289 protein-coding genes, 2 tRNA genes and 2 pseudogenes are annotated in these 343,577 nt (G+C 60.7%); 199 read left to right on the top strand and 94 right to left on the bottom strand.

Annotation, left to right across the window (positions count from 1 at the left end):
* Nucleotides 1–335: 335 nt before the first annotated feature.
* Both GOQ28_RS18720 and GOQ28_RS08755 read left to right on the top strand, forming a co-directional pair.
* Nucleotides 336–7,220, top strand: a complete 6,885-nt coding sequence (locus GOQ28_RS18720; protein WP_160356175.1) for an autotransporter outer membrane beta-barrel domain-containing protein — start codon at nucleotides 336–338, stop codon at nucleotides 7,218–7,220.
* A 50-nt stretch (nucleotides 7,221–7,270) separates the two neighbouring features.
* Entirely contained in the window at nucleotides 7,271–7,708 is a 438-nt protein-coding gene (locus tag GOQ28_RS08755; protein WP_160356174.1) for a GNAT family N-acetyltransferase, read from the top strand.
* A 113-nt stretch (nucleotides 7,709–7,821) separates the two neighbouring features.
* Here GOQ28_RS08755 and GOQ28_RS08750 read toward each other — a convergent pair whose 3' ends face one another.
* Nucleotides 7,822–9,099, bottom strand: coding sequence for an O-acetylhomoserine aminocarboxypropyltransferase/cysteine synthase family protein (locus GOQ28_RS08750; protein WP_160356173.1), 1,278 nt, complete (start codon nucleotides 9,097–9,099; stop codon nucleotides 7,822–7,824).
* 176 nt (nucleotides 9,100–9,275) lie between these two features.
* Between GOQ28_RS08750 and GOQ28_RS08745 the strand changes: the two genes are divergently transcribed.
* The 6 genes from GOQ28_RS08745 (at nucleotide 9,276) to GOQ28_RS08720 (ending at nucleotide 16,747) form a co-directional block, all read left to right on the top strand.
* The gene (locus GOQ28_RS08745) at nucleotides 9,276–9,788 is read left to right on the top strand and encodes a (2Fe-2S)-binding protein (RefSeq protein ID WP_160356172.1); all 513 of its coding nucleotides are present in this window, start codon (nucleotides 9,276–9,278) and stop codon (nucleotides 9,786–9,788) included.
* Nucleotides 9,781–10,770, top strand: a complete 990-nt coding sequence (locus GOQ28_RS08740; protein ID WP_160356171.1) for an FAD binding domain-containing protein — start codon at nucleotides 9,781–9,783, stop codon at nucleotides 10,768–10,770. The genes GOQ28_RS08745 and GOQ28_RS08740 overlap by 8 nt, the downstream gene beginning before the upstream one ends.
* A 13-nt stretch (nucleotides 10,771–10,783) precedes the next feature.
* Nucleotides 10,784–12,997: a xanthine dehydrogenase family protein molybdopterin-binding subunit gene (locus GOQ28_RS08735; protein WP_160356170.1), complete on the top strand. Its 2,214-nt coding sequence runs from the start codon at nucleotides 10,784–10,786 to the stop codon at nucleotides 12,995–12,997.
* Nucleotides 12,998–13,086: 89 nt separating this feature from the next.
* Nucleotides 13,087–15,558 carry a penicillin acylase family protein gene (locus tag GOQ28_RS08730; RefSeq protein ID WP_160356169.1) on the top strand — a complete coding sequence of 824 codons (2,472 nt, stop codon included), beginning with the start codon at nucleotides 13,087–13,089 and terminating at the stop codon, nucleotides 15,556–15,558.
* Nucleotides 15,559–15,790: 232 nt separating this feature from the next.
* Nucleotides 15,791–16,378 carry a flavin reductase family protein gene (locus tag GOQ28_RS08725; RefSeq protein ID WP_160356190.1) on the top strand — a complete coding sequence of 196 codons (588 nt, stop codon included), beginning with the start codon at nucleotides 15,791–15,793 and terminating at the stop codon, nucleotides 16,376–16,378.
* A 114-nt stretch (nucleotides 16,379–16,492) separates the two neighbouring features.
* Nucleotides 16,493–16,747 (top strand): hypothetical protein, encoded by a 255-nt coding sequence (locus GOQ28_RS08720; RefSeq protein WP_160350806.1) that lies wholly within the window; start codon nucleotides 16,493–16,495, stop codon nucleotides 16,745–16,747.
* Nucleotides 16,748–16,814: 67 nt separating this feature from the next.
* Here the strand turns inward: GOQ28_RS08720 and GOQ28_RS08715 are convergent, their stop codons facing one another.
* Together GOQ28_RS08715 and GOQ28_RS08710 are read right to left on the bottom strand one after the other, a co-directional pair.
* On the bottom strand, nucleotides 16,815–17,957 hold the full coding sequence (locus GOQ28_RS08715; protein ID WP_160356168.1) for an FUSC family protein: 1,143 nt from the start codon (nucleotides 17,955–17,957) through the stop codon (nucleotides 16,815–16,817).
* 67 nt (nucleotides 17,958–18,024) lie between these two features.
* On the bottom strand, nucleotides 18,025–18,852 hold the full coding sequence (locus GOQ28_RS08710) for a DODA-type extradiol aromatic ring-opening family dioxygenase (protein ID WP_160350804.1): 828 nt from the start codon (nucleotides 18,850–18,852) through the stop codon (nucleotides 18,025–18,027).
* Nucleotides 18,853–18,954: 102 nt separating this feature from the next.
* On the opposite strand from GOQ28_RS08710, the gene GOQ28_RS08705 reads away from it, so the two are divergent.
* Together GOQ28_RS08705 and GOQ28_RS08700 are read left to right on the top strand one after the other, a co-directional pair.
* The gene (locus tag GOQ28_RS08705; RefSeq protein WP_160350803.1) at nucleotides 18,955–19,860 is read left to right on the top strand and encodes a LysR family transcriptional regulator; all 906 of its coding nucleotides are present in this window, start codon (nucleotides 18,955–18,957) and stop codon (nucleotides 19,858–19,860) included.
* Between the two features lie 76 nt (nucleotides 19,861–19,936).
* Entirely contained in the window at nucleotides 19,937–20,173 is a 237-nt protein-coding gene (locus tag GOQ28_RS08700) for a putative hemolysin (RefSeq protein WP_160356167.1), read from the top strand.
* On the opposite strand, the gene GOQ28_RS08695 is transcribed toward GOQ28_RS08700, so the two are convergent.
* The 8 genes from GOQ28_RS08695 to ompA form a co-directional block, all read right to left on the bottom strand.
* Entirely contained in the window at nucleotides 20,158–21,597 is a 1,440-nt protein-coding gene (locus tag GOQ28_RS08695; RefSeq protein ID WP_160356166.1) for an amidase, read from the bottom strand. The genes GOQ28_RS08700 and GOQ28_RS08695 overlap by 16 nt on opposite strands.
* 2 nt (nucleotides 21,598–21,599) lie before the next feature.
* A complete protein-coding gene (locus GOQ28_RS08690) occupies nucleotides 21,600–22,592 on the bottom strand; it encodes a Bug family tripartite tricarboxylate transporter substrate binding protein (RefSeq protein ID WP_160356165.1) in 993 nt (330 codons plus the stop codon).
* A gap of 209 nt (nucleotides 22,593–22,801) precedes the next feature.
* A complete protein-coding gene (locus tag GOQ28_RS08685; RefSeq protein WP_160356164.1) occupies nucleotides 22,802–24,064 on the bottom strand; it encodes a TIGR03862 family flavoprotein in 1,263 nt (420 codons plus the stop codon).
* 86 nt (nucleotides 24,065–24,150) lie between these two features.
* Complete coding sequence (locus GOQ28_RS08680; RefSeq protein WP_160356163.1) at nucleotides 24,151–24,621, bottom strand: YaiI/YqxD family protein; 471 nt, start codon at nucleotides 24,619–24,621, stop codon at nucleotides 24,151–24,153.
* A gap of 2 nt (nucleotides 24,622–24,623) precedes the next feature.
* On the bottom strand, nucleotides 24,624–24,887 hold the full coding sequence (locus tag GOQ28_RS08675) for a hypothetical protein (protein ID WP_160356162.1): 264 nt from the start codon (nucleotides 24,885–24,887) through the stop codon (nucleotides 24,624–24,626).
* A 35-nt stretch (nucleotides 24,888–24,922) separates the two neighbouring features.
* Nucleotides 24,923–25,597 (bottom strand): HAD-IA family hydrolase, encoded by a 675-nt coding sequence (locus GOQ28_RS08670; protein ID WP_160356161.1) that lies wholly within the window; start codon nucleotides 25,595–25,597, stop codon nucleotides 24,923–24,925.
* Nucleotides 25,594–26,328, bottom strand: a complete 735-nt coding sequence (ubiG, locus tag GOQ28_RS08665) for a bifunctional 2-polyprenyl-6-hydroxyphenol methylase/3-demethylubiquinol 3-O-methyltransferase UbiG (protein WP_160356160.1) — start codon at nucleotides 26,326–26,328, stop codon at nucleotides 25,594–25,596. The genes GOQ28_RS08670 and ubiG overlap by 4 nt, the downstream gene beginning before the upstream one ends.
* Nucleotides 26,329–26,452: 124 nt before the next feature.
* A complete protein-coding gene (gene ompA, locus GOQ28_RS08660; RefSeq protein WP_160356159.1) occupies nucleotides 26,453–27,040 on the bottom strand; it encodes an outer membrane protein OmpA in 588 nt (195 codons plus the stop codon).
* A 374-nt stretch (nucleotides 27,041–27,414) separates the two neighbouring features.
* Between ompA and gyrA the strand changes: the two genes are divergently transcribed.
* The 15 genes from gyrA (at nucleotide 27,415) to cysM (ending at nucleotide 44,059) form a co-directional block, all read left to right on the top strand.
* Nucleotides 27,415–30,072 carry a DNA gyrase subunit A gene (gyrA, locus tag GOQ28_RS08655; RefSeq protein WP_160356158.1) on the top strand — a complete coding sequence of 886 codons (2,658 nt, stop codon included), beginning with the start codon at nucleotides 27,415–27,417 and terminating at the stop codon, nucleotides 30,070–30,072.
* The gene (gene serC / locus GOQ28_RS08650) at nucleotides 30,069–31,202 is read left to right on the top strand and encodes a 3-phosphoserine/phosphohydroxythreonine transaminase (protein ID WP_336603760.1); all 1,134 of its coding nucleotides are present in this window, start codon (nucleotides 30,069–30,071) and stop codon (nucleotides 31,200–31,202) included. Before gyrA ends, serC begins: the two co-directional genes overlap by 4 nt.
* Nucleotides 31,195–32,280: a prephenate dehydratase gene (gene pheA, locus GOQ28_RS08645; RefSeq protein ID WP_160350780.1), complete on the top strand. Its 1,086-nt coding sequence runs from the start codon at nucleotides 31,195–31,197 to the stop codon at nucleotides 32,278–32,280. Before serC ends, pheA begins: the two co-directional genes overlap by 8 nt.
* 141 nt (nucleotides 32,281–32,421) lie before the next feature.
* Nucleotides 32,422–33,543 carry a histidinol-phosphate transaminase gene (hisC, locus tag GOQ28_RS08640; RefSeq protein ID WP_160356156.1) on the top strand — a complete coding sequence of 374 codons (1,122 nt, stop codon included), beginning with the start codon at nucleotides 32,422–32,424 and terminating at the stop codon, nucleotides 33,541–33,543.
* Nucleotides 33,540–34,424, top strand: coding sequence for a prephenate dehydrogenase (locus tag GOQ28_RS08635; protein ID WP_160356155.1), 885 nt, complete (start codon nucleotides 33,540–33,542; stop codon nucleotides 34,422–34,424). Before hisC (GOQ28_RS08640) ends, GOQ28_RS08635 begins: the two co-directional genes overlap by 4 nt.
* Before the next feature lie 5 nt (nucleotides 34,425–34,429).
* The gene (aroA, locus tag GOQ28_RS08630) at nucleotides 34,430–35,764 is read left to right on the top strand and encodes a 3-phosphoshikimate 1-carboxyvinyltransferase (protein ID WP_160356154.1); all 1,335 of its coding nucleotides are present in this window, start codon (nucleotides 34,430–34,432) and stop codon (nucleotides 35,762–35,764) included.
* Nucleotide 35,765: 1 nt separating this feature from the next.
* The gene (gene cmk, locus GOQ28_RS08625; protein WP_160350776.1) at nucleotides 35,766–36,449 is read left to right on the top strand and encodes a (d)CMP kinase; all 684 of its coding nucleotides are present in this window, start codon (nucleotides 35,766–35,768) and stop codon (nucleotides 36,447–36,449) included.
* A gap of 146 nt (nucleotides 36,450–36,595) precedes the next feature.
* The gene (gene rpsA / locus GOQ28_RS08620; protein ID WP_160350775.1) at nucleotides 36,596–38,308 is read left to right on the top strand and encodes a 30S ribosomal protein S1; all 1,713 of its coding nucleotides are present in this window, start codon (nucleotides 36,596–36,598) and stop codon (nucleotides 38,306–38,308) included.
* A 2-nt stretch (nucleotides 38,309–38,310) separates the two neighbouring features.
* The gene (locus tag GOQ28_RS08615) at nucleotides 38,311–38,670 is read left to right on the top strand and encodes an integration host factor subunit beta (RefSeq protein WP_160356153.1); all 360 of its coding nucleotides are present in this window, start codon (nucleotides 38,311–38,313) and stop codon (nucleotides 38,668–38,670) included.
* A 162-nt stretch (nucleotides 38,671–38,832) separates the two neighbouring features.
* Nucleotides 38,833–39,147, top strand: coding sequence for a lipopolysaccharide assembly protein LapA domain-containing protein (locus GOQ28_RS08610; RefSeq protein WP_160350773.1), 315 nt, complete (start codon nucleotides 38,833–38,835; stop codon nucleotides 39,145–39,147).
* A gap of 39 nt (nucleotides 39,148–39,186) precedes the next feature.
* Nucleotides 39,187–40,416, top strand: coding sequence for a lipopolysaccharide assembly protein LapB (lapB, locus tag GOQ28_RS08605; protein WP_160356152.1), 1,230 nt, complete (start codon nucleotides 39,187–39,189; stop codon nucleotides 40,414–40,416).
* Complete coding sequence (gene rfaE1 / locus GOQ28_RS08600; protein ID WP_160356151.1) at nucleotides 40,413–41,354, top strand: D-glycero-beta-D-manno-heptose-7-phosphate kinase; 942 nt, start codon at nucleotides 40,413–40,415, stop codon at nucleotides 41,352–41,354. Before lapB ends, rfaE1 begins: the two co-directional genes overlap by 4 nt.
* A complete protein-coding gene (gene rfaD / locus GOQ28_RS08595; protein ID WP_160356150.1) occupies nucleotides 41,351–42,343 on the top strand; it encodes an ADP-glyceromanno-heptose 6-epimerase in 993 nt (330 codons plus the stop codon). The genes rfaE1 and rfaD overlap by 4 nt, the downstream gene beginning before the upstream one ends.
* Nucleotides 42,344–42,620: 277 nt before the next feature.
* On the top strand, nucleotides 42,621–43,001 hold the full coding sequence (locus GOQ28_RS08590) for a ComEA family DNA-binding protein (RefSeq protein ID WP_160350769.1): 381 nt from the start codon (nucleotides 42,621–42,623) through the stop codon (nucleotides 42,999–43,001).
* A gap of 137 nt (nucleotides 43,002–43,138) precedes the next feature.
* On the top strand, nucleotides 43,139–44,059 hold the full coding sequence (gene cysM, locus GOQ28_RS08585) for a cysteine synthase CysM (protein ID WP_160356149.1): 921 nt from the start codon (nucleotides 43,139–43,141) through the stop codon (nucleotides 44,057–44,059).
* Here the strand turns inward: cysM and mltB are convergent.
* Entirely contained in the window at nucleotides 44,043–45,185 is a 1,143-nt protein-coding gene (gene mltB / locus GOQ28_RS08580) for a lytic murein transglycosylase B (RefSeq protein WP_160356189.1), read from the bottom strand. The two genes, cysM and mltB, sit on opposite strands and share 17 nt — an antisense overlap.
* Nucleotides 45,186–45,195: 10 nt before the next feature.
* Here mltB and GOQ28_RS08575 point away from each other — a divergent pair, with 10 nt between their 5' ends.
* The 16 genes from GOQ28_RS08575 to GOQ28_RS18510 all read left to right on the top strand — a co-directional run bounded on the left by GOQ28_RS08575 (nucleotide 45,196) and on the right by GOQ28_RS18510 (nucleotide 60,634).
* Nucleotides 45,196–46,119 (top strand): histone deacetylase family protein, encoded by a 924-nt coding sequence (locus tag GOQ28_RS08575; protein ID WP_202109672.1) that lies wholly within the window; start codon nucleotides 45,196–45,198, stop codon nucleotides 46,117–46,119.
* A gap of 69 nt (nucleotides 46,120–46,188) precedes the next feature.
* Nucleotides 46,189–46,938 carry an electron transfer flavoprotein subunit beta/FixA family protein gene (locus GOQ28_RS08570; RefSeq protein ID WP_160350755.1) on the top strand — a complete coding sequence of 250 codons (750 nt, stop codon included), beginning with the start codon at nucleotides 46,189–46,191 and terminating at the stop codon, nucleotides 46,936–46,938.
* A gap of 1 nt (nucleotide 46,939) precedes the next feature.
* The gene (locus GOQ28_RS08565; protein ID WP_160350754.1) at nucleotides 46,940–47,869 is read left to right on the top strand and encodes an electron transfer flavoprotein subunit alpha/FixB family protein; all 930 of its coding nucleotides are present in this window, start codon (nucleotides 46,940–46,942) and stop codon (nucleotides 47,867–47,869) included.
* 278 nt (nucleotides 47,870–48,147) lie between these two features.
* A complete protein-coding gene (locus GOQ28_RS08560) occupies nucleotides 48,148–48,489 on the top strand; it encodes a type II toxin-antitoxin system RelE/ParE family toxin (protein ID WP_160356147.1) in 342 nt (113 codons plus the stop codon).
* On the top strand, nucleotides 48,479–48,811 hold the full coding sequence (locus GOQ28_RS08555; RefSeq protein WP_160356146.1) for a helix-turn-helix domain-containing transcriptional regulator: 333 nt from the start codon (nucleotides 48,479–48,481) through the stop codon (nucleotides 48,809–48,811). Before GOQ28_RS08560 ends, GOQ28_RS08555 begins: the two co-directional genes overlap by 11 nt.
* An 87-nt stretch (nucleotides 48,812–48,898) precedes the next feature.
* Nucleotides 48,899–50,731: an acyl-CoA dehydrogenase gene (locus GOQ28_RS08550; RefSeq protein WP_160356145.1), complete on the top strand. Its 1,833-nt coding sequence runs from the start codon at nucleotides 48,899–48,901 to the stop codon at nucleotides 50,729–50,731.
* 114 nt (nucleotides 50,732–50,845) lie between these two features.
* On the top strand, nucleotides 50,846–51,487 hold the full coding sequence (locus GOQ28_RS08545; RefSeq protein ID WP_160350752.1) for a peroxiredoxin: 642 nt from the start codon (nucleotides 50,846–50,848) through the stop codon (nucleotides 51,485–51,487).
* Between the two features lie 383 nt (nucleotides 51,488–51,870).
* Entirely contained in the window at nucleotides 51,871–52,851 is a 981-nt protein-coding gene (locus GOQ28_RS08540) for a sulfate ABC transporter substrate-binding protein (RefSeq protein WP_236844284.1), read from the top strand.
* An 18-nt stretch (nucleotides 52,852–52,869) separates the two neighbouring features.
* Nucleotides 52,870–53,754, top strand: a complete 885-nt coding sequence (gene cysT / locus GOQ28_RS08535) for a sulfate ABC transporter permease subunit CysT (protein WP_160350750.1) — start codon at nucleotides 52,870–52,872, stop codon at nucleotides 53,752–53,754.
* Nucleotides 53,751–54,653: a sulfate ABC transporter permease subunit CysW gene (gene cysW / locus GOQ28_RS08530; protein ID WP_160356143.1), complete on the top strand. Its 903-nt coding sequence runs from the start codon at nucleotides 53,751–53,753 to the stop codon at nucleotides 54,651–54,653. Before cysT ends, cysW begins: the two co-directional genes overlap by 4 nt.
* Before the next feature lie 13 nt (nucleotides 54,654–54,666).
* Nucleotides 54,667–55,728 (top strand): sulfate/molybdate ABC transporter ATP-binding protein, encoded by a 1,062-nt coding sequence (locus GOQ28_RS08525; RefSeq protein WP_160350748.1) that lies wholly within the window; start codon nucleotides 54,667–54,669, stop codon nucleotides 55,726–55,728.
* Nucleotides 55,725–56,477, top strand: coding sequence for a phosphoadenylyl-sulfate reductase (locus GOQ28_RS08520; protein ID WP_160356142.1), 753 nt, complete (start codon nucleotides 55,725–55,727; stop codon nucleotides 56,475–56,477). The genes GOQ28_RS08525 and GOQ28_RS08520 overlap by 4 nt, the downstream gene beginning before the upstream one ends.
* 10 nt (nucleotides 56,478–56,487) lie before the next feature.
* Entirely contained in the window at nucleotides 56,488–57,396 is a 909-nt protein-coding gene (cysD, locus tag GOQ28_RS08515) for a sulfate adenylyltransferase subunit CysD (RefSeq protein WP_160350746.1), read from the top strand.
* Nucleotides 57,397–57,415: 19 nt separating this feature from the next.
* Nucleotides 57,416–58,714, top strand: coding sequence for a sulfate adenylyltransferase subunit 1 (locus tag GOQ28_RS08510; RefSeq protein ID WP_160356141.1), 1,299 nt, complete (start codon nucleotides 57,416–57,418; stop codon nucleotides 58,712–58,714).
* A 183-nt stretch (nucleotides 58,715–58,897) separates the two neighbouring features.
* Nucleotides 58,898–60,148: a PA0069 family radical SAM protein gene (locus tag GOQ28_RS08505; protein WP_160356140.1), complete on the top strand. Its 1,251-nt coding sequence runs from the start codon at nucleotides 58,898–58,900 to the stop codon at nucleotides 60,146–60,148.
* 12 nt (nucleotides 60,149–60,160) lie between these two features.
* Nucleotides 60,161–60,634: a hypothetical protein gene (locus GOQ28_RS18510; protein ID WP_202109676.1), complete on the top strand. Its 474-nt coding sequence runs from the start codon at nucleotides 60,161–60,163 to the stop codon at nucleotides 60,632–60,634.
* Nucleotides 60,635–60,651: 17 nt separating this feature from the next.
* On the opposite strand, the gene GOQ28_RS08500 is transcribed toward GOQ28_RS18510, so the two are convergent.
* On the bottom strand, nucleotides 60,652–61,524 hold the full coding sequence (locus GOQ28_RS08500) for a DMT family transporter (protein ID WP_160356139.1): 873 nt from the start codon (nucleotides 61,522–61,524) through the stop codon (nucleotides 60,652–60,654).
* 233 nt (nucleotides 61,525–61,757) lie between these two features.
* On the opposite strand from GOQ28_RS08500, the gene rplS reads away from it, so the two are divergent.
* Together rplS and GOQ28_RS08490 are read left to right on the top strand one after the other, a co-directional pair.
* Nucleotides 61,758–62,138 (top strand): 50S ribosomal protein L19, encoded by a 381-nt coding sequence (rplS, locus tag GOQ28_RS08495; protein WP_160350742.1) that lies wholly within the window; start codon nucleotides 61,758–61,760, stop codon nucleotides 62,136–62,138.
* A gap of 106 nt (nucleotides 62,139–62,244) precedes the next feature.
* On the top strand, nucleotides 62,245–62,997 hold the full coding sequence (locus GOQ28_RS08490; RefSeq protein ID WP_160350741.1) for a CoA pyrophosphatase: 753 nt from the start codon (nucleotides 62,245–62,247) through the stop codon (nucleotides 62,995–62,997).
* Nucleotides 62,998–63,106: 109 nt separating this feature from the next.
* Here GOQ28_RS08490 and rsgA read toward each other — a convergent pair whose 3' ends face one another.
* Complete coding sequence (gene rsgA, locus GOQ28_RS08485; protein ID WP_160356138.1) at nucleotides 63,107–64,015, bottom strand: ribosome small subunit-dependent GTPase A; 909 nt, start codon at nucleotides 64,013–64,015, stop codon at nucleotides 63,107–63,109.
* On the bottom strand, nucleotides 64,012–65,271 hold the full coding sequence (locus GOQ28_RS08480) for a M48 family metalloprotease (RefSeq protein WP_160356137.1): 1,260 nt from the start codon (nucleotides 65,269–65,271) through the stop codon (nucleotides 64,012–64,014). The genes rsgA and GOQ28_RS08480 overlap by 4 nt, the downstream gene beginning before the upstream one ends.
* Before the next feature lie 49 nt (nucleotides 65,272–65,320).
* Here GOQ28_RS08480 and orn point away from each other — a divergent pair, with 49 nt between their 5' ends.
* Nucleotides 65,321–65,866 carry an oligoribonuclease gene (gene orn / locus GOQ28_RS08475; protein WP_160356136.1) on the top strand — a complete coding sequence of 182 codons (546 nt, stop codon included), beginning with the start codon at nucleotides 65,321–65,323 and terminating at the stop codon, nucleotides 65,864–65,866.
* Here orn and paaX read toward each other — a convergent pair.
* Entirely contained in the window at nucleotides 65,820–66,803 is a 984-nt protein-coding gene (gene paaX, locus GOQ28_RS08470; protein ID WP_160356135.1) for a phenylacetic acid degradation operon negative regulatory protein PaaX, read from the bottom strand. The genes orn and paaX overlap by 47 nt on opposite strands.
* Before the next feature lie 164 nt (nucleotides 66,804–66,967).
* On the opposite strand from paaX, the gene paaA reads away from it, so the two are divergent.
* From paaA to paaK, 9 genes are read left to right on the top strand one after another with little or no spacing between them, the layout of a single operon-like run.
* Nucleotides 66,968–67,957, top strand: coding sequence for a 1,2-phenylacetyl-CoA epoxidase subunit PaaA (paaA, locus tag GOQ28_RS08465; protein WP_160356134.1), 990 nt, complete (start codon nucleotides 66,968–66,970; stop codon nucleotides 67,955–67,957).
* Nucleotides 67,958–67,988: 31 nt separating this feature from the next.
* The gene (paaB, locus tag GOQ28_RS08460; RefSeq protein ID WP_160356133.1) at nucleotides 67,989–68,273 is read left to right on the top strand and encodes a 1,2-phenylacetyl-CoA epoxidase subunit PaaB; all 285 of its coding nucleotides are present in this window, start codon (nucleotides 67,989–67,991) and stop codon (nucleotides 68,271–68,273) included.
* Between the two features lie 10 nt (nucleotides 68,274–68,283).
* Nucleotides 68,284–69,048: a 1,2-phenylacetyl-CoA epoxidase subunit PaaC gene (paaC, locus tag GOQ28_RS08455; RefSeq protein WP_160356132.1), complete on the top strand. Its 765-nt coding sequence runs from the start codon at nucleotides 68,284–68,286 to the stop codon at nucleotides 69,046–69,048.
* A complete protein-coding gene (gene paaD, locus GOQ28_RS08450) occupies nucleotides 69,045–69,551 on the top strand; it encodes a 1,2-phenylacetyl-CoA epoxidase subunit PaaD (protein WP_442862090.1) in 507 nt (168 codons plus the stop codon). The genes paaC and paaD overlap by 4 nt, the downstream gene beginning before the upstream one ends.
* A 17-nt stretch (nucleotides 69,552–69,568) precedes the next feature.
* Nucleotides 69,569–70,657: a 1,2-phenylacetyl-CoA epoxidase subunit PaaE gene (paaE, locus tag GOQ28_RS08445; RefSeq protein WP_160356130.1), complete on the top strand. Its 1,089-nt coding sequence runs from the start codon at nucleotides 69,569–69,571 to the stop codon at nucleotides 70,655–70,657.
* Between the two features lie 24 nt (nucleotides 70,658–70,681).
* The gene (gene paaN, locus GOQ28_RS08440) at nucleotides 70,682–72,346 is read left to right on the top strand and encodes a phenylacetic acid degradation protein PaaN (RefSeq protein ID WP_160356129.1); all 1,665 of its coding nucleotides are present in this window, start codon (nucleotides 70,682–70,684) and stop codon (nucleotides 72,344–72,346) included.
* A gap of 10 nt (nucleotides 72,347–72,356) precedes the next feature.
* Nucleotides 72,357–73,145: a 2-(1,2-epoxy-1,2-dihydrophenyl)acetyl-CoA isomerase PaaG gene (gene paaG / locus GOQ28_RS08435; RefSeq protein ID WP_160356188.1), complete on the top strand. Its 789-nt coding sequence runs from the start codon at nucleotides 72,357–72,359 to the stop codon at nucleotides 73,143–73,145.
* Nucleotides 73,146–73,153: 8 nt separating this feature from the next.
* Entirely contained in the window at nucleotides 73,154–73,627 is a 474-nt protein-coding gene (paaI, locus tag GOQ28_RS08430; RefSeq protein WP_160350731.1) for a hydroxyphenylacetyl-CoA thioesterase PaaI, read from the top strand.
* A gap of 12 nt (nucleotides 73,628–73,639) precedes the next feature.
* Nucleotides 73,640–74,959: a phenylacetate--CoA ligase PaaK gene (gene paaK, locus GOQ28_RS08425; protein ID WP_160356128.1), complete on the top strand. Its 1,320-nt coding sequence runs from the start codon at nucleotides 73,640–73,642 to the stop codon at nucleotides 74,957–74,959.
* An 84-nt stretch (nucleotides 74,960–75,043) separates the two neighbouring features.
* On the opposite strand, the gene GOQ28_RS08420 is transcribed toward paaK, so the two are convergent.
* The 5 genes from GOQ28_RS08420 to GOQ28_RS08400 form a co-directional block, all read right to left on the bottom strand.
* Nucleotides 75,044–76,054: an XdhC family protein gene (locus GOQ28_RS08420; RefSeq protein WP_160356127.1), complete on the bottom strand. Its 1,011-nt coding sequence runs from the start codon at nucleotides 76,052–76,054 to the stop codon at nucleotides 75,044–75,046.
* 162 nt (nucleotides 76,055–76,216) lie between these two features.
* Nucleotides 76,217–76,960, bottom strand: a complete 744-nt coding sequence (locus GOQ28_RS08415) for a GntR family transcriptional regulator (RefSeq protein ID WP_160356126.1) — start codon at nucleotides 76,958–76,960, stop codon at nucleotides 76,217–76,219.
* A complete protein-coding gene (locus GOQ28_RS08410; protein ID WP_160356125.1) occupies nucleotides 76,953–78,182 on the bottom strand; it encodes an amidase in 1,230 nt (409 codons plus the stop codon). Before GOQ28_RS08410 ends, GOQ28_RS08415 begins: the two co-directional genes overlap by 8 nt.
* Nucleotides 78,179–79,120, bottom strand: a complete 942-nt coding sequence (locus tag GOQ28_RS08405) for a polysaccharide deacetylase family protein (RefSeq protein ID WP_160356124.1) — start codon at nucleotides 79,118–79,120, stop codon at nucleotides 78,179–78,181. The genes GOQ28_RS08410 and GOQ28_RS08405 overlap by 4 nt, the downstream gene beginning before the upstream one ends.
* Nucleotides 79,117–79,527 (bottom strand): nuclear transport factor 2 family protein, encoded by a 411-nt coding sequence (locus GOQ28_RS08400; RefSeq protein WP_202109423.1) that lies wholly within the window; start codon nucleotides 79,525–79,527, stop codon nucleotides 79,117–79,119. Before GOQ28_RS08400 ends, GOQ28_RS08405 begins: the two co-directional genes overlap by 4 nt.
* Nucleotides 79,528–79,832: 305 nt before the next feature.
* Between GOQ28_RS08400 and GOQ28_RS08395 the strand changes: the two genes are divergently transcribed.
* From GOQ28_RS08395 to GOQ28_RS08380, 4 genes are all read left to right on the top strand, one after another.
* Nucleotides 79,833–81,017 (top strand): ABC transporter substrate-binding protein, encoded by a 1,185-nt coding sequence (locus GOQ28_RS08395; protein ID WP_160356123.1) that lies wholly within the window; start codon nucleotides 79,833–79,835, stop codon nucleotides 81,015–81,017.
* Nucleotides 81,018–81,042: 25 nt separating this feature from the next.
* Entirely contained in the window at nucleotides 81,043–81,921 is an 879-nt protein-coding gene (locus tag GOQ28_RS08390) for a branched-chain amino acid ABC transporter permease (protein ID WP_160350723.1), read from the top strand.
* Nucleotides 81,918–84,398: a branched-chain amino acid ABC transporter ATP-binding protein/permease gene (locus GOQ28_RS08385; protein WP_160356122.1), complete on the top strand. Its 2,481-nt coding sequence runs from the start codon at nucleotides 81,918–81,920 to the stop codon at nucleotides 84,396–84,398. Before GOQ28_RS08390 ends, GOQ28_RS08385 begins: the two co-directional genes overlap by 4 nt.
* A 127-nt stretch (nucleotides 84,399–84,525) precedes the next feature.
* The gene (locus GOQ28_RS08380; RefSeq protein ID WP_160356121.1) at nucleotides 84,526–84,948 is read left to right on the top strand and encodes a cupin domain-containing protein; all 423 of its coding nucleotides are present in this window, start codon (nucleotides 84,526–84,528) and stop codon (nucleotides 84,946–84,948) included.
* Between the two features lie 16 nt (nucleotides 84,949–84,964).
* On the opposite strand, the gene ptrR is transcribed toward GOQ28_RS08380, so the two are convergent.
* A complete protein-coding gene (gene ptrR, locus GOQ28_RS08375; protein ID WP_160350720.1) occupies nucleotides 84,965–85,864 on the bottom strand; it encodes a putrescine utilization regulator PtrR in 900 nt (299 codons plus the stop codon).
* 111 nt (nucleotides 85,865–85,975) lie between these two features.
* On the opposite strand from ptrR, the gene GOQ28_RS08370 reads away from it, so the two are divergent.
* Both GOQ28_RS08370 and GOQ28_RS08365 read left to right on the top strand, forming a co-directional pair.
* Complete coding sequence (locus GOQ28_RS08370) at nucleotides 85,976–87,358, top strand: aldehyde dehydrogenase family protein (protein ID WP_160356120.1); 1,383 nt, start codon at nucleotides 85,976–85,978, stop codon at nucleotides 87,356–87,358.
* A gap of 201 nt (nucleotides 87,359–87,559) precedes the next feature.
* Nucleotides 87,560–89,425 carry an ankyrin repeat domain-containing protein gene (locus GOQ28_RS08365; RefSeq protein WP_160356119.1) on the top strand — a complete coding sequence of 622 codons (1,866 nt, stop codon included), beginning with the start codon at nucleotides 87,560–87,562 and terminating at the stop codon, nucleotides 89,423–89,425.
* A 57-nt stretch (nucleotides 89,426–89,482) separates the two neighbouring features.
* Here GOQ28_RS08365 and GOQ28_RS08360 read toward each other — a convergent pair whose 3' ends face one another.
* The 4 genes from GOQ28_RS08360 to GOQ28_RS08345 form a co-directional block, all read right to left on the bottom strand.
* Nucleotides 89,483–89,884: a hypothetical protein gene (locus tag GOQ28_RS08360; protein WP_160356118.1), complete on the bottom strand. Its 402-nt coding sequence runs from the start codon at nucleotides 89,882–89,884 to the stop codon at nucleotides 89,483–89,485.
* 49 nt (nucleotides 89,885–89,933) lie between these two features.
* The gene (locus GOQ28_RS08355) at nucleotides 89,934–91,211 is read right to left on the bottom strand and encodes a TRAP transporter large permease (RefSeq protein WP_160356117.1); all 1,278 of its coding nucleotides are present in this window, start codon (nucleotides 91,209–91,211) and stop codon (nucleotides 89,934–89,936) included.
* 39 nt (nucleotides 91,212–91,250) lie between these two features.
* Nucleotides 91,251–91,751, bottom strand: coding sequence for a TRAP transporter small permease (locus tag GOQ28_RS08350; RefSeq protein ID WP_160356116.1), 501 nt, complete (start codon nucleotides 91,749–91,751; stop codon nucleotides 91,251–91,253).
* 89 nt (nucleotides 91,752–91,840) lie between these two features.
* On the bottom strand, nucleotides 91,841–92,818 hold the full coding sequence (locus tag GOQ28_RS08345) for a TRAP transporter substrate-binding protein (RefSeq protein ID WP_160356115.1): 978 nt from the start codon (nucleotides 92,816–92,818) through the stop codon (nucleotides 91,841–91,843).
* 123 nt (nucleotides 92,819–92,941) lie between these two features.
* Between GOQ28_RS08345 and GOQ28_RS08340 the strand changes: the two genes are divergently transcribed.
* The 9 genes from GOQ28_RS08340 (at nucleotide 92,942) to GOQ28_RS08300 (ending at nucleotide 101,833) form a co-directional block, all read left to right on the top strand.
* On the top strand, nucleotides 92,942–95,506 hold the full coding sequence (locus tag GOQ28_RS08340) for an ABC transporter permease (protein ID WP_442862088.1): 2,565 nt from the start codon (nucleotides 92,942–92,944) through the stop codon (nucleotides 95,504–95,506).
* 61 nt (nucleotides 95,507–95,567) lie between these two features.
* Complete coding sequence (locus GOQ28_RS08335; RefSeq protein WP_160350713.1) at nucleotides 95,568–95,993, top strand: group II truncated hemoglobin; 426 nt, start codon at nucleotides 95,568–95,570, stop codon at nucleotides 95,991–95,993.
* Between the two features lie 58 nt (nucleotides 95,994–96,051).
* Nucleotides 96,052–96,699, top strand: coding sequence for a 3-deoxy-D-manno-octulosonic acid kinase (locus GOQ28_RS08330; RefSeq protein ID WP_160350838.1), 648 nt, complete (start codon nucleotides 96,052–96,054; stop codon nucleotides 96,697–96,699).
* A gap of 120 nt (nucleotides 96,700–96,819) precedes the next feature.
* Nucleotides 96,820–97,923, top strand: a complete 1,104-nt coding sequence (locus GOQ28_RS08325; RefSeq protein ID WP_160356114.1) for a polyamine ABC transporter substrate-binding protein — start codon at nucleotides 96,820–96,822, stop codon at nucleotides 97,921–97,923.
* A gap of 5 nt (nucleotides 97,924–97,928) precedes the next feature.
* On the top strand, nucleotides 97,929–99,056 hold the full coding sequence (locus GOQ28_RS08320; RefSeq protein WP_160356113.1) for an ABC transporter ATP-binding protein: 1,128 nt from the start codon (nucleotides 97,929–97,931) through the stop codon (nucleotides 99,054–99,056).
* Nucleotides 99,053–99,973, top strand: a complete 921-nt coding sequence (locus GOQ28_RS08315; RefSeq protein WP_160350710.1) for an ABC transporter permease subunit — start codon at nucleotides 99,053–99,055, stop codon at nucleotides 99,971–99,973. The genes GOQ28_RS08320 and GOQ28_RS08315 overlap by 4 nt, the downstream gene beginning before the upstream one ends.
* A complete protein-coding gene (locus GOQ28_RS08310; RefSeq protein ID WP_160356112.1) occupies nucleotides 99,970–100,779 on the top strand; it encodes an ABC transporter permease subunit in 810 nt (269 codons plus the stop codon). The genes GOQ28_RS08315 and GOQ28_RS08310 overlap by 4 nt, the downstream gene beginning before the upstream one ends.
* Nucleotides 100,776–101,135: a Spx/MgsR family RNA polymerase-binding regulatory protein gene (locus tag GOQ28_RS08305; RefSeq protein WP_336603759.1), complete on the top strand. Its 360-nt coding sequence runs from the start codon at nucleotides 100,776–100,778 to the stop codon at nucleotides 101,133–101,135. The genes GOQ28_RS08310 and GOQ28_RS08305 overlap by 4 nt, the downstream gene beginning before the upstream one ends.
* A 2-nt stretch (nucleotides 101,136–101,137) precedes the next feature.
* Entirely contained in the window at nucleotides 101,138–101,833 is a 696-nt protein-coding gene (locus GOQ28_RS08300) for a DNA-3-methyladenine glycosylase (RefSeq protein WP_160356110.1), read from the top strand.
* On the opposite strand, the gene GOQ28_RS08295 is transcribed toward GOQ28_RS08300, so the two are convergent.
* The gene (locus GOQ28_RS08295; RefSeq protein ID WP_160356186.1) at nucleotides 101,794–102,522 is read right to left on the bottom strand and encodes a YrbL family protein; all 729 of its coding nucleotides are present in this window, start codon (nucleotides 102,520–102,522) and stop codon (nucleotides 101,794–101,796) included. The genes GOQ28_RS08300 and GOQ28_RS08295 overlap by 40 nt on opposite strands.
* 357 nt (nucleotides 102,523–102,879) lie before the next feature.
* Between GOQ28_RS08295 and rmuC the strand changes: the two genes are divergently transcribed.
* From rmuC to phoU, 3 genes are all read left to right on the top strand, one after another.
* Complete coding sequence (gene rmuC / locus GOQ28_RS08290; protein WP_160356185.1) at nucleotides 102,880–104,121, top strand: DNA recombination protein RmuC; 1,242 nt, start codon at nucleotides 102,880–102,882, stop codon at nucleotides 104,119–104,121.
* 137 nt (nucleotides 104,122–104,258) lie between these two features.
* Nucleotides 104,259–104,936, top strand: coding sequence for a ribose-5-phosphate isomerase RpiA (rpiA, locus tag GOQ28_RS08285; RefSeq protein WP_160350706.1), 678 nt, complete (start codon nucleotides 104,259–104,261; stop codon nucleotides 104,934–104,936).
* 144 nt (nucleotides 104,937–105,080) lie between these two features.
* A complete protein-coding gene (gene phoU, locus GOQ28_RS08280) occupies nucleotides 105,081–105,803 on the top strand; it encodes a phosphate signaling complex protein PhoU (RefSeq protein WP_160350705.1) in 723 nt (240 codons plus the stop codon).
* Nucleotides 105,804–105,826: 23 nt separating this feature from the next.
* Here the strand turns inward: phoU and GOQ28_RS08275 are convergent, their stop codons facing one another.
* Both GOQ28_RS08275 and argA read right to left on the bottom strand, forming a co-directional pair.
* Nucleotides 105,827–106,099, bottom strand: a complete 273-nt coding sequence (locus GOQ28_RS08275) for an oxidative damage protection protein (RefSeq protein WP_160350704.1) — start codon at nucleotides 106,097–106,099, stop codon at nucleotides 105,827–105,829.
* A gap of 144 nt (nucleotides 106,100–106,243) precedes the next feature.
* The gene (gene argA, locus GOQ28_RS08270; RefSeq protein WP_160350703.1) at nucleotides 106,244–107,602 is read right to left on the bottom strand and encodes an amino-acid N-acetyltransferase; all 1,359 of its coding nucleotides are present in this window, start codon (nucleotides 107,600–107,602) and stop codon (nucleotides 106,244–106,246) included.
* A gap of 161 nt (nucleotides 107,603–107,763) precedes the next feature.
* Between argA and hrpA the strand changes: the two genes are divergently transcribed.
* The 4 genes from hrpA to GOQ28_RS08250 all read left to right on the top strand — a co-directional run bounded on the left by hrpA (nucleotide 107,764) and on the right by GOQ28_RS08250 (nucleotide 114,876).
* Complete coding sequence (hrpA, locus tag GOQ28_RS08265) at nucleotides 107,764–111,651, top strand: ATP-dependent RNA helicase HrpA (protein WP_160356109.1); 3,888 nt, start codon at nucleotides 107,764–107,766, stop codon at nucleotides 111,649–111,651.
* Nucleotides 111,652–111,850: 199 nt separating this feature from the next.
* Complete coding sequence (locus tag GOQ28_RS08260; protein WP_160356108.1) at nucleotides 111,851–112,615, top strand: ankyrin repeat domain-containing protein; 765 nt, start codon at nucleotides 111,851–111,853, stop codon at nucleotides 112,613–112,615.
* Nucleotides 112,616–112,803: 188 nt separating this feature from the next.
* A complete protein-coding gene (locus GOQ28_RS08255) occupies nucleotides 112,804–113,577 on the top strand; it encodes a hypothetical protein (RefSeq protein ID WP_160356107.1) in 774 nt (257 codons plus the stop codon).
* Nucleotides 113,578–114,132: 555 nt separating this feature from the next.
* Nucleotides 114,133–114,876 carry an ankyrin repeat domain-containing protein gene (locus GOQ28_RS08250; protein ID WP_160356106.1) on the top strand — a complete coding sequence of 248 codons (744 nt, stop codon included), beginning with the start codon at nucleotides 114,133–114,135 and terminating at the stop codon, nucleotides 114,874–114,876.
* Between the two features lie 469 nt (nucleotides 114,877–115,345).
* On the opposite strand, the gene GOQ28_RS08245 is transcribed toward GOQ28_RS08250, so the two are convergent.
* Entirely contained in the window at nucleotides 115,346–116,026 is a 681-nt protein-coding gene (locus GOQ28_RS08245) for an epoxyqueuosine reductase QueH (RefSeq protein ID WP_160356105.1), read from the bottom strand.
* Between the two features lie 46 nt (nucleotides 116,027–116,072).
* Nucleotides 116,073–118,880 (bottom strand): bifunctional [glutamate--ammonia ligase]-adenylyl-L-tyrosine phosphorylase/[glutamate--ammonia-ligase] adenylyltransferase, encoded by a 2,808-nt coding sequence (gene glnE / locus GOQ28_RS08240; RefSeq protein WP_160356104.1) that lies wholly within the window; start codon nucleotides 118,878–118,880, stop codon nucleotides 116,073–116,075.
* Between the two features lie 79 nt (nucleotides 118,881–118,959).
* Here glnE and GOQ28_RS08235 point away from each other — a divergent pair, with 79 nt between their 5' ends.
* Complete coding sequence (locus tag GOQ28_RS08235) at nucleotides 118,960–122,625, top strand: YhdP family protein (protein WP_336603758.1); 3,666 nt, start codon at nucleotides 118,960–118,962, stop codon at nucleotides 122,623–122,625.
* An 86-nt stretch (nucleotides 122,626–122,711) separates the two neighbouring features.
* Here the strand turns inward: GOQ28_RS08235 and rho are convergent, their stop codons facing one another.
* Together rho and trxA are read right to left on the bottom strand one after the other, a co-directional pair.
* The gene (gene rho, locus GOQ28_RS08230; protein ID WP_160350696.1) at nucleotides 122,712–123,971 is read right to left on the bottom strand and encodes a transcription termination factor Rho; all 1,260 of its coding nucleotides are present in this window, start codon (nucleotides 123,969–123,971) and stop codon (nucleotides 122,712–122,714) included.
* A gap of 115 nt (nucleotides 123,972–124,086) precedes the next feature.
* Nucleotides 124,087–124,413, bottom strand: coding sequence for a thioredoxin TrxA (gene trxA / locus GOQ28_RS08225; RefSeq protein ID WP_160350695.1), 327 nt, complete (start codon nucleotides 124,411–124,413; stop codon nucleotides 124,087–124,089).
* Between the two features lie 312 nt (nucleotides 124,414–124,725).
* On the opposite strand from trxA, the gene GOQ28_RS08220 reads away from it, so the two are divergent.
* Both GOQ28_RS08220 and parC read left to right on the top strand, forming a co-directional pair.
* Nucleotides 124,726–126,687, top strand: coding sequence for a DNA topoisomerase IV subunit B (locus tag GOQ28_RS08220; protein WP_160350694.1), 1,962 nt, complete (start codon nucleotides 124,726–124,728; stop codon nucleotides 126,685–126,687).
* A 74-nt stretch (nucleotides 126,688–126,761) separates the two neighbouring features.
* A complete protein-coding gene (parC, locus tag GOQ28_RS08215) occupies nucleotides 126,762–129,077 on the top strand; it encodes a DNA topoisomerase IV subunit A (RefSeq protein WP_160350693.1) in 2,316 nt (771 codons plus the stop codon).
* Nucleotides 129,078–129,198: 121 nt separating this feature from the next.
* On the opposite strand, the gene sugE is transcribed toward parC, so the two are convergent.
* On the bottom strand, nucleotides 129,199–129,513 hold the full coding sequence (gene sugE / locus GOQ28_RS08210) for a quaternary ammonium compound efflux SMR transporter SugE (protein WP_160350692.1): 315 nt from the start codon (nucleotides 129,511–129,513) through the stop codon (nucleotides 129,199–129,201).
* A gap of 205 nt (nucleotides 129,514–129,718) precedes the next feature.
* On the opposite strand from sugE, the gene GOQ28_RS08205 reads away from it, so the two are divergent.
* The 3 genes from GOQ28_RS08205 to GOQ28_RS08195 all read left to right on the top strand — a co-directional run bounded on the left by GOQ28_RS08205 (nucleotide 129,719) and on the right by GOQ28_RS08195 (nucleotide 133,532).
* Nucleotides 129,719–130,765: a CDP-6-deoxy-delta-3,4-glucoseen reductase gene (locus GOQ28_RS08205; RefSeq protein ID WP_160350691.1), complete on the top strand. Its 1,047-nt coding sequence runs from the start codon at nucleotides 129,719–129,721 to the stop codon at nucleotides 130,763–130,765.
* A 173-nt stretch (nucleotides 130,766–130,938) separates the two neighbouring features.
* Nucleotides 130,939–132,204 (top strand): D-amino acid dehydrogenase, encoded by a 1,266-nt coding sequence (locus tag GOQ28_RS08200; RefSeq protein WP_236844272.1) that lies wholly within the window; start codon nucleotides 130,939–130,941, stop codon nucleotides 132,202–132,204.
* Entirely contained in the window at nucleotides 132,201–133,532 is a 1,332-nt protein-coding gene (locus tag GOQ28_RS08195) for an extracellular solute-binding protein (protein ID WP_160356103.1), read from the top strand. The genes GOQ28_RS08200 and GOQ28_RS08195 overlap by 4 nt, the downstream gene beginning before the upstream one ends.
* 204 nt (nucleotides 133,533–133,736) lie before the next feature.
* Here GOQ28_RS08195 and garD read toward each other — a convergent pair whose 3' ends face one another.
* The 3 genes from garD to GOQ28_RS08180 form a co-directional block, all read right to left on the bottom strand.
* The gene (garD, locus tag GOQ28_RS08190) at nucleotides 133,737–135,347 is read right to left on the bottom strand and encodes a galactarate dehydratase (protein WP_160356102.1); all 1,611 of its coding nucleotides are present in this window, start codon (nucleotides 135,345–135,347) and stop codon (nucleotides 133,737–133,739) included.
* Nucleotides 135,348–135,510: 163 nt separating this feature from the next.
* Nucleotides 135,511–136,575 (bottom strand): LacI family DNA-binding transcriptional regulator, encoded by a 1,065-nt coding sequence (locus GOQ28_RS08185; RefSeq protein WP_336603757.1) that lies wholly within the window; start codon nucleotides 136,573–136,575, stop codon nucleotides 135,511–135,513.
* Complete coding sequence (locus GOQ28_RS08180) at nucleotides 136,550–137,479, bottom strand: LysR family transcriptional regulator (RefSeq protein ID WP_160356101.1); 930 nt, start codon at nucleotides 137,477–137,479, stop codon at nucleotides 136,550–136,552. The genes GOQ28_RS08185 and GOQ28_RS08180 overlap by 26 nt, the downstream gene beginning before the upstream one ends.
* Nucleotides 137,480–137,643: 164 nt before the next feature.
* Between GOQ28_RS08180 and GOQ28_RS08175 the strand changes: the two genes are divergently transcribed.
* Complete coding sequence (locus GOQ28_RS08175) at nucleotides 137,644–139,140, top strand: CoA-acylating methylmalonate-semialdehyde dehydrogenase (RefSeq protein ID WP_370519947.1); 1,497 nt, start codon at nucleotides 137,644–137,646, stop codon at nucleotides 139,138–139,140.
* Nucleotides 139,141–139,241: 101 nt separating this feature from the next.
* Here the strand turns inward: GOQ28_RS08175 and GOQ28_RS08170 are convergent, their stop codons facing one another.
* Nucleotides 139,242–139,931, bottom strand: coding sequence for an FCD domain-containing protein (locus GOQ28_RS08170; protein WP_160356100.1), 690 nt, complete (start codon nucleotides 139,929–139,931; stop codon nucleotides 139,242–139,244).
* Nucleotides 139,932–140,080: 149 nt separating this feature from the next.
* On the opposite strand from GOQ28_RS08170, the gene GOQ28_RS08165 reads away from it, so the two are divergent.
* The 3 genes from GOQ28_RS08165 to GOQ28_RS08155 all read left to right on the top strand — a co-directional run bounded on the left by GOQ28_RS08165 (nucleotide 140,081) and on the right by GOQ28_RS08155 (nucleotide 142,700).
* The gene (locus tag GOQ28_RS08165) at nucleotides 140,081–141,289 is read left to right on the top strand and encodes a mandelate racemase/muconate lactonizing enzyme family protein (protein ID WP_160356099.1); all 1,209 of its coding nucleotides are present in this window, start codon (nucleotides 140,081–140,083) and stop codon (nucleotides 141,287–141,289) included.
* Entirely contained in the window at nucleotides 141,210–142,097 is an 888-nt protein-coding gene (locus GOQ28_RS08160; protein ID WP_442862089.1) for a Bug family tripartite tricarboxylate transporter substrate binding protein, read from the top strand. Before GOQ28_RS08165 ends, GOQ28_RS08160 begins: the two co-directional genes overlap by 80 nt.
* A gap of 195 nt (nucleotides 142,098–142,292) precedes the next feature.
* Nucleotides 142,293–142,700, top strand: coding sequence for a TrbG/VirB9 family P-type conjugative transfer protein (locus tag GOQ28_RS08155; RefSeq protein WP_160356097.1), 408 nt, complete (start codon nucleotides 142,293–142,295; stop codon nucleotides 142,698–142,700).
* Nucleotides 142,701–142,731: 31 nt separating this feature from the next.
* Here GOQ28_RS08155 and GOQ28_RS08150 read toward each other — a convergent pair whose 3' ends face one another.
* On the bottom strand, nucleotides 142,732–143,730 hold the full coding sequence (locus tag GOQ28_RS08150) for a LysR substrate-binding domain-containing protein (RefSeq protein ID WP_160356096.1): 999 nt from the start codon (nucleotides 143,728–143,730) through the stop codon (nucleotides 142,732–142,734).
* A 136-nt stretch (nucleotides 143,731–143,866) separates the two neighbouring features.
* Here GOQ28_RS08150 and GOQ28_RS08145 point away from each other — a divergent pair, with 136 nt between their 5' ends.
* From GOQ28_RS08145 to GOQ28_RS08115, 7 genes are all read left to right on the top strand, one after another.
* Entirely contained in the window at nucleotides 143,867–146,149 is a 2,283-nt protein-coding gene (locus GOQ28_RS08145; protein WP_160356095.1) for an NADP-dependent malic enzyme, read from the top strand.
* Nucleotides 146,150–146,316: 167 nt separating this feature from the next.
* Nucleotides 146,317–147,198, top strand: a complete 882-nt coding sequence (locus GOQ28_RS08140; protein WP_160350679.1) for a LysR family transcriptional regulator — start codon at nucleotides 146,317–146,319, stop codon at nucleotides 147,196–147,198.
* 68 nt (nucleotides 147,199–147,266) lie between these two features.
* Nucleotides 147,267–148,205 (top strand): NAD(P)-dependent oxidoreductase, encoded by a 939-nt coding sequence (locus tag GOQ28_RS08135; protein WP_336603756.1) that lies wholly within the window; start codon nucleotides 147,267–147,269, stop codon nucleotides 148,203–148,205.
* 74 nt (nucleotides 148,206–148,279) lie between these two features.
* On the top strand, nucleotides 148,280–149,188 hold the full coding sequence (locus GOQ28_RS08130) for a Bug family tripartite tricarboxylate transporter substrate binding protein (RefSeq protein WP_236844270.1): 909 nt from the start codon (nucleotides 148,280–148,282) through the stop codon (nucleotides 149,186–149,188).
* 69 nt (nucleotides 149,189–149,257) lie between these two features.
* Nucleotides 149,258–149,836, top strand: a complete 579-nt coding sequence (locus GOQ28_RS08125) for an amino acid synthesis family protein (RefSeq protein ID WP_160356092.1) — start codon at nucleotides 149,258–149,260, stop codon at nucleotides 149,834–149,836.
* Between the two features lie 138 nt (nucleotides 149,837–149,974).
* Complete coding sequence (locus GOQ28_RS08120) at nucleotides 149,975–150,940, top strand: Bug family tripartite tricarboxylate transporter substrate binding protein (RefSeq protein ID WP_160356091.1); 966 nt, start codon at nucleotides 149,975–149,977, stop codon at nucleotides 150,938–150,940.
* 26 nt (nucleotides 150,941–150,966) lie between these two features.
* Nucleotides 150,967–151,917, top strand: a complete 951-nt coding sequence (locus tag GOQ28_RS08115; RefSeq protein WP_160356090.1) for a 2-hydroxyacid dehydrogenase — start codon at nucleotides 150,967–150,969, stop codon at nucleotides 151,915–151,917.
* Here the strand turns inward: GOQ28_RS08115 and dauA are convergent.
* Nucleotides 151,904–153,682 (bottom strand): C4-dicarboxylic acid transporter DauA, encoded by a 1,779-nt coding sequence (gene dauA / locus GOQ28_RS08110; RefSeq protein WP_160356089.1) that lies wholly within the window; start codon nucleotides 153,680–153,682, stop codon nucleotides 151,904–151,906. The genes GOQ28_RS08115 and dauA overlap by 14 nt on opposite strands.
* Before the next feature lie 214 nt (nucleotides 153,683–153,896).
* On the opposite strand from dauA, the gene alaS reads away from it, so the two are divergent.
* The 6 genes from alaS (at nucleotide 153,897) to GOQ28_RS08080 (ending at nucleotide 160,252) form a co-directional block, all read left to right on the top strand.
* Nucleotides 153,897–156,518: an alanine--tRNA ligase gene (alaS, locus tag GOQ28_RS08105; protein WP_160356088.1), complete on the top strand. Its 2,622-nt coding sequence runs from the start codon at nucleotides 153,897–153,899 to the stop codon at nucleotides 156,516–156,518.
* The gene (locus GOQ28_RS08100) at nucleotides 156,505–156,762 is read left to right on the top strand and encodes a sulfurtransferase TusA family protein (RefSeq protein ID WP_160356087.1); all 258 of its coding nucleotides are present in this window, start codon (nucleotides 156,505–156,507) and stop codon (nucleotides 156,760–156,762) included. Before alaS ends, GOQ28_RS08100 begins: the two co-directional genes overlap by 14 nt.
* A 157-nt stretch (nucleotides 156,763–156,919) precedes the next feature.
* Complete coding sequence (gene rpsP, locus GOQ28_RS08095; RefSeq protein ID WP_160350670.1) at nucleotides 156,920–157,180, top strand: 30S ribosomal protein S16; 261 nt, start codon at nucleotides 156,920–156,922, stop codon at nucleotides 157,178–157,180.
* Between the two features lie 44 nt (nucleotides 157,181–157,224).
* A complete protein-coding gene (gene rimM / locus GOQ28_RS08090; RefSeq protein ID WP_160356086.1) occupies nucleotides 157,225–157,848 on the top strand; it encodes a ribosome maturation factor RimM in 624 nt (207 codons plus the stop codon).
* Nucleotides 157,848–158,615, top strand: coding sequence for a tRNA (guanosine(37)-N1)-methyltransferase TrmD (gene trmD, locus GOQ28_RS08085; RefSeq protein ID WP_160356085.1), 768 nt, complete (start codon nucleotides 157,848–157,850; stop codon nucleotides 158,613–158,615). Before rimM ends, trmD begins: the two co-directional genes overlap by 1 nt.
* 233 nt (nucleotides 158,616–158,848) lie before the next feature.
* Nucleotides 158,849–160,252: a hypothetical protein gene (locus GOQ28_RS08080; protein ID WP_160356084.1), complete on the top strand. Its 1,404-nt coding sequence runs from the start codon at nucleotides 158,849–158,851 to the stop codon at nucleotides 160,250–160,252.
* Nucleotides 160,253–160,353: 101 nt separating this feature from the next.
* On the opposite strand, the gene GOQ28_RS08075 is transcribed toward GOQ28_RS08080, so the two are convergent.
* Entirely contained in the window at nucleotides 160,354–163,239 is a 2,886-nt protein-coding gene (locus GOQ28_RS08075; protein ID WP_160356083.1) for a valine--tRNA ligase, read from the bottom strand.
* A gap of 154 nt (nucleotides 163,240–163,393) precedes the next feature.
* On the opposite strand from GOQ28_RS08075, the gene ndk reads away from it, so the two are divergent.
* From ndk to GOQ28_RS08000, 15 genes are all read left to right on the top strand, one after another.
* On the top strand, nucleotides 163,394–163,819 hold the full coding sequence (gene ndk, locus GOQ28_RS08070) for a nucleoside-diphosphate kinase (RefSeq protein WP_160350665.1): 426 nt from the start codon (nucleotides 163,394–163,396) through the stop codon (nucleotides 163,817–163,819).
* Between the two features lie 27 nt (nucleotides 163,820–163,846).
* Nucleotides 163,847–164,992, top strand: a complete 1,146-nt coding sequence (gene rlmN, locus GOQ28_RS08065; RefSeq protein ID WP_160350664.1) for a 23S rRNA (adenine(2503)-C(2))-methyltransferase RlmN — start codon at nucleotides 163,847–163,849, stop codon at nucleotides 164,990–164,992.
* Nucleotides 164,989–165,501: a helix-turn-helix domain-containing protein gene (locus GOQ28_RS08060; RefSeq protein ID WP_160356082.1), complete on the top strand. Its 513-nt coding sequence runs from the start codon at nucleotides 164,989–164,991 to the stop codon at nucleotides 165,499–165,501. Before rlmN ends, GOQ28_RS08060 begins: the two co-directional genes overlap by 4 nt.
* Nucleotides 165,502–165,513: 12 nt before the next feature.
* Entirely contained in the window at nucleotides 165,514–166,800 is a 1,287-nt protein-coding gene (gene ispG, locus GOQ28_RS08055) for a flavodoxin-dependent (E)-4-hydroxy-3-methylbut-2-enyl-diphosphate synthase (RefSeq protein ID WP_160356081.1), read from the top strand.
* 56 nt (nucleotides 166,801–166,856) lie between these two features.
* A complete protein-coding gene (hisS, locus tag GOQ28_RS08050; protein WP_202109663.1) occupies nucleotides 166,857–168,137 on the top strand; it encodes a histidine--tRNA ligase in 1,281 nt (426 codons plus the stop codon).
* Between the two features lie 7 nt (nucleotides 168,138–168,144).
* Entirely contained in the window at nucleotides 168,145–168,783 is a 639-nt protein-coding gene (locus GOQ28_RS08045) for a YfgM family protein (RefSeq protein WP_160356079.1), read from the top strand.
* Nucleotides 168,784–168,787: 4 nt separating this feature from the next.
* On the top strand, nucleotides 168,788–169,948 hold the full coding sequence (gene bamB / locus GOQ28_RS08040; protein WP_160350659.1) for an outer membrane protein assembly factor BamB: 1,161 nt from the start codon (nucleotides 168,788–168,790) through the stop codon (nucleotides 169,946–169,948).
* 21 nt (nucleotides 169,949–169,969) lie between these two features.
* A complete protein-coding gene (der, locus tag GOQ28_RS08035) occupies nucleotides 169,970–171,328 on the top strand; it encodes a ribosome biogenesis GTPase Der (protein ID WP_160356078.1) in 1,359 nt (452 codons plus the stop codon).
* A 2-nt stretch (nucleotides 171,329–171,330) separates the two neighbouring features.
* The gene (gene hisC / locus GOQ28_RS08030; protein ID WP_160356077.1) at nucleotides 171,331–172,404 is read left to right on the top strand and encodes a histidinol-phosphate transaminase; all 1,074 of its coding nucleotides are present in this window, start codon (nucleotides 171,331–171,333) and stop codon (nucleotides 172,402–172,404) included.
* A gap of 154 nt (nucleotides 172,405–172,558) precedes the next feature.
* Nucleotides 172,559–172,795 (top strand): RNA chaperone Hfq, encoded by a 237-nt coding sequence (gene hfq / locus GOQ28_RS08025; RefSeq protein ID WP_003810707.1) that lies wholly within the window; start codon nucleotides 172,559–172,561, stop codon nucleotides 172,793–172,795.
* 81 nt (nucleotides 172,796–172,876) lie between these two features.
* Nucleotides 172,877–173,983, top strand: a complete 1,107-nt coding sequence (gene hflX / locus GOQ28_RS08020) for a GTPase HflX (protein WP_160350656.1) — start codon at nucleotides 172,877–172,879, stop codon at nucleotides 173,981–173,983.
* A complete protein-coding gene (gene hflK / locus GOQ28_RS08015) occupies nucleotides 173,949–175,265 on the top strand; it encodes an FtsH protease activity modulator HflK (RefSeq protein ID WP_160350655.1) in 1,317 nt (438 codons plus the stop codon). The genes hflX and hflK overlap by 35 nt, the downstream gene beginning before the upstream one ends.
* A 19-nt stretch (nucleotides 175,266–175,284) precedes the next feature.
* A complete protein-coding gene (gene hflC, locus GOQ28_RS08010; protein WP_160350654.1) occupies nucleotides 175,285–176,172 on the top strand; it encodes a protease modulator HflC in 888 nt (295 codons plus the stop codon).
* A gap of 141 nt (nucleotides 176,173–176,313) precedes the next feature.
* Complete coding sequence (locus tag GOQ28_RS08005) at nucleotides 176,314–177,471, top strand: ATP phosphoribosyltransferase regulatory subunit (RefSeq protein WP_160356076.1); 1,158 nt, start codon at nucleotides 176,314–176,316, stop codon at nucleotides 177,469–177,471.
* 77 nt (nucleotides 177,472–177,548) lie between these two features.
* Complete coding sequence (locus GOQ28_RS08000; RefSeq protein ID WP_160350652.1) at nucleotides 177,549–178,844, top strand: adenylosuccinate synthase; 1,296 nt, start codon at nucleotides 177,549–177,551, stop codon at nucleotides 178,842–178,844.
* Here GOQ28_RS08000 and GOQ28_RS07995 read toward each other — a convergent pair.
* On the bottom strand, nucleotides 178,833–178,985 hold the full coding sequence (locus GOQ28_RS07995) for a hypothetical protein (protein ID WP_160350651.1): 153 nt from the start codon (nucleotides 178,983–178,985) through the stop codon (nucleotides 178,833–178,835). The two genes, GOQ28_RS08000 and GOQ28_RS07995, sit on opposite strands and share 12 nt — an antisense overlap.
* Between GOQ28_RS07995 and GOQ28_RS07990 the strand changes: the two genes are divergently transcribed.
* The 5 genes from GOQ28_RS07990 to GOQ28_RS07970 all read left to right on the top strand — a co-directional run bounded on the left by GOQ28_RS07990 (nucleotide 178,984) and on the right by GOQ28_RS07970 (nucleotide 185,075).
* Nucleotides 178,984–179,541: a phosphoribosyltransferase gene (locus tag GOQ28_RS07990; protein WP_160350650.1), complete on the top strand. Its 558-nt coding sequence runs from the start codon at nucleotides 178,984–178,986 to the stop codon at nucleotides 179,539–179,541. The genes GOQ28_RS07995 and GOQ28_RS07990 overlap by 2 nt on opposite strands.
* 292 nt (nucleotides 179,542–179,833) lie before the next feature.
* Nucleotides 179,834–180,046, top strand: coding sequence for a 30S ribosomal protein S21 (gene rpsU / locus GOQ28_RS07985; RefSeq protein WP_012417992.1), 213 nt, complete (start codon nucleotides 179,834–179,836; stop codon nucleotides 180,044–180,046).
* 19 nt (nucleotides 180,047–180,065) lie between these two features.
* A complete protein-coding gene (gene dnaG, locus GOQ28_RS07980; protein ID WP_160350649.1) occupies nucleotides 180,066–182,153 on the top strand; it encodes a DNA primase in 2,088 nt (695 codons plus the stop codon).
* A 571-nt stretch (nucleotides 182,154–182,724) separates the two neighbouring features.
* Entirely contained in the window at nucleotides 182,725–184,980 is a 2,256-nt protein-coding gene (gene rpoD, locus GOQ28_RS07975) for an RNA polymerase sigma factor RpoD (protein ID WP_160350648.1), read from the top strand.
* A gap of 16 nt (nucleotides 184,981–184,996) precedes the next feature.
* Nucleotides 184,997–185,075 (top strand) — tRNA-Ile (locus GOQ28_RS07970).
* Between the two features lie 162 nt (nucleotides 185,076–185,237).
* Here GOQ28_RS07970 and GOQ28_RS07965 read toward each other — a convergent pair.
* Nucleotides 185,238–186,161: a Hint domain-containing protein gene (locus GOQ28_RS07965; protein WP_160356075.1), complete on the bottom strand. Its 924-nt coding sequence runs from the start codon at nucleotides 186,159–186,161 to the stop codon at nucleotides 185,238–185,240.
* Nucleotides 186,162–187,163: 1,002 nt separating this feature from the next.
* Between GOQ28_RS07965 and GOQ28_RS07960 the strand changes: the two genes are divergently transcribed.
* Complete coding sequence (locus GOQ28_RS07960; RefSeq protein ID WP_160350646.1) at nucleotides 187,164–187,757, top strand: BPSL1445 family SYLF domain-containing lipoprotein; 594 nt, start codon at nucleotides 187,164–187,166, stop codon at nucleotides 187,755–187,757.
* A 200-nt stretch (nucleotides 187,758–187,957) separates the two neighbouring features.
* Here the strand turns inward: GOQ28_RS07960 and GOQ28_RS07955 are convergent, their stop codons facing one another.
* The gene (locus tag GOQ28_RS07955; protein ID WP_160356074.1) at nucleotides 187,958–188,275 is read right to left on the bottom strand and encodes a hypothetical protein; all 318 of its coding nucleotides are present in this window, start codon (nucleotides 188,273–188,275) and stop codon (nucleotides 187,958–187,960) included.
* A gap of 134 nt (nucleotides 188,276–188,409) precedes the next feature.
* On the opposite strand from GOQ28_RS07955, the gene GOQ28_RS07950 reads away from it, so the two are divergent.
* The 3 genes from GOQ28_RS07950 to GOQ28_RS07940 all read left to right on the top strand — a co-directional run bounded on the left by GOQ28_RS07950 (nucleotide 188,410) and on the right by GOQ28_RS07940 (nucleotide 191,178).
* The gene (locus GOQ28_RS07950; RefSeq protein ID WP_160350644.1) at nucleotides 188,410–188,655 is read left to right on the top strand and encodes a hypothetical protein; all 246 of its coding nucleotides are present in this window, start codon (nucleotides 188,410–188,412) and stop codon (nucleotides 188,653–188,655) included.
* Nucleotides 188,656–188,941: 286 nt separating this feature from the next.
* Nucleotides 188,942–189,018, top strand: a tRNA-Met gene (locus GOQ28_RS07945).
* Between the two features lie 150 nt (nucleotides 189,019–189,168).
* On the top strand, nucleotides 189,169–191,178 hold the full coding sequence (locus tag GOQ28_RS07940; protein ID WP_160356073.1) for a DUF4139 domain-containing protein: 2,010 nt from the start codon (nucleotides 189,169–189,171) through the stop codon (nucleotides 191,176–191,178).
* Between the two features lie 41 nt (nucleotides 191,179–191,219).
* Here GOQ28_RS07940 and GOQ28_RS07935 read toward each other — a convergent pair whose 3' ends face one another.
* Entirely contained in the window at nucleotides 191,220–191,573 is a 354-nt protein-coding gene (locus GOQ28_RS07935) for a hypothetical protein (protein WP_160350642.1), read from the bottom strand.
* 138 nt (nucleotides 191,574–191,711) lie between these two features.
* Between GOQ28_RS07935 and GOQ28_RS07930 the strand changes: the two genes are divergently transcribed.
* Together GOQ28_RS07930 and GOQ28_RS07925 are read left to right on the top strand one after the other, a co-directional pair.
* Nucleotides 191,712–192,146 (top strand): BPTD_2524 family lipoprotein, encoded by a 435-nt coding sequence (locus GOQ28_RS07930; protein WP_160356072.1) that lies wholly within the window; start codon nucleotides 191,712–191,714, stop codon nucleotides 192,144–192,146.
* 99 nt (nucleotides 192,147–192,245) lie between these two features.
* Entirely contained in the window at nucleotides 192,246–193,538 is a 1,293-nt protein-coding gene (locus tag GOQ28_RS07925; RefSeq protein WP_160350640.1) for an aspartate carbamoyltransferase, read from the top strand.
* Nucleotides 193,539–193,675: 137 nt separating this feature from the next.
* On the opposite strand, the gene GOQ28_RS07920 is transcribed toward GOQ28_RS07925, so the two are convergent.
* Complete coding sequence (locus GOQ28_RS07920; RefSeq protein ID WP_160350639.1) at nucleotides 193,676–194,575, bottom strand: recombination-associated protein RdgC; 900 nt, start codon at nucleotides 194,573–194,575, stop codon at nucleotides 193,676–193,678.
* A 160-nt stretch (nucleotides 194,576–194,735) separates the two neighbouring features.
* Between GOQ28_RS07920 and GOQ28_RS07915 the strand changes: the two genes are divergently transcribed.
* Nucleotides 194,736–194,954, top strand: coding sequence for a hypothetical protein (locus GOQ28_RS07915; RefSeq protein ID WP_160350638.1), 219 nt, complete (start codon nucleotides 194,736–194,738; stop codon nucleotides 194,952–194,954).
* Nucleotides 194,955–195,273: 319 nt separating this feature from the next.
* Here the strand turns inward: GOQ28_RS07915 and GOQ28_RS07910 are convergent, their stop codons facing one another.
* From GOQ28_RS07910 to GOQ28_RS07900, 3 genes are all read right to left on the bottom strand, one after another.
* A complete protein-coding gene (locus GOQ28_RS07910; RefSeq protein ID WP_370519941.1) occupies nucleotides 195,274–196,950 on the bottom strand; it encodes an MFS transporter in 1,677 nt (558 codons plus the stop codon).
* Between the two features lie 251 nt (nucleotides 196,951–197,201).
* A complete protein-coding gene (locus tag GOQ28_RS07905) occupies nucleotides 197,202–198,644 on the bottom strand; it encodes a sensor histidine kinase (RefSeq protein ID WP_160356182.1) in 1,443 nt (480 codons plus the stop codon).
* A gap of 58 nt (nucleotides 198,645–198,702) precedes the next feature.
* A complete protein-coding gene (locus tag GOQ28_RS07900) occupies nucleotides 198,703–199,392 on the bottom strand; it encodes a response regulator transcription factor (RefSeq protein ID WP_160350637.1) in 690 nt (229 codons plus the stop codon).
* Nucleotides 199,393–199,637: 245 nt separating this feature from the next.
* On the opposite strand from GOQ28_RS07900, the gene recA reads away from it, so the two are divergent.
* A complete protein-coding gene (recA, locus tag GOQ28_RS07895; protein WP_160350636.1) occupies nucleotides 199,638–200,705 on the top strand; it encodes a recombinase RecA in 1,068 nt (355 codons plus the stop codon).
* 74 nt (nucleotides 200,706–200,779) lie between these two features.
* Nucleotides 200,780–201,355 carry a recombination regulator RecX gene (gene recX / locus GOQ28_RS07890; protein ID WP_160356071.1) on the top strand — a complete coding sequence of 192 codons (576 nt, stop codon included), beginning with the start codon at nucleotides 200,780–200,782 and terminating at the stop codon, nucleotides 201,353–201,355.
* Between the two features lie 63 nt (nucleotides 201,356–201,418).
* On the opposite strand, the gene GOQ28_RS07885 is transcribed toward recX, so the two are convergent.
* Complete coding sequence (locus GOQ28_RS07885; protein WP_160356070.1) at nucleotides 201,419–202,339, bottom strand: LysR family transcriptional regulator; 921 nt, start codon at nucleotides 202,337–202,339, stop codon at nucleotides 201,419–201,421.
* Nucleotides 202,340–202,455: 116 nt separating this feature from the next.
* Between GOQ28_RS07885 and metE the strand changes: the two genes are divergently transcribed.
* From metE to GOQ28_RS07770, 24 genes are all read left to right on the top strand, one after another.
* Nucleotides 202,456–204,750, top strand: coding sequence for a 5-methyltetrahydropteroyltriglutamate--homocysteine S-methyltransferase (gene metE, locus GOQ28_RS07880; RefSeq protein ID WP_160356069.1), 2,295 nt, complete (start codon nucleotides 202,456–202,458; stop codon nucleotides 204,748–204,750).
* Nucleotides 204,751–204,901: 151 nt separating this feature from the next.
* Entirely contained in the window at nucleotides 204,902–205,501 is a 600-nt protein-coding gene (locus GOQ28_RS07875) for a DUF2889 domain-containing protein (protein ID WP_160356068.1), read from the top strand.
* A gap of 10 nt (nucleotides 205,502–205,511) precedes the next feature.
* The gene (gene sucC / locus GOQ28_RS07870; RefSeq protein ID WP_160350631.1) at nucleotides 205,512–206,672 is read left to right on the top strand and encodes an ADP-forming succinate--CoA ligase subunit beta; all 1,161 of its coding nucleotides are present in this window, start codon (nucleotides 205,512–205,514) and stop codon (nucleotides 206,670–206,672) included.
* A 16-nt stretch (nucleotides 206,673–206,688) separates the two neighbouring features.
* Entirely contained in the window at nucleotides 206,689–207,570 is an 882-nt protein-coding gene (sucD, locus tag GOQ28_RS07865; RefSeq protein WP_160350630.1) for a succinate--CoA ligase subunit alpha, read from the top strand.
* A gap of 257 nt (nucleotides 207,571–207,827) precedes the next feature.
* A complete protein-coding gene (locus tag GOQ28_RS07860; protein WP_160350629.1) occupies nucleotides 207,828–208,535 on the top strand; it encodes a TerC family protein in 708 nt (235 codons plus the stop codon).
* Nucleotides 208,536–208,732: 197 nt separating this feature from the next.
* Complete coding sequence (locus GOQ28_RS07855; protein WP_160350831.1) at nucleotides 208,733–209,443, top strand: YjbE family putative metal transport protein; 711 nt, start codon at nucleotides 208,733–208,735, stop codon at nucleotides 209,441–209,443.
* Between the two features lie 121 nt (nucleotides 209,444–209,564).
* Complete coding sequence (gene hemC, locus GOQ28_RS07850) at nucleotides 209,565–210,506, top strand: hydroxymethylbilane synthase (RefSeq protein WP_160356067.1); 942 nt, start codon at nucleotides 209,565–209,567, stop codon at nucleotides 210,504–210,506.
* 41 nt (nucleotides 210,507–210,547) lie between these two features.
* Nucleotides 210,548–211,336: a uroporphyrinogen-III synthase gene (locus GOQ28_RS07845; protein WP_160356066.1), complete on the top strand. Its 789-nt coding sequence runs from the start codon at nucleotides 210,548–210,550 to the stop codon at nucleotides 211,334–211,336.
* Between the two features lie 37 nt (nucleotides 211,337–211,373).
* Nucleotides 211,374–212,570, top strand: coding sequence for a uroporphyrinogen-III C-methyltransferase (locus tag GOQ28_RS07840; RefSeq protein ID WP_160356065.1), 1,197 nt, complete (start codon nucleotides 211,374–211,376; stop codon nucleotides 212,568–212,570).
* A 3-nt stretch (nucleotides 212,571–212,573) separates the two neighbouring features.
* The gene (locus GOQ28_RS07835; protein WP_160356064.1) at nucleotides 212,574–214,178 is read left to right on the top strand and encodes a heme biosynthesis HemY N-terminal domain-containing protein; all 1,605 of its coding nucleotides are present in this window, start codon (nucleotides 212,574–212,576) and stop codon (nucleotides 214,176–214,178) included.
* 3 nt (nucleotides 214,179–214,181) lie between these two features.
* Nucleotides 214,182–214,712 carry an inorganic diphosphatase gene (ppa, locus tag GOQ28_RS07830; protein WP_160350624.1) on the top strand — a complete coding sequence of 177 codons (531 nt, stop codon included), beginning with the start codon at nucleotides 214,182–214,184 and terminating at the stop codon, nucleotides 214,710–214,712.
* A 175-nt stretch (nucleotides 214,713–214,887) separates the two neighbouring features.
* Complete coding sequence (locus GOQ28_RS07825; protein WP_160356063.1) at nucleotides 214,888–215,583, top strand: fumarylacetoacetate hydrolase family protein; 696 nt, start codon at nucleotides 214,888–214,890, stop codon at nucleotides 215,581–215,583.
* Between the two features lie 225 nt (nucleotides 215,584–215,808).
* Nucleotides 215,809–216,123, top strand: coding sequence for a hypothetical protein (locus tag GOQ28_RS18505; protein WP_202109675.1), 315 nt, complete (start codon nucleotides 215,809–215,811; stop codon nucleotides 216,121–216,123).
* 110 nt (nucleotides 216,124–216,233) lie between these two features.
* Complete coding sequence (locus GOQ28_RS07820; protein ID WP_160356062.1) at nucleotides 216,234–217,670, top strand: hypothetical protein; 1,437 nt, start codon at nucleotides 216,234–216,236, stop codon at nucleotides 217,668–217,670.
* A complete protein-coding gene (locus GOQ28_RS07815) occupies nucleotides 217,661–218,368 on the top strand; it encodes a hypothetical protein (RefSeq protein WP_160356061.1) in 708 nt (235 codons plus the stop codon). Before GOQ28_RS07820 ends, GOQ28_RS07815 begins: the two co-directional genes overlap by 10 nt.
* On the top strand, nucleotides 218,361–219,173 hold the full coding sequence (locus tag GOQ28_RS07810) for a hypothetical protein (protein ID WP_160356060.1): 813 nt from the start codon (nucleotides 218,361–218,363) through the stop codon (nucleotides 219,171–219,173). The genes GOQ28_RS07815 and GOQ28_RS07810 overlap by 8 nt, the downstream gene beginning before the upstream one ends.
* Entirely contained in the window at nucleotides 219,170–220,057 is an 888-nt protein-coding gene (gene cpaB / locus GOQ28_RS07805; RefSeq protein WP_160350564.1) for a Flp pilus assembly protein CpaB, read from the top strand. The genes GOQ28_RS07810 and cpaB overlap by 4 nt, the downstream gene beginning before the upstream one ends.
* The gene (locus GOQ28_RS07800) at nucleotides 220,054–221,421 is read left to right on the top strand and encodes a type II and III secretion system protein family protein (RefSeq protein ID WP_160356059.1); all 1,368 of its coding nucleotides are present in this window, start codon (nucleotides 220,054–220,056) and stop codon (nucleotides 221,419–221,421) included. Before cpaB ends, GOQ28_RS07800 begins: the two co-directional genes overlap by 4 nt.
* Complete coding sequence (locus GOQ28_RS07795; RefSeq protein WP_442862086.1) at nucleotides 221,385–223,316, top strand: ATPase, T2SS/T4P/T4SS family; 1,932 nt, start codon at nucleotides 221,385–221,387, stop codon at nucleotides 223,314–223,316. Before GOQ28_RS07800 ends, GOQ28_RS07795 begins: the two co-directional genes overlap by 37 nt.
* 22 nt (nucleotides 223,317–223,338) lie before the next feature.
* On the top strand, nucleotides 223,339–224,163 hold the full coding sequence (locus GOQ28_RS07790; protein WP_202109662.1) for a type II secretion system F family protein: 825 nt from the start codon (nucleotides 223,339–223,341) through the stop codon (nucleotides 224,161–224,163).
* A complete protein-coding gene (locus GOQ28_RS07785; protein ID WP_236844269.1) occupies nucleotides 224,127–225,041 on the top strand; it encodes a type II secretion system F family protein in 915 nt (304 codons plus the stop codon). Before GOQ28_RS07790 ends, GOQ28_RS07785 begins: the two co-directional genes overlap by 37 nt.
* Nucleotides 225,026–225,397, top strand: coding sequence for a DUF192 domain-containing protein (locus tag GOQ28_RS07780; protein ID WP_336603755.1), 372 nt, complete (start codon nucleotides 225,026–225,028; stop codon nucleotides 225,395–225,397). Before GOQ28_RS07785 ends, GOQ28_RS07780 begins: the two co-directional genes overlap by 16 nt.
* A gap of 315 nt (nucleotides 225,398–225,712) precedes the next feature.
* A complete protein-coding gene (locus GOQ28_RS07775) occupies nucleotides 225,713–229,357 on the top strand; it encodes a two-partner secretion domain-containing protein (RefSeq protein ID WP_160356057.1) in 3,645 nt (1,214 codons plus the stop codon).
* A 217-nt stretch (nucleotides 229,358–229,574) separates the two neighbouring features.
* A complete protein-coding gene (locus GOQ28_RS07770) occupies nucleotides 229,575–235,979 on the top strand; it encodes a two-partner secretion domain-containing protein (RefSeq protein ID WP_160356056.1) in 6,405 nt (2,134 codons plus the stop codon).
* 608 nt (nucleotides 235,980–236,587) lie between these two features.
* On the opposite strand, the gene GOQ28_RS07765 is transcribed toward GOQ28_RS07770, so the two are convergent.
* The gene (locus GOQ28_RS07765) at nucleotides 236,588–237,427 is read right to left on the bottom strand and encodes a class I SAM-dependent methyltransferase (RefSeq protein ID WP_160356055.1); all 840 of its coding nucleotides are present in this window, start codon (nucleotides 237,425–237,427) and stop codon (nucleotides 236,588–236,590) included.
* 814 nt (nucleotides 237,428–238,241) lie between these two features.
* On the opposite strand from GOQ28_RS07765, the gene GOQ28_RS07760 reads away from it, so the two are divergent.
* Nucleotides 238,242–246,770 carry an autotransporter-associated beta strand repeat-containing protein gene (locus GOQ28_RS07760; protein WP_160356054.1) on the top strand — a complete coding sequence of 2,843 codons (8,529 nt, stop codon included), beginning with the start codon at nucleotides 238,242–238,244 and terminating at the stop codon, nucleotides 246,768–246,770.
* A gap of 146 nt (nucleotides 246,771–246,916) precedes the next feature.
* Here GOQ28_RS07760 and GOQ28_RS07755 read toward each other — a convergent pair whose 3' ends face one another.
* Entirely contained in the window at nucleotides 246,917–247,546 is a 630-nt protein-coding gene (locus GOQ28_RS07755; protein ID WP_160356053.1) for a DUF2239 family protein, read from the bottom strand.
* A 168-nt stretch (nucleotides 247,547–247,714) separates the two neighbouring features.
* Here GOQ28_RS07755 and guaB point away from each other — a divergent pair, with 168 nt between their 5' ends.
* The 8 genes from guaB to GOQ28_RS07715 all read left to right on the top strand — a co-directional run bounded on the left by guaB (nucleotide 247,715) and on the right by GOQ28_RS07715 (nucleotide 256,089).
* Nucleotides 247,715–249,175: an IMP dehydrogenase gene (guaB, locus tag GOQ28_RS07750; RefSeq protein ID WP_160350555.1), complete on the top strand. Its 1,461-nt coding sequence runs from the start codon at nucleotides 247,715–247,717 to the stop codon at nucleotides 249,173–249,175.
* An 89-nt stretch (nucleotides 249,176–249,264) separates the two neighbouring features.
* Nucleotides 249,265–250,857 (top strand): glutamine-hydrolyzing GMP synthase, encoded by a 1,593-nt coding sequence (gene guaA / locus GOQ28_RS07745; RefSeq protein WP_160356052.1) that lies wholly within the window; start codon nucleotides 249,265–249,267, stop codon nucleotides 250,855–250,857.
* A 287-nt stretch (nucleotides 250,858–251,144) separates the two neighbouring features.
* Nucleotides 251,145–251,966: a type IV toxin-antitoxin system AbiEi family antitoxin domain-containing protein gene (locus GOQ28_RS07740; protein ID WP_160356051.1), complete on the top strand. Its 822-nt coding sequence runs from the start codon at nucleotides 251,145–251,147 to the stop codon at nucleotides 251,964–251,966.
* Nucleotides 251,950–252,897 (top strand): nucleotidyl transferase AbiEii/AbiGii toxin family protein, encoded by a 948-nt coding sequence (locus tag GOQ28_RS07735; protein ID WP_160356050.1) that lies wholly within the window; start codon nucleotides 251,950–251,952, stop codon nucleotides 252,895–252,897. Before GOQ28_RS07740 ends, GOQ28_RS07735 begins: the two co-directional genes overlap by 17 nt.
* A 234-nt stretch (nucleotides 252,898–253,131) precedes the next feature.
* The gene (locus GOQ28_RS07730) at nucleotides 253,132–253,407 is read left to right on the top strand and encodes a CopG family ribbon-helix-helix protein (RefSeq protein WP_160356049.1); all 276 of its coding nucleotides are present in this window, start codon (nucleotides 253,132–253,134) and stop codon (nucleotides 253,405–253,407) included.
* Nucleotides 253,379–253,666, top strand: a complete 288-nt coding sequence (locus GOQ28_RS07725) for a type II toxin-antitoxin system RelE/ParE family toxin (protein WP_160356048.1) — start codon at nucleotides 253,379–253,381, stop codon at nucleotides 253,664–253,666. Before GOQ28_RS07730 ends, GOQ28_RS07725 begins: the two co-directional genes overlap by 29 nt.
* A gap of 203 nt (nucleotides 253,667–253,869) precedes the next feature.
* The gene (locus GOQ28_RS07720; RefSeq protein WP_160356047.1) at nucleotides 253,870–255,342 is read left to right on the top strand and encodes an aldehyde dehydrogenase family protein; all 1,473 of its coding nucleotides are present in this window, start codon (nucleotides 253,870–253,872) and stop codon (nucleotides 255,340–255,342) included.
* Nucleotides 255,343–255,501: 159 nt separating this feature from the next.
* Complete coding sequence (locus GOQ28_RS07715; RefSeq protein ID WP_160356046.1) at nucleotides 255,502–256,089, top strand: TetR family transcriptional regulator; 588 nt, start codon at nucleotides 255,502–255,504, stop codon at nucleotides 256,087–256,089.
* Between the two features lie 94 nt (nucleotides 256,090–256,183).
* Here GOQ28_RS07715 and GOQ28_RS07710 read toward each other — a convergent pair whose 3' ends face one another.
* From GOQ28_RS07710 to GOQ28_RS07695, 4 genes are all read right to left on the bottom strand, one after another.
* Nucleotides 256,184–256,972 (bottom strand): crotonase/enoyl-CoA hydratase family protein, encoded by a 789-nt coding sequence (locus GOQ28_RS07710; protein WP_160356045.1) that lies wholly within the window; start codon nucleotides 256,970–256,972, stop codon nucleotides 256,184–256,186.
* A gap of 47 nt (nucleotides 256,973–257,019) precedes the next feature.
* Entirely contained in the window at nucleotides 257,020–258,054 is a 1,035-nt protein-coding gene (locus GOQ28_RS07705; protein WP_160356044.1) for an acyl-CoA dehydrogenase family protein, read from the bottom strand.
* A gap of 17 nt (nucleotides 258,055–258,071) precedes the next feature.
* Nucleotides 258,072–259,229, bottom strand: coding sequence for an acyl-CoA dehydrogenase family protein (locus tag GOQ28_RS07700; protein WP_160356043.1), 1,158 nt, complete (start codon nucleotides 259,227–259,229; stop codon nucleotides 258,072–258,074).
* A 63-nt stretch (nucleotides 259,230–259,292) separates the two neighbouring features.
* Complete coding sequence (locus GOQ28_RS07695; protein ID WP_160356042.1) at nucleotides 259,293–260,273, bottom strand: Bug family tripartite tricarboxylate transporter substrate binding protein; 981 nt, start codon at nucleotides 260,271–260,273, stop codon at nucleotides 259,293–259,295.
* A gap of 126 nt (nucleotides 260,274–260,399) precedes the next feature.
* Between GOQ28_RS07695 and GOQ28_RS07690 the strand changes: the two genes are divergently transcribed.
* Nucleotides 260,400–261,347: a LysR family transcriptional regulator gene (locus GOQ28_RS07690; RefSeq protein ID WP_160356041.1), complete on the top strand. Its 948-nt coding sequence runs from the start codon at nucleotides 260,400–260,402 to the stop codon at nucleotides 261,345–261,347.
* Nucleotides 261,348–261,447: 100 nt separating this feature from the next.
* Here the strand turns inward: GOQ28_RS07690 and GOQ28_RS07685 are convergent, their stop codons facing one another.
* The 3 genes from GOQ28_RS07685 to GOQ28_RS07675 all read right to left on the bottom strand — a co-directional run bounded on the left by GOQ28_RS07685 (nucleotide 261,448) and on the right by GOQ28_RS07675 (nucleotide 265,956).
* The gene (locus GOQ28_RS07685; protein ID WP_160356040.1) at nucleotides 261,448–262,740 is read right to left on the bottom strand and encodes a M20/M25/M40 family metallo-hydrolase; all 1,293 of its coding nucleotides are present in this window, start codon (nucleotides 262,738–262,740) and stop codon (nucleotides 261,448–261,450) included.
* Nucleotides 262,741–262,876: 136 nt separating this feature from the next.
* Nucleotides 262,877–264,838 (bottom strand): FUSC family protein, encoded by a 1,962-nt coding sequence (locus tag GOQ28_RS07680; protein WP_160356039.1) that lies wholly within the window; start codon nucleotides 264,836–264,838, stop codon nucleotides 262,877–262,879.
* Nucleotides 264,839–264,918: 80 nt separating this feature from the next.
* Nucleotides 264,919–265,956, bottom strand: coding sequence for a linear amide C-N hydrolase (locus tag GOQ28_RS07675; RefSeq protein WP_236844279.1), 1,038 nt, complete (start codon nucleotides 265,954–265,956; stop codon nucleotides 264,919–264,921).
* Nucleotides 265,957–266,154: 198 nt separating this feature from the next.
* On the opposite strand from GOQ28_RS07675, the gene GOQ28_RS07670 reads away from it, so the two are divergent.
* Nucleotides 266,155–266,910, top strand: a complete 756-nt coding sequence (locus GOQ28_RS07670; RefSeq protein ID WP_160356038.1) for an outer membrane protein — start codon at nucleotides 266,155–266,157, stop codon at nucleotides 266,908–266,910.
* A gap of 28 nt (nucleotides 266,911–266,938) precedes the next feature.
* Here GOQ28_RS07670 and GOQ28_RS07665 read toward each other — a convergent pair whose 3' ends face one another.
* A complete protein-coding gene (locus GOQ28_RS07665; protein WP_160356037.1) occupies nucleotides 266,939–268,171 on the bottom strand; it encodes an SLC13 family permease in 1,233 nt (410 codons plus the stop codon).
* 258 nt (nucleotides 268,172–268,429) lie between these two features.
* On the opposite strand from GOQ28_RS07665, the gene GOQ28_RS07660 reads away from it, so the two are divergent.
* Both GOQ28_RS07660 and GOQ28_RS07655 read left to right on the top strand, forming a co-directional pair.
* Complete coding sequence (locus GOQ28_RS07660) at nucleotides 268,430–269,644, top strand: CaiB/BaiF CoA transferase family protein (RefSeq protein WP_160356036.1); 1,215 nt, start codon at nucleotides 268,430–268,432, stop codon at nucleotides 269,642–269,644.
* Nucleotides 269,645–269,661: 17 nt separating this feature from the next.
* The gene (locus GOQ28_RS07655) at nucleotides 269,662–270,615 is read left to right on the top strand and encodes a hydroxymethylglutaryl-CoA lyase (protein WP_160356035.1); all 954 of its coding nucleotides are present in this window, start codon (nucleotides 269,662–269,664) and stop codon (nucleotides 270,613–270,615) included.
* A gap of 3 nt (nucleotides 270,616–270,618) precedes the next feature.
* Here the strand turns inward: GOQ28_RS07655 and GOQ28_RS07650 are convergent, their stop codons facing one another.
* Nucleotides 270,619–271,407 carry a GntR family transcriptional regulator gene (locus GOQ28_RS07650; RefSeq protein WP_160356034.1) on the bottom strand — a complete coding sequence of 263 codons (789 nt, stop codon included), beginning with the start codon at nucleotides 271,405–271,407 and terminating at the stop codon, nucleotides 270,619–270,621.
* Nucleotides 271,408–271,885: 478 nt separating this feature from the next.
* Here GOQ28_RS07650 and GOQ28_RS07645 point away from each other — a divergent pair, with 478 nt between their 5' ends.
* The 8 genes from GOQ28_RS07645 to GOQ28_RS07610 are packed head-to-tail and all read left to right on the top strand — an operon-like array spanning nucleotide 271,886 to nucleotide 279,216.
* Nucleotides 271,886–272,749, top strand: coding sequence for an ABC transporter permease subunit (locus GOQ28_RS07645; protein WP_160350538.1), 864 nt, complete (start codon nucleotides 271,886–271,888; stop codon nucleotides 272,747–272,749).
* Complete coding sequence (locus GOQ28_RS07640) at nucleotides 272,746–273,708, top strand: branched-chain amino acid ABC transporter permease (RefSeq protein WP_160356033.1); 963 nt, start codon at nucleotides 272,746–272,748, stop codon at nucleotides 273,706–273,708. The genes GOQ28_RS07645 and GOQ28_RS07640 overlap by 4 nt, the downstream gene beginning before the upstream one ends.
* Nucleotides 273,705–274,418, top strand: coding sequence for an ABC transporter ATP-binding protein (locus GOQ28_RS07635; protein WP_160350825.1), 714 nt, complete (start codon nucleotides 273,705–273,707; stop codon nucleotides 274,416–274,418). Before GOQ28_RS07640 ends, GOQ28_RS07635 begins: the two co-directional genes overlap by 4 nt.
* A 55-nt stretch (nucleotides 274,419–274,473) precedes the next feature.
* Nucleotides 274,474–275,655 carry an amino acid ABC transporter substrate-binding protein gene (locus tag GOQ28_RS07630; RefSeq protein ID WP_160356032.1) on the top strand — a complete coding sequence of 394 codons (1,182 nt, stop codon included), beginning with the start codon at nucleotides 274,474–274,476 and terminating at the stop codon, nucleotides 275,653–275,655.
* 19 nt (nucleotides 275,656–275,674) lie between these two features.
* Nucleotides 275,675–276,469, top strand: a complete 795-nt coding sequence (locus GOQ28_RS07625; protein WP_160350535.1) for an ABC transporter ATP-binding protein — start codon at nucleotides 275,675–275,677, stop codon at nucleotides 276,467–276,469.
* Nucleotides 276,462–277,337: an HpcH/HpaI aldolase/citrate lyase family protein gene (locus GOQ28_RS07620; RefSeq protein ID WP_160356031.1), complete on the top strand. Its 876-nt coding sequence runs from the start codon at nucleotides 276,462–276,464 to the stop codon at nucleotides 277,335–277,337. The genes GOQ28_RS07625 and GOQ28_RS07620 overlap by 8 nt, the downstream gene beginning before the upstream one ends.
* 38 nt (nucleotides 277,338–277,375) lie before the next feature.
* Complete coding sequence (locus tag GOQ28_RS07615) at nucleotides 277,376–278,350, top strand: HpcH/HpaI aldolase/citrate lyase family protein (protein ID WP_160356030.1); 975 nt, start codon at nucleotides 277,376–277,378, stop codon at nucleotides 278,348–278,350.
* Nucleotides 278,350–279,216: a hypothetical protein gene (locus tag GOQ28_RS07610; protein ID WP_160356029.1), complete on the top strand. Its 867-nt coding sequence runs from the start codon at nucleotides 278,350–278,352 to the stop codon at nucleotides 279,214–279,216. Before GOQ28_RS07615 ends, GOQ28_RS07610 begins: the two co-directional genes overlap by 1 nt.
* A gap of 23 nt (nucleotides 279,217–279,239) precedes the next feature.
* Here the strand turns inward: GOQ28_RS07610 and GOQ28_RS07605 are convergent, their stop codons facing one another.
* Nucleotides 279,240–279,632, bottom strand: a complete 393-nt coding sequence (locus GOQ28_RS07605; RefSeq protein WP_160350531.1) for a RidA family protein — start codon at nucleotides 279,630–279,632, stop codon at nucleotides 279,240–279,242.
* Between the two features lie 111 nt (nucleotides 279,633–279,743).
* Between GOQ28_RS07605 and GOQ28_RS07600 the strand changes: the two genes are divergently transcribed.
* The gene (locus GOQ28_RS07600; protein ID WP_160356028.1) at nucleotides 279,744–280,352 is read left to right on the top strand and encodes a TetR/AcrR family transcriptional regulator; all 609 of its coding nucleotides are present in this window, start codon (nucleotides 279,744–279,746) and stop codon (nucleotides 280,350–280,352) included.
* A gap of 99 nt (nucleotides 280,353–280,451) precedes the next feature.
* Here the strand turns inward: GOQ28_RS07600 and GOQ28_RS07595 are convergent, their stop codons facing one another.
* The 7 genes from GOQ28_RS07595 to GOQ28_RS07565 form a co-directional block, all read right to left on the bottom strand.
* Nucleotides 280,452–280,772 (bottom strand): cupin domain-containing protein, encoded by a 321-nt coding sequence (locus GOQ28_RS07595; protein ID WP_160350824.1) that lies wholly within the window; start codon nucleotides 280,770–280,772, stop codon nucleotides 280,452–280,454.
* Nucleotides 280,773–281,012: 240 nt separating this feature from the next.
* On the bottom strand, nucleotides 281,013–282,098 hold the full coding sequence (locus GOQ28_RS07590) for an NAD(P)H-dependent flavin oxidoreductase (protein WP_160356027.1): 1,086 nt from the start codon (nucleotides 282,096–282,098) through the stop codon (nucleotides 281,013–281,015).
* 110 nt (nucleotides 282,099–282,208) lie between these two features.
* A complete protein-coding gene (locus GOQ28_RS07585) occupies nucleotides 282,209–283,204 on the bottom strand; it encodes an NAD(P)H-quinone oxidoreductase (RefSeq protein WP_160350528.1) in 996 nt (331 codons plus the stop codon).
* Between the two features lie 61 nt (nucleotides 283,205–283,265).
* The gene (locus GOQ28_RS07580) at nucleotides 283,266–284,750 is read right to left on the bottom strand and encodes a SulP family inorganic anion transporter (protein WP_160356026.1); all 1,485 of its coding nucleotides are present in this window, start codon (nucleotides 284,748–284,750) and stop codon (nucleotides 283,266–283,268) included.
* Between the two features lie 222 nt (nucleotides 284,751–284,972).
* Nucleotides 284,973–287,465: a TonB-dependent siderophore receptor gene (locus GOQ28_RS07575; RefSeq protein ID WP_236844267.1), complete on the bottom strand. Its 2,493-nt coding sequence runs from the start codon at nucleotides 287,463–287,465 to the stop codon at nucleotides 284,973–284,975.
* A 148-nt stretch (nucleotides 287,466–287,613) separates the two neighbouring features.
* On the bottom strand, nucleotides 287,614–288,600 hold the full coding sequence (locus tag GOQ28_RS07570; protein ID WP_160350526.1) for a FecR domain-containing protein: 987 nt from the start codon (nucleotides 288,598–288,600) through the stop codon (nucleotides 287,614–287,616).
* 8 nt (nucleotides 288,601–288,608) lie between these two features.
* Nucleotides 288,609–289,133 (bottom strand): sigma-70 family RNA polymerase sigma factor, encoded by a 525-nt coding sequence (locus tag GOQ28_RS07565; protein ID WP_202109413.1) that lies wholly within the window; start codon nucleotides 289,131–289,133, stop codon nucleotides 288,609–288,611.
* Nucleotides 289,134–289,414: 281 nt separating this feature from the next.
* On the opposite strand from GOQ28_RS07565, the gene GOQ28_RS07560 reads away from it, so the two are divergent.
* On the top strand, nucleotides 289,415–290,533 hold the full coding sequence (locus GOQ28_RS07560; RefSeq protein ID WP_160350525.1) for an NADH:flavin oxidoreductase/NADH oxidase: 1,119 nt from the start codon (nucleotides 289,415–289,417) through the stop codon (nucleotides 290,531–290,533).
* Nucleotides 290,534–290,549: 16 nt separating this feature from the next.
* A complete protein-coding gene (locus tag GOQ28_RS07555; protein WP_160350524.1) occupies nucleotides 290,550–290,984 on the top strand; it encodes a YbaN family protein in 435 nt (144 codons plus the stop codon).
* 63 nt (nucleotides 290,985–291,047) lie between these two features.
* Here GOQ28_RS07555 and GOQ28_RS07550 read toward each other — a convergent pair whose 3' ends face one another.
* Together GOQ28_RS07550 and GOQ28_RS07545 are read right to left on the bottom strand one after the other, a co-directional pair.
* Entirely contained in the window at nucleotides 291,048–291,374 is a 327-nt protein-coding gene (locus tag GOQ28_RS07550; protein ID WP_160350523.1) for a hypothetical protein, read from the bottom strand.
* 13 nt (nucleotides 291,375–291,387) lie between these two features.
* Nucleotides 291,388–291,651 (bottom strand): hypothetical protein, encoded by a 264-nt coding sequence (locus GOQ28_RS07545; RefSeq protein WP_160356025.1) that lies wholly within the window; start codon nucleotides 291,649–291,651, stop codon nucleotides 291,388–291,390.
* Between the two features lie 236 nt (nucleotides 291,652–291,887).
* Between GOQ28_RS07545 and GOQ28_RS07540 the strand changes: the two genes are divergently transcribed.
* The 4 genes from GOQ28_RS07540 to GOQ28_RS07525 all read left to right on the top strand — a co-directional run bounded on the left by GOQ28_RS07540 (nucleotide 291,888) and on the right by GOQ28_RS07525 (nucleotide 296,459).
* Nucleotides 291,888–293,021, top strand: coding sequence for a DSD1 family PLP-dependent enzyme (locus tag GOQ28_RS07540; protein ID WP_160356024.1), 1,134 nt, complete (start codon nucleotides 291,888–291,890; stop codon nucleotides 293,019–293,021).
* 93 nt (nucleotides 293,022–293,114) lie between these two features.
* Nucleotides 293,115–294,356, top strand: coding sequence for a multidrug effflux MFS transporter (locus GOQ28_RS07535; RefSeq protein ID WP_160350520.1), 1,242 nt, complete (start codon nucleotides 293,115–293,117; stop codon nucleotides 294,354–294,356).
* 72 nt (nucleotides 294,357–294,428) lie between these two features.
* The gene (locus GOQ28_RS07530; protein WP_442862085.1) at nucleotides 294,429–294,653 is read left to right on the top strand and encodes a SlyX family protein; all 225 of its coding nucleotides are present in this window, start codon (nucleotides 294,429–294,431) and stop codon (nucleotides 294,651–294,653) included.
* 6 nt (nucleotides 294,654–294,659) lie between these two features.
* The gene (locus GOQ28_RS07525) at nucleotides 294,660–296,459 is read left to right on the top strand and encodes an ABC transporter ATP-binding protein (RefSeq protein WP_160356023.1); all 1,800 of its coding nucleotides are present in this window, start codon (nucleotides 294,660–294,662) and stop codon (nucleotides 296,457–296,459) included.
* Nucleotides 296,460–296,534: 75 nt separating this feature from the next.
* Here GOQ28_RS07525 and GOQ28_RS07520 read toward each other — a convergent pair whose 3' ends face one another.
* Complete coding sequence (locus GOQ28_RS07520) at nucleotides 296,535–296,945, bottom strand: DUF4168 domain-containing protein (protein WP_160350517.1); 411 nt, start codon at nucleotides 296,943–296,945, stop codon at nucleotides 296,535–296,537.
* 199 nt (nucleotides 296,946–297,144) lie between these two features.
* On the opposite strand from GOQ28_RS07520, the gene GOQ28_RS07515 reads away from it, so the two are divergent.
* Nucleotides 297,145–297,984 (top strand): hypothetical protein, encoded by an 840-nt coding sequence (locus GOQ28_RS07515; protein WP_160356022.1) that lies wholly within the window; start codon nucleotides 297,145–297,147, stop codon nucleotides 297,982–297,984.
* Here the strand turns inward: GOQ28_RS07515 and alkB are convergent.
* The 4 genes from alkB to gorA all read right to left on the bottom strand — a co-directional run bounded on the left by alkB (nucleotide 297,981) and on the right by gorA (nucleotide 301,610).
* Entirely contained in the window at nucleotides 297,981–298,631 is a 651-nt protein-coding gene (gene alkB / locus GOQ28_RS07510; protein WP_160356021.1) for a DNA oxidative demethylase AlkB, read from the bottom strand. The two genes, GOQ28_RS07515 and alkB, sit on opposite strands and share 4 nt — an antisense overlap.
* Nucleotides 298,632–298,693: 62 nt before the next feature.
* Nucleotides 298,694–299,035: an I78 family peptidase inhibitor gene (locus tag GOQ28_RS07505; protein WP_160356020.1), complete on the bottom strand. Its 342-nt coding sequence runs from the start codon at nucleotides 299,033–299,035 to the stop codon at nucleotides 298,694–298,696.
* A gap of 56 nt (nucleotides 299,036–299,091) precedes the next feature.
* On the bottom strand, nucleotides 299,092–300,210 hold the full coding sequence (locus GOQ28_RS07500) for a 3-deoxy-7-phosphoheptulonate synthase (protein ID WP_160356019.1): 1,119 nt from the start codon (nucleotides 300,208–300,210) through the stop codon (nucleotides 299,092–299,094).
* A gap of 41 nt (nucleotides 300,211–300,251) precedes the next feature.
* Complete coding sequence (gorA, locus tag GOQ28_RS07495) at nucleotides 300,252–301,610, bottom strand: glutathione-disulfide reductase (RefSeq protein ID WP_160356018.1); 1,359 nt, start codon at nucleotides 301,608–301,610, stop codon at nucleotides 300,252–300,254.
* 167 nt (nucleotides 301,611–301,777) lie between these two features.
* Between gorA and GOQ28_RS07490 the strand changes: the two genes are divergently transcribed.
* Nucleotides 301,778–302,074 carry a hypothetical protein gene (locus GOQ28_RS07490; RefSeq protein WP_160350511.1) on the top strand — a complete coding sequence of 99 codons (297 nt, stop codon included), beginning with the start codon at nucleotides 301,778–301,780 and terminating at the stop codon, nucleotides 302,072–302,074.
* A 51-nt stretch (nucleotides 302,075–302,125) separates the two neighbouring features.
* The gene (locus GOQ28_RS07485; protein ID WP_160350510.1) at nucleotides 302,126–302,860 is read left to right on the top strand and encodes a GNAT family N-acetyltransferase; all 735 of its coding nucleotides are present in this window, start codon (nucleotides 302,126–302,128) and stop codon (nucleotides 302,858–302,860) included.
* Here GOQ28_RS07485 and GOQ28_RS07480 read toward each other — a convergent pair.
* A complete protein-coding gene (locus GOQ28_RS07480) occupies nucleotides 302,839–303,174 on the bottom strand; it encodes a thioredoxin family protein (RefSeq protein ID WP_160356178.1) in 336 nt (111 codons plus the stop codon). The genes GOQ28_RS07485 and GOQ28_RS07480 overlap by 22 nt on opposite strands.
* A 258-nt stretch (nucleotides 303,175–303,432) precedes the next feature.
* Here GOQ28_RS07480 and GOQ28_RS07475 point away from each other — a divergent pair, with 258 nt between their 5' ends.
* Nucleotides 303,433–305,289, top strand: a complete 1,857-nt coding sequence (locus tag GOQ28_RS07475; RefSeq protein ID WP_160350509.1) for a phosphoenolpyruvate carboxykinase (GTP) — start codon at nucleotides 303,433–303,435, stop codon at nucleotides 305,287–305,289.
* Nucleotides 305,290–305,484: 195 nt separating this feature from the next.
* Nucleotides 305,485–305,997, top strand: coding sequence for a DNA-deoxyinosine glycosylase (locus GOQ28_RS07470; RefSeq protein ID WP_160356017.1), 513 nt, complete (start codon nucleotides 305,485–305,487; stop codon nucleotides 305,995–305,997).
* Between the two features lie 138 nt (nucleotides 305,998–306,135).
* Here GOQ28_RS07470 and GOQ28_RS07465 read toward each other — a convergent pair whose 3' ends face one another.
* From GOQ28_RS07465 to GOQ28_RS07455, 3 genes are all read right to left on the bottom strand, one after another.
* The gene (locus GOQ28_RS07465) at nucleotides 306,136–307,890 is read right to left on the bottom strand and encodes a dihydroxy-acid dehydratase (RefSeq protein ID WP_160356016.1); all 1,755 of its coding nucleotides are present in this window, start codon (nucleotides 307,888–307,890) and stop codon (nucleotides 306,136–306,138) included.
* Between the two features lie 99 nt (nucleotides 307,891–307,989).
* Complete coding sequence (locus tag GOQ28_RS07460; RefSeq protein ID WP_160356015.1) at nucleotides 307,990–308,955, bottom strand: 2-hydroxyacid dehydrogenase; 966 nt, start codon at nucleotides 308,953–308,955, stop codon at nucleotides 307,990–307,992.
* A 33-nt stretch (nucleotides 308,956–308,988) separates the two neighbouring features.
* The gene (locus tag GOQ28_RS07455) at nucleotides 308,989–309,984 is read right to left on the bottom strand and encodes a Bug family tripartite tricarboxylate transporter substrate binding protein (RefSeq protein WP_160356014.1); all 996 of its coding nucleotides are present in this window, start codon (nucleotides 309,982–309,984) and stop codon (nucleotides 308,989–308,991) included.
* 193 nt (nucleotides 309,985–310,177) lie between these two features.
* Here GOQ28_RS07455 and GOQ28_RS07450 point away from each other — a divergent pair, with 193 nt between their 5' ends.
* Nucleotides 310,178–311,089: a LysR family transcriptional regulator gene (locus GOQ28_RS07450; RefSeq protein WP_160350504.1), complete on the top strand. Its 912-nt coding sequence runs from the start codon at nucleotides 310,178–310,180 to the stop codon at nucleotides 311,087–311,089.
* A gap of 61 nt (nucleotides 311,090–311,150) precedes the next feature.
* Here the strand turns inward: GOQ28_RS07450 and GOQ28_RS07445 are convergent, their stop codons facing one another.
* The 7 genes and pseudogenes from GOQ28_RS07445 to GOQ28_RS07415 all read right to left on the bottom strand — a co-directional run bounded on the left by GOQ28_RS07445 (nucleotide 311,151) and on the right by GOQ28_RS07415 (nucleotide 320,007).
* On the bottom strand, nucleotides 311,151–312,740 hold the full coding sequence (locus GOQ28_RS07445; RefSeq protein ID WP_160356013.1) for an aldehyde dehydrogenase (NADP(+)): 1,590 nt from the start codon (nucleotides 312,738–312,740) through the stop codon (nucleotides 311,151–311,153).
* A gap of 139 nt (nucleotides 312,741–312,879) precedes the next feature.
* On the bottom strand, nucleotides 312,880–314,079 hold the full coding sequence (locus tag GOQ28_RS07440; protein WP_160356012.1) for an MFS transporter: 1,200 nt from the start codon (nucleotides 314,077–314,079) through the stop codon (nucleotides 312,880–312,882).
* Between the two features lie 108 nt (nucleotides 314,080–314,187).
* Nucleotides 314,188–315,996, bottom strand: a pseudogene (locus tag GOQ28_RS07435) (ABC transporter ATP-binding protein).
* A 165-nt stretch (nucleotides 315,997–316,161) separates the two neighbouring features.
* Nucleotides 316,162–316,992 carry an ABC transporter ATP-binding protein gene (locus tag GOQ28_RS07430; protein WP_160356011.1) on the bottom strand — a complete coding sequence of 277 codons (831 nt, stop codon included), beginning with the start codon at nucleotides 316,990–316,992 and terminating at the stop codon, nucleotides 316,162–316,164.
* 3 nt (nucleotides 316,993–316,995) lie between these two features.
* The gene (locus tag GOQ28_RS07425; RefSeq protein WP_202109660.1) at nucleotides 316,996–318,057 is read right to left on the bottom strand and encodes a FecCD family ABC transporter permease; all 1,062 of its coding nucleotides are present in this window, start codon (nucleotides 318,055–318,057) and stop codon (nucleotides 316,996–316,998) included.
* 5 nt (nucleotides 318,058–318,062) lie between these two features.
* Nucleotides 318,063–319,067, bottom strand: a complete 1,005-nt coding sequence (locus GOQ28_RS07420) for a FecCD family ABC transporter permease (RefSeq protein WP_160356009.1) — start codon at nucleotides 319,065–319,067, stop codon at nucleotides 318,063–318,065.
* Nucleotides 319,068–319,077: 10 nt separating this feature from the next.
* Nucleotides 319,078–320,007: an ABC transporter substrate-binding protein gene (locus tag GOQ28_RS07415; RefSeq protein WP_160356008.1), complete on the bottom strand. Its 930-nt coding sequence runs from the start codon at nucleotides 320,005–320,007 to the stop codon at nucleotides 319,078–319,080.
* A 271-nt stretch (nucleotides 320,008–320,278) separates the two neighbouring features.
* Between GOQ28_RS07415 and GOQ28_RS07410 the strand changes: the two genes are divergently transcribed.
* The 6 genes from GOQ28_RS07410 to pdeM all read left to right on the top strand — a co-directional run bounded on the left by GOQ28_RS07410 (nucleotide 320,279) and on the right by pdeM (nucleotide 329,033).
* On the top strand, nucleotides 320,279–321,487 hold the full coding sequence (locus GOQ28_RS07410; RefSeq protein WP_160356007.1) for a putative DNA modification/repair radical SAM protein: 1,209 nt from the start codon (nucleotides 320,279–320,281) through the stop codon (nucleotides 321,485–321,487).
* A gap of 53 nt (nucleotides 321,488–321,540) precedes the next feature.
* On the top strand, nucleotides 321,541–323,076 hold the full coding sequence (locus GOQ28_RS07405; RefSeq protein ID WP_160356177.1) for a UdgX family uracil-DNA binding protein: 1,536 nt from the start codon (nucleotides 321,541–321,543) through the stop codon (nucleotides 323,074–323,076).
* Nucleotides 323,077–323,222: 146 nt separating this feature from the next.
* Entirely contained in the window at nucleotides 323,223–324,239 is a 1,017-nt protein-coding gene (locus GOQ28_RS07400) for a ligase-associated DNA damage response exonuclease (RefSeq protein WP_202109659.1), read from the top strand.
* A 3-nt stretch (nucleotides 324,240–324,242) separates the two neighbouring features.
* On the top strand, nucleotides 324,243–325,847 hold the full coding sequence (locus GOQ28_RS07395) for an ATP-dependent DNA ligase (protein ID WP_160356005.1): 1,605 nt from the start codon (nucleotides 324,243–324,245) through the stop codon (nucleotides 325,845–325,847).
* Nucleotides 325,844–328,369: a ligase-associated DNA damage response DEXH box helicase gene (locus tag GOQ28_RS07390; RefSeq protein ID WP_160356004.1), complete on the top strand. Its 2,526-nt coding sequence runs from the start codon at nucleotides 325,844–325,846 to the stop codon at nucleotides 328,367–328,369. Before GOQ28_RS07395 ends, GOQ28_RS07390 begins: the two co-directional genes overlap by 4 nt.
* Nucleotides 328,350–329,033, top strand: a complete 684-nt coding sequence (gene pdeM / locus GOQ28_RS07385; protein ID WP_160356003.1) for a ligase-associated DNA damage response endonuclease PdeM — start codon at nucleotides 328,350–328,352, stop codon at nucleotides 329,031–329,033. Before GOQ28_RS07390 ends, pdeM begins: the two co-directional genes overlap by 20 nt.
* Here the strand turns inward: pdeM and GOQ28_RS07380 are convergent.
* From GOQ28_RS07380 to GOQ28_RS07365, 4 genes are all read right to left on the bottom strand, one after another.
* Nucleotides 328,997–329,458, bottom strand: a complete 462-nt coding sequence (locus tag GOQ28_RS07380) for a hemerythrin domain-containing protein (protein WP_336603753.1) — start codon at nucleotides 329,456–329,458, stop codon at nucleotides 328,997–328,999. The two genes, pdeM and GOQ28_RS07380, sit on opposite strands and share 37 nt — an antisense overlap.
* A gap of 107 nt (nucleotides 329,459–329,565) precedes the next feature.
* Nucleotides 329,566–330,465 (bottom strand): hypothetical protein, encoded by a 900-nt coding sequence (locus GOQ28_RS07375; protein WP_160356002.1) that lies wholly within the window; start codon nucleotides 330,463–330,465, stop codon nucleotides 329,566–329,568.
* 209 nt (nucleotides 330,466–330,674) lie between these two features.
* Nucleotides 330,675–330,782 (bottom strand): entericidin A/B family lipoprotein, encoded by a 108-nt coding sequence (locus tag GOQ28_RS07370; RefSeq protein WP_236844275.1) that lies wholly within the window; start codon nucleotides 330,780–330,782, stop codon nucleotides 330,675–330,677.
* 51 nt (nucleotides 330,783–330,833) lie between these two features.
* Complete coding sequence (locus tag GOQ28_RS07365) at nucleotides 330,834–331,232, bottom strand: hypothetical protein (protein ID WP_160356001.1); 399 nt, start codon at nucleotides 331,230–331,232, stop codon at nucleotides 330,834–330,836.
* 385 nt (nucleotides 331,233–331,617) lie between these two features.
* On the opposite strand from GOQ28_RS07365, the gene GOQ28_RS07360 reads away from it, so the two are divergent.
* Nucleotides 331,618–331,851, top strand: coding sequence for a hypothetical protein (locus GOQ28_RS07360; protein ID WP_160356000.1), 234 nt, complete (start codon nucleotides 331,618–331,620; stop codon nucleotides 331,849–331,851).
* Between the two features lie 18 nt (nucleotides 331,852–331,869).
* On the opposite strand, the gene GOQ28_RS07355 is transcribed toward GOQ28_RS07360, so the two are convergent.
* Nucleotides 331,870–332,523, bottom strand: a complete 654-nt coding sequence (locus GOQ28_RS07355; protein ID WP_160355999.1) for a helix-turn-helix domain-containing protein — start codon at nucleotides 332,521–332,523, stop codon at nucleotides 331,870–331,872.
* 267 nt (nucleotides 332,524–332,790) lie between these two features.
* Nucleotides 332,791–334,083, bottom strand: a complete 1,293-nt coding sequence (locus tag GOQ28_RS07350) for an MFS transporter (RefSeq protein ID WP_160350487.1) — start codon at nucleotides 334,081–334,083, stop codon at nucleotides 332,791–332,793.
* 671 nt (nucleotides 334,084–334,754) lie between these two features.
* Between GOQ28_RS07350 and GOQ28_RS07345 the strand changes: the two genes are divergently transcribed.
* From GOQ28_RS07345 to yghX, 6 genes are all read left to right on the top strand, one after another.
* A complete protein-coding gene (locus tag GOQ28_RS07345) occupies nucleotides 334,755–335,786 on the top strand; it encodes a BMP family protein (protein WP_160355998.1) in 1,032 nt (343 codons plus the stop codon).
* The gene (locus tag GOQ28_RS07340) at nucleotides 335,783–337,312 is read left to right on the top strand and encodes an ABC transporter ATP-binding protein (protein ID WP_160355997.1); all 1,530 of its coding nucleotides are present in this window, start codon (nucleotides 335,783–335,785) and stop codon (nucleotides 337,310–337,312) included. Before GOQ28_RS07345 ends, GOQ28_RS07340 begins: the two co-directional genes overlap by 4 nt.
* A gap of 18 nt (nucleotides 337,313–337,330) precedes the next feature.
* Nucleotides 337,331–338,404 carry an ABC transporter permease gene (locus tag GOQ28_RS07335; RefSeq protein ID WP_160355996.1) on the top strand — a complete coding sequence of 358 codons (1,074 nt, stop codon included), beginning with the start codon at nucleotides 337,331–337,333 and terminating at the stop codon, nucleotides 338,402–338,404.
* A gap of 9 nt (nucleotides 338,405–338,413) precedes the next feature.
* A complete protein-coding gene (locus GOQ28_RS07330) occupies nucleotides 338,414–339,364 on the top strand; it encodes an ABC transporter permease (protein ID WP_160355995.1) in 951 nt (316 codons plus the stop codon).
* A 52-nt stretch (nucleotides 339,365–339,416) separates the two neighbouring features.
* Nucleotides 339,417–340,688, top strand: coding sequence for an amidohydrolase family protein (locus GOQ28_RS07325; RefSeq protein WP_160350482.1), 1,272 nt, complete (start codon nucleotides 339,417–339,419; stop codon nucleotides 340,686–340,688).
* 136 nt (nucleotides 340,689–340,824) lie between these two features.
* The gene (gene yghX, locus GOQ28_RS07320; RefSeq protein WP_160355994.1) at nucleotides 340,825–341,712 is read left to right on the top strand and encodes a YghX family hydrolase; all 888 of its coding nucleotides are present in this window, start codon (nucleotides 340,825–340,827) and stop codon (nucleotides 341,710–341,712) included.
* A 144-nt stretch (nucleotides 341,713–341,856) separates the two neighbouring features.
* Here the strand turns inward: yghX and GOQ28_RS07315 are convergent, their stop codons facing one another.
* Nucleotides 341,857–342,213 (bottom strand): hypothetical protein, encoded by a 357-nt coding sequence (locus tag GOQ28_RS07315; protein ID WP_160350480.1) that lies wholly within the window; start codon nucleotides 342,211–342,213, stop codon nucleotides 341,857–341,859.
* A gap of 438 nt (nucleotides 342,214–342,651) precedes the next feature.
* On the opposite strand from GOQ28_RS07315, the pseudogene GOQ28_RS07310 reads away from it, so the two are divergent.
* Nucleotides 342,652–343,577, top strand: a pseudogene (locus tag GOQ28_RS07310) (hypothetical protein); the annotation flags it as partial.

The following is a 343,577-nucleotide window of genomic DNA, read 5'->3' as shown; positions in this document are numbered from 1 at the left end:
ATAGAATCGATTGGGGACATCAGCATTGTTTCCTTTAGACAGGTTCTTCGCAAAAACAAGTCTAATGAATGCTGGTCGTCCCCCGTTTATGATGTAGAGCCTCGCTTCTGGCGGCCACCTTCAGGCGATCCATGCGTTGGAATAAGGGCAAGCGGTTCGTAAACTTGCTTTGCATATTTTTATTTCAAATAGCATTCTTCTCCTACATAATGCAGGAAACATGTTGGAAATCTCTAGTTGCATAGATTGCTGCAGACCTTAGTTTTAGCTGCATAGTTATCACGAGTACGCAGTGGCATGTGACGGGATTCCGTTTTCTGTTTACGGAGACGTCTTTGCCCCCGCCCAAGAGCAGTTCTGTTGTTCCTTCCTGGCGCGCTGCGCCGCAAACCGGGCACGTCAGCCCCAAAGTTCCCTTCCGCGTGAAAGCCTCTGTGGCGGCCCTGTGGCTGCTGCCGTTGGCTGCCCACGCGCAGCAAACCGACAAGGCGGAATACATCCGCAATGCGGGTTCCGATGGGCGCAACGCTTCAACCTTCCGCGGTTCCACGGCAGGCGGAAATGCGAAAGACGTCAGTTATTCCCAGGCTGCTTCGGTCGACCGGCAGGTGTCCGGCGCGGCAGGCGCCATCGTCATGCGTTCCGAAGGCGGTCATGGCGGCAACGGGCATAACGGTACCGTGGCTGACACTGCCGGCTCAGTCGGTGGGGCAGGCGGTGCAGTAAACCTCTCGTTGCAAGGGCGCATTGCCAACAACACCGCATTTGGCTATGCGGCGGAGCTGGTGTCGTCGGGCGGCGACGCCGGTTCGCGCCGCAAGGGCGGCGCAGGCGGGGGGGCGGCAGGCGCCATTACGCTCAATGCCAAGGACGCAGTCGTCGAGGGGCAGGCCTCGAAAACCGCTGGCATTTTGGCGTTGAGCCGCGGCGGCGAAGGCAATAGTGGCTATGAAGCCGTCGGCATTCGCTGGTCTGGGAGTAATGGCGGCAACGCCAACCGGGTGCAGGCGCAATTTAGCGGTCGGGTGGAGTCGTCAGGAGCCGCCATCACATTGCGTTCCGAAGGCGGCGCAGGCGGGACGGTCGCTGGCGGAATTATTCAGACCACCAAAAGCCATGGAGGCACGGGCGGTAACGGTGGCGATGTACTGGCAGATTTGACCGCGCAATCAGGCGGCACGGTCAGCGAGATTTCGACGATGGGTTACGCCGCTTCGGGTTTAGTCGCGCGCAGCGCGGGGGGCGCCGGTGGCAGTGTCGGCGGCACAAGCTGGCTTAACGGCGCGGACGGAGGCTCCGGGGGCAACGGGGGCAATGTCCGGGCGAACTTGGATGGCGTCAGGATCGAAACCGCCGGCGCTGCATCCACCGGGGTCTTGGCCGAAAGCAATGGCGGTTCGGGGTTTTGGGGCGGTGGGTCCGCTCTGGCACGGGGCGGGATGGCAGGGTCCGGCGGTGACGGCGGCGATGTATCGGTCTGGTTAGGCAGCCGCGCGTCGATCACGACATGGGGCGAGGAAGCCACCGGCGTGCAAGCTGTGAGCCGGGGTGGTGGCGGCAGTAATGGCGGTAAGGGTGGGATAATTTATTCCCCGGGTGCCGATGGCAGCTCCGGCGGCAATGGGGGGAAGGTCAGCCTGATCAGCGAAGCCAATATCCAGACGACTGGCAGAGACGCCCACGGCTTGTACGCTGCGAGCCTTGGCGGCGCGGCGGGCGATGGCGGGTCCGGCCTGGGATTTTGGTCGGTAGGCGGACATGGCGGGGCGAATAGCCGCAGCGGTACGGTGGAGCTCAGGAATTTTGGCACCATCCACACGAAAGGCGAGGGCAGCCACGGCCTGTTCGCGCAGAGTGTCGGTGGGGCAGGTGGCCAGCAGACGGCCGCGGGCCAGGCCATGCTGGGCGGAGACCCGCAGGCCAATAGTCCGGGTGCGCACGGATGGGACGTCCAAGTATCCAACCTGGGCAATGTCACGGTCGAGGGTAAAGCCGCCAAAGGCATGCTGGTACAGAGCATCGGCGGTGGCGGCGGTAACGGCGGCAGCGTGACCGGCATGGTGGCCATTGGTGGCGATGGTAAGTCCAGTGGCGACGGCGCGTCGGTCAACGTCTATAACTCGGCCACCATCACGACGCACGGAGAACTCGGCTACGGAATCCACGCACAAAGTATCGGCGGCGGGGGTGGCGCGGGCGCGAGTTCCCTCGCCGTGGGCATAGGTGCGACCATAGGTGTAGGCGGTAAAGGCGGCGTAGCGGGCAGTGGTGGTCGCATCAACCTCGCCTTGGACAAGTCCAGCGCAATCATCACTAAGGGCGATGACGCCATGGGCGTCGTCGCGCAAAGCATTGGCGGCGGCGGCGGTGACGCCGGCACGGCGACAACGTTGGGCTTGCATCTCTATCTGCAATCGCTGGGCGGCGACGGCGCTGCGGCGGGAAATGCCGGGACGGTCTCCTTGGACACCGACGGCGTCATCGACACACAAGGCAAGGGAGCAGTTGGATTGCTCGCCCAGTCGGTGGGCGGCGGTGGCGGTATTGGCGGTAACTCGACCGGGGCTGGCGTTACCATTTTCAGCGTTAGTGTTGGAGGTTCGGGTGGCGCTTCCGGGAACGGCGATTCCGTGAGGTTGACTAACCGCGCCAGCATCTCGACCCGTGGCGATGACGCGCATGGTGCGTTACTGCAGAGCATCGGTGGGGGCGGCGGCGCTGGCGGGGCTGGCGCGGCGATCGCCATGTCGGTCTCGCCGAAATATTCCGGTAGCGCCGCCATTGCCGTGGGCGGTGCCGGCGGTAATGGCGGCGCCGGTGGCGCGGTCCAAGCGACGAATCTGGAGCAAATCCGCACGGCGGGTGATGGGGCACGCGGGCTGATTGCACAAAGTATCGGCGGCGGAGGCGGCACCGCAGGCACGGCCCGCGCATTCAGTTTTTCCGCTTCCACCGGGTATGACGTGTCGCTGGCGATCTCTATTGGCCGCAGTGGAGGTAACGGCGGCTCGGGCGGCGAAGTCAAGGTCGACAACCAGAGCGTGATCCAGACGCAGGGTGAGCACGCCACGGGCTTGCTGGCCCAAAGCATCGGCGGAGGCGGCGGTCTCGGCGGCGGTGCCGCCTCGCGTGCAGTCGCCTACGGCGCGACCAGTTTTGCGGGCGTGCTGTCTATCGGCGGCAAAGGCGGTAGCGGCGGCGATGGCGGTGCGGTGGAGGTCAGGCATTCGGGCGATATAGCCACGGCCGGCAATGGCGCCATTGGTCTGATTGCTCAAAGCATTGGCGGCGGCGGCGGGGCTGGTGGATTGACGCACGGTGACACCCGTGCTGACAACGGCAGAGTGGCCATCGTGATCGGTCGCAAGGGCGGCGACGGGGGCAACGCGGGAACCGTATCATTGACGCAGGCTGCCAGTGGCACCATCGTAACCTCGGGAATTGCCAGCGATGGTGTCCTGGTGCAAAGCGTGGGTGGTGGCGGGGGCGCCGGGTCCTCGTTGGGCGATAAGGATTTCCCGCCCTGGCCCGCACCGCCTCCCTATCCCATGCCGGACCCCGAGCCTTCGCCCGAGCCAGCGAAACCTAGCTATAAAGGGGCGCTCTCCATTTCCTTGGGCGGTGACGGCGGCGAAGGTGGCGTCGGAGCCGCTGTCACGGCCACCAATGCCGGTACAGTCGTCACGCACGGAAGGCAAAGCGTGGGCATGATCGTCCAAAGTATTGGCGGCGGCGGTGGCCGTAGCGGCACCAGTTCCGCTTCCGCGCCCGGTGGTGATCTTTCCTTAGCCCTGTCATTGGGTGGAAAGGGAGGAAAAGGGGGCGAAGCGGGCGATGTGACCGTCAACCAGCACGGCACGATACAAACGCTGGGTCGCGAGAGCACTGGCCTGCTTGTTCAAAGTATCGGCGGCGGCGGGGGAATTGCCAGTTCCAGCGAAGCGGGTGAGGGCGCAGCCAAGCTGAGTCTCGGTTTGGCGTTGGGCGGGGCTGGTGGCACGGCCGGGCATGGCGGCAAAGTCACAATCGCCCATAGCGGCACTATCCAGACTGCCAATGGTGACGCATTGGTGGCGCAAAGCATTGGGGGTGGCGGTGGCGCCGCGGGGTTGGTCAGCGCAGGCGTCTCGGCCGATAGCGTAGATGCCATAATTGAATGGAAGGGCCCACCGCAAGGCTGGTCGCTCGCCACGACCATTGGCGGTAGCGGCGGCACCGGAGGCGATGGTGGCGAGGTCAAGGTCACCAACAGCGGCACGATTCTGGCTCAGGGCGATACCCACGCTGGCGCCGTTGTGCAAAGTATTGGCGGCGGGGGCGGCACGGGTGGCGCGGCCACGGCGTCCTACACCACGTCCCGTCTTGCCATCACGCCGGTTCATCAACTCTCGCTGGCGGTTGGCGGCAGCGGCGGAGCCGCCGGTCGCGGCGGCAATGTGACCTGGACGCAGGATGCGGGTGGCCAGATTCAAGCCACGGGAAAGTTCGGCGACGCCGTGCGGCTACAAAGCGTGGGAGGCGGTGGCGGCGTGGGCGGTAGCACCAGCGTCGGCACGACCATCAAGGACTACGACACGAAAGTCAAAATCGATTTCGCGACCCTGGCATTGTCGGGTGCGTCGAGATCCAGCGGCCCCGGCGGCCTGGTACAAGCGACCAATGCGGCTGGCTCAAACGTCGTGACCCTCGGCGAGGGCGGTGTCGGCGTCTTGGCACAGAGCCTGGGCGGTGGCGGCGGGATGACGCACGCCGTTTATCAGGAGGGCATCAAACGGGCCAAGTTGGAACTCGGCGGCGGAACCGGGGCGGCGGGCGAGGTTCGCATCAGTCAGCATGGCGCGCTCCAGACAGCGGGCAATGCCGCGCACGGGATCCTGGCGCAGAGCATAGGCGGTGGCGGCGGTGTGACCCGGATCTTTGGTGTGCGAGATTCGTCGCCCCAGACCACGTTCAATGCCAAGACCGCAGGTAATGGTGATGCCAACAAGATTGACATCGGGATGGACAGAACGGGCAGCATCACCACCTTGGGTGACGGCGCGTACGGCATCCTGGCGCAGAGCATCGGCGGCGGAGGCGGGTATGTCTACACCGGCTGGAATGGCGTGACCACGCAGGGCCCCCAATGGGCCACGCTCACCAGTAAAAACGCGGGTGTTGGTAATGGCGCGGCGGTGAACGTGCGCGTTGACGGCTTGATCAACACGAGCGGCGCCGGTGCACCCGGCGTTTTTGTGCAAAGCATTGGCGGCGGCGGTGGGCTGGTTGATGACCTGGCAGGCCGCGCCGGCCATGAGGGTACGGGCAGTGGTGGACCGATCACCGTGGATGTGGGCGGTACGATTCAGGCCATGGGCGCGAACTCGTCGGCCATCTTTGCACAGAGTCTCGGGTCGCAGGCCGATTCGATCACGATCAACGTCAAAGACAATGGCTTCGTGTTGGGCGGATCGGGTAAAGCCGCGGGGATCGAGCTGTCGGGCGGCAAAGACAACCGCATCACTATCGGCACTGGCGCGACAGTGCGCGCGTTGTCTCGCGTCGCCGTGCGATCGACGACCTACGAGCAGACCACCCAGATTGACAACTACGGCACGCTGCAGGGGTCAGTGCTTCTTAATCAGGATCTGCCTGGTGTGGTCAACAACTACGGCATTATCAAGACCGGCGAAACCATGGCGTTGAGCATGGGCGATATGTATACGATCGCGCCGGGGTTGCTGACGAACCACGGTTTGCTGCAGGTCGGCGGCAACAGAGACCTGGCGACGACTTTTGTCAGAGGCGACTTCAGGCAAGAGGCCACAGGTACTTTCGAACCCAAGGTCGACTTCAGGCTGAGCAAGGCAGATGTCTTGACCGTCGGGGGTACCGCGTATCTGGATGGCACACTCAACGTGGGGGGCCGTAACCGTATGCCGAGTGAGCCTGTGCAGGTCTTCGACGCGCGCAAGAGCCTCACGTTGGCAGATGGTTTTACTGTCGAGAAGTCCGAGGTTTTCGAGTATCCGCTCATCAGAGAGGGCAATACGCTGTTGGTGGGCATCAGTGCGGATTTCACGCGCAATGCCGCCGAGCTGTCGGAGGAGCAGGTCGAGGTGGCTCGCTATCTGGGCCGTAAATGGACAACGGCCGAAACCGCGTTAGCGTCACAACCTTCTGGTTCCGCTGCGCGCAGCGACGGCGCCACACCGCCTGGTGCCGAGTACGCACCTGTCTTTGACACGGTCGCCGAGGCCCGAGATACCCAGGCCTATGCGGATGTCCTGGATCAAATTGCTAACGATGCCATTCAAGCGCCCGTCGCGATCGTGCCTTTGGCCAATCGTATGTTCCTGAATCGCTCGATGGCTTGTCCATCGGTCGATAACACCCAGGCCGATGCGCAAGAGCAGGCGTGTTTCTGGGGCGACATTCAGGGCAATTGGCTCAACCGCGGATCGCGTCACCATGATTCCGGCTTTGACTATCGTTCGGTCCGTTATATGTTCGGTGGTCAACGCCCCTTGGGCAATGGCTGGGTGGCTGGCGGTGGCGTCTCGTATGAGGATGTCAACGGTAAGGCGATTGATACGCCGTTAAAGACCTCGGGACACAACATCAGTGGTGTGGCGTTCCTGCGGAAGATCCACGGTCCTTGGTCATACGCGGCTGCGGTGAGCGCGGGGCGCGGTTCCTACGATACGCAGCGCGCGATCCGCACGGTCGATGGAATCGTGCAGCCGCATTCCGATTGGAATAGCTACTTCGCCGCGCTGCGCTTGCAAGGTGCCTACACACATCAGATGGGCGACTACTACGTCAAGCCCTCGATGGATGTCGATGTGATCTATCAGCGGGTGCCTTCATACTCGGAAAAGGGCGGTGGCGCGTTTAACTTGGCATTCGATGGCGCAAGTGATGTGCGTGCCATGATCAGTCCCTCGGTCGAATTTGGGGGGCGTATCGAAACCGCTGGCTTGTCGCTACGTCCCTACATGAGCGTGGGCGTCAACTGGATGCCGGATAACGACTGGTCCACGCACGCTCGACTGAAGGTCGACCACACCGGCGATAGTTTCCGCCTGTCGCAAGCGCTGCCATCGGTGTTTGGTGAGTATCGCATCGGCATGGATATTGAGACCCAGGAAGGCATGGTGCTGCGCGCGGCATGGCGGCAACGCTTGGGCGATCGCTATAACGATCGTTCGGTGCAGATGCTGTTGGGAATGCGCTTCTAGGCTTTAGTATGATGCGCGTACGTATAACTTTTGTTGACGCTTAAACCACTATGGATATTCGCCCGATCACCGAGCACGATTTCGAAGCTTGGCTGCCGCTTTGGAAGGGATACCAGACGTTTTACAACGTTGAAATCCCGGAACACGTCACCGCCAAGACCTGGAATCGTTTTCTAAACCCTGATGAACCCATGCACGCTGCCTTGGCGTTTCACGAGGGTCGCGCTGTCGGGATGGTGCATTGGATATTCCATCGATCCTGCTGGACCGAGGGCGATTACTGCTATCTGCAAGATCTGTTCGTCGATCCGGAGCTGCGGGGTACGGGCCATGGCAGGGCGTTGATCGAGCATGTGTACGCCCAGGCGCGGGAGAAGCAATCGCCTCGGGTGTATTGGCTGACGCACGAGAGCAACCATACCGCGATGCAGTTATACGACCGCATCGCGGATCGTCCGGGCTTTGTGCAGTATCGCAAAGCGCCCTGAAAACGAGGGGTTTTGCGTAGCCAGGACCCGGCGTCATCTACGAAGGTGCTAGCGGTTGATGTCAATCAACCGCTAGCCAGACCTCTCGACGGCGAGGTCCTGATTCATCACGATCAGACTTGGCTGAGCGCCTGCTCCAAATCTTCCATCAGATCATCAATATGCTCGATGCCGATGGACAGGCGCACCATGCCTTCTGTGACCCCCGCTTTGGCGAGCTCCTGCGCATTCAGCTGACGGTGCGTGGTCGACGCCGGGTGCGTGGCCAGTGATTTTGCGTCGCCGATGTTGACCAGACGCGTGAACAGTTGGAGCGCATCCAGGAATCGCGCGCCGGCTTCACGGCCGCCATCACCTTTCAGGCTAAACGACAGAATGCCCGATGCGCGCCCGCCAGACTGCTTTTGGACGATAGCGTGATCCGGATGATCCTTCAGCCCGGCATAGCGGACCCATTCCACCTTGGGATGTTTTTGCAGGGCTTCGGCGATTTTCTGGGCGTTGTCGCAAATACGGTCCATGCGCAGCGCCAGCGTCTCGATGCCTTGCAAGATCTGAAAGGCGTTCTCCGGCGAGATCGCGGCGCCCATATTGCGTAGCGGGACGACACGCGCACGGCCGATGTAGGCGGCTGGACCAAGGGCTTCGGTGTAGACCACGCCGTGGTAGCTGACATCTGGCTCATTGAGTCGCTTGAACCGTTCCTTGTGTTCGGCCCAGGGAAATTTGCCACTATCGACAATCGCCCCGCCTACGCTGGTGCCGTGTCCGCCCAGATACTTCGTGAGCGAATGCACCACGATATCGGCGCCGTGTTCGAACGGGCGCAGCAGATAGGGCGAAGGCACCGTGTTATCCACGATCAGGGGCACGCCATGCGCGTGGGCCACATCGGCTAGCGCACGGATGTCGGTGACGTTGCCTAGCGGGTTCCCGATGGACTCGATGAATACGGCTTTGGTCTTGTCGTCGATCAACGCGCCAAAGCTCGCCGGATCGCGGGGGTCGGCAAAGCGTACTTCGATCCCTTGCTGGGGAAAGGTGTGAGCGAACAGGTTGTACGTGCCGCCATACAAGGTGCTGGCGCTGACGATATTGTCGCCAGCTTCGGCCAAGGTCTGAATCGCGGCCGTGATGGCGGCCATGCCAGACGCCACGGCTAGCGCCGCGATACCGCCCTCCAGCGCCGCGACGCGCTTTTCCAGCACGTCGGTCGTGGGGTTCATGATGCGCGTATAGATGTTGCCCGGGACCTTCAGATCGAACAGATCCGCGCCGTGCTGAGCGTTGTCAAACGCATAGGCGACTGTCTGATAGATGGGGACCGCCACGGCCTTGGTCGTGGGATCGGGGCTGTAACCGGCATGGACGGCAAGTGTCTCTATTCTCATATTTATAAAAAGTCAGGTTGTCATTAGCAGGATGCCGAAGGCGCGATTCGCCTGCGATTCCTCGGTCTATTATCGTCCACCACCGCGTGCAGGGGAACCTGTCGGGTGCTATCGATAATGTAGGAACGCAACTTGCTGCCGGCTGCCAGTCAACTCTAGCCAGCCGGAGCTCCCTCATGTCGGTACTCGTTTCCCCCACATCAGTCTCCGAACAAAACATTCCGATCACGCTCCACGTCAATGGCGAGGCTCGGACATTGACGGTGGATCCACGCGCCACGCTTCTAGACACCTTGCGCGAAAAGCTAACCCTGACGGGCACCAAAAAAGGCTGTGATCACGGTCAGTGCGGTGCCTGTACGGTGCACGTGGATGACCGCCGCGTCAATGCCTGCTTGGTATTGGCCATCTCGGTGCAAGGGCAGAAGATCACCACCATTGAGGGCCTGGGTGGCCCAGAGTCGCTGCACCCTTTGCAAGCCGCTTTTGTCGAGCACGACGGCTATCAATGCGGCTACTGTACGGCCGGGCAGATCATGTCCGCGGCCGCTTTGCTCCAAGAACCGTGTGGCGATAGCGATGCAGACATCCGCGAAATGATGAGCGGCAATATCTGCCGCTGCGGTGCCTACTCGAACATTGTGGCCGCGATTCAAGACGTGCGTACCAAAGGGAAAAGCCATGCATAGTTTTGAATACACGCGTGCTCACGATCTCGATGCCGCGCTGCGCTTGGCGCAGGAGCACGCGCACCAGATACGTTTTTTAGCGGGTGGAACGACGCTCATTGATCTAATGAAACTCGATGTCGAGACGCCTTCGCATGTTGTCGATATCAATGGCTTAGGCCTGGACCGGGTCGAGCAACTGCCCGATGGCCGAACGTTGATTGGTGCGCTCGTGCGCAACGCGGACCTGGCGAATGATGCGCATATTGCCGATAGGTATCCGGTGCTATCCCAAGCGCTGCTATCCGGCGCTTCGCCTCAACTACGCAATATGGCGACGACCGGTGGCAATTTGCTGCAGCGCACTCGCTGTGTGTATTTCCGCGATCGTGCGGCGCGCTGCAATAAACGCGAGCCTGGCACGGGTTGTGATGCGATTGAGGGGCACCATCGCAATTTGGCGGTATTGGGTACCAGCGAACATTGCATCGCCAGTAATCCTTCTGACATGAACGTTGCGCTGATGGCGTTGGACGCCACGGTGCATGTGCAGCATCGGGCCGGAGAGCGCGCCATCCCGATTCGGGAGTTCTATTTGTTGCCGGGCGACACCCCTCATCGGGAAACGGTGCTGGAGCCCGGCGAGATGATCACCTATGTCGGCTTGACACCGCTGGGCGAGGGCACGCATAGCTGCTACATCAAACTGCGCGATCGGGCTTCTTACGAATTCGCGTTGGCCTCGGCCGCCGTCGTGCTGCAAGTCCACGATGGCCGTATCGCGAAGGCCGGCATTGCCCTGGGTGGGGTCGGGACGCGCCCATGGCATAGCCCGCAGGCCGAACAAGTGTTGTTGCATCAAGTCCCCACGCGGTCGCTTTACGAGCAGGCCGCGCAGGCCGCTTTGCAAGACGCCATCCCCTATCGCGAGAACGGCTTCAAGATCGAGCTGGCGCGGCGCTGTCTCGTGCATACCCTGTCCACCGCCCTGCCACCGCAATAAGAGGAAGCGCATCATGGCTCAAGCTCAACTGGCCAATCCGGAGGCGATTGGAAGTCCTTATGCCCGCATCGACGGCCCCGTCAAGGTAAGCGGGGCAGCGCGCTACACAGCGGACTTTAATTTGCCCGGGATGGTATATGGCATGCCGGTATGCGCCACCATCGCGCACGGACGCGTGGTGTCGATAAACACCGCTCGCGCGGAGTCCATGCCGGGCGTGCGCGTGGTGCTGCATCATGGCAACCGCCCACCGCTGTACCGTGCCGCCAGCGGCTCGATTGACGAAAGGCGCCCGCCACTGGATGACGATCAGGTTCGATACTACGGACAGTATGTCGCCTTTGTCGTGGCAGATACCTACGAGCAGGCGCAGGCAGCGGCGAATGCGGTCCAAGTGACCTATGACGCGCAATCACCCGATGTCTCGCCACCCGCAGACGAAGACACCCCCAACACGGAAAGCACGCGAGGCGATGCGCAAAGCGCCTTTGCGCAGGCAGCCGTACGTATAGATGCGGTGTACTCAACGCCCGTCGAAACGCATAACTCCATCGAGTTGCATGCGTGTGTCGCGCATTACGATGACGATACCCTCACGCTCTATGATGCCACGCAAGGCGTGGTCAACCAGCGTGACGTGATCGCCCAGATGCTCGGTATGGGCATCGAAAACGTGCGCGTGATCTCGCATTATTTGGGCTCGGGATTTGGCGGCAAGCTCTGGCCGTGGCCGCATTCACTGCTGGCAGCCGTGGCGGCCCGCATGCTCGGCCTACCCGTCAAAGTCGTCATCAGCCGGGCCATGACTTTTCACAGCGCGGGCCATCGTCCCTATACGCGCCAGCATCTGCGCTTGGGCGCTACGCAGGATGGGCGCTTGGTGTCGATACAGCACCATTACCTGAGCCAGGCGTCGATACGCGACGATTATCGCGAGGGTTGTGGCGAGCCCACGCCGCGCATGTACAGCACGCCTAACTTGTCGGTGTGTTGGGGCATGCCGAGGCGCCACGTCGGTGCGCCCACCTCCATGCGCGGGCCGGGCGCCGTGCCCGGCATGTATGCGCTCGAATCCGCGATGGACGAGCTAGCCTGGGCGTTGAAGATGGACCCCATCGAGCTGCGGCTTAAAAACGAGCCCGATCATGACGAAGGCAAGAATTTGCCTTTCTCTTCGCGGCATCTGCGCGAATGTCTGGAGCAAGGCGCTGAGCGTTTCGGCTGGCACCGTCGCCAGGCCGAAGTCGGCACGATGCGTCAGGGCGACGAAGTACTGGGCCGGGGCATGGCGGCCTGTACGTGGCCTGCGATGCGCATGCCTAGCGAAGTCCGCGTGACGTTACACGCTGACGGCACGGCGCGAATACTCTGCGCCACACAGGATATCGGCACGGGCACATACACCATCCTTGCCCAGCTACTCAGTGCCGAGACCGGCATCCCCCTTGATCGTATTGAAGTGGGGCTGGGCGATACGCGACTGCCACCCGGCCCCGTGTCCGGCGGTTCCGCGGCCACCGCGTCTATTGTGCCGGCAGCGCTGTCCGCCACCCGTAAAGCCGTGCGGGCCGCCATCAAACTGGCCACTAAAAAGGACGCACCGTACGCAGGGAAATCTGCTGACGATCTGGTCATGCGTGACGGACGTCTCGCGCTAAAGCACGATCAGAACGACCCCGGCGTCCCTGTGGCAGAGATATTGACGGATGCCGGCGTAGTCAGTGTCGCGGGCGAGGGGCAGGCCGATACCGGCGCGGACGCGAAGAAAAAATACTCCATCGCCTCATACGGGGCTCACTTCGTCGAAGTCGCTTGGCATGCCGCGACGGCACGCCTACGCGTCAAGCGGGTGGTCACCGTCATTGATGGCGGTCGAATCCTGAATCCGCGCACTGGCCGTAACCAGATCGAAGGCGCGATCATCATGGGCATAGGCATGGCGATGCTTGAGCAAACCCATTACGACCATCGCTCCGGCGCGCCCGTAAACAGCAACCTCGCGGATTACCTGGTCGCCACGCATGCCGACGCACCGCAGATCGACGTGTCATTTCTCGACTACCCCGATGTCGTCTGGAACGAGGTGGGCGCGCGCGGTATCGGCGAAATTGGCCTGGCCGGGTTTGCCGCCGCCGTGATGAACGCCGTCTATCACGCAACGGGCGTACGCGTCAGAGACTTGCCCGTGAAGATCGAAGACTTGATAGGGGCCGCAGTCCAGGCGTAGAGTGTCATTCGACCGTTATATCTCGATAGCCTGTTTTGTCGTCACGTTTGCCGGGAGAGGGAAGTTCGGCAACTACTGGGAGAGGGGCAATGCGTAGGTTGAATAAAAAGGTCTCTACATGGCTGGCATGTGGACTGGTGGCGCTGTTGGGAGGCTGCGCCTCCACGGGAGGCGACAAACAAGCCACCCTTGATATGCCGGGGTTGTCGCAGCCAGTCGAAATACTGCGAGATAAATACGGTGTCTCGCATATCTATGCGCAGAATCAAAACGATCTCTTCTTTGCGCAAGGATTCAGCGCGGCACGCGACCGGCTGTGGCAGCTCGACCTCTGGCGCCGTCAAGGTGAAGGCAAGATGGCCGAGCAGTTCGGCCCGCGCTTTATCGAACAGGACCGTGCAGCGCGACTGTTTTTGTATCGTGGTGACTTGCAGACCGAGTTCGCCAGTTATCACCCCGACGGTCAGGCGATCCTGACCGCGTTCGCGCAAGGGATCAACGCCTATGTCGATTGGGTGAAAGCCAACCCCGATCAAATGCCGCCAGAGTTCAAGCTCACAGGCACCGAGCCCGGCTACTGGAGCCCCGAAACTTCGTTGATCCGTCTCTACGGCCTGACCCGGAACCTGACCGCGGAGGTGAAGCTGGCTCAGCAAATCGCGGCGCTGGGTGTGAACAATGTGCAGGCGCTTGGGGTCTATGAGCCGCCCATTGCGTTGCAAGTGCCCGCCGGTTTGAACGTGGCCCAGATCAGCGACGCCGTACTGGCAAACTACAAGCTCGCCCGCGATGGGCAGAAGTTCGAGGCATCGGATTTCCCGCGCAGCCCCTTGGCTGCGGAAGAACGCGAAATCCTGGCCAATACACTGTCCGCGAATCTGATGGCATCGCTGGATCCGGATTTCGATGCCATGGCCCCGCGATATGAAAGCAATAACTGGACGATCTCCGGGCAGCGCACCGCGTCTGGACGGCCTATCCTGGCGGGCGATCCCCATCGATCCATCGCCATGCCCTCATTGCGCTACATGGTCCATTTGAATGCTCCCGGTTGGAATGTGATCGGCGCTGGCGAGCCCGCGCTGCCCGGCGTATCGATGGGGCACAATGAACGCATCGCGTTCGGCTTGACGATTTTCGCGTTCGCGGACGAAGAAGACCTCTACGTTTACGAAACCAATCCCGCCAATCCCAACCAGTATCGCTATCGCGGCGGCTGGGAGGATATGCGTACACTTAACGAAACCATCGACGTGCGCGGTCAGCAACCCGTCACGCGTCAATTGAAGTTCACCCGTCACGGTCCGGTGATCCATGAGGATGCCGCAACTCATAAAGCGTATGCGCTACGCGCTGCCTATCTCGAGTATCCGGGGACTGCGGCTTATCTCGCCAGCCTGCGCTTGAATCAAGCCCAGAACTGGGATGAATTCGTCGCCGGCATGGAACGCCACTACACGCCTAGCGAGAACATGGTCTATGCCGATGTGGACGGCAACATCGGCTGGTTCGGTGGCAGCATAGCCCCGATTCGTCCACGCGCGGACTGGTCGGGAATGCTGCCGGTGCCGGGTAATGGCGAATTCGAATGGAGCGGATTCCTCGATCCCAAAGCGCTGCCCAAGGCATTCAATCCACCGGAAGGCTATATCGCCACGGCCAATGAATACAACCTGCCGGCCGACTATCCCTACAAGGATATTTCGAACCGCACCTGGGCCGAACCGTATCGCGTGCAGCGTATCCGCGAAGTTCTGGCCGATGCGCAAGGCCTGGACCTCGAGACCTCGCAAAAGCTGCAGTTCGATAACCTCTCCATCCCCGCGCGCACGCTCACGGGCTATGCCAAATCGCTCAACTCCACCGACCCGTTGGTGGGCGAGGGGTTGCGTCTGCTGAAAGACTGGGACGCACGCACCGAGGTCGATTCCGAGGCCGCTACCGTGTATGAGTTCTGGCTGCCGGAGGTGGTCAAGCGTGTCACCGAGCTATACGTGCCCGCGCAAGGGCACAAGGCCTATGGGGAACTGAAGACCATCAAGGTGTTGGAGAAGCTCGCCACGCCGGATGCGGCCTTTGGTCCGCGCCCCGAACAAGGTCGCGATGCCCTGTTGTTGGCTGCGTTGGGCGACGGTATGCAGAAGCTGACCGCGATGTTGGGCAACGACTCGAGCAAGTGGGAATGGGGCCGTCTGCACCATATTCAGTTCGAGCATAGCTTGGCAAAGATGCTGCCGCCGGACACGGCCAAGGCCTGGAGCACGCCACGTTACGCGGTCAGCGGCGACAATGACACCGTTCACCGCGCAACGTTCCGCAAGTCGGATTTCCGTCAGATCAGCGGCGCGTCCTACCGTCAGGTGATCGACGTGGGCAATTGGGATAATTCGCGTATTCAAAATACCCCGGGCCAATCAGCCGACCCGCGTAGTCCGTACTACCAGAATCTCTTGGAAGGCTGGGCAACTGGCAAGTACGTGCCGATGGCCTATAGCCGCGAAAAGGTCGAGAGCGAGTTGGGAGATAGCCTCGTGCTACGCCCTGGCGCGGCCCGGCAATAAGCGTGTGTAGGGCCTCGCCCTCGCGCGCGTGCCGTGGCAAACCGGTGTCGAGAGCTGTCATCTCTCGGCATCGGCGCACTCAGATGCGCCCGGAGGCTGGTGTTCACCTCGACGCGTCGCCCAGGCGGCGCGTTTTTCGTTGGTCTCTAGATCCATCATGCAAAGGCGGCCGTTCATGCCTGCGTGCGGCGACCCGATTATCATCGCGTTTTCCCAACAAGTTAACGTCACGATGCAACAGTCCCATCTCTCTCCGGTTCCTCTGCCTAAATCGCATCGGCTGCTCAATCATGGCCCCACGGTGCTGGTGTCGGCGTCGCATGAGGGCGTATCCAACGTGATGGCGGCGGCATGGGCGTGCGCGCTGGATTTCGATCCTCCGAAGTTAACCGTGGTGATCGACAAGGCCACCGCCACGCGGCCATTGATCGAGCAAAGCGGTCGTTTCGTCATTCAGATTCCCACGGTGGCCTTATTGTCTGCAACCAGTGCGGTGGGCTCGCGTAGTCTGATTTCTGATCCCACCAAGCTGCAACATTGCGGGATAAGCCTGTTCGATATCGACGGGCGTGATATGCCGTTTGTGCAAGGGTGTGCCGCTTGGCTTGAATGCAAGCTGATCCCGGAGCCGCACAACCAGCAGGTCTACGATTTATTCATCGGGGAGATCGTGGGCGCCTGGTCGGATACCCGGGTGTTTCGTGACGGCCACTGGGCTTTCGAATCGGCGGATTCCTCGCTACGCAGCCTGCACTACGTGGCCGGCGGGCACTATTACGCCATCGGCGAGGCGCTCCCTGTCCAGAAAGACCTGTCCTAGCCGCAGTGCAGAATCGCTCACGAATGTTACTTCTTGCGGATTCTCGGAGTCAGCCATTCCGCACGACCTCGGGTATGATCAAACTATCGTTTCAACCCCACTCAGGAGTATTTCATGACGACACCCGATGCAGGAAAGAAAGCTGAAGAGTTGATCGACGAGGGCGCGGCCAGGGCCAAAGAGGTCGTGAGCACCGTGTCTCAAAAAGCCGCCTCCACCCGCGCGAAAGCCGAGGAAGCGCTGAGCGACGGGCAAGATATTGTCGAGAACGCGTTGGTCTGCGCCAAGGACATGGTGCGAGCCAATCCGATCGCCAGTCTGGCGGTGGTCGCCGCGGTAGCGTACTTATGCGGGCGCCTGCGTTCCTGACATCGATCGGGACACGGTGATCGAAAGGTGGCCTGCTAATTCGGCAAGCCGCCTTTTTTATGGCCGCTTACCGCCGCGGACGATCCGGCGGCATCACGCTTTGATGGTGCAGCGCGAGCGTTTGCCGGTCTTCGATGCTTGATAGCGCCAGCGCCACCACCATCCCAATGATCGCGCCCAGCATCGTATCCACGACACGCTCTGGCGCGAGCGTCGTGATCGCGGCGTTTGGTGCGGCCAAGTGGGTCATCAATAAGGCCATCGGCGTCACCAGCGCCTGAGCCAGCCCATAGTTAAATCCGATGACGACTTCCGTGCAGAACTGAAACATCATCAGCGCTGCGATCAGAATCCAGATCGAAGGATCCTGCTCGAGCAAGAGCCACGCGATCAGCGCGCCGAACACGGTGCCCACCATCCGTTGCAGCGCGCGGTGCATGCTGATGTGCAGATGTCTGCCTTGCATGACGGCCACCGTGCCCATAGCCGCCCACGCGGGAAATTGCAGCCCCAGATGGTCCGCGATGAACACCACTGCCAGCGCCGCCAATGCCATGCGCAGCGTCATACGCCACAGATGACTCATGGGCACATCGGGTTCCACTGGCAGGCCAGGGCGGTCATTGGGCGTATGGCGCAGCCGCTCGCTCAGTATGCACACGAGCCATGCAAACGCCCCGGCAATAGCGGTCGCCGCGGTACGCTGTGCGACCTGTTCGAGCGTCAGCGTGTCAGTCATCGACGCGCCTACCGCAAATATGAAAATCAACGGGCCCGGCGCGCCGAACTTGCCTTTGAAACAGATAAAGAGATAGGCGCCGCAACTCACTGCCAGCAACATTAATTGCGCGCTGTGCGACCAGCCCGCCCATGCTGTCGCCGACATTGCCGCGACGGCCACGGTTTGCCAACACGCGCATTGCAGCACGATCGCAATGCGGCTGCGCGTAGGGGCAAATCGCCCGAACAAGGCGACCAGCGCCCCTAACGACGCAAAGCCCATCAAATGCGACCAGGGCGAAAGCTGAAACGCCGCCAACGCAATGCCCGCGGCGATCGCGGCCTGCAGGCCGGCCAGGGCCGAGTTGCGCAGCGAGGCTTGCTTGCCAAGACGCACGCTTTCGGCGATGCGGGAGGCATGCAGCAGTTGTCGCGCCGCGTCGCGTCGCGACGGTGCAGAGGGAGTCGATATCGGTGGTTTATATTGCATGGAATCGATGATCGACCTGACAACGACCGTGCTAAACGCACGCGGGCACAGACGCCGCGTCAAAGTGTTAGCCGAACCGAAAGGCCGATAGCTGTGTTTCTAGAACCACTTCAGAATACACCTTGGATCCGCGGTCTGTCCCCGCAGCGCCTGCGACCACCATCAGCGGCATCAGATGTTCTTCCTGCCCGGCGGGATGGCAATGGTAGGCGTGGGGCGCCTGGCTCCAATCGCACAATGCGCGGGTACGCTGTTCCGGCTCGGCCTGCACCGCTTGCGTCAGCCACGCATCGAAAGCTTGCGACGGGCCCGTATATCGCGGGTCGCCATAGCCGCGCATGTTATGAAAACTCATGCCGCTGCCCACGATCAATACGCCTTCGTCGCGCAGCGTAGCCAGTGCTTCACCCGCGCGAATGTGCGCGGCAGGGTCCAGATCGCGACGCAGCGACAGTTGCACAACGGGGATATCCGCATTTGGGAACATCAGCTTCAGCGGTATGAACATGCCGTGGTCAAAGCCGCGTTCGGCATTTTGCTCAGCCTCCAAGCCGGCTGCCGACAGGAGTACCGCGATGCGCTCCGCCAGTGCAGGCGATCCCGCAGCGGGATACTGCAGCTCGTAGGTGGACGGGGGGAAACCGGAGTAGTCGTAAATCAGGTCGGGGTGCGCCCCGGCCGTCACGCTGAAATCCTTGGTGCGCCAGTGTCCTGATACCAACACAATCGCGCTGGGGCGCGCGGGCAGCGTAGCGGCAATTCCCCGCAAATACGCGGCCATACGGTCCCACGTATTGGGAGGGTTCCAGTCCATGAAGAAGCAGGGCCCGGCGCCATGCGGGATGAACAGTGTGGGTTGCGCGGTGCGCCCGGGCGCAAGGGTCGGGGTGGTCATGATGAATCGCTGATCGGTTAATGTGATATCACTATATATTTACCCTTTCGAAGAAGGAATATGCCTTTTCGGAACAAGACTTCCAATCCTTGGTGTTAACTGATGCTCGACCGATTCACCAGCATGCGGGTATTTATCCACGCTGCCGAGCAGGGCAGTCTGTCTGCAGCCGCTCGCGCTCTGGCAATGTCGCCCGCGATGGCGACCAAGCATCTGGATGCGCTGGAGGCACGTCTCGGCGTCAGGCTCATGCACCGCAGCACCCGCCGGCTGACGCTGACCGACGTGGGGGTCGACTATCTCGAAACGTGCCGGCACATTGTCCAGGCGCTGGAGGAGGCCGAGCTCGGCGTCTCTGCTCAGCGCACCGAGGCCGTTGGCAAGTTACGCATGAATGTGCCGCTGTCCTTCGGCTTGCGGTTCATCGCGCCGCGTCTGCCGGCGTTTAGTCAGCGCTATCCCCAGGTCGAAGTGGAACTGGGTTTGAGCGATGCGCAACAGGATCTGCGCGAAGGTGGTTGGGACCTGGCTATTCGTATTGGTCATCTGGCCGACAGTTCATTGAAGGCGCGGCGGCTCGGCGATTGTCCGATGCGCGTGTGCGCTGCGCCGGAGTACCTGGCACGGCATGGCACGCCCAAGCGCGCCAGCGATTTGTCGGGGCACAACTGTCTGAGCTATACCTTGTCGTCCGCGCAAGGACGTGGCACTTGGTCTTTTGGGCGGCAGGGCGAGCTACGTGTGCCGGTAAAGGGCACGCTGGTTGCAAACAACGGCGACGCACTGCTGGCCGCCGCGATCGGCGGGCTGGGCATTATCTATCAGCCTGATTTCATCGTCGCGGATGCACTGGCCGAGGGCAAGCTGGTGCCGCTCGATCTCGATCAACCGCCGTTGGATCTGGGTGGTCTGTATGTTCTCTTTCCGCACGATCGCCGCGCACCCGTGAAAGTGCGCGCCATGATCGATTATCTGGTGGAGATTTTCACGCATGGCACGAGCCGTTGACGGCGGGCAGGCGATGCTATGTCAGAGGCAGAGAGACCAGTAAACTGCGGCTTTAAATACTGGATTGGAGCTCGTGATGAAACGGCTGGGTATCGCGGCAAGCCTTTTGCTGCTTGGGGGATGTACGACGGGCGACAAACAAGCGCCAGCGTCAGTCGGGATGGCCAACCCCGCGTCGGTGTACTGTGCTGAGCAGGGCGGCAAGCTGTCCATCGAGAATCGACCGGCCGGCCAAGTTGGCATCTGCACGCTACCCGACGGTACACAAATGGAAGAGTGGGCTCTTTATCGCCGCGATCATCCGCAGAAATAACGCCGCTCGCACGGGCTTGCGCGCTCGAACGCAGCCGCAGCGCGCAACAGTTCGGCATCCTGACGGAATCGACCGACCAGTTGCAGGCCAACCGGCAAACCGTCGCTCGCCGTGCCGCAGGGCACGCTGATCGCCGGGTGTCCGGTCATGTTGAACACCATCGTCCACGGAAACCAATTCGCCCGCAAATCCTCGTACGGTTTACCATCGATGTCGATAGGCTGAAACAGATCCTGATCTATCGGCAGCGCGGTGCGCGAAAGCGTGGGCGTGACCAGAAAATCCGCACGTTGCAACAGGCCTTGCACGTGATGAAACAGCGCCGATCGCGCGAACATGGCTCGCTGATAGTCCACGCTGCTAAACGCCTGCGCCGATTCCACCTGACGGCGGAATGTCTCGCTAAATAGTGCGGGCTCGCGCGTCACCATATCGATGAACCGTGTTCGCCACACCGTGTGATTCACCGTGCGCCAGACGGGCTCGATATTAAAGGCCGTGGCGTCAAAGGATTCAAGCTGCGCGCCCAGCGCTTGCAGGCGCTGTAATGCCGCGTCGAAGGCGCGTTGGACATCGGCGGCAATCGGGCGTCCTGGCGGCACGGCGCAATACAGCACGCGTTTGCCTTTCAAGTCGTCCGCCGTGCGTACCGCGTCGACATAGTCGGGTTGGTTCACCCCGATGGACCACGGATCGATGGGGTCTTCACCGGCCATGACCTGCAACATCATCGCGGTGTCTTCCACCGTGCGTGTCGTGGGCGTCACGTAAGTCTGGTTGCCGTACACATCCTGGGCCTGGCTATGCGGAATTACACCCAGGCTTTGTTTTAGTCCGACAACGCCATTGCACGCTGCTGGAATACGGGTCGAACCGCCGCCATCGGATGCCACGGCCAACGGCGCGATCATTTGCGCGGTCGCCACGGCTGCGCCGCCACTGGAGCCGCCGCTTGTGCGCTCGGCACTCCAGGCGTTACGGGTCTGACCGAATAGCGGACTGCGCGTCAGTGACTGGCAACCGAATTCAGGCGTGGTCGTCTTACCGATCAAGATCGCCCCGGCCGCACGCAGCCGCGCCACACTGACCGCGTCATGATCGGGAATGTTGTCTTTGTAGGCCAACGTGCCGAACGTCGTGCGGACATCGGCGGTGTTCACCAGATCCTTGACCGTGAACGGGATGCCATGCAGCGGCCCCAGCTCGCGGCCCGACATCACATCGGCTTCGGCGTGACGCGCCTGCTGCATGGCGCGTTCGCCACAGATCGTGATGAAGCAGTTGAACTCGGGTTGCAGCCGATGCGCCCGCTCGAGCGCAGCGCTGACGATTTCGACGGGGGATAGCGATTTACGCTGGATGGCGCGAGCTAATTGCGCGGCGGTCATCGCGCAGATCGAATCGTTCGTGGTGGATATCGTCATGTTCAATCCATCTTGATGCCGGATTCTTCGACCACGGGGCGCACGGCTTCGCGCTCTTGCACGATGCGTTGCGAGACGGCTTTGGCCGGCATGGGCGAGACCACCAGTCCATTGTCCAGCAAGCGTTGACGCAGAGTGGGGTCTTCAGACGCCTGGATAAAAGCCTTTTCCAGCGCGGCGACGGTCGCATCGGGTGTGGCGGCCGGCACATAGATACCGTACCAACTGGTCGCGGTGCGATAGTCGGGGATGCCTTGTTCGGCAATGGTCGGCACGTCGGGCAGCGTGGACAAGCGTTTGGTGCCGCTGATGCCCAGGAACTTGATCTTGCCGCCCTGATACAGCGGCATCATGCTTGCCACAGCATCCCAGCCGATCGAGACCTCTTGGCTTGCCACATCGATCAGCATGGGGGCGGCACCCCGATATGCGACGGGCTCGATGCGCAAACCGTGATTTTTATTCAAGGACAGGGCGCCCAGGTGCCCGGAACTGCCCAAGGTCGCGAGCCCCAGCGTTGTGGGCTTCGGCTGCCGTTTGGCCCATTCCACATATTCGACGATATTGTTGTAGGGCGCGTCGGCCGCCGCCACCACGGCAGTGGGGATCTCGACTAATGCCGCCACGGGCCGCAAATCGCGGTCCGCGTCGTAATTCAGATTCTGATACGTCAGCGGCAACAGGGTGAAGAGCGGAGATCCACCCAGGTACATGGTCAGGCCGTCCGGGGCAGCGGTTTTCACGGCGTTCAGCGCGATACGCCCCGAGGCGCCCGGCTTGTTATCCACCAGCACTTTTTCGAAACCCTGATCCTGCAGCGCCTGCGCGTAAAGTCGCGCGGTGGTGTCGGCCGCACCGCCCGGGGCGAATCCCACGGTGATGGTCGGCACGCCTGCAATAGCCGCAGCCGATTGCGCATGGCCCGAGGCGCTTGCGATGGCACAGGCTATGGCAGCGCCAGTCAAGATAGCGCGTGTGAGGTGGGAAATAGACATTGAAGTATCCTGAGTGTGGACCGAGAAGTCCGACCCGCAGCGGCCACCGTGGCCCATCGCTCGTCGGCGAATAGCGTCCATATTAATGGACGCCAGGGCAGGTCAAGCGCAGAACCAGACGAGCACGCGCGCTGATATAGCGGCGTTCAACCTGGCATAGAGGAGTCGAACCCCTGCGGAGGAACGTTCAACTCCTGACGCAGAGGAGTTCAATCCAGAAAGGCGAGTACGCCTTCGGCAGCCGTGACGCCGCTAGCCAGGCAGGCAGTCAGCAAGTAACCGCCCGTTGGCGCTTCCCAGTCCAACATCTCGCCTGCGCAGAATACGCCCGACAGGGCGGACAGCATGAGTACATCGGCGGTGGCTTCGAGCTTGACGCCACCGGCGCTGCTGATCGCTTCGTCAATGGGCCGCGTGCGCGTCAGCTGCAATGGCAACGCCTTGATGCGGCGCGCCAGCAGCGCCATGTCAGCCCAGGCAGCGGCCTCGGCGCACTCGCGCAGCAACAGGCTTTTTGCGCCCTTCAGCCCTAATCGGCTTTGCAAATGGCTGGATATCGAGCGTGCGCCGCGTGAATGGGCGACCTGTTCTAGCACCTTTTCAACAGAAACGTCCGGCATGAGGTCCACCCAAACACGGGCTTGTCCCTGTGCGTCTATGGCATCGCGCAAGGGGGCGGAAAGTGCGTAGACCAAACTGCCCTCGATGCCGCATTCGGTCAACACGAACTCACCACGCCGCCAGGGGCCCGGCGCGCCGGCGACGTCCAGCGCCATCGCCACGGATTTCAACGGTTGACCGGCGCCGCGTTGACGTAGATGCTCGCTCCAGTTCGCCTCGAATCCGCAGTTTGCCGGCCGTAGCGGCGCGACATCCACGCCTTGTTGTCGCAGGCCGGGCACCCACGTTCCATCAGAACCCAGTCGTGCCCAGCTCGCCCCGCCCAGGGCAAATAAGGCTGCATCCGCGCATACTTTCAACTCACCCTGAGGCGTGTCGAAACGCAGAGTCGCCGGACTAGCGGGTTCGTCTTCGGCCCAACCGATCCAGCGGTGCCGCATATGAAACCGCACGCCGGCTGCGCGCAGGCGCGAGATCCAAGCGCGTAGTAGGGGTGCGGCCTTCATTTCACGCGGGAACACGCGTCCCGAGGTCCCGACGAAGGTCTCGATCCCCAGTCCATGTGCCCAGTCACGCACTGCTTGGGCGTCCATACGCCGCAGCCAGTCTGCCACCCTGGCTTGCCGTTCCCCAAACCGGCTTTCGAAAGCCTCGGCGGCTTCGCTGTGTGTCAAGTTCAGCCCGCCGCGGCCCGCCAGCAAAAATTTGCGCCCCACCGATGGCATACGGTCGTAGATATCAGCCAGCACGCCGTGGCGTGCAAGCGTTTCGGCAGCCATCAGGCCGGCGGGGCCACCGCCGATAATGGCAACACGGACGGACGGCTGGGAGGGAGCGAGTGAGTCAGACATAAAGCGGAAAATGGGATTGGCCTACCGCCCCTAGGCCAGGGGCGAGACCGGAGGCGCATGATTTTCGCATGGCCGAGCCGTAGGACTTACTGTGCGGGCTTTGCCGCCAGACGCGATTGGCGCGCGAGCAAGGTATCGAGCTGATTCGCGAACGATTTTCGGTCGGCCTGACTGAACGCCGAGAATCCGCCCGTGTCGATGCCGTTGGCGCGCAATTCTTCCATCATGTCGCGCATCGTCAGGCGCTCGCTGATCGTCTCCGGCGTATAGCGTTCACCGCGCGGATTGAGCGCCATGGCGCCTTTTTGCAGAACCTCGGCAGCCAGCGGGATATCTCCGGTAATGACCAGATCGCCCGCCGCCGCGTGTTGGACGATATATGCGTCAGCCACATCAAAACCGCGCGGCACCTGCACCGCACGAATCAGCGCGGATGGTGGCGTACGTAGCATCTGGTTCGCCACCAGCGTCAACGGAATCTGCCAGCGCTGTGCGGCGCGATACAGGATGTCCTTAATCACGGCCGGGCAGGCGTCGGCGTCGACCCAGATGTGCATGGTCAGGCGTCCAACGCCTTTTGCAGCAGTTCAGCCACCAGCTCGTTGGTTGAAATGCCACGCTCCTGCGCCAGTGCGCGCACGCGGTCGCATTGCGCCTGTGTCAGTTTCAACGGAAACGGCACCAGACCAGCGGCCTGATCTTGTTTGCGTTGCTCACGGCGATCGACGCCGGACCCACTGCCTAGGCGGCCAGAAACGCCGGACTGCTTCAATTGGCCGGCGAGTTTATAGGCCTTGTTTCTTTCAAGTTCAAACTTGTTCATGGGGGTCCGTAAAGGGTGGCGAGAATTGCCGGGTGTTAATGCAGGTCGCTGGGTAGTAGCGGTTCAATAGCGGCCCACAGTTCGTCGGGCGCCTGGGCTGTCGCATCGGCAGCCCAGGTGGTGACATCTTCATCTTGCCCCAGATAGCCATACGCGGCTGCAACGGCAGGCATCCCCGCCGCGTGCGCGGCTTGAATATCGCGCAGGTCATCGCCGACATACACACAGCGGTTCGTGGGAAAGCCTGCCTGTTGTGCGGCGTGCTGCAAGGGTAGGGGGTGCGGTTTCGCATGCGCGGTGGTGTCGCCACATACGACGGTGGCGCTGTGTTCGTCCAACCCGAGGAATTCCACAATCGGCAGCGTCAGGTGCGTCACCTTATTGGTGACGATGCCCCACGCCAGCCCGCGCTCGCGTATGCCGGCCAGCAATTCCGCGATACCCGGGAATAGCCGACTATGCTGCGTCGACCCGGCGGCGTAATCGGCCAGGAATTGCAGACGGGCGGCTTCATAATCCGGATGGTCCGGCAAAAATCCCAGCGCGACGCGTAACAGCCCACGCGCGCCTTGCGACGCTACGGGACGCAGTTCTTCGTACGGCAGCGGCTCCATGCCACGGCGCGTGCGCTGGCGGTTTGCCGCGGCGACGAGGTCCGGGGCGGTGTCGGCTAGCGTGCCGTCGAAATCAAAAAGTATTAGGGCGCTCATTCGGGTTTGCGGGTCGCCATCAGGTAGTTGACCGACGTATCGGCGGACAGGCTGTACACCTTGGTCAATGGGTTGTATTCCATTCCGCGCATGCTGACGCCTTGCAAACCGGCTTGGCGTACCGACGCAGCGAGCTCGCTCGGTTTGATGAATTGATCGTGGCTATGTGTGCCACGCGGCAGCAGGCCGAGAATGTATTCCGCGCCCAGGATCGCGAAGAGAAACGACTTTACGTTGCGATTCAGCGTCGAAAAGAAGACCCATCCGCCCGGTTTAACCAGCTGCGCGCAGGCGCGCACCACGGAGCCGGGGTCGGGGACGTGCTCAAGCATTTCCATGCAGGTCACTACATCGTAGTGACCCGGCTGCTCGACGGCGAGGTCTTCGACCGCGACGGCACGGTATTCGACCTTCACACCGGATTCCAGGCCATGCAGGCGCGCGATTTTCAGCGAACGCTCGGCCAGGTCGATGCCGGTGACCTTGGCGCCAGCCACGGCCATACTTTCAGACAAAATGCCGCCGCCGCAGCCTACGTCCAGCACGGTGCGGCCAGCCAGCGCGCCGGCGACTTCCTGGATCCAGTTCAAACGCAGCGGGTTGATCGCGTGCAGCGGCTTGAACTCGCTCTCAGGGTCCCACCAGCGAGCGGCCAGGGCGGCGAATTTATCCAATTCGGCCTGGTTGGCGTTAACGGCGGGGCGAGTGGTAGCGGGTGCGGAGTCGGTCATGGGCATCAACCATTAGGGCGCGCGTTCACGCCTGGGTGGTCCAGCCGCCAACATACCGCGGCCGGAATGAAAAAAAGGGCCTCGCAAGCGAGGCCCTTCATTGTAGCGGCTAGCGCGTCAACTATTAGTTGCTGCGGCTACCGACAATCTCGATTTCCACGCGACGGTTCTGGGCACGGCCTTCACGCGTCTTGTTCGAGGCGATGGGCTGTGCTTCGCCCTTGCCTTCGGTGTAGATGCGGTTCGGGTCGATGCCACGGCTCACGAGGTAGGCCTTAACCGAAGCGGCGCGGCGCTCGGACAGACCCATGTTGTAGGCTTCCGTACCGATCGAGTCGGTGTGGCCCACAGCGATGATGGTTTCGAGGTTGATGGCTTGAGCTTGCTGGGCAACTTGATCCAGCAACTGACGGCCTTCCGGCTTCAGGGTGGACTTGTCGAAGTCGAAGAACGTGTCAGCGTTGAACACGACCTTGCTTGCCATCGGAGCCGGCTTGGCAACCGGAGCTTGGGCAACAGGTACGCCATCGCAGCCCGGGATGCCGGTGGCCGGCGTCCAGAAGGCATCGCGCCAGCACAGTTCGTTCGTACCGTTCATCCACACGTCGCCAAACGGATTACGCCAGTTGTCCACCGTTTGCGCGGATGCAGCACCGGCAGCCGTAACGGCGGCGAAGGCGAGCGCCAGAGCGAATTTGGAGGGTTTGTTCATGTTTCTCCTCGTTGAGCTTGAAGCTGGATAAGTGACTCGCAGCGAATCCCCGCCGCATATCAGGAAACGGGGTCAGTATAGCAATGCTCGGAAAGGGTTCAAAGAATCGCTACTGAGTCTCCTGCGTGCTGGAAACAATCTTAAGGCATTTGATCCGCTTTGGCTCCCCTGACGAGGGGCATATGGCCCGGATATAGGCTTTTAATTGGTCTTGCGCGTCTACGATGTTGGTTTCGCGCAACAGGGCGCGCTAATAACCAGATGTAACGGGGGCTGCCGGGATATCCCCTCGTCTAAAACCGCCTTGGAGCCCCGGATGATAGAATTTCCCGTTTACCCAACCGGGTTCTCTTACTCGAACAGTCGCTATATATATGGATTCCTTCGCCAAGGAGACGCTTCCGGTATCGCTGGAAGAAGAGATGCGCCGCAGTTACCTTGATTACGCCATGAGCGTGATCGTGGGGCGTGCGCTGCCAGATGTGCGCGACGGCCTCAAGCCAGTGCACCGACGCGTGCTCTACGCGATGCATGAACTCAACAACGATTGGAACCGCGCATATAAGAAGTCCGCGCGTATCGTTGGTGACGTGATCGGTAAATACCACCCACACGGAGACCAATCGGTCTACGACACCATCGTGCGGATGGCGCAGGATTTCTCCATGCGCTACATGCTCGTGGACGGGCAAGGTAACTTCGGTTCCATCGACGGCGATAGCGCCGCGGCGATGCGTTATACCGAAGTGCGCCTGGCCAAGATCGCGCACGAGTTGCTCGCCGATATCGACCAAGAAACCGTCGATTTCGGACCTAACTATGATGGTAGCGAGCAAGAACCGCTCCTGCTGCCGTCGCGCCTGCCTAACTTGCTCGTTAACGGCAGCTCGGGCATCGCCGTGGGCATGGCCACGAATATCCCGCCTCACAACCTGCAAGAGGTCGTGGACGGGTGTCTGTATTGTCTGCGCAATCCCGAATGCACCGTCGATGAACTGATCGAGGTCATCCCGGCGCCCGATTTCCCGACGGGCGGCATCATCTATGGCATGTCCGGCGTGCGTGAGGGCTACCGCACCGGTCGCGGCCGTGTCGTGATGCGCGCCAAGGTCCATTTCGAAGACATGGAAAAGGGCAACCGTCAGGCCATCGTGGTCGACGCCATTCCCTACCAGGTCAATAAAAAGACGCTGCAAGAGCGTATCGCCGAGCTGGTCAACGAAAAGAAGATCGAAGGCATCGCCGATATCCGCGACGAGTCCGACAAAGACGGTATGCGTCTGGTCATCGAGCTCAAGCGCGGTGAAGTGCCCGAGGTCATTCTTAATAACCTCTATAAGAATACGCAGCTGCAAGACACCTTTGGGATGAACCTGGTGGCGCTGGTCGACGGCCAGCCGCGCCTGCTCAACCTGAAGCAGTTGATCAGCTACTTCCTGCAGCATCGCCGCGAAGTGGTGACGCGCCGCACTGTATTCCAGTTGCGCAAGGCCCGCGAACGCGGCCATGTGCTCGAGGGTCTGGCTGTCGCGTTGGCGAACATCGATGACTTCATCGCGATCATCAAGGCAGCCCCGACGCCGCCGGTAGCGCGTCAGGAGTTGATGTCGCGCTCGTGGGATTCGTCGCTGGTGCGCGAAATGCTCTCGCGTGCGGACATGGATGCGGCGGGTGGACGCGCGGCGTTCCGTCCGGACGATCTGCCCGACAGTTTCGGCCTGCTTGCCGATGGCAAGTATCGCTTGAGCGAGACGCAAGCGCAGGAAATCCTGAACATGCGTCTGCAACGCCTGACGGGTCTGGAGCAGGACAAGATCGTTGGCGAATACAAAGACGTCATGGCTACCATCGCCGATCTGTTGGACATTCTGGCCAAGCCCGAGCGCATCACGACGATCATCAGCGACGAACTGCAAGCCATCAAGGCCGAGTTTTCCACCTCGGCCAAGGACACGCGCCGTTCGGAAATCGAACTGAATGCGACCGAGCTCGATACCGAGGATCTGATCACCCCGACCGACATGGTCGTGACCTTGTCGCACACGGGCTATATCAAGAGCCAACCCTTGTCCGAATACCGTTCGCAGAAGCGCGGTGGCCGTGGCAAACAAGCCACCGCGATGAAAGAGAACGATTGGATCGATCAGCTCTTTATCGCCAACACGCACGACTATCTGTTGTGCTTCTCCGACCGTGGTCGTGTGTACTGGCTCAAGGTCTGGGAAGTCCCGCAAGGCACGCGCAATTCGCGCGGCAAGCCGATCGTCAATATGTTCCCGCTGGTCGATGGCGAGAAGATCACGGTCGTGCTGCCGGTCAAGGAGTTCAGCGAAGATCGATTCGTCTTCATGGCGACCTCGCGCGGTACGGTCAAGAAGACTCCGCTGTCCGATTTCTCGAACCCGCGTAAGGCCGGCATCATTGCAGTCGGCCTGGACGAGGGCGATTATCTGATCGGTGCGGATCTGACCGACGGCAAACATGACGTGATGTTGTTCTCCGATGCCGGCAAGGCCGTGCGCTTTGACGAGAACGATGTGCGTCCGATGGGCCGCAACGCGCGTGGCGTGCGTGGCATGACCCTGGAAGACGGTCAGCAAGTCATCGCATTGCTGGTGGCGGGCGACGAGTCGCAGAGCGTGTTGACCGCGACCGAGAATGGCTACGGCAAGCGCACGCCGATTACCGAGTACACGCGCCATGGTCGGGGCACCAAGGGCATGATCGCGATTCAGACCTCCTCGCGTAACGGCAAGGTGGTGGGCGCGGTGCTGGTGATGCCTTCGGACGAAATCATGCTAATCACCACGGGCGGTGTGCTGGTGCGCACGCGTGTGGGCGAGATCCGCGAGATGGGCCGCGCCACGCAAGGCGTCACGCTCATCAGCGTGGACGATGGCAGCACCTTGTCTGGCGTGCGTCGCGTGGTCGAAAGCGATGCCGACGACGAAGTCGAAGATGCGGATGCGCAAGCCGATGCGTCTGCCGAGGCTGGCGCGTCGGATGATTCGAGTGAACCTACGGAGCAATAATGGCTCGTCCCTGGAACTTTTCGGCCGGCCCATCGGCCTTGCCTGAGGCGGTGCTGCAGCAAGCTGCAGCCGAGATGCTGGACTGGAACGGCAGCGGCATGTCCGTGATGGAGATGAGCCATCGCGGCAAGCACTTCGTGCAGATCTGCGATACGGCCGAATCCGATCTGCGCGAACTGCTGGGCGTACCCCCGGACTACGCCGTGATGTTCATGCAGGGCGGCGGCCTCGGTGAAAACGCCATTGTGCCCATGAACTTGATTGGTCGCCGGGGCTATGCCGCCGCCGATTTCGTGGTGACTGGGCACTGGTCCACGCGTTCCCATAAAGAGGCCGGTCGTTATGGTGACGCGCAAATCGCCGCCACCAGTGGCGTGGCGACGGTCATCGACGGTCGCGAGCAGGCGCCGTTCTCCTGGGTGCCTCCCGTGGATTCGTGGAACGTGCGGCCCGAGGCGGCTTATCTGCACCTGTGCAGCAACGAAACCATTCACGGCGTGGAGTTCATGGATTGGCCGGACATGGCCGCGCTGGGCGCGCCCGATGTGCCGCTGGTCGTCGATGCTTCCTCGCATTTCTTGTCGCGTCCGATGGATGTGACGCGTGCCGGTTTGATGTTCGCGGGCGCGCAGAAAAATGCCGGCCCGGCTGGCGTGACCATGGTTGTCGCGCGCCGCGATCTGCTGGGCAAGGCCTTGCCCATTTGCCCGTCGGCCTTCGATTACGCCAACGTGGCGGCCGAACACTCGCGCTATAACACCCCGCCCGCGTACGCGATTTATATCGCCGGTCTGGTGTTCAAGTGGATCAAGGCCCAAGGCGGCGTGGCGGCAATGGAAGCCGCCAATCGCGCCAAGGCCGATCTGCTTTACGGTTATCTGGACAGCACGGCGTTCTATCGCAATCCGGTGCAGGCGTCTGTGCGTTCCCGCATGAATGTGCCCTTCGTATTGCGCGATGAATCCTTGAACGATGCCTTCCTGCAGGGCGCGGAGGCTGCGGGTTTGATGCAGCTCAAGGGTCATAAGAGCGTCGGTGGCATGCGCGCTTCGATTTACAACGCTATGCCCCTCGAAGGGGTGCAAGCCCTGGTTGACTATCTGCGAGAGTTCGAACGCCGTTATGGATAATTCCCTGCAAGCGAAGCTGCGCCCGTTGCGCGAGCTGATCGATACGATAGATGCTCAGATTCTGGAGCTCTTGTGTCAGCGCGCCCGGGCAGCGCAGGATGTTGGTGAAGTCAAGCATGCGGCCAACGCCGACGGCCCGGTGTTGCGGCCGGAACGCGAGGCCGACATCATTCGCCGCCTGCAGCAGCTCAATCGCGGGCCGTTCCCGCGCGACGCCATTGCGTCGGTGTGGACGGAGATCATCTCCGCTTGCCGTGGACTAGAGCGTGGCATGACCGTGGCGTTTCTCGGCCCGCGCGGTTCTTTTTCCGAGCAAGCCGCGTATGAGCATTTCGGCCGCTCCGTGCAGCCGCTGCCGTGCCCGTCGTTTGACGAGGTATTTCGCGCGGTCGAGGCTGGTCAGGCGGATGTCGGCATGGTCCCCGTGGAAAATTCCACCGAAGGCGCGGTCAACCGCACGCTGGATCTGTTGCTCAATACGCCTACCAAGATCCTGGGCGAACGTTCCCTGGATATCCGTCATTGCCTCATGACCCAGTCAGGCACGATGGAAGGCATCACAGCCGTGGCGGCGCACCCGCAGGCGTTGGCGCAATGCCAGGGCTGGTTGAATCGCAACTATCCCGGCCTGGAGCGCATTGCCGAATCCAGCAATTCTGAAGCGGCACGCGTGGCCAGCGAGAATCCCACCATCGCCGCGATCGCAGGCGAAACGGCGGCTCCCGCATGGAACCTGCAGATCGTCTCGGCCGGTATCCAGGACGATCCGAACAACCGCACGCGTTTCCTGGCGATCGGGGATTTCCAGCCGCTGCCCAGCGGCAAGGACAAGACCAGCCTCATCATGGCGGTGCCCAATCGCGCGGGTGCGGTCTACGACATGCTCGCGCCCATGGCGGCCAACGGTGTGTCGATGACCCGCTTCGAGTCGCGTCCCGCCCGTACTGGCCAGTGGGAATATTATTTCTACATCGATGTACAGGGGCATCGCGACGACCCGCAAGTGGCGCGCGCGTTGGCCGACCTGCAGTCGCAAGCGGCGTTTCTCAAGATACTGGGTTCGTATCCGGCACAGTAATACGCGGCGCGGTGCAGGTCACCGCGCCGATTGCCATCCCGGTGTCATTCCCGTCGTCGATCCTTATTGCTTCACCCCGTCTTTTGGACCCGCAGCGCCTGAGCTGCCATTCGCCGTCACTATTTCGTCTCGCGCACTTCCATGAACTCCGCACAAAAGTCGTTGACCGCTCCCGCCCACGTTAGCGCCATTGCTCCCTATCAGGCAGGTAAGCCCATTGAGGAACTGGCTCGCGAATTTGGGCTGAATCCGGCCGACATCGTCAAGCTCGCGTCCAACGAGAATCCCTTGGGCATGCCGGCCTCCGCGCAAGCTGCCTTGGCCGCCGCCAGTGCATCGCTGGCACGCTATCCGGATCCTAACGGCTTCGATCTGAAGGCAGCGCTGGCCAAGCGTTACGATGTGCCCGCAACCTGGATCACGCTGGGCAACGGTTCGAACGACATTCTGGAAATCGCGGCGCTGGCGTTATTGGAGCCAGGTACTTCGGCCGTTTATGCGCAGCACGCGTTCACGGTTTATCGTCTGGCCACGCAAGCGCGCGGCGCGCGTCATATTCAAGTTCCGGCGCGCGACTATGGTCATGACCTGAACGCCATGTTCGAGGCGATAGCCGACGACACGCGTTTGCTGTTCATCGCGAACCCGAACAATCCGACTGGCACCTTCGTCCCCGGCACCGAGATCGATGCCTTCCTCGCGCGTGTTCACGCCGCGCATGGCGACCGGGTCACGGTAGTGTTGGACGAGGCCTATAACGAGTACCTCGATCCCGAGCTGCGCTTCGATAGCGTAGCGTTGGTGCGCAAGTATCCCAATCTGATTGTGTCGCGCACGTTCTCCAAGGCCTATGGTCTGGCGGGTCTGCGCGTGGGCTTTGCGATTGCGCAGCCCGTGTTGACCGATCTGCTCAACCGCGTGCGTCAGCCGTTTAATGTGAACACCTTGGCCCAGGCCGCGGCCATCGCCGCTCTGGCCGATACCGAGTATCTGGAACGCGCTTACGCGGTGAACAAGGCGGGCAAGCAGCAGCTTTCGCAAGCCTTCGAAAAACTCTCGCTGCGCTACGTGCCCAGCTACGGCAATTTCGTGCTGGTGCATGTGGGTGACGCTGCGCGCATCAACCTGGAATTGCTCAAGCGCGGCGTGATCGTGCGTCCCGTGGCGGGTGACGGATTGCCCGAGTGGCTGCGTGTGTCGGTCGGTTTGCCCGAAGAAAATGAACGCTTCATCGCGGCACTGACTGAGATTTTGTCGGCATGATGACGCAAGGGGGCCGTGGCCCCATGATTTCCGTGCTGGCCGTGGTCGGCGTGGGCCTGATCGGCGGTTCGGTTGCCCGTGCATTGCGCGAGGCAGGGCAGGTCGGGCGCGTGCTCGGTGTGGGCCGCAATGCGCAGACGCTGGCCGAAGCCCAATCGCTAGGTTTGATCGACAAGGCGGCCACGCCCGAACAGGCCGCCGCCCAGGCCGATGTGATTTTGCTGGCAACGCCTGTCTCGAGTATCGCGCCCATGCTGGCGAAGATGCGACCGCATTTGCGTGCCGACACCGTGGTCACTGATGCGGGCAGTACTAAATGCGAGGTGGTTCAAGCCGCCCGCGAGGCGCTGGGCGAGCGCGTGGCGCAGTTCGTGCCCGGGCATCCCATCGCCGGCGCGGAGCGCAGCGGCCCTTCCGCAGCGGATGCCGCGTTGTATCACGATCGCACGGTGATTCTCACGCCCATGCCTGAAAACGCGCCGGCAGACGTTGAGCGTGTGCGTGCGCTCTGGCAGGGTTGCGGGGCTCGCGTGATTGATATGGACGCGGATGCGCACGATCGCGTGCTGGGTTCGGTCAGTCATATGCCGCACTTGCTCTCGGCGGCCTATATGGCTCAGGTCGCGCAAGCCAAAGACGCCGAGCTGCGTCTGGCGATCGCGGGCTCGGGTTTTCGCGATTTCACGCGGATCGCTGCGGGTTCGCCCGAAATGTGGCGCGATATCTTTTTGTCGAATCGCGACGCGCTGCAATCGGAGCTCGCGGCCGTGCGCGACGTCCTGGATCAGTTTGAAAGCGCCATGATGCAAGGCGATGGTCAGGCGCTGGAGGCGCTATTGGCGCAAGCGGCCGACGCACGCCGCAATTGGCGCAAGGAGTGAGTTTCATGAGCGCACAGGCATACCTGGATTTACCTCGCGCGCATCGCGCCAGTGGGGAAGTGGCGTTGCCCGGTTCCAAGAGTATTTCGAATCGTGTGTTGCTACTGGCCGCGCTGGCGGCTGGGCAGACAGAGATCTCGGGATTGCTCGATTCCGATGACACCCGCGTCATGCTCGACGCATTGCGACAGCTGGGCGTGAACATCACCGAACACGGCCAAGGCCGCGTCACGGTGGTCGGAGCGGGGCGCTTTCCGGTGAAAGACTCGCAGCTCTTTTTGGGCAACGCCGGTACCGCGTTCCGTCCGTTGACCGCAGCGCTTGCCTTGATGGGTGGCCACTACCGTCTGAGCGGTGTGCCGCGTATGCACGAGCGTCCCATCGGGGATCTGGTCGATGCGTTGCGTCAGTGGGGCGCCGATGTGGAGTATCTCGGGCAAGAGGGCTACCCCCCGTTGCAAATTGGCGTCGGTACGCTACGCGCTGATACGGCCGCCCGCGTGCAGGGATCGGTGTCCAGCCAATTTCTGACTGCCTTGCTGCTTGCCGCGCCGATTTTGACCCAGTCGAGCGATCGGCCCGTCGTCATCGAGGTTGTCGGCGAACTCATCTCCAAACCCTATATTGAAATCACCCTGAACCTGATGGCGCGTTACGGCGTGCAGGTGCGACGCGATGGCTGGCAGCGATTTACGGTGGAGGCTGGCGCCTCGTATCGCAGCCCCGGCGCGATCGCCGTCGAGGGGGATGCTTCGTCGGCGTCCTATTTTCTGGCGTTGGGCGCGATTGGTGGCGGCCCGGTGCGGGTCACGGGCGTGGGCGAGCAAAGCATTCAGGGCGACGTCGCCTTTGCGCAAACGTTGCAGGCAATGGGTGCGCAGATTACGTATGGCCCCGATTGGATCGAATCACGCGGTGTCTGTGTCGATCGCGGCGAACGGCTCAAAGCTTTCGATACCGATTTCAATCTGATTCCGGATGCTGCCATGACGGCGGCCGCGCTGGCGCTATTTGCCGATGGCAAGTGCCGCTTGCGTAACATCGGTAGCTGGCGAGTCAAGGAAACCGACCGGATTCACGCCATGCACACCGAGCTGGAAAAACTGGGTGCGACGGTGGCGTCCGGCCCCGATTGGCTCGAAATCACGCCGCCGGCTGACAACGCCTGGCGCGACGCCCATATCGGCACATGGGATGATCACCGCATGGCGATGTGTTTTTCGCTGGCTGCGTTTGGGCCGGCTGCCGTGCGGATTATGGAACCGGGCTGCGTTCGCAAGACGTTCCCCGAATATTTTGATGTGTACGCCGGGCTAGTCACTGGCGCCAATGCGAACTGATATGACTGATCTATCTGTCACCCCGGGCGAGGGACTGGCTCCCGTGATTGCCATCGACGGTCCGACGGCCTCGGGCAAAGGCACCATTGCGCACCGGGTCGCGCAAGCGCTGGGATGGACCACACTCGATAGCGGTGCCTTGTACCGCTTGACCGCACTGATGGTGCTGAATCGGGGCGTGTCGGCCGATGACGAGGCCGCGGTGGCCGATCTGGCGCGCCACCTCGATGTCCGCTTCGATGGCGAACGAATTCTATTAGAGGGTGAGGACGTCAGCGGTACGATTCGTCAGGAGCAGGTGGGCAACATGGCTTCCCGCATCGCCGCGTACCCCGCCGTGCGCCAAGCTTTGCTCGACCGTCAGCGCGCCTTCCGGACCTGGCCGGGCCTGGTGGCCGATGGCCGGGACATGGGCACGGTGGTGTTTCCGGACGCCGGCCTGAAGGTCTTTTTGATCGCCGACGTAGAAGCGCGCGCGCAGAGACGTTGTAAGCAGTTGATCGACAAGGGAATTCCTGCTAATCTTGACGACCTTCTGCGTGACATGCGCGAGCGCGATGCGCGCGATATGCAACGCAGCGTAGCGCCTCTAGCGCCTGCGGCTGATGCGAAAGTGCTGGATTCGTCGGCTCTGACGATCGAGCAGACTGTAGCGGCCGTGCTGGATCTCTGGAAGGCGCTTTGACAGTTTGTCGCCCTGTTGGCGACGGGCGGCGGCAGACATCCGGTCTATAGCCGTTGGCAGCCAGCAGGTTTATTCACTCCACTGTCGCGGACAAACCGCTTCGGTGTGTTTTTAATGGCCATTTTGGCCCCATGGATTTCAACTCAATGTCTTCCGTTTCCACTCCCGCCACCGGCGGCGAAAGCTTCGCCGACCTCTTCGCAGAAAGCCTCAAGAGCCAGGACATGAAGTCCGGCGAAGTCATCAGCGCTGAAGTCGTGCGCGTTGATCACAACTTCGTCGTCGTCAATGCCGGCCTGAAGTCCGAAGCGCTGATCCCCCTGGAAGAATTCCTGAACGACCAGGGCGAGCTGGAAGTGCAACCCGGCGACTTCGTCTCGGTGGCAATCGATTCCCTGGAAAACGGCTACGGCGACACCATCCTGTCGCGTGACCGCGCCAAGCGCCTGTCGGCCTGGCTGCAGCTGGAAACGGCCCTCGAAAACGGCGAGCTGGTTACCGGCACCATTACCGGCAAGGTCAAGGGCGGCCTGACCGTCATGACCAACGGCATCCGCGCGTTCTTGCCCGGTTCGCTGGTCGATCTGCGTCCCGTCAAGGACACGACCCCGTACGAAGGCAAGACCCTCGAATTCAAGGTCATCAAGCTCGATCGCAAGCGCAACAACGTCGTGTTGTCGCGCCGCCAAGTGCTGGAAGCCAGCATGGGTGAAGAGCGTCAAAAACTGCTCGAAACGCTGCACGAAGGTGCCGTGGTCAAGGGCGTGGTCAAGAACATCACCGACTACGGTGCGTTCGTTGACCTGGGTGGCATCGATGGCCTGCTCCACATCACCGACATGGCATGGCGCCGCGTGCGTCACCCGTCCGAAGTCCTGCAAGTGGGTCAGGAAGTCGAAGCCAAGGTCCTCAAGTTCGACCAAGAAAAGAGCCGCGTGTCGCTGGGCGTCAAGCAGCTGGGCGAAGATCCGTGGGTGGGTCTGGCTCGCCGCTACCCGCAAGGCACCCGTCTGTTCGGCAAGGTGACGAACCTGACCGACTACGGCGCGTTCGTCGAAGTCGAAGCCGGCATCGAAGGCCTGGTGCACGTCTCCGAAATGGACTGGACCAACAAGAACGTCGATCCGCGCAAGGTCGTGACCCTGGGCGAAGAAGTCGAAGTCATGGTCCTGGAAATCGACGAAGACCGTCGTCGTATCTCCCTGGGCATGAAGCAGTGCCGTCAAAACCCGTGGGAAGAGTTCGCCACCAACTTCAAGCGTGGTGACAAGGTCCGCGGCGCCATCAAGTCGATCACCGATTTTGGCGTGTTCGTCGGTCTGCCTGGCGGTATCGATGGCCTGGTTCACTTGTCCGACCTGTCGTGGGCCGAGACCGGCGAAGAAGCCGTTCGCAACTTCAAGAAGGGCGACGAAATCGAAGCCGTGGTTCTGGGCATCGACACCGACAAGGAACGCATCTCGCTGGGTATCAAGCAGCTCGAAGGCGATCCGTTCAACAACTTCGTTGCTACCTACGACAAGGGTGCGGTGGTTCCGGGCGTGATCAAGTCGGTCGAAGCCAAGGGCGCCGTGGTGACCCTGTCGGTGGACGTCGAAGGTTACCTGCGTGCTTCCGAAATCTCGTCGGGCCGTGTCGAAGACGCGACCACCGTGCTGAAGGAAGGCCAGAACGTCGAAGCCATGATCGTCAACGTCGACCGCAAGACGCGTTCGATCCAACTGTCGATCAAGGCTCGCGACAACGCCGAAACCGCCGACACGCTGCAACGCATGTCCGAAGCCAGCGCTTCGTCGGGCACGACCAACCTGGGCGCGCTGCTCAAGGCCAAGCTGGACCAACAGCGTAACGACGGCTGATAGTGACCAAGTCGGAGCTGATCGCCGCTTTGGCGGCCCGCTACCCCCAGCTGGCCGCCCGCGACACCGATTACGCGGTCAAGACCATACTGGATGCCATGGCCCAGGCTTTAGCCTCGGGTCAGCGCATCGAGATTCGTGGATTTGGCAGCTTTTCGCTGTCGCGGCGCTCACCCCGCATCGGACGCAACCCCAAGTCGGGCGAGCAAGTGTTGGTGCCTGGTAAACAGGTGCCGCATTTCAAGGCCGGCAAGGAGCTGCGCGAGCGGGTGGATCTGGCGGCTGATACCCAAGGCGCGGTGTCGTCTGATGATATTTCAGATGACTCGATGCCTACCCTGATGGGCATGCACGCCATGTGATCAGGGCTGTATCGGCTGTCCCGATAGAGGTATCTCACCCCCTGGGTGTCTCACGACATCCAGGGGGTTTTGTTTTATGGGGCGCAGAGCAGGGTACTCGCGCGCGGAGTTGGGCCGCTTCCGCTTACAATCGAGTGTCTCGAATTCTCTGGAGCATGCGCCATGCGCTACCTAATCTGGGCACTGCGATTGCTCGTCTTTGTTGTGGTACTGATGTTCGCCCTGAAGAACACCGGCCCGGTCGAGGTCAACTTCTATGGTGATCATGTGCTGCAGGACGTGCCGCTGATCGTAGTGATGCTGGTGACTTTTGTCGTTGGCACGATATTTGGGCTGTTGCTGACCGTGCCGGCCGCACTACGCCGGCGTCGCGAAGCCATGCGCCTGCGTCGTGAGGTCGAACGCCTGCAGGCTGCCGCCGCGGGTACGACCCCTGAGATTGCGCCGGAAGCGATCGCGCCGATGTCGCCGCTTTGAGTCGCGCCATTTTTACCGCTACGAACTTGAGCATATTGCGTGGACTTTGAACCTTGGTGGTTGATATTTGTACCGGTGCTGTTTGCACTGGGGTGGTTGGCAGCGCGCTTTGATTTCCGGCAGATGCTGCGCGAAACGCGCACGCTGCCCGATTCGTATTTCAAGGGCCTGAACTTTCTGCTTAACGAGGAGCCGGACCGCGCCATCGACGCGTTCGTCGAAGTGGCCAAGTTGGATCCGGAAACCACGGAGTTGCACTTCGCGTTGGGCAGCCTGTTTCGCCGGCGCGGCGAAATGGAGCGCGCCATTCGCGTGCATCAAAGCCTGTTGAGCCGTTCCGATCTGCCCGAGGCCGAACGCGAGCACGCGCAGCATGAGCTGGCACACGACTTTCTGAAGGCAGGAATGCTCGATCGCGCCGAAAGCGCTTTCGAACAGCTTAAAGACACTCGTTATGCACTGCCCGCGCTGCGTTCGTTGATCCGTATCTACGAGTCCGAACACGATTGGCCGCGCGCGATCGAGGCAGTCAAAACCCTGCAGGGCCTTGTCGATGAGCCGGTGCCGCAAATCGTGCATTACTACTGCGAGCAGGCGCAGACGGCGTTGACGGCCAATCCATTCGATGCCGAGGCGGCGCATGCCGCGCTCGATGCGGCAGACCACGCGGCAAAGCTCCTAAAGCAACCCGATACCTCGGGCAAGCCCGCCCGCGTCCGCAGCGCCATGCTGCGCGCACGGCTCGCTCAGCTGGAGGGCGATGCCAAACGCGAACGTCTGTATCTGGAATCCATCCTGGCTGACGCGCCCGAGTTCGCCGGTCAGGTGGCCGAGCAGCTGCTGGCGAATTATCGTCAAGCAGGGCAGGCTGCCGAAGGGCTTGAATTGCTGCGCGGTCAGTACGACCGTTATCCCTCGCTGGATTTGTTCAACGTCGTATTTCGCGAGCTGCGCGTGCAGCAGGGCGCGACCCCGGCGTGGGCGTTCGCGCGGGCAGCGCTACGGCATCATCCGTCTCTTCTGGGTCTGGACCGTCTGTTGGAGGCGGAACTCAGCAGCGCCGACGCGCAGCAGCCGGGCGACGAGCAAGGTCCCGTTCCCGGTGCCGATCTCAGTCTGTTGCGCAGCCTGATTCACAAACATACCCAGCGTCTCGATCGCTATGCGTGCCGCAACTGCGGCTTCCAGGCGCGGCGCTATTATTGGCAATGTCCGGGGTGCAACGGCTGGGAAACCTATGCACCGCGGCGTTTGGAAGAGCTTGAATGAACGCACTCCCTCTGGATGCGATGGCCCGATCTCGCGTGCTCGTCGTCGGTGACGTGATGCTGGATCGCTATTGGTTCGGCGAAGTCGAACGTATTTCTCCCGAGGCGCCTGTGCCCGTGGTGCGCGTGGCGCGCCGCGAGGACCGTTTGGGCGGCGCCGCCAACGTGGCGCGCAATGTCGTGGCGTTAGGCGGCCATGCCACCCTGATCGGCCTGGTAGGGACCGACGAGGCTGGGGGAAGCATCAGCCGTCTGGCCACCGAGGCAGGCATACAAGCCGATCTGGTGGCCGATGCCGAGAATCCCACCACGTTGAAGCTGCGTGTCCTGGGCCGCCAGCAACAATTGTTGCGCGTGGATTTCGAGCAAGCGCCGGAACCGGCAACGCTGGACGATTTGGACACGCGGGTCGCCCAGCAATTGGCGCAACACGATGTGTTGGTACTTTCCGACTATGCCAAAGGCGCGCTATCGCGCGTCCAGTCCATGATTGCAATGGCACGGAAAGCAGGTGTGCCTGTGCTGGTGGATCCCAAGGGCGACGATTACACGCGCTATCGTGGCGCGACCTTGGTAACCCCGAACCGGGCCGAGATGCAAGAGGCCGTGGGCCGTTGGACCACGGAGTCGCAGCTCACTGAACGCGCGCAGAAGCTGCGCGAGGAACTGGACCTCGAAGCGCTGCTGGTTACACGCTCCGAGCAAGGCATGACATTATTTACGGCGGCCGGTCGCTCACATGTCGATGCGCAGGCGCACGAAGTTTTCGATGTGTCGGGCGCGGGCGATACCGTGTTGGCAACGCTTGCGACCATGCGTGCCATCGGACAGCCGTGGAACGATGCGATGCGCTGGGCGAACCGCGCCGGTGGCATCGTCGTGGGCAAACTGGGCACATCGATTGTGACCGCCGCAGAATTAGCAGGAGTATCCCAATGATCGTCGTGACAGGCGCCGCCGGCTTTATCGGCAATAATCTCGTGCGTGGCCTGAACCGCCGCGGCATTACCGACATCATCGCCGTCGATGATCTGACCGAGGGCGACAAGTTCCGCAATCTGGTCGATTTGCAGATCGCCGACTATCTCGATAAGGACGAATTCCGTCGCCGGGTGCTGGCGCGCGAGCTGCCGCCTTTGCGTGCGGTACTGCATCAGGGCGCGTGTTCGGACACCACCGAGCGCAATGGCCGTTACATGATGGATAACAACTATCGTGTGACGCTCGAGCTCTTCGAATATTGCCAGGCGTACCGTGTGCCGTTTCTGTATGCCTCGTCGGCCGCGGTGTACGGCGGCTCGTCCGTGTATGTCGAGGACCCTGCGAATGAGCGGCCGCTGAACGTCTATGGTTACTCCAAACTGCTGTTCGATCAGGTGCTGCGCCAGCGCATGTCGAGGCTGACAGCCCAAGTGGTGGGCCTGCGGTATTTCAACGTCTATGGGCCGCATGAACAGCACAAGGGCCGCATGGCCTCCGTGGCTTTTCACAACATGAATCAGTTCCTCGCCGAGGGGCATGTGCGTTTATTCGCCGGCTGGGATGGTTATCCCGATGGCGGTCAAAGCCGCGACTTTATCTCGGTGGACGATGTGGTCGCGGTGAATCTGCATTTTCTGGATCATCCCGAGACTTCCGGGATTTTCAACTGCGGTACCGGCCGGGCGCAACCGTTTAACGATGTGGCGATGGCTGTGGTTAACGCGCTGCGTGCAGAGCAGGGCGAGCCGGCCTTGTCGCTCGAGGAATTGGTCAAGCAAGGCTTGCTGCGCTATATCCCGTTCCCGGATGATCTGAAAGGCCGTTATCAGAGCTACACCCGTGCCGATGACTCGCAGCTGCGCGCGGCCGGCTTTACCGCGCCCATGCGTGACGTGCAGACGGGCGTGACGGAGTACGTGAAATACTGGCGTGCCCGCCAGGGCTGAAGCGATCTCTAGGGTGTTTCCCTGAGTGATCATTTCGTTCACTCGGGCACCCTGACGCTGATGCGTGCTGGCATCATGGCTCTCCACGGGCGGATCAATCGATCCGCCTTCATTTTTACGGAGAGGCTACGCCATGATGTCGAAACCCCCAGCGCCGCACTCATCTCATGATCACCTCGTGTCAAACAGACGCTTTGGCGTGCGTTGGCCGTTGGTGGGCCGCGGACGCCCGGTGCGCCCGTCCAGGTCGGTTTCGCTTTTGCGAATCGTCAGCATTATGACCCGTGTGCTGAGCCTGTGCTGGTTGTGCGCAGCGGCCACGCTGGCCCACGCGCTTGACGCGAACACGGCCACGGCGGCGCAGTTAGAGACCCTTAACGGCGTGGGCCCACGAACCGCGCAAATGATCGTCCAAGAGCGCGAACGAGCCGGCCCCTATGAATCGCTGGAAGATCTGTCGGACCGCGTTCGCGGGATAGGCCGCAAGCGTCTGGCGCGCTTGCGTGACGCCGGGCTGACCGCAGGCGGTGGCATGGGCGCAGCCAGGGTGATCACCCCTAGTTCGATCGCGTCCCCGCATTTTGCGCCCGCGCTGCCGCCAGTGACGCCTGTGCCAGCGGGCACGCCATTGCCCGCACCAGTGACGACTGGGCGATAGGGATATAGCGCTCTTTGCCTGTGGCTGGCGACTGTTCCGATTGCCGCCCGCTAAGCCCCAGGGTCCACAGGCAGGAATCCCTGCCATCAACCCGACTTTTATCCCTGTCGTCAGGAAAGCGCAGGTATGATGGATTTATGGCTACTTCCTCCTATCCCACCATCGAACAAACCGTCGGCAATACGCCGCTGGTCCGTCTGCAACGCATTCCTGGCGCGGTGGCGCACTCACGGGGCAATGTCATCCTCGCCAAGCTGGAGGGCAATAACCCCGCCGGCTCGGTTAAAGACCGCCCCGCGCTATCGATGATCCTGCACGCCGAAGAGCGCGGCGAAATCGCGCCGGGCGACACCTTGATCGAAGCCACCAGCGGCAACACCGGCATCGCGCTGGCGATGACCGCCGCGATGCGGGGCTATCGCATGATTCTGATCATGCCGGATAACCTATCCGTCGAGCGCCGGGCCGCGATGGCGGCTTACGGCGCCGAACTGATCCTGACGCCGGCCAGCAAAGGTGGCATGGAATACGCGCGTGATCTCGCCATGTCGATGCAGGCGGAGGGCAAGGGCAAGGTTCTCGATCAATTCGCGAATCCCGATAACCCACGCGCCCACATCGAGGGCACTGGCCCCGAAATCTGGACGCAAACCGCTGGCCGCGTGACGCATTTTGTCAGTGCGATGGGCACAACGGGCACCATCATGGGGGTGTCCACGTATTTGAAGTCCTGCAACCCCGCAGTACAGGTCATCGGCGCGCAGCCCGCCGAGGGTTCGCAGATACCTGGGATCCGCAAATGGCCGGAAGCCTATTTACCCGCCATTTTTGACCGCAATTTGGTGGACGCCTACGAGTCCATCGAGCAAAGCGAGGCCGAATCCATGGCCCGGCGACTGGCAGCGGAAGAAGGCATCTTCGGCGGCATTTCCTCGGCCGGTGCGCTGGTGGCGGCGCTACGGGTATCCGAGCGCGTCGAGAACGCCACCATCGTTTTTATCGTCTGCGATCGCGGCGACCGGTACCTATCGACCGGCGTGTTTAACGAGGCATCCTAGCTTCGAGCTCGCTGGCCAGATCGCTGACGGCGGTGGCGTAGAAGTAGCTGCGGTTGTATTGTGTCAGCGCGTAGAAATTAGGGGTCGCCGTGCGATATTGCACGGTCCCGCGCGCTTCTTCGACCAGATCCACTACCCCGAGCGGGCGTTCCTGCCAGCCGGCGGGCCCGGTACCGGGCGACAACCTTGCCCCCGCCGCCTGTAGGCTTTGCCAGGTCTGCGTGGGCGTGAGCCCACCCGTGGCCAGTGCCGATGGGTCTGCGGGCAACTGCACGGGGACGAACACCGGCAGTCCGCGCTGCCAGCCATGTTCCACCAAGAAATTTCCCACTGACATGACGGCATCATCGACACTCTGGGTCAGCGCGATCCGCCCGTCCTGGTCTCCATCTACCGCGTAACGCATGATGCTGCCCGGCATGAATTGCGGCATGCCGATGGCGCCGGCAAAGGATCCCTTCGCCTCCATACTGAGGTTACCGTTTAACGCCAATACGAGAAAGTCGGCCAGCTGGCCACGGAACATTTCCGCACGCTCGGGCCGTTTTGGATCCGGATAATCGAAGGCCAGTGTCGTCAACGCGTCGAGAACGCGGAAGTTGCCCATGTTGCGGCCATACAAGGTTTCCACCCCAATGATCGACACAATAATCGACGCGGGCACGCCATACCGCTGAGCGGCTTGGTTCAATAGCGTCTGGTTTTTCTGCCAGAACTCAAGGCCCCATTTGATGCGCTTGGACTCGACAAAACGCGCCCGATAGGTGTTCCAACTGCGCCAGATCTTTTTGCCCGGCGGCGCGGGTGCGATCAGGCGGGCGACCGTCGGGTTGTATTGCGCACTCGATAGCGCCTGCACAAGCGGCGCGAGAGGCAGGTTGCGCTCGCGGGCCAACTCCTCGGCAAAGGCCGAGATCTCCGGACGCAGCGCCGACGGCGAGGTCGGCGCTGCGGGCTCCTGCGTCACAGGCAGCGACGGCCCGATGCGGGTGGGTGCGGCCGTTGTGGCGTTTAAACCCGCCGAAAGCGGCGTGGCCTTGGGAGATTTGGATGGCGCGGTGTTAGCGCAGCCGGCCAACCCCAAAAACACCACACCTATTTGCACGAATCGCCGACAGATGAACATAATCTTCCTTATGGAGACCATGTATCTTACTCATCCGTCGTGCAAACTGCATGAAATGGGCAGTTGGCATCCTGAGTGCCCGCAGAGGCTCGATGCCATCACCGACCAGCTGCTGGCCAATGGGCTGATGCCGTTTCTGACGGAACAGGACGCGCCGCCCGCCACGCGCGAGGCCATTCTGCGCGTCCATGGCGCGAAATATCTGGACAGCTTGTACGCACAGTCGCCGCAAGAGGGATATGCCCAGATCGATCCCGATACGCTGATGAACCCGCACACCATGGAGGCGGCCTTGCACGCGGCCGGGTCGGGGATCGCGGCGGTGGACGCCATCATGCAGGGGCAGGCGGCGAACGCTTTCTGTGCGGTCCGCCCGCCTGGTCATCATGCTCGGCCCAACCAAGCGATGGGTTTTTGTTTTTTGAACAATATCGCTATCGCCGCCCGGCACGCTCTTGAGGTGCACGGGCTCAGCCGCGTGGCGATCATTGATTTCGATGTGCACCATGGCAATGGCACGGAGGACGCTTTCGCCGGCGACGAGCGTGTGCTGATGTGCAGTTTTTTCCAGCATCCGTTCTATCCCAATAGCGGCACGACAGACCCCGCCGTCAATATGGTCAACGTTCCCGTTCCCGCCTATACCGGTGGTGATGTCGTGCGGGCACTGGTCAACGATGTCTGGCTGCCGCGCCTGCACGCGCACGCGCCCGAATTCATCTTTATCTCGGCGGGATTTGACGCCCACCGCGAAGACGATATGGCACAGATGGGCCTGGTCGAAGCCGACTATCGCTGGATGACGGAGCAAGTGATGGAAATCGCCGACCGGTACGCCCAGGGCCGCATCGTCAGCATGTTGGAAGGCGGTTACGATTTATCCGCCCTGGGGCGCAGCGTCGTCGCCCATCTAAGAGCGCTCACAAAGTTGTAGAATCGACAAATTGTGCAATGCGGGACCGGCGACTGCCGGTCTGTTTATCTATAGCTAGGAGGCTGCTGGATGAAGGTGCTCGTACCTGTAAAGCGCGTCGTCGACTACAACGTCAAAGTACGCGTGAAATCGGATCAGACGGGCGTGGATATCGCCAATGTGAAGATGTCCATGAACCCGTTTGACGAAATCGCCGTCGAAGAAGCGACCCGCTTGAAAGAGAAGGGCGCCGCCACCGAGGTGGTCGCTGTCTCCGCTGGCGTCGCTCAGTGCCAGGAAACCCTGCGCACGGCCATGGCCATCGGTGCCGACCGTGGCATTCTGGTTCAGACGGACGTGGAGCTGCAGCCCCTGGCCGTGGCAAAGCTCCTCAAGGGCCTGGTCGAAAAAGAACAACCCCAACTCGTTATCCTCGGCAAACAAGCCATTGACGACGACGCCAACCAGACCGGCCAGATGCTGGCCGCGCTGCTGGATTGGCCGCAAGCTACGTTCGCCAGCAAGGTCGAAGTCGCCGGCGACAGCGTCACCGTGACCCGCGAAGTCGATGGCGGTCTGGAAACGATCAAGCTCACGCTGCCGGCCATCATCACGACCGACCTGCGTCTGAACGAGCCGCGCTACGTGACCCTGCCCAACATCATGAAGGCCAAGAAAAAGCAGCTGGACACCGTCACGCCCGAAGAACTCGGCGTCGATGTTGCCCCGCGCCTGAAGACGCTGAAAGTCACCGAACCGCCCGCCCGCAAGGCTGGCATCAAGGTGGCCGACGTGGCTGCGCTGGTCGACAAACTGAAGAACGAAGCGAAGGTGATCTAAGATGACGACGTTGGTTATTGCCGAACACGACAACGCCCAGCTCAAGGGCGCGACCCTGAACACCATTGCTGCCGCCGCCAAGATCGGTGGCGATGTCCACGTGCTGGTCGCTGGCAGCAACGCCCGCGCGGTGGCCGATGAGGCCGCCCAGGTCGCCGGCGTCGCCAAGGTCCTGCTGGCCGACGGCGCGCAATTCGCCGATGGTCTGGCTGAAAACGTGGCCGCCCAGGTGCTGGCCGTGGCCTCGGGCTACAGCCACATCCTGTTCCCGGCGACTGCCTCGGGCAAGAACGTGGCTCCCCGCGTGGCCGCCAAGCTCGACGTCGCGCAGATCTCGGACATCATCGGCGTGGAGTCCGCCGACACGTTCCAGCGCCCGATCTACGCCGGTAACGCGATCGCCACCGTGCAATCGGCCGATGCCGTGAAGGTCATCACCGTGCGTACGACCGCGTTTGACGCCGTTGCCGCTACCGGTGGCTCGGCTGCGGTCGAAGCCGCCGAAGCCGTCGCCGACTCGGGCAAATCGTCCTTCGTCGGTCGCGAAGTCGCCAAGAGCGATCGTCCCGAGCTGGCTGGCGCCCGCGTCGTGGTGTCTGGCGGCCGTGGCTTGGGCAGCGCCGAGAACTTCAAGATCCTCGATCCGCTGGCCGACAAGCTCGGCGCCGCGCTCGGTGCCTCGCGCGCCGCCGTGGACGCTGGCTATGCGCCCAACGACTGGCAGGTCGGCCAGACCGGCAAGATCGTCGCCCCGCAGCTGTACGTGGCCGTCGGTATCTCCGGCGCCATCCAGCATTTGGCCGGCATGAAGGACTCCAAGGTCATCGTGGCGATCAACAAAGACGCCGAAGCGCCGATCTTCGGCGTGGCCGACTACGGTCTGGTGGGCGATCTGTTCACGGTGGTGCCTGAACTGACGAACGCGCTGTAATTCAGTCGTTCTACGCAGGTAGTCATCGCGCGGTCCACGCGCAAACGCCTGGTGTTGCTAGTCAACGCCAGGCGTTTTTTTTGGCCGTTAACGGGATATCGACGGCGAAAGTGAGACATTAATAGCACGCAAGGCCGAGGCCGCGATCGATGCGGAGCGCATACTAGGCACAATACGGCAGGCCCATTTTCCACATGGACGCCGAGCCGTACAAACGCCATACGGTCTGTTTCCAATGTTGCCACAGCGACTTGCTCGAGATTCGTTTTTAAACGAAAATGACGGTATACCGGATTGAGCATTATCTGACTGCCGACGATCATGATGACATGTACATGGTTTGGCTTAATCGATTGCGTGACCGTCAGGTCAAGATCGCGGTGATTCGCAGAGTGAATCGAATAGAGCAAGGCAATTTTGGCGATCACAAGTTTTGCCGTGACGGCGTCTGGGAGCTGCGCGTGGATGTCGGACCTGGCTATCGCATCTACTACGCACAAGTGGGCAAGCGCGTCGTGCTGTTGCTATGCGGCGGCGACAAACGAACCCAGAACGCCGACATCGAGCGTGCCGTGAGCTATTGGCATGACTGGCAGAAGAGGGATGACGATGAGAAGTAAAGGACATGACGAGGCAATGGCCGAACTTTATCGCAATGATCCCGAGCTGGCGCTCGATGTGGTCAATGGCATTTTGGAGGATGGAGATCAGGCGGAACTCCTCACGGTACTGCGCCAACTGACACAGGCTTTCGGTGGTGTCCAGGCCGTGGCAGAACAGGCGCAGTTACATCCGACGCAGCTCTATCGGACGCTTTCGCCTGTCGGTAATCCTGCATTGAAAAGCTTGACCGCTATTCTCAAGGCAATGAATTTGCGCCTTGCCGTCCAGCCACTGGAATCGTCGAGCTCGCATACAGTGACGACTGCCGATTTGCAGTGACTTGATTCACGGCGTGGTCCCCAGCGGGCGCATTAAACCGCAAAGGTTTAACATCAGTCCAAAGCACTAACCGCAACTGGAGACACCATGCCGTACGTTACCCCGCTGCAGGATTATCGATTTGCCTTAAAACTCGCCGGTTTGGACGAGGTGCTGGCGTTGCCCGGCTATCAGGAAGTCACGCCCGATTTGGTCGACGCCATTCTTGACGAGAATGCCCGTTTCGCCGAACAGGCTATCGCGCCGCTGAATGTGGCCGGGGACATAAAGCCGGCACAGTGGCGAGACGGCCAGGTGACGACGACGCCCGGCTTCAAGCAAGGGTTCGCGGATTACGCCGCCGCTGGCTGGCAGGGGTTGCAGCACCCGCCCCAGTGGGGGGGGCAAGGGCTGCCCAAGCTAGTCGCCGCAGCGCCATGCGAAAACCTGCAGGCCGCTAACCTCGCGTTCTCGTTGTGTCCAATGCTCACCGATGGCGTGATCGAGGCGCTGTTGACGGTAGGGTCCGAGGCGCAGCGCAAGGCCTATATTCCGCAGCTGATCGCTGGCAAATGGACGGGCACCATGAACCTCACCGAGCCGCAAGCGGGCTCGGATCTGGCGCAAGTCGCGACCCGCGCCGTGCCGCAACCAGACGGCACCTATCGCCTGTCGGGACAAAAGATTTTCATTACCTACGGCGAGCACGATCTCGCCGAGAACATTATTCATCTGGTATTGGCGCGCCTGCCGGATGCGCCGGCTGGCGTCAAAGGCATCTCGCTATTCATCGTCCCCAAATTCCTCGTCAACGCGGACGGCTCGCTCGGTCCGCGTAATGACGTCTGGTGTGCATCGCTAGAGCATAAGCTCGGCATCCATGGCAGCCCCACCGCTGTCTTGCTTTATGGTTCCGGAAAGGGCGATGTCGGTGAAGGCGCAGTGGGCTATCTGGTTGGTGAGGCCAACCGAGGCCTGGAATACATGTTCATCATGATGAACGCCGCGCGCTTCGGCGTGGGGCAACAGGGCATCGGACTGTCCGAGCGCGCCTATCAGCATGCGCTGGCGTATGCGCGCGAGCGGGTGCAGGGCCGCGCCGTGGAAGGGTCGGCGGGCCCGGTTGCGATTGTCCGTCACCCGGATGTGCAGCGTATGTTGCTGACCATGCGTGGGCTGACCGAGGCCGCGCGTGCCATTTCGTTCGTGGCGGCCGCCGAGCACGATAAGGGCGCGCAGCATCCCGACGCGGCCGTGCGCGCGCGTGGTCGTGCGGTTTATGAGTATCTGGTGCCTGTAGTCAAAGGCTTCTCTACGGAAATTGCCGTCGAGGTGGCCTCGCTTGGTGTCCAGGTACACGGCGGCATGGGCTATATCGAGGAAACCGGCGCGGCGCAATATTACCGGGACGCGCGCATCCTACCGATCTACGAAGGCACGACAGCCATTCAAGCCAACGATTTTGTCGGCCGTAAAACGTTGCGAGACGGCGGGGCAACGGCGTATGCTTGTCTTTCTGCCATGCGCGAAACGCTAGAGGCCTTGCATACCGAATCGGGGCGAGCCGCGGCCGATGACCGTGCCGGCTTGCAACTAATGCGCGATAACTTCGACCTCGCGATTCAAAACTACGAGTCGGTGGTGGCGTACATCCTGGAGCGAGCGCAGTCGGATATCCGTGCCGTGTATGCGGCGAGCGTCCCCTATTTGATGCTCGCCGGAATCGTACACGGAGGCTGGCAGATGGCCCGCGCGGCGTTGGCGTGCCAACATGAAATCGCGGCCGGTTCCACCGACCCGTTCTATCGCAATAAGTTGGAAACCGCTTTGTTTTACGGGGCGCAAATTCTGCCGCGGTCCTTGTCGCTGTCTGCTGCGGCGCGCGCGGCGCACGTGGCAGACCGCAGTGCCACCCAGTCCGATATAGCTGCTGGTTATTAAACAATGCTGTAAACGTATTTCCGGTGATACCGCATTGATGTGAGAATCGTTGGCATGAGTCTTGCAGACCGCTAGCCATGCTGGTTAGCGGCTACCACCGCTAAGGAGATATCCATGACCCAACTTCGACTCGGCGACCTCGCTCCGGATTTTGAGCAGAATTCGTCTATTGGCCCGATCCGTTTCCATGAGTTCCTGGGAGATAGCTGGGGCGTGCTGTTTTCGCATCCGGCTGATTTCACGCCGGTGTGCACGACGGAACTGGGTTATACGGCTAAGCTCGCCGACGAGTTCGCCAAGCGCAACGTAAAGGTGCTCGCATTGTCCGTCGATGGCGCGGATTCCCACAAAAAGTGGATCGAGGACATCAACGACACGCAGTCCACGCAAGTTAATTTTCCCATCATCGCGGACGAAGACCGCAAGGTGTCCGAGCTGTATGACATGATTCACCCGAACGCCAACGCGACGCTGACCGTGCGTTCGGTGTTCATTATTGACCCGGCTAAAAAGATTCGCCTGATCATTACTTACCCCGCGAGCACGGGTCGCAATTTCAACGAAATTTTGCGGGTTATCGATTCGCTGCAACTGACCGATAGCCACAGCGTGGCCACGCCGGTGAACTGGCAGGATGGCGACGACGTGATTATTGTGCCTTCGTTGCAGGACGAAGCGGTGATTCAACAGAAATTCCCGAAAGGCTACAAGGCAGTGCGTCCTTACCTGCGCATCACGCCTCAGCCGAATAAGTAAATGACCCATGATGGGGGTAGTCGCGTAGTGCGGCGCTCCCATCAGGTGCCGCTTGCGCGCGCTTGCCCAGCGCGCGCTTTTTTATGCGCGTGCGATTCGCGTAGTCACGTCGTTCGATGTGGCTCGCGTGACACACTGAAGAACATCAGTTCCACAGCAGCGGTTGCTGGGCATGCAAGGCCCATTCACCTATCTTGCCCCTCGCCGAGCGGAGCCTTGCCAAGGTCGGACTCGTCTCATATTTCTTCCAGCGATGAGCAATCAAAAAAAGCATCGTTCCGTTTAATACGTACGCACTGCACACTTGCATCCAACCATCTTCCAAACAGGGTGCAACGATGCAGTACAAGAAAAAAGTGTGGACCACGCTCGTGGCGATTGCGATGACATTCACGCTGGGTCTGCCGGCACAGGCGCAGGACAAGCAAACACTATTGAATGTCTCGTACGATCCCACGCGTGAGTTGTACCGCGCTATCGATGAAGCTTTTGTAAAGCACTACCAAGACAAGGCGGGCGTGAGCCTCAATATCCGGCAGTCGCATGGCGGGTCGGGAAAGCAGGCACGCTCAGTGATTGACGGACTCGATGCGGATGTCGTGACGCTGGCATTAGCCTATGACATCGATGCGATCGCCGCGAAAGGCCTGCTGCCGCAAGACTGGCAAAGGCGCTTGCCGCTGAACAGTTCGCCCTATACCTCGACCATCGTGTTCCTGGTGCGCAAGGACAATCCCAAGAACATCCGCGATTGGAGCGACCTGACCAAGGACGGCATCGAAGTCATCACGCCGAATCCCAAGACTTCGGGCGGCGCGCGTTGGAACTATCTCGCGGCCTGGGCATATGCGCTCGCGCAAAACAATGGTGATGAGAACAAAGCGCGCGAGTTCGTTGCTGAACTGTTTAAACACGTGCCCGTGCTGGACACCGGCGCGCGCGGATCGACCACGACGTTCGTCGAGCGTGGCGTGGGCGATGTGCTGCTAGCCTGGGAAAACGAGGCGTTTCTCGCACTCGAAGAGCTCGGCCCGGACAAGTTCGATATCGTCGTGCCCTCGATGTCCATCCTGGCCGAGCCGCCCGTCGCGCTGGTGGATCGCAACGTCGATCGCAAGGGCACGCGTGCGGCTGCACAAGCGTATCTGGAATACCTGTATACCCCAGAAGCGCAGGAGATCATCGCGCGCAACTTCTATCGTCCCACTGATAAGCAGGTCGCGGAGAAGTATAGCCAGCGATTCCCGCAGGTGAAGCTGGTCACTATCGACGATCCGATATTCGGCGGATGGCAAAAGGCGCAGCAAACGCATTTCAGCGATGGCGGCACGTTCGATCAAATCTATCTGCCTCAGGGCAGGTAAATCAAGCGGGACGCGAGCATGACTACTGCCACGATGGGTATTCCGCCAGTCGCACCCGCGCCGCTCAGATTGCGCAGGCGTCCTGGCGTATTGCCGGGGTTCGGCCTGTCGATGGGCTTTACTGTTGTCTATCTGAGTCTGCTGGTGCTGCTGCCGTTGGCAACGTTGCCGCTCAAAAGCGCGAGTCTGGGTTGGGAGGGCTTCTGGCGCGTTGTGAGCGCGCCGCAAGCCGTCTATTCGTATCAATTGACCTTCGGCGCGGCATTGACCGCGGCGCTGGTTAATCTGGTGTTTGGCCTTATCGTCGCCTGGGTCCTCGTGCGCTACGAGTTCCCGGGCAAAAAGATCTTGGATGCGATGGTCGATCTGCCTTTCGCATTGCCGACCGCGGTGGCGGGGATCGCCTTGACGGCCCTGTATGCGAAGAACGGCTGGCTTGGCGGGCCACTGGAACAATGGTTTGGCATCAAGGTGGCGTTTACGCCGATTGGTATTGTGGTGGCGATGATCTTTATCGGCATTCCTTTCGTTGTGCGCACCGTACAGCCGGTGCTTGAGGATGTCGAACAGGAAATCGAGGAGGCGGCCGCCAGCCTCGGCGCGGACCGATGGCAGACGGTGCGCCGCGTGATCTTGCCGACGCTTGCGCCTGCATTGTTGACCGGCTTTGCCTTGTCCTTCGCCCGCGCAGTAGGCGAATACGGCTCGGTGGTGTTCATCGCGGGCAATCGGCCGATGGTCACCGAGATCACGCCGTTGTTGATCATGTCCAAGCTCGAACGCTTCGACTACGTAGGCGCGGCGGCGATTGCGACCGTGATGCTCGCCATCTCGTTTGCCATGTTGTTGCTCATCAACCTGCTGCAAGGATGGCAAGCACGGCGCGGCAGGAGAGTCGCATGACCGTCAGACATACCCGCCCTGACCATCTGACAGAGCCGCGCTGGGTGCGTGGCATTCTCCTTGGTGTGGCCCTGGTTTTCTTAGCGCTGTTCTTACTGCTGCCATTGGCCACGGTGTTTGTCGAGGCGTTCCGCAAGGGTTGGAAACTTTATCTGGCTGCGGTGACCGAGCCGGATGCCGTCAGCGCGATCACTTTGACGCTATGGGTCGCCGCGATCTCGCTGGTCATCAATATGGTCTTTGGCGTGTCGGCGGCCTGGGCGATTGCGAAGTTCGAATTTCGCGGAAAACAGCTGCTCATCACGCTCATCGATTTGCCGTTTTCCGTGTCGCCCGTGGTGGCGGGGCTGGTGTTTGTCTTGTTGTTCGGATCACAGAGTTGGCTATGGCCAACGTTGCAGGATCACGATCTGAAGATCGTCTATGCCGTGCCGGGCGTGGTGCTGGCGACTTTGTTCGTCACCTTCCCTTTTATCGCCCGCGAGCTGATTCCGCTGATGCAAGCGCAGGGCAGCGAAGAAGAGCAGGCCGCGTTGACCTTGGGCGCGAGCGGATGGCAGATCTTTTGGCGCGTGACCTTGCCCAACATCAAATGGGGGCTGTTGTACGGCGCAATCCTGTGCAATGCGCGAGCGATGGGGGAATTCGGCGCGGTGTCCGTGGTATCGGGCCATGTGCGCGGGTTGACCAACACGCTGACGCTGCACGTCGAGATTCTGTATGGCGAGTACCAGTTCGCCGCATCGTTCGCAGTGGCTTCACTGCTGGCGTTACTCGCTCTGCTGACGCTGGTAATCAAGAGCATTGTCGAGTGGCGCAGCGCCACACCCGCCGATGCCTTGGATCCCTTTGAAACAGCAGCTGCCCCGATTGCCGTGTCGCGGCCGGCAACCGCCTGAGGAAGATTGAATCATGAGTATCGAAGTCAAAAATCTCTCGCGCCGGTTTGGCAATTTTCGCGCGCTCGACAATGTGTCACTGCATATCGAGACGGGCGAGCTCGTCGCGTTGTTGGGGCCATCGGGCTGCGGCAAAACCACGCTGCTACGCATTATCGCTGGACTGGAAACCGCCGATAGCGGCAGCGTGTTGTTTTCCGGTGAAGACGCGACAGGCGTGGACGTGCGCCACCGCCGCGTGGGGTTCGTGTTTCAGCACTATGCGCTCTTTAAACACATGACCGTGTTCGAGAACGTAGCGTTCGGTCTACGTGTCATGCGTCGTTCCGAGCGCCCCAGCGAGGCCCGTATTCGAGCCAAAGTGCACGAATTACTGAATCTGGTGCAGCTCGATTGGCTGGCCGATCGTTATCCCGCGCAGTTATCGGGAGGCCAGCGTCAACGGATTGCCTTGGCGCGCGCGCTCGCGGTCGAGCCTCAAGTGCTGTTGTTGGACGAGCCGTTCGGTGCCCTCGATGCCAAAGTGCGCAAGGAGCTGCGCCGTTGGCTGCGTCGGCTGCATGATGAACTGCATGTCGCCAGCGTGTTCGTCACCCATGACCAGGAAGAAGCACTCGAGGTCGCCGATCGCGTCGTGTTGATGAATGCGGGGCATGTCGAACAAGTCGGCACGCCGCGCGAGGTATGGGAACACCCGGCCACGCCATTCGTATACGGCTTTCTGGGCGACGTTAATCAAGTGGCCGGGCATGTCAACGATGGCATTTGGCAGGCACATGGGATCGAACTTCCCGCGCCCGAGTTGCATGGCGCTCGTCAGCAAGAGGCCGTCGCCTATGTGCGTCCCCATGAAATCGATCTGGCGCGCAACGACGGCGGTGGGCAGGGCATACCGGTGCGACTGCGCCATGTGTATCTGGCGGGTCCCAGTGCTTATCTGGAGCTCGAGCGTCAAGATCGTCAGGACATGATCGAAGCGCAAGTGCCCGAGCAGCTATACCGCGAACTTCAACTCAAGGAAGGTGAAAGCCTGCTTGCGCGCCCACGTCGCGCGCGCGTTTTCGCCTCGGCATGACGATGACAAACTCCAATCTACAACCCGCCGTCGCCCAGCGCTGGCAAGCATTGCAACAGACCCTGGCCGACATTGTGCACCGCTATCCCGATGCCGCGCTCGCCTCATCGCTGGCGGCCGAGGACATGGTATTGACGCATGCCATTTATGACTCGGGCTTGGCGCTCGAAGTATTCACATTGGATACCGGGCGCTTGCATCGCGAGACCTTGGATATGCTGGACACAGTGCGCCAGCATTACGGCCGCGAGTTAACCGTATATCGGCCCGACGAGGACGCCGTGCATGCTTATGTGCGGATACATGGGGCCCATGCGTTCTACGAAAGTCTGGAACTGCGCAAGGCCTGTTGCCAGATCCGCAAAGTCGACCCCCTCAAGCGTGCGCTCGCGGGGCGTCGCGCATGGATCACCGGCCAGCGCCGCGAGCAAGCTGCCACGCGCGGCACGCTTGCCGAGCAAGAGCAAGACCCGGTCTTCGGGCTCTATAAATTCAATCCGCTGGCATCCTGGAGCCAGGACGATGTCTGGCATGTCATCCGCGCGCTGGGCATTCCCTATAACTCCTTGCACGATCAAGCCTATCCCTCGATCGGTTGCGAGCCCTGTACGCGTGCTATCCGTCCCGGTGAGGACGTCAGGGCAGGGCGGTGGTGGTGGGAAAGCTCCGACGCGAAAGAGTGCGGCCTGCACGCTGGCAACCGCGTCATCCCGGTGACTGCCGCGCCGTACAAAGCAACATCTGTCTGAGAGGAAAATTATGTCCGTCGTTGTTCATCGTAGCCATCTCGACTGGCTGGAATCCGAAGCGATCACCATCTTGCGCGAAGTGGCGGCCGAATGCGCACGGCCGGTATTGCTGTTCTCGGGCGGCAAGGATTCGGTCGTGCTGTTGAGGCTCGCTGAGAAAGCCTTTCGTCCGGGGCCATTTCCGTTTCCTCTCATGCATATCGACACGGGTCATAACTTCGATGAGGTGATCGCGTTTCGCGACGAGCGTGCCGCCGAACTGGGCGAGCAGTTGATCGTGCGCAGTGTCGAAGACTCGATTCGACGCGGCAGTGTGGTGCTGCGTCAGGAAAACGATTCGCGTAACGCCGCGCAAGCCGTCACGCTGCTCGAAGCGATCGAAGAATTCGGCTTCGACGCTTGTATCGGTGGCGCCAGGCGCGATGAGGAAAAAGCACGCGCCAAGGAGCGCATTTTCTCTTTCCGCGACGCATTCGGTCAGTGGGACCCGAAAGCGCAACGCCCCGAACTCTGGAATCTGTTTAACACCCGCGTGCATCCAGGCGAAAACATGCGCGTGTTTCCGATCTCTAACTGGACCGAGCTGGACGTATGGCAGTACATCCATCGCGAGGCGTTGAGACTGCCATCCATCTACTACAGCCATCGGCGTGATGTCGTGCGGCGCAAGGGTCTGCTGGTACCCGTGACGCCATTGACCCCGCCACGCGACGGTGAACAGGTCGAAAACTTGTCGGTGCGTTTTCGCACCGTGGGCGATATCTCGTGCACCTGCCCCGTGGCATCAGAAGCAGCCGACCCCTTAGCCATCATCGCCGAAACCGCCGTGACCGACATCACCGAGCGTGGCGCGACCCGTATGGACGATCAGACTTCCGAGGCGTCCATGGAGCGGCGCAAGAAAGAAGGCTATTTTTAACTGGTAAGCGGATAACGACATGAACGCTGTGAATGACTCTTTTCTGCCCGCCGCCGACCATGGTGTATTGCGCCTGATCACTGCGGGCTCGGTAGATGACGGTAAATCCACGCTGATCGGGCGGCTGCTGTATGACAGCAAGGGCGTGTTCGCCGATCAGCTCGATGCGATCTCGCGGGCCAAATACAAGCGTGTCGCCGGCGATGGCATCGACTTCGCCTTGCTGACGGACGGCCTGGAAGCCGAACGCGAACAAGGCATCACCATCGATGTGGCATATCGCTATTTCTCGACCCCGTTGCGTAAGTTCATCGTTGCGGACGCACCCGGACACGAACAGTACACGCGCAATATGGTCACGGGGGCTTCCACGGCCGATGCCGCCATCATTCTGATCGATGCGACCCGGGTTACCGATGGACAGCTGCTGACGCAGACCAAGCGGCACAGCACGATTGCGCATCTGCTCGGTATCCGACACATCGTGGTCGCGGTCAACAAGATGGATTTGATCGGCTGGGATCAGACTGTGTTCGAGCGGATTCGCGCGGCCTACGCCGATCTCGCGGCCCGACTGCAGATTGAGCAGTATCACGTCATGCCCATCTCGGCGTTGGAAGGCGATAACGTCGTGAATCGCTCAGCGCATACGCCTTGGTATGACGGCCCACCACTGCTGATGTTGCTGGAGCAACTAGGTGTGGACGCCGCTCCCGTCGAGCAGCCTTTGCGTTTCCCGGTGCAATGGGTGCTGCGTCATGGTGGGGCCCGCGTCGATGATTTTCGTGGGTATGCGGGGCGTATTGCCAGCGGCGAGTTGCGTCCCGGAGACGAGGTGGTGGTGCAGCCCTCGGGCGTGACGGCGCGCGTGAAGTCTGTTTTGTCCTTCGACCGGGAAGTCGATGTCGCGGTGGCGGGCGATTCCGTGACTGTCGTGCTCGACCGAGACGTGGACGTCTCGCGCGGCGATGTGCTGTCGCACGTCGCCGCTCCCGCGCGCGTCGGACGCGATTTCGAGGCCGAGGTCTGCTGGCTGGATGCCCAGGCGCTCAATCCCGCTCGCAAGTACTTGCTCAAGCAAGGCACGCGACTCACCTCCGCTAAAGTGCGCGAGGTGCTGACGCGGCGTGACATCCACGAGCTGCAGGAGGTGCCAAGCGGCGGGGAGTCCCTGAGTATGAATGACATCGGCCGCATCACATTCTCGACGCGGGAGGCCTTGGCGGTCGACGCCTACGCGGACTTGCCGGCCACCGGCGCTTTTATTCTGATCGATGCGGCCACGCATCAAACCGCAGCGGCCGGCATGTTGCGATAAATGCGCTGTGCTCCACTGTTGTTTTTCTGCGAGGGCGGGGCACATTATCGCTTTCCCCAACTCCTCCTAGGGGCGCGCAAATCGGACGCGCCGTGGCGGCCTGGCTTGGAGTAAAGTGACATTTCGCTCAACGAGCGAACTTGGGGCTTGCCGAAAGTACTGTATTTATGTACAGTACTTTCCATGGCACGCACCAACGTCGTTTTCTCCGCCGGTACTGGGTCCCCGGCTGCCGCCCCCGCCGCCTTGCGCGGTCGGGGAGCGGTTACTAATGTCCGCCACCGCTTCGAGCAAACGGAGCGCGAGCCGGCCGACGACGGCTGGCACGGCGATCAGGATTCGGCGCTACTCGGCGGCTCGCATGGCTGCGAGACAGGGGCCAGAACTGTAGAGCTCCAACCGAATCCCCAGACGACCGTCGCACCCGAGCAGGCGCGCAAGCTCTTATCGCGCAACGATTCGCCGGATATTCCCTTCGATGTGGCGGTCAACACCTATCGCGGGTGCGAACATGGCTGCGTCTATTGCTATGCGCGGCCGACGCACGCTTATCTTGGCTACTCCCCGGGCTTGGATTTCGAAACCAAGCTGGTAGCCAAGACCAATGCGGTGGACGTGTTGCGCGCCGAACTTGCGCGCCCGGGCTACCGGGTGTCACCGATCAACATCGGCTCAGCGACCGACGTCTATCAACCGATCGAGCGCCAGTGGCAACTGACGCGCGGCGTGCTGGAACTGCTGCTGCAGACCCGGCATCCGGCAACGATCGTGACAAAGAATGCACTGATCGAGCGTGATCTCGATCTGTTGCGCGCGCTCGCTGAGCAGCGGCTGGTGACGGTCTACATCAGCATCACCACGCTGGATAGCGACATGGCGCGTACCTTGGAGCCACGCGCTTCCGCGCCTTGGCGGCGTATCCAGGCGGTGCGCACTCTCGCCAATGCCGGGATCCCGGTCGGCGTTCTGGTCGCCCCGGTCATCCCGTTTATCAACGACGAGTCACTCGAGCGCATCCTTCAGGAATCCGCGCAAGCGGGGGCCTGCTACGCCAGCTACACCGTGATACGCCTGCCTTGGGAAGTCCGCGCGGTGTTCGAGCAATGGCTACACACCCATTTCCCCGACCGCGCTCAGCGCGTCCTGCATCGTATCGAAGACCTGCGCAATGGCCGCCGGAATGATCCGCAGTTCGGCACGCGTATGAGCGGCACAGGTCTCTGGGCCAATCTGCTGCGCCAACGGTTCAACCTGGCCGTGCGCAAGCTGGCTCTGAATACCACCCGGCCCCAACTGGCCACGCATTTGTTTCAAGCCCCCGAGGCGGCCACCGCCCTGGGAGGCGCGGCCGCAGCGTCCTCGGTAGCGGGCAACTCACGCCGCGCCCGCGGCGCTACGCCGATGTCGCCTTCCCCGCAGTTAACGCTGTTTTAACCGGAGTCTCACATGTCCACTGCCACGCTCACTTCCGATTCCGATCTCACCGTCCCATCGCGGCTGTCCATCTGGGCGCCCGCCAGACTGGTACAGATGGTGGCCACGGGGCTACGCCGGCCGGCACGTTGGCCGTTCTCTGCAGGGCGAGGTCGGGCCCACTCGGTATGCATGCCGCCCGCCACTGCGCCGGAACTCCTGGAGATTCCTCAAGCCGACAGCGCACCCACATCAGATGCGCCGGCGACAGGCGAGGCCGTCCACACAGCGCCGGCCTCCACGGGTCACGCGCACGTCGCCGGACACGCCAAGGCCGAGGCAATCCACCTGGAAGGTCTTGCATTACACAGCCAATCCCTCGGCACGGCCTATGCCTGCCAGCCGGCGCTGAGCTTGCGTCAGAAAGTGGTCGATATCCTGCTGGTTGCCGTGTGGGGGGCGTTGATTCCAGGGCTGATGTGGCTGGGCGCGGCTGCTGGGTTCTGACGCGACGCTTAGCTGAGTTAACTCGATCCCAACAAAATTACGCCCGCCAGGATAGCCAAACAGCCTAGCAATCGGCCAACGCCAACTTTTTCGCGTAGCAGGAACATCCCGGCCAGGGTCCCCAGCATCATGGACATTTCCCGCGCTGGTGCGACGAGGCTTAGCGGTGCGCCGTTGCGCAATGCGTAGAGCACAAGGATGTAGCCCAGCGGCGACAAAATTCCCACCATCCACGCCAAACCCCAGTAGCCACGCATGGCTTCCCAGTTTTGCGCCCGGCGGCTCAGGATATGGGGGGCCATGATGACGCTGCGCGTGGCACAGGTGAACCAGTCAAACAGCACGGGCATCAGCAGCAGCACTTTGACGCCATAAGCGTCCACGACGGTATACGCCGCGATAAAGAGCCCGATCAGCACGCCCCAGCGTACGCCGACCCAGGCATGGGGCTGGCGAAATAGCGAGAGCCTGCCCTGCGTGGCGATCAGCAGCACTCCACCGACCACGCACAGCATGCCGATAATGCCGGTGGTAGTGGCCGGCTCGTGCAACAGGATGAATGCACCCATGGTCGATAGCAGCGGCCCGGTGCCCCGGGCGATCGGATACACCACCGACAGATCCGCCACCTGGTAGCCACGCTGCAGGCATAGACTGTAGGCCAGGTGCAACAGTCCCGAGGCGAAGATGCACAGCACCACTGGCCAGGTCCAGTCCATCCCCTCGGTCATCAAGATCCATAGCACCCAGGGCGCGTAGAGCAATACGGAACACATGCCGTAAGCAAACACGAAAACCGGCCCCACCATGGCGGCGCGCTTTGCCAGCAGATTCCAGGTGGCGTGCGCCATGGCCGCCAAGACGACTAATAACAGAGATGCGTAAGACATGAATGCTGCGGCTGCTGCGTACGACAGTTTTGTGACAAGAAGCCGGACAGCGTACTGCGAAAACTCCGTCCGTGGGGAAAGCCGCCCGCTGATATGCCTAAATGCTTGATTTGATGTAGAATGCTGGGTTTACCACAACCCTCATCCTCTGCTTGCGTCTCGCTTATCGGGTACGGGCTCACGCCACGGATCCACGCTAATAAACCGCAAGGCATGATGATTTTGGAGTTCTTATGAACCTCATCGCTATCCTGGAACAGGAAGAAATCGCCCGCCTGACCGGCGACAAGACCATGCCCGAGTTCGCCCCTGGCGACACCGTGGTGGTCAGCGTCAACGTCGTTGAAGGCACCCGTAAACGCGTTCAGGCTTACGAAGGCGTCGTGATCGCCAAGCGCAATCGCGGTCTGAATTCTTCCTTCATCGTGCGCAAGATCTCGTCGGGTGAAGCCGTCGAGCGTACGTTCCAACTGTACTCCCCGCAAATCGCTGGCATCGAAGTCAAGCGTCGCGGTGACGTCCGTCGCGCAAAGCTCTACTACCTGCGCAACCGTTCGGGCAAATCCGCTCGCATCAAAGAAAAGCTGGTCATCAAGAAAGCCAAAGCGGCTTGATTGGACCCGGTGTGATGCCTGCTTCGGCAGGCTTGCACCACGCTTTACGGCGATTCGGGTTAAAAAGGCACCTACCAAGGTGCCTTTTTTATTATTCAAAGCTGGTATGCCTGACCCTTCGTCCCGTCCTCGCCGCCCTCGCGTGGCCGTACCGTTTGATCCCGCCTCACAGCCCTGGCAACCCGCCGATATCGGGCTCACCGCCGTGCCGGAGCGCCTGTTGACGCCGGAGTCGCTGCGCGAGGTCTTGAGCCAGGACGGACCATGGCCACAGGACCCGCTGGGTTCGACCGAGTATCGTCATCCCGGCCGAGAGGGGCCGCCTGTTATGGCGGCTGTGTTGGTTCCCCTGGTGGTGCGCCCGGAAGGGGTCAGCGTGATGTTGACGCAGCGCACTGCGCATTTGTACGACCATGCGGGCCAGATCAGCTTTCCGGGCGGGCGCGTGGAGACCTACGATGCCACGCCCATTGCGACGGCCTTGCGCGAGGCTCAGGAAGAGACGGGCCTTGCCGCCGAGTATGTGGACGTACTAGGTACGATGCCGGACTATCTGACTTCCACCGGCTTTGCCATCACGCCGGTACTGTCCTTGGTGCGGCCGGGGTTCACATTGGCCCCGGATGTGTTCGAAGTCGCCGAGATTTTCGAAGTGCCCTTGGCGTTCCTTGCCAACCCCGCGAATCATCGCCTTTATCGCGGGCCGTTGCCAGATGGGCGCGAGCGGCGCTATTACGCCATGCCTTGGCAAAAGTATTTCATCTGGGGGGCGACGGCCGGTATGTTGCGCAACCTCTACCATGCCTTGCACCACGGCTTAGTGGCCGGGGAAGGGCATGCGCAAAGTGATGCTGCCTAAGATTATGTAGCAGGCGTCATCGACCGCCGCCGAAGTAGGGCGGTGACGCTTCGCACACACGATGCTGCGCAATGGGCGCGGGCAGCGGTGCGCGATGTACGCCTGTTAATCAATACCGCTGCTGCGCCGCCTCGCTCTCTTCGAGGATGCGCTGATAAAGCGCATAGCGACCCGGATCGATTTCTCCTGCTTGTAACGCTTCCACCACCCCACAGCCGGGCTCGCGGCGATGCGTGCAGTTATAGAAGCGGCAGCGCTCGATATGCTGCGTGAATTCGGGAAAGCCACGCAGGATGTCGGTCCCGGAAAGATGCTGCAGCCCGAAGGCCTGGAATCCCGGCGAATCGATCAGGTCCCCGCCCGGAGGCGGCAGATGATACAGGCGCGTGCTCGTGGTCGTGTGCCGGCCCATGTCCAGCGCGGACGAGTATTCCCGCGTCGGCGCATCGGCGTCCGGAACCAGCGCATTGAGCAGCGTTGATTTACCCATGCCGCTTTGACCCAGTAATAGCGTGGTCTTGCCGATCAACCGCTGCCCGAGTGCCGCGAGCACCGTTTCCCGATCCAACGCGCTGAGTTCAATGACCGGTACACCCAACGCACGGACGGCGGCCAGTCGTGCACGCGCGGCTTCCAAACCGTTCTGGATATCCACCTTGTTCAGAATGATGATCGGCTCGATGTCCGCGCTCCACGCGCCGGCCAACGCGCGTCCCACCAGATCGTCGGCAAAAGTCGGCTCGACGGCCACGACGACCAATAGTTGATCGACATTGGCCGCGAACTGCTTGGTCCGCATTTCGTCCGACCGGAACAATAGATTGGTGCGGGGCAAGATTGCATCAATGGCGCCCTCATCGCGGCCCTGCGGTGCGATGCGTACCCGGTCGCCTACCGCGGCCCCGGCCTTTTTGCCGCGCGGGAAGCAGTGACGTTGCGAGCCGTCGGGGAATTCCACCACATAGTGGCGGCCGTGGGCCGAGATGATGCGGCCTTCCAGAAGTTGGGGAGCGCTCATGCGGTCTGAGTCAGGTGGCGGATACGCACGGCGGCGGGAGGATGGCTGTCATAAAAGGCGGAGTGCACAGGGTCCGGGGTGAGGGTCGCGGCGTTGTCGTCGTAGAGCTTGACCAGCGCCGCGACCAATTGCTGGGGCGAGCTCTGGCTGGCGGCGTAGCGATCCGCCTCGAATTCATCGCGACGAGAATACCAGCTTGCAACGGGCGTGAGCATAAAGGTGAACACGGGGATCACCAGGAAAAAGAGCAACAACGCCATCGCATCGTTGCGTCCGTCCAGACGCGGCACGACACCCAGGCCCTCGTAGAACCAAGGCTGCTGCGCGAGCCAGCCCAGTGCGGCGAAAAACACCAGCGCGGCGATAAAGCTCAACACGATACGTTTGACAATATGGCGTTTGGCGAAGTGGCCCAGTTCGTGCGCCAGGACGGCTTCAATCTCATCGGCGTTCAGACGAGACAAAAGCGTGTCGAAAAACACGATACGGCGTGATTTGCCAAAGCCCGTGAAGTACGCATTGCCATGCGCCGAGCGGCGCGAGCCGTCCATGACGAACAGCCCATTCAAAGCAAATCCGCAACGTTGCGCCAGTTGACGGATACGGTCAGCCAGCGCTGCGTCCGTGAGCGGCGTGAACTTGTTGAACAGCGGGGCGATGAAGGTGGGATAGATAAAGAGCAGCAGCAAATTAAACGCCGTCCATAAGCCCCATGCCCACAGCCACCACAAGCTGCCAGCGCTGGCCATCAACCACAATATGGCTGCCGCGAGCGGGGTGCCGAGGATCAACGCGACAACGAGTCCCTTGATCAGATCGGAGACGAACAGCCCCGGCGTCATGCGATTAAATCCAAAGCGCGCCTCCAGCCGGAACTGGCGCCATAGCGTGAACGGCAGCCCGAGCACCCCCAGCAGCAGCGCCACGCTACCCAACAGCAGCAGCTGCCGCAGCAGATCGTGCGAGGTGATTTGTGCAATCGCCATGTCGATGGCTTGCAAGCCGCCCATCAAGGTCAGCGCCACGAGGATGGCGGCGTCATATACTCGTTCCACCATTCCCAGCCGTACGCGCGCGGCGGTGTAGTCCGCAGCGCGCTGATGGCTGTGAAGTCCGATACGCGGCGAAAACTCCGGCGGTACTTGATCCCGATGGCGTGCGACATGGCGGATCTGGCGCGCGGCCAGCCATTGGCGCACGCACAGATCGGCGACGAGGAAAAAGGCAAACAGTAGGGTCAGAGTATTCAATGGCACGAGATAGGCGTCACGTATGAGAAAATGCAGTGTTTTATAGGCAAATTATATGGCTCTGAACGAGAATCGCCTGGTCTGGCTCGATATGGAAATGACCGGGCTCGACCCATCGAAGGAACGCATCATCGAAGTCGCGGTGGTGGTCACCGAGCCCGACCTGACGGTGGTGGCTGAAGGCCCCGTGCTGGTGGTGCATCAGCCCGACAGTCTGCTGGACGCGATGGATAACTGGAACAAGTCCACGCACGGCAAAAGCGGCCTGATCGACAAGGTGAAAGCCTCGACGCTGACCGAGGCGCAGGCCGAGCAGATGCTGCTTGAGTTCCTGTCTCAACATGTGCCGGCCGGCAAGTCGCCCCTATGCGGCAACACCATCAGCCAGGATCGCCGCTTTATGGTGGCCTACATGCCCGAGTTGGAGCGGTTCTTCCATTACCGTAATCTCGATGTCAGCACGCTCAAGGAACTGGCGCGTCGCTGGGCGCCTGCGGTCTACAAGGGCTTCGAGAAAAAGAGCAAGCACGAGGCGCTGGCCGATATTTACGAGTCTATCGAAGAACTGAAGTACTACCGCGAGCATATGATGAAGATCTAGGCTCGTGGGACGGTTTTCCTCCGAACCTCCCGAAAACGTCTTCTGATAGCGCCGTATAACGCTCGTTATCGCGGCCGGCTATCTGTTCCAGATGGCGTTCAGAGGCATTAAACAGTCTCCAATAGAGCTGGCCGCACAATATTCTGGCGGCATGGCCGGGCCAGGGCTCGGGCAACATGGGCACGGGCAGCATCGGGTCATGCAGAACGATTCGCCGCCAGGTGTGCAGCAGCAGCATGCGCGCGACAAAGGCGTCAGCGGGATCAAGATCGCCCTCGATCAACTCCGCTAGCGGCGCGAACCGCAGAATGAACTCCTCGTACTGCGAGGCCACGTCGTCCAGATTCCAGCTCTGGGGTGCAAGGCTCGCAATGGGCAATCCGCCCGCCCCGGCCAGATCCCGCGCGCAAAGCACGAGCGCCTTGTCCGGGATGCCTAGCTTGTCCAGGATCTCGTGCGCCGTGTGCGCGTCGGCTTGCGGGTGTGCGAACAAGCCCGGGGCAATCATCGCGAAGCCTTCCCAGGCGAGCTCGCGGCGCAGCTCCGTGCGCTCAGATAGGCCTTGATTGCCCAGACGCGGCAAGGCAACCAGCGTCCAGTCGCCATCCCAGGTCTGCGCGGGGCCGACGTAAATCCGTTGCGAAGCATGCGCGGTGCGCCGCCGCCCCTGATCCGATAGTTGATACAGGCTGCGCCGCCCGTGACGTTCCGCCTGCAGCCAGCCCTGCGCCACTAGCCGAAATACGCTGGTGCGCAGCAGCCGTTCATTGATACCCAACGGCTCCAGCAACTCAATGATCGCACCCAACCAGATTGCCCCGCCGTGGCAGGCCAGCGCATCCCCCAGAAAACTCACGCACAGCGACTTGGCGCGCGGCGGGTTTTCGTCTAGCTGACGGTCAAGAAACTGGCGCAGAGCGGACGGTGAATGGGCCATCGGCGATCAAGGGTGGTGGGATGTGCGACATGATACACATTTTGAACGTGATACTAAAATATCTTTGACAATCGTTTTTTTGTATTAAATAATCGTCCCAGCAGAGTCAGAACATCGACCGCCGCAATCGCCCCAACGGGGCGCATGTGATACAGGAGACCAACATGTATGCACAGCTCGTGGACACGGGTGTCAAGCAGGTGCGCAGCGCCGACCAGCTCAGCGGTCCGGAGCAGGAATTCCAACGTCGCGTCGACGAAGGCGTGCGCATCGAGCCGCAGGATTGGATGCCCGAGGCGTACCGCAAGACGCTGATCCGTCAGATCTCTCAGCATGCGCATTCGGAAATCGTCGGCATGCTGCCCGAGGGCAACTGGATCACGCGCGCGCCGTCGCTCAAACGCAAGGCGATCCTGCTGGCTAAAGTGCAGGACGAGGCGGGGCACGGGCTGTATCTCTATAGCGCGGCCGAAACGCTGGGCGTATCGCGCGGCGATCTGGTGGACGATCTGCTGGCCGGGCGTGCCAAGTATTCAAGCATCTTCAACTATCCCACGCTGACGTGGGCCGACATCGGCATGATCGGTTGGCTGGTCGATGGCTCGGCCATCATTAACCAGATTCCGCTGTGTCGCTGCTCGTACGGTCCGTATGCGCGCGCGATGGTGCGCGTGTGCAAAGAGGAGTCCTTTCATCAGCGCCAAGGCTACGACCTGCTCATTCAGATGTGCCGGCATGGCACGGACGAGCAGAAAGCCATGTGTCAGGACGCGCTGAATCGCTGGTGGTGGCCGGCGTTGATGATGTTTGGCCCGCCCGATACCGATTCCCCCAACAGCGCGCAATCGATGGCGTGGAAGATCAAGCTCTTTTCCAACGATGAGCTGCGCCAGAAGATGGTGGATCAGACCGTGCCGCAGGCCGAGTATCTGGGTCTGACCATCCCCGATCCCGATTTGAAATGGAACGAAGCGCGCGGGCATTACGACTTTGGCGAGATCGACTGGTCCGAGTTTTATGCCGTGCTGAAGGGGCACGGCCCCTGTAACCAGGAACGTTTGCAGGCGCGTCAGCGCGCGCATGAGGAAGGCGCCTGGGTCCGCGATGGGCTCATGGCTTATGCCGATAAGCGAGCACAGCGTCAGGCGGCGTGACCGCATCGATTCATCACGAGGGATTCGCATCATGAGTAAGGAATGGCCGCTGTGGGAGGTATTCATCCGCAGCCAGCATGGTCTCGCGCACAAACACGTCGGCAGCCTGCACGCGCCGGATGCTGAAATGGCAATCAATAACGCGCGCGACGTCTACACGCGTCGTAACGAGGGACTAAGCATTTGGGTGGTGCGGGCGTCTGACATCGTGACGAGTCAGCCCGCTGACAAAGAACCGCTGTTCGACCCAGCCAACAACAAGGTGTATCGCCATCCCACGTTCTTCCCAATGCCCGAAGAAATCAAGCACATGTAGGGAGAGCACGATGGATCGCGCTTTATTTGAAACCTTGCTGCGACTGGGGGACTCCACGCTGATTTTGTCCCAGCGTCTGTCGGAATGGTGTGGGCATGCGCCCGCGTTGGAAGAGGATCTGGCGATCACCAATACCGCATTGGATTTGCTGGGGCAGGCACGGCTCTGGCTGACGCTGGCCGGAGAGGTCGAGGGTGCGGGGCGTGATGAAGATGCCTTGGCGTATCTACGTCATGCCCACGAATTCCGCAATGTGCTGCTGGTGGAACGTCCCAATGGACATTATGGCGATACGCTGGCCAGGCAGTTCTTGTTCGATGTGTGGCACTACTTTTTTTTGCAAGAGCTGACCCGGTCGAATGAGGAGCGGATCGCGGCGATCGCGGCCAAGTCGGTGAAAGAGGTCACCTATCACGTCAGGCGCTCGTCCGATCTGGTGGTGCGCCTGGGCGATGGCACCGATGTCAGCCACAACAAAATGCAGGAGGCGATTGACAGCGCCTGGCGTCATACCGGCGAGCTGTTCATCGACGACGAGATCGATCGTGAAATGGCGCAGCGCGGCGCGGGCTGTTCGCTCGCGGCGCTGCAAGCGCCGTGGTATGACCATGTGCGTGAGGTATTGGATGAAGCCACGCTGGTTATGCCAAGTCAAGACGACGCCATGCACGCTGCGCATCGCGGTGGACGGCAGGGACGGCATACCGAAGCGCTCAGCTATGTGTTGGCGGAAATGCAATCCTTACCGCGCGCGTATCCCGGGGCCGTATGGTGAACGCCATGGCAATGCCCGACGTCCAAGAGGTGATGACCTGGCTCGATCAGGTCCCCGATCCCGAGATCCCCGTTCTGTCGGTTGTGGATCTGGGCGTCGTGCGCGAGATTGCATGGGAAGACGACGTCTGTGTGGTGACTATCACGCCGACTTATTCGGGTTGCCCGGCCATGCGTGAGATTTCCGAGGATATCCGGCGTGTGTTGCTGGCGCATGGCGTGAGCACGGTGCGTATCGATACGCGTTTGGCACCGGCCTGGACCACGGATTGGATGTCTGATCGGGGCAGGGCGGCTTTACGGGGATACGGCATCGCCGCGCCAGTCGAACGCGCGATCGATATTTCCGGCATTACTCGACGCCGCGCCGCCCCGCAGGTGAGCTGCCCGCATTGCGGATCGCGCAACACCTATGAAGTGAGTTTTTCCGGGTCAACGGCATGCAAGGCGCACTACCGCTGCAACGCGTGCCGCGAGCCATTCGATTATTTCAAAGCCCACTGAGCCCAAGCTGTCGCCTCATGAGCCAGAATCTATTTCATCCGTTAAAGGTGGCATCCGTCGCACGCAACACGCGCGATGCCGTAGTCGTCACCTTTGATCTGCCCGTTGAACTACGTGACGAATTCGCTTTTCGGCCGGGGCAGTATTTAACGCTGCGTACCGAGCTGGATGGTACGGAGTTGCGTCGCTCGTATTCGATTTGCTGTGCACCGGACGACGGCGTTTTGCGTGTGGCGATCAAGAAGGTCGACGAGGGCGTGTTTTCCTCATGGGCCAACCACGAGTTGCAACCCGGTCAGGTGCTGGAGGTGATGCCGCCCGCGGGCAACTTCACCGTGGAATTTTCGCCAGCACATCAACGTCACTATGTGGCGTTTGCGGTGGGTAGCGGTATTACGCCTGTCCTGTCGCTGGTGAAGACCGCGCTGGCGACCGAGCCCCATAGCCGGTTTACCTTGTTCTATGGCAATCGCGCCTCGTCCTCGGTCCTGTTTCGCGAAGAGATCGAGGACATCAAGAACACCTATATGGAACGGTTCTCGCTGGTCTACATCATGAGCCGCGAGACGCAAGATATCGAGTTGTTCAATGGCCGGCTCGATGGCGATAAGGTCGATCAGTTGTTATCGGTGTGGATGCCGCCCGATGCAATAGATTATGCCTTTGTCTGCGGGCCGCATACGATGATAGATAGCGTGGTGCAGCGATTGCAGGCGCGAGGCGTGCCGAAATCGAATATCAAGTTTGAATTGTTCGGCGCGCCCGATGGTCCGCGGTCCCTGCGCACGGGGCGCGAGCAGCGGACAGCACCGGGAAAAGGCCAATGCGAGCTGACCGTCATTCAGGATGGCCACAGCCGCAGTATTGTCATCGAGAAGAACCGCGATAGTGTCCTCGATGCGGCGATGAAGCAAGGCCTGGAGTTACCTTATTCCTGCAAGGGGGGCGTCTGCTCTACCTGCCGTTGCAAAGTCATTGAAGGCGAAGTCGATATGGACGCGAATTTTGCGCTGGAGGATTACGAGGTGGCGCGCGGCTTTGTATTGAGCTGCCAGAGCTTTCCCGTCAGCGATCGTCTCGTCATCGACTTTGATCAAGAAACCTAGAACGATATTTAACGGAGACCCACTGTGTCATCAGATTTTTTTCAACGTCACGAGCCCCTGCTAGAGCGCGCAGTTGAAGCGGCCGCGTCGCGCGGCTACTGGAGCGCTTTCGCGGAGTCGCCGAGCCCGCGCCATTATGGCGAAACCGCCAACGAGCAAGGCCAGGCGGCGTTCGAGGCGTTACGCGGCAACGAATTCCCCTTGGCATTGAATGGTGCAGATGGGCAGGTGGGCGACGAGCAATCGCCATTTGGTTTTGCGCTGGATATTACGTACCCGCGCGTGCCGGCGACGACCTTGGTGAAACAGGCCAATCAAGCCTTGGCGCAATGGCGTCGCGCCGGGCCGCGCGCATGGGTGGGGGTGTCGCTGGAAATCCTGGCGCGGCTGAATCAACGTAGTTTCGAAATTGCCTATGCCGTTCAACATACGACCGGGCAGGGTTTCATGATGGCGTTCCAGGCGGGTGGTCCGCATGCGCAGGATCGCGGCTTGGAGGCGGTTGCCTATGCCTGGCAGGAGATGTCACGCATTCCCGGCGTGGCATTGTGGGAAAAGCCCCAGGGCAAGCACGATCCTATCAAGATGGAAAAACATTTCACCATCGTGCCTCGTGGTGTCGCACTGGTGATAGGGTGTTCGACATTTCCCACGTGGAATGGGTATCCCGGTCTATTCGCCAGTCTCGCCACCGGCAATACGGTCATCGTCAAACCGCATCCGGGGGCGATCCTGCCGCTGGCGATGACGGTGCGCATCGCGCGCGAGGTGCTGGCCGAGGCGGGCTTTGATCCGGATGTCGTACAGCTGGCCGCGCATGCGGCCGACGAGGATACGGCGAAGACTTTAGCACTGGATCCCAGCGTCAAGATCATCGACTTCACCGGCAGCAGCGCCAATGGCAACTGGCTTGAACAGCATGCGCGTCAGGCTCAGGTGTATACCGAAAAGGCGGGCGTGAACCAGGTCATTATCGACTCGGTGCAGGATCTGAAGTCGGCGGTGAGGAATCTCGCTTTCTCTCTGGCCTTGTATTCGGGGCAGATGTGCACGGCACCGCAAAACATCTATGTTCCGCGTGCGGGTATCCAGACAGCTGAGGGTCTGGTGAGTTTTGACGAGGTCGCGCGGGCGCTTGCCACGGCGGTGGAAAAGCTCTGCAGCGATCCCGAGAAAGCGGTGGAGATTACCGGAGCCATCCAGAACCCCGGTATCGCCGAGCGTATCGATGCGGCGCGTGCATTGGGCTTGCCAGTGTTGACGGACAGTCGCGAGCTGACTCATCCGCGATTTGCACAGGCGCGGATCCGCACGCCGCTATTGCTGCAGGCCGAGGCGGGCGATGCCAATATCGAGCGAGAGTGGTTCGGTCCGATCGCGTTTGTCGTGGCCACGGATTCCACGGAACACAGCATCGAACTTGCGCGCGAGAGCGTGCTACGTCATGGCGCATTGTCGATGTCCGCCTACACGACGGATGAGTCGGTGGCCGCGCGGATTCAAGAGGCCGCCGAGGTGTCGGGGGTGGCGCTATCGTTGAATTTGACCGGGGCGGTCTTTGTCAATCAGACGGCTGCGTTCAGCGACTTTCATGGCACGGGGGCAAATCCCGCGGCCAACGCGGCCCTGTCGGATTCGGCCTTTGTCGCCAATCGATTCCGCGTGGTGCAAACACGCCGTCATGTCTAAGGGTATCGCCATGACTTATCAGAACATCCTTTTTGACTTGTCTGACGGGATCGCTCGCCTGACCTTGAATCGGCCAGACAAACTCAATAGCTTTACTGCGCAGATGCACGAGGAAGTTGCCGATGCCTTGACGCGTGTGGAACAAGATGGCGCGCGCGCCCTCGTGTTGACGGGAGCGGGACGTGGGTTTTGTGCGGGCCAGGATTTGAGCGAACGTCGGATGGGCCCGCAGGATGGACCTCCGGATTTGGGCGCGACAATCGAGAAGTTTTACTCTCCCTTGGTGCGTCGGCTCCATGCCTTGCCCTTGCCCGTCGTGGTCGGAGTCAACGGGGTAGCAGCGGGTGCCGGCGCGAATCTGGCGCTGGCCGGAGACATTGTTATCGCGAAAGAGTCGGCCAGCTTTATTCAGTCGTTTAGCCGTCTGGGCTTATTACCCGACACGGGCGGTACGTTCGTGTTGCCACGATTGGTAGGCCGGGCTCGCGCATTAGGGCTATCGCTATTAGGTGAGAAGCTTTCTGCGCGTCAGGCTCAAGATTGGGGATTAATCTGGCAATGCGTGTCGGATGCGGAATTCGAGCAAAGGCTAGAGGCTTTGGCGAAGCACTTTGCCAGCGCGCCAACCAAAGGCCTGGCCAGCACCAAGGCGGCGATTCAAGCAAGTCTGCAGAATGACCTGGATACGCAACTGGATCTCGAACGCGATCTGATGCGCGAATTGGGTCGCAGCGACGATTATGCAGAAGGCGTTGCCGCATTCCTCGATAAGCGCGAGCCGCGATTCAAGGGGCGGTGATGAACGACATGAATTTCACTTCCGCTCCGACCAATGCCGTCGTGCCCGAAGAACCTCAAGCGCTTGCCGAGGCCGTTGGCGAGGCGATGTTTGCGGTGGATGCAGCGAGCCAGGGCTTGGGCATGCGTGTGGTGGAAATGGCACCGGGTTATGCGCGTCTGACCATGCGCGTGCGGCCAGAAATGTTAAATGGGCATCAAACCTGTCACGGAGGTTTTATGTTTTCGCTGGCGGACAGCGCATTCGCGTTCGCCTGTAATTCACGCAACGTGAGTACCGTGGCGTCGGGCTGCACCATCGATTTCGTGGCACCGGCATTCCCGGGCGATGAGCTGACAGCGGTCGCGCAAGAGCGCTCCTTGTCCGGGCGTACGGGCGTTTACGACGTCACGGTCACGAATCAAGATGGCAAAACACTCGCGTTTTTTCGCGGGCGTTCGTATCGCATCAAAGGTCAGATAGTCGGCACACCGACAGTTTAGGAGACAAGTATCATGTCCATCGCCGTGAGCAAGCCCGGTCTGGATCCCATAGAACACGCCAGCCGCGATGAGATCGAATCCCTCCAGCTGCAGCGGCTGCGCTGGACGCTGGCGCATGCCTATGAGAATGTGCCGCACTATAGAAAGGCGTTCGATGCGGCAGGGGTGCACCCGAGTGATCTGAAGCAGTTAGCGGACATCAAAAAATTTCCCTTCACCACGAAGAAAGATCTGCGTGATAACTACCCCTATGGGATGTTCGCGGTGCCGCGCGAGAAGGTGTCGCGGATTCATGCCTCCAGCGGCACGACAGGCAAACCCACTGTGGTGGGATACACCGCAAAGGACCTCGACAACTGGGCAGGCCTGGTGGCGCGTTCGATACGCGCGGCTGGCGGCAAGCCTGGTGACATCGTTCACGTGGCGTATGGCTATGGCCTCTTCACCGGGGGGCTGGGTGCGCATTACGGAGCGGAGAAATTGGGTTGTACCGTTATCCCGATGTCGGGCGGGCAAACGGAAAAGCAAGTCCAGCTGATCCAGGATTTCCGCCCCGATATCATCATGGTCACGCCTTCGTATTTCTGCAATATCCTCGAAGAGCAGCGCCGCCAGGGTCTAGACCCCCGCGAAAGCTCGTTGCGTATCGGGATCTTTGGCGCGGAGCCATGGACCGGCCAGATGCGTCAGGACATCGAGGCTGCGGCTGCGATCGATGCGGTGGATATCTATGGTCTGTCTGAGGTAATGGGGCCTGGAGTGGCCAGCGAGTGCGTCGAGAGCAAGGACGGCCCGGTGATCTGGGAGGATCATTTCTATGCCGAGATCATCAATCCCGATACGGGCGAACCCGTGGCCGACGGAGAAACAGGAGAGCTCGTGTTTACGTCGTTGACCAAGGAAGCGATGCCCATCATTCGCTACCGTACCCGCGATTTGACGCGTCTTCTGCCGCCCACCTCGCGCAGCATGCGGCGTATTGGCAAGATCACCGGTCGCAGTGATGACATGCTGATCGTGCGTGGTGTGAATCTGTTCCCAACACAGGTTGAAGAGCAGGTCCTCAAGATTGCACAGCTTGCACCGCATTATCAACTGGTGCTGACTCGTAGTGGTCATCTGGACGAGTTGGAGATTTTGACCGAGGTACGCGACGAATATGCTCACCTGACTGATGCTGAGCGTGAATCGCTAGGCAAACAGTTGCAGCACGCGGTGAAGTCTTATATCGGCGTAAGTGCGCGGGTGCGGGTGTCTGAGGTCGGGGCGGTCGAACGCACACTGACTGGCAAGGCTCGCCGGGTGATAGATAAGCGTGCGCGTAATACCTGATTGAATACCGGGACGCACACAAGCCGAGGATTTCGAGTCGGCTTGTGTGCGTTCAACCATCGATTGTCATGGAATGGGAAAGCCTTAAAGCAACCCTTGCATTTCCTTGGCGACCGCTACCGCCGTCTCTTTGGGTAACTGTACGCCATTCTTCACAGCGATGATTTCCGCCATCAGGCTCACAGCGATTTCCGCGGGAGTCTTGCTGCCGATGTACACACCGATCGGACCGCGCAGACGTGCCAGCGTGGCCTCGGTTTCGCCGAAATGCTCAATCATCCTCTGCCGACGCGCCGCGTTATTACGCCGCGATCCGATAGCGCCGATGTAAAACGCCGGGCTGCGCAATGCCTCTAACAACGCGAGATCATCCAGCTTAGGATCGTGCGTGAGGGCAATGATGCAGCTGCGGACGTCGGGACGGAATGCGTTGACTGCATCGTCGGGCATTTCGCTGGTCATGTGCACCTGGGGACCGGACCAGGTGGCCATATATTCGCGTCTAGGATCGCACACCGTTATGGCGAATCCGTTGAACGCTGCGATGGTCGCGACATATTCCGTCAGAGATCCGGCACCGATGAGCAACATGCGGTAGCCCGGACCCAGCGTGTTCTGCATGAAATCATCAGTGATCACGAGTTCATGCGTGGTATCGGTAGACTCCAGCGTCACACGCCCCTCAGCCAGGCTGACCGTACGGCGCAGCAACTCGCCTGCATGCAGCCGCGTTACCACGGCGTCCAGCGATTCCAGCGACAAACGGCATTCAAGCAGCAATTCCAGCGTCCCGCCGCAGGGCAGACCGAACCGGTGCGCCTCATCAGCGGTGACGCCGTAGGTGACGCGTCGTGTGGCCTCGTCGGGCAGCCCCGAGCCCCCGAATGCCGTTGTGTAGGTTTGGATGAGGTCGTCCTCGATACAGCCGCCCGAGACGCTGCCGACAGCGCGGCCGTCCTCATTAAGCGCCATCATCGCGCCCACCGGCCGGGGCGAAGAACCCCATGTCCGTATGACCGTGGCAAGCAAGACACGGTTGCCCGCGCGCAGCCAGTCGCGCGCGGTACGCAGCACCATTACATCGATGTTGTCCATGTCGAAAATATATCCGTACTGAGGCGATTCGAGGGTGACGCCAAGCGGGTCTGAAGCACTTTATCATGTTGCACGACCCGCGCACCGCGCGGACGGCGCGATGCCTGGAGCTAACCGTCGCCAAGCGCACGCAGACGAACAGTGGGCAGATCGGCAACCCCGTTACGCCTGTTCCTCCATCCCCAGCATCTGCGCCAGACTCAGCTCATCCTTATCGGTATCAAGCTTGATATGGCTCTCCAAGTCACGCAGATGATGGTCCATCTCGGCGATGGCAAGGTCGACTTTTCCTTGTTCCAGGTAATCGACAACACGCGCGTGTTCGTCATGCTCGCAGGTGGCGTTGCCCGGTGGCTGAAAGATCGCGACAACCAGCGAACAGCGCGAGATGAGTTCCATAAGATAACGCGATAGCAGGGGATTGCGAGACAGCTCGCCCAACTTCAGATGAAATCCGCTCGCCAACCGTGCCCATTCGGTCTGGGGCGCATGATGCATGGCGCGCTGTTCGTCGCGCAGCTGGCGGCGTAGCATCGCATAGTCCGCACGCGTGGCCCATTGCGCGACCAGTGGCAGAACGGCCGCTTCCAGTGCTCGCCGCGCCTCGAATAGTTTGCCGACTTCGTCAGGGGTCGGCATGGCGACAATGGCGCCACGGTTGGGACGCAGCTCCACCACGTGGTCATGTGCGAGCCGCTGTAACGCTTTCTGCACAATGCTGCGGCCCACTCCGAAGAGTTCGCATAGCGCTGCTTCCGGCAGTTTGGTGCCGGGCCGCAGTCGTTGGCTCATGACGCCGCTGACCACGGATTGATAAATCCGTGTCTCCGCAGCCTCGTGGGATTCCTCGGCACGGGTTTGCAAGGCAGGGCGGCTGCGCCGGGTCTCGCGCGGGGCGTCAGCCATGGCCGCACCCTAATGCGTTCAGTTTTTTACCCACGGCAACGGCGAGTCGTATCAGCGCGAGGTCGCTGCCGGCCGGCCCCAACAGTGACACGCCTGCCGGCAAACCGTTCTGTGCAATAAACGGAATGTTGACCTGGGGCAAGCCCGCCAAGCCCGCGACGGAGGTGATCCGGAAGGTACTGGCGCGAATCGCATCGACGGTCGCCGCATCGGCGCCGCGTTCGATCGCGGGGCTGGAGGCCGACGGGAGGATCGCGATGCGATTCACACCCAGCACATTGCGCACCTGCGCCTTCAGCTTGGTTTCTAACGATCGGGCTTGTTCAACGGCCTCGACGCTGATGTTGGCGGCGGCTTGCCAGCGTCCCTGGATCGCCTCTGCGAACGTCGGGCGGGCGGATGTGATCCAGTCCTTGTGCGTTTGCCAGGCGTCGTAGGCCGAAACCGTGATATAGGTTTGTCGCCAAATCTCGAGTTCCGTGTCCGAGCTGGGCGCATAGCTGACCGGCAATGAAAACTGCGTGCTTAATGTGTCAATGACGCGATCGATCAACGGCGCGAATAAGGGTTCGGCCTGCGCGCATGCGTCTGTCAGCACCACGGCATCGCGCCAGACGGGTTCGTTCGAATCGTTCAGCAGAGTTTGACCGACGCGTTCGAAGACGTCCGCATCGGCGGCTAACCACGTCATCGTGTCGAATAAGGGCGATAAGGGCACCACACCTTCGGTACTAAGCAAGCCATGCGTGGTGCGTAGGCTCCACAGGCCACAATAACTGCCGGGCACGCGCGTGGAGCCCCCGGTGTCCGTACCCAACGCGAAATCCACCAATCCGGCAGCAGCCGCCGCAGCCGAACCACTGGAAGATCCGCCCGTTACGCGATCCGGCGCCCGCGTATTGAGCGGTGCGCCATAGTGCATATTGTCGCCATGAATGCTGTAGGCGAGTTCGTCCGTAATTGTTTTGCCATGCAGCGTCGCACCCGCGCCAAGTAGCTGTGCGACTAAAGCACTATGCGCGCTGGCCGGTGCGTGGGTATCAAGCCAGGTCGGGTTTCCCGCGCCGGTGCGATGGCCAGCGACGTCGAATAAGTCTTTAGCGGCGAAGGTCAGCCCACTTAATGGGCCTTCGGAAACCGGGGCAACAGTGAAGCGGCCATGCGGCACCCAGGCGCCCACGGTGTCTTCAAAAGGCAGAGCGTTAGTTGTTGACGAGTTCATACGGCAGTCGCTTGATTCAATTGAGTGACATGATCGCAGATGGCGCCTGGCGTAGTGAACCAGATTTCATCACGATCACGATAGGCGGCAATATGGCTGAGCGCGCGGCGCAGATATCGCAGACGGTAAGGTTGGCCAACGAGATACGGATGCAGCGCGATGCCCATGACCAGAGGCTGTTGGCGCGACTGTTCAAGCATCTCGTCGAAGTTGTCGATGATCAATTGCGCGAAGTCTTTGCCATCCATTTGTCGCGCGACGATCATAGGAATGTCGTTGACCTCCTGGGGATAGGGAATCGACCAAAGCTGCCCGCCCCGGCGCGTGCACAACTGTGTGGGCTGATCATCATGGCACCAGTTCAAGGTGTAGCGATAGCCCGATTCCGCCAACAGATCCGGCGTCAAATGCGATTCCGCGATCCAGGGCGAAAGCCAGCCCGTGGGCCGCACGCCGACGCCGCGCTCGAACCGATGGGCGCAACCCTGCAACAACGCGCGTTCGGCGGCTTCGCTATAGGCGCCTTGGTGTTCGGCGTTGGTATGTCCATGCGCGATGATCTCGTCGCCGCGTGCCACGCAGGCTTCGATGAGTTCGGGGCAGTGGTCCAGGATGGCGGTGTTGGCGATCACGCCGGTCGGCAAACCGAGATTGTCAAACAAATCCAGGCAGCGCCACGCGCCCACCCGGTTGCCATACTCGCGCCAGCTATAGTTCAGCACATCCGGTTCGCCAAAGCTCGCGCCGAGCTTTGCTCCCATGCCGGATCCAAACGCAAAGTGCTCGATATTAAAGCCGATATACACGGCCAGGCCATTGCCCTTGGGCCAACGGTAATGCGGGCGTCGATGAATCGCGCTATAGCCAAACCTGGTATGGCATTGCAGTGGCGCAAAGAGCGCGTCGGCGTCATGCTGCAGATCGACGTGCTCGCTCATAGTGTTGCTAATCCTGCTTTAACCAACAGCCACTCCGCGGAATCGTTCCACACGTCCATTTCCGTGATGAGACCATCACGCACGACGTAGCGATCGACATACCGGTTCCCTTCGAAAGGCGTGCCGTCCAGCCATTCACCATACAGGGTGCCACGGTTGTAGACGACCGCGTACGCCGGCGTTGCACCCATCACCACATCGGTGGACTCGAAGCGCTTTTTCACCCACGCATAGCGTGACTTGTTGAATGCGGTGCACTCCGACGGGTCACGCATCGCGCGCCCGCCGGTGAACCGGATGCGCAGTTCGGGACTGACGTAGCGGCGCGCGCCCTCTGGGTCGGGCTTCATCAGCGTCGTCAAATAAGCGTCGACCAGGGCTCCCGGATCGGCGGGAAGGGCTTGCATGTCCTGTTGTGGTGCGTTTTGCATCATATGTCCCAGTGAGTGCGCCATGTTGGTGCATGAGTTAAGGCATTGTGGTCGTCGTACCGTGCCGCAATCCGTGCGTCCCCACGCACTTGGCTGCGAGGAAAGCACCAGATTGTCGGCAATCTTCACGGCTGAATTGACGACAAATCACTATGGAAGATCAAGCAAAGTGCATGCCAACGTCACAGCATTTTTAAAAAATTGGCATGGGTTTTGCTTGAGTGACCGTGCAGGCCCACCACATCACGGCCTTCTATCTCGATTACTTTTGGGAGTACCCCATGTCTCGTATTTCTCGCCGCTCCTTTGTTTGCACTGCTATTGCGTTGTTCTGCGCGGGCCTGGGGGCTGGCGCTCAAGCTGCCGAGCCGATCAAGATTGGTTTGATCACGGCGTTGTCCGGTCAGTCGGCGTTGGCCGGCGAAGCGATCACGCGTGGATTGACGGTTGCCATCGACGAGATCAATGCCGCGGGCGGTTTGCTGGATGGCCGCAAGCTGGAACTCGTGCGTCGCGATGACGAAGCGAACCCGGCCAAGGGCGTCGTGGCGGCACGTGAACTGATCTATAAGGAAAAGGTCGCCGCGATCTTTGGTGGACTGGATACCCCTGTTTCGATGGCCATCGTCCCGTTGGTCAATCAAGCCAAGGTGCCTTATATCGGTCCCTGGGCAGCGGGTACTGGCATCACGAAGAACGGCGCGAACCCGAATTACGTGTTCCGCGTCTCGGCCGTCGATGAGATCGTTGACGCAGGCATGGTGGACTACGCCCAAAAAACCTTCGGCACTTCGAAGTTTGGCCTCATCATGGTGAATAACCCGTGGGGTGAATCGAACGAGAAAGGCGTGGTGGCGGCGCTCGCAGCCAAAGGCATGAAGCCCGTGGGCAGCGAAAAATTCGAAGGCAACGATGTGGACGTGGTGCCGCAGTTGACGCGCCTGAAGGCGGCCGGCGCTGACACCTTGTTCCTCGTGGGCAACGTCGGCCCCTCGGCGCAGGTGGTGAAGTCGCTGGATCGCATGGGCTGGAAGGTGCCGGTGGTGTCGCACTGGGGCCCTGCCGGTGGTCGCTTTACCGAACTGGCCGGGCCCAACGCCAAGAACGTGCACTTCGTGCAAACGTATAGCTTCTTTGGCCCGCAATCGCCCGTGGGTGAAAAAGTCGTGGCTGCGCTCAAAGCCAAGTATTCCAATATCAAAGGCCCCGAGGACATCACGCCGGCCGTGGGCGTAGCCAATGCATATGACGCGATGATGCTTACCGCACTGGCGATTCAAAATGCAGGCTCGACCAAGGGCGAGGCCATCCGTGAAGGCTTCTACAAGATTGCCAACTACGACGGCCTGATCAAGCAGTACAAGCAGCCGTTCACCCCCGAGCAGCATGACGCCCTGACCTCGGACGACTACGTGTGGGCGCAATTCATCGACAACCGGATTCTGCCGGTTGGTCTATCGCAGTAAATCGGGCAGTCAAGCGGAGTATGTGATGCAGTCTATAGCGGCGCTCATTACGGGCCTGGGCCTGGGCAGTATGTATGGTTTGATGGCCCTGGGATTCCATGTGACCCATTCCGTGTCGGGCACGGTGAACTTTGCGCAGGGCAGTTCGATGATGCTTGGCGCGGTGCTGTGCTTTACCTTTGCGCAGACGCTGGGATGGGGTATGGGTCCCGCCATTGTGTTGGCGCTGCTGTGCTGCGCGCTGTATGGTCTGCTCGTGGAGTTTCTCGCGGTGCGCCCGTTCGCATCGCGAGGGTCCAATGCCTGGCTGATGTCTACCGTGGCGTTAGGCATCGTGTTGGACAACATCGTGATGCACACCTTCGGTAAGGAGCCGCGCAGTCTGCCATCGCCGCTGGCGGTGTCGCCGATCGATATCGGCGGGCAGGGTCTGGGCGTGTACCCGTTGCAGCTGGTGATTCCCCTGATTGGTTTTGCGTTGGCGGGCGCACTGCATGTGGTCGCGCGCCGCACGCGATGGGGTACCGCCTTGCTCGCCGTGGTGCAGAACCGCGATGCGGCCCGCTTGATGGGTATCCCCATCAAACGCGCGGTCGCGGCCGCGTTCGCGGTGTCGACGGTTTTCGCCGGTGTGGCCGGCATTCTGATCGCGCCGCTCTTTAACGTTAATGCCGATATGGGCACGTTGTTTGGTCTGAAGGCCTTCGCGGTGGCCATTTTGGGCGGTATCTCCAGCGCCTGGGGCGTGATGATCGCGGGACTGATCTTCGGCATTGCCGAGGCGCTGATCACTGTCACGTGGGGCTCGGGTTACACGCAAATCATCACGTTTGCCTTGGTTATTGTTGTGTTGGCAGTGCGCCCCAACGGTCTCTTCGGTCGGTCAGAGGTCAAGAAAGTATGAAGCACTCATCATTAGTCGCGGGCGCTGCGGCGGTTGCGCTGGTCCTGGCATTGGCGTTCACGCTCAATAGCTATTATGTATTCGTCCTGGCCAGTATCGTATTGATTGCGATCGTGGGTATAGGCTTGAACGTCCTCGTTGGACTGACTGGCCAGGTCTCTTTTGGTCACGTTGGGTTTTACGCGATAGGGGCATACACCGTTGCGATATTGACGACCAAGGCGGGTTGGAATTTTTGGTCCGCCTGGGCAGCGGGGACCTTCTTTGCCGCCGTGCTGGGCACGCTGTTGGCGTTGCCTGCGTTACGCGTCAAAGGCCCCTATCTGGCCATGATCACGATCGCGTTCAGCTTTATCGTGCAGCACGCCATTGTGGAAATGTCCGGCCTGACAGGCGGGCAAAACGGCATCATGGGCATCATGCCGCCGCAATGGATTGATAGCTGGAGTCCAGAACAAACGATGACCGTGCTGGCCCTGGTCTCTGCGGTGGTGCTGATGCTGGCCTACGTGCGCCTTGCGCGCGGGACCTGGGGCGCGGCGATGCGCGCGGTCAACGATAGTGAGACCGCTGCGCAGTCCATCGGCTTGAATCCTCTGGTCGTGAAGGTCGTCGCGTTTACGGTCTCGGCGGCCGCGGCCGGCCTGGCTGGCGGCTTGTTCGCACCCTTGTCTGGCTTCGTGACGGCCGAGACATTCAGCTTCATGCAGTCCATCCTGTTCGTGCTGGTCGTGATTCTTGGCGGTGCTGGTACTGTGCTGGGTCCCATCGTGGGCGCCTTGGTGGTGGGCTTGTTGCCCGAGTTGCTGGCGTCGCTCGAAAGCTATCGTCTCTTGTTTTTCGGCGCATTACTGCTGGTCGTATTGTGGGTAGCCCCCGATGGGGTGGTCGGGTTGTGGCGTCAGATCTTTCGCAAGCACAAATCGGATCAGGCACCGGCTGCGATGCCCGCAACGGAGAACGTGGCCCTGTCCAAACGTGAACGCGCGACGCTCGCGGCCGAAGGCCTGGGCATCACCTTTGGCGGTGTGCGTGCGGTGAGCGATCTGTCCATGCATGTGCCGCCGTCGAGCGTCACCAGCTTGATCGGTCCGAACGGCGCGGGCAAAACCACAGCGCTCAACATGCTGAGCGGGTTCTATCGTCCCTCTATGGGTGCGGTTCGCTTGGGCGACAAAACATTGTCGGGTTCTCCTGCGTTCCGTATCTCTCGCGCGGGTGTCGCTCGTACCTATCAAACCTCGCAGTTGTTCGGCACGCTCAGCGTCGAAGACAACATTGCACTCGCGATGTGCCGCGGCCGTCTGGGTGGACTCTTCTCGTCCGCGCGCTATCACGCCCCATCGGTGCGCCAGCATGCCCGTGCGCTGCTCGCCTTTTGTGGATATGAAGGCTCACCGTATATCGCTGCGGCAGGTCTGGCGCATGTAGACCGCCGCTTGGTGGAAATCGCGCGCGCGTTGGCAACAGACCCCGATGTACTGTTGCTGGATGAACCCGCCGCGGGCTTGTCGCGCGAGGATAAAGATCGCCTTGCCGCACTGCTGCGTCGTATCGCAAGCATGGGAGTGGGCGTGGCGCTGGTCGAACATGACATGGCGCTGGTCATGGCGATTTCCGATCAGCTGGTGGTATTGGATGCCGGTAAGCGTCTGGCGGTGGGCACGCCGGCCGAGGTGCAGAATGATCCCGCGGTGAAACAAGCTTATTTAGGCGAATCGCTGGACGCTCCCGTGCGCGATGCCAAAGCGCCACGCGAGCCGGGCAAGGAACTGTTGGGCGTGGACAGTCTGGTGGCTGGCTATGGCGCTGAACCGGTGCTTCACGGCATCAGCCTGCATGTGCGGGCGGGCGAAATGGTGGCGTTGCTGGGCGCCAACGGCGCGGGTAAATCCACGTTAATGCGCACCCTCTCCGGGCTGCATCGCAGTCAGTCGGGCGCGATGCATATAGACGGCCATCAATTGGAAGGGCGGGGCGCGGAGGAGGTGGTGGGTCTCGGTCTCGTACTGGTGCCCGAAGGCCGTCAGGTATTTCCCGAACTGTCGGTTCTGGACAATATCCGGCTGGGGGCATTCCTGGACCCGACTGATCGAGAAGCGCGTGTGGAAAGCATGTTGCAACGTTTCCCGCGTCTGCGTGAACGTCTGCATCAGCGTGCCGGCTTGCTCTCTGGTGGGGAACAACAGATGCTGGCGGTGGCACGCGGTCTGATGAGTCGGCCACGCGTGCTGTTGCTGGACGAGCCTTCGCTGGGTCTTGCGCCCAAAGTGATCGCGGAATTGTTCGCGGCCTTGGATCGCTTGCGCGACGAGAACATGACCATCTTGTTGGTGGATCAGATGGCGGGTCTGGCCCTGGCCTTGGCGGATCGCGCTTATGTGCTCGAGGGCGGACACGTGGTCGCTGAAGGCACTGCCGCGCAGATCGCCGCCAACGATGATCTTGCACAAGCCTATCTTGGTGGGCATGCCTGACAGGTGGGCGCGTATCGGACGCGCGCTACGATCCGACGACGGCCGACTTTTGCCGCCGTCGGGTCGTTCCCCGGAGTGCGCAGCGTTCTATGATCACGGGATCATCTGACACATAAAGAGGTCGAATGTGGACGCCCGCGACATCATCAACACCTTGGGCATGCAGCGCCACCCCGAAGGGGGCTGGTTTGTTGAGACGTTTCGAGACACGCAGGGTAATGGGCGCGCGCATTCGACCGCCATCTATTACCTGCTGGAAGCCGGAGACGCCTCACATTGGCACCGTGTGCACGACGCCGCCGAGGTCTGGCATTTCTACGCGGGCGATCCGCTGCTGCTTAGCGTCTCCGATGGCACCACATCCGAAGACATTACGCTCGGTATTGACCTCGCACGTGGTCAACGTCCGCAGGCCGTGGTGCCGGCCAATTACTGGCAGGCTGCACGTCCGTTGGGACGTTTTACCCTGGTGGGCTGCACCGTCGCGCCGGGGTTCGAATTTTCCAGCTTCGAGATGGCCGAACCTGGATGGCAGCCGGCACGCGGCTAGGTAAGCCTCGCAAGCGTCACAGGCTGGCGGCTATGGACGCCTGCGCGGTTGTCGATTGCGCGTGCTCCTGAAGCAACTGCAGAAAGACATCACGCGCCGCCGAACTCGTATCAGTGCGCCAGATCAAATAGGTTTTCAGTACCGCGAACTCAGCTCCCATGGGCCAGGCTTTGACGGTGTGATGTCCTGGCATGCTCTCGAGCATGGAACGCGGGATGATGGCCACACCACCCCCTGCGCTGATACAGGCCAGCATGCTGTGATAGGACTCCATTTCGCGCACCTTGCCCGGCACCGCGCCGTCGCTGGCGAGCCATTTGATCAGATGATGGCGATAAGAACAGTTTTCGCGGAATCCATAAATGACCGCGCCCGCTACATCCTGCCCTCGTGTGACGGGGCCGTGCTGTGACGAAGTAATGATCAGCATTTCTTCGTCGAATACGGGCACGCCCGTCAACGAAGGATGATTGATAGGGCCATCGACCAACGCGGCGGCGAGTTGCCCGTCCAAGACGCCCTGAATCATGGACCCTGACGGCCCTGTCGTTAAATCCAGCTCGACCTGTGGGTAGCGCTGGTTAAAGGCCGCCAACAGCCAAGGGATACGCACGGCCGCCGTGCTTTCCAGTGACCCGAGGGAAAAACGGCCGGCCGGAACGTCTCCGGATAACGCGCGGCGCGCTTCCTCGACCAGTCCGAGGATGCGATTGGTGTAGCCCAGAAACATATGTCCCGCCGGCGATAAGCGCAAACGGTTGTTCTCGCGGATGAAGAGGGACACGCCTAACTCCGCCTCCAGTTGTTTGACGCGGGTCGTCAAATTGGACGGCACGCGATGCAAGGCCTGGGCAGCCAACGCCACCGTCTTTTGCTGCGCGACGGCGCGAAACATTTCCAGCTGGGCGAAATCCATAATGCTCTCGGATTGTGAATGAGTTGCTGAATATTATTCACTTTTCGGTAGTTTCTCGCCAGGGTATGTTCACGCTTTACCCATCTCGTTCGAGGATAGGAGATCAGATCCATGAACAAACCCACCGCTGCCATCTCGGTCAACCCCGCCACCGGCGAACAGTTGGCGACTTACCCTTTCGAAACCGCCGCGCAGTTGGAACAAGCCCTCGCGCGTGCTGCCACGGGATTCGCCACATGGAAGCGCACGCCGCTCGCGCAACGTGCCGCGGCCATTACACGGTTGGCTAAAGCCCTGCGCGACGATATCGATCGCCTGGCCGGCATGATCACCGCCGAGATGGGTAAACCCATCACGCAGGCGCGCGGCGAGATCGAGAAATGCGCGGGTATGTGCGATTGGTATGTGGCCAACGGCCCGGCCATGCTGGAAAACGAACCCACGGCGGTGGATAACCAGAAAGCGTGGGTGGAATACCACCCGCTGGGTCCTATCCTGGCCGTGATGCCGTGGAATTTTCCCATCTGGCAAGTCTTGCGCGGCGCGGTGCCGGCGCTGCTTGCCGGCAATACTTATGTGCTCAAGCATGCACCGAGTGTGATGGGCTGCGCCTACCTGTTGCGCGAAGCCTTTGAGCGCGCGGACTTGCCGGCCGGCGTGTTCGAAATCATCAACGTAGACAACGATCTGGTCTCCGCGGCCATCGTCGATGATCGCATCGCCGCCGTGACGTTGACCGGCAGCGTGCGAGCAGGCGCGGCAATTGGCGCGCAGGCCGGCGCGGCATTGAAAAAATGCGTGCTTGAATTGGGCGGCTCGGATCCCTTTATCGTGATGGCGGACGCCGATCTGGACGAGGCGGTGCAGGCAGCGGTGATTGGTCGCTTCCAAAACTCGGGCCAAGTCTGCGCGGCAGCCAAGCGCTTTATCGTCGAGGACGCGATCTACGATGCGTTCACCGAGCGTTTTGTCGCCAAGACCCGCGAACTCATCATGGGAGATCCGACAGATCCGAAGACCTACATCGGCCCCATGGCGCGGTTCGATCTGCGTGACGAGCTCGATAAGCAAGTGCGCCGCACGATCGAAGAGGGCGCAACCTTGCTGATGGGCGGCGAAAAAGCCCCGGGCGCGGGCAACTACTACAAGCCCACGGTATTCGCCAATGTGACCTCGGACATGACGTCTTTTCGCGAAGAAATGTTCGGCCCGGTAGCGTCCATTATCCGCGCGCGCGATGCCGAGCACGCGGTGGAGCTGGCCAATGACAGCCAGTTCGGCTTAACCGCCACGGTGTACGCGGGCGATCCGCAGCGCGCCTTGGAAATCGGTGCTCAGCTGGACGTGGGCGGCGTGTTCGCCAACGGCTATAGCGGCAGCGATGCGCGCGTGCCGTTCGGGGGCGTGAAAAAAAGCGGCTTTGGCCGCGAGCTCTCGCACTTTGGCGTGCGCGAATTCTGCAGCGCGAAGACAGTATGGGTGGGGCGTAAGTAGGCTTGATGGCGGTAGCGTGGCCGACGCGTCACGCTGCCGCATCGTGCTGCAGTATCAGACCGCTTTACCAAGCCGTGCAGGAACCGCGCTACGAGGCGAGTTACTTAGGGCTGCCAATAACTGAAGTCTATTGCTTCATTTTGAAAATAGACATTGTTGTTGGTCATTCCTGATCCAGACATCTTTCTCGTAGTGCGTCCCGTGACTATCAATTCAAATACTTTTTCCCATCTCTGGCCCGCTGGCCATGCGACCGCATTGCCCCTTGACGCGGTCACGCCCCTCGACGATTCCGAAGAATGGGATTACATGGAATCGTTGCGTCGGGCTATCGAAGAAGGTAACAAGGGCACGTTAAACACGCTTTTGCAGCAGCGCCCCGATTTCGATCTCTCCGAACCTCTGAATGAAGGACATCCCGCGCTCTATCAGGCGGCTATGACGGGCAATGTGGAGATTGTCGAGATCCTGCTTCGCCATTGCGACGCCAGTCCCGCGGTGCTCGCCTCTCCCGGCAACGACTTTGACGTGATGAGCCCGCTGGCCATCGCCTATTTGCTCCAGCATCGTGAGGTAGTTGCGTTACTCTGCGAGGCGGGAGCGGAGGTCAACCAACCGGATGACCAGATAGGCGGGACCCTCCTGTGTCTGGCCGCTGCGCGCGACGATGTGGTGATGTTGAACGTTCTGCGCGCAGCCGGCGCTGATCTGGAATTGATGGGTGTTAACGGCAAGACACCCTTGCTTGCCGCGGTGTCAGGAGGCAATGTGCGGGCGGTCAAGGTGTTGCTCGAGATGGGCGCCAAGATCGATGGTCCCTATCCCGAGGGGCGTGCCCTGTTTACCGCGATTGAACGCGCGGACGCCCACATGGTTGAACTCGTGCTGGACCTGGGCACGCCCGTCAATATTCGTAATCCGGAGACGGGGCTGACGCCATTGTTGACCGCCATCCGTGCCCAGAAGACAGACGTGGTGCATCTGCTGCTGCAGAGAGGGGCGGACGTCACGGCCAGGGACTATCGGGGCTATAGCGTCTTGCTGAGTGCGATGGAGGCCAAAGCGCCGGAATTGGTCACCTTGTTCGCCGCGCACCCCGACGTCGACATTGCACGGCGGTCGCATCACGCGCTAAGTAATGCAAGAGCGCCTGAAAGCGCCCCATATTTTCAAAGCGATACGCAATGTTTGGTGAATAATGCCGGCCGCGGCAGGTTTTTCTATTCCGAAACGGCCCTGATGGTTGCGGCCCGGTTGGGTAACTTGCCGGCGATCAAAGCGTTCCTTGACGTAAAGCGCACGCCCGACCCCGACCGCAATCGGAACCTGCTCCACGATCCCATGCGGCTGTTGGACGAGCCAAACGACCAGCGATCGACGGCGCTGATGCTGGCCGTGCAGCACGGGCATGCCGACATCGTGGCGGAGCTCAGCGCGCGCGGCGCGAATGCAAACCTGTGTTCAATCGACGGCAAGTTTCCTTTGCTGGTTGCGATCGAGCGCGGGGACGATGCGATGATCGAAGTACTGCTTGCCAGCGGCGTTGACGTCAATGCGTCATCGCGTCCTGATCGAACGACCGCGCTCATGAGGGCAGTGGAGCGGGGGAGAGTCGATCTTCTTCCCGTGCTATGCAGCAAGGGTGCTCAACTTGATGCCCGGGATGCCGACGCTGGCACGGCGCTGACACGGGCGGTTTACCTCGGAAATCTGGACGCCGTCAAAAAGCTGCTGGAGCTGGGCGCGCAGCCTGGCCCGGGGCCACGCGCTCGTCAGGTACCTCTGATTCTCGCCGCCATGAAGGGCCGCGCTGATATTGTCGCCGCGTTGATCGAGGCGCGCGCGGATGTGAATGCACGAAGCCTGCGCCATACCGCATTGATGGTGGCGGCTGGCTACAACCATCACGAGGTCGTGCGAATCTTGATCGCCGCCGGAGCGGACATCATGGCCACGAACGGCAACTGGACCGCCAAGCAAATTGCGGCCAAGCGAGGCGCTTGGGCGGCTTATCGGTTATTACTGGAGGCCGGAGACCTCACCGGCGCACGAAAGCGGCGGCTCTAAGTGCGGTAATTGCGTTGGCTATTGCGTGCCAAGGGGCGGGTGTGTCACGGTGCTCGTTCAAAGTCTGCCCAGCAAGTCGTGAGAATTCAACAGCTCATACACGATAGCGGGATTGCGATCCAGCCCGCGTCGCACAGCGGCGGGGATGGTTTGCCGTGTCTTGCTGCATAGTCCCGGCATGGGTGCGACTTCGATCTGCAGGCCGCGCACGGTGCGCACTTCGTTCGCACCGGGGTGCACGGTTAACGTGATGCCCAAGAGCGCATGCAGGCGTTCCTGCATGCGCCGCAAATCGTCCAGGCTCGCCAGATTTTCCAGGCGCAACAGCAGCTTCTTTTCTTCCTGGCGCGTCAGGCGCAGTATGCGTATATCCGCGCCCGGCGTCTCCAATAGCCGATCATGATCGCAGATACAGGCCCCGGGCGGGCAGGGTTGGCGGATAGGAAACGGTGCGTTCATATCAGCTGCCACGGTAGCACAGAGCGATCCTCATCCCAAGGCATGCCGCCTATTTGGCATACACCAGATCGCGCAGCCCCAGCGACAGTCCCGGCCAATAGGTGATCACCAGCAGGCAGGCGATTACCACCAGCACAAATGGGATCAGCGGCCTGACCAGGCGCTCAAGCGGGACTTTGCCTACCGCACATGCGGCGAACAGATTCACGCCGAAGGGAGGTGTAATCATCCCGAGCGCCAGGTTCACCACCATGATGACGCCGAAATGCACCGGCTCGATGCCGAACTGCATGGCGACCGGCAGCAATAGCGGGGCCAGCACCACGACAGAAGCGGATGTTTCGATAAACATGCCAATAACAAAAAGCGCCGCATTGACCCCGATCAGGAACGTCGTCTTGTCGTGGAACAGTTGCGCCAGCCACGCGCCCAGCGCGTCCGGCACGCCCGCGCGATTGAGCAAAAAGCTGAACACGCCCGCGTTGGCGATGATGAACATGATCACCGAGGTCGAAATCACCGAACGGTGTAGCGTGTCGGAGATCGTGCGCAGGCTGAGCCGCCCGTAGACGAACTTCCCAACCAGCACGGCGTAGACCACGGCCACCACCGAGGCCTCCGTGGGCGTAAAGATGCCGCCATAGATGCCGCCCAGGATAATCACGGGCATCAACAAGGCCAGCCACGCCCGTTTGAATGCCGGCCACAGGGGCAATCGCCCTTGCCCATCGAGCTTGCCGAGGTTGTTGCGCTTGGCGTAGAGCCAGACATAAAGCATCAACGCGCCGCCAATCAGTATCCCCGGCACCACGCCCGCGATAAACAGTTCGCCCGTTGAAGTGTCAGTAGACACGGCAAACAGAATCATCGGAATCGAAGGCGGAATCACCACGCCTAGCTCCGCCGCGCTGGCCTGTAGCGACGCAGCGAAAGGCGCGGGATACCCATGTCGCACCATCGCGGGAATGAGGATCGCCCCCACGGCGAACGTGGTGGCGACGCTCGAGCCCGCGACGGCCGCAAAGATCATGCAGGTCAGCACGCAGGTGCAAGCCAGCCCGCCCTGGATACCGCCCACCACGCTCTTGGCGAATTCCACCATGCGTTCCGAAATGCCGCCGGCTTCCATCAGGTTGCCGGCCAAAATAAAAAACGGCACCGCCACCAGCGGATATTTATCGAGCGCGGCATACAGTTGCTGCGCAATCACCAGCCAGGGCAGGCCGGCGACATGCACGCCAGTCACACTGGCCAGACCGATGGCGACCGCAACGGGCACGGACAGCCCGAAGAAGATCAGCATCGTGAGAATCATTAATTGCGACATGACAGATAGCTCGGATGCAAAGCGTGCCGGGAAACGGAATCAACCCTGTGCGTCATTACGAACCGGCGCGGGTTCGTCGGCGCCGAGCAGCCAACGCATCAAGACCGCGATAGCGGCCAGCGTCGCGCCCACGGGGATGGCGAGATAGATCCAAGAAATCGGGATATCCAGACTCGGTACGTTCTGAAAGCGCACGCGATAAGTCATTTGCCCGCCAATCCAGGCGATAAAGCCCAGAAAGCCAATACACGTCACCGCGATGACGTGCTGCAGCCACCGTTGCCGTCGATTCTTCAGCAGGTTCTGCAGCAGTTCCACACTGATCATCGCGCCATGGCGAAACGCCAGGGAAATGCCCAGCAATACGGTCCATATCAGCAAGGCGCGCGTGAGCACCTCGCTCCAGTCGGCGGGCGACTGCAGGATAAATCGGGCGATGACTTGATAGAACGCAGCGCCCGCCGAGGCGACCAGCAGCAACTGCGCGATGACGGACACGACCTTAAAGAGGACGCGTTCGGTGATACGGAGCATACGCATGGGATTCCAGATGCGGATGGGGGCGGGATAAGAAACAGGTCAAGCCATGCGAACCACGTCATGCGCCTGGCTTGACCCGCCTGCAACGATTACTTCGTATTCCGGATCGAGTCGATCAGACCCTTATCGTATTTTTTATAGTATTCCGGATATACCTTTTCCACTGCCGCGGCGAAGGCGGGGCCATCGACATCGGTAGTGACCTCCATGCCTTCGGCGCGCAATTGGTCCACGCCGGTTTTCTCGATGTTATCGACAAAATCGCGCATGGCTTGGGCGGATGCCTTGCCGGCTTGCCTGAACTGCGCTTTTTGCTCGTCCGAAAGACTGTCGTAGACATTCGGCGACATCAGCACCAGCGCGGGGCCATACACGTGCCCGGTCAGAGACAGGTGCTTCTGGATTTGCGACAGCTTGGCGGACGTAATCACCGACAGCGGGTTTTCCTGGCCGTCGATCGTGCCTTGCTGCAACGCGGTCGCGACCTCGGGCCATGCCATGGGCGTGGGCAGAATGCCGATCGCGCGGAACGCGGTGATATGGATCGGGTTTTCCGTGGTGCGGATCTTCAGGCCCTTGGCATCGGCCGGCGTTTTCACGGGACGGACGTTATTGGTCAGATGGCGAAAGCCCTGTTCGCCCCAGGCCAGCGCGACGATGCCCCGGTCGGGGAATTTCGCCAGCATGTCCTGGCCGATGTCGCTGTCGAGCACCTTGCGCGCGTGATCCAGATCACGCAGCAGGAACGGAATGTCGAATACGCCGGTCTCGGGTACGAAGTTCAGCGTGGCGCCGGTCGAGACGATGGCCAAGTCGATCGTGCCGATTTGCAGGCCCTCGATCACCTCGCGTTCGCCACCCAACGCGCTATTTGCAAACTGCTGCACTTTGTATTTGCCGCCCGTCGATTGCTCGATGGACTTGGCAAAGGCATCGGCGCCCGCGCCATAGTGCGAGTTGGTGGACAGCGCGTATGCCATCTTCAGCGTGTTCTGCGCGGCGGCGGGCAGCGCGGCGGTGACAGCGCAGGCAGCCATGATGGTTGCGGCGAGCCAAGTCTTGCGCATAGTGTCTTCTCCTTTATTTGAACGAATTCTGATGTCGTCGGTCGCATGTTACGCCCTGCGCGCATGATAGCGGGATTCAGCTGACAAACCACCGATAAACCCGTGATTGGTTACCATTGAAGAATGATGGATTTCCCTGATTCCGACCTTGCTGGCCGTCCTGTGATCGAAAAAAATCGAACCCCTCGCCCTAGTCTGATGGCCACGCTGCGCCAGGGCGCGCGCATGATGTGGCGCGACGCCCGTGCCGGCGAGTTGCGGCTCTTGATATGGGCATTGGTCGTGGCGGTCGCGGCAGTAACCAGCGTGGGATTTTTAGCCGACAGGGTAGGGCAGGCGCTCACACGCGATGCCAGTCAGATGTTGGGGGCGGATCTGCTGCTCGAGGCAGATGCGCCGGTGGCGCAGGATCCGATCGATGCCGCGCGGCAGCGTGGGTTAGAGGTTTCGCGCACCTGGCAGTTTCCTTCCATGGCCAGTGCGGGCGATGCGGCGCAACTCGTCTCGGTCAAGGCGGTCGAGGTGGGATACCCCCTGCGCGGCAGCCTGCGCGTGGCGGCTGATCCCGTTACAGCGGGACAAGTCACCCATGACATCCCGGCCGCAGGCACCGTATGGGTGGACGCGCAGCTGCTGGCCTTGCTGAATATCGGGGTAGGCGACACGCTGGGGCTGGGGGACAGTCGCTTTCAGGTGTCGCGGGTGATCACCTATGAGCCGGATCGTGGCATGCAGTTCGTCAACGTCGCGCCGCGCGTGCTGATGCGCGCCGACGAATTGGAGGCGACCGGTTTAGTCACGCTGGGTAGCCGCGTCGGCCACGCGCTGTTGGTCGCGGGTGATCCGAACGAGATGTCCGCCTACTCCTCCTGGTTGCAGGGCCACCTGCAAAAAGGGCAGAAGATCGCCACTGTGGAATCGGGTCGGCCCGAAGTGCAGCGCACGCTCGACCGCGCACAGCGCTTTTTGGCCCTGGTGGCGTTGCTGGCGGTCTTGATTTCGGCGGTGGCCGTTGCGCTGGCCGCTGGGCGTTTCATGGTGCGTCACCGCGATGGGATCGCGGTGATGCGCTGTCTGGGTGCCGAACAACGGCAAATCACCCTGATGCTCTTCGCTGAATTCGTGCTGGTTGGCTTGTGCGCGTCCGCTGCGGGTGGCCTGCTCGGTTATGCGGTGCACGAGGGCTTGGTATACGCACTCGGCAATTTGATCGACACCGAGTTACCTGCGCCGTCGCTCATGCCGGCGCTGCAAGGGCTGGTCACGGGCATATTGCTGCTGTTGGGATTCGCGCTGCCCTCGTTGGCGCAGTTGCGTCATGTGCCGCCCGCGCGCGTCTTGCGGCGCGAAGCCGATGGCGGGCGCTTGCGGGGAGTGCTGGGTTACGCGTTGGGCGCCGTGGGCTTCGCGCTCTTGATCTGGTGGTTCGCCGGGAATGCGCGGCTCGGCGGCGTGGTGGCGGCTGGCTTTCTTGGTGCGTTTGGCGCTTTCGCTCTGGTGGCGTGGCTATGCGTGCTTGCCCTGGCGCGCCTGCGGGGCTGGGCGGCAGGGATGCCCACGCTGCGGTTTGCGTTGGCCGGTGTGGTGCGTCGCAGGGCGGCCACCATCACGCAGGTCTGCGCGCTGGCCGTCGGACTCATGGCGTTGCTGCTGCTCGCGATGACCCGGACCGACTTGGTCGCGGGCTGGCAGCGTACCTTGCCGCCGGATGCACCCAATCGGTTTCTGATCAATATTCAGCCAGACCAACGTGAGCCCGTGCAGAATTTCCTGGCCACGCATGGGATCGATCATCCGACGTTGTGGCCCATGGTGCGCGGCCGGCTGGTCGCCGTCGATGGCCGCCAGGTCGGCCCGGACGACTACGACGAGCCGCGGGCCAAACGCTTGGTCAATCGCGAATTCAACTTGTCGTACGGCACACAGTTGCCGGCCGCCAACCGCGTGGTCGATGGCCGATGGCTGAACCCCAATGCGCCAGAAGTTTCCCTCGAGGCCGGACTGGCGAAATCGCTGGGCATCGGTGTCGGCAGCGTACTGACGTTCGATGTCGCCGGTCAGCCGATAGACGTCACGGTAGCGGGCACGCGCAGCGTGGACTGGGACTCGATGCAGGTCAATTTTTTCGCGGTGTTGTCACCGGTGGCCTTGCGGGATGCACCTCAGAACTGGATTACGTCCTTTCACCTGCCGGCCGACCGCGCCGATCTCCCCCGCGAACTCCTTAAGCAGTTTCCCAATCTGACCGTGTTCGATGTGGGCTCGATTCTGAGTCAACTGCAATCCGTGCTGGATCAGGTGATCACTGCCGTCCAGCTATTATTCGTCTTTACCCTGGCGGCCGGCGTGCTGGTGCTGTCGGCGGCGCTGACGGCTACGCGCGATGAACGCATCCGCGAGGCCGCCGTGCTGCGTGCCCTGGGCGCCACGCGCAGCCAGCTCGCCCGCGCGCAGCGCCTGGAGGTCTGGGCCGTGGGCGGGCTGGCCGGTTTGCTGGCGGCCGCAGGGGCGAGCGCGATTGCGTGGGCGCTGTCGACCTACGTATTCGATTTCCGTATCACGTTGAGCCTGTGGCCCTGGTTGGCGGGCATCGGCGTGGGCATACTGGCCGCCTGGGGCGGCGCGGCCATGGCGTTGCGCGGGGTGCTGCGCACGCCTCCTTTATTGACGTTGCGACAGGCCGGATGACGGCCGGCATGTTGGAAACAAAATCCGGTGCGAGCGTGTCGCACCGGCTAGCGAGATTGTGATGACCTCTACCCGGGTGCAACCCACGACCGAATCTTTGGACAACTCGGTCACCTTGTTTGAAACCCTAGGCGGCGAGCCTGCGATTCGCGCGCTCGTGGACCGGTTTTATGACCTGATGGAAATGGAATCGGACTTCGCCATTTTGCGCGCCGCGCATGGGCCGAGCCTCGATTCGGCGCGCGACAAGCTGTTTCTGTTTCTGTGCGGGTATTTTGGCGGGCCGAATTACTACATCGAGCGTTATGGCCATCCTCGGTTGCGCGCGCGCCATCTGCCGTTTTCGATTGGCATCGTAGAGCGCGATCAGTGGCTCGCTTGCATGGGCCGCGCCATGCAGGACGAAGGCTTCCCACCGGAACTCGTGGACCGCCTGCTGGAGGCGTTTTTCGGCACGGCTGACTGGATGCGCAATCGTGACGGCTAAACGCGATATCGACGCGGATACGCAGTCGCTTTCCTGGTCAGGGGCGCCCGCGGGGGCCATGCTGTGCAGCGCGCGCGTCGGCTCAGCGAGCCCGGATCTGCTGGATCCCGCCCACTACGGCGATCATGCGCGTCCTGTCGACGCGGGCGGGCGCCAAGCCGCGTGGTTTGTCGAAAAAGACGGCTGGCACGGCGTGCTGCGCGGTTACCGGCGCGGCGGCCTGGTCGCACGCTTGAGCCGCGAGGCCTATATTTGGCAGGGCGAATCGCGCACGCGCAGCTTTCGCGAATATCGCCTGCTGGCTTGGATGCGAGAGCAGGGCCTGAATGTCCCCGCGCCGCTAGCGGCCGCCTATTGGCGCCACGGATTGACCTACCGCGCAGCGATCCTCGTGGAACGAATCCCCGATGTCCGTCCACTGGCCCATTTGCTGGACGAACCCGTATGGGAGGCCGCCGCCCGCGCCATCGCTGCCATGCATCGCGCGGGCGTCTGGCATGCGGATCTGAACGCCTTTAACATTTTGCTCGATGCTCAGGGCTTGGCCTGGCTGATCGACTTCGACCGAGGCACTCAAGGCGGCGTGTCCGAAAGCCAGCGTCGCGCCAATCTGCTGCGTTTGCGCCGTTCCCTGGAGAAAGTCGGCGGCGAGCGCGGTCTGGAATGTTGGGAGCGTCTGGAGCGTTCTTATCAGGCGCTATATTGACGCTACCGCTGTCATAAACAGGAAAATCGGCTCCGCCGCGGGCCGGACCTCGCCAAAAAGGCATTATCATTTTGCCCTTTGGCAAATTTCGCATTCGTCGAATGCGGCAAGGGGCTCGCAATGAAGAAATACGCGGGGATGCAGTGGGCGCTCGGGGCGACGCTGGCTGTTGCTGCGATATCGAGCGCCTGGGCAAAAGACCAGGTCGTGAACGTTTATAACTGGGCGGAATACACCGCGCCCGACACCATCCCCGGCTTTGAGCGCGAGACGGGCATCAAGGCGCGTTACGACGTCTACGACAGTAACGACACCTTGCAGGCCAAGCTGCTGACCGGTAAATCCGGCTACGACGTGGTGGTTCCTTCCACCCATTACGCGTCGCGGCAAATCCAGGGCGGCCTGTATCAGAAACTCGACAAATCCAAGATTCCCAATTGGTCGAATCTGGATCCGGACATCATGGCGCTGGTGGCCTCGATCGATCCGGGCAACGAGTATGTCATTCCCTGGGGCTACGGCACCAATGGCCTGGGTTACAACGTCACCAAGGTCAAGCAGATCTTTGGCGATGATGTCGATCTGGCCAACTGGGACATGCTGTTCAAGCCCGAAAACGCCGCGAAACTGAAAGAATGCGGCATCTCCATGCTCGACGAAGCCGCGCAGGTGTTTCCGGCCGTCCTCAAATACCTGGGCAAGGACCCCAACAGCGAAAATCCCGACGACTACAAAGAGGCCCTGGCGCTGCTCAAGCAGATCCGCCCCTATATTCGTCAGTTCAGCTCGTCCGGTTATATCGATGAGCTGGCGGTGGGCGACTTGTGCATGGTCTATGGCTTTTCGGGCGACGTGATGATTTCGCGCAAGCGCGCGCAGGACGCTAAAAAGCCCTACGAGATCAATTACTTCATCCCGAAGGGCGGCGCGCCCGCTTGGTTCGATGTGATGGCGATCCCCAAAGACGCCAAGAATGTCGACGAGGCGCACGCCTTTATCAACTACATCGAGAAACCCGAAGTTCACGCGGCGATCACCAACACCATGTTCTATCCCAATGCCAACAAGGCGGCGCGCGAGTTCGTGGTCAAGGACGTAGCGGATAACCCGATGATTTATCCGCCGGCCGATGTCGCCAAATCGCTGTACGTGATCAAGGCGCAACCGATGAATATTCAACGCCTGCAGACTCGCATGTGGGCGGAACTCAAGTCCGGACGATAGGCATCATGAGCGATAGCCGTTACACGGCGCAGCATACCGGTGACCCTGACGAATTCGTCAAGGTCACCGAGCTGGTGAAGATTTTTGGCGACGTGGTCGCGGTGCGTTCGGTCAATCTGAGCGTCAGGCGCAATGAGATTTTCGCGCTCTTGGGTAGCTCCGGTTGCGGCAAATCGACCTTATTGCGCATGCTGGCCGGGTTTGAGGAAGCCACCTCGGGCCAGATCATGCTCGATGGCGAGGACATCACCCGCGTGCCGCCGTATCGCCGGCCCGTGAACATGATGTTCCAGTCGTATGCGCTTTTCCCGCATATGACGGTCGAAGCCAACGTCGCGTTTGGCTTGAAGCAGGAGGGCGTCGATCGCGCGGAAATCCACGATCGCGTGTTCGAGGCGCTGGACCTCGTGCAAATGGCCGGATACTCGCGCCGCAAGCCGCATCAGTTGTCGGGCGGCCAACAGCAGCGCGTCGCGCTGGCGCGTAGCCTGGTCAAACGCCCCAAGCTCTTGCTGCTGGACGAGCCCATGTCAGCGCTCGACAAGCAGATCCGTCAAAAGACGCAGATCGAGCTCGTCAAAATCCTGGAACAAGTCGGCGTGACCTGCATCATGGTGACGCACGACCAGGAAGAAGCCATGACCATGGCGCATCGCCTCGCCGTCATGACAGAGGGGCAGATCGTGCAATGCGGCACGCCGCAAGACGTGTACGCGTTCCCGAACTCGCGCTTCGTGGCGGGCTTTATTGGATCGACCAATCTGCTGTCGGGCACCATTGTCGTGGATGAGCCCGATCATGTGGCGATCGAATGCCCCGAGCTTTCGCGCACGCTCTACGTCAGCCATGGCGTGAGCGAGCCGCTAGGCATGGAGGTCCATGTCTCCATCCGCCCCGAGCGCATGGTCGTTACTCGCGCGCAACCCGAGGGCGACTACAACTGGGCGCATGGCATGGTCAGCCATATGGCCTGGATGGGTAGCTATGCCCTCTACCAAATCCGCCTGGACTCCGGCAAGGTTGTCGAAGCCAGCGTGCCTAGCTTGCAGCTCACGCAGTTCGATGCCCCCGGTATCGACGAAGAGGTCTACGTGAGCTGGGATGCGGATAGCGCGACGGTGCTGGCATCATGAAACGGCTGGACCCGCGTAATCTGATGCCATCAGGTCGCACGCTGGCCATCGTGCCGCCATTTATCTGGCTGGCGCTGTGCCTGCTGATTCCGTTTCTGCTGGTACTGAAGATCAGTTTCGCCGAACTGGAATTCGGCATTCCGCCTTACACGGCGCTGGCGGAATTCGAAGATGAGGCTGTGCGATTCAGTTTGCACCTGGCCGGCTACATCCGACTGTTTACCGACAGTCTGTACCTGCAAACGTATTTGAGTTCGCTGAAAATGGCGGCGGTCACCACCGTGTGCTGCGTGGTGATCGGCTATCCGATTGCGTACTACATCGCGCGATCGTCGCCATCGATACGCAATCTGCTGCTGTTGGGCGTGATACTGCCGTTCTGGACTTCGTTGCTACTGCGCGTCTACGCGTGGGTGGGCATTCTGCGCAACGACGGCCTGCTCAACAAGTTCTTGATGAGTCTGGGCATTATCTCCAGCCCGCTGGAGATTTATCGCACGGATCTGGCGGTATATATCGGGCTGATCTATGCCTATCTGCCATTCTTTATCCTGCCGTTGTACGCCAATCTGGTGAAGATGGATCTGCGTTTACTTGAAGCCGCCTATGACCTCGGCGCGCGCCCATGGCAGGCATTCTGGCGCATCACCGTGCCGTTGTCCCGCCCGGGTGTCATCGCGGGAGCGATGCTGGTGTTTATTCCTTCCGTTGGTGAGTACGTGATCCCCGAGATGCTGGGCGGCGCGAATACGCTGATGATGGGCCGCGTGATGTGGAACGAGTTCTTCAATAACGCCGACTGGCCGATGGCTTCGGCCGTCACCTGCATCATGGTGCTGCTGTTATTGGTGCCGCTTGCGCTGTTCCAGTACAACCAGGTGCGCCAGCAGGAACTAAGCACGCGGGGTCGAGCATGAAAGGGCCCAATAAAACGCTGCGTGCCCTGGTGCTAGGCCTGGGCTACTTCTTTCTGTATGCGCCTATCCTCAGCCTGATGGTGTTCTCGTTCAACGATTCACCGCTGGTGACCTCGTGGAGCGGATTCTCGCTGCGTTGGTATAGCGCGTTATTTCAGGATAGTGCGCTGCTGAGCGCTGCCTGGCTGTCGTTCAAGATCGCCGTCTTCACGGCGACTGCGGCGGTCGTCATTGGCACGTGGGCGGGCTACGTGCTGGGACGCATGGGTCGTTTTCGCGGGTTCACGTTATACCTGGGCATGCTGAGCGCGCCCCTGGTGATTCCGGAAGTCGTGCTCGGCATCTCGCTCTTGCTCATGTTCGTGGAAATGCGCACGCTCTTTGGCTGGCCGGCCGACAATGGGGTGTTCACGATCTGGGTCGGACACGTCACCTTGTGCGTGGCCTATGTGGCGGTCGTGCTGCAAGCACGTATCCGTGATCTGGATCGTTCGCTCGAAGAAGCCGCGCTCGACCTGGGGGCGACGCCGCTCACGGTGTTCTTTCGCATCACCTTGCCCATGATCGCGCCCGCATTGATGGCGGCCTGGCTGCTGGCGTTTACCTTGTCGCTCGACGACGTGGTCATCGCCTCGTTCCTGTCGGGCCCGGGCTCGACGACGTTGCCGATGGAAGTCTTCTCGCGCGTGCGTCTGGGCTTGAAACCCGAAGTCAATGCGCTGGCCACGATTTTCATCTTGGTCGTCGGCGTATGCGTCATCATCATGAATCGCCTGCAGCAGCGCAGGGAAGAGGAGTCGAAGTGAAGCAGCAAGCCACCCTCTACGGTCTGACCAAGTGCAGCACCTGTGTGAAGGCACGCGAATGGTTGAAGTCCAATAACGTCGCCCACGGGTTCATCGACTATCGCGACCAGCCCGTGCCCGCCGAAACCTTGAAGGCGTGGGCCGGCAAGTTGGGCGGTTGGGAAAAGCTGGTCAATCGCGCTTCCATGACCTGGCGCAATCTGGCCGATGATCGCAAGACCGCGCAGACCGATGCAGAATGGACGCAGTTGATCGCTGAATATCCAGCCCTCGTGCGCCGGCCTGTCACCGTGACGCCAGACGGCGAAGTCAGCGTCGGCTTTTCCGAAAAACGCTACACGGAACGCTTCGCTTGAATATGACACGCCAGCCTGGCCCCGCGTTGCCCGATGCCTTTTTCGATCGCGACGCCTGCCAGCTGGCGCGTGATCTGCTTGGCAAGGTTATACGCCGACGCCTGGGCGATCTGTGGCTGTCGGTTCGTATCATCGAGACCGAGGCGTATTACCTGGACGAGAAGGGCAGCCATGCCTCTCTGGGCTACACGCACAAGCGCCGCGCGCTGTTCATGGATGGCGGCACGGTCTACATGTACTACGCGCGCGGTGGCGATTCCCTGAATTTCAGTGCGGGCGGGCCGGGTAATGCCGTGCTTATTAAATCGGCTTATCCCGTCACCGATGCAGTCTCCGGCCCAGAGGCGCTGGCGCGCATGCAGGCGCTCAGTCCCGACGCCAGAGGCCTGCCTCGTCCGCCTACACGTCTGTGCGCGGGGCAAACACTGCTATGTCGCACGTTGGGGTTGAAGGTCCCCGACTGGGACGCAAAACGTTTCGATCCGGATACCTTTTTCGTCGAAGACATCGGGCAATCGCCGCAGCGCCTCATTAACACGCCGCGTCTGGGTATCCCGCCAGGGCGTGACGAACATCTGCGCTACCGCTACGTGGACCCCGAATACGCGCCTTATTGCACACGCAATCCGCTGCGCCGGGGCCAGCAGGCTGGTCGCGATTACGATTGGGTTGATCGCGACGGCGTCATTTTGGCCTGAGCTTCATCGTACTCGCGCTGAATGCGTGCCCGCCAGGCCGCATACTTGCGCCGCATACGACGGTCGTTCAGGCGCTTGCTCCAGGCATACAGCGGAATCAACGGCAATACGCCAAAGCCATCGATCAAGTACATGCCCGGTTTTCCGTCGGCATTGCGCCCCAGCGCGATGTTCTTGGCCGACAGATCGCTGATCACGACGTGAGCATCAATCAGCTCCTCGAAAAACGCATCCAGCTGCGCGCTGAGTTCCGGCGTCATGCCGCCGCGAGCCATCAACTTTGCCAGCGTGGGCGCCAGAGCGCCATCGTCTCCGGTGATCTTTTCGACGAGTTGCCCCAGACCCAGCGACGTCTGCGCCAACCCGACCACGCGCGCCATGGGCACCTGCCACGCCTGCGTGGGCGTGGTCGTGGTGGTCACATATTCCGAAATCTCGTCCAGATACACGCGATAAGCGCGATCGCGTTGAAACTGCTTGTAGAAACGCTTGAACGGCTTGCGCGCCAGATAGGCGTTGTAGGCATCCAGGTTCACCACTTTCACCAGCAGGGAAGGCTCGGACGGATGCTGGAACACATAGCGATCGGCGCCCTTGGCGAGGATCTGCGCGCCGGACAGATCTAAAGGGCCGAACACTTGGTTGAAGTGACCTGCGCCAGCCCCGGCGATGTGCGCCCTGGCGGCCATTGCCGTGGCGGCCAGCGCCGTGGTGGGCTGGTGCGTGGAAGCTCCGGAAGAAAAGGTGTCGGAATGCAAAACGATATCGGATTGGTCTGGTATTGCGTCATTGTCGAAGGTCTGCGCTTCCCGTGCAACTTCGCAGGGTAAAGGCGGCGACTTATTGGCACGCTTTACCAGGGGGACCTCCTCATGTTGAACAGCCGGGCATCGACCCTGCGAACCGCAAGTTCACCTGGTCAGCCCGCCTACAATAGCGCTTTCAGGAGATCGCTTTTGTTTGACACCATCGCGTGGACTCAGGTTTTGCCGTGGATAACCTTAGGTATCTCGGTGCTCGTCCTTCTCTTCGTTGCGCGCCTGTCGATGCGCCGCTCGGACACAACGACGGTCGAAACCGTGTTGGACAGCCTGGACCGACTCGAGCGCGATTTGCGTATCGAACTCGACGACATGCAGCGCGGACTGCGGGCCGAGTTCTCCGAATCCGCACGCGGATTGCGCATGGAGCTCGCGCAAAGTCAGGAGGCGCTGCGTGCCGTGCTGTCGCGCGATGCGCAGGCCGCGCGGGCGGAATACGCACAGTCCCTGACACGATTCTCGACCCAATTCAGCGAACGGCTCGAGGGCTTGGTCGCCATCAACGACCGTCGCATGCAGGAAGTGCGCCAAACCGTGGATCAACGTCTGCAATCGCTGCAGGCCGACAACGGGGCGCGGCTAGAGGAAATGCGCCGTACGGTGGACGAAAAGCTGCACGCGACGCTGGAACAACGCCTGGGCGAATCGTTCAAGCTCGTCTCCGATCGCCTGGACGCGGTCCACAAGGGACTGGGCGAAATGCAATCGCTTGCCGCCGGCGTTGGCGATCTGAAGCGCGTCCTGACCAACGTTAAATCGCGTGGCACCTGGGGCGAAGTCCAGCTGGCCCGCCTGATCCAAGATGTGATGACGCCGGACCAATATGCGGCCAACGTCAAACCCGTGCCCGGCAGCGACGCGGTGGTCGAATTCGCCATCCGCCTGCCCGGTCGCGCCTGCGGCTCGGATCCTGTATGGCTGCCCATCGATGCCAAATTTCCCAAAGAAGAATACGAGCGTTTGATGGACGCCTACGACGCCGCCGATGCAGAGTCCGAACGCAGCGCCGGTGCGGCGCTCGCGCGCGCCATCGAAATCCAGGCGCGTCAGATTTCGACCAAATACATCGCGCCGCCTTACACCACCGATTTCGCCATTATGTTTCTACCCACCGAGGGCCTGTATGCCGAGGTGCTGCGCCGCCCGGGTTTGATCGACAAGCTGCAGGGCATGCGCGTTAATGTATCGGGGCCGAGCAACCTGGCCGCGATGCTCAATAGCCTCCAGATGGGCTTTCGTACCCTCGCCATCGAGCAGCGTTCGTCCGAAGTCTGGCAGGTGCTGCGCGCCGTCAAAACCGAGTTCGCGAAATTCGGCGAGTCGCTCGCCAGCGTGAAAAAGACCCTGGACACCGCCAGCAGCAAACTCGGCCAAACCGAGGTCCGTACCCGCGCGATGCTGCGTAATTTGAAAACGGTCGAGGCATTGCCCGACGACGAGGCCACCAAGCTGCTGGGCGAGGATTGAGCTGACGCCAGTGCGGGTTTGCCGCGCTCAGTCCGTCTCTTCTGTAAAATTTCTCCTGCAGGCGGCGAGGTTTCCCCTGATCCCGCGCCACCGGCCCTTTATGAACTCAACGCGCGCTCCTGGCGCGCTCGCGCACCATGCTCACTCAGCAAGAACTCAAGCAGCAAGCCGCCGATGCGGCGCTCGCCCTGATCGAACCCCTGGTTGGCCCCGACGTCATCATCGGCGTGGGCACCGGGTCCACCGCCGACCTTTTCATCGACGGTCTGGCCCGTTTCAAGGGCAAACTGGGTGGCACGGTCGCCAGCTCCGAACGTAGCGCCGCTCGTCTGGCCGGTCACGGACTGAAAGTCTATGACCTGAACGAGGTGACCTCCATGCCCGTATACATCGACGGCGCCGACGAGATCGATGGCCGCCTGCACATGATCAAGGGCGGCGGCGCGGCGCACACACGCGAGAAAATCGTCGCTTCCGTGGCCGAGCGATTCATCTGCATCGCCGACGAATCGAAACTGGTCGAACGCCTGGGCAAGTTTCCGTTGCCCGTCGAAGTCATCCCCATGGCGCGCGAATCGGTCGCACGCGCGCTCGCCGCGCTGGGCGGTAAGCCCAAGCTGCGCGAAGGCGTGACCACCGACAACGGCAACATCATTCTGGACGTGGCCGGTCTACAGATCGATGACGCGCCCGCGCTGGAGCTCATCGTCAACAATATCGCTGGCGTCGTGACCTGCGGCCTGTTCGCGCGTGTCGGCGCGCACGTGGCGCTGCTTGCCACGCAAAACGGTGTGCGCCGCTTGGACCGCGACTGAGCGAAACCCCGCTTCGGGACTGGCCCCGGCGACGCGTTTCATATTCCTGTCACAATCCCGCCATAACCTTGCGGGTCGGCAGGCCCCTCTATTCGTTTCCAATATAGGGTGAAAGCCATGTACAAACCGACGCAGGGAGTCCGGATGACGGAGCACACCAACAAGCAGTTCGAGGCCGATCTGGCCAGCGTCCGCTCGCAGTTTCTGCAAATGGGCGGCCTGGTCGAGGCGATGATTCAGGAAGCGGTGCAGGCCGTGCCGACGGGCGACATGGAGCTAGTCGAAAAGGTCCGCGAGCGCGAGAAACTCGTCAATCGCCACGAGGTCGAGATCGACGAGCGCATTAGCCTGATCCTCGCCCGTCATCAGCCCACCGCGATCGACCTGCGCACGCTGCTCGCGGTCTCGAAAATGCTCACCGATATGGAGCGCTGCGGCGACGAGGCAGAGAAAATCGTCAACGCCGTGCGGCGCATGGTCGAGGCCGATCAACGTTTCATGCCTGTGATCGAGCTGCACCATATGGGCAGCAGCGTGGTCCGCATGCTGCACGAGGTGCTAGACGCCTTTGCCCGCCTGGACCCGATCCAGGCCGCGCAAGTCGTGCGCAAAGACAAAGAAGTCGACCGCGAGTGGAAGAGCACCCTGCGTAACCTCATCACCTACATGATGGAGGACCCGCGCACCATATCCCGGGCGATCGATCTGGTGTTCATCGCCCGCGCGCTGGAACGCATCGGCGACCATGCCAAGAATATGGCGGAGCGGGTGATTTATCTGGTGCGTGGCGCCGATGTGCGCCACACGGGTGCCAAGAATGCAGAGCGTCAGGCTCGCGGGGAATCGGGGGAAGCAGCATCCACATAACGGCATGTGGATGCCGCGTTTCATCACGCCGACGGCGGCACGAAGCCCTGGGCTTCCACGCTGCCATCTTCGAACAAAAAGCGTTCCATCTGCTGCTGCAGATATTTGCGCGCGCGGGCGTCTGCCAGATTCAGGCGGTTTTCATTCACCAGACGCGTCTGCACCTGTTTCCATTCTTCCCAAGCTTCCTTGGAAATGCTTTGCCAGATACGCGTGCCCATTTCGCCGGGATAAGGCGGAAAATCCAGCCCTTCGGCTTCGCGTTTCAGTTTTACACAGTTGACGGTACGGGACATGTTTCGCTGCCGAGTTGAAATAATGGACCTGTCATTTTACCGGCCCTGGCGAGCGAACGGGAATGGCGGTCCTGGCAGGCGCAAACGAAGGGCACCGCATGCAGCAGGCTATGGCGCAGACATCTCTGCGCCATAGCAAGCCGGTTACAGCTTCTTAATGAAAATCATGCTGTTGCGCGAACGGTTGTAGTGGCTTTGCCGATCGCGCGGCAGATCCGAGATACCGCCTTGCACGAAACCACGCTTGATAAACCAATGCGCCGTGCGCGTGGTCAGCACGAAAAGACGTCGCGCGCCAATGGCCCGCGCCCGCGATTCCATGTGTCGCAGCAGGATTTCGCCTTCGCCGGTGCCTTGCCATTCCGGGTGCACAATGAGGCAGGCCATTTCGGCCATATGGTCTTCCGGGTAGGGATGCAACGCCGCGCAGCCATAAATCACGCCATCGTGCTCCAGCACCGTGAAATGTTCGACCTCGCGTTCGATCACACTGCGCGGGCGCGGGACCAGCGTGCCGTCGGCTTCCAGCGGCTCGATCAGGCTGAGGATCGCGCCGACATCATCCAGCGTGGCCGGACGCAGATCGTCCAGCGTGTCTTCCACCACCATCGTGCCCACGCCATCGTGGGTGAAAATCTCCAGCAGCACGCTGCCGTCCAGCGAGAACGGCACCAGATGCGCGCGCGCCACGCCGCGTTTGACCGCCAGCGACGCATGACGCAGATACAAGGTGGTGTCTTCGTCCAGCTCGCCCTGTTGCAGCAGCGCATCCGCATCGGCGCGTGCCAGTTCCGTGTCCACATCGCCGTCGGGTCCTAGCACGCCCGGCGAGGCCGACAAGAAAATCAGCTTCTCGGCGCGCAGCGCCACGGCCACGCTGGTGGCCAGGTCCTCCATGGCCAGATTGAACGCATCCCCCGTGGGCGAGAACCCCAGCGGCGAGAGCAGCACCACCGACGAACCTTTCTCGATAGCGAACTTCAGCGCATCCACATCGATCTTGCGTACCTGACCGGTGTGCTGATAATCCACGCCATCGACCACGCCCGTAGGACGGGCGGTGACAAAATTCCCGGAAATCACGCGGATGTGTGAATGCGACATCGGCGTATTGGGCAAGCCCTGGCTAAATGCCGCCTCGATGTCCAGGCGAATCTCGCCCGCGGCCTCTTTCGCGCATTCCAACGCGGCCGGGTCTGTGGGCGCCATGCCGCGGTCAAACTGCTGCGTAAAGCCCTTCAGCCGCAACTGTTCATTGACCTGGGGGCGTGAACCATGCACCAGGATCAGACGGATGCCCAGCGCGGACAGCAAAGACAAATCCTGGACCAGCGCATTGAGCGCGCCGGCCTGCACCAGCTCGCCACCAAAGCCAATCACAAAGGTCTTGCCTCGGAAAGCATGCACGTACGGCGCCACCTCGCGGAACCATCGGACAAACTGGGCCGGGGCGAATTCGGGGGCTTCTTGGGCGGAGACGGTGTCGGGTTCCTGATCGGACATGATGGGAGGGTGCGGTTCCTTAAGGATGTAGGCACGCTCGCAGGCGTGGTCGGTACCGCAAATAAACGGTACTGCGCGAAATTATATGACTCCCGGCCGCCCCCCCGTCCGGCGAGGCCGGCACAAGTTTTTATAATAGGTGTTCAAAGGATAAATCGTACATGCCAGAAGTCCCCCGTCCGCCCGCGCGCGGCAACCAGGCCCCACGCCCCGAACGGCCCATTCCCGCCATCACCTATCCCGAGGACCTGCCCGTCAGTGCCCGGCGAGAGGAGATCGCGCGCGCCATCGCCAATCATCAGGTGGTGATCGTCAGCGGCGAGACGGGCTCCGGCAAGACCACGCAGCTGCCCAAGATCTGCCTGGAACTCGGCCGTGGCCGCCAGCGCATGATCGGCCACACCCAGCCACGCCGCCTCGCGGCCACGTCGGTCGCCAAGCGTATCGCCGAGGAGCTGAAGTCGCCGCTGGGCGAGATCGTTGGCTATCAGGTGCGCTTTAACGATCGGACCGGCCCCAATGCGTCGGTCAAGCTGATGACCGACGGCATCCTGTTGGCCGAATCGCAGCGCGATCCCTTGCTGCGCCGATACGACACGCTGATCATCGACGAGGCACACGAACGCAGCCTGAACATCGATTTCCTGCTTGGTTATCTGAAACAGCTGCTGCCCCGGCGTCCGGACCTGAAGGTGATCATCACCTCGGCGACCATCGATGCCGAGCGCTTTGCCAAGCATTTCGGCGCATCTGACGACAAACCCGCGCCCGTCATCGAGGTATCGGGACGCCTCTATCCGGTCGAGATACGTTACCGCCCGGTCCGCGAGGAAACCGATGACGAGGAATCCTCTGCCAGCAACAAGCCCAACCGTGAACGTCTGGCCGGCGACGAAGAACGCGACCTGATCGACGCCATCGTCGATGCGGTTGATGAATGCGCGCGTCATGGCCCGGGCGATGTGCTGGTCTTCCTGCCGGGCGAGCGCGAAATCCGCGAATCCGCCGAGGCCCTGCGTAAAAAACACCCCGCTGGCACCGAAGTGCTGCCTCTTTACGCGCGTCTGTCTCAGGCCGAGCAAGAGCAGATCTTTCATCCACGCACCAATGCGCGGCGCATCGTGCTGGCCACCAACGTCGCCGAGACCTCGCTGACGGTCCCCGGCATCCGCTTCGTCATCGATAGCGGCCTCGCACGCATCAAACGCTATTCCTGGCGCAACAAGGTCGAGCAACTGCGCATCGAGCCCATCAGTCGCGCATCGGCCAATCAGCGCGCGGGCCGTTGCGGTCGCGTTGGGCCAGGCGTGTGCATACGGCTTTACGACGAACAGGACTTCAACAATCGCCCTGCATTCACGGATCCCGAGGTACTGCGTTCCTCGCTCGCCTCCGTGATCCTGCGGATGAAGTCCTTAAAGCTCGACGACATCGAACAGTTCCCCTTTGTCGAAGCGCCACCGGGACGCGCTGTGGCCGATGGGTATCATTTGCTGCAAGAGCTCGGCGCAATCGAGTTGGCGTCAGCCTCCGATGAAGACGACGAGACCAGCGCGGTATCGCGCACGGGCTCATCCTATGTGCTCACGCACACGGGCCATGAACTGGCGAAACTGCCAGTCGACCCGCGCATCGGCCGCATGATCCTGGCCGCGCGCGAACAGCAATGTCTGGCGGAAATGCTCATCATCGCTGCCGCGTTGTCGGTGCAGGATCCGCGTGATCGCCCCATGGCCGAGCGCGAAGCCGCCGAGGCCGCGCATGCCAAGTTCGCCGACGACAAATCGGAGTTTCTATCCTTTCTGAAACTCTGGCGCTGGTACGGCGAACAGGTGCAGCACAAGGCATCGCAGCGCAAACTGGTCGCTTTGTTGCGGCAGAACTTCCTATCGCCCATTCGTCTGCGCGAATGGCATGATGTTCACACTCAGCTGTCGGCATTAGTCGGCGAGCAGGGGTGGCGCGTCAACCAGACCGAGGCCACCTATGAACAACTGCATCTCGCATTGTTGTCGGGCTTGCTAGGCAATATCGGATTCAAGGGCGAAGAGGGGGGCGTCTATCGTGGCGCGCGCGAGATTCGTTTTCACATCCATCCCGGGTCGCGCCAGGCCAAGAAGGGTGGGCGCTGGATAGTCGCCGGCGAACTGGTGGAAACGACGCGGCTGTATGCGCGTACGGTTGCACGTATTGAACCGACCTGGATCGAACGCATCGGCGCACATCTATTGCGTCGCCAATGGTCCGATCCGCGCTGGGAAAAGAAAGCAGGGCAGGTGGTGGCAAATGAACGCGCCACGCTCTATGGTCTGGTCATCTACGCGGGCCGCCGCGTGCATTACGGCCGCATTAATCCCCAGCACGCACGCGAGCTCTTCATTCGTCAGGCCTTGGTTCCAGGCGAAATCGATACGCGTCTGCCGTTCGTTGCGCATAACCGCAAGCTCATCGCCGGTATCGAAAAGCTCGAACACCAGACACGTCGTCCCGACATCCTCGTCGATGACGAACTGATCTACGCGTTCTACGATCGTCAGCTTCCCGAAGGCATTTCGCAAACCGCCACGCTGGAAAAATGGGTGCGTGGGCTGGACAAAGCACAGGCCGCCGCCCTGATGCTCACGCGCGACGAACTGATGCGTCACGAGGCCGCCGGCGTCACGACCGATGTGTTCCCCAAGCAGGTCGAATGGCAGGGCGTTACCATGTCGCTCGACTACCATTTCGAACCGGGCTCGCCGCGTGATGGGGTCACCTTATCCGTACCCTTGTTCGCGCTTAACCAGATCGACGCAGCACGCTGCGAATGGTTGGTGCCGGGCATGTTGAAAGAAAAGGTCCATCTGCTGTTGAAGTCCTTGCCGCAGAAACTGCGCCGTCATTGCGTGCCGTTGCCAGACTACGCGGCCGGATTCTACGACCGCTGGTACGACCGGCTTTCCGATCCAAAGCTAGGCCTCGTCGACGCGATCATCGCGGATATGTGGGATCAGGTTCAGGTGCGTCCCGCACCGGCCGACTTCAAGCTGGAGACCTTGCCCGCGCATCTGTTCATGAACTTCAAGGTCGTCGATGAGCACGGGCGCATGCTATCCGCCGGCCGTAACCTGGCGCAGCTGAAAGCCGAATTCGGCAAGCAGGCCCAGGCGACCTTCCAGCAGCTCGCGGGCCGCGATGCCGTCGTGGCCGAAGCCTTGGCTCACGAAAACCTGACCTCGTGGTCGTTCGGCCCCTTGCCGGAAATCATGGAGATCAAACGGCGCGGTCAATCCGTCATCGGATATCCGGCCCTGGTGGATCGCGGCACGCATTGCGACCTCGACGTGTTCGACGATCCCGAGGAAGCGCGCCGCCATCACCGCGCGGGCTTGCTGCGCCTGTTCCGCATCGGTCTACGCGAGCAAGTGAAGTTTCTGGAAAAGAACCTGCCAGATCTGACGAAGATGAGCATGCTCTTCATGAATCTGGGCACGCAGGAAGAACTGCGCGATCAAATCATCGACTGCGCATTGGCGCAAGCCTGTCTCGCTGAACCGTGGCCCGCCGATGAACAGGCCTTTGAGGCGCGACGGCAGGAAGGCAAAGGGCGCCTGGGCCTGCTCGCGCAAGAAGTCGCGCGCTTGTCGCATGCCATCCTGACGGAGTATGGCGCCTTGCAGCGCAAGCTGCCTCAAGCAAAACCGCACGCGGCGGCCTATGCCGATCTGCAGCAACAGATTGGTGCGCTCGTGCCGAAATGGTTTATCCGGGACACCCCTTACGCGCAGCTCACGCACTTCGCCCGCTATCTGAAGGCCGCGGTCGCTCGTATCGACAAGCTTCGCGCCGATCCCGGTCGCGATGCCCGCTTGATGTCGGAGATGGCGCCACTGCTCACGCAATACCAACGCGCCCGCGCCGCGTTGAAAGGCGCCTCTGACCCGAAGCTCGACGAGTTTCGCTGGCTGCTCGAAGAGCTGCGCGTCGCGTTATTCGCCCAAGAGCTGCGCACTCCCATGCCGGTCTCGGTCAAGCGCCTGATGAAGTCGTGGGAATCGATGCGCAGGTAGGGCCTGCAATTCGCGTGCGCCGGGGGGACTGGCGCACGACCCACCGCATCAGGCAAGTCCTATTTCCCACGTGCTCACACACGATGCCCGCGGGATCCACACGACCTATTGGACACTCGGTCCACCCATTCAATATGCGCTCCGCGTTCGCTGCATCGTCTCAGTGAACAGAGGTGCTGCCAAACCACCGAGTGAGAAAATGCAGGTCAATAACATTGCTGGTGGCATGCCGCCACCATCCCCAATCGATCCGACACAAGTTGCGGATTGCCCTGAGCCGCTGATAAGCCGATTCGCGAACGCCGTGCAGTCGGATGACCCGGTTGCGCTGAAAACACTCCTCAGATCGTCGGCAGACGCGGCCCGCATCGCGGCCGAGCTGGAAGTGGCCGAGTATTCGCCGTTGCATGACGCCGCTGCACGTGGCATGACGGACTGCCTGAAAGTTATGTTCGATTACCTGCCGTTTCGAGTCTGGAATTTTCGGACCGCGGAGACACAGAAAACGCCGCTGATGCTCGCCGTCGAAAACGGGCACGCGGCATTTATCGATGAGCTTTCCAAACAGGCAAAGTGTCGCGCGTTCCAGATGGATTTGACGTATCAAGCGGGAAAGACCGCCAAAGCCGATTTCGGATGCGAGCAGGCGTCCGAACCTGCCAGCCTTGCTGTCCGGAACAGCATCATCAACGCGCGGGATCATGACGGCAACACGCCGATCCTGTTAGCGATTCAAAATAAACATTTCGAGTGCGCCCGCCTATTGCGCAAGGAAGGGGCAGACCTGAGCGTCACGAACCATTATGGCGATGGAGTAGGTAGCTTTGCCACGGATCCAGATTCCGTCCCAGAGTACGCATACGGACAAGCCGGCCACGACTATCGCGCGCCAGACGGCACCATCATGAACGTGGAATTCTTCAATACGAGGCCAGCGCGTTCGGCGGGGTGTTCGTTGCTATAGAGCTGCCGGGAGCAACTCCAGCAGGCAAATCGCGATCCAGCGCCATGCGCTCTGCGTCTAATAGTGCTGCGCGCTTTTGCGGTTCCGCGATCATGCCACGTTCGACGTTCAAATATTTACGCACACCTTGGTGCAGTCATTCGGTCTTTGATGGGTGACTGCAATATCAAACACCCTGGGGGTTCATAATGATAGAAGCTAAGAATGTGATGCCGAGCGTGGACGGCACGTACGTCCCATTAGACCTTGAGGCTCAAGATCAAGAGCCGCGGATAGAGCACGACGCGCGTGTGGAGAGTTTGAGCAAGGAATTGCATGAATATGTGCAGCTCGATAACGCTGACGCCGTCCGAGACCTGTTATCAAACGATGGTAATTTAAAGTTGTTTGTCGAAGGTCTCTATCAGTCACCGTACTCATCGTTGCATTATGCCGTCGACAACGCGTGCGGTGATGTCTTGGTGGTCCTGTTGGACAAGCTGCCGCTAGATGTTTGGCTCTTGCGCACCGAGGAATCTGGGCGTACTCCTTTGATGCTGACCGCCGACAAGGGCAAGGGTGAGCACCCCTACAGTGATGGGAGCCTGCTTGATATCCTGATTGAGCAAATTAAGTACAACCGGTACTGGCCCACCGACCGTTCTCCCGATTTGGTGACGACGTTTGCCTGGGAAGACAAGTGGACCGGGACGCGGAATGAGGGAATTGCCGCCATAGTCAACGCCACAGACCTGACAGGCAATACGGCGCTGCATTTGGCATTCGAGCGAGAAAATTGGGAATTCTGCGCCAAGTTGATAGCTGCCGATGCCAAGACCGACATCGCAAACGACGAAGGAAAAACGGTGCATGCATTGATGCAGGGTTTGAGCGCTGACGTCCGGTTATTTCGTCTTATCGAGGATTGCTCTACCGTCTCTCTACCCCAGGCTATCAGAAGTTTGTTTCTTGATTGGGCTTAATTGCTATTGCTGAACGTAAGTCCACGTCACGTCGTTAGGGCGCTGGATCCGTCACTCAATGGCCCAATCCGATGAGTGACGGATGCCGCTTATTGGTTCCCTTCAGTTAAGCGGAAAAGAGGCGTACACGCTACAGATAGTGGGTAAGGGTGAGCCTTGTCGGCAAGGGTTCGTAGCCAATGACAACAGTACGGTTTTCAGAAAAACAATATCTGCTAATAGAAAATCGCACTGTAGTTAGCAAAAAAATAGCGACATAGACACATACCAACAGAGGCGCTTGCTACCGTTTTGCATTCTTATGCAACCCGCTTGTGCAACATAGGCACGCAAAATAAGGCTCGTCCGATTTTTTTCTAATTGAGATTGGGTCGCGCTTCGATTGCTATTCTGAGCGGGTGCGGAGCTTATGGCGAATGATCGCTCGCCCGCACACAGGGTTCTATGTTTAAACCCCATGAATGTTCAGTCAATAGCGAGAAACCGTCGATGATCCACCATGATCCTGTGCCTCCCGTTTCCTTCAGAGCCTCAGTCAGGACGGGTAGGGAAGTCTTGCAGCAGCAGGAGCTCATTCGTTCCCTGGCTCAGCATGTCAGTCACGATAATGCCGAGGGCATCAAAGAGCTGCTTTGTGATGACACAAACACCAGCGCCATCGTGGAGGCGATCGGGGAATCGCCTTTTTCTTCGTTGCATTATGCCGTCGCGCGCAACAAGACTGCCGCATTGACCGTGTTGATCGACAAACTGCCGCTCACGGTTTGGAATCTGAAAACGCTGGAGTCGGGTCAAACACCGTTGATGCTGGCGGCGGAACAAGGGAACCATGAGATGGCGCTGCAGCTGTTTCTGAGGCTGCATACGTATGTTTCGGAGCGCAAAAGAGACTTGCACCATAATGGTGACACGCAGCTTCGGGCGCTGGCCAAGGTCTATGGTTGCAGGGGCGACGAAACAAGCGTGGACCAAAGTGTGTGGCAACGCATCGTCAACGCACGTGACCGCGAAGGCAACACTCCATTGCTCTTGGCCGTCAAGAACGGGCATCTCGCCTGCTGCAATATGTTCCTCGCGTTGACCGCCGACCCCGAGATCCGCAATCAGCGCGGCGAAAGCGCACGGAGCCTGGTGCTCCAACAGCCAGTGGGGTCCGAGATGCGCTTGCTCTTGGATGGTACGGGGCCCGCCCACGAGCAGGTCTATCCCGTGCGGATACGGCGCGCCGTGCAGGAGTCTCCTCATCATGGCGGCCTCACGCCCATCCGATTTGCGCGCACGCCGTTCCCCCGTGTGTGAAGCACGTAGGCCGGCTACGAGCGGTTGCTGAGCCTTCGCATTTGTCTCGTGTTTTCAGACTGATCCACGTGTTCGACAAAGGCGGGAATTCAGATAATAGGGATCCGCATATCAGCGAGCTTTATTGAGGCTACTATGATGCTTGATCCCTTAGAGGCCGCATTTAGTACCGCGGCACGTCCATCTTCGCTGCTGCGCCACGATAACCTGCACAGGTCGCAGGGGCGGCTGACGCGATGGCGTCAGCGTTCGTCAACGCGCAGTTGCAGAATTGTCGCGATACGCGTCGCAGCCAAGCACCCAGCGAGATGCCGGCATCCCGTCCGCTCGCGATGAAGGAATGCTCGAACGGTGACGCTTCCGGTGAGTGAACGAATAGCGGTGCTGCCAAAAGAGCATGCAAGGATGATCGCGCTACCAGTTAGCGCGTCATCCTTCTAGAACCAGGCAGCAAGGCCCGGATGTCGGTTTAATCCTTCAGCGTGGTCAGATCGACCTGTTCGGATTTGCCGTAAAACTTCACGCCAATATGAATACGGTCGCGGCCCTGCGCGCGGCGGTGCCGGTTGGTATCGCGCAGCGAATACACGCAGCCGCAGTATTCCTGCTGGTAAAAATTTTCCCGCTTCGAGATTTCGATCATCCGCTGCGAGCCGCCACCCTTGCGCCAGTTATACGTCCAGTAAACCAGATCGTCATAGCGCGACGCGGCCCGTTCACCGCAGCCGTTGATCTGGTTCATGTCCTTCCAACGCGAAATGCCCAGCGAGCTGGTGATCGTGTCAAATCCATGCTCATGTGCATACAACGCGGTGCGCTCAAAGCGCATGTCGAAACACACGGTGCAACGCTCGCCGCGTTCGGGTTCGTTCTCCAAACCCTTGACCCGGTCGAACCAGTTATCCATGTCGTAATCCGCATCGATGAACTCGATGCCGTGTTTTTCGGCAAACCGGATATTCTCCTGTTTGCGGATTTCGTATTCCTTGACCGGATGAATATTCGGGTTGTAGAAGAAAATCGAATACTCGATACCCGACGCATGCATGGCCTCCATGACTTCGCCAGAACAGGGCGCGCAGCAGGAGTGCATCAGCACTTTGCGACGGCCGGCGGGCAGTTCGAGTTTGGGACGCACAGTTTCGGACATGGCTTGGGTGGGGTCGTAGCGGTAAAAGGCCTTATTTTACGATGATTTAGCGTGACAAGGCGGCGGCGCCAAACACCGTGTCCCATAACGCAGTCACGGCTGCGCGTTCCTGCACCAGGCGGTCTTGCGGCACCCGTGCCTTCTCGACGCCTTGCAGCCGCAAGGCATGCTGAGTACGCCGTAAGGTTCGATAGGCATCGCCGGCTTGCTGCGCCAGCTCAGCCGGAATGAGCCCCGCCTCGCCTGCCAGGCGCAGCAATGCGATGTTGCCCAAGTTATTCACCAGCACACGATGCGTCGCCGAATAGCACAGCACCAGATATTGCGTGACGAATTCCACATCGACCATGCCGCCACGATCGTGTTTCAGGTCGAAGTCGCCGCTGTGATTGGGATGCCCCGCGCTGATCTTGTCGCGCATGGCGAGCACTTCGCCACGCAGTGCCTCGACATCGCGCGACTGGATAAGGACCTCGGCGCGGATGCGTTCGAATCTGGCGCCGACCGTAGTGTCGCCTGCGGCATAGCGCGCACGGGTGATGGCTTGATGTTCCCATGCCCATGCGTGTTGCGACTGATATTGCTCGAATGCCTCGACCGATACCGCTAGCAGCCCGGCATCGCCGTCGGGTCGCAAACGCAGGTCGACTTCGTACAGGCGTCCAGACGAGGTCATGGTGGATAGCCAGGAGGTCATGCGACGACCGAGCTTGGCATAAACCTCTGCGGCATCCTCCCGGGGGTCGTCAAACAGGAACACCAGATCCAGATCAGACGCGTAGCCCAGCTCCTTGCCCCCCAGCTTGCCATACGCGATCACGGCGAACTGCGGTTGCGCATCGGCGAGTTTATTGACCAGAGGCCAGACGCGGCGGATGGTTTCCGCAAGCAGCATATCCGCCAACGCCGATAACTGATCGCCTAGCGCCTCGACCGTCAGTTCGCCTTCCAGATCCTGGGCCAATAGTTGAAAGCTAGCCTGACGCTGCACATCGCGCATCAGGTTCATTTGCCGTTCAATATCGGGGCTGCCGTCGGGCAGTACGCAAGCATCCAGATCCGCCGTGAGCTGACGCGCGATCTGCGCGAAGTCCAGCGGTTCGAATAGCGTGCGCCAGTCGATCAGGCTGTCCAGCAGCAACGGGTGCTGATTCAGATATTGCGCAGCCCAAGGGCTGGCTGCGACCATACGCGCCACGCGGGCCAGTGTGTCGGGATATTCCGCCAGCAGGGCGAGATAGGCGCTACGCTGGGCGATGGTTTCGATCAGGTCCAACAAGCGCGCGGCGGCATGCTCGGGCGCGCTCGTCTGCGCAGCGGCATGAATCGCAGCGGGCAGCAAGGTGTCCAGCCGGCGCCGGCTGCTGTCGGGCAGGGTGCGGATACGATGACTGTTCAACAGCGATTCCGCTCGCCGCAACAGGTCGTCGGCTTGCTGACCGAACGCGTCCTTGATCTGTTCTGCCAGGCGGCTCTCGGCATCGTGCTCGTCGCGATCGTCGGTTGAACTGTCGGCGTGCGCGCTGTTGGACGCGTCGGGCTTTGCGTCGTCCACATCGCCCATGCCCGCCAGGCGGAAGGCATTGCGAAAGGTCTCGCTCACGAAGGCACGATGCTCGGACAGCGTGCGCTCGAATTGCGCCGCGTCCAAACCGAGAGCAGCCGCAAGCCTAGCTCGCCCTTCGGTATCGCCCGGCAGCAGATGGGTTTGCTCGTCCTCGCGATATTGCAGCGTATGTTCGACCCGGCGCAGAAACCGATAGGCCGCCTCGAGCCGTTGTGCGTCTTCTTCGCTGATGAGGCCGGCGTTGCATTCGGCATGTAACGCATCGAGCAGACCGCGTCGTTGCAGCGCGGGCATACGGCCACCGCGCACAAGCTGCGACAGCTGCACCACGAATTCAATCTCGCGGATGCCGCCGTCTCCGAGCTTGATGTTGTTCGCGCTATCGACGCCATTGCGCGACAGCGCGCGGCGTTGCCAGTCCTGCCGAATGCGCTCGCGCAACGCCCGCAGCGAGGCCAGCGCGTCGAAATCAAAATATTTGCGATACACAAAAGGGACGCGCAGGCTTTCGAGCTGCTGTGCTTGCGCCGTGTTGTCGCTATCGGGAAAGGCCTGTGCCGGCATCAAGCGCGCCTTGAGCCACGCGTAGCGCTCCCATTCGCGGCCCTGCGCCACCAGATAATGTTCCAGGGCGTCCAGGCTCCATGCTGGCGGACCCGCATCCCCATCGGGTCGCAAGCGCAAATCGGTGCGGAAGACTTGCCCATGTTCGTCGGCCTCGGACAGCACCGGCATCATCCGGCGGGTCAGGCGGCCATAGAACTCGTGATGGCTGATGCGGCGTGGCCCATCGGTCTCGCCTTCCTCGCCATAGAGCATGATGAGATCGATATCGGACGACACGTTCAGTTCGCAGCCGCCCAGTTTTCCCATCCCCAGGATTAGCATCTCTTGGGGGGCGCCCGTGGCCGGATCGCGCGGGACGCCGTGCGTTTGCACGAGCTCGCCGGCGACGCTGCGGTAGGCGGCGCCCACCGCCAGGTCCGCCAGTGCCGTCATGGCCCCCACGACCTCTTCCAGCGAGGCCAAGCCCGCCAAATCCCGCACCATCAATGTCGTAAAGACACGTTCCCGCAGTCGGCGCAGCACCTCCCGGCATTGCGGAACCGGCAGGATAGCCGGTGCGTCGGTGCCGACCAATTCGGCTTGCCAACAAGCCAGCGCATTGGGGGTGACGGCATGCCGGGCCGCGATTTCCAGCCACGCCGCCAAGTCGGGATGCGAATCCACGCGACGACGAAGATAGCCGGACCAGGCGAGGGCGGGAGCAAGAACAGAGGCGGACATGAGTGTGGTGGCAGACGGAACAACGCGTTTCAGGTATAAGGGGACGATACCTTAAGACACGTTTTCTGCCCACATCCCTGTGCTGTCATTTACCAAAGTCCTACGCGGTTTATTCTGGGCCGCGTTCACCGTGTATGTCCTGGCGGCAGGAATTCTGCTGGGCTTGCGATATTGGGTATTGCCCAATATAGACCAATGGCGTCCCCGCATCGAGGGCTACATTAGCCAGGCGCTGGGCCAGCGCGTGCAAATCGGCCAAATCGAGGCGAATTGGCGGGGACTGAATCCGGCAGTCAGGTTGGACTCCGTGCTGGTGTACAACGCCGAGGATCTGCCGGTATTGAAGCTGCCCACCGTCTCCGCGGTGTTGGGTTGGCGCAGTATCCTGGCGCTATCGCCGCGATTTCTGAGCCTGCGGGTGGAGGGCGTGGATATTACGCTGCGTCGGGATGAAGACGACCGCGTGTGGGTAGCGGGGCGTTCGTTCAAGTTGGGGCAGTCCGGAACCAACGACGACGCCAGTTCGGCGGTGGTGTGGAAATGGCTGGGTAAGCAGCGGGACTTGGCCGTGACGGGCGGTACGGTGCATTGGCAAGACGAGTTGCGTCATGCCCCGGTCGTGACCTTCACCGACGTGACCATGCGATTGTCCAATGGTCTGCTGAGCCATCGTTTAGCGGTGTCGGCGCGCCCGCCCCAAGCGTTGGCGCAAACGATCAATATTCGCGGTGAGTTTCAGCGGCAGTTGCTCAGCGTCAGCCGATCGAGCTGGACCGGCGAACTTTATGCCCAACTGGACGACGCCGAGCCTCAGGCATGGCGACCCTGGGTGCCGGCGCCAGCCGTGGCCGGGCGCATGGCGGCGCGCGCGTGGGTCACATGGGAAAAGGGGGAGCTCACCGACTTGTCCGCCGACGCGCTCGTGCGCGAATTGCGTTGGCGGGCCCAGCCGCGCGACACTGCTCGCCAAGCGGCACCGGAGAAGCTGCCAGCCGTTAGCGTGACATCCGGCTCCCTGCACGTTCAGGGCCCGCCCGCGAGCATGATGCAATGGAGCGATCCGCCCAAGTCGGGTTCGCGTAAAGAGGACCTCGGCGGCATGGAAGTCCGAGCCGAGCTGAACGGACTGACCACCACGCTGCCTGGCATGTTCGAGCCCGCCCAACTGCAAATCGATACTGCGAAGCTGGACGGTCGCGTACGGCATTTCGCGCATCAGCCTCTCCAGGTTGAGGTGCGCGAGCTTAATCTCGCCAACGCGGACTTGGAAGCGCGCTTGCAGGGACGCTGGAGTTCGCAAGGCAAGACCGCCGCGGGCAGCGCCAATATCTCTGGAACGCTGGTCCGAGGCAGTATGCCGGCCATTTACAAATACCTGCCTGTGACCGTGAACGTGGACGCGCGCGAATGGCTCGCCCGTGGCTTACCCGCGGGCCAGGCGCGTGACGCGGCGGTGACCGTGCGCGGCGATCTGGACGATTTTCCGTTTGAGGACGAGGGCGATGAAGGCGAGTTCCGGATCGCGGGCGCCTACCACGATGCGATTGTTGACTATGCGCCGCCCGGCGAGTTTGGCAAGGGCTGGCCGCGTCTGGAAAAGATGAACGGTAACTTTGTCGTCGACAAAGTCAGTTTGGCGCTCGACACCCCAGGCGGTGGTATCGCCCACACGGGCAAGGGCCAAACGTTGAGGCTGGGCGCGGTAAAGGCCTCTATTCCGAATATGGAGCATGGCGCGACCTTGTTGTTGGATGGCCGCATCATGGGATCCGTGCCGGCCTATCTCGCGCTGGCCAAGAATTATGAACTCGGCGAGCTGATTGGCGGCTTGCTCGATGAGGCCGAAGGCTCGGGCGAATGGACTGTTCCGTTAAGACTCGAGGTGCCCCTGCTGCATGCGGAGGACACCAAGGTCAACGGTGCCGTAGTTTTTAAGGACAACAACTTCCGATTCGTGCCAGAGATGCCGATGCTGCACGGCGTACGCGGCGAGCTGGCATTTTCCGAAGAAGGGGTACGCGTGCCCAATGTGCAGGCCCAGTTCCTGGGCGGCCCGGCGCGCGTGAGCGGCAAGCTAGAGCGCCCCGAGGATCGCTTGCATGTCGAAGGCACGGTGACTGCTGCGGCGGTCAGAGCCTGGGCCGGCGTTCCTTTGCTGGACCGTTTGTCCGGCCAAGCTGCCTATACCAGCCAGATCGGTGCCGGGCCGGGTGGGGCATTGGATATTTCGTTGAACTCCGATCTGGCAGGGCTAGGTATCGATTTTCCGGCGCCTTTGGGCAAGGATCGGGCCGCCAAACTGCCACTGAAAGCGCACTGGGGGGAAACAGGCAACCAGGGCGGACATGATCTGCTGTCGGTCACGCTGGGTTCTGACTTGTCGCTGCAGCTGGAGCATGACCGCGATTCCAAGGATCGATATTTCGGGCGTGCCGCATTGGGAGTGAACCAGAAGATCGCCTTGCCGGATGTGCCGGGGTTGGCGATGGATATTCAGTTGCCTGATTTGAATCTGGACGCATGGAAGGAGGTCGCCGCGTCCGTGGAGTCGCCGGGAAAATCTTCCTCGACCGTATCTGCCGACACGTTACTGCCCGCGCTGGAGCAGATCCGGCTGCGTGTCGATAAGCTGCGAGTCTCTGGCTGGGATGTCGATGATGTCACGCTGACGGCGCAACGCCCCAAGCCCGCGAATTGGCAGTTGGACATCGATGCGAAGCAAGTCAAGGGCTCGGTGTCCTGGCAGGAGGCGTCCGGCGCGATCGCTGGGCGCGTGGTGGCGCGGTTTAAGCAATTGTCTCTGGGTAGGCAGGCCGAGGTCGCCTCCAGCATGCCGGTTCACGAGGGCGCTTCGCCAGACGAGGACTTGTCGCACATTCCGGCGATCGATCTGCAGGCGGATCAGTTCGTCCTGTATGGAAAAGATCTCGGCAAGCTAGATGTGCAGGGTACGAATCTGGAGCGCGGCCAAACTTGGCGGCTGGACAAGCTGCAGATCGCCAACGACGCCGCCCGCCTCGATGCGACCGGGCTGTGGCGCTTGCGCGGTGCGGAACGAGGCCTGGAGGTCGATACCAAGGCGCAGATACAGGATCTGGGTGAACTGCTGGCTCGCCTGGGCTATCCCAAGCATGTGCGCGAGGGTTCGGGCACCATCGAAGGCACGCTCGCTTGGCGCGATTTGCCCTGGACCCGGGATCTGTCCAAGCTCGACGGCAAGTTGCAGGTCAGCCTGGATGACGGCCGTTTCCTGACGGTCGAATCGCGGGGCATGCGCGTCCTGGAGCTATTGTCCCTGCAGTCGCTACAACGCCTCGCGACCTTCGACGCCAATCCGGCTGATGCGCTGCGCGATGGATTGCCCTTTGACACCATACGGGGTGATCTGGCCTTGAGCAAGGGCGTGGCTCATAGCGAGGGCTTTAAGCTCAACGGTCCGGTGGCGACGATCGCACTGGCTGGCGACACCGACCTCGTCGACGAGGTGTGGAACCTCAAGGCCGTGGTTATCCCCAATCTGGACGCGAGCGGCGCGGCAGTCGTGGCGGGGCTGGCGGTCAATCCGCTGGTTGGTCTGGGTGCTTTCCTGACGCAGTGGCTCTTGAAACGGCCTCTCGCGCGGGCCATGACGATGGAGTATGCCGTCACCGGCACGTGGGACGATCCGAAGATCGAGCCGGTGGGCGGGCAGGATAAGCCCTCCAAGACCCAGCAGCAGGCGGTCGAGGAACATATCGAGCACTAATCGGCCATAAAAAAAACGGGCGCCACCTGTAGGGAGCGCCCGTCTCGGACCAGAGCGGAGCCACTGCGTGGCCCCATCGAGTCGTTTTACTTCTTCTTCATCATGTCGAAGAATTCCGCGTTGGTCTTGGTCGCGCGCATCTTGTCCAAGATGAATTCCATCGACTGAACTTCGTCCATGTCGTGGATGAATTTGCGCAGTACCCAGACTTTTTGCAGCAGATCGGGCTGGATGAGCAGCTCTTCGCGGCGGGTACCCGATTTGTTCAGGTTGATCGCCGGATAGACGCGTTTTTCGGCAAGACGACGCTCGAGGTGGACTTCGGAGTTACCCGTGCCCTTGAATTCCTCGTAGATCACTTCGTCCATGCGGCTGCCGGTTTCGATCAGCGCCGTACCCAGGATGGTCAGCGAGCCGCCTTCCTCCAGGTTACGCGCCGCGCCGAAGAAACGCTTGGGCCGTTGCAGCGCGTTGGCGTCCACCCCGCCGGTGAGAACCTTGCCGGATGCCGGCACAACCGTGTTATAGGCGCGGGCCAGACGGGTGATGGAATCCAGCAGGATCACCACGTCTTTTTTCATTTCCACCAGACGCTTTGCTTTTTCGATGACCATTTCGGCGACCTGCACGTGGCGGGTGGCGGGTTCATCGAACGTGGAAGCGACGACTTCGCCGCGCACGGTGCGCTGCATTTCCGTGACTTCCTCGGGGCGTTCGTCGACCAGCAGGACGATCATGACCGCGTCCGGGTAGTTCGTCGTGATGGCGTGCGCGATGTGCTGCATCATCACGGTCTTACCGGATTTGGGGCTTGCCACGATCAGGCCACGCTGGCCTTTGCCGATCGGGGCAAAGATGTCCATGATCCGACCGGTCAGGTTTTCTTCGCTCTTGATGTCGCGTTCCAGGCGCAGTGGCTGATTCGGGTGCAGCGGCGTCAGGTTCTCGAACATGATGCGATGCTTGATCGCTTCGGGGGGCGCGCCATTGACCTTGTCGACTTTCACCAGCGCGAAATAACGCTCGCCGTCTTTGGGCGTGCGGACTTCGCCTTCGATGGAGTCACCCGTGTGCAGGTTGAAGCGGCGGATCTGCGAGGGCGAGATGTAGATGTCGTCCGTGCTGGCCAGGTACGAGGTTTCTGGCGAACGCAGAAAGCCGAAGCCGTCCGGCAGCACTTCGAGCACGCCGTCGCCAAAAATCTGCTCGCCTTGCTTGGCTCGCCGCTTCATGATGGCGAACATCAGCTCCTGCTTGCGAAAGCGGTTGGCGTTTTCGATTTCCAGGCCGGCGGCCATTTCCAGCAGCTGCGAAACGTGCAGCGCCTTCAGTTCATTGAGGTGCATCGCGTTGAAAAGGGGATAGTAGAGAAGGGTCTTGGCGGCAGGCCACGGACGGGCCTGCGCGGTAGTCTAAGCCAGACGCCAGCCAAGCCGGCGCAGGTACATAGCCCGTAGTGTATTACAACGCGCCGTCCAAGAATGCGGTCAATTGCGATTTCGACAGTGCGCCGACCTTGGTGGCGGCTGCCTGGCCGTTCTTGAACAGCATCAGCGTCGGGATACCACGGATGCCATATTTGGCGGCGGTGTCCGCGTTTTCGTCCACGTTGAGCTTGGCGACCACGAGGCGGCCAGCGTATTCGCTGGCGACTTCTTCGAGCAGCGGGGCGATCATCTTGCAGGGACCACACCAGGCGGCCCAGTAGTCGACCAGCACCGGCACGTTGGATTGGATCACATCGGCTTCGAAGCTGGCGTCGCTGACGTTCTTGATTTGCTCGCTCATGGTAATTCTCGGTTGGGCGGCATCTCGGGCGCCAGGCGCCCCTGCCATATTGTTCTGGGTAAAAAAACTTGTGATTTGATAAGCATACCACTGTTGAAATCAACAGGGTTTGCAAGTTTTGTGTAGGATGATGCGCTGCAAACGTCGACGCCGAAAGCGGAGTTTTATGTTTTTGCCGCGGGCGCGCATTTGCAAAGAACCTATCCTACCGAATTTGGGACTGGTCAGGACCTGCGCAACCTACCTAAGGCCGCGCAAAATCTAGACTAATCCGTAAAATGTCGGTTTTTTTCCACAGATCTTGGGGATAACTTGGCTACACCACGTTACACCGAAGCCTCCATCCGAGTTTTGAAGGGGCTGGAGCCGGTGCGTCAGCGCCCGGGCATGTACACCCGCACCGAAAATCCCCTGCACGTTGTGCAGGAGGTCATCGATAACGCCGCTGATGAGGCGCTGGCCGGCTACGGCAAGCAGATCCAGGTCACCCTGCATATCGACGGCAGCGTCACAGTTGAGGACGATGGCCGCGGGATTCCCGTGGGTCTGCATCCCGAAGAAAATGCGCCGGTCGTCGAACTGGTCTTTACCCGCCTGCACGCGGGCGGCAAATTCGACAAGGCCGCCGGTGGGGCGTATGCGTTCTCTGGCGGTTTGCACGGCGTGGGCGTGTCGGTCACCAATGCGCTGGCCACGCGGCTGGAGGTCACTGTCTGGCGCGACGGGCAGACTAACCGTCTGGTTTTCAAGGACGGCGAGGTGGCCGAGCCGCTCGCGCCTTTTGCCGAGGGCGGGCGCAAAAAGTCGGGCACCCGCGTTCGCGTCTGGCCCGATGGCAAGTATTTCGACAGCCCGCAAATTCCGTTGAACGAGCTGCAGCACCTGTTGCGCAGCAAAGCCGTGCTGCTGCCGGGTGTGAAAGTCACGCTCGCCAACGAAAAAACGGGCGATACCAAGACCTGGCAATACGTCGACGGTCTGCGCGGCTATCTGGCCGAGGCATTGGCCGGTGCCGAACTCATGGTGCCATTTTTTGAAGGCCAGCAATACGCGGGCGCCGACCATGAGAACTTCGCCGAAGGCGAGGGCGCCCAGTGGGTGGTTGCCTGGACCGAGGACGGCAACGCCGTGCGCGAGTCGTACGTCAATTTGATTCCGACGCCTGCGGGCGGCACGCACGAATCGGGTTTGCGCGAGGGGCTGTTCTCTGCCGTAAAGGGGTTTGCCGAGCTGCATAGTCTGCTGCCCAAGGGGGTGAAACTACTGCCCGAGGATGTGTTTTCCCGCGCAAGCTTTGTGCTGTCGGCCAAGGTGCTCGATCCGCAGTTCCAGGGCCAGATCAAAGAGCGGCTGAACAGCCGCGATGCGGTGCGTCTGGTGGGCGGCTTTGCCAAGAGCGCGCTCGATCTTTGGCTGCACAGCAACGTCGAATATGGCAAGAAACTCGCCGAACTCGCCATCCGGCAGGCTCAGGCCCGCGCCCGTTCCGCGCAGAAAGTCGAAAAGCGCAAGAGCTCCGGCGTGGCGGTGTTGCCTGGCAAGCTGACCGATTGCGAATCGTCCGATTCGTCGCGCACCGAGGTGTTTCTCGTCGAGGGCGACTCGGCAGGCGGATCGGCCAAAATGGGCCGCGACAAGGAATTCCAGGCCATTCTGCCGCTGCGCGGCAAGGTGCTCAATTCCTGGGAAGTCGACCGTGATCGCCTGTTCGCCAATAACGAGATTCACGACATCGCGGTGGCGATAGGCGTGGACCCGCATGGCCCGAACGATTCGCCCGACTTGTCTGGCCTGCGTTACGGCCGCATTTGCATCTTGTCGGACGCAGACGTGGATGGCTCGCACATTCAGGTTCTGTTGCTCACCTTGTTCTATCGTCATTTCCCGCGTCTGATCGAAACGGGGCATGTCTACATCGCGCGTCCGCCGCTTTTCCGGCTGGATGTTCCCGCGCAAGGCAAACGCCCGGCGCGCAAGATCTATTGCCTGGATCAAGGCGAGCTGGAGGCCGCGCAGGACAAGCTGCGCAAGGAAGGTGTGCGCGAAGGCTCATGGAGCATCAGCCGGTTCAAGGGTCTGGGTGAAATGAACCCCGAGCAGCTTTGGGAAACCACGATGAATCCCGATACGCGCCGCTTGCTGCCCGTAGGCTACGGCACGCTCACGCCCGAGGACACCACGCGCATGTTCGACATGCTGATGGGCAAGGGCGAATCTTCGCAGCGGCGTTCGTGGATCGAGGACAAGGGCAATCTGGCGGAGCTCGATATCTGATCGCGGCCTGACCGTCAGCCGGGCGGCCGATACGGCTGCCCGTCGCCCCACCGTAAAAGCAATTTCGAATACACATGACTGACAGCAATCAACCCGGCTTGTTTGACGAGCCCGCCGGCGAGGCCGACGAGGCCATCACGCTAGGCCGCTATGCCGAACAGGCCTATTTGGATTACGCCGTTTCCGTGGTGCGTGGGCGCGCGCTGCCCGATCTGGGAGATGGTCAAAAGCCCGTGCAGCGTCGCATTCTGTACGCCATGCAGGACATGGGCCTGGGCCCCGGCGCCAAGCCCGTGAAGTCCGCGCGTGTGGTCGGCGATGTGCTGGGCAAATATCACCCGCACGGCGATCAGGCCGCGTATGACGCGATGGTGCGTATGGCGCAGGATTTCTCGCTGCGTTATCCCTTGATCGACGGCCATGGGAATTTCGGCTCGCGCGACGGCGATAACGCCGCGGCGATGCGTTATACCGAAGCGCGCCTGACGCCGTTCTCCCGCCTGCTGCTCGACGAACTGGACGAAGGCACGGTCGATTTCGCGCCCAACTACGATGGCAGCCAACAAGAGCCGCAGATGCTGCCGGCGCGTTTGCCGGTGATGCTGCTCAACGGTGCGTCGGGTATTGCCGTGGGGATGGCGACCGAGATTCCTTCGCATAATCTGCGCGAGGTCGCCAAGGCTTGCGTTGCGCTGATCAAGCATCCGAATCTGCCCGACGCGGAATTGCACGCCCTGATCCCTGGGCCTGATTTCGCCGGGGGCGGCCAGGTCATCACGCCCGAGGCGGACATCGCCCAGATCTACCAGAACGGCCGCGGCTCGCTCAAGGCGCGCGCTCGCTGGCAGTTCGAGGAAATGGCGCGTGGGCAGTGGCAACTGGTGGTGACTGAATTGCCGCCGGGCACCTCGGGCCAAAAGGTCCTGGAAGAGATCGAGGAAATCACCAATCCCAAGGTCAAGGCAGGCAAGAAGGCCCTGACCGCCGAGCAGCAACAGGCCAAGGCCGTGATGCTGAATCTGTTGGATGCGGTGCGCGATGAGTCGGGCAAAGATGCCGCGGTGCGTCTGGTCTTCGAACCCAAGACCTCGCGCGTGGATCGTGACGAATTCGTCAACACGCTGCTCGTGCAAACCAGCATGGAAACCAGCGTGCCGATCAACCTGGTGTGCATAGGCACCGATGGTCGTCCGCGTCAGAAAGGCCTGCGCCAGATCCTGACCGAATGGGTGGCTTTCCGCACCGATACCGTGGTGCGCCGCACGCGCCATCGGCTGGACAAGGTCACCGACCGTATCCATGTGCTCGAAGGCCGGATGCTCGTCTATCTGAACGTGGACGAGGTCATCCAGACCATCCGCGAATCGGACGAGCCGCGCGCCGCGTTGATGCAGCGTTTCTCGCTGTCCGAGCGCCAGGCCGAGGACATCCTGGAAATGCGCCTGCGTCAGCTCGCGCGCTTGGAAGGCTTCAAGATCGAGCAGGAACTGACCGACAAACGCGACGAGCAGACGCGCTTGCAAGAGCTCTTGGACAACCCCAGCTCGCTGCGCCGTCTGTTGATCAAGGAGATCGAAGCAGACGCCAAACAGTATGGCGACGATCGCCGTACCTTGATCGAGACGGCCGAACGCGCGGTGCTGGAAACCAAGGTGCTGGATGAGCCGGTGACCGTCATCGTGTCGCAGAAAGGCTGGCTGCGCGCGCGTCAGGGCCACGGGCACGATGCGTCGCAGTTCACGTTCAAACAGGGCGATGATCTGTACGGCGCATTCGAGTGCCGTACGACCGATACGCTGATCGCGATTGGTGACAACGGGCGGGTGTACACGGTTGCCGTCTCGAGCCTGCCATCGGCGCGCGGCGACGGGCAACCGGTCACGACGATGATCGATCTGGCGTCCGGCACGCGCATCGTTCATAGCATCGCCGCCGCGCCGGACAGCCGCTGGTTGATCGCGACACAAAGCGGCTTTGGTTTCGCGACCAAGCTCAGCGATATGACTTCCCGTCAACGCGCGGGCAAACAGTTCATCACCGTGGAAGACGGGGACGCGCTGCTGCGCCCCGTGCCCTTGTTCGAGGGGGCGACTCAGCTTGCGTTGTTGTCGGCCAAGGGCAAATTCCTGGTCTTCGGTCTGGACGAGGTCAAATCGCTGTCTGGCGGTGGACGTGGCACCATTCTGATGGGCTTGGATGGCGCGGACAAAGTCGATCAAGTCGTGCCAATTGGCGCGGCAGGGGTGCGTGCGGCTGGGATTTATCGCAATAAACACACCGAAGATATCCTCGCCGGGCAAGCGCTGGCGCCCTATGTGGGTAAGCGCGCCCGCAAAGGCCGTGCGCTGGATGTGCGTCCGAAACAGCCGGTGCTGTCGCCGGTGTTCTGAGGCTGTAGCGGGTAGGGCGGGCTGTAGCGCCCGCTCAATGAAAATGTGGGCGGCTATCCATCGGGATAGTCGCCCACATTATTTTTGTTCGCGCGCGAAGGACCGCGCGCGAAAACGGCAATTAACTCGCCAGCTTCAACCCGATCAATCCTGCCGCGATCAATAAGACGCTGATCACGCGCATCGGGGATAAGGCTTCCTGGAACAACACAATGCCGCAGATGAACGCACCCAGCGCGCCGATGCCCACCCATACCGCATAGGCCGTACCTAGCGGCAGCGACTTCATGGCGACAGACAGCAGCCAGACGCTGACGACCATGCCGATCAGGGTGATTGCAGAAGGAACCAGGCGGGTAAACCCCTCGGTATATTTGAGACTGACCGCCCAAACAACCTCAAACAGCCCCGCCAATAAAAGAATAATCCAGGCCACGACATGCCCCTATAAAACCGCCGGCGCTGTGCCGGCAACTGGGGCCGTCCCCGAAAGTGACGCAACCGGCGAGGTGCCGGCAGCCGCCCCGGGCCGTCCCGGTGCGGCAAAAATTATAGAATAGCAAATTGACCGTCGGGTAGCGGTTGTAGCGTTTTGCCAACCATCGCCCGGCGCCGCGCATTTTTTCACCAGATTCGTATCCATGAGCTTCCAGGTCACTGTTCAACCCAGCCAGCATCAATTCACCGTCGAAGCCGGTCAAACCGTGCTGGACGCCGCCCTGGCCGCTGGCATCGTGCTGCCGTACAGCTGCCGCAATGGCGCGTGTTCCAGCTGCAAAGGCAAGGTGGTGTCAGGCGAGGTGGACGCGGGTGAATACCCCGCGCAGATTCTCTCGCCGGAAGAGTTGGCCCAGGGCTATACCCTGTTCTGCCAGGCCAAAGCCCAATCGGATCTGGTGGTGGAGTCGACCGAGGTCCGTCTGGCGAGCGATATCCAGATCCGCAAGCTGCCCGCGCGCGTGCAGGAAATGTCCCTGGCCGCACCCGACGTGACCGTGTTGCGTCTGCAGCTGCCCGCGGCCGAGCCGTTCCGCTATTACGCGGGCCAGTACGTCGAAATCATTCTGAAAGACGGCAAGCGTCGTAGTTATTCGATGGCGAATGCGCCGCACAACGGCAGCCCGATTGAGCTGCATATCCGTCATATGCCGGGTGGGGTGTTCACCGATCATGTATTCGGGGCGGGCGCCACGCAGATGAAGGTGCGCGAGATCCTGCGCCTGGAAGGTCCGTTCGGATCGTTCTTCCTGCGCGAGGATTCCAATAAGCCCATCGTGTTGCTGGCCAGCGGCACCGGGTTTGCGCCGGTCAAGGCGATTGTCGAGCATATGGCGCATCACAACATTCAACGCCCGGTCGCGTTGTACTGGGGCGGTCGCCGCCCCGTGGATCTGTACATGAGCGAGCTGGCCCAGTCGTGGGCGCAGACCTTGCCGGATTTCAAGTTCATCCCGGTGGTGTCGGATAGCCTGCCCGAGGATGGCTGGACGGGTCGTACCGGGTTTGTGCACGAGGCCGTGATGCAGGACCTGCCGGATTTGTCCGGCTACCAAGTGTATGCCTGCGGTGCACCGCCCATGGTCGAAGCCGCGCGTCGCGAGTTCTCGGCACAGTGCGGACTGCCCGCTGAAGAGTTCTACGCGGATGCCTTTACCTCGCAGGCCGATGTCGCGGCTGCCGGGGGCTGAGGCGATCCTCACGGTCGAAACGTTTAGGTGTAAATAGATACCGGCCCTGCCTTTATGTCATAGGCGTGGCCCCGTCGCCGCTGTAAACTGCGGCACGAGCGATGATTGGAATGAGCTGCGACAGCAAGCGGGCGAGGCCCGTTGCCGCCAGCGGCGCAAGGAGCAAGGCGCGCATGAGAGTTGTGGTTGTAGGTAGCGGCATCATAGGCATTTCCAGCGCCTGGTGGCTGAACCAGGCGGGCCATGACGTCGTGGTGATCGATCGTCGCCCCGGCGCGGCTCAGGAAACCAGCCTGGCCAATGGCGGGCAGATCTCCGTTTCCTACGCCGAACCCTGGGCCAATCCGCAAGCGCCGCTGAAACTGTTGCGGTGGCTCTTCCGCGATGACGCGCCGCTACTATTCAGGCCCCAGCTCGACTGGCGGCAATGGATGTGGGGGCTGGCATTTCTGCGCGAATGTCTGCCCGGCCGTTTAGCGCCGAATATCCGCGCCATGGTGCGGCTGGCCGAATACAGCCGCAGTACGCTGCAGGCCATGCGCGCCGAGCTGGGCATCAGCTACGACCATTTGCAGCGCGGCATTCTGAATTTTTATCGCGATCAATACGAATTCGAAACCTCGCAAAAGGCCGCCGGCCTGATGCGCGATTTCGGCGTGGAACGTCGTGTCGTGACCGCGGACGAAGTGGTGGCGATCGAGCCGGCACTGGCGCCGCATCGCGCCACCATCGTGGGTGGCGACTATACGCCGGAAGACGAAAGCGGCGATGTGCATCTGTTTGCCACCAGTCTGGCGCGCCGTTGCGAAGCGGCTGGGGTGGAGTTCCGTTTCGAGACGACTGCCACGCGTCTGATCACCGAGGGCGGGCAGGTCCAGCACCTGGAAGTCATCGGTCGTGACGGGCGTTTTGAACGCATTCCCGCCGATGCATATGTTGTCGCGATGGGCAGCTATAGTCCTTATCTGCTGCGTCCGCTGGGCGTGCCGTGCAACGTTTATCCGGCTAAAGGCTATTCCGCTACTTTTACCGTCGTGGATCCCACCGGTGCACCAACCGTCAGCCTCACCGATAGCAGCCATAAAGTCGTATTTTCGCGCTTTGGTGATCGCTTGCGGATGGCCGGTACAGCAGAGCTATCCGGTTATTCGCGTGCATTGAATACCGCTCGTTGCGAGGCCATGACACGGCTGGCGCGCGAGTTATTCCCTGGCGCTCTCGATTTCGAGAATGTCAGCTATTGGTCGGGCTTGCGTCCGGCCACCCCTTCGAACGTACCGCTCATCGGCCGCACCCGGGTGCCTAATCTGTATCTGAATACAGGACATGGCACGCTGGGTTGGACCATGGGCGTTGGTTCGGGTCGGGCGCTGGCCGATCTGCTGAGCGGACGCAAGCCAGAGCCTGAATTTCCCTTTCTTGGTCTATCAAACCTATGAAGACATTGCAATTGGCGGGCATCGCCCGTGGATTGGGCGTCAGCCCTCGCATTTGGGTATTCGGCGCAGCCATGGCCATCGCCAGCGTGTCCCACGCCGCGGGCGTCGAGATCGAGGTCTGGCACACACTGAACGGCCCGAACAAAGCCGAATTCGAAAAACTTGCCAAGAACTACAACAAAGAACAGAAAGACGTCGTGGTGAAGCTGCGCGGCTTCAATGACGCGCAGGCGCTGCAAGCCGCGGCGCAGGATGCCATCAAGAAAAAAACTGGCCCTAACCTGATTCAGCTCGAGGACAATCGATCGCCCGACGTGGTGTCCGAGCACAAGGCCATCTTGCCGCTGTATCAGCTGCTGGCCAAGTACCCGATCAAGGACCTGAACTGGTTCCTGCCGGGCACCTCGAGCTTTATCCGCGACAGCAAGGGCCGATTGCTGGCCTTCCCCTGGATGGCCGAAGTGCCGGTCATGTATTACAACCTCGACGCCTACAAAAAGGCGGGTCTGGATCCCAATAAGCCCGCAACCACGTGGGCGGATCTGCAAGCCGAATTGCTCAAGCTGCGCGACGTGGCCAATCTCGACTGCCCGTATGCGTCGAGCAAGCAGGTGGAAGTCCATCTGGAAAACCTCGCGCCGGTTAATAAGCAGCTCTACACCTCGAACGATAACGGCCTGACCACCAGCAAGACCGCGCCGGTATTGAAGTTCGATACGCTGTACATGCGTCACATCGCCTTGATGGTGAGCTGGAAGCGTTCGCTGCTCTTTACTGAGTCGTCCGACGATAGCAAGAGCGACAAACTATTTGCCGATGGCAAATGCGGCGTGTTGACCTCGGGTAGTGGCGCTGCGGGCACCTTTATGCATAAGCGCAACCTGAAGTTTGGCGTGGCACCGCTGCCGTATTACCCCCAGGCCACCAAGGACGCAGGGCGCCCCTTCGTCAGCGGCTCGGCGCTGTGGGCGGTCAATGGTCACCCGCAGGCGCAGGAAAAAGCGACGGCTGATTTCCTGGCCTGGCTGTCCAAGCCGGTGAATGCGGCACAGTGGCATCAACAGACCGGCTACCTGCCGCTGACCGAGGCAGCCTTCCGGGCCTCAGACGTGTCGTTCTATAACAAGGTGCCGGGTGCCAAGGCGCTCGTCGATTCGCTGCGCGGCAATCTGGCTTCGACCAGCCGTGGGTTCCGTATGGCGCATTACGATCGTATCCAGCCCATCCTGAATAGTGAGTTGAATCAGGCGCTGGCTGGCACGACGCCTCCCGTGGCGGCATTGAACAAGGCCTCTGATCAGGCCAAGAAGATCGCTCAGCAGCGGTGATCATTGACGGGCGGGCCCCGTCTTCGCGCCGGTGGGGCGCGGGACGCGGCCTCCCTCCGGCTGGCTGACTATGCCGACTTGCTCGATCAGAGCTGTCGGCTTTTTTATTGCCGCGAGGGCGTAGCCGTCCGGTCAAACGGCGCCTTCAATTTCGCCACGATGGAAGCCCACCGTGGCGGATGGCAATTCCCGTCTCGAATGGCCTCAGGTCACCGGTCCCGGGTTGAACAGCACGAGCGCGTTATGCAGTTTCCAACGCTCGGCCCAGGTCTGCTTGCGGCCACTGGCCACGTCCAGCAGCAAGTGGAACATTTCCCAGCCCAGATCTTCGATACTCAGTTCGCCATCGGCGATACGACCTGCATTCACGTCCATCAAATCATGCCAGCGGCGCGCGAGATCGGTGCGTGTGGCGACTTTGACCACCGGTACTTCGGCCAGACCATAGGGAGTCCCCCGGCCGGTCGTGAAAATATGCAGGTTCATGCCAGCGGCGAGTTGCAGTGCGCCGCAGATAAAGTCACTGGCGGGTGTCGCCGCGTAAACCAAACCTTTCTCGATGCCACGCTCGCGCAGGCTTTGGCCGGGGCTTAACACGCCATTGATCGCTGACGTGCCCGACTTGATCACCGAGCCCATGGCTTTTTCGACAATGTTGGACAGGCCGCCTTTTTTATTGCCCGGAGAGGTGTTCGCGCTCCGATCGGCCTGGCCGCGTTGCAGATAGGCGTCGTACCACGCCATTTCATTGATAATGTCCTGGGCGACCTCCACGGATTGCGCGCGTTTGGTCAGTTGCTCCACGCTGTCGCGCACTTCGGTGGTTTCCGAGAACATCACGGTGGCCCCGGCGCGCACCAGCAGGTCCGCGCAGAAGCCGACGGCCGGGTTGGCGGTGACCCCCGAGAACGCATCGCTGCCTCCGCACTGCACACCCACCACCAGATCCGAGGCGGGGCAGGTCTCGCGCCGACGTCGGTTCAGGCGCTCCAGATGGGGGATTGCTTGCGCCATGATGGCATCAATCATGGCCTGAAATCCGACATGCTCCTCGTCTTGCAGACGCATCACATCCAGCGTGGTGCTCATCGATCCGTCGGCCTGGATTGGGATGGCGTTCGTGGGCATCAGGCGCTCGGGTTGCAGCTTTTCGCAGCCCAGGCTGACCACCATGACCTCACCTCCGAAGTTCGGATTCTTGCTGATATTGCGCAGCGTGCGGATCGGCACGATGGCATCAGGCGCGTCTATCGCGACACCGCAGCCGTAGCCATGTTCCAGGGCCACGACGCCATCGACGTTCGGATAGCGGGGCAGCAATTCCGTGCGGATACGCTGCAGCGCGTGATCGACGACGCCCGCTACACATTGCACCGTGGTCGTGATTGCCAGCAGATTGCGCGTGCCGACACTGCCATCGGCATTGCGATATCCCTCGAAGGTATAGCCTTCCAGCGCAGGCAGTGGGGCAGGCGTCTCGGTCGCCATGGGCAGATCGTCCAGGCCGCGCGCAGCGGGCATGGTCAGCACGTTTTCGTTGACCCAGCTGCCAGCGGGCAAGTCACGGTTGGCATAGCCGATCGTCACGTTGTAGCGCCGCACGGGCTGGCCTTCGGCGATATCGGTCAGCGCGACTTTGTGACCTTGCGGCACGCGCTCGAGCAACGTCGGGCCATCGGGCAATTGTGCGCCGGCCGCCAACCCACCTTGGTTCGCGACTATGGCCACATTATCGTCAGCATGCATCCGGATCGCGCGCGGCGTATCGGTGAGCGCGGCGGAGGATGCGGGAGAAATCGGGGTACAGGTCGACATAGAGTCCGGTCAAACCGAGGAACGAAAGAGCGAAAATGTTAACGTTAACCAAAAAGGGCGTCAACGATCCCGAGTTCAATGCCGCAAGGATATTGCGGAGGCTTATGCGGGGGGATGGACGACGACGCGGGTCGCCATCCCTGTGGCCCACTCAGGGGGCGGCCTAGGCGCTTTCCCGCTTGATTAATGTGAAGCCGACATCCTGAATTGGCTGCGCGGGCCGCTTGCCCTGGATGCGATCAATCAGCAAGCTCGCCGTTCGGCGCCCGATATCCTCGGGGTCAACGCGTACCGTGGTGAGCGCGGGGGTCACGTTGCAGGCGAAATCGAAATCGCCAAATCCGACAATCGCCAGATCTTCTGGCACCCGTAATCCGCGCAGCTGCGCTTCCATGAGCGTGCCTAAAGCCACCATATCACTGGATGAAAAAATACCGTCCACGTCGGGGTCTCCCTCCAACGCGCGCGCGAGCCCGGCGCGTCCGTGCCCCAGTTGGCTAGGGGGCGACATCAACAGCGACGTGCCCTCGCGCAGGTGCCGCCCCGCGATGCCCAGATGCAGTGCTTCGTCGGCGAATCCCTGGAAGCGCGCCGCCGTGCGGGCTTCGGTCGCGGCAATAGAGGCGAGGCAGCGCCTGCCTTGCTCATACAGATAGCGCGCAATCGCGCGGCCCACTTCGTAGTGCGAGAACCCCACCAGCATGTCGATGGGGTCGTCGGTCATCTCCCATGTTTCGACAACCGGAATGCCCGAGGCGGCCAGCCGCCGTCGTGCCAGCGGAGACTGCGTCAAGCCCGTCAACACAATGCCATCGGGCCGCCGTGCGATCACGGATTCCAACACGATTTCATCGCGCGAACGGTCATAGCCGCGTTCGCTGAGCATCACCTGATAGCCAGCTTCGACCAGAATCTCTGTCATCGCATGCACGGCCAGCAAGAATGCCGAGCCCGAGGCAATCGAGGGCACCATTAACGCAATCATGCGCGTGCGTTGCGAGCGCAGTCCTGCCGCATGCAGATTCGGTACATAGCCGCTGGCAGCGACGGCGTCCAACACCTGTTTGCGCGTAACTTCGGATACCCGGTCAGGCTGGTTGAGCGCGCGCGAAGCAGTCATGACCGACACGCCTGCCTGCCTTGCGACATCGGTGAGGGTCACACCGCCGCTGCGGCGTGTGCGCTTAGCGGGCGAGGAGGGCTCAGAACCCTTGCGCGTATTTGTCACGTAAAAACTCCACCAGACATTTCACCGATTGCGGCACATGCGCGGACCAGGGGCGCAGGGCATACAGTTTGCCACCAAAAAACCCATGCACCCGCCAGCCAGGCAGAACTTCGACCAGGCCACCGGGTGCGGAGGTCACCGCGCTGAAGTCCGGCAGCAGGCCAATTCCCGCGCCACCTAGCACAGCTTGGCGCAATACTTCGCTGTTATTGGCGCGAAACCGCGTCTGGATGGGAATCACGATCGGTGCTGCCGAGCTGCGTCGTCCCTCGCGTACAAAGGACCAGGTCTCGTAACTACGATTACCCAGATAGGTCACGCATGCATGATGGCTGAGGTCGCGCGGATGCTGGGGGGTGCCGTGTACGCGCAGATACTCGGGGCTGGCGACGAGTACGGAACGCGACCCGCACAATTCCCACGCGATATAGGTCTCGGGCGGATGGTCGGTGTGGCGTATCGCCAGATCGAATCCCTCGTGTGCCAGGTTAACCAGCCGGTCGACCAGTTCAAGGTCAACGCGCACTTCGGGATACTGCCGTAGAAAGTCGGGTAGCACGGGAGCCAGATGTTGACGGCCAAAAGCCACCGGCGCGGTCAGCCGCACGGTGCCGCGCGGCACATCGGACAGATCTTTCACAGCCAGAAATCCCGCCCCGATGCGCTCGAACGCGGGAGCCGCGTTTTCCACCAGATTCTGGCCAGCCTCCGTCAGCATGACATGGCGCGTCGTGCGGCGTACCAGGGGCAATCCCACGGCTTTTTCCAGCGCATTGATACGCGTGCTGACCGATGCCTTCGATACGCCCAAGCGACGCGCCGTCTGCGTAAAACTGCGTGTTTCCGCAAGCGCGGTCAGCAGATAAATATCCGCAACTAGCGGGGCGATCTGGTCAGTGGCCATGGAGCAGGGTAGCGTTGAGATTGTTCATTTTATCAAACACTGATGTCGCAAAATCGGTCTTCCGCCGGGCAGATCGTCGCCGTAGACTGAATGCCGTTATCCGATCAACGCTATTCAGGAAGCCCACAGTGACTGCCGCCACCTCTCAATCTGCTTTGCCCCTCATCGGCCATTGGATCGACGGTCGTCGCGTCGAGCCGCAATCGCCCCAGACGCGTGATGTGTTCAACCCCGCGACCGGTCAGGTCACGGGCCGCGTTGCACTCGCCACCGCTGGCGATATCGAAGCCGCGGTCGCTTCGGCCCGCAAGGCGTTCCCGGCCTGGGCCGCGACCCCGCCGCTGCGCCGTGCGCGCGTGCTGTTCCGCTTCCTGGAGCTGCTGCATCGCCATCACGACGATCTGGCTCGCATGATCACCGCCGAGCACGGCAAAGTGTTCAGCGATGCGCAAGGCGAGGTCGCGCGCGGCATCGACATCGTGGAATTTGCTTGCGGCGCGCCGCAGTTGCTCAAGACCGATTTCACCGAGCAAGTCGCCTCGGGCATGGACAACTGGACATTGCGCCAGCCGTTGGGCGTGGTCGCCGGCATCACCCCGTTTAACTTCCCGGTGATGGTGCCGATGTGGATGTTCCCCATGGCTTTGGCCACGGGCAACACGTTCATTCTCAAGCCCAGCCCGACCGATCCCAGCCCGTCGCTGTATGTGGCCGAACTGTTGAAAGAGGCGGGCCTGCCAGACGGCGTATTCAACGTGGTGCAGGGCGATCATCATGCCGTGAACGCGTTGATCGAAGATCCCGATGTCAAGGCGGTGTCCTTCGTCGGCTCTACGCCGGTCGCGCAGCATATTTACGAAACCGGCGCGCGCCACGGCAAGCGTGTGCAAGCGCTGGGCGGGGCGAAGAACCACATGGTCATCATGCCCGATGCCGATATCGAACAGGCGGTTGATGCATTGATGGGCGCGGCCTATGGTTCGGCCGGCGAACGCTGCATGGCGATTTCCGTCGCGGTCCTTGTGGGTTCCGCCGCAGAGCAAGTCGTGCCTCGTCTGGTTGAGCGTCTGAAGGAACTGAAGGTGCGTAATGGCACTGACCCGCAAGCCGAGATGGGCCCCATTGTCACGGCCGAAGCGCGTCAACGCATCGCTGGTTACATCGATGCGGGCATTCAAGAAGGCGCGACTCTTTTGGCCGATGGCCGCGAGTTCGCAGGCTCCCAGGCCGGGGAGGGATGCGAAAACGGTTTCTGGCTGGGCGGTACGCTGTTCGATAACGTGACCCCCGAGATGCGCATCTACAAAGAGGAAATCTTCGGCCCCGTGTTGTCGTGCGTGCGCGTGCCCGATTTCGCCTCGGCCGTGAAGCTCATCAACAACCATGAATACGCCAACGGCGTCAGCTGCTTTACCCGCGACGGCAACGTTGCGCGCGAGTTCGGCCGTCAGATCGAGGTTGGCATGGTCGGCGTGAACGTGCCAATTCCGGTGCCGGCAGCCTGGCACGGATTCGGTGGCTGGAAGCGTTCGCTGTTCGGCGACATGCACGCATATGGCGAAGAAGGCGTGCGCTTCTACACGCGTCAGAAGAGCATCATGCAACGCTGGCCTGAGAGCATTGGCAAGGGCGCGGAGTTCGCCATGCCGACGATTCGCTAAGTACGGTTGCCGTGGCAACGATCTTGCAAGGTTCGTCAGGTCGTCGCTGACGTAGGTGGGTTCCTGGGCGCCGGTCATCGAGAAATCGATGGCCGGCGTTTTTATTTGGGGTCCTCGCCGACGCCGAACAGCCTTGTCATGCCGCCGCGCAAATGGTCCAACATCGCCTCGCGCGCAGCGGCGTCATCGCCGTCTTTAATTGCCTGACCGATGGCACGATGCTCCAGCCGCACATCGACGGCACGCCGTACCATAGGCAGCGGCGACAACTCGCGGATGAGCTTGATGGCCACCCGGGTTTGCTCGGCGAGCGCCGCCATGGTCAACGTGAAGAAGCGATTGCCGCTCGCCGCGGCGATGGCGCCGTGAAAAGCGATGTCTTCCTCGATGCCTGTCTCACCGCGCGACCATGCCGCTTCCAGCATGCGTTGACGTCGGTCGATGTCATCGAGCAGTTGGCGATCCGTACAACGTGCGGCGCCCGCTGCGCTTTCCCCTTCAATCAGGCAACGAAACGCAAGGAAGTTGCGAACATCCGGAATGCTATGGAGGGGGCCAAATGCGGCGCTTTGCATCGCGGCAGGTTTGCCTACGAAATTTCCCGAGCCTCGCCGCGCGTAGACCCAGCCTTCGGTCCGCAAACGTGCCAGCGCCTGCCGTAACACGGGCCGGGATACGCCGAGCCTTCGAGCCAACTCGTCTTCGCTGGGCAACCGTTCGTCAGGTTCGCGCGTCTCGATCAGAGTCAGCACTTGCTTATAGGCGAAGTCACTTAAAGGAGAGATAGCCACGATCGTCGAATTAGTAATACTACTTGGTCGTTTTGTTGACAGCATAGTCGTGCCGCCTTGAGGATGGCAACCTGCACCGACCGGGCCTCAATCGGGATATTTCAAACCCGGCGGCAATTGATAACCCTTAGACAACAGCAGATCCACGCATGGCTACTATCACGGCGTTACGCAGCATTCGTATTGACGAACGTCCTAATTTGATTTGGGTGGAAATTGAAACTGACGAAGGCCTCACCGGTCTAGGCGAGTCGTTTCGGGGCGCGCAAGCGGTCGAGGCAGTGCTGCACGAAACGGTCGCGCCCTGGTTGCTGGGCCGCGATTCGCGTCATATCGAAGCGGTGTCCCAGTATTTGATGAATCCCTATCTGGGATTCCACAGCACCAGCGCCGAGGTTCGCGCGGCTAGCGCGGTTGATATCGCGTTATGGGACCTGGCAGGACAGCGGCAGGGCGTGCCGACCTACATCGCCATGGGCGGCGGCGTGCGCGATCGAATTCGCGCCTACAACACCTGCGCGGGCTATTCCTACAACACGGGGGGCGTCGCGCGACGCAGCACCGACGGGTCTGAGCTGCAAGTCGGCCCCTATGATGATCAAGTGGCTTTCATGCGTGACGCTGGCGCGTTAGCGCAGAGCCTCTTGGATGAGGGTTATAGCGCCATGAAAATATGGCCGTTCGATGCTTTCGCGGCTGCGACGGGCGGGCATCTGATCAGCGCACAAGATTTGAAGCGCGGCCTGGAACCGTTTAAGAAAATTCGCGAGGCGGTGGGCGATCGCATCGAAGTGATGTGCGAACTGCACAGCCTCTGGGGGGCGAATGCCGCGTTGCGCATCTGCCGGGCCTTGGAGGATTACGGTGTGTTTTGGGCCGAAGACCCGCTTAGCAAGATGGACGATGCCCAGGCGCTGGCGGACTTGCGGCGGCAGACCCGCGTGCCAATTTGTGGCAGCGAGACCTTGGCTGGCACGGTGCCCTTCCGGGATCTGTTGGCCAAAGACGCTTTGGATATCGTGATGCTCGACCTCGCCTGGTGCGGTGGCCTGACAGAGGGCCGCAAGATCGCTAGCCTGGCTCAGGCCTACGCGAAGCCCATTGCGCCTCACGACTGTACCGGTCCCATTACGTTGATGGCGGGACTCCATCTCGCGATGCACGCACCCACCGCGATTTTCCAGGAGGTGGTGCGCGCGACATTAAGCACTTGGTATCGCGATCTGGTGACGGCCTTACCGGTCGTCGAACACGGCATCGTACTGGCGCCGACCGCCCCTGGTCTGGGGGCCAGCCTGCAACCTGAAATCAAGGCCCGTGCCGATGCCACGGTTCGCGAGAGCGCTCGAAAGATCTGATTCGCAATGCTGGAGCGCCGTTGTCGTGCACAACCGTCCCGGCGCCACGGGAACTATCGGGGCAGGTGCAGTGGCGCGCGCCGCCCCGGATGGTTACACCTTGATGATGTCCTCGCTAGGCACTTATGTCATTGCGCCGCACTTGATCAAGTCAACGCCCTACGATGCGCTACAGGATTTCGACTACATCACTGTCGCCGTACAAGCCCCCAACGTGCTCGTTGCTGCGCCGACGAAGACCGCGCGCAGCGTGCAAGATGTTATCGATGAACTGAAAGCCAGACCCGGTCAGGTCAGTTTCGCGAACTCGGGTTTTGGGGCGTCTGATCATCTGTCAGCAGAAGTCTTTCTGCAGCAGACCCGGACCGACGGCATGCACGTTGCATACAAGGGCGGCGCGCCAGCGATCAACGACTTGATGGGGTCGCAGGTCGATTACTCATTCCAGAACGTCAATGCGGTCTTGCCGCATATCCGCGCTGGCAAACTGCGCCCGCTTGCCGTGACCGGAGATAAGCGTTCGGCCGTGCTGCCTGATGTCCCCACATTGACCGAGGCTGGGGTGCCGAATGCGGTGATCTATTCCTGGCAAGCGCTGTCTGCGCCAAAGGGACTCCCCGCTGGTGTCAAGGCCAAATTGGCGGACGCGGCGATTGCGGCATTCAAGGATGCCGAGGTCGCGCATAAACTTGAAGATCAGGGTTTGGAGGTCGTAGCCAGTACACCTGAAGCATTTTCTGCGTTTCAGGCTCGCGAGTTTCAACGTTGGAAGACCTTGATCGAGGAACGTGGGATTACCATCGAATAAGAGCGCGCGGAATAGCCCGCACCCCTGGCGGTGCGGTGCCATACCTCTTGTCATTGCGGACCGGTCAACTCCTGGCTCGCGGTAGTGAACGAAAACATCCGTCAGTATCACTCCGTCTAGGCCCGCACGCGCGCTGCATGCACCATGTGAAGGGTGTGCGCCAATCTGGCTGCGCGACAATTACTCGGGGTGCGTATGGTTCGATATGCAGGGGCATTGCTGCTGGTTCTAAGCTTGGTGGCGTGTGTGACGGTCACGCCCGCTACGTCCGGGTGGGCACCCGGCGAGGGCGCTCCCGGTCATTACGATTTCAATTGGCGTCTGTCTGGCGATGCCAAGGTCGCGCCGTTACAGGTGTTCAGTGGCGAGGGCCGAATCTGGTTGCAATTCCCCCCAGGCCGAACGTTACCCGCGCTCTTTGCGGAAACAGGGCAAGGCATTCAGCCCTTGCCGTACGTCTACCAAGAACCCTACATGGTGATCGAAGGCAACTGGCCGGCGCTGGTTCTTCGGGGTGGTCACTACACCGCACGCGCTGAACGCGCGCAGCCAGCGAAAACAGCTGCCGGTGCCCCGATTGGTCCTGCCTCTGCGGTGAAGTAGTGAGTGTGTCTCAACTCCACCCGAATGGGCATCAACCAAAGTCTGTCTGTCTCCCAGCATTGGGCGGCTTTCGCATCGGGAGAGATGCTTGTCGGATGGCATCGACGAAGCGTTGGCGTGCGTCGCCCGTTGCGGCGTCGCTTCGGACAATTGCCGCGATGGGTGGCAGGCTCCAGGCAATGGTGTATGGCACGATTGCAATACCGGCGATATGCACCAGTTCGTTGGCGATATCGGCCGGCAGCAGCGATACGGCGCGGTCCGAAGAGGCGATGATTTCACCGATCAGCTTGGCGGAATAACCTTCCGTGATCGGTACAGGCGGCGTGATCCCCGCCTGGATAAACAAGGCCGCAACCTGCTCGCGCAGTGCGGTGTTCGGCTCACCCAGCACCCAGTCCAGTTCAGCCAGGCGCTCCCACGACAAGGGGACTCGCCCAAGTTGTGCTGCCAGCTGGCGGTTGCTGACCAGGCGGGCTTGTTGTTGATAGAGTGGCTCAAAGTGCAGGCCCTGCAGATCCAGCCTGGGGCTGGCGCGGGCAATCACGACATCCAGTTCATGCTCGCGCAAGGCGCGCAACAGGTGGTCGGTGGTGCCATCGTGAATCCGTACCGCTAACCTTTGTGGTTCCGACTGCACGGCCAGCACGGCATCGGCGATGAGCCTTCCCGAGACAAAGGGCGTCACACCCACGTGCAAGCGCGCGGCCATGCCCGCATGCGAGGCTTCCATGTCCTGCACCAGTTGGCCCAGATCCTGCAACATCGCCTGCGCGCGCGCTGTAACGATATTCCCCACTTCGGTCGGCCTCATGCCTCGCGCCGTACGCACAAACAACGGTGTGCCAAACAGTGCCTCCAGCTCGGACAACGTGTTTGTGACCGCCGGCTGACTGGTTGCCATCAGTTCGGCCACCCGAGTCAGCGAGCCCACCCGGTGCACCTGCACGATCAGCTGCAAATGGCGCATCTTTAGCCGCAATATCAGCCGCCTGATGACGTCGCCAGTAGGAAAAACGGAGGAAGGCATGCTGAATGGGCCTAAGTTATTAGATAACTGATATAGCAGCATCGAAATTTAGAATATTTCGATGATAACTGACGCCTAGAATGGCCGCTTGCAGGTTGCGTGCCCCTTTTTTGGCGCGCGTCAGACAGGAAACACCATGAGCGATCGTCAAGCCGCCCTCGACTACCACGAATTTCCCGTACCCGGAAAGGTCTCCATTGCCGCCACCAAGCCGTTGGTAACGCAGGCCGATCTGGCGCTGGCCTACACCCCGGGGGTGGCTGCCGCCTGCGAGGAAATCGTGGCGGACCCGGCCAATGCGTTTCGTTTCACCGCGCGTGGCAACCTGGTCGGTGTGATCACCAACGGCACCGCCGTGCTGGGTCTGGGCAATATCGGCCCGCTCGCGTCCAAGCCCGTGATGGAAGGCAAGGCCGTTCTGTTCAAGAAATTCGCCGGTATTGATGTGTTCGATATCGAAATCGACGAAACCGATCCCGACAAGTTGGTCGACATCATCGCCTCGTTGGGCCCCACGTTTGGTGGCATCAACCTCGAGGACATCAAAGCCCCGGAGTGCTTTATCGTCGAGGAGAAGCTGCGCGAGCGCATGAGCATTCCGGTCTTTCATGACGACCAGCACGGCACCGCGATTACTGTTTGCGCTGCCTTCATCAACGGCTTGCAGGTGGTCGAGAAAGATATCAAGCAAGTGAAAGTGGTGGCGTCCGGCGCGGGCGCGGCCGCATTGGCCTGTCTGGATCTGATGGTCGATCTCGGCGTGCCGCGCGAGAACATCTGGGTCACGGATATTGCCGGCGTGGTCTACGAAGGCCGCACCGAGCTCATGGACGACAAAAAGGCGGCCTATGCGCAACCCACCTCGGCGCGTCATCTGGCCGAAGTCATCGCCGATGCGGACGTGTTCCTGGGGCTGTCGGCGGGCGGCGTGTTGAAACCGGAAATGGTCGCCACCATGGCGCCGCGCCCGTTTATCCTGGCCCTGGCGAACCCCACGCCCGAGATCATGCCCGAGGTGGCTCGCGCGGTGCGCGATGACATCGTGATGGCGACAGGGCGCTCGGATTTTCCCAATCAGGTCAACAACGTTCTGTGCTTTCCGTATATTTTCCGTGGGGCTCTCGATGTGGGCGCGACCACGATCACGCGCGAAATGGAAAAGGCAGCGGTGTACGCCATCGCGAACCTGGCCAAGGAAGAGCAAAACGAAGTCGTCGCGGCCGCTTATGGCACCTATGACCTGCGCTTTGGCCCCAACTATCTCATCCCGAAGCCTTTCGATCCGCGCTTGATCGTGCGCATCGCGCCAGCGGTTGCCGCCGCCGCCATGCAAAGCGGCGTGGCCACGCGCCCCGTGGCCGATCTGGAGGCCTATGCCGAGCAGTTGCAGCAATTCGTCTATCGCTCGGGCGCATTCATGAAACCGCTCTTTGCCAGCACCAAACGACTGGTGCGCACAGGCGGCCGCGCACGTATCGTTTTCGCCGAGGGCGAAGACGAGCGTGTGCTGCGCGCTGTCCAGGTCATCGTGGACGAAGGCCTTGCGCGTCCCATTCTGGTTGGCCGCCCATCGGTCTTGATGGCGCGTATCGAGAAGTTCGGCCTGCGTCTGCGTCTGGGTCAGGATGTCGAAGTCACGAACCCGGAATACGACGAGCGTTTCCACCGCTACTGGACCACCTATTGGGAAATGCGTTGCCGCCATGGCATCACCAAAGAAATGGCCCGCGTGGAAATGCGCCGGCGCATGACCTTGATTGGCGCGATGATGGTTCACCTGGGCGACGCCGACGGCATGATCTGCGGCACCGTGGGCGCCTATCACGATCACTTGCGCTTTATCGACGAAGTCATCGGTCGCCAGCCCGGCTGCGACGTGTACGCGGCGATGAATATTCTGTTGCTGCATGAACAAACGTTGGCCCTGGTCGATACGCATGTGAACGACGATCCCACCGCTGAGCAGATCGCCGAGTACACCCGCATGGCCGCCACGACGATGCGCCGCCTGGATGTTCAACCCAAAGTCGCGCTGCTGTCGCGTTCGAACTTTGGCTCGGGCAGCTCGGCGTCGGGCGCCAAAATGCGCCGTGCGCTCGAGTTGCTGCGACAACAAGCGCCGGAACTCGAGGTGGATGGCGAGATGCACGCGGACTGCGCATTAGACGAGGCATTGCGCCAGAAACTGCTGCCGTCTTCGCCCCTGTCCGGGGCTGCGAACCTGCTGGTATGCCCAAATGTCGATTCCGGCAATATCGCGTACAACCTGCTCAAGACGGTTGCCGCGCACAATGTGGCGGTGGGTCCATTCCTGCTTGGGGTGGACGGCCCGGTGCATATCCTGACGTCTAGCTCCAGCGTGCGCCGCATCGTCAATATGACGGCGTTGGCGGTGGTGGAAGCCAACGGCGGTCTGTAAACCAGACACGTAGGGGCGCGCGCTACGTCCCTACGGTGTTAAGCACACCTATCAGCTCGCGGCGATTGCTAAATTTGCTATCGAGTATGCCTTGCCATTATGCTGTCCCGGCCTGATGCCGGGCGCGGCCCCCACGTCGCCCGGGACACAATAATGAAGACATACTCATGCGATTCAGCCTGCGTCAGATGGAGGTATTCCGAGCCGTGATGTTGACCGGCTCGATCAAGGGCGCGTCGCGGCTGCTATTTACCTCGCAGCCCGCGCTCAGTCGCATCGTCGCGCACACGGAGTTAACCCTGGGACTGACGCTCTTTAACCGCGTCAAGGGAAAGCTCGTACCCACCGCCGAAGCCGAAGCGTTATTTCGCGAAGTCGATCAGTGTTATCAGCAGGTGCTGCGGGTCGACGATTTCGCCCGCGGCCTGGTCAGCGGACCATCCGGGGTATTGAATCTGGCCTGTAGCCCGGCGCTCAGCCGGGGCGTCGTCGCGCGCGCCATCACCCGGTTCGTGCAAAAGTATCCCAATATCCAGGTGAACCACAGCCTGACGCTATTGAACGGCATGGCGCAGGACGTGCTGAGCAACAAGGTTGACCTCGCCGTATCCGTGCTGCCCATCGAGCATCCGAACCTGCACGTCACGCCGTTCATGGAAGGGCGCATGGTTTGCGTGGTGCCGCGCGGTCATGAGCTGACGAAGCTCGATCGCGTGGAAATCGCCGACCTCGCTCGCTACCCGCTGATCGCCCACCATCCCGGCATTGCTTTTGGTCAGCTGACCGCTGCGGCATTCGAAAAGGCGAACGTCAGTTTGCAGGCTTGCGTATATATCCACCATACCGAAATGGCATGCAGTCTCGTCCAGGCCGGCGCTGGGGTTGCCATGGTTGACCAATTCACGGCGGAAAGCCTGGTATGGCCGGGCGTGCAGGTGCTGCCGCTGGCCGAGCACATTCCTTTAACGCCGAGTATTGTCCGTTCGGCCTTTGATACGGGCAAGAGTCACGCATCGAAATTCATCGATGTGCTGCTCAAGTCCGATTAGCCTGAAGCTATACCCCATCGCGTATTCGGCACTCGCCTGATTGGTGCCAAGTCCCTAGGATTTCAGCAGTGACGCGGGTCCTGTCCCGCGTGATTCGCACATCCGAGGAGACAACCATAATGAAGTTGGGACTGATAGGTGTAGGGAATATCGGCCAGCATTTCGCCAATCGTCTGCTGGCCGCCGGCCATCAGCTGATCGTGCACGATCGTTCGCGCGAGGCACAGGACCGGATCGTGGCGCGAGGCGCCATCGGCGCAAACAGCGTAGAGGAAGTCGCTCGGCAAACTCCGATCGTACTGCTATGCCTGCCATTGCCCGCGATCGTAGCCGAGGTGGGCGCGCAAATCGCTCAAGCCGGCGGCGTGCGTATCTTGGTGGACCTGTCGACCACGGGGCCGTCCGTGACGAAAACCGTGGAGGCGCAGCTCAGCGCCAAGGGCATTGCCATGATCGGCTCGCCCGTCAGCGGTGGCACGGTGGCGGCGGAAAAGGGCACGCTCGCCGTCATGGCCGCGGGCCCCAAAGAAGCCTATGACGAAATCGAACCCGTCCTGCACGTTATTGGCAAAAACGTCTTCTATCTGGGCGCGGATCCGAGCCTGGGCCAGACGATGAAGATCATCAACAACACGCTTTACGCCACCAGCATGATCGCCAGTTGCGAGGCGCTGGTCTACGGCGTCAAGGCCGGGCTAGACCCCCAGACCTTGCTCGATGTCATCAATGTATCCAGCGGACGCTCTTTCGCCACGCTTGAGCGTATCCCGCAATGTGTGCTGGACCGCAGCTTTCCCGTGCGCTTTACGACGGAGCTGCTGCATAAAGACGTCAAGATGTGTATGGACGAGGCGGAAAAGCTCGGCGTGCCCATGTTGGTCAATCCCGCCGCGCGTCAGTTTCTGGCCTTCGCGATCACGCAAGGCGATGGCCCGCGCGATAACGTCTATCCCATCCGGCATATCGAAGAATGGGCCGGCGTGCAGTTCGGCGCCAAGCCCGAATGAATGCACCGCGCAAGAACGCGAGGAGAACAACGATGAGGCGGCGTGTATTCACAGCATTAATGTGCGCACTCCCAATGTTTGCCTGGGCGGCCTATCCCGAAAAGCCCGTGCGCCTGGTGGTGCCTTTCACACCGGGCAGTATCACCGATGTGGTCGCCCGATCCCTGGCACAAGGCATGGAACGCGAACTGGGACAAAGCGTGGTGGTCGAAAACCGCGCTGGCGCTAACGGCACCGTAGGCACCGTCTCGGCGATACGCGCCGAGCCCGATGGCTATACTCTCTTCATGGTGGGTGTGAGCACCGGGGCGAGCAATGTCAGCGCTTTCAAAGCCTTGCCGTACGATCCCCGCCGTGACTTTGCTCCAATCGGCTTAGTTGCTGAAGCACCTTTCATGCTGGTCGCGCGCGCTGATCTGCCTGTGCGCAGCGTTAAAGATCTGATCGACTATGCGAAGGCGAACCCCGGCAAGCTGTCATATGGCTATGGGTCGGGCAGCGCACAGTTATGTGGCGCTCAGGTGGTATCCATGGGCGGTTTCACGGCGACCCCGGTGGCTTATCGGGGCGTGCCGCAGGTCATGACCGACTTGATCGGCGGCGTGCTCGATTTCACCATCGCCGATATGGTCAACGGCCTGCAGCAGTCGCGTGCCGGAAAAGTGACACCACTGGGCGTGACCAGCAAGACGCGCTCGCCGCTGGCTCCCGAGGTGCCCAGTCTGGCGGAAGCCGGATTGCCGGATTATGACTTGAACGTTTGGTTCGGCATGGCCGCGCCCGCGGGCACATCCCCGGAAGTGATTAGCCGCGTCAACAGCGCTTTGCGCAATGTGCTGCAGTCGCCGGCATTGCAGCAGCAATTCACCTCTAACGGTTTAACGGTGCGTGCGTCATCACCCGAGGAGTTCCGCGACCTTATTGCCTCGGATATCGACAAATGGGGGAAAGTCTTTGTCGACGCGGGCCTGACGCCGCAATAGGGCCTCGGAACGCGTTTCGCGTAGCCGCCTATTTTCTTTAATTTCGAATAAATCCAGGAGACACATCGCATGGCCATCCAAATTCGCAAGAAACTGCTCAACGTCGAATCCATCTATCATGAAGGCGGTCCTGCGCGCGAGACTCCGATCATCATGGGGTCAGTCGCCGTCGTGATCAAGAATCCCTATGCCGGACGTTATGTGGAAGACCTGTCTCAGCTGGTCGCTGATTCCAAGGTGTTGGCCCAGGAGATCGTGCCCGAGCTGATGGAAGCCGTAGGCGGCGCGGACAAAGTCCAGGCCTATGGCAAGGGCGCGATTGTGGGCCTTAACGGCGAACTCGAGCACGGCGCCATCTGGCACGAGGCAGGCGGCTGGACCATGCGTGCCGCGTTGCCCACGGCAAAGTCGATTGTGCCCGCAGCCAAGGTCGTGGCTGCCGCGGGCACACGTCTACAGATCCCTTTGCACCACATTGAAGCCTGCTATGTGCGTAGTCACTTTACGACCATGGAGGTTGGCTCGATCGACAGTCCGCGTCCCGACGAATTGCTATACGCCCTCGTGGTGTCCACGGGCACGCGTGTACACGAACGCCTTGGCGGCTTGCGGGCCGAAGACATCAGCGTGGGCGACGGCCAGCGTTGACATGTCGGGCGCCGGCTCTGATGCCGGCGCCTGTCGCCACGACGGCTGTCATAGGGTACTGCCGTCGATTACAGGCAAATCAAAAAAACGCCGCGGGCCTGCTAATACAGCACCGACGAGCGCCATTAGGAGACTGCTATGAACAAAACGGTTGCCGCGATCGCGGCGAGTTTGCTGTGCCTCGGTGTCGTGTCGGCAGCACAAGCCGATGACTGGCCATCGCGTCCTATCACACTGGTCGTGCCGCTCGCCCCGGGTGGCAGTACCGATGCCACCGCGCGCCTCATCGCACAGAAACTGCCCAAAGAGCTGGGGCAGCCTGTCGTCGTCGAGAATCGCGCCGGGGCAGGCGGCAATATCGGCGCCGACTACGTTGCCAAGGCCACGCCCGATGGCTATACGTTTCTCATGCACACCAGTACGTTGCCAACCAACGTGACGCTGTATAAAAAGATGCCGCTCGATGTGCAAAAAGACCTCGCACCCGTGTCTCGCGTCTCGCTGATTCCCAACGTGCTGATGGTCAACACCAGTCTGCCCGCCAAGACCCTGGCCGAGTTCATCGACTACGTCAAAGAGCGCAAAGACGCCGTGAATTATGGGTCGGCCGGCAATGGGACTTCGCAACAGCTCTCCGGCTCGCTATTCGGTCAGATGATAGGCACGCAGATGACGCACGTGCCATACAAGGGCGGCGCTCCGGCTAATGCGGACCTGCTTGCCGGTCAGATCCAGGCAGTGTTTTCCCCTATGGTGGAGATCTTGCCATTCATCGACAGTGGCAAGCTGCGTGCGTTGGCGGTCACGACCCCAGAGCGTTCTCCGCGCCTGCCAGATGTCCCGGCTATCGCCGAGTCGCTGCCCGGCTATGAGATCGTCTTGTGGAATGGCGTATGGGCTCCCGCTGGAACGCCCAAACCCATCATCCAAAAGATGAATCAGGCGATAAATGCCGTGCTCAACGATCCCGAAGTGCAGCAAACCTTTCGCAGCCAAGGATCCACGCCGGCAGGGACCACCCCAGAGGCTTTCGCCAAACTGGTCGACAGCGAGATCAAGAAGTGGGGCGATCTGGTGAGGTCCTCGGGTGCGCGCATTGAGTAAATTCCCCGATTCAGAAGGATAGAAGCATGAAACCTGTGTTGTTGGTCCTGGTGTTCTTATCCGAAGAACATCGCGCGCTCGTGGGCGAGCGGTTCGATATGATCTATGCGCCGAACGCGCAGCTCGGAAAGGATCGCTCCAATGGCCAAGCCCAGATCGAGGCGCGTGGACGAGACATTGAAGTCGTCTTGACCAACGGCACAAACGGCCTGCTCGCCAGCGAGATCGATCAATTGCCCTCGTTAAAGCTCGTGTGCACCGTGGGTGTCGGTTATGAAAACGTCGCCGTCGAGCATGCCAAGGCGCGCGGTATCGCCCTGGCCAATGCGGCGGGCACCAACGACGATTGCGTGGCCGACCATGCCATGATGTTGCTATTGGCCGCCATCCGTCGTTTGCCGTTCTTGAATAGAGAGGTGCGCAACGGACTGTGGCGTGACGATATTCCCCGTCCGCCGCATGTTTCCTTTCGCAAGCTCGGCATACTAGGCATGGGCGCCATCGGCAAAAAGGTCGCGCGCCGCGCGCTGGGCTTTCATATGGAGATCGGCTACCACAATCGTCGTCAACGCGACGATGTCGATTTCCGGTATTTCGACGATGTAAAAAGTCTGGCCGAATGGTGTGACTTCTTGCTCGTCGCGGCACCGGGCGGAAAGGAAACCTATCACATCATCAACGAATCCGTGCTGAATGCACTGGGCCCACAAGGCGTGCTTGTCAACATCGCGCGCGGGACTTTGGTGGATACGAACGCACTCGCGAGCGCCTTGCGCGAGGGCCGCCTCATGGCTGCCGCCCTGGATGTATACGAAGACGAGCCCACGCCGCCCGGCCCGCTGCTGGATCTGGACAATGCGGTGCTCACGCCGCACATCGCCGGCATTTCGCCACAGGCCATCGATCTGTCGGTGCGCAAGTTTCTCGAAAACGCCGAGAACTTTTATGCCGGCAAGCCGCTCGTCACGCCGATTTAGCCTCCACGGTGGGCGCGCTGGACGCAGCGCGCCAGCGATTGGCCACGACGATGGCTTTCTCCAAGTCGGCGCAGTACGTCAGCCGCCCCTTGTCCTTTTTGATACCGGCGCGGTGCAAGGCCGCGATCAGCGGCGCACGTAGTCCCACCAGAATCAAGGCCACACCCTCCTGGTGCATATTGTCGATGAGCGAATGCAACGCCACGATCGCCGTGCCATCGATGGTCGGCACATAGCGCATATCGATAAGGACGACCTTTACCTGCGGGTCGGCTTGGTGCAGGGACGTGAGGGCTTTTTCCGCGACGCCGAAAAACAAGGGCCCAGTGATCTCGTAAATCGCTAACTCCGACGACAGCTGGCTTGTTGCCACATGAGGCGCGGCATCAACGCGCTCCGTGCTCGTCACCATCGCCATGCGCCGTATAAACAGCGCCGCCGCCAGCCCCATGCCCACGGCTACCGCCAGCACCATATCGAAGATCACCGTCAGGCCAAAACATATCACCAAGATAGCCACATCCTCGGCGGGCGCCGAGCGCAGGGTGCGCACGAAATGGCGCGCTTCGCTCATGTTCCAGGCCACGATAAAGAGCAAAGCCGCCAATGCCGACATCGGAATCAGGCCCAACGGAGCCGCCAACACCAGCACCGCCAGCAGCAACACCACGGAATGCGTCACCGCCGCCAGCGGCGATCGCGCGCCGCTGCGGATATTCGTGGCCGTGCGCGCCAGCGCCGCAGTGGCCGTGATGCCTCCAAAGAAAGGCGCCACCAGATTGCCTAGCCCCTGGCCGATCAGTTCCGCATTCGGATCATGCTTGGTCTTGGTCAGCCCGTCCGACACCACCGCGCAAAGCAGCGACTCGATCGCGCCAAGCAGGGCGATCGCAATGGCCGGCCCTAGCAAATTTCGGAACAGGTCGAGGTTGAGCGTCAGCGACTCTCCGTTCGGTCCCGGGAACAACCAAGGGAGCGAAAACGAGGGTGCAATCGGAGGGATGCCAGCGCCCGTCTGCCCGTGGGCTTCCCAACTGAAGCGCGATCCTATGGTCTCCACGACTGGCGCACCCGGCGCGCCGAACCAATGATTCAACCCATACGTGGCGATGGCGCCAACGATCAACCCGGCCAGTGGCGCAGGCACCGGCACCCCTAAGCGTGGCCAATACAACATCACGGCCAGAGCCAACACGCCGATGCCGAACTCAAAAGGGTTTAACGAGGGCAGGGCGGTGGCGATCTTGCCCAGGTTATCCAGGAAATGTTCACCCCGGCCTTCAATTGCCAGTCCTAGAAAATCCGGAATTTGCAGCACAGCGATAACCACCGCGATCCCGGTCGTGAATCCCAACACCACGGGGTAGGGCACAAACTCGATCAACCGTCCTAACTTGGCCACGCCCATGGCCACCAGGATCAGCCCCGCCATTAAAGTCGCGAGCAGCAATCCCCCCAAGCCATACTGCTGCACGATAGGCAGCAAAATGACAATGAACGCCGCGGTTGGCCCGGAGACGTTAAAGCGAGCCCCTCCCGTCAGCGCGATCAACGCGCCCGCTACGATTGCCGTGTATAGCCCGTGTTGCGGCGCGACACCGGTCGCGATTGCCAGGGCCATCGACAAGGGCACCGCCACCGTCCCCACGGTCAGGCCGGCCAGCACATCCTTGCGCAGATCCGCCAACCCATAGCCGTCCCGCCACGCTGCCATGAGCCCGGTCGAGAGTCGTGGCAGGCGGCCCCAAGCTTTTTCAGGTGACATGTTTCAATCGTCTCCGCCCCGGCGTTGCAAGCCTGCGCGAGGCATTTGGAAGAAACTGGAAGAAAAAGAACGATGTTAGTCTCTATTACGTGTTGAAACAATGATCCCTCCAAAGTGTGGTGGCCGTTTCGCGCCCATAGCCTACGCCCTTCCTGTCGCCGGCGGGCTTAGCCTCTATAATCAAAGATTCGCCTTATTCCCGGTTCGACCTCGCATGAAATCCTCAGAGATTCGCCAGAAGTTCCTGCAATTTTTCCAGTCCAAGGGGCATACGATTGTTCCTTCGGCCTCGCTCGTGCCGGGCAACGACCCCACGCTGCTCTTTACCAACTCCGGGATGGTGCAGTTCAAGGACGTCTTTACCGGCAAGGAAAGCCGCTCGTATACGCGCGCTACGTCCTCGCAGCGCAGCGTGCGCGCCGGTGGCAAGCACAACGACTTGGAAAACGTCGGGTACACCGCGCGTCACCACACCTTCTTTGAAATGCTGGGCAATTTCAGCTTCGGCGACTATTTCAAGCGCGATGCGATTCAGTACGCGTGGGAATTGCTCACCACGGTTTACAAGCTGCCGGCTGAAAAACTCTGGGTGACGGTCTACCAGGAAGACGACGAAGCCTACGACATCTGGGCCAAGGAAGTCGGCGTGCCCACCGAGCGCATCATCCGCATTGGCGACAACAAGGGCGCGCGCTACGCCTCGGACAACTTCTGGCAAATGGCTGATACGGGTCCTTGTGGCCCGTGTTCAGAAATCTTCTACGATCACGGCCCAGAGATCTGGGGTGGCCCTCCGGGATCGCCCGAAGAAGACGGCGACCGTTATATCGAGATCTGGAACCTCGTGTTCATGCAGTTCGAACGCGACGCCGCCGGCAATCTCAATCCGCTGCCCAAGCCCTGTGTCGACACGGGCATGGGGCTGGAGCGTATCGCCGCCGTGTTGCAGCACGTGCACTCGAACTACGAGATCGATCTGTTCCGCAACTTGATCAAGGCCGCCGCGCGCGAAACCGGCGTCAGCAACCTCGAGGAAAACTCCCTCAAGGTCATCGCCGACCATATTCGTGCGTGTTCCTTCCTGATCGTCGACGGCGTGATCCCCAGCAACGAAGGCCGCGGCTACGTGCTGCGCCGCATCGTACGCCGCGCGCTGCGTCACGGCTATAAACTCGGCCAGACCAAGCCGTTCTTCTACAAGCTGGTGCCCGATCTGGTGGCCGAGATGGGTGAAGCCTATCCCGAACTTGCCCAGACCGCCGAGCGCGTTGCGCAAGTGCTCAAGCAGGAAGAAGAACGCTTCGGCGAAACCCTTGAACACGGCATGAAGATTCTCGACGGCGCCTTGGCTGCCGTGCCCGCGGGCGGCCAGCTTGATGGCACCACGCTCTTCACGCTGTATGACACCTATGGCTTCCCCGTCGACCTGACCGCGGACATCTGCCGCGAGCGCAATGTCGAAGTCGACATGGAGGGCTTCGAATCCGCCATGGCGCGTCAACGCGATCAGGCACGCGCGGCCGGCAAGTTCAAGATGGCCGAGGGCCTGAGCTACGAAGGCAGCGCAACGCGTTTCGAAGGCTACGAAAAGCTCGAGCTCGATGGCGTCAAAGTCACGGCGTTGTATGTGGACGGCACGCAAGTCGAACGTGTACAGGCAGGCCAAAAAGCCGTTGTCGTGCTCGATGCGACGCCTTTCTACGCCGAATCCGGCGGTCAGGTGGGCGACACCGGCCTGCTCGAAGCCGATGGCGTGCGTTTTGCGGTGGCCGACACCATCAAGATTCAAAACGGCGTGTTCGGGCACCACGGTGAGCTCGAATCCGGCGCGCTGGCGGTAGGCGACACGCTCGTCGCGCGCGTGGACGCCGTTCGCCGCGCCCGCACTGTCCGCAATCACTCGGCGACTCACCTGATGCACAAAGCCTTGCGTCAAGTGTTGGGCAGCCACGTGCAGCAGCGCGGTTCGTTGGTCGATCCGGATAAGACCCGCTTTGACTTCGCGCACGATGCGCCTTTGACCGCGGAGCAGATCGCTCAGGTCGAAGCCATTGTCAATGCCGAAGTGCTGTCGAACCATCCGACGCAGGCTCGCGTGATGGCCTACGACGAGGCGGTTAAGGGCGGCGCCATGGCCTTGTTCGGCGAGAAGTATGGCGACACCGTGCGCGTGCTCGACATTGGTTTCTCGCGCGAGCTGTGCGGCGGCACGCACGTGACGCGCACCGGTGACATCGGCTTGTTCAAGATCGTGGCCGAGGGTGGCGTGGCCGCTGGCGTGCGCCGCGTCGAGGCGATCACCGGCGATAACGCGCTTGCCTGGGTGCAAAGCCAGCAGGCGCTGCTCGAGCGCGCCGCCGGCGTATTGCGCAGCACGCCCGCCGATCTGCCCGAGCGCATCGCGCAAATGCAGGATCAGGTCCGCGCGTTGGAAAAGGATCTGGATCAAGCCCGCAACAAGCTCGCTGCCAGCGCGGGTAATGACCTGGCGGCGCGCGCGGTGGACATCAAGGGCGCCAAGGTGTTAGCCGCTCAAGTCACCGATGTCGACCCCAAGGCCCTGCGCGGCATGGTCGACAACCTGAAAGATCGTCTGAAATCCGCCATTGTGCTGCTCGCAGCGGCGGGTCCCGACGGCAAGATCAGCGTGGTAGGCGGCGTGACGGCCGATCTGACCGGTCGCGTCAAAGCAGGCGAACTCGTCGGCTTTGTCGCCGGTCAACTCGGCGGTAAGGGTGGTGGTCGTCCCGATATGGCCATGGGCGGTGGTACCGACGCAACGGCGCTGCCTACGGCCGTTGCCAGTGTCGAGGGCTGGGTCCATGAGCGTCTCTGATCCGGTGTCCGAGCTGCCCGAGTTTCAGCACGATGTCGATGCCAGCGGGCTGACCTGCCCGCTGCCTATCCTGCGCGCCAAGAAAGCCTTGGCGCAGATGGAAAGTGGTCAGGTGTTGCGTGTCATCACCACGGACCCTAAGGCCGTGCGTGATTTTCAGGCCTTCGCCAAGCAAAGCGGCAACGGCTTGGTGGCGCAGCACGAAACGCCTGATTCGGTTCAGCATTTCCTGCGGCGACGTTGATGGATTCGGGGCTATATCCCGGTCCGATGGCGTCGCGGCTATACTATGGTTCGTCGTTCTAGCGGCATGTTGTCGCCGGCTGATCTCGGGTCTTGCCGGCGCGCATGAATTAATGCTAGAATCTTTTGTTTTTCACAACTAATTCAAGGGATTACCTATGGTGGTGATTCGCATGGCCCGCGGTGGCTCCAAGAAGCGTCCGTTCTACAACCTGGTAGCTACCGATTCGCGCAACCGTCGCGATGGCCGCTTCATCGAGCGCGTGGGTTTCTACAATCCCGTCGCCAGCGAAGGCGCGGAAAAGCTGCGTATCGCGATGGATCGCGTAGAGTACTGGACCAAGAGCGGTGCACAACTGTCGCCCGCTGTTGAGCGTCTGGTCAAAGACTACTCGGCCAAAGTTTCCGCCGCAGCCTAAGGGCTCGCTGGTTACCTGCGCGTCGGTTTCGACTGCTTTAGCCCATGTCTGACGCCTCTACCCGCCACGCCGTGCCTGACGACTTAGTCGAATTGGGTCGTGTCACGGGGGCATACGGTGTCAAGGGATGGGTCAAGGTCCAGCCGCATTCTGCGCAGGCTGATACATTGCGCCGGGCGAAAACCTGGTGGCTGGCTCGCCTCGCTCCGGAAACGGCGCGGGGCGCTGTCGCGTCCGTGCCCAGCGCTGTACGTGTACTGCAGGCGCGTCCGCAGGGCACCACCGTGGTGGCGCAGCTCGAGGGCATCGACGATCGCGATCAAGCCGAGGCGTTGCGCGGGCAGACCGTGCAGGTGCCGCGCAGCGAGTTCCCGGCGACCGCCGACGACGAGTATTACTGGGTCGATCTGATCGGCTGCGCGTTTTATTCGGACGCCGAGGGCGAGCCTACCCGCGTCGGTATCGTCGAGGATGTCATGGATAACGGTGCCCACGCCATTTTGCGCGTGGTACTGCAAGACGCATCCGATGCCGCAACGACCCCCGCGCCCCGGCTCGACGCGAAGGGGCGCCCCATGGAAACGCTGGTGCCTTTTGTCGGTGCCCACATTCTTTCGGTCGACCTGGCGGCACGCCGTATCGATAGCAACTGGCCCACGGATTTGTGATGCGCTTTGACGTCGTCACGCTTTTTCCGGATATGTTCGGAACCGTGCGCGACTTGGGTGTCACCGGCCGCGCGCATACCCAGGGTCGGTGGGCACTAAAGGCATGGAATCCTCGTGATTTCACGCAAGACGTGCATCGCACCGTCGACGATCGCCCCTACGGTGGTGGACCGGGAATGGTTATGATGGCGGCCCCTCTGGAGGCCGCTGTTGCTGCTGCGCAGGCTGAACGGGCAGAGCAGGGCGCCGGGCTCGCGCCCGTCATCCTGCTTTCGCCGACAGGGCGCCGCTACGATCAGGTCGCCGCGCAATCGCTCGCGGATAGCCCCGGCGCGATTCTCATTTGTGGCCGCTACGAAGGCATCGATCAACGCTTTATCGACCGGTGCGTTACGGACGAGATTTCGCTGGGCGACTTTGTACTGTCGGGCGGCGAAATCGCGGCGCTTGCCGTCATCGATGCCGCCATTCGCCTGTTGCCGGGCGTTCTCAACGACGGCGATTCCGCGTTACAAGATTCTTTTAACGACACGCTATCGGGCCTGCTCGATAGCCCGCATTACACTCGCCCTGAGGTGTATGACGGACAAAGCGTGCCCGCCGAGTTGCTAAGCGGCCATCACGCCAACATCGCACGCTGGCGCCGCGAACAATCGCTTCGCATCACCGCCGCGCGCCGCCCCGATCTGCTAGAACGCGCCCGCGCCCAAGGCTGGCTCACGCGCGCGGATGAACGCTTTCTCGCCACGCTCAGCGCGGGTCAATAACTCGCGCGGCTGGACCTCGCTGCCTTGCGAGGCATACCCCAACGTCAAGCTTTAACGCGTCGTCGCGATAGTCGGGGCAAGCTCCGAGTTCGTATGTCGGTATCGTCTGCTTTTCCTGGGGCTTTAGAGCTAGAGCGCGTGGGAGCGACGGATAAGGTTTCAATGCGGGTGCAGTTGCCAACTTGAGGCAGGCACTCACCTCTTTGTAACCTTTCTTATAAGCGAGCCAATCCATGTTTGCCGTGCAAAATCCATCGGGGCAGATGTCATCCGCGCAACCAGGACGCACCTCCTTTTCAGAGGACGGGGCCGAAGCTGAAATCCTTTCGGCGATATCCGCGAGCGACGTGCGGCAGGTCGCTGATCTGGTAGCGCGTCATGGCGCTGACGTGATTGCTGGCATGACAGACAAAGGGATCCACGTCATGGACCGCGTGATCGAAAGCGGTAGTTTGGAGATGAGGCGGTGGTTTCTGGAGTACGCGAGGAACCACCCTGATGTTTTCTTGGATTCAAGGACACGCAATATTGTCCGCCGGCTAGAGGGGGCGCAGCCAGATGGCGCTGCTCGGTCGGCTTTGGGCAGCGACGGCGCTGCGTACCGGCGTTTACGTCCGCATGGTGCCATTGTGGGCGAGATCGTCGATCATGGTCCGGTGGTTCCCGACGCCGCTGACCTACCGCGGCTTTTTGAATCCGCCATTCTGCGTGCTGATAAGCAGGCCGCGCAATGGTATTTCGACACCGGTGTGGAGTCGATTCCAGTTATGAGGCAGCTTGCCGACAAAGGCCGCGAGTCCGAGTTGGGATGGATGGTCCAGAATCATTTCGTGCGCGGCAACGATGTCCTGACCATCCTGAATGAAGCCGTCCAAGCGCAGAATCAGGGGCTGGTGCGAATACTAACCGGGCCTAAAACTGCATTGGCGGCCGTGGCGGCGATGAAGGATCAATCCAGCGAGGTCAAATTCGACGCATTAAAGCAATTCGTCGATGCGGGTTCCTCGCGCGAATCTCTGACGATAGAGGCCGCGAGGCGGCTGGCGCTTGCGGTCAAGGCAAAAGGCGATACGGAGCATGATTACGAAGTCCTGCAACACCTGGTGGGAGGGGGCGCACCCGCCTTGGCAGCGCTGGTAGATCAGGCCGAGCGAGGTAATCGTGTCACCGTGCAGGCCATGGTAGACGCGGGTACGTCGGAGGCTATCAATGCAGTGGAGTTTTTTCACAAGCGCGGCCATCGCGACGCTGCGGCGATTCTCGAGTATGCCATCTTGAAACAGATGCTTGAGGCGAATGCGCCCGTAGACCTAAAGAAGGGCTTTCTCGAGATGTTCCTCAGTTTGGGATGGACCGGGGGCAAAGAACTGCTGCGCGATAAGGTGATAGCAGGCGATCTCGATGGCGCGCGGATGCTTGTCTCGGCGGGCATGTCGCCGACGGAGCTGTTGACCTCGCTTGCTCTCGTGCAGCGCAGTGATCTCGCACCCGCCGCGATTGAGCTGGGCGCTGATCCGGCAGCCGCGACAAATCTGCTGCGCCGAGTACGCGCCCGGTTAGAAGCCGACGGCAAACAGGAGGCTGCGAATGCGGTTCAAGCAGCAGTCGACGAGTTGAATGCGCGCTTAGCGCAGTAATCTCAACATGCACGAAAGAAAAGGCGTCCGAGCTTTGTTCGGACGCCTTTCTGGCAAACGGCGGAATCGCCGTTATGTTCTGGCCTCTGGCCGTATACGGCTTACTTCAGTTTCGCCCACTGCTCACGCACCTTGGTCAGCGTTTCCGTGAACTGAGCCAGGCGAGCCTTCTCCTGCTCGACCACGGCTGCTGGGGCGCGTTCGACAAAACTCGCGTTGTTGAGCTTGCCATTGGCCTTGGCGACTTCGCCCTCCAGACGCGCGATTTCCTTATCCAGGCGTGCGCGTTCGGCGGCAACGTCGATCTCGACATGCAACATCAGTCGTGCCGTGCCGACGACCTGCACCGGCGCGCCCGCGTCGGGCAAGGTATCCGCCACATCAACTTGGCTGAGCTTAGCCAATGCGGCCAGATACGGACCATTGCGCGTCAGCGTGGTGGCATCGCCTTGGGCAATCAGCGGAACCCGCTGCGCGGGCGAGAGGTTCATCTCACCGCGTAGCGCGCGCACCGCCTCCACCTGCGCCTTCAGTTCGGTGACTTCGGCTTCGGCCTGGGCATCCACGAACTCCGCACTGCTGCGCGGGTAGGGTTGCACGCTCACGCTATCGACCGCACCCGGCGCACGTTTGCCCGCTACGACCGAGACCTTCTGCCACAGCGCCTCGGTGATGAACGGGATGATCGGATGCGACAGTCGCAGTACGGCTTCCAGCACACGGATCAGCGTGCGGCGGGTACCGAGTTGTTGTGCCGGGGTGCCGTTTTGAATCTGCACCTTGGCGAGTTCAACGTACCAGTCGCAATACTCATCCCACACAAAGCGATAGATGGCATTGGCGATATTGTCAAAACGATAGTCGGCAAAACCGCGCTCGATTTCGTCTTCCAGCGCCTGCAGTTGGCTAACGATCCAGCGGTCCACGAACGACAATTCGCCCGGCTGATCGCCGCCCAGATCGTGGCCATCGGTGTTCATCAATACATACCGGGTCGCATTCCACAGCTTGTTGCAGAAATTGCGATAGCCCTCGCAACGCTTCAGGTCGAAATTAATATTGCGACCCAAGGTGGCATAGGCCGCCATCGTAAAGCGCAGCGCATCGGTGCCAAAAGCCGGAATGCCATCCGGGTACTGACGGCGAGTAGCCTTCTCGATCGAGCCGGCCTGCTTGGGGTTCATCAGGCCATACGTGCGCTTGGCGACCAAGCCATCCAAATCGATACCGTCGATCAAGTCCACCGGGTCCAGCGTGTTGCCCTTGGACTTGCTCATCTTCTGGCCGTCGGCATCGCGAATCAGGCCATGCACGTAGACGTGCTTGAAAGGCACCTGGCCCGTCATGTGGGTCGACAGCATGACCATGCGCGCCACCCAGAAGAAGATAATGTCAAAACCCGTGACCAGTACGCTCGAAGGCAGATAGCGGCGCAGATCCGGCGTGTCCTCGGGCCAGCCCAGCGTCGTAAACGGCACCAGCCCCGACGAGAACCACGTGTCCAACACGTCCGGATCGCGCGTCAGCGGGCCGGTCACACCAGCCGCGCGCGCCTGCTCCTGAGCGTCGGCTTCGGAATGCGCGACGAACACTTGCCCGTCTTCCGAATACCAGGCCGGGATCTGATGGCCCCACCACAGCTGGCGCGAGATACACCAGTCCTGAATATTGTTGAGCCATTGGTTGTAGATCGTCGTCCAGTTTTCCGGATAGAACTTGATCTGGCCGTTTGCGACCACATCCAGCGCGACCTCGGTAATGCTCTTTCCGGGATGCAGGGTGCCTTCGGGCGCGGGCTTGCTCATGGCCACGAACCACTGATCGGTCAGCATGGGCTCAAGCACCACACCGGTGCGATCGCCCTTGGGCTGCATCATCTTGTGCGGCTCGACCTTCACCAGATATTGCTCGCTTTCGAGCTGGGCCACGATGGCTTTGCGCGCCTCGTAGCGTTCCATGCCTTGGAATTGCTTGGGCGCGTTCTCGTTGATGTGCGCGTCCAGAGTCAGGATGCTGATCAGCGGCAGGTTGTGGCGTTGCGCGCAAGCATAGTCATTAAAGTCGTGCGCGCCAGTGATCTTGACGCAACCCGTACCAAATGCGGGATCGACGAAGTCGTCCGCGATGATGGGAATCGTGCGGCCGCACAAGGGCAGCTCGACCATCTTGCCCACCAGGTGCTGGTAGCGCGGGTCTTCCGGGTGCACGCACAACGCGTTATCACCCAGCATCGTCTCCGGTCGCGTCGTGGCCACCGTCATGCCGCGCAGCGTGACCGTCTGACCATCCTTGTCCACGATGGTCTGCGGCCCGTCGACGAACGGATAAAGGATGTGCCACAGATGGCCGTCGACTTCCTCCGATTGCACTTCAAGATCGGATACCGCGGTCAGGAGCTTCGGATCCCAATTGACCAGACGCTTGCCGCGATAAATCAATCCCTGTTGATACAGGCGCACGAACGTCTCCACCACGCCGCGCGACATGCGCTCGTCCATGGTGAAATATTCGCGTGGCCAGTCGGCGGAAGCGCCCAGGCGACGAACCTGGCCGGTGATGGTGCTGCCGGACTGTTCCTTCCATTTCCACACTTTTTCGATGAATTTCTCGCGGCCCAGATCGTGGCGCGAGACTTTCTGGGCGTCCAGGCGGCGTTCCACCACGATCTGCGTGGCGATGCCGGCGTGGTCGGTGCCGGGAATGAACACCGTATCGTCGCCACGCATACGGTGATAGCGCACCAGGCCGTCCATGATGGTCTGGTTAAACGCGTGCCCCATGTGCAGCGTGCCCGTCACGTTCGGGGGCGGGAACTGGATCACGAAAGGTTCGGGATCTGTCCCATTTTTTACGTGCTGGCCTGCCGCGAAATACCCACGGCGTTCCCATTCGTTGTACCAGTGCGCTTCCAGCGCTGCGGGCTCGAAACTCTTGGGTAATTCTGCGGTGTCTGTGTCAGAGGGGTGAGGAGCAGCGGCTTCGGTCATTACAGGATTCCGGCTAAAGACGAGGGCCTGGCGGATTCACGGCCAAGCAAACCGCTCATTTTAAGATGTATTCAGCTTCTGGCGGCGTGTTAGAATGTCGGGTTACTGTAAACCTTACAGAAGTCCCTGTTTTTATTAGGAATTTGGAGTCTCCATGTCCGTCCAACGCACTCTCTCGATCATCAAGCCCGACGCCGTGGCCAAGAATGTCATCGGCCAAATCGTCGCCCGTTTCGAAAACGCCGGCCTGAAAGTCATCGCTGCCCGCATGCAGCAACTGTCGCGCACCGATGCCGAGCGTTTCTACGCCGTGCACAAAGAGCGCCCCTTCTTCAAGGACCTGGTCGACTTCATGGTCTCGGGCCCCGTCTTCGTGCAAGTGCTCGAAGGCGAAAACGCCATCCAGAAAAACCGCGACCTGATGGGCGCCACCGACCCGAAAAAAGCCGACGCCGGCACCATTCGTGCTGACTTCGCTGACAGCATCGACGCCAACGCCGTGCACGGTTCGGACGCTCCCGAAACCGCCGCCGTTGAAATCGCTTTCTTCTTCCCCGAAATCAACATCCACAGCCGTTGATTTGGGATAGCTTTGCCTGAGATCGTCATGGACACCGCCGAACGCGTCAACCTGCTGGGGCTGGACTCCGCCAAACTCGCCGACCTGGTCGCGCAGTGGGGCGGCAAGCCTTTTCGCGCCCGCCAATTACAGCGCTGGGTGCACCAGCGCGGTGCTGACACGTTCGACGCCATGACCGACCTCGCTCGCGAATTTCGCGGGCAACTGGCTGAGCACTGCACGATCGAGGCGCCGCCGGTCAATACCGAGCAGCGCTCGTCCGACGGCACGCGCAAGTGGCTGTTCGACGTCGGGCAGGGCAATGCCATCGAAACGGTCTTCATCCCCGAAGACGACCGCGGCACGCTATGCGTGTCCAGCCAGGCCGGCTGTGCGGTCAACTGCCGTTTCTGTTCTACCGGCCACCAAGGCTTTAATCGCAATCTGCGCACCAGCGAGATCATCGGTCAGCTGTGGTGGGCCAAACGCATACTCGAAGCCGACGCCAGCAGCGCTCGACTGAACGGCGCGCGCGGCGAAGACACGCGTGTGATCAGCAATGTGGTCATGATGGGCATGGGCGAGCCTTTGCTCAACTACGATCAGTTGGTGCCCGCGTTGCGCTTGATGCTCGATGACAATGCCTATGGTCTATCGCGCCGTCGTGTGACCGTATCCACCTCCGGCGTGGTCCCTATGATGGACCGCCTCGCACAGGACTGTCCGGTCGCGCTTGCCGTTTCGCTGCATGCGCCCACCGACGATCTGCGCGACGAGCTGGTGCCGTTGAATAAAAAGTATCCCTTGGCGGAGTTGCTCGCGGCGTGCGAACGCTATCTCGAGCATGCCCCGCGGGATTTCATCACTTTCGAATACTGCATGCTGGATGGCGTCAACGACACCGACCAGCATGCCAAAGCGCTCATCCAGGTAGCGCGTCAGGTGCGCTGCAAGCTCAACCTGATCCCCTTTAACCCGTTCCCGGCCTCCGGTCTGAAGCGCTCGCCCGCCGCGCGCGTCAAGGTCTTTGCTCAGCGTCTCATGGATGCTGGCATCGTCACCACCGTGCGCAAGACGCGCGGTGATGACATCGACGCGGCTTGCGGCCAGCTCGCCGGCGAGGTTCGAGATCGCACTCGCGTGGCCCAGCGTAACGCGGCTCGTACGATTCCTATTGCACAGGTGCAGGCATGACAGAGGGGCTTAATTCCGCAGCGATTCCAGCACGTCCCACGACGTCGCCGGCTGCGGCCAAGACTGACGGTGTCGTGTCTGTTGGGGAATCGTTGAAAACGCTGCGCGCAGCGCGCGGACTGTCCCTCGAAGACGTCTCCGAACGAATCAAGTTCGCTCCCCGCCAGATCGAAGCGCTCGAAGCAGAGCAATGGGATAAATTACCCAAGGGCATGTCGCTGCGAGGCTTGATCCGCAGCTACGCGCGCTTGCTGGAAACTGACCCTGCCGCGCTGATCGCATCGGTCGAAAGCCATGTCGGTGCGTTGTCGGCGCCCGGTTCGGTGCACCGTGAATCCCGTACCGTACCGGTGGCTGTCAATGGCTCGGGCGAGGATCGCGGTGGCTCCTCGTGGGGCTGGACGTTTGTCATCTTGGCGCTGCTGGCCGGGTTGTTTGCTTACGCCGTATGGCAGCATTGGATCCCCGCCGACTGGCTGCCTTCGTGGTTAGCCGGCGCACAATCGTAATTCACTACACGCATGCAAGAGCAGCCTTTGCCTGGCCCAGATACTCCGCCGCCCGAAGTCGGCGCCTCGCCGCGCCGCGCCACCCGAGCGGTGGCAGTGAAATGGGGGGAGCGCGTCGTCCATATCGGCGGACAGGCGCCCGTGGTCGTGCAGTCCATGACCAATACGGATACGGCCGACGCGATCGCCACGGCGATACAAGTCAAAGAACTCGCACAGGCCGGCTCCGAGCTGGTCCGCATCACCGTCAACACGCCCGAGGCTGCCCGCGAGGTCATCGCGATTCGCGAACAGCTCGATCGGATGGGCGTGTCGGTGCCGCTAGTCGGCGATTTTCACTACAACGGCCACAAGCTTCTGACGCAGTTTCCGGAATGCGCGCAGGCGCTGTCCAAATACCGGATCAATCCCGGCAACATGGGCGGCGGCAAACGTCGAGACGACAACTTCGCGCAAATGATCGAAGTCGCTTGCCGCTATGACAAGCCGGTGCGTATCGGTGTGAACTGGGGCAGCCTGGATCACGAATTGATGGCGCGCAAGATGGACGAGAACAGCCGTCGCGCGCAGCCTTGGGAAGCCCAGGCCGTCATGCGCGATGCGCTCGTCGTATCCGCGATCAGTAACGCCCGCCGCGCCGAGGAACTGGGTCTGCGTGGCGACGCCATCGTGCTTTCCTGCAAGGTCAGCCATGTGCAAGACCTCATCGCCGTGTACAAGGATCTGTCCTCGCGCTGCGATTATCCCCTGCACCTGGGGCTGACCGAAGCCGGCATGGGCAGCAAGGGCATCGTCGCCTCGACGGCGGCGTTGTCGGTCTTGCTGCAACAGGGCATAGGCGACACCATCCGCATCTCGCTCACGCCCGAGCCTGGTGGAGACCGTACACGTGAAGTCGTGGTCGCGCAGGAAATCCTGCAAACCATGAACCTGCGTGCCTTCACCCCCATGGTTGTGGCATGTCCTGGTTGCGGACGCACCAGCAGCACGTTTTTCCAGGAACTGGCCGATAGCATCCAGTCCTATTTGCGCCGGCAGATGCCGGTGTGGCGCGCGCAATACCCTGGTGTTGAAACCATGAACGTTGCCGTCATGGGTTGCGTGGTCAACGGTCCTGGCGAAAGCCGTCATGCCGATATCGGCATCAGCTTGCCGGGTACCGGCGAGGTGCCCGCCGCGCCCGTGTTTATCGATGGCGAACGCACGGTCACGCTCAAGGGCGATTACATCGCCGAAGAATTTCAGACCATTGTCGAGGACTATGTCGCGCGTCGTTATGGCGCACAGGCTTCTCAATAGAATAAGGGTTGAGCCGTGAGCCGGATTGCTTGGCGATCCGTTCCGGCATGATAAAGATGACGCAAGCGTTTCAGAAAATCGCCGCGGTCCGCGGTATGAACGATGTCCTGCCTGGCGAGGGTACCCGCTGGGAGCAATTCGAAGAAATCGTGCGTGATTGGCTGCGCAGCTACGGCTATCGCAATGTGCGCATGCCGATCCTGGAGCATACGCGTCTCTTTACGCGCGGCATCGGCGAGGTGACCGACATCGTCGAGAAAGAGATGTACACGTTCACCGATTCGCTCAATGGCGATTCGCTCACGATGCGCCCCGAGATGACCGCGGGCGTCGTGCGTGCGGCCATCGAGCACAATCTGCTCTACGATCGCCCGCAGCGTGTCTACAGCATTGGCCCGGCGTTCCGTCACGAGCGCCCGCAACGCGGCCGCTATCGTCAGTTCCATCAGATCGACGTCGAGGCCCTGGGTTTCGCCGGTCCCGATATCGATGCCGAACTCATCGTGATGCTGTCGCGTTTGTGGAAACGCCTGGGCCTGACCGATGTACGCCTCGAACTGAACTCGTTGGGTCAGCCCGCCGAGCGCGCCGCTCACCGCGCTGCTTTGATCGCTCACCTGGAACAGCACCGCGACGTGCTCGACGAAGACGGTCAGCGTCGCATGTACTCCAACCCGCTGCGCGTGCTGGACACGAAAAACCCCGCCATGCAGGCCATGGCCGATAGCGCCCCGCGCCTGTTTGATTTCCTCGGCGACGAGTCGCGTACGCACTTCGATGGCCTGTGCCAACTGCTGGGCGACGCGGGCATCGAATATCGTCTAAATCCACGTCTGGTGCGTGGCCTGGATTACTACAACTCCACCGTTTTCGAGTGGGTCACGGATCGCCTTGGTTCCCAGGGCACGGTGTGCGGTGGCGGTCGCTACGATGGCTTGATCGAGCTGCTGGGCGGCAAGCCCGCACCGGCCATCGGTTTCGCCATCGGGGTGGAGCGTCTGCTCGATCTCTGCTCGCAAACCGCGTCCATCGACATCCCGCCAGAGTGCGAAATTTATGTCGTCCATCAAGGTCCAGACGCGCAACGCCTCGCTGCCCGCGTGGGTGAGCAATTGCGCGACGCCGGTTTTTCGGTCATCGTGCACGCTGGCTCGGCCAGTTTCAAATCGCAATTCAAACGCGCCGATGCCAGCGGCGCCCGTGTTGCGGTTATCCTTGGTGCCGATGAGGTTGCTTCGCAAACGGCAAGCGTCAAATTCCTGCGTGCCGAGGCAGGCAGTGAAGGGTCCCAACAACAAATCGCACTCGACCGTTTGGCAGACGTTTTGAAATCCTAAGGTAAGCATGGCATACGATCTCGAAGAACAGGAACAACTAGACGCCATCAAGGCTTGGTGGAACCGCTACGGCACGCTGATCATGTCGCTGCTGGTCATTGTCGCGCTCGCGTGGGGCGGCTGGTGGGGCTGGCAGGCCTATCAAAACCACCGCGCCAATCAAGCGATGGGTTACTTCGAGGCATTGGAAGACGCCGCCAGCCTGAACGGCCCCGAATCCGTGGCCCGTATCAAGGCGGCTGCCGCTACCTTGCGTAAAGACTATCCCGCCACCGGCTATGCATCGCGTGGCGCACTCGTCGCGGCGACCGCGCTGATCCAGCAAAAGGACGTGGCCGGCGCCCGGGAACAACTCGAGTGGCTGGCAGGGCAATCCAAGCATCCCGCTTTGCAGCCCGTCGCGCGCGAACGGCTGGCCAGCCTGCTGCTGGATGAAAAACAATACGACGCCGCTTTGGCACAGTTGAATAACCCTCCGGCGCCTTTCGCCGCGCTCTATGCCGATCGGCGTGGGGACATACTCGCCGCGCAGGGCAAGGCCGACGAGGCGCGTCAGGCATGGCAAACCGCGCTGGACGGCATGCCTGCCTCGGACCCCTTGCGTCAGGTCGTGCAACTGAAACTGGATGCCCTCAGCGGAGCGTGATGGTATGACTTATTTCCGTTTTCCTCGTGCGGTCAGATGTGCAGCGTTCGCTGCCAGCCTCATGGTGCTGGGCGGTTGCTCCTTGTTTTCGAGCAATGACGACCGTTATGAGCCCGCGCCCTTGACCGAGTATGCGCCGGGCCTTTCCGTGCGCTCGGTCTGGTCGACATCTATAGGCAGCGGCTCGGGCCTGGGCTTTGTGCCTGCTGTGGTCGGCGATCAGGTGTATGCCGCCACGCCCAACGGCATGGTGGTCAAGGTCGATCTGGCCAGCGGCCGCACTTTGTGGAAAGCGGATGCGGACATGAAGCTCTCGGCCGGTCCGGGCAGCGATGGCACGACCACGGTCGTTGCTTCACCCACCGGCGCGCTCGTGGCATTCGATGACACGGGCAAAGTGAAATGGAAAGCCCAAGCCAGCAGCGACGTGGATATTCCGCCAGCGGTGGGTTACGGCGCCGTCATCGTGCGCAGTGGCGACTATCGCATTCAGGCCTATAACGTCGAAACCGGCGAGCGGCTCTGGAGCTTGCAGCGCCCCGGTCCGGCGTTGGCCCTGCGAAGCAGTGCGCAGATGGTCCTGGCCGAAGGCTTGGTCATCACCGGGATGCCCGGCGGTAAATTGCTGGCCATCAACGTCGGCAGCGGCAACGTCCAATGGGAAGGCACGGTCGCCACGCCGCGTGGTACCAGCGATCTCGAGCGTCTGACCGATGTGGTCGGTGAGCCTCAGCTGGCTCCGCCGGGGCTGCTTTGCGCAGTCGCCTATCAAGGGCGTATCGTATGCTTTAACGTCAGCCAAGGCGGGCGTCCCATGTGGGCCAAGGACTACTCCAGCGCCAGCGGCATGGTCATCGATGGCCGTTTCGCTTACGCTCCGGATCAGAACAGTGTCGTCAACGCCTTTGCACTGGATAACGGCAACAACGTCTGGAAGCAATCCGCGCTGAAGAACCGCAAGCTCACCGCGCCGGCCGCACTGAACGGTGCTATCGCCGTGGGGGATTTGGATGGCTATGTGCATTTCCTGTCCAGCAGCGACGGCAGTCTGCTCGCCCGCATGTCCGTGGGCGGCGGCGCCATTGTCTCGCCGCTGCAGGCCACACCCTCCGGTGTGCTGGTGCAAACCGGCAACGGCAACCTTGTGCTTTTAGGCATTAACTAACTTTCTTTTTTTGGCTCAACAGTGTCTTTCAAGCCCGTCGTCGCCCTGGTCGGTCGCCCCAATGTGGGGAAATCGACCCTTTTCAACCGCCTGACGCGTTCGCGCGCTGCGCTGGTTGCCGATTATTCCGGCCTGACGCGCGATCGCCATTACGGCGAGGGCAGGGTGGGCGAAAAGCCCTTTATCGTTATTGATACCGGCGGCTTTGAACCGGTGGCCAAGACCGGCATCCTGCGCGAAATGGCGCGTCAGACTGCCCAGGCAATCGCCGAGGCCGATGTTGTCGTGTTCCTGGTGGATGCCCGTGCGGGTGTAAACGCCCATGATCACGAAATCGCCCAGTTGCTGCGCAAGTCCGGCCAGCGTCGCGTCATCCTCGCGGTCAACAAGGCCGAAGGCATGGGTGTGGGCAATGCCACGAGCGAGTTCCATGAACTCGGCCTGGGCACGCCGTTCCCGATTTCCGCGGCGCACGGCGACGGCATCGTCGATCTGATCGAACTGGCCTTGGATGGTCTGGGCGAGCCCGAGGCCGACCCCGAATCGGAAGGCCAAGACGAAGCTCCCGTCGATCATCGCATCAAACTGGCCATTGTCGGCCGACCCAACGTCGGCAAGTCCACGCTGATCAACACCTTGATGGGTGAAGAGCGCGTGATCGCCTTCGATATGCCGGGCACCACGCGAGACGCGATCGAAATCGATTTCGAGCGTGACGGACGAAAGTTCACGCTGATCGACACCGCCGGCCTGCGTCGCCGTGGCAAGGTATTCGAGGCGGTCGAAAAATTCTCCGTCATCAAGACCTTGCAAGCGATCGAGGCGAGCAATGTGGTCTTGCTGGTGTTGGACGCGCAAAGCGAGGTCTCCGAGCAAGATGCCCACATTGCCGGGTTTGTCCTGGAGACCGGCCGTGCCGTCGTCGTCGCCATCAACAAATGGGACGGCCTGGACGTCGATCAGCGCGAGCGCATCGAGCGCGAATTCAATCGCAAGTTGCGCTTTCTGTCGTTTGCGCCCACCCACACCATCTCGGCGCTCAAAGGGCAGGGCATCAAACCCCTGATGAAATCCGTCGTGTCCGCGCACGCCGCCGCGTTCGCCAAGCTGTCGACGCCGAAACTTACCCGCGAGTTGCAGGCCGCCGTTGAACAGCAGCCGCCACCACGCAAAGGGATCTTCCGTCCGAAAATGCGCTATGCGCACCAAGGCGGACAGAACCCCCCCTTGGTCGTCATCCACGGCAATGCGCTCGATGCAATTCCGGATTCGTACCGCCGCTATTTGGAAACCCGGTTTCGCGCGGCTTTCAAGCTCGCTGGTACGCCAATGCGTATCGAATTCAAGTCGTCGCATAACCCTTACACGCAGGAAAACTGAGCATGAGTCGGTTCTGGAGTTCTGTCGTCGGTGAACTCAGCCCATACGTACCGGGCGAGCAGCCCAAGCTGCCCGATCTGGTCAAGCTCAACACCAACGAGCATCCATGGGGGCCTTCGCCGAAGGCCCTGCAAGCCATGCAAGCGGCCTGCACGGAATCGCTAAAGCTCTATCCCGATCCCGGCTCCGAGCGCCTACGCGCCGCCGTGGCCGCGCACTGCCAGGTTCAACCCGACCAGGTGTTCATCGGCAATGGCTCGGACGAGATCCTCGCGCATACCTTCCTGGCGTTGCTTAAGCACGATGGGCCGTTGCTGTTCCCCGATATTACGTACAGCTTCTATCCGGTGTATTGCGGCCTGTACCGCATCAATTACGAAGCGGTACCGCTTACGGCGGATTTCAGCATCGATGTGCGCGACTACCTGCCCGAAGCAGGTCGTAACGCCGGGGCCATCATATTTCCGAATCCGAACGCACCGACGGGCCGCGCTTTGCCGTTGGCGGATATCGAACGCATCCTGTCTGCCAATCCCGATATCGTCGTGGTGATTGACGAGGCCTATGTCGATTTTGGCGCGGAATCCGCCACGCAGCTGGTCTCGCGGCACGACAACCTCCTTGTTATTCAGACGCTTTCCAAGTCGCGCTCACTTGCCGGGCTGCGTGTGGGTTTCGCGGTCGGAAATCGGGTGTTAATCGAAGCGCTCGAGCGTGTCAAAAACAGCTTTAACTCCTATCCCATCGACCGTATCGCCGAAGCCGGCGCCATCGCCGCGATCGAAGATAAGGAGTATTTCGAACAGGCCTGCCAATACGTGATCAACACGCGCGAGACGCTGGTCGCTGACTTGCAGGCGTTAGGGTTCGAGGTGCTGCCGTCGGCCGCCAATTTCGTGTTCGCTCGCCATCCGGCGCATGACGGCGCGAAACTTGCGGCGGCATTGCGCGAGCGCAGTATCATCGTGCGACACTTCAAGTCGCCGCGCATTGATCAGTTCCTACGGATTACCGTGGGCACCGAATCTCAATGCGCGCGGCTGATCGAGACTCTCAAGACTGTTCTCGCAGTCTGAGTAGTAGGGCAAGGCGACTTGCCCGGTCATAACAATTCAGACACTTTATGAAAGAATTTGCTCTGCAGGCCAAGTGGCACAGCCCCTTAAAACCTTGTAGAGTACGTCTTTCGGCGTCTGCCACCACTCAAAACAAACAAATGGAGCCTGGCCAATGAGCAATAAAGGGCAAACTCTGCAAGACCCGTTTCTGAACACGCTGCGCAAAGAACATGTGCCCGTGTCGATCTACCTCGTCAACGGTATCAAGCTGCAAGGACAGATCGAATCGTTCGACCAATACGTCGTGTTGCTGCGTAACACCGTCACCCAGATGGTTTACAAGCACGCTATCTCGACCGTGGTTCCCGCGCGTGCCGTCAATTTTCAGGTGGAAGTTCCCGCTGAATAATCGTCAAGCTCCGGCTGTACCTTTTTCTGCCCGCCGCACAATTCGTGTTGGCGGGCATTTTCGCTGTAGTGGGGGGCATTTATGCGCGCACTGATCATTAGTGTCGATCTGGGCAACCCAGATTTCGTCGCGCATGCCGAAGAATTCGCCATGCTCGCGCGCGGCGCTGGCGCCGAAATCGTCGGTACGGTCACGTCCCGGCGCGATCGTCCGGACGCCAAGTTTTTCATCGGCTCCGGCAAAGTCCAGGAAGCCGTCGCCACCGCTCAGGCTCTGCTGGCCGACATCGTGCTGTTCGATCAGCCCTTGTCCCCGGCTCAGCAGCGTAACCTCGAGCGGGAGTTCAATCTGCGCGTGGTGGACCGCGTCGCTCTGATCCTGGATATTTTTGCCCTGCGCGCCAAAAGTCACGAGGGTAAGCTGCAAGTCGAGCTTGCTCAACTGCAGCATCTGGTCACGCGCCTGACTCGCATGTGGACTCACTTGGAACGTCAGCGTGGCGGGATCGGCATGCGCGGCCCGGGTGAATCGCAGTTGGAAATGGACCGCCGCATGATCGGCGCCAAGGTCAAAGTTCTACGCGAGCGTCTCGACCGCGTTGAGCGCCAGCGCGTCACCCAGCGCCGTTCCAGGGCACGAGGTGGTGCGCTGTCCGTGTCGTTGGTCGGCTATACCAACGCCGGTAAATCCACCTTATTCAACGCCATGACGCGCGCTGGCGCCTACGCCGCCGATCAATTGTTCGCCACGTTGGACACCACCACGCGACGCATCTGGATCGAAGGCACGGGCTCTGTTGTGCTGTCAGACACAGTCGGATTCATCCGCGACCTGCCACCCAATCTGATCGCCGCGTTCCGCGCCACCCTCGAAGAAACCATCCACGCCGACTTGCTGCTGCACGTGGTCGATGCCGCGAGTCCGCAACGCGACGAGCAGATTGCCGAAGTCAACAAAGTTCTCACCGAGATCGGCGCGGGGTCCATCCCCACCATTCTCGTACACAACAAGATAGATCGTGCCGGACTCGAGCCTCGGGTAGAGCGCGATGCGCATGGTACGATTGCGCGAGTATTCGTAAGCGCTACCGAGCGCGCCGGTCTGGATGCGTTGCGCGGGGCAATTGCAGAGACCGGTCAGATCGTGGGAAACAATGCCTCGAATTACCAAACTCTTCAATCTGAATGACCCGGGCTGGGGTCGCGGCAATAACAATGGCTCTGAGCCGCCCAAACGGCCCAAGGGCCCCGGAGAAGGTCCACCCGACCTCGACGAGGTCTGGCGCGACTTTAACAATCGCATCGGGTCGCTCTTTGGTCGCAAAGGCGGTGGCGGGGGTCGTCCGTCTGGTGGTGGCCGGGGCGGCATGACGCCGTCGCCGCGTGGCGCCAAGATAGGCTTCGGGGTGATCGCCGGGGCCGCGGTGCTGTTATGGCTGGCCAGCGGCTTCTATATCGTCCAGGAAGGCCAGGTTGCCGTCGTCACGCAATTCGGCAAATACATCAAGACGACGCAAGCCGGTTTCCAATGGCGTCTGCCGTATCCCATTCAGGATGAAACAGCCGTCAATATTTCCCAGTTGCGTACCTTCGAAGTCGGTTTCCGCGGCGGTTCCCGCAACAAGGTGCTGCCCGAGGCCTTGATGCTGACCACCGACGAAAACATCGTCGATATGCAGTTCGTCGTGCAGTATCGCCTGCGCGCCGATGGGGCGCCCGACTATCTGTTCAAGATGCGCGACCCGGACGAGTCCGTGCGTCAGGCCTCCGAGACCGCCATGCGCGAGATCGTGGGCAAAAAACCCATGGACTTCGTCCTGTACGAAGGCCGTACCGAGGTTGCCGTCGAGGTTCAGAATCTGATGCAGCAGATCCTCGATCGCTACAACTCCGGCATCCAGATCAGCACGGTCGCTATCCAGAACGTGCAGCCGCCCGAGCAGGTCCAAGCCGCGTTTGACGATGCGGTCAAGGCCGGCCAGGATCGCGAGCGTCAAATCAACGAAGGTCAGGCCTACGCCAACCAGGTGATCCCGATGGCTGGCGGTCAAGCTTCACGCATGTTGGAGCAAGCCGAAGGCTATCGCGCCAAGGTTCTGGGTGACGCGCGCGGTGATGCCGCACGCTTCAACAGCATTTTGACGGAATACGAAAAGGCGCCCCAGATCATGCGCGAGCGTCTCTACCTGGAGACCATGCAGCAGATCTTCACGCGCGCCAGCAAGGTGCTGGTCGACACCAAGGACGGCAACAACATCCTGTATTTGCCGATCGACAAGATCATGCAGCAAAGCGCGCGTGACGCGTCGGGGTCGTCTGTGCCGACCACGTCGCTGCCTGGCGCCAGCCAGCCCACCGTTCCTCAGCCTCCGGTGCGTACCGGCGGTACCACCAGTTCGTCCGGCAATTCCGGTAGCAACACGACGGGTAGCAGCAACAACACGCTGTCCCGCGATCGTCTGACGCGCTAATCCGGAGGAGCCCAAGATCATGCAACGTTTTATGCCCATCCTGGTCGGCCTGCTTCTCGTGCTGGCCGCCTTATCATCCTGCGTATTTATCGTGCGCGAGCGCGACTACGCCCTGGTCTTTACCCTGGGTGAAGTCCGTAAAGTCATCAGCGAACCTGGCCTCTACTTCAAGGCCCCGCCGCCGTTCCAAAACGTCGTCACGCTGGACAAACGTATCCTGACCATCGAGTCCAACGACGCCGAGCGTATCCAGACCTCTGAAAAGAAGAACCTGCTGATCGACTCCTACGTCAAGTGGCGCATCGCCGATCCACGCTTGTACTACGTGACCTTCGGCGGCAACGAGCGTGCCGCCCAGGAACGCCTGCAGGCTCAGATTCGCGACGCACTGAACGCATCGGTCAACGTGCGTACCGTGAAAGAAGTCGTCTCGGCCGAGCGTGACAAGATCATGACAGAGATACTCACCACGGTTGCCAAGCGCGCCGAGCCCTTGGGCGTGCAGGTCGTGGACGTACGCTTGCGCCGCATCGAGTTCGCGCCGGAAATCTCCGAATCCGTCTATCGTCGGATGGAAGCCGAGCGTACCCGCGTGGCCAACGAGCTGCGCTCCATCGGTGCCGCCGAAAGCGAAAAGATCCGCGCCGAAGCCGATCGTCAACGCGAAGTCATTCTTGCGGAAGCCTACGCCAAAGCCCAGACAGCGATGGGTGAGGGCGATGCGCAGGCTAGCCAGATCTACGCCGAAGCCTTTGGCAAGAACCCGGATTTCTACACGTTCTACAAGAGCCTGGAAGCCTACCGTTCGTCGTTCTCCAAGCCCAGCGACGTGCTGGTGGTGGACCCGAGCTCCGAGTACTTCCAGTTCATGAAGAACTCCACCGGCAACACAGCCCCGGCAAACTGATCCCCCTGCGCGCAAACCATGTACAATAACGCGTAAGCTAGAAACAATCCTCAGGCGGCTGAGTGGGCTTACGCCCGCTCAGCCGCTTTTGTTTTGGGCGTCGTTCACGCATGTCATTAGTAGTCATTCAGGTAAACATTCATGGGTAACTGGTTGCTGCCCGAAAGCCTCGCCGATGTCCTTCCGGCAGAGGCTCGGCGCATCGAGGAACTACGCCGCAAGCTGCTCGATCTCTACCGTAGTTACGGTTTCGAGCTAGTGGCGCCTCCCCTGGTCGAATACATTGATTCGTTGCTGTCGGGTACCGGCAGCGATCTGGATCTGCGCACCTGCAAACTGGTCGATCAGCTCTCCGGACGCACGCTGGGCGTGCGAGCGGACATGACGCCACAGGTCACGCGTATCGACGCGCATTTGCTAAATCGTGCCGGCGTCACGCGGCTTTGCTATTGCGGCAACGTGCTGCATGCGCGGCCGGCGGATCTGCTCTCGAGCCGCGAGCTGCTGCAGATAGGCGCCGAGATCTACGGCCATGCCGGTTTCGAGGCGGATCTCGAGATCATCTCCTTGGTGCTGGAAACGCTGGCCACGGCTGGCGTCAATCAGCCGCGCCTGGCACTCTGTCATCCCGGGGTTGCGCGCGCGGTGATCGACGCGGATCCGGCGGCGAGCGCGCGTGCCAAAGACATCATCTTGCTGCTGCGCGAGAAAGACGTGCCCGGCTTGGCCGCATTGGCCGAGGACGGCAGCGGCGTGCGCGCGGATACCGTGGCGGCACTGAAATGCCTGGCTGGCCTTTACGGCGGCCCGGAAACGATGGCACAGGCGCGCAGCGAACTCCCGTCATTGCCGGGTGTGACTGCCGCGCTGGACGCATTGCAGAAAATTATGGATGCCATCCCCGGAGTTGAATGCGGGGTGGATCTGGCCGACATTGGCGGCTATGGCTACCACTCGGGTGTCACCTTCGCGCTCTACGCCGAAGGCTGGCACGATGCTTTAGTGAGTGGCGGCCGTTACGACGACGTCAGCCGCGCCTTTGGACGGGCCCGCCCGGCCACAGGCTTTAGTCTGGATTTGCGCAAGCTCGCGCGTGGACTTCCTCCCGCCGATCGCGCGCGCGCTGTGCGTGCGCCGTGGGGGCAGGATCCCGCGCTGGTCGCCGCGGTCCGTCAGCTGCGACACTCAGGCGAGATCGTCGTGCAGGTGCTGCCGGGCCACGAGCAAAGCCAGGACGAATTCATCTGTGACCGTGAGCTGACCTTACAGGACGGCAACTGGGTGGTTCGAACGTTGTAAAACTGATTCCCTCTCGTTGCGAGGGGGCCGCAGGGAGATTTCCGGATTTCCCGAGAAACTCGATATCGATTCGTACAATGAGCAAGAACGTAGTGGTGATCGGCACCCAATGGGGTGACGAAGGTAAAGGCAAGATCGTCGACTGGCTGGCGGAATCCGTCGCCGGCGTGGTGCGTTTTCAAGGCGGTCACAATGCTGGCCATACGCTGTGGATCAACGGCAAGAAAACCATTCTGCGCCTGATCCCCTCGGGCATCATGCACCCTGGCGTCACGTGCTTCATCGGCAACGGTGTGGTGCTCTCGCCCGAAGCCCTGCTAAAGGAAATCGAAGAACTCGAAGCCGCCGGTCTGGACGTGCGTTCGCGTTTGCAGATTTCCGAAATCTGCCCCCTGATTCTGCCGTTCCACATTGCAGTGGACCAGGCCCGCGAAGCGCGCAAGGGTGATGGCAAGATCGGTACCACCGGACGCGGTATCGGCCCGGCCTACGAAGACAAGATCGCTCGCCGCGCGCTGCGTGTGCAGGATCTCTTCAATCCGTCGCTGTTCGATGAAAAACTCGCCGAGCTGCTGGATTACCACAACTTCGTGCTGACCAAATACCTCGGTGCCGAAGCTGTCTCCGCCAACGAAGTGCGCGATCAGGCCATGGCGCTGGCTCCGGCCATCGCCCCGATGGTCAAGGACGTCTCCAGCAACCTGTACGCGCTGCAACAATCCGGCCAGCGCCTGCTGTTCGAAGGCGCCCAAGGCGCACTGCTCGACGTGGACCACGGCACCTATCCGTTCGTGACCAGCAGCAACTGCCTGGCTGGCGCTGCATCCGCTGGCGCCGGTGTTGGCCCGCAATCGTTGGACTACGTGCTCGGTATCACCAAGGCGTACACGACCCGTGTGGGTTCGGGTCCGTTCCCGACCGAGCTGGTTGATGAAGTCGGCACGCGCCTGGCCACCATTGGCAAGGAATTCGGTTCGGTCACCGGCCGCCCGCGTCGCTGCGGCTGGTTCGACGGCGCCGCGCTCAAGCGCTCGGTTCGTCTGAACGGTATCACCGGCCTGTGCATCACCAAGCTCGACGTGCTCGACGGTCTGGAAAAAATCCAGTTGGGCGTCGGCTACCGCGTCAATGGCGAATTCCGCGACGTGCTGCCCTATGGTGCGCATGCTGTTGCCCAAGCCGAAGCGGTGCTCGAAGAACTGCCCGGCTGGTCGGAATCGACCGTCGGCGTCACCGAGTTCGACAAGCTGCCCGCCGCCGCGCGCCGTTATCTGGAACGCGTCTCGGAAGTTTGCGGCGTGCCGATCGACCTCGTGTCCACCGGCCCCGATCGCAACGAAACCATTGTTCTGCGTCACCCGTTAAAGGGCTGATCGCCAGACGGTCGCGGCCATCCTGGTGGATGTGCCGCGACGTCCATTTTTTAACCCGGCGTTCGTCGGGTTATGATTGATAGCCGCGTCGGCAATGTCGACCGCGGCCTTTTTGTTTTTAGGCTTGGAGATCTTTGCCATGAGCACGCCCGTCAACGATGATAGTCATGTGTGGGTGAGTTGGGAGAAGTACAACCGCCTGATCGAGCGCCTGACCCTGCAGGTGTATCAATCCGGTTGGAAATTCGACCTCATTCTTTGTCTTGCGCGCGGGGGCGTGCGCGTGGGCGACGTGATGTCGCGTATCTTTGATGTGCCCTTGGGCATTCTGGCCACCAGCAGCTATCGCGAAGCCGCCGGCACGAAGCAGGGCGAACTGGACATCGCCAAGTTCATCACCATCACGCGGGGCGCGCCGGCCGGCCGGGTGTTGCTCGTTGACGACATGGTCGACACCGGATTGACCTTCAATCGTGTGCGCGAACACCTCCAGCAGCAATTCCCCGAGATCACCGAGTTGCGCAGTGCCGTGCTCTGGTGGAAAGGTCATTCCAAGGCAATCCCCGACTACTATGTGGACAAACTGCCGACGAACCCGTGGATCCACCAGCCTTTCGAGGATTACGACAGCCTGCGTCCGCATCAATTGGAAGCCTGGATTCGTAAAGGCTCCTCCACCCAGCATTCCGAAGAGTAAATCGAGCACTCGGGCGAGCCGGTGTGCCAACACGCTGGCGCGTTTTGGCTGGGAAATTTTGCCCGATCGTGCTAGAATCTTTGGTTATCGCTAAACCCCATTGGGGGGTGCCAGGGTGCACAGGCGTGGTTTATTGCAGTTTTTTGCTTAGCGGCGCTTCGTTCGAGGGGTCGCCAGGCTCAAAAAACGAGCCTGAATAGGGCAGAGACCTCTCAAGAAACCATGCCAGGCTTGCAGTCAGCGCGCCCTGTGTTTATCAACTCTTTGTTATTCCAAGCAGGCCTACTACTTTATGCCTATTGTCCGACTGAAGGAAAACGAGCCGTTCGAAGCCGCTCTGCGTCGCTTCAAGCGCACCATCGAAAAGACCGGTTTGCTCACCGAGCTGCGTTCGCGCGAGTTCTACGAGAAGCCCACGGCTGAGCGCAAGCGCAAGCACGCCGCCGCCGTCAAGCGCCACTACAAGCGTATTCGTAGCCAGCAACTGCCTCCGCGCATGTATTGATTTCTGAGTCCCGAATTTATTGATTCCAGAATCATTCATTCAGGATTTACTCGCCCGAGTCGATGTTGCAGACGTCGTCGGGCGATATGTACAGTTGCGAAAGGGTGGGGCCAACCTGCTTGGCTTATGTCCCTTTCATAACGAAAAAAGCCCGTCTTTCACCGTCAGCCCGACCAAACAGTTCTATCACTGTTTCGGTTGCGGCGCGCACGGCAGCGCCATCACCTTCCTGATGGAGCACACGGGTGCTAGTTTCCCCGAGGCCGTGCGTACACTCGCCGGCTCGGTGGGACTGACTGTCCCCGAAGAAAACCGCGACCCTCGCCAACACGCCGAGTCCGCGCGTCGCAAAGCCGAAACCTCCCGCCATACCCAAGTCCTGGATGCTGCTCAGGCGCATTACCTGCGTCAATTGCGCGCGTCACCCGCGGCGATTCAGTATCTGAAAGATCGTGGTTTGACGGGAGAAATCGCCGCACATTTCGGCTTAGGCTGGTCTGGCACCGATCGACATGGGCTGTCTAAAGTCTTTGAGCATTACGACGATCCGACGCTTGTTGAAGCCGGGCTCGTGATCGAATCCGAGGACGGTCGCCGCTACGACCGTTTTCGTGAACGGATCATGTTCCCGATCCGTAACGCCCGCGGCAGCCTGATTGGCTTCGGCGGTCGGATCATCGGCAAGGGCGAACCCAAATATCTCAATTCCCCGGAAACCCCGCTCTTTTCCAAGGGGCAGGAGCTCTACGGGCTTTGGGAGGCGCGGCAGGCTATCCGTAAGGAAGGCCAAGTCATCGTCGTCGAGGGCTACATGGATGTGGTCGGTCTGGCGCAGCAGGGCATCGCCAATGCGGTCGCCACGCTGGGCACTGCCACCACCCCCGACCACGTCAAGAAATTGCTTCGCGCCAGCGATAAAGTCGTCTTCAGTTTCGATGGCGACGCGGCGGGCCGTCGCGCGGCATGGCGTGCGCTGCAGGCGTGTTTGCCGCTGCTACGCGACGATATCTCCATACGCTTTCTCTTCTTGCCCGCCGAGCACGATCCGGATTCCTATGTGCGGGATCTGGGTCCGCAGGCTTTCCGGGAAGTCCTCGGCGAAGCCACGGCCTTGTCGCGTTTCCTATTGGAAGAACTCGGCTCGCGGCACAATCTCGGCGAAGCCGAGGGTCGCGCCAGCTGCCTGCACGAGGCGAAACCGCTGCTCGCCGCCATCCCCCAATGTGCCCTGCGATTACAAATCGAACGCGAAATGGCGCGTCAGGTCCAGTTAACGCCCGAGGAAATGGCGCAGGTTTTGGCTCAGGCGCCGGCACGGCCATTCGCACCCGTGGCCCAGGCGGCTGCTAAGTCCGCCGCTGTTGGCGGCCCCACGGCGTCGGTGGCGCCAGCGCCCGCGCATAGCTGGTCGGACGAGTACGGCGGATTCGACGGGCCTCCTCCGGATTTCGATTACGAGCCTATCGGCCCGGATTTCGACGCCATGTCGTTTCCGGAAAGCGGATTCCAGTCATCCCCAGGTCACGACGATGCCTGGTCCCCGGCCGCCGCGCCTGCGGGAGGCTGGCAGGACCGCAAGCGTAATGGGGGCAACTTTGTCAAGAAAAATGATTGGAAAGGCGGCAAGGGCAAGTGGAAAGGGCGCCGTGACGATGACATAGGCGGTTACGAAGGCCGTCGCCCCATGCCTTCCATGGCCAAGCGCCTGTTAAGCCTGTTGCTCGCCCACCCAGAGCTCGTCGACAGCATGGGAGACGAGCAGCTTGAAATCTTGGACAAGGGTCCCCATTTAGGATTGGTGAGGGATTTGATCCTGCTGGCCCAAAGCAGTGGAGCCCGCCATGTTGGGGCGCTGCTTGAGGCTGCCGATCCAGATTCCGATCTGGCTACTGTGCTCAAAAGCCTGCGTGCGGATTTATTGGCCCAGGAAGATCTTCCCGAGCCACAAACCGAGTGGGACGACGCGCTTCGGCGCATTGAATTCGACGCGGCACGCGCGGAAATGGCCAAGCTGGCCGCCAGCGGGCTGACCACGGACGACGCGCGACAGCGATATCAGGAACTGTCTGCCCGGATTACTGTCTTAAAAAGTGGTGGTATTCGGTAAGTACGGTACAATCAAAGGTTTTCCAACGACATGATGTGTCGGATTGGCTTCATGCGGTTACAGAGCGTATTGGCCCTGGCGCGCATCGGATTCGGCTGAAAATGCGAATTCGACCTGCCTCCAGCGCGCTTTATTGCGCACTTTCCGTACAGAGTTGCCACTAAGATTGCATCAAAGATCAGTTGGATAGTTACAATTCGAGGGCGAGTACGCAAATCGTCCGGGATTGATCTGCGGTGTTGAGAGTTAGAGCTGTGTCTATTGCAGCAGCATGGGATTTCTGAAAGTCCCCTTTGACTGCCAGCCTGTCACAGGCAAGACAGCTTACAACAACATCGAGGCGACCCGGCCGATACAAGTGTGCGATACAAGCTGTCTCAGGGCCAAGAGGCCAGATGGGACAACTGTGGGATCCGGGAACCGGGTCCGCGTTACGGACGATGTAACGCACGCCGCTTTGCGAACTGGCCTGTTTTACCCGCATGGATCGGATGCGGCGCTTTGGCGCGCGCATGCGGTCCTTGTGGTGCAATAGCCCTAATCACGGGTTGCGACGACCACGGAAGCGACTATGACCAGAACATCAGGCAAAACCTCCCCTGCAGACGATGCAATCGATACGCCGGTCAAAACGGCCAAACGCGTCGTGAGCATGGCAGCGGAAAAAGCGCCTGCCAAAACGGCGGTGAAGGTCTCCAAAACGGCAACGAAGACCGCTGCCAAAAAAGCAGCGAAATCCGCCACCGGCGAAAAAGCGGTCAAGTCCCCCCGCAAAAAGGCCGAGGACAAACTGGCCGAGCTGGTCGGTGGTGGCGCGCGCCCCTCGAGCGGTCGTCGTCCCGGTCGCCCGGCGAAGAACGCCAACAACGATAGCGACGCTTTCGACGATCCGATGGACGGCGACGGCGAAGTCCTGCCCGATTTCAAGCCGCCCAAGCGTGGTGGCAAGCGCGGCAAGGGTGATCCCAAGGACCTCATCGCGCGTGGCCCTGTCTCGCCCGAAGAATACGAAGCCCGTCGTAACCGCCTCAAGCAGCTGATCAAGCTCGGCAAGGATCGCGGCTACCTGACCTATGGCGAAATCAACGATCATCTGCCCGATGATCTGGTGGACGCCGAGGCCATTGACGGCATCATCAGCACCTTTAGCGACATGGGGATCGCGGTCTACGACCAAGCCCCCGACGCCGAAACGCTGCTGATGAGCGAAAACGCGCCTGTGGCCTCCAACGACGATGACGTCGAGGACGAAGCCGAAGCCGCGCTGACGACGGTGGATTCCGACTTCGGTCGTACTACCGACCCCGTGCGTATGTATATGCGCGAAATGGGTTCGGTCGAGCTGCTGACGCGCGAAGGCGAAATCGAAATCGCCAAGCGCATCGAAGACGGTCTGAAGCACATGGTGATGGCGATCTCGGCATGCCCGACCACCATCAACGAAATCCTCGCCCACGTCGATCGCGTGCGCGAAGGCCAAGCGCAGATCGACGAAGTCGTCGACGGTCTGGTTGACCCGGAAGACGGCGAAGAATACGCCGGCGCTGGCGTGACCGCGGACGAAGAAGAGAGCGATGACGGCCCCGCTGGCGGCATGTCGAGCAAGCAGCTCGAAGACCTGCGCGTCAAGGCCTTGGCCAAGTTCGACATCGTCGCGAAGCAGTTCGCCATGATGCGCGAGTCGTACGAAAAGGACGGCTACAAATCCGACATTTACGTCAAGGCGCAAGAAGTCATCCTCAACGAGATGATGGGCATCCGCTTTACCGCCAAGATGGTGGAAAAGCTCGCCGATACGCTGCGTGCCCAGGTTGAAGAGGTCCGTCAGCTTGAGCGCGCCGTGTTGCATACCTGCGTGGACCGCGCCGGCATGCCGCGCAGCCATTTCATCAAGGTCTTCCCGGGCCAGGAAACGAACTTGGAATGGGTCCTGAGCGAAGTCGCTGCTGGCCATCCGTATTCCGAGACCCTTGAACGTCACGTTCCCGCCGTGCAGGAATTGCAGCAAAAGCTGATCGACCTGCAAACACGCGTGGTTCTGCCGCTCAAGGATCTGAAGGACGTCAACAAGCGCATGGCCACTGGCGAAGCCAAGGCTCGCAAAGCCAAGCGTGAGATGACCGAGGCCAACCTGCGTCTGGTGATCTCTATCGCCAAGAAGTACACCAACCGTGGCTTGCAGTTCCTGGATCTGATCCAGGAAGGCAACATCGGCTTGATGAAGGCAGTGGACAAGTTCGAATACCGTCGCGGCTACAAGTTCTCGACCTACGCCACATGGTGGATCCGTCAGGCCATCACGCGTTCGATTGCTGACCAGGCCCGCACCATCCGGATTCCGGTTCACATGATCGAAACGATCAACAAGATGAACCGCATCAGCCGTCAGATCCTGCAGGAGACCGGCGGCGAGCCGGATCCCGCGACCTTGGCGCAAAAGATGGACATGCCCGAGGACAAGATCCGCAAGATCCTGAAGATCGCCAAAGAGCCGATCTCCATGGAAACGCCGATCGGTGACGACGACGATTCGCACTTGGGCGATTTCATCGAAGACACCGCCACCCTGGCGCCTTCGGATGCCGCATTGCACGGTTCGATGCGCGATGTGGTCAAAGAAGTGTTAGACTCTCTCACCCCGCGTGAAGCCAAGGTTTTGCGGATGCGTTTCGGTATCGAAATGAGCACCGACCAGACCTTGGAAGAAGTGGGTAAACAGTTTGACGTTACGCGCGAGCGCATTCGCCAAATAGAGGCGAAGGCACTGCGCAAACTGCGCCACCCCAGCCGGGCTGATAAGCTCAAGAGCTTCCTGGAAGGGCAATAAGCAGTCAGGTTAAAAAGGCCCTCTAGCTCATGCCTGGTTAGAGCAGCGGACTCATAATCCGTTGGTGCTCGGTTCGACTCCGAGGGGGGCTACCAAGTGAAATCAAGGGGTTACGTGTGATCACGTAGCCCCTTGTTTTTTGCTGTCGGAATCTCATTATCCCGCGTCGCAGCGATGTCGGAGTATCACTCCTCAGGATGCTGCTAGACCCATGTCGAGCTTGCTCGGCAAGTCCGAGCTTCTGCCGACTCGCTGAATCACGCGGCCTTCTTCTTTGCTGGCCTTGCCGTATTCAAAGTGGCTGCAGCCCGCTCTGCAACCCGACGTTGAATGTTTGCCAATTCCTTGCCCTTATGCACCACCAGGTGATCGAAGCCTGGTCGTGGGGCACGACGACGCTGCCTATCTTCCGGACGTAGCGCGGTGACATCGACATTCTGAAAGAAATCGCGATTACCGCCGTCCGCCCATGATTCCGAATAGACGCCGTGGGCCATGATGACATCAAACTGGTCCAGTTCGACGTGGTAATAGGTCACCGCGGAAATAGAGCTCTCCTGCGAAATGGTTAGCCCGTTCAAAAGGTCGCCCGCGCGCACTAGTTTCCCTTCCACCATCAAATGATGCCACGGTGATAAGAGCAGGTCTCTATCGGGTACGCGTTCCGCGATTGCATGGGCGCTGATTCGAATCGGAGCTATCCGCGCCGCATTGTCGCGATCGATAAAGGCAAGGGCACCATAATGACGCCATCCTATCCATTTGACCTGGCGCCACCCCGAACTTCCCATGACACTGTCGCCCGGGATCAAATCTTCTATCGCCACCTCTCCGCGCAGGGTTGTGATCAATGTCCCTTTAACAAAGCAGACTGGCAAGATATACGGCTCAAATTCCAAGGTCACCACATCACCCGTTGAGAGCCAATCATTGGTGAAATAATAGTACGTGCCGTTGAGCTGTCCGATGATCCCATTTTCTGTACGGCCGAGATACTCCACCGTGAACTGCTCCAGATGGTTCTTATCTACATTGAGTAGGTTGTCCACTTGATACGAGGTGGCATCCGGATTGTCGAGTTTGGTGATGAAAAATGGGCCGGCCGCTCCTCCTCCAGCTCGGAGGGTATTGTGCTCGTCCAACGTTAATACAAAAATATTATTAAGGGTCAACGAAGCCATAACGAGTCTCCATATAGGCATTGGGGCCTCGTTTCATTATGTGGTCGCTGTTAATGCCTTGATTATTTTCTTAAAAAATCCTTTAAGTCTTTGATTTTGTTTATGAAATATAGACTTTGTCAGGATATGGAAGATCGAAGGTAGATTCCAATATGAGTGCGATTAAGCGTTAGCTATTTCTCTCGATTGCTAGCGCGATTGCAATCGCCAGCCCGACCCCAATGCCGCTCACGACGTTGTCCAATGCGACGCCGATAATAAGCCCGAGGGCTAAGCCGATGATGAGGATAAAGCTACACTTCATCAGACAATAATAGTATCAATTTATCGGAAATTCGAATTGAAAGGCGCGGGGTTTGGGGGAAATAATCATTCCCACACGATGTACCAGCCTTGATAGTATCGGGCCCCCACAATTTCTTCGAAGCCAGCAACCATCATCGCTTGGTGTGTCGAGAAAGCCAATAGCTCCACATCACATAAATCCGGGTAAGGCGATGCGTCGGACGCTCCGCCCGCTTTCTGTCGCACGATACGCAGGCAATTAACCCATCGCTTCTGCGACTCCCGGTAGAGCGTGTACATAGTGACGGGCCCCGGCACGCAGGTCCATTCGGCTGGATTCAGGGGGCGCCCGTGAAGGTGGGTGCGAGATACGCGACAATTCGGCATGATAAAAATACTGTGTATTTATACAGTATAAGCGAGGTTTTGCAGTTCCCCTTGCTTGCCCTTTTGCTGGCTTTCGCCGCTGCTTGCCAGCCACCCGCGGCTTTCATCGTGGCGCGGGTATCGGCGCCTTACTCTGGCGATCCGTGCGCCTTTTTCAAAAATGACTACCACCCGGGTAGTAACAAAATTTGAGCAGTTCGATCCTGCTCGCCTGAGCGAACGAGTATTGATTTGTTGCTTTTGCCACGCGCGCCTTGCACACCGACGACGTTTTTTTCCCGATGTGCGAGTACAGTGAAGAACTTACCCAACCATAAGATAGGAGCGTTTATGCGTACGAAATTTCCTACGATGCGTCGCGCTGCGGTGGCTGCTGTTTCCGTTGCGATGGCCGGTGTGCTGTTTTCCGGCTGCACGATGACCTCTAACAAAGCTTCGGCCAGCGCGGCCGAGCAGCGCCAGGAACTCAATAGCGCCACCGACGCGACTCTGACCAAGTTGTACGAGACGTCTCCTCAGGCGCGTGAGCTGGTTCAGCGCGCCAAGGGTGTCTTGGTCTTCCCATCGGTCTTGAGCGCAAGCTTTATCGTCGGCGCCGAACACGGCAAGGGCGTACTGCGCGTGAATGGGGCGGATGCCGGCTACTACAGCACGACGGGTGGCTCGATTGGCTTGCAGGCTGGCGCGCAATCGAAGGCTGTCGTTCTGCTCTTCATGACGGACGAAGCATTGCAGAAATTCCGCAATAGCAATGGTTGGACTGTCGGTGCTGATGCTACTGTCGCCATTGCCAATGTCGGCGCCAATGGCAGCATCGATAGCAACACGGTTCGTCAGCCGGTGGTGGGTTTTGTGATGAACAACGGCGGTCTGATGGCCGGCGTTTCGCTTGACGGGTCCAAGATCTCGAAGGTCAACCTATAAATAAGCAAGGCAGGATCAAGTTAGTTGGCATCATGACGACTGACGCTCCTTGATCTGCTCGATCGCTCTATAGGGGAAGGCTAAGTTTCGGCCTTCATACATCAGCCGGCGCTCGTCATGGGTGCCGGCTTATTTATGCATTCACGCTATTTGGCGGGAAAAGTTGCGCTAGCCACACTGCTTGACAGAACGGGTGGCTATCAGGATTTATCGTTTTTGGCGTTGCTGTTCTGTGCCGGCAGCGGCGAACAGAGAAATTCAATCGTCGCGACCTTAGGCGCAAGCCCCGTTGCGTGGTTGGATGTGACTTTAGGGTCTGTCATTCGCTTGCCCAAAGATTGGCAATGAGCAATCGCCTGTTCGCGCGCGATGTTTTTAACCTCGACCCAGGTTTGCCATTTGGCTCCAGCGTTGTAGCTGAGGCGATACATGTCTTGCCCGACAGACGTAGTTTGGCTCGTGCTGGCGCAGGCGCTCAGCAGGGTAGCGGTCAAAAGGCAGGCGAGCGGACGAAGCATGTGATATCCATGTATGAGATGAGTGCTATTACACGGTGTGTCCCGCCGCGATGCAAGTCTGCAAGGAGTCCTCGCGGCTCGGCGGGGCGAACATGCTAGCATGCCCGCCAAGCTATTTTTTGTGAGGTTTCTCTATGGACATGCAAGAACAAATCGCTGTGATCGTGCACACCGTTTCGCATCAAGGTGGTCGCATTGACGCTTTGAACTCGGTCCTGTCATCGATGCTGCACTTGGCCAAGTCGTCGCCCGGTCTGCGCGAAGCCATTGAGGCGCAGCTAGAGCAAAATTATTCGAACCTGCTCGCCGCCTCTGAGAATCCTCAGTACGTTGCGGGATTCGAAAGCGTGCGCGATAGCGTCTTGGCCGCTTTGAAGTAAGCGCGCCTTTTTAGCGCGGAGTTACCCACAGCTTCTGTGGACAACCCTTGGGATAGCTTGGGCACAGACTCAAAAAGGGCTTTGTACCCAAGGGTTTACCCGGGGCGGTCATTCCTGATGCTTATGCACGGCAGTGCATGATTTATGAGCGGTCGCGATCGACATACGTCTGGGGCTACATAGGCTTCACGGATACTGAAACGCGCTAACTCGGCAGGATCCAACCGGCCCATTGCCCTTCACTTGATGCAGTGCGACAACCTGTGCTATGATTCATCTCATCAGACGCGGGGTGGAGCAGTCTGGCAGCTCGTCGGGCTCATAACCCGAAGGTCGTAGGTTCAAATCCTGCCCCCGCAACCAGATTTAAAAAGCCCGATCCTTTGTGGTCGGGCTTTTTGCATTGGCGCGACCCCCAAGGCCGATGGCATTGACCGCAAGCGGATATAGTACGCACTGGTTACTAAGCTCTTGCCAGCCTGGGCACTGTGCTGGCCTACTCAGGGATATGCCATGTACGCTCGTTTTCTAGCAACCACCTTGCTCGTGGCCGCCAGCGCGCCGAGCGCTATTTTCGCGGCGACGCCCGATACCAGTCCGATCAAGGAAGTGCGTTTGTCGTCGGGCGGTCTGGCCGAAGTATTGCGTGCTGCGGTGGTGAATCAGGACGGCGTGGTCCGTCTTGAGGTACCCCTGGAGCAGGTCGACGATATTCTGAAAACATTGGTGCTCAATAACGATAGCGCCGTGATCGCGGATTTGTCGCTGGTCGGCCCGCAACCCCTTAGCGAGACCTTTAAAGGCCTGCCGGTAACAGCCGAGTCGCTGGCCTCGGTGCCTGCATTGCTAAATGCGATTCAGGGCGCGATGGTGACGGTCACCAGCCAAGGGAAAACCGTGCAAGGCCAAGTCCTGGGCGTTGAACCCCGAACTGCTGCGGATGGGGCCGAGGCGTACCTGCTTTCCGTCCTGTCGGGCGCCGTCACCATCGCGACGCTTGAGCTTGCTCCCGATGCGATGGTGACGGTGGACGATGAGCGTATTAGAGACAAGCTCGTTCAAGCTGCCTCAGCGATCGCTCGCGCCAAGAATGATCGCTCCCGCGCCATTCAGATCAAGGTTAAAGGTAACGGCGCGCAGCGAGTGGATCTATCCTATGTGGTCGCCGCGCCGATCTGGAAGACGGCGTATAAGGTCGTCGCAGGCGAAGATGGCAAAGCGCGCCTGCAAGCCTGGGCCGTGCTCGAAAACGCCAGCGGTGAGGATTGGCGCAACGTAAAAATCATCCTCTCTTCAGCAGAGCCCGTTACGTTAAGCCAGCGCTTGCACCAGTGGTATTGGCGTGACCGCATGGATCTGCCCGTGAACACCGCAGCGAATGCCGTGCCGGAAGCAGATACCGGCAATCTCACAAAACGTGCGCAGGCACAGCGTGCGGCGAGTTATGCCGCCGCTGCCCGAATGCAGGCTCCGCGGCCGGCGCCGGTGGCCGTCGCTGCTGAGGCGGCGCCTGATCGAATTTTGACCCAGCACTACGGCGGTGGCGCGATTGATCGTGACAGCCAGTCCACGGCAACGGAAAGCGATGTATCGGCCACGTTTGAATTGCCGGGGACTTACGATGTCGCTAATGGCGATACGTTATCCATTCCTATTTTGGATGCTGAGATCCCCGCCAGCATGGTGTCCTTGTACAGGGCCGGAGGCCAAGAGCGCCATCCGGTGGCCGCATTAATGCTCACGAACGATACGGGCGTGAGCCTGCCAGCCGGCATTCTCACGATTTACGACGCGCGGTCGGGCTATGCCGGCGACGCACAGTTGGCGGGCTTGCCCGGCGCCGATACGCGTCTGGCGAGCTTCGCCATCGATCGCAAAGTCACCGTCACCGAAGACCGCAAGCCTGTAGACGAAATCACAGAGGTCAAGGTGGTCGACGGTATGCTTCGTTTGACGCAGAAAGCCCGATACGTGACCGACTATACGGTGGCGGGGGCGATGGACGCTCCACGTACGGTGATCATCGAACACCCGGTCAGATCTGGATGGACGTTCTCATCGCCGGCCAGTGACGGCAAAACCGCCACACATCACCGCCTCAAAGTGACGGTCGACAAAGGCGCAAGCCAGACCGTACAGGCGGTCGAGGAGCAACTGCGGCGCGATACGATAGCGATTGCGGATACCGAACCGGAGGCTTTGCTGGCCTGGTCGGCATCCAGCACGGATCGTGTGCTGAGCGCTAAGTTGGTTGAATTGTCCGAGGCGCGGCAAAAGCAAATGGCTGCTCAACGCGCGCTGGATCAATGGGAAGATGCACGGGAACGCCTTGTTTCCGAACAGGCTCGTATTCGGGAAAACCTACGCGCCGTTCCGGCCAGCAGCGATTTGAGCTCGCGCTATCTCACGCAGTTGGAGGCTACGGAAAATGAACTGCGTGCACTTGCAGGTAAGCGCGAAACGTTGGAAGGTGAATTGCACCAGCTGGAGGGCAAGGTGCGGGGGATTCTCAGAACGTTCTAACCCAATGCGTTGACGCCGGCAAATCGGACTCGCGGAAGCCGCTAGCTTCCGCGGCCGGGACGGTTGAGCATCGCGACGAGCGCTTGCTTCAATTGGGGAGAAAAAATAGGCACGGTATGAGAGACGCCGTCTTTGTCCGTGCCTTCTTTGAGCGTGACGGACTGCCCTTCAAAGATTTCGGGCGCGCGGCGAAATTCCACATAGCGTGCAATCAGGTTGTCGACCTGTTTTTGGGCAACGCTCAGAGGGGCAACACCCGTTAGCCGACGCGCGGCATGGGCCTGCAAGATACGGTGCAGGTCATCGATAAACAGCGCCAACGCTGCTTGGCCATGGCAAGCTTGTTGCCATCCCCAGCCGTCGTCGCCTTGGCCGGGTAAAAAGGAATTTTCCATAGCTCTCATCCTAACCCAACAATGCGTCCACGTACATTGCGCCGGCGTGTCAACCGGGTCGCGGCAGGATGGTTGGCGTCAGTCCGGGCTGGTTGCATAATTGCGCTCTTATCGATGAATGAATAAAGAGAGGGTGTTATGCGCATACTAGGCCTGACAGCTTTGGCGGCGGCCTTGGCAATGAGCGGCTGCGCCAGTCGGGGTTTGATGTCTGGCGAGGCGCCCGGCGCATCGGAAACCTTTTCCGTTCAGGCGGATGTGCAGGCCGCGCATCGCCGGGCAGGTGAGTTCGTGCGAGTGTGTCACGAGCAGCGTGCCTATCCCTACGGCGTGGTGTATCAGTCGCACCAAAGCCTGGGAGAGAAAGGCTTGCCGAACCAGGTACAAGTGTTCAAGCAGACCGAGCCGGCGAAGATCTTGGAGATCATCACCGCCCAAGCGGACGGGCCCGCGACCTCGACCGTCACTGTGATGGTGCTAGGCGAGGGGATGTGGGACGAAGCGGAAGTTCAGGCGGCTAAGCAGTCAATTCAGACGGCGACGCCGGTGTGCAGGCCGCTAGACGCAAGATAAGCTTTCGCTAAAAAGCGCTTGCGAGTACAAAACACGAGGGATTAATATACGCATTGCGTACAGTCTACGCAATGCGTTTTGTTCATCTCCGGGGCCCTCATGTCCATCTCTCAGCAAGCATTTCTCCGCGACGCGATGCGCCGCCTTAATCTCACGCGCGACGTATTCGCGACCCGCATTGGCGTCAAGCGCCGTGCGTTGGACACTTGGTTGTTGCCCGAGGGCTCGCAGGAATTCCGGGCGATGCCGGAGGTGGTCGAGCGTTTTGTCAGCGAGATCGTGCAGAACAGTGCTCTGCTCGAAAAATATACGCAACGCGCACAGGGTGGCCCATTGCGGGAGCGTATTGCCGTCAATGGCAAGCATCAGTTGCTGTCTGTCGATCAATTCACGCGCGAATCCGTGGAAGACCTGTTTCGCGTGGCTGACATGATGCAGCCCATTGCGCGCCGCCAGAAAGTGTCGCGCGTTCTTGAAGGCGCTGTGCTGGGCAACCTGTTTTTCGAGGCGAGCACCCGTACCCGCGTGAGCTTTGGCTCGGCGTTTTGTCGTCTGGGTGGGTCGGTATGCGACACGACCGGATTTACCTTTTCGTCGATGGCAAAGGGCGAATCGATTTATGACACCAGCCGCGTGATGAGCGGTTATGTGGACGCGATGGTAATTCGTCATCCCGACAAGGGCTCGGTCGCCGAATTCGCCCAGGCGACGAATATCCCCGTGGTGAACGGTGGCGATGGCCCTGGCGAGCACCCGAGCCAAGCCTTGTTGGATCTGTACACCATCCTGACCGAATTCTCGCGTCTGGGTAAGCTGCTTGATGGCGCGCATATCGCCATGGTGGGAGATCTGAAATACGGGCGTACCGTGCATTCGCTGATCAAGCTGATGGCTTTGTACAAAGGCGTCAAATTTACGCTGATCTCGCCGCCCGGATTGGAAATGCCTGAGTACATCATTGAACAGGCTACCCGTAATGACAACGTGATCGAGCAGAAAAGCAGCCTGGCCGAAGGGCTGCCCGGTGCGGACGTGATCTACGCGACCCGCGTACAGAAAGAGCGATTCGCTAACGAAGAAACCGAGGGCTATACGCCGGAATTTCAAATCAGCCGGGCGACGATCGATGCGTACTGCGGGCCCGACACGATCGTCATGCACCCGTTGCCGCGCGACAGCCGGCCGGGCGCGAACGATCTGAGCACGGATCTGAACACCGATCCGCGTCTGGCGATCTTCCGTCAAACCGATAACGGCATTCCCATCCGTATGGCGATCTTCGCGGTGTTGTTAGGCGTGGAAGGGCTGGTGCAGCATTCGATGCGCGATGTGACTTGGAAGCATCCGTCGCACGTTGGCCCTGACGATTCGATCTTCCACGGACTGGACTGAATCCAGGATGATGCGGACTTCGCGCGGCTTGGCCACAAGCTCGCGAATGATGCATGGCGGGGCGTTGGCTGCCCCGTGGGCTTCGCATCCGCCGTCGTGTCTGACGGCGGATCAGCCTTCAGCGGGATGAGCCCGCTTTAGATGCGTTTTTCGCCGCCGAGCGCTTCGGTCAGGTCCGCGAGCAGCTTGGCGAGTTCGCCTGTCATGAGCGCCATGTCGGAGTCGAACTTCTCGTCGTCGTTCTGCATGACTGCGTCGTTGCCTTCCTTGAGCACATCCAAGGGGGCCACGCGTTTGACGTCCAACGCTTCGGTCAGGACGAACGACACGCGATCGGCCCAAGTCAGCGCCAAGCGCGTGCATTGCTTGCCAGACTGAATGTGGCGGCGTACATCGTCCACGTCGATCGAATGCTTGACGTACCGGATCGCGGCTCGGCTCTCGCCCGAGGCGCGTAACTCGGTGTCTTGGTCGATCGTGAAGTTTGGCGGCGGCTCGTCGGCCGCGAGCCAGCCAGTCATGGCGGCAGCGGGCGATTGCGCGACGTATAAGTTTTCCAACGGCAGCGGATCGATGGTCTTGACGAGCAGGCCGATGACTTCGTCGGCCTTGGCCGAGGCGGCGGCGTCGATGACCAGCCAGTGATTGACCGGGTCGATCCAGACACGCGTATCGCGATAGACGCTGAACGCTTTAGGCAAGAGCTCGTCGGTGACGCGCTCTTTAATTTCCTTCATCTGCTTGCGACCGGGCTTGTAGCCTTGCTGCTCTTCGATTTCCTGCGCGCGGGCGCGGGCGACCTGATTCACCACGGTGGTGGGCAGCAGTTTTTTCTCGGCGCGCAGCGTCAACAGAATTTGCTGATTGACGGTATGCGACAAGGCGGCGTTTTCGCGCGGGGATATCCAACCCACGGATTGCATTTCGAGATTATTGCCAGACTGATAGGCATGCCGCGCCAGGCTTTCTTCAAGCTGTTCGCCGGTCAGCGTCCACGGTGCGGATAGTCGGTAGATCTTAAGATTCTTGAACCACATGGCGTCGGGCAAAAGGGTTGATTCTATACGACGGCCCGCGTCGCGGCCCGAGCGTTGTCCCTTTTTTACGGCATGTGGATGAAGATGCGTTCTGTCACTGACAGCGTATGAGGCATCTGGTATTGTCGCGCGCATCATTGACCGATAAAGGACAAGGACTATGAAGTTCGGGACACTGATTGGAGCGATTTTGATCGCCGTTGGCGCTGCCGCATTGATTTATAAAGGGTTCAGCTATACCAGCGAGGAAACGGTCTTGCAGATCGGCTCGGTACGCGCAACCGCCGAAACGGAGAAGTCCGTTGCCATTCCGATGTGGGCGGGTATTGCCGCGGTCGTGGCCGGTGTACTGATCATTGGGTTGGGCCGTCGTCGCTGATGTTCGAGCGTGCGCGCTTGTCGCACGCAAAAAAAGGCCCGGCTTGATAAGGCCGGGCCGGACAGGATCACACAATGCCACACCGTAAAAAGGCTCGCGGGGGGCGTGACATTGGCGTCAGAGAACTAGTCCTGCGATTGTCCGACTGGGGATCAAATGCCAGACAACATGGCGCAAGACCGTGTTCTGAGCTTGCAGTCTAATGCGCGAGGTCTGACAAGGTCCTGAATCGACGCGGATAAATGGCGAAAAAAAAAGCTCCCGGAGGAGCTTTACAAAGGCCAACCAGGCGCAGCAGTCCTGGCCAGCCGGGGAAAGGTTAGCGATTGATATCGACGTCTTTGGTTTCGCGTACGAACAAGGTGCCGATGATCAGCGTCATCACGGCGATGATAATCGGGTACCAGAGTCCATCGTAGATATTCCCGGTCGCAGCCACGATGGCAAACGCCACGGGCGGCAAGAACCCACCGAACCATCCATTGCCGATGTGATAAGGCAGGCTCATGGACGTGTAGCGGATGCGGGTCGGGAACATTTCCACCAGCATCGCGGCGATCGGGCCATAGACCATGGTGACGTAGATGACCAGAATGGTCAGCAGCACCACCACCATGACCTTGTTCATTTGCGCCGGATCGGCTTTGGCGGGATAGCCGTGATCGCGGATGGCTTTGGTCAGTGAGGCGTTCAGCTCCGCGGCTCGTGCCTTGAATTCCGCGGGCGCCATGCCTTGGCCTTCAAACGAGGTGAATTCGTCGTTGCCGATCCGCACTTTCGCGATCGTACCGGCAGGTGCAGCCTCGTTCGAATAGTTCACCGAGCTGCCGGCTAGAAACGACTTGATCACATCGCAAGAGCTGGTGAAAGCCGACGTACCTACCGGGTTGAACTGGAATGAACACGTCGCCGGATCGGCAATGACCGTCACCGGCGCGGAAGCCTGGGCTTTTTCAAGCGCAGGGTTGGCGAAGTGCGTCAATCCCTGGAACAACGGGAAATACGTAACCGCGGCGATCAAGCAACCCGCCATGATGATGGGTTTGCGCCCGATGCGGTCGGACAATGTGCCAAAGATCAGGAAGAAAGGTGTACCAATCAACAGCGCCAGGGCAATCAGCACGTTAGCAGTCGTGGCGTCGACCTGCAGTGTCTTTGTCAGGAAGAAGAGGGCATAGAATTGCCCGGTGTACCAAACGACGGCCTGCCCGGCTGTCAGACCCAGCAGCGCCAGGATGACCACTTTCAAGTTCTTCCATTGGCCAAACGACTCGGTCAGCGGCGCTTTGGAGCCACGGCCTTCTTCTTTCATGCGCTTGAAGGTCGGCGACTCGTTCAGTTGCATCCGAATCCATACGGAGATGCCCAGGAGCACGACTGAGATCAGGAACGGAATGCGCCAGCCCCATTCGCGGAAAGACGCTTCGTCCATGACGCCGCGCACGCCCATGATCACGATCAGAGACAGGAACAGGCCTAGCGTGGCGGTAGTTTGAATCCACGCGGTGTAAGCGCCGCGCTTGCCCTGCGGGGCGTGTTCGGCCACGTAAGTCGCGGCGCCGCCGTATTCACCCCCAAGGGCCAGGCCCTGCAACAGGCGCAGCACGATCAGAATGGCTGGGGCGGTGATGCCGATGCTGGCATAGCTGGGCAGTACCCCCACCAGAAAGGTGGACAGGCCCATGATGACGATGGTGACCAGGAAGGTATATTTTCGACCCACCAAATCTCCGAGTCGACCAAACACCAACGCGCCAAACGGACGAACGGCAAAGCCAGCCGCGAACGCAAGCAATGCAAAAATAAAAGCCGCTGTAGGGTTCACGCCGGAGAAGAAGTGCACTGCGATGATGGCAGCGAGCGATCCGTACAGGTAGAAGTCATACCACTCGAAAACCGTGCCTAAGGAGGACGCGAAGATGACTTTGCGTTCCTCTTTGGTCATAGGACGTGGTGCAACGGGCGCGCCAGGGGCGTCTAGGGATACCGTGCTCATAGTGTCTCCTCGTTGAGGGTCCGGCGGTGAGCCGCCGTGCGAGTGCTTCCCGATATATTCCGGTTGTAGCGGTTTACAAGGTAGCCAAGAACTCTGACGAGACACTGACGTGTTGCTTACTTGAGACTTAATTTTGAAACTGAATTTTTCCGTTTACGCGAAAAGCACACTGTTCCCTAGGCTATTGGAGGTCGGGGCTTGATGCGCGCGATGCTGGGCTTTCGGCTCGACGGTCTGTGGCTCGAGAGCGATCACGCGAAGTCGTGGTCCGCAGCTCTGTGCCGAGGAAACATCACGCGGATGCAGGTGCCTGGCAACGACGAATGTGAAGTACCTTCAAGGATTTGCACATCCGCGTCATGCTTTTGCGCGATTTCGCGCACGATGGCCAGGCCTAATCCGCTGCCTTCCGCTTGCGTGCCCAGCACGCGATAGAAGCGGTCGAAAACGCGCTCACGCTCTTCCGCCGGGATGCCTGGACCCGAGTCCTCCACCTCTAGCACAGCCTGGGTAAGCGTCTGGCGCACTCTGACGGTGATGTGGCCTTGCGGTGGTGTGTAGCGCAACGCGTTATCGAGGAGGTTATTGAGTAACTCGGCGAGCAGGATGTCGTTGCCCATGATCATGAGAGGCGTATCGGCGCCTTCAAAACCGAGATCAGTATGGACGGCCAGCGCTTGCGGGACCCAATGCAGCGTTTGCTCTTGGGCAATGGCGTGCAGGTCGGTGATGCCCAGCTCCACGGCATGGGGGTTTTCGGCCCGGGCCAGCAGGAGCAACTGATTGACCAATCGAGTGGCACGCTCGGACCCCATAATCAGTTGGCGCAGACTGGCTTGCATTTCCTCTGGGCTGGCGTCGCGCAAGGCGAGTTCGGCCTGGGTGCGTAGTCCGGCTAGCGGGGTTTTGAGCTGATGCGCGGCGTCGGCGACAAAGCGTTTTTGCGCCTGGACGTTGGCAGACAAGCGATCCAGCAATTCATTCATTGCGCCGACCAGCGGTGCGACCTCGGACGGCGCAGCGTCTTCGTCGATGGGCGACAAATCGTCGGGACGGCGCGCACGCAGTCGTTGCTGCAAGGCATTCAGTGGAGCTACGCCGCGGGACAGCCCAAACCATACCAGCAGGACGGCCACAGGCAGCACAATGAATTGCGGAATGATGACGCCCTTGATGATGTCATTGGTCAGCTCCATGCGCTTTTCCATGGTTTCCGCAACGACGATCAGGACGGGGTCGGAGTGGGGGATATGTAGATCCAGCCACATGTAGGCCAGACGCACGTCGAAGCCGCGCAGGGTTTCCTCGGTGTAAAACACCTTGCCAGGCTGGGGTGGCCCTAGCTCGCTGGGCAAGGGCAGACCGCGATCTCCACCTAATGGTTCTCCCCGTCCGCCGCGTACCAGCCAGAAAACGCTGTCGGTTTCTCCCGGATGCAGCACCTGTCGGATCGAATCGTTGATACGCAATATTGGGTGGCCGTCTTGCACATGAACATGGCGGGCGAGGGTATGCAGGTTTTGGGCGAGCGCGCGGTCGTAAGGGATATTCGCGATGTTCTGCGCCACGACATAGGTGATCGCGACGCTCATGGGCCACAGTAAAAACAGCGGGGCCAGCATCCAGTCGAGGATTTCTCCCAACAAAGACCGCTGCGGCGGCGCAAAGCTTGGGCCCTTGGCCCCGCCACGCATGGCGTCCAGCGCCTCCTGGTTCAGCGCTTCATCGGTATGCGACGGCTTGGCGTCGGGCTCAGTGCGCAAGCGGAGAGACACCGTGGTCTCGTTCCAGGCAGTAACCCAGCCCGCGTACCGTAATGATCTTGACGCCGCTCGGCTCGAGCTTTTTACGCAGACGATGCACGTACACTTCGATCGCGTTCGTACTGACTTCTTCGCCCCATTCGCACAGATGATCGACCAGCTGCGTCTTGCTCACCATGCGGCCACTACGAGTCAGCAGGATTTCCAGCAAGCTGACCTCGCGAGCCGACAGATCCAGTGTCTGATCGTCGACGGTCGCCACCCGCCCCGTCTGATCGAAAACGAGTCGTCCGTGGCGTAACAGCGTGGCGCCGCCGCCCGCGCCTCGGCGGGTGAGGGCACGTACCCGGGCTTCGAGCTCGGACAGGGCGAAAGGCTTGGCCATGTAATCGTCAGCGCCCAGGTCGAGGCCCTGCACGCGTTGTTCGACACTATCGGCAGCGGTCAGGATAAGCACCGGGATCGCGGAATTCCGCGCGCGCAGGCGGCGTAGCACCTCAAGTCCATTCAGCTGCGGCAGACCCAGGTCCAAAATAAGCAGGTCGAACGCCTGTGCGACCAAGGCCGAATCCGCGGCGGCACCATCGGTCACGGCATCCACCGCGTAACCATTGTGACGTAACGAGCGCGACAGGCCATCGGCCAGTATGCTGTCGTCTTCGGCAATCAGGATTCGCATGGGTGTGAGGCGGGACGTCGAACCTACGTTGCGGTCCCGGCCGCGAGTTCATATGCGAGGCATTCTGGCACAGCGTCGCTGAATTGCCCAGCACGCCGAAGAGATGAAAAAACTAGCACACTGGATTTATATCCAGTATAATCGGATGCAATAATTGGCGCTTAGACGTGTAGACGGCGTACGGCACACTAGCTGCGGGCCTCCTCATCTCTTCTGCGTCAATACCATTTATCCACGGGAACTACATGGACGATAAAACCAGCAAAGCCGCCGCCTCGGAAAAGTCCAAGGCTCTGGCCGCCGCGCTTTCGCAAATCGAAAAGCAGTTCGGTAAAGGCTCGATCATGCGCTACGGCGACAACGAGGTCGAACACGACATCCAGGTGGTGTCGACCGGCTCGCTGGGGCTGGATATTGCGCTGGGCGTGGGCGGTTTGCCGCGCGGCCGTGTGATCGAGATCTATGGTCCGGAATCCTCCGGCAAGACCACGCTCACATTGCAGGTCATTGCCGAAATGCAAAAAATCGGCGGCACCTGCGCCTTTGTGGACGCCGAGCATGCGCTCGATGTGCAGTACGCGTCCAAGCTGGGCGTGAATCTGACCGACCTGTTGATTTCCCAACCGGATACGGGCGAGCAGGCGTTGGAAATCACCGACGCCCTGGTGCGTTCCGGTTCGGTGGATCTGATCGTCATCGACTCGGTGGCTGCCCTGGTGCCCAAGGCTGAAATCGAAGGCGAAATGGGCGATTCGTTGCCGGGTCTGCAGGCTCGTTTGATGAGCCAGGCGCTGCGCAAGCTGACCGCCACGATCAAGCGCACCAACTGCATGGTGATCTTCATCAACCAGATCCGGATGAAGATCGGCGTGATGTTCGGCAACCCGGAAACCACGACCGGCGGCAACGCGCTGAAGTTCTATTCGTCGGTGCGCTTGGACATTCGTCGTATCGGTTCCATCAAAAAGGGCGAGGAAGTCGTCGGCAACGAGACACGCGTCAAAGTTGTGAAAAACAAGGTCTCGCCTCCGTTCAAGCAAGCCGAATTCGACATCATGTACGGTGCGGGCATCTCGCGCGAAGGCGAAATCATCGACCTTGGCGTGCAAGCGGGCATCGTCGACAAGTCGGGCGCTTGGTACAGCTACAACGGTACACGTATCGGCCAGGGCAAGGACAATGTCCGCGAATACCTGAAAGAGCATCCCGAACTCGCGGTCGAGATCGAGAACAAGGTTCGGGAAAACAAGGGTATCGTCAGCCGTGCCGCGACGTTCTCCGCTAGCGAAGCCGAGGCTGCCGACGCCGAATGACGGAGTCAGCGTTTTCGAAGAGACCACGTCGTGGTTCGGTTGAGTCCGAGCCCGACGATGGTGGATTCGAAACCATGCGTCCTTCTCCGGCGAATCCCGACGATTCCGAGATTCGCCGTGAACCGCTGGGCGCGTCACGTCGCGGGAATGCCAGCGTTCGTCAGGTTCCGCTTGATGATTTCGAAACCCTTGCCAAACCGAAGCCGCGCGGTCCCAGCTTAAAGGCGCGCGCGGTTGGCTATTTGTCCCGGCGTGAGCATGCGCGCAATGAGCTGGCGCGCAAACTGCAGCCCTATGCCGAAGACCCGGCCGATATTGAACGGGTTTTGGACGATCTTGAGAAAGAGGGCTGGCTGTCCACGGAGCGCTTTGCGCAAAGTCTGGTGCATCGGCGCGCGGGCCGTCAGGGGACTGCCCGTATCGTGCAAGAGCTGCGTCAGCATGGCGTGGCAGAAGAGCAGGTCGCCCAGCTGCGCGACGATCTGCGCGCTACGGAGGCCAGGCGAGCGCAGGAAGTCTGGCGCAAGCGGTTTGGCGCCAAGCCGGTCGATCGGAATGAGTTTGCCAAACAAGCCCGCTTTTTGGCGGGGCGGGGATTTAGTCACGATGTCATACGCCGCATTTTGGGTGATTCCAGCGACGACGATTGATGTCGGGTGTGCGTAGCGTGTATGGGGTCCTGTGCATGGGGTCCCGTGCCTGGCAGGGCGACGCTACGCTTTGACGGACCGTATCCCGTCCAATGTCTTAAAACAAGTTTCCCGCGCAATCGATAGAAAATCCTGGATGTATGGCGCATCCGCGTCTTCCGTGCGCAGTGCCGCGTATAGCGTGCGCCATACGCCGTTTTGCCCTAAGTGGCATAGCTGTAGCCATCCGTGCTGCAAGTATTCGGTCAACGCCCAATTTGGCAATGCGGCAACGCCTCTGTTGCTGGCGACTAGCTGCACGATGATGGGCGTTAATTCAGCCTTGCGGACCGAGGTGGGTTCGACTTCGGCCGGATCCAAGAACGCGGTAAACACGTCCAGGCGCGAGCGTTCTACTGGATATGTGATCAACACCTGATCAGCGAGTTGCTCTGGCTGCACGTACTTGGTGGACGCCAGGGGGTGCGATTCCGCAACAGCCAAGACGAGTTCGTACTTGAAAAGCGGAATGTAGTCCACTGCCTCCAGGGGTTGTGGATCCGAGGTGATGACGAGGTCTAAGTCGCCGCGCACGAGCGCCGGCAACGGGGCGAATGAGAAGGCGGCCGATAGATCCAGCGCTACCTCCGGCCATTGCCCGCGAAAGTTATCCATGCTGGGCATCAGCCATTGGAAACACGAGTGGCAATCGATTGCCAGATGGAGCCTGCCGGTACGTCCAGCGGCGAGGCGTTGCAGCTCGCGTTCCGTGGCCCGCACGCGGGGCAGTACCTCGTCGGCCAGCGCCAATACCCGCAATCCTGCGGTTGTCAGACGCGCGGGGCGGGTACGCCGGTTGAGTAAGGGGGTACCCAGGCGTGTTTCCAGATCGCGCAATTGATGCGATAGGGCCGACTGCGTTAAATGCAGGCGTTCGGCCGCCTCTTGCAGGCTGCCACCATCGCGAATAGCGGCGATGGTTTCGAGGTGTCGCATTTCGAGCATGAGGAGTTGAATATGAAAATTTCTCAATGAATCTATGCTCAATTTGATTTTGATGCAAGTAAATGTTCGCGCAAAATACCGTTAAGTTGATAAAAACTTGATGAAACGGATTTTGAATGAATATCACTCATAATTTGGGCTTTCCCCGTATTGGCGCACACCGCGAGCTTAAACGCGGGTTGGAGGCGTATTGGGCGGGCGATTTGTCTGTGGACGACCTGGAGAAAACGGCTCGCGCACTACGCACGGCACACTGGCAGCGACAGGCGAGAGCGGATGTGAATTGGGTGCCAGTTGGGGATTTCGCCTGGTACGACCACGTGTTGGAGTGGACGACATTGCTGGGTGCTGTGCCCGCCCGCTTTGGCCAAGCTGACGATCAGCCAGTGGCATTGGATACGTTGTTTCGCATGGCGCGCGGCCGTGCTCCGACCGGCACGCCCACGGCGGCCTGCGAAATGACCAAATGGTTCGATACCAACTATCACTACATCGTGCCGGAACTCGTGCCCGGTCAGCAATTCCGCATTGCGCGCGACTATCTGTTCAAGCAGGTGAGCGAGGCGCAAGCCTTGGGTCACCGCGTCAAACCGGTGATCCCGGGCCCGCTGACTTGGTTATGGCTCGGTAAAGGCGATGCGTTTACCGCCGGTGCTTCCGACGAAGGCAAGCTTGAATTGCTGGATGCGCTGCTGCCCGTATATGCCGACGTTCTTGCGCGGCTGGCGACGCAGGGCGTGGAATGGGTACAGATCGACGAACCCGTTCTGGTGCTGGATTTGCCGCAAGCTTGGCGGGAGGCCTATCTCGCAGCCTATGCGCGTTTGGCGCAAGCGCCTGTGAAGTTGCTCGTCGCGACATACTTCGGCGCGCTGGGCGACAATCAAGATCTGGCTTTGGACCTGCCTGTTGCAGGCCTACATATTGATGCGGTGCGGGCCCCTAACGAATTGGAAAGCGTCGCGGCGCGCTTGAGAGACAACCAGGTACTTTCGGCAGGCGTGATCGACGGACGCAATATCTGGCGGACTGACTTGGATGCGGCCTTGGCAAAGCTTGCCCCAGTACGGGCTCGGTTGGGTGATCGTTTGTGGCTGGCGCCCTCGTGCTCGCTTTTACATGTACCGGTAGATCTGGACAACGAAACGGAGTTGGATGCGGAGCTCAAGAGCTGGCTTTCTTTTGCCGCGCAGAAACTCGACGAACTGAATCTGTTGGCGCGTGCACTGGATACTCCGGACCTGCCAGAGGTAGCGGAGGCGTTGGCGACGCAGCGCGCGGCGTTACAGGCCCGCCGCGCCTCGACCCGCATTCACAATGCCGCAGTTGCCCGCAGGATGGCGCAGGCCGAGGCCGTTTCTCGCGATCGCATTCCCTTTGTCGAGCGCATCGCCCAACAGCAACAGGCGTTGCGGCTCCCGCCATTTCCGACCACCACGATCGGCTCGTTCCCGCAAACAGCGGCCATCCGCGCGCTGCGCCGCGACTGGAAGGCGGGCGCCCTGAGCGACGCCGCGTACGAATCCGCCATTCGCCGCGAAATCGAGGAGGTCGTCCGATTCCAGGAAAAGGTCGGTCTGGATGTGCTGGTACATGGTGAGCCCGAACGCAACGACATGGTCGAGTATTTCGGCGAGTTGCTGGCGGGATTCGCATTCACGCGCAATGGCTGGGTGCAAAGCTATGGTTCGCGTTGCGTGAAGCCGCCGATTATCTTTGGGGATGTGGCGCGTCCGGCTCCCATGACGGTGGCGTGGTCCTCCTATGCGCAGTCCCTGACGGATAAACCGGTAAAAGGCATGTTGACCGGGCCGGTCACGATTTTGCAATGGTCCTTTGTGCGCGATGATCAACCCCGTGAGCAGACATGCCGGCAGATCGCCTTGGCGCTGCGCGACGAGGTGGTCGATCTGGAAACGGCGGGTGTGAAGGTGATTCAGATCGACGAACCCGCGATCCGCGAAGGCCTACCGCTGCGGCGAGACGACTGGCAGGACTATCTGGCATGGGCCGTGGATTGCTTCCGGTTGAGCACGGCTGGCGTTGCGCCGGATACGCAAATCCACACTCATATGTGTTACGCCGAGTTCAATGACATCATCGAAGCCATTGCGGCCATGGACGCCGATGTCATCACTATCGAGACCTCTCGTTCAAATATGGAGTTGCTCAAGGCGTTCGAGGAGTTCGAGTATCCCAACGATATCGGGCCGGGTGTGTACGACATTCATTCTCCGAACGTACCCGACGTAGCGTGGATGGTCGGTCTGATGCGCAAGGCGGCCGCACGTCTGCCCAAGGAGCGACTCTGGGTGAATCCTGACTGCGGGCTGAAAACTCGTGGATGGAAGGAAACCGAGGCCGCGTTGAGCCGGATGGTACAGGCAGCGCACGCCTTGCGGGCAGCTTGATCCGTCACGTTTTGATCCCATCGAGCGCGCTGTGTGCGCCTCGATGGTGGGCGGGGCAGGGATGGGGCCGAAAGCGACGCGTCGATGTGCCCTGCGTTATACTTCACGGGATTTGCTGCCATGCGTCAAGACTAGAAGTGCAGGCCCCTTAATGCCCTTGCCACCCCCCAACGTTTCTCGAGAGCCCCTGCATACGCGTTCCATACGCGTGCAGTCGTATGGGCGCGAGGACGGTTTGTGGGATATTGAAGCCGAGCTTATCGACTACAAGGGCTACGATTTCCCGCGACATAATGGTGAAATCTTCAAGGCGGGCCGGCACGTTCACCACATGCATCTGCGCATCACGATCGATGAGGCGTTTACGATTGTGGCCGCTCAGGCGGTCTATGACGCGGCACCCTACGAGCAATGCGTGAACATCGATGCCGCCTATGCGGGATTGGTGGGCATGAATCTGCTCAAGGGCTTCCGGCACCAGGTTAAGGAGCATTTCGGTCGCACTGCGGGTTGCACGCATATGACCGAGCTGTGCCAGGTGCTACCCACGGCTGCCGTGCAGACCATGGCTGGCCGACGGCGCCAGAAGCGCAATTCGGACGTACGCCCCTTTCAGCTCGACGGCTGTCATGCCTTGCGCACCGACGGGCCGGTGGTGCTTGAGCACTATCTCAAGTGGTACACCGGGGATAGCGCTGAAGCGGCGGCGGGCGCTAGCTCCGATTCCCCCTCTTATTCTCATTCGTCCTGACAGGTAACACATGAAAATCCACGAGTATCAAGGCAAGGAACTGCTAAAGCAATTTGGCGTGCCTGTGCCGCGCGGCATTCCCGCATTTTCCGTCGAAGAGGCCGTGGCTGCCGCTGAAAAGCTGGGTGGGCCGGTGTGGGTCGTTAAGGCGCAGATTCACGCAGGTGGCCGTGGTAAGGGCGGCGGCGTGAAGCTGGCTCGTTCGCTCGACGACGTCCGCAAGCTGGCAGGCGAAATCCTCGGCATGCAACTGGTGACGCACCAGACCGGCCCGCAAGGCCAGAAAGTCAACCGTCTGTACATCGAAGACGGCGCTGACATCCAGAAGGAATACTACGTTTCGCTGGTCACCGACCGCGCCACGCAGAAAGTCGCCATCATCGCGTCCAGCGAAGGCGGCATGGACATCGAGGAAGTCGCTCACTCGACGCCCGAAAAGATCATCACCGAATACATCGATCCGCAAACCGGTCTGTCGGTTGAACAGGCCAAGCAGGTCGCCGAGTCGATCGGCCTGACCGGTGGTTCGGCTGACCAGGCCGCCGACGTGTTCCAGAAGCTCTACAAGTGCTACATGGACACCGACGCTTCGCTGGTCGAAATCAACCCCCTGAACTGCGACAGCAAGGGCAACATCATTGCCCTAGACGCCAAGTTCAACTTCGATTCGAACGCGCTGTTCCGTCATCCCGAAATCGTGGCCTACCGCGATCTGGACGAGGAAGATCCCGCTGAAATCGAGGCCAGCAAGTTCGATCTGGCCTACATCCAGCTCGATGGCAACATCGGCTGCCTGGTTAACGGCGCGGGTCTGGCCATGGCCACGATGGACACCATCAAGCTGTTCGGCGGCGAGCCGGCCAACTTCCTGGACGTCGGTGGCGGTGCCACGGCTGAGAAAGTGACCGAAGCCTTCAAGATCATGCTCGCGAACAAGAGCGTGAAGGCCATTCTGGTCAATATCTTCGGCGGCATCATGCGCTGCGACGTTATCGCCGAAGGCGTGATCGCTGCTTGCAAGGCCGTCAACCTGAACGTGCCGTTGGTCGTCCGCATGAAGGGCACCAACGAAGAACTGGGCAAGAAAATGCTGGCCGACTCGGGGCTGCCCATCATCAGCGCCGACACGATGGCCGAAGCGGCCACTCGCGTTGTAGCCGCAGTCAAATAACGCCAAGGATTCACAAATGTCGATTCTGATCAACAAGGACACCAAAGTCATCACCCAGGGCATCACGGGCAAGACGGGCCAGTTCCACACCCGTATGTGCCGTGAGTACGCCAATGGCAAGGCCGCCTTCGTGGCTGGCGTGAACCCCAAGCGCGCGGGCGAGGATTTCGAAGGCGTGCCTATTTTCGGTAGCGTCCAGGAAGCCAAGAGCGAAACCGGCGCCACCGTGTCGGTGATCTACGTGCCGCCCGCCGGCGCTGCCGCCGCTATCTGGGAAGCCGTCGAAGCCGACCTGGATCTGGTTATCTGCATCACCGAAGGTATCCCGGTTCGTGACATGCTCGAACTGAAGAACCGCATGAAGGCCAAGAACAGCAAGACCTTGCTGCTCGGCCCGAACTGCCCGGGTCTCATCACCCCGGACGAAATCAAGATCGGCATCATGCCGGGTCACATCCACCGCAAGGGCCGCATCGGCGTGGTCAGCCGCTCCGGCACGCTGACCTACGAAGCCGTGGCTCAGCTGACCGAACTCGGCCTGGGTCAATCCAGCGCTGTCGGTATCGGTGGCGACCCCATCAACGGTCTGAAGCACGTCGACGTCCTGAAGCTGTTCAATGACGATCCCGACACCGACGCCGTCATCATGATCGGCGAAATCGGCGGTCCGGACGAAGTCAACGCCGCTCAGTGGGCGAAAGACAACATGAAGAAACCCGTGGTCGGCTTCATCGCCGGCGTCACGGCGCCTCCGGGAAAACGCATGGGCCACGCCGGTGCGTTGATTTCGGGCGGTGCCGACACGGCCGACGCCAAGCTCGAAGTGATGGAAGCCTGCGGCATCCGCACCACGCGCAACCCGTCGGAAATGGGCAAGCTGCTCAAGTCCGTTCTGTAAGGCATCAACGCCGGAAGGCGCTAACGCTTTGCCAAGAAAAGCCCGCTCGTTTGAGCGGGCTTTTTTACATCGCGGGGCGAGCATGTGGCCGCATTGCAAAATATAATGAGTCTTGTATAAGACGCGTACAGTTACAATCATCTCGGCGCCACAAGCGTTGAACCTGATCCTCCGCCACACAGCTCGCAACTAACCTGGCGGCAGTACGCAATTTTTCGTTATCACTTACACCTAGGGGATCACTAGGAAAGAGAGGAATGGAACTCACATCTGCAGCATTTTGGATTGCCCTTCTACAAATCATTTGGGTCAATATCCTGCTATCCGGCGATAACGCCGTTGTCATCGCGCTAGCCGCGCGTTCTCTGCCCCCCGAGCAGCAAAAGAAAGCGATTACCGTCGGCTCCGCCGCGGCGATCATCATGCGTATCGTGCTGACGCTCGTGGCGGCCAAACTCCTGTTACTGCCTTGGCTGAAGCTGATCGGCGCGCTCTTGCTCGTCTACATCGGCGTGTCGCTATTGATGCCCGAGAGCGAAGATGACGGCGGCGGCAAACAACAGGGCACTTTGCTTTCCGCGATTCGGACCATCATGATTGCCGATCTGGTGATGAGTCTGGATAACGTGGTGGCTGTTGCAGCCGCGGCGATGGGCGACACGACCCTGCTGGTGGTGGGCTTGGCAATCAGTATCCCGTTAGTGATTTTTGGCAGCACGTTGCTGCTGAAAGTGATTGAGCGCTTCCCTTTGATCGTCTGGGTCGGCGCGGCGCTATTGGGCTTTATCGCTGGCGAACTGCTGGTTGGCGACCCTGCGCTGCATGACTCCGTCGTGAGCATCGATACGGCATTGGGTGTCAGCGAACATCAGCTGGCTTTGATGGCGGGCGCGATTGGCGCGGTGATCGTGCTGGCGCTCGGCAAAATTTTGCTTTCCCGGCGTCAGGCACTGACACAAAGCTGAATTACAATACGCGTTTTGGCATAACAGCTGCCGCGTTTTTACGCGGCAGTTTTTTGGTTCCAAGACGCCGAACGTCCTAATGAGATCCGACGGATCTTAAGGGAGGGCGCCTGGAACCCATGTTCGCGTGAGCAAATTCGCTAATTTCGCGGTTGGCGAGCAGCGAGCCATACGTAATCTCAGAGAGGGGGATCCAAGTGTTCGAGTTTTTACAAACCTTAAGTTGGGCGGCAGTATTTCAAATTATCTTGATTGACATTCTGCTGGGCGGTGACAACGCGGTGGTCATTGCGCTGGCATGTCGCAATCTGGCGCCCAAGCAACGCATGCAGGGCATCCTGTGGGGTACTGCCGGGGCGATTATTCTGCGTGTCGTGCTCATCGCGTTTGCCCTGACGCTGCTAGCGATTCCGTTCCTTAAGGTGGTAGGCGCTCTGCTCTTGGTGTGGATCGGCGTGAAATTGCTGATTCCTGAGGACGATGCTCATGACAACATTCAGGGCAGCACGTCGATCGCCGCCGCGGTCAAGACGATCATCGTGGCGGACTTCGTGATGAGCCTGGACAACGTTATCGCGATCGCAGGTGCGGCCCAGACCGCGCATGCTGACCATCAGATCGGTCTGGTTGTCTTTGGCCTGATCGTCAGCGTACCCATCATCATCTGGGGCAGCACGCTGGTGCTCAAGCTGATCGATCGCTTCCCGATCGTGGTTACGTTCGGTGCAGCGCTGCTGGGCTGGATCGCGGGCGGCATGCTCGTGACCGATGTTGTTGTCGAAAATCAATTCGGGGAACTCCCGACTGCGGTTAAACTGGCGGCTGAAGTCATCGGTGCCCTCTTCGTTGTGATCCTGGGTCGGTGGCTGGCAAGTCGTAAAACTGCATCGAAGGAAGCCCACTCATGAGTTTGCGTAAAAGCGATAACCCCGAAGCCGGTCTCAGCCTGTTGCAAGGGCTGACCATTCTGGCCATTATCGGGGTGATCGCCACGGTGATCTTTACCAGCCTGGGCGGTTAAACCTGCTCGTGTCTGCACCGCAACGCCTCGTTATCGCAACGCGCGCCAGCCGGCTTGCCCTGTGGCAAGCCGAGCATGTGCGTGATCGCTTGCTTGATCTTTACCCCGACTGTACGGTCGAACTTCTCACGCTCACCACGCGCGGGGACCAGATCCTGGACCGCACGTTGTCGAAGGTCGGGGGCAAAGGCCTGTTTGTCAAAGAGCTGGAAACGGCGCTGCTCGATGGCCGCGCCGATCTGGCTGTCCATTCTCTTAAAGACGTTCCCGTCGATCTGCAGATTCCCTTCGAACTGTGCACGGTGCTTGATCGTGCCGATCCGAGGGATGCGCTGGTGTCCAACGATTATGCGAGCCTGGCGGATCTGCCGGCCGGCGCCGTCGTGGGTACTTCCAGTCTGCGGCGTGAATCGCAACTTCGTGAGCGTTACCCGTCCCTGCAGGTTAAGCCGCTGCGCGGCAATCTGGATACCCGGCTCGGCAAGCTGGATCGGGGCGAGTACGCGGCTATCATTCTGGCGGCGGCTGGTCTGGAACGCTTAGGGTTAGGCGCCCGCATCCGTGGTCTGTTGGAACCAGCAGACAGCTTGCCGGCCGCGGGGCAGGGCGCGCTCGGTATTGAGATCCGCAATGATCGGGATGATTTGCGGGCCTGGTTGAGTCCGCTCGCGTGTCCCGTCACGACGGCCTGCGTGTTGGCCGAACGCGCGGTGTCGCGTACGCTTGGAGGATCCTGTCAGGTGCCGTTGGCCGCGTACGCGATGACCGAGGGCGAGTCGCTGACCTTGCGTGCGCTCGTGGCGGCGCCCGACGGTAAGCGCGTATTCCGTGTTCAGCATACCGGACCCGTCACTCAGGCCGAGCAGATTGGCGAGGCGGCCGCGCAAGAGCTGTTGTCGTTGGGTGCGGCAACCATCCTGGCCGAGTTGCAGGACCCTCCGACTTCCTGAACGCCCGGCGGCCGTTCGGGCGGTGTATCCAGAGAGGACGCATGTCGCAGATCGCCATTCTGACCCGGCCCGAGGGCCGCAACGGTGCGCTCGCTGACGGCTTGCGGCAGGCCGGTTGGCAAGTCCTTGCGCTGCCGGCGTTGTCGCTGCGCCCCTTGCCGGTTCCGGCCGGCAAATTGCCATTACCCGGCCAGTTTGACCTCGTCGTATTTGTGAGCGGCTACGCGGCGCATGTCTATTTCCGCCAGTTACGCGAAGCGACCGGGCACGCGCGATGGCCGGCTCATGTGCCTGTTGCCACCGTGGGGCCAGCGAGTGCGGCGGCGCTACGCGAGCAGCCAGGTTTTGGCGCCGATACAACAGTTTTTTGTCCCCCGCCCGATGCTCCAGCTCACGATTCCGAAGCGTTGTGGGAGCTACTGCGCGCGCAAACGCGGCTGCCCGAGCGTGTGCTGATCGTGCGCGGTACGCGCGGACGCGACTGGCTGGCCCAACAGTTAGAGGCCAGCGGCGTCCATGTCCGCATCCATGCGGCCTATGAGCGCCAGCCGGCGGAATGGGCGGCGACGGTGGTTCAACAGTTGCATACTTGGGCCCGGCATTCGCAAAAAGTCACATGGCTTTTGACCAGTGGCGAGGGTCTTGTCGCTATCCTGTCGCAGATCCGCGCCTCGGCGTTGGAGGATTGGTGGCAGAACTGTGACTTTGTGGTGACACATCCCAAGCTCGCTCAACAGCTCAAAGAGGGCGGTGGCGCGGGGCCGAACGCAATGGTAAAAACCTGCTTGCCAGCCGATGATGCGATTCTTGCGGCCTTTGTTGCGGCTTGAATCGAAGTTTTGGCGTTTCACCGAATACAATCGCGTCATGACAGAACAGACTCCTGACACTGTAACTGCCGCTCATCAGGCAGATCCGGGCGCATCGACGCCTGCCTCGCCGGCCTCAGCGCCTGCAAAGCGTTCTTCCCGCGGTATCGGCTTCGCGGGCGTGGCGCTGATCGTTGTTTTGCTTGTGGCCATTGGCCTGGGCTGGGCGCTCTGGACGCAGCGCAAACAGGCCGACACTGCAGGGCGAGAGATCGCCAGTCGTCTGGCGAGCCTGGAAGACGCCGTCGCGCAGGGCCGCAAGGAAGCCCGCGACGCGCTGAGCCTCTCGCAGGGCCATACGAACCAGCTGCGCACCTTGGAAGCCAAAACCCAGGCCGCGCAGACCCGGTACAACGACTTGCAACAGGCATGGGAAACGTTCAGTGGCGCGGCGACGGATGAAATCCTCGCCAATGATGTCGAGCGCCTGCTGGTGTTGGCCAGTCAGCAGTTGCGGCTGGCCGGCAATGTGAACAACGCCATCGTGGCGCTGGAGACCGCGCAAGCGCGCCTTGCACAGGCCGCGCGTCCGCAGTTCTCGGGTTTACAACAAAGCATTAATGGCGACATTGAACGCCTGCGCGCTGTGGCGACCGTCGATATTCCGGCGCAGTCCGCGCGGATCGAGCGACTGGTGACACTGGTGTCCAAGGCGCCGCTGCTGGTGCCCGACGCGGCCGCGCCTGGCGCATCCAGCGAGACACAACCCGCACCGGCCAAAGCGCCCGTCACGACCATCGCGCAGGACCCCCGTGAGCAACTGCCGGCCGATGCGGCTTGGTGGGAACGCTGGCGCGCGGAAATTGCCTCGTGGCCAGCCCGTGCCGGCGGCGCCTTGGCGAATGAATTGGGTGACCTGATCAGCGTGCAACGCGTGGACCAGCCCGCCGCGTTGATGTTGTCGGGCGATCAGGCCGAGCAAGTCCGTGGCACGCTGCGTCAGCGCCTGATGACCGCGCAGCTGGCGCTGATGATGCGCCAGCCCGAGGTCTGGAAGAACGAGCTGGAAAATGTGCAAAACGTGCTCAGTATTTATTACGACGGCCGTGCTGTGGATACGCAGGCGGCGCTGCGTCTGACGCATGAGCTGCTGAATACGGATATCGCGGTGCGCTTGCCCGATGTCTCCGACAGTCTGGCCAGCGTTGCCGCGTTACGCGCCGATGGGTTCGGTGCTTCGGCCAAACAGGACTAACGCATGCGTACCTGGTTCTGGACTTTGTTGCTTGCTGTCGTCGCGGTGGCGCTGGCGGTGGTGTTGCGCTCGCATACGGGCAACGTCATTTTCTTGGTTTCCCCTTGGCGTATCGAACTGTCGCTGACGCTGTTCGTGCTGCTTGTGCTGGGCGGATTTGTCGCGCTCTATGTCGCGCTGCGCGTGCTGTCGTGGCTGCTCGCCATCCCGGATCGTATGCGGGTGTGGCGCGGTCACCGCGCCCAGGCCCGCGATCACGATCTGCTGGAGCGGGGCTGGACGCAACTGTTGGAAGGTCGTTACGGTCAGGCCGAAAAAGATCTCACCAAATTGCTCGGGCAGACTCGCGTCAGTAGCCGCCGGGTGCTGGCGGCGTTGTCGGCGGCCCGCGCCGCGCATGGGTTAGGCGAATTTGCTCGCCGGGATCGATTGTTGGACGCGGCCCGCGAACATGCCGATGGGAACACCGGCCTGCAAGAAGCGATTGCCACTGTCGCCGCCGACCAGCTGCTGGATCAGGGACGTGCGCAGGATGCCTTGGCGGTATTGACGCCATTGCAGGAAGGCGGCGCCCGTCATCTCCACACATTGCGTCTGCTGCTGCGTGCGGAGTCGGCGCTCAATCATCATGATCGCGTCTTTACGCTGGCGCGTGGTCTGATGCGTCGCAATGCCCTGTCCAAGGTGGAAGCAGAGAGCTTGATCGACCGTGCTGGTGCAGCGCGCCTGCGCGCAGCGGCCGCATCGGGCACCGAGGCCTGGCGCAGCGTGTGGAAAGACTTCAAGAGTGACGAGCGGGTGCTGCCAGAAATTGCGCTGGCCGGTGCCATGGCATTCGAGTCGGCGGGCGAACCCGAAGAGGCCGCACGTATTCTCGAAACCGCTATCCCTCTGCATTTCACGCCCTCGCTGATTGACGCCTACGCGCGTTGCGATGCCGATCAGGTGCCTCGCCGCTTGGCAAAGGCCGAAGCATGGCTGCAAAAGCGCCCGACCAACGTGGATCTGCTGACCTCGTTGGGCATGCTGTGTTTGAACGGCCAGCTTTGGGGCCAAGCCGAACATTACCTGCAGCGCAGCGTGCAGATGCGTAACGATGCACGCACGCACGCCTTGTTGGGCAGTCTGTACGACCGGCTTGACCGTTCTCAGGACGCGGTACGGCACTGGCGCCTGGCGACGACGGCCACGATGGCGCTGCCCGTGCTCGCTGGCGATCTGGCACTGCCGCCCGCGGACACCAATGCGGATCCCGCGCATTTGGATGCCGAGGGCGAGTACTCTGCCTATCCCCCAGAGTTCATTCCCGTGTCCGCACCCGTGGAAGTCCTGCCGACTTCCGCGCCCGCCGACTACGTCCTGGATCCGGATGCTCGCGCCATAGAGCGCGAGGCAACCGCCGCGCTGGAGCCGGATCCCCCGGCCGTCGCGCCTGCCCGTGGTGACATCGATATCGAAGAATACTTCGATAGTGCACCGATTCCAGTGCCTGCCGACGATGCGCCTCGGGCCGATTACGGCACTCCGCTGTCCGGCACCGCCGGTACGTTTGAGTCGGAAAAGCGGAATGACGACAAATCACATCTACCCTCAGATAAACAAGGTTGAACCATGAGTCTCGATCGCGTCTCTCCCGGCAAGAACCTGCCGGAAGACTTTAACGTCATCATTGAAATCCCCATGAACGCCGACCCGGTGAAGTACGAGGTCGACAAGGACAGCGGCGCCGTGTTCGTGGATCGCTTCATGCTGACGGCCATGCACTATCCGTGCAATTACGGCTACATTCCGCAGACGCTGTCCGAGGATGGTGACCCCGCCGACGTGCTGGTGCTGACCCCGTTCCCGATCCAGGTCGGCGCGGTCGTGCGTTGCCGCGCGCTGGGCGTGCTGGAAATGGATGACGAGAGCGGCGGCGACGCCAAGCTGTTGGCTGTGCCGGTGGACAAGCTGTATCCTCCGTACCGCAACATCAAGTCGTACGAAGATCTGCCCGCCGAGGACATCGGTCGTATCCAACACTTCTTCGAACACTACAAAGACCTCGAGAAGGGCAAGTGGGTCAAGGTCAAGGGATGGAAGGGTGTGGACGCCGCTCACGAGGAAATCGTGCGTAGCGCAGAGCGCTATCAAAAGGGCTAAGCGCCGACATTAAGGTCACGCTTTAATACAGCCTTTCGTCATAGGGCCACGATGCACGCTAGCATCGTGGCCCTATGTTTTTTGGCAATGCAGCACGGAAAAAACGATACACTCAACGACTGGCTTTCCCTACTTGCCGGCACAGACCGGCGTGCATTCAACAAGGTTAAAGAACATGGATTACGTTTTTCCTCCGTCGCCGCCCGTTGTAGTGCCAGTCGCAGGCAGCAGTGAACTTATCCCTGTGCGTCGCATTTATTGCGTGGGTCGCAACTACGCCGAGCATGCCAAGGAGATGGGCTTTACCGGTCGCGAGGACCCGTTTTTCTTCAGCAAGCCCAATGACGCGCTCGTGGTGATCGCCGATGGTGAAACCGGTGTGACGCCCTATCCGCAAAAGACGAGCAATCTGCATTACGAGATGGAACTCGTGGTCGTGCTGGGCAAGGGCGGCAAAGATATCCCGGTTGAGCAGGCCGGCGAATGCGTGTGGGGTTATGCGCTGGGTCTGGATATGACGCGCCGTGATTTGCAGGGAGAGGCCAAGAAACAAGGCCGTCCATGGGAAGTCGGCAAGGGCTTCGATCTGTCGGCGCCGATTGGACCGGTGCATCCGCGCAGCGTGGTCGGCACGTTGGAAAACGCCGCGATTTGGCTTGACGTGAATGGCGAACGCAAGCAGTCCAGCGATATCTCTCAGATGATCTGGAATATCCCCGAGAGCATTGCTTACCTGTCCGGACTGTTCGAATTGAAAGCTGGCGATTTGATCTTTACTGGCACACCGGAAGGCGTGGGTGCTGTCGTACAAGGCGACGAACTCGTGGGTGGTGTCGACGGACTTGGCGAGCTGCGCGTGCGTATCGGCTAAGCAGGGCCTTGCGTTCATGTCGTAGTGAATACGCTTGTTCGCATCTCGTGTACGTTCTTCACTTACGGCCCCTGCGGGGGCCGTAATCTTTGCGGGTCTATACAGCAGATCCGTGATGCTGTGGTCCCGAGTGAGGCCTTTTTATCCACCTCGGAAACCGCGAATAGCCGTTCTGCTAACGGCATCTCATACTCATGGCTCACTAATTTTTGAAAGAGGCCGAGTATGAGTTCTTTACGCAACCGTCAGCGCGGACAGGGCATGACGGAATACATCGTGGTGGTCGCATTGGTGGCGCTGGCGTCGGTCGCTGCTTATCAGAACTTCGGAGATGTGCTGCGTACGCAGACGTCGGCGATGGCACATACGCTCGCGGGCGAGGACAACACTGGTCGTGTGGATAATGCCGGCACGTTGGCCACGAATGCGGTGACAACGGGCCATACGTTGAAGACGTACGGGAAGCCTCCCGTCACGCCCGGCGCAGATAAGACCACAACCTCCTCCTCTACACAAACACCAGCCGCCGCCGCTCAATGATGGACTCGCCGGGGAGGCTCCGTGCCGTGGCGGCGTGCTGCGCGCTGATGCGCCGTCAATATCCGACTGCAGCGACTAGGCGCCTACAGACTGGTCAAGTGCTGCCCCTGATGCTGTGCATCTTGTTGGTATGCGGAGCCGCGTGGGTCGGACTGATGCGGATGTCGCTGGCGGCAGAAGCCCGCGTGCGGCTAACGCACGTGGCAGACGCGGTCGCTTATAGCGGGGCGGTGGCGCAGGCGCGCAGCCTCAACCTGCTGGCTTACGTTAATCGCGCGCAGGTGGCGCATCAGGTGGCGATGGCACATTTGATGACGCTGGCGTCATTGAATCAGTTTGCTGAAAACCTGGCGGCGGTGAAAGCGGCTGGCGATCCTCCCGATTGGTTGTTGCAGCGACATTTTGGCGAGGAGGCGGCTGCCGCATACCGTATGGCCCATCTGCTGCCGGTTGCTACAGGTCGGCTTGCTGGTTCCGAGAGGGAGTTGATTGGCGAGGCCATTCATCGGCACGACAAGATCGTACATGACGTGCTGCTGAAGGCGGCCGACGGGGTCGTCGGAAAGATGCGTGCCATGCGCGACCAAACGATGTTGCGAGTACTGCGTGCCAATTACCTGAATATAGATGGAAACGCGGTTCGCATATCGCAGGCAGACGAGCGCGACCCCGCTGCTGCTATGCAGATCGTCGTGTCTACGGAGGATCCGGCGGCGTCTGTCGCGCGTAACGAGGGCCGGAATTCAGGTGAGTATCGTCGGTGGGTAGAGCAAGCCGCCATGCGATATCCGTTTCTGCAGTCACGCGACTTGACGTCCCTGTCGGACTGGGACGCGCGGCACGACAAACGGGCGTGCGGAGAAAAGCGATTTGAATTGCGGCGCCGTGGCCATACGCTCCTGGATGATGCCGGCCATTGGTCAGCGCAGGATAGCCTTTCCTATCACGAGCTCCAGGGCAATGCCGGGCTCGCTTGCTATTACCGGGAGAATCCGCTCGCGTGGGGACAAGCCCGTGATCGGGCGGCGCAGGGGCCCGACGGCGTACGACCTCCAAGGAAGTTCTCCGATGTGCCCTTCTGGAAGTGGGTACGCGAGCACACCACCTGGGACATCGTCACGGGCGAAGAGAACTCGCTGGCGGATACGTACGCGGATTTCGACGCCGGGTTAATGGAAGCTCGCGGCTTACCGGCGTATTACAACGTCGCTGAGGGCATGGCGAATCAATCACTGCGTTTTGCTATTCAGTTGCGTCAGTCGCTAGGGTCATTACATCGCCGCGCGGCAGGCCCACGCCTCGACAGTACGTCTGGCGGCGTATTGGATACGCTCACGGCTGGGCTCGCGGTGACAGTCGGTAGTGCGGCGCAGACGTATTACAGCGATCTTGCGAGCTCGGGCCTGGACTCGAATTCGAGCTCCGATCAAAACCATAATTTGAACGCGAGCCGGAATGCTAATGCATCCATGAGCGCGGACTTGTTTCGCCCTCGCTGGAGGGCTCGGCTCGTACCTTCCAACTCGCAGGAAGCATCATGGCAATGACAGACCCGAGGCATCGCGGCCAAGCGGCTGTCGAGGCGTTATTGGCAATGGCGCTGTTGGGAGTTTTCATGCTCTCGATCATCGATCTTGACTCCCTGATTCACCGGGTTCAGCATGCTGGACACGTCAGCCGTCTAGCGGCATTTGTTGGAGCCATCGATTCGTCTGCCTCGGATAACGCACTTCAGTCTCGATTGAGCATCGAACGTCAACCCACAGCAGGATCATCGCAAGATGCAAACGTGTCGGCGGTCGGCCAGCATGCGGAGAAAGGTAACGGCTCCGATGCAGGCGATGGCAATACTTCAACAATTAGCGCGTTGATGCGGGATTGGGTCGACGTCGATTCAGAACTGCGCGTGGCGACCGTGACCGTAAGCGCCATGCGGGGAAGTGACGTTAATCGCCCGTGGTTGCCCTCGATAAAGCGCCGGACGGTGATCGCGCTCGACGCCGGCACCGAATTGTCGGACGCCGAAGTGGCACGGCGTTTACAGACATCCGAGCACGGCTGGTCGCATAGCGCGAAGCAATCCGCTGAGGTGGCCGATAGCGTGCTCCGACGGCTGGAGCACATCGCCGCTCCCAGGAGGGCCGTGGGTTGGCCTGGTGATTGGGTCGAGGCCTGGAGCGATCTGCCTGCCGCTGTGCAAAGCGGTGCTGCTGCCAACAGAAAAGTAGGGAGGATCGATGAATAAGCGAATTGCGATGTATCGGAGACGGCTCTCGGCGGGGTGGATGAGGTGTCTTTGGTTTGTCTTCGCCTTCGTCTCGGTCGCAAGTGTGGTCCTTGAGGCCCGCGCGGATGACTCGGACTTTTCGTGGCGCATTCCGCCGGGTAGCACGCCCGCGCTCGCGCCGACTAGCGTGCGCGCGTTTGGCATTCCAATTGATGTTCAGGCGTTTCATATGCCTTATCCCGTCATCGAGGCGTTAAGTCATATGCGCCAGCAGTATCCCTCGCTGTCCCAGCTGCCCGCAAAACCTGAGCAGGGCATTCAACTGGCAGGCCAAGTCCAAGGGCGATCCGCGTTGATTTCGCTGTCACCGGTGGGACTCAGGCATACGTATGGGACTTTCTCACTGGCATCTCTGACTACCGACGCGGGCGATCCATCGGGCGCATTAGATGTTTCGTTGCATGACGACACGGTGCCGCCGATATGGATACCGCGTTCTGCGTCGTTGACGATGCATGTCGAACAACGGGGCCATCGCGACACGCGGCCGGGCATGCAACACGTGCAGACCCAACGGATGATCAACCCACAGGCGATCAATCAACCCGCGGTGATCCAGCAAGTGTGGCGTCTGACATACCCTTTACAAGTCGCATGGCGGACCATCAATCAGGGGTTGCGTCATAACGGCTGGGTGCAGGAGATTTCGAATGATATGGCTGGTTACTGGCGGCAGGATCGGCAGTCGCTTTATGTGTCATTAGCGGAAATCGAAGAGGGTACCGCGGTGTACCTGCAGCTGACCGAGGAGACAATGCCATGACCTCTCTTCACTCACCACTGCCCGTCAGGCTCCGCAAACTCGGGGTATACGGCGTATCGCTCGTAGCGGGCTTGTCGGCGGCTTGGGCCGTACACGAGCACATCCAATCGCGCGAAGCGGAATTGGCACGCCAAGCACAGGTGCCGACGCAAGAGCGCGTAGTTGTCGCCGTCGATCTTCCGGCTGGAAAGCCGTTAGGTATCGACGACCTGGCATTGCGAGAGGTGCCTCTGGCTTGGTTACCCGCGCATTCTTTCGGAGCCGAAGCCGTGGATGAAGTCTTGGGCCGAAAATTGGCCACGGATTTGAAGCAGGGCGAAATTCTGCAGCCCACACATATCGCCGCCACAGAACAGCCTGCGCCATCAGAGCGTGTGCAACCGGGTCGACGCGCATTGGCATTGACGGTGGGAGAGATCGATGCCGCCACGGGCGTGCTGCGCACCGGCGATCTGATCGATTTGTTTGTGTCGTTTGCCCATCATGGTCAGCGCATCACCTCCCCACTGGCAACTGGCGTGCGGGTCCTCGCGATGGAAAACGGACCGGATCCTCGCGCACTCATCACACTCGACGTATCGGAAAAGGATGCGATAAAGCTCGTGGCTGCCCGCCAAGCGGGGCGCATGACCGCTGTGTTGCGCCATAGACAAGATGCGGTCGTTGCAGGTAACGCAGAGCCAAAAGATCTGGCGGCGTGGATGGGCCTCGAACGCCCTCACGAGGTGCAGCGCCGCCATGTTCCTGTCCTGTATGGCGACCGTGTAGATAGCCAGAACTGGGTTTTCGAGTCTGGCTCGGAAGGCACAGGTGGCCGTCCCGCATCATCGGGCGCTGGCGGGCGTAGCACGCCTGCGGGCGATGCCAGCAAGCAGGAGAAATGATGGCCGCAGGCGGTGGTTTGACGTGGCTGATTGCCAGTCTTTGTTTGGCGTGCGTAGCGAAAACAGTAGCAGCACCTGCGAATCTGACGATGGAAGTCGGCCAGACCAAGGTCATTTCACATGCCTCGGTGGCACGGGTTGCGGTGGGCAACGGACAGGTCGTCAGCGCCGTCTCCGTTGATGGCCGCGAGGTGGTGCTATTTGCACGGCAAGAAGGCGGGTCCTCGGTCCATGTGTGGGGAGAAAACGGTGTATCCGCTGCTTATGAAGTGCAGGTCAGGCCCGCGGGATGGGCGCAACTGCACCGGGAAGTCCAGACATTGCTCTCGCATATCCCAAGCGTGCGTAGCTCGATCGTTGGTGACAACATCGTCATAGAGGGGGAGGATCTGGGCGATGACGACCGCGAACGCGTGGCGGCGCTCGTGCGCCGCTTCCCGCGTATCGTGGATTTCACGGGCCAGGTTGGGTGGGACCGAATGGTGTTGCTCGATGTGCAAGTGGTCGAGTTACCAAGCATCCACCTGCGGGATTTCGGCGTGCATTGGGATGCCATGTCTCAAGGGGGCTTGCAGACTGGTGTGTTCTGGCAGCCCGGGGGCCAAGCGCAACTCGCTGCAGGCGCGGCACCTTCGCCTCTGACGAGCGCTGGGGCCACCGTGGGCGGATATTTCGGGATGAATGCCTTGCTCTCCTCGCGCATTGCGGCGTTGGCGCAGCAAGGTGAAGCGGTGATGCTCGCGCAGCCCCAGCTGCTGGCCCGTAGTGGCGCGACCGCATCTTTCTTGGCCGGGGGCGAGGTGCCCTATACCACTACGGATGCCAACGGTCGCAGTCACACGCAATTCAAACCGTACGGTGTGTCTTTGAATATCACCCCGCGTATTGACCGCAATGGGGCAATACGCTCGCGCATTGAAGTGGAAGCCAGTTCAGTCGATATGTCTCTTAGTGTGGCGGGTGGACCGGCATTGCGCACCAGGCGTGCCACCACCGAGTTCAACGTGCGATCGGGACAGACCCTGGTCATCGGCGGGTTTCTCTCCAGGGAACGATCGAACGAAAAGAAAGGCGTGCCCGTGCTGCAGGATATTCCGGGCCTGGGCTCGTTATTCTCCGCGCAGCGCGAGCGACATTCAGAAACGGAACTGGCCATCTTCGTCACACCGCGCATCGTGTCACAAGATCATCCAGAGCTAGCCCAACGTGTGCAGCAGGGCAGGGACGTTCTCGACAGCGCTTTTCCAGAACCCACACGCCTGGGCACGGCGACGCCTCGCAACGATGACGCGGGAGACTGGAGCATGGATCGAGGCCCCGGTTCGCAATGGCAGCCCCTGCACGACGCGCCACCAGGGGAATGAGTATGCTGACTCTCTTACTAACTTATGAAAGTGGCAAACAACAGACTGTCAGTGTGAATACGCCGTTAACCATCGGAAGAGCCGCCAATAGTGGTTTACGCATCAGGAACTGGCGGGTGTCGGGACAGCACGCCCGGCTCAATGGTCGTGGGCAAACGTTGGAGATAGAAGACCTGGGTTCTTTATTTGGGACCTGGGTGAACGGCCGTCGCGTCACGGTACATCGACCGGTGCTGCCGGACGACGCCATTGTTATCGGACCGTGTCGGATTTACGTGCGGCCTGATGGAGAGACCTCACAGGGCGAAGCCTGTTACGCCATTGCCCATTCCTTCGAGGCCATATGCGCGAATCGCATGGAGCCGGGATCCTGTAATAGCACAGACGATATTGGATTGGATGGTGATTTAGCCAGGCCCGCACGGACGAATAGTCTTCCCACGCCCGCACCGTCTGACACACCAAACCCAAGCTCGCCCGCAGCCCACGACGGCCCCGAAAGTTCAACGAAAAACGCGCCAGGAATTGTTTCGCCGGTGGATATACGTGTATGCGTGGATGGCGCAGACCGGAACGCGCCCGCGGATGCGCGTCTTCAAGCATTACGTCAACGTCTACATACCAAACTGCGTGAAGCGCTCGATCTGCGGCGACGTGATATCGCCAGCATGAGTGATGTGACCTTGCGAGAGGTGGCCCGCACGCTGCTCGAAACGATCTCGGTAGACGCCGACGCGCGCCTGACCGATTCCGAACGCGAGTCCATCTGCCGCGAGGTATTGGACGAAGCCTTAGGCCTGGGCCCTCTGGAGGCTTTGTTGCACGACCCGACCATCACCGAAATTATGGTCAATCGCTACGACGAAATCTATGTTGAACGAGAAGGCCGTCTGTCACGACACAAAGCGGTATTCAGCAGCGAACAGTCGGTACGATGGGCGATTGAGCGCATTGTTGCGCCGGTCGGCCGTCGTATCGACGAAAGTTCCCCCATGGTAGATGCGCGCTTATCAGACGGCTCTCGCGTCAACGCCGTCATTCCGCCGATCGCGTTAAAAGGCGCGAGCCTCACTATCCGCAAGTTTCCCTCTTCCAGGCCGAAAATCGCCGATCTGATAGGCCATGGCTCAATGTCGCCTGTCATGGCGGATTTTCTGATGCGCTGCGTGCAGACGCGAAAAAATATTGTGGTGTCAGGCGGCACGGGAGCAGGTAAGACAACGTTGCTTAATGCCCTGGTCGCAGGCATCCCAGGCGAAGAGCGTATCGTGACAATTGAAGATGCGGCGGAGTTGATGCTCGAGCATGGCAATTGGGTGGCGCTGGAATCCCGGCCGGCCAATCTCGAGCATCGTGGGCGTATCGACATTCGCGACCTTGTGCGCAATGCATTGAGAATGCGCCCTGACCGCATCATTGTTGGGGAGTGCCGGGGCGCAGAGGCCTTCGATATGCTCACGGCGATGAATACCGGTCATGAGGGGTCATTGACCACACTACATGCGAACTCGCCGCGTGACGCGCTTAGCCGTCTGGAAAGTATGGTGCTGATCGCGGGCATGGATCTGCCATTGCCGATTGTGCGCGAACATATCGCCGCCAGCCTCGACCTCGTCGTCCAAGTGGTGCGCCTGGCTGACGGCCGCCGTGTTGTGCATTCGATCGCCGAGATTACCGGGATGGAGGGCAATCAGATTCAGGTGCAGGAATTGTTCCGTCATACGCGCACGGGGAGCTTTAGAGAAAGCGGCTTGGTGCCCACGTTCATTGACGAATGGCGCGAAGCCGGCGTGGCGTTCGATGGCGCGGCGTTTGGCTCGGCAGCGACAAAAAGGCCGCAAGGCATCGATAGCGGTGCTGACTGTCGACCGCGGGCACACCACGAGAGTACCTGACATGGTTTGGTTTGCACTTGGTATGTCCGCATTGAGTGCCTTGCTCCTGGTCTGGCGCATACAGCTGTCTCTCGGGCCAGCATTGCGGCGCTACCGCGAGGTCTATACCCGCCAAACCCATGTCACGTTGGAGGAACTGTTTCTCTTCGTGGACGACGATCACTTGTGGTTAGGAACGCTGATGTTGGCGTTGATGGCGGGAGGGTTGATATTCGCGTGTACGGGGAGTTTCCTCGCCATGGGGGTGATTGTCCTAGGTACTTTCCAAGTCCCGCGTTTGGGTACACGTTGGCTGCGTCGACGTCGGTTGTTTCGATACGAGCGCGATTTGCCAGCAGCGCTGCAGGCGCTGGCGGCCTCGCTGCGATGTGGCCTGAGTCTACCAGCTGCGTTACGGCATCTGTTGGACTATAGCGAGGCACCGATCACGCAAGAATTCGGCCTGTTGTTGCGCGAGCATCGAGTGGGAGTGCCATTCGATACTGCGCTTCAGCATCTGGGCGAGCGAGTGCCATCCGAAGCCAATATCCTGCTCGTCGCCGCGTTGCGCGTCGCTTCCCAAACTGGAGGCGCGCTCGCTGAAACCCTGGAGCGGCTCGCCGTGACGCTACGCGAGCATCAGCGCATGCAAGACAAAGTCAGGACTTTAACCGCTCAAGGCCGCCTTCAAGCTTGGATCGTCGGCGCGTTGCCCTTGCTGCTGCTGGTGGCGCTAAGCTATCTGGATCCTGATGCGATGCACCAAATGTGGACGACTACCGCGGGCTGGATCACCCTGGCCGTGGTCGCTACCTTGGAGCTAGCGGGCATATGGCTCATCCGCCGTATCGTGACGATCGATATCTGACCGGGGCAACCATGTGGATGCTACTCGGGATAGTGCTGGCGGGACTGGCGGCTTCCAGCGTGACATGGCTGCTATTGAGAGCAATCAGTGCATCGGGTCGCGTGGGTGGCTCCACATACGTTCCAGTCGCATGGCGCCTCGCCTGGCCGTGGTTATCAGCATGGTCCGCCGTGCTGGGCCGTCACCTGACCTGGCGCCAACGAGAATGGTTGACGGCCTGGGCGCAACAGGCAGGCTTGCCTCCTTGCGTGACCCCCGCGCATCTCTGCGCCTGTGGAGTGAGCGTGGCATTGATGGGCACATTCGTTGGGTTTTACCTGGCTGTATTGGCCGACTCGCGCCAGGCGCAGGCTTATGCGATGCTGTTTGGCGCGGTTTTCGCGGTGGTCTGGCTGGGGTCGGTGCTAGATGCTCGGGTGCAGCGTCGCAGGCGAATCTTTGAACGCTCCTTGCCGTTTATGCTGGATATGATCACGCTCTGTGTGGAATCGGGCCTTAGCCTGCATAGTGCGCTGCATCTGGTGGCAAAGATGGGCCCGCCCGGTCCATTGCGCGACGAGGTCTCCCACGCGCTGACGGATATGCGTGCCGGTGTTCCGCGCCAAACGGCGTTGCAAGCCTTGGTCACGCGATGTGGCAGCCCAACCGTACGTGCCTGGGTGTTGTCGATGCAGCAAGCCGCGGAATCTGGCATGAGCCTGAGCGTGTTCTTGCGCGAGCACGCCGCGCATACCCGTCTGCAACGGGTACAGCGCGCCGAGACATTGGCAATGGAAGCACCGGTGCGGATGCTGCTGCCCTTGATCGGGTGCATCTTTCCCTGCACATTCATCGTTTTGGCATTCCCGATCGTCGTGCAAATATGGGGGGGTGGATGACACATCCGCGAGCCTCCAGGAATCGCATCCGTCTCGTGCGGGCGCGCGGCTTTCTCGGCCGCTTACGTGGGCTCTTGTGTCGCGCTACCGCGCCAGGGCCGCGCACCGGATTCTGGCTCAAACCTTGCTCGTCGATCCATACTTTTGGCATGCGGTTCGCTATCGATGTGGCTTTCATAGACCGTGCGGGCAAGGTGCAACGCCTTGTCCGTAATGTGCCCCCCGGGCGTATGGTGTTCTGCTTTGGAGCCGCCTCGGCGGTCGAGCTGGCGGTGAACCGCTATGAGTCAACGCCAAGATACCGCCGGCGGCTACAGGTTGCGGTGGCTCAGGCCAGCCGAGCACGAAGAAAATGAGCCGCTCGGACGAGCGCGCAAATAGTTCCATCGGATTGGTCTGATTCTTCAAACCGCAACGGAGTCGTAGACTCGCCTCGTTCCAGGTTGAAATCCTTGTAGTGCCTGCATGAATCACCCAGTTTTCCGGTGAAGTCAGGCCATCGGCAGCCCTTTAGCGCTTTTAGAAGCTTGGGTAGTGTTGCGGCCGTCCTTTCTTTATCGAGTAACAGCTGTGCACCTTGTTAGTTTGAGTAACCAGTCGGAGAGACTTGGAAGGTTCCCCGTCATTCCCTCCCTATTGGCTTTTGCGCTTCGTACATCTCCGGCCACATCATGATCAAGAATCGAAAGTGTCCGGGCCGCGTTATCGCAGGACTATTGTTTACCCCCGGTTGGATGTCGGCATGGGCGCAGACGCTGCCCATCACGCCGGATACGGGCGAGCTGGGCAACACGCCGGTGCTCAGCGAGAGCCATGGCGTGCCCGTCATCCAAATTGCCCCGCCGTCCGCGAAGGGCGTTTCGCATAACCGCTACCTTGAATTTAACGTTGGTACGGGCGGCGTGATCCTGAACAATGGTGCGGATGTCAGCCAAACGCAGCTGGGTGGCGAGATCTCGGGGAACCCCCAGCTGGGCGGGCGCCACGCGGCGGCGATCCTGAACCAGGTGACCGCGGCGAATCCCTCGCTGCTGCGCGGCATGCTGGAAGTCGCCGGTCGCTCCGCGCATGTCATCATTGCCAATCCGGCTGGAATCACATGCGATGGATGTGACTGGCTGAATGCCTCGCGTGTCACGCTTACCACCGGTCGGCCCCATATCGGGACGGGGGGTGATCTGGCGTTCGAGATCACCTCCGGTACGCTAAGGATCGACGGTGAGGGATTGAAGGGTGCGAATGCGGATCAGGTGGACCTGCTCGCCCGAGCATTGATCTTGAACGCGGGCGTGTGGGCCGATCGCCTGAATGTGGTGGCCGGTGCGGCGCACGTTGACCTGGACACCGGGCAGGTGCGCAATATCGCCGGGCGAGGCCCGCAGCCAGAGGTGGCATTAGACGCTTCCGCCTTAGGCGGCATGTATGCCAACAGCATTCGGCTGGTGGGTACGGAAGCAGGGGTGGGGGTCAACTTAGGTGGCACTCTCGCAGCGCTGACGGGTGATCTGACGGTGTCCGCAGCGGGAGATATAAACATCACACCGCATTCCACCATGATCGCCAAAGAGAGGCTTTCTTTATACACACCCGCAAAGGCGGATATCCGCAAAGCCACCTTGCGTGGCGACCAGATCGATATCGGCGCGCAGCAGTTGCGCACCGGCGACGGCAAGCTGCTTGGCGGCGATATTCGCGTGAATTGCCAGGGTGATCTTGTGCACCTGGGCGCCATCTCTGCGGGTGGATCCGCGCAGTTGGAAGCGCGAAACATCGTCAACGAGTCGGGTAGCCTCGTGCAAGCGGGTCGGGTAACGGTCGTCGCCCGAGACGAACTGCGCAGTGCTGGCGCTGACTTCGTGGGCGAGAGCGTCGTGCTTTCATCGGGCGGGGACATGTATCTTTCCGCCGACGGGCATCCTGCAGCCGTGACTCCGGCGCAGCGTATCGCCTTTGCTGGAGCGACGCACATTCAGGCCGGCAATTTGACCATGCACGCAGGCAACGATATCGACATGCATCAGGCATACCTCGCGGTCGATCGCGATGCAAACATGTACGCCGCGCAGACTATCCGCTTGCATGATTCCTTGCTGTCGCATCCCGACATCCAGGGATCGCCTAATCATGAAGCCAGGGCCGATCAGAAAGCGCTACCGGACATCGCAAAGCTAAATGCGCTTGAGCCATCCCGACACGTTTCAAATGAGCCGCAGCAAACCAACGCCATACCACGCGCTAGAGAACTGCGCCTGAGCGCTGGCCGGGACATCGAAATTAGCGCGGGCACGGTGCATGACAGTACCTCTTTTGTCCAGCGAGACAGTACCCAGGGCTTGCTTTGGTCAACCATCGTGGACACCACGACTTCAGCACGTTCGGCTAGGGCGCGCGCCTCGATGCTATCAGGACAGAACGTCGAATTATTGGCGGGCCAGGACGTCGTCATTTCGGGCTCCGATGTCGGTGCCCGAAACAATCTCCGGATCACAGCAGGGCGCGATGTGTCGATTGTGGCCGCAGCGCATCAGAAAGAAACGCGGCGGGTGGAACAAACGCGTATGACAGGCGCGGGCGTCCTGAGTCTTCTGAGTATTGGACGAAATACACAAACGCGAACGCACCAACTGAATGAAACGCGCCTCGACCCGAGTCTGATCGGCAGCCTGACCGACAGCATCACGATAAAAGGGGGTCATAGCGTTAACGTCAAATCCAGCGGCATTGTGGCGCCCGGGGGGGACATCACCCTGGTCGCTCCGCGTGTCGCCATTCATCACACCCCGAGGCCTCAACGCGCCACAGAAAATGTCGAGCAGCTACGCACCGGCGTCTCGGTTGTCGTCGGGACACCCATACTCGCCGCAGTCCAGCTAATGAGCGAAATGGCCGAGGGCGCCGAGCCCAGCGCCAGCCGGCTGTTGCAAACCCTGCCAACAGGCGCGGCTGCCTTGGCGATAGACAACACACTTTCCGTGATCAGGGAGCAGCGCGCGGTGCCGGACGGAAACTTCGCGGATTACATCGGCAACATCAGGACGAGTCTCCAAGTGGAGGCCGGTATGCAGGCCGCGGAAACGCTGACCGAGTCAACTCGCGTCGCACCAGCCTTCGTCACCGCGGGGAGGAGGTTAACCGTGCATGCATCCGGGCGCGAAGCTCACCTGAGCGTACAGGCATCGACATTGTCCTCGAATGGCGATGTATCCCTGGTCTCGCAAGGGGAGATCGAGTTGCGCGGTGCGCGGCACGAAGTTGAGCAAAAGCGCACCGGTGGCGGTTCGGGGGGGCGTATTGGTATCGGCGCCTCGTTAAGCGCCGCGGGTCCGGCCCTGGGTACGCATTTGGGCGCCAACTATGCCTCGATGCTGAGCGAGGCGGTCGACAGCGATGTGATCCAGGCACGCGTGCAGACTGGCGCAAGGCTGTCCGCGTCGGCGTCATCGCACATGACACTGCAGGGCGCTGATGTGACCGCGTGGCATGCGACGGCGAACGTCGGCGGCGATCTCAATATGGAGAGTCTGGGCAGCGGCAGTCAGCTGGTCAGCGAGGCCAAACGCATGAGTGCGGGTGGCGTGATTGGAGTCAGTCTGACCGGCACTATTAGTCTCGCGGACAACGCATTCCATGGTTCATATGCGAGCGTCAAGGAAACGACCGGCGTACACGCCGGGTCCGAAGGCTTCGATATCTCGGTGAGTGGAGGCACCTCGTTAAAAGGTGCCTCCATTACCAGCGCGGCGTCGGACATTGACCGCAATCGTTTCAAGACGCGAACCTTGCGTGCAGAGAACGTCATCGACCATGCAGACCATGAAGCGGTGGCGCGAACCCTGGGTGCCGTCAAGTACACCCTGGCCGGCGGCGGTGTTGCACCTTCGTTCGGTTGGGCGAATCGCGCGGATAAGGTCCAGACCGTGACGCCTAGCATCATCACCGGGTTCGCGTCGACTTTGCCGCAGACGCCATCGCAAACCGTACCGCTCGCAAGCGTGGTTTCATCGCACGGCGCGCATGCCGATGATGACTTCAAAAGTGAGTTGCCGCACGTTCACTTGATGCGTCCATGGGACGCGGAGCGACTCAGCGCGCAGGTCGACTTCGAAGCAGGCGTCATGTCGACCTTTATGCAGCAAGCAGGGCAGACGTATCGGGTCTACACACACGACGCGTTCAAACCAGGCGGCGTCTTTTCAGGGCAGCCCCTCGTTGCGCTTGACGATCCGACGCCCCATGAAGCCACCGACATGGCTCCAGCGTGGGTTCCGGTGCGGGTTTCCGATGCCGAAGTCAGCATACTCGCTGGTGCGCGATAACGGGTAGCGGTGGCGATCAGCCACGTTCTCGGGCACTAAGAAGGGTCCGGTTTTCAAAATTGATCGAATGGGGGATCAGCGATGCGAGTTGCGTCGATGATCCCAGCGCAAAGCGGGGCTGCGGGGCGCGTATCGCGGCTATCTCCGTGGCGGCCGCTGCGTTGCGTGATCGTGGACTATGGGTAGTCTTGCGGCTCGTTCGTTCCTGATCACAACCATGGCCCCGAGCAAGACCTATACCCGTCGAATTGTCGTGGTGCTGCTAGCGTCGCATGGCTGGATATCAGCCGCCGCGCAGCAGTTGCCTATCACCGCAGATCACAGCGTGGAAGCCTCGGCCCCGGTCGTGGGACAGCAGCATGGCGTGCCCGTCATTCAGATCGTGGCGCCTTCGGCGGGCGGCGTTTCGCACAACCGGTACGAGCAGTTCAATGTCGGGCCAGCTGGTGTCATATTGAACAATAGCGGCAGATCGAGCCAGACACAGTTGGCCGGCCAGATCGCGGGCAACCCGATGTTGAAAAAGGCACACGCGAGCGCGATTCTGAACGAAGTGACGGCGGCGAATCCATCACAACTGCGAGGGATGCTCGAAGTCGCAGGACCTCGCGCCCACGTCATTCTCGCCAATCCCGCAGGGATCACTTGCGATCAGTGTGGCTTTCTAAACGCTTCGCGCGCGACGCTCACCACGGGCCGTCCGGAAATCGGCCCACGCGGAGACCTGGCGTTCCGGATGTCCTCGGGTACCTTACGGATAGAGGGTGAAGGACTCAACGGCACGCAAACCGATCAGGTCGATCTGCTGGCGCGCGCCCTGGTGCTTAATGCCAGGGTGTGGGCGGACAAACTGAACGTCGTTGTCGGGCCCGCAAGAGTTCAGGCGTCCTCGGGCAAGGTACAGCCGCTGGAGGCCACGGGCGAGAAACCCGCATTGGCCCTGGATGCCACGGTGCTCGGTGGCATGTACGCCAATAGCATCCGGCTTGTGGGCACCGAGGCCGGGGTGGGGGTGAATATTGGCGGCAATCTCGTGGCGCTCACGGGCGACCTGACGTTGTCGCCGGCGGGCGATGTTCAAGTATCTCCGAAGGTCGCGCTCACCGCGAAGCATAAGCTTGCCGTACATACGCCAGGACAGGTGACCACGCGCGAGGCGACCTTACATGGTGCCCGGGTAGAGCTATCCGCCGGTCGCTTGGACAACCAGCAAGGCAGCATCACCTCTGGCTCGGGTATCACGTTGAAAGTGCAGGACGACTTGCAAAACCGCGACGGCCTGCTTGCCGCCTCTGGCGTTCATACGATCCGTGCTGCGAATGTGCTGAACCGTGGGGGCACCATAGCGGGCGGCCAGTTGAACGTCACTGCCCAAAACACAGTAGACAACCGCGGGGGCGCAATGTTGGCCGACATGGCATTAAGCGTGTCCAGCCGGAAGCTGAATAATAGTGGCACCTTATCGACCAGCGAGGCGAAGACGGTCGTGCCGGCCTCGCCACCCGGGACACCCGGCACGATATCCGCCTCGAGCGCAACCGGTCTGTCGGGACACACCGTCAGTCTTCAGATCCCGCAGCTCGACAACAACAAGGGTTCCATACGGGCGATTGCGGATCTGAAGATTGACTCGGATAACCTCCAGAACGCCAACGGATTGATGACAGCGCAAGGCAACGTCCAAATCACGACGCGCCGGCTCGCCAACCGCGATGGCAATGTTACGGCGCAGCAGCGACTGAAGCTGAATGCGCGCGAGTCCCACTATCTGGGATGGTTGCATGCGGGTACCGACATCGACTTTACGTATGCAGGGTCACTGACTCCCGGCAAAAATATCATCGCTGGCAGGGATATCAAGCTGACGCTCGGTGGCGACCTCGTCAATAAGCGGCAATTTGGCGCGGTGCGCGACTTGCGTATCCAGGCGCAGAACGTACGTAATGAAAAATCCGGTGCATTGCTAGGCGGCAATCATGTTCGGATAGACGCTGCGCATTTACTCGACAATGCCGGGCTGGTCGATGGAAAATCGCCCCGTATTGAGGCCGCGCAATTGAAAAACACGGGGCGCATCTATGGCGATTGGATGAACATCGTCACCGGCGAACTCATCAATGAGAAAAATGGCAAAAGTACCGCGCACATTGCGTCACGCGGTAATCTAAATATCGCCGTCGGTTCAGCCACCAATCGCAACAACGCAGTGCTCTATGCCAAAAATAAGCTGCGCATTGGCCGCCATTTAGACAAGGCCTTGGGCGTTACGGGCGAGGCCGATACTGTGGTGAACCATTCGGCGACTATCGAGGCAGGCGGCAGCATTCTCATCGCCGCGCGGCAAACACGAAACGAGAATGTGGATTTTGCTGCAGAACCCGTGCGGGTGTCATCTCGCCGCAAAGTGTATTTCAGTCCCGCGGGCAGCACGGATATGTACGATGCCGCGACGACTTGGTTGTGCGATAAGGTCACGCCGGCGTGTAGCCATGGTCCTCACTGGCTCAACGACGACCCTGAGCGAAGGTTGTTGTTGCCCTCCAAAAAGTATCCGTCGTCGCGCTATGGCCCGCCGTTTAGCTACACCCCCAAACGACACGGTGTGGGCGGCGTTACCAGTCCCATCGCGCTCTCGTATATAGCAGGATCGCCTGGGCGCGACGGAAATCGCGGTAGAGCCGATCAGTTCCTATACCCTCCCGATTCGCCTATCTGGGCCATATTTGGCCTTGAGCCTCCGTCGGCACTGCCCTCGCGCGCCGAGTACGAGCGACGGCCTCGCAAACGGCGTGGCGACATCGCACGCTATGAGGATCTCCCTGAATACATCGCCTTTAAACAGCGACATCAGCAACTCGATGGACGGATTCGTGCGTTTAACAGGGATTTCCTGAGTCGTCTGGTCAAAGACTTCACCTTTTATGAGGTCGAGGAAGTCGTCACGCAGAGCAAGACGATACGCAGCCATCCTGGCCGCATCGTTTCACCGGGGCCTATCACGCTAAAAGGTACCGTGACCAACGATAAGAGCCAGATCGCCTCGGGCGGCAAACTGCGCGTAGAGGGGCCGGCCATTCAAAATATCGGGGCGACTGGCTGGCGCACCGTCACGCGCGAGGGGCAAGCGACGTATACCCAGGCGCGACGCAGTGATCGCAAAGCACACCGATACCACTACGCCGTGACGGCGGAGAATACGCCATTCGATATGCCTGTCGGCCCGCTGCGGTCGGCGATGTCGCAGACGGTGAACGTGCCCGCTCGGCTTGATACAAACCAGCTGTTTGGGACCCTGATGGCGGGGCGCAACACGCATTTGATTAGCCAAGGCGACATCCACAATAGCGGCACCATCGGTGCGTCCCAGGACACGGTGATGAACGCACGCAATATCGTGAATCACTCTGGCGGTCTGATTCAAGCGCAGCGGATTGACCTCATCGCGCGGGAGAACCTGAGCAATCTCGCCGCGCGCATCCAAGGCGGCAAGGTATTGCTGGCGGCCGGACAAGACGTGAACCTCATTTCCGCCAAGGGATCGCATGAATCCACCACGACCCGAGGCACGCATCTGGCGGGGGCATCCAGCGTCAGTGCCAACGAGCTCACGGTGCGTGCCGGAAACGACATCCATATGTTGGCCGCCAAGGTTGCCGTCGAGCGCGACGCGCAGTTGCAGGCCGGCAGGGATATTCGCCTCGATCCCGCGGCACTCGAGCACCACGAAATCATGGCGAACGGCAAACGCCATCGTCACGAACTCAGCATCGAGAAAACACATGGATCCACCGCTCAGGCAAAAGGCAATCTCGCCCTCGCGGCAGGCCAAGATGTCGCCACACAGGCTGCCGAGGTTCATGCGCAAGGCAAACTTAGCATACAGGCTGGCCGTGACGTTGTAATTGGCACCGCGACAGAGCGTGGCAACGCCAAGGATCAGCACCAGGAAAAAAGAAAAGGCCTGATATCGCGAAAGACGCAGGAATCCGTCGCGTCCAGTGACTGGGAGCGCACGCAAGCGTCGACGCTGACAGGGCACGAGGTCGAAATCACCGCCGGACGCGATGTGACCGTTGCTGGTTCAAACGTGGGAGCCAGCCAGGATCTCTCGGTGTCCGCCGGGCGCAATATCACTATCGCTCCTGGTAAGAAGCGACACGATGCGCAGCGCATCGAAAAGGTGCGCAAATCAGGCGTCGGCGCGACTGGCGGGCTGAGCATTGGACGTAGCACGCAGCCGCACACCCTCGAGCGCGCAAACGATGAACATGTGCCTAGCATGCTGGGAAGTTTGACGGGTAACACCAGTTTGCACAGTAATCAAACGATTGACATTACTGCTGGACGATTCCTGGCGCCTAAGGGGAACCTCACGCTCGATTCGAAATACATCGAGATCGGCACAGCGCGGGACACCCATTTCATCAAGGAGTCCTTCGAACGTAAGCAAAGCGGCGTCTCCATGCAGATCAGCACCCCATTCTTTGATGCGATGCAGAGGGTAGAGCAGCTGTCGGACACCGCGGATCGCGCTGCCCATCCATTGATGCAAGGTTTGGCTGCGGCTACTGCGGGTTTGACGATTGCCGATATGGTGCGCGATATCCGAGATCGAGGCACCGCCCCCAAGGCGAATGCTATTGATAAGATCGGGAACGTCCGGGTCAGCATAGAGGTCGGTAAAAGCAAACAGTCCACGACAACTGTCACTGAAATGAGCCGGGCTGTGGGCTCTGTTCTTGCCGCAGGGGAAAATGTGGTGATACGTGCGGGGGATCCCGATACGGCAGGCAGCGTCCATCTCCATGGCTCCACCGTTTCGGCCGACGGCGATGTGACCATTGTCACTGAAGGCGATATCCGCTTGCAGGGCGAGTGCAACACCTTGGACAGGAAACAGATTAGCCGAGCATCTGGCGCGGGCGTGGGCTTTGGTGCTTCATTAGGCGGTAGTGATACCTCGATGGGTGTACATACGCACGCTCACCGAGCCGCGCATGGGGCGGCTGGCGCTGAAACTGAGGTCGTCGCAACACGGCTGACTGCGGGAGGCACCGTTACATTAAAGTCTGGATCCGACGCAGTCTTGAGCGGCGCCAGGGTCAACGCACACCAGGTCACCGCAGAAGTCGGCGGGAATCTGCTGATTGAGAGTTTGCAGGACACCAGCATTTATGAGGGTGGGGGCACGCAGGTTGGCGTCAATGTCGCGATAGGTGCGGGCAGCGTTTTCGGCGGTGCAAGCTTGTCGAATACGCACGTGCAGGGCAACTTCGCCAGCGTGCGCGACCAAAGCGGCATAGAGGCGGGCGACGGCGGTTTCGATATAAAGGTCCAGGGCAACACCCACCTCAAGGGCGGAAAAATCGTCAGCAATGCCGCTGCGGCGGACGAAGGACGAAATCAATTCAGCACCGGTACGCTGACGAGCGAAGACATAGAGAACCACAGCCACGCCAAGGCGGTGGGCGTAGCAATCAATACGGCAGGCCAGTCCGGTACGTTAGGCCTTGCGGTGGCGCCGGGCGCCAGTCAAAAGCACGACAAGGCGACCAGCACCACATACAGCGGTATCAGCCCGGCCACGATCAAAATCCAAGATCAGGAAGCCCAGCGACGCCTGACCGGCGAGACCGCGCAGCGCGTGCTCGACGCTTTGAAGCGGGGTGTCGTGACCGGCGCCGATGCAGCCGCATTGGAGCAGACCTGGGACGCCGAAAAACTTGGCGCACAAGTCGCCGCGCAGGCGGAGATCATCGCAGCGTTCACCGACCAAGCGACTCAATCCGTCAAACTCTATACACAGTCCAAGCGCGCTGCGTTGCGCGAGCGAATCGGGCAGTCCACCGACAAAGCGGAAATCGAGCAACTGCGACGCCAAATCAGCGATTTGAACACGCAAGAGCGCGTGGTGAATGTCGTGATCGGCGCATTAACGGGCTCCACCGGCATCTCTGCCTCCCATGCCGTGCTTTCCGAAGCAGCCGATCGGATGCGTGAATACACCATCGCTGATTCCAAGAAGTTCAAGGGGATAACGGATGGCGAAACGACCCTGGACAACATCAGCGGCAAAAGTGCAGGGATCAGAGGCGATGGATTCAATACCGCAGGTGTGCGGGTCGATCTGGACAATCTTTGCGGCGTGGCGAATGAGCGCTGCAAGGTGCAGTTCGATGAACATGGGCGGCCCATATTGGGCGCCAACGGTTTGCCGGTGCTAGCGTTAAATCCTCAGGGCATGGTCCAGTTCGATACTGAAAAAGCGAAATTAAGCTTGGCCGAATATTTACAAACAGATCACGGCAAGAAAATGTCTGGGTTTACCGGTGGAATCCAGGGTGCGGAAAGTACGCTCGGAGGTATGCCGTATAGCCCAGGTAGTATCTTGGACATCCTACATGAAGGCTTTGGTGGTACGCACGATTTCATCGGCGGAACGTTGAGTGGCCTTTATGATGCGCAGGGCAACGCCCGGCGCGGACGGAGCGTCACGGAGAAGGTGGTCCATGAGGTATGGAGCGGGGCCGCACTCGTTCCGGCGGCACCTTTTGCGCTGGCAGAAGTCTTACCCCCCGAAGCATGGCGGCTGCTCGATCTCATGATGGAACTAAAGAAGTGACCGCGCGACCTATACAGGTCCGCTCCGGCAGTGACAGCGCTGCGTTCCAGCATTGCGACTTCCACTACGCCGTCATCGGCCTCTTCTGTTGCACGTCAGAGCAATCTTCAAAATGAGCCGATTGTCATACTGCTTCATTGCTGCTTTTTTCACCCTCGCAGTGTCGGGTTGCTATATGAGCACCAACGGCTACCTTTGTGCTCTAAACGAGCCGGAGATTTATTGCGATAAAAAAATTCGCGCCGTGCTACTTACACCTGTCAAACTCATCGACGACTGGGCCTTTAGCGGAAGGAGCGAACAGACCCGCTTGGAAGACTGGGTGCAATGCGGGGGAATGTGGAACGGCGAATACGGAGGGATACGCGAGCTACCCAACGGAGAGAAACGCACTACACAGCAAGTGCGAGCTGAGTCTCGTACGCTGTTCTACGCGATACAGCGCTGCATGCTCAAGAAAGGGTACGAGTATGTCGGCCTTTGCTACGACAGTGAAATTTCGCGTGCTCACCCAGCGTGTCGACACCGAGCCGGCGAGCCGTGGGAATAAGCTGCGCCGGTGGGGGCACGAATAATTGGTGTGCGTTCCCAGCACCAAACGCGGCGCGCTACTGAGTCAAAGCTTCTTCCGTAAAAAACCTCTCCCGTAACGCCGGCAGCCCCACACGATCCAAAATCTCGTGCAGCCGTTCCGCTGGCTTACGACGAGGCAGATCCTTGTACTGCGCGATGATGAGTTCGTTCTTCATCGAATGCTCCCATCCGACCAGCTCTGTAACGTTGACTTGATATCCATGCGCCTCGAGCTGCAAGCAGCGCAGCACGTTCGTCAACTGGCTGCCGAACTCGCGCGTATGCAGCGGCCGACGCCACAACTCAGACATCGGGTCTGCCAAGGCGCGGCTCTTGTTTTGCCGCAATGCGGCCGCCACCTCTGCCTGGCAGCAAGGCACCAGGACAATAAATTTCGCTTGCTTGGCCAAAGCGAAACGGATCGCATCGTCCGTCGCCGTATTGCACGCGTGCAGTGCCGTGACCACATCCACCCGCGCCGGCAAGGCGTCCGAAGTGATCGAATCCGCCACCGACAAATTCAAAAATGACATTCCGCTAAAGCCAAGTCGGCTAGCCAGCGCTTGAGACGACGTCACCAAATCGGCGCGCGTCTCGATTCCATAGACATGCGATTGGTCATGCAACGCCTTGAAGAACAGGTCGTACAGAATGAATCCCAAATACGACTTACCGGCGCCATGATCCACCAGCGTCACCGCATCCCGCTCCTGCTTGACCTCCTGTAGCAATGGCTCGATGAACTGGAACAGGTGATAGACCTGTTTGAGCTTGCGTCGGCTGTCTTGGTTCAGTTTGCCGTCGCGCGTGAGGATATGGAGTTCCTTGAGCAGTTCGATCGACTGATCGGGACGGATTTCGGGCGTTGAGGACATCAGAAAACAGACAAGAGAGGGGCGTGAAGGCTCCAGTGTACTGAAATTGATGGGGAGAGAGGTGTGTTGCAAAACGAGCAACCGGTGCTAACCCACAGCCAAGATAGCGCTCTTATCTACATGGCAGCGCCTGCCTGCCTACGCGAACTCGGCCCCAGCTGTCAGGGCAGCGCCCTATTGACAGTTGACATTTAATGAATCAAACTGACATTTCAATCGTCATAATATGACTTTATTAATTAATATCATACCGATTTCGACGTTGGAGCGGTGCTTCTGCTGACCTTTGTGCTTCGCCGCTCAGGTGTTCGGCGCCAACCAAATGTTGATTTGGTTTTGTCTACCTTGCTCGCTCAGTTTCCTATTCGGACTACACATGGCAACCGTGAAATATTCGAAAGCGTTCCGCCTCAACACCTTGAGCGCGATGATCGGATTAGCTTTGGCGGGTGGAGCCTATCTACGAACGGCAACAGCGTCCTGTGACTTTATGCCGACCTATATAGCGTGTAACTCCGACACCGAACTGTCTTCGACGCTTGGTTCCGGACCGAACACTGCCCCCAAGACGAGTGTGCTTGTCGATAACGGCGAAGTGACGATCGGAAATGAGTCGGCGGTAAGCTTGGGAACCGGGGGTGACGTATGGATTGCAAGCGAAGGTGCAATAAAAAACTCGGCATCCAGCGTCGGAGGGGGTGGCTATGGCCAGGGTCGTAACACAGTTGAAGTGGGAGCCAACAGCGAAATAAATGTTGGACAGAATGCTTCTATCGAATCTCTCGGCACTGCCCCCGATGCTAGCGCAGTGGGGATGGTGGGTCGTGGCAGCACGTTGACCGTGGCTTCGACTGGCGTTGTTTCGGCCGCTAACGCGGCGGCGATCAAAGTTTGGGACGACGGCGTAGCAACTGTTACGACCATCAATAACTCTGGCCTGATTAGCACCGGCAAGAGGGTCGCGCCACACGGCGACGATATCGTCATCGATTCCAGTGCATCGTCCGGCGCTGTGATCCTGGTGAATTCGGGAACCATAGAAGGGAGTCTGAAGCTCGGCGCCGGCAACGATCACATTACCACGGGGGGCGCGATTACCGGCGATATTGATGGCGGTGCCGGCTACAACACACTGGATCTGGACGATTACGGGCAGGCTACCAAGCTGACTGGGAACATCAATAATATCCAAGAGATCAATCTGGAGGGCGTGTTCTCTTGGACCTTATCAGGGGATATAAACAGTCCAGCCGATACTCCAATAGCCATTGATGTAAAAAACGTTGCGCTTACCCTCTCAGGCACCGTACACGGAGACGTCTCGATATCCGGCGCAGGTACGGTGCAGCTCGGTGCCGGCGGAGATACCGGTACGATCACCGGAGACGTGGACAATAGCGGTACGCTGGCGTTCAACCGCGGAGATACCGCCACGTACGCTGGCACGATAGACGGTACAGGCAAAGTCCGGCAGACGGGAGCGGGCACGACGGTTCTGACCGGAACGAATACTTATACCGGCGGGACGACCATCACGCAGGGAACATTGCAGATAGGCGATGGTGGCACTACAGGCAGCATTACAAATGACGTCACCAACAACGGAACGCTCGCAGTCAACCGCAGTGACTATATTTCCATCGGCGGCAAAATCGATGGTAGTGGCAGTCTTGAACAGCTCGGTACCGGCACGCTCGAACTAGCCGATGGCAATACCTACCGGGGCGGAACGGTCATCAAGGCGGGCGTGATCGCCGTCAACGCCGACAGTGCTTTGGGGGAGAGCACTGGCCGCGTTACCCTCGCCGGCGGTGCCCTGCAGTTGACCAATGACGTGACGTCGGAACGTGACGTCGTTATCACCGCGGCATCCGGCACTATCACTGCCGATCGCCGCATGACCACCACGCTCAATGGAACGATTTCCGGCGATGGTGCCTTGATCAGTGACGGCTGGGGCACACTGGTGCTCAACGGCGATAACTCCTATAAGGGAGGAACTGCGATTCGTAACGGCACGGTCTCTATCAATGCTGATAGTGCGCTGGGCGACGCCACCGGTGCGTTGACCTTCGATGGCGGCACGCTCGCCTTAAGGGACGCTGTGACCTCGAAAAGAGCGATCGAGTTGTCGATCAACACCGGCACAATCGCCGCGACCACGGATGCTACAAGCGTATTCCATGGAAGGATTTCCGGCGTTGGCCAGTTGGAGATAGAGGGCCCCGGCACGGTGGTGCTCACCGCTGACAACGAGTACCAAGGCAACACGTTGATCGAGACCGGCAGTACGTTGCAGCTGGGCGATGGCGGGGTTACCGGCAACATTGTAGGTAACGTGGACAATGATGGACGGCTGATCGTTAATCGCCAGGGAAACATTGGATTGAATGGCGACATCATAGGCACTGGCAGCCTGATTAAAACCGGCAGTGGCACGCTGACTTTGGGCGGCGCGAATGAGTATGCTGGCGGAACGTGGATCAACGAGGGAGCGATTGCCATTAGTGACGGTGAAGCCCTGGGGGATGTCTCAGGGGCGCTCACGCTGGCCGGAGGGGCACTGCAGTTGACCGATAACGTGACGGTGGATCATCAAATCGTTATCACGGCGGCATCAGGGACTCTCATTGCCGATGCCGGCACGACCAGCACAATCAATGGGACGATCTCCGGCAGTGGCGGCCTGACTAGCAGCGGCCAAGGCACACTAGTGCTCACCAGCGATAACGTCTATACGGGAGGCACTACGATTGGCAGCGGTACCACCGTGCGGGTCGGCAATGGCGGCACGACCGGCAGTATCCAGGGCAACGTGAAAAACGACGGACAGCTGATCTTTGATCGCCAGGATGACATAGCGCAGCCCGGGACGATAAGTGGTGCGGGCAATGTGGTCCAGATGGGTAGCGGCACACTTACATTGAGCAGCGGCAACAGCTATGTCGGCGGCACCGTCATCAGCTTGGGCACAATCGCCATTGATAACGACGATGCGCTAGGGGATGTCAGTGGGGCACTCACGTTCCAAGGTGGCACGCTGCGATTGACCGATGACGTGACGTCGAACCGGGAGATCAAGGTCACCCAGGGCTACGGCACCATCACCACCGATGCCGGCAAGAATAGCGAGCTGAATGGGACGATATCCGGTGAAGGCGGCTTGACTTTCAGTGGCCGGGGTACGCTGGCGCTAAATGGCGTTAACTCGTATAGCGGAGGAACGACCTTCGACTCAGGCACGGTGGCTATCCGGGATGATCGTGCGCTGGGCAGTCTCGACGGCAATTTAACTTTTAATGGCGGCACTCTGGCGTTGATGGAGGCGGTGACTTCGGCGAGAGAGATTCAGCTTGGGGAGTTCGGGGGCGCAGTCTCATCGAGTACGGAAGCGACGAGCGTGTTCAGTGGGGTGATATCCGGCGAGGGCGGGTTGTCAATCGAAGGCCCCGGCACGATCGTGTTCACCGCGGACAATAGCTATCAAGGCAGCACGCGGATCGACACCGATGCCAAACTACAGCTTGGCGATGGCGGCAATACGGGCAGCATCAAGGGCGCCGTGAGCAATGATGGGCAGCTGATTGTTAATCGCGCGAATGCGATAACGCTGGACGGCAAGATTGACGGCTCGGGCAGCCTGCTCAAGACCGGCGGCGGCACACTCAACTTAAGCGGTGCGAATGACTATGCCGGCGGAACGCGAATCAGCGGGGGAACGATCGCCATCAGTAACGATCAAGCCCTAGGCATGGCCTCTGGTGCACTAACACTTGACGGCGGCGTTCTGCAGTTAACCGCGAACGTGACGTCAGACCGCTCGGTCATCATCACGAACGAGTCAGGCGAGATTCGTTCCGACGCAGGGACCACGAATCAATTCAATAGCCGGATCACCGGCAATGGCGGGCTGACCGTGAGTGGCGGGGGCACGCTCGTGCTCACGGCAGATAACGATTACGAGGGCATCACGCACATTCGCGACGGCAGGCTGCAACTGGGCAATGGCTCGAACACTGGCAGCGTCAAGGGGGACGTGATCAGCGACGGGACGCTGGTCTTCGGTCGCGGCGGTGATTTTTCTTTTGACAAAGAGATCAGCGGCTCCGGAAATGTCGAGCACATCGGTGGCGGCACGCTGACTCTGACCGGCGAGAACTCCTATACCGGCGGCACGTTGATCCAATTCGGTACGGTTGCCATTAGTCAGGACGGCGCATTGGGCAAAGACGGCGATCTCACGCTCGATGGCGGAAGTGTTGAACTTTTGGCCGGCCTGACATCGACGCGCGACATCATTCTGACGCAAGCGTCGGGATCGATCGCCACCGCCGCAGGGACGACCAGCACGATGAGCGGTGAGATCTCAGGCCAGGGCGAGCTCACTAGTCGTGGCCCAGGCACATTAATACTGACGGGCAATAATTCCTATCAGGGTGGCACGACAATACAAGACGGGACAGTGTCCATCAGCAACGATTCCGCGTTAGGCGCAGGAGGAAGGGTTGCGCTCGACGGAGGCACTCTTGCACTCGCGGGAGATGTCACATTGGATCGAACGTTCGCGTTAAGTGATCGGTCTGGGACCATCACGACCGGCGCTGCCACCACCAGCACGATTAACGGTGTAATCGGAGGTTCGGGAGGACTGAGCGTTCGTGGCCCGGGTACGCTGGTACTGACGGGCACTAACCTTTATCAGGGCGGGACGAGCATTCGCGAGGGAACGCTCTCCATCGACAGTGACCAGGCGCTCGGCAATGCCAACGGTGCTGTGACCCTCGATGGAGGAAAGCTGGCGTTATCTGGCAACGTGGCATCGGCGCGCAACATAGCGATAACCTCGGCGCAAGGGACCATCTCTACCAGTGCAGGCGTGACGGGCTCCTGGCAAGGCACCATCACGGGCACCGGCGCGCTAATCAGCGAGGGCGCCGGCACGCTGGTACTGACAGGCAACAATGCGTATCGCGGCGGCACCATCATTCGTCAGGGCTCGACCGTTTCTATTGACCAAGACCGCGCGCTTGGCGACGAGGGCGCAGGCGTGACCATCGAGGGCGGTACATTGGCGCTGACGGACGATGTCGAGTCCCGGCGGGCGATCACCCTGATTGATGTTCCCAGCGGGCGGTCGACGATCAGCATGCAGGCAGACACGCAAAGTACCTGGATGGGGCAGATTTCCGGTGAGGGGGGGTTGATCGCGAGTGGTCCCGGAAAACTGATCCTGACTGCCGAGAACAACTATACGGGCGGCACCTGGATCGATGAGGGCACGCTGCAACTCGGCAATGGGACAGGCTCGGGCAGCATTACGGGCGATGTTCGTAACGATGGCAGCCTGATTTTTAACATCGGGGAGAACACGCAGTTTGCCGGCAACATCACTGGTACCGGGTCTGTCGTGCAGACGGGGCCGGGCATCACGACGCTGACGGGTAATAACGCCTATTTCGGCGGCACAAGAATTGAAAGCGGCACCTTGCAAGTCGGTGATGGAGGAAACCAAGGAAGCATCACCGGTAATGTCGCCAACGAAGGTACGCTGGTCTTCAACCGCAATGACCTCCTTGCATTCGATGGCAAGATCAGCGGGACCGGCAAGGTGGAGCTTACAGGTCTTGGCAAGGTGGTGATGCTTGGAGACAATGACTACGCAGGCGGAACCGACATCAAGGCGGGTACGTTGCGGTTGGGCAATAACGATGCGCGGGGAAGCATCACAGGCAATGTCAACAATGAGGGCACCTTGGAATTTGCCCGCAGCGACGATATCTCCTTCGGCGGTGAGATCCGTGGCACCGGTAGCGTCATTCAGGCTGGTGGCGGCAAGCTGACGCTGACTGCAGCCAATAGTTATAAGGGCGGTACGCGGCTGGCATTTGGCACGGTGGCGATCGGTACTGACCGCGCGCTGGGCGATGCCGAGGGCGGCGTGGTGTTTGACGGCGGCGCACTGCAGTTGACGGGGGATGTGACCTCGGCCCGCGCGATGGTGCTGAATAGCGCAGTCGGAAAAATCATCACCAATGCTGACACGACCAGCACGTTTGGCGGTGTGATCTCAGGTCAAGGGATCTTGCGCATGGAAGGTCCCGGCACCTTGATATTGACCGCCAATAACGCCTACACGGGCGGCACTTTGATCGCAGGCGGCACCTTGCAATTGGGCGATGGCGGGGACTCTGGCAGCATCTTGGGTGATGTTTCGAATCAAGGCAGACTCCTCATCAATCGTTCTAACGATATGGAGTTCGGCGGACAAATCTTCGGTAGCGGCTCCTTAGCCCACACCGGCCCGGGCACCCTCACCCTGACGGCGACCAACGTCTATACCGGTGGCACGACGATTGAACAAGGCACGTTGGAACTTGGTAACGGCGCCACGTCAGGCAGTATCCAAGGCAACGTGACGAACGATGGGACTCTTTCCTTTAATCGCCGCGACGACATGATCTTGGCCGGTGACATCAGCGGGTCGGGTTCGGTCGTGCAGAAAGGTAGCGGTACTACGATTCTGACCGGGGCGAACAGCCATCGCGGCGGCACGGTGATTCAAGCGGGGACATTGACCATCCTCAGAGACGGCGCCTTGGGCGACAGCACCGCTGGCGTTGAACTCGCCGGCGGCACTCTGGAGCTGGCGGGTAACGTGGAATCGAATCGGCGAATCGACATCACCGCCGAATCAGGAAAGATCGTCGCAAGTGCGGGCACCACTAACGTTTTACGTGGGGTCATCAGCGGCACTGGCGGTTTGATCAGCGCCGGCCCAGGTACATTGGTGTTGACCGGCAATAACACCTATCTCGGAGGTACCACGATTACCGCCGGCCGGGTACAGCCGGGCGCCGTAGATATTCCTCTGGCCACCGGCACGCTGCAGCTCGGCGACGGCGGCACCTCGGGAAGTATCCAAGGCGACGTGGTCAACGATGGTGCGCTTGCGTTTAATCGCAGCGATAACGTGACCTTCGATGGGCATATCAATGGCTCGGGTTTTGTCGTTCATCAGGGCACGGGCACGACGACCTTTACCCAAGACCACTCATACACGGGCGGTACGCTGATTCAACGCGGTACGTTGCGCTTGGGCGACGGTGGCGAGACCGGCAGTATTCGCGGCACCGTCGTGAACTTTGGTTCGTTGGTGGTCGACCGCAGCGATACTTTCGAGCTCGATGGCGTGGTGGCGGGCACCGGCTCGTTCGTCCAGCAGGGTAGCGGCACCACCGTGCTCACCCGCGATAACGCTTTTGAAGGCGGCACCTCTATCGCAGGTGGCACGTTGCAATTGGGCAATGGGGGCACCACCGGCAGTATCCGAGGTGATGTGGCGAATAACGGGGTATTGGCCTTCAATCGCAGCGATGCCCTAATGTTTACCGGCAAGGTGAGCGGCAGTGGCGCTCTGGTTCAACAGGGCTCGGGTACCACCGTACTGACCGCCGATCACTCCTATACCGGCGGCACACGCATTACGAACGGCACGTTGCAACTGGGCGATGGGGGCAAGACGGGTAGCATCGTCGGCGACGTGGCCAACGACGGCAAGTTCGTCTTCAACCGCAGTGACATGTTGAACTTCGATGGCCAGATCAGTGGCACGGGGCAGGTTGTACAAGCCGGCGGTGGCACAACGATCTTGAATGCCGTCAATACTTATCAAGGCTTGACGACGGTCGCCGCAGGCGCGCTGATTGTGGGCGATTCGCCGCAGAGCAGCGCCGCGCTATCGGGTGGCGGTGGCGTGCAGGTCAATCCGGGCGCCACGCTCGGCGGTTACGGGGCGGTAAGCGGCAACGTGATCAATGGCGGGACCATCTCCGTGGCCGATGCCTTACCGGGATTCAGCAACAGTGGTGCCTTTACCGTGGTTGGCAAGCTCGACAACAGTGGGCTGATTCAGCTGGGCGGCCATGCCGTTGGCAACCGCTTGAACATCGTCGGCGACTACAACGGCAACAACGGCATGATCGCGCTGAACAGCGTGCTCAACGGCGACAGCGGAACCTCGGATCAGATCGTGATCCGACAAGGATCGGCGGGCGGCTCCACTGCCTTGCGCGTAAGCAATATGGGCGGGGAAGGCGGCTATACCCAGGGCAACGGAATCGCTGTGATCCGGGCCGAAGACGGCGCGCGGACGGCTGGTGGAAGTTTTGCGTTGGCGGGCCCCGTCGTGGCCGGGCCTTATGAGTACACCTTGTACCGTGGCAGCGTCGATGCCAGTGCGCCGGAGGACTGGTATCTGCGTTCCAGCCAACCTGGCTCGGGCGGCGACCCTGGTTCTGGAGGCCAGCCTGGTTCTGGTGGCCAACCGGGGTCTGGTGGCGAACCTGCTTCCGGCGGCCAACCCGATTACCGGCGCGAAGTCTCGGTCTACGGCACGCTTGCACCGACTGTGCTGATGTATGGTCGTTCTCTGCTAGACAGCCTGTCCGAGCGTTCGGGGTCATTGGAACAGGCTCAACGCGGCGCGGCACTTAGTGGCAACCGCGTCTGGGGCCGCTATATCGGTTCGCAGGGCACCCGAGCGGGATCCGATGACGGTATCTACGGCAACGAGGGCGCGCGGCATGATTACCGGTTTAACGGTATGCAACTGGGCGCCGACCTCTTGCGGCGGCAGCGTAGCGATGGCAGTCGCGATATGGTGGGGATCACCGCAGCGATGGGTGAAGCGACCACCACGGTGGAGCACTACAACGGTGACGATGCGGGCAATGGCCAGGTCAAGGCGTACTCGCTTGGGGCTTACTGGACGCACCACGGTCCACAGGACTGGTATCTGGATACGGGCCTCATGGTCAGCAAATACCGCTTGGAGGGCGATTCGCACCGTGGCCTGCCCAAAATGCGCACCGATGGCTGGGGCGTGACAGCCAATGTGGAAGGCGGCTACCCCTTTAAGTTGAACGATCAATGGGTGCTCGAGCCGCAGGCGCAATTGACCTACCAATGGGTCGATATCGACAGCGCCCATGACGGTGCCGCCAACGTCCGCTTCAAGAACGTCGAGTCGCTGGTTGGCCGGGTAGGTGTCGAGATGGGCCGCCATTGGAAAGGCAGTGCAAAGGACGAGGCCTATTCCATCTTTGCGCGGCTTAGCGTGTTGCATGAGGCCCTGGGCAAGCCGAAGACCGAGTTTTCGTCGGAAACGGGCTATGTGCCATTCAATAGCGATATTGGTGGAAGCTGGATGCAGGTCATGCTGGGCGTGTCAGCCACGGCGACGGAGAAAATGAGTATCTACGCGTCCGGCGCCTATCAGGAAACCTTCGCGGGCGCCAAAGCCGATGGTTGGAATGGCAAAGTGGGCGTGAATTGGCGGTGGTAATCAGTCGCCACGAGCCCGGACAGCGGCCGGACAAGCCGCCGTCCGGCTCACTGCTCCACAGCGCTATACGTTGCGTTGCGTGGCGGGCAGATATTCCGCCGCGACGCGGCTGGCTCGCATCGGGAATGTACGTTGCCCCAGTGAATTTATGCCGGCTCGTCGAACGTTATCCGCAGTGCATGCTCGCGGATATCGCTCGGCCAAGTCGAGGTATGGCCCAGAAATTGCGCGCGATCAAGCGCCAGCACCGCGCGCAACGCCTCGGTAAAGCCGGGCAGGTCGCTGGCGAGCGCGCTGAGGAACCGATGGCCTGCCTCTTTGCGACGTCGTTCATGCGCGGCGTCACTCTCGGTCACCAGTACGCGATCGATGATAGTCCGCAGGGTGACCGACGTCCCGCCCGGCTGTTGCGCCAGCCATGCCCAGTGTTTGGGCAAAAGGGTGACTTCCCGCGAAACCACGCCCAGCTTGGGCCGTCCACGGCCGCGTGGCGGCTGCGGTGTTTGTTGGGAAACGGGCTCGGCGTCTTGCACCAGACTGCCGCCCTGGGCAGTGTTCAGACGGCGCCGGATTTCCTCGTCTGTGCCGCGCCAGTCCAGCAAGACCTCGCCCGTTAAATCGCTGAAGACAACGACCCGGTCCGCGCCGGGGGAATTTTGCGCCCCGCGCACCACCAACGCGACTTCCGCCAGCGGCCCGCTCGCCAGGCGGCGCGTGCCGGCAAAAGCCGTGCATGCCGTGGTTGCATCCCGCCCATGTCCCGTGCTGCTGTCCATCGATCACACCTCTCCGTGAACTGAAATTACTATCCCGCCGGGTGGGCTTGCCGTCAACGCGACGGCGGTGAAACATTGCAACGAGAAGTTGGATCACATCGATAAGGGAAACCCCCTAGTAAAAATTGCCAGTGCGCGTATAATTTTGCTTTGCGCCCGGAGTCCCACATGCGTCTCGTTCAAAAAGCGCTCACCTTCGACGATGTGTTGTTGGTGCCAGCGTATTCCGAGGTGTTGCCGCGCGATACGTCGCTCGCCACCCGTCTCACCCGCAATATCACCCTGAATATTCCGCTCGTGTCCGCTGCCATGGACACCGTGACCGAATCGCGCCTGGCGATCGCCATGGCCCAGGAGGGCGGCATCGGGATCATTCACAAAAACCTCACCGCTGACCAGCAGGCCAAGGAAGTCGCCCGCGTCAAACGCCACGAGTTCGGGATCGTGATCGATCCTGTTACCGTGACGCCCGACATGAAGGTTCGCGACGCCATTACGCTACAGCGTCAGCACGGTATCTCCGGCCTGCCGGTGGTGGAGGGCAAAAAACTCGTCGGTATCGTCACCAACCGTGACCTGCGCTTCGAGGATCGTCTGGACCAGCCGCTGCGTAACATCATGACGCCTCAAGAGCGTCTGGTTACGATGCAAGAAGGCGCGACGCTGGACGAAGCCCAGGCCTTGATGCACAAGCACCGCCTGGAGCGCGTTCTGATCGTCAACGACGCATTCGAGCTGCGCGGTCTGGCGACCGTCAAGGATATCGTCAAGAATACCGAGCACCCGGTTGCCAACAAGGACGCTCAAGGCCAGCTGCGCGTGGGCGCCGCCGTGGGCGTGGGCGATGGCACGGAAGAGCGTGTCGCCAAGCTCGTCGCCGCGGGTGTTGACGTCATCATCGTCGATACCGCGCACGGCCATTCGCGTGGCGTGCTGGAACGCGTGCGTTGGGTCAAACAGAATTTCCCCAAAGTCGACGTGATCGGCGGCAATATCGCGACGGCGGATGCCGCGCGTGCGTTGGTCGAACACGGCGCGGATGGCGTCAAGGTCGGTATCGGCCCGGGTTCGATCTGCACGACCCGTATCGTGGCGGGTGTGGGCGTGCCTCAGATCACCGCGATTGCCGATGTGGCCAAGGCCCTGGAAGGCACCGGTGTTCCGCTCATCGCTGACGGTGGTATTCGCTACTCCGGCGACATCGCCAAGGCCCTGTCCGCCGGCGCGTTTGCCTGCATGATGGGCGGCATGTTCGCCGGCACCGAAGAAGCCCCCGGCGAAGTCGTGCTGTTCCAAGGCCGTTCGTACAAATCGTACCGCGGCATGGGTAGCCTGGGCGCCATGTCCGACGGCTCGGCCGACCGCTATTTCCAAGACCCGGCCAACAACGCCGACAAGCTGGTTCCCGAAGGCATCGAAGGCCGTGTCCCCTACAAGGGCAGCGTCCTGGCCATCATCTATCAGCTGGTGGGCGGCATCCGGGCCTCGATGGGTTACTGCGGTTGCGCGACCATCGACGACATGCGTACCAAGACGCAGTTCGTCGAGATCACCTCGGCTGGTGTGCGTGAATCCCACGTCCATGACGTGCAGATCACCAAAGAGGCGCCTAACTACCGCGCCGACTGATCCAGTCAGTACAATGCAATGTATCGCGCACCGGCAGAACTCACGCGGTTCTGGCCGGTGCGCTTTTATTTCCAACCGGCAGAGTCTCCATGCATCAGCGCATTCTCATTCTTGACTACGGTTCGCAAGTCACCCAGTTAATCGCCCGCCGCGTACGCGAAGCCGGCGTGTATTCCGAAATCCATCCTGGCGATGTCGATGACGCGTTCGTGCGCGAGCAGGCAAGCCAGGGCCTCAAGGGCATCATCCTGTCGGGCAGTCACGCCTCGGCGTACGCCGAAGGCGCGCTCCGCGTGCCGGCCGCCGTGTTCGAACTCGGCGTGCCCGTGCTCGGCATCTGCTACGGCATGCAGTCGATGGCGATGCAGCTGGGCGGCACGGTGAGCTTTTCCGATCACCGCGAGTTTGGCTACGCCGAAGTGCGCGCCCACGGCCACACGAAGTTGCTGAACGGCTTAGCCGATTTCACCACTGCCGAAGGCCATGGCATGCTCAAGGTCTGGATGAGCCACGGTGACAAAGTCACCGCGCTGCCGCCAGGCTTCAAGCTCATGGCGTCCACGCCGTCGTGCCCGATCGCCGGCATGGCCGACGAAGAGCGCAAGTTCTACGCCGTGCAGTTCCATCCCGAAGTCACGCACACCTTGCAAGGCAAGGCCATGATTGCGCGCTTCGTCAACGAGATCTGTGGCTGCCAGGGCGATTGGAACATGCCCGACTACGTCGCCGAAGCCGTGCAACGCATTCGCGAACAGGTCGGTGACGACGAAGTCATTCTCGGTCTGTCAGGCGGCGTGGATTCGTCGGTGGCCGCCGCGTTGATTCATAAGGCGATTGGCGATCAGCTGACCTGCGTGTTCGTGGATCACGGTCTGTTGCGTCTGGACGAAGGCAAACAGGTCATGCAGACCTTTGCCGAGAACATGGGCGTGAAGATCATCCATATCGACGCGACTGAGCAGTTCATGGGCAAGCTCGCGGGCGTGGCTGACCCTGAAGCCAAACGCAAGATCATCGGCCGCGAGTTCGTGGAAGTCTTCCAGACCGAAGCAGGGAAGCTCAAGAATGCGAAGTGGCTCGCCCAGGGCACGATCTATCCCGACGTGATCGAGTCGGCCGGCGCCAAGACCGGCAAGGCGACTTCGATCAAGTCGCACCACAACGTAGGCGGCTTACCGGATACGTTGAACCTCAAGCTGCTCGAACCGTTGCGCGAACTGTTCAAGGACGAAGTCCGCGAACTCGGTGTGGCCCTGGGCCTGCCGCCGCAGATGGTTTACCGCCATCCTTTCCCGGGTCCGGGTCTGGGCGTGCGTATTCTGGGTGAGGTAAAGAAAGAGTACGCCGACCTGCTGCGTCGCGCGGATGCGATCTTTATTCAGGAATTGCGCAGCACCATCGATGAAGCGACCGGCAAGAGCTGGTACGACCTGACCTCGCAAGCGTTCGCGGTATTCCTGCCGGTGAAATCGGTGGGCGTGATGGGCGATGGCCGTACGTATGAATACGTGGTCGCACTGCGCGCGGTTCAGACCTTCGACTTCATGACCGCCGACTGGGCGCCGCTGCCGCATGCGTTGCTCGCGAAGGTGTCGTCGCGGATCATTAATGAGGTCCGCGGATTGAATCGGGTGGTGTACGACGTGTCGAGCAAGCCGCCTGCGACGATTGAGTGGGAGTGATTATTTTTAAGTTGTTGATTTAATTATAAAAAACACGAATCCACAACTATATCCTGGATCGTCAATGGTGTTTTCATAGTACGCGAAGGGTGTGCCGTGAAATCGCCGATACCATGACCGGTTGAATGATGCCGGCGTGGTATCGGGATATCTACCGTGGATCGGTTTTCGGCAGGTATTGTTCGGTTTGATTTTCTGATGAAAAGGTCACCTTAAGTGATCTTTTTTTATTTCTATTAAACCGATTCGACTTGGCAAGGGTTCATAAAAGTTGTATTTTGATCATCATGAGTGATCAAAATACGCGGAAACTGAACTCGCTACTGGCCGAATTAGGCGACACGCGCCTGATATCGAGTCGTTGGTTGCGGGCGCACGGCTATTCCAACAGCCTCGTCGCACGTTACGTGAATAGCGGCTGGCTTGTGTCGCCTGTACGTGGCGTCTACATGCGCAAGGGGGGGCGCCTGCAGTGGGAGGGAGTGGTACACAGCTTGCAGGTCGGGGAGGGCATGCCGCTGCATGTCGGCGGTCGCTTCGCACTGAGCCTGGAGGGGCATGAGCACTATCTGCGTCTGGGGGATTCCGGAACAATCAACCTGTATGGACCGGCACGGCCTCCGGGCTGGCTGGGCAAGTTGTCCTTGGAACAGCGTTTCGAGTTCTTGGGGAGGGGGCCGTTCAATCTGCCGCTCTTGGCGTATACGGCAGAGATCCCGGAGAAGACGTTGTCCGAGCAAGGCCTTACTTGGCATCGAGTAGCGGTGGGTCCCGATGCCTTGATCTGCTCTACGCCCGAGCGGGCAATGCTGGAGCTATGTGAGGGCGTCGCGGATGCGACGTTGGTCTACGAGGTGGACGCGCTGATGCAGGCCATGACCATGCTACGTCCACAGCGGGTCGGCCTCATGCTGAGCCACTGCCGCAGCGTCAAGGCCAAGCGCTTGTTCTTGGCGCTGGCCGAGCGCCATCGGCATGCATGGCTACCACATGTGCCGTTGGATGGCGTAGATCTGGGGAGGGGCAAGCGTGCGCTGGTGCCTGGCGGGCGCCTGCATCCGACCTATCAGATAACCTTGCCGCGAGACCTCGATGAACACTTGGCTTGATCATTGGGAGCGGCGTTACACAGACCGCGTGAAGCTGCTGGTAGAGATTTTGCCTGCGCTGGCACAGGAACTACGTTTCGCGCTCAAAGGCGGCACTGCCATCAACCTGTTCGAGCACGACCTGCCACGCTTGTCGGTGGACATCGATTTGGCTTGGCTCCCGGTGCATGACTATGCTGAAGATGCAAAGCTGATTGCTCAAGCGCTCGGGCACGTCGCAGATGTGCTGCGAGCCCGGCCCCTGCAGCTACAGGTGCAGTTGTCGGGTGGCGAGGGCGCAGGTGTCACGCGACTGGTAGCAAGTCGCGGCCGTGCGCGTGTGCAAGTCGAAACGACGCCAGTAATGCGTGGCACGGTGCACCCGGTGCGAAACATGGTGGTGCGGCCAAGAGTGGAGGAGAAGTTCGGTTTTGCCTCGATGCAGGTGCTGAGCTTCTCTGACCTTTATGCTGGCAAGTTGGCCGCTGCTTTGTCGCGGCAGCATCCGCGCGATCTTTTCGATGTCGGTTTGTTGCTGAATGACGAACGGGCTGATCAGAGCCTTTGGCGGACTTTTCTCGTCTACCTGACATGCAGCCCTAAGCCCGCCTGGGAGATGTTGGCGCCCCGCGTCCCCGTGAATTTCGCGGCGACCTTCGATGCACATTTCAAGGGCATGACGGCTGAGCCTCTTGAAGCCGAAGTCTTGTTGGACATTCATGGGCGTCTGCTGGCGCGCGTGGCCGGATGGCTGGATGAGCCTTCGTGCGAGTTCCTGCGATCCGTCGAAGATCAGCGGCCGGACTTTAATCTGATTGGACTCCCGCATGCGGCCGATTTGCCGGCCGTGCGGCGCAAGCTCCAGAATCTGGCTCAGCGGACCAACGCCAAGCGTGCAGCGGATCGGAGCTTGTTGGAAGAAACGTTGGCGCGGATAGACAGTACTAGATGAAGCGAGGTGGGACGGCAATGGATCCATACAGCTTGCGCTTTCCAACGTCGGCACAGGCCCCGCGCTGGATGTTTATTATTCCTTCGAGCGCGAGTCGGGTGATGGGAGATGAGCGCATCTACTCTGAGAAATACTTGCTTGACATCTCTGCGTATGCGGGGCTTCCTGGAATTGTCGAAAAACCGCCACTCGTCAAAATTGCGGATGAGGTATTACTTTCGCTACGGAGGCCACATGGCCACGCCAAAATCCATCAAGCTCGATGACGAGTTGAAAGGGCGCGTCCAACACTTGACCGAAGCCCGTCGGCACACGTCCCAATGGATCATGCGAGAAGCGGCGCACTACGTCGAGCGCGAGGAAAGACGCGAGGCGTTCAAACAGGATGCGCTCCGTGCCTGGGCAGATTATCAACGTCACGACGTGCATCTGACCCTCGAGGAAGCCGACGCTTGGCTGGCGAAGCTTGAAGCGGGCGAGGATGTGGAGCCGCCTGAGTGCCACGCCTGATCTGGACGCAGCCCGGCTCTATCGCTTCCTCGCGGCCCAGGACGCCGCCGCAGCGCAGCGCGCGGTGAAGGCGCACCGGGTCGGCGTCAAGATTCTGACCCATCAGCCACGCATCGGCCGCCCTCTCGATGACATGGAACTCGAGTTTCGGGAATGGCTGATCGAGTTCGGCAACAGTGGCTACGTCGCCCTCTATCGCTTCGACAGCGAGAACATCGTCATTCTTGCCGTTCGCCCCCGGAAAGAATCGGGGTATTGAAGGGCACGCCTTTCGGTGCCACATGCAGCTGGACAAGGTCCAACAAAAGCCTAAAACCAGTGCTCGCATTTATATAAATGATCGTTTACTATTATAAATAGACAAAGGGTGACGAACGTTCATCAGCATCAAGGCGGACGATCAGCAAGGGCTACCCCTGTCTGAACCGACCTAACCGAAATGTGCTCAACAAGGAAAACGTCATGGAACGCTTAAATTCGACTGAGGCAGCACGCACCTGGATTAACGGCAGTTGGAACGATGGGGGCACGAAAAGGCAGGCGGTCAGCCCCTCTACCGGGCAGCCGCTCGGCTACTACCTGGACATAGGCCCCGATGAAGCTCAGTTGGCAATCGAAGCCGCGCGCACGGCCTTTGACACAACCCGCTGGCCTAAAGACCGCTCGGTGCGCTCACGCGCGTTGTTTGAACTGGCCGACGAGGTCGCCAAGCGGGTGGACAAGATGGCGACCATGCTTTCTCGGGAGGGCGGCAAGCTGTTGGCCCAAACGCATTGGGAGCTGTCACTTACTGTGGAATGGCTACGTTATGCCGCAGCCACCGCACTGCTGCAGACTGGCGGGCGTGCGCTTGAAGCCTCTCCTGGAATGCATTTTATTTCTGACCCCGAGCCGCTCGGCGTTGTCGGCGTGATCTCACCGTGGAACTCGCCGATCATCCTGTCAGTGCGGGCTGTCGCTCCGGCGCTCGCTGCGGGATGCACCGTGGTGCTGAAAATGCCTGGCCAGACCGCGCTGACGAATGCATTGTTCGCTGAGGCCGTTGCAGCTGTCGAATCGCTGCCACCGGGTGTGCTGAATGTGATCACGGAAACCGGCAGCATTGGCGCCTCCATGCTGGTCGATTCGCCGCAGGTGGATATGATTAGTTATACCGGCAGCACCAAGGTAGGGCGAGTGATTGCCGCCAACGGCGCCAAAACGCTTAAACGTCTGAATCTGGAGCTGGGCGGCAAGGCGCCGCTGGTGGTATTCGATGATGCCGATCTTGATGCGGTGGTGCCGCAGATTGTCATGGCTTTAGTCGCGATGAATGGCCAGTTCTGCTGCACTGGCTCGCGTGTGCTCGCGCAACGAGGCATAGCCGACCGATTGCGTGCGGCTCTGATCGAGGCCTACCAGAAGGTTCGGCTAGGCGAAAGCGAGGACCCGCAGGCGCAGCTTGGCCCATTGATCGACAAGGCCAGCGTTCGACGTGTCGATGCCGTGGTCGCCGAAGCCGCGTCCTATGCGGACATCCTGGTCCGGGGCGGCCCGGTCGACGAAGGGCCACTGGCCGCAGGCGCGTTCTATCGTCCTAGTCTGATTGAAGTACAGGACTTGAGTGCTTATGTCATCCAGGCCGAGGTGTTTGGACCCGTCCAGACTTTCGAGGTTTTTGAAGACGAAGCCGACGCCATTGAACGCGCGAACGCTACCGAGTTCGGTCTCGCCGCCTCGGTGTTCTCGAGCGACACGGCGCGCTGCCGGCGCGTCGGCAAGGCTATCCGCGCCGGCCATATCTGGATGAACTGCTGGGGCGTCATGTCAGAGCACTTTGAACAGAGCGGCTTCAAGCAAAGCGGCATCGGTGTACTCTGCGGACCGCGGGCGATTGAACAGTTCCAGGAAATCAAGGTATATGCTGCTGTCGAGGAACCATTGACAGCTTCTTGAGGTTGATCGGTCCGCTGCGGGTGCTATGGTTGCGTCGGGGTTGTCGCGGGTGTGACGACCCTGCCATTGCATGGCATCCTCGTATCCCAAAGACGACGCGAATTTATTCCAGGTGTGTGAATGAAAACAGATGAAGGCAAGCCAGCGCGCGGACGTCCCGTGAATGAGCATGCGCGTGAAAAACGCTTGACCCAAATCCTGGATGGGGCCAGAAACTGTTTCATACATCGCGGTTTTCATGCCTCATCGATTTCCGAAATCAGCGCCGCCGCGGGGGTTAGTGTTGCAAACATCTACCAGTATTTTGCGGGCAAGGATGCCCTGATCATTGCGCTGATCGAACTTGACTTGCAGCGGCATCACAGTCTGATTAGCCGGTTCTGGAGTTCTGATTTCAGTCGCGAGGCGATCGAAGAGCTATTGGCAGATATCTTCCTCACCCCCGAAGGGCACGCTGTGGCGGTGTTGCGCGCCGAAATCGCCAGCGAAGGGGCACGCAATCCCCAAGTAGCCAAACTACTGCGCGATTCGGAGTCCGGGTTGATCAGCAGCGTTCATAGCAAGATACGCGAGGCTCAGACAAGAGGGCAAATATCCAGCGATCTCGACCCGGTCGCCGTGACAGCGCGCCTGTCACTTGTTTTCGAAGGCCTCATGCGCCTTTACTTGTTTTCGCCCAAGGATGGGAAGAGCCTGATCGATCAGTACTACCGACAATTCGCCGATGCGCTGCAATTGAAGTCCTAAGGGTGATAGCCAGCACTCCATCAGTATCAATCCAAGGACATCCTTGCTCTAGCAGGCCATCCATCGGCGGATGCAGGTACTAGCGCCTTGTGCCTCAGGCGAAGTTAGGCTTACGTTTTTCTACAAAGGCCATGACGGCCTCTCGGTGGTCGGCAGTCTTGTGGGCAATTGCCTGGTAGCCCGCCGATAACTCCAACAGCGAAGCGAGGGAACTGTTTTGCCCTTCACGTAGCAGGCGTTTGGTCATGCGCATCACGGCTCCGGGGTTTGCGGCAATTTTTTGCGCAAGTGCCTTGGCCGTCGGCAAAAGTTCATCTGCGGTAACGACGCGGCTGACCAAGCCGCAGGCCAGTGCTTCTCGCGCGTCGATAGCCTCACCCGTGAAAGCCATTTCCGATGCCTTGGCCATGCCTACTGCACGAGGCAACAGCCATGCCCCTCCATCTCCTGGCACGATGCCCACGCGCACAAAGTTCTCGGCAAAGGTGGCGTTTTCGCTGGCAATGCGGATGTCGCACATGCAAGTCAGATCCAAGCCGGCACCGATGGCCGGACCATTGACCGCGCAGATCACGGGCACATCCAATTCGTACAGCGCATTGGGGATACGCTGAATGCCGTTGCGGTACTCCTCCCTGATCAGGTCGGGCGTGAGCGCCTCATCGAAAAATCGCTGCATGTCCTTGACGTTGCCGCCCGAGCTGAAGATGGGGCCCGCGCCAGTAAGGATAAGCACCTTAATCCGGGTGTCCTTGCGGACCTCGTCACACAGCTGCACGAACTCGCTCACAGCGGTGTTGCCGGTCAGGGCATTACGTGTTTCCGGCTGGTTCATCGTGACGGTCAGAATGCAACCGTCGCGCTCGATGGTGAGAAATGCCATGGGGGTAGGTCTCCACAAACAGATCGTTGTTCAGTTCGGTATCTGGCTCAGTGGGCTGCGGCTACATCGGTGATACGGCGCACCATGTCCAGCGTCATGCCTTCATGCGCCAGCAACGCTTCGCCGGCCACGGCATGCCAATAAGCCTCGCTGCCTGCGGTTTGTCGCCAGGCGTGCAGACGCCGCGTGAACAGCTGGAGGTCGTATTCCTCGGTAAAGCCGATAGCACCATGGATGGCATGTGCCAGTTCTGCGACTATCAGGGTGGCCTCGCTGCAGCGCGCCTTGGCTGTCGCCACACGCAGGCGGTCGGGCCGCACTCCGTCGCCACTGCATCCCAACTGCGCTGCCATGCGTGCCGCAAAGACGTGTTCACTCATCACCGCCAGCTGGTGCTGGATGGCCTGGAACTTGCCAATGGAGCGGCCAAACTGTTGGCGATCATTGGCGTACTGCAGCGTGCGCTGGAACACCTGGAGCAGGGCGCCTGCCATCTGTGCAGCCGTCACTGCCGCCTGTAGGTTACGTACCTGTAATTCTGCATCGACGGCGACGACCGGCGCAGCATGCACCTGAGCGGACGACCATGTCAGCGCCGCATCGTGTACGTCGGCGTGGTCCGAGCGGTGCGCCTGATCGACCTTCAGCAAGCGCCAGGCGCTTGGGGTCTGCACCAACACGGCTTCGGCAAGCGCACCCTGGCGAACCAAGGGACAATGCCAGCTGCCATCGGCCAGCGCCTGTCCCTGAGCGAAGGCAATGCTACCGGCCCCGCACGCTGTACCGCTTTGGGCCAGCAGCGCCCGGGCAACCATGGTTTCGGCCAGTGGCAGCGGTAGGGCGTGGGCGCCGCACTGCTCCAGAACGCCAAAAACTTGCCCCAAACCCAGGCCCGAACCGCCTTGGTTTTCGCTGAGCAAGGCATCGGGCAAGCCAATGGCTTCGAGTTGTGCCCACAATGCCTGCGTAGCCGCTGCATCACGCCCGCCGGCCTCAATCGCTCGCACCACGGCTGGCGTACATTGCGCATTCAGTACCTCACGTGCTGCATCGGCAAAGAGATCATTTTCCTTCGTGTTCATTGCTCAGCTCCCCGTGTTCAACGTAAGCCCAGTCCGCGGGCAATCATGCCGCGCAGGATGTCGCGCGTACCGCCTCGCAGCGAGAACGAAGGGGAAGCTTCGATTATGTACTTGAGTGTCATCAGCAGCTCCACCGGTATCTCCTCGGTGTCCCGGGCGAACAGGTCTTCAGCGAGGGCTGCGGGAATCATCTGTTCAAGCGTGGTGCCGAGTTCCTTGACTAGAGCAGCCTCCACGATGGGGCTGGCGCCTTGCACGAGCTTTTGTTGCACGGCCACTGACATCGCGCGTAAAGGTGCCAGCTGTGTGAGCACCTTGCCCGCCAGGCGTTGGGCCGACTCCGTGCGCCCCTGCGGGGTGCGTACGTACTGCAGCCATTGCTCGAACAACACAATGGAAGAAAAAAGGCGCTCCGGACCACTGCGCTCGAAGGCCAGCTCGGCAGTCACTTGTTCCCAGCCCTGGCCCTCCACACCTATCAGAGCGTCATGGCCCAGTTGCACATTGTCGAAAAAGACTTCGCAGAAATGGCTGTCGCCCGACAGGTCGCGGATAGGGCGCACCGTCACACCGGGTAGCGACAGATCCACGATCACCTGCGACAGGCCCTTGTGGCGATCCTCTGCCGTGCCCGAAGTGCGGACCAATGCAATCATGTACTGGCAGTGGTGAGCATAGGTGGTCCAGATCTTCTGCCCATTGAGAAGCCAGCCCTGTGCGTTCGGTATGGCACGGCTCTTGACGCTGGCCAGGTCCGAACCGGAGTTGGGCTCGCTCATGCCGATGCAAAAAAAGGCCTCACCGCGGCAGACCTTGGGGATATAAAACTGTTTCTGGTCCTCGGTCCCGTACTTGAGAATGAGTGGGGCACTCTGGCGGTCGGCGATCCAATGTGCGCCCACGGGCGCGCCAAAATTCAGGAACTCCTCGACCAGCACATAACGGGTAAAGGCACTGCGGCCGGCACCGCCATACGCCGTGGGCAAGGTCACACCAATCCAGCCCTTGGCGCCCAGCTGACGACTGAACTCGGCGTTGTAGCCCATCCATGAACGGGCACGAATGTGCGCGGGCATGGCTCGCGTAGCTTCTATCAGGAATGCACGCACTTCGGCGCGCAAGGCCTCGTCTTCAGCGGGAATACCGGTAAGTGCCAGTGACTCCAACGTGCTCATTGCACTACTCCGTGTGTTGCAAAGCGCGCGACAGCGCACCAAAGACTGAAACGGCTGCTGTGTTCATCGCTGAGGCACCTTGGCCTGGGCAACGATGCGCTTCCACAGGGCAATTTCATTCTCCTGAAACGTACGCATCTGTGAGGGGCCCCCGGTCATTGGGATGGCACCGATGCGCTCATAAAACTGGCGGGTTTCGTCAGTTTTGGAGATCTCCGTCAATAGCGCCGCCAGCTTCTCGGTTTCAGCAGCCGGTGTCTTGGCGCTGACCATGGCCCCGACCCACGTGTAGGCTTCGAAACCTTTCAAGCCCGCCTCATCGGCCGTAGGCACGTCTGGCAAGTTAGGTACTCGCCGATCCGAGGCCACTGCTAGCACCTTCACCCGGCCCGCCTTGGCGAGCTCTTGTACGGCCGTCACTTCGGCAAATGCGTAATCGACTACGCCTCCCGCGACGGCGGTCATGGTTTCCCCGGCGCCCTTGAAGGGGACATGAACGGTGCGTACCTTCGCTGCATCGTTGAGCAGTTCTCCCATCAATTGATAGCCCGCCGATCCCGCACCAAAATTCACTTTCCCAGGATTTGCCGCAGCATGATCTAACAGGCCTTGTAGATCGTTGTACGACACTGTGGGAGCCGCAGCGATCATGGCAGGCGATCGCATCATCATGGTCAAGGGCGCAAAATCGGCGACCGGGTCATAGGGCAGGTCTTTAAAGAGCGCTGCATTGACCGCCAGGGTGGAATTGCTGCCGATAAACACGGTATAGCCGTCCGCGGGTGCAGTCAGCACCTGATTGACGGCGATGAACCCGTTTGCGCCGGGCTTGTTTTCTACGACGACAGGCTGTCCCGTCAGGTCCTGCAGCTTTTTAGCGAAGTAGCGTGCAGAGGTGTCGGTACCGCTTCCAGGACCAAACGGCACAACGAATTTGATGGGTTTGGACGGGAAATCCTGGGCCGAGGACGTGCCCCCTGCAACGAAACACAGGCAAGCGCTGGCCGCTAGCCAAGTCAACAACGGTCGGCGGTTGAAGATCATTTTTTGTCTCCTATCTTTTGTGCACCCCGTTCTCTAGGAGCCGGGGTTAGAAGACAAATGTAGAAGTGACGTTTACGATGGGTCCAATATTAAAAAATGTGCTTTTGATACCTATTCGATATCGCCATGGATCTGCGCCAGCTACAGCGATTTGTGACTCTGATGGAAACGCGTAACTTCCACCGTGCTGCCGCGTTGTTGCACATGGCACAGCCGCCGTTGTCGGTGTCTATCCGACGCTTGGAAGATACATTGGGGGGCAAACTATTCGAACGTCACCCTAGCGGGTTAATCCCTACTCCGATGGCTCATGCCATTCTGCGCGATGCTCGTATCGCGCTGTTCCATGCCGAGCAATGCAGGCTCAAAGCACAAGAGACCTTGCACGGCTTGCAAGGACAGCTGCGGATGGGCTTCATCGGCAGCGCCACATACAAGCTGCTGCCGCAGCTGATTCCTGCTCTGCGGCATACCTTTCCCAAATTGGAGCTGGATCTGCTGGAGATGACATCGCTGGAGATTCTGGAAGGTATTCGGTCCCAGCATGTCGACATGGGTTTTCTACGCTTTCCGGTGGGGGATGTACCTGAAGTCGAGGTAATTCCGCTGGAACGGGACGACTTTGTGTTGGCGGTACCCAGCAACAGTCCTTTAACGGAGGGTGGACGTACCCAGCTGGCATTGTCAGAGGTTGCCCAGCAGCCTTTCATCCTGTATCCCAAGTCCCGAGTGCCCGGCTTAGCGGCGTTGGCCGCTACACGCTGCCAGCTATCGGGCTTTGCTCCAAGAGTCGTACAGGAGGCCATGCAGGTGCATACCATCCTCAGTCTGGTGGCATCAGGCGTGGGCGTAGCCTTGGTAGCCGGCGTGGCTCAGCACGTGCAGTTTCCTGGTGTCACGTATCTGACGCTCACGGACACACCGGCAGAGTTCTGTGTCGGTATGGCGCTGGCGGTACCTCACTCCCGCCGTAGTGCGATCGTGAACAATGTGCTGGAGTACGTCCAGCTGCATCACCAGGTGCCGGAAATGCAGCAATATGCGCTTAGAACGGCGAACAGCTCCTCTGTGTGAATGCTTCGGATATCAGTTGGGACTGTGGAAAATCACCCGATCTGTGACGCCCGCAGAAGTTGGGACGCTCGCTAAACAACAGTTCAGCGAGCTCCAAGTCTTACTTCAAAGGCGCCTTTCCTTCTGAGACGTCCATAATCATGCGAGCCGCGAGGTATAGCCTGGGTACGATGCTATCGATGATGATGTATTCCGCATCGTTGGAGTGAGCGCCAAAGCCGGACAACCCCATTCCTTCGATGACCGGCCCGCGGGCTTTCAGTGCCGCAAAGGCGGCATCGGTGCCGCCGCCAGTCGGGCGATCCACTACCGCCAAGGGCAGGTCCAGCTCTTCATAGATCTGCACGCCATGGCGAGCCAGGGCGCGAGAGGCGTCCGTGGCCTCAAGCGGGGGGCGGCGTACTTCGAACTTCACACTGACTTTTGAATCGGGCAGAAGTTTGTTCTGTACGCGTTCGTCGATGGTCTTGGCCAGTGCATCGAAATCCGAGACGCGTAACGCACGCGCATCCGCCTGTGCGGAGGCATTGCCGGGGATGACGTTGCGGTTGGTGCCGGCTTGCGCCACAGTCCAATTGAGTTTCAGACCGTCTTCGGGTTTGGACAGGTCGTCCATTTGCAGGATCTGGTGGGCGAGTTCGTAGAGCGCGTTGACGCCGCCTTCTGGCCGTGCGCCCGCGTGGGAGGTCTTTCCTTGCACGTTCAGGTAAACCGCTCCAATGCCGCTGGTGGCCAGGGTCAGTCTGGGCTTCATGCCGCCGCCTTCGAATGAGAAGACCGCATCCTGGTCGGCACCCAGTCGCGTGATGGTGCTGCGCGAGCCCGGCGAACTGATTTCCTCGTCACCATTGATCAGAACGGTAAGCGTGCCGTAGTCCTTAAATCCCAGCTTTTGCAGTAGGTCTATGGTGTGGATCACGCTAGCTACGCCGTGTTTATCATCGGCGATACCCAGGCCATAGGCACGCTCGCCATCGATGCGAAACGGCTGGTCTTTCAGCATGCCTCGACGGTAAACCGTGTCCATATGCGCAATCAGCATGATTTTGCTGTCGCCCGTCCCTTTGAATTCGGCGTGAACCATAGGGCCGACTTTCTCCGGGGTATCGTCAAGACGCGTCACGTCGGTAGCCGGTACGATTTTGACCGTGCCACCTAAATCGCTGAGCCGCTTGCTGACCAGCTCGGCAATGCGCTCGACGTCTTCGACGTCCTTGCTTCCCGACTCGATCTCCACGAGCGCTTTCATGGTGGCGAGCATGCCTTGTTTTTGCGCTGCCGCGGCCTCGTACACGGCAGTCACCGGCGCTGCCGCCGCCAGTTGTCCGCTACAGATAAAAACCAGTGCAAGGCCAGCGCGATAAATCGAAGAGCGAAATGGAAGCCGTGACATAGGAATATCCTCGGAGTTTAGATGGGAGGCGTGCGAAACCTCCCAAGGGTGGGCGCCATTTTTGTAGAGTAATAGTATTGGCGCGCCATGGCTGTAACGAAGCGCACCGCACGAGGTATAGACGGCTGCAGGGTCACTAGGCCGGAGCCAGCTGTTTTTCCGGCATTTGCCCGACCCTTTCGTACAGCTGTTCCCGCACACCGGTTTCCTTATAGATACTGGCAATCAGGCGAGCCTCGGGCGTATCTCGGTCCAGTACATCGTCGGGCAGGGCCGGTAGGTCTTTCAGCCCTTCGATCGCATCAGGCATCTGTTCGAGCCATGCCGCTTCCTGGGGATCAGGGTTGTGGCTTGCACTCGCGGAATAAACGGTGATGGCATCGCACAGCCGCGCAGCGCAGGCAACCAAGGGGAACCAAGCCGCGGCCTCGTAACCGGCGGGCGGGGGCTCGGCCAGCGAACGTTGTAGCGCGGCTCGCATGTCGACCAGCTTGCTATAGGCCGCGCGACGCGCGTCGCTTAGCTGGGCGACCTCGGGCTGCGAGCGGTTAGCGAGCGCCTGGCTCAGATATTGCGCGATGGCTTTACGTGCGTCCGTCAGGGCTTGGTCGAGTTCGCTGAAATGTCTGCGCGGCCAGAGCAAGTAGCCAAAGACCAACACAATGGCGCACCCTGCAAGGGTATCGATAAGCCGCAGCATGGCGTAGTCTATGCCCTGACGTTCAGGGGCTAGGAAATCGATCAGCACCAACACCAATGGCGTTACGGCGAACGAGGTCAGCGCATAGCTGCGTTGCGCGAGCCATGGCAAGGTGAAGGTGATCGCGCCAATGAGCAAAATGAACACGGGACCGACCGGCACATAGGCCAGCAGCAGCCCGCCGACCACTACGCCGACCGCCGTGCCAAGCATGCGCTGCACGGCGCGTACAAAGATCGAACCCAATTCCGGCTTCATCACGATCGCCACGGTCATGGGCACCCAGTACCAATGCGAGATATCGTCGAAATAGTGAACCGAATATCCCAGCGCCGTGCATAGCATCAACTTTATCGCCGCCTGTACGGTGCTGCGCCCTGGGGTGAGCTTTTGCAGCAGCAAGCGCAGTTGCAGCGACTGTTTTGGGGTCGCGCGTGCTCTTGCGCCCGTCGCCTCGGGCACGGCCTTGGCGTCCCATAAGGCCTCGATCAGGTCATCGAGTTCGCGCGCGAATTCGCAGCCTTCCGTATGATGGCCGGTGTAGCGCCGCTCATGCAGCACTGCGTCGGTGATGTCTTGGAGGATGGGTTGCAGCCGCTCGAGATGATCGACGCTCTGACGCGCCATCAAGGCGGCGAAAAGCCGGTCCAGGCTTTGGACGATCGCGGCGGTTTGATCCACGACCTGGTTGCGGCCCACGGCGCGATAGCGCGCTTGCAGCATGAAGGTATAGAGCGCTTCGTACTTGATGTTGTATTGCAAGCGCGCGGCTTCGATATCCCCATGGGCGAGCTTTTGCTTGCAGATAGCGCTTAACGCCTGCAGCACCTGCACAATGGCATCGCGGCGCGGATGATGCGGCCGAAACCATTTCTCCAGCAGCAGCAAGAACATCGCAAATAGCGCACCGCTTATGACCAGCAAGCTCGACATCCAGAAGTGCTGGATCTCCGGATTGCCCAGTGCCACCGCTGCCATGATCATGAACTGCAGCGAGCCAATCGAAATGGCGGCGCTATAACTGCTGGCGATGGACAGTAGAAAGCCGATCACGCTCATGATCAGCACGATCCCGGTCCACGGCAACCCCATCGTCTGCAAATAGCCGGCCATGAAGCCCGCCGCGCCAATGGGTGCGGCGGTAAGGATCTTGCGAAAGGTCGCGCTATACGGCGCGTCGCGCTCGCCTATCGCAGGAAAAAGAGAGCCGAGCGAGATCCACAGCGTATACATCAGCGTGTCGGTGTAATGACCCACTGCCATGGGAAGGCAGACGGCCAGCGCGGCCCGGCTGCAACGACTGATGTTCCAGCTCGCCGGATTCAATCGTGCGACCTCTCTAAGCCATGAACTCGGGCTTAGGGAAACTTCGTCTTTCTGGGTGTCGGGCTTATCCATGCTAGTCCAGGCGGTCCCGCGACCGCGCTTTGCAACGTATAAAGGTACTAACGGCGAGCGATGGCTCGCCGCGTCTATATTCAGACAGGGCTTGCACTATTGACGCCTAAGAACTGAAACGGCTTGGACGGTTGGAAGTCGCGCGTCGCGTTGCCGGAGTAGGTATGCGTCTGATCGTCACCCAGGTCCAGTTTCATGACCTTGCCGGTTTTGTCGCTGAAGTCGATCGCCTTCAGATCGACCCAGAACGTGTTGGGCGTGAGCGCCGATTCAAAGAAGTACAGCTTGCGTTGATGATCGAACACCGTGCGCCAGCGGGTGGAGGAAATGTTGGGTTGGTCTGGCGTGCTGATGCCATACGGGACGGATACGTTGCGGATCACGCTGAACACGCTGGCCAGCGATTTATTGGGGTCCTGATCTTTTGGGATCGTGTTCACATAGAACGAGGCGCGGGCGAATCGATCCGACGCGCGATTGGTGCCGGGCAGCATGACCGTGCCGTTGATCTGTTGCCAATAGGTGTTTAGCGCCAGTTGCTCTTCGAAGATCGGCGAATTGGTCATCACCTGATATTCGCGGCTGTGGTGGATGATTTGTTTGCCGCCGATATATTCGACGATGGCGCTGTCGCCGCTGGCGTCCGACATGGAAAGATGCAGCGTCGCGAGGCGGCTTTCGCCGGGGATGTTATCGGTGACGATGGTGAATGGCTCGTCTTTTAGTGCGTCCACCGCTTCTTTAACGGTGGCGAAATTGTCCAGCACATATTGCGCCCAGGCCGCGATCGACAGGCCCGGCTTGCTGCTGGGCTCAAAAGGTGGATACTCCGATTCCACCAGCCAAAGCAAGTTGGCGTTCAATCCCGCCTCGTTCACGCCATCGGTGGTGGAAATGTCGTAGCCGGAGGTGATGACGCTGCCATACTTGGAGGTCCAGCGCACGGTGTTCTCGCCCGTCTGTCCATCGCGTTCCATACCGCGCGGCAAAATCCAAAGATTGCTGACGATATTGCTTTTCCAATCCATTGAGCGCGCCGTCATGACCTGACCGTTATCACCCAGGAACACCAAACGGGTGCAGGCCCATGTGCTTGGCGCGGTAGCGAGCGTCGTCATGCTCAGGACGAGCGCTGCCAGTTTCGAGATAGTGCTGCGCTGATTCATGTTGATCAAGGTTCTTATCGATAGAGAGACAATGGCGACACCGGCTACCGCCCGAATCGGTCGATGGCGATAAAGCAGCTTGGCAGGGAGGGCCGGTTCATCAATAATAGGGCCGCAACATCATACCTTCTCTGGACGCTGGCCATACCCATGCAGACCCCTTTATATAAGCTATCGAGTTTCCTCGTGTGTGGCGCAATTTTTAGCACACCCGGGGTCGCGGCCCAACCTCAACCGATTGGTGACGACGCCTGGCGATTTCAGGTCACGCCGTACGTATGGATGACGGGCCTGGACGGCACCGTACGCCCGTTCCGGGGCGCGCCCACGGCGCACGTGGATAAGTCGTTCTCAGAAATTCTGGACAGCCTGGATGCGGCGTTTTTTCTGGCCGGAACGGCGCGTAAAGACCGTTGGGTGCTGCAGGGCGACCTGACCTACGCGGCGACCTCTGATTCCGCTGCCTTGCCATATGGGCTATCGGCGCGCGCCAAGGTGCGACAAACCTCGGCGACCTTGCTCGGAGGCTACAGCTGGGAAGTCGGGCGACAATCGAATCTGGACGTGATGGCGGGGGCCCGGTATTGGGATATCAATGCGAAGGTAAAGGTCGGCAATCTGCTATCGGCAACGTCCGATACCTCTTTTATTGACCCGATCGTCGCGCTGCGCTGGCGCAATGACTTCGCGCCGCGGTGGTCATCGCTGGTCTATGTCGATACGGGCGGCTTTGGAGCGGGGTCGGACTTTACCTGGCAGGTAATGGGATCTATCAACTACCAGGTGCATGACCATGTCAATTTGTCGGTGGGCTACCGTCACCTGGATGTGAACTATCGTGATGGCGGCAAGCGTCTGGATTTCTCGCAAAGCGGGCCGCTGGTGGGCCTCACGTTCCGGTTTTAGGCTCGAATGCCGTCATGCCCGCCTGGGATCAAAGCCAGTAAATCCAGAACGCCGACAGCACGATGCATAGCGTGGCCACGGGCAGGCCTGCCTTGGCGAAGTCCATGAACGAGATGTTCACGCCGCAGGCCTTGGATTGTTCCACCACGACGATGCCGGCGAGACTGCCAAAAATCACCATATTGCTGGAAAAGCCCGTGCCCAACGCCAGCGCGGCGCACAATGCATCGGATTTCGCGCCCGGCTGCAGATAGGGCGCCAGCAGCATCACCGTGGGGTTATTGCCCACGATATTGCTCAAGGCCGCGCTCGTCAGATAGAGGGCGAGCGGCTCGTTGAGGTCGACACCCAGATGTTTTAAATCGGCAAGCAGTGTCTGCGGCAGCCCGGTCGTGGCCATTGCAGCATTCACGATAAACAAGCCCATGACGAGCAGCAGCAGGTTGCCATCGACTTCCTTGAGCACGTCGTTCGAGGCAATGCTGCGGTTGATCAGGAGTATGCTGGCGGCGGTCAGGGCGACAATTTCCTGTGGCCAGATGTCCATGACGAACACCACCACGGTTGCCAACATCACCACCGATGCCTTGATCGTTTCCAACAAATCCAGGCGAGGCGAGGCGGTATGCGTTGCTGGCGCGGAGCTGGATTGTTGTCCCAGCATCCATTTTCCTCGAAACATATAAGCAATGACGCCCCACACAATGGGCAATGACAGCAGGGCGGGCAGACCGGCGACCTTTAACAGCTCGAGAAACGACACATCCAACGCCTGCGCCGCGATCATATTCTGCGGACTGCCGATCAGCGTACCGACCGAGCCCGCATTCGCCGCGAAGCAAAAGGCGAGCAGGAAAGGAATGGGATTCAACCCTCTGGCCAGCGTGATGGACACCAACAAGGGCGTCATGGCCACCACCACGACGTCGTTGGTCAGCAGGGAAGACAGCACGCCACTGACTGCGATAAAGACCGCTAGCAGCACAGTGGGACTCGCCCGTAGCGTGGCGACCTTCTGTGCCGCCCACGCATAAAAGCCCGACACCGCGAACGCGCCCGAAATCACCATCAGGCCGAATAGCAGGCCGACCGTTTTGTAGTCGATTGCGTTCCACGCCGCCTGTGCACTGAGGCTGCCTACGGCCAGCATGGCGACCGCGCCGATCAACGCGGCGCCCGTGCGATCGACTTTAAACCCTGGGATTTTGCCGAATCCCATGGCGATGTAGACCACGAGGAAGATTAGCAATGTGAGATGCATAAGCGGTGTTCGTTCGATCTGCGAAATAGGAATCGCGTCAGGTCATTGATACGCCTGTAACGCGAGCGGGCGCCATTGTAGTAGTTGAATTAAGGCCTGCCCGCAGCGTGGCCGCGAAAGGAACATCCAAGGTCCGTAGGGCGACGTGCCCCAACCGGCCAGAGTCCGCAGACGCTTTAAACATTCCAAACTCTGTTCTTGACGGGCGGATATTGCTCGCTTAATGTACGTACAAACGTACATAACAGAGGAGACAACATGACCGCTGCAAATTCGGTTGGGCAGGACGCGTTGGCTGGCGTCAAGGTGCTGGATCTGTCGAATTTTCTGGCCGCGCCCATGAGCGCGATGTTTCTCGCCGATTTCGGCGCCGACGTGATCAAGGTCGAACGTCCAGGCAGCGGCGACGAGGTGCGCTATTGGGGCGAGAACAAGGATGGCGTGGGTCTCTACTACAAGGTGCTGAACCGCGGCAAGCGCGCCATAACCTTGGATTTGCGTACGCCGTTCGGGCAAGAGGCTGTAAAACGACTCGTGGCCGACATGGACATCGTGGTCGAAAACTATCGTAGTGGCACGCTCGAAAAATGGGGACTGGGTTACGAGGCCTTAAAGGAGATCAACCCTGGGCTGATCATGATGCGCGTGACTGGCTTTGGCCAAACCGGCCCCTATCGGGAGCGTCCTGGCTTTGGCACCCTGGCCGAAGCCTACGCCGGCTACGCACAGATTTCGGGCTATCCGGATCAGCCGCCGCTACTTCCCGGATTTGGCTTGGCCGACTCCTCGACCGGCCTGATGGCGGCATTTCTGGCCATGGTGGCGCTACGCCACAAAGAACGCACGGGGCAGGGGCAGTATGTGGACCTTGCCATCTATGAAACGCTACTGACCTTGATTGGCCCGCACGTCATCAACTACGACCAGCTGGGGCTCATACAAGAGCGCAGCGGCAGCCGGCTTCCCTTTACCGCGCCGCGCAACACGTTTCAAACCCGCGATGGCAAGTGGCTGGCGATCGCGGGCAGTGCCCAGTCGACCTTTGTACGGATATGTCAGGTGCTTGAAATCCCGGACCTCGTGGATGACCCGCGCTTTGCCGACAACCGCCAACGTCTAAAGCATGTCAAAGAACTGGACGAGGCCTTGCAGCGCGCCGTGTCCCGCTTTGATCTGGACGATCTGCTTGCGCGTTCCGCCGATTTGCAGTCGACCATGGCGCCCGTCAATAACGTGGCGCAAATCATGGCGGATCCACAGATTCAGGCTCGCGAGAACATCGCCACCGTGCAAGATGATGAGCTGGGCACGCCGCTACGAATGCAGAATGTCGTGGGCAAACTGTCCGCCTCGCCCGGGCGTATCCGCGCGCCTGGGCCGGCTTTGGGTCAGCACAATAGAGAGATTCTCATGGATCGTTTGGGCTATACCGAAGCACAGCTGCAACAGGCCGGCATTACGTTGGCGGATTGAGGGAGGATGCCATGGCGATGAGTTTTCCATCCAGCGTCGAGGTAGTCGAAGTCGGCCCGCGCGACGGTCTGCAAAGCTTTCCCTCCTGGGTCGATACCGATACGAAGGTCCGCATCATTGACCGATTATCGGCAGCGGGCTTGCCCGTGATCGAGGTGACGGGATTTGCGCATCCACGAGTCATTCCCAATCTAAAAGATGCCGAGGAAGTTTGCGCGCGCATCCATCGACGGCCAGGAACGATATATCGTGGTCTGGCGCCGAATGCCCGCGGTGCGCAGCGCGCGGTGGACGCAAAGGTCGACGAAATCGTGGGCCTGACCATCGGCAGTGCATCGTATCTGAAGAAAAATCAGAACATGGACCCGGAACGCGCCAACGCGCAGGCGATCGAGGCGTTTCGCATTGCCGATGCGGCTGGCCTGCGCTATGTGCTGGCTTTGGGAATGTCGTTCTGGTGCCCCTATGAGGGCGTCATTCCCGAAGAGCGCATCACGTCCATGGTGGGCGAGTTTCGCAATGCGGGGATTCGCCGCCTGTACTTGGCGGGGTCGGTGGGGATGGAGGATCCCCGGCATGTGAACAGACTGTTTGGTCGATTGCGTGACCGTTATCCCGATGTCGAGCTGGGCTTTCATATCCACAACTTGTCTGGCATGGCGACGGCGAACATCGCGGCGGCATTAGACGGCGGGGCGGCCTGGTTGGAAGGCGCCATCTGCGGCATCGGCGGTGGCATCGCCATGCCGCAGACGCTGGGCGCGGTAGGTAATTTCCCAACCGAAGATCTGGTGCGGATGCTGGGCTTGATGGACATAAACACCGGCCTGGACGCGGACGAAGTTCTGGCGGCGGCCCGCGAGGTGGGGCAGTGGTTGAATATCGAACCGCGCAGCCACGCCACGCACGGCGCGACCCGCGAGGCCGTGACCCAATGGGGTCGCGACCATCCGCACGAGTACCCCGGATGATGCTTATTCGTCGTCGTCAGCGGCGTGCGCGCGAAAGCGTGAGCTTTGCGTGTAGGTGCCGCTGGGATAGTGTCCTAGCCCCACCTGCACCAGCTGACCCGCTCGGTCCAGATAGTAGCGGGTGATTCTCAGAGCAGCTTGGCCCTCTTTGGCGTGCAATGCGCGCGCCATGGGCTCATCAAGATTAGCGGCGGTGATTTCTTGCTGAACCTCGACAATGCGTATGCCGTAGCGGGCTTCAACCAAGGTATAGATCGGCTTTCTGAGCACCTTGATGCCATGCAGTACCTCGGCGAACTCAGGACGCAGGTAAACCTGCAGGTAGCTCATCGGCGTGGGGCTGTCGACGAAGGTACGGACGATATTGGCCTCGGTCCATACCTGGCCGGGTAGGCAGTGCAGCTGGGCGGCCCAGGCCTCGTCGGCCACGATCTCCCGTTGCGATTGCACGTGCATCTCCGTCGCGTCGACAAATTGCAAGAGCTCGGACACGGAGTTGATGCCGCTGAAAAATCGCAGCGATTGTGGGCGTGCGCGAACCCGGGTGCCGACACCTGGGCGGGAAGAAATAATGCCTTCATCTTTCAGTTCGCGCAGTGCCTGTCTGACCGTATGACGGCTCACGCTGTAGCGCAGCGCCAATTCCCCTTCGGTGGGCAGGGTGCTGCCTACCGGGTAACGGTCGGTTTCGATGTCGTGCTTCAACGTGCGCGCCAGCGTTGCATAAAGCGGTTGGCGTCCACCCGAGTACGCATCAAAGGCAACAGGCGAAGACGGTGGGGTAGTTGCCATGCGAAGACCAACGATTGGAGGTGGAGCGATTGTAATAGACGTGTCTGGCGCCGAGTCCGGAAAGCCATGTATGCGTGATTGCGACTATTGACATCCGCAGAATCACTCCATATTGTACGTACATACGAACAAATGAAGAAATAGAAACCCGAGACAGCTTGTTGGCACCGCAAACGTGACACTAGTGGGCGCCATCGAATCTGGCAGCAGTAGACGACAAGCATCACCGAGGAGACAAGCATGCAGCACTTTGCAGCAAAGGTGAGACCGTTAGATCGACCGAAGCCTGGGTCGCCAAACCGCAGCGGAATATCTGAAGGCGTTCACCCGGTACCAATAAGACCTAAGCCGCGGCAACGCCACAACGAGTGTTTCTGATCGCGCCCAGACGCGGCCGAGAACCGCGTCGTCACGCTCACTCTTGCCGGCGTCATCTGATTCCGGAACCTTTATTGCCACTCACGGAGGCAATTTCATCGTGCCTGTGTTCGAACTTTTAGTCGCCGGGATTCTGCTGGGCGGGCTCTATGCCTTGATGGCATGCGGGCTGAATCTGATCTTCGGTGTGATGCGCGTGATCAACTTTGCGCACGGCGATTTGCTTGCCGTGGGCGCATTGACCGCGGTGTCCTTGGTGGCGGGGTTGCACCTGCCGTATTTCGCCGCGCTGATCCTGGTGCCGTTGTTGACGGCGGCCATCGGGCTCGCCATGCAGTATCTGGTGATTCGCCACATCATCGATGGCCCGCCCATTATGTCGCTACTGGCGACGTTCGCAATATCCACGATCTTGATCAATATATCGCTCATGATCTGGGGCGGCGGCTTTCACGGTCTGCCTACCGTTTTGAGTGGCTCCATTCCCTTGCTGGGCATGGATATTCCTCTGGCCCGCCTGGTGTCGTTCCTGGTCGCGATGACAGCCACGCTGGGCGTATGGTGGTTCTTGCAATCGACACGCTTCGGCAAGGCGATCCGATCGGTCTCGCAGGCGTCGGAACTGGCGGTGATCTCCGGCATATCGATCAATCAAGTGCGTAACGTGACGTTCGCACTGGGCGCCGCCATGGCAGGGCTGGCGGGCGTCTTGCTCGCGCCGACCTTCGCGGCCGACGCGCAGTTAGGCGCGCGTTTTGGCATCAAAGCGTTTGCGGTGATCATCGTCGGTGGTATGGGTAGCTATCCCGGCGCGATGGCGGCCGCGTTATTGATGGGCGTGCTCGAAGTGTTCGCCGGGTATCTCTATGGGCAGGTGCTGGGTAGCGCCACCGTGTTCCTCGCGATGTTGATCGTCTTGGTTGTCCGGCCGCGAGGCTTGTTCGGGATAGGAGCACGCGCATGAAATCCCTGTTTGTTTCTGTCGTGATTGTCGCGGCGCTGGCGGCGTTGCCGTGGGTGGCTGGATCGTACGGTATGTCGTTCATGATCCAGACTTTTATCTTCATCGCGTTGGCGTATTCGTGGAATCTCATCGGCGGCTATGCGGGTTATACCCACTTCGGCCAGGTGGCATTCTTCGGCCTTGGGGCGTATGTGGGATCGCTGGCGATTCTGGATGGCACGCATTGGATCGTGGCGTCGCTGTATGCGGGCGTAGCGGCCTGCTTGCTGGCCACGGTGTTGGGCAGCGTGATGCTGCGCTTGAAGGGGCCATATTTCGCCATCGGTATGTTTGGTATCGCGCGCGTATGCGAATCACTCGCGCTGGGCATGGACGACATCACGCAAGGTGGCACGGGCCTTTATCTGGTTGTTGTTGAGCAGTCGCACTTGTATTACGCAGTGGGTGCTATTGCGTTGTTCATGGTGATGGCCACGTGGCGGCTGGATAGTTCTCGGCTGGGTTTGCAGCTGCTGTCGATCCGCGAGGACGAGACTGCCGCCAACGCGCTAGGCGTACGCACGACGCGCCTGAAGATTGGGACCTTTGTCGCATCGGCATTCATGCCGGGTGTTTGCGGGTGCTTGTATGCCTGCTATTTGGGCTACATCGACCCCGCGACCGCGTTTGCGCCCATGACAGAGTTGACCGTCATCGCCATGGTGCTGCTGGGCGGCATGGGCACGGTCTTCGGCCCATTGGTGGGCGCGGCCTTGATGTCCGTGGTCAACGAAGTCCTGTGGGCCCGTCTGCCCGAGATCTATCTCGCCTTGGTGGGCTTCATTATTCTGATCGCCGTGCTCTATATGCCGCGCGGTATCGTCAATCACGCACAGCGGCGTGCCTGGTTTTGGGTGCCGTTGGCACGCGGCCACCTGCGCCGCCTGGCCTCACGCCGCAAGGAGCCCGTCCAATCATGAGCGCAACCTCGCAACCCATGCTGTCGGTCGAAAACGTCAGTAAACGCTTTGCAGGCCGGGTGGCGCTCGAAGGCGCCAGCCTGGAGATTGCGTCCGGGTCCATCACCGGCGTGATCGGGCCAAATGGTTCGGGTAAATCGACACTGTTCAACATCATTGCCGGCGCGCTGGCTGCCGATGGTGGGCGCATTGTGTTGCAAGGCCAGGACGTGACGCGCGCGACGCCCGCGGACATTTGTCGACGCGGCGTCGGGCGCACGTTCCAGATATCACGGCTATTCAATGAACTGACTGTGCTGGAAAACCTGGTTGCCATCGCGCACGGCATGACAGATAGCGCGGCGGTCGAGCGGGCGCTGGCGTTATTGGACTTTCTGGAAATAACCTCCCTACGGGACAAGTGGGGCGCCGAACTGTCGTACGGCCAGCGCAAACTGGTCGAGATCGCCCGGGCGCTGATGCTGCAGCCGACGATGCTGTTATTGGACGAGCCCTTTGCCGGCATCAATCCGCGCTTGCAGAATCGCATCGTCGAGCATTTGCAGGCGTTGCGTGCGCAAGGCATGACGCTGTTTTTCATCGACCATGAAATGCGCATCGTGCTGGAGATCTGCGATGACTTATACGTACTGGCCGAGGGCCGCGTGATTGCGCATGGCGATGCCGATACGATCCGCCATGACCAGCGTGTCAAGGATGCGTACTTTTAGGGTTCCAAATCATACGTCCCGAGAGGGACACATAACCGGAGACAAGGAGCAGCCCATGAAGCGACATTTTGCGAAGGTGCTTTTTAGCATCGCCACCGTGGCGGCTGCCCTGGGCACCGCCCAGGCCGCCGACGAGAAACCCATCCGTGTCGGGGTCGCGCTATCGCAATCCGGCAACCTGGCCGATAGCGCCAAACATTATTACCAAGGGGTCGAGCTGTGGCGTGACGAGGTCAACGCGCGTGGCGGCCTGTTGGGGCGCAAGGTGGAACTGGTGGTTTACGACGACCGCAGTGACCCTGCGACGGCTGCCCGTCTTTACGAGAAACTGATCAGCGACGACAACGTTGACTTGTTGTTCGGGCCGTGGGGTTCTGCTTCGGCAGCGACGGCAGCGGCGGTTGCCAATAAGCACAAGCGGGTGTTTCTGAACTCGGGCGGTGCATCGGAGCAGATCCAGGAGCGTGGGTTCAAGTATGTGTTCCAGACGGCCGCGCCGATTAGCGCCTATGTAGCAAGCATTGGCCCGCTGGCAGACCAGCATGGTTTGAAGAGCATCGCTTTCTTCGGCCGTGATTATGCGGCGGCACGCGATATGGCCAAGGGGATCAAGAAAATCGCCGAGGATCGCAAACTGGACTTAAAGACCTCGGAGTTCTTCCCCGCGGGCACCACCGATTTCTCCTCCATGATCGCGCAGGCGCGCCAGATGCAGCCGGACATCTGGGTCTCTGTCGGTTATCCGAACGAAGCCATCGAGATGGTGCGTCAGATGAAAGCGTCTAACTATCTGCCCAAAGTGTTCATCCACAACGGCGCATCGATCGAGGACTTTTTAAAGAGCGCGGGCAAGGACGCGGAGTATGTGTTTGCCATGTCCTTGTATGAGCCGTCGCTCAAGACGAAAGGCAACCCGGAGTTCGTCAAGGCGTATACGGACCGCTACAAGACGGAGCCCGGCTACTACTCGGCGTTTTCCTACGCTGGCGCGACGGTATTAGAGGAGGCAGTCAAAAAGGCCGGTTCGGTCGATCAGGACAAGCTGCGCGACACATTGACCACGCTTGAACTGGATACCGTGATGGGCCATCACAAGGTGGATCCCAACACCGGCAAACAGATCGGTGTGACGGGATTGCTCGCACAAGTGCGCGATGGCAAGCGCGAGATCGTGATGCCGTTGGATGTGAAGACCACCGACGCCGTGATCCCCATGCCGGCCTGGAACAAGCGCTAAGTCGCGCGAGGAGAACGCCATGCAACAGCAATCGGACGACGCGCGCTTTCTGGAGCTGCGGTCGGTGACTACCGGCTACGGTGACGTGCCCGTTGTGCGCAATGCCAACATGGCGTTCGCCCGTGGCGCGATCACGGCGGTGATCGGCTCTAATGGGGCGGGGAAATCCACGGCCATCAAGGCGGCCGCGGGCTTGTTGCCTATCTGGAAAGGGCAGGTGAAGGTCAATGGGGTGGACGTGACACACGAGGCTCCACACAAGCGTTTGGCGCGCGGCGTGGCCTTTGTCCCGCAAGGCCGCATTGTGCTGCCGGAGATGACGGTACGCGAGAATCTCGATGTGGGCGCCTATATATTGGGAAATGACCGCGCCCGTTTCGATGCCGCCCTCGCACGCATGGTCCGCATCTTTCCGGTGATAGGCAAGCGCATGAATCAGCTCGCCGGCACCATGAGCGGTGGCGAGCAGCAGATGCTGGCGATCGCGCGTGCATTGATGACCGATCCCACTGCCATCATTTTGGACGAGCCTTCGCTGGGTCTGTCGCCAAAGTTGGTGGATCAGGTTTTCGAGAAACTGACCATGCTGGCCGCCGAGGGGCTGACCGTCATCATGGTCGAACAAAAGGCGTCGCGCGCCTTGGCGATCGCCCACAGTGGTTATGTGATGCACACGGGGCAAGTGGTGTATTCGGGGCCGGCGCAAGAACTGCTCGACAATCCTAACGTGCAGCGCTTGTTCCTGGGTGAGGTCCCCGAAGAGATCGACCGCCTGCTCGCGACCCTGGAGAACGAGGAGCCCGCCCATGCCTGAGCTGCGCTTGCGGCGCACACTGTTGATGACGCCAGGCAATCGCCCCGATCGTTTGGCCAAAGCGCCAAGCTATGGCGCCGACGCGGTGGTGTTCGATCTGGAAGACAGCGTGCCTGCGGATCGTAAAGCGCAGGCGCGCGATGACGTCGCCTCGGCCCTTAGAGAGTTACCGCGCGGGCACACGGAGCGCTGCGTGCGCATCAATGGTTTGGACACGCCAGAATCCCGCCTCGATCTGCAGGCATTGCCGCTGGCGCAGGTGGATTCCATTATGGTGCCCAAGGTGGAATCAGCCGACGCGCTGCGCGCATTGGACGCACAGTTGCGAGAGCTGGAGGCCAAGCAAGGCCAGCAGGCAGCCATCGAACTGATCGTCATGCTCGAGACGCCACGCGGTATTTTGCAGGCTTTGCCCATCGCGGATGCCTGCGCGCGCAGCACAGCATTATTCTTTGGCTCCGGCGACTACACCTCTGCGTTGGGGGCCGCCGTCGATGACCTTGTCCTGCACTATCCGCGCTCGGTGGTCACGGCCGCGGCGGCCGCGGCCGGGCTGGCGGCGATTGATGCAGCCTACTTTCAGGACGTAAAAAATGCCGAGGCCACGCGTCGCGATGCGGAAACCGCGCGACGCATGGGATTCGATGGCAAAGTGGTCTTCCATCCAAGCCAGGTCGAGCCGGTGAATGCCGTATTCACGCCAACGGAAGATGAACTCGAACGTGCCCGACGCATTGTCGGCGCATACGAAGCCGGCTTACGCCAAGGGCACGGCACGGGGGTGATCGACGGTGTTTTCGTGGCCGTGGATCTGGTTCCCCCCGCCCAGCGCCTGATAGCGCGTGCCGCGGCCATCGCGGCGCGTTAGCGCGCGACCTTATCACTGTCTTGCTACGGAGCCAGTACATGACTCGTTCTCTCCCTGCTCGCTTGCATCGATCCGAATTGGCCGTGCCCGCGAGCCGTCCCGCTTTCTTCGCCAAAGCGGCCGCCAGCGCGGCGGATGTGGTGTTCTTGGACCTGGAAGACGCCGTCGCGCCTCAGATGAAGGATCAGGCGCGCGCCGAAGCGATTACCGCGCTTAACCAGATAGACTGGGGACCCAAGACCCTCGCGTTGCGCGTGAACGGATTGGACACCCCATGGGCATTGCAGGACATCGTCGATGTGGTGCGCCAAGCCCCTCGGCTGGATCTGGTGTTGTTGCCCAAGGCCGGATCGGCCTTTGATGTGCAGTTCGTCGATCAGATCCTGACCCTGATCGAACGCGAGACGGGTCGAACCAAGCGTACGGGTATCGAGGTGCTGATCGAAACCGCGCGCGGCGTGGCCAATGTCGAAGAGATCGCGGCCAGCTCGGACCGGCTGGAGGCGATGATTTTTGGCGTAGGCGATTACACCGTCGAGATGCGTACGTTTGATCCCGTCTTCGGCACACCGAGTCCGCGATACGCGGTGCTGACTCATGGAGAGGGCACGGTGCGTGAGCGTCATTGGAATGATCAATGGCACTTTGCCATGGCCCGCATTGCCAACGCTTGCCGCGCAAACGGCTTGCGCCCGATCGATGGGCCATTCACGGATTATGGCGATGCGGACGGCTATAGAGCATGCGCCCAGCGCGCCGCGGCCCTGGGTTTCGAAGGCAAGTGGGCCATTCATCCGACTCAGATCTCGTTGGCCAACGAGGTGTTCTCGCCCACGCCCGAACAGTTGTCGTGGGCATCGCGTATCTGCGAGATGATCGATGCCTCGAATCGTCAGGGCAACGGCGCGGTCGGCGATGGTGGCGTGCTGGTGGATATGGCGCATCTGAAGCAAGCGAATGCCATCGCGGATCGGCAGGCGTTGATCGAGCAACAATCGCAAGGAGCCGCATAATGCGCGCCGCCGATCCCGTACCGGCCATTGCCGAAGCCGATGCGACCGGCGAACTGGCCGGTCTGTACGAAGACATTCGCCAGACTCTGAATGTGCCTTTCGTGAATCTGGTATGGCGTCATTTGGCCACGATTCCGGGCGCATTGCCCTGGACGTGGGCCGCGGTCAAACCCCTGTATGCGATGCCTGCATTCGACCGGGCGGCAGATGTCCTCGCACGGGTGCCTGCATTGGATACTTTGATTGAGCCATGCTTGCCCGAGGCGCTGACGTTGATTAATTTGGGGGAAACTGAGCGTCAGGCCATCACGGCCATGCTGGCCGACTACGGGCATGCTAACGCGCGCGCGCTGCTAGCGTTGCTGGCTGCCGGCGCGCGGCTGGATGGCGGTGATAGCGATGACGCCGTCTATGCCGCTGAAACGGCTGGGTCGGAAGAGGGCGCGACTGGGGAAACCACGCCAGCAACCGCAAGGACCCCCGGCGCAGCGCTGCCACTGCCGGGCCTGGATACCTTGTCGCCAGCCACGTTGAAAGTCATCGACGTGCTCAACAGCTACGGGCAGATTGCCGATACCGCGATTGTGGCAAGTCTGTATCGGCATCTCGCGCACTGGCCGGGGTTTCTCGCGCTGGCTTGTACGGTGCTAGCCCGACCGCAGCGTGACGGCGTGCTGGCGGCCGAAGTGCGAAGCACCTTGGAGCAAGCGCGCTCGATTGCCGCTCGTTTGCCCCGGTTTGGCGAAGCGCCAGACCGCTTGGCGGCCGAGGCACGCGAGGCCGCGGCCGCTTCGCTAAACGCGTTCACCGGCCAAGCCATCAGCCGTATGGTGGTGATGGGCGCGGCGATGCAGCGTTTGCTATAGCTCTTAGCGACGGACACGCGCGTTCAAGAGGGAATTCGCGCGACCACCTTGATCTCGAAATCAAAGCCCGCCAGCCAGTTCACCCCCACCGCTGTCCAGTTGGGGTAGGGCGCGGCGGGAAAGATCTCGTCCTTTACCTTCAATACCGTTTCGAACTGATGCTCCGGGTCGGTGTGATACGTCGTCAGATCGACGATATCGGCCAATGTGCACTCCGCCGCCGCGAGCGTGGCCTGCAAATTATCAAATGCGAGTCGGATTTGGGCCTCCAGGTCCGGCTCGGGCTCGCCGTCGGCGCGCGAGCCTACCTGACCCGAGACGAACAACAAATCACCAGAACGAGTCGCGGCCGAGTATCTGTATTTCTCATAGAGCGCTTGGCGTCGAGCGGGGAAGATGGGGGAATTTGTAGACATTGAAAGGCTCCTGGATTTGCGCATGTGCACAATTTCACATACGCTATGTATGTCAATTTAGTTGAGATACACTGCGTATGTCAAATTCAAATACGCAGCGTATGCGAAATCATGGCTACGAATAAGCGCTTAGAGAAAATGGCTGAAACCCGGGCCAAGCTGATCGCCGCTGCAAGGCACGCGTTCGCCCAAAACGGGTTCGCAGCGACCTCCATGGACGAGCTAACGGCCGAGGTCGGCTTGACGCGCGGCGCGCTTTATCACAACTTTGTCGATAAAAAGGGTCTGCTGGCGGCCGTGGTCGCGCAGGTCGACAGCGAGATGGCGGCGCGAGCGCAGATGGCGGTGGCAAAGCTCAAGCTGGGAAGTGCTTGGGACAAGTTAGTCGCCGAAGGCGTCTGCTATATGGAGCTGGCGCTCGATCCGGAGATACAGCGGATTGTGTTGCTGGACGGGCCAGCGTTTCTGGGAGACCCCAGTCAATGGCCAAGTCAGAACAGCTGCCTTCAAGCCACGGTGGCAACGCTCGTTGACTTGAGAGAGCAGGGCGTGATCAAGGACGTGGATGTCGAAGCGGCCGCGCGGCTGATGAACGGCGCCGCCTTGAACGCGGCATTGTGGGTCGCGGCCAGCGACGACCCGGCAGCCGTACTGCCCAAGGCAATTACGGCGTTCAAACATTTGATGAGCGGGTTTCTTCGCGAGAAGGACACCGGCTGATGCGAATCGCCCGTTGCGGCTTTCATCCCACAACGCGCGTCTGCTAATCGGTTTCGCAAAGGAAAGAGCGCGCGAGCCCGGCGACCCGCGCTGCGATCCTTAGTTGGTCTCGGAGATAAACCAGACTTTCTTCGCATACTCGTCGACTTCCCAGTGACCTTTAAAGCCTTCGGGCATGACGAACGCGTCACCGACATTCAGATTGTGCACGGTGCCATCGGGATCGACGATGCGGCAGGATCCTTCGAGGATGTAGCCGAACTCGATATAGCCCGTGGTGTCCGAGCGGAACTTGCCGGCGGTGCTTTCCCAGATGCCGGAGGAGGCGCGCCCCTGGTTGCCTTCGAAAGCGGTCACGGTGCGATGAACCGTGTCGCCTTCCATGGGGCGACGAGGCTTGCCCACCGTAGGGTTGACCATGGCGCCGGTGCTAATGCGTACGAGTTTGGGTTGCTTGTCAGTCACTTGGTATGTCAACTAAGGGAGTCAATAAAGGGTGATGTTGCCGTGGCAACGATCTGTGGAATCAGAGGTAGTAAACCGCCACCGGGCATTAAATGAAAATGCTGATGGGGCGCGCCGCTCGATCCGGGCGCCAATTCTCAGCGTGGTCATTATCCCAGGGTATTAGAGCTTTCACCTAGTTACGAGGGTTAGCCATTACGGGCGCGCGAGGTTGCTGCCCTCGGTGCCGAGTTCTTGCACGAGCGTGGACACCAGCTCGGCGGCCGGCATTTCGCGCGCCAATGGTGCGCCTTGGCCCGCCCATTCCGCAGCGAACTCCATATTCTTTAGCCGACTGGCGGCCGCGTGGAGTTGTTTGGCGGCGTCGTAAGCGTACGGGTATGCCGAGGGGGGCGGGCTACCCGCGGATTCCCCATGTTCGATCAGCCGGTTCACCATCCCTCTGGCGGGTCGTCCCGAAATGGTGGCGGTTAAACGCGTATGGGCAGCACGCGGACTCTTGAGGTGCGCGCGATAGCTGGTGCTGGCGGCAGATTCGGGACATAAGATGAACGCCGTCCCCAGTTGCGCCGCTGCGGCGCCTGCACTCAGCGCTGCCCGGATACTGTGGCCGTCCATGATGCCACCCGCAGCGATCACGGGCAGACGGGTGTGACCGACAAGAAGGCGTACCAGCACCAAGGTGCTCAGCCGTTCATCGGTGGCCTCGGGATCGAACATGCCACGGTGGCCGCCGGCTTCGATGCCTTGCGCCACGATGGCATCCACACCGCGTTCTTCGATGATCGTTGCCTCTTGCAGATTAGTGGCGCTCGCCATCGTATAAATGCCGGCACGCCGCAGCGCCTCGACGCGCTCGGCAGCCGGCACGCCGAAATGAAAGCTCACGACGGCGGGTCGTTGTTCCAGCAACATGTCGAATACGGCATCATCCTGCAAAAAGCTTTTATAGATCTCATGAAGCTCCCCGGGCGGCGTGCTATTGAACTCCGTAAAGAGCGGCTCCAGATGCCGTAGCCACGCCGCGTCGCGCTCTGCGTCATAGGCCGCAGGTTGATGGCAAAACACATTGACGTTGAACGGGCCCGCCGTCAGCGCGCGGGTGGCTTCTATGCTTTTGCGCGCTTGCTCGGCCGTGTTCGCCCCGATTCCCAGCGAGCCTAGGCCGCCCGCGTTCGTGAGGGCGGCGGCAAGCTCCGGCGTTGACGTCCCCGCCATGGGCGCCTGGATAATCGGATACCGGATGCCAAGAGTCTGTATGAAGGTCTGCGACGTGGACATGCTCGTTCCTTGCGAAGACGCGGCGCGCGGAAACCTTTGCGGGGCTGCGCTTGCGTTACCGCCCACCATGTCCGGCGCCGCGATCAAGCTGCGTGGCAGGCGGGGTAGATTCAGCCTTTGACCTTCAGCATGATCTTGCCGATATGCTTGCTGCTTTCCATCAGCGCATGCGCCGCGGCCGCATCCTTCAGATCGAAAACCTCGTGGATCAAGGGCAGGCACTGGCCTTTTTCCATCAAGGGGATGACCTGCGACACGAGCGCCTGCGCAATCTTGCCCTTGTCCTCGTCCGAGCGCGGACGCAGGGTCGATCCCGTAAAAGACAGGCGCTTGATCATGATGGGCAAGGCATCGATCTGCGACTTGCTGCCTTCCAGGAAAGCGATTTGCACCAAGCGGCCGTTGACCGCCAGGCTGCGCAGATTCTTGTTGATATAGTCGCCGCCCACCATATCGAGTATGACGTCGACGCCCTGGCGCTTGGTCGCCTCGCTGACGATCTGCTCGAAATCCTGCTCGCGATACAAAATCGTGTGGTCGGCGCCAGCTTGCTTGCAGGCCTGGGCCTTGTCGGTGTTACCCACGGTCGTCCACACGGTCGAGCCGAAGGCGTGCGCGAGCTGGATCGCGGTCAGACCAATGCCGCTCGATCCGCCGTGCACGAGAAAACGCTCGCCCGGTTTCAGGGCGGCGCGCTCGAACACATTGGTCCAGACGGTGAAGTAGTTCTCGGGAATGGCCGCGGCTTGCAGCAGGTCCAGACCCTTGGGAATCGGCAGGCAATGGCGTTCATCGGCCAGGCAGTACTGCGCGTAGCCGCCACCGGGCGTCAGGGCGCATACGGTGTCACCCACCTTGCGGTCCTGCACTTCGGGACCGACGGCGATGATGTGTCCGGAAACCTCCAGCCCCAGATAGGGCGACGCGCCCGGCGGAGGCGGGTAGGAGCCCGCGCGTTGCAATACATCCGGGCGGTTTACGCCGGCGTAAGCGACTTCGATCAACACCTGACGGCCTTGTGGGCTTTCCATGGGACGGGTCGCAATTTTCATGCAATCGGGCGAGCCGCCCTGGCCGTGGTCAATAAACGTGCAGTTCAGCGTCATGGCGCAATCCTTTGTTATCCAGCAGAAATATCAACGGCCGCGGCTATCGTGCCCGACCGAATCAATGAGAACCCGATGATGCGACATTAGCACCCGGTTTGTCATGCGTGGCGTATTTCTCGATCAGGGTCGCGCTGGCGCGGTTCAGGCCGGTGACCTCGACGGCAATCCCATTGCGGCGGAATTTATGAATGATGCGGTCCAGCGCCTCGATCGCGGTGATGTCCCAGAAATGCGCGTGCGACAGATCCAGCAGAACGGACGAGATGGCTTCCTTGAAGTCGAATTCCGATACCAGTGCCTCGGACGAGGCAAAAAAGACCTGGCCGCGCACCACGTAGTGACGCTGACCCGTCGCGGTGTCCAGCGTCGAGGATACGGCCAGTACGCGGCGGGCTTTCTCGGTGAAGAAGATCGCGCTCAGCAATACCCCGATGCCCACGCCTATGGCGAGGTTGCCAGTGGCCACCACCGCGGCGACCGTGGCCAGCATGACGGTCGAGGAGCTTTTCGGATTGGTTTTCAAGCGCGCCATTGAGCGCCAGTCGAACGTGCTGATCGACACCATGACCATCACGGCGACCAGCGCCGCCATCGGGATCTGACGCACCCACGGTGCGAGAAAGACCACCAGAATCAGCAACAGTACGCCAGCAACGAACGTAGACAGCCGCCCGCGTCCGCCAGACTTCAGGTTGATCACGGTCTGGCCGATCATGGCGCAACCCGGCATGCCGCCCAGCAGCCCAGCCACGATATTGGCGCAGCCCTGGCCGCGGCATTCGCGGTTCTTATTGCTAGGGGTGTCGGTGTAGTCGTCGACGATGCTTGCCGTCATCAGCGATTCAAGCAGACCGACCAGCGCGATACTCACGGAATACGGAAAAATGATGCTCAGCGTTTCCCACGAGAATGGCACCGCGGGCAGCGCGAAGAAGGGGAGTTCATCGGGGAACGCGCCCATATCGCCCACGTTGGGCAGATCCCATTGCATGCCCATCGTGATGGCCGTCAGCACGACGATACAGACGAGCGGCGACGGTACGGCGCGGGTAAACCTCGGCAGGATATAGATAATCGCCAAGCCACCCGCCACCATCGCATACACCGCCGGCTGCGCATCGACCAGGTGAGGCAACTGGGCCAGAAAGATCAATATCGCCAGCGCATTGACAAAGCCCGTGATCACCGAGCGCGAGACGAACCGCATCAGCGAACCCAGCTTGAGATAGCCCGCGCCGATCAGCAGCAACCCGGCCAGGATGCCGGCGGCCAGCACATATTCCACGCCGTGATTCTTGACGAGCGAACCAATCAGAAGCGCCACGGCGCCAGTAGCCGCGGAGATCATCCCCGGCCGTCCGCCCGCAATCGCGGCGACGACCGCGATGCTGAAGGCCGCGTACAAGCCGACTTTCGGTTCAACCCCGGCAATGATGGAAAACGCCAGCGCCTCGGGGATAAGCGCGAGCGCGACTACGATACCCGCGAGGATATCGCCGCGAATATTGGAAAACCATTCTTCGCGTAAAGAGCGTGTGAGCATGAAACGGCCTAATGATTAGTGTGGAAACAGGCCAGCGCAGCACACAAGCAGGCACCCATTGAGGCAGTCGAAAGATTGTCTTAATGTCGCGGGGAGTCGGCGCGGGCCTGGAAACAGAAGCGTTTTAAAGCGCGCGCCATTTTAGTAGACCAGGAAAAAGGCGTCCAACGCGTGGCTGGGGCGGGATGCCGCCCCAGCTCGGAATCGGGCGCCGGCCAACCCTTACATCCGCGCGCTCAAGGTCAGCATAAAGTTGCGCGGATCGCCGTAGTAGTTACTAATGCCGGTCGCATCGACCTGGCGGTAGTACTTCTTGTCGAACACATTGTTGACGTTCAGCTGCAGGCGCAAGTTTTCGTTGAAGTCATAGCTGGCCATCAGGTTATAGATCGCGTGACCGCCTTGACGCGCCTCGATGCCACGGCTCGAGGCATAGGTGCTGCTCTGCGCTTGCACGCCGCCACCAATCGTCAGCCCGCGCCACTCGCCGGGCAGGCGATAGGTGGTGAACAAGCGGAACAATTGACGCGGATCCAGCGTGCGGATAGGTTGCCCGACATTCGCGTCTGACGCATCACGGATATATTTGGTCTGCGTATTCGTGTAGCCCGCCATGATGTGCCAGTTCGGCGTGATCTCGCCGGTCAGCTCCAGTTCCCAGCCTTGGCTGCGCGTCTTGCCACCAGCGACCTTGCAATAGCCGTTGGGATAATTGGGCAGGCAAGGAAAGGGGCCGCTCGAATCGTCCATCGCGCGGCCCGTGTTATTGATGCGAAATACCGAGGCGCTGAAATTCAAGCGGCCTTGAAAGAATTCGCCCTTTAAACCGGCCTCGTAGTCTTCGCCCCGGATCGGGTCCAGCAGCGCACCGCTTGCGCTATAGGCGTTTTGCGGAACGAAGATCTTGCTGTAGCTGCTGTAGAGGCTCCACGTGTCGTTCAAGTCGTAGATCAGGCCAACATAAGGCGTGATTTCGTTATCGACGCTGTAGTTGCTGGCCGAGTTGCCCGGCACCTTGTAATCCCACCACGTTGCGCGTCCGCCCAGCAGGAAAGTCAGAGGATCGGCCAGCGAGAATCGGCCGATGGCGTAGGCGGCCTGTTGCTTCGTGATGTTGTTGGTCGCCTCGTAGTAGGTGCCCGCGCTGTTATTCGATGGCTCCGGATAGGTCGTATAGGGATCCCAGTTCCGGATGTCGATATTCCGGACGACATCGACGTTGTAGTAGCCGCTGGAGCCCGTCGTGCGGTTGTAGTTGCTCTCCAGGCCCACGGTCAGGTAGTGCTCCCGTCCAAATGCACTGAATGGTCCATCGGCCACCAGGGCGAACGCATTTTGATCGCTCGCGGAGTCCGGATAGATGGAGGTCGATACGTCGAACAGATACGGGTTTGTGCGGCTCGAGCGCGAGATATAGCTTTGTTTAAAACCGCCGTCCATGTAGCGAAAGCGCGTGTTCGCCGCACTGGCCTTGACCTTCCATTCGTTATCGAAACGGTGTTCGAGTTCCAGCATGGCTTGCTGGTTGTAGCGGTTCCAATGATTCCAGTCCGTGCCCAGATACGTGTCGCGGGAGAAATGCAGCGAGCCGCCATCAAAGTCGCGTGGCAGCCCGCCCCAAGCACCAGTGGCCTTCAATTCTGTGTGCTGAAAACTTGCCGTCAAAGTGGTGTTGTCGGTGACATCCGCCTCAAGCACGCCATAGAAAACGCGCCGTTTTTCCTCGCGCGCTTCTTGGAAAAAGTCCTTGTTGTCCATCACCGCGACCACGCGTCCGCGCACGGTGCCCGCCTCATTCAACGGGCTCGAGATATCGGCCTCGGCGCGGTAACGATCCCAAGAACCGGTGGTGAGTCTGGCGCTGGCCTGGAAATCCGCCGTCGGACGTTTTCGCACAAGATTCACCGTGGCCGACGGATTGCCCGCGCCGCGCAGAATACCCGCCGCGCCGCGCAGGATTTCGACTCGATCCAACACGGCCGTATCGGGCTGAATAAAAGTCGAGCCCGCTTGATAGACGTTCAGGCCATCGATCTGCAAAGAATCGATCTGAAAGCCGCGCGAATAGTAATTGACCCGTTCGCTATCGGTATATCCAACCGTCACCCCCGGCGTGTTCTGCATGACGTCGGTCAAGTCGGGCATCTCGCGGTCGTCAATGAATTGACGCGAGATGATGGTGACCGGCTGCGGGGTTTCGCGCACGGACATGTCGCCCTTGAACACCGAGGTGCCGCGCCCGCCATAGGTGCCGGAGTTCTCCGTGCGCGTCATGCCGCTGGCCGTCACGGTCACCGGCGCCAGCGTCACGCTGGAAGCGGTGGACGCGACCGGTTTCGCTTCAAGGACATAAGCGCCGTTGGCGCTGCGTCTAGCCTGCCAGTTCGAAGTTGCGAGCACCTGACGCAGGCCCGCGTCGACCGAGTATGACCCTTGCACGCCGGGCGAAGTCTCGCCTTTCAGCGCGTCGGCATTGAAGGTCAAGGCGATGCCCGCCTGCGCGGCAAACTGTTGCAGCGCAGGCAGCAGCGGGCCGGCCGCGATGTTGTACGTGCGTGCCGCCGCGCTTACGGCAGGCGGCGAGGTCTGTGCGGCAACGGGTAAAGCGCTGAACATCAACGCCGCTTGCAGCGCGAGCACCAACCGGTTACGCGCCAGGACGCGCGGCGAGGAAAACGAAGCAAAGGGCAACGATGGCGGGGTCTGTGTCGACATAGTGGTCAGAGAGTCGTAGCAACAAAGTGACTAATTCCTGTATGCCGAACGACAACGGAAAAACCGGAAACAAGAATCGTTTCTAAATGTAATCTCAGCCGGGACAACTGGCCGAGCCTGGCGCCCGCATGTCCGCCATGCGCGCCAGTCATGCCTCTCGCGGTTCGATCCACGTGAAGAACCGCGTCGCGTGCCGAATCCGAACCGGATAGATGTTCTCCAAGGCAGCGAGCGCGAGATCGGTGTTGCCTAAAGGGAAAACCCCCGACACCGGCAGATGCGCCAAGCTGCCGTCCAAAAATAAATAGCCGCGGTGATACGCGCGAAACCGTTCGACAAGGTGCGAGAGCGGCATATTGGTCGCGATCAACGAACCGTTGCGCCAAGAAGCGAATTCGCCCATTGCGAGGGTTTCGTCCGCCGCCCGCGCCTCGCTGTCGAAGCCGCCGGCGGCAAACGATACCCGCTGACCGGCGTTCAGGATCAGCGGCGTTGCCGACGGATTGCGTGGCGTAATGCGCACGGCGTCTTCATTGACCCAGACCTTGCTGTGCGCGTCCGTGACACGCACCATGAACTCGGTGCCGAGCGCCTCCACGTCGCCGTGCCGCGTGCGGACGATAAAGGGACGCGCGCGGGCCATCGTATCGGTGTGAGTCTTGGCATACAGCCTGCCGGCGCGCAGCACGATGCGCCTGACGGTAGGGCTGTACTCGACATCGGCGGCGCTGCGCGTGTCCAGGATCGCGACGGTGCCATCCGGCAGGGGCAGGGGGGTGATCTCGCCGACGGCGTTACGGTAGTCGGCCGTCCAGTGGGCGCGATTGGCATCCTTGGCAAACCAGCTGCCGATCGCAACCGCAGCCACCCCGGTTATCGCGCCGCCCATCAGTCTCCTGCGCGCGCGGTCCACCCCTTGCAAAGCTGGTACCGCGATCTGGGCCGGCACCGCGCCGAATTGCTGCTGCACCGCTTCGACTTTGGCCCACGCATTGCGATTGACCGCGTCACGCGCAAGCCATTGGCGCCAAGCCGTCCGCGTCGCCTCGTCCGCCTGGGGCGCCTGCAGCAGCGCGAACCATCGGGCGGCTTCTTGGATCGCCGTGCGTTGAGGGCAGGGAGGCGTAGCGGACACGGGTGGGCTTACTCCATCAACAGGCAGCAACGTTCCATCGCCTGGGCGAGGTAGTTGCCCACCGTGCGCTCCGAGACTTGCAAGCGTTGCGCGATGATGGGGTAGGTGGCGCCTTCCACCACCGACAGTAGAAAGGCCGCTTTGACCTTCGCGCCTAAGCCGTTGAGCAGACGATCTAGCTGTATCAACCGCTCCTGAATCAATGCCTGCGATTCCACCGAGGGATGGTGTTCCACGGGAAGGGCCTGCAATGCCTCCAGATAGGCCTGCTCCAATGCCCGCCGTCGCCACAAGTCGACCACCAGCCCACGCGCCACGGTCGTCAAATAGCCGCGCGGTTCGCGCAGCCCGGCGGCCAGCCGCGACTGCATGAGACGCACAAAAGTGTCCTGCGCCAAGTCAGCCGCGTCATGCTGATTGCCCAGCTTGCGGCGTAACCAACCCGTCAACCAGGCGTGATGCGCTTGGTAGAGCGAGCCGACGCAGTCCGACTCGGCCGAAGTGGGTCGCATGGGAGCGGTGGACGCGGGCATGAAAGGGTCGAAACAAATGTTAATGAGAATAACTATGATTACCGATTATAGGGGCAACTGGGATTTTGTTGTTTCGATTAAAGAGTCTGAGGACGTGGCGAAGCGGCCCCAGCTTTGCTCCGCCGAGTTTGCGGCGGCTCGGACGTAACCCTGTCACGCGATGGGGCATTTGCAAGCGCAAGCACCGCAGACTGGCACAATTACGGATATGCACTAGGCCACGGGCGCTTTTCTTCATGCGCTCGCGCTGCGCTAGCCCATTAATTCTGTTGGAAGAGTCCATGTCGTCAGCATTGTTTACGCCGTTCAAGCTCAAAGACGTTACGCTGCGTAATCGGGTGGCGGTCGCGCCCATGTGTCAGTATCGCGCCGAAGATGGCTTCACGAACTTGTGGCACGAGGTGCATTACCCGGCCTTGGCCCGCGGCGGCTCGGGGCTGGTGATCGTCGAGGCGACCGCGGTGTCGCCAGAGGGCCGGATCACCCCAGGATGCACCGGTTTGTGGAGCGACCAGCAGGCCGAGGGCATGGCTCGTATTGCCGCCAGCATAAAAGAGGCCGGCGCGGTACCTGGGATTCAGCTTGGACACGCGGGACGCAAGGCCAGCGCGAATCGTCCATGGGAGGGCGATGACCATATCCCGGCGGGCGAGCCGGGTAGCTGGCAACCGATCGCTCCGTCGGCAATTGCGTTTGGCGCCGGGTTGCCGCGCGTGCCGAGCGAGATGACGCTGGACGACATTGCACGGGTCAAGGCGGATTTTGTGGCGGCGGCGCGTAGAGCGCGCGATGCCGGTTTCGAATGGCTGGAGCTGCATTTCGCGCACGGCTATCTGGGTCAGAGCTTTTTCTCCGCGCATTCGAACCAGCGTACGGATCAATACGGCGGCAATGCCGAGGGGCGCAGCCGCTTTTTGCTGGAAACGCTGCAAGCCGTGCGCGAGGTTTGGCCGGAAAACCTGCCCTTGACCGCGCGGTTCGGCGTGATCGAGTTCGATGGCCGTGACGAAGAAACGTTGGCGGAATCGATTGTCTTAACCCGTGAAATGCGTCGTAGTGGCCTGGACCTGCTCAATGTGAGCATCGGTTTTACGATCCCCCAGGTGAATATTCCATGGAAGACGCCCGCCTTGCTCGGCCCCATCGCCGAACGCGTGCGCCGCGAGGCGGAGCTGCCGGTCGCCGCGGCCTGGGGCCTGGACGCGCCGCAGATCGCGGAAGGCTTGATTGCCAATCAGCAGACGGACCTGGTGATGATGGCGCGCGCGCATTTGGCCAATCCGCATTACACGTATCACTTGGCGCAGGTGTTGGACGTTCCCAAGGCCGATTGGATTTTGCCGGCGCCGTACGCGCATTGGCTGGAGCGTTATAAAGGCGCGGGCAAATCGAAGGCCTGATCGCCAGGAGAACGGCATGACCGCTGGAGAGCGTGACCGGCCGCGCCTGGGGCGCTGGGCGCGCAGACTGTACTGGGCGCTAGGCATGTTGATGCTGGCCCTGGCAGTCATTGGCGCGGTGCTGCCGGTCATGCCCACGACGATTTTTGTCATCCTCGCGGCCGCGTGTTTCGGCCGGGCCTCGCCCCGGTGGGAGGCATACCTGCTGCAGCATCCGCGGTTCGGCCCCTCGTTGGTCGCCTGGCGAGAAGAGGGGGCAATTTCGGCGCGTGGGAAGTGTTTTGCTTGCGCGGGTATCGCCGCCGGGCTGGCGATTTTCTGGTGGAGCGCCGATCCGCCATTGTGGCTGGGTGGCCTGGTGAGCGTCTTTATGGTGGGATGCGCGCTATGGATACTCACCCGGCCAAGACCCCGGGATACACGTCGGCCGCCTCGCGCGCCCCGCACTTGAAGCGTTTTCCTCTCCAGCGATAGAGGGGAATTCGGTTCCGGCCTCTGGCTAACGTCGGCTTGACTATTTCCCGTGAGGGCCAGCCTTCGGTTTCTCATTCAACATGCGCTCGACCGAACCCACACCCAGGCCGCCATAAAATGCAGAATTCGCACCAATGATCATTGAGGCACCGGCTCGGGTGGCCGTCGACCCAATTGGTCCTGCAAAAAATCCCGTCACCGCTCCGATGCTGGCTGCAGTCGCCAGATCTTTCATGTTGGCCTCGTTTCCGGATGCCATTCTTTCCGCCGCATATCCGATAGAGGCCTGAGCCGCGCCAAAAGCTGCGCCGGGAGGTCCAAAACCGCCGTGCGCACGATGTAGATAAAAATTGGGGACGTTCTGCATATAGCACTCTCGCTTATTCGGAAAAAAGAAATCGGCCGACGTTATCGGACAGCGTGACCGTCAGCGTGATGAACAGAGCAAGACTTATTGGATCGAGCTGTTTCTGAACCCCCCTCCTCAGCAGAATGTGAATCAGTTGAATGAGTCCATACGCCAGGACTGCAGTCACTGCCGTTGCAATCAATCCCGCTCCTATTGCATTGATGCGTTCTTCCGTCAGTGTTATTTCCAGAAAGTGGAGATCTCCGGTCACAAAAGGAAGGCGTGACATTGCCATGAGAAAAGTAAAGCCTGTACGAGAGGATGAGTGTGCAAGTGGCAGTTAAGCCGCGTCGAATTGATTCTATGGTTGGGCGTGCGTCGATCCCCATTCTCATGAAGCGTCGCTCTTAAATCAGACGGAGCGAAGGTCAATTTTGTTTATGATGACCATTCATGTGGCGGCGCAGCGCATGCGCTGCGCCGCTGGCTCGCGCTATAGTCCTTCTACCGTCTCCCGACCCAGGTACCACAATGCAGTCTATCTCTCACCTCAACACGCCCGCCGCGCTCGTTGATGTCGTGCGCATGCAGCGCAATATCCAACGCATGCAGGACCGCATGAACGCGCTAGGCGTGCGCTTTCGCCCGCATGTCAAGACGGCAAAAAGCGTGGATGTGACTCGGGCGCAGATCGAGGCCGGTGCGCAGGGCATCACGGTATCCACGTTGAAAGAAGCCGAGCAGTTTTACGCGGCGGGTATCGGCGACATTCTGTATGCGGTGGGGATTGTGCCCACCAAACTGCCGCAGGTGTTGGCCCTGCGACAGCGCGGATGCGACCTGAAGATCATCACCGACAACGTAACGTCGGCAAAGGCCATCGGCGATTTTGCGAAAGCGCATCACACCGAGTTCGACGTGTGGATCGAAATCGATACCGATGGGCATCGCTCTGGGATCAAGCCGGAAGACCCCGTGCTTTTGGATGTGGCGCGCGCGCTCGAGGACGGTGGCTTGCGCGTGGGTGGAGTGATGACGCACGCGGGTTCAAGCTATGAATTCGACCAGCACGATGCGCTGGTTGCCATTGCTGAGCAGGAGCGCGCGAGCACCGTGCGCGCAGCAGAGCGGTTGCGCGCGGCGGGTTTCGATTGCCCGGTGGTCAGTGTTGGATCGACGCCAACGGCACTCTCGGCAGAGCAGCTCGAAGGCGTGACCGAGGTGCGTGCAGGGGTGTATGTGTTTTTTGACCTTGTCATGCGCAACGTTGGTGTCTGCACGGCTGACGACATTGCCTTGAGCGTGCTGACCACCGTGATCGGCCATCAAGAAGAGAAAGGCTGGGCCATTGTGGATGCGGGTTGGATGGCGATGAGTCGTGATCGCGGTACGCAGAAGCAGAAGCAGGACTTTGGTTACGGCCAAGTGTGCGCGGAAGACGGCACGCTGCTCGAGGGCTACATCATGAGCGGCGCGAATCAGGAACATGGAATCGTGTCGCGCCTGGGCGAGGCGGACGCGGATATCGCTCGGCGCTTTCCGGTCGGGACGCGGCTGCGCATATTGCCGAATCATGCCTGTGCGACAGGCGCGCAGCATCCGGAGTATCAGGCCATGCTGAAGACGAGCGAGCTTCAGGTATGGCCGCGCTTTTACGGCTGGTAGGGCGGTGCGCGATGCCGGTGGCGCCGCGGCGAACCCCGTAATCTTCGCGTCAGGGGGGGTGCGCTACAATTAGTTGACCAATCATCTAATTGTATGCTTTCTTCTTCGCCCCAATCGGGTAGCCCGGACGCCGCGCCGTCCCCGGCGGCTGCCCCTCGTACGCCCCGTCTACCCCATGTTCCGTTGTGGTTGCTGGCACTGTTCACGTTTAGTGGCACGCTGGCGATGCACATTTTTGTTCCTGCGTTGCCGATGGCGGGCCAAGACCTGCACGCCGGCAGTGCGGCGATGCAACTGACGGTCAGTCTATACATCCTCGGCCTGGCGGGAGGGCAGTTGATATACGGGCCCCTGTCGGATCGATTCGGACGCCGGCCCGTGTTGATGGTGGGCCTTGTCATCTATACCGTCGCCGGGCTGGCGGCTGCGCTGGCGCCCCAGGTCTATGCGCTCATTGCTGCCCGTTTGTTCCAGGCGCTCGGCGGATGCGCGGGCCTGGTACTGGGGCGCGCGATCGTACGCGATACGGCTACCAGTGCCGAAGCGGCCAAGCGGCTCGCGATGATGAGCCTGATGGTGACCATTGCGCCCGGGCTGGCCCCGATTGTGGGGGGCGCGTTGGCAGGCTGGCTAGGGTGGCGGGCGGTGCTGTTTAGCCTATGCCTGCTCGGAGCGGCGAACTTTATCCTGGCGTGGCGCATGTTGCCTGAGACGTGTGGCGGTTTAGCGCGCATTTCGATGGGAACGTTGTGGCGCCACTATCGTCAGCTGCTGACGACTAGGGCTTTCGTCGGATATGCCGTCGGCGGGGCATGCGCGACAACTTCGATGTATGCATTTGTGGCCACGGCGCCCTATATCTTCGTGGGCCAGTTGCAACGGCCGCCTGACGAAGTCGGTTTCTATCTGGCGGTGTTGGTGTCGGGCGTGTGGCTAGGCAGCATGGTGACCTCACGGCTGATCGGCAAAATGCAGATGCAGCGGCTCATGCAGGCAGGAAATTTGCTGAGCGCGGTGTCGGCGTTGATCTATTTGGGTGTGGTGGTGTCGGGATCTCTCGCGGTAGCCCCGATTGTGGCTTGCATGTTCTTTTTCACGCTGGGCTGCGGCATGGCAGGACCGATCGCGCTGACCTTGTCCGTGGGCGTGAACCCGCTCATTATTGGATCGGCATCGGGGCTTTATGGCGCTATCCAGATGGTGGTCGGTGCTCTATGCGCCGCATTGCCCGGGTTAGGGTCGTCACCGGCATTGGCTTCCGCGCTGGTCATGGCGGGCGCAGGTGTGCTGGGGCAGCTTATGTTTCGCATTGCATGCAGGCCGCGTGCGACCTGAGATAATGCCCCTGAGGGCGCGATGCGTGGCCCGGTTTGAATGCATACGCACGGAGCGTGCATAAGGAGTGTCATGGCGATGGAATCTGCAAACCCCACTGAACGTCGATTGACCGATCTCGAGATCAAGCTCGCGATGGCCGAAGACATGCTCGATCAGTTGAATCAAACTGTGTTTCGTCAGCAGCAGTTGATCGAACGGTTGGGGCGCGAAATCGTCGCGCTGCGCGATCAGGTCCCCGATAGTGCGCAAGGTGCTTTCCGTAGCCTGCGCGACGAAATCCCACCGCACTACTAAGCGCGCATGCGTATCCTCTGGAGCTATCTGCGACCGCATGCCCGCCTCGGTGTACTGGCTTTGGTGCTGGCGGCGGCCAGTCAGGTATTGGCCCTGATCGACCCCATCATTTTTGGGAAGATCATCGACGAATACGCGATAAACCGCGCGAGCAAAGCCGACGACGAACTCGTCACGGGGGTATTGCAGTTACTGGGATTAGCCATTCTGATTGCCGTGCTGTCACGCCTAGCCAAAGCGCTGCAGGAATATGTCACCCGGCTGATGGTGCAGAAATTCGGCACGCAGCTGTTTAATGACGGCCTTCGTCAGGCGATGCGGCTGAAGTTCCAGGAATTCGAAGACCTGCGTAGCGGCGAGACGCTATCGCTCTTGCAAAAAGTGCGCGGTGACAGCGAACGATTCATCAATACGTTCATCAACACGGTATTCGCCGCCATCGTGGGCATCGGATTCCTGATCTGGTATGCGGTCACGCGCCACTGGTTGCTGGTGCCCGTGTTCCTGATTGGCGTACTGGTGCTGGGCGGATTAACGGGCCTGCTGAGTCGGGAAATCAAAGTCCAGCAGCGTTCTATCGTGCGGGAGACGAATCGCAGCTCGGGTTTTATCTCGGAGTCGCTGCGCAATATTGAATTGATAAAAAGCCTGGGCTTGACGTTCCCAGAGATACGCCGATTGCAAGCGCAGACAGTGCGTATCTTTGAGCTGGAGATGCAGAAGGTCAAGCGCATACGGCTGCTGTCTTTCTTGCAGGGCGTGACGCTCAGTATGCTCAAACTCGGCATTCTGTTTGCGCTGCTGTGGCTGATTTTTCATGATGTGCTGAGCACCGGGGAACTGATCGCCATGCAGTTCATCTCGGTCGCCATATTCGCGCCGCTGCAAGAGCTGGGAAACATCATTCTCGCGTATCGCGAGGCCGATGCGTCCTTGTCGAACTTCGATGCGTTGATGAAAAAGCCTATCGACCGGCGACCGGAGGGTGCCCAAGATTGTGGCCCGATCACGCATGTGCGGTTCGATGGTGTGACGTTTCGCCATCGGGGCGCGCAGGACAACGCCTTGGATGGGATCTCTTTTTCGGCGGCGCTAGGCGACACGGTGGCGTTTGTCGGGCCCTCTGGGTCGGGCAAATCCACGTTGGTAAAACTGCTGCTAGGCTTATATACGCCTGCTGCGGGCGAGGTCTTCTATAACGATATCTCGACCAAAAGGCTGCGATATAACCGTGCCCGTCGCCAGGTCGGACTGGTGACGCAAGAGCCGTATCTGTTCGCCGGTACGCTGCGCGACAATATCCGGCTGGCGCGCGCCGACGCCACGGACGCGGAGATTGTCCATGCCATGGAACAAGCCGCCTGTGCATATCTGCTGGCGAAGTCGCCTGACGGCTTGGACACCACGATAGGCGAGATGGGGTTGAAACTGTCCGGCGGCGAAAAGCAACGCTTGTCCATTGCTCGCGCGCTGATACGCGAACCTAGACTATTGATTTTCGATGAGGCCACCTCGGCCCTGGATTCGCTGACCGAGGAACAGATAACCGATACGGTGCGCGGCATCTCGGCGAGTCGGCACCAGATTACGATCCTGATCGCGCATCGGCTATCGACCATCATGCACGCCGACAAGATCTGCGTATTGGAAAAAGGCAGACTCGTGGAAGAGGGCACGCACACCGATTTGTTGACCCGTCGCGGGCTGTATTACGCCATGTGGCGGCAACAGATTGGCGAGCGACCGGTTACAGAGTCGAGCTTGCCGGATACGGTGCTCGATATGACCGAGGATAGCGCCCCATAGAAAGCGAAAGGCCGCCCTGCGGGCGGCCGGATCGGTCGTCACTGTGCGCTCTCATGGTCGCACGCTAGGACAATGCTATTGGCGAGCGCCCGAGGCAGCCGGGGCATTCTTCTGCGCCAGTTCGATCACGCGTTGGCGCAATTGCGGGTCCTGTTCGACCGCCTGGCCTATGCCGTTGAACTCGTCTACCGTGAGCCCGTCGGCTTGAACGGCCTTGACCATTTTTTCGTCGGCTTCACGATATACCTTTTCGCGCGCGGGCTCGTCCTTGGCGGCGTTGAGCTTGGGACGATACTCGTCCGCGACCACGGCGACCTTTTGCGAGGCTGAGGCAAACTTTTGCAGCTGCGCCTCGCTGGGTTTTATAGCGGGCTGCGTTTGGGCAGGCGGCTGCGCGGCTGGGGCCGTTTGCGCCATGGACACGGCGGGCGACAGGCTGGCGGCAACGATGGCGGCGGCTAGCAAAGCGTGGGTGGAACGGGGCATTAAGTCCTCCTTCAAAGATTGAAATTCCAGCCCCCTCATGGTGACAAGGATCGCGCCCGGGGATCAAGGTTTGGGATGTTTGAGCATGTGACACCTCCCCGGGGCGTCACGTTACGGGCCGTTTCTAAGGGGATCAGAATCGCAACGCCCGCGCAATGTTCTAATGGCAGCGCAGCGATAATCATCCGGTGTACTTGTCATGACATCCATTCAGATCAACGAAGAATTACGGACTTATATCGAGCCGCTCACCTCCGACGAGCTGGAGGCGCTCGAACGCAGTCTCTTGGCCGAGGGCTGCCGCGATGCGCTGGTGTTGTGGGGCGATGTGTTGGTCGATGGTCATAACCGATATGCGATCTGCACCAAACATGGAATTCCGTTCAAGACTGTACAAAATCCGCGCTTTAAATCGATGGACGATGTGCGACTGTGGATGATCGAGAACCATTTGGGTCGTCGCAGCGTGTCTGACTTCCAGCGCGGCGTGTTGGCATTGCGCAAGAAGGAAATCCTCGAGCAGCGCGCACGCGAGGCGCAGGAGCAGGCGAACGCCCTGGCCGCGCAAGCAGAGGCTGAGTCATCCTTGCCACCAGCCAATATCGAACCCGTGACGATCCCCAATCGCCAGACACTCGCGCGTGCAGCGCGCTTGAGCAGTAATACCCTGGGCCAGATCGAAAGAATCCAAAAGGCAGCCGCGCCCGAGGTGGTGCGTGCCGTGCAATCGGGCGAGATTTCCATCAACGCGGCGGCGGCCGTGGCGGCCTTGCCGGTAGATCAGCAGGTCAGCGCCGCGGCCGAGGGACGCAAAGCGCTCAAAGAACTCGCTCGCCAGGCCCGCGAGGCCAAGCTGCGTGCAAAACCCACGCCAGAGGGCGAGCAAACGCCGGAGCCGCCGGTGGAAGAGATCGAGGACTATCCCGCCGAGGTCCTACGCCTGCGCGAGCTGGTCAAAGCCTTGACCCACGAGCGCGACGCCTTGAAGAAAAAGGTCATGCAGCTGACCGTGGCGTTGTCAGAAGCCCGTCGCGACTAACCCGCGCGACGAAACGTCAAGTTCACCCGGACAGCTCCCAAACTGGGGTGGGTCGCGTCTTTAAGGGGCGCCACACCGTGATAGCGCAGCCGATCCGCGCCGCCCCAGACGGCGACATCGCCGTGTTGTAACGCCACACGCTGCACCGCGTCGCTGCGTTTCATGCCGCCAAACAGGAATATAGCGGGAATGCCGAGCGACACGGAGGCGATGGGAAACCGAAAATCCCTTTCGTTCTTGTCTTGATGCAGACTCATGCGCGCCCCGGGCAAATACCGGTTGATCAGACACGCATCGGGCTGAAAATCAGGAAACCCGGCCGCTTGAGCGGCCCGTTGCGCGAGCGCCATAAACGAGGCGGGCAGGGCGGGCCACGGTTGGCCGGTCAAAGGGTCATGGCGCGTGTAACGATAGCCGCGTTCGTCGGTTGTCCAGCCCAGTGTGCCGCAATTGGTCAGCGCCGCCGACATCCGATAGCCGCCGGGCGTCACCATATGCCGAGGAGGCGCTTGCTCCCAAACCTGTGCCAATTCACGTAGCAGCCGTCCTTCGTCCGGCAACGCGAAGCCGCGCAGCACGACCGCCTGAGGAGCCAAACGGACATTGGCCGGCGTCAAATCGTCTGGCGTGAACAGGTCCAGGTTCATGAGACAGTGTCGGCGCGCCCGGTCAAGCGCTCGGTAGGGTCACCGGGCAGCGCGCGCCGCGATCAACCGCAACGCAGTGCGCTGATCGAACCGTCTTTTTCGACAATCACATTCAGGCGCACGGGGTTATATTCCAACGTCATGACCTGCCCCGGCTTCAATACGCGCAACTGACTCGCACCGGCCTTGGATTGCAATTCGCGGTCCAGAGACTGCGAATACGGTTTGCCGACCAGTTGCTGCACCGCTTGCGAGTCGCATTCGCCGCCTGCGGACGTACCGGTAAAGGACGTGTTACCAACCGGGCTGGATGGAGTCGTATCGGAGGAGGCGTTCTGGGTTCCGGAGGACGCGCACGCGGTCAGGCCCGCGACGAGAAAGAGGGGAAGCAGTTTACGGATCATGACAACTCCTACTTGCGTTGGGCTCTTAATGATAGACCAGCTTGGCCGGCGCGCTTTCAACGTGCCCGGCGCGCGCGCACGGCCTGCGCCAGCTCGGTCAAGACGGGCTCGGTTTGCGACCAGCTCAGGCAGGCATCGGTGATCGACACGCCGCGACGTAAGGGGACGCCAGGCTTGAGATCCTGACGACCGGCTTCGAGGTGGCTTTCGATCATGACGCCCATGATGCGGCGTTCGCCGTCGGCAAGCTGCGCGGCGATGTCGCGTGCGACATCGACCTGGCGTTCGTGGGACTTGTTGGAATTGGCGTGTGAACAGTCGATCATGACTTGTTCGCGCTGACCGGCCGCTTGCAGCGCGGCGCAGGCCTCTTGCACGCTGGCGGCGTCGTAATTCGGGCCTTTCTTGCCACCGCGCAGGATGACGTGAGTGTCGTCATTGCCGCGCGTCTCGAAAATCGCAGTTGTGCCCATCTTGGTCATGCCCATGAAGGCATGCTTGGCGCGGGCCGCGACAATCGCGTCGGCGGCGACCTGCATGCTGCCATCGGTGCCATTTTTAAAACCCAGCGGGCAGCTCAGGCCCGAGGCCAGCTGGCGATGGCTGGGGCTTTCCGTCGTGCGCGCGCCAATCGCGCCCCAGGCGACGAGGTCGGCGATGTATTGCGGGCTCAACAGATCTAGGAACTCGGTCGCGATCGGCAAGCCAAGCTCGCTGATTTCCAGCAAGAGCTGACGCGCGCGGCGCAGGCCTTCGTTGATGCGGAAACTGCCGTCTAAGCGCGGATCGTTGATGTATCCCTTCCAGCCCACGGTGGTGCGCGGCTTCTCGAAATACACCCGCATGACGATGAGCAGATCGTTCTTGAGCGCCTCGGCGGCGGTTTTCAGATGGCGCGCGTATTCCAGCGCCTGTTCATGGTCATGAATGGAGCAGGGACCCACCACGACGACCAGACGATCATCGCGGCCGTGCAGCACGTCGGCGATGCGCGCGCGGGCGTCCTCGACCAGCGCCAGCGTAGCGGGCGGAATAGGCAATTCGTCTTGCAGTAACGCGGGTGAAATCAGCGGGCGCACCGCGCCGATGCGCACGTCGTCGATGCGAGTGGTGTCCAGGGTGGAATCGGCGGAGACAACTTCGCGGTCGCGCGTCGTCGGTTCAATAGGGGTCATACGTTTCTCGATGTAGGGGCGTGACGAGGCTGGCGCCGTGTTCAATCTTGCAGGGGCGTGCGCATGGTGACGAATTCCTCGGCGGCCGTGGGGTGGATGCCGATGGTGTCGTCGAACACTTGCTTGGTGGCGCCAGCCTTGAGCGCGACGGCCAGACCTTGCACGATCTCGCCTGCATCCGGGCCTACCATGTGGCAGCCCAGCACGCGGTCGGTGTCGGCGTCGACGATGAGTTTCATCAGGGTTTTTTCCTGCGCCTCGGTGAGGGTGAGCTTCATCGGGCGGAAGCGGCTCTCGTAGCGCTTGATACGATGGCCGGCAGCCAGCGCGGCCTCGGTGGTCATGCCCACGGTGCCGATGTTCGGCAGGCTGAAAACGGCGGTGGGAATCAGGTCGTAATCGACCTTGCGGTATTGCTCCGGCTTGAAGAGCCGCCGCGCCACGGCCATGCCTTCGGCGAGCGCGACGGGGGTAAGCGCCGGGCCGCCGATCACGTCACCGATGGCCAGGATGGACGGCTCCGTGCTGCGATATTCCTCATCGACTTGCACGAATCCGTCGTCGTTCAATTGCACGCCGGTGTTTTCCAGACCCAGATTGTCCAGCATCGGGCGGCGGCCGGTGGCATAGAACACGCAGTCGGTTTCGATCACATCGCCGTTTTTCAGCGTGGCAAGCAGGGCGCCGTCCTCGCGCTTGTCGATGCGGGCGATGTCGGCATTGAAGCGCAGGTCCAGGCCTTTTTTGACCAGCTCATCGCGCAGGTGCTCGCGCACGCTGCCATCGAAGCCGCGCAGAAACAGTTCGCCGCGGTACAACTGCGTCGTCTGCGCGCCCAGGCCGTTGAAAATCGAGGCGAACTCCACCGCGATATAGCCGCCACCCACGACAATGATGCGGCGCGGCAGTTCGGGCAGGTAAAACGCCTCGTTCGAAGTGATCGCGTGTTCCTTGCCGGGAATGTCCGGGATCTGCGGCCAGCCGCCGGTGGCGATCAGAATGTGCTCGGCCGTGTGGCGTTCTCCATTGATCTCCACCGTATGCGCATCGAGCAGGCGCGCATGGCCTTCGTGCAGCGTGACGCCGCTATGGACGAGCAGATTGCGATAGATGCCATTCAGGCGCTCGATCTCGCGGTTTTTGTTGGCGATCAGCGTGGGCCAGTCGAACGTCGGGGTGCCAACGGTCCAGCCGAAACCCGAAGCCTGTTCGAACTCTTCGTGATAGTGCGCACCGTACACCAGCAGTTTCTTGGGCACGCATCCGACGTTCACGCAGGTACCCCCAAGATAGCGGCTTTCCGCTACCGCGACGCGTGCGCCGAAGCCCGCGGCAAAGCGCGAAGCTCGCACGCCGCCCGAGCCCGCGCCTATCACGTATAAGTCGAAATCGAATGCCATGGTGAATCCTTATTCTGAAGCGGCCAGCCGGCGAAAGCAGACGCCAGGCTGCCCGGAAGTATCTGTCAACCCGTAATCTTAAACCGGCGCGCGAGGGGCAGATGCGATACATTCTTGCGAAAGCAGGTGGCCAAGATGGCCCCGTAGGGAAGCGTTGGGCAAAAACTATGCAGAATGAGAGCGGATTCTTTGGTTCGGCGGGCGCGGTTCTGGGCGAAGTGATTCGCGCCATCGTCTCGGGTATACGCTACGTGTTTGGCGGCCTGGGATCGGCGATCGGGGATTTTTTCTCCGGCTTGGCGGGCGCGCTGGACATGAGCCCGTCGGTGTTCAATTTCGCTTTGCTGATTCTTGGGCTGCTGCTGCTCTGGGCCGCGATCAAGTCATTTGCCCGCCGCGGCATTATTGCGGGTATCTTTTGGTTGTTTCTGGCCACGTTGCTGTTAAGTGGTCTGATTGGATAGCTCCTCGGTATAAGCCCACGCCAAACCGGCCCCTCTCCTCAGGACTTCACTATGTCGTCTGTGCGTTCTCTGACCCAGCAACCCGTTGGTTTTCCCATGCCCGACTGGCAGCCGCGCTCGTGGCCGCCGCAAGAGGCGATGTCTGGCCGTTATTGCCGGCTGGAACCCTTGGATGCGCAGCGCCACGGTGCACAGTTGCATGCCGCCTTTGCGCTCACGCCGGACGAATCAGACTGGACGTATATGGCAGTGGGGCCTTTTGCTACCGAGGCCGCCTATCTGGACTATGTGCGCGGAGTACAAGACCGCCAGGACCCACAGCATTTTGCCGTCATTGATCTGGCCACCGGTCAGGCTGTCGGCACCCTGGCCGCCATGCGGATTGACCCCGTCAACGGCGTCATGGAGGTCGGCAGTGTGACGTTTTCGGAAAAGCTTAAACGCACGCCCGCCGCCACCGAGGCGCAGTTTTTGATGATGCGCCGCGCGTTTGACGAGCTGGGTTACCGCCGCTACGAATGGAAGTGCGACAGCCTGAACGCACCCTCCCGGGCGGCGGCGCTGCGGCTGGGGTTTCAGTTCGAGGGGATATTCCGTCAGGCCGTGGTCTATAAAGGGCGCAACCGGGACACCGCCTGGTATTCCATCATCGATAGCGAGTGGCCGGCGTTGAAGACGGCTTTCGCGCAATGGCTGGCGGAGGACAATTTCGATGATCAAGGCCACCAGCGTCGTCGTTTAAGCGAGCTGATCGCCGCCTGCCGTCAGGGCAGTTCGGCCGGGTAGCTGTCTAGCGCCAGACTGATTTGCTGGCGCACATCCCATTCGGACAATGAGGCATTGACGGGGCCGTAAAACGCCCCGTCGCGCGCCACGAAGAGCGCGGGCAAGTGAAAGACTTCGTACCTTTCGACTAAGCCGCCGTTCTCACCCGCGTCGATCCAGCAGATGCGCTCGACTGGCAGCGCCATCTGGGGCAATTGCTCGCGCGCCACGCGGCACGTTCCGCAGGTGCGGCTGTGGAACGCGATCAGGGTCAGCCCCGGGGCGTCGAGCAGGTATCGGTCGGCGGTGCTGTCGTTCAAGTCGATCTGCTGCATGGCGTCTGTATAGAGTGGTTGCATACATCATATCGCTTATTGGGGATTACCCTGGAAATGCATTCCATCACGCCGTGAATCCAGTACGCTCCCATTCTTTCGATCTCGCGGCACAGTTGCGTTCGCGGTTGCACCTGCAAATTTGTGTTGCATTCCTGAGGCCAAATGCCGCAATCGCGCGTTGGATGCAAGTAATATGGCGGGGTCGGCGGGTCCTTGAGGCCCGCATCGCTTTTTTACTACTAGGAGAAGTTCCAGATGGATAAACCGTTCGACGGAGATCTCGCGTCGCTTAACGTGCCCGAGTACGTCAAGCATCAGCGATTGGTCGAGTGGGTGGGGCGCGTGGCAGCGCTGACCAAGCCTGAACGCGTGGTGTGGTGCGATGGGTCTCAAGAAGAATACGATCGTCTGTGCGAACAGATGGTGCAAGCCGGCACGCTGCGTCGCCTGAACCCCGAAAAGCGCCCGAATTCCTATCTGGCGTGGTCGGATCCATCCGATGTAGCGCGTGTTGAAGACCGTACGTTTATCTGTTCGGAACGTGCCGAGGATGCCGGCCCGACCAACAACTGGTCGGATCCCGCCGAAATGCGCGACCGCTTGAATGGTCTGTTTGACGGCAGCATGCGCGGTCGCACGATGTATGTGGTGCCGTTCTCGATGGGCCCGTTGGGCTCGAACATCGCCCACATCGGCGTGGAGTTGTCCGATAGCCCCTACGTCGTGGTGAACATGCGCATCATGACGCGCATGGGCCGTGGCGTGTTCGACGTGCTGGGCACCGACGGCGAGTTCGTGCCCTGCGTGCATAGCGTGGGCAAACCGTTGGCCGCCGGCGAAGCCGATGTGGCCTGGCCGTGCAACCCGACCAAGTACATCGTTCACTACCCCGAAACGCGCGAAATCTGGAGCTTCGGCTCGGGTTATGGCGGTAATGCGCTCCTGGGCAAGAAGTGCTTCGCGCTGCGTATTGCATCGACGATGGGCCGCGATCAAGGCTGGCTGGCCGAACACATGCTGATCCTGGGCGTGACCTCGCCCAAGGGCCGCAAATACCACGTCGCCGCCGCGTTCCCGTCGGCTTGCGGCAAGACCAACTTCGCCATGCTGATTCCGCCCGAGGGCATGGACGGCTGGAAGGTCACCACCATTGGTGACGACATCGCCTGGATCAAGCCCGATGCGGATGGCCGCCTGCGCGCGATCAACCCCGAGGCGGGTTATTTCGGTGTGGCCCCTGGCACCAGCGAGAAGACCAACTTCAACGCCATGGCTACCTTGCGCTCGAACGTGATCTTCACGAACGTGGCGCTGACCGATGACGGCGACGTCTGGTGGGAAGGCATGACCGACACGCCGCCGGCGCACCTGATCGACTGGCAGGGCAAGGACTGGACCCCGGAAACGGCCAAGGAAACCGGTCGCAAGGCCGCGCACCCGAATGCCCGCTTTACCGCCCCGGCTTCGCAGTGTCCGTCCATCGATCCGGAATGGGAAAACCCGCAAGGCGTGGTCATCGACGCGTTTATCTTCGGTGGCCGCCGTTCGACCACCGTGCCGCTGGTGACCGAGGCACGCAACTGGGTCGAAGGCGTCTACATGGCCGCCACCATGGGTTCCGAGACCACCGCTGCCGCGACCGGTCAGCAGGGCGTGGTGCGCCGCGATCCGTTCGCCATGCTGCCGTTCTGCGGCTACAACATGAGCGACTATTTCGCGCACTGGTTGAAGATGGGCAAGCGTCTGCAAGACGCCGGCGCCACGCTGCCGCGCATCTACTGCGTCAACTGGTTCCGCAAAGGTCCGGATGGCAAGTTCGTGTGGCCTGGCTTTGGCGAGAACATGCGCGTTCTGAAGTGGATGCTGGCTCGCATCGATGGCACGGCAAATGGTGTGGATCAGGTGTTCGGTGTGTCGCCGACCTATCAGGACATCGACTGGACCGGCCTGGAGTTCAGCCCGGATCAGTTCGAGCAAGTCATCTCGGTAGACGCCGATTCGTGGCGCGATGAGCTGGCGCTGCATGACAGCCTGTTCGAACAGCTGGCTACGCGTCTGCCGGGCGAACTGCCGGATGTGAAGTCGTCTATCGCGACTCGCCTGGCGGCCTGAGCGGTCGCGCGAACGTGTCATCGCGCGACGCGATGACACGGATCGGGACCGGGGCGATTGCGTTGCTCGCCAGCGGTGCAACCCTTAACGGTCCCGAATAGCGTCGCGCCCCAGCGTTAAAAACGCGGTAATCGGAAAACTAGCCGGTTGCCGCGTTTGTCCTTTGGGATGTTGGTTTTGCTTGGACGAGTTGTTATGACCACGTCTTCGTGCGTGATGGGCTTTGCGCCGCTGATCAGCCCGGGTGCCCGAGTCCTCGTGCTAGGCACGATGCCAGGCGTTAAGTCGTTGCGGGAGCAACAGTATTACGCCCATCCGCGCAATGCTTTCTGGCCAATTGCGGCGCAGGTGTTGGGTTTTGATGCGCACGCCGATTATGCCGCGCGCTGCATGGCGTTGACCAACGCCGGCATCGCGTTGTGGGACGTGTTGCAGGCGTGCGAGCGCGAGGGTAGCCTTGACGCCAACATACAGGCAGAAACCGCCGTGCCCAATGATTTTCAGGGCTTTCTGCATGCCTACCCGGATATTCAGCACGTTTGCTTTAACGGCGCGAAAGCGGCAGCCCTCTATCGACGTCATGTATTGCCCGCCCTGGCTGTCACGCGCGAGTTGCAATACTTTGATCTGCCATCCACCAGTCCCGCTCATGCCGCGATGAGCTGGCAAGAAAAATTGGCGCGCTGGCAACGCGCCTTGTTGGTTTGATGGGGAGCGTCCTGCTCAACGTAAGCTAGTTCGAGGGCGGTTTTCCGCGCGTCGTCCTCAATCTCGCGAGATCAGGCGTGGGCGGGATGCGTTCGAACATGGTGCTAGCCCGACGCGCGTCCCGCGTATATCCGGCGGCTAATCCTCGGATTTCGCTGCCGGCACGCTGCCGCGATTCTCTGTCGCGCGCAGGAAATCGAAGTCCACGCCTTTGTCCGCCTGGGTCACGCTTTGCATGTAGAGCTTGCGATAGCCTCGATCGCCACTGGGGCGCTCGATGGGTTGTTCGGCCGCGCGGCGGGCGAGCTCTTCATCGCTGATCAACAATGCGATCTCGCGGTTCTTGACCGACAACCGAATCCGATCACCCGTGCGTACATAGGCTAAAGGCCCCCCCACTGCCGCCTCGGGCGTGACATGCAAAACGATGGTGCCCGCGGCGGTACCACTCATGCGCCCGTCGGAGATACGCACCATGTCCTTGACGCCCGCGCGTGCGAGCTTTCGGGGAATGGGCATGTAGCCAGCCTCGGGCATGCCCGGGCCACCCGTGGGTCCAATGCGTTTGAGCACGAGCACATCGTGCGCGGCTACATCCAGAGCTTCGTCATCGATCCGGTTCGCCATATCCTCGGCGTCTTCGAACACCACGGCACGGCCTTCGTGTTCCATGAGTTCAGGATTGGCGGCCGACTGTTTAATAATGGCGCCGCCCGGTGCGAGGTTGCCGCGCAAGACCGCCAGACCGCCAACCGGATAGATCGGCGAGTCGAACGGGCGTATCACATCCTGCACGAAGGGCGGCGGGGCCGCGTCGAGCTCTTCGCCCAGCGTACGGCCCGACACCGTCAAGGCGTCCAGATGCAAGAGCGGGCGCAGCTCGCGCAGCAAGGCAGGCATACCGCCGGCCTTGTGGAAGTCTTCCATGTAGTGCTGACCCGAAGGCTTCAGATCAACCAGCACCGGCGTGTCGCGGCTCATGTGATCGAGGCCGGCGAGGTCGATGTTAAAGCCCAGGCGCCCGGCCATCGCGGTCAAATGCACGATGCCATTGGTCGAGCCTCCGATCGCCAACAACACGCGCATCGCGTTTTCGAAGGCTTTCTGGGTCAGGATCTTGTCGGGAGTCAAGCCACTCGTTGCCATGGCAACGGCCGTCGCGCCGGTGCGTTCGGCCACGCGCATGCGATCGGCCGTGACCGCGGGCGCGGAGGCACCGCCCGACACCATGATGCCTAACGCTTCGGCGATACATGCCATGGTGCTGGCCGTGCCCATCACCGAGCACGTGCCCACGCTGGCCACGAGTTGGTTATTAACGTCGGTGATTTCTTGATCGTCGATTTCCTCGGCGCGATAACGGCCCCAATAGCGGCGGCAATCCGTGCAGGCACCCACGCGTTCGCCACGATGCGCGCCCGTCAACATCGCGCCGGTGACCAGTTGAATCGCGGGCACGCCCGCCGAGGCCGCGCCCATGAGCTGCGCGGGAACCGTCTTGTCGCAACCCCCGATCAGCACGACGGCATCCATCGGCTGCGCGCGTATCATTTCCTCGGTGTCCATCGACATGAGGTTGCGCAAATACATACTGGTGGGCTGCGAGAAACTCTCGTGCACCGAGATCGTCGGGAAGTCGACCGGCAAACCGCCCGCGAGCATCACGCCGCGCTTGACCGCCTCGACGAGCTGAGGCGCGTTGCCGTGACAGGGGTTATAACTACTGCCGGTGTTGACGATGCCGATCACCGGGCGCGACAGGGCGTCCTCGGTGTAGCCAGCACCTTTGATAAAGGCTTTTCGCAGGAATAAAGAGAAGCCAGTGTCGCCATAATTGGTCAGCCCCTTGCGCAGACCGGTCGGGGGTGTTGCGGGTTTCTTCGGATCGGGCACTGTTATTCCAATAATATTATTGATAATCTGCCCAGATAATATCCGGCCCCTATGACTCACGCAAGCGCGTGCCTGGCACGCGCCTAATGTTCATGACTTCTACACCACGCGCGTAATCACCTCGCCACGTTGGAACCAGCTATCCAGGTTATTGATCACCAGATCCGCCATGGCTTGACGGGTTTCTTCGGTGCCGCTCGCCAGGTGCGGCAATAGCACCACTTGATCCATTTCCATCAGCGCCTGCGGCACTTGCGGTTCTTCTTCGAACACGTCCAGACCGGCGCCCGCGATGCGACCGTCTTGCAGCGCCTTGACCAATGCGGCTTCGTCGACCACCGTCCCACGCGCGACGTTGATAAGGTAACCACGCGGACCTAACGCATCGAGCACGGCATCATTAATCAAATGCCGGGTCTGGGCGCCACCGGGGACGACCACCACCAGAAAGTCGCTGTCTTGCGCCAGCGCGATCAAATTGTCGTAGTAGCGATAGTGTGCCGGCACGTCGTTGCGGGCACGGCGGTTGTAGTAGGCCACGCTCATGTCGAAGGCTTCGGCGCGCTTGGCGACATCCAGGCCAATATTGCCCAGGCCGACAATGCCGCAGCGCTTGCCACTGGGCTTGGTGGTCAGCGGAAAAGCTTCTTTTGCCCAGCGACCCGCGCGCACGAACCGATCTGCCTCGCAGTATCGGCGCGAGACATTGAGAAGCAAGGCCAGCGCCGTATCCGCCACGCAGGCGTTCAAGACGCCGGGCGTATTGGCGACCGCGACTTCACGCGTGCGTGCCGCATCAATATCGATGGAGTCATAGCCCACGCCTTGGCTAGAGATGACCTCCAGATTCGGCAGGCTTTCCATCAGCTGGCGCGTGGCACCATGGCGTCCACTGGTCACAATGCCGCGCACGGTGCGCCCTTGGGTTTTCAAGAAGTTCGCCTGATCTTTGATTTCCCACCAGCGATGCAGGCGATAGTGGCGCTCGACGTGTTCCGTGATGATGGCGGGCATGGGGCCTACCATCAATACGTCGATGGGATCCGTGGCGGCAGTGTGAGTCATGACTAAATTTCCAGCCTGTTTAAAGATGTCGCGTTATTGCGCTTGCAGTCCGCGCGCCTTGATGATTTCGCCATAGCGGGCTCGTTCGCGGGCGGCCAGATCGGCCAGCTCTTGTGGCGTGGAGGCCTTCGCGCCCGCGCCTTGGGCCACCAGCTTTTGCTTGATGCCTTCGTCGTCGGCCACGGTGCGGATCGCTTTGGCGAGCTTGTCGATGATGGGCTGCGGCGTGCCTTTGGGCACCAGCACGGCGGTCCATGAACCGCCTTGGGCGTTTTTCACACCGGCTTCATCGATGGTCGGCACGTCGGGCATAGCGGGCGAGCGTTTGTCGCCCGTGACAGCCAATGCACGCAGCTTGCCGGCTTGCACGAACGAGTTGGTCTCCAAGACCGAGGCGAACAGCATGTCCACGCGTCCGCCCATCAGATCGCCCATGGCCGGGCCGCCGCCCTTGTAGGGCACGTGCAGCAAGTCGGTGTCAGTGGCGAGCTGGAAAATTTCCGCCGTCAGGTGAGGCGCGCCACCCACGCCGGAACTTGCGTAAGTGCGCTTGCCGGGCTCGGCTTTGGCCAGCTCGACCAGTTCTTGCACGGTCTTGGCGGGCAACGAGGGCGGCACCACCAGCACGAAAGGCAGATCAGAGAACATCGACACTGGCTCGAACGCGACGGCGGGGTCGGTGTTCAGCTTGTAAATCCACGGATTGATGGCGAGCATGCCCGAGTTCGCGAACAGCAATGTGTAGCCGTCAGGATCCGCGCGTGCAACGAGATCGGCTGCGATTTGTCCGCCCGCGCCGGCTTTGTTGTCGACCACAACGGTTTGACCCAGCGTCTGACCGAGTTTCTCGGCCAGAATCCGCGCCGAGATGTCGGTGCCGCCGCCGGGCGCGAAAGGCACGACCAAATTCACCGGTCTCGTGGGATAGTTGTCGGCGGCGTTAGGCGCTGCTTGGCTGCAAGTGGCGATGGCCAGGGCCATTGCACCCAGAATGTGGGCGCGAACGCGAGATAAGGGTTTGGTTTTCATGCTCGTGGTGTCTCCGCAATACAGATTTTGAATAAATCATTTGGGCCCTTTTGAACTGGTGTCACCAGGGCCGAATTATGGGTAGCGCTTGCGATACGCTGCGGCGAAAGTATAGGGTCGGGACCCCACGGTGATACCAATTAAGCTATAAATAACATTGCCCGATACCAATATTGAATGGATAGATACGCGGATGGAATTGCGTCAACTGGAGTGTTTTGTGGCCGTGGCCGAAGAGCTGCATTTCGGTCGCGCGGCAGCGCGATTGCGCATGACCCAGCCGCCACTGAGCCGTCAGGTGCAAATGCTAGAACAGGATCTGGGCGTGACATTGCTGGAGCGTCATAGCCGGGTCGTCAAACTGACTGCGGCGGGTCACCGGCTGCTGCAGGACGCGCGGCATTTGCTCGACTATGCCGCGCGCGCCGCGTTGGCCGCGCGGCGTGCGGCCAATGGAGAAGCCGGGCACCTGACCTTGGGCTATACCGCGGTGGCGGCCTACCGATTGATGCCCGCGTTGCTGATGCGGGCGCAGGCGGTGTTGCCCGAGGTGGATATTCAATTGCGCGAGATGGTGTCGGCTGACCTGGCGAGGTTGCTGCAAGCGGGCGAGCTCGACGTGGTGCTAACGCGGCATGTGCCCATGCATCAGGGGCTGCAAAAGCGGCTCATTGATCGGGAAGCATTGATTCTGGCACTACCCGCCGGCTCGCCATTGACGGCGATGGAGTCGGTGCCACTGCGAGCTTTGCACCAGCAGCCCTTGATTCTGTATTCGCCTTCTGACAGCCGCTATTTTCACGACCGTATCGTGGGGGCGATGGGTTTGGCCAATATCTCGCCTCGCTACGTGCAACGCGCCAGTCAGACGCATACGTTGGTGGCATTGGTGAGAGCAGGGCTGGGGTATGGCATCGTGCCAGACTCGGCGCGCGAACTGCATTTCGAGGGCGTCGAATATCGCCCCATCTCGCAAAAGAACTTCTACGCGGATATTTATCTGGCCTGGCGTCAGCAATCGGATAACCCGGCCGTGGAGGCGTTCTTGGACCGGGTAGCGGGTCGCAAGGATCAAACCGAGGATGCGGAGGCCTTGTTTGAGTGAACTACCCTCGCGAACCAATGGCTGGCGTTCGCGCGATGTGAATCACGCGAACGCCATCGCGTCAGGCCTTGGGCGCCTGTGGCGTGCCATCTACCAGGCGCCACAGGTTCAACGGATTGCTCTGTTGCAATGCTTCGGGCAACAACGCATCGGGTACGTCTTGATAGCACACCGGACGCAGGAATCGGTCGATGGCGCTGGCGCCCACCGAGGTCGTCATGGCGTTCGATGTGGACGGGAAGGGGCCGCCGTGCACCATGGCATGGCAGACCTCCACGCCGGTCGGAAAGCCATTGGCCAGGATGCGGCCAGCCTTGCGTTCTAGCGTAGGCAACAGCGTGCGAGCCGCGTCAATGTCGCTGGCTTCGATCTGCAAAGTGCTGGTCAATTGACCTTCAAGGTGCTCGGCGATCTCGCGCATTTGCTCGACATCCCGTACACGCACCAGCAAAGACGCGGGCCCAAACACCTCGGATTCCAGCGCGGAATCGGCGAGGAACCTTTCGGCATCCGTGCTGTACAGCGCCGCCTGGGCGCAGTTCGGCCGGCCGTCAGCGGATAGTCCCTGCGCGACGCACGCGACGCCTTCCACGCCGCTGAGCTGCGCGATACCGGATTGATAGGCGTCGGCGATGCCCGGCGTCAACATGGTGCCGGCCGGCACGCTTTGCAATGCCTCTTTAGCGGCATTCTCGAAACGTTCAAGATCGGGGCCGTCGATAGCGATGATCAGGCCCGGGTTCGTACATAGCTGGCCGACACTGCCGGTCAACGAAGTCGCGAAACCTTGGGCGATGCTTTCGGCGCGTGCCGCCAGCGCGCCCGGGAACAGGAACACGGGGTTGATGCTCGCCATCTCGGCGTAGACGGGGATGGGCTCCGGGCGCGAGTTCGCGGTGCGTACCAGCGCCAAGCCGCCTTGGCGTGAACCGGTGAAGCCGACGGCCTTGATCGCGGGGTGTGACACCAGCGCATCGCCCAGCGTGCGGCCCGCGCCAAACAGCAGCGAGAACACGCCTTCGGGCAGGCCGTTGTCCTTGACCGCTTGTTGAATCGCGCGACCCACCAGCTCGGACAGACCGGGGTGGCCGCTATGCGCTTTCACGATCACGGGGCAGCCAGCGGCGAGGGCCGAGGCGGTATCGCCGCCGGCGACCGAGAACGCCAGCGGGAAATTACTCGCGCCAAACACGGCGACGGGTCCCAGCGGCATGCGCGCCAGACGCAGGTCGGAACGCGGCATGGGTTTGCGATCCGGTTGCGCCGGATCGATGGTGGCGTTCAGGAACAGGCCATCGCGTATCACCCGGGCAAACAGGCGCAGCTGGCCGACGGTGCGCGCGCGTTCGCCTTGCAGGCGTGCTTCGGGCAATCCGCTTTCGGCCATGCCGCGCGCGATCAGCTCGTCGCCCAGCGCCATGATGTTGTCCGCGATGCTTTCGAGCAAAGCGGCGCGCTGGGTCAGGGGCGCGTTACGGTATTGGTCGAACGCCGCCGCCGCGAGTTCGCAAGCGCGATCGACCTCGGCTTGGCCACCGAGACCGAATTCAGGCTCGATATATTCGTTGCGGGCGGGATCGAAAGCGCGTTGCGCGCCCTGGGTTCCGCGCACCGCGCTGGCGCCGATGAGCATGTCGCCGGTAATGGGCATGAGTCGTCTCCTGATGCTTGAACGGATTCCTCGCGGAATCTGATTAAAAAAGCAGTATAGGAAAGAACTCGCCCCGACTAGTGGGTCTTTTCGATTTGAACCAAAAAGAACATCAAACAATACAAATTCTGTATTGATCTCAAGCGGAAGCTTCTTGCCGGCTAAGATGGCTGCGACGGTCCATTGCCATCGATATCATCCATAGTACAAAGCCGCCCAGGGCAAGCAACGCGCCCACCCAGCCCGGGGCGTGCCAGCCATAGCCGTGCGAAAGCGCCAGCCCGCCCAGGAATGGACCCAGAGCATTCGCGGTATTGAAAGCGGAATGATTCAACGCCGCGGCCAGCCCCTGAGCATGGTGGGCCACATCCATCAGCCGGGTCTGTAATACGGTACCCAATGCGCCGCCTACGCCGACCAGAAATACCACCGGGGTGATGGTCCAGACGCTCTCGATACTGAAAGAAAACAGCAAAAGCGACGCGACGCTAAACAGCAACAGCCCGCCGGCTGTCGGCATCAACGCGCGATCCGCGAACTTCGGAATGACCAGATTACCCGCGGTCATGCCCACACCAAACACACCGAGCACCAACGGCACCACCTCGGGCGAGACATGGGTGACCTCCAGCAGAATGTCCGCCAAGTAGGTGTAAACCGCGAACAGCCCCCCGAATCCGATGGCCCCGATAGCTAGCGTCATCCAGACTTGAGCATGGCGCAGCGCGCTTAGCTCGCGCAGTGGACTGGCCTTGGGATCGGCGGGCGTCGAAGGCGCATACAGCGCGATCAGAATCACGGTGAGAATGCTGGTGGCCGCGACCAGGGCGAACCCCCAGCGCCAACCGACCGCATGGCCCAGCCAGTTCGCCATGGGTACGCCAATAATCGTCGCCACGGTCAGACCCAGAAACATGCGTCCCACGGCCTGGGTGCGGCGGTTTTCCGGTACCAGCGATACCGCGACCAGCGCCGCGATACCGAAATACGCCCCATGCGGCAGGCCGCTCAAAAAGCGCAGCACCATCATCCATCCGTAGCTGGGCGCAAACGCACACAGCCCGTTGAACAGCGCGAAGCTACCCATCAACCACAGCAGCAGCGCGCGGCGTGGCATACGGGCAGCCGCGACGGTAATCAACGGCGCGCCCACAACCACGCCCAGTGCGTACGCACTGATGACATGCCCAGCCGTTGGCGCATCGATGCCCAACTCGGGAGCAAAATACGGCAGCAGGCTCATGGTGGCGAATTCGGTGGTGCCGATCGCAAAAGCGCCAATTGCGAGCGCGAATAGCACTAGACCGGGAGAAACAGGCCCGGAGGAAGATTGCGTCATGGGGATTCAATCAGAAACAGTGAGAGGCCAGCGGGCAAGTCTGCCCGTCGCCGGTGAACCGCAATTGTAATGCCCGGGCCGCGCACACCGGTTCAGGCAAATATCCAACTAGTCGTGGACCAGCGCGATATCGAGTCCTCCCGACTGACGTTCCAATAAGCGCCGATACACACCCTGAGGACGCTGCGCCAGTTGATCATGACTGCCTTGCTCGACGATACGACCGCGATCCATGACCAGCAACCGGTCCATTGCGCGTACCGTAGACAGCCGGTGCGCCACGACGAGCGTGGTACGCCCGGCCATCAAACGTTCCATGGCTTCCTGGATCAGCGCTTCGCTTTCGCTGTCGAGACTGGATGTGGCCTCGTCCAGAATCAGGATCGGCGCGTCGGCCAGAAAGGCGCGGGCGATGGCGACGCGTTGGCGTTCTCCGCCGGAAAGTTTTACCCCGCGTTCTCCCACCACGGTGTCGTAGCCCTTGGGTAAGGCGGCGATGAACGCATGCGCGCTGGCTTGGCGCGCGGCGAATTCGATTTCGGCCTGCGTGGCGTTGGGACGGGCATAGGCGATGTTCTCTGCCAGGGTCCGGTGAAACAACATAGGATCCTGCTGCACGATGGCGATCTGGGCGCGTAGCGATGCTTGCTGTATCTGCGCGATGTCCTGGCCATCGATGGTGATGCGGCCGGCTTGGATGTCGTAGAGCCGCTGAATCAACTTGATCAAGGTGGTTTTGCCCGAGCCAGAATGCCCGACCAGCCCGACGCGTTCGCCCGCGCGAATACAGACCGAAAAATCGCGATAAAGCGGCGTTCCGTGACCGCCATACTGAAACGTGACATGTTCGAAACGGATCTCGCCCGCGTGCACGCGCAGCGGCAGCGCGCCGGGCCGGTCTTCCACACCCAGAGGCTGCGCGTCCAGCACGACCAGCTCCTCCATGTCGTTGACCGAGCGCTAAACGTGGCGCACGTGCATGCCGATATCGCGCAAATAGCCCTGCAAAATAAAAAACATCGTCAGCGCGAACGTCATATCGCCCACGCTGGCCCGCCCGGCCGCCCATAGCTGCAGTGCCGAGCCGATGATCGCGATCTGCATGGCTGCCAGGATGATGCCTTGTACACCGCCATTGACCGAGGCGCGTATCCAGCCGCGGCGCGTGCGGTCGCGCCATTTTGTCAGGGTATGGGCGAATCGCGCCTCTTCGCGCGCCTCGGCGCCGAAGGCCTTGACGACGGCATTACAAGTCACGGTGTCGGCCAGCACACCGCCCAAGCGCGTATCCCACCGATTGCTCAAGCGCGCCGCCGGCGCCACATAGCCCAGTGAAATCGCGATCGTCACAGCGATGTACACCACCGATCCCAAACCGACGACAAGACCCATGATCGGCCATTGCCAGCTGAGCGCAACCGTCGCCCCCACCAATATCGTGAACGAGGGCAATAACGAAGTCAGCACCGTGTCGTTGAGCAAGTCCATCGCCCACATGCCGCGCGTGATCTTGCGCACCGTGGACCCCGCAAAGCTATTCGCATGCCAATCGGTTGACAGGCGCTGTACCCGATGAAAGGCCCGCGAGGCAATCGCCGTCATCATCTTGAGCGTCAGCGTGACGACATGCAGATAACTTAATTCCAGCACCATCGCGCCACCGAGCGCCAAGGCGGTGAGAACCCAAAAGGCGTTCATCGCCTGGGTCCAGGCGGCGTCCGGATCGGTGATTCCCATGGCGACCGCGTCAACCAGGCGCCCGGCAAACCAGGGCGTCAGCACATCGGCCAGCGCGGCGAGCAAAATCAAAGCAATGATGAAGAACAAGCGCGCGGGCTGCTCGCGCCAATGTCGGTAGGTGAAACCGAGCGCGCCTTTAAAGGTGCGTGCCCGAGGGGTGACGTTAAGGTGATCCATGTGGCGTAGCCCGGCGTGGGCGCTAATTCAGCGTTTCATGCTATCAGCGCGATGCGTCTGGCGGAACTTCAATGGGTCTGAGAATGTAGCCCGCGCGTGCGCGTACCCCGCCATAAGCGGCGGTCCGTCCAGTGGTGGTCGGCGGTGGAGGAGGCTCAGTCTGTGTTAGCGTTTAACCAGGCTCACGCCGGCAATGACAGGGGTGCCGGAGTGAGGATCCTGCATCAACGTGCAGCGCACGCCATACAGCGTTTCGACGAGGTCCGAGGTGACAATGGCCGCCGGCGGGCCCTGGTCCACGATCTTTCCTTGTTTCATGGCGATCAGATGGTCAGCGTAACGGCATGCGCTAGACAGATCATGAACCACCATCACCACGGTTTTCCCAGCTTGCGCCAACTGCCGTATCAATTCGAACACCTCGATCTGATGCCCCAGATCCAGCGCCGAGGTGGGCTCGTCGAGCAGCAGCAGCGGCGTGTCTTGCGCAATCGCCATGGCGATCCAAGCGCGTTGGCGCTGACCGCCCGACATGGATTCCAACGGGCGATCCGCCAGATCGACCAGATCCGCGACCTCAAGCGCGGCCTGGACGACGGCCTGATCGTGCTCGCTCCACTGGCGCAAGAGTCCTTGGTGCGGCTGGCGACCGAAACGGATCAGCTCGGATACCGTCAACCCATCGGGGGCGGTCGCGTCCTGCGGCAATAACGCCAACAGCCGCGCCACCTCGCGGCTGGGCAACGAGTTGATGGCCTGACCATTGAGCAGCACGGCGCCCCCCAAGGGTTTTTGCAGACGCGACAGACCGGCCAGCAGTGTGGATTTACCGCAGCCGTTAGGCCCCACGATCGCCGTCACCTGACCTTGCGGGATGCTTAGATCCAGCGATTCGATGATGATCCGCTGGCCATAGCCCATGCGCAGGTTCTGGGTACCCAGGGTAGCGGCGGTATGGGCGGACTCGGTCAGCAGGGAAGGGATCTTGGCGGTCATGACTTAAAGGCTTTTACGCGCGGATTGGCGCAAGATTATCCACAGCAGATAGGGGCCACCGATGATGGCGAGAATAATGCCCACCGGAATTTCAATAGGCGCGAGGATGCTGCGGCCGACCCAGTCGGCGAACACGGTCAGGATCGCGCCCGTGAGCGCGGCGTTCAGCACCGGCACACCGTGTTGACCGCCCAAATACCGCGCGGCCTCGGGCGCGATCAGCGCAATCAGACCGACCGGTCCGCACACGGACACGGCGAGTCCCGTCAGACACACGGTGACAATGAGCGTGCCGATGCGCATGGCTTGCAGCCGCACCCCCAGACCGATTGCGACGCTGTCGTTGAAGCGCATCGCAGCCAGACCTCGGGTCAGAAAAAGGCTCAGGATCAGCAGCACGGGCAGGCTATAGCCCAGCAACATGACAGAGGCCTTGGGCCGGGCATTCAGACTTCCCACGGTCCATGGATACGCCGCGTTCGCCGCGTCGATGGCGGCTCGCGCCAACATCAAATTCGTCAGCGCGCCAAAGATCGCGCCCACGGCGATCCCGACCACGATAAAGCGATAGCCGCGCGCGCCCGCGCCGGCCGCGAGTAAAAAGGTCAACGCCGCAGCCGTCGCTGCCCCAGGCAGGGCCAAACTCGAGGGCGCCAGGCTGGTGGCCAGACCGACGATGGAGGCGACGGCGAATGCCGTGGCGCCACTATCGATCCCGATAATGCCAGGCGTGGCCAAGCGGTTACGCGCCAGCGTCTGCATCAAGCAGCCTGCCGCGCCCAGCGCCGCGCCGCTATAGAGTCCGGCCAGAATACGCGGCACGCGCAGTTCCATAATGAGCAGGCGCTGCATGGGTGTGCCGCTACCGAAGAGCGTCGCCACGGTGTCGGCAAATGACAAGGGCCGCGGGCCGCCCACGCTCAGGCAAAACACGCACACCAGGGCGAGCAGGGCGCACAGCGATATAAAGACCCACGTCGTGCGCCGGTGCAGCAGCAGTGACATCCCCCCGGCACGCAGCAGCAAATAGCCGGATGGGCGAGAGACAGAGGCAGCGTTGGACATCGGCATCAAAGCGTAGGTAAGCGATGCGTGCGCACCACCGCGATCAAGATCGGCGCGCCAATAAAGGCCGTCAGCACACCCACGGGCAGTTCATAGGGGCGAACGATCAGACGCGAAACGATATCCGCTAACAGCAACACGCAGGGACCAAGTACGAGACACAGGCCCAACAACCGGCGGATATCCGTGCCAACCAGGCGGCGCGCAATATAAGGCACGATCAGACCCAGAAACGCGATCGGCCCGGCGGCCGCATTCGCCGTCCCCACCAGCAACGCGACCGACAGCAGCGTCGCCAACCGGACCAGATGAGGGTGGTGGCCCAAGCCCCGGGCAACGTGCTCGCCCAGCGCCAGCGCCGCCAAAGGACGTATCAACGGCAGCGCGATCAACAGACCCAGGATCAACCCCGGCAAGGTCCAGGAAAACGTTTCCAGTGGCCGACCCGCGACACCGCCCACGACCCAGAAACGAATCTCATCGGCCGTGCGCTGATCCGCCAGCAGAATCATGCTGCTGCCTGCTTGCAACAGACCCGTGAAGGCTGCGCCCGCCAGGACCAGGCGGATGGGATCGTCGCCCACGCCGCGCATGCGCATTACGAGCATCACCATGCCGCAGCCCGCCATGGCCCCGACAAAGGCGGCCGACAGGTAGGTGGTCGCGGCCGAAGCGCCCAGCAGAATGGCAAGCACCACGGCGAAAGAAGAACCGGCGCTCACCCCCAGCAGGCCCGGCTCGGCCAGGGGGTTGCGGGTCACCGACTGCATCAGGAGGCCCGCTACGCCTAATGCCGCGCCCACCAAGAGCGCGAGTTCAGTACGCGTGCCGCGCAATTCGAATACGGTAAAGCGCGCGTCTTCGTCCCCGCCGCCCACGAGCGCCTGCAGGCTTGCCCAAGGGCCGACATCGCCCGCACCCACCAGCAAGCTGAGCACGCACAACACAATCAGGCAAAGGGCCGACAGGCCCAGTGCCTTGGAGGGCAAGAAAAATCGGGGGGAGGACATCACACCGCCATTACTTCGCGAGCGTCTTCTCCACATCGTCCAGGATGCGTTGAGCGGCCAGATAACCGGAGCTGCTGCTCCAGATTTGGCCATCGACGCTGACGACTTGATCGGCTTGAGCAGCTTTCAGGCGTTTGAATGCAGGCTGCTTGCTGGCGTCTTCCAGGGCCTTTTTGCCCTCGGGATTCAGAGTGGCGAGGAACATCCAGTCGCCGTCGGCCTTGTTCAGGTTTTCCAGACTGAGGATGTCGCTGTGCGGACGGTCTTTGATGGTTTCGGCCAGCGCGTTGGGTTTCAAGCCCAGCGATTTCAGCAATGCCCCCACAAAGAGATGGCTCGACATGATTTGCGGGCCCTGCGGATTCCAGCGTACGACCGAGACCGTCGTGTCGGCGGGCATGCGCTTGGCCAGCTCGGTGATGCGGGCGTCAACCTCGGCGATACGCTTGTCGGCTTCCTCGGTCTTGTTCAGGGCCTGGGCGTAGCTGCGCAGCGTGTCCTGCCACGGCGCGAAGGAGTCGCCGACGGGTACGACGGTCGGAGCGATCAGGCTCAGCTTTTCGTACATTTCCTTGGTCAGGCCCGTGGCGGCCAGAATCACGTCGGGTTGCTGGGCGAGAATGGCCTCCAGGTTGGGCTCACGCACGGTGCCTACCAGGGCGATCGTGCCGGTTTTGTCCTTGAGGTAGGCGGGGATATCGGTACCACCACGGCTAGCCAGGGCGCCGACCGGCTTCAAACCCAGCGAGGCAGTCGCGTCCAACGCGTTTTCCCCGAGCGTCACCACGCGGGAGGGGGTGCCGTCGATTTTCACCTCGCCAAAAGCGGTTTGCACGGTTCGCTCTGCGGCAAGCGTCGTGGCGCTGAATGCCAGGCCGGCCACCAGAGCGGCGGCAAACGTGGTCAGGCGGCGAGCGGGGAATGATGGAGCAAAACGCATGGGGCTTCCTTCTACAGCTAGACGGTGACTGGGCGCCATCGCCATCATGACGGCGGTGGCAACCAGCCGGGTCGGGAATAAGTCTTATTCCCTAAGTTTACATTCATTACGGATGGTGAATCGGAGGGCAGGGTATCGCATTGATTTCATTCAGTTTCGGGGCGTGTCGTGACTCAGCATGGCGGATGGGTGATTTCAATTGATCCAATCGCATCTGCGGGAGCCCGCACATCGATGCTGCTATACTACTGGTTATATATACAGTATCGATATGGAACTCTCGACCAAACTCGAAATCCTCGCCGATGCAGCGAAATACGACGCCTCATGCGCCAGTAGCGGTGCACCGAAGCGGGATTCGCGCGGGCGCGATGGCCTGGGCGCGAGCACCGGCGCTGGCATCTGCCATAGCTTCACGCCAGACGGGCGCTGCGTTTCGCTGCTAAAGATTCTGCTCACGAATTTCTGTCAGTACGACTGCCAGTACTGCGTGAATCGTCGTTCGAGCAATGTGCCCCGGGCGCGCTTTCGTCCCCGCGAAGTGGTCGATCTGACGCTGGATTTCTACCGACGCAACTATATAGACGGGCTGTTTCTCAGCTCGGGCATTATCCGCAGCGCGAACTACACCATGGAGCAGCTGGTCGAGGTCGCGCGCACGCTGCGCGAGACGCATCGGTTTCGGGGCTATATCCATTTAAAGACCATCCCGGACGCCGATCCGGAGTTGATCACGCTCGCTGGGCTGTATGCCGATAGACTGAGCGTCAATATCGAGCTGCCCACCGACGGCGGGCTGAGCCGGCTGGCGCCGGAAAAAAGCGCGCCGACCATCAAGCGGGCGATGGGCGTGATCCGACTGGCGCGCGAAGAGGCATTGGAAGAACGTCGCAACAAGGTTCCTGCCGGCCAGAGCACACAGATGATCGTGGGCGCGGACGAGGCGGATGACCGCACGATTCTGCAGACGGCGCAGACCTTGTACGGTGCGTATCAGCTCAAGCGGGTGTATTACTCGGCTTTCAGTCCCATTCCCGACAGCCCCTCTGGTTTGCCTGCCCAGCCACCACCGTTGTTACGCGAGCACCGGCTATATCAGGCGGATTTTCTGATGCGAGGGTATGGGTTTCAGGCCGACGAGCTATTTCAGGAGGCGGGGGAGCTGCCTCTGGATATCGACCCGAAGCTGGCCTGGGCTTTGGCTCACCGCGAGTTATTTCCCGTGGATTTGAATCGCGCCCCATTGCGGCTGATCGCCCGGGTGCCGGGCATAGGCATGCGTAATGCCCAGCGGCTGGTGGAGCTGCGCCGGCTGCGTGTCATCCGCTATCAGGACCTGATCCGTCTGCGCTGTTCGATGGACAAGGTCAAGCCGTTTATCGCGGTGCAAGACTATCGGCCTGGTCTGGGAGAGGCGTCATCGGCTCGCTTGCGACGTGCGCTCGCGCCGCAAGCGGCGCAGCAGCTGTCCCTGCTGTGAAGGCCTGTCAGCCTTTAATGGACGAGAAATGGAGGCCCCCGACCGTGGATGATATGCATACCTTGGTGGTGAACGGCGGCTACGCGGCGTGGCGTTTGCAGGCGTTGCGCGCGTTGAGGGCGGGCTGGCCGCCGTCACGGGTGACTTGGGTGGAAAAGGTGAGTGGCGTGCGTAGTGGCTCTGCCCAGATGTCACTGGATTACGCGGCGCAGCCGGTATCGTCGGACGGGATGCGCGGCCGTGCTGCAGGCCACGACTGTGATCTCGCCCACGACAGTGACGCGGTCTGCATCGCTACTGTGCAGCCCGCCACACCCGGCACGCCCACCCAGATTCGCATTTCCCGAGAGCTCGCCACCTTGTTGCAAGACGCGGCCTTGTATCGGTCGCCTCAGCGTTGGGGCTTGCTGTATCGTGTGCTTTGGCGGTGGGAACAGGGCGATCGTGCAGTGGTGTCGGCGGCGGACGAGGATGGCGCGGCCTTGCATTCGATGGCCAAGGCCGTGCGGCGCGCTAAACATGATATGCAGGCCTATGTGCGTTTTCATCAGCGCGAAGCAGGCGATGGGCCTGAGTATCTGGCCTGGTATGAACCCGAGCATGACGTGTTGGCGTGGGGTGCGGAGCATTTCGCCCGGCGTATGGGGGCCACGTCCTGGTGTATTGCGACGCCGCAAGGCGCGGCGTTGTGGGATGGGCAGGACATCACGCTATCGGAGGGCCCCGTGGATGCCGATGCCATTCGCGCGTCCATCGCGGCGGAGCAGATCGAGCCGCTTTGGAAAATCTATTACCAGAGCATTTTCAACCCCGCGCGATTGAACGAAAGCGCGCTGCATCAGCGCATGCCCGTGCGCTTTTGGAAAAACCTGCCAGAAGGACCGCTGATCCCCGGCATGATCGCCGACGCCCGCAGTGGCGCGCAACGCGTCGGGCAGGCTCGCACGGTGGGCCAACGGCCGGGGCGGCAAATCGCCATGGACGCGCAACAGGCGCAGCCCCAGCGTGCGATGCCAACGACCCTGGAGGCCTGCCGGCGATGCGAGCTGTGGCGCAACGCCACCCATGTGGTGCCGGGCCAGGGGCCGGACTCGGCGCGCATCATGCTGGTTGGCGAGCAGCCGGGCGATCAGGAAGACCTCGCTGGCCGCGTGTTCGTGGGGCCTGCGGGTCAAGTGCTAAACGAAACATTGCACCGCGCGGGGTTCGCGCGCGAGTCCTTATTCCTCACCAACGCGGTCAAACACTTTAAATGGATCGCGCGGGGCAAACGACGTCTGCATCAGACCCCGGCGCAGCGCGAGGTGGATGCCTGCGCGCATTGGCTGCATGAAGAAATCGAACGAGTGCGGCCCGCCGTCATTGTGACGCTGGGGGCGACGGCGCTGAATGCGGTGTTGGGGCGCAAGGTCAGCCTGCAGCAGTATCGCGGACGGCCCCAGCGGGTGGGCGAGGCGTGGCTGGTGGCAACGTGGCATCCCTCCTATGCGCTGCGAGTCGACGATGCAGCCAAGCGTGAGGCTGTCATCGCGGGTATGGTCGATGCGGTAGAGCAAGCATCGCGTCTGGCCGGTGAGAGGCCGGCATAGGCAAAAACCTCATCATCGTTCGATGCTGTACGCGGTATAACGAGATAGCTGTCGCGCGATCTAGGTCAGTCGTCTGCGCCTGGATAAGTAGTTTTGACCCGCTAAGTCGTCCGGCTTGGATAAGTCGTCTGCTCATGGAGAACTCGATGTCCGACCTGTTGCAGTTGCGTCCCGAGGGGCTGTATTGCCCCGCTGGCCGGTTCTATGTAGATCCATGGCGGCCCGTGGACACGGCGGTGATCACGCATGGTCATAGCGATCATGCGCGCAGCGGCATGGGCTGCTATCACACCACGGTCGAAGGGCTGCCTATTCTGCGCTGGCGTTTAGGCGATCAGCCTTATCGGGTTCATGACTATGGCGAGGCCTTTACCCTGGGTGACGCGCGGGTGTCATTGCATCCCGCAGGCCATGTATTGGGATCGGCGCAAGTCCGTATCGAAGTCCAGGGCGAAGTATGGGTGGTGTCCGGCGACTACAAACGTCAGTCTGACCCGACATGTAGCCCCTTTGAGGTCGTGCCTTGCGATACCTTCATCACCGAGGCAACCTTCGGTTTGCCGATTTATCGCTGGCCGTCAACCCGGGACGTGGCGCGGGAATTGGTGCAGTGGCGTGATCAGTGTGCAGCACGGGGCGAGGCGGCGATTCTTTATTGTTATGCGCTGGGTAAAGCGCAACGCGTGCTGGCTGAACTGGCCCCTTTCGTAGACCGCCCGGTGTATCTCCATGGCGCGATCGCGGCCGGCGTGGACGTGTACCGCGAGGCGGGCGTGACGCTGCCACCGACCCGGCTCGTCAGCGAGATCGAAGCCCCAAAGCGCGAAAGCGGTACGACGTTTGCGGGGGAACTGATTATCGCACCGCCTTCCGCGGCGGGCAGCGCCTGGCTGCGCCGGTTTCGCCGGGCGCAGCATGGGTTTGCGTCGGGATGGATGCGTCTGCGCGGCAACCGGCGGCGACGCAATATGGATCGCGGCTTTGTGGTCTCTGACCATGTGGATTGGCCGGGCTTGTTGCGCACCATTCGGGAAACCGGCGCGTCGCGCGTGATCGCCACGCATGGCGATACGCAGGCCCTGGTCCGCACCTTAAATGAAGCCGGCGTGATGGCCGAAACACTGGTGACCCAGTTTGGCGACGGAGAAGAGGGGACGATCTAGCGTATGAAGCGATTTGCAGCGCTCTATCAAGAATTGGACCGCTCCACGGCGACCCTGGACAAACGCGCGGCGCTGGTCACGTATTTCCGTGACGCGCCGCCTCGTGACGCGGCCTGGGCGCTGTTTCTGCTGGCCGGCGGCAAAATCACCAGCGCCCGCAGCAAAATCGCAGCCGTCGACGAGATGCGTGCCTGGGTGGCGGACGCCTCGAACACACCTACCTGGCTGGTGGAAGCCAGCTACGATCAGGTGGGCGATCTGGCCGAGACCTTGGCCCTCTTGATTCCCGATCCCGAACACCCCGCACCCGAGCGCAGTCTGGCCGATTGGATCGAGCACGTGCTGGTGCCGGTGGCCAATAGCGACGAGGCGCAGCGCCGCGAAGTGATCGTATCGGCGTGGCTGGGCTTGCCCTTCGATGAACGTTTAGTGTTCAACAAAATGCTGACCGGGTCGTTGCGCGTGGGCGTGTCGCAGCGCATGGTGCAACAGGCCCTGGCCGACATGTCGGGCATACCGATAGCGCGCATCGCGCAGCGCATGATGGGCACCTGGGCGCCAAGTCCCGAGTTCTTGACCAAGCTGTTGAGCGATGAGGAACTGCCCGAGGACAGGCAGCAACCGTATCCGTTTTTTCTCGCCTCGCCTCTGGAAGCCGAAGCACACACGCTCGGCGAGATCGATGAATGGATGTTGGAATGGAAATGGGACGGCATCCGCGCGCAGTTGATCCGGCGTCGGGGCGAGGTCGCGCTATGGTCGCGGGGCGAGGAACGCCTGGACGGACGTTTCCCCGAGGTCGAAGACGCCGCGCGAGCTTTGCCCGTGGATTGTGTGTTGGATGGAGAGCTCCTGGCCTGGCAGGGCGACGCCGATGCGCCGATGCCGTTCTCCGCCTTGCAAACGCGCATTCAGCGGCTGAAACCGGGGCCCAAATGGTTGGCCGAGGCGCCCGTGCGCATGCTGGTTTACGATCTGCTAGAGTTAAACGGCGAGGATCTGCGCGAGCTGCCGCAGCTGGAGCGACGCCAGCGTTTGGAGGCCTTGCTTCGTGCCCATCCAGACCCACGTCTGAGCTTGTCGCCCATTGTTCGGCCCGCCGATTGGAATGATGCGGCGCGCTTACGCGAGGAGTCGCGCGCGCGCGGGGTCGAGGGTTTTATGCTCAAGCGCGCGAGTGCCCCCTATCAAGGCGGGCGCAGGCGGGGCGACTGGTGGAAATGGAAAGTGGATCCGCTCACGATTGACGCGGTGCTGCTGTATGCGCAGGCGGGCCATGGCCGTCGCAGTACGCTCTATACGGACTACACATTTGGCGTGTGGGATGAAGATACGTTGGTCCCAGTGGCAAAGGCATATTCAGGCCTGGACGACAAAGAGATTCTCGCCTTGGACCGTTGGGTGCGCGCGCATACGCGCGAGCGGTTTGGCCCGGTGCGCTCGGTCGATGCAGTGCAGGTGTTCGAGCTGGGATTCGAGGGAGTGAATATCTCTAAACGCCATAAATCCGGTGTCGCGGTGCGCTTTCCTCGTATCTTGCGCTGGCGCCATGACAAGCCGGCCGCCGAGGCCGACCGGCTCGATACGCTCAAGGCCATGGCTCGATGACCGCAAGAGGCAAGCTGGAGCGGGCCACATCCCGCAGCACGTCGGGCTCGCTGGAATCGCCGGCAACCGCCGCCTGGGATGCGTCGCTTGCCGCCTGGTTCACGGCGCGCGGCTGGAAACCCGCTGCGTTTCAGCGCGAGGTCTGGCAACGTTACCTCGCCGGTCAATCCGGCTTGTTGCATACACCGACCGGTAGCGGCAAGACGCTGGCGGCGTTTGGCGGCCCCTTGCTGCAGGCGCTCACCAGAGACGAGGCGGATAGGAAGCGCGAGGCGGGGCAGGGGCCGCGCGTACTGTGGGTGACGCCGTTGCGGGCATTGGCCGCCGACACGACGCAGGCGTTGACACAGGTGGTCCAGGAAACCGGTTTGAGCTGGACCGTGGCATTGCGAACGGGCGATGCGAGTGCGCGCGACAAACGCCTGGCGCGCCAAGGCAAGGTGGAAGTGCTTGTCATCACCCCGGAATCCTTGGCTTTATTGCTGTCGTACGCCGATGCCTCCGCGCGCTTTCGCGCGCTGCAATGTGTCATCGTGGATGAATGGCACGAGCTGCTGGGCAACAAGCGGGGAGTGCTGCTGCAACTTTGTCTGGCGCGTCTGCGGCGCTTGTCGCCCGGGCATCGCACATGGGGCCTGTCGGCCACGCTCGGCAACCTGGAACAAGCGCGCGACGTGTTGCTGCCGCATGCGCCCGATAGCGCGTTGGTCTCTGGCGTAAAGCCTCGCAAGGTGACGCTCACGACTCTGCTGCCGGAGTCCGATCGAGGTTTGCCTTGGGCGGGGCACCTGGGCTTGTCGCAACTGATGACCGTGTACAAGCGCATATTCAAGGTGCGCGCGACTTTACTTTTTACCAACACCCGGGCGCAGGCGGAACTCTGGCATAAGGCGTTGGAATCCATCTGGCTGGATGACCCCGCTACCTTGGCACTGCATCACGGTTCCCTGGACCCAAAGCTGCGCGCGCAAGTCGAGCAGGGCTTGCGCGATGGAACGTTGCGCTGTGTCGTCGCAACGTCCAGCCTGGACTTGGGCGTGGACTTTCCAGCGGTGGACCAAGTGCTGCAGATCGGCAGCGCGAAAGGGGTTGCCCGAATGCTGCAGCGCGCCGGGCGGGCCAAACACCGGCCGGGTACGGCAGGCCATGTGATTTGCGTCCCGACACAGGCTTTGGAACTGGTCGAATATGCCGCCGCCCGTCAGGCCATCGCGCGCAGTGAAATCGAATCGCGCACGCCATTGACCCTTTGCCTGGATGTGCTGGCGCAGCACGCTGTCACGCTCGCGCTGGGCGGCGGCTTCGAGGCTCAGGCGCTTTACGACGAGGTGCGCGAAACCCACGCTTATGCGGCGCTTGATCGCGACACATGGAACGGGGTCTTGGATTTCATTGAACAAGGCGGACGCGCGCTGGCCAACTACCCGGAGTTTCGCCGAGTCCAGCGTGACGACGATGGATGCTATCGCGTGCATGACAGGCGCATCGCGTTGCGCCACCGCTTGTCCATAGGCACGATTACATCCGACGGTGCGGTCTCGGTGAAATTTTTACGCGGTGGCGGGTTAGGTTCGGTGGAGGAAAGTTTTCTGTCGCGGCTGCGGCCCGGCGACCGCTTTCAGTTCGCCGGGCGCACGCTGGAACTGGTGCGTCTGGAAGGCATGACGGCCTACGTGCGACGCGCCAAATCGGGCGGTGGCCCGGTGGCGACTTGGCTGGGTGGGCGCATGCCGCTGTCGACGGAGCTGGGACGCGAAGTCGAGCGCGTGTTCGCGCAGCCCGGCGAGCATCCCGAAATGCAGACGGCCGCGCCGCTATTGAGGATTCAAGAGACGGCCAGCGCGCTGCCGCATCCCTCGCGGCTGGTGGCCGAGCGGATAAATACACGTCGCGGCATGCACCTGTTTGTCTTTCCATTTGCCGGGCGCGCGGTGCATGAGGGTATGGCGGCGATGATGGCCTTGCGCTGGGGGCGCGAGCAGCCGAATACCTTCTCCTTTACCGTCAATGACTATGGCTTCATGCTGACGCTGGCCGCGCCCGCGGCGCTAGACGATGCGTTATTGCGCCGGTTGCTCAGTCCCGAGCACTTAGAGGACGATTTGCGCGCGGGCGTGAATCTAGGGGAGATGGCACGTCGCCAATTTCGCGAGATCGCACGCGTGGCCGGTTTGCTCACCCCTTCGCTACCCGGACGTGAAGTGCGATCGTTGCGGCAAGTGCAGGCTTCCAGCGGCCTGCTTTACGATGTACTGCGGCGCTACGATCCTGACCACTTGTTATTGGCGCAGGCTGAACGCGAAGTGTTCGAGGTGCAATTACAAGCGCACCGTCTGGCAGAAGCCTTGCACGACTGTGCGGCGCGGACCTTGGCACTGCATGAGCCACCGTCGCTCACGCCCTTGTCGTTCCCGCTATGGACCGAGAGCTTGCGCGGACAGCTCAGTACGGAGTCGTGGCAGGATCGCGTACGCCGGGCCGCGAAACAACTGGAGGAACGCTATGCTCGCGTGGCGGGATAAGGCGGTAACGCTTGCGCTGGCCGGTGAAACTGTGGTGCTGCTAGGTCAACGCGCGCTTTATTGGCCGGCGCGCGAAAGATTGGTGATCGCGGATCTGCACTTGGGAAAGGGCCATGTTTTCCGACGCTCGGGCATCGCGGTGCCGCGTGGCGCGACGGAAGACGATTTACAGCGGCTTGGGTCACTGGTGGCGATGACAGGGGCGGGATCGTTGTGGATCGTGGGCGATGTCTTGCATGGTCCAGCCTCCGGCGTGGGCTGGCGAGATAGCTGGATGCGATGGCGACGCGCTCACGCCACGCTGCGGGTGGCGGCGCTGGTAGGGAATCACGACCGGGCGTTAAGCAGGGCTGACCTGCATATCGAAGCCTTGGGCGAGGCGGCGGCTGATGGGCCGTTTGTATTTCAGCATATGCCCGACAGGGATACAGAGGGTCGGCACGTTATTGCCGGCCATGTGCATCCGCAGGCGCGTGTGCCCGGTGTGCCGCGCAGTTGGCCGGTGTTCTGGCTGCGCCCCGGGCTGAGCGTCTTGCCTGCGTTTTCCGCGTTTACTGGCGGCTACGATGTAAGAGGCCTGGGAGACGGTCAGCTGATTGCTTGCGTCGACGACGAAGCAATCCCGATTTATTCACCCGAGAGGACGCGCTTCATGCGAACGTAATCCTGCAAATATTGCTCGGCCAAGCGTGCCTTTTGCGCGTCGTTCAAAATCCTGCCGGAGATCTGGAAGAATTTCTTTTCTTCTTCGTCCAGGTGGTGAAAGACCTCCTCGGACAATTTTTTCGCCTTGGATAACCAGCTACCGCCTCGGGCTTCGGCAGAGGCCAGGTCTTCCACATACTCGTCGATCTCATGATGCTCGGCCATGGCATGGCGCGAGGGGTCCAAGCCCATATCGTCGAGCATCATCGGCGAATAAAAGTATCGTTCTTCGGCTGCTGCATGCGCGGCCAGCTCGATGCGTAATGTTTTGAAAATTTCATCGCGCTCGTCGCCTTCTGGCGACGCGTTCAGCAAGCTGCGGCACAGAGCGCGCTGAATTTCATGGCTTTCCCGTAGCGCCTCATAGATATTGATATCGGGCACATCTTCTCCTTTTCCAGCTATCCCGGTAGCCGGCGATCAAAGTATTAGCCGGGCGTTCGCACGCCCGGCTTTAAGCAGATCTAACTCCGCCGTGTTGTAAGTAGGTATCAGCGGTCGCGCGCGCGGCCGCCTATCGTGGCGCTGAAGCTGGCAACAAAGGCGCCGACCAGCATGGCGGCAAAGGCCCACAGGGCAAAGCCCGCAGCGGCTTTACGCGCGGCGTCGGCGGCCTCGCGGGTTTTTTGCTCCGCTTGTTCGGCCGTTTGCTTGGCCTGTTCCTGCACTTGCGTCAAGCGTTGACGCGCAGTGGCCTCGTCTACGCCCGATTCGCGTGCCACCAGCTTGACCAAGTAGTCTTGATCGGCTTGAGACACTTCACCTTTGACCAGACTGCGGCCCAGATTTCGGGACGCTTGATCACGCGCATCCGTTTGCGGGCTCAGCGACGTAGCAGGGTCGTTGGGTCGCATCAACGCATCCGTGAAATAGTCGAGCGAGAGTTTGTCGTCACTGCCTTGCGCGGCCTGACCTACAGCCGCGGTCGCCGCGCCTGCGCCGGCACCAACCATCGTCGCGCCGGCCTTGGCCGTGCCCGAGATGACCGACGCCATGGTCGAGCCCAACATCAGCAGCGCCACGACGGTGCTCAATGCCCAGACCAGAAAACCATGCGCCGTATCACGAAAATAAATTTCGTCTACCGCTGCATCGGTCCACTTGGTGCGCAAGCGCCCGGCGACGTAGCCAGCAATGCCGTAAGCAATGATATGTGTCACAAAGAGCCAGACCAGCGTGCCGATGGCCAGGGTTTTGCCCGAGGCCCCTTCATCTTCCCAGGGCGACATCGAAAGAAAGCCTAGACCTGAACCGCCGATCACCAGCATGGAGGATACGGCGGAAGCGATGACGGCGCCGGCGATCACCGCTCCCCACGAAACCGCGGAGCGGGATGGCTCGACGCCGATGGTGCTGCCGGGATAGGGCGCGGCGGGCTGTACATGTTGCATGACGATTCCTTTAATCAATTTGGGGCGGTTGCACCGCCTGCATCAGTGCCAGAACAGTGCCAGCAAGATGATCACGGGGATGGGAACGCCCAGTAACCACAAAAGTATGGATCGCATAGTGCCTCCGCGTTGAGAGTGACGAGTCGGCGCGCATCACGCCGACTCCTCGCACGAGGGCCCACGGACTGCGGGCCACTCCGATGGCGTGATTAGCGCGCCGATTCCTGGATTTTCTGACCGCCGCGCTCGATGTCCTCGCCGGCACCTTCCATGGTGTTGCAGCCCGCGAGAATCGTTGCCGCCAGCATGGCGAGCATCAGTTTGAATTTGTGGCTTTTCATGGCCTCTCCTTTGAAAGTGGGACGGTTTTACTTACCAAAGCGGGCTTTTACGTCAGCCTGGCATTTGTCTTTGGCATCACCGGATTGCTCATCGCACTTCTTCATGGCGACGTCATAGTCGGCCTCTTTTTCAGCCTTCGCGGCATCGCGATTGGCTTCGGCCTTTTCCTTGGCGGCCTTGGCTTGGGCTTCGGCCTTGTCCTTGTCCGCGTCGGCACGCTTGATACACGTGTCGCGCTGATCGCCTTGCATCGAGTCGCACTGCTTCTTGGCTGCGTCGTAGCGCGCATCGATCTGATCGGACGTCATGGGCGTGCCGTTCTGATCAGACTTCATGCCGGCGGTGTTGTTGGCATGAGCAGGCAGCGTGGCGGCACCAAAAGCCAGGGTCAGGGCGGCCAGAAGGGTCGAGGTCTTTTTCATCATTGCTTCTCCCAAAAAGGTATGACACGCAGCGTGTCGTTATGAAGTGATATTGCGCCCCGCGGCGCGATCACGTTCGCACCATGCTTAGCAAGCTGCGTGCCCGCGCATGATGGGTATACCGTTGATGGGAGGTGGAGCAGAACCGCACCAGGCCAGCGTTCACGCTTGCTCGAGGTGGACGCGGGGCTGGAGGTGTGAGACGGACATGGGACGCTAGTCCGTGAGCTTGTGACTGAAGTTACGCTTGTGACGGCGCGCGCTCCGCCAGCTCAATTTATTGAGCACGTTCGCGCGGCGACCTTTCATCAAACGCTTATGAGAGATGATGGTGAGATAGCAACTTGCGCCGTCGCACCCTAAGGTCCTGCATATTTGGAGAAGCGGAATGGCCGCGGATCGACCGCCGGTGTGTTGCCAGGACAAGATCGGCCATCAAAGCGCCCGCCACCGTGCCTTTCTCCAACACTGCGACTATCGCGCCGGCCTTGGCCAGGGCCCAGGCAGTGCTTATACCAATAATGCCGCGCCGATGATGGCAACGTCGACGCGCTCGGGTAAAGGCTTCGCCATGAATGAACAAAAAAATGAAATAAGGATGTGGCCGTACGCTGCTGCCTGAATTGATGCGTGCGCGCCGTCAGACGTAGAAGTGGGCGCTATTGACGACGAGGAATACGGTTGGCTGATCCCAGGCATTTTCCCAGCGGTAGCGACGCGTGCCGGTGAACCCATAGGTATCGCCGGCTTGTAGCAACAGCGTTTCGTCGCCAATAAAGACGCGCAGCTTGCCCGAGATGATGTAGCCGACCTTGTCCCCCGTTTGCATGAGCAGATTGGGATCCGAGGCCGCGCCGGGTTCCAGCTCCATCAGGAACGCCTCCAGCGAGGCGCAGTTCGCGGGCGTGACCCGATATTTGGTGACACCGGAATCAGCCAGCCGCAGCGCCTTGCGCTGACTGGCCCATACGGCGAACTCATTCGCGCTATCGGCGCCGGCACTGTCGTCGCTATTGCTGAAAAGCGTGGCGCCGTCGATGCCCAGCGCTGCACAGAGGCCACGTAAAGAACGCATGGACGGTGAGCTGACCCCGCGCTCGACCTGGCTTAGCATGCCGATAGACATATCCGTGCGCGCCGCCAGTTCCTGCAGGGTGAAGCCTTTCGCCTTACGCATTGCACGCAACCGCCTGCCCAAGTCTTGGTCGCTGGAGTCGGCAGAGCCTGGCGTTGGGTGTTCCTGGTCAGGGGCGGTCGTGGATTGGCGCTTTTTGGCGCGGGACGGCGTCTTCACGGATAGGATGTCCGGCTGAGAGAGCGGACCGTCGGCGGACGACGGGCGGATTTCAATCACACTTCAAAAAGTGTAGGAACCTTTCACGCACCCGTCAATGCAGATCATGGAAGGCTTCCAGCTGCGCATTGTCATCGCCACGGCCCGTTCCAATTCATCGTGTGCAAAACGTGAGGGCAGGGGTGGAATCGGGTAAACGAAACGCCGGCAAGCCGGCGTCGTGCAGGTAACGGCCGAGTCGGCCGATACCTGGAGATGGACAGATGCTTACTTCACACGATGGCGGCTGGCGTGCAGCCCCAAGAGCGCGGCCGCGGCGATCACAACGATGTAGTACGCGGGGGCCATGATGCTGCCCGATTGCGCCACGAGAAAGCCCACGACCAGAGGCGTCACGCCACCGAAGAAGGTCTGGGCGATGACATAGGCGATGGACACGCCGGTCGTGCGGCACGATGTTGGAAACAGTTGCGCCAGCAACGATCCCACCGGTGAAAAATAGAAGCTATAGAACACCGTGGACAGGGTGCACTGGAAAACGATCAGGGTCAGTAATGAGGGGGCGCTGGTAAGCATGTAGAACAGGGGGAACACCAGGATGACGCCCAATACCAATGCAATGCGCATGACTTTGATCACGCCGAATCGATCGGCGCAAATGCCCCCCACCATCGGCAAGAATGTACACACCAAACCGCTGCATATCGAGGCCGTGAATGCCGAATCCTTGGAAATACCCAGGTTGTTGATGGCGAAAGTCGGCATATAGATATTGAGGAAACTCGCCACGACACCCGCCGCGGTGATGACGGCGCCGATCAGCACGTAACGGGTGTGAAACTTGAACGTCTCGCCCAGCGGGCTTTTCGCGGTGCCCTGTTGCTTCAATTCCTCAAAGTCCTGGGTTTCGTCGATCTTGGCGCGGATATACAGACCTACCGGTCCGATCAAGCAGCCGAAGATGAATGGCAAACGCCAACCCCAGGAGTTGACTTGTTCCGGGGTAAGAAAATGATTGACGACCAGCGCGAACAGGGAGGCTGTCATCACTGCCAGCCCGGAAGTCGAGAACTGCAGACTGGCGAAGAACGCTTTCTTCGAGGGGCTCTGTTCAGTGAGGTAGGAGTTGGCGGTGCCAAACTCGCCGCCGACCGAAAAGCCCTGCAGCAAACGCCCCGTGACCAAGATGATGGGCGCCCATACGCCTATCGTTTCGTACGTCGGCGCTACCGCAATCAAGGCCGTGCCGGCTAGCATCGTCATCGCGGCGATGCTAAGTGTCGTGCGTCGGCCCAGCTTATCGGCCATGATCCCCAGTACGACCGCGCCGACCGGGCGGATCAGGAACGAACTCGCGAACGTCATCAGGCTAAAGAGCAGGGCCGATTGTTCGTCTTCCTGGGGAAAGAACAGTTTCGAGATGGTGATCGCGAACATCGCATACACCAAGAGGTCGAACCACTCAAAGAACGTGCCGAAGTTTGCCGCGATGACGTCTCGAGTCCTGTGACGACGGCGAGTGTCAGGGCGTGGCGTACTGCCGAGGTGGGTGGTTGTCATTTACGTCCTTCAAAGGCAAAGCGCTTGAAACAGGGCTAACGATGCGTCAGCGAGTTATGCGGGATCGAGAGTGACTGAGGCTCGCCGTCATGGAGCGTCCGTCTGTCAGCGGGCAGTCATTGCGGCGCCGCGCGGGACATGCCGGTCTCAGTCGGACGCAATTCTCTTCTCACCCGACCCGACCGGATATTAGAGATTTCACTTAGATGAAAAATCACCCTGGTTTTTTTATCAGGAGTGAAAAATCGGTGCCAGCCTCCGTGTGCTTTTCGAAGCGGCACCCTGCACGGGCGGGCAGGATGGCCGACGAGCAACAGCCGTGATCCCGCTCACAAAACCGACAGGGGCCCAAATGTGTGCAGAGATCGTGCTCTGCTGATGCTTTTTTCGCATTTCGCACCATATTGGGGCAATGCCATGCTCCAAGATTGACTACAATTCCGTCCGGCCTGGATTATGTGACAGGTCGCGGCGCGAAAAAATGGCATGGATATTGCTTGATTCCGGGCGACCTCAACCCTGACTGTTGCGTCACGAACCCCAGTTGTCACGCTACGTCGCCCGTATGTCTGCAGACTTCCCTCGTTATCTCATCACCTGTCCGACTTTCCGCACGGGTGTGTCAGGCCGTCTGCCGCCATGCCATTCATCTCGCCTAGGAGCCTGCCACCATGAAGTTTGAAAATCTCCCGTCCTTTGCCGGACTCGCCCGCCGTCGCGTGCTGACACTCGGTGTGGCCGCCGCGGGCCTGTTTGTGATGTCTGGCTGGGCGCAGGCGCAGGACGCGGCCAAACTCAAGGTGGCCGCCGTCTATACCGTGCCCGTCGAACAGCAATGGGTGTCGCGTATTCACAAGGCGTTGACCGCCGCGCGCGACAAGGGCGAAATCGAATACGTCTTCTCCGAGAACGTCAACAACGCTGACTACGAACGCGTGTTGCGTCAATACGCCGAGCAGGGCAACAAGCTGATTCTGGGCGAAGCCTTCGCCGTCGAATCCGCCGCGCGCAAAGTCGCCAAAGACTATCCCGAAACCGCCTTCCTCATGGGTTCGTCGGGCAAGCCGCAAAAGCCGAACTTCTCGGTGTTCGACAACTACATCCAGGAACCCGCATACCTGACCGGCATGATCGCGGCAGGCATGAGCCAGTCCGGCAAAATCGGCCTGGTCGGTGGCTATCCCATTCCTGAAGTCAACCGCCTGATGCATGCCTTCATGGCGGGCGCGCAGGAAATCAACCCGAACGTCACCTTCACCGTGTCCTTCATCGGTTCGTGGTTTGATCCCCCAAAGGCCAAGGAAGCCGCGTTCGCCATGATCGACAAGGGCGTGGACGTGCTGTATGCCGAGCGCTTTGGCGTGTCTGACGCCGCCAAGGAGCGCGGCAAGGTCGCGATTGGCAACGTGGTCGATACGCAGCCGCAGTATCCCGAAACCGTCGTGGCCTCCGCGCTGTGGAACATGGAGCCCACCATTGAACACGCGCTTTCCGCCGTGAAGGCCGGTAACTTCAGCGCCGAGGATTATGGCCAATACTCGCTGATGAAGTACAAGGGTTCCGAGCTCGCTCCGCTGGGCACGTTCGAATCGAAGGTACCCGAGGACATCAAGGCCAAAGTCCAAGCCAAGCAGCAGGCGATCCTGGATGGCAGCTTCGTCGTCAAAGTCAACGACAGCGAACCCAAGTCCAGCGCGAAATGAGCGAGTCCCTGGCCCTGCAACTGCAGGGCATCACCAAACGCTTTGGCAGCCTGACCGCGAATGACGCGGTCTCGCTGAGTGTGAAACAGGGCGAGGTGCTGGCCCTCTTGGGCGAGAACGGCGCGGGCAAGTCCACGCTGGTGTCGATCCTGTTCGGCCACTATGTGGCCGACGCAGGGCACATCCACGTCTATGGTCAGCCGCTGCCGCCCGGCCGCCCCGATGCGGCGCTCGCCGCCGGGGTGGGCATGGTCCATCAGCATTTCACGCTGGCGGACAACATGAGCGTGCTGGACAACGTGATGGTCGGCACGCAGTCGCTGTGGCGTCTTGCTTCGGGCCGCGCCAAAGCGCGCGCGCGCCTGGTGGAGCTGGGACAACGCTTTGGCCTGGGCGTCAATCCCGATGCGCGTGTCGGTACTTTGTCCGTGGGCGAAAAACAGCGCGTCGAAATCCTGAAGGCCTTGTATCGCGGCGCGCGTGTCCTGATTTTGGATGAGCCGACCGCGGTGCTCACGCCGCAAGAGGTCGATGGCTTGTTCGCGACCTTGCGCGGCTTTGTCGCGGAAGGCATGGCCGTCATTTTTATTTCGCACAAACTCGATGAGGTCATGGCTGTCTCGCATCGCGTGGCGGTGTTGCGTCAAGGCAAGCTCGTGGCAGAGCGCGATACCGGATCGACCAACGCCGCCGAGCTCGCCGAGCTGATGGTCGGCCGCAAAGTCGTCATGCCGCGCGCGCAAAGCGCCGAGCCGCGTGCGCAAGCCGCGCCGGTCGTGACGCTATCGCAGGTCACCGTCCGCGATGAGCGGGGCGGCGCGCCGTTGCTCGATAGCGCCGACTTGACGGTACACACGCATGAAATCGTCGCGATTGCCGGGGTAGCCGGTAATGGCCAACAAGCGTTGGTCTCCGTATTGAATGGGCTGCGTCAGCCTGACGACGGCACGTTAAGACTCGGCCCCGAACATACCGCGGCGCCTCGTACGCCCGCTGGCATGACCGGCGCGGGCGTGGGCCGCATTCCCGAGGATCGCCACCACGAAGGCATGATCGGCGACAGCCCGCTTTGGGAAAACGCGATCATCGAGGACTTGCGCGACAAGCGCTTTGCTCGTTGGGGCATGGTGCGCGCCGGCGCGGCACGTGCTTATGCTCGCGATCTCGGCCAGCAGTTCGACGTACGCGCCGCCTCGCTGGACGTGCGTACGCGCAGTCTTTCCGGCGGCAATATGCAAAAGCTGATCCTCGGCCGTACGCTGGCGCGCAAACCGCGCCTGATCGTGGCTGACCAGCCCACGTGGGGCCTGGACATCGGCGCCGTCGCCTACGTGCGGGAACAATTGCTCGCCGCACGCGAACGGGGCGCGGGCATCTTGCTCGTCTCCGAGGACCTCGAAGAAATTTTCGCGCTTGCCGACCGGATCGCAGTCATTTGCGGCGGCAAGATCATCGCCGTCAAGCCCGTGTCCGAATGGACGCCTGCGTCCGTGGGCCTGGCCATGACCGGCACCGTGCCGGCCTGACGAACGACTCCTGACATCATGAACCTGTATCTGGAACGCCGCACGGAACCCAGCCGTCTTGCGTTATTGCTGGCTCCGCTGGCGGCGATTGCTTTCACCTTATTAATTTGTGCGTTGTTGGTGGCCTGGGCGGGTGCGCCGGTCGGGCGCACGTACGCGCTGCTATTCGAGGGCGCATTCGGCTCGCGCTTTGCTTTCTCGGAAACCTTGACGCGTGCCACGCCGTTGATGCTCACCGGTCTGGCTTGCGCCGTGGCGTTCCGGGCGCGCTTCTACAACATCGGGGCGGAAGGACAGCTGTATCTGGGCGCGCTCGCCGCCGTGATGGTCGGGGGCATGCACGATGGCGTTGGCCTGGACCTGCCCGTACCCGTGTTGTTCGGGGGCATGATGCTGGCCGCCGCGCTGGCGGGGGCGTTGCTGCTGCTGGTGCCCGCCATTCTCAAAACCCGACTTGGCGTGGACGAGGTAGTGACCACGCTATTGGGCAACTTTATCGTGCTGTTGTTTGTCTCCATGATGCTCGATGGTGTCATGAAAGACCCGATGGCCATGGGCTGGCCGCAGTCGGTCGCGTTGAATCCCGATCTGGAATTCGACAAGCTGCTGGCAAAAACGCGTGCCCATACGGGCCTGCTCTGGGCGCTGGGTCTGGCGGTCGCCATGTGGCTGATCAATCGCTATACGGTGTTAGGTCTGCAAATGCGTGCCGTTGGCGCGAACGCCCATGCCGCGCGATTTCTTGGTCTGCCCGTCACGCGCGTGATGCTGGGCACCGCCATGCTCTCCGGCGCATTGGCAGGCCTGGCAGGCGCGATCGAAGTAGCCGGCCGCACGAGTTATGTGACGCTCGATATGTCGCCCGGTTACGGCTATACCGGCGTCGTGGTTGCCATGCTCGCGGGCCTGCATCCGCTTGGCGTGATCGTGGCGAGCCTCTTCGTGGCTGGCATGCTGGTCGGCGCCGACAGCATGAGCCGCGCGATCGCCGTGCCCAACTACATTGCCGACGTGATCGTCGCGGCATCGCTATTGTCGATGCTCGTGGCCACCTTGTTCTCGCAATACCGTTTGCGTCGCAAACACGCCTAGGAGACGCATATGGAATGGATGGATTTGTTAAGCTCCAGCGCCTTTTGGGTTGCGGTGCTGCGCGTGGCCACGCCGTTGATCCTGGGCACGCTGGGCGTGCTGCTATGCGAACGTGCCGGGGTTCTGAACCTGGGCATCGAGGGCATCATGGTCGCTGGCGCGTTCGCTGGTTGGCTGGCTGTGTATCTGGGCGCCCCGCTTTATGTGGGCGTACTGGCCGCCGCATTGGCCGGGATGGTGTTCGGCCTGTTGCACGCCATTCTGACAGTGCCGCTTGGTTTATCTCAACACGTGTCGGGTTTGGGCGTCACCATGCTGGCGACCAGTCTCAGCTATTTTGCCTATCGCGTCACGTTTCCCAGCGTCAATACGCCACCCACCATCACGCCGTTTGCCGAGATGACTTATTTGCAAGGCATCCCTGTGATCGGCCCCGTTCTGGCTGGGCAAACCGTCATGACGCTGTTGGCCTTGCTGGCCGTGCCTATCATTGCCTGGGTGCTTAACCGCACGCCGCTTGGCTTGGCCGTGCGTATGGTCGGGGAAAATCCGGCCGCCGCAGAAGGGCAGGGCCTGTCGGTCACCCGTTTGCGCATGGGCGCCATCGTCGCAGGCTCCGCGCTGATGGGCATCGCGGGCAGCTTTTTGACTCTGGCGGCGTTCAACGCGTTTTTCTTTAATATGGTCAACGGGCGCGGCTGGGTGTGTGTCGCGCTCGTGGTCTTCGCATCGTGGCGGCCGGGTAAAGCGCTGTTGGGCGCGCTGATTTTTGCCTTCTTTGACGCGCTGCAGCTGCGTCTGCAGCAGGGCGGCACGAGTCTCCCGGGCCTGCCCGAGCTGCCGTATCAGGTCTATTTGATGCTGCCCTATGTGCTGTCTATTCTGGCCCTGGTGGTGATGGCGCGTCGTGCCGCGTACCCGCAGGCGTTGATGAAGCCCTACCGCAAAGGCGAACGCTGAGCGAGCGCCATGCTGGACAACGTCCGGCGGATTTATTGAATAAGGTTTACCCATGCTCGATTTACTGATCAAAAACTGCAACCTCGCTGACGGCCGCTCGGGCGTGGACGTTGGTGTGCAGGATGGCCGCATTGTCGCGATTCAGCCAGCGTTGCAAGCCCAAGCGCACGAGACGCTGGACGCACAAGGACAATTGCTAAGCGCGCCCTTTATCGATGCGCACTTTCACATGGACTCGACCTTGTCATTCGGTCTGCCGCGCATCAATCAGTCCGGCACGCTGCTCGAAGGCATTGCGTTATGGGGCGAGCTCAAGCCGCTGCTCACGCAGGAGGCCTTGGTCGAACGGGCGCTTGCCTACTGCGACTGGGCCGTGGCCAACGGGCTGCTGGCCATACGCTCGCATGTGGACGTGTGCGACTCCCGTCTGCTGGCCACCGAAGCGCTGTTGCACGTGCGCGAGCGGGTGAAACCCTACCTGGACCTGCAACTGGTCGCCTTTCCGCAAGACGGGCTGCTGCGCGCGCCGGGCGCGATGGAAAATCTGAAGCGTGCGCTGGACATGGGCCTGGACGTGGTCGGCGGTATTCCGCATTTCGAGCGCACCATGGCCGATGGCGCGGAATCCGTCCGCATCCTGTGCGAACTCGCCGCCGAACGCGGCTTGCGCGTGGACATGCATTGCGATGAAACGGACGACCCCATGTCGCGCCATATCGAAACCCTGGCCTATCACACGCAGCGCCTTGGGCTGCAGGGCAGGGTGAATGGTTCGCACCTGACGTCCATGCATTCCATGGACAACTACTATGTATCCAAACTGATTCCGCTCATCCGCGAAGCCGGTGTGTCGGCCATCGCGAATCCGCTGATCAACATCACGATCCAAGGCCGCCACGATACGTATCCCAAGCGTCGCGGCATGACGCGCGTGCCCGAATTGCTCGCGGCCGGCGTCACGGTGGCCTTCGGTCACGACTGCGTCATGGACCCTTGGTACAGCCTGGGTTCGGGTGACATGCTCGAAGTCGCCCACATGGGTCTGCACGTGGCGCAAATGACGGGCCAAGACGGCATGCGTGCATGTTTCGAAGCCGTCACGACGGCGCCCGCAAAAATCATGGGCCTGGACGAACTCGGAATCGAGGTCGGCAAGCGTGCTGACATGGTGCTGCTGCAAGCCGGTGATCCGGTGGAGGCGCTACGTCTGCGCGCCACCCGTCTGCACGTTTGGCGCGGTGGTAAACGCATCGCCAGCACGCCCGCGCGCACGGCGACATTGCAGCTCGAGGGCCGTCCTGCACAGGTTGACTTCAGGAAATAATTACGCGCCGCGGCAGTATTTACTGGGGCCAGTCGGTATTCACTGAGGCGAGGCGGTATTCAGTATGATGAACACCCGTCCGCCGTGTCTGTGGCACGGTGGGTCAGGTGTGCGCCGCCACGACAAGGAGACTTCCATGACCCGCCTTACCGCGCGCGATTTCGCGCCCGAGTTGCTCGAGTTATACGATGGTTATGTGCATGGCCGTATCACCCGCCGCGACTTTCTTGACCGCGCGGCAAAGTACGCCGTCGGCGGGCTGACCGCGGCCAGTATCCTCGCCTCGTTAAGCCCCGACTACGCGATGGCGCAACAGGTGTCGTTTACCGATCCAGACATCATTGCGGAGTACATCGAGTACCCGTCTCCGAATGGTCACGGCAAGGTTCGCGGTTATCTAGTCCGGCCCAAGGCCGCCACCGGGCCTTTGCCCGGTATCGTCGTCGTACACGAGAATCGCGGTTTAAATCCGTATATCGAGGACGTCGCCCGGCGCGCCGCGAAAGCCGGCTTTGTGGCGCTCGCGCCAGATGGTCTGAGTTCCGTCGGCGGTTATCCCGGCAATGATGACAAGGGTCGCGAACTGCAATCGCGTGTCGATCCGCAGAAACTGATGAACGACTTTTTCGCTGCGATCGATTATCTGCGCGCGAGCGATCTGACCACCGACAAGATCGGCATCACGGGATTTTGCTACGGGGGTGGGGTGTCCAATGCTGCGTCAGTCGCGTATCCGGAACTGGCGGCAGCCGTGCCTTTCTACGGACGGCAAGCAAAACCAGAGGACGTCGCCCGCATCCAGGCGCCATTGTTGTTTCACTTCGCTGAAACCGACCCCAACGTCAACGCCACCTGGCCGGCATACGAAGCGGCCTTAAAAGCGAATGGCAAGACCTACGAGGCCTATATCTACCCCGGTACGCAGCATGGCTTCCATAACGATTCGACCCCTCGTTACGATGAGGCTGCTGCAAAACTAGCCTGGGACAGGACCTTGGCCTGGTTTACCAAGTATCTCAATTGACCCCTGCGGGATCCCCGCATCGATACGGCGAAATAATAAGGGTGGATGGCGCCACAACCCCGCGCCATCCTTTACCGTCAGCTTCCGTGCCTGGCTGGACGGATGGAACGGCACATGGGCTGACAATAATCGGACCGCCTGGTATCAATGCAAACGCGCCGCCGGCAACAAATAGCGTAGGCCATCCGCGGACCCATCGCGGCGTACGATGCGATGAATATCGCGGATCTGAATGCGCGGATCCACACCCGGCAAGCGGGGGTCTTGCCCCTCGGGTAGTGCCGGAATAGGCGGCAGGGGTGGCATAGGACGATTGAAATCCGGCAGCGGGGGGCGCGCCGGGATAGGGGGCAATTCAAACATTGCAGAAAGCGGGATCGCGTGCTGGCGACCCGGCATGCTGCGTGTTCTGACGCGGCAAGAGAAACCTGCGGCGGCGATACGGCTTTGCGTGCATTTCCACGACATCGAAGGTGTGTAGGGGCTGTTCAAGGTTGTCATCCTGGCTCCATGTGGATTTCATACGAATGGATAGGCACGGACTCAGCCGTACGAGCTGCAAGCGCCGCCACAGCCCGTGACATGGGCTTGGTCATTCCGTGCCGACTATGCCTGAAGGCTGCACTCTTCAGACCCCGAGATTTTTAGCGTTCTTCGGTCGCCGTACGATTGAAACCCTCTGAAAAGCCGAATATCGGACAGGTCTGCACTGCAAAGAGGGCGGATCTATCTGCTGAACTGCAAGATTGTTTCATCGATACAATAAAAACCATAATAAAAACCGCTAAATATTGAAATCGACGTAACTATACGTGCCTTGAGTTGCTTCCTCAGCTTTGCTGCACCGTGCCGGGCGAGACGCAGCGCGTCAGCGTACTCGCTCGCCTTCGCACCGTTGCGGCTCCGTTCACGCAGTGCTTCGTCCAGGATGATCCTCACATGGCAACTTCTTTGCGCTATCGTCTGCCGCCGCTAACGCTATTGGCCGCCTCGATTGCAAGCGCCCTCTGGGCTAGCACCAGTGCCGCTCAGTCATCCGATCCATGCAGTGTGAGTCCAGCGGGCAATATCGACTGCAATATCACGGGAACCTACGCAAAGCCGGTCGATGTGTTTCTCGAGTCGGAGCCCGATGACGCTTTGCCGCCGGTTTTTGTACGCTCCAACGCCGTGATTGACGCGCGAGCTTATCCAGAATTAGTGGGGGGCTTGTTAATACAGGCGAAGGGGAAAGACGGAGGCGATGCTCGGCCCAATGGCGAAGACGCCCTGGGTCTGACGGTCGAAAACACAGGCGACATCAAGCTACAGGCCGCTGAAAACGCGGCCGGCAATGTGCCCGTGTTCGGATTGCTCGCGCAGCTCAGGGGTGGGGACGCCACGAGCAACGGGGGCAATGGTGGCGCGGCGGGCGGGACTGGCGTATCACTCGTCAACTCGGGCTCGATCGATATGTCGGGACTCAGCTCTGATCGGATTAATGGAGGCGCGGGCGTGGCGGGTATCGCCCTCGGGGGCGACGGCGCGGGGTCGTCGGGCTCCGCCGTGGGTAACGGAGCGGGCGGCAGTTCGAGTGCGGTTGACCTCTTTAATCACGGGGACGTGACGGCTTCGGTGCGGGGGGACGGGCTTTTCTCTGGTGTGTTGGTAGCGAGCAGAGGAGGGACCGGCGCCGATTTCGTCGATGGTCGAAATAGCAGTGGTGGAGATGCCGGCGAAGCCAACCTGTTGAACCAAGCGAACATTGTTGTCGACAGGACATGGAGTGACCTGGGGGCGAGCGAGACCAGCGCCTTGTTTGGCGTTCTTGCTGAATCGCATGGTGGCAACGGCGGAGCTTCATCAGGACGGAACGAGGCGGGGGC

Origin of the sequence: Bordetella sp. 02P26C-1 (genome assembly GCF_009763255.1) — a bacterium.
Classification (GTDB): domain Bacteria; phylum Pseudomonadota; class Gammaproteobacteria; order Burkholderiales; family Burkholderiaceae_B; genus Bordetella_A.
Note: the sequence above shows the minus strand (reverse complement) of the source record. Positions and strands in the feature narration are given on the sequence as shown.

Excerpts from the sequence above, each read along its gene's own strand:
- GOQ28_RS08755 (WP_160356174.1), top strand. The coding sequence starts at position 7,271 with ATGGATATTCGCCCGATCACCGAGCACGATTTCGAAGCTTGGCTGCCG.
- GOQ28_RS08750 (WP_160356173.1), bottom strand. The coding sequence starts at position 9,099 with ATGAGAATAGAGACACTTGCCGTCCATGCCGGTTACAGCCCCGATCCC.
- GOQ28_RS08745 (WP_160356172.1), top strand. The coding sequence starts at position 9,276 with ATGTCGGTACTCGTTTCCCCCACATCAGTCTCCGAACAAAACATTCCG.
- GOQ28_RS08740 (WP_160356171.1), top strand. The coding sequence starts at position 9,781 with ATGCATAGTTTTGAATACACGCGTGCTCACGATCTCGATGCCGCGCTG.
- GOQ28_RS08735 (WP_160356170.1), top strand. The coding sequence starts at position 10,784 with ATGGCTCAAGCTCAACTGGCCAATCCGGAGGCGATTGGAAGTCCTTAT.
- GOQ28_RS08730 (WP_160356169.1), top strand. The coding sequence starts at position 13,087 with ATGCGTAGGTTGAATAAAAAGGTCTCTACATGGCTGGCATGTGGACTG.
- GOQ28_RS08725 (WP_160356190.1), top strand. The coding sequence starts at position 15,791 with ATGCAACAGTCCCATCTCTCTCCGGTTCCTCTGCCTAAATCGCATCGG.
- GOQ28_RS08720 (WP_160350806.1), top strand. The coding sequence starts at position 16,493 with ATGACGACACCCGATGCAGGAAAGAAAGCTGAAGAGTTGATCGACGAG.
- GOQ28_RS08715 (WP_160356168.1), bottom strand. The coding sequence starts at position 17,957 with ATGCAATATAAACCACCGATATCGACTCCCTCTGCACCGTCGCGACGC.
- GOQ28_RS08710 (WP_160350804.1), bottom strand. The coding sequence starts at position 18,852 with ATGACCACCCCGACCCTTGCGCCCGGGCGCACCGCGCAACCCACACTG.
- GOQ28_RS08705 (WP_160350803.1), top strand. The coding sequence starts at position 18,955 with ATGCTCGACCGATTCACCAGCATGCGGGTATTTATCCACGCTGCCGAG.
- GOQ28_RS08700 (WP_160356167.1), top strand. The coding sequence starts at position 19,937 with ATGAAACGGCTGGGTATCGCGGCAAGCCTTTTGCTGCTTGGGGGATGT.
- GOQ28_RS08695 (WP_160356166.1), bottom strand. The coding sequence starts at position 21,597 with ATGACGATATCCACCACGAACGATTCGATCTGCGCGATGACCGCCGCG.
- GOQ28_RS08690 (WP_160356165.1), bottom strand. The coding sequence starts at position 22,592 with ATGTCTATTTCCCACCTCACACGCGCTATCTTGACTGGCGCTGCCATA.
- GOQ28_RS08685 (WP_160356164.1), bottom strand. The coding sequence starts at position 24,064 with ATGTCTGACTCACTCGCTCCCTCCCAGCCGTCCGTCCGTGTTGCCATT.
- GOQ28_RS08680 (WP_160356163.1), bottom strand. The coding sequence starts at position 24,621 with ATGCACATCTGGGTCGACGCCGACGCCTGCCCGGCCGTGATTAAGGAC.
- GOQ28_RS08675 (WP_160356162.1), bottom strand. The coding sequence starts at position 24,887 with ATGAACAAGTTTGAACTTGAAAGAAACAAGGCCTATAAACTCGCCGGC.
- GOQ28_RS08670 (WP_160356161.1), bottom strand. The coding sequence starts at position 25,597 with ATGAGCGCCCTAATACTTTTTGATTTCGACGGCACGCTAGCCGACACC.
- ubiG (WP_160356160.1), bottom strand. The coding sequence starts at position 26,328 with ATGACCGACTCCGCACCCGCTACCACTCGCCCCGCCGTTAACGCCAAC.
- ompA (WP_160356159.1), bottom strand. The coding sequence starts at position 27,040 with ATGAACAAACCCTCCAAATTCGCTCTGGCGCTCGCCTTCGCCGCCGTT.
- gyrA (WP_160356158.1), top strand. The coding sequence starts at position 27,415 with ATGGATTCCTTCGCCAAGGAGACGCTTCCGGTATCGCTGGAAGAAGAG.
- pheA (WP_160350780.1), top strand. The coding sequence starts at position 31,195 with ATGGATAATTCCCTGCAAGCGAAGCTGCGCCCGTTGCGCGAGCTGATC.
- hisC (WP_160356156.1), top strand. The coding sequence starts at position 32,422 with ATGAACTCCGCACAAAAGTCGTTGACCGCTCCCGCCCACGTTAGCGCC.
- GOQ28_RS08635 (WP_160356155.1), top strand. The coding sequence starts at position 33,540 with ATGATGACGCAAGGGGGCCGTGGCCCCATGATTTCCGTGCTGGCCGTG.
- aroA (WP_160356154.1), top strand. The coding sequence starts at position 34,430 with ATGAGCGCACAGGCATACCTGGATTTACCTCGCGCGCATCGCGCCAGT.
- cmk (WP_160350776.1), top strand. The coding sequence starts at position 35,766 with ATGACTGATCTATCTGTCACCCCGGGCGAGGGACTGGCTCCCGTGATT.
- rpsA (WP_160350775.1), top strand. The coding sequence starts at position 36,596 with ATGTCTTCCGTTTCCACTCCCGCCACCGGCGGCGAAAGCTTCGCCGAC.
- GOQ28_RS08610 (WP_160350773.1), top strand. The coding sequence starts at position 38,833 with ATGCGCTACCTAATCTGGGCACTGCGATTGCTCGTCTTTGTTGTGGTA.
- rfaE1 (WP_160356151.1), top strand. The coding sequence starts at position 40,413 with ATGAACGCACTCCCTCTGGATGCGATGGCCCGATCTCGCGTGCTCGTC.
- rfaD (WP_160356150.1), top strand. The coding sequence starts at position 41,351 with ATGATCGTCGTGACAGGCGCCGCCGGCTTTATCGGCAATAATCTCGTG.
- GOQ28_RS08590 (WP_160350769.1), top strand. The coding sequence starts at position 42,621 with ATGACCCGTGTGCTGAGCCTGTGCTGGTTGTGCGCAGCGGCCACGCTG.
- cysM (WP_160356149.1), top strand. The coding sequence starts at position 43,139 with ATGGCTACTTCCTCCTATCCCACCATCGAACAAACCGTCGGCAATACG.
- mltB (WP_160356189.1), bottom strand. The coding sequence starts at position 45,185 with ATGTTCATCTGTCGGCGATTCGTGCAAATAGGTGTGGTGTTTTTGGGG.
- GOQ28_RS08575 (WP_202109672.1), top strand. The coding sequence starts at position 45,196 with ATGGAGACCATGTATCTTACTCATCCGTCGTGCAAACTGCATGAAATG.
- GOQ28_RS08570 (WP_160350755.1), top strand. The coding sequence starts at position 46,189 with ATGAAGGTGCTCGTACCTGTAAAGCGCGTCGTCGACTACAACGTCAAA.
- GOQ28_RS08565 (WP_160350754.1), top strand. The coding sequence starts at position 46,940 with ATGACGACGTTGGTTATTGCCGAACACGACAACGCCCAGCTCAAGGGC.
- GOQ28_RS08560 (WP_160356147.1), top strand. The coding sequence starts at position 48,148 with ATGACGGTATACCGGATTGAGCATTATCTGACTGCCGACGATCATGAT.
- GOQ28_RS08555 (WP_160356146.1), top strand. The coding sequence starts at position 48,479 with ATGAGAAGTAAAGGACATGACGAGGCAATGGCCGAACTTTATCGCAAT.
- GOQ28_RS08550 (WP_160356145.1), top strand. The coding sequence starts at position 48,899 with ATGCCGTACGTTACCCCGCTGCAGGATTATCGATTTGCCTTAAAACTC.
- GOQ28_RS08545 (WP_160350752.1), top strand. The coding sequence starts at position 50,846 with ATGACCCAACTTCGACTCGGCGACCTCGCTCCGGATTTTGAGCAGAAT.
- GOQ28_RS08540 (WP_236844284.1), top strand. The coding sequence starts at position 51,871 with ATGACATTCACGCTGGGTCTGCCGGCACAGGCGCAGGACAAGCAAACA.
- cysT (WP_160350750.1), top strand. The coding sequence starts at position 52,870 with ATGACTACTGCCACGATGGGTATTCCGCCAGTCGCACCCGCGCCGCTC.
- cysW (WP_160356143.1), top strand. The coding sequence starts at position 53,751 with ATGACCGTCAGACATACCCGCCCTGACCATCTGACAGAGCCGCGCTGG.
- GOQ28_RS08525 (WP_160350748.1), top strand. The coding sequence starts at position 54,667 with ATGAGTATCGAAGTCAAAAATCTCTCGCGCCGGTTTGGCAATTTTCGC.
- GOQ28_RS08520 (WP_160356142.1), top strand. The coding sequence starts at position 55,725 with ATGACGATGACAAACTCCAATCTACAACCCGCCGTCGCCCAGCGCTGG.
- cysD (WP_160350746.1), top strand. The coding sequence starts at position 56,488 with ATGTCCGTCGTTGTTCATCGTAGCCATCTCGACTGGCTGGAATCCGAA.
- GOQ28_RS08510 (WP_160356141.1), top strand. The coding sequence starts at position 57,416 with ATGAACGCTGTGAATGACTCTTTTCTGCCCGCCGCCGACCATGGTGTA.
- GOQ28_RS08505 (WP_160356140.1), top strand. The coding sequence starts at position 58,898 with ATGGCACGCACCAACGTCGTTTTCTCCGCCGGTACTGGGTCCCCGGCT.
- GOQ28_RS18510 (WP_202109676.1), top strand. The coding sequence starts at position 60,161 with ATGTCCACTGCCACGCTCACTTCCGATTCCGATCTCACCGTCCCATCG.
- GOQ28_RS08500 (WP_160356139.1), bottom strand. The coding sequence starts at position 61,524 with ATGTCTTACGCATCTCTGTTATTAGTCGTCTTGGCGGCCATGGCGCAC.
- rplS (WP_160350742.1), top strand. The coding sequence starts at position 61,758 with ATGAACCTCATCGCTATCCTGGAACAGGAAGAAATCGCCCGCCTGACC.
- GOQ28_RS08490 (WP_160350741.1), top strand. The coding sequence starts at position 62,245 with ATGCCTGACCCTTCGTCCCGTCCTCGCCGCCCTCGCGTGGCCGTACCG.
- rsgA (WP_160356138.1), bottom strand. The coding sequence starts at position 64,015 with ATGAGCGCTCCCCAACTTCTGGAAGGCCGCATCATCTCGGCCCACGGC.
- orn (WP_160356136.1), top strand. The coding sequence starts at position 65,321 with ATGGCTCTGAACGAGAATCGCCTGGTCTGGCTCGATATGGAAATGACC.
- paaX (WP_160356135.1), bottom strand. The coding sequence starts at position 66,803 with ATGGCCCATTCACCGTCCGCTCTGCGCCAGTTTCTTGACCGTCAGCTA.
- paaA (WP_160356134.1), top strand. The coding sequence starts at position 66,968 with ATGTATGCACAGCTCGTGGACACGGGTGTCAAGCAGGTGCGCAGCGCC.
- paaB (WP_160356133.1), top strand. The coding sequence starts at position 67,989 with ATGAGTAAGGAATGGCCGCTGTGGGAGGTATTCATCCGCAGCCAGCAT.
- paaC (WP_160356132.1), top strand. The coding sequence starts at position 68,284 with ATGGATCGCGCTTTATTTGAAACCTTGCTGCGACTGGGGGACTCCACG.
- paaE (WP_160356130.1), top strand. The coding sequence starts at position 69,569 with ATGAGCCAGAATCTATTTCATCCGTTAAAGGTGGCATCCGTCGCACGC.
- paaG (WP_160356188.1), top strand. The coding sequence starts at position 72,357 with ATGACTTATCAGAACATCCTTTTTGACTTGTCTGACGGGATCGCTCGC.
- paaI (WP_160350731.1), top strand. The coding sequence starts at position 73,154 with ATGAATTTCACTTCCGCTCCGACCAATGCCGTCGTGCCCGAAGAACCT.
- paaK (WP_160356128.1), top strand. The coding sequence starts at position 73,640 with ATGTCCATCGCCGTGAGCAAGCCCGGTCTGGATCCCATAGAACACGCC.
- GOQ28_RS08420 (WP_160356127.1), bottom strand. The coding sequence starts at position 76,054 with ATGGACAACATCGATGTAATGGTGCTGCGTACCGCGCGCGACTGGCTG.
- GOQ28_RS08415 (WP_160356126.1), bottom strand. The coding sequence starts at position 76,960 with ATGGCTGACGCCCCGCGCGAGACCCGGCGCAGCCGCCCTGCCTTGCAA.
- GOQ28_RS08410 (WP_160356125.1), bottom strand. The coding sequence starts at position 78,182 with ATGAACTCGTCAACAACTAACGCTCTGCCTTTTGAAGACACCGTGGGC.
- GOQ28_RS08405 (WP_160356124.1), bottom strand. The coding sequence starts at position 79,120 with ATGAGCGAGCACGTCGATCTGCAGCATGACGCCGACGCGCTCTTTGCG.
- GOQ28_RS08400 (WP_202109423.1), bottom strand. The coding sequence starts at position 79,527 with ATGCAAGCCCTTCCCGCCGATCCGGGAGCCCTGGTCGACGCTTATTTG.
- GOQ28_RS08395 (WP_160356123.1), top strand. The coding sequence starts at position 79,833 with ATGTCTCGTATTTCTCGCCGCTCCTTTGTTTGCACTGCTATTGCGTTG.
- GOQ28_RS08390 (WP_160350723.1), top strand. The coding sequence starts at position 81,043 with ATGCAGTCTATAGCGGCGCTCATTACGGGCCTGGGCCTGGGCAGTATG.
- GOQ28_RS08385 (WP_160356122.1), top strand. The coding sequence starts at position 81,918 with ATGAAGCACTCATCATTAGTCGCGGGCGCTGCGGCGGTTGCGCTGGTC.
- ptrR (WP_160350720.1), bottom strand. The coding sequence starts at position 85,864 with ATGGATTTCGCCCAGCTGGAAATGTTTCGCGCCGTCGCGCAGCAAAAG.
- GOQ28_RS08370 (WP_160356120.1), top strand. The coding sequence starts at position 85,976 with ATGAACAAACCCACCGCTGCCATCTCGGTCAACCCCGCCACCGGCGAA.
- GOQ28_RS08360 (WP_160356118.1), bottom strand. The coding sequence starts at position 89,884 with ATGAACGCACCGTTTCCTATCCGCCAACCCTGCCCGCCCGGGGCCTGT.
- GOQ28_RS08355 (WP_160356117.1), bottom strand. The coding sequence starts at position 91,211 with ATGTCGCAATTAATGATTCTCACGATGCTGATCTTCTTCGGGCTGTCC.
- GOQ28_RS08350 (WP_160356116.1), bottom strand. The coding sequence starts at position 91,751 with ATGCGTATGCTCCGTATCACCGAACGCGTCCTCTTTAAGGTCGTGTCC.
- GOQ28_RS08345 (WP_160356115.1), bottom strand. The coding sequence starts at position 92,818 with ATGCGCAAGACTTGGCTCGCCGCAACCATCATGGCTGCCTGCGCTGTC.
- GOQ28_RS08340 (WP_442862088.1), top strand. The coding sequence starts at position 92,942 with ATGATGGATTTCCCTGATTCCGACCTTGCTGGCCGTCCTGTGATCGAA.
- GOQ28_RS08335 (WP_160350713.1), top strand. The coding sequence starts at position 95,568 with ATGACCTCTACCCGGGTGCAACCCACGACCGAATCTTTGGACAACTCG.
- GOQ28_RS08330 (WP_160350838.1), top strand. The coding sequence starts at position 96,052 with ATGCTGTGCAGCGCGCGCGTCGGCTCAGCGAGCCCGGATCTGCTGGAT.
- GOQ28_RS08325 (WP_160356114.1), top strand. The coding sequence starts at position 96,820 with ATGAAGAAATACGCGGGGATGCAGTGGGCGCTCGGGGCGACGCTGGCT.
- GOQ28_RS08320 (WP_160356113.1), top strand. The coding sequence starts at position 97,929 with ATGAGCGATAGCCGTTACACGGCGCAGCATACCGGTGACCCTGACGAA.
- GOQ28_RS08315 (WP_160350710.1), top strand. The coding sequence starts at position 99,053 with ATGAAACGGCTGGACCCGCGTAATCTGATGCCATCAGGTCGCACGCTG.
- GOQ28_RS08310 (WP_160356112.1), top strand. The coding sequence starts at position 99,970 with ATGAAAGGGCCCAATAAAACGCTGCGTGCCCTGGTGCTAGGCCTGGGC.
- GOQ28_RS08300 (WP_160356110.1), top strand. The coding sequence starts at position 101,138 with ATGACACGCCAGCCTGGCCCCGCGTTGCCCGATGCCTTTTTCGATCGC.
- GOQ28_RS08295 (WP_160356186.1), bottom strand. The coding sequence starts at position 102,522 with ATGGCCGCCAGGGCGCACATCGCCGGGGCTGGCGCAGGTCACTTCAAC.
- rmuC (WP_160356185.1), top strand. The coding sequence starts at position 102,880 with ATGCGCCGCTCGGACACAACGACGGTCGAAACCGTGTTGGACAGCCTG.
- rpiA (WP_160350706.1), top strand. The coding sequence starts at position 104,259 with ATGCTCACTCAGCAAGAACTCAAGCAGCAAGCCGCCGATGCGGCGCTC.
- phoU (WP_160350705.1), top strand. The coding sequence starts at position 105,081 with ATGACGGAGCACACCAACAAGCAGTTCGAGGCCGATCTGGCCAGCGTC.
- GOQ28_RS08275 (WP_160350704.1), bottom strand. The coding sequence starts at position 106,099 with ATGTCCCGTACCGTCAACTGTGTAAAACTGAAACGCGAAGCCGAAGGG.
- argA (WP_160350703.1), bottom strand. The coding sequence starts at position 107,602 with ATGTCCGATCAGGAACCCGACACCGTCTCCGCCCAAGAAGCCCCCGAA.
- hrpA (WP_160356109.1), top strand. The coding sequence starts at position 107,764 with ATGCCAGAAGTCCCCCGTCCGCCCGCGCGCGGCAACCAGGCCCCACGC.
- GOQ28_RS08260 (WP_160356108.1), top strand. The coding sequence starts at position 111,851 with ATGCAGGTCAATAACATTGCTGGTGGCATGCCGCCACCATCCCCAATC.
- GOQ28_RS08255 (WP_160356107.1), top strand. The coding sequence starts at position 112,804 with ATGATAGAAGCTAAGAATGTGATGCCGAGCGTGGACGGCACGTACGTC.
- GOQ28_RS08245 (WP_160356105.1), bottom strand. The coding sequence starts at position 116,026 with ATGTCCGAAACTGTGCGTCCCAAACTCGAACTGCCCGCCGGCCGTCGC.
- glnE (WP_160356104.1), bottom strand. The coding sequence starts at position 118,880 with ATGTCCGCCTCTGTTCTTGCTCCCGCCCTCGCCTGGTCCGGCTATCTT.
- rho (WP_160350696.1), bottom strand. The coding sequence starts at position 123,971 with ATGCACCTCAATGAACTGAAGGCGCTGCACGTTTCGCAGCTGCTGGAA.
- trxA (WP_160350695.1), bottom strand. The coding sequence starts at position 124,413 with ATGAGCGAGCAAATCAAGAACGTCAGCGACGCCAGCTTCGAAGCCGAT.
- parC (WP_160350693.1), top strand. The coding sequence starts at position 126,762 with ATGACTGACAGCAATCAACCCGGCTTGTTTGACGAGCCCGCCGGCGAG.
- GOQ28_RS08205 (WP_160350691.1), top strand. The coding sequence starts at position 129,719 with ATGAGCTTCCAGGTCACTGTTCAACCCAGCCAGCATCAATTCACCGTC.
- GOQ28_RS08200 (WP_236844272.1), top strand. The coding sequence starts at position 130,939 with ATGAGAGTTGTGGTTGTAGGTAGCGGCATCATAGGCATTTCCAGCGCC.
- GOQ28_RS08195 (WP_160356103.1), top strand. The coding sequence starts at position 132,201 with ATGAAGACATTGCAATTGGCGGGCATCGCCCGTGGATTGGGCGTCAGC.
- garD (WP_160356102.1), bottom strand. The coding sequence starts at position 135,347 with ATGTCGACCTGTACCCCGATTTCTCCCGCATCCTCCGCCGCGCTCACC.
- GOQ28_RS08180 (WP_160356101.1), bottom strand. The coding sequence starts at position 137,479 with ATGGCCACTGACCAGATCGCCCCGCTAGTTGCGGATATTTATCTGCTG.
- GOQ28_RS08165 (WP_160356099.1), top strand. The coding sequence starts at position 140,081 with ATGGCTACTATCACGGCGTTACGCAGCATTCGTATTGACGAACGTCCT.
- GOQ28_RS08155 (WP_160356097.1), top strand. The coding sequence starts at position 142,293 with ATGGTTCGATATGCAGGGGCATTGCTGCTGGTTCTAAGCTTGGTGGCG.
- GOQ28_RS08150 (WP_160356096.1), bottom strand. The coding sequence starts at position 143,730 with ATGCCTTCCTCCGTTTTTCCTACTGGCGACGTCATCAGGCGGCTGATA.
- GOQ28_RS08145 (WP_160356095.1), top strand. The coding sequence starts at position 143,867 with ATGAGCGATCGTCAAGCCGCCCTCGACTACCACGAATTTCCCGTACCC.
- GOQ28_RS08140 (WP_160350679.1), top strand. The coding sequence starts at position 146,317 with ATGCGATTCAGCCTGCGTCAGATGGAGGTATTCCGAGCCGTGATGTTG.
- GOQ28_RS08130 (WP_236844270.1), top strand. The coding sequence starts at position 148,280 with ATGTTTGCCTGGGCGGCCTATCCCGAAAAGCCCGTGCGCCTGGTGGTG.
- GOQ28_RS08125 (WP_160356092.1), top strand. The coding sequence starts at position 149,258 with ATGGCCATCCAAATTCGCAAGAAACTGCTCAACGTCGAATCCATCTAT.
- GOQ28_RS08120 (WP_160356091.1), top strand. The coding sequence starts at position 149,975 with ATGAACAAAACGGTTGCCGCGATCGCGGCGAGTTTGCTGTGCCTCGGT.
- GOQ28_RS08115 (WP_160356090.1), top strand. The coding sequence starts at position 150,967 with ATGAAACCTGTGTTGTTGGTCCTGGTGTTCTTATCCGAAGAACATCGC.
- dauA (WP_160356089.1), bottom strand. The coding sequence starts at position 153,682 with ATGTCACCTGAAAAAGCTTGGGGCCGCCTGCCACGACTCTCGACCGGG.
- alaS (WP_160356088.1), top strand. The coding sequence starts at position 153,897 with ATGAAATCCTCAGAGATTCGCCAGAAGTTCCTGCAATTTTTCCAGTCC.
- GOQ28_RS08100 (WP_160356087.1), top strand. The coding sequence starts at position 156,505 with ATGAGCGTCTCTGATCCGGTGTCCGAGCTGCCCGAGTTTCAGCACGAT.
- rpsP (WP_160350670.1), top strand. The coding sequence starts at position 156,920 with ATGGTGGTGATTCGCATGGCCCGCGGTGGCTCCAAGAAGCGTCCGTTC.
- rimM (WP_160356086.1), top strand. The coding sequence starts at position 157,225 with ATGTCTGACGCCTCTACCCGCCACGCCGTGCCTGACGACTTAGTCGAA.
- trmD (WP_160356085.1), top strand. The coding sequence starts at position 157,848 with ATGCGCTTTGACGTCGTCACGCTTTTTCCGGATATGTTCGGAACCGTG.
- GOQ28_RS08080 (WP_160356084.1), top strand. The coding sequence starts at position 158,849 with ATGTTTGCCGTGCAAAATCCATCGGGGCAGATGTCATCCGCGCAACCA.
- GOQ28_RS08075 (WP_160356083.1), bottom strand. The coding sequence starts at position 163,239 with ATGACCGAAGCCGCTGCTCCTCACCCCTCTGACACAGACACCGCAGAA.
- ndk (WP_160350665.1), top strand. The coding sequence starts at position 163,394 with ATGTCCGTCCAACGCACTCTCTCGATCATCAAGCCCGACGCCGTGGCC.
- rlmN (WP_160350664.1), top strand. The coding sequence starts at position 163,847 with ATGGACACCGCCGAACGCGTCAACCTGCTGGGGCTGGACTCCGCCAAA.
- GOQ28_RS08060 (WP_160356082.1), top strand. The coding sequence starts at position 164,989 with ATGACAGAGGGGCTTAATTCCGCAGCGATTCCAGCACGTCCCACGACG.
- ispG (WP_160356081.1), top strand. The coding sequence starts at position 165,514 with ATGCAAGAGCAGCCTTTGCCTGGCCCAGATACTCCGCCGCCCGAAGTC.
- hisS (WP_202109663.1), top strand. The coding sequence starts at position 166,857 with ATGACGCAAGCGTTTCAGAAAATCGCCGCGGTCCGCGGTATGAACGAT.
- GOQ28_RS08045 (WP_160356079.1), top strand. The coding sequence starts at position 168,145 with ATGGCATACGATCTCGAAGAACAGGAACAACTAGACGCCATCAAGGCT.
- bamB (WP_160350659.1), top strand. The coding sequence starts at position 168,788 with ATGACTTATTTCCGTTTTCCTCGTGCGGTCAGATGTGCAGCGTTCGCT.
- hisC (WP_160356077.1), top strand. The coding sequence starts at position 171,331 with ATGAGTCGGTTCTGGAGTTCTGTCGTCGGTGAACTCAGCCCATACGTA.
- hfq (WP_003810707.1), top strand. The coding sequence starts at position 172,559 with ATGAGCAATAAAGGGCAAACTCTGCAAGACCCGTTTCTGAACACGCTG.
- hflX (WP_160350656.1), top strand. The coding sequence starts at position 172,877 with ATGCGCGCACTGATCATTAGTGTCGATCTGGGCAACCCAGATTTCGTC.
- hflK (WP_160350655.1), top strand. The coding sequence starts at position 173,949 with ATGCCTCGAATTACCAAACTCTTCAATCTGAATGACCCGGGCTGGGGT.
- hflC (WP_160350654.1), top strand. The coding sequence starts at position 175,285 with ATGCAACGTTTTATGCCCATCCTGGTCGGCCTGCTTCTCGTGCTGGCC.
- GOQ28_RS08005 (WP_160356076.1), top strand. The coding sequence starts at position 176,314 with ATGGGTAACTGGTTGCTGCCCGAAAGCCTCGCCGATGTCCTTCCGGCA.
- GOQ28_RS08000 (WP_160350652.1), top strand. The coding sequence starts at position 177,549 with ATGAGCAAGAACGTAGTGGTGATCGGCACCCAATGGGGTGACGAAGGT.
- GOQ28_RS07990 (WP_160350650.1), top strand. The coding sequence starts at position 178,984 with ATGAGCACGCCCGTCAACGATGATAGTCATGTGTGGGTGAGTTGGGAG.
- GOQ28_RS07995 (WP_160350651.1), bottom strand. The coding sequence starts at position 178,985 with ATGGCAAAGATCTCCAAGCCTAAAAACAAAAAGGCCGCGGTCGACATT.
- rpsU (WP_012417992.1), top strand. The coding sequence starts at position 179,834 with ATGCCTATTGTCCGACTGAAGGAAAACGAGCCGTTCGAAGCCGCTCTG.
- rpoD (WP_160350648.1), top strand. The coding sequence starts at position 182,725 with ATGACCAGAACATCAGGCAAAACCTCCCCTGCAGACGATGCAATCGAT.
- GOQ28_RS07965 (WP_160356075.1), bottom strand. The coding sequence starts at position 186,161 with ATGGCTTCGTTGACCCTTAATAATATTTTTGTATTAACGTTGGACGAG.
- GOQ28_RS07960 (WP_160350646.1), top strand. The coding sequence starts at position 187,164 with ATGCGTACGAAATTTCCTACGATGCGTCGCGCTGCGGTGGCTGCTGTT.
- GOQ28_RS07955 (WP_160356074.1), bottom strand. The coding sequence starts at position 188,275 with ATGCTTCGTCCGCTCGCCTGCCTTTTGACCGCTACCCTGCTGAGCGCC.
- GOQ28_RS07950 (WP_160350644.1), top strand. The coding sequence starts at position 188,410 with ATGGACATGCAAGAACAAATCGCTGTGATCGTGCACACCGTTTCGCAT.
- GOQ28_RS07940 (WP_160356073.1), top strand. The coding sequence starts at position 189,169 with ATGTACGCTCGTTTTCTAGCAACCACCTTGCTCGTGGCCGCCAGCGCG.
- GOQ28_RS07935 (WP_160350642.1), bottom strand. The coding sequence starts at position 191,573 with ATGGAAAATTCCTTTTTACCCGGCCAAGGCGACGACGGCTGGGGATGG.
- GOQ28_RS07930 (WP_160356072.1), top strand. The coding sequence starts at position 191,712 with ATGCGCATACTAGGCCTGACAGCTTTGGCGGCGGCCTTGGCAATGAGC.
- GOQ28_RS07925 (WP_160350640.1), top strand. The coding sequence starts at position 192,246 with ATGTCCATCTCTCAGCAAGCATTTCTCCGCGACGCGATGCGCCGCCTT.
- GOQ28_RS07920 (WP_160350639.1), bottom strand. The coding sequence starts at position 194,575 with ATGTGGTTCAAGAATCTTAAGATCTACCGACTATCCGCACCGTGGACG.
- GOQ28_RS07915 (WP_160350638.1), top strand. The coding sequence starts at position 194,736 with ATGAAGTTCGGGACACTGATTGGAGCGATTTTGATCGCCGTTGGCGCT.
- GOQ28_RS07910 (WP_370519941.1), bottom strand. The coding sequence starts at position 196,950 with ATGAGCACGGTATCCCTAGACGCCCCTGGCGCGCCCGTTGCACCACGT.
- GOQ28_RS07905 (WP_160356182.1), bottom strand. The coding sequence starts at position 198,644 with ATGCGTGGCGGGGCCAAGGGCCCAAGCTTTGCGCCGCCGCAGCGGTCT.
- GOQ28_RS07900 (WP_160350637.1), bottom strand. The coding sequence starts at position 199,392 with ATGCGAATCCTGATTGCCGAAGACGACAGCATACTGGCCGATGGCCTG.
- recA (WP_160350636.1), top strand. The coding sequence starts at position 199,638 with ATGGACGATAAAACCAGCAAAGCCGCCGCCTCGGAAAAGTCCAAGGCT.
- recX (WP_160356071.1), top strand. The coding sequence starts at position 200,780 with ATGCGTCCTTCTCCGGCGAATCCCGACGATTCCGAGATTCGCCGTGAA.
- GOQ28_RS07885 (WP_160356070.1), bottom strand. The coding sequence starts at position 202,339 with ATGCTCGAAATGCGACACCTCGAAACCATCGCCGCTATTCGCGATGGT.
- metE (WP_160356069.1), top strand. The coding sequence starts at position 202,456 with ATGAATATCACTCATAATTTGGGCTTTCCCCGTATTGGCGCACACCGC.
- GOQ28_RS07875 (WP_160356068.1), top strand. The coding sequence starts at position 204,902 with ATGCCCTTGCCACCCCCCAACGTTTCTCGAGAGCCCCTGCATACGCGT.
- sucC (WP_160350631.1), top strand. The coding sequence starts at position 205,512 with ATGAAAATCCACGAGTATCAAGGCAAGGAACTGCTAAAGCAATTTGGC.
- sucD (WP_160350630.1), top strand. The coding sequence starts at position 206,689 with ATGTCGATTCTGATCAACAAGGACACCAAAGTCATCACCCAGGGCATC.
- GOQ28_RS07860 (WP_160350629.1), top strand. The coding sequence starts at position 207,828 with ATGGAACTCACATCTGCAGCATTTTGGATTGCCCTTCTACAAATCATT.
- GOQ28_RS07845 (WP_160356066.1), top strand. The coding sequence starts at position 210,548 with ATGTCGCAGATCGCCATTCTGACCCGGCCCGAGGGCCGCAACGGTGCG.
- GOQ28_RS07840 (WP_160356065.1), top strand. The coding sequence starts at position 211,374 with ATGACAGAACAGACTCCTGACACTGTAACTGCCGCTCATCAGGCAGAT.
- GOQ28_RS07835 (WP_160356064.1), top strand. The coding sequence starts at position 212,574 with ATGCGTACCTGGTTCTGGACTTTGTTGCTTGCTGTCGTCGCGGTGGCG.
- ppa (WP_160350624.1), top strand. The coding sequence starts at position 214,182 with ATGAGTCTCGATCGCGTCTCTCCCGGCAAGAACCTGCCGGAAGACTTT.
- GOQ28_RS07825 (WP_160356063.1), top strand. The coding sequence starts at position 214,888 with ATGGATTACGTTTTTCCTCCGTCGCCGCCCGTTGTAGTGCCAGTCGCA.
- GOQ28_RS18505 (WP_202109675.1), top strand. The coding sequence starts at position 215,809 with ATGAGTTCTTTACGCAACCGTCAGCGCGGACAGGGCATGACGGAATAC.
- GOQ28_RS07820 (WP_160356062.1), top strand. The coding sequence starts at position 216,234 with ATGCTGTGCATCTTGTTGGTATGCGGAGCCGCGTGGGTCGGACTGATG.
- GOQ28_RS07815 (WP_160356061.1), top strand. The coding sequence starts at position 217,661 with ATGGCAATGACAGACCCGAGGCATCGCGGCCAAGCGGCTGTCGAGGCG.
- GOQ28_RS07810 (WP_160356060.1), top strand. The coding sequence starts at position 218,361 with ATGAATAAGCGAATTGCGATGTATCGGAGACGGCTCTCGGCGGGGTGG.
- cpaB (WP_160350564.1), top strand. The coding sequence starts at position 219,170 with ATGACCTCTCTTCACTCACCACTGCCCGTCAGGCTCCGCAAACTCGGG.
- GOQ28_RS07800 (WP_160356059.1), top strand. The coding sequence starts at position 220,054 with ATGATGGCCGCAGGCGGTGGTTTGACGTGGCTGATTGCCAGTCTTTGT.
- GOQ28_RS07795 (WP_442862086.1), top strand. The coding sequence starts at position 221,385 with ATGGCAGCCCCTGCACGACGCGCCACCAGGGGAATGAGTATGCTGACT.
- GOQ28_RS07790 (WP_202109662.1), top strand. The coding sequence starts at position 223,339 with ATGTCCGCATTGAGTGCCTTGCTCCTGGTCTGGCGCATACAGCTGTCT.
- GOQ28_RS07785 (WP_236844269.1), top strand. The coding sequence starts at position 224,127 with ATGGCTCATCCGCCGTATCGTGACGATCGATATCTGACCGGGGCAACC.
- GOQ28_RS07780 (WP_336603755.1), top strand. The coding sequence starts at position 225,026 with ATGGGGGGGTGGATGACACATCCGCGAGCCTCCAGGAATCGCATCCGT.
- GOQ28_RS07775 (WP_160356057.1), top strand. The coding sequence starts at position 225,713 with ATGATCAAGAATCGAAAGTGTCCGGGCCGCGTTATCGCAGGACTATTG.
- GOQ28_RS07770 (WP_160356056.1), top strand. The coding sequence starts at position 229,575 with ATGGCCCCGAGCAAGACCTATACCCGTCGAATTGTCGTGGTGCTGCTA.
- GOQ28_RS07765 (WP_160356055.1), bottom strand. The coding sequence starts at position 237,427 with ATGTCCTCAACGCCCGAAATCCGTCCCGATCAGTCGATCGAACTGCTC.
- GOQ28_RS07760 (WP_160356054.1), top strand. The coding sequence starts at position 238,242 with ATGGTGGGTCGTGGCAGCACGTTGACCGTGGCTTCGACTGGCGTTGTT.
- GOQ28_RS07755 (WP_160356053.1), bottom strand. The coding sequence starts at position 247,546 with ATGGACAGCAGCACGGGACATGGGCGGGATGCAACCACGGCATGCACG.
- guaB (WP_160350555.1), top strand. The coding sequence starts at position 247,715 with ATGCGTCTCGTTCAAAAAGCGCTCACCTTCGACGATGTGTTGTTGGTG.
- guaA (WP_160356052.1), top strand. The coding sequence starts at position 249,265 with ATGCATCAGCGCATTCTCATTCTTGACTACGGTTCGCAAGTCACCCAG.
- GOQ28_RS07740 (WP_160356051.1), top strand. The coding sequence starts at position 251,145 with ATGAGTGATCAAAATACGCGGAAACTGAACTCGCTACTGGCCGAATTA.
- GOQ28_RS07735 (WP_160356050.1), top strand. The coding sequence starts at position 251,950 with ATGAACACTTGGCTTGATCATTGGGAGCGGCGTTACACAGACCGCGTG.
- GOQ28_RS07730 (WP_160356049.1), top strand. The coding sequence starts at position 253,132 with ATGGCCACGCCAAAATCCATCAAGCTCGATGACGAGTTGAAAGGGCGC.
- GOQ28_RS07725 (WP_160356048.1), top strand. The coding sequence starts at position 253,379 with ATGTGGAGCCGCCTGAGTGCCACGCCTGATCTGGACGCAGCCCGGCTC.
- GOQ28_RS07720 (WP_160356047.1), top strand. The coding sequence starts at position 253,870 with ATGGAACGCTTAAATTCGACTGAGGCAGCACGCACCTGGATTAACGGC.
- GOQ28_RS07710 (WP_160356045.1), bottom strand. The coding sequence starts at position 256,972 with ATGGCATTTCTCACCATCGAGCGCGACGGTTGCATTCTGACCGTCACG.
- GOQ28_RS07705 (WP_160356044.1), bottom strand. The coding sequence starts at position 258,054 with ATGAACACGAAGGAAAATGATCTCTTTGCCGATGCAGCACGTGAGGTA.
- GOQ28_RS07700 (WP_160356043.1), bottom strand. The coding sequence starts at position 259,229 with ATGAGCACGTTGGAGTCACTGGCACTTACCGGTATTCCCGCTGAAGAC.
- GOQ28_RS07695 (WP_160356042.1), bottom strand. The coding sequence starts at position 260,273 with ATGATCTTCAACCGCCGACCGTTGTTGACTTGGCTAGCGGCCAGCGCT.
- GOQ28_RS07690 (WP_160356041.1), top strand. The coding sequence starts at position 260,400 with ATGGATCTGCGCCAGCTACAGCGATTTGTGACTCTGATGGAAACGCGT.
- GOQ28_RS07685 (WP_160356040.1), bottom strand. The coding sequence starts at position 262,740 with ATGTCACGGCTTCCATTTCGCTCTTCGATTTATCGCGCTGGCCTTGCA.
- GOQ28_RS07680 (WP_160356039.1), bottom strand. The coding sequence starts at position 264,838 with ATGGATAAGCCCGACACCCAGAAAGACGAAGTTTCCCTAAGCCCGAGT.
- GOQ28_RS07675 (WP_236844279.1), bottom strand. The coding sequence starts at position 265,956 with ATGACGACGCTCGCTACCGCGCCAAGCACATGGGCCTGCACCCGTTTG.
- GOQ28_RS07670 (WP_160356038.1), top strand. The coding sequence starts at position 266,155 with ATGCAGACCCCTTTATATAAGCTATCGAGTTTCCTCGTGTGTGGCGCA.
- GOQ28_RS07665 (WP_160356037.1), bottom strand. The coding sequence starts at position 268,171 with ATGCATCTCACATTGCTAATCTTCCTCGTGGTCTACATCGCCATGGGA.
- GOQ28_RS07660 (WP_160356036.1), top strand. The coding sequence starts at position 268,430 with ATGACCGCTGCAAATTCGGTTGGGCAGGACGCGTTGGCTGGCGTCAAG.
- GOQ28_RS07655 (WP_160356035.1), top strand. The coding sequence starts at position 269,662 with ATGAGTTTTCCATCCAGCGTCGAGGTAGTCGAAGTCGGCCCGCGCGAC.
- GOQ28_RS07650 (WP_160356034.1), bottom strand. The coding sequence starts at position 271,407 with ATGGCAACTACCCCACCGTCTTCGCCTGTTGCCTTTGATGCGTACTCG.
- GOQ28_RS07640 (WP_160356033.1), top strand. The coding sequence starts at position 272,746 with ATGAAATCCCTGTTTGTTTCTGTCGTGATTGTCGCGGCGCTGGCGGCG.
- GOQ28_RS07635 (WP_160350825.1), top strand. The coding sequence starts at position 273,705 with ATGAGCGCAACCTCGCAACCCATGCTGTCGGTCGAAAACGTCAGTAAA.
- GOQ28_RS07630 (WP_160356032.1), top strand. The coding sequence starts at position 274,474 with ATGAAGCGACATTTTGCGAAGGTGCTTTTTAGCATCGCCACCGTGGCG.
- GOQ28_RS07625 (WP_160350535.1), top strand. The coding sequence starts at position 275,675 with ATGCAACAGCAATCGGACGACGCGCGCTTTCTGGAGCTGCGGTCGGTG.
- GOQ28_RS07620 (WP_160356031.1), top strand. The coding sequence starts at position 276,462 with ATGCCTGAGCTGCGCTTGCGGCGCACACTGTTGATGACGCCAGGCAAT.
- GOQ28_RS07615 (WP_160356030.1), top strand. The coding sequence starts at position 277,376 with ATGACTCGTTCTCTCCCTGCTCGCTTGCATCGATCCGAATTGGCCGTG.
- GOQ28_RS07610 (WP_160356029.1), top strand. The coding sequence starts at position 278,350 with ATGCGCGCCGCCGATCCCGTACCGGCCATTGCCGAAGCCGATGCGACC.
- GOQ28_RS07605 (WP_160350531.1), bottom strand. The coding sequence starts at position 279,632 with ATGTCTACAAATTCCCCCATCTTCCCCGCTCGACGCCAAGCGCTCTAT.
- GOQ28_RS07600 (WP_160356028.1), top strand. The coding sequence starts at position 279,744 with ATGGCTACGAATAAGCGCTTAGAGAAAATGGCTGAAACCCGGGCCAAG.
- GOQ28_RS07595 (WP_160350824.1), bottom strand. The coding sequence starts at position 280,772 with ATGGTCAACCCTACGGTGGGCAAGCCTCGTCGCCCCATGGAAGGCGAC.
- GOQ28_RS07590 (WP_160356027.1), bottom strand. The coding sequence starts at position 282,098 with ATGTCCACGTCGCAGACCTTCATACAGACTCTTGGCATCCGGTATCCG.
- GOQ28_RS07585 (WP_160350528.1), bottom strand. The coding sequence starts at position 283,204 with ATGACGCTGAACTGCACGTTTATTGACCACGGCCAGGGCGGCTCGCCC.
- GOQ28_RS07580 (WP_160356026.1), bottom strand. The coding sequence starts at position 284,750 with ATGCTCACACGCTCTTTACGCGAAGAATGGTTTTCCAATATTCGCGGC.
- GOQ28_RS07575 (WP_236844267.1), bottom strand. The coding sequence starts at position 287,465 with ATGTCGACACAGACCCCGCCATCGTTGCCCTTTGCTTCGTTTTCCTCG.
- GOQ28_RS07565 (WP_202109413.1), bottom strand. The coding sequence starts at position 289,133 with ATGCCCGCGTCCACCGCTCCCATGCGACCCACTTCGGCCGAGTCGGAC.
- GOQ28_RS07560 (WP_160350525.1), top strand. The coding sequence starts at position 289,415 with ATGTCGTCAGCATTGTTTACGCCGTTCAAGCTCAAAGACGTTACGCTG.
- GOQ28_RS07555 (WP_160350524.1), top strand. The coding sequence starts at position 290,550 with ATGACCGCTGGAGAGCGTGACCGGCCGCGCCTGGGGCGCTGGGCGCGC.
- GOQ28_RS07550 (WP_160350523.1), bottom strand. The coding sequence starts at position 291,374 with ATGCAGAACGTCCCCAATTTTTATCTACATCGTGCGCACGGCGGTTTT.
- GOQ28_RS07545 (WP_160356025.1), bottom strand. The coding sequence starts at position 291,651 with ATGGCAATGTCACGCCTTCCTTTTGTGACCGGAGATCTCCACTTTCTG.
- GOQ28_RS07540 (WP_160356024.1), top strand. The coding sequence starts at position 291,888 with ATGCAGTCTATCTCTCACCTCAACACGCCCGCCGCGCTCGTTGATGTC.
- GOQ28_RS07535 (WP_160350520.1), top strand. The coding sequence starts at position 293,115 with ATGCTTTCTTCTTCGCCCCAATCGGGTAGCCCGGACGCCGCGCCGTCC.
- GOQ28_RS07530 (WP_442862085.1), top strand. The coding sequence starts at position 294,429 with ATGGCGATGGAATCTGCAAACCCCACTGAACGTCGATTGACCGATCTC.
- GOQ28_RS07525 (WP_160356023.1), top strand. The coding sequence starts at position 294,660 with ATGCGTATCCTCTGGAGCTATCTGCGACCGCATGCCCGCCTCGGTGTA.
- GOQ28_RS07520 (WP_160350517.1), bottom strand. The coding sequence starts at position 296,945 with ATGCCCCGTTCCACCCACGCTTTGCTAGCCGCCGCCATCGTTGCCGCC.
- GOQ28_RS07515 (WP_160356022.1), top strand. The coding sequence starts at position 297,145 with ATGACATCCATTCAGATCAACGAAGAATTACGGACTTATATCGAGCCG.
- alkB (WP_160356021.1), bottom strand. The coding sequence starts at position 298,631 with ATGAACCTGGACCTGTTCACGCCAGACGATTTGACGCCGGCCAATGTC.
- GOQ28_RS07505 (WP_160356020.1), bottom strand. The coding sequence starts at position 299,035 with ATGATCCGTAAACTGCTTCCCCTCTTTCTCGTCGCGGGCCTGACCGCG.
- GOQ28_RS07500 (WP_160356019.1), bottom strand. The coding sequence starts at position 300,210 with ATGACCCCTATTGAACCGACGACGCGCGACCGCGAAGTTGTCTCCGCC.
- gorA (WP_160356018.1), bottom strand. The coding sequence starts at position 301,610 with ATGGCATTCGATTTCGACTTATACGTGATAGGCGCGGGCTCGGGCGGC.
- GOQ28_RS07490 (WP_160350511.1), top strand. The coding sequence starts at position 301,778 with ATGCAGAATGAGAGCGGATTCTTTGGTTCGGCGGGCGCGGTTCTGGGC.
- GOQ28_RS07485 (WP_160350510.1), top strand. The coding sequence starts at position 302,126 with ATGTCGTCTGTGCGTTCTCTGACCCAGCAACCCGTTGGTTTTCCCATG.
- GOQ28_RS07480 (WP_160356178.1), bottom strand. The coding sequence starts at position 303,174 with ATGCAGCAGATCGACTTGAACGACAGCACCGCCGACCGATACCTGCTC.
- GOQ28_RS07475 (WP_160350509.1), top strand. The coding sequence starts at position 303,433 with ATGGATAAACCGTTCGACGGAGATCTCGCGTCGCTTAACGTGCCCGAG.
- GOQ28_RS07470 (WP_160356017.1), top strand. The coding sequence starts at position 305,485 with ATGACCACGTCTTCGTGCGTGATGGGCTTTGCGCCGCTGATCAGCCCG.
- GOQ28_RS07460 (WP_160356015.1), bottom strand. The coding sequence starts at position 308,955 with ATGACTCACACTGCCGCCACGGATCCCATCGACGTATTGATGGTAGGC.
- GOQ28_RS07455 (WP_160356014.1), bottom strand. The coding sequence starts at position 309,984 with ATGAAAACCAAACCCTTATCTCGCGTTCGCGCCCACATTCTGGGTGCA.
- GOQ28_RS07450 (WP_160350504.1), top strand. The coding sequence starts at position 310,178 with ATGGAATTGCGTCAACTGGAGTGTTTTGTGGCCGTGGCCGAAGAGCTG.
- GOQ28_RS07445 (WP_160356013.1), bottom strand. The coding sequence starts at position 312,740 with ATGCCCATTACCGGCGACATGCTCATCGGCGCCAGCGCGGTGCGCGGA.
- GOQ28_RS07440 (WP_160356012.1), bottom strand. The coding sequence starts at position 314,079 with ATGACGCAATCTTCCTCCGGGCCTGTTTCTCCCGGTCTAGTGCTATTC.
- GOQ28_RS07430 (WP_160356011.1), bottom strand. The coding sequence starts at position 316,992 with ATGACCGCCAAGATCCCTTCCCTGCTGACCGAGTCCGCCCATACCGCC.
- GOQ28_RS07425 (WP_202109660.1), bottom strand. The coding sequence starts at position 318,057 with ATGTCCAACGCTGCCTCTGTCTCTCGCCCATCCGGCTATTTGCTGCTG.
- GOQ28_RS07420 (WP_160356009.1), bottom strand. The coding sequence starts at position 319,067 with ATGTCCTCCCCCCGATTTTTCTTGCCCTCCAAGGCACTGGGCCTGTCG.
- GOQ28_RS07415 (WP_160356008.1), bottom strand. The coding sequence starts at position 320,007 with ATGCGTTTTGCTCCATCATTCCCCGCTCGCCGCCTGACCACGTTTGCC.
- GOQ28_RS07410 (WP_160356007.1), top strand. The coding sequence starts at position 320,279 with ATGGAACTCTCGACCAAACTCGAAATCCTCGCCGATGCAGCGAAATAC.
- GOQ28_RS07405 (WP_160356177.1), top strand. The coding sequence starts at position 321,541 with ATGCATACCTTGGTGGTGAACGGCGGCTACGCGGCGTGGCGTTTGCAG.
- GOQ28_RS07400 (WP_202109659.1), top strand. The coding sequence starts at position 323,223 with ATGTCCGACCTGTTGCAGTTGCGTCCCGAGGGGCTGTATTGCCCCGCT.
- GOQ28_RS07395 (WP_160356005.1), top strand. The coding sequence starts at position 324,243 with ATGAAGCGATTTGCAGCGCTCTATCAAGAATTGGACCGCTCCACGGCG.
- GOQ28_RS07390 (WP_160356004.1), top strand. The coding sequence starts at position 325,844 with ATGACCGCAAGAGGCAAGCTGGAGCGGGCCACATCCCGCAGCACGTCG.
- pdeM (WP_160356003.1), top strand. The coding sequence starts at position 328,350 with ATGCTCGCGTGGCGGGATAAGGCGGTAACGCTTGCGCTGGCCGGTGAA.
- GOQ28_RS07375 (WP_160356002.1), bottom strand. The coding sequence starts at position 330,465 with ATGCAACATGTACAGCCCGCCGCGCCCTATCCCGGCAGCACCATCGGC.
- GOQ28_RS07370 (WP_236844275.1), bottom strand. The coding sequence starts at position 330,782 with ATGCTCGCCATGCTGGCGGCAACGATTCTCGCGGGCTGCAACACCATG.
- GOQ28_RS07365 (WP_160356001.1), bottom strand. The coding sequence starts at position 331,232 with ATGATGAAAAAGACCTCGACCCTTCTGGCCGCCCTGACCCTGGCTTTT.
- GOQ28_RS07360 (WP_160356000.1), top strand. The coding sequence starts at position 331,618 with ATGGCCGCGGATCGACCGCCGGTGTGTTGCCAGGACAAGATCGGCCAT.
- GOQ28_RS07350 (WP_160350487.1), bottom strand. The coding sequence starts at position 334,083 with ATGACAACCACCCACCTCGGCAGTACGCCACGCCCTGACACTCGCCGT.
- GOQ28_RS07345 (WP_160355998.1), top strand. The coding sequence starts at position 334,755 with ATGAAGTTTGAAAATCTCCCGTCCTTTGCCGGACTCGCCCGCCGTCGC.
- GOQ28_RS07340 (WP_160355997.1), top strand. The coding sequence starts at position 335,783 with ATGAGCGAGTCCCTGGCCCTGCAACTGCAGGGCATCACCAAACGCTTT.
- GOQ28_RS07335 (WP_160355996.1), top strand. The coding sequence starts at position 337,331 with ATGAACCTGTATCTGGAACGCCGCACGGAACCCAGCCGTCTTGCGTTA.
- GOQ28_RS07330 (WP_160355995.1), top strand. The coding sequence starts at position 338,414 with ATGGAATGGATGGATTTGTTAAGCTCCAGCGCCTTTTGGGTTGCGGTG.
- GOQ28_RS07325 (WP_160350482.1), top strand. The coding sequence starts at position 339,417 with ATGCTCGATTTACTGATCAAAAACTGCAACCTCGCTGACGGCCGCTCG.
- yghX (WP_160355994.1), top strand. The coding sequence starts at position 340,825 with ATGACCCGCCTTACCGCGCGCGATTTCGCGCCCGAGTTGCTCGAGTTA.
- GOQ28_RS07315 (WP_160350480.1), bottom strand. The coding sequence starts at position 342,213 with ATGACAACCTTGAACAGCCCCTACACACCTTCGATGTCGTGGAAATGC.